Origin of the sequence: Flavobacterium sp. 140616W15, from assembly GCF_003668995.1 — a bacterium.
Lineage (GTDB): Bacteria > Bacteroidota > Bacteroidia > Flavobacteriales > Flavobacteriaceae > Flavobacterium.
This window is the reverse complement of the sequence record NZ_CP033068.1, coordinates 230686-692058: the sequence shown is the minus strand read 5'-3', so window position 1 is coordinate 692058 and position 461373 is coordinate 230686. Positions and strand designations below refer to the sequence as shown.

Genomic DNA, 461373 nt, shown 5'->3' with positions numbered 1-461373 from the left:
TGAATTGTTACACCATCTAATTTTCCTAGATAGTTAAACATGCTTCTTGTTAATTCTCCAAAATTCACATCGGTCCCGATTGCCATAGAAGTTGCTGCGAATTTATCAGAAGCATCTCTTCCCTCCATTACCAAAGGCATCCATTCTTTTAATTGAGAAAAATCAGTACTAAAAACCATCTCTTTAAAAATTGGATTTTTTTGTAATGCCTCAAATCTTTTTTTAAGATAATCCACATTTTTTTCTCCCCAAACAAAACTCATATGAGGAACACTTTTTATAAAATTATCTGGAGATGTAATTTTGTTTTGCTGTACTAAATATGACCAAAACTGACGAGAAACTTCAAAAGATTCAGCAATACTAATTGCTTTCTTAGGATCAATACTTCCATTTTTTTCTGGAGTATAGTTTAATTCACAAAATGCTGAATGTCCTGTTCCAGCATTATTCCAAGCATCAGAGCTTTCGGCTGCGGCAACATCTAATCTTTCGTAAATTTCAATTTTTAAATCTGGCTGTAATTCTTTTAAGATTAACCCAAGAGTTGCACTCATAATTCCAGCACCAATAAGTACTACTTCGGTATTTGAACGTATGGTTTTGTCGGACATAACAAGAAAATTTTAAAATGCAAAGGTACTTCATAAAATTGCAAAAAAAAACTATAAATTTCACCTGAAAAGTTATAGTTTTCTAAAACGTTTTCGGAATAAAAATCTCTAGAACATTAGAACATTTTTCGAGACAAATAATCCTGAAGCATTATCGTTGCTGAGATCTCGTCAATCAATCCTTTGTTTTGACGTTGCTTTTTACTCAGTCCACTATCAATCATTGTTTGAAATGCCATCTTAGAAGTAAATCTTTCATCTACTCGAACCACTTTCATATCAGGAAAAATATTTGAAAAATGAGTTACAAAACCTTTTATAATTGAAGCACTCCCTGATGGTTCTCCATTCATTTGTTTTGGCTCACCAATTAAAACTGCTTCGACCTTCTCTTTGGCAAAATAGTCTTTTAAAAAATCAATTGTTGTATGTGACGGAATTGTTGTTAAACCTGAGGCAATAATTTGCAATTCATCAGTAACAGCTATTCCTGTTCTTTTTTGTCCGTAATCTATAGCGAGAATTCTTGGCATCTTAATTTATTATTATAAGACAAAGATACATAAAGTAAAAAACTCATGTCCAAAAAAAATCCGTTCTATGAAGTAGAACGGATTAATTAAAATTTTTTCTCCAAAAAAAATTAAAACAATATTAAAAAATTTATAATAGGAGCTTACTATCAACTCTATTTATACTAATTCATAGATCTAAACCAATCTTAAAATGGAATTTTGCTCTTAAAAATTCTTATATATAATTTCACTTCAAAAGTAATGGCTATTATGATTTTAATTCATGATAATTATCATCGAACAAAAGAAAGAATTAACTAGTTCTCAAATAATTCATCAAAGCAAATCGCCTTCAAAACAATACAGTAAAACAAGCAACAATATTCAAAAACTTTAATAACTAAATCAGGCTCTTAAAAAATTAGATCAATAAGTAATCAATAATTTAAAAAAAAATAGTTCTTTTGCTCAAAATTTTATTTTATACAAATAAATTAAAGCAAAAGCAGATACATAAAAATTACTAAACGCCAAATGAATAACTATAAAAACAGTATTGTTTTATTTCTAAAAAGATTCTTTTTAATTGCTGTAATCTACCAATTCTCAAGAATTCTATTTTACCTCATAAATCTAAAATTATTTGAAACTATTACATTTCAAAACGTTACAGGAGGTCTTCTATTTGATTTAGCGGCCATTGCCTATATTAATATTATATTTTTGATTGCTCACTTGATTCCAGGCGATTTTAAATACAAACCTAGATATCAAAACATTTTAAAAATTACTTTTTACTTCGTAAACCTTCTATTTATTGCTACAAACTTTATAGATATTATCTACTATCGTTTTACAGGTAGGAGGAGTACTTTTTCAATGATTACTGCCAAAGGAATGGAACAAGAAGCTCTAGGTTTAATCCCTTCGTTTCTAAAAGAATTTTGGTACATCTTTGTTTTATTTCTTATCGTAAGTATTTTGTTATGGAAATTAATACCTAATTTAAGAACACATTTAATACACGAAAAAACAACTAGAAAAGATTACTACAAACAATTTGCTTATTTTATACTCTCTTTAGTTATAATTTTGCTTTTGGGACGTGGAGGTATTCGAAAAAAACCTATTAAGATTGTAGATGCTGCTGAATATGGTGCTCTAAATAACTCTGGTTTGGTTTTAAATACTCCTTTTTGCATCCTTAAAACTGTTTTTAAGAAAGAAGATATAGATAAAGCAAATTATTACAATGAAAAAGAATTAATTTCTATTTACAATCCTGTTATTTCTTTAAACCCAAGTCAGCCAGCTATCAAAAAAAATGTTGTGATTTTAATTCTAGAAAGCTTTGGAAATGAAAACGTTGGACGCGGACAAACTCCTTTCCTAGATTCTTTGATTACAAAATCTTATTACTTTAAAATGGGTTTGCAAACGGAAAAGTTTCAATTGATGCTGTTCCATCTATACTCTCTAGTATTCCAAGTTTAATGAATAATTCCTTTATATCATCAAGCTATTCTTTGAATAAAATAAATGGTCTCCCGAAAATTTTAAAAAAGAAGGCTATAATACTTCTTTCTTTCATGGTGCCTTTAATGGTAGCCAGAACTTTGATCAATATGCTGAAGTAGCAGGATTTGATCAATATTATGGAAAAGATCAATATACAGGTAAAGATGCATTTGATGGCAAATGGGGTGTTTTTGATGAAGAGTTTCTACAATTTTACGCCTCTAAATTAACTTCTTTTAAGCAACCGTTTTTTAGTTCTTTATTTACTATTTCATCTCATAACCCATATACTATTCCCGAAAGATACAAAGGAAAATTCCCTAAAGGAACTACTGAAATTCAAGAAAGCATTGCGTATACAGATTTTGCTCTACGTAAGTTTTTTAATACTGCTAAAAAAGAAGGATGGTACAAAAACACCTTATTTGTAATTTCTTCTGATCATACTTCTTCTGGCGGAGATAAAGATATTGATAAAACAAATATTGGAAAATTCAACATTCCTATTTTATTTTTTGATCCCTCAAATTCTCAATTAACAGGTGTTAGCGATAAAAACTTTCAGCAAATTGACATCATGCCTAGTATTTTAGACTACTTAAATATAAAAACTGACATGGTTAGTTTTGGTAAAAGTTATAAGTCTAAAGAAAATTTTGTAGTTTATTATCTTCAAGGTACATATCATTACATAAAAGATGATTATTATCTGGCTTTTGCGAATAATAAAACCATTGGTTTATACAAATGGAAAGAAGATGTGCTATTAAAGAATAATTTAATGCTACAAAATAAACCTAAAGTCCAAGAATCTGAAAAATTCTTAAAAGCATACATTCAATCTTTTAATGAAAGAGTCATCAATAACAAATTGGCTTTTTAATCACTGATTAAGAATACAAAAGAAACATGAATTAAAAAACAATAGAAATCACACAAGATTTTTATTGTTTTTTTTTGTTTAACTACATTAGTAATTATCAAATAAATGATTCAAACTATTACAGAAATTTTTAAGAAGTCGCTCTACTAAATAAAACTACTTTTATTTGAAACCAGAACAAATTTAATTAAATAAGTTTCTGAGAAAGAACTACCTCATAATCTAAGGTAACACTAGCTAAACTTAATAATATCAAAACAGGGTTTGACTTAAATTAAAAAGTCAAACCCTGTTTTTTTATAGGTATTTTTTTTGGGGGCAAAAATCTCTATCTATTTATCTATTAAAGAAACGACTAAAAAAGCCTCTTTCCTCCTCTTCCTCTTCATGTTGAGTTTGAGTTTCTGATTGATGATGAGTCGATTGATTTTTTTCATTCTCATACATTAAATCTTTAATATACTCTATATAACTTCTATTTTTCTCTTCTAAAAATCCAATTAGATATTTCTCACTAAACTCCATTCCGCTAGCTGATTCTATTTGCAACAATTTTTTATATAAAGGCTCAATATGCATCGAGATTACTTCTTGTGGCACAGAGCGTCTTCTGGCAAAATAGTTTACGATCACTCCATTTTCATCCTTTGCAATTTCAAAATCTGTAACAACCCAATAAAATCTTCCAGATTTAGCTAGATTTTTTACAACAGCATGAAAATTATTCCCTTTTTTAAGGTTTTCCCATAGTACTTTAAATATTACTCGTGGCATATCAGGATGTCTTATGATGCTGTGTGGCTGCCCCATTAACTCATAATCTTCGTATCCGCAAACATCTACAAAAGTTTCATTTGCATATTCGATAATTCCAATTGGATTTGTTTTACTCATAATCACTTGGGTTTTATCCCAAGAAACTTCTTTATCAATTGGCGTAGGTCTTTTAAACAACTGGTTTTCTTGATTCATAGTTATAATACTAATTAAATTTTGGATTCAGACAAAATAAAATACAGACGTGCTGTTATTAGATTGTTCCGCAAAACTACTTTTATAACAATTATCAAAAATTGATATTTATCAGGAAATAAATTATAAAACATTCTATATAAGTAGGTTTGTTTGAAATAAAAAGGCTATCGTTTTACTCCACAAAATAAATTGTTGTTTTTTGTTTAAAATTGTTAGTATCTGGAAATGGGGGTTGTTTTAAAAAAAAATCGAATTATATTTGCCTAAAATATTACTATTATGAATTCATTACAAACTATTATAGAACAAGCTTGGGATAACAGAGCTTTATTACAAGAAACAACAACTACAAATGCTATCAGAGAAGTAATTGAACTTTTAGATACTGGAAAATTGCGTGTTGCTGAACCAACTGGAGAAACTTGGCAAGTTAACGAATGGGTAAAAAAAGCAGTGGTTATGTATTTCCCTATTCAAAAAATGGAAACTCTAGAATCTGGTATTTTCGAGTATCACGATAAAATGCTACTAAAAAGAGGATATGCTGAAAAGGGTATTCGCGTAGTACCTAATGCTGTAGCACGTTATGGAGCATATATTTCTAGTGGTGTAATCTTAATGCCTAGCTATGTAAATATTGGAGCATATGTTGATGAAGGAACTATGGTAGATACATGGGCAACCGTAGGAAGCTGTGCTCAAATAGGTAAAAATGTACATTTAAGTGGTGGTGTAGGAATTGGAGGCGTATTAGAGCCATTACAAGCTGCTCCAGTGATTATCGAAGACGGTGCATTTATAGGTTCACGTTGTATCGTTGTAGAAGGCGTTCATGTTGGTAAAGAAGCTGTTTTAGGAGCAAATGTATGTTTAACAGCCTCAACTAAAATAATTGATGTAACTGGTGAGACTCCTGTTGAAATGAAAGGATATGTACCTGCTCGATCAGTAGTTATTCCTGGAAGTTATACCAAAAAATTTGCTGCAGGCGAATTTCAAGTTCCATGTGCTTTAATTATTGGTACTCGTAAGCCATCTACAGATTTAAAAACTTCATTAAACAATGCACTTCGTGAGTACGATGTTGCTGTATAATAATATATCATTAAATTCTCTTTTTATAAGTAAGAATGCTAATTAAAGAAATGAAAAAACTATCTGTTATCATACTTACTTATAATGAAGAGTTTTATATTGCCGATGCAATAAAATCTGTTTCATTTGCTGATGAGATTATCGTTTTAGACTCTCATAGCACTGATGCTACACAAGAAATTGCTTCTAATCTTGGGGTTAAGCTCATTTTTAGAAAATTTGACAATTACTGTAACCAAAGGAATTATGCAATAAGCTTTGCAACTGGAGATTGGATATTATTTTTAGATGCCGATGAAAGAGTTACAGAAAAGCTTCAAAAAGAAATACTTGAAAGCATCGAATCGGATAAATTTGATGCTTACAAAATTTGGTTTCCACATTATTTCATGAACCGTTTTCTATTTCATTACACAGACAAAGTCGTTCGTTTAATGAAAAATGAAAATCTAGTTTTTGAAAATGAAGTACATGAAAAATTAATACTAAAGTCAAAGCCTGGTGTATTAAAAAACTACATGATACATTACACCTACAAAGGACTATTCCATTTCATAAGTAAAAAGGATAAATATGCCTGGTTCCAAGCAAAAATGTCTGCAGATAAAGGAAAAAAAGTAACGCTATTTTTACTTTTCTTTAAACCCTTTTATCGTTTTTTTCACACTTATATTGTAAAAAGAGTCTATCTTGATGGAGTACCAGGTCTTGCGGCGGCGGCAATCGATGCTTATGGTGTTTTCTCTAGATATGCAAAAATGATGTTAATAGAAAAAGATTTAGAATAGCTTTAATTTCCCAAATTTGATTTTTAACCTGAATGTCATTAAACTATCATGTCCTTTAATATCTATTCGCTTAATTTCATAATTATCTTTAAAAGGAAAACGATTAGGGCGATTGCCAATTTTTAAACCAAATTTTATTTTATTCTTAGCTATTACCTGCTTAAAAAGTTCTTTTCCACTTCCCTTCTTAGGGTAATTACCATATGGATAGGCCAAAGCAGAATATATTTTTAAATCATTAACTTTTATCACCTCCTCGCACTTCATAAAATCTTTTTCTATTTCTAAATCAGATAATAAGCTATATTTTTTATGCTCATAGGAATGGTATCCTAATTCTATTCTGTCTCTATTCAGTTTTTTTAACTGCTCGATTGTCATTATTTTATTCCCCAAAACCTCAGAACTTTCATTCCATAAATCTGTTTTTCCTATATATGAAAAAGGAATAAAGAAACTGGCCTTTAAATTGAATTTATCCAATAAAGGCACTGCATAAGTAAGCTGATTTTCAGTAACATCATCAAAAGTAAGAACAATACTCCTTTTGGGGATAGACTTCATTTTTGATAATTCTTCAAAATGATAGGTTTGATAATTATTATCTTTTAAATATTGAAATTGTTCTTCTAATTTTTGCACTGAAATAGTCAAATTATTAGTTTCATTTTCAGATTCGCAAATGTTATGATACATTAAAATAGGGAGTCGAGACATTTTGTTTAATTTTACACAAAGTTATAAATCTAAAATTATTAATATTGCACAAAATTGATTTTATGCCCCAAAATGTAATAGTTCCAAAAATTAGTGTTTTGACATTTTGTTTTAATGAAGAGAACAATATAAAAAAGCACATTGAAAATGTTTCATTTGCTGATGAAATCATCTTCATGGATGGTGAAAGTACTGATCAAACAGTAGCTATTGCAAAGGAATTTGGTGCAACTGTTATTAAACAAAATACCACTGACAAAATACAACAACAAAATATAGCTATCAATCAGGCCAAAAATGATTGGATATTATTATTAAATTTAGATGAATATCTTTCTCCTGAGCTTAAAAATGAAATTTTAACTAAAGTTTCTGATCATAAAAATAATGAACTTTATTACATTAAACAGACATTATTTTTCTTCAAAAAGAAAATAAAACACGGGGAATTCAACAACAAAAAAAGAATTTTTCTTTTTGATAAAAAAAGATACTCTTATTCAGGCGATGAAAAAAGGAAATCTAATATATCGTTCTTTAAATCAAATGTATTAAAAAACAGAATAGACTCTTATTCATACAAAAGTTTCGACGAATACAACTATAAGCTAAGTTTATTAAGTAAAAAGGAAGCTTTAGAATTATATGATAAAAATATGAAACCAAATTTTTATCATTTTTTACTAAAACCTTTTTTCAACTTTATAAATCAATATTTCATTAAATTTGGCTTCCTTGACGGTAAAGAAGGTTATATTCTTGCTTATATAAATTCATTTGCGGTTTTAAAACGTTATTTAATACTTTGGTTAACATATAACAAAATGGAGTAACTTTACTTTTATACCCCTACAATAAGAAACAAAATATAGTTTTTATTAAACTTACCCCTAATAATGAAAATATTAATCATACAGCAAAAAAGAATTGGCGATGTCCTGATAAGTACAATTCTTTGTAATAATCTTAAAAAAAATATCCCAATTCTACTATAGACTATATGTGTTATTCTAATTGCACAGATGTTTTAATAGGTAATCCGAATATTGACTCGGTAATTGTATTAGAAAATAAAACAAGAAAATCATATCTATCATTATTTAATTTTATTTTCAAAATGAGATCTAATAAGTATGATATATTAATTGATGTTTATGGTAAATTAGAAACTAATTTAATAACCATTTTTTCTGGTGCTGATTATAAAATATCATACTACAAATGGTATTCGTCTTTGTTTTACAATCATAACATGAAGCGTTTTGAGGACACTACTGAAACTAAATATGGACTAGCTATAGATAACAGACTTTTGCTATTAAATCCTTTAAATTTGGACGCTGATTCAATAGATCCTTTTCCAAAATTATATGTAAGTAATGACGAAAACGATGAGGCAATTGCTCTTTTAGACAAACATAAAGTAAAAAAAGACCAGAAAATCGTAATGATAAGTCTTTTGGGAAGTGAAAAATCTAAAACTTACCCTCTAGAATACATGGCTAAAGTAGTAGAATATGTTGCAGAGAACAAAAACCTAACTATTCTTTTTAATTATTTTCCAAATCAAATTGAAGACGCTCAAAAAGTATTCAATTTATGCTCAAAAAGTACCCAAGAAAAAATCCATTTTGATTTATTAGGCAGTAATTTACGATCCTTTATAGGCATAATGAATCAGTGTGATATAATCATAGGAAACGATGGCGGAGCAATTAATATGGCAAAAGCATTGAACAAACCCTCTTTTACAATCTTTTCACCATATGTTAAGAAAAACGACTGGGCAACCTTTGAAGATGGATTACGCAATATTTCGGTACATTTAAATGATTTTAAACCCGAATTAATTGATTTAAGTTTACCACACAAGGAGATTAAAAATAATTTCGCTCAACTTTACGAACAATTTAATCCTGAATTATTCAAAGATCAGATTGAGTTCTTTATAACTAAGAATCTTTAAAAGACAAGTAAAGCCTGGAAGGGTATCAACAAAAAAAAAAAAAAACATTATTTAAAATAATGTTTTTTTTTTTTTAAGATTTCCAAAACTTTAATCTCTTTTTTAACCTTTGCTTTTTCGCAAATTCTTCTTGAAATTTAACGGTATCTTTCCACATTTTTTCAAAAATTTGAGTCTCAGTCTTAGCTGAATATAATTTTGCATACTCATTACTCATAATTGCAATCATCTCTTTAAGAGGGGTAAGTCTTCTAAAATTATTCATACGTTGTTCAAAACTCATTTCAGTATGAAAATTCATTCTATTTAAATCAACTAAGAAAAAATCATATTCATTATTACCTCTTTTTTTAATTAATGTATTCCCAGGAGAATGGTCTAAAAATTCAATTCCCTTTTCATGTAGTTTAAAAGTAAAACGGGTAAATTGCCTTAATATATTTTCGAAATCAGGATAATTATCAACCTCAATAAGTTCTCTATAAGTTAACTCAGTTACTAAATGTTCACTAACGTAGTAACTATCTCTTAAACCAAGCCAATTATAGTTCTCTAAAAAAGCGATTGGTTGCGGAGTTCCAATTTCTCTTTCTAATAAAATTGTAGCGTATTCAAAAGAACGTCTTGCTTTTGATTTTCTAAAATATTTATAAGCTATTTTATTAAATAAATTTGGAATTTTAAAGGATTTAATATTAATCGTCTTAGCCTTTATATCAAATAATTTAATAACATTACGTTGACCATTTCCAAAAACAATACCATCGGAAGAATTGAAATTATATATATATAAAAGAATTTCTTTTGTATCTTCTTGTGTATTAAAAAATTTATATTTGATAGTCATTAATCTTATGAAATTTTATGTTTAGTATTTATTTAATATTGGTTTCCAAAAATTAATTACTTTCGGTTTATTAATTCCATGACAACCAAATGGTAGCTGATTATTAATTAACTTAAATGCTATTTTAGGTTTTCGGTCTATTGCAAAATACAAAGCTTCTTTATAATTAGGTATCTTAAAATTCTCATCAAATTCAGGTGCCTTTATTGACCAAAAGACATCTTCGATTGCATAAATCTCTTTATCTGCAGAATTTAGAAAATCAAAAATAAAGTCTTGTTTTGTCTTGCTGATTAAGTAATGGGATGCTGTTTTTCGTAATGAAAAGCCTCCATTACCAACTTTAAAGAAAATTTGTTCTCGGTCTTTTTTCTTTTTGATCTAAATTTTCTAACTATTTTATTATAATATTTTAACAATATAGTACTTTCTGGTGTGGCAATCCATGGAGCTCCTATATAATCATACCCTTTTTGACACCATTCTTCTAAAGCATCTTTATAGACAAAAGCATCCAACTGATAAATCAATATATATTCACTATCTAAAAAAGCTTCATAAAAAAGAGACGACAACAATAACTCATTATAACCATCAATATTTTCAAAATACCTTTTAGGAAAGCTTATTGCTTTAATTTGATTAAATTCGTTCGTAATATAAGAATTATCCAGTCCTTCAGGCTGAACTAAAACAATATCATAGTTTTTAAGCACTTTGACACACTGTAAAAAAGATTTTTCCTCTAGCTCCCCAAAATGCTCTTTATAGATCGGAATAATTATTTTTACAGTATTTTTCATTTTATTAATTTAATCTTAAGTCTATTCTAATTATAAAATAAGTTTATTTTGTAATTACATCAAATATTTAATTTCTTATTCCTCTACATTAATCAAAACACAAAAATAACCTTATAATTAATAAAAACTTATATTCTCATCAAATAAATTATTTTTATTATAATTGATTTTACATTAGTACAAAAAACAAGTCCAATGTTAATTAAAAAACATAGCCTCTCACCAAATTTTTAATTTAAGGATTAATATATAAAAACTTTTAAGTCTTTACAAAATTACTTCTATTTTAAACTTTTTTAATACAGAAAAAAAAGTACAGTAAAATGCACCATTTGTTTTCTTTGTGATCAATTTTATTTTTCAAATTAGTTGCGCTTTATTTTTTTAAAAAATTAAAAATTATCATATTTTTACAAATCCTCCCCTTTTATTATAATATTTTTAAAAACCTGATATCCTATATTTTAAAACCACCTTCAATATTATATTATAATTCTATTAATTAAACACAGTAATTATATAAATTTAGTAAGTGAAATTTTAACTAAATTTGCAACAGCAAAACAAAAAAAAATCATGCGTATTACATTAATAAGCCTTGATAATTGGGGATTCAACGAACATATTGCAATTACATTAAAACAAGATGGGCACGACGTACATCACATTGATTTTAATAAAATTCAATATAAGTACCCTAATCCTTTTCATAAAATATATAATTTTATATTAAAATCATTTTTTAGAAAAAATCTAAAAACAATGCATTTTGGAAAAAAAATAATTAAAAATCTTGAGGAAATTGGAGAACTCCAAGATGTAATATTAGTTATAAAAGGTGACTTTATTGATGTAGAAAGTGTTAAAAAATTAAAAAAATATGGAAAAAAAACAATTGCATATTTTAATGATAATACAAAACGCTGTCCTAAAATAATACAAGTAATACCTCATTTTGATGAAGTTTTTTCCTTTGAAAAAGAAGATTGTAAAAAATATAATTTAAATTTTGCAACCAATTGGATTTACAACTCTTCATCTGATAATAATAATAATAATAATAATGTAGATATCACATATCAGGTTTTTAATATTATTTCAAAAGATGGAAGATTACCAATTCTTTCGAAAATAGCAAATAATTTAGAATTAAACAATATCAATTATAAAATATTTGTTTATCACAAAAAAAATAAGAAAAAGACGAAAACTATTGAATATATAAATGAGTATATTTCATTATCAGAAGTCGAACAATATATAAACAAATCACAAGTTTTACTTGATGTTAATAGAAAAGGACAAAACGGATTAACTTTTAGAGTGTTTGAAAGTATAGGGTTACGCAAAAAACTTATTACAACTAACTCCGATATAATAAATTATGATTTTTACAACCCTAATAACATTCTCGTAATTGATGAGAAAAAACCAAATATCCCACCTTCTTTTTTTGAAACAGAATACGAAAATATTCCAGATAAAATCTTCAGAAAATATACTTTAGAAGGCTGGATTGAGAATGTTGTTTATAATTCTAAAACAAAATTTAACTAAAAAAATGCAACAAAACATATATATAATCTGCCCTCCTAGCAAAGCTACTGGAGGTCCAGAAGCATTACATCAATTAGGTTATATCTTAAATTCTCTAGGCTATAATGCTAAAATGTTATATTCAAAATACAAAAAAGATCCTATTCATCCTTTTTACAAAAACTACAATGTTCCTTATGTAATGAAGGTAAAAGATAGTATTGAAAATGTGATGATAATCCCAGAATCAATGACTAACTTAATAGCTAAATATCCTTTGGCTGAGAAAAAAGTATGGTGGTTGAGTCTTGATTTTTATGAAGTCTTAATGAATAGTAGGGAAAAGAAAAAAAACTGGATAAGAAAACTACTTGTTCCTTATAAACATACTGAATATAGATTTGAACCCAATAAAACTGTCACTCACTGGTATCAATCTCAAAGAACAAAAGAGTTTTTATTGACCAAAGATCATAAAAATGATATTGCTTATTTGTGCGATTATGTTACAGAACTTTTCTTTGATAATTTACCCGATATTGGTAATTTCCCAAAAGAAAACATAATAACCTATAATCCAAAAAAAGGATTAGATAAGATTGAAAAATACATGGCACTTCTTCCTCAATACAAATGGATACCTTTATCTGGTATGACAAGGGAAGAAATGAGAGATACTTTACGAAAAACTAAACTCCATGTTGACTTTGGTTACTTCCCAGGAAGAGATAAAATCCCTAGAGAGTCACTTATTTCGGGGGTTTGTTTGTTAACTGGACGTGATGGTACATCAGCTTTTAAAGAAGATCTAGGAATACCCGAAAAATATAAACTACATGCAGATGAAATGCAACCTGAAAAAGTAACAGAACTAATTAATCATACAATGAATAATTATGATGAAGTTTTTGCTGAGTTTTTAGACTTCAGAACATTTGTAATGAATGAAAAAAATAGTATGATTGAGAACACAAACAAACTTTTTAATAAACTATAAGGATATTATTATGAAAATTTGTTTAATTAGTTATGATTCCACTTACTATGACCACAACATTATAGATGAATTAAAAAGAAGAAACATCGATGCTAATCACATCGATGCTTCTAAATTTAAATATAAATACACTTCCATTTTTGATAAAATTCAAAATTCTATCAATAAAACTTTTTTTAATAAAAATAAAAAAACCACTGCATTAGAAAATTATTTAGTTGAACAAGTCAAAGAATTTGGGCATCACGATGCTATTTTGTTTATACGTCCAGATAAAATAAGTAGAGAAACTCATTTAGAGCTTAAAAAACTTACCCATAAATATCTTGCATATATTTATGATAGTTGCAGACGATTTCCTATAGATAATATAGTAGATGGAGTTTTCGACGAAATATTTTCATTCGATTTAATCGATGTTAAAAAACATCAATTAACATTCATCTCCAATTACATTTACATGGAAAAGAGAGCAATTACACTTGAAAATGCAAACGAAAATATTTTTATTGTAATTTCTATTGATGAACGTTTTACATTTTTAAACAATCTGGCTAACTATCTTTCATCTCATTCTATTCCGTTTAAATTTATGCTTGTAGGTAAAAAACCGCCTGAAAACATAAATCAAAACATTATTTACTCTAAAGGACTTATTTTTCCAGAAGACCTAAAAGCTGACTTTGAAAACTCAAAAATATTCTTGGATCTAATACGAAAAGATCATAATGGACTAAGTTTCCGAATATTTGAAGCTTTGGCAATGCAAAAAAAGATTATCACTACAAATAAATCAATTAGTGAATATGATTTCTATAATCCAAATAACATTTTAATTCTCGACGAAAATGATTCGAATATAAATATACCCGAAGATTTTCTCACAACACCATATCAACCTTTAAGCCCAGAAACATTTCATAAATATACTATTGAAAATTGGGTAAAAACAGTCTTTCAACTGTAAGAAAAATAGCTTCATGATATAATTATTGAATTAAACTCAATACTCTTGCTCTAATTGTATCTACTGAGAATGGTTCTATAACCTTTTGTGAAGCTAAACTAATTTCATTCCAGATTTCTTCATTTTGGTACATTCTAATTATATTATCTACTATTTCCTGACTTGTATTACCAATAATTATATTCTCACTTTCACCAAAATTAAATCCCTCAGCTCCAATATTTGTTGTTACTAATGGCAAGCCATATTCTAAGCTCTGTCCAATCTTTCCTTTTATCCCAGCTCCATAACGCAATGGCGCTACAAAAATCCGTGAGTTTAAAAAATATGGAGATACATCTTTAACATAGCCTACAATTTTAAATTTTTCTGAATTTAACTCCATTATAGATGCTGGTGGATTACTGCCAATAATTGTTATTGAAATCTCTGGTAATACTTTCCATAATAAAGGCATAATCTCTTCATACAAATAATTAACTGCATCAACATTTGGTGTATGATCAAAGCCTCCTATAAAAAGTAGTTCTTTTCTGTTTTCAAAACATACAGGAGTAACATTATTTATGTACTGGTGGATATTTCCTATTGCTATTGCTTTATCATTATTTTGATAATACTCCTTTAAACTTTCCTTTTCAGATTCTGAAATAACAATAATCCTATCTGCCTTTTCACAATTATCTAATTCAAGTTCTAAGTATTTGTTCGCAATCTCCATCATTTTTGGATCGCCCTTTAATTCAAACTCTCTTTTAAATCTTAAATAATGGAAATCAACCATGTCAAAAAATATTTTTGCCTCTGTTTTGTATTTTTTAACGAGTGGGTAATATTTATTAAAAATTTCTGGTCTATGCAACCATACAAAATCTACTTTTGGTAAAACCTCTTTCAGAAATCCTTCTTTTGTTATTAATTTATTAAACCTATCGATAGTTGGTTCATAAACAACAACTCCCATTTCTTTAAATATTTCTATATATTCTGATTGATATTTATATTCTTTAAAATCGGCTAATAAAAAAACACCTACATTATTATGCAAAAGCATCTTAATTATCTCTGTTAGTCTTCTGGATCCTGAATCTTTATTAAATTCTGGTATTTTAGTATCAACAATTAAAACATAAGAGTTATATTTTAATTCACTTAAAAAGTCAATTCTAACTTTGTTTTTTTTTAGTTTTTGAGCTAATTTTTTTAATCTGAAATATAATTTGATCGATTTATACATTTAATTTGTAGTTAGTTTAAAAAAAAATGAATGTTTTAGTAATAATAATCTAGAGTGAATGACTCTTCTTATCAGCAAAAAAAATATCATCTAATACTTTGTGTGTGCTATTTATATCAAAATTTTCTATAAAAAATTTTGATGCCTCTAAACTTTTTGCCTCATAAAACTCTTCTTCTTGCAAGAGTTTATTAATATAATTTGCAAATTCTAATGGACAATTAGTTACTAAACAACCATTATTTGTTTTATTTAGCAAACCATCTATTCCTCTTTCATTACAGACAACTGGTAATCCATACGATAATGACTCTACAACTTTTATTTTTAAACCAGTTCCTGACAACATTGGGCAAATAGCAATTTTGGCTTTTTTGTAGACTCCGTCTAAATCTTCAATAAATTTTATTTTCTCTACATTTTCAAACTCTGGTATATATTTGGCTATTTTTCCTATAACGGTAATTTTTATATCCCTTTTTATATTGGGATACACATTTTCAAAAAACCATCTAGCAGATTTTACATTATGCTCATTTTCACTAGCAACATATACAACATCTATGTTTTTAGCATTAACATGCCTGTCTTGTGCATTATTTGGCAAACTATGAGTTATTAAATCTAGTTGATTATCTAAAAACTGTGAAAAAACATACTTTTCTTCATTAGAAATTACCCAAACTCTATCAAATTTTTTAAGCACAGAAATTTCTGTCTGAAAATAATCACTTAAACTAAATTTTTTATTAGTTTGAAATTGAGAAGTCAAAAAATCATGAGTGTCAATAATCCATTTTTCATTATCTCCTTTTTTTGTATTATCTAAAAGTGATGCCCAATAAGCATAGGAAATAATTTTATAGTCATAATTTCTTGATTCAATTATTTCAGCAAATTGTTCTTTATGTTCGAATTTAGTCCGATCAAAATCTTTGACAAATCTATTCATCTTTCTTGGCAAAGAATATGTCAAAAGATATTTAATCCTTTTACTTTTTCTATTTCCTCTTTTTAAAAGAAAACCTTCTGCAATTAAACCTTTAGATTTCATTTCCAGAATAGAATCTTCTTTAAAATCATCAGATTCTTCTCCCACAAAATCTACTTTAATATTACGACTTTTAAAATATCGCAACAAAGATAAAGCTCTAGCATTATTTCCTTGAGTAAACATCAATGGGTTTTCAGGATAGAAATATAAAATACGCATAATTTAAAATTTAATTTTGGAGTGCTATTTATTATACTAAAAACTGATTTATTTGGCTAATCCATTCATCTAAAACATCTTTTTCGTTATGTTTTTTTGCCATTTCATGTGCATTTGCTCCCATTTTTTTTCTCAAGTCTGAATTCGTCATTAAAGTAACCAAGGCGTCTTTCATTTCTTCTTCATTTTTAACCAAAAAACCATTCGTATTATGTTCTATTAATTCATTTACACCCGAACAAGTTTCAAAACCTATGCAAGGAAGCCCTACAGTCATAGCTTCGACCAGAGCAAGTCCAAATCCTTCATACTTACTAGGAAAGATAAATAGATCCGATTCTTTCAGCTTATCAATAGGATTACTTGTAAACCCATTAAAAAACACTCTATCTTCAATATTTAACTGTCTCACCAGATTTTGTAACATTTCTAAATCACTACCTACTCCCCAAAAATGTAAATCCCAGTTTAAATATTTATTTGCCAAACGAGAAAACACCAAAATAGCAACATCTTGTTGCTTACAATTTGTAGCTAATGTGGCTATGTTTACTATTTTAAATCTTTCTTTAACATTATTATGATTTACTATTTCTGAATCATCAATTTGAAAAACTGGATTTGTTATAGTAAAAGCCTTCCCTTTGAATGTATCTGGCAAATATTCCTTATAACTTTCAAATAAAACCTGAATACCACTTAAGCTTTTATACGAATCTTTAAGTAACTGCATCTCGTTCTCAGAACGATACCATAACAGATCTGAATAATCATAATCTGGTCGTCCGTTTACAGAATTAATAATTGGGATATCGTAATCATTTTTATACGAAATTTCCAACAACGAACTAATGCTCATTGTAATAATTAAATCAGGTTTAGATGCTATCACATATTTTCCCCAAGCCTGTGATCGATTAGATAGGTTGAATTTATTTAATTCATCAATACCACCCCATTTTTTCAACAAAATTTTATTGTAGATCTTGCTGTACTTTTTTAGAATCTTATAATAAACCCACAAAAAAAGTTTTTTTCCTTTGTAGTTATGTAATTCTAATGTACTTTTTTGAATAACTTGATCATCAAAAATATTAGTTATTTTTATTTTTTCATCCAAAGAAAAAAATGGATTTCCATGACTATTTTGATTTGTAGCTATTTCTACTTCAAAATTATTATTTACTAAATTATTAGCTAAATAGCAACATATTTTTTCTGTTCCTCCAGATCCGTTTAAAAAACCATGGTGTTGAACTAATAATATTTTCATTTAATAAATTTTTGACCTTATCTCTTTTCGCATTCTTTTTCTAACTTTTGAAATCGGTATAACCTTAACAAAAAACAATTTTACTTTACATTTTAATTTTAATCTTTTATAATAATTCTCAAAATCAACATGACTAGGGGAATTTATAAAAAATAAAAAATAAGCATTTAATTTCCTCTTATCTTCCTCTTTCAAAAAAGGTAAAACATTTTTTTGTGTAAATTCCTTTATCAACTTATGTAAATATTTTTTTTGATCTGCATCCAATGGCATAGAAAGATATCTCAATTGAAATGGTTCATGTTCCATAAAAAGTGCTAAATGCAAAGAATGAGAATTATATAAATTATTTTTTTATAAAAATCGTCTAGAATTTCAAACCATCTTGGAATTTGTACCAGTACCTTACCTACAGCATTATTAATAGATTTATGATTTTGATTTTCATGATGTCTATAATGATATTGCCCACTAGGATTTCCCGCAACTCTTGTGGTTAAAGCAAGTAATTGATGCGAAAACAATCCATCTTCACAGGGTTGTATATTCTCTGGAAATCTTATATCAGAATGCTTTAATAAAAAATCATGCTTGAGTAATTGTGCCATTGTAGGCAGCGCATAAACGTTTGGCAAACGCTTACAGCAATCTTCTCCAATTACGACAATATCTAAATCTTGCTTTTTAGCTAATTCATAAGAAGTACTAAGGAATTCTGAATCAATTGTATCGTCAGAATCCATAAAAAAAATATACTCCCCATTAGCCAACTTCAAACCATTGTTTCTAGCATTTGAAACTCCCGAGTTTTTCTGCTCTAACAATCTTACTCTTTCGTTCATTTGTGAAAATTGCTCACAAATCATCAATGATTTATCGGTAGAACCGTCATCGACAAGGATTAGTTCAATTTCCTTTAAACTTTGATTTAAAACACTTTCGATAGCTTCAGAAATGAATCTCTCTGAATTATAAACTGGTATAACGACAGAAACTAAAATTTTTGAATTGGTTATTTTCATTTAAAATTTGAAATTAGAGTTCAAATATACACAAAGTAAAGTGATATTTATTCCAAAGAACAGACTCAATCTAACTGAATATTTTTAAACTAGATCTATTTAATTCTATTAATTAAATACATTTGTATTTCGAAAATATTATATACTAATTATTTTTCAAGAAGATTAAACAAATAAAAAATGAACGAAGAAATACACAACGCATACGAAGTCATTAAAGAAGGAGGAATCATTCTTTACCCAACTGATACTGTTTGGGGAATAGGTTGCGATGCAACAAACCCAGAAGCTGTTGCAAAAATATATAAACTGAAGCAAAGAGCCGAAACACAAAGTATGATTTGCCTAATGAATGGTGAAAAAATGATGTATAATGTATTCAAGGATATCCCTGAGGTAGCTTGGCAAATTTTAGATTTATCCGAAAAACCGACAACTATTATTTTAGATAAACCTCGAAATGTGGCACCAAATATCATTGCATCAGATAACTCTTTAGCAATTAGAATAGTAAAAGAGCCTTTTTGTTTTAAACTTTTAGAGCGAATGAAAAAGCCTTTAGTTTCTACTTCAGCTAATATTTCTGGACAACCAACTCCAATTGCTTTTAAGGATATTAATCCAGAAATTATTAAAGGAGTGGATTACGTAGTAAATTTACATCGCGATAGAATAGCAGGAAAACCATCTACAATTATTAAATTAACAAGTGACTCACAAGTAAAAATAATTCGCAAATAATTTTAGAACTAATTGATAATTAACAGTTGTTAATTATCAATTAGCTTCAAGCTTTCAATTAACCAATCAATGTCCTCTTTGGTATTGTAATGACTTAAAGAAATTCGCAAATTCGGAAGTTTCAAATCAGCTTCCGATAGCATTTCTTTTAATACATGTGATGGGCGTACACTTCCTGATTGACAAGCGCTTCCTCTAGAAACTGCTATTCCCTTCATATCTAAACTAAATAGTAACATTGCCGTTTTATCTGAGGAAAAGGGTAATATTACATTCAGAATTGTATAGAAATCATCTTTATTTCCATTAACTCTGAAGTCTGGAAATTCAATTTCTAGCTGATTAACCAAATACATTTTTAATCCTGTAATATATTCTTTTTCGCTATCTAAATTTTCATACGAAAGCGTCAAAGCTTTTGCCATACCTGCAATTTGATGTACCGCTTCAGTTCCTGCACGCAATCCTTTTTCTTGCTCACCGCCAAAAAGCAATGGTTGCAATCCTGAGTTTTTTCGAACAAAAGCAAAACCAATTCCTTTTGGGCCATGAAACTTATGCGCACTTGCAACAATAAAATCCAAAGGACAACTTTGTAAATCTATTTTTGTTTTACCCACAGATTGTACCGTATCCGAATGAAACAACACATCATATTGCTTACATATGACACTAACTCTGTTTAAATCTAAAACAACCCCTATTTCATTATTAACATGCATCAAACTTACAATAGTCTTCTTCTCTTCTGATAACAAATTTGACAAATGAGTTAAGTCAATCGATCCATCAGAGTTAATATTTACATAATCAATTGTAATATTATATTCCGATTCTAACACCAAAGCGGTATGCAAAATAGCATGATGCTCAATTTTAGTAGTTATTATTCGCTCGATTTTCAAGTCTTTTACAGCCGAACGAAGTATCCAATTATTAGCTTCGGTACCACCAGAAGTAAAAATAATTTCTTGTGCCGAGCAATTTAATTGCTTAGCTATACTTTTTCTTGAAAGTTCTAAAATTGTCTTGGCATTTCGTCCAAAACTATGTGGAGAGGATGCATTACCATAATCTTCAATCATTACTTTGGTCATCTCCTGAATGACTTCTGGTCGTATGGCAGTTGTAGAGGCGTTATCGAGATATACTTTTTTCATTGTGGCAAAGTTAAGAAATATCAATTGTCTATTCTTAAATATCAATTATCATTTTTTTCACTATTTTTGCTCCAAATAAAAACGTAATGAAAAAAATTGTAAGCATAGCATTATTTGCCTTTCTTCTAAACGGTTGTGACGATGGAAATATTTCTGTAGAAAAAATTGATTTTGAAAACATACAGCCATCAAACTGCCCTGATGAAAAATCCACAAGCAGTCTTATTTTTAAACTAAAAGACACGGAATCATTATTACTTTATGTACCTAAAACTGTTTTTGCAGGCGAGCCTACTACTGATGGTGACACCCTTAAATACAGTATCGACACTAAATTATACCGAGTTATTTATCGTGCCTATAACGGTAAAGTTAGTACAAACAATATTTGCGACGTTATTCCACCAGCAACCCCTAATGTAATTGAAGAATGGGTAGCAACATCCGGAATAATACAAGTAGCAACAATAGTAAAAAAAGATACAGACCTAGATAACAATAGTTCTAGAATAAAAGGATATACCTATAGTATCGTTTTTAAAGATATTACATTCAACAAACCTGGTGGTCCTCAAACAGAAAAAAAATTCCCATTTGGAGATTTTACAACCACAATAGATGCCTTGCCGCTAACTTTTAATCCATCAAACGCAAATCAATGTTCTGTTACAAAACAGATATATAATTTCAATGATAAAGCATCACTTACTATTGACAACATAGACCCTTCTTTAATAGTAAACAAAGTCACACCACCAAATGAGCCAAGAACAGGTTTGATTAACGATATAACAAATAAATTATTTTATCGCGTATTTTCTGGTGCTCCTGTAGATGCTGATTATTTCTGTAAAACCATTCCTCCAGCTAACCCCTCGATTACTCAAATTTGGGCAGGTGTAAATGGAAAAATTGATGATGACAGTGGAATTATAGAAGTTACAACAACAACCAATGCAAATAACTTTTCACACACAATAACGCTTAGAAATACGACATTAAAAAAAGATAAAAATGATTTCAAATTAGGAAAGAGTTTTGTCCTAGGAACCATAATAACTAAGAAAGATTAAAACAAATATCAACACTCAAAAAGAATAATTAAACATTTCTTTTTGAGTTTTTTTTGACACTCTCTCAAAAAAAAAACTTACAAAAAACGTCTATTTTTAAAATGAGTTTCTCAATGAAATTCTCTTTTAAAAATAGACGTTTTTTTTATGCTTAGCTCTAATTTATTTCACAGCATAAAACCTGTTTTATTTGGTATTTTGTTTAAAATAAACCTCGGTTGCGCCTAAACCATATTTTTGATAATTGGCATCTTGAAAATCAATTCCATCATAACGCCCCAATAAAAAATCAAGCTCAGCTTTCAAAATTCCTTCACCAACACCATGAATAAAAACAATTTTAGGAATGCGATTTCTAATCGCAAATTCGATATGTCGCTTTGCAGTTTCTGTCTGTAAAGTCAAAATATCATAATTAGACATCCCGCGTTTATTTGGTACTAATTTCTCGATATGCAAATCAAATTCTGGTGCTGGAATTTCACGTTTATCCTTGCGTTCTTTTACAAAACTCCTTGCTTTTGGTTCTTCTTTCTCTTTTGAAACCTCACTTAAATTAATTCTTTTAATAGAATTCATTAAATTACTGGAATCATGCATTTTAATTAATTCATTGACAAAAAATGTCATCACAAACCCATCTTCTGTTTCTATAGTTACCTCGTTATTTTTAACCGATAACACTACTCCATTTATAGCTTCATCCAGAACCGAAACCTTATCTCCTTTATTCAACATCTTGCTCCTCTTTATCTTGATTTTTACTTGGCGTTTTTGCACTCAACTGCATCATCCCTATCATAAAAATTACAATCGCTACAATTGTAATGTATACATTTTTATCAGTAGATGACTGCTCATATAATGCAATCAAAATTGCAATTATCATTATCGGGATTCTTAACTTTTTCATTTTTATAAATTATCAGATTTCAAAAGTAATCAACTTTAAAATAGCATTTAATTATTCTTGAAACAGATTGAACTATTTTTCGTAAAATTGTAAAAAGACAAATCTCTTGAACCTAGAAAAATATATGCTGCCTTGCCTAAGTAAAACCCTCTTCGGAATAGAGTGTTTAGGATGTGGATTTCAACGTGCTTTATTCTTACTTTTTCAAGGTGATTTTAAAGCTGCTTTTGAAATGTATCCAGCGCTATATACTACCCTTTTATTTTTAGGAATTGTTGCTTTATATTTTTTTGATAAAAGCCGGAATTACAAAAAAACACTTTGGTTTTTCGGTATCCTTAATAGTCTAATTATGGTATTGAGCTATGCATACAAACACTATTACTAATGCTCCATAAATCAAAAAATCTATTTCTTAATCCGACTCAAAATATCATTTATCATTTCGATTTGAACTTTCTGAATTTCGATTAATTCTTGTTGCTGATGCATAATTAAATGATCTAACTTTTCATGCATCATTCTTATTTCTAATTCTGATTTTAGATTAATCATATAATCTTTTTTTGCTCTATCTCTATCTTTTTCTTCCTGACGATTTTGACTCATCATAATTACTGGAGCTTGCAAAGCTGCAACACATGACAAAATCAAATTAAGTAAAATAAACGGATAGGGATCAAAACCTTTATTTACCAAAATGTAAATATTGATAGAAATCCAAAGTATTATAAAAACGATAAATAGTATTATAAAAGTCCAGCTTCCACCGAAATCAGCTACTTTATCAGCTACTTTTTGACCAAAGCTTCTAACCTCTACTTCATCTTCAACAGCACTTACTAATAATTTCTGATCCGCTAGAGATCCCATTACATTTTTTTCAAGATTAGAAAGCACTCCTAACTCTGCGGATAAATAATTTGAAATGTATTTTTCACGAAACACATTTAATTCCTTTACAGAAATATATCCTTCTCTTGTAAATGAAGGATGATCGGCAATAATTAATGCCAAAATAGGACTTTGAATAGCCTTTCCTGAAACTTTTTCACTTTCTGGATAATAAATATGAGAAAGAGCACTTTTAAACATTCCGTTTGTTTTCATTTTGATACATTTATACAAGCTAATTTACTCTTTTAAATCATTTTATACTAGATACTTTCAAGCTGATTAATTATTTTTAATTATTGCAAACAGAATGTTAATGATTAAATTTCTTTAACTAATTACTACTTCTATTTACAAAAAACACATTACTTTTAGCATTTCAAACTAACAATTCAATTTAATAATTGTGACAAAAAATATGATTATTCAGAACATAAATGCTTTAAAGAGCCACTCTTCTATTAACTATGGAATCAAAACCAAAACAGAAGATTTTACAGAAAAGCTCTTTTACACTTTATTCGATTCTAATGCTCCATTAGATAAAAGTATCAATGAACTCGAAAAATGTTTTAAAGAAATAGCTATAATCGCCTGTAAAAAGTCAGAAAAATCATGTGAATCAATTTGGGAGCAATTTCTAGAAAAATTACCAATTGTTTTAGAAAAATTAATTCAAGATGCTACCTATATTTTAGAAAACGACCCAGCATCAAATAGCCTAGAAGAAGTATACCTAGCTTATCCTGGCTTTTACGCTATCTCCATATACCGATTAAGCCATGAATTATACAAATTGGACCTATTGCTCTTCTCAAGATTAATGAGTGAATATGCGCATCGTATTACAGGAACTGATATTCATGCAGGAGCAACTATTGCTTCTCCATTTTTTATAGATCACGCAACAGGAATTGTAATTGGAGAAACTACTGTTATAAAAAAACATGTAAAAATATATCAAGGAGTAACATTAGGCGCTTTAAGCATTACCAAAGAAATGAAAAATGCAAAAAGACATCCTACAGTTGAAGAGAATGTTTGCATCTATGCCAATGCTACAATTTTAGGAGGCGAAACTACAATTGGCAAAGACAGTATTATTGGAGGAAATGCATGGATCACTAAATCAATTCCAGAAAAATCGATTGTTACCAATACTACCACAACCGAAGTTAAAGTAAAAGAAAAGAAATAACATGAACACTCATACATTAGTAAACCTGATAGGAAACACTCCTTTGATGGAAACAGTGAACTTAGTAAAGAACAAAAACGTAAAACTTTTATTAAAACTTGAAGGAAACAATCCTGGTGGTAGCGTAAAAGATAGAGCGGCATACAATATGATTTTTTCAGCTCTAGAAAGAGGCGATATCAAAAAAGGCGATAAGCTTATTGAGCCTACAAGTGGTAATACAGGAATCGCTTTAGCTATGATTGCACAATTAATGGGCATCAACATCGAATTAATACTTCCTGAAGACTCTACAAAAGAACGTGTACAAACCATGCGTGCCTATGGCGCTACCGTTATTTTGACACCTGCTAGCGAAGGAATAATTGGCTCAAGAGATTATGCAGAAAGAAAAGTTGCCGAAGGTGGTTACATCATGCTTAATCAATTTGCAAACGAAGACAATTGGAAAGCACATTACAAAACTACCGGTCCTGAAATATGGAAAGATACTGATGGACAAATAACTCATTTTGTTTCTGCAATGGGAACCACAGGAACTATTATTGGTACATCGACTTATCTTAAAGAAAAAAACAATACTATTCAAATAATAGGAGCGCAACCTAGCGATGGTTCACAAATTCCTGGAATCAGAAAATGGCCTAAAGAATATTTACCAAAAATATTTGATGCAAAAAAAGTAGATACAGTTATTGATATAAGCGAACAAGAAGCACGCGAAATGACCAAACGATTAGCCTTAGAAGAAGGCATTTTTGCAGGAATGAGTAGCGGAGGCTCAGTAGCTGTAGCTTTAAAAATTGCGAATCAACTAGAATCTGGCGTAATTGTAGCTATAATTTGTGATCGAGGAGACCGATATTTATCTTCTGATTTATTTGATTAAAAAAACAAAGTTGCAAAGGCTTTTAAAAACGTAGCGTATTAAAATCCTTTGCAACTTTAAATTTTATTTCCTTTACCTCATACAAAAAGAAACATATCTATTAAAAAGAAGCTGCGTTAAAAATTGTCTCTTTTTCAAAAACGATAGTAAAAGTAGCTCCTCTATTTCTACCAAGACTTATTGCGCTCAATTTCCCTCCGTTTTTATCAATTATCTTTTTACACAAATACAATCCAATACCTGTAGAGGTTTCATTGGCAGTTCCTAATTTACCCATTTTAGTAAATTTTTTAAACATTTCTTCAATTTGAGTTTGATCAAATCCAATTCCATTATCGGAAACAATAAAAACGATCCTTTCCTCTTCTTTAAAAATACATAATGAGATTTCACTTCCTGTATAAGAAAATTTAATTGCATTACTAATCAAGTTAACTAAAACCTGAATTAACAATTCAGCGTCAATTTTAAGCACAGCTTCATCAACAGTGATATCAGAAACTAGTTTAATATTTTTATGAACTAAAAGCTGAGATACTTGTTCCTTTACAGCAGGAAGAATTAGAGCTATCTGAATTAATTTATCTACCGAACTCGATTTAGCAATTTCATCTTGTTGTTTTAATAATTTAATGAAATTTTCTATATATCGAAACTGTAAATCTGTTGATTCACAAATTAATTCTGCCATGTTCTTAACCGAATCTGATGGATTTTCCTCTATAATTAACTTTGCTAATCCTTGAGGGTTTCCAGCAAAATTTCGTAAATCATGAGAAATCATATAAATCAAATCTTGTTTTTCGTTGATAAAACTCTCCGACTCTTCGATAGACTCCTGAATATTACGCATTAACAACCCCGCTTCATCCTCGTATTGAGAAGGCAAAATAGACACCTTGCGATTCATCCTATACTCATTCAAGGCTTTTGATGCTACAACAATCGGCCTTATTAATTGATTAATAATCAACAACGTAACTGCAGTAGCAAATAAAGTCATCACTAAAGAAAAAATCAAAATAGAATTAGCCGAAATTGAATGATTACTGTAAAGCACAAAAAATAAAATCCCGATTAACGGAATATGAATACCTATAAAAGCGACAAATAGAAATTTAAACGCATAGCTTTTCTTCAAAAAACTAACATTTGACAATACGTGATACAACTTCATAAAAATAGCATAAGTTCCTGATTAAGCCGTAGAATTTGGGATTCTAGATTAAAACAAAGTTAACTTTTAAACACAAAAGAAATGTTAAATAAAAGAATTTGATAAAATATTTTCAAATTTAAATTTATAAAAGTTTACAAACCCTTATTTTTGCGCTATGGGAAGAAAAAATACAGACAAAGTTGTCTTTCATCAAATACAAGTCCTTGATGCTGGAGCAAAAGGCGTATCGGTAGCAAAAGCTCCCGACGGAAAAGTAATATTTATCCCGAACGTAGTCCCGGGAGATGTGGTAGATGTGCAAACTTTCAAGAAACGCAAAGCGTATTATGAAGGAAAAGCAGTTAAATTTCATGAATTATCAGAACATCGCATAGAACCAATTTGTGATCATTTTGGTGTTTGTGGAGGATGCAAATGGCAAAACATGAAATACAGCCAACAGTTGTATTACAAACAAAATGAAGTTAAAAACCATTTACAACGTATTGGTAAAATAGAACTTCCTGAATTTGAAGCTATTTTAGGTTCAGAAAAACAATTTTTCTACAGAAACAAAATGGAATTTTCATTTTCAAATAGCCGTTGGTTAACTGAAAAAGAAATAGAAAGTACTGAAGATTTAGGAAATCGTAATGCATTAGGTTTTCACATTCCAAAAATGTGGGATAAAATTCTAGACATCACTAAATGTCATCTGCAAGAAGACCCTTCAAATGCAATTAGAAACGAAATCAGAGCTTTTGCTAACGAACATAACCTAGCCTTCTTTAATCCAAGAGAACATTCTGGTTTATTAAGAACATTTATGATTCGTACTGCTTCAACTGGAGAAATCATGGTATTGATTCAATTCTTTGAAGAAGACAAAGCCAACAGAGAATTACTTTTGGATCATCTATACGAGAAATTTCCACAAATAACATCACTACAATATGTTGTAAACGGAAAAGCAAACGATACAATCTACGATCAAGATGTAAAGCTATATAAAGGCAGAGATTACATTTTGGAAGAAATGGAAGGTTTAAAGTTTAGCATAAATGCAAAATCATTCTACCAAACCAATTCTGATCAAGCATATGAACTATACAAAATAACTAGAGATTTTGCAGGACTTTCTGGTCATGAAACTGTTTATGATCTTTACACAGGAACTGGAACAATTGCACAATTTGTTTCTAAAAAAGCAAAAAAAGTAATTGGTGTAGAAAGTGTTCCTGAGGCAATTATAGATGCAAAAGCAAATGCCGAACGCAATAACATTACCAATTGTGAGTTTTTTGTTGGAGACATGAAAGTTGTATTCAACGAAAGTTTTATTGCTACCCATGGTAAACCAGATGTTATTATAACCGATCCGCCTCGTGATGGGATGCACAAAGACGTAATTGAACAAATTATGAAAATTGCACCTCAAAAAGTAGTTTACGTAAGTTGTAACTCGGCTACACAGGCTCGTGATTTAGCTTTAATGGATGAAAAATACAAAGTAACACGTGTACGTCCAGTAGATATGTTCCCACAAACACATCACGTAGAAAATGTTGTACTTTTGGAACTACGCTAGTTTTATTGAATAAAAAAGTGTGACAAATAAATCACAAATAATAAATGAAAAAAATACTTTTTACAATAATCGTAATTGCCTTCACTTTTTCAAGCTGTGAAAAGGATGATATTTGTGATCCCAATACCCCAACTACACCTCGATTGGTGATTTCATTTTTAGATCGTACTAATTCGACCCCTAAAAATGTAACAAACCTAAAGGTAATTGGGGAAAAAATGACCCAAGGTATTATCTTTAATGAGAATGCAGTTGTTGAGTCAGATAAGTACCTCACTAGTGCAAATACCATTTCTATTCCGCTTAAAACGAATGAAGATATTACCTCTTTTCGTTTTATATTAAACGCTAATAGTACGAATCTAGATTTTGTAAACGAGGATGTAATACAATTTAATTATACGCGTCAGAACATTTTTGTTTCAAGGGCATGTGGCTATAAAACCATATTTACTTTAAATAGAAATAATCCATTTATCCTAACCGATTCTAATAATCCAGAAGGGTTTTGGATACAAAATGTTTTTGTAGAAGAACCTAACATTGAATTTGAAAATGAAACACACATCAAAATATATTTTTAGTTTTTGCCTAATGTTGTCTTTGTTTACGGTTCAAGCTCAAGAAACAACTACAAACAAAACTGCAATAACAAATAAAACAGAGGTAAAAGCTGAAAAAACAGCTCCCAAAAAAGTCGCCACAGAAGTAAAACAAGATAGCATACCTGCAAAAACAGATCGTTATGGAGTTCGTTTTGGAGTTGATTTATATAAACTAACTCGTGGACTCTATGATTCTGATTATAAAGGAGTCGAATTCACAGGAGATTATCGATTAACAAAAAATACTATCTAGCCGCCGAAATTGGGACTGAAAACAAAACTACAGATGACGATAGACTAAACTCGACAGCAAAAGGTAGCTATCTAAAAGTAGGATTTGATTACAATATGTATGAAAACTGGCTTGATATGGAAAACATCATATCAGTTGGACTCCGCTATGGTTTTAGTACATTTAGCCAAGAACTAAATAATTACAAAATATACAATTCAGATCCGTACTGGGGAGAACTTCCTCCTACTGCTTCTGGTGAAAAATTTAGTGGTTTATCTGCTAGCTGGTTAGAAGTAAATGCAGGAGTAAAAGCCAAAGTTTTTAATAATATATTCGTAGGCTTCAGTGTGCAGTTAAAAACATTAGTTTCAAATAAAAAACCAGACAACTTCGACAATCTTTATATTCCAGGGTTTAACCGAACTTATAATGGTAATTTCGGAATTGGTTTTAACTATACCGTTTCTTATTTCATTCCTATTTACAAAAAGAAAGTTGTAATTCCAGGAACAGAAACGAAAAAATAATATAATTACAATTTGGTTATTTATATAACAATAACCAAATTGTAAAATATAAGCTAGGACTATCCTATTTCTTTAATACCTTTCATGAAAATCCATTTCATAAAAAGTTTCTCTCCATCCTTTGTTTTAGCTGCCTGAAATTTTGGAGATAAAAGTGTTCCCACAACAAATGCAGTCATCGGAACCCAAAAACCAGTTAATTCTGTATATTTTTCAACCAAAAATCTCGCTAATATAAATAGTATAGCAAAACAGCCTAGCTGATATAAAAATGCTCTTACTTGTAATTTTGTCATTTTCTTTTAGAGTTGCTAAGGTTCTGAGAGACTAAGATTCCAAGGTTTTACCTTTAGAACTTGAATTCTCGAACCAAAAAATTATTTTTAAAAGGTTACTAAGCAAAAAACTTAGAAACTTAACGTTTTAGGACCTTATTCAGAAACCTGAAACTTCGTTCTCTTACTTCCTTCGTACATTTCGTACTTCACTAATCTAGCTTCTAAACTTGCGTTAAAAAGTTTAATTTTTCTAGACGGTTTAAGTCCTACAAACTTCAAAGCTTCAAGATTAGCCGTAATAAACCAAGCATTCGTTCCAGGATAGTTTTTCTTTAATGTGTCACCAATATTTTTATAGAACTCTTCCATGTGAATATCCAGACGCTCATCATACGGAGGATTAAATACCATGTGCAAAGTTCCTTGAGTAGTTTTCTCAGTATCAAAAAAGTTATTTTCTTCGATAGTGATATAATCTTCTAGGTTTGCATTTCTAATATTGTCTTTAGCTTTGCTTACTGCACTTGGCGCTTTATCAAACCCTTTTATAGTATAATGAAACTCTTTCGTTTTTTTCATCAAACTACTTACAATCTGATCGAATAAATCATTATCCCAATCGTTCCATTTTTCAAAAGCGAACTCTTTTCTGTTTATATTCGCTGGAATATTACAAGCAATCATAGCAGCTTCAGCAAGAAAGGTTCCAGAACCACACATAGGATCAAGAAAATGACCTTGACCTTCCCAACCTGATAATAACAATACTCCTGCAGCTAATACTTCATTTATAGGAGCGATATTTGTAGCTGTTCTATATCCACGTTGATGCAATGAATTACCAGAAGTATCTAAAGCAACAGAAACTTGGTCCTTATCAATATGCACATTTATTCTTAAGTCTGGGTGTGCTTTGTCAATACTAGGACGTTGTCCTGTACGTTCTCTAAACTGATCCACAATAGCATCTTTACATTTTTGAGAAACGAACTCAGAGTGATTAAAATATTCTGAATGCACTGTTGCATCAATCACAAAAGTCTGATTGGCATTTATAAGCTTAGACCAATTTACACCCGAAATACCTTTATATAGACCTTGTTCATTATTAGCCCTAAAAAAGTAAATTGGTTTTAACACTTTCAATGCTGTACGCAACGATAAGTTGGCTTTGTACATAAACCCCTTGTCCCCTTTAAAACTCACCATTCTCACCCCTTGCTCAACATCTTGTGCTCCTAGCAATTGCAATTCTTTTGCTAAAATTTCTTCAAAGCCAAAAAAGGTTTTGGCCACCATTTTAAAATTATTTTCCATCTTTATATTTAAATTAAAACAGACTTATTTAAACAAAAATCAATCTGTAATAAAAAATTTCAAATCTACATAGCGACATTATATGTGTATCGCTTGCGAAAAAGTTATTTTTCAGCAAAAATACACTAAATTTGCGGGACTTGAATTAATTGAAAAAGAATAAATGTCTGAAGCACATCACCCATCTGTAACAAATCCAAATCAACCATCCGAAAACTGGTTCACTTCTTGGTTTGATACACCATATTATCATATATTATACAAAGACAGAAATTATAGAGAAGCGCAAATCTTCATGGATAATCTTACGCACTATCTTAATCTTCCAGAAAAAGCCAAAGTACTTGATTTGGCATGTGGAAAAGGCCGTCATTCTATCTATTTAAACCAATTAGGATTTAATGTTCTTGGAGCAGACTTATCCGAAAATAGTATCGCCGAAGCGAGCAAAAACAGCAATGAAACTTTGCATTTTAAAGTGCATGACATGCGCGAGCCTTTTGATGAAAAATTCGATGCTATATTTAATTTATTTACCAGCTTTGGTTATTTTGAAAATGACGAAGATAATCTCACTACACTAAAAGCGATAAAAGCCAGTTTAAGTGAATATGGTTTTGCTGTAATCGATTTTATGAATGTAACACAAGTAATAGAAACACTCGTTCCTGAAGAAATAAAAACGGTCGATGGCATCGATTTTCACATCAAAAGATATATAGAAGACGGACATATTTTTAAAGAAATAGATTTTGAAGACCAAGGCAAGAAATTTCATTTTACCGAAAAAGTAAAAGCCTTAACTTTAAAAGATTTTGAAGATCTAATGGAACAAGCAGGTATTTTTCTTTTAGATTTATTTGGGGATTATAAATTAAAGAAGTTTCATAAAACCGAAAGCGAACGATTAATCATGATTTTTAAGTAATTGAAACATCCTTTATTTACTTGATAAATAATAAAAGGAGGAAACTAAAAAACGATTAAACTAAATGAATTATCTATTACCCTTACTTTCTGTATTATTAGGATATATGGTTGCGTTGGTGCTAAAACCAAAAGACAAGACCAATCTTAAACTATTATTGGCATTTAGCGGATCATTTCTGCTATCGCTTACAGTGATGCATTTACTGCCAGAAGTATACGAATCACACAACCATAATATTGGATTATTTATAATGCTGGGGATTTTATTCCAAATCATACTTGAATTTTTCTCTAAAGGAGCCGAGCACGGACATGTTCATGGTCACGCCAAAATGTCACAAATTCCGTGGTTACTCTTTATTAGTTTATGCATACACGCTTTCCTTGAAGGATTCCCTGTAAGTCACCACCATGATATTGCCATTGGTATTGCTATACATCACCTACCAATTGCAATCATACTTACGACCTTTTTTATTAATGCACATCTTAACAAAAAAGCCATTTTTGCATTTATGATAACATTTGCAATCATGACACCACTAGGAACAATCGCATCTGTGTATTTACCATTTTTAAATGATTACTACACCGAAATTACAGCAGTTGTGATCGGAATATTATTCCATATTTCATCAACAATAATTTTTGAAAGCAGCGAAGGACACAAATTTAATATCGCCAAAATTTCAATGATTATTTTTGGGATTGCACTCGCCTATTTTATATAATATGGGCGTGCCCCTCTGGGTCGGGCTTTTGGCTATATCTTTTTTTTTCGTTCCTCACAAAAAAGGATGCCTCCTCAATCCCTCACGCGACTTAAAAATTAAAAAAACTCATTTTTCAAACAATAAATATTCAGTTTTTTTATTTCTATTTTTTTAACTAATTCGCTCTATTTCATATGAATTGTTTAACACTTAGTAGGAAAAACTTTGTAACTTTGATGCTTTGTAACTTAGAAACTCAAAAAACAAAATGACATTTACAAAAATAACAGAGCAGTCCTCAAAATACGAACATCTGGAAAAAATGTCTGTACATGACTTACTGACTAACATTAATCAGGAAGATAAAACAGTTCCCTTTGCAGTAGAAAAAGCAATTCCACAAATAGAAGCTTTAGTAGCTCAAATCGTAACCAAACTAAAACTTGGCGGACGATTATTTTATATAGGAGCAGGAACATCTGGTCGTTTAGCAATTGTAGATGCTTCAGAATGTCCTCCTACGTTTGGTGTTCCATTCGATTTAGTAAACGGAATCATTGCAGGTGGAGACAAAGCTATTCGCCAAGCTGTAGAAAATGCCGAAGATAATCCAAAACAAGCATGGATCGACCTACAAGCACATAACATTACCGAAAATGATGTTGTAATAGGTATTGCAGCCTCAGGAACTACTCCTTACGTGATTGGAGGATTAGAGCGTTGCAATGAAAATAATATTATTACGGGATGCATAACATGCAATGCCGAAAGTCCACTTTCGCAAACAGCACAATTCCCAATAGAAGTGGTTGTAGGACCTGAATTCATTACTGGAAGCTCCAGAATGAAAGCTGGAACCGCACAAAAATTGGTTCTTAATATGATTTCGACAACGGCTATGATTCAACTCGGAAAAGTAAAAGGGAACAAAATGGTTGATATGCAATTAAGCAACAGCAAATTAGTTGACCGTGGTGTAAAAATGATTATGAGCGAAATTCCCGTCTCATACGAACAAGCAGCTGAACTATTGCATACTTATGGAAGTGTACGAAAAGCAATAGAGAATCATAATATATAAAAGTGACATGTATTTTATAAAACATGAAACTGAAAATTAAAAAAATATGGGAACAAACAAAGAGTTAATAGGAAAAGGAATTAAATATTTATCTGGGTCTTTACCCCTATTATTTATTGGTCCATCGGTAATATACAATGCGTTTATGAACAAGCAAAACGTTTGGCATTACTTGGTTCTTGCTATTGGTATCATTGCCTGTTTAGCCGGAATGTATTTAATCTTTTATGGTTTAAAAACAATTATGCGAGGTCTATTTAATGACTAATTTCTTTAATTCAAATAAACACTAAAAGACTACAATGGATAGCTTAATTCATATTCAAAAAACATTCGATAAGGTTGTCTATATTGATAAGAAAATAAACAATCGCGAATTTGAAGATTGTGTATTTAGAAACTGTGATTTCTCAAACAGTAATTTTGCCTACAATACTTTTTTAGATTGTGAATTTATCGATTGTAATTTATCGATGACTAGTTTAAAAGGAACAAGTTTAAAAAATGTAACCTTTAAGAACTGCAAACTCCTCGGAATTGCATTTAATGAATGTGAAGATTTTCTATTTCAGGTATATTTTGAAGAATCTGCTTTAGACTACGCTTCATTTTCGAATAAAAAAATGCCAAAAACAAAATTTATAAATTGTTCGATGAAAGAAACTACTTTTATTGGTACCAACTTAACAAGTTCTGTTTTTGACAATTGTAATCTGGAAGGAGCCATTTTTAACGAAACACAATTGGCTAGTGTTAATTTTAAAACTGCTTATAATTTTAAAATTGACCCAGAATTTAATCCCATGAAAAAAGCACAATTCTCAACCGAAGGTGTTTTGGGACTTTTGGATAAATATGACATTAAAATTGTATAATTATGAATGCATCCGAATCGTATTTAGAAAGTATAAAAAAACAGTTTTTATATTATAAAACCCTAGGTGAAAAAGCAATCGCACAACTCGAACCCGAACAGCTTTTTGTTACCGTAAATGAAGATACAAATAGTATTGCTACTATAGTAAAACACCTCTCAGGTAACATGCTTTCGCGTTGGACCGATTTCCTTACAACAGATGGTGAAAAAGAATGGCGTAATCGGGATGACGAATTTGAAAATGACATACAATCAAAGGATGAAGTAATGGTTACTTGGGAGAAAGGCTGGAAATGCCTTTTTGATGCTTTAAACAGCTTACAGCCCAACCAACTCTCAGACATTATATATATTAGAAACGAAGGGCATACTGTTATTGAAGCCATCAACAGACAATTAGCACATTATCCTTATCATGTGGGGCAAATTGTATTTTATGCCAAACAATTAAAAAACAGTAGCTGGCAAAGCCTATCAATTCCGAAAAAAGAATCGAATAACTACAATGCAATAAAATTTGCACAAGAAAAAGAAATTAAGAACTTTACAGACGAAGAACTTAAGAAATTAAAATAAAACATACTCTATTTCTTTGTGTCTGTTCTGAGTAGCCCTGATTGAAGTGAAAATCCTTTTTATTTTTTTCTTTAAAAAATAAAAAGATTGTAGTGAAAAGCAGGAAAAAGCTCCAAAAAAATTAAATAAATCATTTATCATGAAAAAATTACTATTACTCCCTTTATTACTTATTGTTGCTTCTTGTTACAATGCCGAACACAATTGCAAGGATTTTAAAACTGGAAAATTCAAGTTTGAATTTGAAGTTGATGGAGTAAAGAAAACAACTCTTTTTGAACGAAAAGATGATATTGAAATCGAAACTTTTGAAGGCAAAACCGATACTGCAACTATTCGTTGGGTAAGCGATTGCGAATATGTTCTACAAAAGAAACATCCAAAAAATAAAGCCGAAGAGAAAGCTATCGGAATGAAAATTTTAAGCACTACCAAAGATTCGTATACTTTTGAGTTCGGAATGGTTGGTTCTAACCAAAAACAACGTGGAACCGTTGTTCGAATAGATTAATTTTTATCCCAATTACCCTTAATTAACACCTTTTTTAAATGGAAGTATTTTTAAATCCAGATGCATGGATTGCCTTATTGACACTGACTTTTCTTGAAATTATTTTAGGAATTGACAATATCATTTTTATATCGATAGTAACAGGCAAACTACCACCCGAAGAGCGTAAAAAAGCGACTCGAATTGGTTTGTTTTTGGCCATGTTCATGCGTATTGCTCTATTAATGGGTATCTCTTACTTAATAGCAATGAAAGCAACTGTTTTTAGCATTAATTGGGGTTGGTTAAATGCCGATTTTACTGGACAAGCTTTGATTTTATTAGGTGGTGGATTATTCTTGATCTATAAAAGCACCAAAGAAATAAGTGAAAAAGTAGATCATAAAGGCGAAGAAGAACAAACACTTAAAGGTGTTGCCAAAAAGTCTTTTTCGAATGTAATTGTACAAATTTTACTAATCGATTTAATATTTTCTGTAGATTCTATCCTGACTGCTGTAGGAATGACAAATGGTGTTACAGGTGCTTTAACGATTATGATTACAGCCGTTATTATTTCGGTAATGGTAATGATGTTGTTTGCTGTTCCTGTTGGAAATTTTGTAAATGCAAACCCTTCTATACAAATTTTAGGATTAGCCTTTTTAATCTTAATTGGATTTATGCTAATCACCGAAAGTATGCACCTATCTAATGCATCTCTAGTTGGAGAACATATTGGCGCAGTACCAAAAGGATACTTGTATTTTGCCATATCATTCTCATTGGCTGTAGAGTTTATTAATATGAAAATGAGAAAACGATCAAAATCATAACATCAGATTTTTATAATCAAAAAGCGCTAAGATAATCTTAGCGCTTTTTTAGTTTTAAAAAAGACTTTTAAAAGTGTAAAAAATTATCTATAATAAATACAACTAATTTTCTGCCCCTCTTAAAACAGTCAATTTTAATATTAAAATTATCATAGTGATTATAATAAGAACTATTCCAAAAATCATATTCGAATTAGTCCTGTTTTGCATTGATTTTCCATAAAAATAAACAATCAATGTAATGAAGAAAACAACAGCACTAAAAACCAAATAATAAAGATCACCTAATCCGTTTCCAAAACTTAAGTAACCATTTAAACAACTAAAAATCATTAATACACTTAAGACTAAATAACAATAAAACAATATATTAAACCACTTTTTTAGATTTATCATTTGATTAAATAAGTTTAATTATTCTATTTTACTAACCCATAAATATTCTTAATTATAATACAATCTTAAAAAAGAGCACTAAATTATTATAATAAAAAAGGACTATTTCACGCTCGTGAAATAGTCTCTTTTTCTAGTTTTATTTATACTTATATTGGAAATATAAATCTCAAAATTTAATTTTAAAAAACTTACGGATTTTGAAACTATTTTGTAATTATTCTAAAACCAATCCAATTTGTCCATCATCATCAAGTTCTGTTCCAACCGAATCTTCTTCGGATAGTTCTGGTTTTGCTGGAATTTCTTCTACTGGTTCTTCAAACGGTAGCGGATCTAATAAATTAACTTGTTTTAACTTATCGGCTGTTAGCTGATTTCCTAATGCTTTAAATCCTTTTACAGCAATAAAATCCTCTACATCGATATGTAAGTCCTCTTTTTGAACTCCTTTCACTTTAGTAAAAACCAATTGTGCCACTGGACGGTAATCTGTAGAAACAATTTCTAATTGAGAATTTGGGTGATCTGTAATAAAGCTTTCTTCTTTATTTTCAGTTTCAACTAGAAAACGTTTCAAAAAGTAACGTTCTTTTTCTCCATCAAAATAAATTGCCGAAATAGGCTTTTTAGGCTTCCATTTTTCCAAAACAATCATATCTTCATCAAAATGAGTTGATAATTCTGGAATAATAACTTTCAATTTACCTGTCTGACTAATAATTAATATCTTATCACTTGGCTTAAATTCTCCTAACAATTCTCCACGAGCATCTACATTCAGACGTTTTACTGTATCATCAAACCAAACTTTTCTTGGCAATAAAGTCGAAATCCCTTTTTCTTTAAGTTCGATTTTCTTAATTGGATATTTCGTCACTAAATTCCCTTTTGATCCACGGCCTTTTATAGCTAAAGCAGCAAAATCAATATCGAATTTCAGTTTCTTGATACTTCCAACCTGACGCAACAAAATAGTAATTACCTCAGCCTCTCCATTTGGGTTATGTGAAAAATAAACGACTTGTGAACCTGCAGTTTCATTGGTTAAATCATACGCTTTGTCACGCGTTACCCCCGAAACGTTAAAACGTTTTATGTATGAAGGCCCTGACTTTCCATCACGATACATCATATTATAAATCGTACGCTTATCGCTTTTATCGAAAATCGCAACGTGAATGATATCTTTACCTACAAAGGTCTTAGAATCAACTTTTGTAATTATCATTTTACCATCTCGTAAAAACACAATTACATCATCTATATCCGAACAATCCGTTAAATATTCGTCTTTTTTCAAGCTGGTTCCTACGAAACCTTCTTCGCGATTTACATACAGTTTTGTATTACGTAAAACTACTTTTGTAGCCTCAACATTGTCAAAAACACGAAGTTCAGTCTGACGCTCACGTCCCTTTCCATATTTCTCCTTTAATTTAGCAAAATAAGCAATCGCAAAATCTGTTAAATTTTCCAGATTGTATTCTACTTCCTTCATTTCATCTTCTAACTTAGCGATAAAATCATCGGCTTTATCAGAATCAAAACGGGTAATACGAATCATCGGAATTTGAGTCAAACGCTGTAAATCATCATCGTTGATATCTCTGACAAATGATTTTTTGAAAGGTTCAAATCGGTCATATAAATATTTATATAACGTTTCTCTATCAGAATATAATTTGAAATCAATGTACATTTCCTCACGAATGAAGATTTTCTCTAAAGTAGAGAAATGCCATTTATTTTTTAATTCCTCTAATTGAATTTCTAATTCTTGTCGGAGCAAATCAACTGTTCTGTTTGTTGAAATCTTCAACATTGCAGAAACTCCAATAAACAACGGCTTATTATCTTCAATAACGCAACCTAAAGGTGCGACAGAGGTTTCGCAAGCTGTAAATGCAAACAATGCATCAATTGTTTTATCTGGTGAAACTCCTGGAAAAAGGTGAATCAAAATTTCTACATCGGCCGCAGTATTATCTTCAATTTTCTTGATTTTGATTTTGCCTTTTTCATTGGCTTTCAAAATACTATCAATTAAAGTAGTCGTATTGGTCGAAAACGGAATTTGTGTAATTACAAGTGTATTCTTGTCTAATTGTGCAATTTTGGCACGTACACGTACACGTCCGCCACGCAATCCATCATTATAATTAGAAATATCAGCAATACCCTGAGTCATAAAATCAGGATACAATGTAAACGGTTTTCCTTTAAGAATTTTTATCGAAGCATCGATTAATTCATTAAAGTTATGTGGCAATACTTTAGTCGAAAGTCCTACTGCAATACCTTCGGCTCCTTGTGCCAAAAGCAAAGGAAATTTTACTGGAAGATTATTTGGTTCTGCACGACGACCATCATATGAAACACCCCAATCGGTAATTTTTGGTGAGTATAAAACCTCTAAAGCAAATTTAGATAAACGTGCCTCAATATAACGTGAAGCTGCAGCTCCATCTCCTGTTAAGATATTACCCCAGTTTCCTTGACAATCTATCAATAAATCTTTTTGACCAATTTGTACCATTGCATCACCAATACTCGCATCTCCGTGTGGATGATACTGCATGGTGTGCCCCACTACATTGGCAACTTTATTATAACGACCATCATCCAACTCTTTAAGAGAATGCATAATACGACGCTGTACAGGCTTAAATCCGTCTTCGATAGCAGGAACAGCACGTTCCAGAATTACGTACGAGGCATAATCCAAGAACCAGTCTTTATACATTCCGGTAACTTTGGTAATGGTATCACCACTCTCATCATTATTATCGTAAAAATGCCCTCCTTCAAAAGATTTAGCATCTACTTCGATAATTTCATCAGATTCATCTTCTTCTTGATTGTCATCATAAGAATTAGTATCCTCCGAGTTATTTTCTTCGTTATCTGGAATTATGTTATCGTCTTCTTCGTCTTTCATTTAATTATATTCGAAATTATAAATTTAATGCTATTTGCTTTTGATGAGTTCTTTTAAAACCTCAACACTTGGTAACACTGTTTTATATTTACTGGCAAAAATTTGCTCATTATTCTCTGGTAAAGTATATCTTACTACTGCCTCACTTTTGTTTTGGCAAAGTATAATTCCAATCGTTTTATTTTCATCTTCCAAACGCATTTCTCTATCATAATAGTTAACATACATTTGCATCTGACCTAAATCTTGATGTCTTAATTCCCCTATTTTTAAATCAATAAGTACAGAACATTTTAAAATTCTATTATAAAAAACTAAATCTATTCGGAAATGTTTATCATCAAATGTAATTCTTTTTTGTCTTGCGACGAAGGTGAATCCATGTCCCAACTCTAGTAAAAAATGTTCTAGTTTATTAATAATTTCTTCTTCTAGTTGCAATTCTGAATATTGATGCAATTCAGGCAATCCTAAAAATTCAAGTATATATGGATCTTTAATAATGTCTTTAGGTTTTTCAATAATCTGTCCTTTTTCAGACAGCTTTAAAACACCTTCTTTATCGCGACTTAAAGATAATCTGGTGTAAAGCGCAGAATCATACTGTCGTTTTAATTCTCGAACACTCCAATTGTGTTTCTCTGATTCTATTTCATAAAACTGTCTTTCATTTTCATCATCAATTCGCATTAAGAAAATGTAGTGTGTCCATGTCAATTTAAAAAATGAAGATAATACCTGATAATCTAATTTATTAAATTGCGTAACTACTGACTGCGTTTTTTGAGATTTGAATTCCCCAGTCAGTGACTGGGTTTTTTGAATTTGTGAAATCTGAGACACTGATTCTGAAATTGAGTAAGCTAAATAAAACTTTCTCATGTTCTCCAAATTAACTAAAGAAAAGCCTTTTCCAAACTCTTTTGTCAATTGTTCAGAAAGCCCTTTTAATAATTGTTTCCCGTATTGTGCTCTTTCTTTTCCATTTTGCTCTTCTTCAACAATCATTCTTCCAATTTCAAAATACGTACAAACCATCGTTGAATTTACGGTACGTAAAACCTGTTGTCGGGCACTTTGCAATAACTCGACTACTTGTTGAAATATGACTTTATTTTGAAGATCGGTTGACAATATATTTTTATTTTAGTCTCTATACTTCCTCTTCTATCGCATCCAACTCAACCTTCAAGTTTTTAATAATAAACTCTTGTCTGTCTGGTGTGTTTTTCCCCATATAGAAAGATAGTAATTGTTCTATCGATGTATTTTTATCCATCATAATAGGATCAAGTCGAATTGTTTCTCCAATGAAATTCTTAAACTCATCTGGCGAAATCTCCCCCAAACCTTTAAATCGCGTGATTTCTGGCTTTGGCTTTAATTTTTCGATAGCAGCTTTTCGTTCGTCTTCAGAGTAGCAATAAATCGTTTCTTTCTTGTTTCGAACTCTAAAAAGCGGTGTCTGTAAGATATATAAATGGCCTTCTTTTATTAATTCTGGAAAAAATTGCAAGAAAAAAGTAATCAACAACAAACGAATGTGCATACCATCGACATCGGCATCGGTTGCGATTACTATATTATTATATCGCAGTTTTTCTAATCCGTCTTCAATATCTAAAGCTGCTTGCAGTAAATTAAATTCTTCGTTTTCATACACAATTTTCTTGGTCATTCCGTATGAGTTCAAAGGCTTACCACGCAAACTAAAAACCGCTTGTGTGTTTACATCACGGGATTTGGTAATAGATCCCGAAGCCGAATCTCCCTCGGTAATAAAAAGGGTGCTTTCTAAGTTTCTAGGATTCTTTGTATCTGGAAGATGCGCACGGCAATCTCTTAATTTTTTATTATGCAGATTGGCTTTTTTAGCACGATCTGTTGCCAATTTTCGGATTCCAGATAATTCTTTACGTTCTCTTTCTGCTTGTAGAATTTTACGCAATAAGGCTTCTGCAGTTGTTGGATTTTTATGTAAATAATTATCTAATTTATTCTTTACAAAATCATTTACAAAGGTACGAACTGATACTGGTGGCGTTCCATCATCAGATCCCATATCCATCGAACCTAATTTGGTTTTGGTCTGAGATTCAAATACAGGCTCCATAACCTTGATGCTAATCGCACTCACAATCGATTTACGCACATCTGATGCTTCAAAACTTTTGTTGTAAAACTCTCGTATCGTTTTTACAATTGCTTCTCTGTAAGCTGCTAAGTGCGTTCCTCCTTGCGTTGTGTTCTGACCATTCACAAAAGAGTGATATTCCTCACTATATTGTGTTTTACTATGCGTTAGAGCAATCTCAATATCCGTATCTTTTAAATGAATAATTGGATATTCTAAATCTTCAGCATTAATTGTTTCTTCTAATAAGTCTCTAAGACCATTTTCTGAATAATATTTTTCGCCATTGAAAATGATTGTCAAACCATTGTTTAGGTAACAATAGTTTTTAACCATTTTTATTACATATTCTAATCTGAATTTATAATTTTTAAAAATGGCTTCATCTGGAATAAAAGTTACTTTTGTTCCTTTTCGTTTTGTTGTATCAATTACATCTTCTTCATGAACCAGATTTCCTGCTGAAAATTCGGCTGCTTTTTGTTTGTCGTCACGTACAGATTCTACACGAAAATAATTAGAAAGTGCATTTACTGCCTTGGTTCCTACTCCATTTAATCCTACTGATTTTTGGAAAGCTTTGGAGTCATATTTTCCTCCTGTATTCATTTTTGAAACTACATCAACTACTTTTCCTAGAGGAATTCCACGGCCATAATCACGAACCGATACGGTTTTATCTCTGATAGTTACTTCAATAGTTTTTCCTGCACCCATAACGAATTCATCGATACAGTTGTCTAAAACCTCTTTTAACAGAATATAAATACCATCATCGGGTGATGATCCATCTCCCAATTTTCCGATATACATTCCGGGACGCATACGAATATGTTCTTTCCAGTCGAGTGATCGAATATTATCTTCGTTATATTGATTTTGCTCTAGCATAAATGAGTTTTGGATTTTTTGCTAATGTACTATATCTCCTTAAAAAATGAAAGTCAATCTTTTGAAAGTTATCAATAAAAGCGTCTTTTAAACCCATTTATTTAAATCAAAAAGAGAAACTCATTAAAATCATAAAAAAAATGCTTTTTAAGCAAAAATTTAAGAGCCTATTAATAGTTTAAGTATTCAGATTTTATAAATTATTCTTCTACAAACAAGATAAATCTTAAAAGAAAAACAAACCTAATTTTTGAATAAATTCAAATAAACTCTAAGACTTGATCCCTAAAACTTGTTTTGCCAATGCAATCATTTCGGGAGTTCCCGTATTTTTATTTTTTTCATCCGAAAGTTTAACCACCCCTTCCCAATGGGTAAAATCTGGCTTTGTCTCAGTTAATTTAATAACCATGTTCATTGCTGGCAAACCTACATCGTTAGTAAAATTTGTACCAATTCCAAATGACATTTTTATTTTGTCTTTACAAAAATCGGATATAACTTTTACTTTTTCTAAGTTTAATGAATCTGAAAAGACTATTATTTTTGACTTCGGATCTATTCCTAACTTGATATAATGTGCGATTGTTTTTTTGGCAAATTCAATTGGATCTCCACTATCATGACGAACTCCATCAAAAAGTTTTGAGTATTTTTTATCAAATTGCTCAAAAAACACATCAGTTGTATAAGTATCCGTTAAAGCAATCCCTAAATCTCCTCCATACACCTGTGTCCAATTCTCTAAACCAACTATATTAGCCACTTTAAACCCGTATTGCGCGGCATGAAACATAAACCATTCATGCGCATGCGTACCCAAAGGTCGCTTACCATTAAGCATTGCCAAATGTACATTGCTTGTACCAAGAAAACTTTCATTACCAAAAGTCGCTAGTGTCTCATTGACCAAGGTATGTACTTTGTATGAATGACGTCGTCTTGTACCAAACTCCAAAACTGAAGCTCCCAATGCATTGTAATTTTCTATCTTACTCTTGGTAATATCCTGAACCGCTTTATCATCTATCCTATCTAAATTCTGAGATGCATAAAAAAGCTCCGAAATTAAAGCCATCAATGGAACTTCCCATAAAATAGTACGATACCAGAACCCTTCGATTGTAATATTCAAATCAGAACCAACTTGTTCAATTTCAACCTCTGAAGCATCAAAAGTATAGCCTTGTAAAAAATCTAAATAGGTTGGATCTAAATACGGACAATGTTTCTTTAAATATATTTTTTCTTCTTGAGTCAACTGCAACTTTACCATTGCTTCAACTGAATGACGCAATAAAACAGCAAACCCTGGAGGAAAAACATGTTTCCCTCTATTTATAAATTTATAGCGGACTTTTGCTTTAGGAAATAACTTAATTACAGCGTGCTGCATCGTAAATTTATAGAAATCGTTATCTAATATTGATTTCAGGAAGATTGTTCCCATATACAAATTGCTTTATTAATTTTAAAAAACTTTGATTGCTAAGATACGGCAATTCAACAAAAAAATAAAATCACCTAAACACTCATCCTCAAATTATCTCTACTTTGAAATTATTTTAAAAGAAGCGACACTATTCTGATAGAGAAAAAAAGTAATAAACGAACCCATTTTTTTATCATAAGTAATCTGAAATTCTAAACTTCCTCCTACTTCTTTTGAATTTTCTACTTTGCTTGGTTGCCCTTTTTTTAAATAATAAAATGTATCAGATTTTGAAATGTTATGTATTTTAAAAGTTATTTTATCACCATCATTAGCTTTAATTATTCCTGAATCAGGTTTTAAAATTTCGAGATTTTCTTCAATAGATTTATCATAAATCAAAGGCCCATTTAAAAATTTTTCTTGATTTAATTTACTTCCCAAATACATCCCTGAATCTGGAAAATGCTTCGCGAAAAAATATTTGGGATTCGTATCAAAGTAAGTGGAGTTAAAATAATTTACCATTTTATTTTTATTACTGTCATAATATCCTTGTCCCCAAGTTACGTCGACCAAAATCCATTTTCCGTCAACCTGAACAATATTCCAAGCATGATTAGACAACAGTTTTTTTCGACCAATATCTGTCAATAATCGCTTAGAGTCACCTCGAATTACTTGAGATTCCAAACCTACCAAAGAAGCTAAACGTTGGTATAAAAGCGTAAACCCTTCGCAAACTGCTTTTTGAGAATCAAATGCTTTTTGCCACGTTTTTGCTTTTATTAACTCTATTTGTTTTTGCTTTTCAGCTTCATTTCTATAGCTAAATTGTACTGGTTTCTGTGGATTTAGATAAACTTTATAATCATATTTAATATTTAAAGCAATCCAACTATAAATAGCTCTTGCCTTATCAAATTCTGAAGTAAAATCTTTTTGAATTCTCATCGCTAGATCTTCTGTAGAACTAAAATGTTTCGGATATTTCAGCACTATAGCATCAATTGCATTGTATTTTTGTGAATACGTTGCATCCAAAAAAACAGAATTAAGTATAAATAATATAAAGGCAATCTTTTTTATTGTCATCGATTAAAAACTAGACTTAATAATGTCTTTTAATTCTTTATCTAACTCTGTATTTGATATTTTATTTTCCTCTAAATCAAAATTAGCATTAAAACTCGGCAATGAAAAACTTGCTTTTATCTCGGTACCATAACGCGGAAATAATTTTGTTGCAATTTCTAAAACTGAAGCTCCTCCTCTCGCTCCTGGCGATGTAGCTAATAACAACATTGGCTTATGCTGAAAAACATCTTTCTCGATACGCGAACACCAATCGAAAACATTCTTGAAAGCAACTGAATAATTTCCGTTGTTTTCTGCCATAGAAACTACCAAAACATCTGCCTCCGCCAATTTTCCAAGAAAAGCTTTTGCTACTGGGTGCTGCCCTATCTCTTTTTCAACATCAACACTAAATAACGGCATTGCAAAATCATTTAAATCCAACACTTCTACGCTGGCATTACTAAATTGATTTGCAGCATATGTTGCCAGTTTTTTATTGATGGAATGCTCACTATTACTTCCTCCAAAAGCTATGACTTTCATTGTTTTATATTTTTAGTTACTCTATTTCTAAGATTTCTTTTTTTATCTCTACTGAGTATTCATTGGGATAAATATTACCTCCATATGATTTAGCATATACCTTTGTAAATTCAGCTCCAAAATACAGAATAATTGCCGAATAATAGACCCAAACCAGAATTATTATTACAGAACCCGCCGCTCCATAAACCGATGCTGTCGTAGAGCTTCCTAAATAAAAACCTATTGCAAATTTTCCTATCATAAATAATACTGCTGTGCAGGATGCGCCAATAAAAGCATCTTTCCATTTTATTATTCCATCGGGTAATGCTTTAAATATAATTGCAAAAAGCAAGGTGATACTAATCAAGATAATGATTAGATTAATTGCATTAAACAAATAAACGGTACTCTCAGGAAAATATAACTTTAAGCGTGCGCTCATTAAATCCAAAATAGTACTCACAAAAAGACTCACAAGCATTAAAAACCCAACTGAAACGATCATAGAAAATGACATTAATCGGTTTTGTATAAATTTCTTAAGCCCTTTGTTTGGTTTGGCACGCAATCCCCAAATAAAATTTATAGAACTCTGTATTTCGGCAAAAACTCCTGAAGCCCCAATTAATAACATCCCGACTCCAAAAACAGTTGCAAAAACATTGCTCCCCGAAAGCTGTACATTTTTTATTGTTTCCTGAATTTGTATCGCCGCACTATCACCCACTAATCCGTTTATTTGACCATAAAGCTCACCTGCAACAGCATCTTCTCCAAAGAAAACACCACAAATAGTAATAATTATAATTAATAAAGGGGGTAATGCAAAAATGGTATAATAGGCCAATGCTGCACTTAGCTTTATCGCATTATCATCGTTAAACTCTAGAAATGTAGTTTTTAACAGATACCATGATTTGGATAATATATTTTGATTATTCACAATACTTTAATTAATTATTTCTCTCAAATATAAGCAATTAAAAAAACAAAGATATTCTTATATTTACTGTAAATGTTATACTTTAACCATAACTACCCCAGATTGCAGTGGAAAGCATTTTGAGAGGAAAACCACTTTTTTGCTACTGTAAAAAAGCGACCAGCGGAAGCTCTTTTTATAGTATTACAAAAAAATGGTTTTACCAAAAAATCTTGAAACGAAAAGCTGGAAATAGGTTCTGAAAATAAAAATTTAAACCATTAAGACATTAAGCTTCATTAAGACTAAACTTAATCTTTATTGATTTCTTAATGGTAAAAAAAAGCTACTGAATAATTTGTAGAAAATAAAACTCTGAACCATTAAGACATTAAGCTTCATTAAGACTAAACTTAATCTTTCTTAATTCCTTAATGGTAAAAACAAAAAAAAGCTATTCTGAAACTTTTTTGAATTGTTGCTCATATCCGAAATTCTTTAATTTTAATAAGCTTTTGAATTCTCTGCGGGTTGGTTTAACAACAAAAGAAGTAGAATCAAGCATTCGTGATTTGATAGCGGTAATGGAATCTAATTTTTTCAAATCATCCATTAAAAGAACATTATTAATTCTTAATACGTTATTCTCTATTGATAAAATCCTTACAGTCCAAAAAATAGAATCACGCTTGCTTAAAACCAATTTACCATCGATTCGTTTTGCCTTATTATAATATGAAAATCTAAATAGTGTGTCTACATATTTTTCGACCAATTCTATCGAATCGCCCTTTGAAATCATATCATATTTCTGTTTTGTATCTTTTGCTATTAACCTTCCATCTACAATATCATATTCCCCTATTAAAGAATCTAATTCCTTTTTATGGATTTTAAATTTATTATAATTCTCAAACCTAATTGCATTTTCATCAATCCTTAAGAATGTAGAATCTTTATCCATGTACACCCCTTTAAACTTAGTAGGAAATCTATCTAATTCAGAATCATTAACTGGCTGAGGAGCCTCAAAATACAAAGCAAAAGCATCAGCAGGTGCATCCGCTTTTTTACAAGATAATATCGTAATTAGTATTCCTAAAATTAGAATAGTTTTTCTCATAAACTCTTTTCATCTTAATTTACCAAAATTCAAGCCAAATATTATAGCCCCAAACAAATACATAAAATATTTCACGCAGATTTTACAGATAAAGCAGATTGATTTTAAGCATAAAAAAAACTGCTGAATTTCTTCAGCAGTTTTGTCTATTCTCTTTATTCTTTATTCTATCTTCTAAAGAAAATTATACGTTAAAACGGAAGTGCATTACATCTCCATCTTTTACGATATATTCTTTTCCTTCTACTTTAAATTTTCCAGCTTCTTTAGCTTTAGCCTCTGAACCGTAATGAACGAAATCTTCGTATGAAATTACTTCGGCACGGATAAATCCTTTTTCGAAATCGGTATGAATAACTCCTGCAGCTTGTGGCGCAGTAGCTCCGATATTGATTGTCCAAGCACGAACTTCTTTTACTCCTGCTGTGAAATACGTTTGTTGTTTCAACAACTTATAAGCAGCACGAATTAAAACCGATGCTCCTGGCTCTTTTAAACCCATATCTTCTAGAAAAACCTGACGCTCTTCGTAGCTTTCTAATTCTGTAATGTCTGCTTCTGCTCCTACTGAAAGGATAATAACCTCAGCATCTTCGTCTTTTACTAACTCACGAACCTGATCAACATATTTGTTACCGTTTACTGCTGCACTTTCGTCAACATTACAAACATACAATACTGGCTTTGCTGTAATCAACTGAAATGACTCCATTAAAACCTCTTCATCATTACTTTGAGGTACAATAGTACGAGCCGATTTAGCTTGCAATAATGCCTCTCTAATTCTATCTAAAAGTGCTTTTTCAGTTTGCGCTTCTTTATTTCCTGTTTTAGCTGCACGATTTACTTTTTCTAAACGTTTTTCAACAGTTTCTAAATCTTTTAATTGCAACTCAATATCAATTGTTTCTTTGTCACGAATTGGATTTACATTCCCATCTACGTGAACAATATTATCATTATCAAAACAACGTAAAACGTGAATAATCGCGTTACACTCTCTGATGTTTCCTAAAAATTGATTTCCTAATCCTTCACCTTTACTAGCCCCTTTTACCAAACCTGCAATATCTACGATATCTACAGTTGCCATTTGAACACGTTCCGGTTTTACCAATTCTTCTAATTTTTCAATTCTTGGATCTGGTACGTTTACAACACCAATATTTGGCTCAATTGTACAAAAAGGAAAGTTTGCACTTTGTGCCTTTGCATTTGATAAACAATTAAATAATGTTGATTTTCCAACATTTGGCAATCCTACAATTCCTGCTTTCATATGTAGTTTCTATTTATTTTTATTTTCAGCTATTCAATTCTACTGAAATTTATGTTCTCACTTTTAAAAGTTTGCAAATATAAGATTTAAAACTTCGTTGTCGAACAAAAACTGTGTATTAATACACTTTTAAGCAATCTCATGAAAAATTTTAAACATTTTATTAAAGTTTTGTTAAAAAACACTACTTTTAACTAAACATCTAACCAAACAACAAAACCAAACTCAATTAATTATGAAAAAATTTACAGTATTAGTATTTCTACTAAATATAACATTTCTTTTTGCTCAAAAAGAAATCAGTGGTGTCGTAAAAGACAATACGGGAGCGGTGCTCTCTGGAGTTAACATTGTAGAAAAAGGGACTACAAATGGGGTATCTACCGATATGCAAGGTGGTTATATTATAAAAGTAAAAGATGGTGCTGTGTTAGTTTTTAGCTATGTTGGATACACAAATACCGAAAAAAATGCTACTAGTGGTATTATTGACATCATTATGAACGAGAATGGCGGACAAACACTAAAAGATGTTGTGATTGTTGGCTCTAGAAATACTAAAAGAACTGTCGTTAATTCGGCAGTACCAATTGATATCATCAATATAAAAGATGTTACCACACAAAGTGGAAAACTAGAAATCAATCAATTACTACAATATATCGCACCATCATTTAACGCCAACAAACAATCCGGATCTGATGGCGCCGATCATGTTGATCCCGCTTCATTAAGAGGATTAGGCCCTGATCAGACATTGGTTTTGATAAATGGAAAAAGAAGACATCAATCATCACTTGTCAATCTATTTGGAACTCGTGGGCGTGGAAACACTGGAACTGATTTAAATGCGATTCCAGCTTCGGCCATAAAAAGAATTGAAATTTTAAGAGATGGTGCGGCTGCTCAATATGGTTCCGATGCCATTGCAGGAGTCATTAACATCGTATTAAACGACAATATTAACGAACTAAACGGTTCGGTTACTTACGGAGTTTTTAATACTAAAGCTAAAGGAGATTTTCTTCCTGGTACCCCAAATACTAAAAACTATAGATTAGATCAAAATGGAAATGGAAATTCATATGGAAAAAACCAGGCTTTTGATGGTGGATCTGTAAAGGTTGCAGCCAATTATGGCGTTGCAATAGGAGAAAAAGGAGGTTTTGCTAATTTTACTACTGAATACATTAATAAAAACAAAACACTTCGTCCTGCATACGATTTCAGAAAAGGTTTTGGTGATGCCGAAATACAAAGTTTTAACCTCTTCGCAAATATAGCAGTTCCTGTATCTGATAAAACTGAATTCTATGCCTTCGGAGGAAGAAACTACAGAGATACTGATGCTTACGCTTTTACTAGAAATGATGGAGAAAGAGTTGTAGAATCTATTTACCCTGGAGGATATACTCCGAGAATTACTTCTAATATTATCGACAACTCATTAGCTGCAGGATTTAGAACCGAAACTGCAAGTGGATGGAAAATTGACATTAGTAATACCTACGGAAAAAATCTTTTTCATTACTATATAAAAGGAACAATTAATGCTTCGCTTGAAGCGGCTTCTCCAACTGAATTTGATGCTGGCGGACATACCTTAACACAAAACACCACTAATTTTGATTTTTCTAAAAATTACGACTCTATACTTAGCGGATTAAACATTGCTTTTGGAGCAGAATATCGCACAGAGAGATTCACTATTTTTGCAGGTGATGAAGGTTCTTATACAACTTACGACACAAACGGAAGACCTATTACTGATCCTACAACTCAAAGTGCTCCAACCATCCCTAATCCCGATTATGACCCTTCAGATCCAACCTCTAGCCCTACCATATCAAGACCAGGAGGATCACAAGGCTTTCCAGGATATAGCCCATTAAATACTGTTGACAAAGGCCGCACTAACCTCTCTTTATACACTGATGCCGAATTAGATATCACTGATGCTTTTTTAATAAGCGGAGCAGTTCGTTTTGAAAATTACAGTGATTTCGGAAGTACTCTAAATGGTAAATTAGCGATGCGTTTAAAAGCAAGCAAAAACATAAACTTTAGAGGATCTGTAAGCACAGGATTCCGCGCTCCATCATTGGCACAAATTTACTATAATTTACATTTTACAAATTTTAATGCCAGCGGTGCTACCGAAGTATTACTTGCTCCAAACAACAGTCCCGTAACCAAAGCATTTGGCATTCAAAAATTAAACGAAGAAAAAGCTGTAAACGCTTCATTAGGATTTACTGCTAATTTTGGTGATTTTACAGCTACAGTTGATGGTTATTTTATAAAAGTTAAAAACCGTATTGTACTTACTGGCTACTTTGATGCTGCTCCATTGAATATTGGTGTTGCCGAAGCTCAATTTTTTGTAAACGGCGTAGACACTAAGACAACTGGATTAGATTTAGTTCTTGCATGGAAGAAAAAATTTGGAGGATCATTATTTAGCGCTACGCTTGTAGGTAACATCAATAACATGAAGATTGACAATGTAAAAAATGGTAGCCTACCCGAAGATACTTTTTTTGGAAGACGTGAAAGAGCATTTTTATTAGCTTCAGCACCTAAGAATAAATTTGGTTTAAACTTAAACTATGCCAGACAAAAATTTGATGCTGGTTTAGCCTTTACACATTTCAGCAAAGTCGTTTTAGTTGACTACGGAGATGAAGAAGATGTTTATCATGCCAGAATAGTAACCGATTTAACACTTGGATACCAACTAACCAAATCATTAAAACTAAGTCTTGGAAGCAACAATTTATTTAATGTTTACCCAACTAAACAAGATGAAAAAGGAAATACTGAAGCTGGTGGATATTGGGATGCTGTACAAATGGGCTTCAGCGGAGCATATTACTACGCTAGACTTGGATTTACTTTTTAATCTGAAAACTAAATATAACAAAAAAATCCTGAGCATATCTCAGGATTTTTTTTTGTTACTATTTTTAAAAACTACATCTTATAATCTAATGCACCTATCAATATTTTTTCTTCATCAGTGGCTCTGAATCCTGAAGTATCCCAGTAATTAGTCAATATTTTATTCTTTTTATTGAAAAGTGTTTTCTCTTTAAAAACATCACTCTCATTATAAGTAAACTTTTGTTTATTGAAGTTTGTTGTTACAAAACTATTACGAACCTGAATATTTTTTATTTTATCTTTTAATACAAGGTCATAAGCAATTTCCTCGTTTGAACTCAATAAGTAGTAATCTAAACCATCTACTCTGTAATTCACTTTTACAAGTGATCTCGTAATATTCTTAGCTCCCACATTTGTTTTATCTTCAATTTTAGCTGCAGTTTCTGGAGTAGTGACAATCATAAATTCGATTATTAATCTTTTCTCAGGATCATAAACAATTTCAAAACTATCCATTACTTTTTTAGATATCTTTATTGGTTTTGCAAACATTACATAATAATCTTTATTACTAGGATGCCCTTTTATGATAAAATAATATTCTTTCTTTAGTTTTGAATCTAGAATTGGATCCAAATAATTCAAATTATAATAATTCTCCATAATATTATTCAAATTATATCCCTTTAAATCAGCACTTACATCGGTATCTATCAAGCCATAAGATCTATTTTGTTCTACTAGTAATGTTGTTGTTGGTTCTTTTTGATTTACCGAAAACTGAAAATTTACAAGTCCATCATTATAATAAGAGTATTTATTATCGAGCATAAAAAATTCTCTTACATACACTTTCAGCCGACAGGATACCGCTAACTTCTTAATCGAATTAGAAACAATTTTGTGCAGTATTTTATCTGGTGCTTCTTTAGATAAAACAATTTCATCTAATTTATTCTTTTTATTTTTCAGATAAATTACAAATTCATTTTCTTTTAATGCCGCCCACCGAACAATTAATGGCTCATGATTTGCTTCTGAAACTTGAAAATTAGAACCACCAGTTAACATAAAAGTTACTTTTCCATCTTGATTACTCAATAAAATTTGTTTGGTTTTAAGTACAACTACTGTTGCATCATCTATAGGAAGTTGTGTATCTATATCTTTAACAACAATCGAATATTCCTTACTTTGAGCTAAAACACTCATGCTAAACAACATAAAAAGTAAAAATAGTAATCTATTCATAGGCCCTTGATAAAGTCACTAAATGAAATGTAAAAAAAACATTACCAAATTAGCAAAAAAAAGTATTCAAAAACGATATGATTAAAAAAATATTTAAACAAAAAAATCCTGAGCTTGATGCTCAGGATTATTCTTAAAACTCTGGAAATGAGCTATTTTATTCACCATGTAAAAACGCTTGTCTATTCAACAAGGTTTCTTCATCTTCTACGTGATTATCATCAGGTACACAACAATCAACCGGACATACTGCAGCACATTGAGGTTCATCATGAAACCCTTTACATTCGGTACATTTCCCAGGAACGATATAGTAAACTTCATCCGAAATTGGAGTTTGAGCATCTTCTGCATCAACTTCAGTTCCGTCTGGTAAAATTATCTTTCCAGATAGTTTTGTTCCATCTTTGTATCTCCAATCATCAGCACCTTCATAGATTGCTGTATTTGGGCACTCTGGTTCACAAGCACCACAATTGATACATTCGTCGGTTATAATTATTGCCATTTTATTTTTGGTTACGAGTTAAAAGTTACAAGTTTAGAAATAATAAGATTTTATTCTGCTTTGTCTTATAACTTATATAGCTTATTTTTGTGCAAAATTACAATCAAAACTATTCATATACAAATTACTTATGTTACAAAACGAAAAAAAACAATCTTTTATAGAACTCGGCAAGTTTTTAAGTCAATTTTCTGAAAATGATTGTAAAAAAGACAATAATGTTCTAAGTAATGACTTGTTTTTTGATGATTTCATAAAGCTGATTGAACTATCTCAATCACATAATGGCTGGTACACGCCTGAACAAGTTTATTTTGCTATTCAATCTTGGGCTCAAGCATTGACAGAAGAAAACATAAATACTTGGCTTTCTGCATATGATATAAACATTAAAGACCCTAAGAATATAGCTCTAATATTAGCAGGAAACATTCCATTAGTTGGGTTTCATGATTTTTTATGTGTTTTAATTACAGGACATAGCGTACTTATAAAAACCTCTTCAAATGATCAGCATTTACTCCCTTTTATAGCTAAATACCTTATTGCGATTAATCCAGATTTTGCTAATAATATTACTTTCGTAGATGGGAAATTAGAAAATTTTGATGCTGTAATTGCTACAGGTAGCAATAATACAGCACGTTATTTTGAATACTATTTTAAAGACAAACCTTCAATTATACGAAAAAGCAGAAACTCTATTGCTGTACTAAACGGAAAAGAATCCAAAGAACAACTTATTGCCTTAGGCGAAGATATCTTCAGATATTTTGGTTTAGGATGCCGAAATGTTTCTAAGCTTTTTGTTCCTGAAGGCTATAAATTTGATGCTTTTTTTGAAGCAATTTTTGAATATCAGGATGTTATACATTATGAAAAATATGCTAACAATTACGACTACAACAAGGCCGTTTTCCTGATGAGCAACTTCAAATTACTAGACAATGGCTTTCTTACTCTAAAAGAAGACACAAGCCATGCCTCTCCTATTTCGAGTGTTTTTTATGAAAATTACGAAAATATAGAGGATTTAAAACAACGTTTACAAGCTGAAAACGAGCAAATTCAATGCATCGTAAGTAATAATTTAATAGAAAAAAGTATTCCATTTGGAAAAACACAGACTCCTGAGCTCCGGGATTATGCAGACAACGTAGATACTATATCGTTTTTGTTAATAACATAAGTTAAAATCTTAGAATTATTGCGAATAATTTAACGATTTTTTGACTCCTATTCCCGAAATTTGCGTTTCTAAAAAATATTGGAACTTAACTACACCATGAAAAAACACAACTACAGCGCAGGACCAAGTATCTTACCTCAAGAAGTTTTTGAGAAAGCATCAAAAGCTATTTTAAATTTTAATGATTCAGGACTATCTATTTTAGAAATTTCACACCGAAGTAAAGATTTCGTTGCTGTTATGGAAGAAGCTCGTTCCCTTGCTTTAGAATTATTAGGACTTCAAGGAAAAGGGTATCAAGCCTTATTTCTACAAGGTGGTGCAAGCACAGCATTCTTAATGGCTCCTTATAATTTAATGAGAGAAAACGGTAAAGCAGCCTATTTAGATTCAGGAACTTGGGCGGCAGCAGCTATAAAAGAAGCAAAACTTTTTGGAGAAACTATTACTGTAGCTTCATCTAAAGAAGAAAATTACAACAATATTCCAAAAGGTTACGAAATACCTGCCGATGCAGATTATTTTCACTGTACAAGTAACAACACCATTTTTGGAACTCAGATGAAAGATTTCCCAGTAACAAATGTACCAGTAGTTTGTGACATGAGTTCTGATATCTTTTCTCGTAATTTAGATTATTCTAAATTTGATTTAATTTATGCTGGAGCTCAAAAAATATGGGACCTGCAGGAACTACTCTAGTGGTTATTAAAGAAGAAATTCTTGGTAAAAACGGAAGAACAATTCCTAGTATGCTAGATTATACAAAACATATCAAAGCAGAAAGTATGTATAATACTCCTCCTGTTTTTGCAGTGTACGTTTCATTATTAACATTACAATGGATTAAAGAAAAAGGTGGTGTTGTAGCAGTTGAAAAACTAAACGATGCAAAAGCTGCTTTACTTTACGCAGAAATTGATAGAAACCCCTTATTTAAAGGTGCAGCAGCAGTTGAAGATCGTTCTAAAATGAACGTCACTTTCTTATTAAACAATCCAGACCATACAGCTACATTTGATGCCATGTGGAAAGAAGCTAATATTTCTGGTTTACCAGGTCACCGTTCAGTTGGTGGGTACAGAGCATCTATTTATAATGCAATGCCAATAGAAAGCGTTCAGGTATTAGTAGATGTAATGAAAGCTTTAGAGTCTAAAATTTAATAGGTTATTCGGTTAATTGTTTAATCGAAATTCCTATTGAATCTGGAAACCCTAGCCTGATAGAAGTAAAAATCCTTTTTTATTTTTTCTTTAAAAACAAAAAAGATTACTTCACTAAAACATTTATTTTAATCGGAGTTCAGTGAACTTCGTTTGGAACGAATAGCGGGATTGGCTACTAAACAAAAAAGAAAAAATCATAATAGATTGGTTCATCGATTAAAAAGTTAAACGATTAATCAATAAAAAAAATAAACACACAATGAAAGTATTAGCAAATGACGGAATTTCTAAAAGTGGAATTCTTGCTTTAGAAAAAGGTGGATTTGAAGTTATAACTACAAAAGTAGCACAAGAACAAGTTGCTAATTTTGTAAACGAAAACAATGTAGATGTTGTTTTGGTGCGTAGCGCAACCAAAGTACGTAAAGATATTATCGATGCTTGCCCAGGATTAAAAATAATTGGTCGCGGTGGTGTTGGTATGGACAATATTGATGTTGACTATGCAAAAAGCAAAGGAATTCATGTAATTAACACTCCAGCTTCATCATCTGAATCTGTGGCTGAATTAGTTTTTGGACACTTATTTAATGGAGTTCGTTTTTTACACGATTCAAACAGAAATATGCCTCTTGAAGGTGATACAAACTTTGACGGTTTGAAAAAAGCATACGCTAACGGTACTGAATTAAGAGGTAAAACTCTTGGTATTGTTGGTATTGGCCGTATTGGTCAAGCTACAGCAAAAATGGCATTAGGATTAGGAATGAAAGTTATCGCTGCAGATAGCTTTATCCCTAAAGTAGATGTTAAAGTTGAATTCTTTGACGGTCAATCAATAACTACAACTATTGTTTCACAATCATTAGAATCTTTATTTAAAGAAGCTGATTTCATTACTTTACACGTTCCTGCTCAAGATGGTTACATCATCGGAGAGAAAGAATTAGCTATCATGAAAGATGGTGTTGGTATTGTTAACTGTGCTCGTGGTGGTGTTATCGATGAAGTTGCTTTGGTAAAAGCATTAGATAGCGGAAAAGTATCTTTTGCAGGATTAGATGTTTTTGAAAGCGAACCAAAACCAGAAATGGCTATTTTAATGCATACAAAAATCTCATTGACTCCACATATTGGTGCTGCAACTGGAGAAGCACAAGACAGAATTGGTACAGAATTAGCGCAACAAATCATTACTTTGTTAAGCTAATCAATTATAATTAAATCACTTAAAAGGGATTTATTAACATCGTTTAATAAATCCCTTTATTTTTTTTATTAAATTTGAGTTCTAATCTAAATCCTAAAATTCATGTTTGAGCAATTAACACAATTAGTACAACAGTACGGAGGTAGCTCTGTTGTAAACAATGCTGCTATACCAAATGAACAAAATGAAGCAGTACTGAATGAAACAAGTAGTTCTATACTTTCTGGGTTACAAAAAATAGCATCTGAAGGCGGTGTTGAACAACTTGCAGGATTATTTCAAGGAAACTCCCCTATTGACAATTCAAATCCTGTTGTTCAACAACTAACGCAACAGCTAACAGGAAATCTTGGTGAAAAATTTGGATTAAGCACAGAAGCGTCAAGCAATGTAGCAAGTAGCATGATTCCTCAAATTTTAGGTTCTCTTGTAGGAAAAGCAAAAGATCCTAACGATAGTAGTTTTCAAATATCAGACATTATTAATGCTATTTCAGGAAATGGAGGTCAGGCATCTGGAATAATGGAAACTATTAATAAATACGGAATGCAATTTGGCTTAGATCAGAATGCTGATGGAAAAGTAGATATTAGTGATGCTATGGAATTAGGGAACAAAAGTGGTGGCATTGGAGGTTTACTAGGAAAATTATTCGGGAAATAGGTTTCTTCAAAAAAACCTAAGGTTCTGAGAAATTAAGGTTATAAGTTTAAAAAAAAAGCTGTTTGCATTTATGCAAACAGCTTTTTTGTATGTATATATTTCTTGAAATTTTTTATCCTTATTAAAAATGCACCTATTGCAAAAAACTTTGTGTCTCTGAATATTTTAGACGAATTGTAGTACGTCTCTACAGAAAACCTTTGGATCTAAAAATTATACACCTCTACAAGAAACCTCTGTCCCTTTGTTCCGATAGCTATCGGAACTTAGTACCTTCCTAAAAACCTCAGTGCCCTCTCATAAAAACTGTTAAATAAAAAAGCCTTCACTGATTTTTTGTAATTTTATATTTCAACATTTAGGCCATGAAAAACAGCATTTACATATTTCTTATTTTGTTTGTTATTACGGCATGCTCTACTCAAAAGACAAACGTTGCAATTTCTAAGAAACCAGCTACTTCTGTAAATGATACGGTTCGTATTGCAAATGACGAATTAGAATACGAAGTAATAATAATTGACAGTGGTTTTAGCACCTGGTTAGCTACAATGGCATTACCTCGAAATTATTATTCACAATCATATCTGGAAAATAAAAACCGCCAATATGTACAAGAATGGAATAGCAGAGTTTTACAACCACAACGTTACAATCCCAATCTATATGAAATGAGAATCGATTATGACCCAACTATTAATTATGGATACGAAGTAAATTACTTAATCTATAATTACATGATCTATTTTCAAAATACTTACAAACAAAAGCTAGCAGGTTATGTCCCTTCAAGATAATGTTGCTATATTTGTGATCATTATAAATAAAAATGAATAAATTAAAACAACGTTGGGGAATTACTTCTAATTTTCAACTCACCATCATATTTATTGTATTTGCTATAACCGGTTCTACTTCGGCTTGGTTGTCTCATCCCTTTTGCGTTTGGTTAGGAATCACAAAAGAAGATTTCGGGTTTTGGTTCACACTTATTCGATTAATAATCATTTTCCCTATTTATCAGGTACTACTTGTCGCAATTGGAGCTATTTTTGGTCAATTCCGTTTCTTTTGGAACTTTGAGAAAAAAATGCTCAAAAATATGGGATTGGGATTTCTATTTAAAGAATAAGGTCTTTATCTATATTCTTATCTTTCCTTTGAATAAAATAAGTATAGAACCAAGTCAAGGTAAACGACGGAATTACATCTGTAAACGGAATAATTTCTTCAACAAAAGTTAATATACCAGCCACTTTTCCTACACGCCCTTTGTACATATAGGTCATTAAGAAACCTGCCAAGGGAGCCCAAACAACATCGGAGAACTCTCCTAAAAAAGGAATTGTAAAGGAAAGCATTCCTATACCATCAAAAAGTAATCCTAACAAAAGCTTCTTTATCTTCTCGTCTTTTACAAGCGTTTTTTCATCCATTTTAATACATATTAAAAGCTGAGTTACTATCAAATATAATTCATTTTAAACTAGTAACTAATATATTTTTCTAAGTAAACTCATTAATTCTATATCCATTAATCAAATTCCGTTCCTAAAATTTTACTCGATACAGAGTTAGCATTATTATACATCTCACTTTTTACAATTCACTTTTCACAATATCATTTCATGTAATTAGATTTTACAAATAAATGTTCCTAAAATTCTGTTATAACACATTTTTATATCCGTAGAATCTTTGTTACTTTGTAAAAACAGTTTCATAATGATACAAGCAAAAAATATACATAAATTCTACGATCAACTTGAGGTTTTAAAAGGAGTTGATTTGCATATTAAAAAAGGAGAAATTGTTTCTATCGTTGGTGCTTCTGGAGCAGGAAAAACAACCCTTTTGCAAATTTTAGGAACACTCGATAAACCTGAAATAAATACAGATTCGTCTCTGATTATAAACGGAGAAAATGTATTAAAATTACAAGATGTAGAAACTGACAATTCTAAACAAGAAAAAATTTTCAAATGGGTTTCCTGGATAGGTTGTATTTATACTTTATGCTTACTTGTTTTTTTATTTTTCTTCAAGCTTACAATATTTGACGATACCTTTAGATACATTATCATTGCAGCTTTATTACTGCCTCTTTTTGTACTAGCGATTTATATGAATCGTTATTTTAAAAAGAAAAACAAACAAGACAAGATATTATCCAATTTCCGAAATTTAAATCTTGGTTTTATTTTTCAATTTCACCAACTATTACCTGAATTTACCGCTTTAGAAAACGTTTGTATCCCCGCATTTATGGCAAACAAACCAAAAGGCGAAACCGAAAATGAGGCTAAAAGAATCTTAGAATATTTAGGTTTATCACACAGAATAAATCATAAACCTAGCGAACTTTCAGGCGGAGAACAACAGCGTGTTGCCGTTGCAAGAGCCTTAATCAATAAACCCGATGTTATTTTTGCCGATGAACCTTCTGGAAATCTAGATACCCATTCGGCAGAAAATTTACACCAATTATTTTTTCAACTTCGTGATGAATTCGGGCAAACCTTTGTAATAGTGACTCACAACGAGGAACTAGCCAATATGGCCGACAGAAAACTCGTAATGGTTGATGGCTTAATTAGTAATTAGAAGCCTCTTCCTGCTATCCACTTGTATCTTTTTGTTTTTAAAGAAAAAACAAAAAAGGATACCGTTTCTATCAGGGCTAGCCTTTACGTATTTCAAAAACTTACTTGCACATCAATCATGAACCAAAACGAACTCAAAGAATTCCTCGACGAAAAAGTCATTCAATATAACAACCAAGATTTTATTGAAAGTGATCCCGTACAGATTCCGCATTTATTTACTCAAAAAGAAGATATCGAAATTGCCGGATTCCTTAGCGCTACAATTGCTTGGGGAAATCGCAAAATGATTATTAAAAACTCACATCAAATGATGGAATTAATGGGAAACACTCCCTACGATTTTATCATGAATCACGACGATGAAGATATAGCAAGATTAGAAAATTTTGTACACCGTACTTTCAACGGAAAAGACTTTGGTAGTTTTATAAAAGGATTGCAACACATTTATAAAAATCATGGCGGACTTGAAGCTGTCTTCTCCAAAAATCAAGAAGAGGATAGTTTACAGAAAAGCATTCACGAATTCAAAAAAGCATTCTTTGAAATAGATCATTTACAAAGAACCCAAAAGCATATTTCGGATCCATTAAACAATTCGGCAGCAAAACGTATCAATATGTACCTCCGTTGGATGGTGCGTCAAGACAGCAAAGGTGTCGATTTAGGAATATGGAAAACTATTTCTCCTGCAGCCTTATCCTGTCCTTTAGATGTTCATTCCGGAAATGTAGCTAGAAAACTAGGTATTCTGACCCGAAAGCAAAACGATGGTAAAGCTTTGGCTGAATTAGACAAAAAACTTAGAGAAATGGATCCTAAAGACCCCGTAAAATACGATTTTGCGTTGTTTGGACTTGGCGTATTCGAAGGATTTTAATATACTTATCATATAATAATAATCCCTTAAATAAATTCAATTACTTAAGGGATTCTTTATTAACGATAATTATTCTGCTTTCTCAACCACTTCAACTTTTGTGCTCATCTTATCTCTAGTTAAAATTACAGAACTTAATTTTCCATCGCTGAAATCAAATTTTAACAAGTTTGGATAATCTACAATTTTAAATAATCCATTTTTAAGATATACCAATTCATTATCATTTTTCCCTTTAAAATGATCTAATAATGGAGATTCAACATACAGACGGTTATTCTTTTCTACAATTTTAGTTTTCACTCCTTGCGCATAAAGGAAATCATCATAAGTTCCTATTAGTTTTTGTTTTAAGCCTGATGGCATTTCCTGGATTTCATCATTAACCATTTTTCCATTCCAATCCATCAAGGTCAGAAGCTTTCTTTGAGTCTGTCCCATCACAGGAAAACGATTCGGTTTTTCGCCATTGGTCAGAAATACAAAACCATTTCCATCTGTCATAGTAGCAAAAACACTACCTCCCACTCCTGTATTTGAACCATTACATATAAACCAATCATAGTTATTATAACCAAAGGACTTTTGCCATCCATAACTCCATCCGCCAACAGCATCTTTTAAAGCGGTTACTTCAGTTACTTTTTTTGCAACATTATGTGAAATCACTTTATTGTTTTTATTACGTAAGGCATTTTGCATCTCGATAGCAATTTTAGCTAAATCTGTAGGTGTAGACCACATTCCTGATGCTCCAACTTGCGGTGTGATTGGCAAACCTGTTCTAATAACCTTCCCATTCTCATCGTGAACAAATGCTACATTTATAGGGAATCCTTTTTCATTAGGCTGTATCATTGTAGTGTTTTTTAACCCAAGAGGAGAGAAAATATATGTCGCTGCAAGTTCTGCCATAGATTTATTAAAAGTATCTTCTAGTGCCATCTGAACAATTACATAACCGCCACCACTATATGCCCAACCTGTTCCTGGGGTAAACAAGAAATCAATTTCTTTATCATATCTCGGAATCTTTCCTAAAAGACTTTCTTTTATTGTTGGGATTGTATCACCTTCATAGTGATCAGCGAATCCACTTTGAGTTGTACCAGCCGTATGGTTAAGAAATTGTCTCCAGGTTGGGCTGTTGTTTGCGGTGAACTTACTTTTTGGTAAATGCCAGCGTTTTAGATAGCCATCTATAGGATCGTCTAAATTAATCAATCCTTTCTCTTCGAGCATAAAACAAAGAAGCGCTGTAATTGGTTTTGAAATTGAAGCTGTAGAAAAAGCGGTGTTTTGATCCATTCTCTCTTTTGAATCCATTGATTTTACACCAAATTGATTTGAGTAGACTATCTTGTAATTTTCGAAAACAACAACACTAAATCCTGCCAGTTTATTTTTTTCTAGTTGTTTATCGATATTTAAACTGTCTGTAAGAAAGCTATAGTCTCTTTCTTTTGATACTGCTTTTTTGCTTGTTTGAGCACTTGCGACTGTTACTATAAAAAGTAATAAATAGATAATGTTTTTCATTGTATCGTAATTTTTAAGGTTAAGAATTTATTTCGATACAAAGATGCAGGAGAAGACAAACCTACGCGACCGAATAAAAATATTCGAACGCATTTGTTTAAAAAAACTAGTACGAGTAATTACAAAACGCTAAATTACAAAGCTTTACGATACTCAGTAGGAGTAAACCCTGTATGTTTTTTAAAAGCAGTATTAAAAGAAGATTTTGAATTAAAACCTACATCATAAAGAATTTCAAGAACTGTTACCTTACTTTTTGTAACATCTTTTAAAATATCCATGGCACTTTCTATACGATAGGTATTAATGAAATCGTAAAAATGCTGCTCTAACTTATGATTAATTAAAAGCGAAAGATCCCTAACAGGAATTGCAATACCTTTAGATACATCCTGAATTGTTAAGGAAGGATCTAGAAATGGCTTTTTTTCAGCCATATACTGCTGTAATTTTAATAAATCTTCATTATATTCTTTTTCACTTACAACTAGTTGCTCCTTCTTTTTTTCTTCTAAAACAATTTCAGAAACCAGTTTTAATCTTGAATCAATATTTCTAAATAAACCAGGATTATTTAATGCTTTAAATAAATACCAACAAATAATAAATAACTGAAATACGAGGAGCCCAATTTTTATCCATTCAGAGATATAGGGATAATCCGAAAACTTGAAGATATTTTTTAAAAGAGCAACCGAATACAAAATAGTTAGTACAACCGTAAACTGAAACAACCAATTATAAGAACTAATACTTGTACCTGCACAATTTTCGAGGTATAGTTTTTTTGCTTTTCTTAATACCATAAAAACAGCAATGATATATACAACTAACTGAACATGTATAAGAATATGATTGAACTGTATTTCAACCACATTTTGATAATTTTTAATAAAATTAATTTTAGAAGTAACATCTACTGCATAAAAACGAGGTATCAAAATTACATTCGCTATTACAAATGGAAGCAGATGTAATAAGTGTTTAGGTTTGAGCTTAAAATCCGAGTAACAAACAGACAATACATATAGGTAAAAAACAGGAATTTGCAAGAAAGCAAATAAACCTCTTAACATTCCGAAATTTGAAGGTTTATCAACTATTAAGTTAAATAAAGTTTGACTGGTATCTATTGCTGTTAATAATAAAAAAGTAGCAAAAAGATAATTACTTATCTTATTCTTTGTTTTAACTATTACCAGAAAAAATGCAAGAAATAATGAAATGAACAGAGAGATTACAATCACAATTATTAATAAATTAATCTTTTCCATTTAGTTATTTTCTTTTGTTATTACTACAGTTCATGTTTATTGATTTTTTTTCTAAATATATAAAATTGAAATATTATAAATAGTAAGTAAGCCAAAGGAAAACCAATCCACCAGACCACAACAAAAGAATTATAAGGATATAAATCAATTAGAATATAAATCACAGCAACTAAGGGTATCGCTATAAAAGTTAATGCTGATAAGAAATTATTAGCACGAATGGTCTTTTGTAAATTCAGAAAGAAGGCTGTTGAAAAAACAATCATTACAATAGAATATGCTAATATGTAATATAAATTAAAGAGTGTAAATAAGAAATCTAAAATGATTTCAAACAAATTCCCATTGTTTGATTTTAATTGTGTAAAAGCCAATACATAATAAATTAAGAATAATATAGCAGTCAATAAAAAGTTTAGTAACCAAAATTTAAAAATGTATTTTTTCATGTTTTTTTTTATCCAATCCATTTTAGTCAATAGTTATACTACTATAGATTAATTATAAGTCCAACTAAATTCCCAATCTTTTCCAGTATGTTATATCCGTTTTTCTATTTATCCAAATATTCTTTTCCATCTAAATCCAACCATCCCTTTTGCCCATTTGGCAATTCAAAACGGGCATAATTATCTTGAAATTTTTCTATTTTTTTATACTTAATCTCTCTTACAATTGGGAAGTAGGTATAAAAACCATTTTTTTCGATTATATATATATCTTGATTAATTCTTGCAATCGAATCTAAGTTTTTAGGCAATTCATCATTAATCTTTTTAACTTCTTCACTAGGATTTTCATTTAACAAGTAATCAAGAATATTTAAACTATATTTTCCATTTTTTAACTTTAACCATATCAAAAATGGTCTTTTTTTCAAGTATCCACTTTCTGTTTTTAGTGTTATATAAATATCACCTTCAGCATGATACTCAATATCTTCAATTTCAGAAGTATGATAAAGTTCTGATTTATAATAACCTCCAAAACTAACAGGTTTATATTCATGAGTTTTTAGCTCGTTAAAATCTCCTGAAATGTAAAATTTTTGATTTTCTTTAAATATTTTAAATTCAACTTTGTTATCCGGAAATTGAAATGATAGATTAACGCTAAAAGGTCCATCACCTCGTTTATATTCTTCCCCTAATAAGTTAATTTTTTTTAAAGTATTATGCTGTATAATCTGTGCATTAGGGAATTTTTTTTCTAATTTAATCGATTGGACATTGGAAAGAGTAAGTCTGTCAAATTTATAATTATAAATTTTGATTTTCTCCCCACTATAGCCAACTATAAAATGGTGATTAAAATTAATCGAGTCAAAAGAAGTCTTTAAGATGTTTTTATTATATAAATTTTTAAAAATACTTTTTTGTTTTTTAGAGTATCAACTTTATAATATTTACTCAAATTAGAAAAATATCCAGTATAGATATCAATCGCTTTTTGAGTTTTTAATTGAACTACTTGATACATATTGAATTCATCTCTATAATGATTTAATAAAAATTTAAATCCTGATTCTGTTGGTATTATATAATCTCCTCTTGATTCTAATAATATTATTTTTTTATTTTTGCCAAAATCTAAAATTAAATATGGGTAAAACTCTCCATTAAGAAAATAAAGATCTTTGTTGAATTTATAAAATTCACTAGAGCCGTCTTGATTGTGAGTTGAAATATATTTGTATTTATCGTATTTTTTTAATTTATAAGAATCTATTTCGTTATTGAAAACAAGATCTTTTTTATTTTTAATATCCTGAAAATCAGATTCTGAAATTTCATTCAATTTAGCTTCAATTTCCAGTTTGAAATTTTTATTATCAAAATCATAATTAATCTTAAACTCATAATATTTATTACTTTTTTTTATTATGATGCCTGCATTTCTACTAATTAATTGTAGTTCACCTTTGGTAACTTTATAATTTTTCTGTCCAAAACAAAAAAATGAAACTAAAAAAATAATAGATAGAAGATTTGTTTCATTTATAAGCCCTGTTTATTAATTACTTCCATTATACGGTTAATTACTATTTTTTCTCTATAAATAGATGTCGATATATATCTTGTTTCAGTTTCTATTTTGTTCACTACCTTATTCTCTTCCCAATCCAAAACATAAATTACCATTTGAGGAATTTGTTTATTTTCTTTGTCATTTGTATTTCTCAGACTTTCAATACATATTGGTTTTGAATTTTGAAAGTAAATAATTTTAGTATAAGGAATTTCACTATTTTGATTATACTGTACATATACAATTTTATAAATTTCTTTTTTCTTTTTATATATCGTTATTGTATTTTTATCAGATGTTATTGTTTTTGGGTCATATGGTTCTTTAAAACATTTCTTTTTTAATGTTTTAATATCATTGATTTCTTTAATCAACCTATCAATATTCTTAATTTGACTATCATCATATAAAATAACTTGCTTAGATCCTTCGTCATATATTACATAACGAAATTCACCGTTGACTTTTAACAAAGCCTTAAACGATGACTTATATTGATCTGATTTCATCAAATATAATAGCTCATAATCTTTGATTTGGTTTTCAGCCATACAAAAAGCAATGATATCTGAATCTTCTTTTAAGTCAGTTTGTTTGCATCTATTCATCAAATGAGTGAGACTAGTATTGTCAAAATTTCTAATTTCTGAATAATTAGCAACAATTAAATTACGATATTCTATATTTTGTTTATCGTTTTCAATACTTCCTGTGCTCTTTAAAAGAAGAAAACCGTCATCAAATTTATGATAGTAATATAAACCAAAATCTTTGTTTGGCTCAGAGTCTCCAAAGCAGTCACCGTAACCAGTAATCTTATCAATATAAAAGCAAATGTAGTTTTCATCTATGATTTTATATTTACCTAAAATTCTAGTAAAACAACCACTTCCGCACTTAGCACTATAACCACACACAAAGGTTTGATTGGCATTTAACGTTATATAGTTTCTATAATTATCAGATCTATCAAGTGTTTGCTGAGATAATGAATATTCTGTTATATCAGGATTAACTATCAATTGGCTTATTCCCCAAGTCCCCTGTAAACTAACTATAGAAGAATTATGAGTTATTAAATCAAACCCTAAATAATTACTCAGTTTTTGCGCAAAACAAATATTTGAAAGAAATAAGAACAATATCAATAAGTTTCTCATAATCTTCTTTTGTTTTTTTTTAAGATATTATAGATAAATTCCTAAAATTCCTTCTGATTTCATTCTTCCAAAAATATTCAAAAAAAATATAAATCATCAAAAGGTGCTTTTTATTTTTTTAATACATTTCGTACTTATATTAGTATCAATATTACTAAAAATTAAGGCTGAATAAATATGAAAAAGCAATACTTTAAAATAGATATCTTTCTATTAATCACAAGCTTTTTATTTTGGCACTACTAATAAGAATTCAATTTAAATCTTCGCAAAATGAATGCTTTAATCCTAACAAAATACGATTTAGAATTGTTAGAACTAAGTATTTAGCAACATATTAAACACTGAATATTAACTTGTTATACATTTAAATTATCAGATGATTCCAAGAATTTAGTAAACTAACCGCTATTTTAACGTACCTTTGCACAAAATTTAATGCAAATGAGCACTTTCGAGACATTTAATCTTCCTAAATCCGTACAAAAAGCAATTGATGAATTAGGCTTTGTTACACCTACTCCTATTCAAGAAAAATCTTTTTCTGTAATTATGTCCGGTCGTGATATGATGGGAATTGCACAAACCGGTACAGGTAAAACATTTGCCTATTTATTACCTTTATTAAAACTATATAAATTTACTCCAACCAATACTCCAAAAATTGTAATCCTTGTTCCAACACGTGAATTAGTTGTTCAGGTTGTTGAAGAAGTAGAGAAATTAACCAAATACATGTCGGTTAAAACATTGGGTATTTTTGGTGGTGTCAATATTAATACACAAAAGAAAGCCGTTTACGAAGGAATCGATATCTTGGTGGGAACACCAGGAAGAACAATGGATTTAGCATTAGATGCAGTAGTTCGTTTTGATGAAACTCAAAAACTAGTTATTGATGAGTTTGACGAAATGCTTAATTTAGGCTTTCGTACGCAATTAACAGCGCTTTTGGCGATGATGAAAACCAAACGTCAAAATATTTTATTCTCTGCAACAATGACCGATGAGGTTGATGCCGTTTTGAATGACTTTTTTGATTTCCCAGAAGAAGTTACCCTTGCAGCATCTGGAACACCATTAGAAAACATCGAGCAAATTACCTATAATGTTCCTAATTTTAATACCAAAGTAAACTTACTGAAACACTTATTACAAAACAACGAAGACATGAGTCGCGTTTTGGTTTTTGTAAATAACAAAAAGATTTCAGATATGCTTCACGATCGTATTGAAGAAGATTTTGAAGGACAATTTGGTGTAATTCACTCTAATAAATCACAAAATTACCGTTTGAGTACAATGGCAGCTTTCCAAGAAGGAACGCTACGTGGACTTATAACTACCGATATTATGGCGAGAGGTTTGGATATTTCCAATATTACTCACGTTATCAACTTTGAACTTCCTGAGTTTCCAGAATTATACATGCACAGAATTGGTAGAACCGGTCGTGCCGATGCAACTGGTACCGCAATAAGCTTTATTACTCCTCGTGAAGAAGAATTTAAAGTAGAAGTGGAAGTCTTAATGAATAGAGAACTTGACATTGCTGATTTCCCTGAAGAAGTAGAAGTTTCGATAAAATTAATTGAACCTGAGAAAGACAGACAGCCTATTAAGTTTTTGATGAAAAAACAAAAGCTAGATGGAGATGGAGCTTTTCATGATAAAGCCAAAAAGAATAAAAAAGTCAATTTGGGAGGTCCTTCTAAAACTAAAAAGAAAACGCACGGATCTGTTAACAGAAACATGCTAAAAACAAGAGATAAGAAAAGAAAAGATAAGAATAAATAAGTCTTTTTAGGTTCAGAATTACAAAGTCTCAAAGGTTAGCTACTAAGCTGCTGAGATTCTAAGTAAAAAAAACAAAAAGGCTCAAAGATGTAGAATTAAGTTAATAACTTGAAACTTTACATCTTTGAGCCTTTTATATTTTACGTACAAGACAGAGAAACCTTTGTGACTCTGAGCCTTTGAACCTTTAAATTAATTTTTCGTAAACACCAAACATACTGGCGCGCACAACTCAATTCTCTTTCCGGTATCAGTAAGTTTACCTGTAACTTTATCTCTTTTAAAAACCACAATATTATTTGTGTATTGATGCCCTACTAAAAGGAAATTCCCTGTAGGATCGATAGAAAAATCTCTTGGTCCTTTTCCTAACGTACTTACTTGCTCTTGCAATTCTAAACCACCGCTTTTAAGAATTTTAAAAACTGAGATATTATTAGCATCGACACGATCTGATACATATAAAAACTGGCCATCTGGTGATATTTTTATAGCTGCTGCTCCTGTTCCTCCTTTAAAATCTTTAGGAAGAATACTTGTCTCTGCAATTAATTTTAAATTTCCGTTTTTGTCATAGCTAAAAGTAGTTAGAGTAGCATCTAATTCCTGGATTAAATACACAAACTTTCCGTCTTTACTGAATGTTAAATGTCTTGGACCACTTCCTGCCTTTACATCTACACTTCCTTTTAATATCAAAACTTCATCTTTAGATTTTGGATTGTATTTGTATATAAAAACTTTATCAAGACCTAAATCATTTGACAAAACATATTTTTTATCTGGTGAAAAATAAACCATATGCACGTGAGCTCCTTCTTGTCTTTGTGTATTAACTCCCTTTCCTGTATGCTGAATCACTTGTTTTGCTTCCGAAAGGCCTTCAGTAGTCTTTTTGAATACCGAAATATTTCCTCCTGAATAATTGGCAGTAATTACATTTTCACCATCATTAATTAAATAACATGGATCTGCTCCCATCGCTTTTTGTTTATTCAAAAAAGCAACTTTACCAGATTTTGGCTCATACCCAAATGCACTTACAGTACTTTCTGCACCATTTTCATTAACTGCATAAATAAATTTATTATCGGCAGAAACAGATAAATAACTTGGACTTACTGTACTTTCTGAAGTATTTTTTAATTTGGACTCGCCCGAATTGGTATCGAATTCATACACATAAATTCCTTTGCTATCACAACTATTAGTATACGTTCCTACCAACAGATTAACTTTGTTTTGCGCCTGAATTCCTGTAAAGAATAAAATTAAAAGCAAAACGGCATACGATTTTTTCATTTGTAAAAATTTTATTGAAATGCTAAAATACATAATATCCTTATAATCGTTAGGAATTATTTAGCAGTTCGAAAAAATATAACAACTTCAGTTAAAACTGCCTGTAAATTTGTATTTTTGACAAACGAAAAATTCAATGAGCTTCATTGAAAATAAAATCAGTGAAGTAAACTAAACTTTAGAATGCATTTTAAACATCCCGAAATTTTATACTTTCTGTTCTTATTGATTGTTCCAATTTTGGTTCATTTATTTCAATTACGACGTTTCAAAAAGTCATATTTCACTAATGTTCGACTTTTAGCAAAACTCTCTATTCAAACTCGAAAAAGTTCAAAAATAAAAAAATGGCTATTATTAGCTACTCGCTTATTATTACTTACCTGTCTGATTCTTGCTTTTGCTCAACCATTTTTTACTGCCAAAGACAGCAAAAATGCCAATAACGAAATGTATATTATTCTGGATAATTCATTTAGTATGCAGGCAAAAGGAAAAAAAGGTGAATTACTAAAACGTGCTGTTCAGGAATTACTAGAAAACACTCCAGAGAACGCTTCATTTTCTTTACTTACCAACACTGAAAACTATTGGAACACCGATATAAAATCGGTTCGTAACTCATTACAGAGCCTAAAATACAGTGCCACTCCTTTTGAACTAGATAACATAATGGCAAAAGTTAAGGCCCGTAAATCGGCCTTTAAAAAGGATATCATCATTATTACAGATGCAGTTGGGCTAGATGAAAAACAACTAAAAAATAGTAAGTTCGATGATAATCCTTATTTTATAATATCAAAAGCAGAACAAAAAAACAATGTAGCAATTGACAGTGTTTTCATCAATCAAACTCTAGATAATTTTTACGATATCGGTATTAGTTTATCCGGATACGGTGAGAATTTCAAACCTATTTCGATGTCTTTATTCAATAATGACAAACTAATCGCTAAGACCATTGTAAACTTTGATACTAAAAAGAAAAAAGTCAACTTTACCATTCCAAAACAAGCTTTTCATGGTTATGTTACTATCGAAGATAATGGTTTAGAATACGACAACCGATTGTATTTTAGTATTTCTGAAACTAAGAAAACTAACGTGATCAGTATTGGAGATCCTGCAAAAAGTAATTTTTTATCTCGAATTTATACAGCTGAAGAATTCAATTATCATAATTCTGACATTCGCTCCCTTGATTACAATAGCCTAGATAAGCAAGATGCAATTATTCTGAACGAGTTAGATGAAATCCCACAAGCATTACAAACAACCTTAAGATCATTTGTCTCCAAAGGTGGAAATGTTATTATAATTCCATCAGAGAAAATGGCTGTTTCCAATATGAATTCCTTTTTATCAAATTTTGGTAAAATAGAAATGAAGGCTCTTGAAAACAAAGAAAAACTGATTACCAAAATCAACTTTGATCACCCTATATTCTCAGGTGTTTTCGAAAATAAAATCAAGAACTTCCAATATCCAAAAACAAAAAATTCATTTCCAATTACAAGTTCTTATGCATCGGCTTTGTCTTATGAGGATCAAAGTGCTTTTTTAACTTCGATACAAAATCAAGTTTCGGCAGTTTCTATTTTTTCAGCACCTATAAACAATATCAATTCTAATTTTCAGCAATCGCCGCTAATTGTTCCCGTTTTTTATAAAATGGCACAAAACAATCAAAAATCTGGAATAAACGCAATAATCATTGGTAATAATCAGCCTTATTTTGTTGAAGCATTATTATCTAAAGATGCTATATTAGAAGTAAGAGGTGTTGATGAACAATTTATCCCAATTCAACAGATTTTAAATAATAAAGTAAAAATCGTTTTCAACGATTATCCGGAACAAGCTGGTAATTATACCATTTATAATAAAAAAGAAGCACTAGAAAACGTGAGTTTTAATTACAAACGAAGCGAAAGTGATTTGAGTCAGATTAATACAAATCTAATCTCTGATTACAAAACTGCTGATACTATTTCGACCATTTTTAACACCTTGCAAACAGAGCGAACTGACAATGAGATTTGGAAATGGTTTGTTATCTTTGCATTGTTATTTTTAGCATTAGAAATGGCAATTATTAAGTTTGTGAAGTGATTTTTTTACCATTAAGATATTAAGAAAGTTAAGTTTCTTCTTTATTCATGGTTCAAACAAATTAAGCTTTAATGCTTTTAAAACTTAATTATTTCAATTAAAATAAATTTATCTACATATGAAAATAATCATCCGTGAAGCAAAAATTATAGATTCTAAAAGTCCGTTTCATAATAAGACTGCAGATATTTTAATTAAAGATGGTTTAATCGAACAAATAGGAACTTCACTTCCTAATACTGAAAATGCCGACGAGATAAAACTCGATAATTTACATATATCGCAAGGATGGTTTGATAGTAGCGTTTCGTTTGGAGAACCAGGCTACGAAGACCGTGAAACGATCTCAAATGGCTTGAACGTAGCAGCAAAAAGCGGATTTACTGCTATTGCTTTACAACCCAACTCCTACCCGATTATCGATAACCAATCGCAAGTGAATTTTGTAAAAAATAAAGCCAATGGTTTTGCTACCGAACTTTTCCCTATCGGAGCTTTAACAAAAGCTAGCGAAGGAAAAGATATGGCCGAATTATTCGACATGAAGAAAACTGGAGCTATAGCTTTTGGTGATTATAATAAAAGCCTTGACAATGCCAATTTACTTAAAATCGCATTGCAATATGTACAGGATTTTGATGGCTTAGTAATTGCTTATTCGCAAGATCAAAACATTAAAGGAAATGGTGTTGCTAATGAAGGAATTGTTTCAACTAAATTAGGTTTAAAAGGAATTCCTGATCTTGCCGAAGAATTACAAATTGTCCGCAACCTATTTTTATTGGAATATACAGGCGGAAAACTTCATATCCCGACTATTTCGACAGCAAAATCGGTTCAATTAATTAAAGACGCTAAAGCAAAAGGGTTAAACGTAACAACTAGTGTTGCTGTACATCACCTGGTTTTAACCGATGAAAAATTAGAAGGATTTGACACTCGATTTAAAGTTACGCCTCCATTACGAACTGAAACAGACAGACAAGCATTACTTAAAGGTGTCTTAGATGGAACTATCGATATGATTACATCTGATCATAATCCAATTGATGTTGAATTCAAAAAAATGGAATTTGATATGGCTAAAAATGGTACTATTGGTCTAGAAAGTGCTTTTGCTACTTTAACAACTGTATTGCCTTTAGAAACTGTAATCGAAAAACTAACATTAGGGAAATCAGTTTTTGGTATCGAAAACAATACAATTACCGAAGGTTCTAAAGCAAATATTACCTTATTCAATCCAGAAGGAAAAACTACTTTTACAAAAGAGAATATCTTATCTAAGTCTAAAAATTCAGCCTTTTTAGGTACTCAATTACAAGGTTCTGTCTACGGAATTGTAAATCAGAATCAATTGGTATTAGAAAAATAAATATAAACACAAGAATGAACAACTCAATCGAAGAAGGAAAAACTCCTGCTATTACCAGTTATATATTAATCATTGGTGTTTTAATCGCGATGTCGATGAACTCTGAAAACAAAAATAGTTTTGCCTCTTTTCATATACGTCAAGCACTAGGTTTATCGCTAACATTTATCTCATTCGGACTTATAATCAGTAATTTTGACAGCTTCATGATTACTTTCCCAATGTGGATTTGTATTTCTATCTTATGGACATACGGTATTTTTAGCGCTATTAAAGGCGAAACAAAACCTGTGCCTTTAGTAGGTGCACTTTTTCAAAAATGGTTTAAAAATATTGGTTAGTTTTTGATTTATAAATTAAAAACCGGCAACTTTATTTCACCATTTACAACTCACTATTTACCATTAAAAAAATGAATTTATCTTTAGAATATAAAATAAGAGAACCAAAAGTTATCTTAGACAAGAACCCATTATTACTATTACTTCACGGATACGGTAGCAACGAAGAGGACTTATTCTCTTTTGCAACCGAACTTCCTGATAATTACTACGTTATTTCTGCAAGAGCACCTTATGACTTACAATACAATAGTTATGCTTGGTACGCAATTAATTTTGATGCAGATCAAAACAAATTTTCTGATAATGAACAAGCTAAAACATCACGTGATTTAATTGCAAATTTCATTGACGAATTAACTGCAAATTATCCAATTGACCCTAACAATATAACGTTAATTGGTTTTAGCCAAGGATCAATTTTAAGTTATGCAACAGCACTTTCTTATCCTGAAAAAATTCAGAGAGTAGTTGCAATGAGTGGCTATTTTAATGACGAAATCATTAAAGATGGTTATGAGAAAAACGACTTCAAAAACTTAAAAATATTTGCTTCTCATGGAACTGTAGATCAGGTAATACCTATTGATTGGGCTAGAAAAACACCTGCTATTTTAGAAAAGCTAAATATTCCTGTTACCTATAAAGAATATCCTGTTGGCCATGGAGTTGCTCCTCAGAACTTCTTTGATTTTAAAAATTGGTTGGCGCAATAGTTTACATTTACAATATTCAGTCACAGTTTTCAGTATAAAAACATAATAATGGGAATAAACGATTTAAAGGATTTTATCCTACCAGCAATATTAATCGCTGCTGGTCTTTTTATAAAAAACACTAAAGATCCAAACTTTCAAACTTCTAAAAAATACTGGAAAGTATTATTCATTTTAGGAATTCTGAATCTATTAATGAAGTTGTACCTTATGTTCTTTCTATAATAAGTGATTTATATTACTTAAAAAGTTTTCAATTTCACAACTTCGATTTCTATCAACATTATTAAATTATCACATCTTTAAGTTTAAATAACAAACTTAAAATCAAACAAATACAAAGGGTTTAAATATTTTATTTAAATCCTTTTTTTGTTAAACAATATCTTAATCAACAACGATAGCAATGTCTTAATGAATAAAATAATAAAAATGGAGATGAATACAACAGATTTAATACCAAAAGATAAACATGATATAGAAAGAGCCGAAAACTTAAAAAACTACTCTTATTCTGAATTAAAATCCATTATTCCCGAATTACTTGAGTGGCTTCAAGATTGTAATTGGCCAGTTGCAAAACCAGTTTCGGAATATTTAGGGAGTATCAATGGAGATATATCTAAAGAAATTTTAGACATTTTTGAAACTAATGACGACGTTTGGAAATATTGGACAATATCAATTTTTGGAAAAATAACAAATGATAAATTTATTCGTGATGAAATTATACGAATTGCGATGAATCCTACTAAAGGTGAAATCATTGAAGAAGTTGATAAAATAGCAAATGAGACAATTCTAGAACGCGGTTGGAGGTAAACTATTCACTTTTGACATTTTTCATTTTTATAATAAATCACCTTATCTTTAAACTGTACATCTTGTAACAAATAACAAAGAATAAGACTAACCAGTAAACTGATCTAACTAACTATGAAACAACTATTATTCTCCCTACTTTTTATTGGATTTACATTTTTAGCAAAAGCACAATCCGATAACAAGATTACTATTGGCACGATTGAAACTGTACATTCTAAGATATTAAATGAAGACCGAAAAATCTGGATATATGTGCCTGGTGGTTATACCAAAGGCACAGAAAAGACAGAACATTACCCTGTACTTTATTTATTAGATGGTGATGCTCATTTTACTTCAGTTGTTGGTATGACTGAGCAATTAAGTACAATGAACGGTAATACAATTTGCCCAAAAATGATTGTAGTAGGAATACTCAATACCGACAGAGCTCGTGATTTAACTCCTACTCATATCGAATCTGATTTACCAATGATGACTAATGAAGCTAGTAAAACTACTGGCGGAAATGAAAACTTTATTGCGTTTATCCAAAAAGAATTAATGCCATACGTTGAAAAAAATTACCCTACGGCGCCATACAAAATGTTGATTGGGCATTCTTTTGGTGGTTTAACAGCGATAAATACACTTGCAAATCATACCAATTTATTTAATTCTTATGTTTCTATCGATCCTAGTATGTGGTGGGACAAACAGAAATTTTTAGAACAAAGCAAAAAAATATTTGTTGAGAAAAAATTCAAAAACACCAGTTTATTTTTAGGTATTGCCAATACAATGGAAGCTGGAATGGACACTCTTAGAGTAAAAAAAGATACTACTCAAAGTACGAGACACATCCGTGCTATATTCGATTTGGCTAATACACTAAAAAAGAACAAACAAAACCAATTAAACTTTGAATACAAATATTATGATAAAGACAGTCATGGTTCTGTTCCATTTATTGCCGAATACGATGCGCTTCGATTTATCTTTGACTTCTATAAATTAGACTTAACATATAGCGATTTATTTGATAATGGAATGAGTTTACCTACAAAGGTTGAAAAACATTACCAAAATGTATCCGAAAAAATGGGATACAAAATACTACCTCCCGAATCTTACATCAATATGCTAGGATATATGGCACTTGGTAGAAAAAGCTTAGCTCAAGCCGAGTATTTTTTTAAACTAAATGTAAAAAACTATCCACAAAGCGCTAATGTATATGACTCTATGGGAGATTATTACAAAGAAACAGGCGATAAAACCAATGCAATAAGCAATTACAAAAAAACGTTACTAATCAACAAGGAAAATACTGAAACGAAACAAAAACTAGCTGAGCTTGAAAAAGAGAAATAGCGCATTACAATACCATTTAAAAATATAAAAATGAAACTATCTAAACTTGACAATCCTGCATTAATCCTAATTGATATTCAGAAAGGTTTTGACAATATAGAATATTGGGGTGGAGAACGCAATAATTTAAATGCTGAACAAAATGCTGGCGAACTTCTTGAAATATGGAGAAGTAATAAATTACCAATATTTCATATCCAACATTGTTCTTCTAATCCTAATTCATTACTTCACGAAACAAATCATGGTAATGCATTTAAAGATATTGTCAAACCAAATCCTGGAGAAACTGTTATCCAAAAAAATGTAAACAGCGCCTTTATTGGTACCGATTTAAAAGAGCAACTTGATGAGGCTAAAATTGATACACTTGTTATTGTAGGTTTAACAACCGATCATTGCGTATCGACAACTACAAGAATGGCTGGGAATTTTGGTTACAATACCTTTTTAATTTCTGATGCTACAGCCACTTTTAACAAAAAAGGGCTAAATGGTCAAGAATTTAGCGCTGACACTATTCATGAAACTGCACTTGCTAGCTTAAACGAAGAATTTGCTCAAGTCGTTACTACAGATTTTATAAAACAGAATATTTAATTAATCGCTAAGAATCACGCAAAGCTCGCAAAGGTTTTATAATCTTTTTTATCGCGATAGCTATCGGGAGTGGCAGAAAAAACAACATATTTATATAAATAATAAAGGCGAGAATTACTTCTCGCCTTTATTGTATAGTTTCTATTTACTCGCCAGTATAAATAATCTTTCCAGCTTGTTTTAGTACATAACCTTTCCAAGGAATTAATTCCAGATCTCCATTTATCCAAGGCTCTCCTTCGGCTTTTCGTTCTAACATAATTGTTTCTTTTTGTGTATCCAGAAAAAGTTCGGCTTTGTTTCCGTCTTTTTCAAAAATAACATAAGCAACTGTTGAATACGTTTTTCCATCTTTGGCATGTTCTAACTTTGTTCCAACCTCAAAAAGTCTCACACATTCTTTGTTAATCTCAGACCAAGTATAACCTGCAGAAGCCTTGCATCCATGGGCATCTGAGTCTCCTCCAACAATATGCTCTGGTTTTGTTTCTTCAGTAGTCCCTTTAGTAGTTTCATCTTGTGAAACTTTTTTAGCACAAGAAAATGATAGCCCAATAATAATCGAAAATAAAAATACTTTTTTCATAGGTTCTATTTATTTAGTTGTTACAATTATTAAACAGTTAGTGAATCTTATTTTTGGTATAATAATGACTGATTTACTTCAAAAGTTACGCTCCCATCATTATTAATAAAGTACTTCAATAAAACTTCTCCCCATGTTTCTCCATCACTAAAATCGGCAATAATCCATCTGTGGTTTAATACCTTAACTTTATTAATAATAAATTTATTCGTTCCTATTTGGTCATGTCCTGTATATGGATTCCCTTTTGGGTTAGCATTAAGATCCATTAATTTTTCAGTAACCATCGGAATTAATTGCTCGTATTTTATTGTTTTTGAAGCATCTGCCGAGTCAAAGTAATTTTGTGCGTTTTGATTGTTCTCTAATGAGAAATAGTTGGCTTCATTTAGTTTATTCTCTACTAAATCTAAACTATCTCTAAGTTTTTTGGTCGTTTTAACATAACGTTCCTGCTCAAACTTTACTTCTTTACTATAAAACATATAGGTAAAAATATTCATAAGTATAGCAATGATAAATAGGTAAAGCAATAAGGATTTTTTCATTTTTAAAATATAATTAAATTGTGATTTCTAAATTATCATATGCCAGATAAACATTTTTAGGAAGCATTTTTTGTACTTCTTCATGAAATCCTAATACATGACTAATATGTGTTAAATAAGCCACTTCTGGCTGAACCAAAGTTATAAAATCTAGTGCTTCCTGCAAATTAAAATGGGTATCATGTGGCTCTACACGTAATGCATTTATCACTAATACTTTTAGATTTTTTAATTTATCAATTTCAGCATCTTCTATGGTTTTTACATCTGTTAAATAAGCAAAATCGTCTATTCGATAACCAAAAACCTGCAGATCACCATGCATAACATTTACTGGGATTGCTATTTTATTTCCCACAGCAAACGGTTCATCATTAATTACTTCAATTGTTTTAACTGATGGTGCTCCTGGATATTTATTTACAGTTTCGAATACGTAATCAAAACGTCTTTTTAAATTATCTATAACACGTTGGTGTGCATAAATTGGCATTTCGCCTTGTCTAAAATTAAACGGACGTATATCATCCAAACCTGCAGTGTGATCGGCATGCTCATGCGTAAATAAAATTGCATCTAATTTCTGACAGTTGCAAGCGAGCATCTGTTGTCTAAAATCGGGACCACAATCGATAACATATGAATGGTTATCCCAACTAATCCAAATAGACACCCGAAGTCTTTTATCCTTAGCATCAGTGCTTTTGCATACAGGATGATCAACCCCTATTATCGGAATGCCTTGAGATGTACCTGTGCCTAAAAAATATACCTTCAATTGTACTTTATTTTTTTACAAAAATAGGATTAATTATCTTTCATTAGAAGCCTAATTTACTAACTTTGTAACAAATCAGCCATATTTAAAATAAAATGGGTATAGAAATAAAACTTAAGGGTGACAAAGTCATCGCTCAGATACCATCCATAAAAGACAAAGCACTACGCATAAATCTAAATGAAAATATCTACGGAACCTTTGCAGAGATTGGTGCGGGGCAAGAAACTGTAAGGCATTTTTTTAGATCTGGTGGTTCGTCTGGAACAATTGCAAAGGCGATGTCTGCTTATGACAAAGATTTTAGTGATGCCATTTACGGAATTGAAAGTGATGGACGCTATGTAACTGAAGAGCGGTTAAAAAAAATGTTAACTCTTGAAGGGCAAATAATTGAAGAGCGTTTAAGTAGAGAAAAGCACCCTACAAAACTTTTCTTTAGTTATGCCAATACTGTTGCAACAATCGATTTTGCAAAACAATTTAAAGGCCACGGCTGGGTTGGAATTCGATACCAGATTGAGCCTGATGAAGCATATAACGAAATTATTCTTCACATTCGTTTTAAAGAAACTGATGCTCGATTACAACAAGAAACATTAGGAATTCTTGGAGTAAACTTAATTTATGGAGCATTTTATAAATATAATGATCCTAAAAGATTGCTTCGTTATTTATACGATCACCTTGACAAAGATCAACTTGAAATTGACACCATTAACTTTTCTGGCCCTCGATTTGCCGATGTAGATAATCGATTGATTAGTTTACAATTGGTTAAAAACGGAATGACCGATGCCGTTATGTTCAATCCTGAAGGAAAAAACATTCTTCCTGCCGCCATTTTATACAAAAAGAATATCCTAGCCTTACGCGGGAGTTTTCGCCCTGTAACTAAGGTTAATATGGATATGTATGAGAAATCATTAAAAATGTTTCTCGAAGAAAACAAAGTCGAAAAAGATAATACACTGGTAATTTTCGAAATCACTCTATCTAACCTTCGTTCTGATGGAGAAATCGACGAACGCGATTTTATGGATAGAGCCGAATTGCTTTGTTCATTAGGGCAAACGGTAATGATCTCAAACTTCCAAGAATACTATAAAGTTGTTGAATATTTTGCTAATTACACCAAAGCCCGAATGGGATTGGCAATGGGAGTTAACAATTTAGTCGACATCTTTGATGAGAAATACTACCGCCATTTAAGTGGTGGAATACTTGAAGCTTTCGGAAAACTATTCTACCGTGACATGAAAGTATTCCTGTATCCAATGATTGACGAAGATGGTACAATTATGAACTCGACCAACTTAAAAGTTCATCCTAGAATGAAAGAATTGTACAAGTTCTTTAAATTTAATGGAAAAGTAATTGATGTCGCTGATTTTGATCCACATACTCTGGAAGTATTCTCTAGAGAAGTACTAAAAATGATTAGTCAAGGAAAACCAGGATGGGAACCTATGCTTCCAAAAGGTATTGCTGAGATTATTAAAGAGCATCACTTATTTGGATACGAGCCTAATAGAATTTTAAAAGAATCAAATTAGTCTTTTTTAAGTAGCTAAGTTACTGAGAGACAAAAATTCAAATATTTTCAAATACGAAAGCATCAGTTTTATAACTGGTGCTTTTTTTGTTCTTGAAGGATATCGTGAGATTGATATGTAAAATACATTTTATATACTAAACAATTGCAATACTGCCCTTGGGCTCCGCTCAGGATGATAAGATGGAGAATAAACTCTAAGCCTTAACAACTAAAAACGAGTGTTAATCTTTGTCAAAGTTTTTGAACTTTGACAAAGATCTTCTAAAAACCAAAACTATAACCTCTATTTTAAGATTTGATCTGCGTGTTCCTTGGTTTTCACTTTTGAAATAATATCTTCTATAATTCCTTCCTCATTGATTACAAACGTCGTTCTATGAATTCCGTCATATTCTCTTCCCATAAATTTTTTTGGACCCCAAACTCCAAATGCTTCTATTACCGATTTGTCTTCATCGGCTAATAACGGAAATGGAAAGTCATATTTTTCTTTGAATTTAGCTTGTGCTTTTTGCGCATCGGCACTTACTCCCAATAATGCATAATTATTGGCTTGAAAACGCTCGTAGTTATCTCTTAAATCACAAGCCTCGGCTGTACATCCTGGTGTATTTGCTTTTGGATAAAAGAAAACTACTAATTTTTTCCCTGCGTAATCAGCTAATTTATGTGTATTGCCGTCTTGATCTGTTCCTGAAAAATTTGGTGCTTTATCTCCTATTTGTAATGTTGTCATTTTTTTATTTTTTTAGACTTACTTAGATTCTCAAAATTAACAATTGATAATTAACAATTTATAATTCCAAAATTGTACTATTTTTACGGGATTAAATTTACGGAAATGAATAAACAAGAACGGGTAACTTTTGTTATAAATACGTTAAAAGAATTATACCCAACTATCCCTGTGCCTCTCGACCATAAAGACCCATATACTTTATTAATTGCTGTATTGCTATCAGCTCAATGTACTGATGTTCGTGTGAACCAAATTACGCCTTTATTATTTGCAAAGGCTGATAATCCCTATGATATGGTAAAAATGTCTGTTGAAGAAATTCGTGATATTATCCGCCCTTGTGGTTTATCACCTATGAAATCGAAAGGTATTCATGGTTTATCGCAAATCCTTATTGATAAACATGGTGGCGAAGTACCTCAGAGTTACGAATATCTAGAAGAGCTACCTGCTGTTGGTCATAAAACAGCTAGTGTTGTTATGTCTCAAGCTTTTGGTGTTCCTGCATTTCCTGTAGATACTCATATTCATAGATTAATGTACCGATGGAATTTATCTAACGGAAAAAATGTTGCTCAAACCGAAAAAGATGCCAAGCGACTTTTTCCTGAAGAAGTCTGGAACGATTTACATCTTGAAATTATTTGGTATGGCCGAGAATATTCGCCTGCCCGAGGCTGGGATCTTGACAAAGACATCATTACAAAAACCATTGGAAGGAAATCAGTAATAGATGATTATTATGAAAGTCAAGCTTCTAAAAAACAAAAAAATCACTAATTGCATATTGCACTTAGTGATTTTTAATCAAACGACCAATTTGATTAATTCATTTACTTTCAAAACATCCTACAACTGTTGTGGGCTGTTTAATTAGCTATAATCTCAAAACTCTTCTCGTCAATTTTTACTACTGTTAATGCTTGTGAGTAACTTAATATAAAAGAAACGACTTCTTTGTTGGGTTTTAAGTTTGTAGTAACTGCTACTTTTTTTGAGTAAATTTTTGCCATGCTAATAATTGTTTATTTATATAACAACGGCCAATTACTCGATTTAGTATATTAATTAGTTAAAATAATTTGATGTTTTTCTATAATTTTTCTAATATTCATTAATGCATATCTCATCCTACCTAAGGCCGTATTGATGCTAACCCCTGTAACTTCAGATATTTCTTTAAAACTCATATCCTGATACATACGCATAACCAGTACTTCTTTTTGATCACCAGGAAGTTCTTCTATTAGCTTTTTTAAATCGACTTCAACCTGATCTACAATCATTTTACTTTCAATTGTTAGTGTATCATCTGACATAATAGAGAATATCGAAAACTCTTCGGTTTCTCTATACATTGGCATTTTCTTAGTTTTTCGATAATGATCTACTATTAAATTGTGCGATATACGCATTACCCAAGGCAAGAATTTACCTTCTTCATTATAAGAATTACTTTTTAAAGTCTTGATTACTTTTATAAATGTATCCTGAAAAATATCATTTGATATATCTTTATCGGCTATTTTTGAATATATAAATCCATAAATCTTTGATTCATGTCTTTTTATCAATGTTGACAAAGCACTTTCGTTACCTTCAACATAGTTCTTCACCAATAGAGCGTCAGGAGTTTGCAGATTAGCCATAATACTACCTTTTAGTTTTAATTTGAAATTTGGGTAATTATCTAAAAAAGTAATTTTACTGTATAGGCTACTGGTTTTTAAAGTGTTAATTAATTGTTCAAATTTAACAAATATTTTTTTTATAAAGCAAATTAAATTAAGAATAATTATTACCAAATTCAGAAAAACATTAAAATAAAGTCAATGATTTCTAGAAAAAGGGTAAAAAACAATAAATTACCTCTTTGTTCTTAACAGTTAAAAAAGAAATCTAAATCACACAAAATAAACCAATTACATTTTAACATACTTTTTTTTGTATTCTTTAATCATCACTATACTCCAAAATAATTTCCCTAGCAGATCTTTAATTATAAAGGAATAATTATCATGTTGTTTTTTACATAAATTGAACTCTTATCCTTAACATAACTCAAATCAAAAATGCTTACTTTTGTGGAAATTGATTTTTTGTATGCAAATTGACCTTTCTACACTCGACCCAAAGAAAAACATCATCATTAAAGGTGCTCAAGTACATAACTTAAAAAATGTAGATGTTGCCATCCCAAGAAATAAACTTGTTGTTATTACTGGACTTTCGGGTTCAGGGAAATCAAGTTTAGCATTTGATACTTTGTATGCCGAAGGGCAACGTCGCTATGTAGAGAGCTTATCATCATATGCGCGTCAATTTTTAGGTCGTTTAGACAAACCAAAAGTCGAATACATAAAAGGAATTGCTCCGGCAATTGCTATTGAGCAAAAAGTAAACACCACCAATGCCCGTTCAACAGTAGGAACTTCTACAGAGATTTACGATTATGTAAAATTACTTTTTGCAAGAATTGGCCGTACATATTCTCCTATTTCTGGTCAAGAAGTCAAAAAAAATACCGTTACCGATGTCGTTACTGATGTAAAAAGCTTCGAGCTAGACAGTAAGTGGTTACTTCTTGCTCCTATTCATCTTGAAAAAGGAAGAAAACTAGAAGACAAACTTAATGTTTTACTACAACAAGGATTTGCACGTATTTTAATTGATAACGAAATGGTTCGTTTAGATGAATTTGCAACTTCACTTAATACAAAAAAGAAACAGGAAATTTTATTAATTATAGACAGAATCGTTGTAAAAGAAGAAGAAGAATTCTACAATCGTCTTTCAGATGCTGTTCAAACTGCTTTTTTTGAAGGAAAAGGAATTTGTTTTTTACAAGAACTAAAAACAAATAAAAGATTCAGTTACTCTAATAATTTTGAATTAGATGGAATCACATTTTTAGAACCTAATCCGCATTTATTCAGTTTTAATAATCCATATGGAGCTTGTCCTGCTTGCGAAGGATATGGAAATATTATTGGTATCGATGCCGATTTAGTAATTCCAAACACTTCTTTATCTGTATATGAGAATGCTATTTATCCTTGGCGTGGTGAAAGCATGAGCTGGTTTCGCGATCAATTGGTCAATAACTCCCATAAATTCGATTTCCCTATACACAAACCTTACTTCCAATTAAGCGAAGAACACAAAGAATTAATCTGGAAAGGAAATCAATACTTTGAAGGTCTAAATGATTTCTTCAAAGAGCTGGAAGAGAAAAATTACAAAATACAGAATAGAGTAATGCTTTCACGTTACCGTGGAAAAACAAAATGCCACGTTTGTAAAGGAAAGCGTCTAAGAATAGAAGCTTCTTATGTAAAAATAAACGACAAAACTGTTTCTGATTTGGTCGATTTACCAATTCAACATTTAGTTACTTTCTTCAACAAAATAGAACTGAATGTTTACGAGAAACAAATCGCAAAACGATTGCTAGTCGAAATCAATAATAGATTATCCTTTTTGACCGAAGTTGGACTTTCTTACCTTACCTTAAATCGAAATTCTTCGACTCTTTCTGGAGGAGAATCACAACGTATCAATTTAGCAACTTCTCTCGGAAGTAGCTTAGTGGGTTCTATGTACATCCTTGATGAACCAAGTATTGGTTTGCACCCAAAAGACTCTGAACGATTGATCAAAGTATTACTATCTCTTCGTGATTTAGGCAATACCGTAATTGTTGTAGAGCATGATGAAGACATCATGAAAGCCGCCGATATGATTATAGATATTGGACCTGAAGCAGGAACATTTGGAGGAGAATTAGTTGCTCAGGGAACATATGACGAAATATTAAAATCGTCTTCATTAACTGCTAAATACCTTAATGGTGATTTAGAAATAGCGGTTCCTAAACACCGACGAAAATCTAAGAACCACATACAAGTTATTGGTGCGCGGGAAAATAACCTTAAGAACATTGACGTTACATTTCCACTAGATGTTTTAACTGTAATTACTGGCGTTTCTGGTAGTGGAAAAAGCACGCTTGTTAAAAAGATTCTATTTCCTGCTATTCAGAAAAAGTTAGACAACCCAGCTGAAAAAGCAGGTCAGTTTACCGAAATAAAAGGATCTTTTTCGCAAATAAAACATATTGAATATGTAGATCAAAATCCTATCGGAAGAAGTTCTCGTTCTAATCCCGTAACTTACATAAAAGCTTATGATGATATCAGAGAACTATATGCTAAAGAGAAACTATCAAAAATAAGAGGTTATCAAGCCAAACATTTTTCATTTAATGTAGATGGTGGAAGATGCGAAACCTGCAAAGGAGAAGGCTCTATTAACGTTGAAATGGTTTTTATGGCCGATGTGCAATTACCATGTGAAACTTGTGGGGGTAAACGTTTCAAAAAAGAAGTTTTAGAAATTACTTTTGATCATAAAAACATCAATGATGTCCTAACCATGACTATTGATGATGCAATTAGTTTCTTTTCTGTAAACAATCAAACTAAAATTACTCAAAAATTACAGCCATTACAAGATGTTGGTTTAGGATATGTACAATTAGGACAATCCTCTTCTACCCTTTCTGGTGGTGAAGCTCAACGTATTAAACTAGCTTCATTCTTAGTTAAAGGCGCTACAAAAGACAAAGCACTATTTGTTTTTGATGAACCTACAACTGGGCTTCACTTTCACGATATCAAGAAATTATTAGCTTCATTTGACGCATTGATAGATAAAGGGCATTCTATAATTGTAATAGAACACAATCTTGACCTTATAAAATGTGCCGATTGGATAATTGATTTAGGCCCAGAAGGTGGAGAAAATGGTGGGGAATTATTAGCAGAAGGAATACCTGAAGATATAGTAAAGATAAAAAAATCTATAACAGGTATCTACTTAAAAGAAAAATTGTAATAGTAACTTATTCGTGATAACATTTATCTTCAAAAGGAATCCCATCTTCATCGATGGCAACCAATATTTTTTTGTTTTTAGATGATTCTATGGTTAAATACAACCAAGCAACAGACCATAATCCAAATGTTAGACAACAAATAAGGAAATTAAAACTATGATCAACCACTCTTTCTCCTTTTGACAAAACAGCAAAGAGCATTTCATCATTTCTCTCTTCTAAAATAAAACCGTTATGAATCTTATTTGAAATTATATTTGAGAATATTTTTAAACTTTCTTCTTGAGTAAATTGTGGGCTTTTCATAATCATAAATTAAAATTATTTTTAGCTATTTACTTTAATAATTTATTTCGGAATAATTCAGAAAGCAAAATTAGTTCAGAATAACAAATTAAACAATACCCACTTTTAGTGATTTTGCGATTAGTCTTTCATCATAAAACACTAAATAAAATTAATTCGCTAATATAAAGCATCATATCAAAAGATTTATTACATATTAATCAATTGTCTTTTTTCAATAAACTACTCCTAAACAATAAATTACAACTTGTTTTTAATATTAAACGTGGGAGTTTCGTAATTATTACCTAAATATTCTTCAGGTATAGTTGTTTTGTTTCCGTCACGAAGCGCCTTGTAATGTGGTGACATTATTTCGATACCTGCTTCGTTAAAACTATCTTGAATATTTTGATGCAACGAAGAATAAATTGCAGGCTGTTTCTGAGGCTCTTTGGTATACGCATTTATTTCATAACACACATAAAAATCATCTAAACCTGTTTGTAAAACAAATGGAGCCGGAACACTTTCAATAAAATCTGCTTTTAATGCTGCATTAATTAAGGCTTTGTGTACAGCTGGCCATGGCACATCATACCCAATAGTAACGGCAGAATGAACGATCAATCCTTTAGCATCTTCTTTTGTATTTGCCGAATAATTAATCGATGTACTCGACAAAACGGTTGCGTTTGGTATAGTAATGTCTTCAAATTTTGGCGTTCTCATACGCGTCACTAAAGCCGTTTTCTCTATTACTTCCCCACTCACATCACCTATTTTTATAAAATCCCCAATTTTAAATGGTCGCATATAAGTAATAACTAACCCAGCAACCATATTGGCAATTGCATTTGATGATCCTAATGAAAATAAAATCCCCACAAAAACAGAAACTCCCTTAAAAACCGGTGAATCTGAGCCAGGTAAATACGGAAAAATAACAACTAGCATAAAAGCATACATCAAGAAACGTATAATATTAAATGTAGGTTTTGCCCAATCACTATAAAAACCATTTATTTTAATATTACCTTTATTAATCTCATCTACAAAAAACTTGATTACTTTTAAAATATATTTAAAAATAAACACGATTACGACTATCGTAAATAAATTAGGCAAAAATGCTACAAAACCAAAAACTGCCAACCTTGCAGGGGTAAGAATCCAATGTAGTAAGGTGGTTGTATATTTTTCGGTACCTGGGAAAATGCTAAAAAGGATTGGCAGCGACAAATACACGATTAGTATTAACACAAAAACCTTTATTGCCCCAATTAATCGCATTGCTAGAAAAAGTTGCTTTTGTGGGCTGAATATATTAATCCCATTGTACTTAAATCCGGTAAAATATTTTTCTTTATTTCTGGACAAATATACTCTTGCTTTATTAAAAAGTCTCCCTACAAAAACTAATACAAGACCAAGAATTAATATTAATAAAGCGGTAAATCCCAATCGTCTTGGTAGCAACGAATTATTCTCATTCTCAAAAATAATAGCCTTTTTTATTGCTACAAGATTACGCTCTGCAATACTATTAGCAGGCATATTTTCTGATTTTGCATCGGCATCTAAAATTGCCATCAACACAAAATCTTTTGCATAAATAATATCTAAGCTTACATCTGAATGAATAATTTTAAGAGAATCGGCTACAAAAAAAGTATCTTCATAGAGTTTTATAATTCTATCAGAAATAGCCTGTGCTCTACTTTCGGCAGAAAACGAGCCTACTTTATTATAAACATAAAAAAGGGTATCTTTAAAAGGAGTAACAGGATAGCCTTTTAAATTAATGACAGAAACAGAATCAGCTTGATTGCTTTTAGCACGTTGGGCTTCAAGTTTATCTTTTACTTTTTGAGCAAAACTACCTTGAAAAACCAAAAACAAAGGAATAAACAACAAAAAAATTATTCTCTTTTTCATATCTGTATATAATAAAACCAGAGGTGGTTTAACAAATATAAAACAAAATAAATCACTTTTTGTTTCCTATATCATTTCTTACTAAATTTTAATTCCAAGCTTCATCATGAAGTTATTTATTACTTGGTTTATCTCTTTAGATATTTCAAACTTATAGTTTAAATACACATAAAAAACCGTCACAATAACTGATTTTAAAGCAATCCCAATTAACGGATAAACCGGGAATTCCCAAAAGTAAAATAATAAAAACAACACTGATGTAAGCAGTAATGAATACATATTTTGCTTTGTAAAAGGATACAAATGAAGTTTCTTAACTACAAAAAGTAATTTTGCCAAACTGTATGCTGTGATAGACAACAACGTTGCAAATGCAGACCCTTTAATACCATAAATCGGTATAAAAATTATATTTAAAACAAAGGTCAAAACAACCAAACCTAATCCTAAAAATAAAACCGTTCGATAATATTTTGTATTAAAAATAATAGCATTATTATTCCCCAAAATAAGATCAAAATATTTAGATAATCCAATCATAAAAACAACAGGGACTCCTCCTCTATATTCTTCAGGAACTATTTCATACAACTGATTAATATTGACGAAAATACACAACATCACAAATCCACCAACAATCTGTAAATTAATAGATGTCTTTTTGTACAAATCATTTAATTCGTCGTGTTTATTTTCATGCATTAATTTAGCCGTAATAGGATACACAATTTGATGCATTGCACGGCTCGGAACTGAGATTACCAAGGCTATATAGGTTGCTACAGAATAATAGGCAATATTCTCAATTTTCATATACTGATTAAGCATCAACTTATCTCCATCCAAAAGCAAATTAGCTACACTTCCTGAAAGAATTATGTAAAACGTATATTCCATTACACTCTTTACATTCTTTGGTATTGTGATCTGAAAGTTTGGTTTCTTGATACTAAAAGCATAAAACATCGTCACGATGAAAGCTAAAAAATAAATTGCTGCAGTTATATATACAAATTGAATTAAGGTTATCCAGTGAAAATACAATCCTACTAATACAACAGAGGAAAACAGTCTTAAACCAACTTCTTTGATAAAATTACCAAAAACAGAATGCATATGCACCCTTGCCCAAGCATAAAATATCTCGAAATAAGCCATACAAATTCCAACAAAAGGAATCAGTAAAATAAACTCTTTTACAACTGGGTTTTTCTTTGATACAAAGGCTGTAATATCATCAAAAAAGAAAAATCCAATTACCCCTAACGGGATACACATTAATATAGGAAATAAAGCTGTAAATGATAAAAACTGCTCTCTTTCTTCTTCCGTTTTATATTGGGAATAAAATTTGACCAACGTATTTTGCATTCCAATTGCAAACAAAGGCATAATCACATTTGCAGCAGAAAGAATATAATTTGTTAATCCGTAATAAGTTTCGCCTAAATAAATTGGATACAGATAAAGCGTATTTATAGCACCAATACCAAAACCAATATATGTAATGATAGTATTTTTGAAAGACTGATTTAAGACTATGCCCATTGAAGGTATTTGTATTTTTTAAACTTTAAAAAGTATTCTATTTAATCAATTGTGCTAACTGCTTTGTTAGGTTTTTTCTAGAATATTGTTGCAATCCTACTCCGTTTGCTTGTAGTTTGCCTTCTAAAAATTGATTATAAAATCCAAAATTACACTTTTTAATTTCATTTTTTCAGAATAGTCAAAAAACACTCCTGTATTGGTCTGGGTAATAATATCTGAGAAATCTGAACCCTTTGGTCCAATAGCAATTATTGGTCTATTAGAAACCATGTATTCAAACAATTTTCCTGGAATAATACTCTTTGTATCTTCTGAATTGATTTCGATTAACAATAAGACCTGAGATTTTTTCTGGTGTGCTACTGCTTCCATATGTGAAACATAACCTAAATTATTCAGATAATTATCTAACTTGTATTTAGAAATTGTTTCTAATACTTCTTGACTAACTGCTCCTATTAGTTTTATTTCTAAATGTTGCTTGAACTCTGGAATCTCTTGTAACAATTCGACCAAGCATTCCCATAAAAAGAGCGGGTTTCTTTCTGATAAGAACGAACCTATATGAGCCAATGTAAACTTGGTATCTAAAGTTTGTTTCTCGACATTTTCAACATCGTAGCCATTTGTAATAACCTCAATTGGTTTTGTTGTTATTTCCTGAAACTCAGTTTTAGTTGTTTTACTAGTTACAAGAATAGTATCTGCTGCATTTAAAACCTTATGTTCTAATTTTTTATGCTTTTTAGCAGCATAACTAGACAAACGTAATGATTTATGATACCCAATCGTAGTCCATGGATCACGAAAATCAGCAAACCATTTTATGTCTAACTTTTGTTTTAGCTCCAAACCAATAAGATGCAAACTATGTGGCGGACCAGAAGTTACAATTGTATCGATACTATTCTCGACAATATATTTTTCTAAGAATGAAACGGATGGTTTTACCCATAAAACACGCGCATCTGGAATAAACAAATTACCTCTAACCCAAAGAAATGCTTTATCAAGAAGAGATTGCTTTTTTTTATTTGGAAAAATTCCTGAAGCTATTTTCTTAGTTTTATTTTTAGAAAAAAACGAAGCCAATTGATATGGCTCAATAATTTTGTTCTTAATAACAATTACCTGATCTGAAACTTCTTTTACTAATCCTTCATCAACGATTGGATAAGTTGGATTTTCTGGTACATATACAATTGGCTGAACACCAAATTCGGGTAAATATTTTACAAATTTCAACCAGCGTTGCACACCTGGTCCTCCTGCTGGTGGAAAATAATAGGTAATTATTAAAAGTTTCTTTTGTTCCAAGAAAAAATTGGTTTAATGTTTAAAGATTACAAGCTAAGACTAAAATCGGATTACTTCACGCTAATCGATTTTTTTCTTTCAAAATAAATACCTCCGATTAAAAGAACCAACATACCTATTGAACTAAAAAGTGCAATCATACTACCCGTTTTAACAACTTCTGGTTCAAATTTAAATTCAATTGTATGTTTACCTCCAGGAACTTCAAGAGCTCTTAAAACATAATCTACTGGAAAATGATCTGTAAGTTTACCATCGATATAAGCATTCCATCCTTTTTCATAATATATTTCAGAGAATACCGCTAAACCATCATTCAAATTATCTGATGTGTATTTGAGATAATTTGGCTTGTAAACTTCTAATTTAATAGTTCCGTTTGGATCCCATTTTTTCTTTAAACGAGCGCTTTTAAATTTAGCTCCATGGTCATGAATATTAAAGACTGCTACATTTTTAGTATCCAAATGATCTAAGATTTTCATTTCAGCATCGGCTGTATTCACTAATTTTACATCTCTAACAAACCAAGCATTACCATTAGCATCTGGATTTATCGTTGGAAATTCTTGTCCTTCTTTATTAACTTGAATAACATATTTAACATTAAGCATATTAAGAACTTCTAAGTTGTTTTTAGAAATCTGATAATCAAACAACTGCTGCATTCTTCTTGGCCTTACAGCACTATATCCTCCTATAGCTTTATGGAAATAAGAAGTTCTACCTTGTAATTGCCCTTGAACATCAAATACACGGTAAACAGAAGTATCTTTTAATATTTGAGTATTTGTTGGTGTTTCCTGAAAAGGAGCTGCTATTTGCACGGGGCTAACAAAATCTTTAGCCGAAACATATCTTTTATCAACAAAGAATAAATCAAAAATCATCAAGATCCCAACTATAATAAGTGCCGTGTTTTGAGCAAATTTATTTTTGATAAACAGCCATAAAATTCCAAAAGTAACTGCAATAAAGAATCCTGAACGTAGTAAATCTGCTGAGTATAAACTTCTTCTATCTTCTTTAAGGGCATCAACAAAATCAGGTCCGTAGCTCTCTAAAAAATAACTATCGCTTGCACCTGAGAAATTAAATATTCCTTTACATAAAACCAAAATTAATATCACTCCAATACTAAACACCCCTGTTTGAACCAATCCTTTTTGCTGTAACTTAGGATCTATTTCTTTCAACTTAAAGAAAGATTGTAATCCCATAATTGCAAGAACTGGAAAACAAAGTTCTAGGATAACTTGTATCGAAGAAACGGCTCTAAATTTATCATATAATGGAATATAATGGATAAAGAAATCGGTTACTATTGGAAGGTTTTTACCCCAAGAAAGTACCAAAGCAACCATTGCTCCTGAGAAGAAGACGTATTTTATCTTTCTATCATCGATAAACAAAGCTAAAATCGCCAAGAAAAAAACAACAGCACCAATATAAGCTGGCGCAGACACAATAGGTTGATCTCCCCAATAAGTTGGCATTGCCGAAACAAAATCTTGGGCTTGTCCTTCTGGAACGCCTTGCTCAAGCATAAATTCGTACATTCTACTATCAGTACCCACAGGTTCATGACTAGAACCTCCAAAAAGCCTTGGTGCAATCAAGTTAAAGCTTTCGGCAATCCCATAACTATATTCAGTAATATAGTCTGTAGTCATTGAAGCAGTTGTAAGATTTTTAGATCCGTCTGGATTAAATGTCAGTTCGCTTTTATCACGGATACTAAATTTTGCATATTCACTTGTTGCCATTAAATTAGTAGCGTTTGCTCCTAAAGCAAAAATCCCTGCTACTGCCAAAACTCCAAATGAAACTAAAAGCGACTTATACTCTTTTTCTTTAATAAAATTAAAGCCAAAATATCCTGAAAGTATTAATAAGAAAATCAATAAGTAATATGTCATTTGAAAGTGGTTTGCATTTATTTCTAAAGCAACCGCAAACATGGTGAGTAATCCACCGAGAATATATTTTTTCTGAAATACGAGTATAAATCCTGCAATGACCAATGGCATATATGCAATAGCATGCGCCTTGGCGTTGTGACCAACTCCTAATATAATAATTAAATAAGTAGAGAAACCAAAAGCCAATGCTCCTATAAAAGCTTTAAGCGGGTCGATTTTTAAAACCAACAACAAACCATAAAATCCTAAGAAATATAGGAAAAGATAATCTGCTGGACGGGGTAAAAATCGTAAAGCGTCATCTAATTGTCCTACATAATCATGCGGATAATTAGCTCCTAATTGATACGTTGGCATTCCACCAAAAGCCGAGTTTGTCCAATAAGGTTCAGAATGTTCCATTGCTCTGAAATCATTTTGTTCCTTGGCCATTCCGGTATATTGTGCAATATCCGATTGAAAAATCTGTTTTCCTTGTAATACAGGATAAAAATAAATTAAAGAAACGAGTACAAATCCCAATATAACAAGGGCATGCGGATAAAGCTTGTTTATTACTTTCAATTTTGGTAGGTTTGGTTATGGATGAAAATCTATTGTTCGATTACAAATTTAATCTATTTCTTCGTAATCAACGTAATCACCAACTTTTTTGGTTTCACGCGGGTTCTTTGCATTAGCAGTATCATATAACACCTCATCATTTGTTCTGGTTTTTTGCCATGAATTATTTTGTTGTTGCTGTGTATATTGTTGCTGTTGTCTTTGAAAATTCTCTCCTGCTTTATCTACCACTTTTTTCATTAAAAGAGGTAAAAATAATTTTGCCAAGAATCTAAAAATGTAATAAAAAGCAATCATGTAAAAAATCGCTTTTATAAGACCTGAAAAAGATGCTGTTTGCATAATCATATATTTTTTTTCAAAAGTAGCAAATCAATTCTTCAAAATTAAAATATCAATCTTAAATAAATAATAAAATATAGTACATTTGAAATGCGTTATTACTTTTTAACTAAAAAAAATAATATGTTTAAAATCAGAAACTTAATTATTTCCAGCATTCTTTTAACCCCCTATCTTTTTTTCGGTCAACATACCGATGTTATCAATTCTAACCGACCTGGCGAAACTATGTCGGCTTTTTCTGTTGGTAAATCAGTCATTCAAGCCGAAGTTGGTGTTTACGGAATTAACGAAAAGCACGATTTATTAAATTATAAAGCAAATGGTTTCGGAACTGATTTAACCCTTCGTTGGGGGCTTTTTCGTGAACAATTAGAACTTATTGCCGATATACAGTACCAAATGGAAGATTATTCTACTCCATTTGTCAATTACAAAAAAAATGATTTCAAACAGACTGTATTAGGAGCAAAATACCTAATCTACGATCCTTTTAAAAACTATGAGAAAAAGATAAATATTTACAGCTGGAAAGGCAATCAAAGATTCAACTGGCGTCAATTAATTCCAGCAGTTTCCATTTTTGCAGGAGCCAATTTTACTTTTGCTGGAAATCCATATTCTTTTACACAAGAGTCTAGCATTTCTCCAAAAATCATGTTGATTACTCAAAATCACTTGGGTGACGGAAAATGGGTATTTGTAACCAATATTATCGCCGATTACATCACTACTGACTATCCTAGTTATGGATATGTAGTAACACTTACAAGAGGTTTTAATGACAAATGGTCTGGCTTTGTAGAAAATCAAGGCTACAAAAGTGATTTTTACAGTGATTGCATCATAAGAGGTGGCGCTGCCTACTTACTAAATAAAAACATGCAAATCGACGCATCTGTGAGTACGAACTTTAAAGACACTCCTTCTATTTTTTATGGTGGCGTTGGATTTTCTTGGCGTTATGATGCCAAGTATAAAGAGGTTCAAATGAGATTTAAAGACGAAAAAAGCAAAAAGAACAAAAAAGGCAAGAAAAATAAAAAGAGAAAAGAGGATGAAGACTCAATTAAAATAGAGCAAAAACGTAAATCTACTTTTGAATAATAACTACAATTACAAATTAGACAATCTCTCAAAAAAGAGATTTTTAAAAATATATAATACAATCTTAATGATTACAATACAAGAAGCTAAGACAAAGAAAGAGTTAACTGAGTTTATAAAATTTCCTTTTTCATTATATAAAGACAATAAATATTGGATTCCACCAATTATTGCTGATGAATTAGAAACTTTTGATAAAACCAAAAATCCTGCTTTCGAAAATGCTGAGGCTACTTTTTATGTAGCTTTAAGAAACAATAAAATCGTAGGTCGCCTTGCTGCCATAATCAACTGGGATGAAGTAAATGGCCAACAAAAAAGAAAGTCCGTTTTGGCTGGTTTGATGTTGTTGATGATATCGAAGTAACCAAGGCTTTACTTGAAAAAGTATATGAATTAGGCAGAAAAAACAAACTTGAATATGTTGAAGGTCCAATGGGATTCTCTAATCTCGATAAAGTTGGTGTTTTAACTGAAGGGTTTGATGAAATGGGAACTATGATTACTTGGTACAATCATCCTTATTACGCAACTCATTTTCAACAATTGGGCTATGTAGTAGAAAAACAATATGATGAGAGTAAATTCCCCTTTGCTAATGTAAAACCTGAATTTTTCGAAAAAGCAAATGAATTGGTTAAGAGAAGATACCAATTAAAACCTCTTAATTTTAAAACTACCAAAGAGGTCATGCCACATGTAGATAAAATGTTTGATTTGTTCAATGAATCTTACGCTTCTTTATCTTCTTTTGTAGCAATATCAGATATACAAAAAGAATACTTCAAGAAAAAATACATCAGTTTTATCAATCCTGAATTTATAAAATTTGTAGAAGACAAAGACCATAACATTATTGCTTTCAGTATTGTAATGCCTTCCTTTTCAGAAGCTTTACAGAAAACAAAAGGAAAATTATTCCCGTTTGGATTCCTTCATTTACTTAAAGCTAAAAAACATAGTAAGGATATGATTTTCTATCTAATTGGCGTTCACCCTGAATATCAAAACAAAGCCGTAACTGCAATTATATTCAATGAGTATTACCATACTTTTAAAGAAAAGGGCATCATTAATTGCTACAGAACTCCCGAATTAACAGACAATGTAGCCATACACAATTTATGGAAACATTTTGATCCTGTAATACACAAGCGAAGAGCTACTTTTCGTAAAGATTTATAAAAAAAAATCCATTCGTTATGCGAATGGATTTTTTTTATCAGTGTTTCAGGACTATTTACAATCTACTTTTGATAAGGTCATTTTTGAATCAAATTTTAAAAGCTTTTTATCTTTAAAGGTCATTTTACCATTTGTTTCTATAAGATCTCCATATCCTTCGATAAAAGTTCCTGCTTTTTTTAGGAAGGCAACTTCTCTTACAGAAGAAACTCCTTCAGATTTGAAAGTATAATCAGCAATAAGTGTATCTCCCTTTATGTTTCCGATTATGGTTCCTTCATTTTTATCTTTTTCATAAATTTTATATACTAATTCTCCATTCACTTCATTATGAGAATTTGTATTTAAGGTCATTGCAATTGTATCATTGTTAACCACTAATTCGAAACATTGTTTACCAACAGATTCTTTAACCTCTCCTGATTCAACTGTATTAGGAACAATTTCTTCTGATTCATTCTTTTTACAAGAAACTAATACTAGTGTAAAAATGCTTATTATTGCTATTATTTTTTTCATAATCATTCTGTTTAAAAGTTTGAATGTTAAATATACTACATTAAAAAATTAAACAAAAAAAATCCATTCGCATAACGAATGGATTTCTTTATATAATTCACATGTATCTACAAAATGAATATTGTTTTTAACTATGCATCTACATCAACTGTAGTTCTACTAGCTATTTCTTTATAAGTTCCGTTGATTAATTTCTCACGAATAGCTTCAAAAGCTGTAAGTGTTTCATCGATATCAGCCAAAGTGTGTGAAGCTGTTGGTATCATTCTCAACAAAATAATTCCTTTTGGAATTACTGGATATACTACGATAGAAAGGAAAATACCATAATTTTCTCTTAAATCATTCACCATTACCATTGCTTCTGGAATACTTCCTTCTAAGTAAACTGGTGTAATACAAGTATTTGTATCTCCAATATTAAACCCTTTTTCTCTTAAACCACTTTGTAATGCATTTACATTAACCCATAGTTTATCTTTAATTTCAGATGAATTACGCAACAACTCTAAACGTTTTAACGAACCAAGTGTTTGGATCATTGGCAATGCTTTTGCAAACATTTGAGAACGCAAATTGTATTTTAAATAATCAATAACAGATTTGTCTGCAGCTACAAAAGCTCCAATATTTGCCATAGATTTTGCAAAAGTAGAGAAGTAAACATCAATATCATCTTGAACACCTTGCTCCTCACCTGCTCCAGCTCCTGTTTTACCAAGTGTACCAAAACCGTGTGCATCATCTACCAATAATCTGAAATTGTATTTTTGCTTCATAGCAACAATTTCTTTCAATTTTCCTTGTTGACCACGCATTCCAAACACACCTTCGGTAATAAACAAAATACCTCCACCTGTTTCTTGTGCCATTTTTGTAGCACGTTGCAGGTTTTTCTCCATACTTTCTAAATCATTGTGTTTGTATGTGAAACGTTTACCCATATGCAAACGAACACCGTCAATGATACAAGCATGAGAATCTACATCATATACAATGATATCATTTTTAGTCACTAAAGCATCAATGATAGACACCATACCTTGGTAACCAAAATTTAATAAATAAGCTGATTCTTTCATTACGAAATCTGCCAATTCATTTTCTAATTGTTCGTGATATTTAGTGTGTCCTGACATCATACGAGCTCCCATTGGGTATGCCGCACCAAACTGAATTGCTGCATCTGTATCTGCCTGACGTACTTCTGGATGATTTGCTAAACCTAAATAGTCATTCAAACTCCAGTTTAGGATATCTTTTCCGTGAAATTTCATTCTAGGACCTAACTCACCTTCTAACTTTGGAAAAACGTAATATCCTTCTGCTTGAGAAGCCCATTTTCCTAATGGTCCCTTATTGTTCTGAATTCTTTCGAATAAATCTTTTACCATAAATATATTTTGAAGTAATAATTTTAATTTAAACAGCGTGCAAAAATAATGATTATTATTCTAAAATAGAGTTTCCATTTATTTTTATTGAAAAATATTCTGAATATCAATATTAAAAAAAGAAGCTCTCCTAAAACAACATTTTTAAAAGCACAACTATTAAAATTAAAACATTACAAATTTCTTAAATAAATAATCTGTATTTCATGATTTTTATCATAATAAAAGACAAAACTGTCTTTTATCTTTGTATAAAGATTTTAAACTAAAATAAAACCAAATTTGTTATGAAAAGAAATTACAAAATGCCATTAAAATTAAAAGTATTTTTTTGTGCAATTTTTGCTATGATGCTTTTAGCATCATGCAAAAAAGATAAAAGCTCAACTAATTACACTGACATTACAACCAGTGGAGAAATGGAAGCTGAACTTACAGCACCACCGATGGTACCTAAACCAGTTGGTAATAGAGCTGCTATGAAAGTAAAAATAAATATGGAAATTAAAGAGCAAGAAGGTACTATGACTGATGGTGTAAAATACACTTATTGGACATTTGGTGGCTCTGTTCCAGGGAGTTTTATCAGAACTCGTGTAGGTGACGAAGTCGAATTTCACCTAAAAAATCATCCAGATAATAAGTTACCACACAACATCGACTTACATGCAGTTACAGGCCCAGGTGGTGGAGCAACCTCATCATTAGTAGCTCCTGGCCACGAAAAGACTTTTAACTTCAAAGTAATTAATCCTGGACTATACGTTTATCATTGTGCTACTGCGCCTGTTGGAATGCACATTGCAAATGGAATGTACGGTTTAATTCTTGTGGAGCCTGAAGGTGGACTACCTCCTGTAGATAAAGAATACTACGTTATGCAAGGAGATTTTTACACACAAGGTGAATATGGAGCCAAAGGACTTCAGCCTTTTGACATGAATAAAGCTGTAAAAGAAACTCCTGATTATGTTGTATTTAACGGAAAAGTTGGTTCATTAACTAATGGTGGCGAACTTACTGCAAAAGTTGGTGAAACGGTTCGTTTATTTGTTGGTAACGGTGGTCCTAATCTAGTATCTTCTTTCCATGTCATCGGTGAAATATTTGATAAAGTGCATGTAGAAGGCGGAAGTCTGATTAATGAAAATGTTCAAACGACGCTAATTCCAGCTGGAGGAGCTGCTATAATTGATTTTAAAGTCGAAACACCAGGAGACTTTATCTTGGTTGACCACTCTATTTTTAGAGCATTCAATAAAGGAGCATTAGGAATATTAAAAGTTGAAGGTGCTGAACATAAAAACATTTATTCTGGAACAATTCAAGAAGGTATTTATTTGCCAGAAGGAGGAACTATTCAAAAAATGCCAGATAACGGAGCAACTAAAACAGTAACACCAAAAAGAACAGTAGCTGAGAAAATAAAAATTGGTAAACAAATTTTTGGAACAACATGTTTTGCTTGTCACCAATCTGAAGGACAAGGAATCCCAAGCACTTTCCCTCCTCTAGCAAAATCAGATTATCTAAATTCTGATTCAAAACGAGCAATTAAAACAATCTTGCACGGTTTAAGTGGAGAAATAACAGTAAATGGTAAAAAATATAACAATGTTATGCCAAGTCAAAACTTAACTGATGATGAAATAGCAAATGTTATGACTTATATATACAACAGCTGGGGAAATAACAAAACAGATGTTACTCCCGAAATGGTAAAATCTCTAAGATAACAACGGCCAATATTATGCAAAAAAACACATTTATTATTCTTTTCTTGGCTTACTGGGGAATGTTAGGCGCACAAGAATTGAAAATGGTTCCAATAAAAGAGGGCTCTTTTGTCCCTCTTTATGGAGCTACAGAAAAAACACCTGTCGCAGTAAAATCATTTTACATAGATGTTTATCCTGTTACGAATAGTGAATTCTTGACTTTTATCAAAAAGAATCCAAACTATAGTAAATCTAAAATAAAAGGAATTTTTGCAGACAAAAGCTATCTATCGTATTGGAAAAGTGATTTTGACTTTGGGAATTCGAATCCTAAAGCTCCCGTAACAAACGTTTCTTGGTTTGCTGCCAAAAAATATTGTGAATGCCAAGGCAAACGATTACCTACTATGGATGAATGGGAATATGTTGCTATGGCAGATGAGAAAAAGATTGACGCCAGAACCAAAGCTGAATTTAATAAATACATATTGTCTTGGTACGAGAAGACAAAAACATATGAAAATCCGATTGGAAAGACATTCAAAAATTATTGGGGAGTTTATGATATGCATGGGTTAGTATGGGAATGGACCTCTGACTTTAATAGCATTTTTTTGTCTGGAGAATCTAGAAAAGATAAAAGTAATGACAAAAATCTTTTTTGTGGTGGAGCCTCAGTAAATGCAAGTGACTTAATGGATTATGCAGCTTTTATGCGTTATGCTTTTAGAGGAAGCCTTAAGGCACAATATTCAACAAGAAACCTAGGTTTTAGATGCGCTAGCACAACAAAACTATAATTCTAAATCATTTAAAAATGAAAAAAACAGTAATCGCAATCTTTGTCCTTCTCTTTACATTACAAAGCTGTAAAGATTCTAAGAAGGAAACCAGCGCATTCACCTCAAAAGACAAACCAATTAGCGATTTATCCATTTACAATTTACCTTCTCAATGGACAAATCAAGATGGAAAAGATATTGAATTAAAAAGTTTGAGAGGAAATGTTTTGGTCATGGTAATGATATACACGACCTGCAAAGCGGCTTGTCCTAGACTTGTTGCAGATATGAGAAACATAGAATCTAGATTAAATACAAAAACTAAGAAAAATGTAAAACTCATCTTAGTAAGTATCGACCCTGAAAATGATACTCCCGAAAAACTAAAAGCATTTGCTATCGCCAATAAAATGAACAATGACCCATGGATTTTCTTACGCTCTACGGAGGAAAACACCCGCGAATTTGCCGCTATTCTTGCTGTTAATTACAAAAAAATATCTCCTATAGATTTTTCACACTCTAACATTATAAGTGTTTTTAATCCTGATGGAGAGTTAGTTTACCAACAAGAAGGTTTAGGCGTAAACAATGACAAAACAATTGACAGAATAAATCTGGAAGCCGAAAAAATTAAATAGGTTAATTCAATTCGTAAAAAACAAGAGAAGATTTTAATTAATCGACTCTTGTTTTTTGTTTTATAATATACTAGGAATTAACCGCGAAGTCAGCGAAAAAACTCTCCAATCTTGTCATTTCGAGGAACGAGACTCGAGCGATAGCGAACAGGCGAAGCAAATCTCTATGAGAAACTCCATAATATTTGTCGAGCTACTTGATGAAACCCTTCCTTCGTCAGGGTGACAAGATTATAATTACAATATGTTTTTTTTGCAGATAAATTAACCTTTAATTTCACAAAACTGTAAATCAGTTTTATCCGCACTCCTATATAAGCAAAATTTTAGAGCCCTTTTAATCTGTGATAAAAAATACAAGCATTATTGAAAGTAAGTATTTTTAGTCTTAATAATTGAAACTGTAATCAAACTTAATCCAACAACAATAAGAATGCTCGTTCCAAAAACCCACCCATAATACCCCAAAAGTGCTCCTTTGCCAAAATAAAGAAATCCTCCTTGAAGAAATAGTAACACTTCTGTCGCTATATATCCCAAAATAAAACATTTTATTCCTGTGCGAAGCAAATAAGATTGATACGAAAGCAACTTATTCTGAATTAATACTCCAAACAAAAAACCTGTTATTACACCTAAAGTTGTTAAATGGATGAAACCAATTATAAAGCTCCGGATTTGGTGTGATACTTCCCCTAAATTAGGAATAAGAACTAATAATTGTATGCAGATTTTCAAGAATAACGAACATAAAGCTAAACCATATACCATTTTAGTCGTTGAGTCTAAATTTACTTTGAACCAAACTATTTGAGGTTTTAGCATTTTATAGAAATAAACAAAAGCAGCCAATTGCAGAACAACTCCAACAGTATTAATCCAACTTAATAAATTGTTTTCGAGATACCAACTCACAGGAAATGCAACAGTTAAGAATGTTGCTACAATGAGTAAAATGAAGAATATTTTAAATGCTTTTTTATCTATTTTATCTTCAAATTGCTTTAAGAACAAAGCCAGAACCGCAAATAAAAACCAGCCGTTAAACTGAAAATGCAGAAAAAACTGAATGGCAATTTGATAAAATGCACTTTGCTTTCCTAACATACTTACTGCAGGTCCTAAGCACCAAACTCCAAAAGTTGAAAAAACCATAAACAGAACTGCTGTGAGTAAAAGTTTATGGTCACTTGTTTTATCCTCAAAACTATCTTTCCAAACCTGCCAACAGAAAACATAACTCAATAAAATATGCATGGTAGAAAACACAATCGAGAACAAAGCATATCCCTGGATAGGAAAAGAAATCATCATACCAATAACTGCAAATTCAGTAATCCAAAATAATTGGTTATAAATTGGTTTTTCCCTTTTTTCTTTTGGAAGATAAAAACGAACAATCAGGACATAAATCATCAAATATGCCCAGCCTAACATGGCTACATGAGAATGTGCATGCAGTAAAAAGCTATAATTTACGTTTAATGGAAACAGATAGAGATATCGCATTAACAACCCCATAAGTGAGGCTATCAAAAATTAAAGAAGCAACATATAATCCAACTTTTATACGAACCCATTCCAGATAACAATTTCATTTTTATTTAAATTAAAAGTAGTTTAAATCATTACTATTATTAACATTTTATAGTAATAAAAATGCACCGATGTTAATTAATTTACCGGTGCATTTTCTAATTAATATACATTTACTATTAAGAGAATTCTTTCTCTAGGACCATTGCTTTAGGAAACAAAATATTATTCTCTAAATGAATGTGAGTATGTAAATTCTCTTCAAATTCTTTTAGCATTGCAAATGTTACTTTATAAGTGGTGCATCCGTCACTTGGTGCAGTATAATCATTTGTCAAGCTGGCAATTTCGCGAAAGCGTTCCCCTTCAGTATCATGTTCATGCATCATCATTGCAATTGGATTCGATACCGTTCCAAAAGGAGGTTGCATCAAATCCCCATTTGTTTCTTTAGCTTTTATCATTTTTTTTATAAAGGGAAATAACATAAGTTCTTCTTTTTTCATGTGTTGTGCTAATTCGCCTGCGCATTCGGTAAATAGCTCATTTATTTGAAACAACTCAGGATGATTCGCACCGTGAACACTACATAGTTTATTTAAAAATTGCATAATGACAATTGATTTATCCTCTACATAACGGTGGTGTGTTTTTTCTATATACTCTGCCAATAAATCCAATGGCCAAGAGTTAAAATCTATTTTATTGCTATCCTCAGCCAACAATGCGTCTTGAATTTTTTTAAGCAGCTCTTTAGAATCAATTTCCTGTTTTTCGCATACCTCATTAATAGTTCTATTTCCTTTACAGCAAAAATCGATTTTATATTTTGTAAATACTGCTGCTGTTCTATAATCCTCAGCTACAAACGCTCCAATTGTTTTATTTTGTAAACTTTCCATAATTCTTAATTTATTATTTTTTTCTATTTTTTAATGTCAAATCAAAGACAAACCAAGCTGTAGTTATAATTCCTATTCCAAAGATAGAATCACCTATAGCTCGCATCCATTTTAAGGTAATCATTGTAGGTTGTTGCATTAACTCTGATGAACGTGCGTACCACATTCCGTGATCTATGCTTTCGATTGCTTGCCAAATACCTATTGGTAACAAACTTAATACTGCCATTAAAAACAGGCCTATATTTAATGACCAAAAAGTAATCTTAAGCAGTTTCTCATTCCAGCTAATATTTCTGTATAAACTTCTTAAAACAAAAAGCATTAACCCAATTCCTAACATTCCGTAAACCCCAAATAATGCTGTATGTGCGTGAAGAGGTGTTGTATTTAAACCTTGTACGTAATAAAGCGCAATTGGTGGATTAATTATAAATCCGAAAACTCCAGCACCAAGGAAATTCCAGAATGCTACTGCTATCATAAAATAAATAGGCCACTTATAATCTATAATCCACTGCGTAGATTTTGATAGTTTATAATTTTGATATGCTTCAAAACCAATTAATGTAAGCGGTACTACTTCTAGTGCACTAAATGATGCTCCTAATGCCATAATAGCTGTGGGAGTTCCTGAGAAATACAAATGATGAAACGTTCCCAAAATACCACCAGCCATGAAGATAATAGTTGCAAACAAAACATTTAAAGTAGCGGTTTTCGTTTTTAACAATCCCAATCGAACAAACAAAAATGCAATAACAACCGTTGCAAATACCTCAAAGAATCCTTCCACCCATAGGTGAACAACCCACCATCTCCAATATTCAGCAATTGCAAGGTTTGTTTGTCTTCCCCACATTAATCCTGCCCCATAAAACATGGCAATAGCAGTACAAGAGATTAAGAATAGAATGATTAGATTTTTTTCTTCTGTTTTTTTCTTTAAAACGGGGATCAATGGTCGTATCATTAATGCCAGCCATAAGAACAATCCAACTAAAAGGAATATCTGCCAGAAACGTCCTAGATCTACATATTCATAACCTTGATGTCCAAACCAAAAGTTTTGTACCAAGTTTAGTTTTTGCATTACTCCAAACCATTGTCCGACCATTGAACCTAAAACAATAATTAGCAGAGCAATAAACAAGAAATTCACTCCAAAACATTGAAATTTTGGATCTTTACCCGAAACTGCCGGAGCAATATATAATCCTGTTGCTAACCAAGCTGTTGCTATCCAAAAAATAGCCAATTGCGTATGCCAGGTTCTTGTAACTGCATAAGGTAAAATTTGATCTATCGGAATGCCGTATAATGCATTTCCTTCAACACCATAGTGAGCTGTAACTATCCCTAAAGCCATTTGAATAATCATTAGTAAACTCACTACCCAGAAATATTTTTTAATCAAATACATCGATGGAGTCATCCCTTGATTAATTATTGGATCTTTTGTTGGCAGAGGAAATTCTTCTTCTTCACCCGATTTAGCATGATAAAATACTAGAATTCCAATACTGAAAATCAATAAAATAATACTAACACCTGACCAAGCAAGTAGTTCTTTTGTAGCAACATTACCAACCAATTCATCCGCTGGCCAATTGTGTGTATAAGAAATATCAGAATTAGGACGCTCTGTTACTGTTGCCCAAGTAGCCCAAAAGAAAAAGGCATTCATTTTATGCATTCTAGCTTCTTCTTTTACAGCGTTTTTAGGAATGGCATATTCTTCTCTTAACTTATCAAATTTAGAATCATTGGTAAAAAGCCCTTCATAATATTTACTTAAATATTTAATAGCTTCAACCCTATTTTCGGATATCGTAAGCGTTTGTGACTTTTCATCATAACGATTTGTTCTCACATCTTTTTGCAGGCGTATCTTTAACGCTGCTTGTTTCTCTTTATCCAAGTCTTTAAATTCCTTACCGAAATCTTCTTTCGCATATTTATCTAGAATAAACATTGCTTCTCGATGCAACCAATCGGCTGTCCAATCAGGAGCTACGTATGCACCATGTCCCCATATTGATCCAACTTCCTGACCTCCTATACTTTGCCAAACATTTTGTCCATCTTTAATTTCATCTTCCGAAAAAATAAGTTTTCCGCTATCTGAAACTATTTGTTTAGGAATTGGTGGCGCTTGCTGATAAATTTCGTAACCATAATATCCTAAAACCGCAAAGGATATACTCATTACTAAAGAAAATGCAACCCATAATTTTTTTTCTCTTTTCATATATTATATTTATTTTTTTTTACATAAAAGATAAAATTGTCTTTTATTAGTTTAATAAAAAACTCTAACCCTATAAATTAGGATTAGAGCTCTTTAATTATTCAACAATTAGAACCCCTTTCATCATAGCAACGTGCCCTGGGAAAGTGCATAAAAAATTATATGTTCCTTTTTTATCTACAGTAAATTCAATAGTATCTTCTTCTCCACCACCAATTAATTTAGTATGTGCAACGATTGAAGCTTTTTCAGAAGTCGGAATATAGTCAGTATCTTTAGCTTCAATTGCTTTAGCTGCAAAAGCGGCTTCATCTGTACCTTCTTGTAAAATAACTATGTTATGCCCCATAGCTTCTTTAGGAATTTTACCTACGTGTTTTAATGTTAGCGTAATAGGTTTTCCAGCTACTGCTCTAAGTTCTTTAGTATTAAATTGCATTTGATCATTTCCTTCAATAACCAAAACATTACTTACTGCATCAGTTTGTGCTTCTGAGTCAGTTGTTGTTTCATTCATCTCAGTTGATTCTGTAGTTGGAGTTGCTTCTTTTTTACCACAAGAAGTAATTGCTAAACATCCCATTAGCATTAAAATCGAAATTTTGACTTTTTTATTCATTTTTAAGTATTTAAATTATTTTAATATTGATTGTTTTTATTTATCGTTTTAAGAAAAATTCTCCTGATTTAACCCCCAAAGCAAGCTCTTCTAAAGTGGTATTTGTGAGCATATCTAATAATAACCCACGTATTACCTTAAACTCATTATGAACTGGGCAAGGATGTGATTCTGAACATTCTTTTAATCCAATACCACACCCCATATATATACTATCCCCATCAACTGCATCGACAATCTGGATTAGTTTAATAGACTTAATCGCAACATTTGAAACTTCAAACCCTCCACCTACTCCTTTCGCAGAATCAATAATGCCATTTTTGGTTAAAATCTGCATTATTTTAGCCGTAAATGGCTCTGGAGAATCAATTTCTTTTGCCACATCTTTTATCCCAACTCTAATTCCTTGAGAAGATTTAGTTGCAATAAATATTGAGGCGCGGATCGCATATTCGCATGCTTTTGAAAACATAGATTGATTCGTTATATTTTATACAAATATATTTAAAAACATATTAAAAGACAAATTTATCTTTAATAGATTTTTAAATAAAAAAAAGCTTATTTATAACCAGAATAATTTAATTATCCTAAAACACATATTATAAAGCAAGTCCCCATAAAAACGAATTTTAATTTTACCTTTGGTAGATTATAATTTTGTAAAACCTATAAAATGTCTTTAAACAGCAACAGAGAATTGAAACTTGCTGTACTTATCGATGCCGATAATGTACCGTATAGTAATGTAAAAGGTATGATGGAGGAAATTACTAAATTTGGTACTCCAACAACCAAACGTATTTATGCCGACTGGACAAAACCCAATGCAAACGGTTGGAAAAGTGTTTTACTAGAACATGCCATTACTCCTATTCAACAATATAGTTATACTGTAGGTAAAAATTCTTCAGATTCAGCTTTAATTATCGATGCCATGGATTTATTATATTCTGGTAAATTAGATGGTTTTTGTATTGTTTCTAGCGATAGTGATTTTACAAGACTAGCTATTCGATTGCGAGAATCTGGTATGAAAGTAATTGGAATCGGTGAAAAGAAAACACCTAGTGCCTTTATTGTAGCTTGTGATCGTTTTATATATATTGAAGTATTGGATGGTGCTATTAAAAAGAAAGATCCAAAACCTACTGCTTCTGACTCTAAAAAACCTGTTGAAAAGCCAACTGGAAAACAAAGCGAAAAACAAACTGAAAAACCATTAAACAAAATCGACTTACAAACCATCGAACTTATCGAAGACACGATCGAAGCAATTGGTGACGATGACGGATGGGCTTTCTTGGGAGACATCGGTAATCTTTTAGTAAAAAAGAAACCTGAATTTGACCCAAGAAATTATGGCTTTTCAAAATTAACTCCAATGCTAAAGTCTTTAACTGATATTCTCGAAATCGATGAGAGAGATTCTGATAAAAAAGGAATCAAACACAATTACGTTCGCTTGAGATATAGCTAACCATTTTACAATTACATACTTTACACATTTCAAATTAAACATTAAAAAACATGAGAAAAAAATTCTTTATTTACGGAATCTTATTGTTTCTAGTCGTTGCCGCAATTTATTATTATTCTGAATCAGGACGTGGTTTCTTACTCCTTATTATTATTCCAATATTATTAATCGTTGGAGTTTATAATATTAACCAGGAGAAACATGCAATCCTTCGAAATTTTCCAGTTCTTGGTTATTTTAGATATCTTTTTGAAATGATTGCTCCTGAAATTCAACAATATTTTATTGAAAGATCAACTGATGGTAAACCATTCTCAAGAAATCAACGCTCATTAGTATACCAAAGAGCCAAAAACATAGATTCTAGCTCTCCTTTTGGAACGCAATTAAACCTTAATCACGATAGCTATGAAGGAATCAAACATTCTATTTTTCCAGCAAAAGTAAACGAAGAATTACCTCGTGTCCTTGTTGGCGGAAAAGATTGTAAACAACCATACTCAGCTTCGCTACTAAATATTTCAGCAATGAGTTTTGGTTCTCTTAGTGAAAATGCTGTTCGTGCTTTGAATATAGGTGCTCAAAAAGGAAAGTTCTACCAAAACACTGGTGAAGGAGGTCTTACAGAATTTCATCTTGCTGGTGGCGGTGATGTTACTTGGCAAATTGGTACGGGATATTTTGGCTGTCGTGACGCAAATGGAAATTTTGATGGAGAAAAATTCAAAGAAAAAGCATTACTCCCAAATGTAAAAATGATAGAAATTAAACTATCACAAGGAGCAAAACCTGGACATGGAGGAGTACTTCCTGCGTCGAAAAATACAGAGCAAATAGCTAAAATAAGAGGCGTTGAACCTCATACTACAATCTTATCACCTCCTAGCCATAGTGCATTTTCTGATGCAAAAGGATTAGTTCATTTTGTAGCTCGTTTGCGTGAATTATCAGAAGGAAAACCAATTGGCTTTAAACTTTGTATTGGGAACACTAAAGAATTTGAAGAAATTTGTAATGAAATGATCGCTGAAGATTGTTTTCCAGATTTCATTACTATAGATGGTGCCGAAGGTGGTACTGGTGCTGCTCCGTTAGAATTTGCAGATGGAGTTGGTATGCCGTTTGAGCCTGCTTTAATTTTTGTGAATAAAACATTGATTGCATTAAATATTAGAGATAAAATGAGAGTAATTGGTAGTGGTAAAATCATTTCTGGATACTCTATACTACATGCCGTAGCTCTTGGTGCCGATATGTGTAATAGCGCTAGAGGTTTTATGTTCTCATTAGGTTGCATTCAGGCGCTACGTTGCCATAATAACGAATGCCCAACAGGAGTTGCAACTCAAAACAAAATGCTAATGAAAGGTTTGGTTGTTACAGATAAATCAGATCGTGTATACCATTTTCATAAAAACACTTTGCACTCAGCAAATGAATTATTAGCAGCATCAGGTAAAACCCGTTTTGCTGATGTTGATATCAATATTTTTATGCGTGGTGATGAATTTACTAATCTATCTGAACTCTATTTCCCAGATAACTTGACAAGCGTTACTAAACGATAAATACTAAAAAGCCTCTTTGCAAATTACAAAGAGGCTTTTTAATTAAATCCAGAAGTCTAAATAAATTATTCTTTCAATAAAATATCTAAAATTTCATTATTCAACACCTCTTTGTTAAGAACTGTATTATCATTAGCTAGGAAATAAACGTCAAACTGTACTCCTTCTTTAATTAACTCTTTAGGAATTTGATTTTTGTTTATCATATCTTTCAATAATTTAGGAAACGATATACTAGCTGCCGCTTTATTAGAATCATTTTCTGGTAGATTAGTTTCAAAACGCAGTTCAACTTTGTTATCGTTTATATAACCTCTAGCAGTAGTAAGTGTTACGTGCTCACCTTTAAAAGTTGCTGCAGTACTATTATAAGTAGCAACATACTCTTGAAGTTTTTGCTTAGTATTTTTACAACTTACTAATAACAATACAATAGCAAGAGTAAATAAAATTTGAGTTATTTTCTTAATCATTTCTTTTTAGTTGAGTTAATGAATTATTCATTCAAACATAATCTAATTCCATTTCATACACAATACTTACAATCGGTGGGTTAAATATTGTGTTGGTAATACCTTTGAGCACCTTTGCCAAAGTTTTGAACCAAGGGTATAAGGAACTTCGATTAAAGCTCAAGTTTAAAGTTGGTGTGTGCATTTTTGTCATTTCGAGGAACGAGAAATCTTCACGAGTAGCTCGATAATTTAAGGAAAATACTGTGAGTTAGTTTCTTGCGGAGATTTCTCGTTCCTCGAAATGACAAGTTTGGGATTATTTTGCGTGAAACTAAAATTCCTTACTATCTTGGTTTTGAACTTTAACTAAGATTCAATAACTCCATAAAAACTGCAAAGTCAAAATTCACTTAAAACATTGTAACTTTGTGTAAACATATTTTTTAATTATACACCTATTATATAATGAATCTAGTTTTCGCTTCTAATAATAAAAATAAAATTCTCGAAATACAGAGCATACTCAATGGCAGCATAAAAATACTAAGCCTTGAAGATATCGGCTGCCATGAAGACATACCAGAAACTGCAGATACTATTGAGGGAAATGCCATCCTTAAAGCCGATTATGTAACTGAAAAATATGGCTACGATTGTTTTGCTGATGATACCGGACTTGAAATATATGCTTTAAATGATGAACCCGGAGTTTATTCAGCTAGATATGCTGGAGAGCAACGTGACTCTGATGATAATATGAATAAAGTTTTAGAAGGATTAAATGATGCTACTAATCGTAATGCTCATTTTAAAACTGTAATTGCATTGAATCTTAACGGAAAGCAACATTTATTTACAGGGATTGCCAACGGAACAATTACTCATAATAAAAAAGGAAATCAAGGCTTTGGTTATGATCCAATTTTTCAGCCTGAAGGATATGAGGAAACGTTTGCAGAATTACCTTTAACCATCAAAAATAAAATTAGCCATCGTGCAAAAGCAACGCAACAACTTATCGAATTTCTGAACATAATTTAATAATTGTTTAAAATGCAACATTTTATAGTACAAATTTTAAATTTCAAGACGTTTTTTTGCTTCAATTTCTAAAAAAATGACTACATAATTGCAAAGCATAAATATAACTATTTGATAATCAAATCATAATAAATACACAATTCTTAAAATAGCATTAGTTTATCTGAATAATTAACAGTAATTTTGCACCCTATTTTAAAAATACATATGAATAAATTTGAACAATTAGGATTGAGTGAATCGTTACTGAAGGCGATTTTAGATCTAGGATTTGAAAATCCGACCGAAGTACAGGAGAAAGCGATTCCCCTATTATTGGAAAAAGACACAGATATGGTTGCGTTGGCTCAGACAGGGACAGGGAAAACGGCAGCTTTTGGTTTTCCGCTAATTCAGAAAATTGATGCCAACAATAGAAATACACAAGCATTAATTTTATCTCCAACCCGCGAGCTTTGTTTGCAAATTACTAACGAAATTAAAAACTACTCTAAATACGAAAAAGGTATTAACGTAGTAGCTGTTTACGGTGGTGCAAGTATTACAGAACAAGCTAGAGACATAAAAAGAGGAGCACAAATTATTGTGGCTACTCCAGGTAGAATGCAAGATATGATTAACAGAGGATTGGTAAACATTTCTCAAATCAACTATTGCGTTCTTGATGAGGCTGACGAAATGTTGAACATGGGATTCTACGAAGATATCGTAAATATCTTATCTACATCTCCAGACGAAAAAAGCACATGGTTGTTCTCTGCAACTATGCCACAAGAAGTTGCTAGAATTGCAAAACAATTCATGCATGACCCATTAGAAATTACTGTTGGAGCTAAAAACTCAGGTTCTTCAACTGTATCTCACGAATTTTACTTAGTAAATGCACGTGACCGTTACGAGGCTTTAAAACGTTTAGCTGATGCTAATCCAGACATTTTCTCTGTAGTTTTCTGTCGTACTAAGAGAGATACTCAGGCCGTTGCCGAAAAATTAATTGAAGATGGATATAGCGCAGCCGCGTTGCACGGAGATTTATCTCAAGCACAACGTGATGGCGTAATGAAATCTTTCCGTGGAAGACAAATTCAGATGCTTGTTGCTACTGACGTTGCTGCACGTGGAATTGATGTTGATAACGTAACTCACGTTGTAAACTACCAATTACCTGACGAGATTGAAACATACAATCACCGTTCTGGACGTACTGGTAGAGCTGGAAAATTAGGAACTTCTATCGTAATTGTTACTAAAAGTGAATTACGTAAAATTTCTTCAATTGAAAGAATCATCAAACAAAAATTTGAAGAAAAAACAATTCCTTCTGGAATCGAAATTTGCGAAATTCAATTATTACACTTAGCTAATAAGATTAAAGATACTGAAGTTGATCACGAAATTGACAACTATCTTCCTGCTATTAACAATGTTTTAGAAGGACTTACAAAAGAAGAATTAATCAAGAAAATGGTTTCTGTTGAATTTAACCGTTTTATTGCTTATTACAAAAAGAACAGAGATATCTCTAATCAATCATCTGGTTCTGACAGACGTGATGACAGAGATGGTGCTGCAAGACCTAACAACAATGGTGGAGCAACTAGATACTTTGTTAACATCGGATCAAGAGACAATTTTGATTGGATGTCATTAAAAGATTACTTGAAAGAAACATTAGACTTAGGTCGTGATGACGTTTTCAAAGTAGATGTAAAAGAAGGTTTCTCTTTCTTTAACACTGACCCTGAGCACACTGATAAAGTAATGGAAGTATTAAACAACGTTCAATTAGAAGGACGTAGAATTAATGTTGAAATTTCTAAAAATGACGGTGGTGGAAGACGTGACCATAACGGAAGAAATTCTGGTGGTGGTTTCGGTGGCGGAAGAAGTTCTGGTCCAAGAAGAGAAGGTTCTGGAGGAGGATTTAGAAGCGACAGAAACTCTGCTCCAAGAGAAGGTGGCTTTAGAAGCGACAGAAACTCCGCTCCAAGAGAAGGTGGTTTCAGAAGCTCTGCTCCAAGAAATGAAGGTGGTTCAGACAGAGCTCCTAGACGTTCTGAAAGCTTTGGCGATTCATCAAGACCAAGAAGACCAAGAAGAGATTAATTCTCTTTGTTAATTTTCTGATAATTATACCAGAAGACTACAAAATATTCAATCCTGATTACTACTTTTAGAGTTTTAAATCAGTTTATGAAATATTTTGTAGTCTTCTTATTTTTAGTACTATCCACAGCAGCGTTTTCTCAAGACAAAGAGCATCCTCAACGCGTATCTGGTTACATTGTTAACGACAACACAAAACTCCCTTTATCTAGCGTAAACATCATCAATCTTAACAAAGTAAGAGGTGCTACATCTGATGCAAAAGGATATTTTGAAATTGATGTTCAGCCAAACGATACCTTACACTTCTCTATTTTAGGATTTCAATCCTTAAGAATACGTGTTACTAATGACTGGATAAAAAACAAAGTCACTAAAATTCAGCTTACAGAAAAAGCAATTGCACTTGAAGAAGTTGTAATAAGACCTTTTAATTTAACTGGATATCTAGAAGTTGACTCAAAACTTATTCCTTCAAAAGAAAACTACCGTTATAGCATATCAGGATTAACTCAGGGATATGAAGCAGGAGAGTACTCCCCTAATGCTTTTGGTAAAGTACTGGGATCTATCTTTAATCCAGCCGATGTACTTTATAATTTTTTCGGAAAAAACCCTAAAGAATTAAAGAAGCTTAAGGAAATGAAAAAAGACGATACTGTTCGTAATCTATTAGAATCAAAATTTGACAGAGAAACCGTAGCCGTATTACTTGGAGTAAGCAAAGATGAAATTCCTGAGATTTTAAAACGTTGCAACTATTCTGATTCATTCATACAAGGCGCAAACGATTTACAAATAATGGATGCAATAAGCGGTTGTTATGAACAATATAAAATCCTTAAACGTAACTAGTCCTTTAAAAATATAAAAAAACGATCCTCACTACTAAAAGTAGCTGAGGATTTTTTTTGGCACAACAACGCACATCCATAGAAACATTCTGATATAAAATTTGTAATTTAACGTTCTGAAAACTCCTTTGTAAATGAAAAAAGAAATAAACAAAGTCCTAAACTTTATAGATCTTCATAAAGGAGAAGAAAACAAAAGAAAAGTAATTGAGAACATCACTAGTTCCATATCTTTTAGAGGTTCTAACTTATGGATATTAGCCTGCGCAATACTAATTGCATCCGTTGGTTTAAATGTTAACTCAACAGCAGTAATAATTGGCGCTATGTTAATTTCACCTCTCATGGGACCAATTGTCGGAGCAGGTTTCGGACTAGGTATGTATGACTTTGAATTAGTAAAGAAGTCTATAAAAAACCTTCTAATTGCTACATTTGTAAGTTTAGCAATCTCTACTTTATATTTCTACGCAAGCCCTTTTAAAGAAGCACAATCAGAGCTTTTAGCCAGAACTTCTCCAAATATATATGATATATTAATCGCCTTTTTTGGCGGTTTAGTTGGCGTTATTGCAGTAACAAGGGTCGAAAAAGGAAATCCAATTCCTGGTGTTGCAATAGCAACAGCTTTAATGCCTCCATTATGCACTGCTGGATATAGCTTAGCTTTAGGAAACATCGGTTATTTTTTAGGAGCCATGTATCTATACGCTATAAACTGTGTGTTTATTTGTATTGCAACTTTTATAATCGTAAAATTCCTGAAATACCCTGTTACTCAACAATTAGATACAAAACATGAAAAACAAGTAAAATACGGTATCACTATACTTATCATGCTAATGATTTTACCAAGTATCTATTTTGCGTATCAGCTTTTTGTTGAAAAAAGCTATCGTTTAAAGACTGAAATTTTCATTAAAAAAGAGTTCACAGATCATGATTATCCAATAATATACAAAAAGATAGAATACAATAGTAATCCTAAAAAGATAGAACTTGCATTTTTATCTAAAAAATTTAACAACGAAGAAATTAGCAATTTAAATAAAAAACTAATTGACTATAATCTACCAAATACCCAACTATTAATTCAACAAGATACTTTTAATATAAGTCGGGACATCCTCAACAAGATGAACTCTAGCAAAGACCTAGTCGATAAAAAAGACATTTTAATTAACAGCTTACGCGAACAACTAGCTGAATATCAATTCAACAATGAACAAATTACTGACGAATCTAAAGTGCTTTTCCCTTACATATCATCATTAGTTATTGGAAATTACTCTTATAAAAATGCGCAAAACACCAAAATAATACCTATTGTTTTATATCAAAGCAAGAAAGAATTAGACAAAGAAATGAATCATAAATTAAAATCGTGGCTCAAAATTCGACTGGCAAAAGACTCCATTGAAGTATACAGACAGCCCTCTAAATAATAAACTTGAATTGATATGCTTTAATAGCTGATTAAGAGTAATCTTCTAAAAATAGTTACTATATTTACTTTTATATAATAAGAAATTAACTAAACTAGAATATCATGGCAAAGAGTCAAGACGCTAAGAAAACACAAAAAAAAGAACCTCTTAAAACTGCAAAAGAAAAGAAAGAGGAAAAGAGAGAAAAGAAAAACAGTCCTAAAAGAGACTAATTTTTAGTATTCAGTCACAGTTTTCAGTACTCAGTTAAAACTGCTTACCGAAAACTGCGACTGTCAACTTTATTACTTTACTGGAATATTAGAAAGAATCTCTAAAACAAATTTCCAATATTTTTGAGCAGATGAAATACTTGCTCTTTCGTCCGGTGAATGTGCTCCATGAATTGTTGGTCCAAAAGAAATCATATCCATATCTGGATAATTAGTCCCTAAAATACCACATTCTAAACCTGCATGACAAGCCACAACTTTTGGCTTTTCGTTATTTTGTTTTTCGTAGATACCAACTAGAACATCTAATATTTCAGAGTTTACATTTGGTGTCCAACCTGGATAACTTCCTGAAAGTTCTACCTCACAACCTACTAGTTCAAATGCTGAACGCAATGAGTTAGCCAAATCAAATTTAGATGTTTCAACAGAAGAACGCGTTAGACATCCAATCTTAATTTCACCATCTTTTACTATAACACGAGCAATATTGTTCGAAGTTTCAACTAAGTCTGCCATATCAGCACTCATTCTGTAAACTCCATTATGAGCAGCATAAATTGCACGAATGATACCTTCTTGAACTCCTAAATCCATTACTTTTTCAGGCAAATCGCATTTAACGATTTCTATCGTAAGATTTGGTTCAGTCGTTTTAAACTCCGTTTTAATATCATTGATAATTTCTTGCATGTCAAAAATGTAAGCTTCATCAAACATCTCTGATATGATTACTTTCGCTACACTTTCTCTCGGAATTGCATTACGCAAACTTCCTCCGTTAATCTCAACTACTTGCAATCCGAAATTTTCAAAAGCATCAAACAACAAACGGTTCATAATTTTATTGGCATTACCCAACCCTTTATGAATATCCATCCCCGAGTGACCTCCTTTAAGTCCTTTTACAGTAATAATATGTCCAACTGAACCTTCTGGAACATCTTCTTCATTATATGTTCTTGTAGCAGTTACATCAATTCCTCCTGCACAACCAATATCAATTTCATCATCTTCTTCAGTATCTAAATTCAATAAAATCTGACCTTGAAGAATTCCTCCTTTTAGATTTAACGCTCCTGTCATTCCTGTTTCTTCGTCGATTGTAAACAACGCTTCTATTGCAGGATGTGGAATGTCTTTACTTTCTAAAATTGCCATTATTGTTGCAACTCCAAGTCCATTGTCTGCACCAAGTGTAGTTCCGCGAGCACGAACCCAATCCCCATCAACATACATATCTATTCCCTGGGTATCAAAATCAAAAACCGTATCGGCATTTTTTTGATGTACCATATCCAAATGCCCTTGTAAAACAATAGCTTTACGATTTTCCATTCCTGGAGTAGCTGGTTTACGGATAATTACATTACGAATTTCATCCTCAAAAGTTTCTAATCCTAAACTAGTACCGAAGTTTTTCATGAACTCAATAACACGCTCTTCTTTTTTAGATGGACGTGGTACTGCATTCAAATCGGCAAACTTATTCCAAAGTTCTTTTGGTTCTAAATTTCTTATTTCTTGACTCATTATGTTTTGTTTGAAGTTTAACATTTTCAGATCTCAAAGTTACAAAGTTTAAATTCTTTTTCGCGGGGAAACTATTTTAAAATTTTCACCAGAAATATTATGAATTAAAATATCACTTTGGGTATTTTGAAGGTTTTAACGATGTATTAAAAACAGATAGAATATAAATTGTTTTCAACTTTTCATCGATGAAATAAAAAATAATGAAAGGGAATTTTTTCGTAGGGACACCGTGATAATCTTTATATCTAATTTGAAAGAAAGGATTTCTAGTCAATATTTCTATATGATCATCAATTACTTGATAAAAATATTCTCCTAATCCACTTTGCTTAGATTCATAATAATCAATCGCATCTTGTATATCAAGAATTGCTCTTGGTTCAATTACAACTTCAAAAATCATTTTCCAGATTTAAAACGTAATTGTTTTTTTGCTTCATTCCAAGGAAGAAAATCATCAGCTTTTGAAGTTGATCTTCTTTCATCTAACAAACTTTTCATTTCTTCAGTTACAGAAAATTCATTAATTACAGTTTCATAATTAAATTTCTCTATTAACTGCATAAAGAAAGACAATTCATCATCTGGAATATTTAAAGTGATTTGTGTCATTTTTCCTTTTATTAATTAACAAATTTACAAAAAAGAAAGTCAACTACTATTTTAATTATTATTTTTAACCCAAAAGCAAAACCGTGAAACGAAAATACATTCTTCCCTTATTCTTACTATTGCAAATCATTATTTTAAAGATTATTCCATTTTTTCCTGAATTCATCGAAAAACACTACAGTACTGCATTATATTTAAAAATCGCTTCTTTTTCAAGAATCATACTCGGATGGATTCCTTTTTCTATAGGTGATTGTATCTATTTTGTCTTGATCGTATTATTTTTAAGATGGCTTTGGTTAAAACGAAAATCATGGAAATTATTATGGAAGGATAACATCTTGGCTATCTTAAGTTATCTTTCGGTATTCTATTTTCTATTCCATTTTCTTTGGGCTTTTAATTATTACCGAGTGCCTTTATTTGAAAAAATGGGAATACAAAGAGAATATTCCGATGCCGATTTATTAGATTTTACAAAAAAACTAATCACAAAAACGAATTCAATTCAATCTCAAATAACTAAAAACAACAACCTCAAAGTTACATCTCCATATTCGCAAGAGCAGATTTTTAAAATGAATGTAAATGGGTATAATAATCTCGCAACCGAGCACCCTTATTTTACCTATTCGCATTTAAGTGTAAAAAAATCGCTTTTCAGTCTGCCTCTTACCTATATGGGATTTGGCGGTTATTTAAATCCATTTACCAATGAAGCCCAAGTAAACAATCTTGGTCCGATGTACAGCTTTCCGATGACTGCGAACCATGAAATGGCACACCAAATGGGTTATGCTAGCGAGAGTGAATGCAATTTTATAGGATTCTTGGCTTCTGTAAAAAACGACAATTTATACATACAATATTCTGGCTATAGCATGGCTTTACGTTATTGTTTAGGAATTTTAAGGGCAAAAGATGAAAAATTATTTAACCAAATAGTAAAAACCGTTCACCCTGGAATTCTAAATAATTATAAAGAGAGCCAAGATTTCTGGAAGCAATATGAAACTTTTATCGAAACTGGTTTTCATATTTTTTATGACAATTTCCTGAAAATGAATCAGCAAAAAGATGGCATGGATAGCTATAGTAAATTTGTTGATTTAATGATTAATTACTACAAAGAGAAAGAACTATAATTTTTTTCTTTAAGCAATAAAAACTGTAACAAAATCGGCATTAATACTACTAATACAATATGAACGATAATTTAGAACATTCATTTGTTGTGCAATTGCAGGCAAACCAGAATATAATCCACAAAATTTGTAGATTATATACTGCTAACCAAGATGCTCACAAGGATTTGTTTCAAGAAATTACGATTCAGTTATGGAAAGCATATCCAAAATTTAGAGGTGATAGCAAATTTTCTACTTGGACTTATCGAGTCGCGCTAAACACCGCTATTACGTTATATCGAAAAACAAAGCGTTCGATAGCAACTGTAGAGTTTGAAAATCACCAACATTTTATAAAAGAAGTTGATTACAACTATGAAGAAGAGGAACAGATTAAGTTAATGTACAAAGCCGTTTACCAACTAAACGATATCGAAAAAGCATTGATTTTTATGTATCTAGAAGATAAAGATTATCAAGAGATTGCTGAAACTTTGGGAATTAGTGAAGTTAACGCACGAGTGAAAATGAACAGAATTAAAGGGAAACTTAAAAAAATATTAAATCCTTAAAATAAATATGAAAGAGCTGGATTTACTAAAAAAGATTGGAATAAAACTGCAGATACTTTTCAGCAAGTATCTGAGGTAGAAATTTATAATATGATTCACAAAAAATCTTCATCGATTGTAAAATGGATCTTGGTTATAAGTCTTCTAGAAATATTATTTTGGACTGCATCAAATTTCGTATTTAGCATTGATGATTTCTTAAAACAAATCAATCATCCTGAATACATACTATATCTTGAAGTGATAACAAACTTTAATTATATTGTAGTACTAATTTTCGTGTATTTTTTCTATAAAAACTACACTACTATATCGACTACAAAATCTACTAAATTATTAATGAGTAGCATCTTAAAAACTCGTAAAACGGTTCAATACTATGTTTGGTATAATTTGGCAATGGTAGTTTTTAGTTCAATTATAAGCTTCTTTATTGCTTTCTCAAGTCCCGAGATGAACTACCTTAAAGAGAAAATTGCAACCAACGGCACAGTAATGCTAATGGTAATATGTATTTTACTTCTAGTTACCCTTATATCATTAGGTTTAGTATGGTGTTTCTACAGACTTGTATACGGCACGCTACTCCGAAGATTGTATGACAATTATAAAGAACTTAAAAAGATTGATTTATAATCACAACATTTTAGAACAGAGCCACAAAGGCTCAAAGGTTAAGAAATACATTTAAAATAAAAAAGGGGAGCTGTAAAATATATTTTACAGCTCCCTTTTTAGAAAATTATATTTATACAGAAAACTAATACCCCCATCTACGCATTTTATTCAATTCTTCTTCTAATTTTAGTTCTTCTGCTGGAATAACTTTTAAAAATGAAGGATGTTGCTCAATGGCATATTCTACTTTTTCTACAATTTCATCAATTGTATCATTATCATAATCAATAGCAAGTGGTTCTTTAATTATAAACGATTGTAAAATTCCTTTCTTTTTCATTCGCAATCCTTTTTTATCAAAAGAACGACGGAAGCCATCAATTACAATTGGAACAACAACCGGTCTATGCTCTTTAATAATATGCGCAGTTCCTTTGCGAACTGGTTTGAATGACTTCGTAGTTCCTTGTGGAAACGTAATCACCCATCCATCATTAAGAGCAATTTTTATATTTTCGGTATCATTAGGATTTACATCTCTTTTTTCGGTAACATCAACACCTTTAGCTCTCCAAGTACGTTCTACACTTATTGCTCCAACATAGGATAAAATTCTTGGCAACAAACCAGCTCTCATGGTTTCTTTAGCGGCAACATAATAGATATTCATCTTGGGTTGCCATAAGTAACCTACATTTTTAATATTATCCGCTCTCCCGCTCAAACTTGCGTTAAAAACGTGGAACATAGCTACAACATCAGCAAAGTAAGTCTGATGATTGGATATGAAAAGGACATTAGTATCTGGTAAACTTCTTATAATTTCTGAACCCTCGATTTGCAATTCGTTAAAACCTCGATAACGTCTGTGTGTAATTGCACCAAAAATTCGAATTAACCATTTTTTTATAAATAGTATATGGCCAAAAGGATTTCTTTTAAACAATCCCATAAATTTATGTGTTATTTTGAAAATTAGAAAGACAAACTTACGAAATTTATTCTTGTATTTCTCACTAACAGTCACTCCAGCACAGGAAATCGCAACTACCTATATATCAAACAAAAGAACCTTTTATATATAAAATAAAAGTAAAAAAGAGTTAATGGAATATGAATTATATAGGTATAAAAATTCTTTTAAAGCAAATAACACCCCCTACTTTAGCGTTCAATTAATCTACAATATTCTCTTTCAAAACTTCTTTTAACTCACTCAATATCATCGCAGTTGCTCCCCATACAATTTGATTTTCTATTTTAAAAGCAGGTACTGTAATATTTGTTGCATACGAAGTTGATAAAATAGTTTCAATAACAATTTCATCATCCAAAAAAACTGAAAGTGGCAACTCTATAATATCGGCTACCTCTCTTGGATCTGGCCGAAAATGAATTTCTTCTTTACAAATTCCCAAAAAGGATGTACAATAAAATTACTTGGTGGAATATAAGTGGGCGTAAATGCCTTTATAACCTCAATTTTACCAGGTAAAACACCTATTTCTTCATGTGTTTCACGCAAAGCTGTATAAGCATAATTACCATCATCTTTCTCGTATTTCCCTCCTGGAAATGCAATTTGTGAAGAATGCACCCCATTGTAGGCATTACGTACAATTAAAACTAAATGTGCAATTTCATTTTTTGGATACAGCAACATCATTACTGCGGCAACTCTTGGATTACTAACTTTGCTATCTATATTTTTCATAACTTCCATTCGTTCCAATGGAGCCATTTTATAATGTGCTACTTCTGCAGGAAGTTCTGCAGCAATAAGACTAGGAACATAATGCAATACGTTTTGAAAATTCATATAGGAGTTTCTAAATAATATATAAATATAGTTCAGAATTCAACATCTCACAAATTTTAACATTAACACCTACCTCTAAAATCTTTGTTTACAAATTAAAACACAATAAAAATCGTACTTTTATAACTGCTATATATTTTTAAATCAGAATATTTAAGTATTATAAAACTAATTTATGATTAAGAAAATCATCATCACCTATTCTTTTTTATTTGTTCTACTATTGTTTATCCAACCTTTTAGTGCTCAAAATAAAATCAATAAGGATAGCATAAGCTCAAAAAACAAGCTCACATCTAAGGGAAACATTTATACTGGAATATCTTTTAATTTCTCAACCAAAGATACTGATGTAAAAGAAGGCTTTTTTGTAAACATAAGCAATCGCTCTCGAAATTTATTTAAAACGAGTGTAGATGGAGGGTACTTCATTAAAGACAATCTTGCTTTAGGAGGTTCAATAAGTTACGAAAACGATCGCCGCAATCAAATTGAAACCGACCAGCAAAATGTTCGAACAGCTGTACAATATGCAAAAGATTCTTATGGAATATATGGAGGAATGAAAAACTTTATTCCTATTGATAACAAAGGGCGTTTTTATCTATATAATTTAGTCCTTTTAGGAGCTAACTTCAAAAATATAATCGAAGAAAGAACCACAGACAACCTGCTTAAAAGAATCTATACTAAAAATGAGGTTGTCGAATTACAAATTAACCCAGGCATCATGGTAAATATTGTAAAAGGGTTTTCTGTAGAAGTCGGAGCACAAGTTGCAGGAATAAGCACCTCTTGGTCACAAACCAAAACAAATGATGAAATCACTGAAAAATCACATGGAACCGATGCTGATTTTAGCATAAATCTGCTACGCTTAAATGTTGGTTTTTACTATTATTTTCCACTTAAACGAAAGTAAAGATGAAAAATACAATACTCTATAATACAATACTTTTTATTCTGTTATTAAGCCTCGCTTCATGCGTAAATGACACGTATTTTGGTAAATCTGACAAAAATGACATTCGTTACTTTACTTTACAGAATCAATCTGGGTTTTCTAACATTGACACAAAAACAAAGACAATCTCCGTTACTATAAATTCAGAAGCTGATATAACTAAACTAGCTATCGACTCTATTGCCTTATCAACTTTTGCAACACTTTCTCCAAATAAAGAAACTACTAGGGACTTTACAACTCCTCAAACTTATATTGTTACTGCCGAAAATGGAAATAAAGCCACTTATACCGTTACAGTTACCCAAGAAGGAGCTTATCCACAATTAGATAACAGCAATTTCGATACCTGGTATACTCCATCAGGAAAGAAATACCAACAACCAGGATCTGACGACAATTCAATTTGGGCAACTGCCAATGATGGAACTACAACCACAAACAGTGCTAATGTCACCACATACCCCTATCTAAATAATGGAACCGATTATATTGCACAAATTATCACCAAAGATTTAGGCAGTTTGGCAGGACTCGTTAGCCAACGTATGGGATCTGGCACATTATTTACAGGTAAATTTGTTTTGAATATAGCAAACCCATCTACTTCAGCACAATTCGGAATTCCGTTTACTGCCAGACCCAAAAGCTTTGCTGTCGAAATTAAATACACTGCTGGAATTCCTTATCAAGATGGAAAAGGCAAGGTCTTAAATAAAACCGATCAAGCTGATATTTATGTAATTCTTGAAAACAGAGACAATCCCAATGCCATTAAACGTATTGCTACTGGTTGGTATAGAACCGAAACAACAATGGGTATGAATCTTCAAAATATTAATGTAGATTTGACCTACGGAACGTTAAACTCTACTTTTCCTGATTATCAGAAACCTAGCAATGGACTTTACGGAAGTCCTAATGATAAACCTACACACATTAGCGTTGTTTTTGCTTCTAGTGCCGATGGAATTCTATATGAAGGAGGTGTAAATAGTACGTTGTACGTAAATAATTTTGAACTTAAATATTAAAAATAGTTACGACTATACAAATTATTAAAAATGTACAGTAAAGAAGAATCACAGAAAATGAAGAGAGAATTTTGGGTCGCTTTTGCCGAAAAGTATCCCCGAAAATGGGTGCTCTATGATACCAAAATTAAAGATTTCTCTTTTAAATTTTATGTCGATAACAAAAAAGCACAGGTTTTAATAGACATCGAGCATCGCAATGATGACAAACGAAATGCTTACTATGAAAAACTAGAAGCATTAAAAAATATTCTAGAAGAAGAATTCATCAAAGATCTTGTTTTTGAAAAAGAATATACTTTAGAAAGTGGCAAAACTATTAGCCGTATTTGGATTGAGAAACTAGGTGTTGGTTTTAGTAATCGTAACTATTGGGATGAAATATTCGACTTTTACTTCGAAAAAATGAATGCTCTCGAAATGTTCTATCTAGAATATGATGAATTTATTAAGGACATTGAATAGCATTTTTCTTTAGCTTCTGAGATACTGAATCACAAAGAACTAAAATTTCATAAACCGCAATAACGAACAAACCCGACAAGTTTTAAAAATCTGTCGGGTTTGTTCGTTTCTATTTAGATAGTAAAAATATTATACACAATAATTCGATCGTTGAAATTTATATACAGCTGTTTTCTATTATCTTGTTTCTTTCTAGTGATGATTGATAATTTAGTATCATTTCCTTTTAAATCTTTACAAACAAAAGAATATACAATATCTGTATCGTTTTCTTCTCTGGCTATGTAATCTAAAATTTGATACACTTGCGTCTCTTGTGAATTAACTACAATTCGATTTTTATCTGTATCCAAAACTACTAAAACATTAACCAATTCTAGATCTGACCACTTGCCCCATTTTCCTCTTTCGTTTTTCTCTAAAACACTATAACCTGAAGTTCTAAACTTATAACTCTGAGCATAGGATTGTTGCATACAAAGTGCTAAAAAAAATAATACTATATATATTTTTATTCGATTCATTTATTTAAAAATCTAAATTTAATGTTTGTTTACGTGCTTCTTCGAAATCTGAAATCATCTCCTCAATAATGTCTGCAGCGGGTTTAATATCATGAATAAGTCCTGCTATTTGTCCGATTTCTAATTCTCCTTCTTCTAAATCTCCTTCAAACATGCCACGTTTTGCTCTTGCTCTTCCTAAAAGCGCTACAAGTTCTTCTTTTGTTGGGCACTTTTCATACAATGCCTGAACATCTTGATAAAATTTATTCTTAATTAATCGTACTGGAGCCAGTTCCTTCAATGTCAGTTGAGTACCTCCCTCTTTAACATCAACAATTGTTTGCTTGAAGTTTTCATGTGCTGAAGATTCTGTTGAAGCTGCAAAACGACTACCTACCTGAACTCCATCTGCGCCTAGAATCATTGCCGCAAGCATTCCTTTTCCTGTTGCGATTCCTCCCGCAGCTATAAGCGGAATAGTAATTTTTTCACGAACCATCGGAATCAATGTAAAAGTTGTTGTTTCGTCACGACCATTATGCCCTCCTGCTTCAAAACCTTCGGCTACAATAGCATCTACGCCTGCTTCTTGAGCTTTTAAGGCAAAAATAGTACTACTTACCACATGCACAACCGTAATCCCTTTTTCTTTTAAAAAAGATGTCCATGTTTTTGGGTTTCCTGCCGATGTAAATACAATTTTCACTCCTTCATCAATAATTATATTTATGATTTCGTCAATGTTAGGATACAACATGGGTACATTTACTCCAAAGGGCTTTGAAGTTGCTTTTTTACATTTCTGAATATGTTCCCGTAATACTTCTGGGTACATCGAGCCTGCTCCTATTATCCCTAAGCCACCTGCGTTACTTACTGCACTTGCCAGCTTATAGCCACTATTCCAAATCATTCCTGCCTGAATTATTGGATACTTTATATTAAATAGAGTTGTTATTTTATTCATGTAATAATGCCAATTATTGTTTTATGATTTTTCCTGTTTTATACAGGTTATTCGCCTCTAAAGTATAAAAATAAATCCCAGAATGTAACGATTGCAACGAAACTATCGAGCTTTGATTGGTAATTTGTCTTTCAACTACCTTTTGACCAAGTAAAGAATACACTGTTAGAAAGGCTTCATTAATATCTTTTGGCAAAGTAAATGAAATATCAGAATTGGTTGGATTAGGATATACTAAAAAATCTGTTTTTTCTATTGGCTCTACATTTAAAGCTGTATCTAAAGCTAAGCTAAAATTAGGTATTCCATAACCATATTGAGTACTCGGAGATAAATACCTATCTGATGATTGTAAAACCAATTGTCTGATTTCTTTATTTGTTTTATTTGGAAAAGCCTGCCATAAACAAGCAATTGCTCCAGCCATTATTGGACATGAGAATGAAGTTCCGTTTATTTTAACAATATTTCCAGAAACATCCGATACTACAACTGCTGTTCCTTGCGCCATAACATCTGGTTTGATTCTTTGATCATAACTAGGGCCAATAGAACTAAAAGATGATAACGCTTTGGTTGCCGTTACTGATCCTACAGTAATTACTGATATTGCATCGGCTGGAGCACCAATGTGTTTCTCTAAAGCATCTCCCTCATTACCTGCAGACGCAACTACAATCATTCCTTTACTAAAAGCAATTTCCGCTCCTCGTGATATAAAGTTTGTTGTACCGTTCATATCACTATACGAATGACTATAATTTGGATTGTCGTATTCAAAATATCCCAGAGAAGTCGTGATAATATCAGCTCCTAATCTATCCGCTTCTTCTGCTGCTTCAACCCAAAGTGATTCTTCAACTGGATTCTCTGAAGCATCATCCTCTGTAATAAACAAATAATAGGAAGCATCAGGAGCAGTACCAACTAAAGCATTTTCTTTGAATCCTCCCATTGTAGAGAGAACTTCTGTACCATGAGAAACTCCTGTATTGAAGTTAGAATTTCTTAAAACATAGTTATATCCCCCTAAGATTTTATTATTAACTCGTAAACGGTCAAAAGTACTTGCTGTATTAACTCCGGGAAAACCAGCGTCAAGAACAGCTATTATTTTACCTGAGCCTGTATAGTTTTGTTCATGCAAAATTTGCCCATTAAGCATTTGGATCTGGTTTACCGATGTACCATAAGAGTAATTTACAGCAGTTTTAAGATTTTTATCTGTTGATTTTACTTTATCCGAGGTTCCTTTTTTGGCAGTTTCGTTTAATGATTTATTTGCAAAGTCAACTTTAGACACAAATGAGAATAACTTTAGCGTATTGATATTTGCTTTTGTTCCTCTTATATGGAGAGCATTTAACCATTTAGATTGTGCCATAACAGTTATTCCTGAACTTGCTTTTATCTGATTGATATAAGTAGTTTCAATAGGGATATCTTTTAGATCCAAAGCTATCTTTTGATTGCTTCTTCTATCCAAAGCTCTTTGCGTAAGCATCAATAAAGGGGTATCGTAATAAACTTGAGAATTGGGTTTACCGTTAAAATAAACCCATGCTTCTTCTTGCGAGAAAGTCGCAGATGATATAATTAAAAAAAGAAATATGAAATATCTTTTCATTTGTTACTTCTTTAAAAAAAGGGAAGACCCTCTGTAAAAAAGTACTAATCTAAGAAATTACTCCCGAACCAACTAATTCATTATCTAAATACCAAGCAGCAAATTGTCCTTCGGTTATAGCTGATTGTGGCTCATCGAAATGAATATACATACCACCTTCAAATTGGTGTAAGGTCGCTTTTTGTAATGGTTGACGGTAACGAATTCTTGCCATTACTTCCATTTGTTCTCCGTTTTTTAAAGCCATATCTGTTCGAATCCAGTGTACTTCTGAATTTTCTATAAATAATGCTTTTTTAAACAAACCAGGATGTTGACTCGTTAAACCAGTATAAATTGTATTTGTTTCTACGTTGGTTGCAATAATAAACAACGGATCTGTTGTTCCTCCCACATTAAGTCCTTTTCGTTGACCAATTGTAAAATAATGTGCTCCTTGATGTTTCCCAACTACTTTACCCATATTTGGAGTATAAGGTAGCTTTTGAGATTCAAATTCTAATTCTTTTTCAAGAGACAAACCTGTTGCTTTCTCTGAATTATATATCGGGTCGTTTTTATCAATTTGTACAATTAAACCATCTTTAGGTTGTAATTGCTGTTGCAAAAATTCTGGCAAACGAACTTTTCCAATAAAACATAAACCTTGTGAATCTTTCTTTTCGGCAGTAACCAAATCCATTTCGGTAGCTATCTCGCGTACTTCTGGTTTTGTTAATGCTCCAATAGGAAATAATGATTTTGCCAATTGCTCTTGTGACAATTGACATAAAAAATAAGATTGATCTTTATTAGTATCGGCTCCAGCAATAAGTTGATATACTTTTTCACCATTTACCTCAATTTCTGCTTTTTGACAATAATGTCCTGTTGCTACATAATCAGCTCCAAGACTTAATGCAATTTTCATGAAAACATCAAATTTAATCTCACGATTACATAACACATCTGGGTTTGGTGTGCGTCCTTTTTCATATTCGTTGAACATATAATCAACGATTTTTTCTTTGTATTCTTCGCTTAAATCAACGGTTTGAAAAGGAATTCCAAGCTTCTCGGCTACCAATAAAGCATCATTACTATCTTCTAACCAAGGGCATTCGTTAGAAATTGTAACTGAATCATCATGCCAATTCTTCATAAAAAGACCAATAACCTCGTATCCTTGTTGTTGCAGCAAATAAGCGGCAACACTTGAATCAACACCTCCAGAAAGTCCTACTACAACACGTTTCATATATTCGAAATCTAAAAAAAATTATTTTGCAAAGTTAATCCTTAATTGCAGATAATAACTATTGTTTCCATTAGTTTATCCAATCGAAGGGTAGATAAAAGTTATTATAGTTTTTGATGGTATTTATTCCTCCAAAATAACAACAACACAAATCCATTGAACAGCTATTAATTGAAGTTCACCTGAATATTTAATGTTATTTTATTTTTTCTTCTTTTCAACCTTAGTAGCGGTTTCATTTGTATTTTTTGGGTCACTCATATTGACTTCTTTTAGTAGTTTTCCGTTTTCAAAAAACTGCCAATTGCCCATTTTTTTTCCTTTTCTGAATATTCCTTTCGAAGCAACAACACCATTCGAGTTATTAAAAACAGCATCTCCATCGAGTTCGTTATTTTTATAGTTCAATTGCTCTAAAATGGTTCCGTTTTCAGCATATCTTTTATAAGCACCTTCCTTAACATCTTTTGAGTAATTCATTTCTTCAGCAATTTTTCCATTTGGATAAAAAACAGATCGTAAACCATTTAGCTTTCCTTTACTATAATTCTCAATTGTCATTACAGTAGGTGAAGCTTGGTGGTAATATTTCCATTCCCCATCAAAAAGTTTATTAATGACTTTGCCTTCACTTACTTTATTCTTCGCTTGATCATAAAAAATAGTATAAGCACTGCCATCATTTGCACTAAAATCTCTAGTTGCAATTACACTAGCCACTTTTGTATCATCGTAAAATTTAAAAACACCCGTTTCCTTACCATGATTAAAAATCCCTTCATAACGAGGCCTTTTAGACTCTTCATAAGTTCCTTTCCAAAGCCCATCTTTTTTTCCGTTTTCATCTAGCTTATTTAATGTTTGTGCATTTATAAAAAAAGCATTCAACAATAATAAACCGAGTAATATTCTTTTACCAATCATCTTATATTCTGTTTTTAATCTTAACGAAACAATTCATTAATAAATTATACGGGTATAAAAAAATCCCGATAAATCGAGATTTTTTTATTTTCAATACTTCTATTATTTTTTGCCTTTAGCTGCTTTAGCCGCTTCTTGTTGCTCCATAACTTCTTGTAAACGTCTTTGAAACTTACCTTGTTTTTTAGGCTCTTTTAATTTATTTTCTTGTATTTGAGCATGAATTTTATCGCTATCTACAATATAGTTTTTAATTACATACATAATTCCGATTGTAATTAAGTTAGAGATAAAGTTATACAAACTTAAACCTGCTCCATACGAGTTGAAGAATATCAACATCATAAGTGGCGAAACATAGATCATGATTTTCATCATCTTAGCCATATCTGGCATCCCTTCTTGTTGAGGAGCAGCCATTTGTTGGTCACCAGATGTCATTTTCATGTAAAAGAAAATCGCAATTGCTGCCAATATTGGAAACAAACTAATATGATTTCCGTATAAAGGAATATTAAATGGTAGATTTACAACAGCATCAAATGAAGATAAATCGTCTGCCCAAAGGAAACCTTTTTGTCTTAATTCAAACGCAGATGGAAAGAACTGGAACGAAGCATACATAAACGGAAGTTGTATCAAGGCTGGAATACATCCCGCCATTGGGTTTACTCCTGCTTTATTATACAGCTTCATTGTTTCTTGCTGTTTTTTCATTGGGTCTTTCTTGTATTTTTCACCCAATTCTGTAATTTCTGGTCTCAATACTTTCATTTTTGCCTGCGACAAGAATGATTTATATGTAATTGGCGACATCGCTATTTTAATAATAATCGTAAACACGATAATAGCAATTCCTAAAGATAATCCCATTGTTGAACTCAAGAATCCAAATAAAGGAATGAAGATAAATTTATTAATCCAACCAAATATCCCCCAACCTAATGGAATGATTCGCTCTAAATTTGCATCATATGATTTTAAAGTTTTATAATCTGAAGGCCCAAAGTACCAACTCATATTATAATCAATCTCCCCATTTGAAAATACTAACGGTATGTTAGATTTGAACTGTTTAGTAAAAACTGTATCTATTTTTTCGTCATTAATTAAATCAAATGATTCTAATTTAGATTTTTCAAAAGGTTTTTTTGTCAATAAAATAGTTGAGAAAAAGTGTTGTTTGTAAGCAACAAAACTTAAACTTTCAGGTGTAACCTCTTCTTTTTTTCCTAAACCAGCATAATCAACTTTTCCGTCTTTATGCTCATAATAAATTTCTGCATAACGCTTTTCAATAGAAATGCTTTTCTCATTACGATAGGTTTTTAAATTCCATTGTAAATCTAATGGTTTAGATGTATTTAAAACTTTGTTTAATCCTTGTGAACGAAGATCAAAACCAACCATATAATCATTTGGTTTCAATACGTACTTGTATTCCAAGAATTCATTTGGACCAGCTTTTAAACGCATTGATAATACTTGATCCTCACCATTTTTAGTCAATGTAGGTTCAAAAAATAAATCTTTTGTGTTTAAAGTACGATTATCATTAGTCGCTAATTGGATATTTAAGTTAGCATTGTTGTCTTTAATCAACTCTACTAATTGTCCTGATCCTTTTTGGAATTTTTCGTATTTTTTCAAAATAGCTTCAACTATAAAACCACCTTTATTGGCAATTTTTAATTTTACTACATCATTTTCGATTGTTGTATAAGCATCTTTAGCAGAAGGAAGCGTAGCCGAATAAGCAAATCCACCTAATGTTTTTTGCAATTTTGCTAATTGCAATGTATCTCCAGGGGCTGTTGCAATTGGTAAAGCCGCAGTTTTAGCAGCAGCATCTTTAGCTTGAGCTTCTTGTTTTGCAACTAATTCTTTCTTGGCTTTTTCTGCTGCGATAGTAGCTTCAGAAGGCTTGTTTTGATACATTATCCAAATCAAAATACCAAAAATCAATATAAAACCAATAACCGAATTGAGATCAAATTTTTTTTCTTCCATTGTAATTTTTATTCTAAATTTTATGTTTGCGTTTCTTCTGTTTTTAGAAACTTATACAAATACGTATTATTTTTTGTGAGCTGTTACTGCAGCAGCTACAAAATTCACAAAAATAGGGTGCGGATTGGCAACTGTACTTTTGTATTCTGGATGATATTGTACTCCGATAAAAAATGGGTGATCTTTTAACTCTACAATCTCTACCAATCCTGTATCTGGATTTACTCCTGAAGCAATTAATCCTGCTTTTTGTAACTCATCTACGTACTGACTGTTATATTCATAACGGTGACGGTGACGCTCAGATATAGTTGTTTTGCCGTAAATTTTATATGCCAATGAATCTGGTGTAATATCACATTTCCATGCTCCAAGACGCATTGTTCCTCCTTTATCAGTTACTGTTTTTTGCTCTTCCATCAAATTCACAACTGGATGAGCGGTATTCTCATTCATTTCTGTTGAATTTGCATCTGTATATCCTAAAATATTACGAGAATATTCGATTACTGACATTTGCATTCCAAGACAAATTCCGAAAAACGGAACTTTATTTTCACGTGCATAACGTACTGCTTCAATTTTTCCTTCTATTCCTCTTTCTCCAAAACCTGGAGCAACAAGAATTCCGTCTAAACCTTTTAATTTTTCTTCTATATTGTCTGCATTAATATGCTCAGAGTGTATAGAGACTACATTTACTTTGGTTTCGTTTGAAGCTCCTGCATGAATAAATGCTTCTAAAATTGATTTGTAGCAATCTTGCATTTCTACATACTTACCGATCAAACCAATATTAATTGTATGCTTTGGATTTTTTAATCTTTTTAAGAACGTATTCCAGTTTTTTAAATCCGGAGCTGCTTTTTTAGGTAAATCCAATTTCTTTAAAGCAACTACATCTAATCCTTCTTCAAGCATTAAATTAGGCACTTCATATATTGTAGATGCATCGATTGACTGTATTACAGCTTCTCTCTTAACATTACAAAACAAAGCAAGTTTGTTACGTAATTCATCTGAAAGTTCATGTTCTGTTCTGCAAACTAAAATATCAGCTTTGATACCGCTTTCCATTAAAGTTTTCACAGAGTGTTGTGTTGGTTTTGTTTTCAACTCTCCCGCAGCAGCTAAATAAGGTACTAACGTTAAGTGAATAACAATTCCGTTATTTTCTCCTAATTCCCATACCAACTGACGAACTGACTCAATATAAGGCAATGACTCTATATCTCCTACTGTTCCACCAATTTCTGTAATAACAATATCATAATCACCAGATTTACCTAGCAATTGCATTCTATCTTTAATCTCGTTGGTAATATGAGGTACTACTTGTACCGTTTTTCCAAGAAACTCTCCTCTTCTCTCTTTTTCAATAACCGAAAGATATACTCTACCAGTAGTTACGTTATTAGCCTGCGATGTAGGAACGTTAAGAAAACGCTCGTAATGCCCTAAATCCAAATCGGTTTCAGCGCCATCATCAGTCACATAACATTCTCCGTGCTCATACGGATTTAATGTACCCGGATCTACGTTTATATACGGGTCAAATTTTTGAATAGTTGTGCGATAACCTCTTGCTTGTAACAATTTTGCTAAAGATGCTGCGATAATCCCTTTTCCTAATGAAGAAGTCACACCACCTGTAACAAAAATATATTTCGTTTGATTCATTCTGTTGTTGTTTGTATTGTAGTTGTGTAAAAAACGTGGCAAAAGTACAAATTAAATTGGACAAATTGTCAATTAGATAATTAGATAATTTTCATTTTTTCAAACAGAACGTTTAGTTGTTTCCGTAATTCATAATTTTTCTTTTCAAATAGACCCCATTTTAATCAATCTATTTATTCAGTCTTAATTTTTATATTACAACTAAGTTATAAAATGAAAAAACAAAAAATATAGAACTGCAAATGATATCAAAAGTCAATACTAACTTAAAATTAGAAAAATTAATTGTTTTATTAATGACCAAACGAGCCAATAATTGAATTAGAAAAAATAAAAAAATTTTTAAGCTGTAGGCATTGTAAGCAATTGCCTGCTTGAAGTTAAAATTCAGAATTTGAGAAAAGGCCCTTGTTAAGCCACGGCTTTTACAATAGCTTATTGGCATACCTTCGCAAGTAGAGCGTATTCCAAAATTCAAAAAGGTTGACAAATAGGAATAAAAAAAGATAAACATAATTAATATAATAAAAATTAAGTTTATCTTTTTATAAGAATCTATTCCATAAGAAGTTTTTATTTCCAAAGAATATATATTATTTCTCTACTTCTACTTTAACTGTGTCTATTGTTACCTCTACACTATTTTCTAGAGAATCTTGTAGTTTTTCCGTTTCAGCATTTATAGAATCTAAAGCTTTACCGATCTCATCTTTATGAGACACAACAGCCGATCCAATTGTTCCTACAACAACTAACATCCATATAATAACAAAAGCTGTTGCAACTATTCCTAATATCAAACCTGCTTTTGGCATTGTAGTAGGAGCATTTTCTTTTTTTGCTTGCGATAAGCCTATTGCTCCAAAAATGATAGCTAGTACTCCAAAAAGTATTGCAATTAAACCGAAACAAGGAATAAATGCAGCTATAGCCGCTACTATTCCTAATACCAAAGCAGCAATACCCATTCCTTGACCTGCATTCGACGAACCTAAATTATTTTCCATATATTTTATATCTTAATTATTACAAAAATAGAAAAACACTTATGCTAAAAACTAAGAATAAAGCAAAGTTATTAACAAATAAATGATTACTAAACCTATTTAGACTTTTAGACCACTTAGACATGTTAAATTATAAAACCTTAAAATGAAATATCAAAATCGCAATTTTTACTAATCTCACTCCATTAATAATCCGAGAATAAAACTATAAAATAAAGAAAAAACAACCGCAAGTAATAATGCTATGATCCCTACAATAAAGCTTACTTTTGATAATGTAGTTGAAGTATTGTTACTTTTTGCCTGAGACATTCCTATTGCTGAAAAAAATATTGCTAAAACCCCACCAATTATGGCTAGTATATCAATGCAAGGTATAAAAGCAACTATAATAGACACTATTCCTATTACTAACGCTGCAATACTCATACTTTGGTCCACATTTGACTGCTGAAAATTATTCTCCATGTCTTTTTTGTTAATTTATTATTTTAAAGGCTTGGGATATTGCTTTTTGATATTTCTAATCAACTCTTCTAAACCGTTAAGTTTTAATTCATACACAAGTGCTAATTGCTGCCCTAATTCACCATTAGGAAATCCTTTATTATGATACCAAACAACATAATATTCAGGTAAATCAATAAGAAAACGTCCTTCGTATTTCCCGAAAGGCATTTTAGTGTGAGCTAATTTTATGAGAAGTTTTTTGTCTTGTTCCATTTTTTTTAAGAAAAAAGAAGCAAGAAAAAAGAATATGAACTTATTCTCTCTTCTTGCTTCCATTGAATGCAAAGCTATTATTATTTCAATAACTTTTTTATTTTTTTGCCACAGATTTCAAAATAGCATACAGTATCAGTTACAGCTTACAGACTGACTGCTTACTGAGACTAAAAACTGAAATCTAATAGTGCCATCTCACGAAAGCTTCCATAGCTGCGTAACGCGATAAACCTAATTGGTTGTATAATTCAGCAGTTTCAGCATTTCTGTCTTCGGCTCTTTGCCAGAACTCACGTGCATCTGATCCTTGAAATACAACGCCATCTTTTTGTGATTGGTGCTTAAAGATTCCGTGTCTTTTTGCTAGTACCTGATCTGGACTCATTGGCACTGCCATTTCTACTTCATCAATTCCCCATTCTTGCCAAGCCCCACGATATAACCATAACCAGCAATCATCCATAAATGATTTTGGTTTTAATCGTTTTACTGCTTCAAAAATTGCATCCAGACATACTTTGTGTGTTCCGTGTGGATCAGCTAAATCTCCTGCAGCATATATTTGATGTGGTTTGATTTTTTCGATTAAATCCATTGTAAGTTGAATATCTTCTTCTCCAATTGGTTTTTTCTCGATTGTTCCTGTTTCATAAAATGGAAGTTCCATAAAATGAATCTGTTCGTCTGGCAAACCAACAAAGTGACTTGTTGAGCGTGCTTCTCCTTTTCTGATTAATCCTTTTATATAACGAACTTCTGGAATATCAATCTCACTATTCTTTTTATTTGTTAAGAATGTTACTGCTTTTTGGTAGATATTCTCTGCTTCAACACTTTTGATTCCAAATTTCTCGTTGTAATCGGTAACGAATCTTGCAAATCGCAATGCTTCATCATCTGCTACAGCAATATTTCCTGAAGTTTGATAAGCAACGTGTACTTCATGTCCTTGTTCTTGCAAACGCATGAATGTTCCTCCCATACTAATAATATCATCATCTGGATGCGGACTAAATATCAATACTCTTTTTCTTGCTGGCTCAGCTCTTTCAGGTCGTTTGGTATCATCTGCATTTGGCTTACCTCCTGGCCATCCAGTAATGGTGTTTTGCAACTTATTAAATATCTTTATATTGATATCATAAGCAGGTCCTGAATCGGCTAATAAATCGCTCATTCCGTTTTCGATATAATCGGCATCGGTTAGCATTAGAATTGGTTTCTTTAAATCTAAGGCTAATCCTAAAACGGCTTTACGGGTTAATTTATCTGTCCAAACAATTTTCTCTACTAACCAAGGTCTGTTGATTCTCGTTAGTTTTGATGATGCTTCTTTATCTAAAACAAAAACAACATTGCTGTGTTCTTGCAAAAATGATGCAGGAATTCTATTGGTAACTTCTCCTTCTACAGATTTTTTTACAACCTCTGCTTTTCCTTCTCCCCAAGCCAGAAGAATAACTTGCTTGGCTTCCATTATCTTTTTTACTCCAAGTGTAATAGCTGTTCTTGGTGTATTGTTTAATCCAAAAAAGTCTTTACTTGCCGCAACTCTTGTTATATGATCTAATGCTACTAATCTTGTTTTTGAGTTTTGTAATGAACCCGATTCGTTGAATCCGATGTGTCCATTGGCTCCAATTCCAAGAACTTGCAAATCGATACCTCCTAAAGCTTCTATTTTTGCTTCGTAATCTGCACAATAATCCGCTATTTCTTCTTTTGATAATTGTCCGTCTGGAATATGATAATTTTCAGGTAAAATATCTACTTGATCCATTAACAATTCTTTCATGAATCGCACGTAACTATTTACAGAATCTGGCTCCATTGGATAGTATTCGTCCAAGTTAAAAGTGATTACATTTTTAAAGCTCAATCCTTCTTCTTTGTGTAAACGTACTAACTCAGCGTATAAACCTTTTGGTGAAGACCCTGTAGCTAATCCTAAAACACATGATTCATTATTCTCTTGTTTTGACTTGATAAGTGTTGCTATTTGCTTTGCAACTGCTTTAGATGCCTCGGTTGAATTTTCAAAAACCACCGTGTCAATGTTTTCGAATCTTTTTTCGAAACCTGTCGCCTTATCTATGGAACTTTTTAACATTATTCGCTTCTTTTTATATTTACTTAAATTATTTATCTGTCTTAATTGCGAGACCAACTTCTGTATTTATGCCCTTTGTATGCAAAAAATATAATCATCAAATAGCAAGGTACTAACATTAAATACGCTATCTGGTTTCCGCTTTTAGCCGTTTTAGCCACTCCATTTGCTAGATTAGCAGTATTAATACTTTCAGCCCAAGCTCCATATATAAGAGGAAAGATTGCTCCTCCTATAATACCCATGATTAAAATTGCACTTCCTATTTTGGTATATCCTTTTAGATCTTGTAATGCCATTGGCCATATTGCTGGCCAACAAAGTGCATTTGCAAGTCCCATTAATGCTACTAAAATTATAACTACTGGAATATCAGGAATTCCCGAAAACTGAACGGTTATTTCTGGCGATATAACAACTATTAAAATTACTAAAATTAATCCTAAAATTCCAGACGCTTTTAAAGCAGTAACTTGCGAAAGATATTTTGGTATTAATGTAATTCCTAGAATATACCCTACTACCATTGCAGACATTGTAAATGAGGTTAATTTTAAATAGAAATTACCATCTTTACCATACACTCCTAGTTCTTTTCCGAATCCTCCGATTGAATCTCCTGCCAAAACTTCGGCAGCTAAATATAACATCAAAGTAATAACTCCTAGAACTAATTGTGGGTGTTTAAAAGCATTTTTTATTTGTTTAAAAATACTCAAATTCATTACATCTCCTTCTTCATCCAAATCAATTTCTGGTAGTGGAGACAACTTAACTAAAAGTGCCAAAACCAAAATAACTAATCCCATATAAAGATAGGGCGTTTGCAATTGTAATGTCAGCAAATTTAAGGCTTCTGTTTTAGAAACTTCATCTAAAAGCGCAATTTTCTCTGCTGTGTAGTCTTGCATATTTGACAATACCAAAGCCGTTAGAGCTAATGGCGCTATAAATCCTGCTAATTTATTTGCAATTCCTAATACACTAATTCGAGCAGCCGCACTTTCTCTTGGACCGATAACAACTACATAAGGATTTGCAGCGGTTTGCAAGATTGCCAAACCTGTTCCCATTGTGAATAATGCTATCAAAAAGAAAACATAAGTTCTTGTTGCCGCTGCTGGATAAAACATAAAAGCACCTATAGCGATTACAATTAAACCAAGCGAAACTCCATTTTTATACCCTACTTTTTCTATAACCCAAGATGATGGAATTGCCATAACAAAATAGGCAATATAAAAAGCAAATGTTACAAAATAAGCTTGAGAAGCAGTTAGCTCACAAGCTAACTCAAAAAAAGGAATTAAAGGTCCGTTAAGCCAAGTAACGAATCCTAGAATAAAAAATAATGCGGTTAAAATAACCATAGGAATAATTGTACTCCTTTGATCTATACGTATTGCACTTTCAGTCTTTGACATAATTTTTTTCTGGTTGATGGTTAATAGATTTAGTAGTTTTTTCAATCTAAAATAGCATCAACACTTTCATGTTTTTTGCAAAACCGCAACAAATAGTTGCGTTTTTTTTGCAATGATACGACAAAAGTAGCTCAATAAGTTCTTCTTATTCCTAAATTAGATATGAAATTTTTGTTAATTTTTTATGCTTCCCAATTTAACTGTGGGTAATGTTTTTTAAGATATTCTTTTACTTCAGCAATATCTTCTTTGGCAGTTAAATCTGGAACATGCTCTGAGAAAGGGATCCCTAAAGTAGTGTTGGGATTATCTTTTATTGCGTTTAAAAGTACAGTTGGCAATTCTTTTTCGTCTCTCTCTGGGTGAACTGGACAGTTTTTTAGATATGGATACAACATTGCTCCATCAAATTTAAAAGCATTCATACTTACTCTTAATTTTCCTTCAGAATCTTTATAGTTTTCTAAATCATCTGCCGTTGGCTTTTCTAGTATATCCAATAATTGGTTGTTCGCATCAAGTTTAGCAATTGCAAAACGCGAAATTCTCTCAGATGGAAACTCTAAAGCATCACGATCATAACCTATAAAAGCGTTTAAACTATTTGTTTCTCTTAAAGCTAACAAAGCTGCAGTAGAATATAAATTATCACTATTACAAACGGAGTAACTTTTTGAGTTCATTTCTGGAAATTGTTCTATCGCTTGAAATAAAGCATCGGCTGTACCAAATGGTTTTACTCTATCGTTTGGAATATACTGAACTGCAAATGAAATATTCAAACCATGGAAATCATTATCCTTATCTTTATTACCATAAAACTCTTTAAACAATTCTCCTTGCTCTCCTATTATGATGATGATATTTTTATATCCTGCTTTTTTTGCATTTAGCAAAAGATAATCTAGCAAAGGTCTTCCGTTTGGACCAACTCCAATAAGTCCTTTACTTCGCTCGTTTGCTTGAGCTATTTCTTCTTCCGTTAAATTATTCAATACAACTTCCTTTTTCATTCGAGAAGATGCACCGCCTGCTAAAATAATTAAATTGTCATGCATGTTTTATTCTTTAAAATTTTAATATTATTATATTATTCTTGCTCCTGGATCTACACTTACAGTATATGCTTCTTTTGCTCCTGCTGCCAATATTGCTGCTACAACTTCAGCTTCTTTTTTTGGATCTGCAATTACAACAATACTTCCTCCTCCTCCTGACCCAACAATCTTTGCTCCATAGGCTCCTGCCTGTAATGCTGCATTAATCATGTCGTCAATTTTTGGCACTGTTATTTTTAATAAATCCCTTAAGACTACATGGTGTAGATTCATTAATTCACCAATTCTCACCAAGTCAAGCGTTGGTTTTTCGAATTCTTTTAGAGCTTCTCTTGTGTAATAGTGATTTTTTATAGCAGCTTCAAAAAACGGAATTAATCTATCTGGCAGATAATTACTATATTTATGTATATCTACAATTTCAGTTTTATGCAAATCAAAGCTTCTAAAATTCCGTTTTACAATATCAATTGCTAATAAAGCATTGCCTTTTAATTCTCCAATTAATCCTATTGTTTCTTTTGGAACTCCAGAAACTCCTGTAATTAAACCTTTTAATTCTGTCCCAATTATATTATATGAAAATGGAACACTTGTATTAATATGAACAATATTTCCTACTCCAATACTAAAATGATCCATCATTCCGCCTGGCTCTCCATGCTCCAATACTTCAGAAGCATATCCCATTTGTGCAATAAATTCTGGTGTAACATCACAATCAACACCATATGAAGTTATAAGAAAATTAATCCAAGCAATTAATAATGCCGATGAACTTGAGGTTCCTGAGTTAATAGGAATATCTCCTGTTATCGTAATATCGTACCCAACAGTAGGAACACAACCATGTCTTCTTAAAACTCGTAATGAAGAAGCAAAATAATCACGTGGCTCCAATTCTTCAAAAGTCGCATTGATATCGATAATTCTGACTTGATCAATATCGACCATGTTTAATTTAAAAACTGAAGTCTCATTTTGCACTGCTGTTAATTCTATATTTCTATTTATTGCACATGCTATAACTGGTAATCCTAAATAATCTTGATGATCTCCAAAAAGGCAAGTTCGCCCTGGTGCTAATGATATAATTTTCTTCACTTTTAAAATATATTAAGACAATGTAATTCTTTAATTACACTGTAATTAGTTTACGAAACAGGCTTTTATTTTATTTTTAACTTTACGAAACTAGATATTAAATTTTAATTAACCTAAGAAAAAATAAAAAATGTGCTCGAACACACTTAAATTATGTTATCGAGCACACGTATTTATATACAGATAAAAATTGCTTAACTTGTTCCTGGAAATTATTAAGATATTTACGATATTTAAAATAAGAATATCTAATTTTATATTTTTGTTTTATATTGAACTAATTTCATACATTAACTTCTTATGTCGTTAATTCAAAAACTTCATTACGAATACAAAAACCTTTTCTTTTTGTAAATAAATCAGAAAAAAACAAACACAAAGTTTTTATATATTTGCCTTCTTATGGATAAAAAGTATACAATTAAAGATATTGCTAAATTAGCAGGAGTTTCAAAAGGTACTGTAGATAGAGTTTTGCACAAAAGAGGAAAAGTTTCCCCTTTGGCGCTAGAAAAAGTAAATGAAGTTTTAAATGTAATTAATTACGAGCCTAATCTTATTGCCCGAAATCTCAAGAATAATAAGATCTATCGCATTTGCATAGCTTTACCCGATCCTGAAATCGACCCGTATTGGTCTCCTTGCATTAAAGGAATAAATGATGCAATACAAGAGTTTAAAGCATATAATATACTTGTAGAAACGTTTTATTTTAATCCAGAAAAGACAAAATCATTCACAAGTATCACTGAGGTCATTATAGAAAAAGCACCAGACGCAGTTTTGCTAGCTCCATTATTCCATAAAGAAACATTAGAAGCTATAAAAAAATACGATTCTTTAAACATTGTAGTTAACACATTCAATAATCAAGTAGAATCTACATTAATTAAGAATTTTGTCGGACAAGATTTATTTAGAAGTGGCCGCGTAGCTGCTAAATTATTAAATACCATACTAGACAAAGGCCATATTGCAATTATACATATTGACGAAACGTATAAGAATGCAATTCACATGCAGGAAAAAGAAAGAGGTTTCAAAAATTACTTTAGCGAGAAAGAAACTCCAGGCTACAAGATTACGACACTAAAATTAAAAAGCCCAAATGTCGAGTTAGGCCTAAAAAACTTTATTATTGAAAACCCCGACTTATCTGGTGTTTTCATTACTACATCTAAAGCCTATCAAATAGCAAAACCAATTAGCGAAATTAAGGATAAAAAAATCAGAATAATTGGTTACGATTTAATCGATGAAAATGTGAATAATCTAAACTTGGGTGTAATTGATTTTTTGATTCATCAAAATCAGAAAAGACAAGCTTACCTTGGTATAACTTACCTCATAGAACACTTTCTTTTCCACAAAGAAACACCAGCAGTTACACTTTTACCAATCGACATCATCAACTCTGAAAATGCTGACTTTTATCTGGAATAATTTATTCCTTCAAGATTAAGATTCCAAACGAAGATGAAATATGAAAATTAGGTGTTTCAGTAACAGGATTCACCCAAGTTATCCAAGTTGGTTCATAATCATGTCCATCTGTTTTAGAATACTTGGCTCTAAAAATACCCGTCTCGATTTGGTTATTCTTTATTAAATCAAACTTCTTTAAGGATGCAATACGTATTGCACCTTCTACCACAAAACAATCTTTATCTACAGATGATTTAACTACTAAATCATCTTTTGGCCAGGACCAATCAAAATTAAAATTCTTATCAGGATAGGCTATAAAATCCATTACCCTAGCTTTAGCATCTATTTCCATACAATAATACGGATTAAGTGAACGGTCTGCTCTAAAAAACAACTCTACCCTATCGGAATTATTGATACTGTCAATACTATCGTCTTTCCCTTCTATATGAATTTCGGAATCATATACAGTAAAACAAAAAAACAATTGCTCCTCATCCCATAAGGCTTTAAACTCAATTCGGGAAACTGTTTTTGAATCCCAAGGCGAGCAAAAATCATCCAGAACAATTGCTTTATTCCATAAATCAGAATCGCCCTTTCCTGATACAGTCAATTGATTTTTGGGTATTAAATTTACCTCATAATTCTTAATTTCCTCGTTCATATCATTCTTAAATTATCGTTTTAGCACAATCATTACAATAATACAAAAAATAATGTGCACGAACACATTTTACAAAATATTCTTTGTTTAATACAATATAATTGATAGTTTCGTTACCATTAACACCAAATAAAACCATTTACAAACTACAAATAACCAAATTTTTATCTTTTATGAAAGAAGAAAAAAACTCCCGTCGTTCCTTCTTAACGAAGACTATTGCTGGTATTTCAGGATCAGTTATAGCAACAGGCCTACCTTTATCTGCTTTAGCATCAACCTCAAATATTGAAGTACCAGACTCTAAACACGATTTTTTAACAAAACCTTATCTGCAAGCTCCCACCAATGATGGCATTACCATAATGTGGCTCACTAACCAGCTTTGCTTAAATTGGATAGAATATGGTGAAACCGAAAAACTAGGAACAAAAGCCGAACAATGCACACACGGTATGATGAATACCAATTCTAGAATTAATACGGTAACATTAACGAACCTTAAACCAAATACTAACTATTTCTACAAAGTTTTCTCGAAACAAATTGTAGATTTCCGACCTTATAAAATTACATTTGGAGACACTATAAGTAGTGAAACCTATCCTTTTAAAACCCTCAACCCTAAAGAAAAAGAAGTCAGTTGGTTGGTTTTAAATGACATTCACGATCGTCCAGAATCTTTTAAAGAACTAATAGAACTTAATCAGAATAAGCCTTACGACTTTGTTTTTCTTAACGGAGACATGTTTGACTATCAAACAGATGAAAATCAAATTATCAACCACTTACTCAATCCGTGTAGTTTATTTTCGACTGAAAAGCCTTTTATGTTCGTAAGAGGAAACCACGAAACTAGAGGCAAATATTCTAGAAATCTATTAGACTATTATTACAATTATGATAAGAAAGAATATTATAGTTTTAAAATGGGACCTGTTTTTACAATTGTTTTAGATACTGGTGAAGATAAAAAAGATTCTCACCCCGTATATGGCGGAACTGTTAATTACGATTCTTATCGCGAGGAGCAAGCTATTTGGTTAGAGAAACAAATGAAATCTAAAGCTTTTAAAAACGCTCCATTCCGTGTAGTAATGATGCATATCCCACATTATCACTCTGATGAAGAACATGGAACAACCGAATGCCGCAGATTGTTTGGCACTTTATTTGAAAAATACAAAATCGATTTATTTATTGCAGGACATACCCATGAATACGGAATCTTTGAGCCAAGCAAAGAGCACTCTTATCATTTTGTAATTGGTGGTGGGCCAGAAACAGGAACAAGAACTCTAATACGAATTGATGCCAACCCCGAAGTTTTAAATCTACAAATGCTAAATGATTCAGGTAAAGAAATTGGTTCAATTACACTTAATAACAAAAGATAATTTTTTTTTCAAAATAACGCATTATAATTTCTTCCATATTCGGCTATTTCAATTAAAAACATTCTCCTTTCTCTTTTCATTTCTAATTGAGATTAGAAAGAAAAACTTCTCTAGATTCAAGTAATAAAACCTTTAAATAAACACAAGTATTTAAAGGTTTATTTAATTCATTGATTAAATCGAAAAAAACACTTCAAACATATAGCTCCTAAGATCGATATTGATACTATATTATTATTTTATTAACAGTTCTATTATAAATTATCCGACATTCAATTAAATCATTTTATAAAAATTTGATAATTTTTTCAGCAATCTTTTTCCTTATTCCCTCATCTAATAATAATTATCTGCAAAATTCTTGTTTTTACTCAAATAACTAGGCGCCTATTTTTTAGTAATAAACTAGAATTTTATTACTAAAAAAACATTTTCAATAAAAAAAATGTGCTCGAGAACACAAATATTGTGTGTTCGAGCACATTTTTTGCTGTTTTCCTTGTTTAATAAAAATTAAATATATAGTTTCGTCATATCTTAAAAAATAAAACACAATTTATGTTAAAAAATAACCTCTAAATAAATAAGAAAAAGTGTGTGATTTTAAGCTCAGAAAAGATGATTTCCTAAAATAATTAATAGTCAAGAAGTATATAGAATAACGATTTTCATTTAAGGCGATAATACCTTAAATCGATTATAATAAAAATGAATACCAGTTAACACAACACAAAACAAATTATTAACCAAACACATTTTTAAGAGTATGAAATTATTAATTAAAAAAAAGCCTAGAGACTTATGGTTTAACAGACCATCTAGGAAGGAAATCAAATTAACAATTCTTTCATTGTTCGCTTTGACTTTTCAAATTTCAACAGCTGCTCCATCAAAATCAAATAGTTCAAACACAATTGATTTAGCACTTGTACAAAAAATTGTAAAAGGAAAAGTTACTGATGCTTCGGGACTACCTCTCCCGGGAGTAAACGTCCTAATTAAAGGAACTACCATTGGGGTACAAACAGATTACAATGGTGAATTTGCCATTGAGGTTGCAGCTAACCAAACAGTATTGGTTATTTCTTATATGGGAATGCAAGAACAAGAAGTAACAATAGGAAAAGGCCCAATTGTTGTTACTCTTAAGGAAGCAGGAGAAGTAATGGACGAGGTCGTTATTGTAGGTTACAGCAAAATTAAAAAGAAAGTCTTACTGGTGCTTTACAAACCATTAATAATAAAAAACTAATTGACGCTACTACTCCAACTGTTGAGAACTTACTATCTGGTAAAGCAACTGGGGTATATGTAAGTTCTGGTAACGGACAACCTGGTGATGTTGGAAAAATAGTTATTCGTGGAAAAACTACAGTTAACGGAAGTACTGACCCACTATGGGTAGTTGATGGTGTTATTGTAGGTAGCGGTTCAGGAAATGTGAATCCTGCTGATATCGAAACGTTAACAGTTCTTAAAGATGCTGCATCTACAGCTGTATATGGTTCTCAGGGAGCAAACGGTGTAATTATTGTTACTACAAAAAGTGGTAAAAGCGGTAAAGCAACCATTAATGCTTCTATTAAGACTGCTGCTACAACTGTTAATTCAGGAAATTTTGACATCATGAACGGTTCAGAATTATATGATCTATATGATTCATTTCCAAACAAACAAGAATTCAGTAATGCTTGGTGGTGGACTCCAGAATTAAGAAATAAAAATTACGACTGGTGGAAAAATGCAACAAAAACAGGTATTGCAAGAGATTTTAACCTTTCGGTTAATGGTGGTAGTGATGTGTTTAAAAGCTATGTATCTCTTGGAGTATATGACGAAACTGGTGCTGTAAAAGGATATGATTACACTCGTTACAACTTACTTCTTAAATTTAGTTATAAACTAAATGATTGGATTACTATACGTCCTCAAGCAAATATTACTCGCTCTGAAACTGAAGACAGACAGCATTCTGTAGGCGCTATGTATGGCAATATGCCTTGGGATAGTCCATATTTACCTGACGGAACTTTGGTAGGTAATCAACCTAACCCAACTTGGGTAAATACAACAGGTTCTAACTATTTGTACGATTTACAATGGAATTATGCCGAATCTGAAAGATATAGTGTTAGAACTAACCTAGACTTTGATGTTAAACTGAATAGCTGGTTAACATTTACTTCTACAAATAACTATATTTTTTCAAACTTTAATTCAATGGCCTACGCTGATCCAAGATCTTCAGAAGGGTTATCTGTAAAAGGAAGAATTACTGACAAAACTAGTAGCAATAATAGACTATATAGCAATCAATTATTCAAATTCAACAAATCATTTGGTGCTCATGCTATAAATGCAGTTGCTGGATACGAATGGAATGAATATAAAGGCAAAAATACTGAAGGAATTGCAACTGGAATACCTCCTGGATTCATTGTTCCAGACGCTGCTACAGTTCCTGAAAAAGTTCGTGGTGGAAGATCAGAATGGGCTGTACAATCTTTGTTAACCAACATCAATTATACTTATGATGATAGGTATATGGCACAATTTTCTATCCGTCGTGATGGGGCTTCTAATTTTGGAGAAAATGCTAGATATGGAAATTTCTTTTCTATCAGTGGTGGTTGGAATATTCATAAAGAGAAATTCTTTAAAGCTCATTACATCAACAACTTAAAACTTAGAGCTAGTTATGGTTCAGTAGGAAATAGACCAACAAACTTATATCCTCACTTGCCATTGTACTCTGTATCTACAGGATATAATGAAAACCCAGGTGCTATTATCTCACAAATAGGAAACCCTGATTTGAGCTGGGAAAAAACTTTTACGACAGGCTTTGGTTTAGATGTAAGTTTTTTAAACAGAGTGAACATAACATTAGATTATTATGACAAAGATACCTCTGGTTTATTATACGAAGTACCACTACCTGGAGTAATTGGAGTAACTAGCATTTGGAGAAATGTTGGTGCTGTAAATAATAAAGGTTTTGAGGCATCTATAAATGTTGATATCATTAAAAATGAAAATTGGAAATGGAATGTAGATGCTAATATTGGAATAAACAAAAATAAAGTAACAAGCCTTTACGGAACAAAACAACAAATTATTGTTGGTGACGGAACGAACATTTCTGGTTCAGCATCTAAATTATTAAAACCAGGAATGGATGTAGATACTTGGTATCTTCCTGAGTGGGCAGGCGTAAATTCTGACAACGGAAAACCAGAATGGTATAAAACCGATGCTACTACTGGAGAACGCGTTAAAACGTCAAGCTACGGTGAAGCATCAAAAAATCCTATTGCCGCAGGAGCTTACACTCCATCTTATTTTGGAGGTTTTTCGACTACTTTAAATTATAAAAACTTTGATTTTGGAGCTACATTCACGTACTCTGTAGGTGGTAAAATTTATAACTATGCTCGTGCCGAGTTTGATTCAGACGGAGCTTATACAGATCGTAACCAAATGAATCTTCAGAGTGGATGGAGCCGTTGGGAAAAGAAAGGCGATATTGCTACTCATCCACAAGCTGTTTACAATAATTCAAGCAACTCTAATAAAGCATCAACACGTTTCTTAGAAGATGGATCATACCTGAAATTAAGAAGTGTATCATTTGGATATAATCTATCTATTGAGCGCTTGAATATATCAAATCTTAGAATATTTGTATCTGGTGAAAACCTGTTTACATTAACCGATTTCTCAGGTGTTGATCCAGAGATACCGCCACATGAACTAAGAAATGGTACAAGATCGATAACTGGAGTTTCAACTTCTGTATATCCTCAATCACGCCGATTTGTATTAGGTTTTAATCTTACTCTTTAAAAACTCAAAATCATGAAAAAAATATTCATATTATTTATTACCCTCAGTTTTCTATCTTCATGTGAGTTAGAGCGAGAACCATATGGCTCTTACACAAAAGATAAAATCATGAACGATAAAGAAGCTGCTGTAGAAGTACTTCTTAACGGATGTTACGCACAACTTAAGAATTGGTCGGATCAGATGCACCGTATTGGTGAGTATTCTGCAGATAATATCATGATTAGAGGAACCTCTACTGATGGATTCTTCCCTTTTATTTCTTATCAACATACTCCTATAAATGATAGATTAACCACTTTTTGGAATAATAGCTACAAAGTTATTTCACAATCAAGTGACCTTATGAAAATGATTTCTGAAGGCGAAAGCCCTAAAATGGATCAACAATTAGGAGAAGCGTATTACTTAAGAGGAATGCTTTATTTCTATTTAGGTAAAACATTCGGTAGACCTTATGCACAATCACCAGAAACTAATTTAGGCGTGCCAATTGTAAATGGATTACCTGATGATTTAGCCAACATTAATCTACCAGACAGGACTACTGTAAAAGCAACTTATGAGCAAGCAATAAGTGACCTTAAAAAAGGAGAAGCTTTAATGAATGAAAACAGAACAGCAAGTTATGCTACTAAACAAGCGGCACAAGCAATGCTTTCTAGAGTGTATTTATACATGAGTGGTACATATGAAACACCAAATCAACAATATGCTGATTTGTCTATTGAATATGCAAACAAAGTAATTTCTAGTGGTCGTTACAATTTACTTAGTAGAAACGATTTTATGAAATACAACACTTTTGCACCTGATGCAAGCGGGCAAACTGAAACTATTTTTGCTGTTAAACGTGTCGCTTCAGAATACTCTGGAGATGATCATTATAATGGTATTGGTGGTATGTATGCTAATATACAAGGACAAGGTTGGGGAGAAATGTATGCAAGTGCAAAATACCTAGACTTATTACGTAAATCTGGTCTAAAGAAAGATGCAAGATGGGCTTTTATTGATCCTCAATATGCATTGGATGCTTCCAATAATAAAACAGCCGCTTTCCGCTTTATAACAGATGCTTTTGATAAAGATAATGTACAAACTGGATATAACTATGTTCAACAACCGCTTAAAACGAATCCAAATGGTAGCTATTATATTACTATAGCAGATGTAAATTACAACCTTACAGCGGTTAATGCTGCCGAGAACAGCTATTCAATTGTTTATGGAGGTAAAACATATGTAGGTGAAAAAGATTATATGATGTTATTAAATCGTGTATATCCAATGTACTACATTACAAAATGTTCTTTACAAGATAACAGCTCTCACCTGCATTCACCTACTATTTCAAGATTAGCCGAAATGTATTTGAATATGGCAGAAGCTTATGCTAAAAAAGGAGATTATCAAAATGCTGTTACTAATTTAAATGTAATTAGAGAAAGATCAATCATAGGTGGAGGATACACTTCATTAACAAGTACAAATGCAGCACAACTTATTGATGAAGAGCGTCAATTAGAACTTGCTTTTGAAGCACACCGTGGTTCTGATGTGTACAGAAATGGACAAACAATGACTCGTCACTATCCTGGACCTCATTCTCCAATGATAGATTATCCAGCAACAAGCCTAAGAGTAGTACAATATATTCCTCAATCGGAAATAAATGCTTATCCTGGGACTTTAACTCAAAATCCATAAACAAGATTTTGAAAAAAACTAATTTTGAATTGAATGGTTAGTTAGTAAATAAGGCTCTCTTTAGAATTCCCCCTTGCTGATAAGGGGGATTCTAGAGAAGTTAAATGCAAAAAACAAATAATAGCTAAAATCAGGCTAAATGAAATATTTTAAAATTATTTTCTCTTTCCTTACATTGGTATTTTTAAGTACAAATGTATTAGCACAAGATTCAAAAAACGAAATTCATTTGCCTCTTGGTGGCAATGCTTTCAGTTCTAATAATCATGAGAATAACAATACTATAACTGATAATGGAATAGAAAACTGGACTAACCCTAAAGAATATTTTACGGTTTATTTTAGAGTTTCAACTCCAGGGTTAATCCGAATTTCTACAGATGAAAATGTAACTATTCAAGGAAAATCTACATTAGAATTTGGCATTAACAAAGAATTCAAAAAAATCGAATTTGACCAATCTAACAAAAAACCTATTCTAATAGGAGAATGGAAAATTGTTGACACAGGATATGTGGCTTTAAAAATAAAAGGAATCTCTAAAACACAAAATAGTTTTCCTTCTATTTCTAAATTAATCATTGATGGGGCGGCACTTCAAGGAAAGGTTGCCTATGTTCCAAATAATGATGATAATTTTTTTCATTGGGGTCGAAGAGGTCCTTCTGTACATTTAAATTACGAAATACCAGAAAAAGTGAATGTTCAATGGTATTACAACGAAATTACTGTTCCTGTAAACGAAGATAAAATAGGATCTTATTATATGGCAAACGGTTTTGGCGAAGGTTATTTTGGGATTCAGGTAAATTCTGAAACAGAACGCCGTGTATTATTCTCTGTTTGGAGTCCTTTTGTTACTGATGATCCTAAAAGTATTCCAGATTCGCATAAAATTAAAATGCTTAAAAAGGGAGAAAATGTAAAAACTGGTGAGTTTGGAAATGAAGGATCTGGCGGACAAAGCTATTTAAAATACAACTGGAAAGCAGGAACCACTTATAAGTTCTTACTTAATGGAGTTCCTCAAAACGACAACTCAACTACATACACCGCTTACTTTTATGCACCTGAACAAAAAAAATGGATCTTAATTGCTAGTTTTAATCGTCCGCAAACTAACACCTATTTAAAAAGATTTCATTCCTTCTTAGAAAATTTTGTACCACAACAAGGAAATAAATCCCGCAAAGTTTTGTTTAACAATCAATGGTATTGCGATGACAAAGGAATTTGGAAAGAAATAGACACTGCCACTTTCACTGTAGATAATACGGGCAGAAAAGGATATAGAATGGACTATTCCGGTGGTATAGAAAAAGGTTTTTTCTTTTAAAAGATGGAGGTTTCTTTAATCAATACACCAAAGCAAAAACTAAGTTCACAAAACCATTAAATCATAATATGCCAAGTATAAATTTTAGTACTTTGCCATAAAATTAAAATAAAGACAACAACGATAAGACAGTCTTAAAGCAGAATGTCCCACACTATTAAATTAAATTAATTCAACATGAAAACTAGTATCTTTAAATTTATTCTAATATCCTGCTTCTTTTTAGGATATGCTACTTCTTCAGCTCAAATGATTAAGACACCTACTCCTCCTCGTGCCAAAGGACAAAAAGATGTTTTACGTTTAGCTACAGCACCAATTCCAAATGTTCGTGTTGCTTTTATCGGACTCGGAATGCGTGGTCCAGGAGCAGTAGAACGTATGACACATATTCCTGGAGTTGAAATAGTTGCATTATGTGACATGACCCAAGAAAACACAGCTAAAGCAAATGAGATTCTAACTAAAAGAGGACTTCCTAAAGCACAAGAATTTTATGGAGATGCTAATGCATGGAAAAAAGTTACAGCATTACCAAATGTAGACTTAGTATACATTGCTACTGATTGGAAAAATCACGCTAACATTGGTACTCAAGCCATGAAAGATGGTAAACACGTAGCTATAGAAGTTCCTGGTGCAATGAATATGAAAGAAATCTGGGATCTTATCGATACTTCAGAAAAAACTCGTAAACACTGTATGATGTTAGAAAACTGTGTGTATGATTTCTTCGAACTTACTACATTAAACATGGCTCAACAAGGTTTATTTGGAGAAATTCTTCATGCTGAAGGTTCTTATATTCACGGTCTTCAACCATTTTGGGGAGAATACTGGAATAACTGGCGTATGGATTACAACAAAAAACACCGTGGTGACATTTACGCAACACATGGTATGGGACCAGCTTGTCAGGCATTAAACATTCACCGTGGTGACAAAATGAACTACTTAGTATCTATGGATACAAAAGCAGTAGGAAACCCTGCTTACATTAAAGAAAAATCTGGAGTTGATGTTAAAGACTTTAGAAACGGTGATCATACTATGACTATGATTCGTACAGAAAATGGTAAAACAATCCAAATTCAACATGATGTAACATCTCCACGCCCATACAGTCGTATGTACCAACTTAGTGGAACTAAAGGATTTGCTAATAAATATCCTGTAGAAGGTTATGCATTAGATGCAAAATCAATTAGCTCAGATATTAAACCTGATCATGAAAACTTAAATGCACACAGATTCATGCCAGAAGAAGTGAAAAAAGCATTAATGGAAAAATACAAACACCCAATTGTTGCAGGAATAGAAGAAAAAGCAAAACAAGTTGGTGGACACGGTGGAATGGATTTCATCATGGATTACCGTTTGATTTACTGCTTACAAAACGGATTACCTCTTGATATGGATGTGTACGATTTAGCTGAATGGTCTTGTTTAGCTCCATTAACAGAAATTTCTCTTGACAATAATTCATCTCCAGTAGAAATTCCTGATTTCACACGTGGTGGTTGGAACAAATTAAAAGGTTTAGAATTTTCTAAATAAATATTTTTGAAGTTAGTTAAATTATAACAAGAGGGCACCCATATAAAGTGCCCTCTTGTTTGTTATGCGTACCACTTTTAAGCAAACCAAAATGAAAAAAATCTATTATTTAGCCCTCTTATTTTCTTTATTAATAACAATACCTCTATATGCTCAACCAAAACAAACTTTTGCTATAAGCGATGGTAATTTTCTATTGAATGGTAAACCTACACAAATCCATTCGGGCGAAATGCACTATTCTCGAATTCCACAACAATACTGGCGTCATCGCCTAAAAATGATGAAATCAATGGGATTAAATGCAGTAGCAACGTATGTATTTTGGAACTATCACGAAATAACTCCTGGAGTTTGGGATTTTAAAACAGGTAATAAAAACGTAGCTGAATATATTAAAATAGCACAAGAAGAAGGCTTATTCGTAATCTTACGTCCAGGTCCTTATGTATGTGCCGAATGGGAATTTGGAGGCTATCCGTGGTTTTTACAAAATGTACCTAATATGGTAATTCGTGGCAACAACAAAGAATATCTAACTGCAACCAAAGCCTATTTTACCGAATTGTATAATCAGGTTAAAGATTTACAAATTACTAAAGGAGGTCCTATTATCATGGTACAAGGAGAGAATGAATTCGGTTCTTATGTTGCACAGCGAAAAGACATACCCTTAGAAGAACATAAAAAATATAGCGCGGCTGTATTCCAACAATTAAAAGACATTGGTTTCGAAGTTCCTTTCTTTACTTCTGATGGAAGTTGGTTATTTGAAGGTGGCGCCTTACCAGGAGCTTTACCAACAGCAAACGGAGAAAGTGATATTACTAAACTAAAAACGGTAGTCAATCAATTCAATAATAATCAAGGCCCTTATATGGTGGCAGAATTTTACCCTGGATGGTTAGATCATTGGGCAGAACCATTCCCAACTCAAAAACCAGAACAAACCGTACGTCAGACAAAAAAATATTTAGACAACCAAGTTTCGTTTAATTATTATATGATTCACGGAGGAACAAACTTTGGCTTTACTTCTGGTGCTAATTACGACAAAGAACACGATATTCAGCCCGATATGACGTCCTACGATTATGATGCTCCGATTAGTGAAGCTGGTTGGGCAACTCCAAAATATAATGCACTTAGAGAATTATTAAAAACAGCCGAAACTCCAGACATTCCTGCCAAAATACCTGTAATAACTATTCCGAATATTAAGCTTACTAAAGCAGTCGATTTAGCTGATTTAAAATCAAAAATCACTCCTGTAATAGAAGACAATCCACTAACATTCGAACAGTTAAATCAAGGTAACGGTTATGTTTGGTACAGCAAAAAATTCACTCAGCCCATTAGCGGAAAATTAGAATTAAATGGATTACGTGACTATGCAATAGTATATGTAAACGGAAAAAAAGTAGCTGAGTTAAATCGTTATTATAAAAAGTACAATTGCGAAATCGAAGTTCCCTTTAATGCTACTCTAGATATTGTTGTTGAAAACATGGGACGTATCAATTACGGAGCACAAATTAATGCCAATAATAAAGGAATTATAAGTCCTGTTATTATTAATGGAGAAACAATTACTGGCGATTGGGAAATGTATAAATTACCTATGACTTCTGAACCAGATTTGATAGCATACCAAAATTCAGCAAAAACAAACCGTCCAACTTTATACCAAGGTACTTTTAAACTTAGTAAAACTGGAGACACATTTTTAGATATGCGCGATTGGGGTAAAGGAATTGTATTTATAAACGGAATTAATATTGGTCGTTACTGGAGTGTTGGTCCTCAACAAACACTATACGTACCAGGATGTTGGCTTAAAAAAGGTAAAAACAATATTACCATTTTTGAACAAAAAAATGAAACTATTCAAAAAGAAGTAAAAACAATAGATACTCCTATCTTAGAAGACCTGAAACCCGAAAAAGGTATACCGAATTAAAAATTAAAAAGCCATCAAAAAATATTCTTTGATGGCTTTTTAAATATGGATTTATTACAAAACTACTTCCAGTTAAAAGTAATTCGCTTTTCGATTTCAGGATGTAAACTCAAGAAAACTGGGCAAGTCATACCAGCTCTCTCCAAGATCGTTTTACTTTTTTCATCGTCTGTTCCTTTCATTTCAAAAACAATCTCTATTGCTCCAATTCTTCTAGGTTCAGCACTCATTATCTTAGTAACATCAGCAGTAGAGTTAGCAATATCAACATTCATATCACGGGCTTTAATTCCCATAATAGTCATCATACAACTTGCCAAAGCATTTGCTACAGTATCTGTTGGAGAAAAAGCTTCTCCTTTTCCATTATTATCTAAAGGTGCATCAGAAATGATTTCACTTCCTGATTGTACATGTATTGATTTAGTTCTTAAATCTCCTAAGTAGGTTACTTTTGATGTCATTAGTTCGCTTCTTTTATTGTTAAATCACTATCGTAATACAAGATGTAAACGCCTTTATTGGCATAGCCTCCATCTTCTTTTTTATAAAATTCAAATTTATTATCTATTTGTTCCGTTGCGATTTCGTTTGCAGTTTCCTCATAGGTTTTCCCCTGAGACAAACGCATCATAGTATCAAAAGTAACATCAAAACCTCTGGTAGCATACGTATTTGGATTGATCTTATTTTTGATTCTATACTCTTTTTCAAAAATAAGTGCACCTGAAGATTCATTTTCACGTGTTATTGATGGATACATTAATTTCAACTTAGTCAAACTTTCAAAGCTAACCTCGTCTGTGTCTAATGTATTATTTGGTTCTAGAATTACCAACTGTACTTGATATGCCGACATAGAACTCAATAAAACTTTAATTGTAGCATTAATCATAGCCGTATTAGCTGTTTCCATTACGACATAATTCATTCTGTTAGGTACAAACTGAATTTTTAAACCTGCAGGATTAAAATCACCTGCTTCTGTGACTGGTGCAAAAATTACTCCTTTTTGGTTTTGTTGAATATATTGTCTTACTGATTCTTTTTTCTTATCAACAACTGCAATTATATTTCCTCCTTTAGAACGCATATAATCAAACATAGCATTCCTAGTAATATCGTTCGAAGGAATAGTCTGATACAGATTATCAAAAGCATTCCCTTTATCTTTAGACAAAGGAGAAATTACCGGAACATCGCTTTCTAGTAATAACTTAGCAGTTGACTCTGCATTGCTTTGGTAGAATGGCCCGATTACTGCATCGGTTTCTTGTAATCTATTATTTTGAATAATTGAAGCTACATTTGAACCTCCTTTAGTTTCTTGCGAATCAAAAATAGAAACATCTATTGGTAATCCAAGAACTTTAGCCGAGTCTATTGCCATTAATGCCCCAGAATAAAAATCTAAAGTCATACTTAAAAACTTGTCTTTCTTCAAACGACTAGCAGTGCTTGTTGTATCATTTTGAATTTTAGATAAATTAAATGGCAACAATAACGCTATTTTCTTACGATCATTAGATCCTCTCTTTTTAGATAAAGTAACAATCTCTTTAACCTCTTCTTTAATTTCTGGTCTAGTTTCTGATTTTATTTCTGGTGGTGGCATAATTCCAGCAGGAACTTTCAAAATCATCCCTTCTTGAACTCCTCCGGATAGTGTAGGATTCAATTTTATTAATTCGTCTTGCGATAAACCAAATGTTTTAGACAAACTATATAATGTTTCCTTTGGTCTTACCTGATAATCTGCATACGATACTTTCTTAACAGTTTCAATTACTGGAGACTTCACTTCATTTTTAACAATAGGAGCTGTAGTCGCAACAGTTTTTGGAGCAGTTCCTTTTATAGTTAAACGATATCCTACTGGCAGGTTAGGAACAACTTCTGGATTGCGTTTTTCTAATTCTTCTACTGTAATTCCGTATTGTTTTGCAATCGAATATTTAGTTTCCTTTGCCAAAACATCATGATAAACATATTGCTCTTTTTTAGCAGGAACTAACTTTGTGGCAGGTATTGTTTTTGAATCTTTTGCGGTACTATTCCCTGAAGGAATAACAAGCGTCTGTCCTATTTGTAAACCATCTTTTTCAAGAAATGGATTGGCTTTTTTTAAAGCTTCATCTGAAATGTTATATTTTTTTTCAATCCCAAAAAGTGTTTCCTTAGCCACTACTTCATGCGTAATTGTTCCATTTGTTTTTTTAGGAGTAACTGTTGTTGCTGTGACTTTTTCTGAACTTGTAGCTTTTCCTGAGTTATTCGGGATCAACAAAACACTATCCAGCTTTAATCCTCTTTGTGCATCAGGGTTCAGTTTATAAATATCATAAGGAGTCACCTTATATTTTTGCGCAATTTGGTTAATTGTTTCCCCCTTGGCAACAGTGTGTTTACTAATTTTATCCTGTGAAAAAACAGAATAAGATATCAAAAAAACGGTTGTAATTAGTATTGAAATGTATTTCATAATATGGTAAAAAATTTAAAACAAGGTAGCATTTCTGTATAAAACAAGATTCATCATACCTGTTAATTATTTGCTAATGTATAATTCTAATTTAGCAATACTCCAATTTTTATAAAGTGGCGTATTTTCTTTTTGTTTGTACTTATATAAAGCTTCTTCTATGTTTTCAAAAGCATCAGAATAAACATAATACGATTGGCTGTTTACATTATAGAAGAAACTGGCATTAAAATCACCTGTGTCTATCAGCTTCATAATAAACTGATCTCTTTGCGTAGCGTCTGTAAATATACCTAAAACCAAATAATATCCGTTAGGAACTGCTTTTAGGTTATCAAAAACTTCAATCTTTACCTCTTCATTATTATAAAGTGGATCTTCTTTTATCTTCTGCTTTATTTCATCTAATGATAACGTCGTAATCGGAGTTTCAGTATTTATTTGATTATGTAATACTTTATCTTGGTATCTTTTTAATTTTACCAAAGCCAATCTATCATCAAATTCGCGGGCTTCAGATCCGTAAAACGAAGCTTTACTTATTCGTCGTTTTACTTCTATTTTTTTCTGAGTATCTAATGAATCAATTTTAGCAATCAATTTTTGATTCTGAGCATCATTTTTCTCTTGATCAATTTTATAATACTGGATTTTTTCTAAAGAAAGACTTTGCAATAACGTCTCCCCAGTTTTATTTTTAATATTCTCACGAACCTTTCTTTTGTACTCTTGATTTTCTTCAACAGCGATTCGTTCTACTTTATTCATCAAGCCAGCATAAGACTTTCTGTTCTCTGCTAATTCTTTTTTTAGCTGAGATGATAATTCGTTAGTCTTTGAAATGCTTTCATACGATTTCTTCTCTAACCGTTTGGACTCTTTCATATTCAAGATATCCATCTTTTTTAATTCAGTTAAATCATCAGTCATAATTACAACCAGTGAATCTAATTTTGACATTAAGACTTCCTGAACATTTTTATTAGCTTCTAAAACAAGTCGCAGTTTCTCAATCGAATTACCTTTTAAACCATCCATGCCCTTAAGATCAACATTAAGATCGTTGATTTTAATTACTTTTTGGTTCATCTCTTTTTGAATCACCAATCGATCTTTTAAATCTTCTAATTCGATTGTCTTAGCTTTGGTTTTTTCGACTACAACTTGTTTCTCTGCCAATGCAAGCATCAACTCCTCATTATCGTTGGTAGGCGTAATTTCTTTAATATTAATAGCTAACTTATTACCTTCAACTAATCCGTTTACAATCTCAGGATTTTGAGACTCAAGCTGATCTATTGTAATTCCATATTTTTTAGCAATCGAATATTTTGTCTCTTTTGGAGCTACAACATGAAAAATAGTCTCTCCATTTATAATACGAACTCTGCCATCGATTGTTTTTCTTTTATTCGGAATTACAATTGTTTGTCCTATCTGCAAACCATTTAATAAGATATCCTTATTTAAAGTTTCCAAATCCTGAACCGAAACATTATATTGTCTGGCAATACTAAATAAAGATTCTTTTGCTAAAACCTGATGCATTGCTTTAGAAGAAGTAACTGTATTTATAGAGGCATTTTTTACTTTACTGTTGTTTTCTTGTGGAATAATAAGTTCCTGACCAATTTTTAATCCATCAGCAAGGATTGAAGTGTTTTCATTTTGAATGGCTTCGACACTCACATTGTATTGTTTTGACAATCCAAACAATGTTTCTTTGGCAGCAACTGTGTGTGTAAGTTGTTTGATTTCTGTCTCCATAATTGGAGTATGCACAGGAATCCGGACAATCTGGTTATCCCTTAATCCGTTTTGTGATTCGGGATTTAATTTGTAAATCTCATCTAAGGAAACTTTATATTTCTGGGCTATGAAATAAGCAGTTTCTCCTTTTTGAATTTTGTGTTCAATGATTGATTCTTGTGCTGTTATTTTGTTAAACGACAAAATAAAGACAAGAGAAATCGTCAAAAGTTCTCTCATAAATAGTAGGTTTGAAAAAATTAAGGCATTACAAATGTAATGCCTTAATTTGAAAAATAATACTGTTCCAATTCAATTGTTTTCTTATTATCCCATGGAATTACAATTCAAATAATCAATACATAAGTTTTTTCCGTATTTTTGTTTGTTAAATTTAACAATAAAGCTACAATGAAACTTAAATTACACCTTGTTACGCCTTTTTTAATTTTTTCTATTGGTCTATGTGCGCAGAAGAAAAAAGTAACAAAACCACAGCCTGACGCTTCAAAGATTATACAACTATCGAATTCTGTTATTGATCTTAGTAACTCCTATTCTAAAACATTAGAAAACTATAAAAATATTGCGTCAAATGTCCAATCTAATGTAGAACGGTTGGTTAAAAATCCAAATTTGACACCGCATGCTGTTAGATGTGATCTAACTGTCCAATCCAGTATACAAACTGCCTACACAGCAACACTTAATGCTGCTCCAGTATTTGATGAAAAAATGGCCATTAAAAAAAACGTATCCGAGGGAGAAAATAATATTAAGTCTGTGAGCAAATGGTGCACTGCATTAAGCAACTATGTATCAAATAAAGATTTTAAGGAAGATAAAAAACTAATTAAATACAATCAAATCAACGATAGCCTTTTATCTAATATAAAAAAATCTGAAATATCATGGAGAACTGCTGGGCATCTAGCATCTGATGCTGGAAACAAAGCTGAACTTGCTTTACTAAAAAACAGCCCCATCGCAAGCTTCGTAATTCCTATGAAAAAAGATTTAATTGATTTAAATGCTGTTTTTGACATGTTTCAAACAAAAACTCCTGACGTTAACACAATAAAATCAGCTCTAAGCACACTAAAAACGTCTATTGAAACAAACAAAGACATAAGTAAAAAAGACACCTCTAAACTAAAAGATGCATACTATAAAAGTGTATATGAAACGTTTTATCGAAAATGTTCATCTGCTACAGAATCTTTAAATACAGTAACAGACAGACTGCAAGAAAAGAAATTAGATACAGCTAATATTGAAAACTGGTTCGACAGCGCTTCAAGTGATTATAATAATGCTGTACAAAGTTACAATACCTTTGTTTCACAATAGTCTAAATAACAATGCCCATATTTTCATATGGGCATTGTCTTAATATATTTCAGAGAGATAATCAAAGATTATTCCCACTCAATTGTTGCAGGTGGTTTTGAGCTGATATCGTAAACTACACGATTCACACCTTTTACTTTATTTATAATGTCGTTAGAAACTTTCATTAAGAAATCGTATGGCAAATGTACCCAGTCGGCAGTCATACCATCAGTAGATTCTACAGCTCTAAGCGCTACTACTTTTTCGTAAGTACGCTCATCACCCATTACACCAACACTATTTACAGGAAGCAAAATTGCGCCTGCTTGCCAAACTTTATCGTACAATCCCCAAGATTTTAATCCGTCAATAAATACGGCATCAACATCTTGCAAAATTTGAACTTTCTCAGGAGTAATATCTCCAAGAATTCTAATTGATAATCCAGGTCCTGGGAAAGGGTGTCTTCCTAATAACTCTGGATCTATTCCTAAAGAGGCTCCTACTCTACGTACTTCATCTTTAAAAAGCATGCGAAGAGGCTCAACAATTTTTAATTTCATGTAATCTGGCAATCCACCTACATTATGGTGAGATTTAATCGTTGCAGAAGGTCCTTTTACAGATACTGATTCAATAACATCTGGATAAATTGTTCCTTGTGCCAACCATTTTACATCTTCAATAAGGTGTGATTCATCATCAAAAACTTCGATAAATACACGACCAATCGTTTTACGTTTGGTTTCTGGATCACTGATTCCTGCTAATTCGCTAAGAAAACGATCTCCAGCATCTACTCCTTTTACGTTTAAACCCATTCCTTTGTATTGATCCAATACATTTTGGAATTCGTTTTTACGAAGTAAACCGTTATTTACAAATATACAGTATAAGTTTTCACCAATTGCTTGATTTAATAATACAGCAGCTACAGTCGAATCTACTCCTCCTGACAATCCTAGAACTACTTTGTCATTACCTAGTTTTTCCTTCAACTCTGCCACCATTTCTTCAACAAAAGCATTTGGTGTAAAGTTTTGAGGAACTTCAGCAATTTTTACTAAAAAGTTCTCAAGCATCTTTGATCCATCAGTTGAATGAAAAACTTCTGGGTGATATTGAATAGCATAAGTAGTTTCGCCTTCAATTTTGTAAGCAGCAAATTCTACATCATGCGTACTTGCTAATTTTACTCCATTTGTAGGCAAAGCTTTGATACTATCACTATGACTCATCCAAACTTGACTGTTTTCTGAAACACCTTCAAAGAAAACTTCGTTTTCCTTAATATAAGATAAATTGGCTCTACCATATTCTCTAGTGTTTGAAGCAGCTACTTCTCCTCCGCTAAAATGAGCTAGATATTGTGCTCCGTAACAAACTGCCAACATTGGAAGTTTACCACGAATTTGAGATAAATCTGGATGTGGAGCATCTTCTGCACGAACAGAGAATGGGCTTCCTCCTAGAATTACTGCTTTATAACTTGATAAATCACTCGGAAAATGATTATAAGGGAAGATTTCGCAGAATATATTTAATTCGCGAACTCTACGCGCAATAAGCTGAGTATATTGCGATCCGAAATCTAAAATAAGTACGTTGTGTTGCATGCGCAAAAATACTTTTTATATTCCGAATTGAAAAATCAGAGCAATGAAAAAAATATATTTTTTTTATCACCATTCACTTTTTTTACTAAAAGCTCAGAAAATCAGAGATACAAAGCCTAAAAAAAATTAATAATTACTCGTTAAAAGTAATTATTTCAATGTATAGAAACATCAATATGCAAAACCTAAAAAGATTCAAAAGGAAATTAAAAGTCTAGAAACTTAATCCCTTTTGAATCTTTCATTATTTATAATTTTTAAAAAAATAACTTATTCTTCTTTAATAACAACTATTGATGCCTTAAAACCAGCAGCAAGATTGTTCCAATAATCATGAATAACTACATTTTTATTATCATCTAATATTTGTATCTCAGCAGTATTACCTCCCAAACTACCAATATTTAATGCTTCAAATTCCATTTTATTAAATCCTTTATCCAAAACTATTCTAATATCCTTATAATTACTATCCAAAAAAACTTGAGACTGTATTATCTTGTCATTAGAAGATACTTTTACCAAATCACCATCAATAGCTCCAAAATCTCTAAGTCTTATAATAAAATAATTTGCTTTAGTTTTAAAATCTCCAAACGAAATATTTTGCTTAAGCAAAGCCCCTCTACCTTCTTTAAGGCCTTGATCTTTTAATGTTTTATCCAAATCTTTTTCCATCCCAGGCACATATCTGTCTCCTGGATTTGCAAATTCATTAGAAGGTGTCATTGAGAAACTATTTGTTGTTTTTCCTATTTGATACGAAGAATTTAATTGTGATTGCACAGGCGCGATACTTGTACTATTAAAAACATTTGGTGCCTTTATACCAGGCATTTCCATTGGTGGAATAATTGTTCCAGGTGGTGGAGTTTTCTTAGGCTTAATACCAAAATTTGCTGGAGGAATTGGTTTAAACTTAGGTGCAAATTCTACTTGAGCAGATGCCGAAAGGGTTGTAATTAATAATATAAAAAATAAAAGCTGTTTCATTCAGGTATAATATTATGGAATCAATTTTTAGATTTTTTCAAAATCATAGGGATATATAGCAAAAATAGCATAATTAAATTGTGCTCTACAACTTTAAGAGATTTATAACAATATATTAGGCTAATTTTTGGATGCAAAAAACCTGCCAAAAAAACACAACCTACTACTTTTATATTGACAGCATCCTATAAAGGGACTTTCAAATATTCAAGATACAGAATATACTATTTTGATAATTAATAACTTATTCATAACTTCAATGTTTTAATTTACCTTTATTAAAAACTCAAAAGAATGGATTATATCGACTATTATAAAACATTAGGAATTACAAAATCTGCTACAGAAGCCGAAATTAAAAAGGCTTATCGAAAATTAGCTCGTAAATATCATCCAGACTTAAATCCAAATGATAAAGAAGCTGAAACAAAATTCAAAGAAATAAACGAAGCAAATGAAGTTTTAAGCAATCCCGAAAATCGAAAAAAATACGATAAATTCGGTAAAGACTGGAAACATGCTGACGAGTTTGAAAAAGCAGGATATGACCCTAACCAGCAACAATATTCTAAACAACAACAAAATAACAGCAATTATTCTAATTTTTCTGGAGATGATTTTTCAGAAAGTGATTTTTCTGATTTCTTCAATTCTATGTATGGATCCAGAAGAAGCAGTAGAAGTCAAGTTAAATATAGAGGTGCTGATTTTAATACCGAATTGCAATTAAACCTCACATCGGCCTACAAAACACACAAGCAAAGTCTGGTCGTTAATGGCAAAAATATCCGAATTACAATTCCTGCTGGTGTAGAAAACGGACAGATTATAAAAATCCCTGGACATGGAGGCCCTGGCGCTAACGGGGGTCCTAATGGAGATTTATATATCACGTTTGTAATTGAAAACAATTCAGATTTTAAACGAGAAGGAAACAATCTATATGCCGATGTTGATCTTGATTTATATACCGCAATATTAGGCGGAGAAGTTTTAGTAAATACTCTTGATGGAAAAGTAAAAATAAAAGTCCCACCAGAAACACAACCCGGAACTAAAGTTAAATTAAAAGGAAAAGGGTTTCCTGTATATAAAAAAGAAAATCAATTTGGGGACCTATATATCACTTACACCATAAAAATCCCAACAAAATTATCTGAAAAAGAAAAAGAATTATTTAAAGAATTATCAAAAATAAGAAATCATGAATAACAAAAACTTAATCCAAATAAAACAATTTTGTCTATATCATGAAATTGAAGATAACTTTATATCTAAGCTGAATGATTATGGACTGATAGAAATTATCATTCTCAAAGAAGAACAATATTTACAACCAGAACAATTACCTTCTATTGAAAAAATGATACGAATGCATTATGATCTAAAAATTAATTTAGAAGGAATTGATGCCATTGCCCATTTACTAAATAAAATCGAAACGCTTCAAAAAAACCTCACTGCTACACAAAACAAGCTTCGCCTTTTTGAACAATATCAAGTTGAATAATTTGATTGTAAACAATTATTAAGGTTTAGATAATATTAAAGACCAAACAATAAAAAACAGGTATTTATACCTAATAATACTATTTCCGAATAAGTTATTTTTGAGAGATTTTCTTTTAAAAAAACACAGTTAAATTTTCTAAAAACACAAAGCATGAAAACCAATTCTATTCCATTGATTGACATTAATCTAAATAGTAGTGCTTTAGAAAACAACTCTCTCATCGCAATTCCTACTGGACTAAAACCCATGTACCATTTTACAAAAGGAGATACAGTATCCGCAATTTCTGTAAAATTAAATAAAGGTAAAATTAAATTATCATCAAAAATTGCTAAAGTCTCTTTTAGCATTGACAACAAACACCTAAGTCATTCTGAAAAAATGGTATATGTTTTTGTACCTAGTAATGACATACCTTATTTAATTTGCGATGCAAACCTTCCTTTCTTACTTTCAACTGGAAAATACACAAAAGCAAGTACTCTAATTCCAGGACAAGAAATCGTTGACAAAAACGGAAACCCTGTATTAATTGAAAGTATTTCAATAATAAATCACAATGGTAAAGGGTATAATATTTCGACAAATGCAAAATGGGACAATACACCTAATGGTCACTTATTACTTGCAAATGGTATTGTAATAGGTGATTTTACATTACAAGTTTATTTTGATCAAATACCTCTTGAAATGACACAATAAAAAGGCAATCCATATTTATCACCCTTAATTATCGAATCACAACTACACATAAAACTATGCCTTGGAACATTCTTGAAAGTCTATGGAACCGCATCTTAAACCCAAATAAGGTGGTTACTACTGATGAAAATTTAACTTGGGACAAAGAAATTGAAATGCTATACCGATTAGGGATTAGTATGGAAGATACGTTACAATATTTATATTTTGAAAAGCCCGATTTTGAAGCTTTTAAAATTTGGGTAAATAAAAACAAAAAGAATACTCCTCTAGAAACCGAAGACCTTACAGAAAATGTACTATCTGATGATGATCTCGAATTTTGGAATATAAATGGATATGTTATTATAAAAGACGCTATCCCTAAAGAGCATTGTGAGGACACACAACGTGCTATTTGGGATTTCTTAAAGATGGATCCTAATAAAAAAGAATCTTGGTATGAAAGCCATCAGGAACAAAAAGGGCTAATGCTTAATTTTTCAGACCACGAAACATTAAACAGAAACAGGTTTTCTCCTCGCATAAAAAAAGCGTATGAACAGCTATACAAAACTACTGAGATATACAAAACGATAGATAAAGTAAGTTTTAATCCCCCAGAAACTCATGAATTTACTTTTTTGGGAGGTGCTCTCCATTGGGATGTTAGTTTAAGTTTACCTATTAGTTTTGGGTTTCAAGGACTGCTCTATCTTACTGATTGTGGTGCTCAAGATGGTGCTTTTCATTGTGTTCCTGGATTTCATAATAAAATAGATTCTTGGTTAAAAAATCTTGATCCTACTATAAATCCTAGAGAAGAAATACTCAAAATAACGCAACCTGTACCTATAGTTGCAAATGCCGGAGACTTTATAATATGGCAAAACACATTGCCTCATTGCGCATCGGCAAACCAAGGAACAACTCCTAGAATGGTGCAATATCTTACTTACTTTCCTAATGATTTTACTAGCAGCGACAAATGGATATAATTTGTAATATGCTATAAGTTACTTTCTTGTTTATATTTAAAAGCAATCATTAATTGATCTGCAATCAATACTCATTTTGTACGCAATCTCTTGAACAATGTCATTAAACTAAGCTTTTTGAACTAAAATTTTTCTCGCAAAGACGCAAAGTCGCCAAGTTTAGATACATTTTCTTTGCGATTTTGCCTCTTTGTGCGAGATTTAATCAGGAACATCACAGCAGTTTCCTCAACTTAATAGCATTAATCTCGCGTGAGGGATGGCAACAGAAAGCCCACAGCCTGACGAAGGAAGTGCGAGGACTTGTCGTGTCCCGATAGCTATCGGGAAGCCCGACCCGTAGGGACACGCCCAAATCTTGAAGTTTTATCACAAAAACTGATTATTTATAAGGAATTATTAAAACTATTTTAAAGCCTTTCTTGTACATTTTTCATAAATTGCAGTACATTAATCTAACTATGAATTACTCTTAAAAAGCCACTAAAAGCAATTCAAAAACACACAAAACAACCTTAGAATGAAAAGAGAAAACATCCTGACAGGATCTCCTTGGGAAGACAAAATGGGATATTGTCGTGCAGTTCGCATTGGTAATATCGTAGAAGTTTCGGGAACAGTCGCTATTGTTGATGGCGAAAAAGTTAAAGCCGATGATGCTTATGCACAAACGTTGAATATTCTGGAAAGAGTAGAAAAAGTATTAGAAGACTTAGGAATTGGAATGAAAGATGTAATTAGAACACGTATTTTTACTACCGACATTTCGACTTTTGAATCTGTAGCTGGAGCACATTCAACCTTTTTTAAAGATATCAAACCTACAACTGGTTTTTACGAAATTAGTAAACTAGTTTCTCCAGAATACTTGGTAGAAATAGAATTTACTGCGGTAATTGTAGATTAAAAATCAGAATCTAATTATAGCATTCAAACACGAATTTCACTAATTTGTTTGTGAAATTCGTGTTCTAAACTGATTTATTATATTTGTACTCAAACAAATATTGTTACCCCTTTTTAATGAATTTAAAAACAAAAATACTTCTCGCTCTCAAATGGATTTTCATTTGTGTTTTGATAGGTATTTTATCGGGCTCAGCTTCGGCATTTTTTTTAATTACTCTAGAGTTTGTTACCCAATACAGAATCCATCATGACTGGATTATTTGGCTCTTACCTATTGGCGGATTACTTGTAGGTTTTAGTTATTATTACTTAGGAAAAGATGTTGTAAAAGGTAACAATCTGCTACTTGAAGAATACGAAAATCCCAAGCAGATTATTCCGTTAAAAATGGCTCCTTTAGTCTTTTTTGGAACTATAATCACGCATTTATTTGGTGGTTCAGCTGGTCGCGAAGGAACTGCTGTACAGATGGGAGGCGCAATCGCTGACCAATTTACCCGAATCTTTAAACTCGATGATTCTGAAAGAAAAACATTGATTATTTTAGGAATCAGTGCCGGTTTTGCTTCTGTTTTTGGAACGCCATTAGCTGGAGCTGTTTTCGCTCTTGAGGTCGTCTATTTCAGTAAAATTAACCTAAAAAGCATTTTATTATCTTTCATAGTGGCTTATGCAGCCTATTTTACTGTCGAGATTTGGCAAGTAAAACACACTCATTATAGTATTCCGCTTGTTCCAGAAATTACTGCGACTAACTTATTTTATACTTTAATTTGTGGAGCATTGTTTGGATTTGCTGCTTTATTATTCTCTCGTAGCACGCATTTTTGGGGTTCATTATTCTCTAAAACTATAAAATACCCTCCTCTTCGTCCTTTTGTTGGCGGAATCATTCTGGCAATTGCTATTGCTGGTTTCGGTTTTTCAAAATTTTCAGGTTTAGGAGTTCCGACAATTGTTGATTCATTTACAAATACAAATGCCTGGTATGATTTCTTGCTCAAAATTCTCTTTACTGGATTTACTTTAGGCGCTGGTTTTAAAGGAGGCGAAGTCACTCCATTATTTTTTGTAGGTGCTACTTTTGGCAGTGCTTTATCGCTTGTAGTTCCTATGCCAATTGCACTTCTAGCCGGAATGGGTTTTGTTGCTGTATTCTCTGGAGCAACTCATACTCCTATTGCATGTACCATAATGGGAATAGAATTATTTGGGATTGAAAGTGGAATTTACATTGTTATTGTTTGTGTAATAGCCTACTTATCATCAGGTTCTGTAGGTATTTACAAGTCACAAATTGTAAAAGGTCCTAAGTATAAATTGTATCAGAAATTAAAAAGAAAAAATACTAATTTTTTATAATCACAACAATCAATTCTCTTTAAGAGATTTTTTGTAGTATTGTTCCTTTAACCGTAACTGATAAATTCTAATAAAATGGCTTTTGGACTACCCGCATCATATCACCAATATACACCTCTTATTACTAATTTATCCCGTTCACAATTTATCGCTATTGCAATTAAAATCTCTAAAAAACTAAATTGGATTTTAGTCGAAGTAAGCGAAAATCAATTAATAGCAAGAACCACAAATACTAAAAACACCTGGGATGAAAATATTTTTGTAGGTTTTAAAGATGATGCTATATACATAAATAGCTCCAGCAATGGAAATCAACCTTATGACCGTGGCAAAAACAAACGTAACGTAGAGGCTTTTCTAGATTTATTTTATGAAATTATAATAGAAAAATCAAATCAAGATTTAGAAGAAATTTCACCCGAAGAGTACATTAAAATAGAGCAAACAAATATCTCTCAAGAAGAAGTACATCACGCTAGTATTACTCATTTTTATTCTATCCTTTCTATATTTATTCCTGTAAAAAATTATTTCATTACTCCCATTCTGATTAATTTAAATATTCTTATTTTTCTAATCATGTGTTTTTCTGGAACCAACATGTTTTTACCAGAAACTCATGACATAATCGATTGGGGTGCAAATTTTGGCCCATTAACAACCGAAAATGATTGGTGGCGATTACTTACTTCTTGTTTTATACATCTTGGAATTTTTCATTTATTATCAAACTGTGTTGCATTGGCATATGCTGGTTTACTTTTAGAATCTTACTTAAAAAAATGGGGTACTATTGTTACTTATCTTTTTAGTGGTATAATAGCCAGCTTAGCTAGTTTATACTGGAATGTAGATATGGTATCTGCTGGTGCATCTGGAGCTGTTTTTGGCATGTATGGAATATTGTTAGTTACAGTTTTGTCAGGTGTATTAAACAACAAAATAAAACCCCATGTACTGTTAATAATTGGTCTCTTACTTATTTCTAATTTTTTTGGTTCTAGCAAAATAGTTGATGATGCTGCACATGTTGGAGGTTTTTGTGCCGGAATCTTATTTGGAATTATACTTACTATAACAAATAAAAAAAAACAGATTGGTTTAATATGTATTTCTTCAATTGCAACAGTAATTATTATAGTTTCATTTATTTATCTCAAAAAGTCAAAAACTTATATTTATGAAATAATTGAGTATGAAACTGGAATGCAAGAATTTACTAATATGGAGAAAATGGCCTTGGAAGCATATGGTATTTACAACAAAAATGATAAAGATGAACTTCTATACATGATTAAAGATAGGGGGATTTATTATTGGAATGAAAATATCGTTTTAGTAAAAAAATTAGATAAATTATACTTACCAGAAAGAATACATATACAGAATAAAAACATAATAACATATTGTGAATTAAGAGTTAAGATGTACGAGTTAGGTTACAATAAAATAAATGGAAACACAAATAAATATGATAACGAAATGGCCAAACTAGATGCTCAAATAAAAGAAATAGGAGACATAATTAAAAAACAAATTAAGAATAAGAATTAATAAAATCATTTTATACTAATTAGTTTACTTTATCTTACTTAGCATATAAATTATAAAAAAATCAAACCATAGTTACGCAAAAATTTAAAAAGAGAAAAAGTGATTTCTTATAATCTTATAAAAGCATGTTAATGTCTAAAATGTTTTCAGGTTTACAGTAAAAAAATGTAAATTCGCACACATGAAAATACAAGACATTCAAGCCATAAAGTTGTTATTAGCAACTCCAAAAAAGATTGCCATAATTCCACACCGAGGTCCCGATGGGGATGCTATGGGTTCAACCTTAGCTTTATACCACTTTTTATTAAAAAATAACCATGAGCCTGTTGTAATTGCTCCAAATGATTTTCCTGATTTCCTTGCATGGTTACCAGGTTCTGAAACTGTAAAAATATTCGAAAAAGATATCGATAATTGTACTAAAATTCTAGAAGAAGCCGAGATTGTATTCACACTAGATTTTAATGCTTTTCACCGCACTGGAGAAATGGAGCATACTTTAGCAAAGCTAAAAGCTCCGTTTATCATGATTGATCATCATCAAAAACCGGATGATTATGCAGCTTATATGTATTCTGATACTTCGTTTGGATCTACTTGCGAGATGGTTTATAATTTCATTTCATTTTTAGACAAAAAAGAAGATTTAGATAAAACTATTGCAACTTGCATCTATACAGGAATATTAACTGATTCTGGTTCTTTCCGTTTTCCTGGAACAACGGGAAACACGCACCGTATTATTGCTGAACTTATTGATTTAGGTGTTGAAAACACTCAAATTCCAATTTTACTTTTTGACAATAGTTCATACAGTCGCTTACAATTACTTGGAAGAGCATTGCAAAATATGAAGATTTTAGCTGAGCACAAAACTTCATATATGTCATTAACTCAAGCCGAATTAGATGAGTTTAATTATGTAAAAGGCGACACTGAAGGAATCGTAAATTACGGACTAAGCATGAAAGGCATTGTTTTTACAGCTATATTTATTGAAAATAAAGATGAGAAAATAATCAAAATTTCTTTCCGTTCGCAAGGTGGTTTCGATGTAAATGAATTTGCTAGAGCTCATTTTAATGGTGGAGGCCACAGCAATGCTGCAGGAGGAAAATCACTTGACTCAATGGAAGAAACTCTGAAAAAATTTGAAGACTTAGTAACCAAACTAAAAATATAACAACCATGAACTATACCAAAATATTTGCTTCAGCTATTGTTCTAGCCGTTTTAGTTTCGAGCTGTAAACAACATGAAGATGCCAGAAGACCAGTTTCTATTTCTTCGGGTACATTCATGAAAAAATCTATTGAACGAAATAAAAAACTTGTAGCTACCGAAGAACAACAAATTAAGGCTGTTATCAAAAGCAACCCTAAAATAAAATACATCGCTTCTGCAAAAGGATATTGGTACGCTTATGAAAACCAAAATACTACAGACACAATAACTCCAAAAAAGGGAGATGTTGCTTTTTTTGACTATGAAATAAAAGACCTAAAAGGAAACATCATTTATAGCGAAATGGAGCTAAGACCTCAAACTTATTTTGTAGATAAACAAGAAATAATGATGGGATTACGTGATGGTATCAAATTAATGCACAAAAACGAAACTGTAAATTTCTTATTTCCATCTCATATGGCTTATGGCTATCATGGCGATGAAAAACGAATTGGAATTAATCAGCCATTAATCTGCACCGTTACTTTACACAATTTTGTTCCAGAAACTGCCTACAGAAAACAAATGGAAGCAAGATCTACAAAAACCGAAGCACCTAAACCTACAACAACGCCTGCAATAAAGAAAGACTCATTAAATTAATAAAAAAACAATTAATATTTTAAAAATGAAAAAAAGCCTCATATTATTATTACTTGCGATTACTACACTTTATTCTTGTAAAGATGAACATAGCAATTTACCTGATGGTTTATATGCAGATATTGAAACCAACAAAGGAAATATCATTGTTGAATTAAATTATCAAAAAGCACCTATAACTGTAGCCAACTTTGTAACGCTTGCAGAAGGTAAGAATGAGTTTGTTACCAATCCAGAATTAAAAAAGAAACCTTTTTTTGACGGATTAAAATTTCATAGAGTTATTGAAGATTTTATGATTCAAACTGGAGATCCACTAGGAACTGGTTCTGGAGACACTGGATATAAATTTAAAGATGAATTTAACGACTTAAAATTTGATAAAGGTGGAGTTCTAGCAATGGCCAACAACGGACCAGCTACAAATAGCAGTCAATTTTTTATTACTCATGTTGAAACTCCTTGGTTAGAAGGCAAACACACTATTTTTGGTCATGTTGTAGACAAAGGAATGGAAGTTGTTAATCAGATTAAACAAGATGATTATATCAAGAAAGTAACGATTATAAGAAATGGTGCAGCTGCTAAGAAATTTGACGCTATAAAAGTATTTCATGATTATTTTTCTGCTGAAGCAAAACAAAAAAGCGAATTTGAATCTAAATTCAAAGTAGTTCGCGATGAAAAATTAGCTTACTATGCAGATTTAAAAGCAAAAGCAACAAAAACTAGTTCTGGATTAGAATTTGTAATTACAGAAAAAGCGAAAGGTAAAAAACCTGCTGCTGGAGCACAAGTATTTATAAATTACGCTGGCTTCCTTGAAGACGGAACATTATTTGATACTTCTATCGAAAGTGTTGCGCAAGCTTTTGGAAAATTTGATCCTGCAAGAGCCGAAGCTAAACAATACAACCCAATATCATTTCAAGCAGGTAGCAAAGAAGGTATGATTCCTGGTTTTATCGAAGGTATCGAACAACTTTCTATTGGAGACAAAGCTGTACTTTTCATTCCATCACATTTAGCTTATGGACAAGCTGGTGCCGGAGGAGTAATTCCGCCAAATGCAAATATTATATTTGAAGTACAGTTGTTAGACAAAATGCCACAACAATAAGTTTATATTAAAAATTAACCGATTTTAAATTAGAATCAGATGAAATTAAAAATTCTATTTTTATTTTGCTTGGGTGTACTTAACCTACAAGCACAGACAAAGAAACCTGTACCTAGCAAGAAAACAGCAATTACAAAAGTTGAAACAAAACCTTCAGTTAACGAAGGGATTTTTGCTACAATTACAACAAAAAAAGGAAATATCGTATTACAGCTTGAATACATAAAAACACCTATTACTGTAGCTAATTTTATATCATTAGCAGAAGGAACAAATCCGTATGTAACTGTTGACAGATTAAAAGGAAAACCATTTTTTGATGGATTAAAATTTCACAGAGTTATCAATGACTTTATGATTCAGGGAGGTGATCCAGACGGAAACGGTTCTGGTGGTCCTGGATATGCCTTTAAAGATGAGTTCGTATCTAGCCTTAGATTTGACAAAGGTGGCATCCTTGCTATGGCAAATTCTGGCCCAACTACCAATGGAAGCCAGTTCTTTATTACTCATAAAGATACACCTTGGTTAAATGACAAACACACTATATTTGGTCACGTTGTAGAAGGAATGAGTGTTGTTAATCTTATTCTTCAGGATGATGTAATGCTTACTGTAAAGATTACTCGTAAAGGAGCTATGGCAAAGAAATTTGATGCACCTAAAGTATTTGCTTCTTATTACGAAAACAAAGCCGAAGAAGCCAAAAAACAAGCTATACTTGATGCTGAAAAAGCCAAACAAGCAGAAGCTGCTTCTCTTGAAAAAGAACGTCTTTACAAAGAAAAATACGCTACTGTAATTGCAGCTAAAAAAGCATATTTTGATACTGCAAAAGCTACTGCAACTACTACTCCATCTGGTTTAACTTATAAAATAGTTCAAAAAGGAACTGGAGAAAAACCAGCAGCAGGTTCTACTTTCTATTTTCATTATGCAGGTTATTTTGAAGACGGAACTCTTTTTGACAGTAGTTTTGAAGAAGTAGCTAAAGCTTACGGAAAACATGAAGCAAATCGTGCGGCACAAGGAGGATACAAAGCTTTCCCATTTCAGGCTGGAAAAAAAGACGGCATGATTCCTGGATTTATCGAAGGATTAGATCTTATGTCTTATGGCGAAAAAGCAATATTCTTCCTTCCATCAAAACTTGCTTATGGTGAAAGAGGCGCTGGCGGAGTAATTCCTCCAAATGCAACGCTTATTTTTGAATTGGAAATCTATAAAGACCAACCAACTCCAAAACAGTAATTTTATTTAAATTATATATCATAAAAAAAACCGATAGTTGTAACTATCGGTTTTTTTATACGCTGTCTTCTCTTATTTTTTAGTTGGAAATTTCCAATCAAACTCATCTTTATCATTAATGATTGCTCCAATTTCAAATTTTACTACTTCTTCAAATTCGGTTTGAAAGATTATCCAGTTTTCTTCGTTAAAGTAATTCTCAAAAGTATCAAACTCCTCTTGCGTGAATTTTGTAATTCCTTTAGTTGCCAAATCTTTTTTCACATCAGCAATTTTTCTTCCGATGATTTTAAACCCAAAAATTTCTAAATCTGGACTTGATGCCACAACATAACCCAACTTTAAAGCTTCTTCCTGATAGAATGTCAATCTCATTTTGTGCTTATTATAAGCAAAAATTACATTATCATCTTCGTCTTTATAGTTTCTATCTGGTTTGCCATAAATAGCCGTAACATCATTCTGTTTCATACCGAACAACAACTTGTCTATTCCGTTTTTAGGATTTATTTTCATATGTCTCTTTCAATTTATTTAAAAAGCAAATTTCGCAAAGTTTTTTACAAACTGCATTATGTTTCTATTTTTAATTACAATTAAATTAAAGATAAAAATGAACCATTAAGAGATTAAGAAAAATTAAGTGCTACGCTCAAATTTCCTTAGGAATTCTAATTGTTTGTTTTTTTTTTAAAGAGTCCCATCGGGGTGACATATTCTGCAATTAGAAAACAAACGTAGGTACCGCTCTGCTGGAGCTTATAAAGTATTTACTCAATGCTTTTTATCCCAAAAAAAACTGCTACTCGAATAATACCGAACAGATGAAGTCAATCTGTTGTCAAAAAACGAAAGCTTAATCTAATCAATTTAATACCTACAAGGTCAAAAAAAGACCTTGCAGGATTACAACGCAAAACTCCCGCTCTACATTGAATTAATTTAAATGATTATTACTTTTTAAATCCATCTACAAAACCTTTGAACCTTTGAACCTTTGAACCTTTGAGCCTTTGAGCCTTTGAATCTTTGAATCTTTGAATCTTAGCAACTTAGTTCCTTAGTACCTTTTCAAGATATATTTTCTTATTTGGTTTACTGCTCATATAAAATGTAATCTTTCCTCCGTTTACAATATCACTGTGTTTTATAACTGGACTTGTAAGCAATTTTCCGTTTAAGAGTACTTTACTAACAAACACATTTTTATCAGATTGGTTTACTGTAGCAACTTCAAATGTCTTTCCGTTTTCAAGATTAAAAACAGCATTTGCAACCAACGGACTTCCTAAACTATAATCTTCTGATCCTGGTGCAACAGGATAAAATCCTAAACTGCTAAAAATATACCAAGCGCTCATTTGTCCAAAATCATCGTTTCCTCCTAATCCATCAGGGCCATTTTTATACATTCTTTTAAGAATCATTCTGATTTTATCTTGTGCTTTCCATGGCGAATTTGTCCAATTGTACAAATAAACCACATGGTGTGAAGGCTCGTTTCCATGCACATAATTACCAATTATTCCTTCTTTCGTAATATCCTCTGTATTTTCAAAATATTTATCTGGTAAATGCATCGAGAAAAGAGAATCTAATCTTCTTGTAAAAGCGTCTTTTCCATTCATCATTTTTATCATCTCTGTAGGATCTTGTGGAACATACAAACTGTAATTCCAAGAATTCCCCTCTATGAATCCTTGTCCGTGTGTATCTAAAGGATCAAACTCTTTCTTGAATGTTCCATCATCAAGTTTAGGTCTCATGAAACCCGTTTTAGTATCATAGACATTTTTATAGTTTTGAGCTCTTTTTGAGAACTCGTTGTAAACATCTTCTTTCCCTATTTTTTTGGCAGCTTGCGCAATTGCCCAATCGTCATAAGCATATTCTAAAGTTTTAGATACCGATGATCCATTTTTATCTTCAGGAACATATCCTTTTTTCATATAATACTCTAATCCATCATAATAAGAGACTTTTGCTGTATTTACAGTGGCAAGAAGCGCTTTATCTACATCAAAATTGGTATTACCTTTAACTATAGCGTCTGCAATTACCGAAACACTATGATACCCAATCATACACCAGTTTTCATTTCCATAATGTGACCATATTGGCAACATTTTATGTACACTTTGGTCATAATGCGCTAACATGGAGTTAATCATATCTGAATTCCTTTTTGGCTGGACCAAATTAAATAACGGATGCAGAGCTCTGTAAGTATCCCACAATGAAAAACTTGTATAATTCTGGAATGTAGTTGCCTGATGAATATTACCATCTAATCCTTTATACTTCCCGTCGGTATCCATATATACTGTTGGACCTAAGAAAGCATGATACATTGCTGTATAGAAATTAACCATGTCTTCCTTTTTGGTTGTTTGAACCTGAATTTTATTCAGTTCTTTGTTCCAAACTTCTTGACTTTCTTTTTTAACTCTTTCAAAATCCCAATCTGGAATTTCTGCTTTCATATTAGCCAATGCTCCTTGGGTGCTGACTGGTGAAATAGCAAATTTTATTTTTATCTTTTCATTTTCATTTGTATCAAAATCAAAAAATAATTTTAAGTTTGCCCCTGCCATTTCTGGAAAGTTTTTGGTTTGATCAAATCTTCCCCAGAAGCCTTTATATACACTTTTTTCGGGTGTAGCCTGTCCATATCCCTTAATAGGCTTGCTAAAAGACATCGCAAAATATACTGTTCGAGTTCTAGCCCAACCATTTGTTTGGCGATATCCTGTAATTAAAGTGTCATTCTCAACACGAACAAAAGTCCACACATTCTTTTTATCATAGTTATATATCCCTGCGGTAAGATCTAAAATAATATGTGCTTGATCTGACTTTGGAAATGTATATTGATGCATCCCAACTCTTGTAGTTGCAGTTAGTTCAGCTTTGATGTTATGGTCTTCCAAAAGAACGCTATAATATGCTGGTTCAGCTTTTTCTGTTTTATGTGAGAATACTGATCGATATCCTGTTTCTGGACGACTTGCAGTTCCTGGATTTAATTGTAGTTTCCCTGTTGTTGGCATAATTAAAAAATCGCCTAAATCAGAATGCCCTGTTCCACTAAAATGGGTATGACTAAATCCTACTATCGTTTTGTCTTCGTATTGATATCCTGCGCAATATTTATAAACATCTTTATTATACTTACCATTAGTTGCATAAGGGATCGTATCGGTTTCAGGGCTTAATTGCACACTCCCAAATGGTACTGTAGCACCTGGATAAGTATGCCCCATCTTAGCAGTCCCGATCATTGGATCTACGTATTGAACTAAATCTTTAAGTCTATACGTTTTTTCCTGTGCATTTACTTTATAGGAAGGAACCAACATTAAAACTGACAATCCGAGAAGAAGTTTTTTGTAATTTACAATATTCATTAGGTCTTTTTTGATTTATAGTTGTGAGTTAATAGTCTTGAAATATTTTTACTAAAACGATTTAATAAACTTTCAGGTTAGAAAATTACAATAAATATTGGTTTTTAAAAAATTACTTTGCGAATTCTATCAATGAAATTTAATTCTGTATTTGTAATGCTGTAATCACTTACTTTTTTAAAAATAAAACTAAAAATGAATATCTTTGAGTAGTCAAAAAAGGATTTTAACTTATGAAAAAACTTATTTTATTATTGGTTTTCTTTTACTCTATAAATAGTTTTTCACAAACCGTGCAAAGCAAAATACTGAGCGAAAATGAAATATCCGAAAGAGATTTAGATGGAGGTAAATTTCCTGTTTTTAGAGCTTATGAATATCAAGATAAAGGTGGAGTATATGAACTAACTTTAAATGAAAATCAAAAAGTTGTCTCATCTAAAGATACATTAAACACCAAAATTGAAGCCGTTTGTTACTTAAATGATCATGGTGGTTATATCATAAAATGGACTATAAACGACTTAGTTGAAAGTGCAGAAGTAGAAGAAACTTCTATTTGGTTTTGGACAAAATACTGCAGTACTCAAGATATAGACAACGATGGATACGTTGACCCTGTAATTGTTTATGGTACCAAAACAGATGATGATAATATCAGACGTATCAAAATCATAACTGTTTACAAAGGTAAAAAATATGTTATACGAGCTGTAGAGTGCGACTTAGACTATTGCAGAAGTTTTAAAAAAGACAAAAACTGGAATTTACTACCTCAAAAAATAAAAACGCATATCGATCAATTACTTGCCAAAATTAGAAAAGAACAGCATGTATTATTAAAAGATGGTTAGCAACGAATTTTTTTAATTTACTTTGCGTGCTTTGCGGTTAATTTTCTCGCCACAAATTATGGGGTTTCTCCCGATGATTCTTCGACTCCGCTCAGAATGACACAATTGAAAAAAAAACTTTGCGTGCTTTGCGGTTAATTTTTCTGCCACAGTCACACCAGCAACTTATTTTACAGCTTTTGTCTTAGATTTTCTTTTACCTCATCGAACCATTCTTCACGTACAATACTCAAGATAATTGTATCACGACGTACGTCACTGCCAAAGGTTGGCATATGGTTACGTAAAACTCCTTCAACTTTACAGCCGATGCTTTTCATTGCTGCAACACTTCGTTGGTTATTATTGTCTGCACGGAATTCTACTCGTTCCATTCCCATGGTTTCGAAGGCATATTGCAATAATAAGTATTTGCAATGCTTATTTAATCCTGTTCCTCTAAATGCTGAACCGTACCAAGTATATCCTAATTGTAAGGTTTTGAACGAAAGCTGTATGTCGTAAAAGCGTGTACTTCCTGCGTATTTTCCTGATTTCTTATCAAAAACTATAAAAGGAAATTCAATTTTATTATCTCTTGCTTTTAATGCAATAGCTATATAATTCTCTAGATTTTCTTTTCCGTTGGCACGAATTAACGAATACTCCCAAGTTTCTGGTTCGTTAAGAGAAATCTCTAATAAATTTTCGACGTCAGTTGTTTGCAAAGGACGCAGTAAAACTAAGTCGTCTTCAAGTACTACATTGTAAGAGAAATTGAAATCCATTTTGTTAAAAATAAGCTTTGTAATTTATTTAAAATTTTGATTACTCATTCATATCGTCATATCGTTCTGGAACTTGCGGATCATAGAGTGGACATTTAAATTCTTCTAGTGCATTGACCAGAATATCCATTGCTTTCCCTTCAGTTCCGTAACAATCTATCCTGATGCTTTGCGGTGTAGTGATTACCTGAAAAGCTCCTTTCCCTTCTTTGTTTTTCCAACTGTTGTCATCGACTTTCTCCCATTTAGAGAACAATGAACCTATCCTGTTTAGGATTACAGTAACAGGAAGTTGCTCTAAACCTTCAACGTCTTGCTCTTCGATAAGTGCTTCATAGACTTCGTGATGGTTTAAATAAATTCCTTCTGAGTATTTCCAAAAAAGTAATTCGTACATGATAACGTGATTTTTAGCCCCGATAGTAGCGACATCCTTTTTGGGCGGTGTTCGCCCTAAAAGATATAGCGGATAGCGGGTCCCGATAGCAATCGGGATAGCTCCTAAAAAAGCTAATTATTAATAAAAAGGTTCTGTTGTAATCTCCAGTATAAAAACCTTTGTAACTCAGAACCTTTGAGCCTTTGAACCTTCAAAAAAATTAATACTCGAATGTACCGTATTCACTAGTAATTGTCAGCTTTTTATCGTCAGCTGCTTCTACTCTTCCTACGATTTGTGCATCGACATTGAATGATTTTGAAATCGCAATTATATCTTGTGCAATCGCTTCAGGAACGTATAATTCCATTCGGTGACCACAATTAAATACTTGATACATTTCTTTCCAATCTGTTTTAGATTGTTCCTGAATTAATTGAAACAATGGTGGAACTGGAAATAAATTATCTTTTATGATGTGTAAATTCTGTACGAAATGAAGGATTTTTGTCTGCGCTCCTCCACTACAATGTACCATTCCGTGAATTTCTTCTGGTGTATACTTATCTAATATTTTTTTGATAATTGGTGCGTAAGTTCTCGTTGGAGAAAGTACCAATTGTCCTGCATCTATCGGGCTATTTTCGACAGCATCGGTCAATTTTACTTGTCCTGAATAAATTAATTCTTCGGGAACTGCTGCATCAAAACTTTCTGGATATTTGGTTGCTAAGTATTTACCGAATACATCATGACGTGCCGATGTCAATCCGTTACTTCCCATTCCTCCATTATAGCTTTTCTCGTATGTTGACTGACCAAATGAAGCCAATCCTACAATTACATCACCTGCTTTAATATTTGCATTGTCTACTACTTTTGAACGTTTCATACGTGCTGTTACTGTAGAATCTACAATTATTGTACGTACGATATCTCCAACATCGGCAGTTTCTCCTCCTGTTGAATGAATGGTAACTCCAAAAGTATCTAACTCTTTTATCAGTTCTTCGGTTCCATTAATGATTGCAGAAATTACTTCGGCTGGAATTAGATTTTTATTTCTACCGATTGTTGATGAAAGCAAAATATTATCTGTTGCTCCTACACATAGTAAATCATCTATGTTCATAATTAATGCATCCTGTGCAATTCCTTTCCATACAGATATATCGCCTGTTTCTTTCCAATACATATAGGCCAAAGATGATTTTGTACCTGCACCATCGGCATGCATTATAAGACAATATTCTTCGTCTTGGGTCAAATAGTCTGGGACAATTTTACAAAATGCTTGTGGAAACAGTCCTTTATCAATGTTTTTTATGGCGTTGTGTACGTCTTCTTTAGATGCCGAAACTCCTCTTTGTGCGTACCTTTTGCTAGAATCTGAACTCATGAAATTAGTTTGTGTTGTTGATGTCGTGCAAAGATAACCAGTTTTTTTAATTGTTGCGTTTTATGGCTGTCTGAAACATAAAAAAATCCGATAAGTTTGAGACTCTCATCGGATTTTTAGAAAAAAAGTGTTTGGAAATCTAGATCCATACCACGATTATTTCCATTCGGGCATTGATGCGTTTTGAAATAAGGTGGTTCTTGATGATGTGGAACCACTTGTATTAGTGACACTTACTTTTTGTATGTTTTGAGCTGATATTCCGTCATTTGAGGTATTTACAAATATGACTTCGGCTTCATTTGGTGAAAATTTAACATCTAAATCGTTAAAACCATTCTGTTTTTGAGTTGTTAACTCTACTGCTGCATTGGTTGAACGGGTGTACATAAAAATTCGTGAATCTAATCTTCGATACGTTGAATTCTCAAAACCGGAAACATCTCTTGTAAAAATAACTCTCTGATTATCTACAGAAACATTCAATCCACTTGCTGCTCCGCTTAAACCTGTTTGCACGGTATATAAAACTGTTCCCGACATATCTATTACATAAATTTCTACATTATATCCTGATCTATCATTGACTTTTAGTGCTATTTGGCTACCATCTTTACTCCAATCGCATTCGGATATGAACTTTCCGTTAGGCGTTTGAAATAATTGTACAAGTCCTCCTCCATCTGAATCTATACGATATAATTTATCAAAATTTGGATAAATTATCTGGCTTCCATTCGTATTCCAGCAATAATTTACAAACTCCATATTAAATCCTGCAACAGGTACATAATTTGTAACTTTAAATACTCCTGAGCCATCTGGATTCATTGTATATATCTGATTTTGAGAACCATCAGAGCTAAGGTACGCAATTTTATTTACACTTAAGTTTTTTCTTGGTCTAAAACTATTAACATTTGAAGATGTTAATTGTAACTGGTTTCCTGCTTCGTCTGCAGTATATATAACGTTGTTGTTATTTACTTTTTTTACATACAAAAACCTCGGATTTGGAAATGCTAAAGTTGTAAATGAATTGGTTACACTATTAGTTGGTTTATTAATCCCATCAGAAACTGCTACTTGCCAATAGTATTTTGTACTATAGCTTAAATCTTTTATTGCCAAAGTTGTTGTTTTGAGATCTGTATATGTTTTAACCTCATCTGTCGTTCCATTTTTTATAGTAACAGTATAGGTTAAAACATCTGATTCTTTATCGGTAGCTGTCCATGTTAAATTTAAACTCAGCGCCTGATCTTTTGCATTATCAGCTGGAGCTGTTAGCACCGGAATTTCTGGCGGTTTATTATTTGCAGTAGAAATTTCTAATTCAAATATAACTTGTACTGTAGCATCGGCAGTAACTTTTGCCGGTTCAAATCTGGCAATATAGCCGTCTTTTTGAGCCTGAAAGGAGTAATCTCCAGCCAACACGCCCTCTAGAGTAAAATAACCGTCTTTATCTGTAAATACTGTACTTGTCGCAGGACTTGAAGATACGCGTACATTTTCTACAGGCGTAAACGTTCCCGACTCGACGACTCTTCCTTTTACAGTTCCACTTGCTCCATCCTTCAATTGTTCTTCACTACAAGAAATCAAAAGAATAAAACACACTAAAATTCTTAATCCTATTTTCATTTGTAGATTTTATTTATTAGACTTTTATCAAGTTTATTCGATCTGATTTTTCGAATGAAATATTTTTATTATCCTTAAGAAAACTTACATTTTCTTTTTTTATGATAGTTCTTTGGGAAATAATAGGTCACCCCTAAACCAAACCGCCAATAAAAATCGTCCCTGACACCACTATCAACATAATCTATCATATCTGTAAAATTTACATTGTATTCTCCGTACACTTTTACACCAAAATTGCTCGTTACCAGATACTCTAGCCCTCCACCAAATTGAACTTTTGTATGCATATTTTTATACTTAGAATTAAATCCTACACCTGCTCCTCCAAAAATAAAAGGCGTAAATACATCGTGAGGCAGTATTGACAATTCTAGATTAAGATCTAGTGTTGCATATCCTACATCTAACTTGTTTTTATTACCTAGTTTAAAAACATTTGTAGACGCACTAATATCAAAAGCCGGGGTAAAGAAGAATTTTACTGCACCTCTTGCCATTGGTTTTGCAACTGGATTAGGATAATCACCTTGCATATATGTTGCACCACCTGCTAGTTCGATCCCAAATCGTCCTCTTCTCTCGGTAAGATTCCTTCCATAAAGTTGTGCTAAATCGGCTTCGCTTTTTTCATTATCATAGCCAGCAACAAAATTATCTACCTGAACTTGTGGCGCATCTACTTCCCAAAGTTTATCTTTAATTCCATCTACAATGAGTCCCTCAACTGCTTTTTCGATAGCTTCGGTAACGGCTAATTGTATCGGCTCATTTCGGGTAAAACCTGTTTCGACTTCCAGAAGTCTGTTTAGGTTTACATATCGAAATAAATTGGCATCGACACTTTGCGATAAAATCGTTTTGGAAACATAAACGGTATTTAAGATTTTACCATTTGATGTTGAAACTAGTCTTAGATAAACAGTAACTCTATCTTGTCTATATCTTACAGAAGCTCCTGCTCCAAAATATCGAGCACCAAAACCTCCTGTAATTATATTTGTGTCGTAGGATATAATACCTCCTTCAAGCAAAACTCCTGCAAATAAAAGAGGCGTTAATGGGGCTTCTTTTTCATTAGGTTTAGTAGAATACTCTTGCCTTGTAGATCTAATGATGTTTCTTTCATTAAGTAAATTCCCCAAGTTTTCACGTTCAATTGGAATAAACCATTTTGAGTCCTCAAGTGCTTTTATTAAAATAGAAGTAGCTCCTTGTGTAACTGCTGTACTAAATGTGCTTCCTTGTTCGATAGCTTTGTACTGTCCTGTTTGATCCTTAAATTTATACACCCCAACAACAATTTGTTCTTTAGGTTTAGGAATATTGGTTAATGCCGAGGTGGCTGGTGTATTCTCTCCATAAATAGCTTTTTGTACTCCAACTGGTTGATTAAAATAGGCACCACAACCTGAGAATAAAAGAACTACTAGAACTCCAAAAAGTGATTTTTGATTCATAAGTGATTTTTTATTAACTTAATTAGTGATAAAAAATGTATAACTTATTACTAAGCGATAAGAAGGTGAGCTTATTAATTTCCAGGAACTATTACCTGAGTTTGCTCACCAGTTTCTATATCCAAGATATCTACAACTAGTCCTAAATTAGACGGGTAAACATCTACAGAGAGCGTTCCAAAGACATAAGATCCCGGTTTAATTCCTCCTCCTGTGCCTGTTCCAGTACCGATACCAGTGCCTGTTCCAGTACCAAACTGATCTTCAAATAAAGAATTTGATAGCTTGTTAAGTAACTGATTATTGAGATTTTCTTTGAAACGTTGTAAATCTGATTTTTGTTCGAATCCTGTAGTTTTATCTTCTTTGTAGTCATTTTGCGCTTGCGCCGAACTTAGCAACCAATTGTAGTTAAAAGTATCTCCACCAAAAGCTGGATTGATAGGTTTGTATGCTAAATCTTGCGCAACTGAAGTAAAACAAATTCCTAGTAAACAAAATAGTAAAGTTATTGTCTTCATTTTGGTATTTTTAGGGTTAAAAATAACGGTCAAAAAACATTCAATTAATCTATTCGAAAGTCAACTAATTAAATGCACAACTTAATACTGAGAGATAAACTTATTTTGTCGTTCGATACTTTTAAAATACTTAAAAAGTTTAGCCGATGACGATTCGGCCATGTATTTTAAAAACTCTTCATCTGGTCTTGAAATAAATTCATCAATTATTTCTCCATCAACATCTATCATTATCCTAGTTGTTCTTCCGAAGGTTAATTCTTCTCGAACTGTAACGATCTTATGTGATTTGATTTTTAATTTCGAATATTCTGAATAAAAATAATCGTAAAAATCATTGCCCAACTTAGTCTTAGTATCGTTTGAAACGATACCATTCATTTCTAATCCGTCAATAGGTTTTGGAATGGCAATTCTTGCTTCGTCTTTTCCACCAAAAACTACTTTATCTTTTCCTATTACTGCATTATTATCGTCATAAATCAATAACAAGATTATTATTTCATCATCTTGGGTAAAATTTACCTGTGTTTTTGAAAGATTTACTTTCTGAATTGGTTCTAATGTAACTCTACCATCTTGCGCATTATTGGATTGATTAGAATTGGATTTATTTACTTTTAAAACTGATAATTTATAAGAGATGTTTTTAAACTCTGATTTTAAATTTTCGACAGTTCCAGTAATAGCTAACAAATTTTCTATTTTTTCAATTTCAATTTTTGCTTTCACTTCGGTATAAACCACTTGCGCATATGTATTTTGCATTACCAACAGCATTATAATTAAAATAATATTTATGATATACTGCTTCATAGCCTCAATGATTGAAAATATAAATAGTACCTGAATTTCCAGTTTGAGTAATTCTCATTCCTTCGGATATAGAATTTGATCCATTATTAAAAACATTTAGGTTGCTTCCGTTTTGAATAATCGACATATTTATAGCCCCACTAGAGTATAAAGAAAAATCGCTCACCATATTATTATTTCCAGTTTGAACAACCGATTGATTAATTTCTGGTGCTTTCTTATACATATTTATATAATTTTCATTTCCTATTTGACTAAGAACTACATTGGCATTATTACTAATGATACTTACATCCGAAGTATTGTAATTCCCTATTTGCATAATATTTACAATATTATTATTTTGAACAAATAGATTGGCATTTTGATTTCTATAAGCATTATTTCCTTCCAACGCTTTTATAACATACGAGTTTAGAACTGGATTAATATCCTGCGAGAAAGCAATACTTGTAAATAGAAATACTATTAAATACACTATTGGTTTCATGATAATATCGTTTTAAAATAAATCTCTTTAAAAATTTATACCAGTTTTATGTCTTAAACCATAAAACTGGTATAAACTGAATTACAAGTAAAATTCAAAATTTCACTTCTTCGAGTAAAAGCTTAGTTAGATTGGAAAACTATAGCTCCGTTTGCAATACCTGTTTGAGAAATAGTACTCATATGGTCGTTTCCAAATTGTAATGTTAATGCATAATTAGCAACACCGTTTTGGTAAACACTTGACATGTTATCATATCCAAGTTGTGATGTAATTGCTGTATTACCATCTCCTAATTGATAAATATCTGAAGAGTTAAACCAGTATGATTGCACTACAAATGCATTATTACCATCTCCATCTTGATCAATAGTTGATGAGTTACCTACGAAAAATTGTAATGTTGTTGCATTGTTATTATCTCCAGATTGAGTAGTTGATGCATAGTTAAAAGCTCCTGCTTGTGCTGTTAATGCACTATTATTATCACCCATTTGATCTATTAATGCAATATTACCAAGACCTAATTGTCCTATAGTTGCACTATTGCTATCACCATTTTGACTTACTGCTCCTATGTTAAAAATACCAACTTGAGCAACATCCGATTCATTTGAATCTCCTGTTTGACCAACAAAAGCTAAATTTGCTAAACCAAATTGAGTTACTTGTGAGTCATTTGAAGAACCTACCTGAGCTACCAAAGCTCCATTAATCCAACCTACTTGATTTACATCACTTAAATTGGCTTGCGCAATTGCTGCAGCACCTACAAATAGCATCGCGGAGATGCTTAAAACTACTTTTTTCATAATAAATATATTTAATTGGTTATTAATACAAATTATTATGTAGGTTTTGTAAAGGGGAATCACTTCAAAAAATGTGATTGTAAATAAGTTAAATAAAATTAAACGAAGTGGTTTTATTTCTTAATTACGATTCAAATTTAAAGAACTTTCTTTTAACGAAATAAATACAAATATCTATTTTTCAACACGTTAACAGTCTTTTCGATGAAGTGCAAAACAATAACGACGAAATGCTAATTTTATCTTAATGTACTATCAGAAAAAAATTACTAAATCATTAAATCAATATTCAGATTCTATTTTCATTCTTAAAAATGGAATTTAAACTGCATTTTGGAATTTATTATACAAAAAAAGGTCCAGCAAAATGCCGGACCCTTTTACAATACGCTTTAAGCTCTTATTTAGTAAATAATAGCTCTCTATATTTAGTCAATGTCCAAATTTCATTATCTACAAGTAGCTCTAATTTATCGCAATGATTACGTATATCCTCAAAATAAGGTTTTACATTATTGCAATAAGCCTCAGCCATTTCTTGTGCATCTGTAAGGTGATTTGCTTTCTTTCTTTCGTTAGTCATCGCTTCTACTTTAGAATTGATTCCTTCGATATGTCCTGAAATTTGTTTAATCAATACAATTTGCTCTTTGGCTGTAGTAAGGAAATCATCTCCAAAAATTTCTTTTAATCCTTTTACATTCTCTATTAATGTATTTTGGTAACGAATGGCAGTAGGAATAACATGGTTTTTTGAAATATCTCCTAAAACTCTTCCTTCTATTTGAATTTTCTTAGTGTACTCTTCCAATTCAATTTCGTAACGTGCCTCTACCTCTACATGGTTCATGATACCCAATTCTGAGAATAAATCCAATGCTTGCTTAGATGCTCTTGCTTTTAATGCCTGAGGAGTTGTTTTATGATTACTCAAACCTCTTTTGGCAGCTTCAATTTCCCAAGCTTCGCTATATCCGTCTCCTTCAAAAAGGATTTTTTTAGAAACCTTAATATATTCTCTTAAAACATTAAAGATAGCATCATCTTTCTTCATGTCTTTTAGGTCAATCAGAGCATCAACCTCAACTTTAAAGTCTTTTAATTGTTTTGCAACAATAGCATTCAGAGTAGTCATTGAATTCGCACAGTTTGCTGTTGAACCCACTGCTCTAAACTCAAATTTATTTCCTGTAAAGGCAAATGGCGAAGTTCTGTTTCTATCTGTATTATCTAATAATACATCTGGAATTTTACCTACTACATTCAGTTTTAAATCTGTTTTTTCTTCTGGAGATAATTTTCCAGTTGTTACACCTTCTAATTCTGCCAAAACCTTAGTTAATTGCTCTCCAATAAACACAGAGATAATTGCTGGTGGCGCTTCATTAGCTCCTAATCGGTGATCATTACTTGCTGTAGCAATTGCTGCTCTTAATAATTCTTCGTAATCATTAACCGCTTTAATCGTATTAATAAAGAATGTTAAAAACTGTAAATTACTCATCGGAGTTTTACTTGGACTTAACAAGTTTACTCCAGTATCTGTTGCCAGTGACCAGTTGTTGTGCTTACCAGAACCATTAACTCCTTTAAATGGTTTTTCATGAAATAATACTTTAAAGTGATGGCGCTCGGCCACTTTTTGCATTACATCCATTAATAAACAGTTATGATCTACTGCTAAATTTGTCTCTTCAAAAATTGGTGCCAACTCAAACTGATTTGGCGCTACCTCATTATGACGTGTTTTAACTGGTATTCCTAACAACATACATTCTTGTTCCAAATCTCTCATATAAACTAATGCACGAGTAGGAATTGATCCAAAATAATGATCGTCTAATTGTTGTCCTTTAGCAGATGTATGTCCTAACAATGTTCTTCCTGTCATCATAAGATCAGGACGAGATTCTGCAAGAGATTTATCTATAAGAAAATATTCTTGCTCCCACCCAAGAGTCGCTGTAACTTTCTTTACATTCTTATCAAAATATTTACAAACGTCTGTTGCAGCATCATCAATAGCAGAAAGTGCTCTTAATAAAGGTATCTTATTATCTAATGCTTCTCCTGTATATGATATGAAAACAGTAGGAATACATAATGTAGTTCCAAAAATAAATGCTGGCGATGTTGGATCCCAAGCTGTATATCCTCTTGCTTCAAATGTATTTCTTATTCCTCCGTTAGGGAAACTTGAAGCATCTGGCTCTTGTTGTACCAATTGTGCTCCTCCAAATTTCTCAAATGAATCTGTTCCATCATATGATGTCTCAAAAAAAGCATCATGCTTTTCTGCTGTCGTACCTGTTAATGGCTGAAACCAATGTGTATAATGTGTAACCCCTTTTGCAAGAGCCCACTCTTTCATACCCATTGCGATATAATCCGCCAATTTTCTATCTATCTTAGTTCCATGCTGAACCGCTCCCTGTACTCCTTTAAATGCATCCGAAGTCAAATATTGCTTCATTGCTTTATCGTTAAATACATTAGAACCAAAAATGGTTGATTTTCTGTCGGTTTCTTCAAACTGAACAGGCTTTCTTGTTGAAGCTTCTTTTAAAGCTTGGAAACGTAATGTTGACATGCTGACAAATTTTAAATTATTATTAATTTACATTTTACAATAAAGTGCAAATATAATAATAAATCCCCTCTTTTACACCCCTACTAATACCTTTTATGCAACTATTTCAAAGTACACCCCCTCCTTTTCGAAGTAATTTAACAAATCCCCTCTGTTTTCAGCATTATTGAAACAATTTAATAACCACTAGATAACGTTCATTTTAAAAAAAACAGCCCATAATTGCGATATTATTTTTATACCCCCATAAAATTGACTATTTAAAAATTTAGGAATCAAAAAATGAGCTTATGCGAAAAATAACAATACCATAAATAAAAAATACCCCCATTTTTCTAGCAATAAAAAAATAAATTTATATTTGACCCAACAAAAAAATCCAAAAAAATTAATTTATATTATTATGGCTAAAATAAAGTTAGAGTATGTTTGGTTAGATGGATATGAGCCAACTCAGAATCTTAGAAGCAAAACTAAAGTTGAAGAACACGAAAATTTCAAAGGAACATTAGAAGAACTAGGTAATTGGTCTTTTGATGGATCATCAACTAAACAAGCGCAAGGCGGATCTTCAGACTGCTTATTAGTTCCTGTTGCAATTTACCCAGATCCAACTCGTATCAATGGATACTTAGTTATGTCTGAGGTTATGTATGCTGACGGAACGCCACACCCTTCTAACGGTAGAGCTACTATTGATGATGACAATGATGATTTTTGGTTTGGTTTTGAACAAGAGTATTTCATCATGGACACTAAAACTTTATTGCCATTAGGTTTCCCTGTTGGAGGCTATCCTGCTCCACAAGGTATGTACTACTGCTCTGTAGGTGGAAAAAACACTCACGGTAGAAAATTAGTCGAAGAACATGCAGATTTATGTATCGCAGCTGGTCTTAACTTTGAAGGTATCAACCAAGAGGTTGCTTGCGGACAATGGGAATTCCAATTATTTGCTAAAGGTGCTAAAAAAGCGGGTGACGAAATTTGGATTGCCAGATACTTATTAGATCGATTGACTGAAAAATATGGTTACTATATCGAATACCACCCTAAACCTCTTGGTGATACAGATTGGAATGGTTCTGGTATGCACGCTAATTTCTCTAATGAAGTTTTAAGAACTTGTGGAGATCAAGCTACTTACGAAAAAATATGTGAGGCTTTCCGTCCTGTAACTGCTGAGCATATTGCTGTTTACGGTGCTTACAACGATTTACGTTTAACAGGTAAACATGAAACGGCTTCTATTCATGATTTCTCTTTCGGAATTTCTGATAGAGGTGCATCGATAAGAATTCCATTAATTACAGTACAAAAAGGCTGGAAAGGCTGGTTAGAAGACAGAAGACCTGCATCTAACGGTGACCCATATAAAATTGCTGCCAGAATTATCAAAACTGTTAAATCAGCATTGTAATTTCATAGCCTTATAGCGTATTTACTCAATATTACTTTTATTATACCAGTAAGTATTACTATCATATATAAAACTTTACCATTAAGAGATTAAGAAAATTTAAGTCCAATACTTAATGAAACTTGATTTCTTAATGGTATTTTTTTTCCACAGATTAAAACAAACTTGTCACCCTTAGCGCTCTTTTCGGTAAAATACGCCACAGATTAAAGGATTAAAAAGAATTAAAATCTGCTCAATCCGCTAAATCTGCGAGCAAACTAACACAAGCTTGTCACCCTGACGAAGGAAGGGTCTTACCTGATAGCTCCACAAAGATTATGGAGTTTCTCGCGAAGATTTGCTTCGCCTGTTCGCTATCGCTCGAGTCTCTTTCATCGAAATGACAAGATCGGAGGGTTTCTTTTGCGTTCTTTGCGTATCCCGATAGCTATCGGGACTGCGCCCTTTGCGGTAAAATAAACCATAGATTAAAAGAATTAAAATCAGCTCAATCCGCTAAATCTGCGAGCAAACTAACATAAGCTTGTCACCCTGACGAAGGAAGGGTCTTACCTGATAGCTCCACAAAGATTATGGAGTTTCTCGCGAAGATTTGCTTCGCCTGTTCGCTATCGCTCGAGTCTCTTTCATCGAAATGACAAGATCGGAGGGTTTCTTTTGCGTTCTTTGCGTATCCCGATAGCTATCGGGACTGCGCCCTTTGTGATAAAATAAACCACAGATTAAAAGAATTAAAATCTGCTCAATCTGCTTAATCTGCGAGCAAACTAACACAAGCTTGTCACCCTGACGAAGGAAGGGTCTTACCTGATAGCTCCACAAAGATTATGGAGTTTCTCGCGAAGATTTGCTTCGCCTGCTCGCTATCGCTCGAGTCTCTTTCATCGAAATGACAAGATCGGAGAGTTTCTTTTGCGTTCTTTGCGTATCCCGATAGCTATCGGGACTGCTCCCTTTGCGGTAAAATAAACCACGGATTAAAAAGAATTAAAATCTGCTCAATCCGCTAAATCTGCGAGCAAACTAACACAAACGTGTCATCCTGACGAAGGAAGGGTCTTACCTGATAGTTCCACAAAGATTATGGAGTTTCTCGCGAAGATTTGCTTCGCCTGTTCGCTATCGCTCGAGTCTCTTTCATCGAAATGACAAGATCGGAGGGTTTCTTTTGCGTTCTTTGCGTATCCCGATAGCTATCGGGACTGCGCCCTTTGCGGTTAAATAAACCACAGATTAAAAGAATTAAAATCTGCTCAATCTGCTTAATCTGCGAGCAAACTAACACAAACTTGTCATCCTGACGAAGGAAGGATCTCATTAAGTAACTCAACAAACATCATGGAACTTCTTTGCATTCTTTGCGTATCCCGATAGCTATCGGGACTGCGCCCTTTGCGGTTAAATCCTCCCCATGCAGATTTAAAACTTAATTTCTCTTAATCTCTTAATGGTAAGAAAATCATACTTTACTTTTTTTGCATTTCATATTTAACATCTCTCAACAAAAACTACCTTTGTAATTCATTAAAAAATAGTTTATGATTGTCTGGATTCTATTTTTAGCTGCCATAATGGGGATCTTAGCTCTTGATCTTGGTGTATTTAACAAAACCCCTCATATTATAAGTACTAAAGAAGCCAGTAAATGGACTCTTATCTGGGTAAGCATCTCCTTTTTATTCTCTGGTGTAATATATTGGCTATACACTACCAATTATATCGAAAACCCTGATGGCTTAAAACCTACTGCAGCCGCTATAAAATTTATCACAGGCTATTTGATCGAACTCTCTTTAAGTATTGATAATATTTTTGTGATTGCTATTATTTTTGCCTCTTTCAAGATTCCGCAAAAATACCAACACCGTGTTTTATTCTGGGGGATTTTAGGAGCTATCGTATTCAGAGGTCTTATGATATTCTTTGGAGTAATGCTTATTAATAAATTTACCTGGACAACTTACCTGTTTGGAGGTTTTTTACTTTTTACTGCTATGAAAATGTTGTTTTCTAGTGATAAAGAAGATTTTCATCCAAAGGACTCTTTTGCTTATAAGACTTTAAGTAAAATTATGCCTATCACTTCTGAAACCGATAAGGAAAAGTTTTTCATTCAAACTGCCAAAGGCAAAGCTGCAACACCATTGTTTGTTGCTTTAATTGTAATCGAAGTAATGGATGTGTTGTTTGCTCTAGATAGCGTTCCTGCCATTCTCGCCATAACAAAAGATCCTTTTTTGGTATTTAGCTCTAACATCTTTGCTATTCTCGGATTGCGTTCGATGTATTTTTTCTTAGCCAATATGATCGCAAAATTCAGCCATTTAGAATATAGCCTAATTGCAATTTTAAGTTTTGTAGGCCTTAAAATGCTACTCCACGATTATATCGAAATACCAGAATGGGGCTCTCTCGCTTTTATCGCCCTTTCGCTGATTATAGGAATCATAGCCTCATTGCGATTAAGTAAAAACAATGAGAGAATTTCTAAAACAGAAGAATAATTGTAATGGGAAACATTTTCTAAACCATTAAGTTCTCTCTAGCTCTCCCTAAAATGAGAAATGGAACGTAGATAAAACAGATTCACTATAGCGAAAACATGTCTTTCTGAACCATTAAGTTATGAAGCTTCATTAAGAATAAAAGTTTAATATCTCTAACTTTTCCTTATATCTGAATGGAACGCGGATAAAACAGATTCACTATAACGAAAACATTTTTTTCTAAACCATTAAGTCATTAAGCTTCATTAAGAGTAAAAGTTTAATCTCTCTAGCTTTTCCTTATATCTGAATGGAACGCGGATAAAACAGATTCACTATAGCTAAAACATTTTTTTCTGAACCATTAAGTTATGAAGCTTCATTAAGAATAAAAGTTTAATCTCTCTAGCTTTTCCTTATATCTGAATGGAACGCGGATAAAACAGATTCACTATAGCTAAAACATTTTTTTCTGAACCATTAAGTTATGAAGCTTCATTAAGAATAAAAGTTTAATCTCTCTAGCTTTCCCTAAAATGAGAAATGGAATGTAGATAAAGCGGATTCACTATAACGAAAATATTTTTTTCTGAACCATTAAGTCATTAAGCTTCATTAAGAATAAAAGTTTAATATCTCAAACTTTTCCTTATATCTGAATGGAACGCAGATAAAACAGATTCACTATAACAAAAACATTTTTTTCTAAACCATTAAGTCATTAAGCTTCATTAAGAATAAAAGTTTAATCTCTCTAACTTTTCCTTATATCTGAATGGAACGCGGATAAAACATCTTACTTTTCTCATTCTCTCATTTCTACATTCACTTTTTTTTCATTTCTCCTCACCTAAATGTTAAATTATAAGAAAAATAACATATTTAACTCGATTTAATAAATAAAACATTACATTAGTTATTAATTTAAAAATTTCAGCTTATGAAAAAGAAATACTTTTATTACATTTTATTGCTCTTATTTAATACGTCTATTTTATTTGGGCAAAAAGTAACCCTTACACCACAAGTTGTAAATGGCAAAAGTTACACCTCGGGACCTATTAACCTTGAATCAACTCCTACATCAAGTGTTTCATTAGGAGTTACAGTTGAAATGCCATCTATACCTGGAAACAATGGAACAATAAGTATATACTCTTTAAATGGTCTAAATGCTAACATTGTTATTGGGGGGAATGGCGGTGCATTATTTTTTGGTGAAGGCAAATTTGCTTCTCGTAGTTTTGTTGTAGCTTTATCTGCCAGCGACTTTAATACTTCACAAGGATATATTTATGCAGAATATAAAACTTTCTCTGGATTAACTTATAAAAGCTCTAATATTTCTGTCATTAAAAGTGGAACAACACCACCAGTAATACCACCAGTAATACCACCAGTGACACCACCGGTCACAGATCCAAATTTCAAAAACACATTATGCTGTAATCAAACTATTAGATATGGAGATAGACCTGCTCCATTAGTAGCTTCTACAGTAGATAAATTAAAAACTTCAACTTCATGGCTTAAAATTATTGATAGTAAATTCCCTAACTCAACTTATACAGGCATAAATTATTCTCAAGACAGGAGTAATGTATTGATCACAGACTATTTAACCGAACCAGCAACTTTCAAAAGAAGAATAGGATCAAATTTCCCATTTAATGACAGTAATCCAATTAATATAAAGATAATTCCTACTCCAATAATCAACAAAATTTTAATCGAAGGGGGTAACGATACAAATGGCTTTGTTGAAATTATAGATTCAAACCCAAAACAAATATATAGTGATAGAGCATCTGCCAGAGTAAATTTAAATATTCTTGAAAACCCATACCATGTTCCATTAAGGGGAGATACTTTTGCTACTATAGATCGTTATGAGTGGCAGTATGCAATAACAGATCAAAATGACGATTTTTTAGTTAAAAATTGGATTACTATCGAAAATGAAAATTCTGTATTTCTAGAGTATACTGCTCTAACAAAGATCCCAAAATTCGAAGATAATTACCTAGTTATTAGACGAATTGCGTTCTATAAAAATTTAAGTAATGCTAGTAATATTTTAAAGATCATTCCTAGAACTCTAAAAAATAATAATGTGATTTGTTGTGATCAGGTTTTAGCTATGGACTCTGCTTTACAACAAATTGAAAATCCATCCTTAATTACTGGCTCTTCAGCTGCTATCGAAAAAACACAAAATGTCCAAAATATAAATATAACTTATCAATGGCAAAGCCAGGCAATAACCAATACGAGACCAAATCAATATGGCACATGGTCAAATATTACTGGTGCAACATCAAAAGATTACCTTCCTACACCATTACAATTTATTATAGGAACAAGAGGTGGCTTAATTGTAGAAACTACCTATAATTACAGAAGAATTGCAACTATTAATTACAGAATTAACAATAAAAATTATACATCAAATTCATATAGCAACGAAACAAATGTACAAGCTGGAAGAATGTATGGCACTCCAACATTAATTGCATATCCAAATCCTGCTTCTTCAATCATATACGTGGAAAACAAGTCAACTGACTATCTTTTGTCGAGTACAAAGATATCTATAGCAAATATAATGGGAACAAATGTAAGTGCTAATTTTTCTGTGATAAATGAAAACCTAATAAGTATAGATGTTTCTAATTTAGTCATTGGAACCTATTTTATAAACATTGAGAATACTGGAGGAGATGGAAGAAGAGGTGGGAGAGGAAATTCACAATTAACATTTATAAAAACCAACTAGCAATATATAAAATATAAGGAAGCCGTCTCAACATCTTGAGACGGCTTCTTTTTTGTTTCTATTGTAAAAAAATTAATTCAATTCCTTAACTTTACTATCATCAATATTATATTTCTTGATAACTTCATTGTAATCTGAGAAATCAGGTTTATTAACTGATTTACCTGTAAAAGCTCCTGGAATAATTACTATTCTAAATGTTTGATTATCTAGAAAATCTCCTGCAGTAGTTTCTAAATCATAATTAGCACGCACATAGATTTTAAAATCTTCCTTACTAAAATCATAATCATAATAAACCTCACGATTATTAGTTAGAGAAATATTAACTGGAATTAATTGCCAAATTGGAGTACTTGCATCTATTGTCCCCACTAACCTGTAAATTAATATAGTACTAGCATCTCCTATAAGTGGATTGAATACGCCTGACATATAAAAACCATCAACATTATTATATGCAAAATCTTTATTTCTAATTTCCATGACTTTACTCACAAATCCCGGAGGTCCTGGAAGTCCATCATATCCCGGAGGTCCTTCTGGTCCTTCTGGTCCTTCGCAACTAGAAAATGCGACTAACCCTATAATCGCAAAAAGTGTAATTATCTTTTTCATGTTTTTTATTTTTAAGTTTTTATACATAAAGGTATTCCAAAAATCAAACCAAAAAAAATAATCAGTGACGATTTATTCGATAAATATTATAAAAATATTCATATCTTATTAGTTTTCAGCCAAAAACACGAATATCACACAACGTTATTTTTAAAATTATATTAGATATAATTCATAAATAGTACATTTCACTCATCAAAGCACAGTTATTATGTATAAAAAAGAACGCAAAAAGAAACATATTTCTTTCTCATAGCTAATTGGTTATATTTAATTTACAACAACACCATTTTTAGCCAGAACTTTACTAAAATACAATACATGATAAGGCAATGCATTTTCCCAATATTCCCATGTATGTGCTCCTGGTCTTTCGGTATAATCGTGGGCTACTTTATTATACAACAATCTTCGGTGTAATTCACGATTAGGCTCTATCAGAAAATCATCTACTCCGCAATCTATAATTAAAGCTAGTTTATTGGCTTTTATTTTATCTACCATTCCTAAAACGGCGTTTTGTTTGTACAGTTCAACATCATTGCTTTTATCTCCAAAAACGGGGTGCATTAGCTTTACAACCTCAGCCGCTGAATCTCGATTTAACATAACGCCCATATCTACAGCCCCACTCATGCTTCCGGCTGCACAAAATAAATCAGGATGCTTAGCCGATAAGGACAATGCGCCATGTCCTCCCATAGAAAGTCCCGAGATTACTCTTCCCTTTCTATCGGTAATAGTTCGATATGTTTTGTCTATTTTCTGAATTACTTCTTTGGTGATATACGTTTCAAACTGGCTTTCTTTATTTACTGGACTATCCAAGTAAAAACTAAACGTTTCCCCTTCTGGCATTACGATTATCAAATTGTATTGATCGGATAAATTTTGTACTAGTTTTTTATCTGGTATACTTTTTAGCCAATCTCCAAAATGCCCATAGGCGCCATGCAATAAATACAATACTGGAAATGATGCTTTGCTTTTGGCATACGAATTGGGCAAAACAACTGCCGCTTTATACGTTTTTCCCATCGCTGCACTTGGTATTTGTAGCGTGTCTACTTTGGCTCCGTAAGACAAAAAAGAACTGCACAAAAAAGCAGCTATCAATACAATTTTAAAGTTTTTCATTTTTTTTAAGGTTCTGAGTTGCTAAGCCTCTAAGATATAAAAAAAGAGGTAAAGGTTTTAGAAAAGGTACTGAGGGGAAAAGGCTCAAAGGGGCAAAGGGACAAAGGGACAAAGTTTTGGATTGAGCATAAAATAACTACACTATTGCCTTTATAAAAAAATCTCCACAAGAAACGTGACACTTTACTGCCTGTTTCTTGCGGAGATTTATCGTGCAAGTTTATATATAAAATTACGGTTACTTTATGTTCACTCCTATTTAACAAAGACGCACTGCAGTGCTTCTCTACAGAAAACCTTTGAACCTCAGAACTTCTTTTTAACTTTTCGTTTCATTAAGAAAGACGCACTGCGGGGCGCCTCTACAGAAAACCTCTGTACCTTTGTACCTTTTTTTTAACCTTTGAGCCTCAAAAAAGTTACCAAATCACCACACGCAAACTATCTGGTTGATACATTTTATCCCCTTTTTTCACATTAAATGCTTTATAAAATTCAGGCATATTACTTAATGGTCCGTTTACTCTAAATTGCTCAGGAGCATGTACATCGGTCATGATTTGATTAATCTTAGATTCATCTCTTCTATTGATCATCCAAGAATAAGCATAAGAAAGGAAGTAACGCTGATCTGGAGTTAATCCGCTAATTTTCTCATTGTTTTTATACTGAGCTGTTTTCTTAAATGCCTCGTAACCTACTACAACACCACCTAAATCGGCAATATTTTCTCCTTGTGTTGCTTCACCGTTAACGTGCTTACCTAATACAGTAAACTTATTATACTGATCTACAATCAACTTCGTTTTTGCTTTAAATTTTTTCAAATCTTCAGCAGTCCACCAATTATTTAGGTTTCCTTTTTCGTCATATTGACTTCCTTGATCATCAAAACCATGTGTGATTTCATGTCCAAAGAAAGAACCTCCAAGAATTCCGTATAATATAGCATCATCAGGCATTCTTCCTTCATAACCCGGAACGATCGTATTACAAGCCGGAATCACAATTTCGTTATTACTCGGATTATAATACGCATTATACGTTTGTGGTTGCATGCTCCATTCGTTTCTATCTACAGCTTTACCATATTTGTTTACCATATCATTGTAATGCCAAGAATTGGCTCTCATTACATTTCCACAATAAGAATTCTTATCGACAGCAAGTTTACTCATATCCTTCCATTTATCTGGATACCCCACTTTCATAACGATTTTATTCAATTTTTGTAATGCTTTCTCTTTTGTTGTATCACTCATCCAATCTAATTTCTTGATATGTAAAGCAAATACGTCACGTATATTATTACCTATTTCCAGTAATTTTTCTTTCACGCCTTTTGGCATGTATTCAGCTACATATACCTGCCCTATTAATTCGCCTAAGTAACTGTTTGTTTGTCCAACAACTCTTTTCCAACGTGGTTTTTGAGTACTTACTCCATTCATTACAGTCGAAAAGAATTTGAAATTTTGCTTTTCTACATCGGCATTTAGATAGCTTGCATAAGAATTAACCAAATTCCATTTAAGGTATGTTTTCCATTCCTCCAGAGGATGTGTTTTTAGCAATCCGTTTAATGCTGTAAAAAATTCTGGCTGTCCCACAATTACCGAATCAGCTTTGGCAATTCCTAAAACTGGTAAAACTGTTTTCCAATCGATATTGGGAGTCGTTTTGCTAAATTGTTCTACTGTAAGTTTATTGTAGTTTTTTATAGGATCTCTAAGCTCTTCTAGTTTACGAGAAGATTTTGCCAGATCAGTTTCCAGTTTCATGATAGTTGCAGCGCTTTTAGCAGCCGTAGCTTCGTCCTCGCCAGTAAATTTCATCATCGTTTTAAGATGCGTTAAATACTCCTTACGAATAGATGTATTTCGCTTATCAGTATCAAGATAAAAGCCTCTTTCATCCATCCCTAATCCGCCCTGTCCAAAAAACAACGCATATTTTGTGCTTATTTTATCATCCTGACTTACATAAAATGAAAAGGCCGGACTAGCTCCAATAGTTTGTAAATGCGCTATAGAATTTACCAAAGAAGGAACATCTTTTATAGCAGCAATTTTTTTCATTTCGCTATTAAGCGGAGACAATCCTGCTTTTTCGATAGCAATCGTATCCATACCCGAAGCATAGAAACCGCCTATTTTTTGTTTGTTACTTCCTTTTGCAGCCGATTCATCTGCAGCCGATTTTTCGCAAATCGTTTTTATTTGTTCATTAATTGTATCCATAACAATCCTCCCAATACCATTACTGCTATCGGTACTCGGAATTGGATGTTTCTTAAACCAACCATTATTGGCATAATTAAAAAAATCATCTGCTGGATTAATCGTTGTATCACGATTGGTTATTAAAGGATCCGGAAATACTGCTGGCTCTTTTTTGCCACAGCTTGAAACAACTATTCCCGTAAGAGTAAATACGATAAGTGTTCTAAATAAATTCATGAAGGTTATAATTTTGATTGTTTGATTAAATCTAACTAATTGATGCTTGTTTGTTACAATATTGAAAAACAAGAATGTAAATATAATTTTTTCTTACATACAAAATGATGTAGATTTATTTTTTTAGCCACAGCTACCGAAGAGTTTTCGGTTGGAACTTATTTCTTAAAAGAGTTGTTTTTTTATTTAAAAGAGTGCTAAATATTCAAAAACAAGACATTTATCCAAATTTTTTTTGCTTTAAAATCATTTTTTATACGCCAATTACTACAAAATCGCAAAGTGTTGATTAAAAAAAGTGATAAAATAAAATCCAAAGCCGCTATAAATCCGTATATAATCACAGGTCGAACAGAAACACTTTTAAATCAACGACTTAGGCCATGAATTTAACATAAAAAATATTTTGCAGTTAACAAACTATTTGTAGTTTTGCGCACCGCGATTTGAAAATTAAAACAAAAAACAAAGACATGAAGAAGATTTTAGGATTAAGCTTAGTATTGGTTATTTTTTTGACAACGATGAGTACTTATGCAATTGATGGAAAGGGAGATTATATTTTAAATATAAAAACCGGAAATGGCAAAGTAGTTAGTTTTACCTTAAACGGGGAACAAAAATCAAGTTTTTCAATTTTTGACAACGAGAATCATTTGATATACAAAGGAATAGCTACTAATGAATTAGAAATTTCAAAAACATTAAGCTTAGAAGCATACCCTGCAGGAACGTACTACCTTGAATTACAGAACAATGCTAAGAAAGTAAAACACGAAATTGTTGTAAAATCTTCTAAAGCAAACAAAACAACTGACGAAACGGTTAATCAAAGCCCAGCTTTTCGTCGTTAATTTAGCAACTTTTTGCAAAGCAAGACAATTGCTATTTTAGTTATTACAAACAAACCCCAACTCTCTAGAGAATTGGGGTTTGTTTTTTTCTTATTCGCTCTTTGCTATTAAAATAAAGCTTACTTAAACAAGTTGTCAATATCATCCTGAATTCCAAAAATATCTGTTATGGTATACAAACCCACCGGTTCATCTAAATGGGTATTAGAAGGTGGAGTTTCAACACAAGCTGCGATTAATTTGATTTGATTTGCCAAGTCTGGTAAAAATTTAATTCCTGCAACCGAAAATTTAGAAACTCGTGTGACACCACTGTCATACATTCTTCCTTTTGCTTTTATTTTTTCTAATGCTTCAATTTTAGGAACACTATCAAATATCTTATCATAAAATTCAAGTATCGGACTTTCATTTGGGCGTTCGTGGCTATGTATATAGGCACAGAAATATTGTTTCCCTAATTGAATAGAAATTACATCCTTCGGTCTGTAAAAAGTAATATTATCTGGAGATGATGGTATTCGTTTTAATTCAGTCGCTTTAGAATTTATGAAAGCTTTTATCTCTGCCGTTTTTCTAAAAAAATCATCACTTAAAACAACTTCTTTATTTAAGTCATCAATCGCATCTATTGCCTTTTCTTTGATTATTTCATCTGTTAGCCCATATTTATGAAGCGTTAATGCTAAAGCGATATAGGCTTTACGTTTATAATTAATTGTCACTTCTGAACTATCTGCTTCTAATATGCAATTCCAGCGCAGTACCATTTTAGGAAGTATATAATTAGTTAGATTGGCAGCTATTTCTTTATCATGCTTGGCGTACCTCATCACAGTACCAGTAAGTCTTGCCAAATCCTCATCAATATTTTGAACTAATGATTTTGCAGCCAGTTTATCTAAGATTTGTTGATGTGTCATAATTTCTAATTTTCCCCAAACTTAAAAATAATAAGTAATTCTTTAAATCATTTCTCTCATAAAAAAACAAGAAAATAACAACAAAAAAACAGCTCTAGATGGAGCTGTTTTTTTAAAATTAAATCTTTATCGAGAATATTATTTCCCTTTTAGTAATTTTTCTAAATATTCGATTTTATCCTTTTCAGCTTGAAGCAAACGCTCGTAAAGTTTTTTATTTTCTTCTACTGTTTCCATTAATTTATCTAACGGATTGAATGTACAGTTATTAAGTCCAAAATAGTTGTTAGGACTTTCATTGAAAGTATTAAAATAATTAATCACACCTTCTTCTGTAAAATTCTTAATGGCATCAACCGTTACGCCAAGTGCTTTTGCTACTTCGATTAGTTTTTCTTCGTCTATTGTTTCACTGTTTTCGATAGCAGATACAGCCTGTTGGTTAGTTCCTAAAGCTTGTGCCAAAGCTTCCTGTTTCATATCACGAAGTTCACGAATACGGCTAATTTTTCGCCCTATATGATTTGGTTTTGTAAGTGTGCTCATAATTCAAAGATAATAATTAAGTATAATAAATGGCAATATGTAAAAAACATATTTAGCGCCGTACAATACAGCAAAAAATGATTTGATACCGCACAATCTATTTCTTTCTTGCAGCGAATTAAACAAAAGTACAATTTTTCTTATAATAAATTTATAAAAGTCAAATTATAAAACGATTAACAATTCTAACTAAAACACATACAATCATGGAAACCAATGAAACTAAAACTTTAGAGAATCTCAAAAGATTAACTGCCTTACATTTTCATACATTAAAACCTGCTAACGACAAGTCGAAAGCTTATGTCGCTCAAATTAAGTTCGTAAATTATTATGATTTGGGTTGTGTTATTACCGATATGATAAAATTATGCATTCTGGCTCTCGATGAGGAAACTCATAAACTATCTGAGAAAAACAAAAATGAAGTTATTAATGTCAGTCTGATTTTGGAAACTGTACTGCATATGTTTCCTATGGATGAATTTGAGTTTTTAAGTGATGTTAGTGAGATGGTTGGTGAAGATTCTTAGAGTGTTAACTAATAAACAGGAGTTATGAAGTGTTTATATGCTTGCGCGAGCGTCCCGCTCGTGCAAGCGAGGAGAAATTATCTATTTCTACTAAAATTATTAGTTGCTTCTAAATCTTCTAATTCAAGAATATAGCGTACTTTTTGAATATCGCCTAAATTATAATAATGTACATTAATAATTTTGTACCCTTTGACTGCTTTTTCGTTAATCCAGTCCATCATTTCTTGAATATTTTCAATTTCGAAGTCGTAAATGATATAATCTTTTTTAATTATTTCCATAATGTTTTATATGTTTTTAATTAGGTTTCAGCGCTTTCGTTTCTCAAACTGAGGCATAACTTTCTAGTAATAAAGCAGATTTATTCATTAAATAGAGATATAACAGAAAAAGCAGAGACCCCAAAAGAAGTGCAAAAGAAGTACCTATTCCCAGAAATAACTGACACAGTATATAAATCATTCATGCAGTAAAGTCTTAGATATTGGAACTATAATTATATCGTTCTCATCCTCAATATTCATCAAAACGTAATGAGTTTCCTTTTTATCTTCAACTCCGTTCTGAAAGTTTTTTTTTGTCAGATTGACATCATAGTCATCCACAAACTTATAAATTTTACTATCAGTGCTTCCTTTAATTTTAAAAAGATTCATTTTTAAACTTTAAAAAATAATCCTCAGAATCTATATTTCTTTTGTTAAATTCCCTTTCTAACGCTTTCAAGCATGAATTTATATCGTTTAAGAGTGAATTGTTTACTTTCATAATCGTCGAGAATTCTTCTTGCTTCAAGTAGTTTTTTAATTCTGTCGGGCAACTCAATTGTGAAAGGTGTTGTTCCATCAATTGTTTGAATAATACTGTCTCTGTATCTTTCTGGCGCACTTTCAAGTTTTGCTTCTTCTTGAGCAAACTGTCCTCCAAGTTCTCTTTCACGGTTTTCAAATTCAAATGGTAGTAGTTCAATTCTTCTTCGTATGCTTTTTCTTGATTCTCTAATTTTTCCTGTTCTAACTTCCTCATTTTCGATTTCTCGCTGTATTCGTATTGAAGATTCTTGTATTCTAATTGCTTTTTCACCAATTCCTCCTCGTCCATCGATACTAATTTCAGTTTCTGTTGTTCGATATTCAATCTCTCGTTGCAGATTTGTAAGTTCTCCTCTTCTTTTAAGATATCTTGCTTCCAGATTTCCGTCTTTGCGCTTAATTTCTTCTGTTGCTCCGTAATATTCATTTGCCAATTTTCCCTGCTCTCGTTCAATATACTCGGCAAATTCTCTTTCTTGACTTTCAATCTGTTCATACGAATCTCTAAATCTTTCTGTAACTCTATCTCGATGCTCCTTTCGTAACTGTTCCAGTCGCTCTCTATTTCGGTCTGTATTTGTCTTAATTCTTGATAGTTCCTGTTCAAGTTGGAAAACATTATTTCGGTATTGTTGCCCCTCCAAAGATCTTCCAATTGACCGTATAAGATTGCTAATTTGTGATTTTCTACAAGCGAGAGATTCTTGGAAAAACTCTCTTTCGAATTCGTCAATTGATAATATTTCTTCTCGATTTCCTTTGGAAACTTGTAAGAAGTCAGTGCGTTCTTCGAGTTCATTATATACCCATTTAGTGTTAGTAGAAGTTTTTAAACTTTTGACAATATTATCATGTGAATCCTTTGGTATTTTAATTTGTATGGTGTCAATTCCTAATCTTCTTATTTTTACTTTTTTTTCATCAGATAGCTTGTGTGTTACTACGATTTCAATTAATAAAATCGGTTCACCTTTAGTATTGAAGAAAGCCAAATCAGGGCGAAAAAGTAAATTTCTGTCTTCTATGTCAGGATTTTTACCCCATTTAATATTTCCTTCGTCATCTTCATAAAACGTTTGTTCAACTTTTACAGATTTGGCTATTATAAATTCTGACTCCTCCAGAAGTACAGCTTTTTTTCCATCTGCAGAATATTTATTTAGGTTTGGCACTTTAACACTTTTACTTTCCTGAAGTATAGTTATAGCAAGTTTATGTCGATACTCTTCATTTCTGAAAGTGCATTTACGTTCTATTTTAACATCCTTAGCATCATGCCGAAAATAAGATTTGTAAATTTCATTTTTGAAGTGTACAGCCTGCATTTCTTTGTCACAGCTAAGACACCAATAACCCTTCCGACCACTTACGGCATCAAGAATAAAAATCACTTCTTCTTTGCTGTTCTTGGCATATTCATTTTGCTCTATGTTGTTGCTTGTTTCCAAATTATTGTAGAAGTTTGTTCAATTTATTCCAATGTCTTTTTGTTTGATTCTTGATTTTATTAGAAAATTTTATGGTGTGCGCTTTGTAAGCATATGATAAAAAGTTTCCCCAATCAAAGTGCTGTGTTACTTCGAAATATTTTTTCTTAGTATTAAATATATATTTTCTTCTTCTAGTAGCACCTTTGTAAGTAAAGCGATTTAATAATCTCCGTTTAAAGAGTTCACCTGGGTATTTACTAGTGGAAGTACTTGAAAAATGTCTTGCTCTTCTTATAGTTCGTTTCATTTTTCTATAATACCCAGATAAGCTTGCTGATTTAATTGTTACCTGAGCACCGTTATATTCTAAACCTAAGTATATAAAATTCTTGTCAAAATTTATCAAGTTTTCATACTCTTGACCACACTTTAATAAATTATTATCTCTATGAAAATGAAAAATCTGTGTCTTTTTATTTTGAATAGTAAGATTGATTTCACTAATTTTTTGATTAAAAAGATCTATGATCTCTTGTTTTTTATCTAGAGGACACACTACAACCATATCGTCAGAATATCTTCGGTATATACCGTTTATTCCTTTTAAATGCTCATTGATTTCAAAATCAAAATCTAGCATATAAATGTTTGCTAGGATTGCACTGATAGGTGATCCTTGCGGAATTCCAAAATCCTTAGTTACAACTACACCTACATCATCTTTAATATGCCTGATTTTTTTTACAAGTTTTTTACTTTTGGATATGAATTCTGTTTTCGTGCAAAATGCAACAGCATCAGATTTCTTTAGATATTTGACCTTTGAAACTCTTTTTCTTGTTACCGTTTCCTTACCGTTTTTCGTTGTTTTAACAAAAATGTTGTTTTGGAATTCTTCGAAAATGTCAACCAAATCAATATAGGAAAATCGTGTAATGTTTTTAAAAACGTTAAAATGATCTTTAGGCATTGGCCCTTCTAAATTCCCTATGACTTCATTCCACTTTGCCCTTAACTTCTTATGATTCAAATTGTCAAAGAAACCTTTAATATCAAATGCTATGGCTATAAAATGATCTTCAGGGTACTCATCAATTGATTTAAAAACATCTACGGCAAAGTCGATATTGCATTTGTTTTTCTTTGATTTTTCCTTTAAAGGTATCTTTCTATACGCAGTAACGACCTGAGATAGTTCTTTGTCAGAAATTAGTTTTTCGTAGTCTTTGGTTAGTAATTCAGCATAATAACTATAAACCAAAGAATCGAGGTGACCAGCATAATACAATTCGCGTTCTTTGGTACTTGCTGAACGAGTTTTCTTATTTCCATTTACAATACTGTATTTTAGAATCCCAGTCTTTTTGCAATATGATTTTCTGAATTTTCTAACTTTACTTTTTTTGTGAATAAAAGGAAGAAAATCATGTGTAATAATTTTTTCAGGATTTGTTATATAACCTTCGATCCAAACAGCACGATTCTTTGATTTCAAAGGAAAACCAATATGTGGATATCGTTTTAATTTGAACCAATCTTTGTTTTTTTCTAAAGGTATATTTACAGCCATATTTCATATTAAAAGTGAAAAAAGAGAAGGGACTACGAAGCATTGCTTTTACATATTTACTATGTGAAAAATACATGCGTTATTGATGTCTAAACAGTGCCTAGACATCGCTCCTTCAAGTCGGGTAATTATTGTTGTAACTTTACAAATTAAATCTAATTCTATGAAAGAACCAGTCATCTATAAGTACATTACGGTCATTATATCCCTCAGCAATCTGTTATTAACAGCGCTGGGAATAACAGATTCGCTGAGGGATATTTGTTCAATATTCTCTTGCATATCTGAAATTTGACCTCCTCAACAGCGTTTAATGTTGAGTTAGATTATAAATCTATACCATAAAACGTATTTTTCAGCGCCTTCTCTTATCCACTAATTTATATCACCTAATTTAAATTTGGTAATAGTCAAACATAGCAATATAAATCATTATTAACAATTCATTATATTATTATTATTTTTAAAACTTTCATTGTAAATCTACAGTTATTTATGATAACATTTTACATATCTCTATAATTCTGTTTTTTTTAACAAAAAAACCTCCCATTTCTGAGAGGTTTCTTAAAACTATAAAATCGTAATAATTACATATTCCTTCTATACTGTCCTCCTACTTCAAACAATGCCGAAGTAATTTGACCTAACGAACAAACCTTTGTAGCTTCCATTAAATGAGCGAATAGGTTTTCGTTTTTAATAGCTGCTTCCTGCAAGATATTTAAATGGTCTTTTACCGATTCTTTATGATATTCGTGTAAGTTGTTCAACATATCTATCTGATATTGTTTCTCTTCTTCGGTAGCACGAATAACCTCAGCTGGGATAACTGTTGGTGATCCTTTTGAACTCAAGAAAGTATTTACACCTACAATTGGGAAATCTCCGTTATGTTTTAAGGTTTCGTAATACAAACTTTCCTCTTGGATTTTAGAACGTTGGTACATGGTTTCCATTGCACCAAGAACTCCTCCACGCTCCGTAATACGGTCGAATTCTTGTAAAACAGCCGCTTCTACTAAATCGGTTAATTCTTCGATTATAAAAGATCCTTGTATTGGGTTTTCGTTTTTGGCTAAACCTAATTCTTTATTGATAATCAATTGTATTGCCATTGCACGACGAACTGATTCTTCGGTAGGTGTTGTAATTGCCTCATCATATGCATTGGTATGCAATGAATTACAGTTGTCATAAATTGCATATAATGCTTGCAATGTGGTACGAATATCATTAAAATCAATCTCTTGTGCGTGTAAAGAACGCCCTGAAGTCTGAATATGATATTTAAGCATTTGTGCTCTTTCGTTTGCACCATATTTAATCTTCATGGCTTTTGCCCAAATTTTACGTGCTACACGACCAATAACAGCATATTCTGGATCTACTCCATTCGAGAAAAAGAAGGATAAGTTAGGTCCGAAATCGTTGATGCTCATTCCGCGGCTCAAATAGTATTCTACGTAAGTGAATCCGTTAGAAAGCGTAAATGCTAATTGCGTGATTGGATTGGCTCCTGCCTCTGCAATATGATATCCTGAGATAGAAACCGAATAAAAGTTACGTACGTTTTGCGTAATAAAATACTCCTGAACGTCTCCCATTAATCGTAAAGCAAATTCGGTAGAGAAGATACAAGTATTCTGTGCCTGATCTTCTTTAAGAATATCGGCTTGCACCGTTCCACGTACTTGCGAAAGCGTTTTGGCTTTTATATCATTATATACATCCAAAGGTAAAACCTCATCACCAGTAACTCCCAAAAGCATTAATCCTAATCCATTATTTCCCGCTGGCAAATCGCCTTGGTATTTAGGTCTTGTGATTCCTTTTGCTGCGTATAATTTGGTGATTTTTTGTTCTACTTCTTTTTCTAAATCATTGGCTTTAATGTAATATTCACATTGTTGATCGATTGCTGCATTCATAAAGAATCCAAGCAACATTGGCGCTGGTCCATTAATAGTCATACTCACTGATGTTAAAGCATGAACTAAATCAAAACCTGAATATAGTTTTTTGGCATCATCCAGACAACAAATAGAAACTCCGGCATTTCCAATTTTACCATAAATATCTGGTCGTACATCGGGATCATTACCATATAATGTTACACTATCAAAAGCTGTTGAAAGACGTTTTGCAGGTAATCCCGCGCTCACATAATGAAAACGTTTGTTGGTTCTTTCTGGTCCACCTTCTCCAGCAAACATACGTGATGGATCTTCTCCCTCACGTTTAAAAGGATACAATCCTGATGCAAACGGAAATTCTCCTGGAACATTTTCCTGCAAACACCAACGTAAGATATCTCCCCAAGCTTCATATTTAGGTAAAGCTATTTTTGGGATTTGCTGGTGCGATAAACTTTCGGTATGTGTGGCTATTTTTATTTCCTTATCACGAACTTTAAAGCTGTAAACAGGATTTTTATATTTATTTACTTTCTCATCCCAAGTTAGGATCATCTCCCAATTGTATGGATCTAAATCCATTTTTACTTTATCGAATTGATTTAGTAAAAGATTTAAAAAGACTCTGTTTTCGTCAAGTCCTTCGACTCCGCTCAGGATGACACTATTGTCGTCGATTCCTGCCTTTGTGATTACTGGGATTTTACCCGTAACACTTTCGATGGTTTTAAAAATACCGTATAATTTTTGTGCTACTTGTTGTTGTGACAAAGCAGTTTGATCATATTTACGGTTGTTCTCTGCAATTTCAGATAAATATCGTGTTCTGTGTGGTGGAATTACGAATATTTTCTCGCTCATTTCACGAGTAATTTCGAAAGTCGATTTTAAATCTGATTCGGTTTTTTCGACAATTTTATCCATGATAGACTTATACAATGTATTCATCCCCGGATCATTAAACTGCGAAGCAATTGTTCCAAAAACAGGCATATCATCAGGATTTTTATCCCAAAGATTATGATTGCGCTGGTATTGTTTTTTCACATCACGTATTGCATCTAGCGCTCCACGTTTGTCGAATTTGTTTAATGCTACTAAATCGGCAAAATCAAGCATGTCGATTTTCTCTAATTGCGTTGCTGCTCCAAATTCTGGTGTCATTACATATAAGGAAACATCAGAATGATCCATAATCTCAGTATCTGACTGTCCGATTCCCGAAGTTTCTAAAATGATAATATCATATTTAGCCGCTTTAAGAACCTGAATCGCTTCGGCAACATATTTAGACAAAGCAAGATTTGATTGTCTGGTCGCCAACGAACGCATATAAACTCTAGAATTATTAATAGCGTTCATTCGGATTCTGTCTCCTAAAAGCGCTCCTCCTGTTTTACGCTTCGATGGATCTACAGATACAATCCCTATTGTTTTTGTTGGAAAATCAATTAAAAAACGACGAACTAACTCATCTACTAATGAAGATTTTCCCGCTCCACCTGTTCCTGTAATTCCCAGTACAGGAATTTTAGATGTAGCATTATTTTTATGTATTTTATCAAAAACAGGCTTTGCAATTTCTGGAAAATTCTCTGCTGCAGAAATCAAACGCGCAATTGCCGTTGGATTTTTATCTTCGATATGATCTATTTCATTTGTAAGTTTATCTCCAATAGGATAATCAGAACGTTGTACCAAATCATTAATCATTCCTTGTAATCCCAAAGAACGCCCATCATCTGGAGAATAAATTCTTGTTATTCCGTATTCGTGCAATTCTGCAATTTCGCTTGGCAAAATTACTCCACCTCCACCACCGAAAATTTTGATATGTCCAGCTCCTTTTTCATGAAGCAAATCATACATATATTTAAAGTATTCATTGTGACCCCCTTGATACGAAGTTAGCGCAATAGAATTTGCATCTTCCTGAATGGCTGTATTTACAACTTCTTCAACACTTCGGTCATGACCTAAATGAATTACCTCAACTCCTGTGGATTGAATAATACGGCGCATGATATTTATTGCCGCATCATGTCCATCAAAAAGTGATGCAGCGGTAACAATTCTTACTTTATTTTTAGGAATATAAGGTATTTGTGGTTCCATTTTGAGAATATGATAATTTTAGGAGAGCAATTTACAAAAAAATTTAATGATTCTTGAATCTAGTTTTAATCCTTATTAAAAAAATATTCATTTAAAATAATCTTAAAATGTATTTTTAAAGCTTAAATTTCAATTTATAGCTTTTTTCGTATATATTTGCATAAAATTTAAAGTTAATTACTAATTTAAGTCATAATAATATCACAAAAAATAACATTTTTCATAGTAACGCTTAGCAACCTAGTTTTAAAGAAATACATAAATCCTATAAATATCCTAACAGCTGTCTTCATTAAAAGTATAATAATGGCGCATTTTATGATTTAAAAGGTTTATCAAAAAAAAAGTAATTCTTTATAAGAAAACAGTTAGCGTAAGAATAGATTTTGCATTAATTACCATTCTCCCTCTCATCGTGCTATTCTCACTTATTGATTTTGTTTTTAGTATCCCTAACTAAAAACAAGATTACTATAACGTATCGGTTTTTTATAACCTATAACAGCCATAAACATTAATTACCAAAGGCACATTTGCTTTTAAAATTTGGCTAATAGCTTATAGAACTGATATTGTTTTATAGACAATTCATAAAAAATAACATCTCACGCTATAACAAATAGCAATTATAAAAATACCAGAAATGAGAAAATTCGATTTAAAAGCATTTAATAAACATAAAAAAGACAGTGCTATTTATTGCCGATATATCAAAATAAATAATAATGGAAACACCATAGAAACTTATCTTGTGTCAAACAAAGATTCCTATCAGGAAACTATTACTTATTTAAATACTCCAATAATAAAAAGATATATGTACGATAAGTACACATTAAATATGACAAAAGAAGTTACCAGTTTTTATGATTGCATTATAGGTTTTCGAAAAGAATATAATGAAGAAGGCGTACTTATAAAAGAGATAAATTACGATAGCCCATATGCGTTTAGTTGGCAAGATCTGGTACAAAAAATGAAATTGGAATATGATATTGATTTAATGGATAAGTTGGACCAGATTAAAAATAACAATTGTGTATCGTCTGTATCCAGAAATCCTAAATTAATGCAATATGATATTCGTATTCCATGCGAGAATATTCCTCATGGTATTCCTGAAGAAAGATTTGAAATCAATGCCACTACAGGCGAAGTAATCACTCATATTAAGAACAGAGGAAAAACATATCCAAATGCCAACAAATAACCAATATTACCTTTAGCCTCTAGTTGTTTTTACATTACAGTTAACTCTCCTGATACAAAACCATCTTTCCTAGCCTAGCCCCGATGGAAACGATATCCCGCACTTTTTTGGGGTGCGGATTTAGTGTACAGCGGGAACATTGTTAGTAATAAAACAAAATGTTTCTGCTCCTAAAATAAAATTGTGGCTTTGTTTTTGAATAAGTAGTATTTTTGAAACTTATAAAATTACTATTTAATGAAAAAGATTTTACTTTTAACACTTGCATTTTCTATTACATCTTATGCACAAGTGCAAGAAACGCTAAACAAATTACCTCAATTATCTTCAAAATTATCTGGCCTTGGCCGTGTTGATATTGCTTCGGGATTGAAAGAAGCTCTAGACAAAGGAATAGCGAAACAAGTAACAAAATTAACGGCTACTGATGGTTTTTATAAAAATGAAGCTGTAAAAATTCTAATGCCTGAGGAATTACAAAAAGTAGATGCTACTTTACGAAAATTCGGTCTTGGATCTCTTGCAGACGAAGGAATTAAGGTATTGAATCGCGCTGCCGAAGATGCTGTAAAAGAAGCGACACCGATATTTGTTTCGGCTGTAAAAAACATGTCGATTAATGATGCTAAATCTATTTTATTAGGTAACGAAAACGCAGCAACTACCTATTTAGAATCTAGTACTACTACTTCATTATACAGCAAATTTAATCCTGTTATTAAAGAATCTTTTAGTAAAGTTGGTGCAGATGAAATCTGGTCAAATATTATTACTAAATACAATAGTCTTCCGCTTGTAAAAAAGGTGAATACTGACTTGACCGATTACACCACTAAACAAGCTCTTGCTGGTGTTTTTAAAATGATTGCTGTAGAAGAAAAAACAATTAGAACTGATATTAACGCAAGAACTTCTCCTTTATTGAAAAAAGTATTTGCGATGCAAGATAAAAAGTAATCTAACAAATAAACAGCTAACCGACTAACCAAAAAACTACAATGCAAAAAATAACTTTTCTCATTCACTGCAAAGACCAAAAAGGTATTATTGCTGCTGTGACTAATTTTATTCTGAAAGTGGAAGGAAACATTACCTACATTGACCAGCATGTTGATGTGGAGCAAAATGTGTTTTTTATGCGACTCGAATGCGAATTAACCAATCGAAGCATTGCCATTGAGGATATAAAAACAGATTTCAAGGACTCTATTGCATCCAACTTTGAGATGTCATGGGAATTATACAATCAGGAGCAAAAGCCTAAAATGGCATTGTTTGTTTCTAAATATGACCATTGTTTATTTGATATTCTTGGACGCTATAGTGCTGATGAATTAGGTGTTGAAATCCCTGTAATCATTAGTAACCATAATGATTTAAGAGCGATTGCTGAACGTTTTGATATTCCGTTTCACTTTGTTCCGTTTACCAAAGACACTAAAGAAGAGGGGGAAAAGCAACAACTCGCATTGCTAAAAAAATATGATATCAACTTTATTGTATTAGCACGCTATATGCAAATTATCACTCCTGGGTTAATTGATCTTTACAAAAACAAAATCATAAATATCCATCACTCTTTTTTACCTGCATTTCCGGGAGCTAAACCGTACCATTCGGCTTTTAAAAGAGGAGTGAAAATTATTGGAGCAACAAGCCATTATGTAACCGAAGAACTAGATGAAGGCCCGATTATAGAACAAGATATCGCTCGTGTTTCGCACATCCATTCGGTAGATGATTTTATCATGAAAGGACGCGACCTAGAACGTATCGTACTGGCTAGAGCTATAAAACTACATGCCGAGCGCAAAACAATGGTTTATAGCAATAAAACGGTCGTTTTTTCTTAAATCCCTAAGTCGCTAAGGTTCTAAGGTTCTGAGTTTTTAATTTTTGAAGTTATTTTAGCTCGCAGATTTAAAAAAGTTTCAAGTTTCAAGTTTGAATATCTTAGAACCTCAGCGCCTTTGTCGCTTTGCAACTCAGAACCTATTTTTTTAGCTCGCAGATTTAGCAGATTCGGCAGATTTCATACTGCTTCCTTTTTTTGAATCATCAAAAAAATAAACCCGACAGATTTTAAATAACTGTCGGGTTTTATTTTATGCAAATTTTGAACCTTTTCTTTAAGTCTAAAAAAAAACTTAGAACCTTAGGATCTCAGCAACTCAGAACCTTTGTAGCTCTGAACCTATTTTTTTAGCTCGCAGATCTAAAAAAGTTTCAAGTTTCAGGTTTCAAGATCTTAGAAGCTTAGCCCTTTATCGCTTTGCAACTCAGAACCTTTGTCGCTTTGAACCTATTTTTTTAGCACGCAGATTTAAAATTGTTTCAAGTTTCAGGTTTCAAGATCTTAGAAGCTTAGCCCTTTATCGCTTTGCAACTCAGAACCTTTGAGCCTTTGCAACTTTGAGCCTTTGCAGCTCTGAACCTTTGTCGCTTTGCAACTCAGAACCTATTTTTTTAGCTCGCAGATTTAGCAGATTCAGCAGATTTCATATTGCTTCCTTTTTTTGAATCATCATAAAAAATAAACCCGACAGATTTTAAATAACTGCCGGGTTTTGTTTTATGCAAGTTTTGTGTCTTTCTTCAAGTCTAAAAAAACTCAGAACCTTTGAGCCTTTGCAACTTTGAACCTTTGTCGCTTTAACCTTTGTAGCTCTGAACCTATTTTTTTAGCTCGCAGATTTAAAATTGTTTCAAGTTTCAAGTTTCAAGATCTTAGAAGCTTAGCCCTTTATCGCTTTGCAACTCAGAACCTTTGAGCCTTTGCAACTTTGAGCCTTTGTCGCTTTGAACCTATTTTTTTAGCTCGCAGATTTAAAATTGTTTCAAGTTTCAGGTTTCAAGATCTTAGAAGCTTAGCCCTTTATCGCTTTGCAACTCAGAACCTTTGAGCCTTTGCAACTTTGAGCCTTTGTCGCTTTGTCGCTCTGAACCTATTTTTTAGCTCGCAGATTTAGCAGATTCGGCAGATTTCATACTATTCCCTTTTTTTGAATCATCAAAAAAATAAACCCGACAGATTTTAAAAAACTGTCGGGTTTTGTTTTATGCAAGTTTTGTGTCTTTCTTTAAGTCTAAAAAAACTCAGAACCTTAGAACCTCAGCAACTCAGAACCTTTGTAGCTTTGAACCTTTAAGCCTCTGCAACTCTAAAAAAAAATTATCTCACTTCTATCAACAATCTTGGATCACTAAAGTTATTTACTTCATCCATTGTCATTCCTAATGCGTTTGCTACACCTTCTCCATAAGCTGGATCGGCTTTAAAGCAGTTACGAATGTGTCTTACTTGTATAAACTTTTGTGCTCCTCCTACTTGTGCCGCTGTGTTTTTAAACAAAAACTGTTTTTTATCGTCGGTCATTAAGCGGAATAACTTTCCTGGTTGAGAGAAATAATCATTATCATCTTCTCTAAAATTATGAGCGTATGCATCTCCATGAATTGACAATGGCGGTTCTTTGTATTCTGGTTGTTCCTGCCATTTACCGAAACTATTAGGCTCATAATGTTTTTTACTTCCGTAATTTCCATCTACACGCATAGCGCCATCACGGTGGAAACTATTCACTGGACATTTGGCTGCATTAACAGGAATCTGTGCATTATTTACCCCTAAACGATAACGGTGAGCATCACCATAAGAAAACAAACGAGCTTGTAACATTTTATCTGGCGAATATCCGATTCCGGGAACTATATTCGCAGGATTAAAGGCTGCTTGCTCTACTTCGGCAAAATAGTTATCTGGATTTCTGTTTAATTCAAATTCTCCAACTGGGATAAGTGGAAAATCTCCTTTTAACCAAACTTTTGTTAAGTCGAATGGGTGGTATTTATACGTTTTAGCTTGCTCCTCGGTCATGATTTGCACAGATAATTTCCATTTTGGAAAATCTTTTCTTTCGATAGCTTCAAACAAATCTCTTTGGTGGCTTTCTCTGTCGTTTCCAACTAGTTTTGCCGCTTCTTCATCGGATAGGTTTTCAATTCCTTGTTGTGTTACAAAGTGAAATTTAACCCAATGTCTTTCATTTTTATCATTGATAAAACTAAAGGTATGGCTTCCGAATCCGTGCATTTGACGATATGATTTAGGAATACCTCTATCACTCATTACAATTGTTACTTGATGCAATGCTTCAGGCAATAATGTCCAGAAATCCCAATTGTTATCGGCACTTCTTAAATTTGTTTGTGGATCACGTTTTACTGCGTGATTTAAGTCAGGAAATTTCATCGGATCACGGAAAAAGAATACAGGAGTATTGTTTCCTACTAAATCCCAATTTCCTTGATTAGTATAGAACTTCATGGCAAAACCACGAATATCTCTTTCTGCATCTGCCGCACCTCTTTCACCTGCTACAGTTGAAAAACGAACAAACATGTCTGTTTTTTTTCCTATTTCAGAAAAGATATCGGCTTTAGTATATTGAGTAATATCATGAGTTACGGTAAATGTTCCGTATGCAGCAGATCCTTTAGCATGCATTCTTCTCTCAGGAATTACCTCTCGGTCAAAATGTGCCATTTTCTCTAAAAACCAAAAATCTTGCAATAATACCGGACCACGTGGTCCTGCAGTCATTATGTTTTGATTGTCTGGTACAGGCGTTCCTGTTGCCGTGGTAAGTTTGTCTTTCGATTCCATAAGTAACAAATTTTAATGATTATATTCAAAGGTAACGTACTTGTAGTTATAAACAAAATTGATTGTTTTTATATTCCGATAGCTATATGCTATTCAATAGTATTAAATTACTATATTTTATACATACCTAAAAGTAATCAAAAAAAGTTAACTTATGTACAACAAAGTAATAACAAAACCTTAACAGCATAACGTTGGCTTATGTCTGATCTTTGCAATGTAATAAACTGGTTATTTATTATTTTGGTTTTGGTTAGTTAAATGATTGTCGGCATCTTGGTTAGATGCCGGCTTTTTTTATGCATTATTTTAAAAGCATACAAAATCTCGCTTCCTATTGAAGTGTTAGGAATTCTTTATTTAAATATAAATTTTAAAAGTAAATTATTGCAAGCGCTCGTGCATTTGCTTAAAATAAGAGAATGCTTTTAGCAATCGGGTTCCATACCACGAAAACATCTCTCCATCTACAAAAACAGTTTTGGCATGATGCGTAAATCGTCCAATCTCGAATGCGTCTTCTTCTTTAAACGGATACGGTTCTGAGGATAACAAAACGACATCTGGATCGCCCTCTAAGCGCATTTTCTTAAGTTCTATTTCGGGATAGCGTCCTTTATCCGAATATATATTTGTAAAATGATTCAGTTTTAGCAACTCGTTTATATAATTATCCGAACCTGCTACCATAAAAGGGTTCTTCCAGATAAAATAAGCGGCTTTTTTAAATGGCTTGTCTTTTATGTAGATTTTAAAATCTTGCAATCCAAAAGCCAATTTATCATTCCATTTTTGTGCTTCGGTTCTACGATTAAACAATTGCCCAAAATCGGTAATCATCTGGAAATTATCTTCGATAGTTAAAATATTAGTTACCCAAACTGGACATATCTCTGATAGTTGATCTACAATTTCCTTTGTATTTTCTTCTTTATTACAAATGATAATATCTGGATTCAGTAATCGGATTTTCTCGTAATGCACTTTTTTTGTTCCACCAACCATTTTCTTAGTTGATTTTAAGTGATACGGATGTACACAAAACTTCGTTATTCCAACAATACTATCTTCGAGTCCTAAATCATAAAGCAATTCGGTTTGCGAAGGAACAAGTGAGATAATTCTTTTTGGAGCAGTTTCAAAAGAATGCGAAGTACCGATTTGATCGATTAATTGTTTCAAAAGGAGATTTTTTGTTAAAAAAATTAAGGTTTCAGATTTACCTGGTTTCAAGTTTCAAGTTTTTTTAGTTTCAGGTTTCAGGTTTAACCGCAAAGTTCGCTAAGCTTTATGCTCTTTGCGTATCGAGGTTGCCAATATTTGCAGTATTTTTTTAGGTGCATAACAACTTGAAACCTGAACCTTTAAACTTTTTTACTACTCATAATCTCTTCCATTTCTTGTTGCATTTTTAGAGCTTCTTCTCTTGCTTTCTCTGCAAAGTCTGTCCCTTTTGATGCGTAGATAATGGCACGAGACGAATTAATAAGCAATCCTATTTTATCGTTCATTCCGTATTTACATACTTCTGATAGGCTTCCACCTTGTGCACCTACTCCCGGAACTAGCAAAAAGCTATCTGGAACAATCTTACGGATTTCGGTAAAATATTCGGCTTTGGTAGCTCCTACCACATACATTAAGTTCTCGCTATTCTTCCATGTTTTAGAAGTTTCTAGAACTTGTTTGTATAATTCTGTTCCGTTAGTAATTAAGGTCTGAAAATCGAATGCGCCTTCATTAGATGTTAACGCTAACATTATGGTGTGCTTGTTTTCGAATGCCAAGAAAGGCTCAACTGAGTCTTTTCCCATATATGGTGCAACTGTAACACTATCAAAATTTAAATCTTCAAAAAAAGCTTTGGCATACATACTTGATGTATTTCCGATATCACCACGTTTAGCATCTGCAATTGTAAAAATATCTGGATGCTTCTCATTTATATAGTTGATTGTTTTTTGCAACGACAACCATCCCTTTATTCCGTAGGCTTCATAAAAAGCAGTATTGGGTTTGTAAGCAATAGCCAGATCGTGTGTTGCGTCGATTATAACTTTATTAAATTCAAAAATAGGATCTTCTGTTTCTAAAAGATGTTCTGGAATTTTAGTTAAATCAACATCTAAACCGATGCATAAAAATGATTTTTTTAAAAGAATTTGTTCGTGTAGTTGTTGTGTTGTCATGCTTGTTTTTTTAGCCTTCTAATTCATAATAAATAATTCTTTTTAGAAAGTATGCAAAAATAAAAAAAGCCACTCAATTAAGAATGGCTTTTTACTATTATATTCACTTCGTTTACAAATTGCCTAGATAAACAATTTCTGTTCTTCTGTTTTCAGCTCTTCCTGCTGCTGTTTTATTTGACTTAACTGGTTTTGAAGCTCCAAATCCTTGAGAAGTTAAATTAGCAGGATTTACTCCTTTAGCAATTAAGAAATCCATAACTGCTTTTGCTCTAGCTTCTGATAATTTTTGGTTAAATTTAGGATTCCCTACATTATCAGTATGTCCGTTAATTGCAAACTTAGCATTTGGATAGTTTTTCAAAATTTCTTTGATAGCTTCTAATCTTTTTGATGTTTCTTCTTTTTTTGCTTCACTTAATGTCGCTTTACCTGTTTCAAAGAAGATTGACTTAGCTTCTACCTTCAATTGTTCTAATGTAGTTTTAGAAACTTTAGGACAACCTTTATTCTCTATCGGTCCTGCAAGTAAAGGGCATTCATCTTCATTATCTGGAATACCATCTTTATCTGCATCTAGAACTGGACAACCTTTATTCTCTGCTAATCCAGCAACAGTTGGACAAGCATCATCTTTATCTAAAACTCCATCTCCGTCTGTATCTGGCCAAGGGCATCCTTTATTCGCTACTGGGCCTGCAACTGTTGGACAAGCGTCAACATTATCCAATAAGGTATCTCCATCGCTATCTTTCCAAGGGCATCCTTTGTTTTCTATTGGACCCGCAACATTAGGACAAGCATCATCTTTATCAAAAACACCATCTTTATCTGTATCTGGCCAAGGACAACCATTATTTTCTACTGGTCCTGCTACTTTTCTGCAAGCATCATCTTTATCTATAACTCCATCCTCATCGGTATCCTTAAATTTCTTTTGGTAAACTGGAATTTTCATTCCAAGGTGAAAATCTGCTGCTTTTGATTCTTTTGAAACCAAATTAGTTAGCACTGAACCTGATCCAACAAAGAAAGCTCCTACTCGAATTCCTGAACCTACTTGCATTCCGCTGTATTCCATCCAAGTCATTGGCACGTAAAAACTAAACCATCTGCTTTCGTAACGAGGCGTTAAACTTACTCTATTAGCAATAGTAACTGCATTAACCTTATCCGCATTAACCATATTAATGTCTCCGTTAAGATTAAGGTAGAATTTGTTATACATATTCCAATCTATATCAGCATGAATCGCTGTAGGTAAATTTGTTTTTCTTCCTTTTGTGCTTGATGTTTTATTGTAATTATCATTTAAAAAATCATATATATTACCTATATCATCAATCATCTCTTGCGTAACTACTCCTGTAACATTGTACGTATCTTGTTTTGCGTTTCTATAATTTATAGATCCAATGTCTGTAACAGATAATCCAAATCGTAATTTATACTTATTTAAATCTCTAAAATTATTATCTGTCGGTTTTGCTTTGCTTAGATCATATTTATCATAATCTGGTCTCCATTCGTAAACAAGTCCTAGATCAAATCCAAATCCTTTTGAGTTAGCATCGAAATCATATTTTGAATTAGCTTCAAAATCTTGACTTGCTCCTATTGTAATTTCTCCTGTAGAAGCAAGAACACCTGCTTTAGGATTTGCAGCATTTTCAACATAAGCAACACTAACATCATTTGCATGAACATATCCATTTACACCACCTTGCAAATACTTAGCTGTTAAACCTCCTTTTAAGAAGTGTTGGTCTTTTTGATACAAAACAGTAGCATAAGAAACACCTAATTCTGCCCAAGTGTTTGAAGCTCCATTTACATCACCTGCATTAAAATTAAAATTACCTGATTGGTCTAAACCATCTTTAACCTGATCTACAAGATATCCGTTAACGTTTCTGACATTACTTATAGATCTTGCTCTTGTAAATACTGCCAAGGTATGCTTTGGCGCAATATTAAACATAAAAGAAGGTCCCATAATATCAAAATTCGCAAAACCATTGTTTGCATTAGATGCCGTTATTTTTGACTGACTATTAAAATCATATCCATCTTTATAAACATCAAAAAGGCGAACTCCATACAAATCATTTTGTACCGAACCGCTAATAGAAAACAAATTAACATCTGTTTTAAAACGAGAATCGGCTATAGAAGCAGGATTAAAAAGCACACTTTGTACACCTGCATAATTATCATGAAAATAACCCATATAAGATTGGGCTTTGGATGCGAAAGAAGTAATAAAAAGCAATAAAATAAGTAGTTGTTTTTTCATTCAAATTAGGTTTAAAATTAAATTGGCGGCAAAACTACAATATTAGATCCATTAAGAGACTACCCAAACATTGAATTCATATAACTTTTATTACAAATAATGTAAAATAAAAAACGAGTATCGTTTTAACTTTGGAAAATGCCCTAAAAAAATATTTTACATGAAACCCCATATAGGAATATCCTCAAAAGATTTAAAGAAAAGTGCCGACATTTTAACTTCAATTCTATCAAATGAAATGATTTTGTATGTAAAAACGAGAAAGTTTCACTGGAACATATCTGGAAATAGTTTTATGGAATTACATAAATTATTTGAAGACCAGTACAGCGTTTTAGAAACAATTATCGATGAAGTTGCCGAAAGAATTAATCTGCTTGGAGAAAAAACAATCGGAACTATGACTGAATTTATTGGTAATTCGACATTAAAAGAATTCCCTAATAGATACCCTTCTCAAAAAGAAATGCTAACTGAATTACTAGAAAATCACGAACAAGTTATCGTTGAACTTAGAAAGTACATTCCTGCATTTGAAAATGAAAATCACGATATAGGTTCTGCCGATTTTATAACTGGATTACTCGAACAACACGAAAAAATGTCTTGGATAATACGCCGTTACCTAAGTTAAATTTTGTCTTAGGAAAGGTTCAAAGCTTTCAAAGGTACTGAGGTTCTGAGTTATTAAGGTGCTAAGAAATCATCCTTCGACTCCGCTTTGAATGAGACTAAAAACTGAGACCATTCTTCGACTCCACTCAGGATGACGCTAAAATTGAAAACTAAAAACTTCTGAAAACGGAGACTGTCTTTCGTCTCCGCTCTGGATGACACTGCGACTGAAACACAAGAAGAAATACATAAAATCACTTCGGATTTGTAAGAGCTTTTTCACTCAATTGTAATACCGCTAATTAAAAATTTAGGCGGTATTTTTTTGCCATGATAAAAAATCAATGTTCACTGACATATACTTACACTACCCTAATTTTATTACTTTATTTATCTATCTTTTTTTATCTATCTTTAGCAATATTTTTTAAGCAATGAAGTTATTTATTAAGTTTGATATTAATACTGTTTGTTCTCAATTTTTGAAAGAGAAATTGAATGAACGACAAATAAATTATACCCCTTTAGGTTTTGGAGAAATCGAATTAGAAAAGAACCTAACATCGGAAGAATTAGATTGTATGAAGAATGATTTAGAACCTTTTGGCCTGGAAATTGTAGAGAATCAAAAGAGTGTTCTGGTACAAAAAATAAAAGACGCCATTATTGAGATGGTTTTTATGGATGAGAACGGAAACAATTTAAAAAGTTCTGTGTATTTGGCCGAGAAATTAAATCATAGTTACGGATATTTATCGAATGTTTTTTCGGAAGTAACCTATTCATCTATTGAGAATTTCATCATTTTACAAAAAATCGAACGAGCCAAACACCTCATTATTATAAATGAAATGAGTTTAACCGAAATTGCATTTTTACTCAATTACTCAAGTGTTGCGCACTTAAGTACACAGTTTAAAAATACAACAGGAATTACACCTTCGGCATTTCAGCGAATTATAAAAAAACGACGCGAAAATTTAAAATAACTATATAATAAATGCAAAAAAACGCATTACATATTTTACTGGCGGATGATGATGAAGATGATCGCCTTTTTTTCAAAGATGCCTTTGAAGAAGTAAAAATACAGACCAAAGTTCAATTTGCACACGATGGCATGGAATTAATGGAGCATTTAATGCATCCAGAAACCATATTACCTGATATTTTATTTCTGGATTTAAATATGCCTAAAAAAACAGGTAAAGAATGTTTGATGGAAATAAAAAAATGGACCATTTAAAACATTTAATTATTGCCATTTACTCCACCTCCTCATCAGAAGAGGATATAGAAGATACTTTTATACAAGGAGCAAATATTTACATTAAAAAACCAAGCACTTTTGATGCTTTAAAAAAAATAATTAATGAAGTTGTAACTCTAAACTGGCATTATCACACTTCGGGCTTGAACCGTGATACCTTTTTGTTACGCTTAAAATAATTAAAACCGGATGAAATTGATACCCAATTTTAATTCCCCGCTTGCGTTGAGGATTATTTTTGCAATATCGATATTTATTTTATTATTTATTACGTCGGTATCTTACAAACACAATCGTGACTTGCAGAATTCCAGCAAGTTAATGATGCATACCTATGAAATAAACATTCAATTAGAGCGATTACTATCGTTTGTAAAAGACGCAGAAACAGGTCAAAGAGGCTATATAATAACCAAAAATAGCCGCTTCCTTGCGCCTTATCTTTTTTCTCGTGATAAAGTAAACAGATCCTTTATTAAGCTAAAAAAGCTAGTAGATGATAATCCTAAACAACAACAAAATCTTAAAAATCTTTTCGATTTAATTATCCAGCGCTATACCTATCTTGAAGGTTCTTTAAAATACAGCAACGAAAAAACCTATGATAAAAGAAAACTAGACAACTGTATGTTTGGCGGACGGATTGTAATGGAAAATATTCGTTTTCAAATAGATGAGATGAACGATGTTGAAAAAGATATTTTACAGAAAAGGCAAAAAATTTACCAGAGTGAAATCTCATTAACTCCCATTTTTTCTATCATCTTATTTCTGGTAGCACTTTCATTTATATTACTCTCTTACAGACAAATTAGCAATGATATCGACCGATTGAAAGTTTTTAATAAAAAGCTTTTAATTTCCAGCAAGCTTATGGCCGAATCTGAGATAATTGGTGCTTTTAGTACCTGGCAATGGGATATGGAGACTGATAATATTGTGTACTCCGATAATCAATATCGTTTATTAGGCCATGCCCCTAACTCATTTGTACCAGAAAAAGATACGTTTTTAAAGTACGTGCATCCCGAAGACAAACAAGCTTTCTCAACCTTAATGCAAGGTATTATTGAGAATAAGCAACTCCCGCTTATATATTATAAAGTTATTCGAAAAAACAATGAAATTAGATACTTCAAGTCTATCGGAAAACTTTTGATAGATGAACAAGGAAGCAAAATAATGTTGGGAATAACATTTGATATTACTGAGGAGCATTTTCAGAATATTGCTATATACGAACGTAATAAAGAACTTGAAAAAAGCAATAAAGAACTAGCTTCATTCAATCATGTTGCGAGTCATGACTTGCAAGAACCGCTTAGAAAAATACAAACATTTATCTCCAGAATTTCTGATGACGATATGAATTCTTTATCTGAAAACGGAAAAGGCTATATTCTAAAAATAGGAGCTTCTGCCAAAAGAATGCGCATTTTAATTGATGATCTCTTACTCTTTTCTAGAACAAATACAACCAAGAAAGAGTTCTTAAAAATGAATTTGAATGACTTACTCGAAAAAGCAAAGCTAGAGTTGTCTGAAATAATTCAGGAAAAAAATGCTGTTATATTATCTGATAAGTTACCAAAACTAAAAGTCATTCCTTATCAAATAGAGCAACTATTCATTAACCTGATAAATAATTCTATAAAATACAGCAAGCCAAATGTTTCTCCTGAAATCAGTATCTCATGTGAAAAAATAGCGTCTAAAGAATTTCCTGATTTACTAGAGCAGTCTATAAAAAAATATTACAAGATCACTTTTACCGATAACGGAATGGGATTTGACCCGCAATTTAAGGAAACGATCTTTGTATTGTTCCAGCGCCTACATAGCAAGACAGACGAATATCCTGGAACTGGAATTGGATTAGCTATTTGCAAAAAAATTGTCGAAAACCACAAAGGACACATTATAGCCGACAGTACACCGAACAAAGGCTCGGTTTTTACTATTTTTCTACCCGAATAATCTCTTATAATTTTACTATTCATCGTTATATAATTCATTTTATGGGAATTATATAACGATTCTTTTTTATGCTGTAAAGCAAAAACTGTATATCGGTTGCATCTTTGTAATATAAACTTTTAGCAAGTGAAAATCCACACTGTGTTACCAACTAAATATTTGCTTATTAAAGCAATTTTTGTCTTTGCAATTTTGACTACTATGCTGTCATGCAAAAAAAATGAAGCTTTTGAAAAAACGCCAGATAATGAAATTTTTTCAAAAAATAATTCGGAAGAAATAGATGCTTATTTTTTAATCGCTACAGCAAATATTAGTAAGGCTATAATATCAAAAAGTCAAATTGCTCAACAAAAATGCCAAGATGAAAAAATTAAAAGGTTAAGTAGTAAAATTGAAACAAATCAAAATGAAATGCTTCATGAAATAACAAGATTGGCCAGTAAAAAGCTTGTTATTATTATAAACACAGATGAAAAGCAGTCTAACAATGATTTATACTCATTAATAGACGCCACTAAAGCCAATTTTGACAAAGCTTATATCGATTTAATAATCGAATCTATTAGTGACCAGATTGAACTGCTAAAATCTATTACAAGAGAGACAAATGATACCGATATTATAAAACTATCGATTAAATATTTGCCTACACAATACCGCTTTCTAGACGAATCGAGAGCACTGAAAAAAGAATAACATTTTTACACCTTGTGTGTAATTTACAAAGTTTGTTCAACACATAAAACACCCATTTTAAAATTAAAAATGTTTCAAGAAAATTATTTTTCTTGATGTGGTCTTATAGTGCTTTATTTCAAGCAAAACGTTCTTAAAAAAGTTGTCAATCATAAAAAGTTAGATGCAATTCGTAAGATATTTTTCAACTCATAGCCTATGCAAATTATTCTAAGCGAAACATCTTATTTATGCTTGGCGAAATCATATTCAAAACAGTAACAAACAATAAATTAAACAGAATATTATAGCCTTAAAACAATTGAATTAAACGAATTAAGATTTTTTTAATAGTACCCCCAATAATTAATGTCTAAGCCATAAAATTAAAAAACTATGAAAAACAAAGCCCAATTATTATACGCACTTACCGTATTTATCGCTACTTCTTTTGGAATTTTAAATGCTCAAAGCACTCCCGTTGGACCTGAATTCGGGATTAAAGGTGGAGCAAATATGTCTAACCTATATTCTGGTGACGTCGATGACAAGAATGCTATATATGGTTTTAATGCCGGATTTTACGCAGCATTTCCGATCTCAGATAATATATTTATACAACCCGAAATACTATACACAACAAAGGGTGCAGAACTAGAATACAATAGTGACTTCGTAAGCGGAGTAGGTCGTTTTAGACTGAATTACATTGAAGTTCCTTTATTGGTAAAATTCAAGTTAACACAAAACTTCAATATTCATGTAGGTGGTTACGCCTCTTATTTAGTAGATGGCAAAGTTACCAACGAATCTAGTGCTGGTGGAGCATTTGATTTTGAAGAAAACATTAATGCTGATGATTTTAACCGATTCGACGCTGGATTATCTGCAGGTGTCGGAGTCGATTTTGATCCCCTGAGCATAGGATTACGTTACAATTACGGATTAACAACCGTAGGAAAAGAACGCAGTTTCTTAGGAACTAACTATACTTTTCCTGATGCAAAAAATAGTAATTTAAGCTTATACGTTTCCTATAAATTGAATTAACCTCAAAGGGGCAATTCGCATAAAACTTATTTAGCGTAAATTATAAATTAAGCATTCCCCATTATTAACCCTTAAATACAAATGTCATGTCAAATTTATTATACACCATTGCCATTATTTTAGTTATTCTGTGGGCCTTAGGTTTCTTTGTTTACAGCCTGGGAAGTATTATCCACATCTTATTGATTATTGCGGTTATCGCAGTGCTTTTAAGACTAATTAAAGGCAAAGAAGTTTAGAAACAAATTATATTATTAAACATTAAATACAAATATTATGAAAACGAGTAACACCATTTTAGGAATTATTGGAGCAGCAGCAGCTGGAGCATTATTAGGAGTATTGTTTGCACCAGATAAAGGATCAAAAACCAGACAAAAAATAGCTGACAAAAGCAAAGATTATAAAGACGAAATCAAAGGTAAATTAGAAAATATCGCAAGCACTATTTCTACAAATGGTAAAGATCTGATGAATCAGGGAAAAGCCAAATACAATAATGCCAAAGCCGAAGTAAGCGACGGAATTGAACACGTAACTAATTAAGAAGAAATGTGATTCTTTTTAACAATCAAATACCACCATATGGAAACTAAAGCAACAACAACCGATACTCTTTTTGATAAAGCCGAGAATTATACCAAAACAAGTTTTGAATTATTGAAACTTAAATCGGTATCAATATCCGCCAATGTGCTTTCGTCATTAACATCACAAATTATTGTAGCGATTGTTGTTGCTTTTTTTAGTTTGTTCTTCAACATTGGTCTTAGTTTATTGATAGGCAAACTCCTTGGCGAATATTATTATGGCTTTTTCATATTGGCATTAGCCTATTTAATTCTTGCTATTGTATTATTCAAAAAACAAGACAAATGGATTAAAGGTCCGATCGGAAACATCATAATTTCGCTTTTATTGAAAAAACGGAATTAAAATGTCTTGAAATTAATCTTAAAACCAATTTCTTATGAGAACCAATACCGCTACCGATGATTTAAATCAAATGATTTTGCAATTAAAAAATCAGCAAGAAGCCGAATGGATTGATTTAAAAGAAAAATTTCATGATTTTAAGGAAGATCTTAAACCTCTGAATATTATAAAAAATACACTGGAGGAAATTAATGAGGGCATCGACATAAAAAGTAATTTACTGAAATCTATCTTTAGTATTGGTGCTGGATATTTATCTAAAAAGATTGTAATTGGAAGCACACGGAACAAAATAACTAGCTTTTTTGGCTCGATGTTTCAACTGGCAGTTACTAATTTTATTTCGAGAAAAACAGCAAGTAGTAGTAAAGAGTAATGATAAAGGATTTAACCGCAAAGAGTGCAAAGCTATATCTGAAACTAACCGCAAAGAGCGCAAAGCTTTCAGACTTAGCACCTCAGAACCTTAGCGTCTTAAAAAAAAGTATTCTCATAGTATATTACTTCTTTATCCGTTTTACTTTATAAACGGTTAATTGAGTAAATGCTCTCACTATATAGTAACACTGCAATTAGTAATGTTACCCTAAAAGCAAAGTATGCTCATACTTTGCTTTTTTTGTTTTATATAAAGAATATTCTAAATATAACTTGCCTTACTTATTAACTCTTTTGTATGCTAATGCCAGTAAAATAGAGAACAAAGCTCCTATACACAATACTAATCCAAGATCTTGAAGCCATCCAGAAATGGCTAAACCAATTCCTATCAGAGTATAATACATTAATCCAAAAAATGATCCTGCTGTTCCTGCTACATTTTTATACTTTAGTAATGCCAGACTTAATATATTAGGTATAGCCATCCCAAAAGCTATAACAACAAACATCACTCCCACTAAGAACCACAAACTATCTTTAAACAACAATAAACTAACAGCACCTATTCCTGTAAGAAAAGTAGCGATCAAGATAATATCATACGATTGAACTTGTCGATAAATCATTTTTTTGTTAATCAAAGCACCGATTAGTGAACTAAATGCTAATACGATTCCGCTGTATCCAAATTGAATAGAACTCAGTCCTAATTGCTCAAAAATAAAGGGAGCTAACGAATAATAGCTAAAAAACATAATATTAAAAAAACCAACCAAGAACATTGATAACCAAATTGATTTATCACAAAGTAACTCCTTAAAAACACCTATAAAATTAGGCTTAATGTCTGTTTCTTTTTTTGTCTCTGGCAAAATTCTTAAAGCCAATAGGATTAACAGAAAAGCTAAAAACAACAGCGCCAAAAATACGCCGGCATATCCATAATTATCTACAAGAATTCCACCAGCTAAGAGCCCAATAACAGGACTTACTGAAAGTGCAATCCCCATAATAGAAAAAACTCTTGTTAGTTCTTTTTTATCATAAAGATCTCTTAGTATTGTTTGCGTTACCACAGACCCAACAGCTGCTCCAAATGCAGCAATTGATCTTGCAATCAATAAAATAGTAAAATCAGTACACAACAAAGCAAGAATAGTTCCTAATCCATAAATGACCAATCCATAAATCATCGCTTTACGCCTACCAATTACATCAGAGGCAATCCCCCAAAAGACAACACCAATGGCAAAAGCCATAAAATAAAGCGATATAGTACGAGAAGCTTCTTGATGATTAACCATAAATCCTGAAGCTATTTGAGGTAATGCAGGACTATATATTGTTTCTACAAACTGAGGAAACATTATTAATAATGTCAACAGCATTAAAGTTGTTTTTTTATTCATGATCTAGTTTATTATTATTTTTTTGCAAAATTCAGTAAACTTTTACCTATCTTGTTAATGATATTTAGACTAAAAACATAAAAATAAGGACAGATGCCATTTATATCTAAAGAAAATTATTTTAATCCCGATGAAATACATGCTCCTGTGATTGGTATTGCCTCCGATTTTACAACTCATGATTCTGGATTTCATGAGCACAATAAAGCACAGCTTCTCTACGCTCCTAGCGGATGCATGACATTTAATACTATTGACAATCAATATATTCTCCCACCAACAATGGCCGCATGGATTCCTGCTAATTGCAGTCATAGAGTAATTGTTCGAAATGTAGCCATGTATCGTTCTATATATTTTGATATTAGTCATTTCCCAGAACTGCCAAATCAAGTAGCAATTATGAATATTAATGAACTATTTAAACAATTGATCGAGCGCATTTCGCTATGGGATTGGGATATTTCAATTGATTCACAAAAAAATACTTTAGCACTTTTCTTTGAGGAATTAAACGGGACTACAAAAAAAAATCTATCTTTAATACTACCCAAAACCTCAAAATTAAAACACCATATCGAAGATTGGAATTTAGGGAAGGCAATACCTCCTTTTCTTAAACAATTAGCCTCTGAAATTGGATTAAGCGAAAAAACAATTACCCGTATATTCACTAGAGAAACCGGAATGTCATATCAGGAATGGAGACAGCAATGGCGGCTTCATAAATCGATTGAACTACTTGCTGAAGGACAAAATGTTGGAGAAACAGCCTGCGATTTAGAATTTTCCAGCGACAGTGCTTTTATAGAATTTTTTAAAAAATACATGAAGGAAACTCCCAACAAATATTTTAAATAATGGTTGTTTCACTAGACTCCCTGTAACACCCTACAAATTATCAATTACAAAAATTAAAGGCATAAAAAAATGCCTGACTAAATTTAGTCAGGCATTTTTATTATTTTAAAACATAGCGTTTCAGCTTCTTATATTAAAAAACTTCGCTAGCTTCTTTTAATTTCTCAGTATTGTTAACCAATTGCAACTCATCTACAATCTTCTGAATATCACCATTCATGATGTTACCCAAATCATATAAAGTAAGTCCAACACGGTGATCTGTAACACGTCCTTGTGCATAGTTATACGTACGAATCTTAGCAGAACGGTCACCAGAACTTACCTGCGATGTACGCTTAGTAGCATCTTCTGCTTCTTTCTTAGCCAATTCTTGTTCGTATAAACGAGAACGTAAAACGTTTAACGCTTTGTCTTTATTTTTATGTTGTGATTTTTGATCCTGACATTGAGCCACCAAACCTGTTGGAATATGCGTTAAACGCACTGCCGATTTAGTTGTATTTACCGATTGTCCTCCTGGTCCTGACGAACAGAAAAAATCAACACGTACATCGTTCATGTCGATTTGTACATCAAACTCTTCAGCTTCTGGAAGTACCATAACCGTAGCTGCTGATGTATGTACACGTCCTTGTGTTTCTGTTTGAGGGACACGTTGTACACGGTGTACTCCTGCTTCAAACTTCAATGTTCCGTAAACATCTTCACCAGTAACTTCAAAAATTACCTCTTTAAATCCTCCCGAAGTTCCCTCGTTCATATCTACAACCGAAGTTCTCCATCCACGATTCTCACAGTATTTTGTGTACATACGGAAAAGATCTCCTGCAAATATACTTGCCTCATCTCCACCCGTACCTGCACGAATCTCTACCATTACATTTTTGGCGTCTTCTGGATCTTTAGGAATCAACATAAACTTGATTTCTTCCTCTAGTTCTGGTAGTCTTTGCTTAGCTTCGTCTAATTGCATTTTGGCCATTTCGACCATATCGGCATCGCTACCATCTGCAATTATCTCATTAGCCTCGTCTATATTTGCCAACAAAAGCACGTACTCGTCACGCTTTTCTGCCAATGCTTTTAAGTTCTTGTACTCTTGATTCAATTGCACATAACGTTTCTGATCCGCAATAACATCCGGTTGGATGATTAAATCCGAAATCTCGTCGAAACGTTGTTTTACTATTTGAAGTCTATCTAACATTTTATGTATCCTTTTATGGAGTGCAAAATTACAAAATTTTTGTTTAAAATTCTATCATTCAACTTTCAAGTTTTTCAAGAACACTCCCACTCTTAATTTTATTGGAATTATAGCCTTTTTGGGGAGCTTTTTACCTCGTCAGTTCGCTCGGCTCGTTCACTGATTTCCGATAGCTATCGGGACAGAACTAAGAATTTCACCTATTTGTGGTTTTCCGTAAACATATTGTATTTTAAGGTGTTAGTTTTGGAAATATTTAAGAATGAAATTCATTTAGTTCTATATTTTAAGTTAATCTGTAATAAATCATAAAGATTCATAGGATTACAATTATAACCTATCAAAGCGTAACTACAAAAAAACAGGTATTTATACGGGGTGGTTAGTTTAAATTAAAGACGATGTTTGTTTTTAAGTTAGGATTATATAAAAATCAATTATTGTGAATGATTTATAATCTGATTAAAAACAAATCACAAGCAATAATACAATTTTTTAAATCTGAGCTATTACAAATATTGAAACAAATTGTTTTACAAAAACAAAAAACACCTACCAATTATTTGATTTTCAAATATTTAACACCTATACAAAATGAACTTTTCCAAAGAAATTGAAGCTTTTATAACCAATTATGTTAAAGACTTAAATAATAATAGTGCAGCAATATTTGCTGGCGCTGGTTTATCAGTTCCTGTTGGCTTTGTTAATTGGAAGGAATTATTAAATGATCTAGCTACAGAATTAGGATTAGATATTAATTTAGAAGATGACTTAATATCTATCGCACAGTATCATGTTAATGAAAATGGAGGAAATAAATATGGCATAATTAGAAAAATTCTTGAAGAATTCACACAAGAAGTTAAGGAAAGTGAGAACCATAAGATCATTGCAAGACTTCCTATAGGCTCCATTTGGACAACAAATTATGATAAACTTATAGAGCAATCTTTAAAAAATGAAAAAAAAAATATTGATGTAAAATTTAAAGAACAACAACTTTTATATACTAAACCTAAACGTGAAGTTGTTGTCTACAAAATGCATGGAGATGTTTCTGAACCTGGTTCAACTACAATAACCAAAGAAGATTATGAGCAATACTTTCAAACTCATGAAACTTTTATAAACGCTCTTCGAGGTGAATTAATCACAAAAACCTTTCTTTTTATTGGTTTCAGCTTTACTGATCCAAATTTAGATTATATTTTAAGTCGTTTACATCTTCGTCACGGAAATGAAAAAAGGCAACATTACTGTTTTATAAAAGAGCATAAAATCGGAGATGGACAGAATCCTGACGAAAAAACTTTTAATTATAATAAAATCAAGCAAGCTCTTTTTATAAATGACTTAAAAAGATTTAATATAAAAAGTTTATTAGTTAAAGAGTATGATGATATAACAGAAGTTCTTAAAGAAATTGAATTTCGTTATAATAAACAATCTATTTTCATATCGGGTAGTGCGGAAGTATATGAACCTTACAGTCAAAAAACAGCATTGGGCTTAATTCATAAATTAGCAGAAATTTTGATCAAAAATGATTTTAGAATTGTAAATGGTTTTGGATATGGAGTTGGAAGCTCTATAATAAATGGAGCCCTTGAAACAATTTATTCAAATCCAGAAAAATATTCAGAAACTCAACTCACAATAAAACCTTTCCCACAATTTGAATCTGGTAAAAGAAAACTTGATGATTTGTGGCATGAATATCGAGATAATATGATATCCAAGTGTGGTATATCAATATTTGTCTTTGGAAATAAAAATGGAAATAAAATTGCTGATGGTGTTATAAAAGAGTTTGAGCTTTCTCTATCTAAAGGCTTAATTTGCTTACCAATTGCATCAACAGAATATGCTTCAAGAGAAATTTACAATACAATACTTTCAAATCCAAAAGCATATTATAAACAACCTGAAAAAATAATGCCCCACCTTGAAGTTTTGGCTGATACGGATAGTACTATAGATATAAAATTAGAAACATTCCAAAAATTATTAAATTATTTAAAACAAAGTTAAATGGCAAGAGAAACTTTTATAGCATACAAATACAGTGAAGCTCAAGACTTACGTGATCTAATAATTAAAAAATTAGGAGAGGATGCAACATATTATAAAGGAGAAACTAGAAGCTCTCCAGACTTAACCGACACATCTACTAAAAACATTAAAGAAAACCTGAAAAATATGATTTTTGGTACTTCTGTAACTATTGTTATTGTCTCCCCAAAATTAAAAGATAGTAAGTGGGTTGACTGGGAAATAGAATATTCGTTAAAAGAATATAAAAGAGAAGATACAACTTCTCGAACAAATGGAATTGTTGGTGTTGTAATGAAAGTAAACGGAAGTTATGATTGGTTAATTACACATAAAACTAATTCTGATGGATGCTCATCAAGATATATTGATAATAGTATTCTTTATAACATTATAAAAAACAATCGATTTAACCTTAATACTGAAAATAAATTTGCTTGTAATACTTGCAAAACTTATAATTATTTATCAGGTTCTTACATTGCATTGGTTGAAGAAGAAACATTTCTAATTGACCCAAATACATATATTGAGAATGCTTATAATAAATCTAAAAACTTACAAAAGTACAAACCATTATCTAAAAACAGATAAAAGTACTACAATTAACAGCTATTATACGTAATTACAAAACATAACTCATAAAAAAAGATATTTTAACTTGATTGAAAAAAGGACAAGAAAAAATAACCACTGTTTGACGAGGTTGAGTTTAAAATTGAATTTAAAATAATGACGAACAAACGCTGTTAACAATATATATAATACGTATACAAGCAAATAGAAACATCCAATAAGTTTGTAATAAATCTTATCTAACAACTTTAAACTAGAAAATATGGCAAGATGTACAGCACCAATTCATGGGCATAGGACAGCAAGCGGAGCAGATGCCTGCCCAGCATGTAGCAGTCGAAATTATCGTAGTAGTAACAATTCATATTCTTACCCGTCATACTCCTCTCCGACCTACTCATCTGGAGGAAGTGGAGGTAGTAGAAGCAGTAGAACTTCAAAACCACGATGGTCACTAGCAAGTTCGCCTGTTTTTTATACAGCCGCAGAAGTACAGGCGCTAACTCCAATCCGTAAGACAGTTGAAGAGCGTGCAGAAGCAAGGCCTGATCTTCGAGATGTCTTTCTCTGTCATGCTTGGGATGATCGTCAAGGTGCTGCAAAAGAACTTCACGATTTGCTTGTATTAAATGGTGTTTCCGTTTGGTTTAGCGAGAAAGATGTAAGTCTAGGTGTGCCTTTGATGCGAGCAATTGACAAAGGATTGGCAAATTCTCGAATCGGATTGGTACTAGTAACACCTGCATTACTTTCCCGCCTCCCAAAAGAAGGCATTGCAGATAAAGAATTGTCTGCATTGCTCGCACGTGACCAATTAATTCCGATTGTTCATAATACTACTTACGAAGCTCTTCGCGACATCAGTCCTCTGCTCGGCTCACGAAGTGGTCTCGATACTGCGGAAGAACCAATGAAAGATGTTGCTGCTAAGTTAGCTGAATTAGTTTCGGTCGAGGAGAAATACCAAAATAACTAACTGATTATAAAATAGCTGTAGTTACAAAGAAAAAAAACTTCGAATAGCATCTTATTCTTACTATTCATTTACTTAAAACGCAGTAGAACTTAGATTTTACTGCGTTTTTTTATGGAAAAAATTCTGCTACTCAGCAGTTATCAAAACATATAATTTAAGTTTTATCTTTCAAAAAAAATAATTTAAATACAAATTATATAGCTTTTTACTTATATTTATAGCCAATAAAATAATAAAAAGAAATAGATTTATGACCACAGCCAAATTATTTATTTTAGGAGAAGAGCGAGAATTACTATGGATAAACACCAATTATCTCAGGTATACAGCAACAAATGGCTCACCAACTAGTGATGTCGAGGGAGGCTTTCTTACCTTAAGTTTTGTAGCGCAAGAAAACGACGACATATTTTGGCATAATATGACAAAAGATGTAAAGAGAGAAACGGACAGAATGGAAAAAGGAGAAGTACATTTTTATAACAAAGGCGATGAAGATATTCCGATAAGAAAGTATAAGTTTAATGATGCCTATTTGATAGAATATTCAGAAGTATTTAATACCGATGAAACAGAAAATATGCATATTGTTTTAACCATCTCTCCTGCTATTCAGGATTATGGGGCAGAATTGGTTAAATACTGGAATAAATCTTGGATTCCGCCAAGTGAACCTGTTTATTACATTCCAAAAAAGGAAGAAGAAGATCGTATTGTATATATAAATGGACATTTTTATAATAAAGATGGTACTTTTGAAGGTAAGATAGACGAACCTGATTTTGAAGGAAGTATAAACGATGTTTACGTTTGCGATGGAAAATCTACTCAAAAAGATAAAAACGGAAATGAAAGCTTAACCTATAACAATACCAAATTATTGAAAGAGAATAATGTAAATATTACTCATGAAAGGTTTATAATATTTGCATCGACTGTTTATGGAGAAAGTAGTTTTCCTTATCTTAAAAAGAATGATGAAAATTTAAAGTTTGAAATGCATTCCATTGCAAGTGTCAATCATAATTATAAAGAAACTGCATTTGGTAAAAATAGTACTGCAGCAAAAGATTTTAGAAAGAAAACTCTAGAAGAGAGGAATAGTACAAAAATGCAACTTGCAATATCTGCAGTCATTAATGCCTTCACAGGAGGCAAAGATTATAGTAATGGGGCCCGCTATTGGGATGGGAAGGAACAAGCCCTTTATTCAGAAGATGATGATAGAACTCGTGATGATGATAAAAAATATGTCATTCATATGAATACGAGAGGTTGGAAGATATTAGATGAACATTATGAAAGTTGGAAAGAAGCCATCGGGGATTCATTTCAAGCTCCACAAATGAAATATTCGCCATCAGGAGTTAATAAAGGAAAAATAACATATGAATCTACTGCAGTTTGGGGTAGAACTATATTTTGGAAAGATGTTAAGTATGTTCAAGAAATCAAAAAATAAGCAGATGAATAAATTATTTTTAATTGGCTTTTTATTTATATTCATGAGTTGTAAAGCACAGGATAGTAATAATGTTATAATTACAATCAACAGTAAGAATAATTATTACTTCAAAAAAGAAAAGCTTACAGCTATAGCTCTATCTAAAAATGATTCTATTTCTTTTAAATATAAAGATACTTTATTACTAAAGGTAGAGAAATATAAAATGAATAAGTTAATTAGTCAAGCTAATTTTATTTATGATTCAAATAATAAGATATCAAATGACTATATTTTTTCAGAAGATTATTATGATTACTATGAAAAATTCCACACAAGAATCCCTTATAAAAATGAATATAAATTGCTTGATCGAGATTTCGTTTATATCGATACTGTTTTAGATCAAATAGAAGATTGGAAAAAATATTGTAACAATAAAAGTGAAAAAAAAATATTTGAATTCAAATTAAATGAGAATGTAAGAATGTTAAACGCGAAGTTTTCTCCTTTTGTATATGGTACTATTTTAAAAAATCTAAAATTATATGTTACCGATAATCTTTTAATTGAAATAGATGCTATTCTTATTGAAGAACCAAATGGAGAAAAAATATATTACAAAAAATATTTTGAATATGATAAAGAAGGTAGGTTAAGTTCATCAAAAACTGTAAATGCCACTTCCGGAAAAATCGAAAGCCAAGATAAAATAGAATATAGAAAATGGTTCGTTTCTCCATAACAGAAAAAGAACCTACTTTAAATCAACTTCATTTAGTTATGAAAATAGCAACATTTTTTTTCTGTTTTTTATTTATTATTGTCTCTTCTTGCAAAGTTGTCAATAGTGATTATTTGATTATTCATTCTAACGATAAAGATGTATATATCCGTCATTATTTTCATGAAAACAATAAAGAGTATGCCAGAGTTAATGGCAATAACAAAGAAAATGATTCAATTACATTTTTAAAAGATAATAATGATTTGTTAGTCAATGATTTTATATACAGTCCAGAACAAAAAAAACATATTACTGGAGGAAATATAAGATACGTAAATTATTACACTTCAGTTACAGATATTAAATATTCTGAAAAAGCTACATTTTCTATAAATGTAATACCTATAGAGAATTTAGATTTCTTGAAAAATGATAAAGAAATAGAAAATATTACAAAAGAAAGCTGTAAAACGAATACAAATAACGAGAATAAATATTTTTATAGTGATTGTAATTTTATTTTACCACAATCTAACAATCTAGATTATTTGCCTAATAACTCTAAAATTATTTCAATTGAAATTATAAAAAATAAAGAAAAACAGCTTCAAGAGATTAATGCAAACGCCGAATATTTTGATACAAAAATCTACTATAAAAGACTTTATTATTATCAGGGTAAAAGAATTCTTAGAATAAAAACATTAGTTAGAGATAGTATTTCAACCGACACTTTCTTGGATTCTTATTCTAAAATTAGTTTAAAATAGAAACTATGAAATTCACCTTTTACATATTTATAACAATTTTATTCTTTATTTCTTGTTCCAAAATTACAAATAAGAATATAAGTGATAATCCGAAAGATACTATTAAGGCTCCAAAAAGTTTTTTTATAGAGAAGAAAAATTGTTTAGAACAAATTCAAGGATATAAAGATAGATATGGAATTATATTCTCTAACTATTACCAAGACGAACCTTTAAGTTTTGATTTTGATAATAATAAAACGATAGATACGATTGCTGTTTTAAAACCATCTTACGAAAATGAAATCGGTGATTGTTATTCTGAAAATTCAGATTCTGATTTTCCTGTGCTTTTGATAAGCAAAACCATAAATAAAAAGAGTAAAATTTTTAAAATTTACAAAAACGCTTTAAAATGTAATACTCCTGTTTATTATGAAGAAATAAAAATTAATAAAAGTGGCTTTATTATATCTAAAGATCTTACAGGAAATAACGGTTTTTATACAAAAACATATGTTTCATTTAGGAATAATGATTTTTATGTAGACAGCATAAGTGTTGAATCCTGGGGTTGGAAACAATATAGAAAAACAATAAAATTTAAAAATAAAGCTTTTGAGTTATCAAAATATAAGCGAACCGATATAGATTCTATTAGGAATATTTTGGATAAAGATTAATTATTGATAAGCATTTTTATTATCAAAACTAAGAAAACTTACCTACCATAATTCCCGCTCTCTAAAGCGTTCTTTCTTAGAAGTTGGGACTGCTGTGCGAAGTCTCCCAACTTCGTAGTCACTCCAATAAACAACAAACATAAAATACAAGATCAAAGTACTGACTATAGTATGATTAACATTTTTTTTATATTTTCGTTTAACAGAATATCAGCCAGTACTTTAGAACCAAACAAGACTAAACAAACCATTTGTAACCATAATTTAGATCTATGAAACCTGAAAACTTGACCGAATTAAGTGACCAAGAACTTTTACAGAAAATAAAAGGAATGAAAAACAACAAAATAATTGATGCTGCAGCTGTTGGCTTTACTATTGGAATTGTAGTTTTCAGTGCAGTAAAAAATGGTTTTACTTTTTTTACTTTCTTCCCTTTGCTACTAACCTTTCTGATAATTCGAAATTCAAAAAACAATAAAATCTTAGAGCAAGAACTACAAAAAGAATTGGTTTCTCGAAACTTAAACTAAAAACAAAAAAAGGTACGACTCATAATGAACAGTACCTTTTTTTATTTCAGTACTACTCAAAACTATTTAGGTTTATAAAATCATTTACATAAAATTCTACCAGACATCAAATGAAGTCTCTGCAAATCATCAAATAACACCATTTCTTCATCTGGCAAAAGTTGTAAAACAATTTCAAGTAAAGTCATTACATTATTCCCTCGCTCTGCGAAGAGCCTGCTGCCTATAACCTTCCTCATTAATATTAACAACTGATTTGCAAATCATTCACAACAAGCAGATTAAAACTTCAATATCTTTACACATAACCTATAAAACATTTAACAATCAATTAAAAACCAAACAATTATGAAGTACTTTCTTTTACTTTCTTTTTTATTTATTTTCAATAAAAGTTTCGCACAAGAAGCCAAAATAAAAAAGGAAAAATGGCATTGGAACAATGAAACAAAACAAGACACCGCTATTGGTTATGCTCAAGTTTTAAAAATTGGCAATGTTCTTTACATTTCGGGTGCTGTAACAACCGAAATAACTCCACAAGGAATCACAACTGTTTATAACGATTTAAAGGCTTCACTAGCGAGTTATGGTGCCACATTTGAAAATGTTGTAAAAGAAAATTTATATACAACAGATATTGAGGCAGTGAAAAAATATAATTCTGCTAGAAAAAAATTCTACAATGGTGACTTTCCTGCCGCTACATGGGTACAAGTACAACGATTATACATGCAAAGCGCAAAATTAGAGGTTGAATTGATTGCACATCTACCGAAATAATTTCATTAAATTGAGGTTTGCAGTACGAAGTCACCTGACTTCGCACATTTTTAATAAGCTATTGACATAGGAAAAATTAAAACAACCCGGTGGTGTAATTACTTCGTCAATTCGCTTCGCAAGATGTGTTGAAATTATTACATCAAACGGGGGAACTTCGTACAACGAAAAACAAAACTCAAAAAGGTATAGTATCAAACTGTACCTTTTTCTATTTAGCAAATCTAGCTTCAGACTTCAAATGAAGTCTATGCAAATCATCTAATAACGGCATTTCTTCATCAGGCAAGAGTTGTAGGGCAATTTCAAGCAACGTCATTACATTAATATCTGCTACTGCTGCTACATTTGACAAATTTCTAGCGTCTTCATTAAGCAGAATAATACTTGCCTTAAGAAGATCTGAAACCATTAGATTTAATTCGTTATAACAAGATACTTTGAGCGTTACGCCAAACGAATCATTATCATTATTATCTGGTTTCAATTTTGAGAAATAGTTTACTCTATTCATTAATTCTAAAAGTTCTGTGGCTGATTCTTTATGTTGTACTTCCATGATTGAATTTGGGCTAATTATTAGATTTCTAGTTCTTTGTTCATCGAAACTAAATTACATGTAATAAATTACTTTTAAGTGATTGTATTCAATCGGTTGTATTCAACTGATTTTTATATCTATACTCTCTACAATGAACTATTGGATGAAATAAAAAGCTACAAGAAAATATTTTTGTATCTTTTTAACATTTATAAAGAGAAAAAAATCAATCTTTGTGAGAACGAATTACAAATCCTCATTATCAATCCAAAGTGATTTAATTAAAGATTTATAAACTTATTGCTATTAAAAAGAGATAAATACTAATGAAAATAAAACCATTCTATCTTTACAGTGTAGTCCTTATTATTTTCATTTCTGTGTGTTTGCTATGGGCGATAAGAAACAATACATTCGAAGAAAAAGCTACTGTCATTTCTTATCGCGATAAAGATGTTGAAAAAGAACTATCTTATAGTTTAGAAGAATATGTAAAAACAAAATCTATTATTTCATTAAAACTTATAGGAAATGAAAAATATGATGATAGTATTTTAAACCTTTTTCAATTACAAATAAGAAAAATAATGAACGCTGAAGACCCTAATAAAGGCATTCATTTAAAATTTGATAAAAAAACTCCGTATGAAGATGTGATTCGTTCCTTTCAAATTTGCAAAATAGAAGATTGTTCAACATACGCACCCGATGGATATGATCTTTGGGTTTTTCCATACTACAAAAAAACAAAACGAAAAACCAAACATTAAATAACACTTTACAAACCATACAAAAACCATTTCGATGAAGAAATTATTACTTTTATTTTTATTAGGATTTTCAATAAGCATGTATTCTCAGGAATCAGGAGAAAAACTTTTTAAAGCCATTTTTGAGCATAATTTAGATGTTGTAAAAACTATTGTCGAAAAAGACAAATCGCAAGCCAATTATATCCGAAAAATAAACGAATCTTTTTATATCCCTGTATTAATGCAAGCTGTAATGAATAATGAGTATGAAATCTCAAAATTCTTAATAGAAAATGGTGCTGATATTAATAAAACTGATGGTTTTAAAATGACTTGTTTAATGTGGGCAGCAGCAAACCAAAACATAGAGCTAACAAAATTATTATTAAATAAAGGTGCCGATAAAAATATCAAAGATCATAACGGAATGACAGCTTTAAAAGCCGCAGAAGAAACAAAGAATAACGAAATAATTCAACTTCTAAAATAGCTTCTTCCTTTCGCAAACAATCCCATTTAAAACCATAAAAGACTAACCAAATAAACCAACCAAAACCATGAAAAAAAACTGTTTTTACTATTATTTTTTGCCCTTAGCAATTCCATTCATTCCCAATCAGATGAGGTCGATCTTGCAATAAAAGACTTAATGCAAAAAAATAAAATTATGGGTTTACAATTGGCAGTAGTCAAAAACAATAAAATCGTTAAAATAAATCATTATGGTTTAGCGAGTATTCAAGATTCTATTCTTGTTGACAATAAAACAGTTTTTAGCATTAATTCAATGGCGAAAGCTTTTACAGGTGTTGCCATTATGCAATTGGTAGAAAGAGGTAAATTAAAACTAGAAGATCCTATTTCTAAATATCTGGACAGTCTGCCAAACTCTTGGAAAAACATTACGGTAAAACAAATAGCAACTCACACATCTGGAGTTCCTGATATTTGGGAATCACCAGAACATATGTTGTCTGAAGATAGTAAAACTTTATTCAAAAAGATAACAGAATTACCTGTAGTTTTTCAGCCCGGAGAAGACCGAAGATACAATCAAACAAATTACATTCTGCTTGGAATGATTATCGAAAAAATAAGCGGAAAATCGTATGAGCAATTCATTGCAGAAAATCAATTTGAAAAAGTAGGTATGAAAAATACCATCAAAGCTGGTTTAGGAGATTATTATAAAATAGTGAATCACTCTGCCAGACCTTATTCTTATTTTAGAAATGGTAGTTTAACCAATGTTTACGAAGTGATTCCTACAAATTTATATCCAGCTGCAAGTATATATTCTACCGCAACCGAAATAGCAAAATGGGTTATTGCTTTACAAAACAACACTTTACTTAAAGCCGAAACGCTAAAAACGCTTTGGACTCCTACTCTATTAAACAACGGGAAAAAACCAGGTCCAGCCGATTCTACCTACGGAACGGCAATTGGTTTTGATACTAATTTTAGAGATAAAAACCCAGTAATTACTGCTTTAGGCGGCGCTAGAAATGCTTTGTATATTTATCCAAAAGATGATATTTCAGTAGTTATTTTGACCAATTTACAAGGAGGACATCCTCAACGTTTTATAGAAGATATTGCAAATTTATATCTAACGGATAAAAAATAAAAAATTAGTCCCGAGCAGGATGCTCGCGCTCAATGTCATTAAGTTAAGAAAAAAAACTTTAATACTGTTCGGAATAAATCTCTCGCAAAGTCGCCAAGCCACCAAGTTTAGACCTAAAATCTTTGCGCTTTTGCGACTTTGCGAGAAAATAATTAATCATCATTGGCTAAAAAAAGCTTAACTTAATGACATTGTGCTCGCGCTAGCCTCAAAACAATGTAATAACACAAACAACCAAATTCAAAACCAACAAAACCAAACCAATGAAACTACTAATTACCACCTTACTTTTAATTTTCAACCTAACTTTATTCGCACAAACGACTCCGTTTGCTGGCGATTATAATCGTACACTTACAGAAGAAGGAAAACATGAAATTGAATATAAATTGACCTTAAATCAAGATGGGACATTCCTTTTTCACTCCTATTCTAAAATACAAGGAGGAAATCCTCCAGAAGTAAATAAATACGGAAAAGGAAAATGGAGCTCAAAAGACAATGTAATTACTTTTTCATCTAATAAAAAAGAAGATTTTAATGATAAATACACATTAGATTTTAATAATTCGAAGGCAAGATTTGTAACCAAAAACCCGAAAGATAAAACAGATCAAGTAATTAAAACAAAACTTACGTTTTTAGAGTCAGGAATTTTCTGGATCAAAAAACTTGATGTTTTTAAAGTGTAAAATACAATATAGTCTTTGTTCTTAAACAAATACACAACACAAAAAAGCTACAAGAAAATAATTCCTGTAGCTTTTTTTATAAACAGAAAAAATCAATCTTTGTAGAAACCGATTACAAATTCTTATTATTGAGTTTATAAGCCACATTATTAAAATACCACACTACTAACCATGACCACACCAAATACCGAAGTTTTAAAACCAAAACAACATTTTGAAATCCTTGATGGACTACGAGGAATAGCAGCATTAGCAATAGTAATTTTCCATTTTATGGAAATCGTTTATCCTCCCAACGAAAACTTCATCGCTCACGGATTTTTAGCAGTCGACTTTTTCTTTTGTCTCTCAGGTTTTGTTATTGCCTACGCCTATCATGACCGAATTGATAAAATGAAAATCACCGATTTTTTTAAATTACGACTAATCAGATTGCATCCTTTGGTCATTTTTGGTTCTGTCTTGGGTTTATTAGCTTTCCTTTTTGATCCTTTTTCCAATCACTCAGAAACCTACGAAACAGGAAAATTAATTTTGATATTCCTGTGTTCACTATTTATGATTCCATTTCCGGTAATGCCAGATCGTTATTTTAACTTATTTGGTTTAAATGCACCGGCTTGGTCGTTGTTCTGGGAATATGTTGCCAATATACTTTATGTACTCTTCCTTCATAAATTGAGCCGTCGCAACCTCTTTTTATTAACTCTTTTAGCCGCAGTAGGAATCTGTTTTGTCAGTCATCGTGCAGGAGGTTCCCTAATGGGTGGCTGGAGCGGAGAAAACTTTTGGGATGGCTGTGCACGTATTTCGTATTCCTTTTTAGCAGGTATGTTGATTTTCCGTTCTAATTGGATCATTAAATCAAACCTAGGTTTCATAGGTTTATCAGTATTACTACTTCTAGCCTTCTTTGTGCCTTTTTCTGAATGGAACTGGCTGACTGAACCCCTAATCGTATTATTCTATTTTCCTTTGTTAGTCGTTTTTGGAGCTGGAGCCACTTTAAAGCAAGAATTCAAACAATTGTGTATCTTCTCTGGAAAAATATCTTATCCGTTATATATGACTCATTATGCAGTGATGTTTGTATTTGCTAACTATTATACAACCTACAAACCAGATACAACTCAACTTGTTTTTATCATAACTACAGGTACAATTTTACTACTTGGTGTAGCTTATCTAACAATGGTTTTTTATGATATTCCAGTTCGAAAATATCTAACAGATAGAAGAAAGAAGGCTTAGTTAAAAATTAAACTCTTTTACAACCCCTATTTTTAAAATTTCAAGGAGCTATCCCGATAGCTATCGGGACCTGCTGTCCACTATATCTTTTCCTGGCTAAAGAAGCCAGAAAAAGGATGTCGTTTCCATCAGGGCTAGAGCTTTTGTTTCCATCAGAAGATTCAATTTTAAAATATTCCCAGACTAAGTACATTCAACTTCACTCAAGATAAACGCAGCCGAAATCCATTTTACAGAATCGACAATAATTGAAAAGCAACTTTGTAAAGATTGGTTCATTAGCTCACTATAACTCATATCTTCGACTCCGAAAGACAAGATTGAGTTTATTTTTTTCTGCCATAGATTAAACGCAGATTCCGTAGATTGAAACAGACTCTACGGATTTTATTACATTCTCTGCGCCTATCTGCTTGAATCACTTAAAATCTGCGTGAAACATAAAACCTTTATCTCTTTTTCAACTCTGCAACTTTGTACCTCTGCAACTCAGCAACTTCACATCTTTGTGCCTTTGTTCCTAAGAACCTTTGCTCCTTTCTTATAAAAAATCCTTAATTTCGCGATTCAAATTAGAAGGAGAAAAATGAAGGTCTGTATTGCTGAGAAACCAAGTGTAGCACGAGAAATCGCATCCGTTTTAGGAGCCAATACCAAACACGATGGGTATTATGAAGGCAACGGCTATGCTGTAACCTACACCTTCGGCCATTTATGTACCTTAAAAGAACCTAACGACTACAAACCGCATTGGAAAAGTTGGGATTTGAACAACCTACCGATGCTTCCTGAAAAATTTGAAACCAAAGTAGTCCAGAATTCAGGTATTCAGAAGCAATTTAAAATCATAAAGACGTTATTTGACAAAGCCGAACTGGTTATAAACTGCGGGGATGCTGGACAAGAAGGAGAACTTATTCAGCGTTGGGTTATGAACGAAGCCAATTATAAAGGCGAAGTACAGCGTTTATGGATTTCATCATTAACTACCGAAGCTATAAAAGAAGGTTTTGAAAATCTAAAACCTTCTGCTAACTACGATAATTTATACTATGCAGGGTTTTCCAGAGCCATCGGCGACTGGTTATTGGGTATGAATGCTACCCGCTTGTACACTGTTAAGCACGGTGGCTACAAACAAGTATTATCTATTGGAAGGGTACAAACCCCAACATTAGCTATGGTAGTTGACCGTTTTAAAGAAATTGAAAATTTTAAACCTCAACCCTACTGGGAGTTACAAACCTTATACAGAGAAACACTTTTTAGCTATGAAGAAGGGCGCTTCCTGAAGAAAGAAGACGGAGAACTTTTGGCCAATAAAGTAAAAGAAAGTGATTTTGAAATTGTCTCTATCGATAAAAAGAATGGTAATGAATATGCTCCTAAACTGTTTGATTTAACAGGCTTACAGGTATATTGCAATACAAAATTTGGATTTTCGGCAGATGAAACCCTTAAAATTGTTCAAACATTATACGAACAAAAAGTAGTCACCTACCCTAGAGTTGATACCACATTTTTACCAAATGACATTTACCCTAAAGTACCTGGCATTTTGCAAAATTTAACTAATTATGCAACATTAACCCAACCACTTTTAGAAAAAAAGATTAAAAAATCACCAAAGGTTTTTAATGATAAAAAAGTAACAGATCACCACGCGATTATTCCAACAGGGATACAATCTAATTTGCAATACAATCAGCAACAAGTGTATGATATTATTACAAAGCGATTTATTGCTGTGTTTTACGATGATTGTTTAGTTGCGAATACTACCGTTATCGGAAAAGCGGCCGATGTAAGTTTTAAAACTACTGGTAAAGTAATCTTAAAAAAAGGATTCCGTGTTGTTTTTGAAGATCCGAATGCTAAAGAAAAAGAAGCTGATCTATTGCCGAATTTTGTTGTGGGAGAAAAAGGCCCGCACGAACCTTCGTTTTTAGAAAAAGAAACCAAACCGCCCAATCAGTTTACAGAGGCAACTTTACTGCGTGCTATGGAGACTGCAGGTAAACAGGTAGACGATGAGGATTTACGCGAACTGATGAAAGAAAACGGTATCGGACGTCCATCTACACGAGCCAACATTATTGAAACACTTTTTAAGCGTCAATATATTGTTCGAAATAAGAAACAGGTTCTACCTACTCCAACTGGTATTCAGCTTATTGAGACTATTCAGAATGAATTAATAAAGTCGGCAGAACTTACTGGTTCTTGGGAAAAGCAGTTAAAAGACATTGAGAAAGGTGCTTATACCGCTGGTGCTTTTATTATTAACATGAAACGCATGGTTGAAGCTTTGGTATATGAAGTACGAAGCGAAACCAGACATGCTAATATTTCGCATGCAGGAAGCGTGCAAAAAGAAGTTGCCAAAGTTGAGAAAAAGAAAGCCGCAGGAATTTTAGCAGAAACCTGTCCGAAATGTCAAAAAGCAACCCTTATAAAAGGAAAATCAGCTTATGGTTGTGGCAATTATAAAGCAGGTTGTGATTTTGTATTGCCTTATACTTTTGCAGACAAAAAAATATCAGAAAACCAATATTTAAGATTAGTTCAGAAAGGATCAACTGTAAACATAAAAGGCTTTAAAACCGATGCTGGTACAGTAGAAGGTTTGATTCGTTTTGAAGAAAACTACAAACTCAAACTAGAACCTAAAAAAGCAACGCCTAAAGCAACTTCAACAGCAACACCAGACTCTTTAGCGTGTCCTAAATGCAAAAAAGGAACGATTATGAAAGGAAAAACGGCTTATGGTTGTGGCAATTATAAATTAGGCTGCGACTTTAAAGTAGATTTTGATACCGTTAGAGAGAAACTAAAAGATCAAAAACCTACCAAAGAACTCGTTTATGCTATCCTTTGTAGTTCGCACTAGATATGAAGAAGTTAAATCTATGCGTGTAAAATGGCCGAGACAAGATGTAAAGAGGCAGATGTAAAATAAGAGATTAGATGTTTACCATTTATATTTCACATTTTCACATTTTCACATTTTCACATTTTCACATTTTCACATTTTCACATTTTCACATTTTCTCATTTTCTCATTTTCTCATTTTCTCATTTTCTCATTTTCTCATTTTCTCATTTCACTATTCTTTTTTTTATAATTTAGCATTTCAAAATAACCACCTAATATTCAAATTAATGTTTCAAAAAATTACCCTCATAATTCTTTTATTAGCTATTGTTTCTTGCAAAAAAGCTGAGTCTCCTGAGAAAGACAAAATAAAAGCTGCTGACTGGCTTATTGGAAAATGGGAGAATGTTACTCCACAAGGCACTTTAACTGAAACATGGAGTAAAGTAAATGATAGTACTTTTCAAGGAAGTTCTTATTTCATTAAAGGAAAAGACACGATTCATTTTGAAACAATCAAACTACAGCAAAAAGGAGAAATCTTAACTTATAACGCTACTGTAAAAGGGCAAAATAACGATGAACCAGTTGCTTTTGAGTTGACTGCCTCTACTGAAAAAGGATTGGTTTTCGAAAATCCAAAACACGATTATCCTCAAAAAATCAGCTATACAAAAGATGCTAATAATACTTTGACAGCAGAAATTTCAGGGAAACTTCAAGGAAAATTATCTTCGGAGAAGTTTGTTATGGTTAAGAAATAGTTCTTTTAAAGTTATAAAAACTGAAATACGACATTAATAAATACATTTTGAATGTTTCCAACTGATTCAGACTTCTCGTTTTTATATTTGTGCTACATTGTTGTATTTTTTTATTTTTGTTTAGGTTTCATCTTGACCAAAAAGAAAAGCTTCAAACTAAACTTAATCGTATTTTCAGCCTATACCCTTTTCATGCTTTATATTTTTTCAGATGAAAATAATTTTAAATATGGAGGTTCTTTATCGGTCTTATTTTATGGTTTAGCATTTCTAACACTACACTTAATTATATACGGAATCATCGAACTGGTTAAAGCGATAAAAAATGATTATTCTAAAAATAAATCCAAATAGCTAAGAAATAAATCTTTTATGAAACAAAAAGCAAATTATGAAACTGAAGCTATAAAACTCTCTAAAGCAATTGATATTGCAATTAAAGCATTTAAAAAATTTCCTCCATACATGTGGACAGAAGAGAATCTATCTGATGTAGAAAAATGCCATATTGAATGGAAAAATAGTGCTCTAAACCCAAGCCCTGAATATAAAAAAATTTCTTCTTTAAAATATAAAATTGAAAGTGTATTTACAATTTTCAATGAAGGCTCAGGGGAATTTGTTGAATATTTTTGGAAAGAAATAAAAAATCAGAATCTGGATTATGTTCGTGAAGATAAATTGAATAAAATTCTAAAACGAGGAAAAATAAAAAGTAGAATAGAATATGATTATATAACGGATATCATTATTGTAGCCGAACAAGAAGACAGAATTACAAAAGAAGAACCCAAGCTCTTAAACGAAATGATAGGTGTATTTGAGATAAAACAATAATCACGAGCGAGACGCTCGCGATAGCATAAAAACAAAAAATGCTAAAAACTTAACCCCTTAGAACCTTTGTCACTCTGCACCTTTGTCACTCTGCACCTTTGTCACTCTGCACCTTAAAACCTCCTCCTCTACTCCAATTTTATTCACCATTAAAATCATCATTCCGCCTAAAAAAGCCATGATTAAAAAATCCCATTTCATGCTTAGAAATTCGGAGATAAAACCAACCATTGGTGGTACAATTAAAAACCCAAGATAGCCAATAGTCGAAATAGAAGTTAAAGCTGAACCACAATATATTTTTTGTTATAAGTATAAAAAGGAATTTCTTAAATTTTTATTAATAATTAGTCTAAATAAATATTGTGAAAACAAATATTAAATTATAATTTTGTTAACGATTTCAAGATTAATGAGATCACTATAATTATTTATCAAAGAAACTTAAATACTTTCATTATGAAATTAACACCCCTAAAAACTCTAGTAGTTTTATTAACTGTATTACTAAGCCCTCAATTATTTGCTCATGCGCTATGGATAGAAACCAAAGCAACAGGTACAAAAGGAAAACCACAAGAAATTTCTATATACTTTGGGGAATTTTCAGATAACGATATTACTCCTGCTGCTAAATGGTTTTCTGATTTAAAAGATTTTTCATTGACTTTGATAAGTCCATCTAAAAAAGAAATTAAATTAACCCCAACTGCTTTAGACAAAAAATACCAAGCATTCTTTACTCCTGATGAAGATGGCGTATATACTGTAGTAATGCAACACACGGTAAAGGATGTATATGGTACAATGAAATTAGACTATAATTCAAGCGCGACAGTAGTTGTTGGTAACAAAACAGCAGGTAATACTGCTGAAGCAAACAAAAATACAATTCGATTGTTTTCTGAAAATGCTAATGTAGCAAAGAAAAACACAAAAATAACTGGTATTGCTTCGTATGATGGAGTTGCTGCCAAAAAACAAAAAATTAAAGTAATCGCACCTAATGGCTGGGAAAAAGAATTATATACTGATGAGAAAGGACAATTTGAATTTACACCAATTTGGTCTGGACAATATATGGTAGAGTTTGCTCACACTGAGAAAAGTGGTGGTGAGCATAATGGAAAAAAATATGATGAGATCTGGAAAATGGCTACTTATTCTATAGAGGTTAAATAAATAGCATTGTTAATAACAAATAAAAAAGAAGGAAACTTAAGTTAATACTAACGAAGGTTTCCTTCTTTTTTTGGGCTATCAAACAAATTATAAAAATTTGTTAAAAACTAATTGTAATTAATCTAAATAAGTTTTGAAAATAAAAACTTAGATATTACTTTTGCATCGTTATTTTTTTTTATTCCAAATAAACAAACATGAAATATATATTATTGCCTACACTAGGTTTATTATTCGGTCTGTCAGGTTTTGCACAAGGAAGAGCAAACACAACTGATAACCGCGATACTGCAACAGCAATTACTGATACAGTAAAAAACAAAAAAGGCGAAGTACTTAATGAAGTTATTATTACTACTAATAGAGAGCCTAAACCAGTTACAGCAGTTCGTTCTGGCTTAAAACCAATGGACAATCCTCAAAACATACAAATAATAGGCAGCGAAATAATCGAGCAGCAACAAGCGATACGATTGAGTGACGTTATAAAAAACGCAAATGGTATTTATGTAGGATCTGCACGTGGTGGTGCTCAAGAATCTTTCTTCTCGAGAGGTTACGACATGTCTACTAACAATATGTTTAAAAATGGTTTTCGTTATAATACTGGTTCTATTCCTGATGTATCTGGTTTAGAAAAAGTTGAATTTCTTAAAGGTGGTTCTGCTTTATTATTCGGTAATGTAGCTCCAGGTGGAATATTAAATCTGGTAACCAAAACTCCTTCTTTTAAAAGTGGTGGTGAAATATCAATGCAAATGGGAAGCTATTCGTTCTATAAACCTTCATTTGATTTTTACGGGCCTCTTAGTAAATCTATCGCTTTTAGAATTAATGGATCTTACGAAAACTCAGAAAGCTTCAGAGATGTTGTGAAAAATGAGCGTTTATATGTAAATCCTTCCTTACTTTTTGTTCTAAACTCTAAAACGCAAATTACAGTTCAGGGAGATTATTTAACAGCAGATTGGACTCCAGATTTTGGAACAGGAATTATAGGTAAACAAATTCTTGATTTACCCCGTAATTCATTTTACGGATCTCTTTGGTCAAATGGTAATACTAAATCTGCCAGTGCATCAGCATTATTAAATCATGATTTCAATAAAAATTGGAAACTTAATTTCAATGCTTCTTTTCAAACTTATGACAGAACTCAAAAGTCAACAGCTCAGTTATCTAATTTAGATGATATTAAAGTATATCCAACTCCTGGTTACTGGAATAGAGGATTAACACAAGGTAAAAACTTAGAACAAATACTTGGAGACCAATTAAGCATACAAGGAAATTTTAATACTGGATCTGTAAAACACCAAATATTTGCAGGTGCTGATTGGGAAAATTCATTTGCAACTGCTTATACTTATGCTTTCAGTGAAAAAGCTATTATGGTAAATGGCAAAATTGATCCAAGCATTTATGACAGAATCAACCTTTTTGACTTCGATCCTTCGACACAAAGAAACGATATCCCTAATGCAAGAGCTACTCAAATCTTAAAAACAGATACCAATCGTTTTGGAGTTTATTTTCAAGACTTGATTTCTATTACAGATAAAATAAAAGTATTAGCTGGTATTCGTTGGTCTTGGCAAGAAGCAGAGGTTACAACTTATAAAGAAAAATTTGCAGGAGGAGTTCAAACCGTAGCTCCTGAAAATGCTGTAGCAGCTGTAGGTGATAAAAAATTAGATAATGCTTTTTCTCCAAAAGTGGGATTAATATTCCAACCTACAAAAGAAATCTCTTTATTTGGTAGCTACTCTAGCTCTTTTACACCAAATACAGGAATAACTGTTGATTCACAACCCTTAAAGGCATCAATTATTGACCAATACGAAGTAGGAATTAAAACAGAATTCCTTAAAGGTCTATTAAGTACTAATGTTACTGTATATCAGATTACAAATAACAATTTAGTTCAAACAGCTGAATTTAAAGCTGATGGAACACTAAATTCAGATGCCACCTTTAAAGCTTTAAGTGGAGAAACAAAAAGTAAAGGTATAGAAATTGACATTACAGCAAAACCAGTTGAAGGATTAAACATTATTGCAGGATATAGCTATAATGATATGCGTTATACTAAAACATCTGGAAAAGCAGGAAGTTTTATTGAAGGAGATCGTTTAGCAAGAACACCTGCAAATACAGCTAATTTAAGCTTCTTTTATAAATTACCTACTGGAGTATTAAAAGGAATAACTTTTGGTGCTGTCGGAAACTATATTGGTAAAAGAACTGGTGGATGGAACAGTCAATATGACTCAACTAAACCAAACGGAATTAACGACAGAGAAATCCCATTAGAAGGATATACTACAATTGATGTTTCAGCTGGTTATGAATGGAATAAATTCTCTATCTTATGTAAATTATCAAACATTACAAACGAATTAAATTATACTGTTCACGAGAATTATAGTGTGAATCCTATTGCACCTCGTCAGGTAATGACAAGCTTAAGATATAAATTCTAAGATACAATTTCCGTTTCCTAAAACAAAAAACCTCGTTTATTATTAAACGAGGTTTTTTGTTTTAAAAAAGACACTCTAATTTACACTACTTTTGTGGACTTAATAATTCAAAAAAATAAAATCTAAATATGTCAGATTCCAAAAAGAACCAATTAAAGAAAAGTCTGGGACTGAGCTTTAATATTGCGGTATTAATTGGAGGAACAATAGGAGTTGGAATCTTACGAACACCTGGTACTATCGCTGGGATGTTAGATAATTATTGGCTTATTATTGCTTCTTGGCTTTTTGGTGGTCTTTTTATCTTAATAGGTGCCAATTCATATGCTGAACTAGCAACTATGCTTCCTAAAGCTGGAGGATCTTATAATTATATCAAAAGAGCTTTTGGTAATTATGCAGGCTTTTTATCGGGTTGGTTTGATTATATCACCAATGTAATTCCGCCCGCATTTTACTGTATCGTTATTAGCGAATACCTTATTATCCTATTTCCTGGTCTAGGAAACTATTCAACAGAAATTGCCATATTATTATTAATTGTATTTGTATTGCTACATTTAAGTGGTGTAAAAAACGGCAGTGCTATCCAACAGATTACCAGTTTTATTAAAGTTATTTGTTTTGTAGCCTTGGTAATCGCTTGTTTTATGTACTCTGGAGTAAAATTACCTCCAATTCAAAAAGAGGGTTCTTTTTTTGAGATTGGACTTCTATTTGGATTTTTCAAATCACTTCAGCTTATCATCGGTACCTATAATGGCTGGAATGGTGTTTGCTTTTTTGCAGAAGAAAATGACAATCCAAGTAAAAACATCCCACGTTCTTTATATAGTGGCGCACTACTTGTAATTGCTATTTATGTTTTATTAAATATTGCATTCTTTCATGTTTTACCAATCGAAACTTTGGCTAAGTCTAATCTGGCAGCTGCCGATGTAGCAAACATTATCTTCGGGAAGAATGGTGCTATTATAGTCACTGTAATCGCAATTTTTTCTTTAATTAGTATCTTGAACGCCTTTATGATGATTCCGCCAAGGATTCTATACGGATTAAGTCGTGATGGCTTTTTTATTGAAAAAGGAACAACTGTAAACAAAGGTGGAACCCCAATCGTTGCTCTTTTAGTCTCTTCATTATTTAGCTTGTTTTTAATTTTCATCGGTTCCTTTGAAGTATTATTTTCCTTTGCCGCCTTTACCTCTATTATTGTTTGGGGATTGGCTTATTTTTCGCTTATAAAACTGCGAATCACAGAACCTGACTTACCAAGACCTTATCGCTCATTTTGGTATCCTTGGACAACCATATTAGCAATTCTTGTTTCATTAGCATTACTAATCGGATTCATATATAGTGACCCAGAAAGCTTTACAATCATAGTTGGTATCACAGTGGCTTCTTATCCTTTGTTTCTGTTTTTAACTCGGAAGAAGTAAGTAAAAGTAAAATGCGAGAAACGCTACTATCTGAAAATAAAAAACCCGACAAATTTTAAAAATTTGTCGGGTTTTTATATTTAAAAAAATCTAGCTACTTATTTCAAACCAGCTAAACTTTGCTCTATTGTAGCAATTTTTGCTAAAGCATCAGCTTCTTTTTGTTTTTCGTTAGCCAAAACTTTCTCTGGCGCTCCTGCAACAAATTTTTCATTTGCTAATTTAGATTGAACTGATTTCAAGAAACCTTGCGTGTAAACCAACTCTGCATTTAATTTTGCAATTTCAGCTTCAACATCAATATTCCCCCCAGTTATTGGGATAAAATATTCATTAGACTTTACTCGAAATGACAAAGCTCCGTCTACTTTATCCGAAACGTATTCGAAAGCAGCTATATTTCCTAGTTTAGTTATTACAGAGTCAAAATAAGTAGAAAATTTCTCGCTGTTAATCGCTTTTAATTCAATACTATCTTTCATTGCAATATTCTTTTCTTTACGAATCGTTCTGATACCAGAAATCACTTCAACCGAATTTTCAAAATCAGTAATTAATTTTGTATCAAATGGTTTTAATTCTGGCCAAGTCGAAACAATTAAAGCTTCTTCAGGAGTTCTTTCAGCAAGTATATGCCATATTTCTTCTGTTAGGAAAGGCATAAACGGATGAAGCAATTTCAAGTTATTTTCTAAAATTTCGATTGCTTTATCAAATGTCTTTTTATCAATTGGCTGTTGGTAAGCTGGTTTAATCATTTCAAGGAATAAAGAACAGAAATCGTCCCATACCAATTTATAAATTGCCATTAATGAATCAGAAATTCTGTATTTTTCAAAATTATCCTCAATATCAACTAATGCTTGCTGAAACTTTGCCTCAAACCATTCGATTGCTACTTTTGATGATTCTGGTTGTGGAATTGTTTCTGAAACTTCCCATCCTTTGATCAATTTAAGAGCATTCCAAATCTTATTTGAAAACGCTTTTCCTTGATTACACAACTCTTCATCAAACATGATGTCATTTCCTGCAGAAGCGCTTAAAAGCAATCCTACACGTACTCCATCTGCACCAAATGTATCTATTAAATCTAAAGGATCAGGTGAATTACCTAATGACTTAGACATCTTACGACGTTGTTTATCTCGTACTAATCCTGTTAGATATACATTTGTAAATGGTTTTTCACCTGCATATTCGTAACCTGCAATAATCATTCTGGCAACCCAGAAAAATAAAATGTCCGGACCTGTTACTAAGTCGTTTGTTGGATAGTAATATTTAAAGTCCTCGCTTTCTGGATCCATAATTCCTCCAAAAACCGACATTGGCCAAAGCCAAGAAGAAAACCAAGTGTCCAAAGCATCAACATCTTGTCTAAGATCTTTTGTTTCAAGTTTCGGATTTGAAGTTTTTTCCTGTGCTAATTTTAATGCATCTTCAATGTTTTCAGCAACAACAAAATCTTCTTTACCGTCTCCGTAAAAATAAGCTGGAATTTGTTGTCCCCACCATAACTGACGAGAGATATTCCAATCACGAATATTATTTAACCAATGTGCATAAGTATTTTCAAAACGTTTTGGGTGTAATTTAATATCTCCATCAACTAAAACAGATTTAATTGCTGGTTTTACTAATTCTTCCATTTTCAAGAACCATTGATCCGATAATCTTGGTTCGATAACTGCTTTGGTTCTCTCTGAAGTTCCTACTTTATTAAGGTGAATCTCTGTCTTAGCCAAAGCTCCAATTTCTTCTAGTTCTTTTGCAATTTCGGTACGAACCACGAAACGATCTTTTCCTTGGTAATGTAATCCAAAACTATTAAGTGTAGCGTCTTCATTAAAAATATCTACAATTTCCAGATTATGCTTCTCTCCTAGCGTCTTATCGTTCATGTCGTGTGCAGGAGTCACTTTAAGACATCCTGTTCCGAACTCTACATCTACATATTCATCTTCGATAATAGGGATTACTCTTCCACAAATAGGTACAATTGCTTTTTTACCTTTTAAATGTGTAAAACGTTCATCATTTGGATTGATACAAATAGCAGTATCTCCAAAAATAGTTTCTGGTCGCGTTGTAGCAATTGTTAAAAACTCTTCTGTTCCTTCAATTTTATATTTTAAGAAAAATAATTTTCCTTGTTGTTCTTCATAAATAACTTCTTCGTCAGACAAAGTCGTTTTTGCTTCAGGATCCCAGTTTACCATTCGGTATCCTCTATAAATCAATCCTTTGTTATACAAATCAACAAACGAACGAATTACCGAAGCCGACATATCTGGATCCATTGTAAATTTAGTACGTTCCCAATCGCAAGAAGCTCCTAATTTTTTTAACTGATCCAAGATTACACCACCATACTTATCTGTCCACTCCCAAGCATGTGCTAAAAACTCTTCACGCGTTAAATCATTTTTATTAATTCCTTCTGCTTTTAATTTAGCAACAACTTTAGCTTCTGTAGCAATCGATGCATGATCTGTTCCCGGAACCCAACAAGCATTAAATCCTTTAAGACGCGCTCTTCTTATCAATACATCTTGAATTGTATTGTTTAGCATATGTCCCATATGCAAGACTCCAGTAACATTAGGAGGGGGAATTACAATTGTATAAGGCGTTCTATGATCTGGCTCCGAATGAAAATAATTATTTTTCATCCAGTAGTCATACCATTTGTTTTCGATTGTTTTAGCGTCAAATTGTGCTGGAATTGTCATTTTATCTTGGATATATTTAATCGTTAATTTGTTTAATCATCTATTTATCTTCCCTTTTTTTAATTGCCTTTTTATCAATTAAATAAGCGTTTAAAAGGGTAAACAAATGAACATTTACACTTTGGTTTGATTTTTGTATTCATTATAGATGACAAAAGTAAATAATTAAGTACACTATAAAAAGCGAATTAATAATTTGTGTATTAATTAAAAGAAAGTATATTTACTTAATAACTTAAAACAATATCAAATGAAGAAAGTAGCCTCATTTATAGCAATCTTAATGGTTACAACCATTGGTCTTGCTCAAAACGGCCCAAAAATTGATTTTGCTGCCAAGGATAATACTATTGATTATGGTACAGTAAGTAAAGGTGACAACGGAGCTAAGGCTTTTGAATTTACTAACTCTGGAGATTCCCCCCTCATGATCACATCAGTACAATCTACAGCAGGTATTAGTATTGTATCTAAACCAAGTGCTGCAATTATGCCTGGAAAATCAGGAAAAATTGAAGTGAAATTTAATATGCCTCCAGGGCCAATAAGAAAAACAATTACCGTTGAAACTAATGCCGTAAATTACCCAGAGGGTCGTGTCGCTTTAAAAATTAAAGGAGTAGTATCTAATTAGTATTCAAATTAAATTCCCATAAACACAAATGGCTTCCTAAATTCTAGGAAGCCATTTTTTATTGATTTGCTTTTGCTTGTTTATTTATCAACACAGTCTGTAGTTTCAAACTTATATTTTACACGATCAAAATCGATAGGCTTACCTTTAGCAAAATAAGTTCTACCTAAATATGTTTCCATAGTTCCATTACCTAAAATGAGTTGTTTATCTCGTTTTAAAAATGCCATAGGATTTTTAAACTTTACATCTTTCTTTGTTCCTTCAATAAAAGTATAATCTACAAATAAAGTATCTCCTTTAAACTCTCCAATGACTTCTCCATTCTTTTGTGGCGTACCATACATTTTCATGACTAGATCCCCACTTATTTTTCCATCTTTTAGAGTATTCAATTTTAAATCTATAGTATCTTTTTCATAAAGAGCTTTATAACATTGAACACTTACAATACTTTCAGCTTCTGATTTAGCAGCTTCCTTCTGAGTTTCATTTTTTTTGCAGCTCTGAAGCACAACACAAGACACAAGCAAAAAAGGCAGGACTAGATTCTTCATAATTAAATATTTTAAGTTCATATATCTTATAAAATTAAATAAAAAAGTGACCAAAAGAAAGGCTTCTAAACAAAATATTGATTTATTTAGAAGCCTTTTTATTTTAAAACAACAGAACGATTTATAAATTCTTAATTACAAATTCACTACGTCTATTTAATTCGTGTTGCTCTTCGTTACAAGCATCGTCTGTTTTACATTTTACAATTGGCACAGACTCTCCGTATCCTTTTGCGATAATTCTCTTTTTATCAATTCCGGAATCTATCAAATACTCTTTGGTAGATTGTGCTCTTTTTTGAGACAGATTGGCATTGTATTTATAATTACCTCTAGAATCGGTGTGTGAACCAATCTCTACTACCATATCTGGATATTTCTTCATTAATTCATAAACCCTGTTTAAAATAACCTTAGATTCTTTTCTTATATACCACAAATCGTAATCAAAATAAATAGGATCCGTCTTTATAATTAATCGGTCTTTGTCTCTTACTACATCTTTTTCTTGGGCAATAATCTTTTCTATCTTTTCTTTTTGGTCTGCAACAGCCTTTACTGCTTTTTCTTTTTTCTTAATTTCGATCTGAGCAATTTCATCCGCTTTAGCTTTAGCTTCATTCGCTTTTAAAACAACCAACTCCAATGCTTCTTTTTGTTTTTTCTCTTCAGCTAATTTTTTCTCTTCTTGTTTTATAACCTCAAGAGATTTAAGCGCCATCGAAGCGTCATTACTTTTTCCTCTAGTTTTATCAAGAACTAAGGTTCTGGAATTATCGGTATAATTTTCTTTAGATGCCGAAATCGTATAGGATAATTCACAAGCTACTTTAAAATTAAATTTACCATCAGCTGAAGTTACAATCGTACGCAACTCCTTGCTTTCTTCCTGTTGAAGAATAACCACAGCATTTTCTAATGGTAGTTTTGTATCAATATCTGTAATTACTCCCGTAATGAGCTGCTTACAATCTTCAATTAGTAATGGCTTGATTTCGTTTAATTGATAGATATCGTCACTTCCTTTTCCTCCTGCTCTATTCGATGCAAAATACCCTTCTTTGGTATCTGAATCTATAGTAAACGAGAAATCATCCAAATTTGAATTTAATGGCAGACCGACATTGAGAGGTTTTGTATAGGTTCTATCTTTAATTTCTGAAACAAATACATCAAGCGAACCGTAACCCAAATGCCCATCTGATGAGAAATAGAGTTTATTATCTTTTGAAACAAACGGAAACTGCTCTCTCTTATCTGTATTAATAAGTGCTCCTAAGTTCTGAGGATTCCCATATGCCCCTTCATTTATTGCTACCGAAAAGATATCAAATGAGCCTAATGTCCCTGGCATATCGGAAGCAAAATACAATGTTTTTTCATCAGAACTCAACGCTGGATGTTCTACTGAATAGTTGCCACTATTAAACGGTAATGATATCACATTTTTCCATTTCCCTTTTATGAGTTCCGCTCTAAAAATTTGAAGATTCGAGATTTTATCATCATTTTTTCCTCTCCTTCCGTTTTTATAATTATTTCTTGTAAAATAAATGGTTTTACCATCTTTTGTAAAAACAGCATTAGATTCGTGCATTCCTGTTTTTAATTCTTTTGCGAAATAATAAGCAATCGAATCTCCTGCTTTTATCTTATTTATTGGCGCCGAAACTAAATTAAGATAGGTTTCATTATCCCATTTATACATTTTATCAAACAATCCTGGCTTCTTTTTTACTGCTGCAAAAACCAAACTATCTCCATATTTTACTGCTCCAAACTCAGAATTTTTGGTATTTATGGCTAGATTTTTAATCCTATACCTGTCTCCGATTGCCGAAACATTCTCGAGTTCTTTTGTAGCGTTTTCAAAATCTAAATAATCTTGACTGTTTTTAGAATAGTATTGTTTTAAAACGTCATTTGCCTCCTGGTAACTATTAGTTGCTTTAAGTGCATGAGCATATTTAAAATAGTAGTTTCTATCTAAATCTTTGTCATAATTTTTAATCAGAAGTCTATAATATTGTTGTGCTTTCTTTAAATCATTGGTATAATAATAGGAGTCGGCTAAATTTTTTATGGCTTCTGCCGAAGGCTTCTCTGAAACAATTTTTCATATAATGGAATGGCTTCACTGTAATATGTTTTATCAAAAAATCGCTTTGCCCGAACAAGATTCTGGTCTTGAGCGCAAACAAACTGTATTGAAAATACGAATATAATAACTAGTAATTTTTTCATATTTTTCATTTTAAAAGAATCTTGGTGATTTATCATATCCTTTTCCTAATAAATCTAAATCAAAAAGAAGCATAATCTCATGTGTTCCAGAATTAAATTGACCAAAATTGGTTGTGGTATAATCATATGCATAACCTACTCGAATTGCTTTGGTTACGTTTACATTCATTAAAACACTAACTGCATCATTTACTCTGTAAGCAGCTCCCAGTTCAAATCTTTCATTATACAAAACATTGGCAGTTATATCTACAGAAGCGGGTGCTCCAACAACGAATCTAGACATAAAAGCGGGTTTCAGTTTAAAGATATCACTAAGCTGAAAAACATATCCTGCAGTTAAAAAAGTATGAATATCTTCGGAACCATATGCGTTTATACCCGATTTTTCTTCAATATGTTTAGACTTCAATAAATTTGGTGCCGATAATCCAACATAAAATTTATCTGTAAAATAATAAGCCCCTATACCAATATTAGGCTTGGTAACATTGATGTTTTCGGCGAAAGCCAAATCGGTAGTTACATCTCCACTCTGAAATTGGAATCCATTAAAATTTGTTTGCAAAGAAGTAAGTCCTGCTTTTAATCCTAGTGAAAGCTTGTTATTTCCTCCTAGTTCAAGTATGTATGCAAAATCGGCATAAAAATTATTCTCTTTTTTAGCACCATCCCCTATATCATCAGAAATCAATGAGACTCCCGCTTCTATTTTATTACTCAAGGAAGTATGTCCAAAAAAATTAAATGTTTTAGGTGCACCAACTGCTCCAACCCATTGTATTCTGTATAAAGTTCCTAAATTTAACATTGATGGAGTTCCTGTTGCATACGCTGGATTTACCATACTCATATTATACATATAATGTGTGTATTCTGGATCTTGCTGAGCAGATGTGTCAATGATGTAGAAAAGAAAACTTATAATTAGTATTATTTTTTTCATTTGAAAATTAAATTAAATAGGAATTATCGATTTAAATAAAGACGACCTTGTAAAGGCGGCCTATTATCTTTATTAAAATGGACAACATAAAAATAAACACCATTTGGAGCTACTCCATCAATTATTTTGGAATCAGAATTTTTACCATCCCAATCTGGTTTATTTTTATTGCCTTTAAACATTAAGTTCCCATATCTATTATAAATTTCGAGTGTATAATCGGGATATAAAAAGTCTATATCGGGAATTGCATAAGTGTCGTTTGTACCATCTCCATTTGGAGAAAATCCGTCGGGGATAAAGAAATCTGCATATTCTGTAGTAGAACAATTTGTAAGCGAAACTTTTGCAATCAAAACATCATTCGAAAAACAATTGGTAGTAGTTGAAAAATCAAACCCATAATATATTGTATTGTCCTGAAGCAAAGTTGCATTAGTTAACTGGTTTCCGTTATCTTGAGCATCATACCAAACTATCGAAGCAGAAGCATTGGTATTATTAGACAAATCAGCAATTGTAGGATTATTTATTCCGCAAAATTCTTGGCCTTTTGGTTTTAATACTGGCGCTGCTATATCATTTATAGTAACAACACTCCTATTTGCTGGCGATACACATCCGCCTGAAAGCGCTGTTTCTTTAACATAATAATTTCCTGAAACCAATACCGTTGTAGCAGACAAAGGTGTAATAGCAGTGACAGAATCATACCATTTATATTGTGTTCCGTTAGGTACTAAATTAGCAACTGTAGCTCCATCTGATTTACAAAATATTTGAAGACTCGTTGCTGGCGCAATCGGAATGGTATTTATCAAGAAATCATCAAATAAACCTGTAGGTACAATATCACAAGTTGTTTCATTATTTGTAACTTTTGTAATTGTAACTCTGGTCGCCCCTGTATTAGCAAGTAGATTTTGAGGAATAACAAAACTCGCTTTCCCACTTGATACAGCTAAGGTTATTATTTGTGTTGGGGCCAAATTACTTCCGGAAATAGTGTACAGAATTGTAATGTTTTTTAACGTTCCAAGTCCAGAAATTGAAACTGGTACTGGTTCATTTAAGCAATAATCTTTTATTTCTATCTTAATATCAATTGAATTAGGCAAAGGATTAACTACCATATTTCCTGATACATTTGCAGTATTTGTACAACCTACAAGAGTATTCGTAATATTCGTAATTACAACTAATGAACTTCCATCCTTAGCAGTTAAAGTTGATGGTATTATAAAACTTGTTGCTCCATTTGCAACAGTAATCGAAGCTACTTGTGCATTGGTATTATTTGCCCCCGTTACTTTATAATTAATACTATATCTTCCATTTGGAAGACTTGAAGCTCCCGTAATTTGTACCAGCGCACTTTTATTTTGACAAACCGGGTCGATTTTTATTTTTGCCGAATCCAACTTAGGAATTGGATGTATCGTTAGATCATCTGATAAGTTATTGATTATAGTAACACAAGCGCCTTCGGTTTCAAAAGCATTAAATTCTTTGATTTCGATTTTATATTGACCTACCTTCTGAAAAAATATTGACGGCAACGAAAAAGTTACAGAACCATTATTAATAGTCAACAATTCTGTTCTTGTTTCCGATGATGGACCTGATATTTTGTAAGTAACATTATACTGTCCATTAGGAATAATTTTTGCTCCGCTTGTAAGCTTTGCCGAATAAGTGGCTCTAAGAATATCTGGTTCACATATATCAGAGCTCACAACCAAAGTAGCTCCTGTAAGATCAATTCTTTTTTCTATTCGTATTCTTACCGTTGCAAAATCAATTTTACAAATAGGATGCGGAGTATTACTAACGGTATAGGTAAAAGTATAAATACCCTCGCCATGGGTTTCATAAATTTTTTGAACATCTACAAAATGATCATTTCTACTTGTTATCTCTCCTGTATTCTCATTATCTGTCCATTGTCCATTTGGATCTTCACCAGAAAGTTGATCATTTAAATCCAGATTAGAATAAATGGATAAATCATCACTATCACATAACAACAAATTAGAAGGATTACCTGCTTCTGGAGCTCTATAAACGGTAACAGAAACAATTGAGGAAACAGGTCCAGCACAATCTCCTATAGCAGGAATTGAATAGGTAAATTGATAAGTACCTACTCCTAAATCCTTAGGATCAATAATACTACCATTAACTGGACTATTTATAGTATTGTTATACCATTTACCATTAGATTGTGGACTTAAAAAAGCACCATTAAAAACATGAAATAAATCATATGCAGTAGCATCTGTACATGCAGCCCCTGTTGGTCCTGAAATTCCAGCATATCCTCCAATTGCAACAGTTATTGTAGCCGAATTATCAACACAACCTGTTACTCCTGAAACTGTATAAGTAAATCTATAAAATCCACTTTCTCTTATTAACTGAGCATTCAAAATTCCTGTAGCCCTATCTAATCCTTGCGAAAAATCATCATCTGTCCAAGTACCACCTGCTGTAGGATTTCCATCTAGCAATGCAAATAAATTAATGGATTGACTCGCAGGATTAGGAATATCACATATGCTTGTTTTTGAATCCAAGCCCGCACATTGTCCGAAATTTTTAATAGGCAACAAAAATAAAGTAAGTAAAAACAAAAGCAATTTTAGTTTTGCAAAGTATTTTTTGGACATATAGTATTATTAATTTTTTGTTAAAACTACAAAAACAATTTATAAACACAAAAAACAAAACTAATTAACCTCCTATCACCGAAACAATTAAACAACTTACACATTAACAAACAACAACTTACCCCAAACTGACTTATCTATGGAAGTTAAGACAAGACTATAATTCATCGGTCAACTGAAATTTGAATTTCAATAACTGACTATCTCTTTCAATTTCTAAACTTATCCATATATCGTCTTCAGATTTCAGTAATCTATTTATTTGCTCTAAAGAATATTTATAAGCCAAATTTTTATTAATACTAATAATAATGTCTCCATTTCTCAATCCAGATCGTTCTGCCGCAGATTTTTTCCTAATATTTGCAATTTCAAAAACAGGTTTTAATAGAAACTTGTACCTAAAATCATTACTTATCTTTTCTGTTGCATCACTAGATGAATTTTTTACAATAGGAACTGTTTCTAAATGTACCGTTTCTTGCACCCATTGTAATCCATTATGCTGAATAACAATTCCACTTTTATTATATGTAAAAGGATGAGGGAATTCTTTGTTTTTCTTTAGATACATTTTTTGACCTTTATAGTCAAAAACTACAGTAAATCTTCTTAATATTTCACCACCAACTGAACCTATTCTATCAGGAACCATTTTTACATTTCGTACGGAACTAGAATCCGGAAAAGCAACAATAGGGTGAATAAAATCAAAGTCACCAATAGAAAATTTAGGAATTCTAGCTCTTCTTCCTTCAATATCACCACTAAATCCTTTTCCTAAATAATCTTCAAAGTTTTTCACTGGTAATTTAATATTCGGATTTTGAAAAATCCAAAAAGCATCGCTATTGCCAGTATCAACAAGCAACTTTGCAGAAATTCCAAGGCTATCGATAACTGCATTCGAATAAAGATAAGGCTTAGCTCTCTCGATTGTGATCGGGATTTTTTTGAATTTTTTTTCTAACCTATTATTATACTTATCGGTAGCTCTATGAACGGTAATTTTTTTAGAATGATAATTTATCTCAATCAAATTATCTTTAAAGAACTGATAGCCGATGATTCCATTTACAGGAATACCTATATGTGAGGACAAATTAAACTCCTGATCCAATATAACATACAAAAGGTTATCTGTAGATTTTAAACCATCTACTTCTAAAGTATTATTGGTAGACTTCAACCCCTCAATAGATTCTTCGATACCTAGTCCTCTTAGTTTTATTTTTTTAATATTAAAAAATCGAACCTCTTTTTTATCTTCTAAACTAAAAAGCACAGTATCATCAACTCCAGAATCTAATAAAAAATTTAATTCAACACCATTTACTTTAATAGGTATAAAAACCAAATTATTTATTAATTTAAAAGGAATTGTAACCTTATCTATATGTTTATCAATAACAAATCCCTGCTGCGAAAATGCAGTAAAGGTGATTATTTGCAAAAAAAACAAAGTAATTTTTCTTTTCATTAAGAGTATTTCTTATAAAAATACTAAAATTTTAGTTAATTAATACAAATTAACAACTACTTATATTGTTTACGTTAAATTCGAAAAAAAACCGCAAATTTGCACTTCAATAATTTACATCATGCCAAAAATTTCAAACAAAGGCAAAAACATGCCCGAATCACCGATACGAAAACTAGCTCCTTATGCTGATATAGCTAAGAAAAAAGGACATAAAGTGTATCACTTAAACATTGGACAACCTGATATAAAGACACCCGAAGCCGCCATCTCGGCCATAAAAAATATTGATTTAAGTATTATTGAATACAGCCCATCGGCTGGCTATGAAAGTTATAGAAAAAAACTAGCTCAATTTTACCAACATCAGAACGTAAATGTAAACAAAGAAGATATAATTATTACAACTGGAGGTTCTGAAGCTTTGCTTTTTGCATTAGCAACAATTACCGATCCAGGAGACGAAATTATTATCCCTGAACCTTTTTACGCTAATTACAATGCTTTTTCAGCATCAACAGGCGCTACAGTAGTTCCCGTTATTTCTAGTATTGAAACTGCTTTTGCACTGCCAAGTATTGCTTCTTTCGAAAAACTGATTACACCAAAAACAAAAGCTATATTAATATGTAACCCAGGAAATCCAACTGGATATTTATATTCTGAATCTGAAATTTTGCAACTAGCAGATTTAGTTAAGAAACATGATTTATATTTAATTGCTGACGAAGTATATCGTGAGTTTACTTATGATGGAGATATTCATTATTCTGTAATGAACTTAAAAGGCATTGAACAAAACGTAATCATGGTCGATTCAGTTTCTAAACGTTACAGTATGTGTGGCGCAAGAATTGGATGTTTAATTTCAAAAAACAAAGAAGTTATTGCTACAGTAATGAAATTTGCTCAAGCACGTTTAAGCCCTCCTACTGTTGAACAAATTGCTTGTGAGGCTGCTATCGATACACCGCAAAGCTATTTTGATGAAGTAATTTCTGAATACAGAGGGCGAAGAGATACCTTAATAGCAGAGCTTAATAAAATAGAAGGCGTAATAGTAACTAAACCTAAAGGTGCTTTTTATTGTATTGCTCAACTACCTATTACTAATGCAGATGATTTTGCACAATGGCTTTTAGAAAGTTACGACTACAATGGTAAAACGGTAATGATTGCTCCTGCAGCAGGATTTTACTCAACTCCAGGAATGGGATTAAACCAAGTACGTATTGCTTACGTATTAAACAAAGAAGATTTAATTCAAGCAGTTACAGTTTTAAAAGAAGCTCTTCTAGTATATAATGCTAAAAAATAGCAACCACTACAAAAAACAAATAGTTAATAATATGCAAATGGCAACAACGATTAATCGTTGTTGCCATTTATGTATCAAGCACATACGTACACATAAATTAATGTATATCTAAAAACTGTACATTAAATAATACAAACGATAGAAACTGTTTCCCTTTTATTAATTATCTTTACGCACTCAAAAAGATATACCCATTATAATAGTAGTTTTTAATGATAAATAACGAAGATTTTTTAGACGAAATAGGTGACAATCACATCGGATCAAGTGCGCAAAACCCAATTAGAGAAGATGCTTTTGCAATTACTGACGATGAAAAAATTGAAAAGATAAAGAAAGATGTTGAAAATATTCTGATTACACTTGGAATGGACTTAACTGATGACAGTTTAAAAGGTACTCCAAACAGAGTAGCAAAAATGTTTGTTAAAGAAATTTTTGGAGGACTTAATCCTGTAAGAAAACCTAAAGCATCTACTTTTGATAATAATTATAAATATGGCGAAATGTTGGTTGAAAAAAACATTACGCTTTATTCTACCTGCGAACACCATTTATTACCAATTATAGGAAGAGCTCATGTTGCTTACATCTCTAACGGAAGAGTAATTGGCCTATCAAAAATGAACAGAATTGTTGAGTATTACTCAAAAAGACCTCAAGTTCAAGAGCGCTTAACTATGCAAATTGTTCAGGAATTACAAAGAGCCCTTGGTACTGAAGACGTAGCTTGCGTTATAGATGCAAAACACCTTTGTGTAAACTCAAGAGGAATTAAAGATATTGAAAGTAGTACTGTAACATCTGAATTTGGTGGTAAATTTAAAGATCCTCAAACAAGAAGAGAATTTTTAGATTACATTAAATTAGAAACTCAGTTCTAGTTTAATCGGTTAATCGTTAATTTGGTTAATCGAAAACGGATTAACGATTAACTGTAATTAAATAAAAATGTACATATTTTCCTTTGAGAAGTTAGAAGTCTGGCAAAACTCAAGAATGTTTATTTTGGATATTTACAAATTGACTAGTAATTTTCCCTCAAATGAAACATTCGGAATAACTTCTCAAATAAAAAGAAGTTCATCTTCAATAGCAACAAATATTGCAGAAGGAACCTCTAGAAATACTAATAAAGACAAAGCACATTTCTTAACTATCTCATATTCATCTGCAATGGAAACTTTAAATCATTTAATTATATCAAAGGATTTAAATTAATTATCAGAAGATGAATACGCAAGCTGTCGAGAAAAAATTGAAAAAATTGAAAAAATTTGCAATCAGATAAATAGTTTAAAAAAATACTATCTTTCTAAAGAACAAAATACAGCTAGCGATAAACGTTTACACGATTAAACAAATCAACAATTAGAACAATCAAATAGTAAAATAACATGCCTTTATATACAAGTCAACATCTAAAAATATATAATTCACTTTCAGGTGAAAAAGAAAATTTCAATCCAATCCATGAAGGAAATGTTGGAATGTATGTTTGCGGACCTACAGTCTACAGTAATGTTCACTTAGGAAATGTTAGAACTTTTATGTCATTTGATGTGATTTTTAGATATTTTTCGCATCTGGACTATAAAGTACGCTATGTTCGAAATATTACCGATGTTGGTCATATTGTAGATGATGTAGATGAAGGCGAGGACAAAATTGCAAAAAAAGCTCGCATAGAGCAATTGGAGCCTATGGAAATTGTACAGCGTTATACTGTAGATTTTCATGAAATCCTGAAAGCTTTTAATTTTCTACCTCCAAGTATTGAACCTACTGCTACTGGGCATATTATTGAGCAAATCGAGATTGTCAAAAAAATAATTGATACTGGAATTGGTTATGAAGCCAATGGATCAGTTTATTTTGATGTTGTAAAATATAATGAAACCAACAATTACGGCATTTTAAGCGGACGAAATATCGAAGATATGCTAGCTAATACCCGTGATCTTGATGGTCAATCGGACAAAAGAAACCCTCAGGATTTTGCTCTTTGGAAAAAAGCAGAAACACAACATATTATGAGATGGCCTTCACCTTGGAGCGATGGTTTCCCAGGTTGGCATCTTGAATGTACTGCAATGAGCACTAAATATCTAGGCAATCATTTTGACATTCACGGAGGTGGTATGGATTTAAAATTCCCACATCATGAATGCGAAATTGCACAAAATGAAGCTTGTACAGGACAAAGCCCCGTAAATTATTGGATGCATGCCAATATGCTTACCCTAAACGGAAAGAAAATGGCAAAATCTACTGGTAACAACATTTTACCTGGTGAGATTTTAAGCGGAGAAAATACTATCCTAAGCAAACCATTTTCTGCTTCTGTAGCTCGTTTTTTTATGTTACAAGCACATTACCGAAGTATCTTAGATTTTTCGGATGATGCCATTGTTGCTGCCGAAAAAGGATACAAAAGATTAATGGAAGCTCTTGACTCTCTAGATTCTATTACTACAAATTCTTCTTCATCGATTGATATAGCTAGTTGGAAACAACTATGCTACGACGCTATGAATGATGACTTTAACACTCCTATTTTAATTGCACAGCTATTTGAAGCTGTTCGTTATATTAATTTATTAAAAGATAATAAAGAAACTATTACTTCTGAAGATTTAAACAACCTGTCAACTTCATTAAAAGCTTTTGTTTTTGATGTTTTAGGTTTAAAAGATGAAAAAGTCTCAGATGCTAATAATGATAAATTAGAAGGAGTTGTAACTATGTTAATCGAAATGAGAAATCAAGCAAGAGCTGATAAAAACTTTGCACTTTCTGATCAAATCAGAGATCAATTAATTGAATTAGGTATTCAATTAAAAGATGGAAAAGATGGAACTTCATTTAGTGTATAGCAAAAAGGCTTTTAGCTCAGTTTATAAAAATTAAAATACCCTTTTAATACTTTTTCTGAACACTGATTACTAACAAAGTATGTTATCAAAAATAGTAATATATCCATTTGTTTTACTTGTACGGTTTTATCAAAATGCGATATCACCCTTTACACCTGCAGCTTGCCGTTTTGAACCAACGTGCTCAAGCTACATGATACAAGCACTGCAAACTCACGGTTTATTGTATGGTGGCTATTTAGGGATCAAACGAATACTCAGTTGTAATCCTTGGGGAGGAAGTGGCTACGACCCCGTTCCCGAGAAGAAATGCAATCTAAAACATTAACTTTTTATAAAGTATAACTCTATTTTAAAATTTTATTTTTACAACATAAAAATATATTACTACATGATACACGCTTTAAACATTGTTTGGAATCCTTCGGAAGGAATAGATTTAGGTTTTTTCATGATTCGATATTACAGCCTAATGTTCGTAATCGCCTTTGGATTGGGATGGTACATAATGAAACGAATTTTCGAACGTGAAAATGAACCTATCGACAAATTAGACTCTCTTTTTATATGGACAGTTTTGGCTACTTTGATTGGAGCTCGTTTAGGACACGTATTATTTTATGACTGGGAATATTACAGAAATCATATTTCAGAAATTTTCTTACCATTCCGTTTTAGTCCAAATTTTGAGTTTACAGGTTACCAAGGTTTAGCTAGTCATGGTGCAGCAGTTTCAATTATCATTGCAATGTACTATTACAGCAAAAAAATATTAAAACGTCCCTTATTATGGATCCTAGATAGAGTTGTCCTTCCTGTTGCTAGTGGAGCAATATTTGTACGTTTAGGCAACTTCTTTAACTCAGAAATCATTGGAAAAGAAACTGATTCTGTTTTTGGAATTCGTTTCTTACATGATACTTTTAGCAAAAATGATGCTATAAACAAAACACAAATTGCTAATCCAAAAGAAGCATACAATGCAATTGCAACTGATCCAAAATTTGCTGATTTATTAGCTCAGGTTCCAGTAAAACATCCTACTCAACTATACGAAGGATTTTGCTACATTTTTGTATTCGCTATTCTTTACTATTTATACTGGAAAACAAATGCAAGCCAAAAACCAGGATATTTATTTGGTTTATTTTTAGTTCTTTTATTTGTAGTTCGTTTCATAGTCGAATTTGTAAAAGAAAGCCAAGGCGGTATAGAAAGCGAATTAGGCTTATTTTCAACAGGACAATGGCTAAGTATTCCATTTATAATAGTTGGAGCTTACTTCATGATTAGAGCTAATAAAAAAGCCTCTGTGAACTAAATAAAACACAATATATAAAACACCCGACATTCTCATATAAGAACATCGGGTGTTTTTTTTTATAACAGTTTATTTCAGTCGCTACGCTCAGTTTTCAATTTACATATTACAATTATCTGTCACAGTTTACAACTTAAGCTTACAGTGATCGTTTGTTGTAATTTCGGTTTATATAACAATGCAAAGTTCGCAATAAAAGTTTACTATTTAATACTCGCCGAGTACCGTAAACAGAAATTCTTAACCAATCGCTACTTCTCTCCGCGACAGACAACCGATACTACTCTCTATTTACTGTGAATTACGGACCGCTCACTGAGAGATTAAAAACACCTAAATGGATCGTTTTTTACCGCAAACCACCAACTTGTTATTAAGACTGAAAACTGTGACTGACAATCAAAAACTGCTCACTATTTACCGCAAAATACGACTGTGACTGTAAATTAAAACATTATGTTTTATTTCCTCTAACCATTAAGAGATGAAGAAATTTAAGCTTCCCTTATTAATGAAACTCGGTTAATATTTATTTTTTCACCACAGATTGAATGGATTGAAGAAAATTGAGTTCAAAGCTTAATGAAACTTAATCTCTTAATCGTTCAAACTAAAAACATTATGTTTTATTTTCTCTAACCATTAAGAGATGAAGAAATTTAAGTTTCTCTTATTAATGAAACTCAGTTAATATTTATTTTTTTACCACAGATTCAATGGATTGAAGAAAATTGAGTTCAAAGCTTAATGAAACTTAATAGCTAAAATTTTTGCATAAAAAAAAGGATTCAATTTTCATTGAATCCTTTTTCCTTAAATAATAACAGAAGTATTATTCCGCATTTTTATGTCTTTCTTCGATTGAGATCTTGTCAGCTGCAGAGATAGAATCTACTAACACTGGAGTTGCAATAAACAAAGAAGAATATGTTCCTACAATAATACCAACCAACATAGCGAAGATAAACCCTCTAATTGATTCCCCACCAAAAATAAACATGATCAATAATACCACGATCATCGTTAATGAAGTATTAATTGTTCTAGACATTGTTGTATTAATAGAGTCATTTACAATCTGCTCAAAAGAACCTTTTGTTTTTCCTGCTAAAAATTCACGAACTCTGTCAAATACAATTACTGTATCATTCATTGAGTATCCAATTACAGTAAGGATCGCAGCAATAAAGTGCTGATCTACTTCCATACCAAACGGCATGAATTTATAACATAACGAATAAATACCTAATACAAAAATAACGTCGTGAGCAATAGCTGCAATCGCACCTAAACTAAATTGCCATTTTCTAAAACTAATCATTAAGTACAAGAATACAATTGCCATTGCTCCAAGTACAGCCCAATATGCATTTGTTTTAATATCTTCAGCAACTGCTGGACCTACTTTTGAAGCTTGTACGATACCTAATTTTTTACCTTCATAAGCATTAACGAATTTATCATAAGTTAAACCATCAGAATAATATTTTTTCAAATTATCAAACAATAATTTATTTACTTCTTCGTCAGCTTTAATACCGTGCTCTTCAACTTTATATTTAGTTGTAATTTTTAATTGGTTGTCTTTACCAAAAACTTTTGCTTCAGCACTACCAAAAACCACAGCCAACTCATCCTTAACAACTTCTGCTTGAACAGGTTTCTCAAAACGAATTTGGAATGTTCTTCCTCCAACGAAATCTACACCTTGATCTAATCCGTTTATGCATAATGATGCAATACTAACAACAACAACAACACTTGAGAATAAGTACGTCCATTTTTTAACTCCTAAGAAATCGAAATGGAAGTTATTAAACATGTTTTTAGAGAAATTAGTCACGAATGTTAAATCATTCTTTCTGCTAATATTTCTGTCAATAAATATTCTAGCAATAAAGATAGAAGTAAATAAAGAGGTAATAATACCAATTAACAAAGTAGTAGCAAAACCTTTAATTGGCCCTGAACCGAATATAAACAATACAGCTCCAGTTAAAATATGCGTAACGTTTGCATCTGTAATAGATGACATTGCACCTCTCCAGCTATATGAAGTTTTAATTGCTTCGTCAAGTGTTTTACCTGCTCTCAATTCTTCTTTTGCTCTTTCATATATAATGATATTCGCATCTACTGCTGTTCCCATTGTCAACACGATACCAGCAATACCTGGCAATGTAAGAACCGCTCCTAAACTTGCTAAAATACCAAATAAGAAAAGTAAGTTAACTGCCAATGCAAGATTAGCATACCAACCAGCTTTACCATAATAAATCATCATCCAAAGAGATACTAAAAGTAAACCTACGATAGCAGAAGTTGTTCCATTATCAATAGCTTCTTGACCTAAGGATGGTCCTACAACTTCTGACTGAACGATATCAGCAGCAGCAGGTAATTTACCAGCTCTTAATACGTTTGCTAAATCTTTAGTTTCTGTAACATCAAACACACCTGAAATCTCAGATCTTCCTCCTGAAATTGGACCACTAGAAACTCCTGGAGCAGAATATACGATATCATCAAGAACAATAGCTATATTGCTTTTTTGAGTATATGCTCTTCCTGTTAATTCTTCCCAAGCTCTAGCTCCTTGGCTGTTCATTTGCATAGATACAGCTGGCTTACCCATTTGGTCAAAAGTATCTTTAGCATCAGTTACAACACCACCACTCATTGCAGCAACGTTATCTCTATTTCCTTTTAAAGCATATAATTCAACTGCTTCAATTTCTTTTCCTTTTGCATCTTTAACATCTGTTGGTTTTCCCCAAACAAATTTTGCGTAATGTTGATCTGGAGCCAACAATACTCTGATGTCAGATCTTTTTAAATAACTGTTTACAACAGCAGTATCTTTTGGTGAGAAAAGACCTAAAACTGGCCCACCACCTTGACCTATAATTTTATCAAATAAAGGATTGTTTCCTTTTTTAGTAGCAAGTGAATCTTTACCACCTGTAAGTAAATCATTCAATGAATCTTTAACTACAGCTTTAGTTTCAACTTTATTGATTTCGGTTTTCTTCAAGGCTTCATTTGCAGCCACTAAGAAATTACCCATTTCCTCAATTTTGTATGTTTCCCAAAACTCTAATTGAGCAGTACTTTGTAATAATTTCTTGATTCTATCAACATCTTTTGCACCTGGAAGTTCAACAAGAATTCTTCCTGTTTCTCCAATTTTTTGAATATTTGGTTGTGTAACACCAAATTTATCGATACGTTTTCTTAGTACTCCAAAAGCACTATCTACAGACTCATCAACTTTTCTTTTGATTACTTTTTTAACTTGAGCATCACTCATTTGGAAATCAATCCCACCTTCACCTTGCAAACTTCTGTTAGCAAAGATGTCTGGAGAAGCTAATCTTACTGTTCCATTAGAATTTGCTTCAAATGCTTCAAAAAACGCATCTAAATACGTTTGATTTCCTTTTTGATTTGCAGTTGCATCCGCTAATGACTTATTAAAAACTGGATTTTTAGAATTATTAGCCAATCCTTTCAAAACATCTTTTACAGAAATCTGAAGAATAACATTTATTCCACCTTCTAAGTCAAGACCTTTATTGATTTGCTTGTCTTTTACTTCATTAAAAGTAAAACTAGTAAATCCTAAATTGAAAACTTTTTCTTTACCAATAGAATCCAAATATTTAATTTCTTTATCAGGATCATTTCCTGCGAAAGATTTCGCATCACTTTTTACCTTATCAGCGACAAAAGTGAAGGAAAGTTGGTAAATACTTACCAATGCAAATAGAATTGCGAAAAATTTAATAAGTCCTTTATTCTGCATTATTACTAAAAATTAATTATGTTTTATAGTTTGTTTTGTTTTAAATCATACAATATCAAGCCGTTGAGCAAGTTTTCATATTTAGAATGACGAAATCATAAATTGCATCATTTTTTTAAACCGAGCAAATATATAATTAACGAAAAGATTAACCAATTTATTTATTAATTAATCTCAAAAAAAAGACTGCAAAAGTGCAGTCTTCTCCTATTTACTCGTAAATCTTATACTAAAATCGACTTTAAAGCGTCATTCATTCCTCTAACTGCATCTGCGCTTTTAGCAAATAATGCTTTTTCTTGGTCATTCAATTTGATGTCTAAGATTTCCTCAACACCGTTTTTACCAATAATACATGGCACACCAATACAAATATCATTTTGCCCGTATTCGCCTTCAACAAAAACAGAACATGCTATCATTTTCTTTTGATCATTTAAAATACTGTCAACCAAATACGCTACTGAAGCTCCTGGTGCGTACCAAGCAGATGTACCTAAAAGCCCAGTAAGTGTAGCTCCTCCTACCATAGTATCAGCTGCTACTTTTTGCAAAACTTCTTCTGAAAGAAATTCTGTTACAGGAATACCATTATACGAAGCTAAACGTGTCAATGGAATCATAGTTGTATCTCCATGACCTCCAATTACCATAGCCGAAATGTCATTAGCTGGTTTATCTAATGCCAAAGACAAATAGGTTCTAAAACGAGAACTATCAAGTGCTCCTCCCATACCAATTATTCTGTTTTTTGGTAATCCAGTAGATTTCAACGCTAAGTAAGTCATTGTATCCATCGGATTAGAAACCACTACAATTATTGTATTTGGCGAATGCTTCAATACATTTTCAGCAACTGTTTTCACAATTCCAGCATTGATTCCAATTAATTCTTCGCGAGTCATTCCTGGTTTTCTAGGAATTCCAGATGTAATTACCACTACATCACTACCAGCTGTTTTAGAATAATCATTTGTTACCCCAGTTACTTTGGTATTAAAACCAGTATTTGTAGCACATTGCATAATATCTAAAGCTTTACCTTCAGCAAAACCTTCTTTGATATCCAATAATACTACTTCGCTTGCAATTCCTCTATAAGAAATAACGTCAGCACAAGTGGCTCCAACGTTTCCTGCTCCTACAATGGTAACTTTCATATTTTAAAAATTTATTCGGTTATTAGTTAATTTTTTATTGGATTAATTGCTTATTACAATCAATTTACTTAACAGCTAATATAAGCAACAGTCAACTAAACAAATATAACAATTAAACTTTTTTAAGCATCAATTTTAGCATAAACTGCATTCTTCTCAATAAATTCTCTACGTGGCGGAACCTCATCCCCCATTAACATAGAGAAAACTCTATCTGCTTCTGCTAAACTATCAATATTTACTTGACGCAAAGTTCTGAAATTTGGATCCATTGTAGTTTCCCACAATTGCTCAGCATTCATCTCCCCAAGACCTTTATAACGTTGAATTCCTGCGCTTCCACCCATTCTTTCATTAGCTTGATCACGTTGAACATCATTCCAAGCATATTCTTTTTATTTCCTTTTTTAACCAAATATAAAGGTGGAGCAGCTATATACACGTGTCCTTCCTCTATTAGCTCTTTCATAAAACGGAAGAAGAATGTTAATATTAATGTAGAAATGTGGCTACCATCGACATCGGCATCACACATAATAATTACTTTATGGTAACGAAGTTTATCTAAGTTTAATGCTTTACTATCTTCAGCAGTTCCAACTGTTACTCCTAAAGCTGTAAAAATATTACGAATCTCTTCGTTTTCGAATACTTTATGGTGCATTGCTTTTTCAACATTCAAAATCTTACCACGTAATGGTAAAATTGCCTGAAATGCACGATCACGTCCTTGTTTTGCAGTTCCACCCGCCGAATCTCCCTCGACAAGATATACTTCGCAACGTGCAGGATCTTGCTCTGAACAATCAGATAATTTACCTGGCAATCCGCCTCCACCCATTACGGTTTTACGTTGTACCATTTCACGTGCTTTCTTAGCAGCGTGACGTGCCTGAGCAGCAAGAATTACTTTTTGAACAATAATTCTAGCATCATTTGGATTTTCTTCCAAATAATTCTCAATCATCTCACTCACTGCCTGACTCACTGGCGAAACAACTTCTCTATTTCCTAGTTTAGTTTTTGTTTGCCCTTCAAATTGTGGCTCAGATACTTTTACAGAGATAATTGCGGTAAGTCCCTCACGGAAGTCATCTCCTGAAATATCGAATTTTAATTTATCCAACATTCCTGAAGCATCTGCATATTTCTTTAACGATCTGGTTAATCCAGTTCTAAAACCTTGCAGGTGTGTACCTCCTTCGTGTGTATTAATATTATTTACATAAGAAAAAATATTCTCCGTATAACTTGTATTATAAATCAAAGCTACTTCTACAGGAATTTCTCCTTTATCATGATCCATAGAGATAACGTGCGAGATAATCGGCTCACGGTTTCCGTCTAGGTAACGAATGTATTCTTTTAATCCTTCATCAGAATGAAAAACTTCACTTTTAAATTCTCCTTTTTCATCAACCTCTCTTTTATCTGTAAATGTGATTGTTATCCCTTTATTCAAATAAGATAACTCACGCATACGAGCCGACAAAGTGTCGTAAGAGAACTCTGTTGTCTGTGTAAAAATAGTATTATCTGGGTAAAATGTCTGACGTGTACCTCTTTTATCTGTTTCACCAATTTGCTTAACAGGATACAATGCTTTACCTCTTTCGTATTCTTGCTCGTAAACCTTACCATCTTTAAAAACGGTTGACCTCATGTGAACCGATAGTGCATTTACTACCGAAACCCCAACTCCGTGCAAACCTCCAGAAACCTTATACGAGTCTTTATCAAATTTACCTCCAGCACCAATTTTGGTCATTACAACCTCTAATGCTGAAACTCCTTCTTTTTTATGTAAATCTACTGGGATACCACGACCATTATCTTCTACAGTTACTGATCCATCTTCGTTTATTGCTACACTAATAGTATCACAATATCCTCCCATGGCCTCATCGATAGAGTTATCCACAACTTCATAAACCAAATGATGCAGTCCTCGAACACCCACATCTCCAATATACATCGATGGACGCATTCTTACATGCTCCATTCCTTCTAATGCCTGAATACTATCTGCTGAATAATTGTTCTTCTTGATTTCTTCGCTCATATAATTTATTCTAAAAAATGTAATATTTGTCTAACACGCAAATATATAAAAACGCAAATTATATATCCGTTAAAATACCATCTAAAGCATTTAAGTTATCAACATATTACTAAAAAAACCCGTTTTTTATAGTATAAAAAACAAAATCTCCAACTATTATAAATAACAAAATTCCAAAACGAACATTTTAAATGCTGTTTTGAAATTTTGCTAATTGACTTACTTAATTATTTCTAACTCAAAATGAAACTCATTTTATTAAACTACAACTCCCGATTTAGAAATTTCTGTATCTGCTTTTACGTGAGCTGCATTTGCTCTTCCGCTTGGATCTTGGTTTTCTTGCCATTTTGGAATCCATTTCCTAACGGTTTGCGCAGCGCTAACCTGTGGATAGTATTTATGAAATATTGATCTGTAAAAATAAGCTTCTTTTGTAGTAGGCGAGTTATATGGAAACTCTGTTGTTGCTCCAGCTAATTGCTCATCAGTAACATTCGAAGAACAATATTCAATTAACTCATCAATCCAATTATAACCTACTCCGTCTGAGAACTGCTCTTTTTGCCTCCACAACACTTCATCTGGTAAATAAGGATCTTCTGGAGTACCAAATGCTTTCCTTAATATATATTTTTCACTTCCTTCGTGTGTTTTAGGCTGTTTTTCTTCTGGTTTAATACGAACTGCCACATCCAAGAAAGCTTTGTCTAAAAACGGTACTCTTGCTTCTAATCCGTGAGCCATTGTTGACTTATCTGCTCTTAATAAATCGGCAGTAAATAATTTCTGAACTCTTTCGATAGTTTCTTTTTGAAATTCTTCGGCAGAAGGAGCATTTCTAAAGTACAAATAGCCTCCAAAAATCTCATCTGCACCTTCTCCCGAAAGCACTACTTTTATTCCTAAATCCGCAATTGCCTTAGACAAGAAATACATTGGTGTACTTGCACGAACAGATGTTACATCATAAGTCTCTAAATGCCAAATTAATCTATCAAGAACTTCAATTCCTTGCTCTATTGTAAAATGTATTTCATGATGCTCTGTTCCTAAGAAATCTGCTACCTTTTTAGCTGCTTTTACATCTGGCGCATCTCCATCTAAACCAATTGAAAACGAATGTAATTTCTCTCCTCGTTCTGCTAATAATCTTGCTGCGATTGCCGATGTTAAAGACGAATCCAATCCCCCTGAAAGTAACACTCCAATTGGCACATCACTCATCAAACGCTTACGAGTTGCCTCAGTCAAAGTTTCTCGAATTAATTCCAAATTTAAGTTTTGATCAGCCTTTAAATAATCTTCATATTCAGGTTGATAATATTTTACAAAACCAGTTTTTGGTGTGTAATAATGTCCTGGAGGAAATGTTGAAAATGACTTGCATTGATCAGCAATAGGCTTCATTTCTGACGAAAAATAAATTCTTCCTCTTTCATCCAAACCATAATACAGCGGTTTTACTCCCAACGGATCTCTTCCTGCAATAAAATCATCTCCATCAATTACAACAAAAGCCCAATCCCCATCGAGCATATTACAAAAATCATAACCAAACTCCTCGTACAAATGAACGATTACTTCTGAATCTGATTTTGTTCTAAAAGTATGTGCTTTCAAAATTCCATCACGTAATTCTTGATGATTATATATTTCGCCATTATGAATCATCCAAGCAGAAGATGTTCCTTGAATAGGTTGTTTTCCCGAATGTAGATCTATAATCGACAAACGTTCATGACTCATAATATGCCCCTTTTCCATTATATGCAAATCACTTTCATCTGGACCACGATGTGACATTCTTTTCGAAAGTTCTTTTACAAGTTGCGGGTCTTTTCCTTTTCCAATAATGGCTAATATTCCACACATAACTATATCTTTTTAATAGTTTAAAAAATTTGCTGTAACAAATATGGCTAAAAATTCTCTTTTAACCACTAAATTATCAGTTTTTACTTAAAAAAAACAAAGAAAACGTTCCCAAAAAATTGAGAGCGTTTTCCTTGATATAATTTTATTTCTTTTATGCTTTAACATATGCATCATCATGAACACTTGCAACTGCTCTTCCAGAAGGGTCATTCATGTTTTTGAAAGCTTCATCCCACTCCAAAGCAATTTTTGTACTACAAGCTACACTTGCTTCCTGAGGCACACATAAGGCAGCTGCATCACTTGGAAAATGTTCTGTAAAAATAGAACGATAGTAATACTCTTCTTTAGAAGTTGGTGTCTGTAAAGGGAATTTATATTTTGCATTCGCTAATTGCTCATCCGAAACTTCTTTTGCCACTACTTCTTTCAAAGTATCAATCCAACTATATCCCACTCCATCAGAAAACTGTTCTTTTTGTCTCCAAGCAACACTTTCTGGCAACATATCTTCAAAAGCCTTACGAACTACCCATTTCTCCATAGGATGCTCTTTATTGATCATTTTATCTTGTGGGTTGATACGCATAGCTACATCCATAAATTCTTTATCCAAGAATGGCACACGCCCTTCAATTCCCCAAGCGGCTAAACTTTTGTTTGCACGTAAACAATCATACATATGTAATTTACTTAACTTACGAACGTTTTCTTCGTGAAATTCTTTTGCATTTGGTGCTTTGTGAAAGTATAAATACCCTCCAAATAACTCATCAGCTCCTTCACCAGACAACACCATTTTAATTCCCATTGACTTAATAACTCTTGCCATTAACCACATTGGAGTTGATGCTCTAACTGTAGTTACATCATAAGTTTCTAAGTTATAAATCACATCTCGAACCGCATCTAAACCTTCTTGAATCGTGAATTTAATCTCGTGGTGAATTGTTCCTATATGTTTTGCTACTATTTGAGCTGCAGCTAAATCTGGCGAACCTTCTAATCCTACTGAGAAAGAATGTAATTGCGGGTACCAAGCATCTGTTGTATCATCAGACTCTATGCGTTTTTGAGCATATTTTTTGGCTACAGCCGATGTTATAGAAGAATCTAAACCTCCTGAAAGTAGAACTCCGTAAGGTACATCACTCATTAATTGTCTGTGAACTGCTGCTTCTAATGCTTTTTTAATTTCAGGAATGCTTGTTTCATTATCTTTTACAGCATCATACTCCATCCAATCTCTTTTGTACCATTGTACAAATTCACCTTCTTTACTTGTCATATAATGCCCTGGAGGAAACAACTGTATTTTTGTACAATACCCTTCTAAAGCTTTCAATTCTGAAGCTACATAAAAAGTTCCATCCTGATCCCACCCAATATACAACGGAATAATCCCCATATGATCACGAGCGATAAAATACTCGTCTTTTTCCACATCATATATTGCAAATCCGAAAATACCATTCATTTCATCTAAAAAATGAGGTCCTTTTTCTTTATAAAGTGCTAAGATAACTTCGCAATCACTTTCTGTTTGAAAGTGATATTTTCCTTCAAATTGTTTACGTAACTCTCTGTGGTTATATATTTCACCATTTGCAGCCAGAACTAATTTCTTATCTTCTGTAAACAAAGGCTGTTTTCCTGAAGCCGGATCTACAATTGCCAAACGCTCATGTGATAAGATTGCTTTATCATTGCTATAAATACCGCTCCAATCTGGTCCGCGGTGGCGAATGATTTTAGACATTTCTAATACTTGAGGTCTTAAGGTTTCGGCTTTTTGTTTTAGATCAAAGGCACATACTATTCCACACATAACTATATATTTTTATATTTTTATTTATTTTGATAAGGCAAATATGCGATAACAGTTACAAATACAAAACACATATAGCTATTTTAGTTTCATTCTGTAACCATATAGTTGTTTTTACATCTAAAATGTAAAATTTTAACACTGAAGAAAGCCTCAAACTTGAAGATTTCAATTTTTAAGCTAATCAAAGTGCTGAAATGCAAATTTTAAAAGAAATCTTGGAATTAAAATCTATAATAACTAGACAAACATTATTAGATTCTAAAGAGTAAATACTATAAAGAGCTAAGAATCTATTTTTAACAGAAAAAAATCGAAACATAAATAAACACCACTATTTCAAACACTTAAATACTTTCAAAAAAAAAAAAAAAAAAAAAAACATCCCTATTTTATATCAAAATTATTTACATTATAATAAGTACGCTTACTATATTTGCACTTACAAAATAAAACAAGAAAATTTATGTGGACAAAATCTTATTCTGTAATTACAACAGAAATAACTAAGGAACAAATATGGAAATTAACAACAGACATTAATAATTGGAAAAAATGGGATGATACTGTTGAACATTCCGAGCTTATAGGAGAGTTTAAAGTTGGAAACTATTTTATTCTTAAACCAAAAGGAGGCCCAAGAATAAAAATTAAACTGATTGAGATTTTAGAAAATAAAAAATTCACAGATTTAACCACTTTCCCGTTTGCTAAAATGTATGGAGAACATACTTATGAAGAGACTGAAGAAGGTCTGAAAATTTGTGTTACAATGACTGTTAAAGGGATTTTATCTTTTTTATGGGTAAAATTAGTTGCCAAAGAAATTGTTAATCATTTACCGACTGATATTGAAAATCAAATTAAAAATGCAAAAAAAATTAACAATGAGTAAATACTGGATTGCTGCTATTTCAAAAGAGCATACAGAATTGGCTATAAAAGGCAATTTTATTCAGGTTTGTCATGGAAAAAAAGCACCTCTAAAAAGAATGACAAAAGATGATTACATTATAGTATACTCTTCTAAAATAACAATGAAAGAAAATAAAAAGTGCCAAATGTTTACCGCACTAGGAAAAGTAATTGATGATCATACGTATTCCTTTGAAATGACAGAAGAGTTTAAGCCTTTCAGAAGAAATATTGAATTCATGAAATGCAATCAAATTTCGATAATTCCAATGATTGAAAATCTTGAATTTATCTCAGACAAAAAATACTGGGGTTATCCATTCCGATACGGTTTCTTTGAAATCAATGAAAATGATTTTAACTTTATAACTTCAAAAATGATTTGTGATAAAAATGATACAACAAATTCAAAATAAAAAAACTTAAAAATGAGTAAATCAACAGACAATACTTTTAGTGTAGAAAAACCAGAAGAAAGTTCTGGTTTTTTGTTGTGGCAAGTAACTAATCTTTGGCAACGCGAAATCAAAAAAGCTTTAGAACAATACAATATTACTCATTCTCAATTTGTGCTTATGACAAGTATACATTGGCTTACACTTCATAAACAAGAAGTAACTCAAATTATATTGTCATCTCATACTAAAATAGATCCAATGACGACTTCTACTGTATTAAGAACATTACAACAAAAAAATCTTATTACCAGACAAGAACACATTACAGATACCAGAGCTAAAATTGTTGTACTAACTGAAATAGGAAGAGAAATTACAAAAAAAGCAATTGTGACTGTAGAAGCTTTTGACAAAAAATTCTTTTCTATTTTAGGCATAAATACTAAAAGCTTAAATCAGAATCTAATCACATTATTAAAACAAAAATAGTCTAAATATTATTTAGGAGTAATAGGCCTTTTTATTACAAAACACTCTCAATCGTATAATGCGTTTTGTTAATCTCAAATTTAAAACCAACTTTATTTCCCATCAAATGAGCACCTAGTGGAGATTGAGGCGACAATGCAATAACATTAACTCCATCAATTGTTATTTTTGGTAAAGCTACACTCAAGTACAAATAAATACCGTTTGCCTGAACTAAACTTCCAATAATAATAGTTGAAGAAACAAAATCAGCATCTATTCTATCCAGAATTGCTTTTTGAGCAATCGCTTCTTTTAATTTATTAGTTAGTTTTTCTTGTTCAATATGCATCATTGACAAAGCTGTTTCATGCTTATCTCCTGCTGAGCCTTTAGCATCATTTTTAGAATCTTCAGTTAATGCCGAAATCATGTCTTTAAAAACATCTATTCGATCCTGAACCATTTGTAAATAATAAGTATGTATTTTTTGTTTGAAAGTCATTTTTTTAAAGTACTAAGTTTCTTAGACACTGAGATACTAAGTTTTTTTTCTAACAACAAAGTATATCAGGCTCACGCAAAGATCGCAAATTAATATATTTAAAAAAACTTAGCCTTGTATTCAGGAATAAAATAAATTCATTCCTGAATACAAGGCTAAAACATTTGCAAAACTTGCGTAAATCTTTGCGGTTAAGTCTTCTTAAAAATCAAATTTATAGTTTGCCCCAGCCATAATCTGAAAACCTTGAACTGGGTAATTTAACCATCTTTGGTAAGCCTGATTGGTAATATTATTTGCTTTTAAATAGAAAGTCAATCTTTCGCTGTATTTATACCCTACATGCGCATTTAAATCGAAATAGCTTTTTAATGTAATCGGACTTGCATCTATTCCTAAGCTAGTATTTACCTGCTCGTCTTTTCTTTCTCCTACATAAAATAAATTAAAACCTGCATACCATTGTTTAGTAACATTAAAATCTAAACTTGTACTTAATTTCATTGTTGGCAAATTCCAAGCTTCACTTTGGTAATCATTACTATAACTATTAAAAGTTCCGTTGATTCCGAAAGAAACATTCTCTGAAAAATCGGCTTTTAACTCTCCATAAAAACGCATTGTTGTCATATCATCATACACTACTTGAAAAGAGTTTCCAAAAGCATAATTCTCATTAGCTATATCTTCTGTATAATTATTGCTTTTAAACAATGCTTTATTTCTTTCGTTTACATATGACCCCTGAACTTTATAACTTACATTATTTGCTAATTTTCCTTTTAAACCCGCAAAAACATCAAACTGTTTATCTGTTGGATTAATATTTAATGTTGGAGATAAAAATGGGTTTTGATCCACAAAGTCCATATAAGTATTTTGCTCTAAATTCCCTTCCGCTCCAGCGTAAAAAATCATTAAATCACCAACTACCTTATACGAAGCAGTCACATTTGGATACACTAAAATTTTACTATTACTATTTTCATTATCTAAACTATAAAATAATTTAGCTCCTAAATTCAGCGTCCAATCATCTTGTTGCATTACAAAACTCGGTGATAATCCAAAATTTGTAAAACCGTATTTTATAGGCTGTAAATTTGTTTTCTCGTAATTATTCTCAAAACTTCCACCTACATAATCTACAATTACATCTGTATTAATAGATTGATCCATTATCTCTACTTTAAAAGACGGCTTTATGTAAAATCTATTTTCAGAAGATTTCAAACCATCCGAAAAGTGACTATATTTCATACTTGCTTTAGTAAAAATCCCATCACTGAAATCAATATTCCCTCCAAGATTAATTCCATTATACGAATGCTTTGGACTTATACTACTAAGCAGCATTCCACGATCCTGCGGAGTTAAAGTTGAACCAAAATCGACTGGCAGCCCATACCAATTATAAATCTGATTTTGATATCCTAAATCAATACTCCAGGACATATCTCTATTTTTTACTCCATAGATCACATCTAATGAAGTATCATAAAATTTGTCATTAAGATCTATTCCTTTTATTCCTCCTTGTGATGATTGATGCTTAAACATTCCTGCTACATAATCATTGTTTCCTAATTCCTGCGCAACAAATAATTCAGCATTTAAATTACCATAATTTCCAACTCCTGCAGTTGCATAATTAGTAAATAAATGCTCTTTTTTAGCCTTATCTACTCCTTGAGCATTTCCTTTTGAAGGCGTAAAAGTCGATGCTACTGGAAAAGAAAAAATAGTATATTTAATCGTTTCTTTAGGAGCATTCCCATCATCATTTAAAGAAGGGATTTCTTTTACCTTAAAAGCATCTGAGATTGTAGGCAAATATGCTTTTACCACATTTACTTCTTCGGTTCCAATTGTTTCTTCTTTCTTTTTTGTTTCATCCTTTTTTTGTGCCAAAGTCAACTGTGAACTTAGCAGTAAAAGAAAAGCGATATGTTTATTTTGGAAATTGATTTTCATATTTTATTTTTTGAGAAAATAGAGAAAAGAGGATAGAAAATAGATTTCAATATCTATTCTCTTTATTCTATATTCTTTGTTCTATTTTCTACTTTGTAATCGATGAATTGGTTTTAGATTCTTCTGCTTTAATAGCACTTAATTCTTTTTCAGCTTCAGAAACCACATCTGGATAAGCTGTAAAATTCTGAATTACATTTTCTAGAATATAAGTCGCTTGATAACTATCTTTTAGTCCATAGAAATTTTTCGCCATTAGCACCAATCCTTTTGCTCCAAAATATTTAAATGATGAATAGTTTTTGGCTAATTTTTGTATTGCAGTATTTGAAGCATCATACTTATTTTCTTTATTTTTAAAATAAGCATCATAATACAATGATTCTGCTGCCAACTCTCCTTTTGATGTTGTAGCCAATTTTGCATAAGCTGTTTTAGCCTTATCTTCATCACCAGATTTAATTGCTGCTCTTGCTACAATAATTTGAGCATCACTTTTTACATTTTCATCTGTTTTAGGGTTTTGCAATACTTTTTCTGCATATACAACCGAGTTACTATAATCATTTTTATCATAATAACATTTCATCAGATTCGCTTGTGCAAATGTTTTATTTTGAAAAGAATCTCCTTCGTTTTCTATACGAGATAAAACAGGAATTGCTCTGTCACAATCTTTAGCTTTTAAGAATATCTGAGCCAATCGCATTAAAGATTGCTCTGTATATTCACTACGAGGCTGCTCGATTATATATTGGTAATTAGGAATCGATTTAGTTTCTGAGCCTTCTGCTGTATATGCTTGCGCTAATTTAAAATTCGCTTCCAGTGCATGGATTCCTTTTGGAAATTTACTCACATAGCTACTCAAACCTACAATCGCTTGTTTAGTATTATTTTGATCATATTGTTTTATAGCCCCTTCAAAAGTATCGTTATCCAAGTCGGCATCTGTAACTGCTACAAAATCCAGCGTACGTACCCAAGTTGCATATTCATCTACTTTTCCGTTATCTACATAAATTAATCTCGCTGTAGAAACTGCTTCAAGAGCCTCTGGAGTTCTAGGAAAATCAGCTGCTACTTTTTTAAATTTCGTCAAAGCCAATTGATCTCTATCTGAGTTATAATAAATTAGTCCTTCACGTAAAATAGACTTTGCTGTGAAAGCTCCGTTTTTAAACTCAGCAACCAATTGATCATACATTTTAATTGCCTGCTCTTGTTTTTTCACTGCAGCATATGTATTTGCCAACTCAAACATAGCATCATCACGATATTCTGATTTTTTATACATCTGAAGAAACCCATTAAGCTCTTCGATTTTTTTGTCGTTTTTATTCATAAAACCATAACAAATGGCTTTTTGAAAATAAGCATAATCAGCATCAACTCCTTTAAAACTCATCACTTTTGTATAAGCTTCCAGTGCCAATGCATACTTAGAGGTTACAAATCTACAATCAGCTAATCTTAAGTAAGAATCATGTAGTCTTGAAGTATCCTCTTTTGAATTATCAATTTGAGCTTGAAATGAATTGGCTGCATTATCATATTCTTTTAATTTAAAATACGTATAAGCAATATTATAATTAACATTTTTAAACTCCGGAGTTGCTTTGGCAGCTGCCAAACCTGCAAATTGTTTATAACTGATTAAAGCATTTTTAAAATCATCATTCAGATACTCTGTTTCTCCTTTCCAAAAAGTAGCACGAGCTGTAAACTCAGGGCTTTTTTGTTCATTAAGAGATTTCACAAACATCTTAGAAGCTTCTTGATAATTATTATCATTATACAATTCTAAACCTCTGTAAAAAAGCACTTTTTGATAAGCTAATCTATTCTCTGGAGATCTATTTTTTTCTAATAAGCTTAAAGCTTCACTGTAATTTTTAGACGAAATATAAGAATCTATCAATAACTTCTCTACTTCAGATTTACTAGAATTATTTGGGTATTTCTTCAAAAAATCAAGCAATACTACTGGTACATTTTGGTATGAATTCCCAATTTCGTAACTCAGCTTAGCGTAATTTAAACTCGCATCTTCTTGAATTGCTTTATCATAATCCATTTCGGCAGCATTCTTAAATGCATTTAAAGCTTGTTGCTTTTTATCAGTATTTAAATAACTCTGACCTAAATGATAATATGCATTTTGTGCTACAAAATCTTTTCCTTCAATAATTTTATTGAATTGTGAGATAGCATTTTCGTAATCTTTTTGCTGATAGTAAGCATATCCTAATTGGTAAAAATCAGTATTATTCCATTTCCCCTTTTTACCTTTATATTGTACTAAAAACGGAATTGCCTTATCATATGCTTTTAAATTAAAATAGCTCTCTCCAATAATCTTATTCAATTCTGACTTTTCGATTTCATTTGATTTCGGCATTGCTTTTTGTCCTAAATCAATTGCTTTTTGGAAATTCCCTAATTTAAAATTCATATCAGCCTGATAATACGAAAGCTTTTCTTTGTATTTCTCTTCTCCTGAAACCTCATCAAAATATTTGGTTGCTTCTTTATAATCATCGCCTTCATAAGCCATAAATCCTAAATAATACTTGGCTTGAGAACCATATTCAGGAGAATTCACCACCTTATTAAAATAAGTTGTTGCTTCTTTTTTCTTTTTAGAATTAAAGTAACTGTATCCTTTCTGGAAGTTAAATTTATCTAAATCGCTCTTGCTCATATAGCTTTCATCTACACGATCAAACCACTGCAATGCTTTTGGATAATTTGCCTGGTCGAAAAAATAATGAGCTACTTCAATGTAAGCTTGATTTTGTTTGGTGCTTATTGGGTAATCCTCAACAAAACGCTCCATAAGCTCATCAGCATTTGGCTGATTGGTTCTTATGGCGCAATTAGCAATATAATAAGTACAATCTGCCTTTACTTCTTCTCTCGCATCTTTTTCTTTTACTTTTTCGAAAATAATCTGAGCCGATGCATATTGTTTGTCATTATATAAAGAAACTGCTTTGTCAAAATCCTTTAAATCATAGGTATAAATAGCCGACTTTTGTGCCGAAACCTTAATCGATAAAAGGAAAACTAGTATAAAAATTAACCGTGAAAGTTTGTGCATTGTGATTTTAATTTAATTTTCAAATGTATCATTTTCTACTGGGTATAACGAATTGGTTTTAGTATTTATTATAAACAAAACCACAACTATCATCATTTAACACTCTTATAAAAGCCAACATCCACACACTTATAGCCTTAAATAATGGTATATAAAGGACTATTTCTTTAAATGAGGAAATTTTATTTTGAATACAGCCGTTAACTTATTACTTTTACCATTCAAATTAATTTTATCATGTCACAAATCGTACTGTCTCTTAAAGATGTAGCTATTTATCAAGAAGGAAAAAATATTTTATCTCATGTAAATTTAGAAGTAAAACATGGAGAGTTTATTTATATCATCGGAAAAACAGGTTCTGGAAAAAGTAGTTTCATGAAAACTTTATATGGCGACTTACCATTAACAGAAGGTGAAGGTCATATTGTTGACTTTGATTTGGCTACCCTAAAAGAAAATGATATTCCGTATTTGAGACGTAAAATTGGGATTGTATTTCAAGATTTTAAATTACTTCCGGACAGAACTGTACAAGATAACATGCTTTTTGTACTTAAAGCAACGGGATGGGTTGATAAAGAAGGAATGGAACGTAAAATCGATGAAGTTCTTGATAAAGTTGGCATGAAAGAATTTACTCAAAAAATGCCTCATCAACTTTCTGGTGGAGAGCAACAACGTGTTGCAATTGCGAGAGCTTTACTAAACGATCCTGAATTTATTCTTGCTGATGAGCCTACAGGAAACCTAGATCCTCAAACAAGTTCAGAAGTTCTTGAAGTTTTAAGAAGCATCAATGCACTTGGAAAAACCATTATCATGGCAACACACGATTATGCATTATTAATGAAATTCCCTTCAAAAACATTAAAATGTGAAGATGCCAGAATTTTTGAAGTAGTTCAGAGAACGGTGTAATACACTTTTAAATTATTTTTCAAAAACTAAGATATCTTGAAAATCTAATAGGGACTTATCTCCTCTTTTAGACCAAGTTCCGTATATTTTATTCTCAATTTTTAATTTACTTAGCCCTGCCATTTTATATAAATACTTTTCATTAAAAGCGATATTAGCTGATGGTACTTTTTCATTCATCAATCTATATCCTTCATTTTTATATGGAAAAATATAAGTTCCGTTATTGTTTGAAATCATACTCTCATTAATTTCATCATAAACAAAAAATGTAGCTAAACATCTTCCACCAGGCTTTAATACTCTATAAATTTCATTAAGATAATTTTGAATCTCTAATGGTTGCATATGTGTGAAAACTGAAAATAAAAACACAGTATCAAAAGAATTATCAAGATAAGGAAACGTAAAGTTTTCAGCTTTTTGATTTGTTAAGCTATACAAATCATTGTTTAAAGGAATATGCTGAAAATTGAAATTAGGAAAATTTATCGTTATATTATTTTTACACCAATTAATACCTTTCTTAACCAAATCAAATCCCTCGTAGCTACTATCAGCTAATAAATAGTTAGTAAGTGGAACTGCAACTCTACCAATACCACATCCAACATCCAGAACCGAATGATTTGGTTTTAGCTTTGCATACTCTATTAGAAGCTTAAGATGGTGTTTCCCTTGCTCTACGAAGTCTCCCGAGCCAATAAAAATATCTCCTTTATTTGGAACCATTTTCTTTTTACGTCCACTTAATGAATTGAACAGATCAAAAGGAGAGTAATATATTTTTCGTGCAACAAGTCTTGATTTTGGAGAAATAAAATAATAAACAGATCTTAAATTCATTTTCAGTGTTTTACTTTTATATAAACTTGATATCATTTTTATTAACAAAGAGATTTTTTTAATAAAAAGTATTTTCTTTACAAATATATTTTAAAAAACGACAATTAATGCTTTCCATTCTTATTCCAGTATATAATTACAATATTTGTCCTCTTGTCAAGGAGTTACATAGGCAATGTTTAGAATCTGAAATCGAATTTGAGATTATTTGTCAGGATGATGGATCAAATTCTGAATTAAATAAAGATAATGAAAAAATAAATTTACTAGAAAATTGTTTCTTCATCTCATTATCGAAAAACATTGGATTAAGTTCTAACAGAAACCTCCTTGCTTCTAAAGCCAAACATTCCTATTTACTTTATATAGATGGTGATTCAATAGTCATTAATAAAAATTATATCCAAAATTATTTAGACAATATTAAAAACTCAAATATAATTCACGGAGGCCGGGTTCACCCTACAATAGTAAATTCCAATAAACAAAAATTACGATGGAAATACGGGAGAACTATCGAAGACAAAACGGTTTCTCAAAGAAATTTAGCGATTTACAAAACACTACTATTCAATAATACTTTGATTAAAAAAGAACATTTTAATCAAATAAAATTTGATTCAAGCTTAACAAAATATGGCCATGAAGATACCTTATTTGCCTATGAAGTTAGTAAATCCAATTTCAGAGTGAAACATATTGATAACGCTATTGAACATGGAGATATAGACGAAAGTAAAATTTTTATTTCTAAAGTAAAAAACAGCCTAAACAATCTTATACTTCTAGATCAACAAAATAAGTTAAACCCTGATTTTGTAAAAATATTAGGCTTTTACTATTCTTTAAAAAAATATAAATTAATCTCTTCTGGAAATTTATTTTTCAAAATTTTTAACAAAGTACTTTTTAATCAATTGTGTTCTCAAAACCCTTCTTTATTTTTATTTAACCTTTACAGAATCAGTTATATTTGTTCAATAAAAATAAGTAATATGGCATTTTTTTCTATTATTATTCCATTATACAACAAAGCTGATTATATTGAAAAGACTTTAAAAAGTGTTTTCGAACAGACCTTTACGGATTATGAAATCATTGTAGTCAATGATGAATCGATAGATGGTAGCGAAATCAAGGTTCTTAACTTAAAAAATCCTCGAATAACTCTATACAATCAAAAGAACCAAGGTGTTTCTGTTGCGAGAAATTTAGGAATCGAAAAATCTAAAGGTAAACTGATTGCTTTCTTAGATGCAGATGATTATTGGTATCCGAATCATCTAGAAGAACTAAACAATTTATATCTTAATTTTCCAGATTGTGGAATGTATTGCTCTCGCTATAAAATTAAAACAACCAAAAAACATTTTCAAATTCCTACTCATAATCAAATAAACAGCTCGTTTAGCGGAATTATAAAAGATTATTTTTCATCAAACATCCCTTTTAGAATTACATGGACTTCTAGTTTAGCAATTCCGAAAGAAATTATAGAAAAATTTGGAGGATTTACACCTGGAATAACAAACGGTCAGGATTTAGAACTCTGGACTAAAATCGGAATTAAACATAGTGTTGCAATTACAAATACAATAACAGCTATTTATAATTTTGACATCCCAAATAGTCTTGCTAAGAATAACGTAGACTCTATGAATTTAATGGATTTTAAGCAGTTTAAAATAGCAGAACAACAAAACTCTTCTCTTAAATCTTTTTTGGATTTATACAGAATTGAATATGGCTTGCGTTATTATATCTACGGCTATACAACTAAAATGAATTCTTATCTAAAAGACGTCGGCAAACAAAACATAAACTTAAAGATTCGTTTTTTATTAAGTCTACCTCCCTTCTCATTACGTTTATTTCTAAAACTAAAAAACTCTTTAAAAAAGATTGGTATTAATTTTTCTGTTTATGAGTAGTATAGCTCATAAATTCCTCAAAATCTCTAATATAATCATCTTCAATATAAACCTCTGAAGCAACTACCAAACAAACTGATCCAGAAGAAAAATTTTGAAGTTCTCTCCAGATTCCAGGTTTAATCAACAAACCTTCAAATGGTTTATTTAAAGTAATATTTTTTGACTCTCTCCCATCATTTAAAACAACATCAAAACTACCGCTTAATGCAACTAAAAATTGTTGCAATTTTTTATGAGCATGCCCTCCTCTTTCTGCCCCACTTGGAACATCATACAGGTAATACACTCTTTTAATATCAAAGGGAACTGTGTCATGTTCTATTACGGAGAGATTTCCTCTTCGCTCTTCTATTTTAGGAATTGAGATAATTTGTATCCTGTTATTATTTATTTCCATACTTCGTCATTTCAAATTTTTCATGCCCTCTTTTTGCACTTTTCAAAGCAGTTTTAATATTTTTTAATCGTATTTTTTTCTGTTTTAGATCAAAAAATAATTTGATAAAAATCCAAAAAATATATTTATTTTTAAATATTCTTGAGAATAGCGCACCTTGAATGTAATACTTATCAGTTATATTTTTCTTTTCTGAAGAAGTTTGACTTTCATGCATTACAATTATTTGCGAATCAAAAACAAGCTGTTGATGTATTTCTTTTAAATCAGATAGAAAAACAGCTTCCTCACCCATTTCAAAAGTTCCTCCTAAACCAAAACTTTCATCAAATCGAATATTAGATGCGTCAACAATCGCTTTATTCAATGTCATTTCTATTGAGCTCACATTGAGTATATCGAAGATATTCAAATTAACTTTAGAACTAGAAGGATATTTTTTTATTAAATCTCTATTTGAATTTATCACTGAAAAAATTATTACAGTCGCTTGAGGAAACTTATTATAAGCATTCATTATTTTAGATGTAAATCCTTCTTGATAAACAATATCATCATCAGCAATAACAAGAATTTTTCCAATAGCATTATCAAGAGCCAAATTTCTGCTTTTGGACAAACCTCTTTCGTTACTATTTATTACCCTAACTGAATCATATTCTGAAACTAAAATCTCAGATTCAGATTGATTAATTATCAATAAATTAAAATTTGAAAAATGCTTAAAAGGAAACATATCCATTAAAAAATCTAATGAATCTCTGTTCTTTGTCGAAATCAAAATTTCAATATCAGTTATAAGATAAATCTCTTTCAAATTATTTTTTCTCTTAAACAAATGTAAATTATTTTTACTTTTAAATGCAAAATACAATGCGCTTAGTTTTTTTAACAAAAAAAGATGTTCAAAACAATGCCTGAAATATCGCTTTTATTGATAAAAACATACCAATAAGTAAAGTTTCAGAAATAGATTAATATGTTATGCTACAAAAATAAATTTTATAATTATCAAAAATCTCAATACTAATAGCAATTTTACAATTATTTAGAATGGCCAAATTGTTTTACATTTACTATTTTCTTTTAAACAATACAATTTATGCGGATTTTACTCATCGGAGAATATAGTCTTTTACATAATTCTTTAAAAAGAGGATTAACAGAACTAGGACACGAAGTTGTTTTAATAGGAAATAGCAATGGATACAGATGCTATCCTGTTGATTATGACTATGAGGCAAAATATCTAAAAAAACAATATTAACTATTCCAAGAAAAATTATATATCGTTTTTTTAAATTTGATTTTGTTAATTTAGAATATGCTATTCGTTTTTATTTATTTCTTCCTAAATTAAAGAATTACGATATTGTACAATTTGTCAATGAAGTATCTATAAAAACATCTAAAAAAATCGAACTTCATTTAATAAAAAAAATAGTGAGATATAATAAGCGCTTTTTTTATTATCATGTGGGTTAGATTATATGACTCTTAAATTTTATATTGAAAACAAAAACTATAAATCCATTTATCAGCCCTCTCTAAAAAGCCCAAAACCTTCAAAAGAATTTAACTGGTTTTATGATTATTTTAAAAAATCACATATCAAAATTCATAAATACATTATGAATAATTTTGATGGATTGATTGCTACTGATTTTGACTATGTAGATGCTACAAAAAACTATCCGATCTTTTCTGGTTTTATCCCCTATCCAATAGTACATACCAAACTAACTTTTAATGAATTAATCATTCAAGATAAAATAATTATTTTTTTAGGCATTAACAAATACAGCTATAGTCAAAAGGGGATATCTTATTTTGAAAAAGCATTAAAAATCATTAAAGAAAAATACCCCGATAAAGTAGAAATTATAATTACCAATACAATCCCATATCCTGTTTATATTGATTTATACAACAAAGCTCATATTCTTCTAGATCAAGCTTATAGCCGAGATCAAGGCTATAATGCACTTGAAGCAATGGCAAAAGGAAAAGTTGTTTTTACAGGAGCAGAAAAAGAATTTATGGAATACTATAATATCTCTGAAAAGGTATGCATAAATGCAATTCCAGATGTTGATTATTTAGTAAATGAATTATCTTTTTTAATTGAAAATCCTGAAGAAATCATTGCGATTGGAAAACGAGCAAGAGCATTTGTAGAAAGAGAACATGATTATCTCAAAATTGCTAAAAAATATCTAGAAGTTTGGAAAAGCAATTAATTCTATTTTGTAAATAATGTCCTTTTTTTAAACTTCAAAAATAACTCCCAAACTTCTTTTAGTTCCTCTAATTTTAGCAACCAACAAATAAATAGATAAGTTACTACTCCAAATATAACTCCAATGAACAGCTGTAAAATTAAATTTTCCATAAAACTAGATATTACAAATACAACAAAAGCCATTCCCATAGTAGCTATAAAAATGGGGAACATATCTTTCAACTGATTTATTGGCCCATATCCATATAACTTCCCTGGTACATATGCATTTATGATAAAAAATATGGCAGATGTAACAACATGACCAATTACAATTGCTTTTACACCTAGTGGAATTGTAATTACCATGGCTAACACCGTCATAGGCAATTTGAATAAATCAACTTTTAAGTATAAATCTGAACGACCAATTGCATTTAACAAATTCAAATTAACACTACTCATTGGAAGAAAAACACGTGCAAAAACGATCCATTGCAAAAGTGGAATTACAGCATTCCATTTTTCTGTAAGCAATAGTATAACAATTGGTTTTGCTAGTAAAGCAATAAGTGTCATAATCGGAATAATCAGAAAAGCCGACATACGAATCATACGTCTGAATATAGAGACTAATTTCTCTTTATCATGTTGTACAGTTGTAAGAATTGGGAATGTAGCTTGTTGTAAAACACTTACAATTGTACCTGCAGATATATCAGCAAAACTCTTGGCTCTCGTGTAATATCCTAATGTAGCAGTTGGATAAAGTTTTCCTAAACAAATATTATACACATTATTTAAAGCTTGGGCATACAAACCAGCCATTAACAGCTTTGAGCCATAACCAAATAATGATTTAAATGATTTTTTTGAAAAAGCAATAGAAGGGGTCCAATTACTTAAAAGCCATAAAGACACAGACGAAGCAAAAGACCCAATGAGCATTTGAATAACCAACGCCCAAACTCCATATCCATTTATAGCTGCTATTACTCCACATAATCCACCAGTAATCATTCCAATTACATTACTTTTTGCTATAGATTTGAAATCGATCGCAATTGTTAGTTTAGTTCGTTGAACTATTGCGAAAGCATTTAAAAACAAAATTAAACCCAAGATTCTTGCCAAATCAGTTAACTGACGTTGCTCAAAAAAAGAAGAAATAAAAGGTGCTGAGAAAAACAGTACTAAATAAAAAAAACTGCTTACAACTAAATTGAATACAAATAAAGTTGAAAAGTCAATCTCTGACCTATCTTGACGCTGAATCAACCCTGTACCTAATCCACTTTCGATAAAAGTTTGTGACAAGGCTATAAAAATAGCTAACATTCCTATTAATCCAAAATCTTCTGGTAGCAAAATTCGAGCAAGTACTATACCTACAATGAATTGACCAAACTGAACAGCAAATTTATCAACTACTGACCAAATGATTCCTTTTATTGCGATTGACTTTAGAGAAGTATTATGCATTTATAAAAATAAATTTTAATTATATTCTAATTCAAAAAGCTCATTTTCGAGATATTTCATAATGTTTTCGGAAGCAGTTGAACTGTTTTTCGGAATTAGAGTATTTTGCACAAAATCATAACGCGTATCTTTCATCCAATCATTCTCATTAAGAACAACATTCTCAATAAAATCAATTACTTGCTTTTTGTTTCTCGACTGATAATGTGCTGCCATCGCTTCATCACCAAAAGTATTCCAATAGCCCATAATTGATTCATCCCGAATCATAAAAAGAGATGGCTTTCCAGTAATAAGATATTCTGCCATAAATGAACCACTATCATGTATTAGTGCATCTGATGTCAAAAAAAGATCAATATAATAACCATCTCCAAACTGACCATTTTCGAGATTTATCCATTTATCGAAGTAATTGTTGGTTTTTTCTTTACCCCAATTTGGGTCATTTTCCAATTTAACTCTTAATAAAGGATGCGGATTGAATGCAATTTGTATTTTATCCTTATAATTAATCGCCAATTCTAAAAAGAAATCATAGTACTCCAGAAAATTAGATACTTTACTTAACTCGTTCATTAAATGATGTGGTGTCCATATAATTCTTTTTAAGGCGGGATTCTTATTTTTCCAAACTTCTTTTGGCCGTTTATTTATCAAAAGCGGGTCGAATCCCGGGTAGCCAGTTAAAATCCTATTTATGGCTTTATTCCTTTGTTTTTCGGACGCCATTTTTTGATGAATATTCGTTTCTGAAAAAATTTTCCAAATTAAATTATGAAAATTCAGATCATAGGTAAACGCATAACTAACCGTCGGAATACTATAAGGCACATAACAGGTTAAAGTTTTTGAAAACTCCTTTATATAATATCTATAATCGACTAAACTTTGATATGGATTGGTAAAAAAAATAATATCTGGTGAAAATGTCTTTTTTATATCTAAATATTCTCCTGTAGTGGTATCATAGGTTCTTACAACATCATATCCTCTATTTTTAAAAGTATTATAAGCTTTATTCATTTCGAAAAGCATATTTTCATTCCCAAAATTTACAACAGGACAAACAAATATTTGAGGTTCAAATCTGGGATGCTGTAACATTAAATCAAATAATACTTCATATTTCCAGACTGATTCGTGCGTCAAAAAGAAAGCTACTCTTATTTTTTCTTTTTTTCTAACAATTTCAAGCGCTTTTCTATGTCTATCAGGTGCTTCTTTAATTAAATACCAATTGTATAAATCCCTTAAATGTGTAAAATTATAAATCTTAATAAACGAAATCCATATTTTTTCTGGTACATATCGTTTAATACTTAATTTAAGTTCATGTCTTTTTGTAAAATCCATTTAATATTGGTTTAAAATATCAACTATATGACTTACTTCTACATCCGTTAAAACAGAACTCATTGGCAAACTCAAAACCTCGCTATGTGTTTTTTCAGTAATCGGAAAAGACAAATCATTCCATTGAGGAAATGCTTTTTGCTTATATGGAGGAACAGGATAATGAATCATTGTTTGAATACCATTCTCTAATAAATATGCCTGCAAATCATTCCTGTTTTGAGTTCGAATAACGAATAAATGAAATACATGATTATTTGAAAAATCCCAAAATGGTAATACTATTTTTTTGTTTTTTATTTCAGCTAAATATCTTTTAGCAATATCTCTTCGTTGCTCATTTTCAGCATCTAAATTTGGTAATTTCACATTCAGAAATGCAGCTTGTAATTCGTCTAATCTCGAATTCACACCCACAAAATCATTATAATATTTTACTTCTGAACCATAATTTCGAAGCGAAAATAAAATCATAGCCAATTCAGCATCATTCGTTGTAATTGCTCCACCATCTCCCAAAGCACCTAAATTTTTTCCTGGATAAAAACTATATGCTTGTGCATTCCTACTTTTGACTTTTGACTTTTTGCTTTTTGCTAATAAAGCACCGTGAGATTGTGCTGCGTCTTCAACAACTAAAAGATTATTTACATCAGCAATTTCATTTATGGCATCCATTTCTGCCAATTGTCCGTATAGATGAACTACTAAAATTGCTTTAGTTTTTGGTGTAATTTCACTTTGGATTAAATCTGGATTAAGATTATACGTTTCTAACTTTGGTTCAACTAAAACAGGAACCAAATCAGCTTGCAGGATTGCTAAAATACTAGCTATATATGTATTTGCAGGTACAATAACTTCATCTCCTCTTTTAAGTTTTCCTAACTGAATATACCCCTTAAAAATCAGGACTAAAGCATCCAAACCATTTCCTACTCCTATACAATATTTTGCATCACAATACGCTGCGAATGATGTCTCAAATGCTTTGACTTCTTTTCCCAAAATATACCAGCCATTATCCAAAACTGCTTCCATTTTTTCCTGAAATGCTTTTTTGTATGGCTCGTTTACTTTTTTCAAATCTAAAAAAGAAATCATAATAAAACATTATTTAATAAACCGTAATTTATTGTTTCTACTTCGTAAAAATCATGGACAATTGTACTCGCCCCAAAGCTTTCTTTCCAATATGATAACCCTTCATTTAGCTTTTTCCCTCGTTCTTCATTAGATATTCCAAAATCAAAAAATTGTTTTTCGCTAAATACTTTCTTTATCAGGAACTCAAACAAAAAATCCAAGCTCCCTAAATTATCCTGATTTTCATTTTTAGAAATATACTGGCAATGTGCTACATTCTTACTTTCAAAAACTGATGTTCCTGCTATTATTTTATCATTCTGATACACATTAAACTGGCGAATATTATCTGGAAAGATTTTTTTTAGTAACTGTATTTCTTCTAAAGTATGAACTGGCTTAGCTTGATGCTTTTTATCCAAATTCGGGATCAGAACTTTGTTCCAAAAGTCTTCAAAATCATCTTCTTCTTTGATAACTAAATCATTAAAAACAGCCTTTTGAATCCCTCTTCTCCTAACTTTTGATATCTTGTTTTCCTGAAATAAATTCAAAACTGACAACGAATCCCGCCGAACCAATTTTGCTTCAGCTAAAAACAAAGCATATTGAATTTCTTCACTAGGTTTTAAATGATAAATTGCTGGCAGCGTCTTCAAATGTAATTTTACAACAGCCATCTCGTTTAAAAAAATTAAAATACTTTTAAAGATTTCAATAACCGAAACCAATTTTATTTTTTCATCATAAACCAAACCTCCATAAGTCAGTCCCTGATGTGAATACACTACATTATTAACTCTATTTGCAGGTAAAACCGAAACTAATTTTTCATTCTCATAAACCAATAAAGAGAAATCTTTAAATCGGTCTTTATGATATTCCATAAAATCACGATGAAACAAAAAAGTAGCATTTTTAGCTTGACTAACAAAGTCATTCCATTTTATGTAATCTGCTTCCTGATATAACTTTACGGTGTAGTTTTTCACTATTTAATATTAGAATTCATTTATCGTTTATGCTCTAATGCTGGTAGATACCATTTATATTTTACTGCCATTAATCGAACTAAAATTATAACAATACAAGTTACGAGATACAAAATATCATCATTTAAATTCCATTCTTTTAATACAAAAAAGACAATCCCTCCTAGAATACAAATCGTAGCATAAATTTCTCTTCTAAAAATTACAGGAATTTCATTACACAAAATATCTCGAGTAACACCTCCAAAACAGGCAGTCATGGTGCCTAATGCAATACAAATTATAGGATGCAAACCAGTAAGTATTCCCCTTTCAAGTCCTATTAACGTAAAAACACCAAGACCAATAGTATCAAATAAAAACAAAGAAGTTCTTAGTTTATCGAATTTTTTTCTGAAGATAACAGATAAAATAAATCCTAAAATAATAACATAAACATATTTCAGATCAAGCATCCATCCTACTGGTGTTCTGCCAATTAAAACATCACGCACCGTTCCTCCACCTACTGCAGTAACAAAGGCAATTATAAAAACCCCAAATGGATCCAATCGTTTATTCATTGCGGTCAACGCACCCGACATTGCAAATGCCATCGTCCCAATGATATCTAATAAGCTAAACATTTATATGTTTTTAAAATGAAAATAAAATATATAATTCTGACAAAAATAAAGAAATACTCTTTATAAACAGATGCTAACTACAATTAATAAATTTAGTCGTTTCCTAAAAAATAGTAATAAATTTAAAATTTAAAAAATCTTATTACCTTAGCCACTTACAAACTCAGCACCTTATTCCCTTGAAACAAATTACTTCAATACAAAATCCATTCATAAAATCATTAGTGTTATTGCAAGAAAAAGCAAAAGCACGGAAGCAAACTGGAACGTTTTTAATTGAAGGGAAACGTGAAATTTCATTAGCCATAAAAGGGGGATACGAAATAGAAACGATTTTATTTTTACCCGAATTAATTTCTGAAAATGAAATCAATAAATTAACTAGCAAACAAGTTAATTTAATCGAAATAAATAAAGAAGTCTTTCAAAAACTAGCGTATCGCGATACCACCGAAGGTGTTTTGGCTATAGCCAAAACCAAATCATTACAATTATCGGATTTAAAACTATCTGATAATCCATTGATTCTTGTTGCCGAAGCTCCAGAGAAACCAGGAAATATTGGTGCATTATTGCGTACTGCCGATGCTGCCAATTTAACTGCAGTAATTATTGCCAATCCTAAAAGTGATTTATACAATCCAAATATTGTTCGCTCAAGTGTAGGTTGCTTATTTACCAACCAAATTGCAACAGGAACAACTAACGAAATTATTGCTTTTTTAAAAGAAAATAAAATTGATTTTTACTGCGCCACACTTCAAAACTCAACTTCCTATCATACACAGAACTTTACTACTCCAACTGCCTTAGTTGTAGGTACAGAAGCCACAGGACTAACACAAGAATGGAGAGATGCCGCAACTCAAAATATTATCATACCAATGGAAGGCGAAATTGACAGCATGAATGTATCAGTTGCAGCTGCCATATTAATTTTTGAAGCAAAAAGACAACGAGGTTTTAATAAATTATAAATCAATAGGGCATTAAATTGCTATGCTTTTAAATAACAAATATCATCTACATATGAATTATAAATTATCGCTTTTATCACTATTTTTTAGTTTTTCGGTTGCTGCACAAATCACCAATAAAGAAGTCGATGCATTAGTAGAAAATACTTTAAAAACATTTAATGTTCCCGGAATTGCTGTTGCCATTATTAAAGATGGAAAAATCGTTCAGGCACAAGGTTATGGTGTAAAATCTATCTTGACAAAAGAAAAAGTAGACGCTAATACATTATTCGGAATTGCTTCAAACAGTAAAGCTTTTACAAGTGCAGCCTTGGCTATCTTAGTTGATGAAGGCAAAATCAAATGGGATGATAAGGTGACAAAATACCTTCCAAATTTTAAAATGTACAATGAATATGTAACACAGGAATTTACGATTCGTGATTTACTAACTCACCGCAGCGGGTTAGGTCTTGGAGCGGGAGACTTAATGATATGGCCTGACGGAAGTGATTTTACAGTACAGGATATTACCCAAAACTTACAATATTTAAAACCTGTTTCGGGTTTTAGAACCAAATACGATTACGATAATTTATTATATATAGTTGCTGGTGAAATCGTTCATGTTGTTAGCGGAAAAAGCTGGGGCGATTTCATAGAAGAACGCATCATGAAACCACTAGAAATGAATCATAGTGCAGCATCTTTTTTACGCTTAAAAGACTCAACCAATATCATTGCACCACATGTACCTATAGATGGGAAACTAAAAGTAATCACCAGATATAAAAATCAACTATTTGATGCTGCTGCTGGTATTTATTCTAGCGTAAACGACTTGAGTAAATGGGCAATCATGCAAATGAACAATGGTAAATATGGTCCCGAAAACAAGCAATTATTCTCAGAAAAGGAACATGACGAAATGTGGCAATTGCAAACTATAATTCCAGTAAAACCTAGAGCACCATACAATACTCATTTTAGCGGATACGGTTTAGGCTGGTTTTTGAGCGATGTGAAAGGAAACAAACAAGTTACTCATACAGGTGGTCTAGAAGGAATCGTTACTCAGGTTACTTTAATTCCTGAACTACAATTAGGAATTATAGTCTTAACAAACCAGCAATCTGGCGCAGCATTTACTGCTATTACCAATACCATAAAAGATAGTTATTTAGGAATTAAATCTGAAGATTACGTTGCATTATACAGCAATCGTATGAAAGCCAATGTAGAAACAGCAGATAAAGTAACTGATGAAGTCTGGGCTGTTGTAGCAAAAAACAAGAAAGACAAAGTAAAAACTGATTTCACCAAAATCACTGGAACTTACAAAGACAATTGGTTTGGAGATGTAACGATAACTGAAAAAAAAGGGAAAATATATTTTGCATCAAAACGTTCTCCTCAATTGGTAGGTGAAGTATTCTTTTACAAAGATGGAAATTTTGTGGTAAAATGGGATAATGCTTATTTCCATGCCGATGCCCATTTATTTTTTAAATATGACTCTAATGGAAAAGCTACTAACTTAAAGATGCAAGCAATTTCTGAACTAACCGATTTTAGTTACGATTTCCAAGATTTGGATTTCAGTAAAGTTCAGTAAATTTAATCCATTCAAAAAGAGCATATACTTAGAGATTTTAATAGCTCTTTATTTTAATTCATTAGTAAGACAAGCCTATTTGAATCTTTAAAATTTAAGCAACAAAACATAACAAACTAAAAATCACAACACTATTTCAGGATAGTGTTTTTTTTTATGCTTAGAAAGCTTTTATTTTTCTAAACATTTTATTCTATTTTCAATATTTAAAACACTTTCATTCCCTTGTGTATATTGAAACTTATTCTTATTTTTAGGGAATTGAACTAGGTGTACATATGACAGAGATAGATATCGAAAAAGAGAATAAAGCAATTGCGCAGGAATACAAAGAATTACTTCGAATTAGTTACCAGACTTTAAGTCCTACAGACAAAAAATTAATTCGGAAAGCTTTTGATGTTGCTGTTGATGCTCATAAAGAACAAAGACGAAAATCAGGTGAAGCTTACATCTTCCACCCTATTGCTGTCGCAAAAATCGTTGCTTCTGAAATAGGATTGGGAGCTACCTCAATTGCTGCTGCCTTATTGCATGATGTTGTCGAAGATACTCCTCTGACAGTTCAGGATATTGAGCGTTTATTTAATCCAAAAGTAGCACAACTTGTAGAAGGATTAACTAAAATTTCGATGGTCCAGAGAGATCTAAATGCATCAATGCAAGCGGAAAATTTCCGTAAAATGATCCTTACCTTAAATGATGATGTTCGTGTAATTTTGATAAAATTAGCCGACCGTTTGCATAATATGCAAACGATGGACTCAATGGCCGAATACAAACAAACCAAAATTGCATCAGAAACTTTATACATTTATGCACCACTAGCTCACCGCTTAGGGCTGTATAACATAAAGACTAAACTAGAAGATTTAGGATTAAAATATACGGAACCAGAAGTTTATAATGATATCGTAAGTAAAATTCGAGAAACTAAAGAAGAACAAGATGCTTACATCAAAGATATTTCGGATGTGCTAAAGAAATCTTTGGACGAAGAAGGAATTGAGTACATAATAAAAGGGCGTCCGAAATCTATTTATTCAATCCGAAGAAAAATGCGTGCACAAAACGTAAGCTTTGATGAAGTTTACGATAAGTTTGCCATTCGAATTGTATATAAATCCAATCCACATGACGAAAAGTTTCTGGCTTGGAAAATATACTCTATCGTAACCGACCATTACCGACCAAGCCCAAGCCGTTTGCGTGATTGGATTTCATCACCAAAATCTACTGGTTACGAGGCTTTACACATAACTGTTATGGGACCAAAAGGTCGCTGGATCGAGGTACAAGTGCGAAGTGAGCGTATGGATGAAATCGCCGAGAAGGGATATGCGGCACATTACAAATATAAAAACGGAGCCACCGAAGAAAGTGGTCTTGATGTTTGGCTAAACCTGCTTCGTGAAGCTTTAGAAAACTCAGAAACAAATGCAGTAGATTTTGTTGAAGATTTTAAAATGAATTTATATTCAAAAGAAATCTTTGTATTTACTCCGAAAGGGGAAATAAAATCGCTTCCAAAAGGAGCAACTTCATTAGATTTTGCTTTTAGCATTCACTCCGAAATAGGAATAAAAACTCGTGGGACACGTGTAAACGGACGATTAGTACCTCTTAACTACGAATTAAAAAGTGGAGATCAGGTTGAAGTAATCACTTCTCAAAACCAAAAACCAACCATAAACTGGTTGGATTATGTAACCACATCCCGAGCGAAAACCAAAATTAAAAACGTTTTAAACGAAAATACCAAAAAGATTGCCGAGGAAGGAAAAGAACTACTTACGCGTAAACTAAAACACTTAAAAATAACTATTAACGAACAAGTTATAAACGAGTTAGTTAATTTCTTTAAACTTAAAACGAGTTTAGACTTATTTTATAGAGTTGGAATTGGCGCAATCGAAAATCAGCAATTAAAAGACTATGCTGCTCAAAAAAGCAATACGTTTATTAATTTCTTCAAAAACAAAATAAAACGCAACAGCAGTACTACCACTGCCGATACAGATATTCACAAACCTGTAATTAGTAGTAATTATGACATGTTGGTTTTTGGAACAGAACATGATAAACTTGATTACAAATTATCACCATGTTGTAACCCAATTCCTGGTGATGATGTTTTCGGATTTGTAACGATAAATGAAGGGATAAAAGTTCACAAAAAAGATTGTCCTAATGCTATTGGCATGCAATCAAACTACGCCTATAGAATTATGACCGCCAAATGGATTGACTCTTCACAAGAGGAATTCAAAGCAGTTATAAATATTACAGGAATGGACGTTTTGGGACTAACCAATCAACTAACCAAAGTAATTTCTAATAACATGAACGTAAATATCCAAAGCATCTCATTGAGTACTGATGCAGGGATTTTTCATGGCCAGATTGCCGTAATTGTACGAAACAACTCAATACTTAAGAAAATGATTAACAATATCAAAAAAATTGATGGAGTTGAGAAAGTAACCAGAGAATACAGAACGTAAGTCCCTGAAATTTTACGATTAAACATTTGAATGTGAAACTTTAAACAGGAAACTTTTATTCATTTAAAATAATAAATTATCTTTGCAGGATATGACACTCATTTCAACTGACAACAACAAAAATCAAGAAATTGTAAAAAATGTTTTTACATTATATCTTGAACAAAAAGGCCATCGTAAAACTCCTGAGCGTTATGCTATACTTCAGGAAATATATGATAGTGAAGAACATTTTGATATTGAAAACTTGTATATCAAAATGAAAAATAAAAATTATCGCGTAAGTAGAGCTACTTTATACAACACGATAGAATTATTATTAGATTGTGCTTTAGTTCGTAAACATCAATTTGGACAAAATCAAGCTTACTATGAGAAATCATATTTTGATAAACAACACGATCATATCATTATGACTGATTCTGGTGAAGTAATCGAATTTTGCGATCCTAGAATCCAGACCATAAAAAAAACAATCGAAGAAATATTTGATATCGAAATCACGAATCATTCATTGTATTTTTACGGAAACAAAAAACAAAAATAGACAATCAACAAAAAGATTGCTCTCAAAAATATTCAAATAAAATAGACAACTAATTAATCTGAGCAGGTGGCAAAACCGCCTCGACAATTAAAATTAAAAAAAGAATGACCGTAGATTTATTACTAGGATTACAATGGGGAGATGAAGGTAAAGGAAAAATTGTAGACGTTCTTACCTCGAATTATGACATAATTGCTCGTTTTCAAGGTGGACCAAATGCAGGACACACTTTAGAATTCGACGGAATAAAACATGTTTTAAGAACAATTCCATCAGGAATTTTTCATGAAAAGTCTATTAACATTATTGGTAATGGAGTTGTAATTGACCCAGTAGTTTTTCAAAAAGAAATTGAAGGTTTAGAAAAATTCAATCTAGACATCAAAAGCAAATTAATTATATCTAGAAAAGCACATTTAATCTTACCAACGCACCGTCTACTTGATGCTGCTTCAGAAGCCTCAAAAGGAAAAGCCAAAATTGGCTCTACATTGAAAGGTATTGGCCCAACTTACATGGACAAAACAGGTAGAAATGGTTTACGTGTTGGTGATATCGAATTAGAAGACTTCAAAGAGCGCTATAGAGCACTAGCAGACAAACACGAAGCTATGATTGCTTTTTATGATGTTGCTATTCAATACAACTTAGCAGAACTTGAAAAAGAGTTTTTTGAAGCTATCGAAGAATTAAAAAAATTAGATTTTATTGATAGTGAAGAATATATGCACCAAGCTCAAAAAGCAGGTAAATCTATTTTATGTGAAGGTGCTCAAGGATCTTTATTAGACGTAGATTTTGGAACATATCCTTTTGTAACATCATCTAACACTACAGCTGCTGGAGCGTGTACTGGTCTAGGAATTGCACCAAACAAAATTAAAGAAGTTTACGGAATTTTTAAAGCATATGTAACTCGTGTAGGAAGCGGTCCTTTCCCTACTGAACTTTTTGACGAAGTTGGAGCTACAATGGCAAAAATCGGAAACGAATTTGGTTCAGTAACAGGAAGACAAAGACGTTGCGGATGGCTAGACCTAGTAGCATTAAAATATGCTGTTCAAGTAAACGGTGTTACACAATTAATGATGATGAAAGGTGATGTCCTTTCTGGATTTGAAACTTTAAAAGTGTGTACTGAATATAATTACAAAGGAAAAAACATTTCTCACTTCCCATATAATATCGAACCTGAAAATGTAACTCCAGTTTATAAAGAATTCAAAGGATGGCAAGCAGATTTAACTGGAATGACAACTTATGAAGAATTACCAGCTGAATTAAAAGAATATATCGAGTTTATCGAGAAAGAAGTTGAAGTACCTATCAAAATTGTTTCTGTAGGTCCAGACAGAAAACAAACGATACTTAAATAAAAAAAACTAAACGCTCTGGATTTCAGAGCGTTTTTTTTTGCTAAAAAAAATTGACACATGAGCAATCCTAAAATAAAAATAACAGAAACTAAGCTTCTATCTGATAACTGGTACATATTAAACAAAGTAACTTTTGACTACCAAAAGAATAATGGAGTACCAGAAACTCACACCCGAGAAGTATACGATCGAGGAAATGGAGCTGCAATTTTACTTTATAATTCAAAAAAGAAAACAGTAGTTCTTACTAGACAGTTTCGCATGCCTACTTATCTTAACGGAAATGATTCTGGAATGATGATTGAAGTTTGTGCTGGGCTATTAGATAAAGACAACCCCAAAGAATGTATCATCAGAGAAACTGAAGAGGAAACAGGATATCGCTTAAAAAATGTAGACAAAGTAATTGAAACCTATATGTCACCTGGATCTGTAACCGAAATTTTATATTTATTTACAGGAGAATATGACCAAAGCATGAAAGTTAGTGAAGGCGGAGGACTTGATAGCGAAAATGAAAACATCGAAGTACTCGAAATGACTTTTGATGAAGCATACAATATGATTACAACAGGCGAAATAAAAGACGCTAAAACCATTTTATTATTACAACATGCCAAAATAAAAGGATTGATTTAAAACACACTAAAAACTCCTAAAACTTAATTTTGAGACATTGCACTTACATTAAAACCAAAGACTTATGTTTCTAAGAAAGACTTTTATTATGGCTATAAATAAAAAAGGGAAACGTAAAATTATAGTAGATTTTAAAACTTATTTTTGGTGGGTATTTTATGAATATGATCAAACTACATTTGATGGAAATCAAATAACAATAATAGCAGAAAATCAATCTTTTAGTATTCATTATGGTTTAGAACAAAATTCAGAAAAAAGAATAGCAGTACTAAGACTAAATGGTGGGGTTTTCGTAGAATGTCCAAAATTTGAAAATGATTCTGGGATAATTACTCCTTCTGGAATTAATGAATTAATAAAATGGATCCTTACAAAACCAAGCAATAATACAATTAAAAAAGTGTTTTATTCCTATCCCAAAAAAGTTTTAAATGAATCAGAATCAAATATCTTATACAACACTATACTCGAAGAAATAGCAAAAAAGGCATAAGAATAAAAATCTTACGCCTTTTGTTTTATATGAAAACTTCTAAATTATCTTGAATAATTTGGAGCTTCTTTTGTAATAGTTACGTTATGAGGGTGACTCTCTGTAATTCCGCTAGAAGTAATTCTAACAAAACGTCCTGACTCTTGTAAAGTAGGAATATCTTTTGAACCACAATATCCCATTCCTGCACGAAGTCCACCAATGAATTGAAGCATACTTTCGTTTAACTCCCCTTTGTAAGGAACACGACCTACAATTCCTTCTGGAACTAGTTTTTTAACATCATCCTCAACATCTTGGAAATAACGGTCTTTTGAACCACCTTGCATCGCCTCTACCGAACCCATTCCGCGGTAAGATTTGAATTTTCTTCCTTCAAAAATAATAGTTTCACCTGGAGATTCTTTTGTTCCTGCTAATAATGATCCTAACATTACACAATCTGCTCCAGCTGCAATTGCTTTAGGAATATCTCCTGTATAACGTATTCCTCCATCAGCAATTACTGGTACGCCAGTTCCTTTTATTGCTGCAGCTACTTCTAACACTGCTGAAAATTGAGGAAAACCAACTCCTGCAACAATACGAGTTGTACAGATTGAACCTGGTCCAATACCAACTTTTACTCCATCGGCACCATTGTCTACTAAATACTTAGCAGCTTCTGGAGTTGCTATATTACCTACGATAACATCGATTCCTGGAAATTTGCTTTTTACTTCTTTCAATACATTTACAACACCTTCTGTATGTCCGTGTGCTGTATCAATAATAATAGCATCTACACCAGCAGCAACTAATGCAGCAGCTCTATCAACAGCATCGCCAGTTACTCCAATTGCAGCCGCAACGCGCAAACGCCCGTAAACATCTTTATTTGCAATTGGTTTTTGTGTAAGTTTTGTGATATCTCTAAAAGTGATTAATCCAACTAATTCATAGTTTGCATTAACAACTGGTAATTTTTCTATTTTGTGCCCTTGTAAAACTACTTCGGCTTGTTCTAATGAAGTTCCTTCGGCTACAGTTACCAAATTTTCTTTTGTCATAACCTCTACAATTGGTCTTGCTCCATTTTTTTCGAAACGTAAGTCACGATTGGTAACAATTCCTTTTAAGATTCTGTTTTCGTCAACAATTGGGATTCCACCAATTCCGAATTCTTTCATCGCCATTTTAGCATCAGCTATTGTAGAACTTAATGGTAAAGTTACTGGATCGATTATCATTCCTGACTCTGCACGTTTTACTTTACGTACTTTTCCAGCTTGTTGCTCGATAGTCATGTTTTTATGTAAAACACCAATTCCACCTTCTTGCGCCATAGCAATTGCCATTGCACTTTCGGTAACAGTATCCATAGCTGCAGATACGATTGGAACGTTTAGTGTAATATTTCGAGAAAATTTTGATTTGATACTCACTTCGCGAGGAAGCACATTAGAGTAGTTAGGTACTAATAATACATCGTCGTAAGTTAAACCTTCGCCGATAATCTTGGAGTTGTGTGCTTTCATGGTGCAATTTCTAGTTGAATTGCGTGCAAATATAGTAAATAAATTGAAAACATACACGTTATACTATTTATAAATTTTTGTTTTTATAAATTCTAACAATAAATCTCCATTAAAAATGACCTTAAAATCACTAGTCACCTAGCCCAGATAGCAACGAAAATCCTTTATTGTTTTTCTTTAAAACAATAAAGATTACAGTGAATAGCTGGATTAGCTTCTAATAAAAAACAACTTAATTGTATTCAGAATTTTCTTTGAAAATAAAATTTAAACCAAATTGAAATGTGGCACTATTCGCTTTTGTGATATCTTTATATTCCAGAATATTATCGATCATGGCATACACATTAAACTTACCCAAGGTGGTTGAAAATCCAAATCCGATATTTTTTGAAGAATAAGAATCAATTGTATAAGTTGCTTTAACTTGTAGATTTTGAAAAAGTGTCCGTCTATAAAATGCTGTCAAAGCTACCAGTGGACTTCTAGGCGTAGACATTGCAAACAACTGAACACCAACTCCGTTAAGATATTCTATTTCATTATATGGCTTACAATTACATTCTTCATTTGATCTAGATTTTCCAAAAGAATACTGAATTGACGAATTAAATTTGACTGGACGCCAAGTGGTGTATTTATTATAAAGTGTATCTCGCGGGATTGCGGCTTCAAATTCATCGAATACATTTTCTGGCTTATCGGGATTGGTAAAATTAGGATTCACTCCCTCATATTGGTAATACCCTTTATAAGTGAAATTCTCTACTTCTTTGCTATGGCGAATAAATCCAACATCGATAATACTTGCAGTAAACTGAATATTTTTTTTTGGATAATAAGTTATTCCAGCATCGAAACCAATTCCATAATTTCCTCCTAAAAAAGTTTTATGTGCAATATCTGAGGCGATACTTCCATCATAATCATCTTCGAGATATTCAGCAATTCCAGATGATTTTAACTCTAAATTAGAAGATATTATCTGGTTATACATTGTTGTATTTGACATTCCCGTATAAATATATCCTGAGTTTTTGGTTGAAGTTGCATTTAATCCACTTGAATATAACTTAGCCCTTCCTCCCAAAATGAGCTTATTATTTATTTTTTTATGATATCCTACATGAAAAACAGAAAGCACTTCGGCCTTGACACTTAACTGACTTAAATCAAATCTTTTTCCTATATAATTTTGATTCCCATCTAATGCCAATAGCGCTAAATCTTTGGGTACATACATGAAAAAATCGGCTTCTTGGTAAATTCCAAACGAAATATACCCTTTGTCTTCAAGACCTCCAAGCTTAAACCCTCCTGAGAACAATTCTATTTGTTCGTTGACTGAAACGATATCATTTTTAGATGCTTTATTTACTGCATTTCTCAATTTAGTATTAAAATCGACTCTGTTATTCGCAAATAAATCATATGCTGAGAAACTACTCGAACCAACATTTGCAGAGATACCTGATAATAGTGGTACTCCAAAATAATATTTATAAGAAATATCGGTACCTGGATTTACAAGTAAGGATTGCGGAATAGTAGCAAAGTTATACAAAACCTGCTTGTTCTGCGCTAATCCAGAAATACTTACCACTAATAATAAAATCAGATAAATTTTTCTCATTTTATTTCGAAGTAAAGGGTTGCTCCTGAACGTAACTTTAAATTCCCTGAACTATTTGCTGTTAATGGTGCTCCAGCCAACATGGTGATTCTTATTTCTAGCTTGACTGATTTTTTTAATAAATCGAGCGTTTCATTTTCGAAGACATCTGTATGTTTTACATTATTGGGTATGTTTGCGTATGCAGGAACATTTATTTCTGTATCATGCATAACCTGATTGTTTTCGTCCAAAAAAACAAAACTAACAATGTAAGCTCGAGATATTGTATTTTCAATATCAAAATTAAACTCGGCTTTCTTTAAATTATCTCTAAAAAAATTGTCTCTAAATATATCAAAATCCTTTGCGTCAAAAAAAACATCTTGCTCTGTTCCGTTATCAATAAATTCATTTGCTTTAACATCAAAATAAGTTAGATTGGCAACAACGGCAGGCTTTAAAGTAAGATCTTTAGTTTGATCAAAATCTAAATCACTCGCGCACGAACAAAACAATATCGCAACGGTTATTAGCTTAAGAAACATATTATGAGGATACGGTTTCATTGCAAAATTAGTTTTAGTTTAATATAACGCAAACAACGGATTTTAATTCTTACTTATTACTTTCTTGTAAAAAATTAATGATTGTTTAATGATAGGCACCAAATAGTTTTGAAGCTTCATTATAGGCACTTTCAAAACTCATTGCTCTTATATTTGTATTTTGTTTTTGTGCCGTAAAATAGGATACCATTTTTTCTGTTGGCATATTACCTGTTAGCTTATCTGTTGCCATTGGACACCCTCCAAAACCTTGAATTGCCCCATCAAAACGGTGGCAACCAGCATGAAAAGCAGCATCAATTTTTTCAAACCAAGTACTTGGTGTGGTATGTAAATGGGCGCCAAACTCAATTTGAGGATATTGTGCAATTAGACTGGAAAACAAATAGGTAATAATATCCGGCGTTGAACTACCTACAGTATCAGAAAGCGAGAGTGTTTTTACTCCCATTTTAGAAAGCTTCTCTGTCCACTCTCCTACTATCTCCACGTTCCAAGGATCTCCATATGGATTTCCAAATCCCATCGAAAGATACGTTATAACTTCTTTATTCTTTTTATCCGCTATTTCTAATATTTCCTGAAGTGTTATTATCGATTCAGCTATTGTTTTATGCGTATTCCGCATTTGAAAGTTCTCTGAAATCGAAAATGGAAACCCTAAATAATGAATTTCTTTATGCTCTGAGGCCATTTCTGCTCCTTGCGTATTTGCAATGATCGCCAGTAACTTACTAGTTGTCTGCGACAAATCTAGTTGCGCCAAAACGGCAGCAGTATCCTGCATTTGAGGTATTGCTTTTGGAGAAACAAAACTCCCAAAGTCAATGGTATCAAAGCCCACTCGCAATAAAGACTGGATATAAGAAACCTTATTCTTAGTAGGAATAAATGTTTTGATGCCTTGCATAGCATCTCGTGGACATTCGATAATCTTAATTTCTTTACTCAAAGCTACTCTGTTTCTGAATGCTAAGTTACTGTCTTTTTTATTTAAATAAAAAATATCCGCTTTGTTTATTTTATTACACAAAAATGTAATAAAATAAAATATTACACAAAAACGTAATAACAAATAATATTACTTATATTTGTAATATTTACACTCTAACAATGTTAATTTCAACCTCATATAACTAAAGAACAAACATATAGAATAAAGAAGGTTTCAAACAAAATGATATTTAATTTTTAATTATATTTGGATATGACAAGCATAATCACAGGAGATATTATTGGCTCTAAACAGCTAAAACCCAAAGATTGGATTAATGGTTTAAAAAAACTATTTAGTCAGTTTGGCAAAAATCCAAGTGAGTGGGAAATTTATCGTGGTGATGAATTTCAGATAGAGATCAAGAATCCCGAAGATGCCTTATTATCAACTTTATTAATAAAAGCATATTTGAGAACTCTAAAGCTTGATGCCAGAATGAGCATTGGTTTTGGAGATAAAACACACAAAGAAAAGAAGATATCCGAAAGTAACGGAACTGCTTTTATATATTCTGGGGAACTTTTTGAAGGATTAAAAAAACAAAAAACAACTTTGGCATTAAAATCTGGAAATACTGATTTTGATACAAAACTCAACTTGATGTTACGCTTAAGTTTGACTTTTATGGATAACTGGCTAGTCCCTGCTGCTGAATTTATAGTAATCGCCATACAAAATCCGGCATTATCACAGGAAGAAATTGGTTTAAAATTAGGCATTAACCAAGCTGCTGTAAGTAGAAGACAAAAACGAGCACAGTTTGATTTAATAATGGATTTAGACTCTTATTTTAGGTCGCAAATAAAAGAATTAACTTTATGATACTATTTGTAAAATTATTTTTGGCACATCTGCTTGGAGACTTTATTTTTCAACCTAATTCATGGGTTATTGATAAAGAAATTAAGAAACAAAAAAGCTTTTATTTATACATACACGCAGCTTTGCACAGTATTATAACTTGGATTTTGGTTGGTGAATTATCCTTTGGATGGTACGCTCTTTTATTGGCAGTTACACATGGGGGGATAGACTTTTTGAAACTTCATTTTCAGAAAGCATCCACCAAAAGAGCTTGGTTTATTGGTGACCAAATAGCTCATTTTATAGTTTTAATTGCAATTGCACTTTTATACAATCAGCAAAAAATAGATTTTCTCGGATTTAATAACCAATTCTGGGTTATTCTAACTGGAATTCTGTTTTTAACTAAACCAACTTCCATTTGCATTAGAAACCTAATCTCTATTTGGACTCCCGAAAACAATAACAGAACTGACAATTCTCTTGCCAATGCAGGAAATTACATTGGCATATTAGAACGTCTATTTGTTTTCTGTTTTATAATCACTGGACATTTTGAAGCTATTGGTTTTCTATTAGCTGCAAAATCTATCTTTAGATTTGGTGATTTAAAAGAAGCTAAAGACCGCAAACTAACAGAATACGTTCTTATAGGAACTCTTTTAAGTTTCGGAATTGCATTACTTACTGGCCTAATTGTGCAAGTAATGATGTTACAATCCTTTTAAAACGGCTTTATTGATCGCTTTTATCAAAGCTGGTCCTTCATAAATAAAACCTGTATATAACTGAACCAGACTTGCTCCTGCATTTAATTTTTCGATAGCATCTTGAGCAGTATGAATTCCACCTACTCCAATAATAGGAAATGCTTTATTGCTTTTTTCTGAGAGGAAACGAATTACTTCTGTAGATCTTTGAGTTAACGGTTTCCCTGATAAACCACCCATTTCTTCTTTATTTGCTGACTGTAATCCTTCTCTAGAAATTGTCGTATTGGTTGCAATTACACCTGCAATTTGTGTTGTTTTAATAATATCAATAATATCTAACAATTGCTCATCGGTTAAATCTGGTGCGATTTTTAACAAAATTGGCTTTGGTTTTGCATGCGTTACATTTCTATCTTGTAATGTTTGCAATAATTGTGTCAAAGGCTCTTTATCTTGTAAAGCTCTCAAGTTTGGTGTATTTGGAGAACTTACATTCACTACAAAATAATCAACATGATTAAATAAAGCATCAAAACATATAATATAATCATCGACTGCATTTTCATTTGGAGTCACTTTATTTTTACCAATGTTTCCTCCAATTAAAACACCTTTATTTTGTTTTAATCGCTCTACTGCTTCGATAACACCACCATTATTAAATCCCATTCGATTAATAATTGCTTGATCTTCTTTTAAACGAAATAATCTCTTTTTAGGATTACCTTCTTGCCCAACTGGGGTTACAGTACCTATTTCTATAAATCCGAAACCAAAATCAGAAAGCTCTTTATATAATTTAGCATCTTTATCAAATCCTGCAGCCAGTCCAACTGGATTACTAAATTTTATTCCAAAAACTTCTCGTTCTAAACGAGGGTCATTTTCTTTGTAGATCGCTTTTATAATCGATGAAACTCCTGGTATTTTTGAAATAAACCTAACAAATGAAAAAGTAAAATAATGAACTTCCTCTGGATCAAACATAAAAAGTATCGGACGAATAAGCAATTTATACATAAGTGTGTTGTTGTTTTTGTGGCTGCAAATTTAATTATAATATACTAAAACGCATCTAATTTATGTAAAAAAACAGCTTACTATTTTATGTTGCATAAAGTTTTTTATTGTACTTTTATTTCTTAAAAATAAAACCATACTAAATCTATAGAATTAATGAAAAAAGTAAGTAAGTTTTGGTCATTCGGAATAATAGCCTCTGGTATTCTATTTATTAGCTTTGGCTATACAAAATTCACAAAACCTGCTGAAGAAAATCTGACGTTAGAATGCAATCAAATTCAAACAACTTCATCTCAACCTAAATTTAAACCAACAATTACAAACAAAAAGACAGCTCCTTATAAAGCCCCAAAAGGCATGGTTTGGATTCCTGGAGGGGAATTCTCAATGGGAAGTAATGTTGCTGACGAAAGCCTATGCAGTATAAAAGGAGTAACCAAAGATGCTGCTCCAATACATCGCGTGTATGTAGATGGCTATTGGATGGACGAAACTGAAGTTACCAATGAGCAATTTGAGCAGTTTGTAAATGCAACGGGATATATTACTGTTGCTGAACAAAAACCAACTAAAGAAGAATTTCCTACGGTTGCTGAAGAAGATTTAATTACAGGTTCTGTAGTGTTTACGCCTACTTCTACGTCTGTTAGTTTAGACAACTTCTTACAATGGTGGGCTTATATTGGTGGAACTAATTGGAGACATCCTGAAGGACCTGAAAGTACAATAAAAGGCAAAGAAAAATATCCTGTTGTACAAGTTACTTACGAAGATGCGCTTGCATATGCTAAATGGGCAGGAAAAAGACTTCCTAGTGAAGCAGAATGGGAATTTGCAGCTAGAGGTGGCAAAACTGGAGAATTATATGCATGGGGAAACACTTTAAAACCAAAAGGGAAATTTCAGGCCAATATATATCAAGGTCATTTTCCTGTTAAGGATGGTGATACTGGAGAAGATGGATTTATAGGAATTGCGCCAACAGCACAATTCGCACCAAATGCCTACGGACTATACGATATGGCCGGAAATGTTTGGGAATGGGTAAATGATTGGTATGGCGTAGACTATTACAAATCATTAGCTGAAAGTGGAAAAGTAACTAAAAATCCGCAAGGACCTGAAATGAGTAATGATCCGTCTGAACCTGGTCTTTATAAAAAAGTACATCGCGGTGGTTCCTTTTTATGTACTGATCGATATTGCACTCGATATATGGTAGGCACCAGAGGAAAAGGAGAAATACGCTCTCCTGCAAACCATCTAGGTTTTAGATGTGTAAAGAGCATTTAAAAATAAAATCAGTCCAAAAAAGATTCCATCATAAAAGAAAATCGTTTTTTATTTCCATCAGGATGTTTTTAATCTAAAATAAGACAGCTAAAAAAATTGTCTATATTTGCTAAAAAAATAAAGAAATGCAACATATTATAGATCGATTTATTAGTTATGTAACAATTGATACAGAGTCTGATCCAAATTCACAATCTACTCCTAGTACTGCTAAACAATGGGACCTTGCTAATAAACTAGCAGAAGAATTAAAAACTATTGGTATGCATGATGTCACTATCGATGACAAAGCGTATATCATGGCTACTCTACCAAGTAATGTAGAGCACGCTGTACCTACTATTGGTTTTATTTCTCATTTTGATACTTCTCCAGATTTTACAGGAGCCAATGTAAAACCTCAAATTATTCCTAATTATGACGGTAAAGACATTGTACTGAATGCAGAGCAAAACATTATTTTATCTCCAAGTTACTTCAAGGATTTATTACAATATAAAGGTCAAACCTTAATTACAACCGACGGAACTACGCTATTAGGCGCTGACGATAAAGCTGGAATTACAGAAATTGTATCTGCAATGGAATTCCTAATTAAAAATCCAGATATTAAACACGGTAAAATTAGAGTTGGTTTTACTCCTGATGAGGAAATTGGTCGTGGTGCACATCATTTTGATGTAGAAAAATTTGGTGCAGAATGGGCTTACACCATGGACGGAAGTCAGATTGGTGAGCTTGAGTACGAAAACTTTAATGCTGCTGGTGCTAAAATTACTTTTAAAGGCAAAAGTGTACATCCTGGTTATGCCAAAGGAAAGATGATTAATTCATTGCTTATTGCTAATGAGTTTATTAACGAATTACCTAAAGGAGAAACTCCTCAAGAAACCAAAGGTTATGAAGGTTTTTTTCACGTACATCACATAACTGGAACTATCGAAGAAACTGTTCTTGAGCTTATCATTAGAGACCATAGCGCAAAAAGATTCGAAAGACGTAAAAAATTAATTGAAAGAATCACTAAAAAAATCAATCATAAGTTTGCTAAAAAATTCGGGGAACCAATCGTAATTACCGAAATAAATGACCAATACTACAATATGAAAGAAAAGGTTTTACCTGTAAAACATATTGTTGATATTGCAGAGAAAGCAATGAAAGAATTAAACATAAAACCATTAATTAAACCTATTAGAGGTGGAACTGATGGCTCACAATTATCATACAAAGGATTACCTTGCCCTAATATTTTTGCTGGGGGTCATAACTTTCATGGAAAATACGAGTATGTTCCTGTAGAAAGTATGCAAAAAGCAACTGATGTTATTGTGAAAATTGCTGAAATGACTGCAATTCCAGGTATTTTTGATGCACCTGTAAAACCTACAAAAAAGAAATAATTTTATTTGGCTTAAGCCTAAAGCAATAAAAAATCCCAATCTGAATATTTAGATTGGGATTTTTGTTTTTTTTTTTTTAAATTTCTTTTTAAAACTACATTTTTTTTAGAAATGAGGAATAATACATTTCTACATTAGTCCTACCCCAAAATGGCTTCAATCGCTTTTAATTCCTCTGGGGAGAAATTAAGATTTTGCAAACTATCTATATTATTATTTAACTGTCCTACTGAACTTGCACCAATTAAAACTGATGTTATTCGATTGTCTTTTAGTAACCATGCCAATGCCATTTGTGCTAAAGATTGATTTCTTTTTTTAGCAATCTCATTTAAGGCAATTATTTTTTGCACTTTTTGTTCTGACACTTCTTCTAGTTGCAAATGGCCGTTTGGATTTGAAGCTCTGGAATTCTCTGGAATCCCTTTCAGGTATTTATCTGTTAAAAGTCCTTGTGCAAGGGGTGAAAATGCAATACAACCCACACCTTTTTCTTCAAGAACATCTAGCAATCCAGCTTCGGCTTCACGAACAAACATAGAATACTTAACCTGATGTATCAAACATGGTGTTCCTAATTGCTTCAAAATTGCAGTTGCTTCTCTAGTTTGCTCAGCATTATAATTGGATATTCCTGCATATAAAGCTTTTCCACTTCGTACTGCATAATCCAAAGCCATCATTGTTTCTTCCAAAGGTGTTTCGGGGTCAAAACGATGAGAGTAAAAAATATCTACATAGTCTAGTTTCATACGTTTTAAACTTTGATCTAAGCTCGATAGCAAATATTTACGAGAACCCCAATCACCATAAGGTCCATCCCACATCGTATAACCTGCTTTGGTAGAAACTACAATTTGATCTCGTAAGTTTCCTTGAAAATTATGCCATAGAATTTTCCCAAAATTTTCTTCAGCCGATCCAGGAACTGGTCCATAATTATTGGCTAAATCAAAGTGTGTTATTCCTTTATCAAAAGCTTCTTTAATGATACTTTCACCATTCTCAAAATTATCTACTGAACCGAAATTATGCCATAATCCCAAAGAAATCTGCGGTAATAACAAACCACTTTTTCCGCATCTATTATATTTCATTTTATTATTTTAAAGATTGAAAAGAAAAGAACTTAACGGCACTCAACACATTAATTCTACTTCTGTAAAAATAAGAAATCGAAAGTATTATACAATTAATTTATACTAATTGAAATACTTTCGATTTATTGTTTTATTGTTTTGAGTATCCCAAAACAATCTTTATAAAATCATCTTTTAATGTAGCTTCTCAGAAATATTATGTATTTTTTTCAATTTGAAAGAGAAATAAATATAAAAAACTCCAATTGCAATAAATGCAAAAGCTGTCCAATATACCAATGAAAGCCCTGCAAAAATAGGATTCCACAATAATATAAATGAAAATATAATTCCTAGAATCCCTAAAACCAAAAGATTCGCCCAATCAGGCACCGCATAGCTCTTTAAATCAAAAGCAATAACTATAGCCATAATAGAACGAAATAAGATCACAAATCCTACATATAACGGAAGGATTGTAATCGAAATTAATGGATTAGAAATTAGCAATATCCCTACTACTAAACCTAAGATCCCTGATGCTAAGGTCCAACCCCAATTATCTATTTTTTTTCTGTTTGAAAGTGCAAAAATGACTTCAAAAATTCCACTTCCCAGAAATGAAATACTAAAAAGAAATGCAAGAGTTAAATATGCAGCTAAAGGTGTTATAAAAGACCAAATTCCGATTCCAACGAAAAGTATGCCCACTAACAATGGGATATACCAGTAATCAATAGCTTTTTTTACTTTTTTAAATAAAGAATTTTCCATAAATATGTATTAAAATCATGCTTACTCTATAAAGTTTTCAGCTTACCTTTAATCATTATCCTTCTTAATAAAAAAGCTATTTCTTAGCATATTTTATTTTGAGGTCTCTCAAAGATAACAAATTAAAGAAACTTATTTGTAAAAATTACCCCATAAATACCCACATAATTCTTCATTTAAAGATTGTATTAATCCTATCAAAAAACACTTTCCATTTCTTTGATATTATATTCCTTTGATATTAAAGAACATCCACATATCTTTATAAATTAAACCATTTCTTTACTTAAAAAATGAAATTCACCATTTATATATTTACAGTTGTAGTTGTAATTCTATTTTCATCATTTACCATAAAAAAGGATGAAAAAATCACAAATAATCAAGTTCAAGGAATACAATCTATAATAGACAGAGACTCTATTATTACTTATTCTAAAAGATATCTGGGAACACCCTATCTATATGCTGGAAATACTCCTAAAAAAGGATTTGATTGTTCTGGCTTTGTCAATTATGTTTTTAAATATTTTGATATTAGCTTACCTCGAAGTTCTGGTGCTTATAAAAATATAGGCAAGGCAAAATCACCTGAAGAATTTAAAGTGGGAGATATTTTAGTTTTTTATGGTTATAAAAATCGAAAGAGCATAGGTCATGTTGGAATAATTTGTGAAGCCAACGGTATGAAATCAAAATTTATTCATGCCTCATCTGGAAAAATAAAGAGCGTAACAATTAGCGCATTAGACTCTAATCACTACAGCAATCGTTTTTATAAATGTATAAATGTGTTGCCTAAATAAACGATTCATTTCTGTTTTAAACATAAAAAAACTCCAAACAATTTAACTTATTTGGAGCCTAGACATTATAACTAACTACTTTTATAAAACTATTCCTTTTAAAGTAAGCACTTTTGGTGTTGCTTCTGCACTTGTTACTACAGTAACAGTTTTAGAAAAAGCGCCTTTGTTAGCAGCATTATATGTTGCTGTAATCTTTGCCGATTTTCCAGGTAAAATCGGTTCTTTTGTGTAATTTGTTGCAGTACACCCACAAGATCCCTGAACACTTGTAATAACTACAGCTGTTTTTCCTGTGTTTTTAAATTCAAAATCAATTTCTTTTGGTACATTCAGTGGTATTTGCCCAACATCGATAGTTTCTGCTTTCCATGTAATTGATCCTGCAAATGCAGTAGCTTTTGCTACTATTGTTTCTACTGGAGCAATTGCTGAGAAAGACATTAAACCTAAAGTCAATACTAATAATAATGGTCTGATAATTTTCATAAGCTTAAATTTTTAAATGATTATTTGGTTTGTCATTTTGAACATTACAAATGTAAATCAGATAAAAACGAAACGCTGTTAAGCGATTTCAAATGTTTGTTAACGACTTGTTAATCGCTGTTTTTAAAGATATTTTTGATTAATATTACACTTTGTAAATTGCATTTAAGTGAAAATAAACAGGCTCAACAGCATTATTATTCTGGGTTTTATAGCGATCATCGGCATATTAGTCGTACAATTGCTATGGACCAAAGAAGCTTTTACCCTTGAACAAAAGAAGCTAAACCAGAAAACACATCTTGCATTACTCGAAGTTGCAAAAAAACTACATGAGAGCAATAGTAACGAGTTACCTGCACAAAGTCCTATTCAAAAAATATCCAATGACTATTATGTTGTAAACATTGAAAATGATTTTGAACCCGATATCTTAGAATTTTATTTAAAATCGGAATTCAAGAAAATGAATATTACGACTGATTTCGAATACGCCATGTACAATTGCCAAAGCAATGAAATGATATATGGAGATTATATTTCTTTATCGAAAAAATCAAAAGGAAAACAATCTGTTCATTTTCCAAAACACAAAGATCTAGTTTATTACTTTGCCGTGCGCTTTCCTAATGAAACGAGCTATATATTCAGCTCAATGCGATTTTGGCTTGTCCTTTCGATAATGCTTATTATCATTCTACTAATTTATATTTATTCGATTTTCATGCTTTTACAGCAAAAGAAATACTCCGAATTACAGCGCGATTTTATCAATAATATGACGCACGAGTTCAAAACTCCTTTAGCCTCTATTTTAATTGCTTCAAATTATTTAATTAAACAAAATCCGATCAAAGAAGACAAGAAACTGGAGAAATATACTGAAATCATCATCAACCAAAGTGGCAAATTAAATAATCATATAGAGAAGATTTTAAGTATTGCAAAATCAGATTATACCCCATTAGAATTAGAGCTAAAAAACATTTCAATTATTCCTCCCATTGAGGAAACCATAGAAAATATTAAACTAAAATATCCTGATACTGATATAAAAATTGAGTCTGACTCTGCAAACTATACTATTATTGCTGATGTTTTTCATTTTACAAACATCGTTTATAACCTTCTGGATAATGCAATAAAATATTGTGATACTAAGCCTGAAATTATAATTCGTTTAACTACTGAAAATCAATTGTTAAAAATTGCTTTTATAGATAACGGAATAGGAATTGCAAACAAAAATATTTCCTTTATTTTTGATAAGTTTTACAGAATTCCAAATGAAAAAAGCACCCAGTCAAATGGCTTTGGATTGGGCTTGTATTATGTAAAAAAGATTTGCAACTTGCATCAATGGAAAATCAATGCTACTAACAATCCTAAAAAAGGGATTACCATAACCATATCAATTCCATATAAAAAATGAGTATTTTCAAAATTCTTTACACCGAAGATGATGAAACCTTAGGGTTTCTTACCAAAGACAATTTGGAACAAAACAATTACGAAGTAACACATTGTTGCGATGGACAATTGGGTTGGGAAGCTTTTAATAAGGGTAATTTTGATATTTGTATTTTGGATATTATGATGCCAAAAATAGATGGTTTTGAACTCGCAACCGAAATAAGAAAAAACAACTCCGATATTCCTATTATTTTCCTTTCAGCTAAAACACTAAAAGAAGACAGAATAAAAGGACTGCGTTTGGGTGCCGATGATTATCTCGTAAAACCTTTTAGTATTGAAGAATTACTTCTAAAAATTGAAATCTTCTTAAAGCGTTCGCAAAAAAATGATTCTATAGATAAATCTATCTATAAAATTGGAAAATACCATTTTGATACTAAAAACTTTGTCCTTTATAATGAAAATGAAAAAATTGGCCTTACACAACGTGAAGCTGAATTATTAAAATTATTTCTTGACAATAAAAATTCCGTTTTAAAAAGAGAGCAGATTCTAACTTCACTTTGGGGAGATGATGATTACTTTATGGGACGAAGTTTGGATGTTTTCATTTCGCGTTTACGTAAAATTTTAGTAAACGAACAGGGGATTTCTATAGAAAACCTACACGGAATTGGTTTCCGATTTACCATCTAATTCTTGTCTAAATTTATAGAATTTTGTATTTTTAATATTCAAATATTCCAGATATGAGATTGCATCATTTACGTAATGCCACTTTAGTAATTGAAACAGAAAAACATGTCATTTTGGTTGACCCAATGTTAGGTAAAAGGAAGACCATTGCTCCTTTTAGTATTTTTCGTTACAAACCTAAAAGAAATCCACTTACCTATCTGCCAAAAAATAGCAGAGATATTCTAAGTAAAGTCACACATTGCATCATCACCCATTTACACCCAGATCATCTAGATAAAGCTGGCGAGGTTTTTTTAAGAAGAAAATCGATTCCTGTTATTTGCAATAGCAAAGATAAAAATGCCCTTATTAAAAGAAGCTTAACCGTTATCCAAACTCTGGACTATTGGAAGCCACAAGATTTTTTAGACGGAAAAATAATGGGCATACCCGCTGTTCATGGGTATGGTTTTATTGCAAAACTAATGGGAAATGTAATGGGGTTTTATATCGAACTACTTAATGAAAAATCAATTTATATTAGTTCTGACACCATTCTTACCGAAGATGTAGAAAAAGTATTAACCGAACTCAAACCTGATATCGCAACTATTGCCTGCGGTACTGCAAGATTAGATTTTGGACAGCCATTGTTGATGAGAATAAATGATATTATAAAATTTATTGCACTTGCACCTGGCAAGGTATTCGCAAATCATTTAGAGGCTTTAAATCATTGTCCAACAACCAGAACAGAATTAAAAGCCGCATTAACCGCAAATAATCTTTTGTCAAAAACTTCAATTCCAAATGATGGTGAATATGTTGAGTATCTATAGAACCAATAATCCAAACTCTCTTAATGTATTCACAGGTTTAGAATACCAAAATAATTCGAAGTCTTCAAAACTAGTTTCAAAATCAGCTTTGATTTCCTGAAATGTATAAGTTTTAGTTTTTGCAACCGAAATTTTCTGTAGCATTTCTACTAACCATTCTCCTTCGTTTTTATTTGTCTGAATACTAAAGCTTTCTTTTTTATCATGAAAAGTAAGCGTTAGCATTTCCCAAGAATTCCCTTTTTTTGATTTTGTAAAAGATTCTACAAAAGGCTTCCCTCCTAACCAAACAATCTTGGCAGTAGGTTTTATATTAAAATCTTCTGATTCCTGTAATGCATCATAAATAAAATCAGATCCAATTTTAGTTTTTGGAATTTTAAAATCAAACCAGTCTTGAAGCTCATAATCAAAACAAATTCCATGCATGAAATTAAATAATGATTTCTTTAACCCGAAACTAAATTTATCATGATTGATTCCAGTAGAATCAGTATAATCGATGTCATTATTTGCAAAAGTTCCAATGGTTTCTGTTGCTTTTTTTACACCAAATTTTTCAGGGTACATTCCTACTGGACTATGTGCTGTCATAGCAAACTGATGCCAAAATCCTGATTGTAAAACACCTGCTTCAAATAACTGGCGCACCATTTCAAGACTATCAACGGTTTCCTGAACCGTTTGTGTTGGATATCCATACATTAAATACGCATGAACCATAATTCCTGCTTCTGTAAAATTACGTGTCACTTTTGCAACTTGCTCTACTGTTACCCCTTTATCTATAAGTTTTAATAATCTATCCGAAGCAACTTCTAAACCTCCTGAAACGGCAATACAGCCCGAAGCTTTTAACAACAAACATAAATCGGCTGAAAAACTTTTTTCAAAACGAATATTTGTCCACCAAGTTACTGCCAACTTTCGTCGAAGGATTTCGAGTGCCAAAGCACGCATAAGTGCTGGCGGAGCAGCTTCATCTACATAATGAAAACCATTTTGTCCCGTTTGTTCCATCATGTCTTCCATTCGATCACATAACAAACTTGCCGCAACAGGTTCATAAACCTTTATGTAATCTAATGAAATATCACAAAATGTACATTTCCCCCAATAACAACCATGCGCCATGGTAAGTTTATTCCAGCGTCCATCACTCCACATTCTGTGCATTGGATTTACAATTTCTATAACCGAAATATATTTATCCAAAAGCAAATCGGAATAATCTGGTGTTCCAACTTGAGATTGCTTATAATCTTGTTTAAGCGAATTATTTTTATAAACTACTTCCCCATTTTCTAACAGAAAAGTTCGTTTATACGAATTAATCTCAGGATTTTCGATACTCGAAATTAATTCTTCAATTGGCACTTCTCCATCATCTAAAGTAATAAAATCGAAAAACTCAAAAACACGTTGATCTGAAAGTGAACGCAATTCGGTATTTGGAAAACCTCCTCCCATTGAAATTTTAATTTCAGGATGATTCTTTTTTACCCATTGTGCCGATCTAAATGCGCTGTATAAATTTCCAGGAAATGGGACTGATATTAAGAACAACGTTGGTTTTACCGATTCTATTCGCTCTTTTAAAATCGAAATTAAAACCTGATCAATATAAGTAGGTTCTTGTTGTAAAGCTTGATACAGTTCGTCAAAAGAATTGGCACTTCGTCCTAAACGTTCTGCATAGCGACTGAAACCAAAATTCTCATCGATACATTCTACAATAAAATCCGAAATATCTTCTAGATATAAGGTTGCTAAATGTTTCGCTTTGTCCTGTGTTCCCATTGTTCCAAAAGCCCAGTCAAGTTCTTCTAATTGTGCAAAACGAGAAGCCTCTGGCAAGAAATCTTCTTGACAAATTTGTAATGCCAATGTTGGATTCTTTCCTTGTAAAAAGGCAATTACAGCATCAATAGTTTTAAGATATTCCTCTTGTAATGCAAAAATACGTTTAGAATTATCTGAAATTGTATTCTCTGAAACTTCTAATTTTGAACTTGGCCCGAGGCTGGAAGCCAAACTGGCGGAGCAAAACTCAAACAAATCTTGTAATCCTTTCTTCGAAAACAATTCTAAAATTACTTCTATACCCAAATCTGCCTGAACAGATTCAATGTTTTTAGTATTCAGAAACCCCTTGATATAAGCAGTTGCTGGATACGGCGTATTCAGTTGGGTAAATGGAGGTGTAATTACAAAAAGCTTCGTTTTCAAAGGGAAATATTTTCTGCAAAAATACGGGATATTTATAATGTTTTTGCAAAAAGATTTTGGAGTAATAATTTATAATTTGAAGCACAGACTTTTAATTTTATTTAATAGATATTTAATTACATTTGCGAATCTACCAAACCCTTATTTATGAAGCGAATTTTACTTTTTTTATTTCTTAGTTTTTCATTTACAATCCATAGTCAATGCTTTGAATGTAATAAAAACATAGGAAACTGGACAGATGATTCAGCTATGGATATTGAAAAAACTATTGATGGAATTGTCTATTTAATAGATTCTGGTGGCTTTACATCATCAATAATTAATAAATACGATTTTAATTGTAATCTTATTTGGTCTAAAACCTTTGGCTATAATAATATTGCTGTTAAAGCTGTATCAAGTGACGAATTGGGTAATATTTACATTTTAATTTACAATTTTGAAAGTCTTAATGGAGGTCTTGGTCCGTTTAATTATAATGGTTTTATAATGTCACCTGGTTTAAATTTTTTCAAATTAAATTCATTAGGTACAATTATATGGTCTAAAAGTATTGTTAGCCTAAATGGAATAGGACACGACATGCAAAATATATTTTTTCACAATAATGAATTATATATCACAGGTACATTTAATACAGATATAATTTTCACAAGTAGTAAGTCTTTTAATTTGCCATATACATATCACTCAAAAGCATTTATAGCCAAATACGATACTAATGGAAATTTCATGGATGCTATTAGCCATGGAAATGGAGATGATATTTTTAAATATTCAGAAATAGATAATCAAGGAAATATTTATCTAACTCGATCACATTATAATGCTCAAAATTCAAATATCGATAAATTTAATTCTTCTTTACAATTAAATTGGTCAAAAATTTTATCAAGCAATACAAACAGTAACGCATTCGGAATTTATGTTCCCACTGGAATACATTTTAATGCTGAAAACAATAAACTTTACATTTGGGGAAAAATAAGTTTAACTACAAACATATTAGGAAATATTTATTTTGTGAGTTCAAGAAATGATGAATTTCAAAGTGTTCTAACTGAATTCAACACCGCTAATGGAAATTTAGAAAACATTAAACGATTTGACAATTCATCATCGTACATCATTTCTTCATCTGGTGCAGTTCAATATGGAAGATCTGCATATATGACTGAAAAAAATGGGTACTTGTATATTTTAACTAGCTTCAGAGGTACAATGGTTTTCCCTAATGGGATCGCAACCAGTACAAAATATTATAACAACATTCATTCATCTGAAGACTTAATTCTATTCAAAATGAAGTTATCGGACTTTAGTAGTGAATTTATGTTTCAGTCTAATGGAGTACCTAATTTGAGTTACTTTGTCACTAATCTCCCTGGGAATTTATTTTTTAATGGGGATAATTTATATTTAACTTCTACTTTTGGTAGCAATCCGATGAAACTTAATGGGGCAATTATTAACAACAACAGTGGTAATAATGACCCTGATGCAATGCTCTATAAATTTAATATAAACTCAACAACATCTGATAATGGAGAAATACTAGCAGAAAACACTTGCTTTAATACTCCTACAAACTTCACTGTAAGAGGAACATTTGATTCTATTCTTTGGGATTTTGATGACCCAAATTCTACTGTGAACAATACGTCTAACATAAATAATCCTCAACATCAATTTACCACACAGGGAATCTATAATATTTCTGCAGTGGTAAAATGTGGAAGTGAATCTCAAACGATACAAAAAAAGATAACAATTACTAAAACTCCTATTAACACTTCCTTAAACCCTAAGTATGCATGTGAATCGAATTCTGGTTCTGGTATTTCTAATTCATTTGATACTTCAGACATTAGTACTACTATTATTGGTAACCAAACTAATTTGATAGTTGAGTATAGAGATTCAAATGGAACATTATTACCAAGTCCTTTACCAAACCCATTTACAAATACAATTAAAAATGAAGAGACAATAAAAGTAAAAAGCTATTTCAAAAACAATCCTTTTTGTTTCGTTGAAACTGATTTAAAACTCTACACTACCCCTAAACCTATAAAACCAACAATAACTTCTCCTCAAACTTTCTGCATCCAAGAAAATGCAACTTTAAACAATATTCAAATTACAGGTCAAAACATAAAATGGTATCATGCCCAAATCGGTGGAACACTTTTAACAAACACAACTTTGCTTCAAGATGGTAAGACTTATTATGCCTCACAAACAATAAATGAATGTGAGAGTGAAAGAGTGGCTATTACTATAAAAATTCAAGATACTCCTTCTCCATCTGGTGATGCAAATCAACCATTTTGTACAGGTCTAAATCCAACTTTGGATAATATTATAGTTACAGGAGAAAATATAAAATGGTATAATGCACTAACCAATGGAATTAGCTTAGCAAATAACACCAGCCTTCAAAATGGAACTACATATTATGCTTCGCAAACTCTTAATAATTGCGAAAGCAAGAGATTAGCAGTTACAGTTTCTATTCAAAATACACCTGCTATTCCTACTGGAGATACAAATCAGAAATTTTGCAAAAGCGAAAATGCAACTTTAAACAACATTAATATTATTGAACAGAATTTGAGGTGGTATGATTCTAACCTCTCTGCATCTTCATTACCAAACAACACTTTATTACAAAACAACACCACCTATTATGTATCACAAGTTGTTGGTTGCGAAAGTGAAAGGCTCGCTGTTTTAGTAAATGTATACGATACTGCTATACCAAATGCAAATACTCAACAAACTTTTTGTATTGACCAATATGCAACTATCGCTGATATAAATATTACGGGAAACTCAATTATATGGTATGATGCTCAAACCATGGGTACTATTTTAGCAAATACAACAATACTAGAGAATAAAATTTATTACGCTACACAAACAATAAATGGTTGCGAAAGCGAAAGACTTGCAGTAAATGTAAAAATTCAAGATACTCAACCTCCAATTCTTAATGGGAATCAAAGTTTTTGTGCACAGCAAAATGCTACAATTAGCGATATAAAAATAAATGGTCAAAACATAAAGTGGTACGATTCGTTTACAACTGGAACAGATTTATCGGAATCAACTCCATTAGAAAATGGAATCATTTATTATGCCTCCCAAACAATTAATGGATGCGAAAGCGAAAGATCTTCAATAACAATTAATATCCTCGAACCGACCACCACAGAGTGCATTAATTATGTCGACGAACTTCCTTTTCCAAAATTTTTCACTCCAAATAATGATGGTTACAACGATACTTGGACAATTGATTTTCGCTATTTAAAGCCAAATACGAGAATACAAATTTTTAACCGTTATGGAAAACTCATTAAAGAATTAGCAACTAATACTTCGTGGGATGGAACATACATTGGTCAAAATCAACCTTCATCAGACTATTGGTTTGTAGTTACTCGTTTAAACGGAGCCGAATTCAAAAGCCACTTTAGCTTAAAACGATAAAACAAAAAGGGTCGTCTAAATAATTAGACGACCCTTTTTTATTAGTATTAAATTCTTAAAACTTATGTTCTTTTTTACTAATTACTAATAATGACAACATCGAAATAAAAGCTGCAATACTAAGATAGAAACCTACGTAGGTTAAATTATACGTACTTGCTAGCCAAATCGCAATCATTGGGGCAAATGCTGCACCGATGATTCCTGCCATATTAAAGGTTAATGAAGCTCCTGAATAACGAACGGCAGTGGGAAACAATTCAGACAGAAAGGTTCCTAAAGGACCGTAAGTAAAGCCCATCAAGCCCATTCCAAGACATAAAAAGAAAGTAACCATCGCTGCATTTCCTGAATTTAGAAAATAGGAAAAGAAAAAACCAAAAACAGCAATAGCTCCCGTAGTTAAAATTAATATTTTACGGCGTCCTATTTTATCTGCTACTACAGCGGAAATAGGGATAAATAAAGCAAAAAACAATACTGAAAACAACTGAATCAATAAGAAATCTCTTTTTGCATAACCCAAATCAGAAGTTGCCCAACTCAATGTAAACACAGTCATTAAATAAAACACCAAGAAGGTTGTTACGGCTGCGAGTGTTCCAAAAATCAATTGATTTTTATACGACTTAACCAAAGTTAAAAATGGAATTTTCACTTCTTCTTGTTCCTTTTTAGAATTTTCAAAAGAAGGTGTTTCTGTAATTTTAGTTCGGATATAAAACCCAACTACTACCAAAAGTGAACTGGCAATAAAAGGAATTCTCCATCCATAATTCATAAAATCTTCATTACTCATTGAATCTGTAAGTAATAAAAAAGTACCTCCTGAAAGTAGCAAGCCAATTGGCGCACCTAATTGCGGAAACATCCCGTACCAAGCCCGTTTATTTGGTGGTGCATTTTCGATTGCTAGCAAAACTGCTCCTCCCCATTCTCCACCCAACCCGACTCCTTGTCCAAATCGACATAACATCAATAATAAAGGAGCTGCAACACCAATGCTGGCATAACTTGGTAAAAAACCTATGGCTACTGTCGAAATCCCCATAGTTAACAAGGCAGCAACTAAAGTGAATTTACGTCCAATTTTATCTCCATAATGCCCGAAAAATGCTGAACCCAAAGGGCGTGATAAAAAAGCAATTGAAAAAGTAGCTAACGACTCTAATGTTGCCATAGTCGAATCTGAACTTGGAAAAAACAACTGCGGAAAAACTAAGACTGCTGCATTGGCATAAATATAAAAGTCAAAAAATTCGATTGTAGTACCTATTAAACTACCAAAAAGAACGTGTTTTGTAGAATTTATTTTTTTTGAATTATTTTTCATATGATTCTATATGTATTTTAAGAAAACAGAATGTAAAAATGAGGCTAATTCCTAAAAGTAACAAATATTTATCTTTAAAATTAAAGTATGTTTGTGAAAAACTTAATATCAAAATGTAGCACTCTACTTAGGCGTTATTTAAAATATTCTTTTAATAGATATAAGTTTCTAGAAATAAAAAAGGACATCTATTACGACATCCTTTTCTAGTATTATTTCTTTTTATTTTTAACAGGTTGCTCTTTTTTAGAGTCTTTTTTTATTTTTTTATTTACTCTTTTTTCAGTCACTTCAATATCATAATCGTAAGCTGAATTTATAGTTACAAGTTTTGCTTTTTTCAAAGCCTTCAAAGCTTTTTTAAACTTTTGTTGACTCTCCAAGAGCATTACTTTCTTAAGAAATAGCTCTACTTTATTAATCCCTTTAATGGTCAATGCAAAGTCAATCAGTTTCTTTGCTTCTTTGTAATCTTCATTCAAAATTAAAGTATGAATATAAAAAGGATATACTTCGATTGAATTAATATTAATCGAAATCGCCTGCTGAAAATATTCTTTTGCTTCCTCATATTTAAATAACTGATCGCTTAAAACCTGCCCGTATAAGCATAGAGCCATTGTGTTTTTATCATCATAAGACAAGGCATAATCCAAAGATTCGATAGTTTCTTCCAACGAATATGGATAACTATCTAATGCCTGAAAAAGATATTTATCTACTGTTTTCATAATTTATTCTATTTAGAAATTCAAGATTCTAGAGGCTAATCATTTTCTAAATAATCTTCTCTTTTAATCTTTGTCTTTCCTGTTTGTAATTTTTTGTTTGTTTTTGTTTTTTAAAATCTGAACCCTGAAAAATCCGAATCGGATTACCTCGCTGAATTTGCAATTGGTTCATCCATTGCATCTGAAATTCGGCTTTGAATTGTTTGACAGTTTCATCCTTAAATTTCTGTAATAACCTCTCGGTTGCTAGTTTTTTATTCTGATGCTGTGAACGCGAATCCATAGACACAACACTTATTCCAGTAGGAAGATGAGTGGCTCTTACGGCAGAACTTACCTTATTTACATGTTGCCCCCCAGCACCTGAACTTCGCATTGCCTGATACTGAATATCATTCTCAGAAATTTGCGTTGTAGTCTTTTTATCTACTTCAAAAATTCCGACAAACCAGTTTTTACGTTTATGAAATTTTCTAAACTGACTCTGTCCTATCCACTGAATTGTTCCAATCCAGGAGTTTACAAACTCATCAAGGTTATTACTTTCTAGTAAAATTGTTGCTGTTTCTACTGTACCATTTTCTATTCCTGTTTCTCTTTGAAGCAAAGTAGTCTTTATTTTATTGTCATTTGCTTCTTCTAGGAATGTTTTTAAAACCTGAGCCACAACCCAGCTACATTCTGCTGGGCCACGACCTGATGTTATTTGAATTATTTTTTCCATCTTTCTATAATTTTCAACAGTTTTTCTCTGTTCTTAGCTTCTTTTACAAATTTTGGTAAACGAGCTACTAAACTTGAACTGTAATTTATCTTTGAATTTCGTTCTCGCAAATCTGCTCCAATATACCTTTCTAAATAATCGATATGCTCTTGATTGTATGCCCAAAATATTTCTCCATCTACTTCTTTTTGAAACCAAAGAGGTAAATTATACCATGTATCTGTTACTAAACCATCATTTGCTTTTGAGTTTTGTAAAACCGCTTTAATTTTTGGTTTCCATTCTTCTTGAAAGTTACAATGTGGGCATTTAGCTTTATATTTTTCAGGCTTTTCTTTTAAAGGTTGCGATTCAAATTCATATTTTTCAAAACAATGATTGCAATATGATTTTCCATAGGCAATGTATTGATAAACTGGTTCATTGAGTTTATAAAAACAGTGTTTACATTCAAAAACTGCAGCATAACAACGTCCACAATTACATCCTTCTTTATATTCTCTTTTAACAGCTGATTTTGAATCGCATTTCGGACATTTTACCAAAATTTCATTAGCAAAATTTCCTAAAAATTTATTTTCATCTTGAAATCGTTTCATCTTTTTTAATTTTTTAAATTATCTGTCCATTCGAACGATTTTTGGTGTAAATGTTCCTAAAACATCCACCAATTCTGTTTGATTAGCCATTACTTTATTAATATCTTTATACGCCATTGGTGCTTCATCAATGTTTCCACCAATTAAACTCACATCGTTTGCTTTTAAGACTTTATTAATCTCACTTTGCGTAAACGATTCCTTGCATTTTCTACGAGAAAAAAGGCGTCCTGCACCATGTGATGCAGAATTTAAACTGGCTGCATTTCCTTTACCCTGAACAATAAATCCAGGCGCAGTCATCGAACCCGGAATAATTCCAAGTTCACCTACATTTGCAGGAGTTGCCCCTTTACGATGCACAATAGCTTCCTTACCATTTACCATTTCTTTCCAAGCAAAATTGTGATGATTTTCGATTGTTACAACCACACGTTTACCAATTGCTTTGGCAATTCGGCGATGAATATCATCATGGCAAGCTTTGGCATAATCTCCTGCTAAGTTCATAGCCAGCCAATATTCCTGTCCATCGTGTGTATTTAAATCCAACCAAGCCAAATGCTGCACATTTTTTGGCAACGGACATTGTTTTGTTGCCAGATACGTATAATGTTTGGCAATATTAGCTCCCAAACCTCTTGACCCACTATGCGAAAGCACTGCAAAATACTCACCTACTCCAATTTTCCATTCATTAAGCGGATCGGTAATTTTAGCAATCCCAAACTCAACAAAATGGTTCCCTCCACCAGATGTACCAAGTTGCTTATATGCTTTACTTAATAAGTTTTTTATAAGTGGAATATCCTGAAACTCGCTTCGGCTAAACACTTCGTGATCTGCTCGTATGGTATGCGTTTCGTACATTCCAAACTTCGTATGATCTTTTAGAATCGCTTGCAACTGATGCTCTTTTCCTTTAAAAAAAGATGCTGGTATATCAAAAATTGACAAACTCATTCGACAGCCAATATCCACTCCTACTCCATACGGAATAACCGCATTATCTGTAGCAAGCACGCCACCTATTGGTAAACCATAGCCAGAATGTGCATCGGGCATTAACGCACCTGCAACTGAAATTGGCAATTTTAAAGCATCATATAACTGATACTTAGCCTGCTCATCAATTTCATTTTCTCCAAATATGGAAAATGGTGCACGAGTATTATTTAACTGGTGCATTCTTACCTGTACCGGATTAACCAATCCTTCAGCAACTTTACCCCAAGTGCCATGTCCTGTAAATTTTTCAGGTGACAGTAAAACTTCTTTGGCTTCGTTTAATATACTCTCTTTTTTTTCTCGTTTGCGGTATCTATTTATCTGCCCCAAGGCGATATTGATACTATTATTTTTTGGAAAGCCTATTTTAATCAGGTCTTTTCCGGATAATTTATTTCCCATTGTATTATTTATCTTTAGGGTCTCTTCCCCCATTACTTAGATATTCTTTTTCTTTATAATATTCATCCATTACGGTATGAATTTGTTTGTAGTCTAAAGGATTTAGATATTTCAATTGTTTGACCACTCTCCATTGCCCATTGTCCAAACTTCCATCTTTCATTTTCATCATCGTATATCTAAGAAAATTTCTTGTTAGATAATTTTCTAATCTATCTATTTCACTTTCCAAAACTGCATCAACCATTCTAGTATGTGTTATCATATTGGGTCTAACACGTAATACATAACGCCAAGGTTCATTAAATATATAATGTACTTTATAGCGTTTACAATTAGGACACCAGCGTTCCCTTTTATAAAAATGTATTTTTTCTTTTTCAGTCAATGTTAATTTTGGACTTCTCCATTCCGATTCTGAAAACTCTTTTACAATCTGAAGTTTTTCAACATATACATGCTTTCTTTTCCTCTTTTTCTTTTTCTTGAAAGATTTATCAGGAGAATATTGCACTGTATTTATCTTTTCTAATACTGTTTTATAGAACAATGCCTCTTTAGATCTTGCTATATCTTCCCTTAGTACAAAATAGCGTTGCCATCCTTTTTGATAAGGCATTGCTAAGGGAACTAAAGGCAAACATCTTTTCTTTTCCCAAAGTTCATCTTGGAGTTTATTCAACTGAATTAATTGTTTTTCGAAATCCTCTTTAACTAATCTCTTTTTTTGTCTTTTTGTCTTTAAACGACTACATTGGATGTAATCATCTAAAAGATAATTGTCCATTTAAAAAAATTTAAATTATAGTTTTCCTGTCAAGTATTAAAAAATACAAGACAAAAGCATTTTATCTCAAATAGATAAATTGAGTGCGGGGTATCGGGAATTTTTTGAAGTGTCTAGAATAAAAAAAGCCCGAAAGTTAATTTCCTTCGGGCTTATTCATATATCTAAAATTGATTTGCTATGATTGCGAAAAGCCACGAAGACACATGACAACAGAATCTAATCCTGATGCGATGTTTTGAGAGGTAAAGTTTAATACAAACATTGTCTTCGTTATTAATTGGTTAATGATTTATTTTCTGATGCAAATTTTGCGAATTATTTTTTGAATAAACAAATTTAAAAACAAGTATTTTCCTATACAACAACTAACTTACTGATTTTTAAGTAATTAAAACAAATTTTAAAAATCAAATCATAAGCAATCGTTAAATCCATTTTTAAGTATAAATTTTGATTAAATTTACAGCTATCAAAAATAAACCAATACTTATGCCAACCGACTGTATCAGCTACCAGACCTCAGGATATTTTTCAACATTGATACATGATTATTTAGAGCAAAAATCAGATTTAAAACCGCTATATAATAATTTTCCAACTCTGGAAAACTTTGAAAAACAAATCATTGAAAAACAACAAAATTTCGATGATAACAATAGAATACCTTTGGTTTCTGTCTTAAAAAAGCAGTATGCTACGATTGACCTTTCAGATTCAACCAAGCAAAATATTGAAGCATTAGCTCTCCCAAATACATTTACTGTTACAACTGGTCATCAATTAAACTTATTTAGTGGACCTCTATATTTTTTGTATAAAATAATTTCTACAATTAATCTTACCACCGAATTAAAGTCAAAATATCCTTCTTATAATTTTGTTCCCGTTTATTGGATGGCGACTGAAGATCATGATTTTGAAGAAATTAATTACTTCAATTTTAAAGGTAAAAAATTCAGATGGAATGCTGAAAGTAGTGGGCCTGTAGGCAGATTATCAACAAAAGGGCTTGACGATTTTTTCGAAATATATGCTTTAGAATTAGGTTCTAGCACTAATGCTAATGTCTTAAAAAAAATATTCAAGGAAGCTTATTTAAAGCATGATAATCTGGCAGATGCAACTCGTTATTTAGCAAATAGTTTATTTGCTTCTCAAGGCTTAGTAATTTTAGATGCCGATAATGCCGATTTAAAACGCGCCTTTATCCCTTATATAAAAGAAGAATTAGAATCTCAATCTTCCTACAAAGCTGTTCAGGAAACCATTGAAAAACTAAAAGATTATACAATACAAGTAAATCCGCGTGAGATTAATTTATTTTACATCGAAGATGAATTACGTGAACGTATTGTTTTTGAAAATGGAAAATACAGAGTAAACAACACCCGAATTGAATTTGCAGGACGAGAAATTTTCGATTTATTAGAAAGCAATCCTGAAAAATTCAGCCCCAACGTGATTATGCGTCCATTATATCAGGAAATTATTTTACCTAATTTATGCTATATTGGCGGCGGTGGAGAAATTGCTTATTGGTTAGAATTAAAATCCTTTTTTGACACTGTTAAGATTACTTTTCCAATGCTTTTAATTAGAAATTCGGTACTTTTAGCAACCGAAAAACAAGCAAAAAAGGCTGACCAATTAAATTTATCTTGGAGCGATCTATTCTCAAAACAAGAGAATTTAATTAACAAAAGCACACGAGAATTATCTCCTTTTTCTATTGATTTAACTCCTCAAAAAGAGATTTTACAGAAGCAATTCGAATATCTTTATGAATTGGCAAATCAAACTGACAAATCGTTTACAGGAGCAGTAAAAGCACAAGAAATCAAACAAATAAAAGGATTAGACAACCTTGAAAAAAGATTATTAAAAGCTCAAAAGAGAAAGCTAAATGACATTTTGCAACGTATAACCAACTTGCAAAATGAATTATTCCCTAACAAAAGCTTACAGGAACGTCAAATCAATTTTTCAGAATTTTATATGGAAAAAGGTGAAGAATTAATTCCGCTTTTAATTAAAGAATTAAAACCATTAGAATCTAATTTTAATATTATAACGATATAAGAACCTCCTCAAAATTTAGGCAGCTTCTTAAAAGCAAAACAATAAAGTAATAATCATAAGAAAATAAATAACCGCTTACTTCTGAGATTATTACACACTAAACCAAATTATTAACTTTTAAAACAAAAACTAACCTATTACCAAAACATTATGACCAGAGAGCGCTTGATTTCACTAGATGTCTTCAGAGGATTAACTATTTTATTAATGACAATCGTCAACAATCCAGGAAGCTGGAGCGCTATTTATCCTCCTCTATTACATTCTGAGTGGCATGGCTGCACACCAACCGATTTGGTTTTTCCATTTTTCATCTTCATTATGGGAGTCGCCGTTTCTTTTGCAATGCCTACAAAGACCTTTGACAGCACAACTTTTAATAAAATACTAGTACGCTCGTTACGAATGTTCTGCCTTGGAATTTTCTTTAATTTCTTTGCCAAAATACAACTTTTTGGACTCGAAGGAATTCCGTTGCTTATTGGTCGATTAATCATAACTATTGCGGTAGGATATGCATTAATGGGAAATTTTAGTTCCAAAGTAAAAAATATCCTAGCCTTTTCGATTCTATTTATTTACCTCTTTTTGGCTTATAGTGGTATCAAAGCATATCAAGACGTGAGATTACCTGGAGTTTTACAACGTATTGCAATAGTCTATTTTGTAGTCTCCCTTTTGTATTTAAAATCAAATCAAAGAATACAAATACTAGTTGCTTCTCTCCTATTATTAGGATATTGGGCAGTAATGGCATTAATCCCTGTTCCTGGAATTGGAGAAGCTAATTTTGATAAAGGAACTAATCTGGCTTCCTGGATAGATAGTATCTTGTTAAAAGGCCATATGTACCGCGGAACGGTAACATGGGATCCTGAAGGAATTTTAAGTACAATTCCATCAATTGCAACTGGAATTATTGGTTTACTTATTGGTCAGTTATTACACCGCTCTATACCCAAAATAGAGATTGCTAAAAAAATGGCAATTGCAGGTATAGCCCTAATTATTGTTGCTCAGATTTGGAGTATCGTTTTCCCAATAAACAAATCCTTATGGACAAGTACATATGTATTATATACTGCAGGATTAGCAACAGTTTGTCTAGCATTGTTATATTATCTTATTGACATTCTGAACTTAAAAAAAGGAATTAAATTATTCTTGATTTGGGGAGTAAATCCAATGATCGTTTTTTTCTTTTCTCAAATAATCCCACAAGGATTAGTAATGATTCAATTTAAAAATCCACATAATCCAGATCAACAAATTAATCTTTTAGATTATTTATATAGTTTTGGGATTGCACCATTTTTCAGTAACCCTATGACGGCTTCATTAGCTGGAGCACTCACATATGTTGCTATTTGGACATTTATTTTATGGATTTTCTACAAGAACAAACTTATTTTTAAGGTTTAATTTGCCTTGAGTTTATATACAAAACGTACACGCATTACGACCTGTCTCTACTAGTACATCTTAGTCGATACACCATTTTTAAATATTAATTATCATAAAGACAGCCTGTGTAGTTTTAATTATGAATTTATTAAATTCAATTCACAAAAAAAGTCTATTTTTGCACAAAATTTAATAAAAACAAAAATGGCAACAAATAGAACTTTTACAATGATTAAGCCAGATGCTGTTCAAAACGGACACATCGGAAATATCTTAGCAATGATTACTAATGGAGGATTTAAAATCGTTTCATTAAAATTAACTCAATTAACTGTAGCTGATGCTCAAGCATTTTATGCTGTTCACGCTGCAAGACCTTTCTACGGAGAATTAGTAGAATTCATGTCTCGTGGACCAATTGTTGCTGCAATTTTAGAAAAAGACAACGCTGTTGAAGATTTCAGAACTTTAATCGGAGCTACAAACCCTGCTGAAGCTGCTGAAGGAACAATTCGTAAAGCATATGCAACTTCTATCGGAGAAAATGCAGTTCACGGTTCTGATAGCGACGAAAATGCTGCTATCGAAGGTGCATTCCATTTTGCTGGAAGAGAGCAATTCTAATTTTAGACTAGCTTAGATTTTTAGACACTTAGACTTTTTAGATTCTAAGATTCATAAAAAAAACAAAACCCGCTTCAATGAAGCGGGTTTTGTTTTTTTTTTATAGTGTCGGTTTAAAACCTTTTAACTCAGATCCTTTGAACTCATGTTACTGCATCTTACTTCAAACTTTATCCAGCTTGAAAAGATTAATCAAAAGCTCAAAAACTTAGAGCTTAAAAAAATCTATCTCAAAACTACATCTCGAACTACATCTCTTCGTAATTCTTCATTTATCATCGTAATAATCTTAGATTTTCCATGTGTAAGTTCCTCTCTTAAAACAGAAGATGTAAGCTCAACATAAAGCGTACTTCCTTTTAAAATAACGTTTCTTGTGTAACTATTCACACCATTTCCCATCAGTTGTCTCCATGCGTCCTTTACATCAATTTCATCCATTCCATACTGAAGTTTATTTACCTCAATAATTTTTTGTAAAATATCCCCAACGGTACTCTGATTATTTAGTCTCTTTGCCATTGTCTTTGATATTAATTGGTCCTGCTTTCTTATAATGATATTCTTTTTTCTCGGCATTCAACAACACTAACTCACTGTCTGTTAAAGCAATCAACTCTTCGCTCCATTTCATATAAGGCGTTGAATAATCTAAAAAAGCTTTACCGTCTTTAAATCTTACTTTTACATCCTCATGTACATCATTTGTCACAAAAGTTCCATCCAACTGCGGCATTACTTTTTGACGTGTCCCTGTATTATCGGCTCCGATCATAAAATAATCATAGCTTTCGTTCATACCATAATCTTTATCCTCACCCTTATCAAAAACAACTTTTTCGATCTCCCAATATCCATTTAATTTTGCAATATCGGCGGGTTCTATTTTTTGTTGACAAGCGACAAACAAAAGCGACACAAAAAGAATTTTAAATACGTTTTTCATTATAGTTCATTTTTTTGAGAAGCTACTTCTTGCTATTCACTATATCTTTATTATGAAAAAAAATCATAATAAAGGATACCGCTTCTATCAAGGCTAAAGCTTCACGGTAATTATGGATGTTTTTTGTTAAACACAAAGTTAACTTTATAAAATTGATAAAGAAGAAAAAAAATGCCAAAACCCAATAAACAATTCTATTTATTCAGACTTATCTATAAAGCAAAAAACCAACGAATACGATAAGTTTTCCTTGGTTTTTTATATATTAAACAAAGCTTATCCTAATAACGAAAGGCTTTATATTATAAAAAGATATTAAAAAATATCTGCTTATTAAATTATCTTTTTGTTTGAATCCTTCTAAGAAGACCAAGAAGGAACAAAATCACACCTATTATCAATAAAATGTAATATACGGTTAGATTTTGCTCTCTAAATATATTAGACAAAACAAAAGAAAGAATGCTACCAAAATAAAAATATATTGGGGAAATAGTATTAAAACTCATCTTGAAATTATTTAAAGAAACTATCAACAAATTCATACTTATTAAAAACCTGCAAGTCTTCAATTCCTTCTCCAACACCAATGTATTTTACAGGAATTTTAAACTGATCCGAAATACCTATTACGACACCACCTTTGGCAGTACCATCTAGTTTAGTAACTGCAAGAGCGGTTACTTCCGTTGCTGCAGTAAATTGTTTGGCTTGTTCAAAAGCATTTTGACCTGTAGAACCATCTAAAACCAAAAGTACATCGTGTGGTGCATCGGCTACAACTTTCTGCATTACGCGTTTTACTTTCGTAAGTTCATTCATCAAGTTGATTTTATTATGCAAACGCCCTGCTGTATCAATTATTACTACATCTGCATTTTGAGCTACTGCAGATTGCAAGGTATCAAATGCTACTGATGCAGGATCACTACCCATATTCTGTCTTACAATAGGCACATCTACGCGATCTGCCCAAATTTGCAATTGATCAATCGCTGCTGCACGAAAAGTATCTGCGGCACCTAAAACTACTTTATAGCCCGCTTTTTTAAACTGATAAGCTAATTTACCAATAGTTGTAGTCTTTCCTACTCCATTTACTCCAACAACCATTAAAACATATGGTTTTGTCTGAATCGGAATTACAAATTCGGTTGCTTCACCTGTATTAGTTTCTGATAACAAACCTGCAATCTCTTCTCTCAAGATTTGGTTTAACTCATCAACTCCAAGATATTTATCTGCCGCTACACGGTTTTCAATTCGGGTAATAACTTTTAGAGTTGTCTCTACTCCAACATCCGAAGAAACAAGAATTTCTTCTAAATTATCTAAAACGTCGTCATCGACTTTAGATTTTCCAGCTACTGCTTTGCTTAATTTAGAAAAGAAAGAGGTTTTTGATTTTTCAAGACCTTTGTCTAATGTCTCTTTTTTATCGGATGAAAATATTTTTTTAAAAAAACTCATTTTATATAGGTTGTTAGTTTTTTGAATTATTTAGATCTTCTCACAATCTACAACAATCCTTGAGTTTAAAAAAGGACAAATGTCTTTAATTAGCCCCGATTGCGGCAAAATCCTTTTGTTCTGGGTTTCAGAACCAAAAGATTGAAGCAAAAGCGGGTACATTGCTTAAAAAAAGGACTAATGTTGGGCTTCTCTTATATCTCGAGACAAATATAAAAAATAAAAAAGCTACTTCCGAATGAAAGTAGCTTTTCTATATATTGTAATTGTTAATTATTTCTTTTTCAAGAAAGTATCAACTTCTTCAGGAGCCATAATAGATTCTACGAATGTATATGCACCAGTTTTTGGAGATTTCACCATTTTGATGGCTTTTGATAATCTCTTAGAAGCTGTTTGTAACGATGCTACGGTTTTCTTTGCCATGATTCAAATGTTATTTGAAGTTCTTATAAAGCTCTAATGGGAAAACCATTGAGATTTATAAAATCTCTAATTATTACTTAATTTCTTTGTGAACAGTTACACGTTTCAAGATTGGATTAAATTTCTTAATCTCTAATCTGTCTGGAGTATTTTTTTTGTTCTTTGTTGTAATGTATCTTGAAGTTCCTGCTACACCAGAAGTCTTGTGCTCAGTACATTCTAAAATTACTTGGATTCTATTACCTTTCTTTGCCATCTTGCTATATATTTATTTTGGAAAAGATTATTTGATAAATCCTTCTGACTGCGCTTTTTTCAAAACTGCAGAAATTCCATTTTTATTAATTGTTTTTATCGTAGATGCTGCTACTCTAAGAGTAATCCATCTATCTTCTTCTGGAAGATAAAAACGCTTTTTAACTAAGTTCACAGAAAATTTTCTCTTAGTTTTGTTCATAGCGTGAGAAACGTTATTTCCTACCATCGCTCTTTTACCTGTAAGGTCACAAACTCTTGACATTATACTTATGTTTTATCGTTATTCAAAATCAGGGTGCAAAGAAAAGAAAAATAAACGATTGAAACAAAAAATTATCGCACATTTTTTAAAATTTCTTTCTGTAACATTTCTAAACTTTTAATTACAGCCCTATCTATCACTTTTTCACGTGGTTGCCCAAAGTTAAATTCTTCAACAATTATATCACTCGGAGTTGCAATTGCAATAAAAACCGTACCTATTTCTGCATTTGAGTCTCCTTTTGTCGGTCCGGCGTTTCCAGTTGTCGCTATTGCGTAATCAGTTTTCATTAGGCGCTTTACACTCAAAGCCATCGCCGAAGCCACCTCTGAACTTACTACAGAATTTTCCTCTATCAAACTCGCTGAAATACCTAAAATAGTAGTTTTTAGTTCAGTTGAATACGGCACAACACCTCCCTTAAAGTAGCTCGAAGCACCAGAAACCGCTGACAAAAGTGACGCGATTTTCCCTCCCGTACAACTTTCTGCTGTTGCTATCGTCTTTCCTTTCTTAGCTAATAACTGCCCAACCACTACCTCGATGGTTTCATTATCATCAAAACCTACAATAATATCATGAATGATTGCATCTAGCGATTGCACATTGGCCTCAATAGCCGCTTCTAGCATTTCTTTATCTGTACCTCGTGCCGAAAGTCGCAATCGCACTCTTCCTGGATTTGGCAAATAAGCTAATTTTATAAAATCAGGCAAATTATTCTCCCATTCCTCAATACGCTCCGCTACTAAACTTTCGCCTTGACCGTATGTAAGTATCGTTTTATGAATAATATATGGCCGTTCATATTCTTTTACAACCTTAGGAATTATAACACTTTCTACCAGATATTTCATTTCATAAGGAACACCCGGAAGAGAGACAAAAACAGTATTTTCTTTTTTCATCCACATTCCTGGTGCCGTTCCCATCTCATTATGAAGCACGGTACATTTTGAAGGGACCAATGCCTGATCTTTATTCATCTGAGTGATCGGTCGCTTGTAAAAGCCTTCGATTATAGCCGTAACATGCTCCAAAACCCCAGGATCAACCACTAATTCATCCTCAAAGTAATCACAGAATGTTTTTTTAGTTACATCATCTTTAGTCGGTCCTAAACCTCCCGTGATAATTACTAAATCGACTTTGTTTTGTAATTGAGAAAATGTATTTAAAATATGCTCTTTATCGTCGCTTATCGAAATCATTTCATGGACTTCGACTCCGATTTTATCTAGAGATTTAGCTATAAAACCAGAATTTGTGTCTACAATTTGCCCTATTAGGATTTCATCACCAATTGTTATTATTGTTGCTTTCATGTATGTGAAGTTCAAATTACTACATTAGATTATTTCTCGCAAGGAGTTGCATAGGGAGTAGCAATAGATATCCTTGTTTATCGCGAAGTAATACGAAGAAAGAAAATCAATTCACTAACCTTTATATTCAATTATACGGTTAGTGAATTTTATACATAACAGATAATCTAACCTGAAACTTCAGGAAAATTATCTTTAATTTTTACAGATCAAAGTCTTTCTTAATTTCTTTAATCGCTTCTTTTACTTGATTTTTTACACTCTTAAAAGTTTCTTCAATAGCTTTCTTCTTCCCTTCTGCCTTTGTCCAGGCTTCAACCTGAAGAATCTCCTCAAAAGCCATATTAAGACCTAATAAATCAAGTGTTGGTTTTATTTTATGCGCATACGCATAGGCATGCTTATGATCTTTCTTTTTTATCCCTTCTTTAATTTGTTTTAAATCCTCTGGAACCTCGGTTACAAACAAATTAAGAATTTCATTTACAAATTCCGGATCGTTATCTGAAAGTGCGTACACTTTTGAAAGGTTGTATTTTAAAGCCATTATTTTACTTGTATTCTGAATAATTTTTTTCCCTCTAAAAATCCTTCTAAAACATCGTCTGGTTTTACAGCCGCAACTCCTTCTGGAGTTCCTGTAAAAATAATATCTCCAATTTTTAATGTAAAATACTGAGAAACATACGAAATAAGCTCATCAATTTTCCACAACATCATATTAGAATTTCCTTTCTGAACGCTCTTAGAATTATTTGTTAACTCAAATGTAATATTTTCTAACGAACTAAATTGCGTCTTAGGCAAAAATTCACCTATTACTGCTGAACCATCAAAAGCTTTTGCTTTCTCCCAAGGTAAGCCTTTCTCTTTCAGCTTAGCCTGCAGATCTCTAGCAGTAAAATCGATTCCCACACTAATTTCATCATAATATTTATGCGCAAACTTCGGCTCTATATACTTTCCCACCTTGTTAATCTTAACAATTAACTCGATTTCGTGATGAATATCCTCAGAAAATTCAGGTATTACAAATGGATGTTGCTTTAATAAAACTGCCGAATCAGGCTTCATAAACACAACTGGCTCCGTTGGGCGTTCGTTTTGCAACTCTTCGATATGATTGGTATAATTTCTACCGATACAGATTATCTTCATTCTATTTAAGTTATTAAGCCACTAAATCGCTAAGCCACTAAGAGAATCAAGCATAAAAACTCAGAACCTTAGAACCTTATTTTCTTAGAGCCTTATTTTGTATTTAACTTTCTTAATTTAATAGCCGTTAATACCTTTTTAGTATACAAAGGAAAATCAGCATTTTGTATCCAGCTAAAATATCCTGGCTCTGTTTCAAGAATCTTTTCCACCTTTGCTCCTTTATGCTTTCCGAAAGTAAAAACCTCTTCATCATCTTTATCAAAAGCAATCATTCCTGCAAAATCAGCTATTTTTTTTCTGGTTGTAAATTCCGACAATGATTTCATATCATTTTCCAATTCTGGATAACGATCCAATTGCGCTTTAAGAATTTCATATGTCGCCATTGTATCCGCTTCTGCCGAATGCGCATTTTCTAAGCTTTTCCCACAATAAAATTTTAAAGCAGCACTTAATGTTCTCTCTTCCATTTTATGAAAAATAGTTTGCACATCGACAGAACATTTATTTTTCATGTCAAAATCAACTCCTGCACGCAGCAATTCTTCTGCCAATAATGGAATATCAAAACGATCTGAATTAAATCCAGCCAAGTCACTATCTTTTATCATATTATAAACCTGCGGAGCCAATGTTGCAAATGTAGGCTCATTGGCTACTTTTTCATCGGTAATACCATGAACAGCGGTAGTTTGTGGTGGAATTGGAATTGTAGGATTCACCAACCAAGTTTTACTTTCTTTATTTCCGTTTGGAAAAACTTTAAATATTGAAATTTCTACTATTCTATCTTTTCCGATGTCAATTCCTGTAGTTTCAAGATCAAAAAAGCAAATTGGTTTGTTGAGTTTCAGTTCCATTTTTTAATTTTATAAGTTTACAAATATAATTTTTAAAGCCGAATTTCACTTGTTTTTTTCAGAAAGTTGCCGATTACCATCTGTAATGCAAGAATGCAGCAAAAAGAAAACCCTTTCAACATTTAAAACGTTAAAAGGGTTAATTATTTATAAGATTGAATTTTCTAGAAGTCTCTGTTTACATCAAAAGCCTCTAAATATTCAGCTACTCTCTTCACAAAACTTCCCCCTAATGCCCCATCTACAACTCGGTGGTCATAACTGTGCGAAAGGAACATTTTTTGGCGAATTCCGATAAAATCTCCTTCTGGAGTCTCTATAACTGCTGGTACTTTACGAATTGCCCCAAGAGCTAAAATACCTACTTGTGGTTGATTAATAATTGGTGTTCCAAAAACACTTCCAAATGTTCCCACATTAGTTACTGTATATGTACCTCCTTGTGTGTCATCTGGTTTTAATTTTCCTGCTTTTGCACGATTACCTAAATCATTAACCGCTTTTGCCATTCCAACAAGGTTTAACTGATCTGCATTTTTAATTACCGGAACAATTAAATTTCCATTTGGTAACGCAGCCGCCATCCCTAAATTTATATTTTTCTTTTTAATGATATAATCACCATCAACTGAGATATTCATTCCCGGGAAGTCTTTTAATGCTTTCGCAACAGCTTCCATCATAATTGGTGTAAAAGTTAACTTCTCTCCTTCTCTTTTCTCAAAAGCAGTTTTAACTTTTTCTCTCCATTTTACAATATTAGTTACATCCACCTCAATAAACGATTGTACGTGCGCTGATGTTTGAACTGAAGCCACCATATAACCAGAAATAAGCTTACGCATTCTGTCCATCTCTATGATTTCATCGCCTCCATTCACAGAAACTGGCGCTGCTTTTGAAACTACCTGCTCCTGCACTTTAACTGGTGCAGCAACAGCAACTTTGGTTTCCGTTTTTGGAGCTTCCGGTTTGTCTTTTCTACCAGCAATATAAGTCAATATATCTTCTTTGGTCACACGACCGTCTTTTCCTGAACCATTTATACTCTCTAACTCTGCGATAGAGACATTTTCTTCTTTAGCAATGTTTTTTACCAAAGGCGAAAAGAATTTATCCGATGTAGTATAATCTGTCGGAGCAACCGCTTCTTTAGCAATTTCGATTGTTTTTTCGATAGCTGCAACTTCCGCTGGAACAACTGCTTCTTCTGCTACTTTATCAACCAAAAATGAAGAACCACCTTCTGTTTCAATAATAGCAATAGTTTGCCCTACTTGTACCAAATCGTCTTTACCAAACAATTGCTCAATCAAAATCCCAGAAACTTCACTTGGCACTTCGCTATCCACTTTATCGGTAGCGATTTCAAGCACTGCTTCATCCATTTCAATTTTGTCTCCAACTTCTTTCAACCAGTTCGTGATTGTTGCTTCAGCGACACTTTCTCCCATTTTAGGAAGTTTTAATTCAAATCTTGCCATATTGTTAACCTCAAAGGTGATTTTGATTTTCAGATTGCGAAATTACTGAAATTTTTAAATATAAATTACATTAAATATAATTTTTATATGATTTTAACGATTTTACCTCTGTCATTACTAGAATCACTTCCGATTAAAAAAGCAGTGGTTTTGGGTAAAATTTTAAAAGTAATCTTCTTATGCCTCTCCGTTTTTATGATATCGATACATTTCTTGAATGATATGTATTGATTATCCAAAATTACTTCAGCTCCTTTTACTATATAAATCAGGCACGAATTTACCATTTTTTCTTTTTTTAAATCGTAAAATGTAACTTTATTTTGTAAAGTTAAACGCAATTTTTCGGCTAAATTATCATTTGAACTATACAAAAAATACTCTTTAGGAGTTGTTTTTACCGTTGCATTTCCCTGAATCATTTTGATAATTGAAAAAAAGACAATCCCTATTTTCATAAAAAGGGAAAATAAAAATGACACTTTAAAATGCTTCTTATAAAAGAAATTCATTGCATCCTGAAAGCGTTTCATGTATTTCTCATCCTTTATAGTACTTTCTCCTTTATAATGAATTACAGTAGTTTCAGAAAAATAATAATTCGTTTTTCCGTTTTTCAAAACCATATATGATAAATCAATATCATCAGAATACATAAAGCAATCTTCATCGAAACCTCCAATTTCATTATATAAATCTCGTTTCATTACCATAAAAGCCCCCACGAGTATTTCGACTTTTCCTGTTTGGTTTTCTTGTAAATGTTGCGCATAATATTTATTGCAGTATTTTGAATTCGGGAAAATCTTATACAATCCTGCAATTTTAGTAAAAGCTACCCAAGGCGTTGGAATACCACGCTTGCTCTCTGGAAGAAATTTACCTGCCCCATCAATAAGATTCACTCCTACTATTCCTAAATCATGCTGCTCCTTGGCAAAGACCAATACTTTTGTGAATGTATCTTCGGCGACTACTGTATCTGGATTTAGAATACATATATAATCGCCTTTAGCCTGAGAAACTCCAATATTATTCCCTTTTGGGAAACCTAGATTTTCGGAATTCTGAATCAGTTTTATATTGGGAAAACGACTGCGAATCATCTCACAACTATCATCTGAAGAATTATTATCAATGACTATGATTTCACTCTCTATTGAAGAAAGAGCATCCTGAACACTTAAAACACATTGTTCTAGAAAATAACGCACATTGTAATTAAGTATGATTACTGATAATTGCATGAAAAAATTGAGCTATATATTTTGGGGAAAGTTAAAAATTTTCTGCTAATCCCAACCTCAAAGACTAAATATTATTACTGGCTCTAAAATAATATAACCACTTATTAGTTAATTATTTATTTTAGCAAAAAAACAAGATTAATCTTTATGGAATATAGAACAATCACTAATCGAATTTTACCTATAATTTTTATTGCAATCTCTTATTTTTTTTCAAGTTGCAAAACTTCCTCACTTCAACACGCTACTAATAGTTCAGATTTAGTTATTTCAAACACATGGTATATTGCTGGGCCCACCATAGAAAATCAGGAAATGATTAATACCATTCGGGACAAAGAAGGAATTATTCGTGTAACTGCAAAAGACTCTCCTCTTGGTGAAATTGAGCTAAATGTAATGATCACTCCTTCTGAATCTAATGATGAAAAACCAACCAACTTGCCTAGCAATTCTAGTTTTGTAAGCATTACTTATAAATCATCACAAGCCATCAAATTGCAGGCTCGCGAAGGAAATGATTCTGGAACTGGCTGTGTACATGGAGGAACACACGCTATGGCAGATTTACCTGCTTCACCTGATAAATTTTCTACAATAAAGATTCCTTGGTCAGATTTTAAACTAAACGATAAACCATTGAATATCCATAATCTTTGCAAATTTAATTTCGTGAATTACAATCCTGTTTCTGGCGCTATTTTAGAAATCAAATCAGTACAGATTCAAAACCTAAAACTATAATTTGTGAGATGATTTTTTGTAAAAAAATGAAAACGGATTTAATACTATGATTAAACCCGTTTTTGTTATTGTTTTATGTACCCATTTCTACATTATCCCAATCATCGGCTCGATTATAAATCCACTCTAATGATTTTCGTCTTTCATATACTAATCCTTCGTTTAGTTTTGCTTGTCGACCATTTAGTCTTTCATCTACACAATACCAATGAATTCGGTAATAATAATCAAGCATAGTGTAAATCTCAACTTCTGATTTTAGACGCTGCAAACTTTCTAATTTCTGATTACTATCTCCATTTTCCAAATTTGGTAAGAGTGAAGCCATATTATCTCCAATATAATCCTCTGCTTCTAGCCCAGAAATCATCTCTGTTACCCACATAAAAGCCCATAAAGACTCTAAATACCATCTTAGGGAATTAACTTCGTATTCAGTTAAATCATCATTTTCTTTTTCTAATATTTCTTTTTCTGAATCTGATAAGTATTTAGTCAAATCATGATTCTCAATCCATTCTTTAATAATATAAGTTGGAGCTTCAAAAGCAATGTTTATCAAAGCATTCATAACTGACATTCTTCCTTTTATCTCTTCCAGAGTTCTTAGCTTTGGTGCATCCAAAATTGGCAACCAATCATTTACTCGGTATTCTTTTTGCTTTATGATAGCATCATTATCAATTTTTATTTGTCTGCGTTGTTCTTCAGTCATAATGTAATTTTCAAAAATATAACCGAAAATATAAATAATTTCTTTCAATACAAACTCATTCAATTGAAACTTTACAAATGCAGTTGAATCTTATATTTATTAAAAATTCGCATAGCAAATAGCATAATCGTTGAGAATATTAAAGACCAGATAATTCCTGGAGTTCCCTCGCGAAAATAATCTGGAATTATATGTATTTTAAATGCTAAATTGAAATAATATATTATTCCAGGAAGTATATAAATAAGAAGTGGATTTGCGGCAGCTAGCATAAAAAAATTACTCCACTTGGTTTGTTTTTTGACTTCCATTAACCAATACAAGAAATAAAATACTACTGTACAAATACCTGCTGAATACAATACCCATGATGGTGTTCCTCTTATTTTTGAAACCTCATAATAGGGTCTTAATACATATCCTAGCACGAAAAACAACACTCCAAAACCTATTACTTTCCAATTGATTTTCTCAGATATTTTTCCTTCAAAAAACAAAAGAGATATTACTACTCCTGCTGAAACCAATGTAGCATGCGTCATATGTCCTGCAATAAAACCAATCCACTTTATTTCATGAACAAAAGATCCTTGAATTTGATTTAAAACATTTGCTATAAGACAAATAAAAAGAAATGCAATCATTGCTATTAACTTTCCGTTAACCAGCCAGTAATAAACTACGGAAATTAAATAGGCCCAACCTATAAGCCCAAGAATCCCCCACCACTTTGGCGTGATTCCTATATTTCCGTTTTCCTGAACATATAAAAAATACAACAATACCAAAACCAACATTCCACCATATTGCAATATATTTTTAGCAATTCTAGGAAATGATTTATCGTATTTATTCCAAATAGGAATTGGCATAGTATATGCCAAAAGCCCCCAAAAAGCAACCGAAATTACCATCTTGGATGCATCATAACCATATTCGGCATTTACCATATAAACTCCGATAATGATTAGTGCCAATGCTCTTTTCAAGGTATGTGTCCAGATAGTTTTAGGCGTATCTCCTTTAATTAATCTTGCATTAAATGCAAATGGAATAGACATTCCTACAATAAATAAAAATGCAGGAAATACCAAATCAACAAATGTCATTGCATCAGCATCCGCTGGCATGTGTTTCATCCATTGTGGTACATTTTTTATACTTGCCAACTCATTGACAAAAATCATAACAAAAATGGTAATCCCACGAAAAGCATCTATAGAAATAATTCTTTTATTGAATAAATCTTCTTTTATTTTCATATCTATTACAGTATTAATACTAACAAATATAAAATATTCAAGGAGAAATCAAAGGAGATTTTAAAAGACTGACAAACTTGTTTATTTATGTTAAATATCGGTAAAAGTGGGATTTTTTTATTTGGTTCAAAAAATTATCTTTACGGCATTATTTCAGGAATTTATATCTATAATCATTAAAAACGCATGGCCTTTATAGTCACACTCTCGCTATCATCTAAATAGTAAGAAAATAAAACCAAAGGAAAGTTAAGTATGAAAACAGGTTAATATATACTACAATAATTCCCTTAATCATTGGTTGAATCAGTGATACAAAAACCGAAATTCCTCTTGAAAGTATCTTTATAAAGATATCAACATAATGATAGCACAAAAAAAAAATCATAACCACAACAATAAAATATTTACAAAACCAATAACAAACAAAAAACTCATGAAACAAATTATTACCTGTCTTTTTTTAACATTATCATTAACAGCCTTTTCGCAACAGCTTACTTATAAAAGTGGAGGAACCGTTTATAATGCAGAAAACAAAAGATTATCATCCGATGAAGTTCGACAACTTTTAGCTAATAATAGTGAAGCACTAAGCCTTTATAATGCAGGAAGAAGCAAAAAAACATGGGGAAATGTTCTTTTTTATGGAGGAATAGGTCTTGTGGCAACGAACTTAATTATCGGTATGAATACAGATAATAGTTCTACATCTTATCCTGGAAATGGATATAACCCTTCGGTAAAATCTGAACGAACAAATATGACTGCAGCCATTATTGGTGGAGCTTTGATTGTTGCTTCTATCCCTATTAAAATTGGTTACCCTAAAAAAATCAAATCAGCTCTTGCAAAATACAATGACGGCTTGGTAGAAAATTATAGTCCTGCTCCTAAAACAACCTTATTAGCAAGTACAAATCAAATAGGTTTACGAATTGAATTTTAGGGCTAACTAGACAACTAAAATAGAAAATGCTGTTTTAGTTGTTTAATTAATAAAATACTATTTTTTACAACTTAACAAAACCTTAGAATACTCACAATCTACCTCCTTACGTTTGACAAATCTCAAAAGAAACAGCAAGCATATAAATACATTAAAAAAATATCTCTCATTTTTTTAGTACATGGAAACACTTTTTAGGAAAAGTAATTTATAATTCTTGTTCCCCTCAAACCCCATTATTTCCAGTACCTTTTAAACATTAAATTTATGAAAGCTTATTATTATTTTTTATATCGTGTGTATTGGCATTATAGAGATTCACCAAAAAAAGGCCATGAAAGAGCTCTGATTACTACATCTTTTATAAGTTCTTTAATTTTGTATGTAATTTTAATTACAATATTTGGATTCTTATATTTTTTTCAAGAAAACCAAGCTCCATCTTTTTTATCAAATGACAAACTGAAAACCATATTCATAATGTTAATTATTCATGTAATTAACTATTATTTGTTTATCAAACCAATGCGTTTTTTAAAACAAGATCTTAAAAAAGACAAAAAAGGAGGCTTTTTGATAATTCTATTTATTATAATCCTTGGTTTTTTATTCTTAATCGGAGCGAATAAAAACAGAGATAAAATCTATAAGACATATGATAAAACAAGAACTGAGAATAATGAATAGATTGAGACGTCTCAGCAACGTTCGCTTCTCTCCGCTTTTCAATGGTTAGTTTAAAGATACCGACACATCCTTAAGCCATTGAAAAAACAAAGAACTAAATCAATACAAAATCTCCTGATTCTATAAATGTAACCAGAAAACAAAAAGGATTTAATTCGAAAGTTAGTACAATTCAATAAAAAAACAGTAATTAGTTTAGACAACAAGTTAAAAATTTAAAATCGCATGAAAAAAATCATTTTATTTTTATTAATAATAACTTCTTGTACTTCACAAAAAAAAATGAATAATACGATTGAATTTAAAATATTAGATAAATCTATTGTAGATAATTCTTTTATTAATTTAGAAATCACAAATCATACAACATCTAATTATTATTTACCAATAATAAATTTATCTGATAGTGAAAAATGGAGATATATTATTTCCAGTGACGAACGTAGACTCTTTTTTATTTTTAAGATTGGTTATAATTCCAGAAACGAAGAAAGACATTGGTATTCAGAAAATTGCAACTCTGAATTCGACAAGGAATTAGATAAAGTTGATGAATTATGGAGAAAAAAGAGAAAAACTATTGCTGTAAAAGATTTAATTTTATTAAAATCTAGCAAAAGCCTAAAGATTAGAGTACCGATGAATTTGTACATAAAAATTTCTACGGATTGTACTTGGGAATTAGAAAATTACAAAAATGAAAAAGAACTAAAAATCGCGATCAATTATCCAAAGAAAGAAAAAGAACTAGCTACTAAGTTTTTGAGTTCAAAAACTCTCGATAGCCTAAAACAAATGGGATATAAATTATATGACAAAGAAATAAAATCCAATATAGTTCCATTAATTTTAAAATAAAACTACAACACTCATAAAACTACAACCCAAAAAGTTGTAGTTTTTTTATACGAAAGATTTCAGAACACCAACAATCAAAAAATATTCCTTTACTTTTGATAATCATAATTCATCCCAATGAAAAAAGCCCTTTTGCTTTTCTTTTTATGCATTACATCAACTTATGGACAAATCTTAGGTTGTACCGATCCGTTGTCTAAAAACTACAATCCAAAAGCTACTGAGAATGATGGAAGCTGTGTATACAAATCAGTAAAAATAAAACCAGAGTATTCTAATAAAATAAGTGATTCTATAAAAGAAACCTCGGGATTAATAGCTTTCGATTCGTTGTTATGGACACATAATGATGACCATGACAAAACCATTTATGGGCTAAATCATCAAGGAGAGATTAGAAAGAAAATCGTACTGGAGGGAGTAATTAATACCGACTGGGAAGAAATCTCACAAGACAGCACACATATATACATCGGCGATTTTGGAAATAATTATACAGGAAACAGAAGCAATTTGCATATCCTTAAAATCGAAAAAGAATCGTTTCTGGCAGGAAAACCTGTTATCGATACCATTTCGTTTACCTATTCCAATCAAACCAATTTTACCAAGAAAAACCCAAACAAAACCAACTTTGATTGCGAAGCTTTTATCGTTACAAACGACAGTATTTATTTGTTTACCAAACAATGGAAACAAACTAAAACCAGCATTTATGCTTTACCCAATACACCCGGAAATCATATTGCGCAACTAAAAGAAACCCTCGATGTAAAAGGATTGGTAACTGGTGCGACTTATGTGCCTTCTAAGAAACTGATAGTCCTTTCTGGTTATTCAAAAATTGGGAAACCATTTTTATATCTTTTGTATGATTATAAAAACAATGATTTTCTCTCAGGCAATAAACGAAGAATCAATATTGCATTGCCATTCCATCAAATTGAAGGTATCGCAACCGAAGATGGGTTACATTATTATTTAACCAATGAATCTTTAGTTAGAAAACCTGTACTTAATATACCTCAACAAATTCATCGAGTTGACTTAAGTACTTTTCTCAGCACCTATTTGGAACGATAATCTCAAAATAAAATCTAATCCTTGAGTGATTAAGTTTCATTACGCTAAACTTACATTTTCTTAACTCCTTTATTGTGAAAAACAGACATATAGAGTATATGCTCCATGTTCTCACAAACTTGTCCTATTATTATCGAGTTACTCGCGGAGACCCTTCGTTCCTCAGGGTGACAATATCGTGGAGAAACTTTGCGCTCTTTGTGTATCCCGATAGCTATCGGGACTGCACTCTTTGCGGTTAAATTTTCTACCACAGATTATAGCGTCCTGCGTGTGATTCTTCGACTCCGCTCAGAATGACAATATCGTGGAGAAACTTTGCGAACCTTTGCGTACCCCGATAGCTATCGGGACTGCGCACTTTGCAGTAAATTTTTAAATCCTCGTTCCAATTAAAACTTAATTTCCCTTAATCTCTTAATGGTAAAAAACTCAACGGTAAAATGAAATTTTGTAAATCTTACAAATAACTACCAAAATTATGCAACAACCATTTACAATAAGATAGCAACCTTTGTTCTCTGATATGAAAAAAGCATTAATCTTATTCCTCGCCTTTTTTTACTTGGTATTGTCATCCGGCTTTACCAAGAATACTCATATCTGTAAGGGAGTTCAACAAGAAACTTACTTTTTTACAAACAATAAAGAAGGACAACCTTGCACCAAATGCGATCGAAAAGACGGAAAAATACTTAAGGATTGCTGTAAGCATGAAACTAAATTATTAAAAATAACAGAGAAGGCTCAAAAAGCCTCTTCTGATAATCATTCTTCTTTAAAATACTTGGGCGTTGCCTTGCCTTTCCATTTCTTTAAAGTGGTCTTTGGTTATGAACTTCCACAGCTAAAAACTGATAGTTTTTCATACGTCTTTACGACAATTCCTATTAGGAATACCCTACTCTACATCTATTATTGCGTGTACCGAATTTGATTTTATTCAATTGATACACTGTGCTATTTCTAAAGAATAGCACGGGACTTCTATTGTTTAATTTTAAATATATAATGTATGAAAATGCAATTCTTTGCATTGGTATTCTTCGGTTTAGCCTCTGGAAATCTTTTGGCGCAGACCGTAACTTTACCAAATGCTCTTGAACGTTCTGTTCAGAATTTTGAAAAAATAAAAGCCAAAGAAGCAATGGTACTTGCTTCAAGAGAAAATGTAATACACCAAAAAAGTCAATATTTGCCTGATTTTACCTTGATGGCACAACAGAGTTATGGAACTATCAACGCTCAAAACGGACCTATGTATGGGTTTGGTGGTTTGGGTGTTGCATCGACTTCTATGCCTTTGCAGGAGCAAAACTGGAATGCCGCTTTTGGCTCCCTTTACTTGGCAAACATCAATTGGAATCTATTTACGTTTGGTAAAATAAAAAGTCAGGTTTCCATAGCCAAAGCCGATGAAACTGTTGCTCAAAAAGACTTGGATCAACTAAAATTCCAACATCAGGTAAAAGTTGGTGCTGCTTATTTGAACCTCTTAGCCGCACAACGCGTAAAGTTTGTGCAGGACAAAAACCTGGAACGTGCTGCAGTTGTCGCTACAACTACCGAGAGCCGTTCGAATAGCGGTTTGATTCCAGAGGTCGATTTTTCTTTGGCTAAAGCCGAAGTTGCCAATGCTAAATCGGCAGTAATAAAAGCCTATGATATGGAACTCGATTACTCCAAAGCGCTGGCTGTTATGATGGGCGAAGAATATCGTAAGTACGAACTCGATAGCCTTTTTACCAACAAAACTCCTATGCTACTTCTTGAATCTTCATTAGAAACTAGCAAACATCCTATTTTGGAATGGCAAAACAGTGCGGTTCAAAAAAGCGTACAACAAGAAAAACTACAATCGGCACTGGGGCTTCCTACTATTTCGTCCTTTGGTGTAATACAAGGTCGTGGCTCAGGCTTCGATTGGAATTATGTACAAGACAATTCGGCTTTTTCTAAATCTTACTCAGATGGAGTTGGCATAGACCGCAGCAATTATCTTGTGGGTATTGGTATCAGTTGGAATCTGATGAATATATACCGTCAGTCATCCAAAAAGAAAGAGCAAAAATTCATCACACAATCCTTGCAAAAGGAATATGAGTATATGAATCAAGAACTTGTGGCGCAACAAAAATTGGCAGATGACAAATTAAAAAATGCATTTGAAAATTTTGAAGAAACCAAAACACAAGTAAAAGCTGCTACAGAAGCTTACCAACAACATACTGCATTATACAATAACGGATTAACGACTATTGTAGATCTGACACAATCTTTCTATACGCTCAACAGAGCCGAAATAGACTATGAAATAGCACAAAACAACATCTGGCAAGCCTTATGGATTAAAGCTGCTGCCAAAGGGGATCTGTCTATTTTATTAAACGCCATTTACTAAAGCATAAATTATGAATTTAATACGTTTTGCCTTGCGCAAGCCCATCTCGATTATGGTGATGGTGCTAGGGCTTTTATTCTTCGGAATTAAAGCTACTAAAGATATAAAGGTAGATATTCTGCCAGATATGAATCTTCCTGTCGTGTATATTGCCCATTCTTTTAATGGCTATACACCGCAACAAATGGAAGGCTATTTTACAAAGATGTACGTAAACATGATGTTGTTTACAAGCGGAATCGAAAGCATCGAAACCAAGAATACTCAAGGACTTACGCTAATGAAAATAAACTTTTATGAAGGTACAGATATGGGTCAGGCTATTGCTGAAATCAATGCCCTTTCTAACCGTTCTCAGGTATTTTTGCCGCCGGGTGCTCCGCCTCCATTCATCATAAGATTTGATGCATCGTCGCAACCTGTTGGACAATTGGTTTTCAAGAGTAATTCAAAAACCAATAACGAGTTACAGGATATTGCCAACTTTACGGCTCGACCATTTTTGATTAAAATTCCTGGATTAACCACCGCACCTCCCTTTGGCGGAAGCCCAAGAACAATCGAAATAAACATCGACCCGAATAAATTACGTACCCATCAACTAACTCCTGAGCAAATTGTAGAGGCTATTAGCCGCAATAATATTACTTCACCTTCAGGAAATATATACATTGATGATATTAATTATTTAACGCCGACGAACAATACAATTAAAGAAGTTGCCGATTTTGGAAATATTCCAATTTTTAAAGGTGCAGTCGATAACGTTTATATTCGCGATGTGGCAACTGTAAAAGATGGTGCTGATATTACAACAGGTTATGCTTTGATTAACGGAGCACGCTCGGTATATATCAATATTGCAAAATCGGGTAATGCATCGACTTGGGACGTGGTAAGAAATTTAAAGAAAGCCATCCCAATGATTCAGAATAATTTACCGGATGATGTTACTATTTCTTATGAATTTGACCAATCGGTATATGTGATCAATGCCGTAAAAAGTTTAATTCTCGAAGGCGTATTAGGTGCTTTATTAACCGGATTAATGGTATTGCTATTCTTACGTGATAAAAGAGCCGCTTTAATTGTGGTACTAACGATTCCAATTTCTATTATCTCAGGCGTATTATTCCTGAAATTATTTGGACAAAGTATCAATATTATGTCCTTATCAGGATTGGCTCTAGCCATAGGAATCTTGGTTGACGAAAGTACAGTTACGATAGAAAACATTCACCAGCATCTTGCAATGGGCAAGACAAAAGCCAAAGCCATTTTAGATGCTTGTCGTGAAATTGCTTTTCCTAAATTATTGATTCTGCTTTGCATTTTGGCAGTATTTGCTCCAGCATTTATGATGACAGGAATTCCAGGTTCATTATTCATGCCATTGGCACTTGCTATAGGATTTTCAATGATTTTATCATTCCTCCTATCACAAACCTTTGTTCCCGTAATGGCAAACTGGTTAATGAAAGCCAAAGAAGAAGATCACGAACACAAAGAAGATAAATTCGATAGATTTAAAAATCGTTTTGTAACGTTCTTACAATCTATAATGGAGAAACGCAAAACGATTTTAATTGCCAGTTTTGTTGTAGTGGCCTTAGGTATTTTTGTAATGTACAGTAATACAGGAAAAGATGTATTACCAACCGTAAATTCAAGTCAGTTTCAGGTACGTATAAAAGCGCCTGAAGGAACTCGAATCGAAAAAACGGAGCTAAAAATCAAACAGGTATTACGTGAGTTAGAAACTGTAATTGGTAAAGACCATATTGCAATTTCTTCGGTATTTATCGGTCAGCACCCATCGTCATTTGCGGTAAGTCCAATTTACCTATACAATGCAGGACCACACGAAGCGTTGATGCAAATTGCATTAAAAGATTTTGACGGAAACACCAATGATTTAAAAGAAAAAATCCGTCATCATATGAAAACAAAAATGCCTGAATTGCATTTTTCTTTCGAACCGATAGAACTTACAGAAAAGATTCTTAGCCAAGGAACCAATACGCCTATTGAAGTTCGCTTTTCTGGAATGATGAAAAAAATGAACATCATGTATGCCAATAAATTATTGGCAAAACTAAAAGAAATTGACTATTTAAGAGACCAGCAAATTCCGCAATCGTTGAGCTATCCTGCTTTCGAAATTAATATCGACAGATTAAGAGCTGCACAATTAGGAATCGATGCACAAGACATTGCTCGTTCATTAGTGCCAATTACAGCATCTTCACGCTATACAAGCAAAAATATGTGGGTAGGTGGAATGATGGGAATTGCTTACGATGTGCAAGTGCAAACGCCTCAAAATATATTAAACAGCAAAGACGAATTGCTTAATGTACCGTTAGGAAAAAACTCCGATCGACCAGTTCTTGGCGATGTAGCTACCATAACTCCAACAAAAGTTTTGGGAGAAAGTTACAATCTAGGAACAATGGGTTACACACCTGTTACGGCAAATATTCATAATGCCGATTTAGGCCGTGCACAAAAAGATGTACAAGCAGCGATTGCATCATTGGGAGAATTACCAAAAGGAGTAAATATTCAAATCTCAGGAATGGTTCCTGTACTAGATGAAACCATGAGCAGTCTGGCATTAGGATTATTAATTGCTATTATGGTTATCTTCTTGATGTTGGCAGCCAATTACCAATCGTTCAAAGTTTCGTTTGTAATTCTAACAACCGTTCCGTTTGTAATCTTAGGTTCGTTGTTATTAATGAAGGTAACAGGTTCAACATTAAACCTACAATCATACATGGGAATCATTATGTCCGTAGGAGTTTCTATTGCCAATGCCGTATTATTAATAAGTAATGCCGAAACCTTGCGCCTGCAAAACGGAAATGCATTAACGGCGGCCATTCAGGCAGCATCATTACGTATTCGTCCTATTATCATGACATCGCTGGCAATGATAGCGGGAATGTTGCCTATGGCTATAGGACATGGCGAAGGTGGCGATCAGGTTGCCCCATTAGGAAGAGCCGTAATAGGTGGATTAATCGCATCCTCATTTAGTGTATTGCTTTTACTGCCATTAGTATTCGTATGGATACAAGGCAAAGCATCTACTCAATCCCCATCATTAGATCCTGAGGACGAAAACAGTACACATTATATAACATCAGAAAAATAAATTATCTACATATGAAACTAATCTATTATATCCTTATCGGAATTGTATTTGCATCCTGCAATTCAGAAACTAAAAAGGCCGAAAAAACAGACGCGATGCCAATGATGATGATGCCAAATTTTGAAACAATAGCCATCAAAAAAAGCAATCCACTAGTACCATTAAAACTAGCCGGAGAATTAGTCTCAGATCAGGAAACGGCTATTTATGCTAAAGTAAACAGTTATGTTAAGAAACTTCCCGTAGATATTGGCTCAGTAGTGACCAAAGGACAAGTTATTCTTGTACTCGAAGCGCCAGAGATTCAGGCACAATTAGCATCTGCAAAATCAAAGTGGAAAGCACAGGAAGCAATATACATTGCGACAAAATCCAATTACGACCGCATGTTTAAAGCCAATGAAACAAAAGGCGCCATTGCCAAAGATGCTTTAGACCAGATTACAGCAAGAAAACTAGCCGACCAAGCGCAACTAGAAGCAGCCAAATCAGCTTATCAGGAAATACAAATTATGAATGACTACTTGGTAATTCGAGCGCCGTTTAGCGGAATCGTTGCCGAAAGAAACATCGACTTAGGTTCGTATGTTGGTCCAATGGGAAAAGGTTCTGACAAGCCCTTATTGGTACTTCAGGATAATAAGAAATTAAGAGTTTCCTTATCAGTTCCTGAGGCAAATACAGCTTATTTGAACTTGGGAGATTCGATACATTTCAAAGTAAGTTCGATACCTCAAAAAAAGTATATGGCAAAAATATCTCGAAAATCAGGAGTATTAGATTTCAAACTTCGTTCTGAACGCATCGAAGCCGATTTAATGAAAGTATATCCAGAGCTAAAACCATTAATGGTAGTTGAAGCAATGATTCCGTTGCAAGCAAAAGAAGCAACATTTTTCATTCCAAAAACAGCCTTAGTCGAAAGTAATATCGGCATGTATGTAATTCGCATCGAAAACGGAGTAACCAAAAACATCCCCGTTTCAAAAGGACGCCCATTAATGGACAAAATAGAAGTATTTGGCGAATTAAATGAAGACGATAACATACTCCTAAAAGCAACTGAAGAAATAGTAGAAGGAACAAAAATTAAAAAATAAAACAATGAAAACATATAGCAAATACCTAATTATAGCCGCAATTGCAGCAGTATTAATTTCTTGCAAAGACAAAGAAACCAAAGAACAAACTGTAGCCCACACTCCTCAAGAAGTACCGGTAAAACAAGATATTCCTAACATTGCAAAACATGTTCCTACCGATGAGGTATGCATGGTCAATGACAAACACATGGAAAAAAAGCAAATGGAAGTTCCCTTTGATGGAAAAATGTACTACGGATGTTGTGCAATGTGCGTAGAACGTATCCCAACCGACGAAAATGTTCGTAAAGCAACTGACCCGTTTACAGGAGAAAAAATCGATAAAGCCTCGGCATATATTGTCTCCTTAAACGAAGAAGGCAATGTCGCTTATTTTACCTCTGAAGAAAACTTCCAGAAGTTTATGAAAGATAATCAACAGGCAACAAAATAATCTAAACGTTATAAATAAAACCTCAAATCAATTCAAAGTCAAAAGAGCTGTTCAATATAATTTGAACAGCTCTTTTAATCTACAATTTATCTCGATTATTTCATTTAAGCTTATTAAGCATTCTTCCACCAATTGTAATAATTATGATCCTGATCTAGTTCGAAACCACATTTAGGATATAAAATATTACCTATTTCGTTTGTCTTTTCTGTTTCTAATAACAAACCGCAAGCATCCGTTTCATCACAAAATTGCTTGCATCTATCAATTAAGTCCTTAGAAAAACCTCGTCCTCTAAAATCGGGAGCAACAAATAAATCACTTAACAGCCATTGTCGTTGTAATGCCTTGTAGTGATATAATGAATATAATTGGGCAAATCCTACAAATTTACCATCGGCTTTAATTAAAAAAGTAGTTGTTTCATTGTTACTGATTCGTTCTTTAAGAAAAACTTTCCCTATCTCGACATTAGACGGCTGTCTATAAAAAACGCGATAACTATTGAATAATTCAGCAAATTCATCCAAATGATCTAATGTAGCAATTTCAATGTGTTTCATAATTTAATAATTTTAATTAATGATTTATAAAAGGGCAAATGTCTTGCATTACAGGAGTGTTTAATTAATCCAGTTTTTACAAACAAATAGGTCCAGATAAAGTAAGTCACTATAAAATGGCTAAATTTGAATCCAAAAGGATATTCTAATAAAATAAAAACACCAATGTTAAGACCCTGGAAAACAATTTTCAATATTTCGTTTAATTCCGATCAAACTTTGGTAGAACAAATAACCAACGTAATTCGAAAAGAAATTATTAAAGGAAGGCTTGAAAGAGGAGCACCATTACCGGGCACCAGAATTTTAGCTGAGGATATTGGAGTAAATAGAAAAACTGTTGTTTTTGCTTACGAAGCCCTCATCGAGGAAGGATGGTTAGAGAGTAAATACAAATCTGGAACATTTGTATCCGAGAATTTACCATTAATAGAAAAACAGCAACCTGCAGTTCAAAAAAAAGCGGCCACTTTTGAACACATACATTACAATCCTTTTTATCTTACCGACCGTGCACTTGAAGGAAGCCGCATTGTTTTTAATGAAGGTGCTCCAGATACCCGACTGGTCCCGCTTAAAGAATTATCGAGAGCATACAAACGTATCTTTCAACGCAAAGGAAAATGGGGATTACTTGGTTATAGCAGTGAAAAAGGAGATCATAAACTCCGAGAAATGCTCTCACTAATGCTTTCGAGAGATAGAGGCCTTAATGTAAACCCAGAAACGATATGTGTAACCAGAGGAAGTCAGATGGCGATATATCTTGTTGCCAAGGTTCTTATTAAATCTGGCGATACTGTGGTAGTCGAAAATCCCTCTTATTATGCCGTTCAAAAGATATTTCGAGAAACAGGAGCTATTTTAAAAACAGTCGAAATAGATAATGATGGAATTAATATTGAGGAACTTGAAGCATTATGTGGCAAGACAAGAATCAAAGCAGTATATGTCACTCCTCACCACCAATTCCCTACTACAATTACTATGAAAGCGGGACGAAGAATACAATTACTAGAATTATCCTTAAAATATCATTTTGCTATAATCGAAGATGATTATGACCACGAATATCATTTTGGTGCAGGAAACAAACTCGCATTAGCCAGTAATGAAAAATCAGCTAATGTCATATATATTAGTTCGTTAAGTAAACTCATAGCACCTGCAATACGTGTGGGTTACGTTACAGGTCCTGCAACCTTTATGGAATCTCTAGTAAACCTGCGTGTGCAAATTGATCGTCAAGGAGATACTATTCTTGAACATGCTATAGCTGAATTAATGGAAGACGGAACCATAAAAAGACATGCTCGCAAAGTAGTAGCTATATACAAAGAAAGGCGTGATTTAATGGAATCTTGTTTACATGAAAATTTTGGAAGTGCCATTAGTTTTAATAAACCAACAGGAGGACTCGCTTTTTGGGTAAAATTTAATGAGCCGATAGACCTCATCCAATATATTGCGCTACTTGAGCAAAAAGGAGTTCAAATTGTACCTCCAGGAAGTTTTTATGTAAACAACCAATCTTCTAATTCCTTAAGACTTGGTTATGGTTCTCTAAACAAGGAGGAACTTACTGAAGGATTAAAAATTATGGGGGCTGTTTATAAAGAATTAAATTCTTAAGCATTTTTTTTATACAGTTTCTAACCATACACTATGGTTATATCGCAACAATAAATTATCAAGCTCTTATAAGAATGGTTATATTTATTAAATATCGAATCATTTATTTCAATTTAAGTAAAATTTAGTTCTTCCATGATTTGATAATTAATATGTTTCTGTTCTCTTTTTATGTACAAACTTCATTAATTCATAATGCAAGATTTATATTTAACATAATTTATCCTTCTAAAAACCAGCAATAAATCATTAAAAACCAAACAAATACATAGATTATTATTTATTCGTTATTATTTTAATCCTAAAACTCATTCATTTTTTCATATACGTCGTAAAAAAACTACATTAAAACACTATATTTATCTAATAAGCCAACGCGCATTTAAAGAAAACATCAATCTCAATAATATAAAATTTCGGCTAAGGAATATAACACTACATTAAATCCAAATACTCAAAATAAGAAAAATCTGAAGTGAATAGTATTGCTTTAGATTGGCTTATTTAAAGATGAAAATTTAAATGTATATTTGTCTCTCTGCTTATTTTTTTTACCACTCACAATATGAACGACTTAAACAAAACATACACCATTAATCTTAGTTTTGAAGAAATAAAGCTTCCTCCTTTTCAAGACATTCTTGTTCTTGCAAAAAATTCAATTCAAGGTAAAATTGGACTTTCAAAATCATTTGAATTATTAGTTCCGAATGGCTTTGAAACTATCGACGTTGGCAATGAAAATATAGAAACTGTTTTTGTCAATAAAAACATACTTACTAAGATTGACAAAAAAAAGGTAATCCAAATTTTAGAAAAAAATGTCTTCCCATATATTTCAGAGGGCGAACTTATAAGTGTAGATTTCAAAATAAATATTTCTGTAAAAAATATAGTGCTTAAGGATTTTTAACTATGAGTATAACACCATTTGTAAATTACGATTATGTTACATTAGATGCCTATGCAGGTGTTGTAACAGCAAGACGTAGCGAGTATATAGAAAAAGGGATTGTTGTAATGGAAGAAAATGAAGCCATTGGTATTCTTACCTCTTCTGATTTAGCCAAAAAACAACACTTAATTATTATAGATTGCCTCACCGAAAAACCTGTTGTTTACAAAACGGATAAAATTACTGATGTTCTTAATATCATGGACAGTAGTGGACAAAATGTTTTAATGGTATATGACAAGGAGACTTTTGTAGGTACAATTTCTCAAAATGACATCATATATCATCTAAATTCTAGCCTTAGCATTCAAAAACAAACGATGCAATGGGCTGCTCATGATCTAAAGAATCCAATTGCTTCTATAAGAATGATAAGCGACATGCTTCAAAATAATCTTAAACTTATAGAAAACAAACAGCTGGTAGACTATTTAAATCAAAGTTGTGACTTTGCCTTTAAAATTATCGAAGATGTTCTAATAACTGAGCAAGTAACTGAAGAACCAACCTTTTATACACAAGAAAATTTTGATAGTCTAATTGAAGAATCCATTACTTATTTTTCTAAGGAACTGGAGCAAAAACAGATTACATTAGTAAAGAGCCTTAATTTCGGTAAAACGATTAAGATTGACCGTCCAAAATTTGAACGAGTAATTCATAACTTACTATCTAACAGTCTTAAATTTACATATGAAAATGGAGCTATTGACATCTCTACTTCTACCGAAAACAATAAACTAAAACTAGTTGTAAAAGACGACGGAATTGGTATTCCTAAAAATTTACAAGAATATATATATGATAAATTTACCCAAGCAAAACGTGTAGGAACAGCTGGTGAATACACAACTGGACTAGGTATGCATCTTACCAAACAAATTGTAGAACTACATGGTGGTACCATAAAAATGGAAAGCGATGGAAAATCAGGCACTTCCTTCTCTATCTTTTTGAATTTGACTTAGCTTCTTTTTTATGCTATTCTTTTTCAACCAGACTTAACTATTCTATTTGAGAGGATGAAAAAAAATGAAGTACAAGTTTATGAAGAAATAACAAGAACCAAGAATAAACAAATGTCACTCCTTAATTAAAGAGTGATTATCAATTACATTCCAAAAAAAAAGGTTCAACTTTAATTAAAAGTTAAACCTCTTTTTTATTATTTATTTGCATCTTTTTTGAGTAACCTATTTAGATGATAATTCTTTTTTTCCTTTTTCTACATAACTCATATCCCCAACAGATTCTACTGTAAATTTTCCATTTTTATAAATTACCTTACTCACAGAGGCATTTCCTAATTGTGCGGTAACTGGTATTTTAGAATCATAACCTGAGAGCATAACTTCTATTGCCAATCCGTGTGACGTAAGCAAGATATTTCCACCTCCTGTTGCGGCTTCTTTTTCAGCTATTTCCTGAAATGCTCTTTGTGTACGGTACCTCAAATCATCGAAATTTTCTGCCATTCCAAGATTATCCATTGCTTTTATAGCTGAAAATAAATCTCGCATCATTTTTTCCCCAGAATCTTTTAGCATGGCTTCTGTGGAAGGATAATGCATATATATAGAAGCTGCTGTAAGCATATTGTCATTTAAATCGCCCTCAAAACGACCAAAACATGCTTCTCGAAATCCTGCATTTGTGATAATATTCATGTTTTTATCTCCTTTTGTATCTAATACAATTCGAGCCGTTTGATGTGCTCTGCCTAAGTCACTAGAATAAGCTGCTTTAAAAGAAATGTCCTTTAGTCCTTTTCCCAAATATTCAGCTACTTCTATTCCTTGTGGAGTAAGTGGCGTATCTGCCCAACCTTGAGCTCTTTTTAGAGTATTCATCATAGTTTTTCCATGACGAGCGATATAAAAAGTAACAATATTATCTTCTGAAGCAGTTTTCTTTTTATTTTTTTGTGCATTTACATTAAAAAAAGAAAGGAATAAAAAGAGAATTGTAACTGTTTTTATGGTTTTTGTTTTCATATATTAAGTTTTTAGGTCATGCCTTTTTTCATTTTATTTTGTTCGAAGCAACAAATGCTTTCCTTTCTATTTACCTATGCTTTGTCTTCCTTTTTCAATATAGCTCGTATCTCCAAAAGATTCTACAGTAAACTTACCTTTGTCATAGATTACTTTACACACAGAAGCATTTGCCATATGGGAACGTGGTACTTCTTCTCCTGTTATATTAGACAACATAGTACCTATTGCCATTCCATGTCCTACCATAAATATGTTTCCACCACCACTAGTCGCTTCCTTTTCGGCAATAGACTTCAGTGCATTTTGAGTACGTGTTCTTACTTGGTCATAATCTTCTGCCATATTTAATTTATCGAGTATTTTCACTACCGAAAGCACTTCTTTCACTCCCTTTTTGCCTACATCAGCAAAAAGAGCTTCTGTAGTTGGAAAATGTAAATAGATTGCGGCATCACCCCACATTTTTGAATTTAAATCACCTTCATAACTTCCAAAATTGGTTTCTCTCAATCCTTCATTCTCAATAATAGCTATTTTTTCACCCCCTCTTGCCTGTAATACAATATTGGTTGTTTGAGTCGCACGTCCTAAATCACTTGTATAAGCTGCTTTAAAGTCAATTCCTCTAAGCCCTTTGCCTAAAAATTCTGCTCCTTCAACTCCTTCTTGAGTTAATGGCGCATCAGACCAACCTTGTACTCTATCGAGTGTATTAAGCATCGTTTTTCCGTGACGAGCAATATAAAAGGTAACCTTTTGTGGACTTGTTTTAATTGCTTTTTTAGATTTTTGTGCCGTACTAATTGAAGTTGCTGTAAAAAAGACAACCAATAAGAAGATAATTTTATGCGTTTTCATAATGATAGATTTCGTTAATTATAATTTTACTTTTATTCCAAATTCAACTGTAAAAGGTCGTATGTAAGTCCCAACTAATGGTCTACCATCAAAGGCTTGAGCCTCTTCTATAGTAGTTGTATTTGTTCCAGAAATAGATCCTTGTGCTCCTTTTTGATTTAAAAAGTTCACAACATTAAGATTCAAATCTATTTTTTTATTCAACTTACAAGCAACACCTCCAAAGGTTTCCCAGCGACTTGCAAAAAACAGCGTATTCGGATAGTTAGCCGCTTCTTTACTAAAATAACGTGTACTAACCCATAATCTCCAATTTTTATAAGAATAGCTTGGATCCAACTCAATAAGCACTTTTGATACACTACGAGCAGTTCCTCCACTAAAATCATAAATTTTATTTCCTTCAGCGGCAACTTCACTTAAGTCAACCACAAAATTTTTGTATTCTGGATTTTGAAGAGTCAGCAACGCATGAAATTTAAAACCTTTAAAGGGCTTTACTTCCATATCGGTTGTCCATCCTATTGTTTGAATATCGTAGGTAATAGTCTGTTTGTGCCCACCTTGAAAAGAAGAATTGTTTTTAAAATTGTTGCGTTGTATGTACGTAATTTTAGAAACTAAACTCACTAAAGGATGATTAAAATAAGTCCCCACAGAGGCTCCAGGAATCTGCGAAGGCGAAATATTAGGATCATCAGCACCCGAATAACTACTTAAATTTCCTGCTACTTCTGTATAAGAAATGTCTCCCAAGAAACCAACATTATCAAATGTTTTATGAAGGAAACTAGCCGTGAATGCTTTATTGAACCAATCTTTTTGTATTGCCTGTCTTTTAGACATATCCATTTGATTGTTTATAAATCCATCTTCTTTTGCAGCATCCCTGCTAGATTTAGGATACCACAAACCATCAATACGTTGCCATTCTAATCGAGCTCCAAAATTAAACTCTAACTTATCATTCACTGTCCATTTTTCAGTACCGTAAAGTGCTAATTTATTCTCGTTACCCGAATAATATTGTAATGCCGCATTATAACCTGAATTTCCATACTCATCAACTTTTGAATCATTTATCCAGTTTCCATTACTATCTTTTATCTGAGTAATTAATTTACCAGGATTATCTGCTACCTCCTGAACCATATTATAGCTAGCCTGATAAGAATTATCTATCTTATAATTAAATTCATTTAAACCAATTGACCAATGGTGTTTTTGTGTTTTTTTACTTAGATCAACTCTTCCCATAATAGTATTCTGAGAAATTTTTGGTGTATTAAGAGCTAATACTCCCTGTACATAATCCCCTTGATATACTTGATCCTGATCATCTACATACACATAGCGATTTTTTGAAGCATCAATTTTTCTTAAACTTGTAAAATAGGGATTATACAAACCCGATTTAGCATTTTGAAAACGAACAACGTAATCTAACTTCATACCATTAGTTAATGCATTGTTTCCCATGATATCTACAGCATTAGTCGTAGATCCCATATCTTTCATCTGATCAAGTGTTTCTCTTAGTCCCGTAATCGGATTAATGATTGTTGACTTTCCAGAACGTTCTAAATAGGAATCTCTACCAATTTTAAAATTCCCAAACTGACTTACTGTTCCATCCAAATTATAGGTATATGGACTTACTTTTGAACTAATTCCTTCTGAATTTGCAAACTTATATTGCACAGAAATCTCTCCTTTGCCTCCATTGTATTTTTTACTAATTACCCCTTTATAAATTTGAGTTTTATCAAAATAATTTGTGAAATCAGATTTAAAAGTACCGGGGTCAAAATTTAAAAACACACTTCCAGCATAATACCAATTGTTTTTTAAAGGGCCACTAAAACTCACATCTCCCCTTAAAAGCCCAAATCCATTAGAATTAAAAGCCAAATTCTGCTGATGCTTTTCTGTTCCTCTATTACTATAGGTACTTACTGAAACTCCCACATCACCTATAGAAATAGCAGTTTCACCAACTGTTTGCACCTGAAATTTACTAAAACCAGATCCTGCTCGCCAAGCGCTTGTAGGATTTTGACCTACCCAATTGTAAACAACAGGAAGTCCATTTTCTAATATTGTAGTACCACCAATACTAGCTGGTAAACCAATATTTACATTTCGGGGACCATTATCATTAGAAGCATTCAACATCACGTTTTGTGCTTCTTCCTTAACTAATTTTGTCTCTTTTTTGTCTTTTTCTATTCTTACAATACTATCTTTCTTTATCTGAGAATAGCTGGCGATAGAAAACACCATATTCATCACAATAATTCCATACATAATTTTACATCTCATATTTGCTTGGTTTTAGTTAATATTACTTCTAATCTTCTTTTTATAAAATTCCATTTTAACCTCATAACGATATCTAATAGAAGTAAATTAATTCAATCTTTCTATCGCTTCTTTATGAAGCAATAATAAATTAATATTTCAATATTGAAAATAAATACTGTTAAAATTAAATAATTAGCAAGAAAAGAAGTTTAAAAAAAAGTATAGCGAAATAATTTTAGCAATAAGATGAGACTATCTCAAAATGATTTTATTGCAATTTATACATCCAAAAAATATTGGCATATGCTACAATTTCCCTGTAATATTTGAATTTTAAGAAAAATTGGAGACTCAAATATTTTAAGAAAAAAACATACTGATTGAGTATGTCATTTTTGGACTTATGACAATTAATCCATTTGTTTTTTGTAAGAATACAAAATTTAAAATTGTAGTTATTTTCTTAAACAAACAGAAGCAAACCTATTTTATGACTCTTACAATCTCAGTCCTTTTTCTTGTGATACCCTTACTATACCTATTCAATCAAAACAAACTGACTTACCAACTCTCATAAAAAGGGATGTTATTTTAAATTAACTATGTAAAATACAATGAAAAAGATAGCTAAAAAGTCCCTTTTTTTGTTTGCTCCAAAAGGCTATCTTTGCGCGAACTTTTTTAGGAACTGCTATTAAAAATGTAGAGACTAATTGAGTTACTTATTTTTAAACAATAAAAAACTGATTTTCAGTTACAAATTTCCATGAATTACTTATCTGTAGAAAATATATCCAAGTCATTTGGTGAAAGAACCTTATTTGACAACATCTCTTTTGGAATCAATAAGGACCAAAAAATTGCTTTCATTGCCAAAAACGGCTCTGGAAAAACAACTATTATGAGTATTATCAATGGTTTAGAAGAACCAGATACAGGTCAGGTAGTTTTAAGAAAAGGAATCAGAATGGCTTTTCTTTCGCAAAACAATAACTTACAAGAGGAACTTACTATCGAAGAAAGCATATTTGCTTCTGATAATGAAACTCTAAAAGTTATTGAAGCTTACGAAAAAGCATTAGAAAATCCTGAAGATGAAGAAGCATATCAAAAAGCTTTTGACGGAATGGATCAACACAATGCTTGGGATTTCGAAACACAATACAAGCAAATTCTATTTAAACTAAAGCTAGAGAACTTTAAACTAAAAGTAAAAAGTCTTTCTGGTGGTCAGAAAAAACGTTTATCATTAGCTATTATTCTTATCAATCGTCCTGATTTATTAATTCTGGATGAGCCTACCAACCACTTGGATCTTGAAATGATTGAATGGTTAGAGAGTTATTTTGCAAAAGAAAACATCACGTTGTTTATGGTAACACACGACCGTTTCTTCTTGGAGCGTGTTTGTAATGAAATCATAGAATTAGACAACGGAAAATTATACCAATACAAAGGGAATTACTCTTATTACTTAGAGAAAAAAGAAGAGCGAATTGCTTCTGAAAACTCAAGTGTAGATAAAGCACAAAACCTATTCGTAAAAGAATTAGAATGGATGCGTCGCCAGCCAAAAGCGAGAACAACAAAATCTAAATCGCGTCAGGATGACTTTTATGTAATTAAAGAAAAAGCACAAAGTCGTCGTCGCGAAAATAAAGTCGAGCTTGAAATTAATATGGAACGTATGGGAAGCAAAATTATTGAGCTTCACAAAATTTCTAAAAAATTCAAAGATCACGTTATTTTAGATAATTTCAGTTTTGATTTTCAACGTGGAGAACGTATCGGAATTATTGGTAAAAACGGAACTGGAAAATCGACTTTCCTTAATTTATTAACAGGGACACTTCCGCTAGATTCAGGAAAAGTTGTTGTTGGAGAAACAATAAAAATAGGATATTATACTCAAAGCGGAATCAACCCAAAACCAGGACAACGTGTTATCGATGTTATCAAAGAATACGGAGAATATATTCCGTTGATGAAAGGAAAGATTATATCGGCTTCACAATTATTAGAACGTTTCCTTTTTGATGCTAAAAAACAATACGATTTTGTAGATAGATTAAGTGGTGGAGAATTAAAACGTTTGTATTTATGTACTGTCCTAATTCAGAATCCTAACTTCCTTATTCTAGATGAGCCTACAAACGATTTAGATATCGTAACATTAAACGTTTTGGAGAGTTTTCTTTTAGATTATCCAGGATGTTTATTAGTAGTTTCTCACGATAGATATTTTATGGATAAAATTGTGGATCACTTATTCATTTTTAGAGGACAAGGTGTTGTTGAGGATTTTCCTGGAAACTACTCCGATTTTAGAGCGTATGAAGATAGTGCTGATGTAGCTCAAAAAGAAGAAAACAAAGCCGAAAAGAAAGATTGGAAACAAAACAATCCAACTGGAAACCTAACTTTTAATGAGCAAAAAGAATATCAAAAACTAGAAAGAGAGATCAAAGATTTAGAGATAGATAAAACTAAAATTGAGCAATTATTCTCTGACGGAAAAGTAGCCGATGCCGACATTGAGAAAAAAGCCAATGAGTTGCAAAATATCATTAATAAAATAGATCAAAAAGAAGAACGCTGGTTTGAGCTTTCTGCTAAGATTGAAGGGTAAATTCAGTCTCAGTTTTCAGTTTCATGAGTAGCTTTTAGTTACAGTTGAACAGTAAAACCTCTTATTTTATATAAAAATAAAAGCCACAATAAAGTAAAATCTTGTTGTGGCTTTTTTAATTTTCCCCAGTAATTATGATTTTCCTTTTATATTTAATTTTTAACCAAAACTTATTTAAATCAAAATAGCAGGTTTTGTCTTATTTTACTTTACTCGTAAAAATTAAATTAATGGGATTTAAAGAATTATTAGCGTATCAAAAATCATTTCAACTTGCAATGGAAATATTTGAACTATCAAAATCATTTCCTTCTGAAGAAAAATACTCTCTTAGCGACCAAATACATCGTTCATCCAGAAGCGTATCTGCTAATATTTCTGAATCATATCAGAAAAGAAGATAGGTGAATCATTTTATAAGCAAACTTACTGATAGCGATGCTGAAAACTCTGAAACAAATGTTTGGTTACAATTTTGTTTACAATGCAACTACATAACCAAAGAAACTTTTGATAATTTAAATGACAGAAGCATTGAAATTGGAAAACTAATCAATTACATGATAAACAATCCTAATAAATTTAGTTACGTGATTTAGTAATCATTTACAATTTTCAGCTTACACAAGATAGCCAAATATCAAGTTGCTACATAAATAATAGCAATGAGTACCGAGACCGTAAACTGAGACTAAAAATCGAGACTAAAATTATACTATATTTACGCCTTTAAAAAATCCCTTTACATGAAACACTTTATACCTGCACTATTAGCCTTAACACTTTTTATTTCTTGTGCTAAAAACAAAAAAGCCGAAAGCACTGACGCTCCTGTTGACAATGTTGCTAAAAACGAACAGCAAATCAAAGATTATGTAGCCAAAAATAAATTGGATGCTCATAGAACTGAATCTGGTTTATATTATGTAATTAACGAACCTGGAACTGGAGCGCAACCAACACCAACATCTAATGTTACAGTAGCTTACAAAGGCTCATTTATCGATGGAAAAGTATTTGACGAAAGTAGTGCTGGAATTTCTTTTGGTTTAAACCAAGTTATAAAAGGATGGACAGAAGGTATTCCTTATTTTAAAACTGGAGGTAGCGGTACACTTATCGTTCCTGCTCATTTAGGATATGGAGACAATGATTATAGCTCTATTCCCGGAGGATCAGTGCTTATTTTTGACATTAAATTAATTTCTATAAACTAAACTACTACCTCACTGTTTATTTATTAAACCTTGAAAAGAATACTAAAAGCCTAGCTTTAATTAAATAACAAAGCCACAACAAAAATCTAATTCTGTTGTGGTTTTATTTTATAAAATAACTATTGTAAAAAACACAAAATGAGCTTTGAAATACAACCTTACAATGATAATTTTAAAGAACAGTTGATTCTTGTTTGGGAAAATTCTGTTCGTGCCACACATGATTTTCTTGTTCCATCTGACATTGATTATTATAAAAAAATCGTATCGTCTATCGATTTCAATTCTTTTCCCGTTTTTTGCCTGACAGAAGCTGATACGGTTCTTGGTTTTATTGGTATTGCAGAGAATAAAATAGAAATGTTATTCTTAGCTCCAGAGTATATAGGAAAAGGACTTGGCAAAACATTGATGAATTTTGCCATCAATGAACTTGGCGTTAACAAAGTTGATGTAAACGAACAAAATCATAATGCAGTTAATTTTTACTCCAAATTTGGTTTTCTACCATACGACAGAACCGATAAAGATGATGAAGGAAAAGAGTATCCTATTTTAAAAATGAAACTGGATATCAAGAAATAACTAATTGTAATTTAGACAGCATCATTTACTCAAGCAAAAAAAGCCACAACAAAATTTAATTCTGTTGTGGCTTTTTTTATGAGATAAAAAACTGAGACTGTGTCAGAGATTCAAAACTAATTCTACCAAGGAATCGGGTTATAATCTTTTAAGAATTTACCACACCAATGCTTTCCTGTATTAATTCCGTCGAATAGAGGATCCATTACACGCGCAGCACCGTCTACAATATCTAATGGCGGCTGAAAATCTTCAAGCTCTTGCTTCTTTTTGGCTAATTCAGCAGGATCTTCATCGGTCACCCAACCTGTATCAACAGCATTCATGAAGATTCCATGTTTTGCTAACGTTCCCGATGAAGTATGCGTTAACATATTCAAGGCAGCTTTTGCCATATTGGTATGTGGGTGACGATCTTCTTTAAAAAAGCGATGAAACTTACCCTCCATAGCCGAAACATTTATAATATGTTTTTTCCCTGTATTATCTTTCTTCATTACTTCCGAAAGACGATTACATAAAACAAAAGGCGCAACCGAATTTACTAATTGAACTTCAATCATCTCAGTCGTTTCTATTTGTCCCAATCTTAGGCGCCAGCTATTGGTTTTACGTAAATCAACCTGTTGTAAATCAGCATCAAGCTCTCCTTCTGGAAAAACCTCATTTGCAACAAGCGCATTATCAAAAGAATACGGAATTTGAGATAATTTAGCCGAAGCACGTAATCCAATTCCAGGCTCAGGACCGTGCCATGTTACTGGCATATTTTGATTAGAAGAAGCTCCCGAAGTCAATACTTTTAGCTCATCCAAACAATTAGTATGATCTAGTAATAATTCTTGTGCTTGTTTAGGTAAAGAAGATATTGCAAGCTCTTCATTTTCCATCAAATGGGTATAAAATCCTGCTGGACGTCTCACCGTTTGCGCAGCATTATTAATTAAAATATCCAATCGCTCATACTTTTGCTCTATAAAATTGCAAAAAATCTCCACACTAGGAATATGTCGTAAATCTAATCCGTGAATTTTTAAGCGATGCCCCCATTCCATAAAATCTTCTTCTTTAGAAAATCGCAATGCAGAATCAACAGGGAAACGAGTTGTTGCAATAACAGTTGCTCCACCACGCAAAAGCATTAATGTAATATGATACCCAATCTTTAAACGAGAACCTGTTATCACGGCCACTTGTCCTTTTACATCTGCAGTTTGAAAACGTTTGGCATAATTAAAATCACCACAGTCAGTACACATTGTATCATAAAAATGATGCATTTTAGTAAATCCCGTTTTACATACATAGCAATTTCTAGGCGTTTCTAATTCTAATTGCTCTTTATTTGCAAGATCAGTATAAGCCAATAACTTTGGTGCGACAAATATACTAGCTTCACGAGCATATCGAATTCCGGTTTCTTTACGAGCCGTTTTATCCTTTTTTTCTTTTTTACGCTTGGTAGCTTCTTTTCCGTCTTTAATTCTTCTAGAAAACTCACCTCTGTCTGGTCTAGAAAACATTCCTGCTTCTTTAAGCAAAGCAATTCTTTTCTCTTTGGGAATATCAAATATTTGATCGGTATCGGTGTTTAATTGAGCTAAAACAGCAATACATCGGTCTATTTCTTCCGAAGTTATTGTATTCTTGATTTCCATTTCTTCCTTCGTCATCATAAAAAAACCTATTGTTTAAAGCCCGCAAATATAGTCTTTTTAGAGTCTTAAAAATTCATAGTCCGAAATCATAAAGGCTCCTTTTTCACATTTTACTTTTCACATTTTACTTTATGTCTTTAGACTTTACACCTCTCGCCTTTTTGTATCTTCGCGCCTACTTTGTAAAAGTCATTATGTTATTTCAAATAAAATCATACTTTAAATTCCTTTGGAACTCTAAAAACGAACACGCAGTGCATTCGCCTTTTGTGTTTAACTTACTAACGAAATGTTTTTATGATAAGAAAGCAAAACCAGAATATGCCATTTTAAATACTTATCGAAAATCATTTTTACAAAATAAAAACACAATCGAAGTAACTGATTTTGGTGCAGGATCAAAAATCTTTGAAAATAATACGAGACAGATCTCTAAAATTGCAAAAACAGCTGGAATTTCACCTAAAAGGACTAAATTACTATTTCGAATTACAGCTTACTTTAAACCTAATTCTATTCTCGAAATCGGAACATCATTAGGATTAGCCACTTCTGCCCTAGCCTTAGGAAACCCAAAAGCTACAGTTACAACACTCGAAGGTTGCCCTGAAACGGCAAGACTAGCTCAATTACAATTACAAAAATTTAATTGTACTAATGTAGAATCGGTTGTTACAGAATTTGAAAGTTACTTTAGAAGTCTTCAATTGAAATTGAAAACTGAAACTAAAAACTATGACCTCATTTATTTTGATGGAAATCATTCTAAAAAAGCAACTTTAGATTATTTTGAGCTATTACTTCCCACAGTTTCTAATGATACCGTTTGGATTTTCGATGACATCCATTGGTCTCCAGAAATGGAAGAAGCCTGGGAAATAATAAAAAACCATCCCAAAGTAAAAGTTACCATCGATACATACCAATGGGGATTAGTCTTTTTTAGATACGAACAAGAAAAAGAACATTTTATAATTAGAGCTTCTTAATTACACAAGAAATACTATTTTTTCTACATTTATAATTAATTTTATAATTATGGAAGCAATAAAAATCGATACACCATTACACTATTCAATAGCCGTAAAAGAGTTCATTTCAGATACTCCAAATGCAAATTGCATAATTATTGCCTCTGCCACAGGTGTTAAGCAAAATTACTATTCCAATTTTGCCAAGTTTCTTTCCAATAATCATTATTCTGTCTACACATTTGATTACGGTGGAATTGGCCAATCTAAACCCACACCACTTTCTAAATTTTCTACAACAGCTTCAAATTGGGCACAAAACGATTTTGAAAGTGTAGTTCAATACGTTAAAAACAAAAATCCAAAGAGCAAATTATTTATTATAACTCATAGTATTGGCGGTCAACTTATAGGTTTAGTCCCTTCTAATAATTTATTTGATGGTGTTATCATGGTAGCATCACAATCAGGAAGTTGGATACATTGGAAAGGTTTTGACAGAATTAAAATGCAACTTTTATGGTACTTAGGAATTCCTATTATAACTAATTTATTTAATTATTTTCCTTCCAAAAGAGTTAGTGGCATGGAAGATTTACCAAAAGGAATGGTTTTAGAATGGGCAAAATGGTGTAGGAACCCAAACTATCAATTTGACTATATTAAAGATGCTCATGAAAACTATAACAGAATAAATTGTAATATAGTATCATACAGTATTGAAAATGATTTTTATGCTCCAGTTGCTGCAATCGATTGGATCATCGCACAATTTAAAAATGCTAAAACAACAAGAATACATCTAACAGCAAAAGAATTCAGTGTCAAAAACATTGGTCATTTTGGTGTTTTTAAGACTAATTTTAAAGAGACCATCTGGCAACTTTTTTTACAAGATTTAAAAAAATTTGAAATCTCATGATAATTGAAAATCAAATTAGATAAACAAAAAAATGACAGCCATTCCTGACTGTCATTTTTGCTCAAAATTCAAATTTAACCTAATCCTAATATAAATACTTAATTAACCTACTCTTTTGCTTTAGCAGTTTCTTCTGATTTTGCTCCCATTCTATTTAATGTATACATTGGTGCAAATTTCAATTTCAACCCAGCAATTTTTCTATTATCTTCAGATGAAAGTCCTTCTTTTTCAACTGTGTTTTTACGACTATCAAGAGCTTCGTACATCATTTTAATCTTATCCCAGTCTTCTCGAGAATAACTGTCTTTATTATTTTCAACTGTGTGTACAAATTGTTGGTAAACACTATGAATGTTTTTGGCATTTACCCAATCAAAATTCATATCCTCTCCTATTTTTCCTTCTCCAAATAAAGCATCTCGCATTTTTTGCATTTTACTTGGTGCATTAAGAGCGGCCATTTCGGCTTTAAAAGCTTCATATTTAGCCTTACTTGATTCTAATCTTTCTTGAGCTTTTGCATTCTCTTTGATATCAGCCAAAGCCATTTCAGCTTTTTCTACACGTGTTGCATACCCACTTTCAATTGCTTTCCAATTGGTCTTAGCGTTTTCTGCAGTTACATTTTTTATTGAATCTACATATACTACATATGAATCAATAGTTTTTTCAGCTTGTGCTGCTTTTTCATCTTTACACGAGACAAATCCCATGGCAACAAATGCTAGTCCGAATAATAATTGTGTATTTTTCATAATTCTGATTTGTTAATGTTATTCATCAAATATAATGTTATTTTTAAGCAAAATTAAATATTTATCAAAATATTATGATTTTAATTAAATAAAAATTACAAAAATTAATCAAATATGATAATTATGTAATTTTTTCAAATAATTATATAAAGTATTTTTATCTGTTTTGTAGCTTACACCTAAAAAACAACCTTATCTCCTCGCAAACAACAATTGACTGTAACAAAAATGTATTTTAAACTACTTATGATTAATTCAAAAGTGTTTTGTACTTTTAAAATCTAAAAATTGTAAATCAACAATCATAAACTCCAATGGCAAATCCATTAATTAAAATAACCAATATTAAACGAAATTTTGTACTTGGAAACGAAATTGTTTATGTCTTAAAAGGAATTGATTTAGAAATAAATAAAGGAGAATATGTTGCCTTAATGGGACCATCGGGTTCAGGGAAATCAACATTAATGAACTTATTAGGATGCTTAGACACTCCAACTTCTGGAACTTATATCTTAAACGGAAAAGATGTTAGCCAGATGAAAGATGATGAATTGGCAGAAATTAGAAATAAAGAAATTGGCTTTGTTTTCCAGACATTTAATCTTTTACCAAGGACTACTGCATTAGATAATGTAGCTCTACCAATGATTTATGCCGGATACTCTAAATCGGAACGAATTGTACGTGCTACCGAAGTATTAAAACAAGTAAATCTTGAAGACAGAATGGATCACCAACCTAATCAACTTTCAGGAGGACAACGCCAACGTGTCGCTATTGCAAGAGCATTAGTTAACAAACCATCGATTATACTCGCCGATGAACCAACTGGAAATTTAGATAGTAAAACCTCTGTAGAGATTATGAAACTATTTGGTGATATTCATGCCAACGGCAATACCGTGATTCTAGTAACACACGAAGAAGATATTGCCGCCTATGCACACCGCGTCATTCGTTTGCGTGATGGCCTTATCGAAAGCGATACAAAGACCATAAAATAGGTTAGGATATAAATTAAAAAATCAGCCCTTTAAAAAATGAAAGTATATACAAAAACTGGAGACAAAGGTACTACTGCTCTTTTTGGCGGTACCCGCGTTCCTAAAGACCATATCCGTATTGATAGTTACGGGACCGTTGATGAGCTAAACTCACACATAGGTCTTATACGAGATCAGGAAATGAATGCACATTATAAAGCTATTTTGATCGAAATTCAAGACCGATTATTTACCGTAGGAGCAATTCTAGCTACACCTGTAGAAAAAGAAGTCTTAAAAAACGGTGAATTACGCCTTAAAAATCTAGGTATTGTAGCAACTGACATCGAATTACTTGAAAATGAAATCGATACCATGGAAGAAGCACTTCCACAAATGACGCACTTTGTATTACCCGGAGGACATCAAACCGTGTCATATTGTCACATCGCGCGTTGCGTTTGTCGTCGTGCTGAGCGGCTGGCAGTCCATTTAAGTCATAATGAGGCTGTTCCAGAAATAGCTATTCAGTACTTAAACCGACTTTCTGACTACCTTTTTGTCTTGGCACGAAAGTTGTCTTCTGACTTAAAAGCGGAGGAAGTTAAATGGATTCCGAGAAAGTAATCTGCTACAGTTTTTAGTATTTGCAATGTAAACTGTAACAGAAAATTGAATACTAAAAGGAACGTTCTTAAATTTTACTAAAATAAATCATTTTTTACTTGTCTTTCTCAGTAAAAAAATTATTTTTGCACAAACTAAATTGACAAAAGATGTATTGGACATTAGAATTAGCATCATATTTAAGTGATGCGCCGTGGCCTGCTAACAAAGACGAACTTATAGACTACGCTATTAGAGCAGGAGCTCCATTAGAAGTAGTAGAAAACCTACAGTCAATTGAGGACGAAGGTGAGATATATGAATCAATGGAAGAAATATGGCCGGATTATCCAACAGACGAAGATTATCTTTGGAATGAGGATGAATATTAAAAAGTAACCCCAAAGAAAAAGTCTCAAAAAAGAGGCTTTTTTTTTGTTTAAATTTACACATTTAGATAAATTATAGAAATACCAACAGATCATGAGTTTCATTAACAGTATTATTAAAGTCTTTGTAGGTGATAAATCACAAAAAGATGTCAAAGCTTTACAACCTTATTTAAACAAAATTAAAACTTTCGAAACTAGCTTAATGGCTTTGTCGCATGACGAACTTAGGGCTAGGACAGCATTTTTTAAACAAAAGATAAAGGACGCAAGAGCCGAAAAAGATGCGAAAATTGCTTCTCTTAAAGCAGAAGTAGAAAGCATTGAAGATATCGACAAAAGAGAAGACATTTACGAAGCTATAGATACTTTAGAAAAAGAAGCTTACGAAATTTCGGAAAAAACATTAATGGAAATTCTTCCAGAAGCATTTTCAGTAGTAAAAGAAACAGCTCGCCGTTTTAAAGATAACTCACAAATTGAAGTTACTGCTACAGCAAAAGACCGCGAACTTTCGGCTACAAAAACATATATTACAATAGATGGAGAAAAATCTATCTGGGCTAATAAATGGAATGCTGCTGGTAAAGAAATTACATGGGACATGGTTCACTACGATGTTCAGTTAATTGGTGGTATGGTATTACACGAAGGAAAAGTTGCAGAGATGCAAACTGGTGAGGGTAAAACCTTGGTAGCAACTTTACCTCTTTATCTAAATGCCTTAACAGGAAACGGTGTGCACTTAGTAACTGTGAATGATTACTTAGCAAAACGTGATAGCACATGGAAAGCACCTTTATTTGAATTTCATGGTTTAACTGTTGATTGTATTGATAATCACCAACCAAGTTCAGAAGGAAGAAAGAAAGCATATGATGCAGATATTACTTACGGAACAAATAACGAATTCGGATTTGACTACCTAAGAGATAATATGGCGCATTCGCCAAATGACTTGGTACAAAGAAAACACAATTATGCAATCGTCGATGAGGTCGATTCAGTATTAATTGATGATGCAAGAACACCACTTATCATTTCTGGTCCAGTTCCTCAAGGAGACCGTCATGAATTTAATGAATTGAAACCAAAAATTGAAAACTTAGTAAGTTTACAACGCCAATTGGCAAATGGTTTCTTAGCAGAAGCTAAAAAATTAATAAAAGAAGGAAACACTAAAGATGGTGGATTCTTATTATTAAGAGCTTACAGAAGTTTACCTAGAAACAAAGCTTTAATTAAATTTTTGAGTGAAGAAGGAATCAAACAATTACTTCAAAAAACCGAAAATCAATACATGCAAGACAACAATCGTGAGATGCATAAAATTGATGAGGCTTTATATTTTGTAATTGAAGAAAAAAATAATCAAGTAGAACTAACTGATAATGGAATCAAATTCCTTTCAGGAGATACAGATGCAGACTTTTTCGTATTACCAGACATCGGAACGGAAATTGCTGCTATCGAAAAACAAAAATTAGATAAAGATGCTGAAGCTGAAGCCAAAGAAAGATTATTTCAAGATTTTGGTATAAAAAGCGAACGTATTCATACTTTAACACAGCTGTTAAAAGCGTATGCTCTTTTTGAAAAAGATGTAGAATACGTTATCATGGACAACAAGATTATGATTGTTGATGAGCAAACAGGTCGTATCATGGATGGTCGTCGTTACTCAGACGGATTACACCAGGCGATTGAAGCTAAAGAAAATGTAAAAATTGAAGCTGCTACACAAACTTTTGCAACTGTTACATTACAAAACTATTTCAGAATGTACAGCAAATTAGCTGGTATGACAGGTACTGCAGTAACAGAAGCTGGTGAGTTATGGCAAATATATAAATTAGACGTAGTTGAGATTCCTACAAATCGCCCTATGGCTAGAATAGACAAGGAAGATTATATCTACAAAACTACACGTGAAAAATTCAATGCTGTAATCGAAGATGTAACTGAACTATCTAGCGCAGGAAGACCAGTATTAATTGGAACAACATCAGTAGAAATCTCTGAGTTATTAAGCCGTATGCTTAAAATGAGAGGTGTTGCACACAACGTATTGAATGCCAAAATGCACAAGCAAGAGGCACAAATTGTAGAAGAAGCAGGAAAACCAGGAGTAGTAACCATTGCAACCAATATGGCTGGTCGTGGTACCGATATTAAATTGTCTCCAGAAGTAAAAGCTGCAGGAGGTTTAGCAATTATTGGTACAGAGCGTCATGATTCGCGTCGTGTTGACAGACAGTTACGTGGTCGTGCTGGTCGTCAAGGTGACCCAGGAAGCTCTCAATTCTACGTTTCTCTAGAAGATAACTTAATGCGTTTATTTGGTTCTGAAAGAGTTGCCAAAGTAATGGATAGAATGGGGTTACAAGAAGGAGAAGTGATTCAACATTCTATGATGACAAAATCTATTGAGCGTGCTCAAAAGAAAGTAGAAGAAAATAACTTTGGAGTTCGTAAGCGTTTATTAGAATATGATGACGTTATGAATTCACAACGTGAAGTAGTTTACAAACGTCGTCGTCATGCCTTGTTTGGAGAGCGTTTAAAACTTGATATCGCAAACATGCTTTACGATACATGCGAACTTATCGTAAACCAAAACAAAGCAACAAATGATTTTAAAAATTTCGAGTTTGAATTAATTCGTTATTTCTCTATAACATCTCCAATATCTGAAGCTGATTTTATCAAATTACCAGAAAATGAGATTACAGGAAAATTATACAAAGAAACTTTAGCCTATTATACTGAAAAAACAGAACGTAGTGCAAGAGAAGCTTTCCCTATCATTAAAGGTATTTACGAAGAGAAAAACAATCAATTTGAGCGTATTGTAGTTCCGTTTACAGATGGTATCAAAACATTAAATGTTGTTACTGATCTTAAAAAAGCATACGAAACTGAAGGTGCACAATTAGTTGCTGATTTCGAAAAAAACATCACTCTATCTATTGTTGATGAAGCTTGGAAAAAACATTTACGTAAAATGGACGAATTGAAACAATCAGTTCAATTAGCCGTTCACGAACAAAAAGATCCATTACTTATTTATAAATTAGAAGCTTTTAACTTATTCCGTTCAATGTTGGATAACGTAAATAGAGAAGTAATTTCATTCTTATTCAAAGGTGATTTACCTGCTCAAAACGCTCCAGAAATTCAGGAAGCAAGAGAAGTCCGTCAGAAAGAAAATTATAAATTAAGTAAAGACGAAATCGAAAATAGCGAAGAGATCAACCGCGAAGCTGGAGAAACTCAGCAACGTCAAGTAACTGAAACTATTACTAGAGATATGCCTAAAATTAATCGTAATGATAATGTAACAGTACAACAAGTTGCTACTGGAGCAATCGAAACGATGAAATTTAAAAAAGCAGAAAGCTTATTAGCTTCTGGCGAATGGGTTATCGTTAAATAATATCTTCAATATCTATATTCAGTCTCTATCACCTTTTGAGACTGAATATAGAAATTAGAAACTCAAAAAAAATCCCCAATTATAATGTAATTGGGGATTTTTTTATTTTGGATTCTCTTCAAAATAGCGAGCTTCAATTCGTTTGATATCTTTAATTGAGCTTTTGGCCCAAGCCAAACGTTTTTCTAAAATTTCATCATCAGATAAATGCCAGTCAATCTCTGTATTTCGCAATCTGCTTGTTAGATTCTGAATAATTATCGCAGCCGAAACCGAGATATTCAAACTTTCTGTAAATCCTACCATCGGAATTTTAAGAAATCCATCTGCCTTTTGTAAAATCTCTTCTGATAAACCATCTCTTTCGGTACCAAAAAATAAAGCACTGGGCTTAGTTATATCAAAATCCTCCAGCAAACAGTCATTCTCATGAGGTGTTGTAGCAATAATTTGATATCCTTTATTCTTCAATGTATCTACACAATTACTAATGTTATCAAATGCATTGATATCAACCCATTTCTGAGCCCCCATAGCAATTTCTTTATCAATCCTTTTACCATAACGTTGCTCTATAACATTGAGTTCCTGAATTCCAAAAACTTCACAACTGCGCATAACAGCACTAGTATTATGCATCTGGAAAATATCTTCGACAACAATAGTAAAGTGTTTAGTGCGGTTTTCGAGAACCTTTAAAAATTTGTTCTTTCGGTTTTCGGTAAGTATGTTTTCAAGGAAAGCGAGGTAATCTAAATCAATCATTTCAATAATATTTGTGGCAAAAATACTAAAAACCCACACAATTAAGACTATAAAAACAATTTCCTAAGTTATATTGGTAACCAAAGATTTAGCTATGCTACTATTTAATTTCTCATAAAGACTATTCCCCTTAGTCAAATCTATTACCAAAACATCATCTGTAAAAGAATCTCCCTTAAAAGTAACATCTCCTTTTTTAGAATGTCTTGTTAAACGTTCACACATTTGATCTACTTCTTCTACAAAATAATCGGCATCGATAAAAGATAAAAAACGCTCCAAAATAGATTTCATTCCCTCTTCATAGTTATACATTACAACATTTTTGTCTGTACCGTAAAAATCAAGATAAGATTGAAAATACTTTTCTAAAACTACAGCTCCATATTGCTGAAAACTAATTGTTTGAATTTCCTCATCACTAATTCCGAAAACAGTAGCAGGCAACAAATTGGGAACCATATGCATTCCTTTTAATTTTGCATGAGATTTCAATACTTCACTTGGGTTTCTATAAAGCAGTGCAAAAGGCAATTCAGGAAAAATCGCTCTCAATTCATCAATTTGAAATGTATGCCAAGAATCCAATTTTACAATTAAATTCTTTTCTTCAACAAATCTCTTCTGTCCCAATAATGCTATTACTGATTTAATAAGAATCCTTTTTTTATCCAGATCAAAAAGATCACTTCTTATAATTTGATCGATAATTGGAGCTTCAGAAACCACAATATTTTGAGGAGAAACAGCCAAAGACTGACACATCATTGTAGAACCACAGCGAGACACATGAAACAATAATGACTTTAACTCTACAGAAACCAATTCTGTAGACCAGTCAATAAGATTTTCTACGCTACTCACTACTTTGTATCTTGTTGAATTATTATAATGAACTTTACATTTCATAAGAGTTTCATCAAAAAAAGGATCTACATACCTTTTATCTCCTAGATAAATCCATTCAAAATAGATGTTACCATCTGTTTCGACTAACTTATTCGGAATCCAATTTAAAAGAGGATGATCTGAGTTTTCCATTTTTATAAATATATTTTCTTATAAATTTATTATTAAGTTTCTATCGTATTGCAACGTAAACATATATATTTCACAAAAACAATCAACATAAATGACTGTTAGAAATAAACAATACTTTAAATAGTGGTATTAGGTATATTTTCTATTATAAAACAATAAAGTTTGTCAGTTGAAACCGACACCGATTCTGAGTCAGTTTTTAGCATTAAATCAGCATGTAAGGGAACTTCATAAACATCACTTATTCCCGTAAAATTTCTAATTTTATTACTATCACTATCTGGTAATAAGGCTTTTTTATACAAACCTTTAGGATCTCTTTTAATTAAGTTATCAATAGAACTATCCAAAAATACGGTTTTAACAAACTCATGTTGTCCTATTTCATTTCGTAAATCTTCGTAAGGATTAATTACTGACATTAATACAATAACTTTTGATTTAATAAAATCCTGACCAACATTAAAAAGGCGTCTCACATTTTCGCATCTGTCATTTTTTGAAAATCCTAAGTCTTTGCAAAGTGTTTTTCTATATATATCACCGTCGATTATTTCAACTTTATATCCTTTTTCTAATAATAAACTCCCCACATTTTCTGCCAATGTAGTTTTTCCAGAACCCGATAAACCTGTAAATTGTATTAATATCATTTAAAAATCTTCAATAAGTATGTGTTTGTTAGCAAATCCAAAACAATATAGATCAATCTTTTGAAATTAACTTATAGTAAAAATACTAAAAAAACATATACTTTGATAAATTCATTCTTTACAAAATTGATAGTCTGTTTTGCTTATAAATTGACTAATTTTATTTTTTTTAGAATAAGATAGAAATGAAAAAGAAACTAGTCGTTTTAACTGGAGCTGGAATTAGCGCCGAAAGTGGTATCAAAACCTTTCGTGATAGTGATGGTCTATGGGAAGGTCATAATGTAATGGATGTAGCAACACCTGAAGGTTGGTACAAAAATCCTGAATTGGTTCTTGATTTTTATAATCAAAGACGTAAACAACTCAAAGAAGTAACGCCTAATTTAGGGCATATTATTTTAGCCGAATTGGAAAAGGATTTTGATGTACATATCATAACTCAAAATGTCGATGATTTACATGAACGTGCCGGAAGCTCCAAGGTTCTACATTTGCACGGTGAATTACTAAAAGTACGAAGTTCCCAAGATTTAAATTATATTTTAGATTGGCATGATGATTTGTTCATGAATCATTTAGACAAAAAAGGAAATCAACTTCGCCCACATATCGTTTGGTTTGGCGAAGAAGTTCCAGCCTTAGAAGAAGCAATAGAAATTGCGGAACAAGCAGATTATTTTGCTGTAATAGGAACTTCACTGCAAGTATACCCTGCTGCTGGATTAATCTCATATACTCCTGCTAACGCACCTCTTTTTTACATTGATCCAAAGCCCATTAAAATTCCAAACTTGAGAAACAAAATTGAAGTTATTCCTGAAATAGCCTCAAAAGGAATGGAAATCTTAAAAACAAAATTAGCTGAAATAACAAATTAGAAAACTATAAACATGATACCAGAAGAATTACTCGACTTATTATCATATTGTAACATATATACTGTTATAACAATTTTTCTTATCGAGAATTTAGCACTTATGTTTTTAGCAATTGGTATTGGTAAAATAATTGATCCTGAGGCTACAAAAATAAAAAAATCAGATATAAAATGGGTTGTTAGCACCTTACTATGTAACACGCTAGTAACTTTAATAGGCTATAAACTATATCAATATCAAATTATTAAAATAGACTTTTCTACTTCATTTTTTACAATAGTATTAGACACTCTTTTATTAATTTTCTTGATGGATTTTTTTATGTTTTGCTTTCATTATTTGGCTCATAAGTTAGCGTGGTTTCACCCCATTCATCAATTACATCACACCCATATCGACACAAATGTATATAGCTTATTTGTTCTTAATCCAATCGAGACTCTAGGTTTTGGCGCTATATGGCTTATTCTAATTTCTATATTAGAATTCAATTGTTTCAGTATAATACTATATTTAATCCTCAATTTATCTTACGGGATATTAGGGCATTTAAACAAAGACATTTTTCCTGAATTCTGGAAAGAAAATAGTGTTACTAAATGGATTTCGACCACGCAATTCCATTCGAACCATCATAAAAATGAATCTCACAATTTTGGCTTTTATTTTACTATTTGGGATAAAATTTTTAAGACAATCATTTAAAATTACAATGTTTAACTATAATAACTTGCAAGTAACTTTCAGAAGTTTTAACAATAACTTACATTTGCATCTTTCAAAATTAACAACACAACAATGACTACTTTAAACGAATTAAATGCCATATCGCCAATTGACGGAAGATATAGAAACAAAACCCTTTCATTAGCTCCATTTTTCTCTGAAGAAGCGCTAATTAAATACCGGGTATTGATTGAAGTTGAATACTTTATTGCTTTATGCGAAGTGCCATTGCCACAGCTTGCAAACGTAAATTCAGATCTTTTTGAAAGTTTACGTAACATTTATAAAAACTTCTCTACAGAAGATGCCCTTTGGATAAAAGAAACTGAAAAAGTAACGAACCACGATGTAAAAGCGGTTGAATACTTTATCAAAGATGCTTTTGAAAAACTAGGCCTGTCTGAATACAAAGAGTTTATCCACTTTGGATTAACTTCTCAAGACATTAATAATACAGCTATCCCTCTTTCTACAAAAGAAGCTTTTGAAAGAGTATACATGCCATCATTAATTACGCTTACTGCCAAATTAAAAGAGCTTAGTGTAGAATGGAAAGACATTCCTATGCTTGCTCGTACTCATGGACAACCAGCCTCTCCTACTCGTTTAGGTAAAGAAATTGGCGTTTTTGTAGAACGTATTGAGGAGCAAATGCGTTTGTTATTTAATATCCCATTTGCTGCAAAATTTGGTGGAGCAACTGGAAACTACAATGCACACCATGTTGCTTATCCACAAATTGACTGGAAAAAATTTGGAGGTAATTTTGTAGAAAACACTTTAGGATTACACCATTCTTTTCCTACGACACAAATAGAACATTACGATCATTTTGCAGCATTTTTTGATGCTTTAAAAAGAATCAACAATATAATCATTGATTTAGACAGAGATATCTGGACCTATGTTTCAATGGAATATTTCAAACAAAAAATCAAAGCTGGAGAAATTGGTTCATCGGCTATGCCACATAAAGTTAACCCTATTGATTTTGAAAATTCTGAAGGAAACTTAGGAATTGCCAATGCAATTTTTGAACATCTTTCGGCTAAACTGCCAATTTCAAGATTACAACGTGATTTAACTGACAGTACTGTTTTAAGAAATGTAGGTGTTCCTATGGGTCACACCATCATTGCTTTTGAAGCGACATTAAAAGGATTGAATAAATTACTTTTAAATGAATCAAAATTCCATGAAGATTTAGAAAAAAACTGGGCAGTTGTTGCCGAAGCAATTCAAACCATTTTGCGTCGTGAAGCATATCCAAATCCATACGAAGCATTAAAAGGTTTAACTAGAACAAATGAAGCAATTGACAAAAACGCTATTCATAGTTTTATTGCAACTCTAGATGTTTCAGAAGAAATCAAAGCTGAGCTGATGAAAATTACACCTAGCAACTTTTTAGGTATCTAAAATACTCATTTACAGATAAAAATCTCGTTAATTATAAGTACTTTTACTATAAATAACGAGATTTTCTTTTATAAAATTATCTTAAATTTTGTATTTCTAAATCTAAATACTTTCATTTTTTTTTAATTTTTGCTAACTTACAACAATTCAAAAAATAAATATATAAAAGTATATGCCCATGAGTCCAACAGAGACTGTAACAAATGCCACACAACATTTAGAACCATTAATTAGTGACTTAGGATTAATCCTAATGACTGCAGGAATTGCTGTGCTAATTTTTAAAAAATTAAAACAGCCTTTGGTTCTTGGCTACTTAATCGCTGGTTTTTTAGCAGGAAATCATATTGATTTTTTTCCTTCTGTAACCGATAATAAAAGTGTAGAAGTTTGGGCCGAAATTGGTGTAATTATTTTACTTTTTAGTCTAGGACTCGAATTTAGCTTTAAGAAATTAATGAAAGTTGGTGGTACCGCTTCTATAACTGCAATTACCCAAATAATAACAATGGTCGCCTTAGGTTATCTGGTCGGCCAATGGATGGATTGGTCTAAAATGGATAGTATCTTTCTAGGTGTAATCTTATCGATCTCCTCCACCACCATTATCCTCAAGACGTTTGATGAGTTGGGTGTCAAGGCACAAAAATTCGCCGGTATCGTAATAGGCTCTCTAATTGTACAAGATATAGTTGCTATTTTAATGATGGTTTTACTATCGACTATTGCAGTAAGCCAACAATTTTCGGGAAGTGCATTATTACTTTCAGTATTAAAACTAGCCTTTTTTCTTACTGCCTGGTTTGTTGGAGGAATCTTCTTTATCCCGACTTTATTAAAAAAAGCTAAGCATTTACTAACAGATGAAATGTTGCTTATCATTTCTCTTGCTTTATGCTTAATGATGGTGATTTTAGCTTCAAATGTTGGTTTTTCTCCAGCTTTGGGAGCTTTTATTATGGGATCTATTATTGCCGAAACAACACAAGCAGAACATATTGAGCATTTAGTAAAACCTGTAAAAGATTTATTTGGCGCTATTTTCTTTGTATCAGTAGGAATGTTAATCAATCCTGAGATGCTTATCACACATGCCATTCCAGTAGCTATTTTAACCCTTGTTACGATTTTCGGTCAATCAATAAGTTCTACTATTGGTGCCTTACTCTCTGGACAACCGCTAAAACAATCAGTACAAACAGGGATGAGTTTGGCTCAAATTGGAGAATTTTCATTTATTATAGCCACGCTGGGAATGTCACTTCATGTAACAAGCGACTTTTTATACCCAATAGTTGTTGCAGTATCTGCTGTAACCACATTTACGACCCCATTTATGGTTAAATTTGCAGGTCCGTTCTCAGATTACTTAGAACGAAAACTACCTCGTAAATGGATCAAAAACATCAACCGTTATAGTCTTAATGCACAAGCAATAAAATCTGTTAGTACATGGCAGATTGTATTACGCTCTTACATCACTCAAATTGTAATACACACAATAATAATAACAGCAGTAATTTTACTTTCTTCTAAATATATAGCTCCATTAGTTGAAGACACCCGATTTGGAAATGCAATTGCCGCATTTATAACTCTTGTCGTTATAGCTCCATTTTTATGGGCACTTTCATTAAGACGAGTTGCAGTAAAAGAAGTGGAACTTTTATGGGAAGAAAGAAAATACCGTGGCCCGATTATGATGATGATCTTAATACGAATCGGACTAGGATTATTTTATGTAGGATTCCTATTGAATATCTTCTTCTCTCCTTTGGTTGCTTTTATTGCCTTAGTTATTGCTGTAGCTGCATATCAATTTTTCCCTAAAAAACTAAACGAACAATACCACAAAATAGAGAGTCATTTCTTAAAAAACCTTAATGATCGTGAATCATCGACTAAAATAGATAGAAAATATGCCAACTTAACTCCTTGGGATGGTCACATGTCGATATTTGAAATTGCAAAAGAATCTAATCTTGCTGGTAAAACACTAGAAGAATTAAAAATTAGAGAAGAATTAGGAATCAACATCGCTTTTATAAGACGAGGCGATATTACTATTCAAATTCCAACTAAAACAGAACGTTTATTTCCTGGAGATGAAATATGTGTAATTGGTACTGATGCTCAAGTTAATGAGTTTACAAATTATCTAACCAAAAATGAAATTGAAATACCACAAGCTGTTGAAGAATCAGAGATTGTTTTAAATCAATTAGAAATATCTGATAATGAATTTGCTAAGAAAACTATTAGTGAATTCAGACATCAAACAAATGCTTTAGTAGTTGGAATTGAGAGAAACGGTAAACGAATCCTTAATCCAGAATCACAGCTGATTTTGGAAAAAGACGATATCATCTGGGTCGTTGGAGACAAAAAACGAATGAAACAATTCGGAAAAAAAGTATAACACAAAAAGGTATAATTTTCATTATACCTTTTTTTTTTATTTAATACCTAAATCTATTTATTAGGCTGAGGAGTCATCCTTAAATATGGTTTTATAGGATTATGTCCTTTTGGAAACTTAGCAGCAATATCACTGTCAGGAATTGATGGAGATATAACCACATCTTCACCGTCTTTCCAGTTTGCTGGTGTTGCAACACTGTAATTTGCTGTTAATTGCAAACTATCAATCACACGGAGCAATTCATCAAAATTTCTTCCTGTTGATGCTGGATAAGTCAATGTCAGTTTTATCTTTTTGTCGTTTCCAATAATAAAAACGGAACGTACAGTAAATTTATCACTCGCATTTGGATGTAACATATCATATAGATTTGCCACTTTTTTATCTTCGTCGGCAATAATAGGGAAATTTACAGTCGTATTTTGAGTCTCGTTAATATCTTTAATCCATTCTAGATGTGATTCTAAACCATCTACACTTAGAGCAATAACTTTTGTATTTCTTTTTACAAATTCTGGGTAATAGTTAGCCACAGTTCCTAGCTCTGTTGTACAAACAGGGGTAAAATCTGAGGGGTGAGAAAATAACACTCCCCAAGAATCTCCTAACCATTCGTGAAATTTTATTGGGCCTTGAGTGGTATCTGCTTCAAAATCTGGAGCTATATCTCCTAATCGTAATGTTGCCATGAGTATTTATTTAAAATTTTATTTAAAAATAAGTAAAAAAAGTACAAGGAAAACATCTACTACTATAAAAAAATCATAAAGTTGATAGACTTGATAGAATTAGGCTTTCTTTTTGATATTTGGCAAGAAATAAGTAAAAACTCCTATTAAAGGTAAGTATGAACTTATTTTAAACACATACTCAATAGTTGTTTGATCAGCAACATAACCTAAAACCGCCGAGCCTAATCCTCCCATTCCAAACGCAAACCCAAAGAATAAACCAGAAATCATTCCCACTTTACCAGGTTTTAATTCTTGCGCAAAAACCAAAATTGCCGAAAAAGCAGAAGCAATTACAACTCCAATTATCACAGACAATATTCCTGTCCAAAATAAATTAGCATAAGGCAAAAGCAACGTAAATGGCGCTGCTCCAAGTATAGAAATCCAAATGATATACTTTCTTCCAAAACGGTCTCCTAATGGCCCTCCTATTAATGTTCCTGCTGCAACAGATGCCAAGAAAACAAATAAATAAAACTGAGAATCCTGAATACTCATTCCAAACCTATCTATCAAATAGAAAGTAAAATAACTAGACATGCTTGCCATATAAAAGAACTTAGAAAAGATAAGCATCAATAAAACAACAATTGAAATAGTTATTTTTTTATTAGACAAAGGAACGGTAGTCTCTTCTGAATCTATTTTTTTTACAGCTCGCAAGTTCATATGATTTTCATACCAAACTGCAATTCTAGATAAAATGATAATCCCCAATATTCCTGCAATCACAAACCAAACAACATGCGATTGTCCATAAGGAGCAACTACTAAAGCTACTAATAATGGCCCTATTGCACTTCCTGCGTTCCCTCCTAATTGAAAGATGGACTGTGCCAAACCTCGCTTTCCTCCTGAACCTAGAAACGCAACCCTAGAAGCCTCCGGATGAAATATAGAAGATCCAATACCTACTAATCCAACTGAAATTAACAGCATCCAGAATTCACTAGATACAGACAGCAGACATAAACCCGAAATAGTAAAAATCATACCTATAACTAATGAATACGGCATAGGCTTTTTATCAGTATAAAATCCAATGAAAGGTTGTAATAAAGAAGCGGTAAGCTGAAAAACAAAAGTGATTAATCCAACTTGAGTAAAATTTAAATTAAAATTATCTTTTAATATAGGATATGTAGCAGGGATTACTGCTTGCATTAAGTCATTTAACAAATGCGCAAATGCTATTGAAAACAATACAGAATAAACTGTTTTTTGAACTAAAACCGAACCATCGATTGTAGCTGTATTACTAGACGAACTCATAATAAAATTGAACTAAAAAAATTAATATATAAACTAGATAAGATTCATAATAAAATACCAAACAGCAAGTGTCACAAATGAAATAGGAATTCCAAAACCAATCATCATACTGCTTAGCCGAGGTTTTAAACCATAAGTCGAGGCCAAAATACTTCCTGTAATCATAGGCGCCATAGCCATTTCCATAATTGTAACCTTAATTACTGATGAATTTTGTTTTAAAACAAAGACATACAATATCAAAAATAATAATGGTGTGATAATAAGCTTAAAAAACAATCCTAAGGTCAAAAACTTCCAATGCCTACTATTCTTTTCAAAACGAAGTTGCAAACCTACCGAAAGTAATGCAAGTGGTGTAACCAAACTACCTAACTTTTGAAATCCAAATTGAAGATTTTCATTGAAATCATAATTAAAAACATTCATAAAGCAAGCCACTACAAAAGTAATAAAAGGTGGAAAAGTCAATATCTTCTTTGCAATTGCGAATGAATTAGGACTTCCTTTAGAATAAAATGCCGCTACAAAAACACCCAAGGTCGAAATGACAACAAAGGAACCTGGCTGATCTACCAAAATTGCGGTTTCTAAACCTGATTTTCCATACAATGCCTCTATTATAGGATAACCAAGAAATGAGGTATTACTTAATCCAGCTGTGAGAATCAAGCATCCTATTAGTTTATTTGACCATCCATACTTTTTTCCTAAAATCGAAAAAAGAAGAAATGCAACTACAAAAGCAATCCACGCAGCTCCAATAGGAAATAGCAATTCTGTGCTCCATTTTATTTTTGGAATAAAAAACAATGCCAAAGCAGGAAGACATAAATAAATTACGATTTTGTTTAACGTCTTATAGATATGTATAGGGAAACCCTTGATATTTTGCAATATAAGCCCCGCAGTAATAAAAACAAAAATTAAAATAAAGTTGGTCATCTTTGAAAAAAAACAAAAATACTACTTAATATCTTCTTAAATTATTTAATTTTAAAGTAAATTATTTTGTCAGTTGAATAAAAACTTATAAATTTGTAACATATTTTATTACAGTATGATTTCAGGTAAGTTTGCCATAACGACACATATTCTTACGTTACTCTCTAAATTCCCTAATGATTATTTATCATCGGAATATATTGCGGGTAGCATAAATTTGAACCCTGTTTTGGTAAGAAAAGAAATTTCGAACCTTAAAAAAAATCATATTGTAGAGAGTAAGGAAGGTAAAAACGGAGGTACACGATTGTTAAAACCTGCATCAGAAATCAGTTTACTTGATATTTTTAAAATGACTTTTGATACCGTAAATCTTGGTTACGCTAAAAATCAGCCTAATCCTGATTGTCCTGTTGGAAAGAAAATAAACGAAAATCTAGACTTATTATATGCTGATATCAACGAAAAAATAAATGCGCAACTAAGCACAATCACATTAGAAAATTTTTCAAATCAGTTCTAATCTATTTTTTTACACAAAACTGTAACATTTTTTATTACTAATTAAATTATACATTATGAAAATCGCAATTATTGGAGCCACAGGCTTTGTAGGCTCAACAATCTTAAATGAATTAGCAAATCGCAATCACGAAATTACCGCAATAGCAAGAAATCCAAAAGATTCTGCTAATGTAAATTGGGTAAAAGCTGATATCCTGAATACAACAGAATTAGCAAGTATTTTAAAAGGAAACGATGTTGTAATTAGTGCTTATAATGCTGGTTGGACAAACCCTAATTTATATGATGATTTTATAGCAGGCTCAAAATCTATTCAAGAAGCTGTTAAACAATCGGGAGTAAAACGCTTTATTACAATTGGAGGAGCCGGAAGTTTATTTGTTGCACCTAATTTACAAGCTGTAGATACTCCTGATTTTCCAAAAGAATACTACGCTGGAGCATCGGCAGCAAGAGATTATTTGAATATCCTTAAAGAAGAAAAAGACTTGGATTGGGCATTTTTCAGCCCAGCTTTTGAAATGCATCCTGGAATTACTACAGGTAGAACTGGTAAATATCGTTTGGGATTAGATAATCCTATTTTTGATGAGAACCAAAGAAGTATCCTATCTGTAGAAGATTTAGCAGTAGTAATTGCTGACGAAGCTGAAACTCCTAAACACCATCAAGTACGTTTTACTGCAGCATATTAATTTTTTTATTCTGCCACTAATCGCACGAATTTACTCGAATTATTACCTCATTTTTGTCATCCTGACGGAGGAAGGATCTCCACAAGTAGCTTGATAAAGATTGGAGATTTTGATTGTAGAGTTTCTTCTGGAAATCCCCTGTTCCTCGAGATGACATACAGAAATTATTTAATTTGTGAATTTGCGACAAAAAATAACAGTTTCAAAAGGTATATAGTCTTTTTGAAACTGTTCTTGTTTTGATTACTTTTACCTTTCAAAAGTAAAGAGTTTGTCAGCACATAAAAAACAAGGGAGCAGTTTAAATGAAAAACCTGGAATTTCACAACCTGAAATCACCAGTGGAACATCAATTGAGCAAATTCAGCGTTTTAGACGGATTCAACCTACTGCAAAAGAATTAGTTTCTGGTATTTTGTCAGGAAACATAACTGCATTAAGCAGAGCAATCACACTTATAGAAAGTACCAATCCCGACCATTTGGCCAAAGCAAATGAGATAATCAATGATTGCTTACCTCATGCCAATCAATCGGTTCGAATAGGAATTACAGGAGTGCCCGGTGTTGGAAAAAGTACATTTATTGAAGCCTTTGGCAAACAACTCACTGGATTAGGAAAGAAATTAGCAGTATTGGCAGTCGATCCAAGCAGTTCGTTCTCACACGGAAGTATTCTTGGTGACAAAACACGAATGGAAGAACTTGTTAAAGATAAAAATGCCTTTATCCGACCTAGTGCATCAGGTGATACTCTTGGTGGTGTTGCCCGAAAAACCAGAGAAACAATTATACTTTGTGAAGCTGCAGGATTTGATACCATACTAATTGAAACCGTAGGGGTTGGCCAAAGTGAAACGGCTGTTCATAGCATGGTCGATTTTTTCTTATTACTTAAAATTGCTGGTGCTGGCGATGAATTACAGGGTATTAAAAGAGGTATTATGGAAATGGCTGATGCTATTGCTATAAACAAAGCAGATGGTGATAACATAAAAAAAGCTAGACTTGCTAAAACTGAATTCAATAGAGCTTTGCATTTATTCCCTGCTAAAAAATCGGGATGGCAACCTACTGTAACAACTTGTAGCGCTATTACTCATGAAGGAATCCCTGAAGTTTGGCAAACTATCCTTGATTATCAAGAAATGGCAAAAGACACGCTTTATTTTCAAGAAAAAAGAAAAGAGCAGAATCAATTTTGGATGATGGAAACTATCAATGAGCAATTAAAAACAAACTTCTACAATCATCCTGAGATCATAGCTGAACTTGATAAAAACAAAAAAGCAGTGCAAAATGATGAAATTTCACCTTTTGCAGCTGCTACTATTTTGTTGGAATTGTTCAAAAAAGGGACAGAGTAACAAAGATTCAACAAGACTTTTTAACCTCTAAATCTTAGTAAGTACTTAAAAAACCTTTGTCACTTTGCACCTTTGTATTTCAAAATCACTTTTTCTTTCTAAGCTTATACTTATTTTGTTTATATAAATTCCCAGCTGTTACTACGTGTGCCAAAGCATCTTTTGCAAGTTCTTCGTCTAGCTTAACAGGAATTAAGGTTGTATCATTTTTAATTTCGAATTGCAATGGCTTTAAATTTGGTTGCATAATTACAACCTTGTTCTCTACTCTAAAAGCATTAATATCATTAAACTGCATAATTGACCTTCCTTTTACATCTGGCCCTATTTTAGTTAAATTTCTTCCTATCATTGGCGTTTCAAACTGTGCTCCGATGTAACTTAGTAACGTAGGAGGAATATCAATCTGGCTCGCCAATTTATCATATGCTTTCCCTTTAGGAACTCCAGGCCCCATAATTAAGGCTGGAATATGAAATTTGTTTATTGGTACTAAATTCTTTCCGTATGTTCTTGTGTTATGATCTGCAATTACGATAAAAATAGTATTCTTAAAGTAAGGTTCTTTTTTAGCCATTTCGAAGAATTTACCAATCGAAAAATCGGCATATTTCATAGCGTTATTAACTGTAGCAGCTTTTTTGTCATATGGTTTTATTCTACCTTCAGGATACTCGAATGGTTCGTGATTAGAAGTTGAAAACATTAATGAGAAAAATGGTTTATCTCCTTTGGCTTTAAAATAATTATTTGCTTTTACAACTAAATCTTCATCAGAATACCCCCAAGTCCCTTTAAATGCATATTTATGTCCATCGCTATCAAAATCTTCCTGATCTACGATATCTTGAAATCCATTTCCGTTAAAGAAAGAAGCCATATTATCAAAATTGGCCATTCCTCCATATATAAAACTAGTTTCATATCCTTTTTGTTTTAAGGCATCTGCCAAAGTAAAAAATCCTTGTTGCGAGTTCCCTAATTTTACTACACTTTCTGAGGGTGAAGGAAGAAATCCTGTAACTACAGCTTCAATTCCTCGAACACTACGCGTTCCTGTACAATATAAATTTGTAAAAAGTAATCCTTCTTTTGAAAGTTTATCAAACTCAGGAGTTAATGGCTTACCTCCCAAAATCCCAACATACTCTGCCCCAAGACTTTCTTGCAAAAATATAACCAAGTTATATGGTCGCTTTAAAAGTGTATCTGGATTTTGAATGTGTAAAAATGGAATTTCTGGGTCTGTAAAATCATTAGGATTTACTGTCATGTACTTTTTTACACGAGCAATAGCTTCTGCTTCTTCCATTTTACCATACATCTTAGTGTTTCCTTCATTCTTAATAGAGTAAGCTGCAAAAGCTACTGTATAAAATGAATTTAATCCTAAAGTATTTGTTAGCTGATCTGTAGAGAAAACCGCATTACTTGCATTAATTGGTCGTTTAGATGTAAGACTTGAACGTGCTCCAAAGAACAACAGAAAAGCCACTAATGGAAATACAATTAATTTTAATTTATAATCTGCTGGATGGGTATGAAAATATTTTTGTCCTTTCTTAAAAGCAAAATATACTACAACCCCTAAAATTATAAAAGTAACGATGATAGATACCAAGTAACTTTTTAAAAGCATGCCTACAACTTCTTTAGGATATATTAAATAGTCTAAGAATATCTTGTTTGGACGCGTATCATATTGTTTTACAAAATCAGGTGTCGCCAATTCTACAAAAAGAATCAGAAAAAGAAATAAGAAACTATAAAACACCAAGAACTTATTGGTAAATTTGATGCAGTTATTTGGTAATAAAGTAACCAAAAGTGCTGGAAGAAATGACAAATAACATAGCAATATCAAATCCATTCGTAACCCGATTGGAAAGATATACCAGAAATTAGGAGTTTCAACTACTCTATCCTTAAATATGAAAAATAAAAATATTCGACTTAATGTAGTAATTAGCAATCCAATTGCTATAAAATTAAAAATCGGTTTTAAAAAAGCGAATTTTTTCATTTAATAAGGATTTTTTAAAGTGTTGAAAAAAATATTTAAATTAAAATAAGGTGCTTATTCTTCGTAAAGTTTTATCTCTCTATCATAAAACTCATTAGCAAGAACAATTAATCCTTCCATTTCGGCATTTAATTCAGCCTCATCAAGATCTTCTGCTTCTTCCATAAACTCAACCTCATCATCTTTTAAATTGATAATAAATCTTGGGTAATCAAGATGAATAATGAAGATATCATCTGGGAAATCAGTATTGTCGCCGAGTAAAAATTTAGGTAATTCCATTTTGTTTTTGTTTTATTTTTCTATTGTCTGTTATACAGACTGTTTTTTTATACAGATTTACTTTGTCTGTGTGTATTTATTATGCTCCAAATTTATGAATTTGAAACTGAATTATTGATTAATTTTTTTGTTAGGTAATGAAAACGAATATACAAAAATATAGCCGCTGCAGTTAATCCTGCCAAAAGACCTATCCAAACTCCTTCTGCTTTCATATCGGTATATTCGGCTAAATAATAGGAAATAGGAAAACCGATAATCCAATAGGCTACAAATGTAATATACATCGGTATTTTAACATCTTGTAATCCGCGTAAAGCTCCTAGAACAACTACCTGAATTCCATCTGAAATTTGAAAAATTGCTGCTATTAAGAGTAATTTCGATGCAATAGCTATTACTTCATTATTATCTAGAAGCTGTCCTCCATTTTCCATATTCAAAAAGATATGTGGTAAGTAATTATGGAAGGCTATAAACAGAATAGCAAAAACAGTTTCGATTATAATAGCTAGTAAAAAGATAGAACGTGCCACTACAATTAAGTTTTTAAAATCGTTTAATCCTCTTTGATTACTAACTCTAATCATTGAAGTTACGCTTAATCCCATAGCAAACATAAAGGTCATCGAAGCCAAACTTAAAGCAATTTGATTGGCAGCCTGGCTCGTTTTTCCAATATTACCACAAAGCCAAATTGATGCTGTAAACAATACTACTTCAAAAAGCATTTGCATCGCTGATGGAAATCCTATACTTATAATTTTTTTAATGGTTTCCTTTTTAATTTCTGAAAAACTAAAATTCTGAAAATGATGTTTTAATTCTTCTCTTCTAGATATCATAATGTGCATAAACATTACCAAAAATATTCTTGAAATTACTGTTCCAAGTGCTGCTCCAACAATTCCCATTTTAGGAAAAATCCAGATACCATAAATCAACAAATAATTTATACCTACATGCAGGACATTTGCCATAACCATAGCATACATCGAATACTTAGTAAGCGAAAGCCCATCTGCAAATTGCTTGTATCCCTGATACATAATTAAAGGAATCAATGAGAAAGCAACCCAGTCAAGATAAGGTTTAGCAAGTGCGATTACATCTGCTGGTTGTTTCAGTAATTCCATTATGGGCTTTGCTAAAACAACTACTCCAAAAAGCATTAATCCTAAAATGGTGCATAAAAATAATCCATGATGAAATGCGTTGCGAATTTTTTTATCATTCTTCTCGGCATCGCCTTCGGCTACTATAGGAGTAATTGCAGTTGAGAATCCAATTCCTAATGACATTGCAATAAAAATCATGCTGTTACCTAACGAAACTGCAGCCAGCTCTGTACTTCCTAGTTTTCCCACCATTATATTATCGACAATACCTATAAGGGTATGTCCTACCATTCCTAATATTATTGGATAAGCTAATTTTAGATTATAAGAAAATTCTTTTGTGTATTGAGAAAAGTTCACTTTGTATTTTTTTAGTGTGCAAAGATAATTAGAAGCTTTCAATTCTTTCTCTATTATTCAATTTATAAGCCTATTTATTATTCAATTTATTGATAACCTCAATATTATATAATAAAAGCTAATAATTATATAACGTCCTCACACTACCCTACTACTACTTTTACATCATTAATAAACTAAAACATCTGATATTATGAAAAAGACAATCAATTTAAAAATGCTATTAATTGCAGTTTTTGCAATTATATATACTTCTGCAACGGCACAACAAAGCACCGAAATAAAAAAATATGATCAAGGTTTCCGTTTAGGATTTGGTTTAAACGGTGGAATTCCGACAAATAAAGTGTATAGCTGGTCTTTAGGTGGTGATGTTAGATTACAGTATGATTTATCTATGAAAACATCTTTAACCCTAACAACTGGTTTTACCAATTTATTTGTTAACAAACAGGACTTAAAAGACATCGGATTCATTCCTGCAAAAGCAGGTTTCAAAGCTTTTATCTGGGAAGATCAATTTTATGTATTAGGTGAAGTTGGTGCAGGTTTTGCAGTTACAAACGGATACAATGACACTACATTTTTGTGGGCTCCAGGAATTGGGTATGCTAATAAATATGTTGATATAAGTGTGCGATATGAAGATTATACAAAATTCAACACCAATCAGGTTGCATTGCGACTGGCATACGGGTTTAAATTGTAAACTTCGTTATAAAACATTCATAAGAAGCCTTTCGAAAGAGAGGCTTTTTTAGTTTTATGCAATTTAATACATGCTAATTTTTACCATTGGTCAACAGATAGCAACCATTAGTCAAACCTATTTTTAGTATCACTATAGAACATGGTACTTCGTGTAAAATTTTAATTTAAATCATGAAAAAATCTGTTTTTTATCTATCTCAACTGTTCTTATTTCTATTAATTTCAATTTCTGCAGAAGCACAAACCGGTATATCTGGAGAAGCTAAAATTGATTATGTCCCGTTTTCTAATTATGTTCGTCCAATAGACAGTTCTAAAACTGATGCAAAGAGTAATTTTAAAAGAGCTCAAGTTGCTCTAGAAATTCCCATTTCTTTAAAAATGGACAAATACAATAACCCTAGATTATGGTCAGTATTGCTTATGGGAGCTTATGCTAAAATGGAAAATAAAGATTACGACATGCAATTGCTTCCTGCAGAATTACCAAATGGATTCCCTACAGAGATTTTAAATGCACAAATCGGAGTTAAACACTTACGCTCCATTTCTCAGTCTTGGTCTTTATTAATAATGGCTTCTGTTGGTGTCTATAGCGATATGGAGCAAATTAACAAGGATGATGTATTGGTTCAAGGAGGTGTAATTTTTATAAAACAATTCAACCCTAATTTAGCTTTCGGTTTAGGACCAGTTCTTACCAATAGTTTTGGTGTTCCGATGGTTCTTCCAGGAATTTATTTTAATTGGGAATCTCATGGCGCTTTACATTTTAAAGTTAATTTTCCAGAAGGAATCGAATTGGGCTATCGAATGACTGAAAATTTTGACCTAAAAGCTGTTTTGGAATTAAGCGGAATGACAGCCGAAACCAGAATAGGAAACAAATCAATGTTATTAGGATACCAACAAATTATTGCTGGTATTAAGCCACAAGTAAAACTGGGTAAAAATTGGATATTTGAACCTACTATTGGATCAACTTTAGTTCGCTCTTTCTCGACCAATGATCGAAAAATAAAAGAAATTTTTAAAGAAAAAGACCTTGCTGACCCAAAATTCACAACCACATTCTATGGAGCTGTTGCTCTTAAATGGAAGTTCTAGATTATCGGCTCAATAAATTCTTATAAACTACCTCTTTCAATAACGCTTCTCTACGTGTTCTTGAAATTGGTAGTTCTTGCCCTTTTATAAATAAACGCCCTCCGGAAACTGAATCGATATGAGTAATATTTACTAAAAATGATTTATGAATTCTAAAGAAAATATCCGCTGGAAGTGTTTCTTCCAACGAAATCATAGTTTGATGAATCACAAGCACTCTATCTTTAAAATGCAGCTTAGCATAATTTTGCATTCCTTCTATATATAAAATATCAACCCAAGAAATTTTTTGAAATCCTTCCTCTTGACGCACATACAGAAATGAATCTAGTGGAGTTTGTTTAGGAGCTCCAATCATTTGATGCCACTGCTTTGCTTTTAAAGAAGCTTGATAGAAACGCTGAAATGTAATAGGCTTCAATAAATAATCGATCACTTGCAAACGATATCCATCCAAAGCATGTTCGGAATAAGCTGTTGTAAAAATTACCAACGGCGGATTATCCAAAGACTCCAAAAATTCTAATCCTGAAAGATAGGGCATATTAATATCAAGAAATAATAAGTCTACTTGCTTGTCCTGAATATATGAAGTAGCTTCCAAAGCCGAAGCACAGGTACCTATTACTTCCAGAAAATCAATCTTAGAAACAAAATCTACAATCCCATTTCTAGCTATAGGTTCATCATCAATTACCAGGCATTTCATGGTCATAACTTATATTTTTTTTAAATTCTTAACGCTTTAAACTTAACTGCATAGTTCGTAAAGCTTTATCTAATCCTTTTAATCTGTGTCTTAAAATTAACCGCAAAGGGCACAGTCCCGATAGCTATCGGGATACACAAAGTTCGCAAAGCTAGTTCAAAACAAAGTTTTTTAAAATCTTTTTAATCATTATAATCTGTGGCAAAAAATAACCACGGAGCTCACAAAGTTTATCTGAAATCTTATCTTTTCATCCAAAGATAAATCAGATAATCTGGATCACTTGATGGTAATTTACACGCAGATTTTGCAGATTGAGCAGATTTATCATTTATACTACATATAAAATCCTTTTAATCCTTACAATCTGTGGCTAAAAAATTAACCGCAGTGTTCGCAAAGCTGGTTCAACACAAAGCTTTGCGAGCTTTGCGTTTTTATAAAACCATCAGTATGCAAAATCTTTGCACCCGCTACGGTAAAAAATCTGTTTGATGTCGATTACTTTAAATCCAAAACAAGCCTAACTGTAAAATCCGAATCGGTCTTGTTTATCCTTAATTCATGTCGGTCTGGATACTGAATTGCAAGTCTCTTCTTAACATTTTCAAGCCCTAACCCCTGACTCTTAGATGGCATTTTGTATTGCTCTGTATATGAATTTTCTATTTGAAAAATTAATTGTTTATCTTCTTGTCCACAAGATAAATGCACATACCCTTTTTGGTGTGGTAATCGCGAAACGTGTTTAAACGCATTTTCTATTAAAGGAACTAAAAGCAATGGAACAATTTGTAACTGTCCGTCTTCGATATTCCAATTAGTTTTCACATCTAGTTCATCGCCCCATCTGGTTTTTTCGACCGAAACCAAATCTTTTAGATACTTGATTTCGAGATATAACGAAACATATTCTTTATTACATTCATACAATTGGTATCGTAAAATATCCGAAAACTGAATCAATAAATCTGAGGCTAGTTGTACATTACTTTGCATTAAAATATGAATATGATTCAAGATATTAAACATCAAATGCGGATTGATTTGATCTTGCAGAATTTTTATCTGAGCTTCTAAGTGAACTTGTTTTAATTCGGCATGATTTCTTTCGATCTCATTATGTTCCTGATAAAATCGAAGTCCGCAAGCGGTGCCACAAATCAAAATTGCAGCGGGAATACTTCCACAAAACCGAGCCCACAGAAACTGAATAGTAGTCATATCTGCTTCTTCTGGATATAATCGGTTACGTGTGCGCGAATCTGAAAAACTGGCATAAATGACAGCTAGGCAAAGTGACAAAAGCAATACTACAACAAAAGCCTGTATCGCAAATAGTGTCATTTTATTTTTGCGTAATGCCTTAGGAAGCATTACATCACTAAGAAAATGCGCCAAAACAATAGCGCTTAATAATATTAGAGCTGACTGGCGTATAGCCGCCATTGTACCATAATCAGCAATCAGTTGCGCCCAAATGGTTGTCCCGAGTATAAACCAGAAAAAGATTAAAAATATCCAGTGAAATTGATCTTTATTTTTTGTTTTCATCTAAAAAGGAAATAAGAGAAAATTAGTGGTCAAAAGTAACTCGATATTTCTAAAAGAGCAGCAAAGAACCAAAAAGATTCTTTGCTGCTGCTTTTGAGTTAACCTTAAAAGAGGTTATAAAATAAAATATCCAACACTTACATTAAAAGAATTCGCTTTAGAATTGAAATCTTTACTAATATTATTTAGGCCTCCTTGATAAGTAAAATCTAAAGTAAATTTCCACATCTCGACACCAGCTCCTACCTGATATCCTATATTGGACTTATTAAATTTTCCAAATGAGTTCTTTAATTGATTCAATGACGTAACATTCTCGTCGATAACATAAGAATAAACCCCTCCTCCAAAAACTCTCACATTAAGTGCATCAAAGTTTACTACTTTATAACCGATCACTAATGGAACCTCAATACTTTTCCATTTTACATTTCGAGTCCCCATTAAAGAAGTCTTTTCAATTTTTGAAGATTTCTCGCTATACAAAATTTCATTTTGAATATAAAATCTCCCTACATCAAACCGTGCCATTGCTCCTCCAAAATAACCTGACGCATATTTAGAGCTAAAACCATCTGAAACAGGCAACTCTGAATAATTTGCTCCACCTTTTATACCAAAATGAATCGGTAGTGGAGATTGCGCATGAAGTTTGCTAGAAATTAAGCCTAATAAGAAAACAGCTGTGAACAATACTAATTTGTAAATTTTCATGATAATAGTTTTTATTAATTTGATGCAAAGGAGCATAAACTATAATCCCTATTAAAATTAGTTTGATGAACAGCATTAGCCTTTTGACCAACGGACAGAAAAATTAAACACAAAGTTCGTAAAGCAACACGTGACCCATTAGCAGATTAAATTATATATAATCTCTCAGTCTTTCATCTTGCCTCTATAATCTAGCTTCTTCCCCCATCTTACTTCTTACTTCTTACTTCTTACTTCTTAGATATCTCTCATCCGTTAGCGTCTTCATAAAGTCAATTAATTGTTTCTTTTCTTTTTCAGTTAAGTTTAATTTGTCTTCAGGTAACGTTTGGTTAGGAAGATCAAATCCTAAACCTATCCCTCCACCTTCATTATAAAAGTCAACAACTTCTTCAAGTGTTTTATAGACTCCATTATGCATATAAGGAGCCGTAAGCTCTATGTTTCTTATTGTAGGTGTCTTAAACGAAAACTTATGAATAGCCGCTTGTGTTAAAACAAACTTCCCTAAATCACCATCAAGTGTTTTATTTTTATTTGGTACACCTAATACTTCACTCTCTGATCTGTCAAAATTTGGAGGAACGGTTCCGTTTGTAAGCGGAATAAAATGGCAGGTCGCACATTTGGCTTTACCTGCAAACAAATTAAAACCTGCTTTTTCATCTGCTGTAAATGCTTCTTTATTTTGCATATATCTGTCAAACTTAGAGTCGTAATGACTCAAAGAACGAATATAGGATCCCAAAGCATTTTTTATTTCAAATTCATTTATTTCTCCTTTCGAGAATGCCTTTTTAAATTCCTTTACATAGTTTGGATTTTTCTGGATCGCAATAGCAGATTTTTCTAGAGAACCATGCATTTCGTTTTCATTTTTTATAACTGCAACTGCCTGATCTTCGAGATAGCCTACTCGGGAATCAGAGAAAAACACTCGCTGGAAAGCAATATTAGCAAGCGTTGGCGTATTACGTTGAAGCATCGATTTTCCGTCTAATGAAATCGCTCGTTCTAAGCCATCCGTAAATGCTTTTTCTTCATGATGACACGAAGCACAAGACCTTGTATTATTCCCAGATAAAATAGGATCATTAAATAATTTTTTCCCTAACGCTATTTTCTCTGGTGTTGTTTTATAATCTGGAAAACCCGAAAATGCTTCTGCATCAAATGCATCCTTATCAAATATAGTTTGTGCTGTTGGTTTTAAACCTCTAGATTCTGTCATAAACGGAATCCCTAATTCTATTTGAGTTTTATAAAGTCCTCTACTCAACGGATTCGCAATTTCTCTAATAAAATGTGCCCGATCAAAAGTATTAAAATCAGTATTTGATTTTAAGTATTTTTTTCCTTTCTCAAAGATATCAAGAACCTCTTTAGCATTCGAAACCTTCTTATTTTCTACAAAAACACGATAATATTTTTCAATCGTTTCTAAAGACACCAATGCTTCGGGAATGGAATTAAACACAACTGGCGAATCAAATCCTGTAATTCCCAAAGTAATAATTCGATATACTTGTAATCGCATAGCATCAAAAACATGAGCATCGGTAAGCTCATTAGTACTCGAAACTTTTTCTAAACGAGTTAAATTAGCGGTAAGTACTCCCAATTCCTGAACTAATTCTTTCTTACTAGTGGCATTATATTTTGGAAAAACTAATTCCTCAATAACCTGAAATCCCTCAGGCGGAACAGTTATCTTATCATTTTCCTCAAACTCACTTATTGCAGGGCCATTAATAGCTTTAGAAACTGTTGGCGAGTAATATTCACTTATCATCTCGACTTTCTTATAACTTTGATGAGCCTCTAAAAATTGTCTCTGAATTTGTGCTTCGGTCGAATCAGACTGAACTGAATATTTGAGCTTGGCAACTTTCTGAATCAATAAAGTAATATCAGCTTTAAACAATTCATTTACTTCTTGATGTTTGTTTTTTTTCTGACAAGCAACTAACATTACTAGCAACAACAAACAGTATATTTTTTTCATGATTTAATAACAATTAAAAAGAGGAATATTCAGAAAAACAGAAACCACTACCTCATATTGAAGTAGTGGATAGCTGTTTTATAATTACTTAAAAAATTATCTTGCTAAACCTTTAAGAACTAAGATTTGACTTGCTTGTTTTTCATTCGGACGGTTTGTTCCACCATCAACGCCTTTATATTTATCGCCAGTCCAGCTATGAGGCTGAACACTTAACATAAAAGTATCTTCGATGCCAACTTGCTCAGAAACATCAATCAAAGCACCATATTCCCAATCTCCAAATTTAGACATACCACCTACGTTATATTTAGCTGCATCTGCTTGTGTACGACGGTGATCCAATTCAACCACAACTTTTAAATCTTTAGTTGCAATATTATATTGATAGATATAAGCATCATGAGTTTCATCACCATATCCGTTAGCATCTTCCTGAACGTAAACAAAGTTTTTAGTTACACAAATATTATCTGGATTCTGAAATTTACCTGCAATTCCTGAACGATTATCTCCATCAAGAACAACCTCTAAAGTTCCTTTTAATGGATCAGCTGCATCAAGATTTAATCTATAAACTCTACCATATTTAGTTCTAGAAGCATCTGCATTTGTTCCAGTTGTATTTTGTCCTGTAGCATTAAAATACAATTCACGATCTGCTGCACCACCACCTTTACGGTAATCTAAATCTTCAACACGACCAAATTTAATTGCTTTTAAAGTATTTACTGATGCATTGATTTGAGCACCCGTAAGTGTTTTATGGTTATCAATTTTTACAAAAGAAATAGGGTAAGTTTTACTAACTACCATATCCATCTCTCTTTGGTTATCATCGTTTCTTTTTAACATATATAAAGAACCACCTGATAAATCACCTACAGTATTCGATACATACATAAAAACCTGACCTCCGTAAGTTCCTGAATCATCGTCACCAATTACAACAACTGTTTTTCCTTTATAAGCACCTGTACGTAAAGGCAAAGCATTTTCAGCACTCAAACGGCCAAATCCTGCTAACTCTTTAGATACTGATGCAGAACCTACACTTCCGTAAGGATCCAATGCATGCGTACGAGATTCTTCACCAGATTCTCCACAAGTTAAATATACTGGTCCAAAACCATGCTCAGCTGGTGTAGCCATTGTAGCTCCACATAATCTCCAAGTACCTCCACTAGAATTCAACAAATATTCTCCTTTAGTAGGTTTAAATGTCTTATCTAAAGTAATTCTGGAAACGGCAAAATTATCTTCGTTGTTTACCAAAAAAGTAAAAGTCCCATCAGTATTTTTTAACAAGCCAGAACCATCAGCAGAACCTCCAAAAACAAACTTTGGACTATCTGGAAAAACATCATCAGAACTAAAAAGTGAATAAATTTTCAAGTTTTCAAAACCTGCTTTTGCTTTTAATAAACTCGGTGTAACCGATTGGTCTTTTAACACAACACTAGATGTTGCAACTTCTTCTTGATCTTTAGAATCGTTGTTGCACGATGTAATTAATGATCCTAGAATAATTAGGGGTAAAATAATTCTTTTCATTTTTAGTTTTAAGTTGGTTTATATTTTTTTGGCAAAGTAAGCCCCCACTCTTTAACTAAAAATGATTTAGATATTATCAAAAAAACAAAAGTCACATCAAAACCACCCAATAAACCCTAAAATAATTAACATTAAATTAGTAATCCAAAACATTCATAAACTTTCAGTAACATCACAACAAAAAAAAGAGCCTTATTTCTAAGACTCGTTTTCTAATTGTTGTTTATACATCTTGATATTATCTTTTATCGCTTCAGGCAATTCTGGTTCCTTAATATCAGCATGTTTTTGCATTACTTCCCAAATAATTCTGGCAACAATATAACGTGCCATTTCTTTATCATCAGCAGGAACAATATACCAGGGAGCATCTTTGGTCGAAGTTTTATTTATCGCTTCCTCATAATATTGCTGATATTCCTCCCAATGCCCACGTTCCTTCAAATCCGACACAGAGAATTTCCAATTATGTTTTTCTTTCTCCAATCGTCGTAATAATCTTTGGCGTTGTTCCTCTTTACTCAAATGCAAGTAAAACTTTAGAACAATAGTTCCGTTTTGAGTAATATGCTTCTCAAAATTATTAATTTGCTCAATCCTGTCCTTCCAGAAATCTTCTGGAATATCTTCTACCTTCTCAATTCCAGGTAAATTCTCGTTTAATATAAATTCAGGATGTACGCGTGTTACCAAAATATTCTCGTAATGCGTACGGTTAAAAATCGCATACTTCCCTTTTTCAGGCAAAGCAAGATAATGTCTCCATAAATAGTCATGTTCCAACTCAGCCGAAGTAGGCGTTTTAAAACTATGAACCACAACACCACGCGGATTAAATTCCTTAAAAACCTCACGAATCAAACTATCCTTCCCCGAAGTATCCATCCCTTGCAAACAAATCAAAACGCCGTACCTATTATGCGCGTACATCTTATCTTGTAGTTTACTCAATTTGGCCTGAACCTTATCCAGCTTCACTTCCTTTTCTTTCTCATCGGCATCTATATCCAACAAAGTCGGGATTTTTGATAATTTTATTTTATCAACAACTTTAAAATTTTTCGGGTCAATTGATTTCATAATTCCTCGTTTTAATTAAAGTAAATATACTATTTTTGGTCAGCTTTTTCCCGCTTTGCATTACAATACTTTTCAGTAAATTGCTTTTTTCTAAAAAGTAACAGGAGCTTCCGCTGGTCGCTCTGTTCCTTCAAGAAAAAACAACAATTTCCTCTCAAAGTATTTTCATTACACTCGGGGCTAAAACAACTACATTTAAAACAACAATCATGGAAAAATTCACACTCGAAATCCTATTCCAAATCATCGGGATCGGATCAGCATCAGGACTTATATATCAAGACAATTCATTATATATCATTGGCGATAATAGTGGTTATTTATACGAATACAACATCGATAATTCCGATTTAAAAAAACATGAGATAATTGCAAATCCAACCGAAAATATTGCAAAAAATATAAAACCAGATTTCGAATCTATTACGCATCATAACGACACCTTGTATATTTTTGGCTCTGGCTCTACCGATCAAAGAAACAAAATGGTTGAATTTGATTTAAAATCAAAAACTAAAATTGCTACAAATAACTTAACCGATTTTTATGCCGTAATGCAAAATTTCTCAGGTATCAAACCAGAAGATTTCAATCTCGAAGGTGCTATTTTTGATGGTGAGAATTGGTATTTATTCAATCGTGGAAACGGAAAAACCAATAAAAATGCCATATTCACCATACATGCCAAAAGTTTAGGAGAAGAATTTAGTCTTATTTCTGTAGATTATAAACTCCCAAAAATAAAAGGAGTTCGAAGCAGTTTTACGGATGCAATTCTCGTTGATGATAAAATTTACTTTTTGGCTACAGCCGAAGACACAAAATCAACTTACAATGATGGAGAAATATTAGGTAGTTTCATTGGTCAAATGGATCTTAAAACTATGAAAATCGACTACACCAAAAAAATAAGTTCTACCAACAAATTCGAAGGATTGACTTTATATAAAAAATCAAATAATACAATCGAATTTTTACTTTGCGAAGACAACGATACGGAATTATTAGAGACTACCATTTTTAAATTAAACCTTCCGATTAAGTAATTCACAAACAATAATCAACTGGATAAATATTGCAAAAAAGACAATCTCAAGAATATTAAAGATTGCCCTAATGTAAATTACAATAAGAAGTTGCGCCTCTTCTGTAAAACAGATCAATAATTCAAGTCATCGGATATCAGCAAACCTAAAAATGAAGCAAATTTACAAAAGCATTATAATCATCTTATTCTTTATCAATATTAAAAGTTACTCCCAAACACAGGAGGCAATAATTTTTTTTAAAAATGGTGATTCCATTGAGGGTTTTGCTGCACTAAAATTCAATAAAATAAAATTTAAAATCTCTCTTGACGATAAAACCGATACATGGGATTACGAACACATTAAAAAAATCACATTCTTTGGTTTTGAAATAAAAAGAACCTTTGAATATGTGACATTAAACTCAGTGGACAAACCTAAACTAGTGGAGGTTATTACAGAAGGAGAAGCTACTTTGTATAAAAAACTAGGTTCAGATTACAGCCTTTTTGATCATATATCAAATCCGCATGATGAAGTACAATCTTATGGTTCATATATTAACGGACAATATTCTCAACCAAGAGACGTCCCTGAATTTTATTATGTTAAAAAAGGAAAAGATAAATATCCAACTTGTCTAAATTGTGGAGTCATCAATTCCTGGAGAAGAAATACTTCTAAATTTTTCGCGGATTGTGATTATATCGTTAAAAAATTAAAAGGCGATAAATGGCTTTTTACTGATATTGAACAAATCGTCGAATTTTACAATGACATTTGTTACGAACAATAAATCATATTTAAAAATAATTTATCCTAATGGAACTGAGATTATTATTAATGATCTTAAAACCCAAAAGGATATTACAAAAAACAATTAATAAATTAACTTTAAACAATTAGAATGAACCCAATCTTGAATCAAAATTTATTTTTAGTAAAAGAACATGTCGGGATGTTCAAAGCTGCAAATAACTACGATATCTACAATCCAGAGAACAACGAACTAATAATGAATTGCCGAGAAAAAAATCTAGGCTTTTTTACTAAAGTATTACGTTTTACCGATTTTAAAAGAGCAACACCTTTTAACATAGAAATTGCAACACCTGCAGGAGAAAAAATAATCAATATAAAACGTGGAGTAGCAATTTTTCGCTCTACAGTAGAAGTATTCGACGAAAAAGAATGCTTAATTGGTACATTCAAACAAAAATTGCTTTCTATTGGAGGAAAATTTGAAATTTTAGATAAGAATGAAAAAACCGTTTGTATGCTACAAGGAAAATGGACTGGTTGGGATTTTAAATTTACTAAAGACACCAAAATGCTTGGGCAAGTAAATAAAAAATGGGCAGGTATCGGAAAAGAATTCTTTACCAGTGCTGATAATTATGTACTTCAAATTGAAAATACCGTTAGCCAAGATGATAACTCTAGACAACTTATCTTAGCAGCGGTAATGTGTATTGATATGGTATTGAAAGAATAAAATTATACCTAAAATAATTGAAGCCACGAATTCTCAACAAAAAGGATTCGTGGCTTTTTTTATTATTTATTATTTTGGTATGCTTCTCTATTTTTCTGTTCAGTCAAAATCTTATCCAAGAAAGGCTTTGTTTCTTTTTCTATTTCTTCAGGAGAAATTTCCAAAGCTTTAGGATCTTTAGCTAATTGCAACCAAGGTTTCTTTCCATCAAAATCATAAGTACCAAAAACGATCACAGGAGTTCCTTTAACCTTCACATTCTCTTTATCTGCCAATACCCATTGATCGGCCCAATCGTAAAGATAACGAGCATCTTTTTCCTGAAGTCGCAAGCACGAATGCGAAGCAGGATATCCCGGCAAAGCATATTCATGAAAACCGACACCTTTCTTGTTCTCTATATTAAAGTTCCATTTTAAATCCCACTCGTCATTAAAAGTACTTACTGTTTTCTCTGCTTTCCAATTAGTATAAAAAAGCCCTGTTGGAGTAGGATCCTTTTTTCTCCCCATATTAGTAGGTCCAGTATAAACCAACTGCCCTTTCTCATAAGCGGCAAAAGTTTGCGATGGGTATGAAAAGAAAATTACCTTATCGATAGCTCTCAAATAGGGTACTGTCAACGGAAACGGGAGATAATGTTCGATCTTACCTTTTAAATCAGAAGGTACCAAAATAGAATCCATCTTGGCAAAATTGGTTTTATCAGTTCGGTTAACAGCAACAAGGATATCTAACTGTGCATCGGCAGTAGTATTGGCCTTTAACCAATCTTTTCTGTTTTCTATACGATAAGAAATAGTTGCAGGTTTTTTTCGTATTTCTATTTCTTTAATCTCTGGAGTCTCATTTTTTTTACATGAGAATGACAGAATTGCTATAGCTAAAATAAGAAGTGTCTTTTTCATAATAAATGTGTTTATTACAAATTTGGCTTATTAAATAGAAAAATGCATTACATAATTTTCTCCTTTTGTTTCTTTATTTAAAGATATCAATAAAATATTTAATGTATTTTAAAATAAAAAAACGAAAACGTAATAGTGACAAACCAGTTAATTTTATATTAAGAATCCCTGTTAAAAGCCACATCCAAAGTTGAAAATAGGTATTTTTGCATGACAAACTATTTTAAACAAATTGTACTTTACAATACATAAAAATAACTACTATGAGTAATCTAAAAAATAAAAATGCGCTAATTACTGGTGCAGGAAAAGGAATTGGAAAAGCAGTTGCTATTGCATTAGCAAAAGAAGGTGTAAATGTAATTTTAATGGCAAGAACTCAAGCTGATATTGATACTGTGGCAGCCGAAATAAATACACTTGGAGTAAAATCATTAGCAATTACTGCTGATGTATCTGACATTAACTCTGTAAATAATGCCGTAGAGAAAGCATTAGCAGAATTTAAAACTATCGATATTTTAATTAACAATGCAGGAATTGCAGCATTTGGTAATTTCTTAGAATTAGAGCCAGTTGCTTGGGAAAGAATTATTCAGGTAAACTTAATGGGTACTTATTATGTAACTCGTGCCGTTTTACCAAATATGATTGCAAACCAAACTGGAGATATCATCAATATTTCTTCAACAGCAGGTTTAAACGGAAATGCATTGACTAGCGCATATAGTGCTTCAAAATTTGCAGTTCTAGGACTAACTGATTCTTTAATGCAAGAAATGAGAAAGCACAATATCAGAGTTACTGCTTTGACACCAAGCACTGTAGCAACCGATATGGCAAAAGAATTAAAACTAACAGATGGTAATCCTGAAAAAGTAATGCAATCTGAAGATATTGCAGAACTAATCATTGCCCAACTTAAACTAAATCGAAGAGTATTTATTAAAAACAGCAGTATTTGGTCTACAAATCCTTAATTAAAAACTGTTAATTATATTAAACACAAATTCCACAAATTTACACTAACTGTTTCGTGTAAATTTGTGGAATTTGTGTTTGTTCTTTCTTCTATTATAAAATCTCGTAAGTCTTGCTTTCTTGCTCAGTCTTATCTTTCTCTTTTAGGCTTCTGCTAATTTATTTACAAACTCTAATCGTACACTTCCGTCTTCATCAATGGTAGTTAAATTAATTTCGTGTAGCGTATTTACTAGTTCAGGATTCCAAGGCGTTTTCACTTTTACATAATTCTCAGTAAAGCCATGAATGTAGCCTTCTTTATTTTCACTTTCAAAAAGTACAGTTTTATTAGCTCCTAATTGACTTTCGTAAAAAGCACGGCGTTTTTTTACTGATAATCCTCGTAGCATTTTACTACGTTTGGCACGCACATTTGCAGGAACAATTCCAGGCATATTAGCCGCTTCGGTATTGTCACGTTCAGAGTAAGTAAAAACATGTAAGTAAGATATGTCCATTTCATTCAAAAAATGATAGGTTTCTAAGAAATGCTCATCCGTTTCACCAGGAAATCCAACAATTACATCGACTCCAATACAAGCATGAGGCATAACTTCGCGAATTTTATTTACTCGCTCTGTATATACTTCACGAAGGTAACGACGCTTCATTAATTTCAAAATATCATTACTTCCTGATTGTAACGGAATATGAAAGTGTGGCACAAAAGTTCTGCTCTTAGATACAAATTCAATTGTTTCATTTTTTAACAAATTGGGTTCTATCGAAGAAATTCTCAATCGTTCAATTCCTTCTACTTTATCCAAAGCTTGAACTAAATCCAGAAAAGTATGTTCGTGTTTCTTATTCCCGAATTCCCCTTTTCCATAATCTCCAATATTAACTCCAGTAAGAACTATTTCTTTGATATTTTGAGCTGATATTTCTTTTGCATTTTGTAATACATTCTCCAAAGCATCACTACGTGAAATTCCTCTTGCAAGCGGAATTGTGCAATAGGTACACTTATAATCACAACCATCCTGTACTTTTAAGAAGGCACGAGTTCTATCTCCAATTGAATAACTTCCTACATAAAAATCGGCTTCCGAAATTTCACAAGAATGAACTTCGCCCATATCATTTTTGCTCAAATCATTGATGTAATCAGTAATCTTAAACTTTTCGGTTGCACCCAAAACCAAATCAACACCATCTACCGATGCCAATTCTTCTGGTTTAAGCTGTGCATAACACCCAACAGCTGCAACAAATGCTTTATCGTTAAGTTTCATCGCTTTCTTCACAACCTGCTTAAACTGTTTATCAGCATTTTCAGTAACTGAACATGTATTGATCACATATATATCAGCAACATCTTCAAAATCGACACGATCAAAACCTTCATCATTAAAATTTCTGGCAATTGTTGATGTTTCTGAAAAATTCAGTTTACATCCAAGCGTATAAAAAGCAACTTTTTTTCTATTTTCCATAGCAATAAACTACGTTTTAAGTAGTATCTATTATAATTTATCTCTTTACAAAAGAGTTTGCAAATTTACGTACAATATTTTTTAAAATGAAATCAATAATAAGCTATATATCAATATTTTGACTTACAGTAACATTTATTTCCTCCAAAAAATACCGAAAAAGCAATACTCTTTTTACTTTTGAGAAAAATGAAACGAAAAATCTAGAAAAAAAGAACAAAAAGTTTCATTTTACCCCAATAATAATGCTCTCTAGACTTTTTTTTAAAGATCAAAATCAAAAAAGCATTTTAACTAGCAGATAAATCCTATTTATATATCCTATTTTTTTTCTACAGAGCCTTTTTATATTAAAAAAAACCACACAATTATATAACTATCAACAAGATACACCCAGTGAAAAATAAAAAATTTAAAAAATAAAGTTTTCCTATTATACGCTTTGTTCGCGTAAATATTCGCCTTAAATTCACGCCACGAAAAATGTGGTAAAAACAATACTAATTGGCATCAATTTACGTTAGTTACTTTTTCATAAACATATTGAATTCTTAACTGAATGAAAATATAAATGGGCAAACCGAAAACCATATAGAGTAGGTATATTAAAATTAATTACAAAAACATGAAAGCATTTTTCCCTACAATCTTATTAATGCTATTAACTACTTTTGGAGTACAAGCACAAACTACTAGTGCTACTACAAATCCATTTCCTTCTATTACCACACTTACCTCTTGGGCAAGTTACAATTCACAATCAAAATTTGATATTGAAGTACGTGGTATTGGATTTAAATTTGAAGTAAAATCTGTTGAGGAAGGTTCAACTGCTTATACCTACATCAGAAAAGTAATTGTAAACGACATTTCTTACACAGACAGAATCGTTTATAGAATTGCAAATGGTAATACTGCAAGTATTATATCACTAGTAACTGCTTCGACAGATTTAGTATCATTGTACACACCACAATTGTCAACATACAAAAGCAACAACTGTAAAACAGAAATGTCAAAAGACAAAAACACAACTTGTTCTTGTTATGAGAATGCTAATTACTCTATTGACCTTTGCGACGAACGTGTAAAACTTACAATGGGAGATGGAAATAAATATTTTATTTCAGTTGCGAAAAAATAAGTTCAAAAGTACTTAAGATATACCGTTATCTAGTAACGGAACGGTGTTACCCAAATCTTTACATACCAAAATCAGCAACAACTTACCTACATTTTGTTTCTAGATTAAAACTAAGAGATTGTAAAGATTTGGGAGACATTGTGTTTTTTAAAGCCTAAAGATGAGGATTCTTCAGTTCATACCAAACTTCTTGTTCACCATCAAGCATAAAAGAATTCACATACTTTAGTCCTAGTTTTTCGAGAATACTTCTAGAACCACTATTTCCTGCATCTGCATAAGCATAAATTCCTTCTACTTTCATTGTATTAAAAGCATAATCTATAAAAGCTTTCCCAGCTTCAGTAGCATATCCTTTACCCCAATGCTCCTCAATAAAACGATATCCTATTTCGTAGAAATCCTTGTGATTATTGATACTTTCGGTAATAAATTTTATTCCAGACCAACCTATAAAAGTATTGGTTTCTTTGAGAACTACAGCCCAGCGGCCAGTTCCATGATCCTCATATTGCTGTTGTACAAATTTAATATAAGCACGGCTTTCATCAATATGAGTAATCGGCTTCTTCCCTACATACTTATGTACATTAGGATTAGATTCCAATTCAAAAAGCCCTACATCATCTGTAGAAAAAAGTTCTCTTAGTAACAATCGTTCTGTCTCAATTGGAGTTTTCATACTTAGTTTAAAATATATCGTTGCACTACTTCGGCAACACCATGATCATTATTTGAAGCAACAATAACATCGGCTCTATCTCGTAATTCGGGAGTAACGTTGTCTACCCAAACTCCTAAACCTGCATATTCTATCATCGTTAAATCATTGCCTGCGTTTCCTACAGCAATAATTTCGCTTTGATGAATGTTTAATTTATCTGCCAAAAGCTTAAGGCTTGTCGCTTTATCTATTCCGTTTTGAGCTACTTCAAGGAAAAAAGGCTTAGACATTGCAACGCTTAAATGAGGCATCCTCGCTTTTAAATCACTTTCAAGACCTTTCAAATAATTTGGCTCTTCGAGCAAAATACATTTCACAGCATTAGTAGTAACTGCCTCTTTAAAACTTGTGACTTTAGTATGCTTTAAACCAGTAATTGTCTTTTCTATTTCAATAAACTCAGAGTCTGTTTCGCTGATAATCTCGTTATTCAAATAGGTAATAATGTGTGTTTTCTTTTCCACACTATAATCATACAATTCATGTATTTGTTCTTTTGACAAAGTTTGCTCAAAAAGCACCTCATCCTCTTTTACGCTACTTATAACAGCTCCGTTAAAAGAAATCATATAGGAATTATTTAAATCTAATTCCAATTCTTTTGCAAAAGAAGTCATAGCCGAAGTTGGTCTACCAGAAGCCAAAACTACATAAACTCCCTTTTCTTGAGCCTTAAGAAGCATTTCTTTATTAATTTCCGAAATTTTATGGTCATCGGTCAACAAGGTATCATCCATGTCTAAAACCAGCATTTTATATTGCATATTCTTTTTTTAGTTACCCGTTTCAGTCACAGTAAACACTGTAAACTGCGACTGAAAACTGTAAGCTTAATTACTTGTCCTTAAAGACTCATTCTAAAGTCTTCGATAACAGGATTTGCTTTTGCAAAATCAGTCTCTTGAATAAATACTTCAACAGCTAAATCTGTATTTCCAAAACCACCTAAACGAGCCGATTGGATATTATTTTTAATTACTGTATCTACTTGCGCCTCTTCCAATTTTTGCTGTAACGCTTGTGCTAAAATTTCACTCCCCGAAAATACTTTCATTAATCCCATATCATTTCTATTTTATTTATTAATATCTTAATTAAAATCTATTCTTCAATATCCTCTTCTTCATCCTCGTTGTCTTCTTCCTCATCTATTTCGAATAAATAAGGCTCCAGTAACATTTTATCAGTCAAAATTTCGATGCTTTCTGTCAGTTGTTCTGCAAAAACAATTCGTTGCGTTTTAGCAATACTATTAGAAATACGCATGATTTTAGTTTCATGACGTAATTTTAAGATTGGATTAGCATCATCTAAAATAAACATTTTCAAACGATTTACATTGTATCCTGCAGTAGTAAACATATCGCTTAGTTTATTTGGCGTACCGATTAAAACGTCAATCCCAGTCGATATATAGTTTTTATCATAATCCATATCTCCTTTGTCATGTACTCCGTAAACCTCAAGATTATTATACTTACCGTATTTCTCAAAAAGTTCTTCCATTTCTAGCACCTTTGCTTTGTCTTCTACAATAATCAAAGCACGTGGTGATTCTTCAGTTTTACCTGCCAATTGCTGAATAACATTCAATACAATCGTTGTTGATTTCCCACTTCCTTTTGGAGCCACAACAATACAATCCACCCCACTCTTTAGTGTAGAAAAAGTTTCCTGCTGCAATGCATTAGCTTCAGTTAAACCGTTTTCAATTAATGCTTCCTGTAACTTTTCGTTTATTTTTTTAGTTTCATCTTCAAAGATTGAAAAATTTAAAAATTTAAAAATTTAAAGATTCTACGTTAGTTCAATCTTTAAATTTTTAAATCATTAAATCATTAAATTAATTTTTATTTGCTTGCGAACATTTTTACATCTGTTTCAGAAATTTCACTTCCACCTAATATGATAAGGCGTTCCACAACGTTTCTTAACTCTCTTATGTTTCCTGTCCAATCATATTCTTGCAATAATTGTATTGCTTGAGGCGAAAATAACTTAACAGCATTTCCTTGCTCTGATGCTATTTTTTCAACAAAATGAGTAATCAAAGCAGGAATATCTTCTCTTCTATCGTTCAAAGGTGGAACTTTTATCAAAATCACAGCCAAACGATGATATAAATCTTCTCGAAAACGTCCTTCTGCAATTTCGATTTTTAAATCTTTATTCGTTGCGGCAACCACACGAACATCTACTTTTATATCTTTTTCAGCTCCTACTCTTGTAATCATGCTTTCTTGTAGAGCACGCAAAACTTTGGCTTGGGCCGAAAGACTCATATCCCCAATTTCATCTAGAAAGATAGTCCCTTTGTCAGCTGCTTCAAACTTACCTGCTCTGTCTTTTACAGCCGATGTAAAAGCACCTTTTACATGTCCGAACAATTCACTTTCGATTAATTCGCTAGGAATCGCTGCACAGTTTACTTCAATTAAAGGATAATTAGAACGTCCGCTTTTTTCATGCAGTTGATGTGCAACCAATTCTTTTCCGGTTCCATTAGGCCCTGTAATTAAAACTCTTGCTTCGGTTTCGGCTACTTTATCAATCATAATTTTAATATGACTAATAGCTTCACTATCACCGATCATTTCATAATTTCTACTTACTTTTTTCTTTAAAATCTTATTTTCAACAACAAGCTTTTTTCTGTCCAAAGCATTACGAACTGTATTTAACAAACGATTTAAATCTGGCGGTTTTGAAATATAATCAAATGCTCCTAAGCGCATGGTATGAATTGCTGTTTCCATATCACCATGGCCAGAAATCATAACCATTGGAATCTCAGGTTTGATTTTCTTCACTTCTTCCAATACCTCAACACCATCCATTTTTGGCATTTTGATATCACACAAAACCAAATCGTAATCGTTATTTTTTATCTTTTCAAGTCCCGAAATACCATCTTCTGCATCCTCCACTTGATAGCTATCATTTTCTTCTGATAGTATTTTGGTAAGTACTCTACGAATAGCTGCTTCGTCTTCTATAATTAGTATTTTACTCATTTTTTTTGAGATTCTAAGTTGCAAAGGCACAAAGGTACAAAGTTTAAAATCTTTGTCACTTTATAACCCAACAGCTTTATTATTATTTTAGTATTAACCACAAGGTTAAAAAAGAACAAAGGCACAAAACCTAAAGCTTTTGTCCCTTTGTTGCTCTATATCTTTTTTTGAGGCTCAAAGTTGTAAAGGCTCAAAGGTACAAAGTTTAAAATCTTTGTATCTTTACAACCCTACAGCTTTATTATTATTTTAATATTAACCACAAAGACTAAAAAGAACAAAGGCACAAAACCTAAAACCTTTGTCCCTTTGTCGCTCAGTACCTTTGTTACTTTTTTAATATTTAAGCCATCTATATAATTCTTTCCATGTAGGTTTCTTACCATACATCAATATTCCTACGCGATAAATTTTGGCAGCAAACCAAACTACTGCAAAAAACGAAGCAAACAATAAAGTTACTGAAATAACTATTTGCCACCAAGGCACTCCAAACGGAAGTCGCATTAACATAACAATCGGTGAGGTTAACGGTATCATCGAAAACACTACAGCAATAGTCCCATGCGGGTCATTCACCACAGTAAAGAAACCAATATAAACGCTCAAAATCAAAGGCATAATAATAGGCAAAAGAAATTGCTGCGAATCGGTTTGGTTATCAACCGCTGCCCCAATAGCGGCATAAAACGAACTATATAAAAAATAACCTCCTATGAAATAAACCACGAATCCCATTAAGATACTTGCAATTGGCAAATTCCATAATTCATTGATATACATTTGTGCCGTTCCTATGAATTCCTTTTGAGCTGCATGCATTAACTCTGGCGGAATCTTGGCGGTTGGACCAACATTTACACCAAAAAATGCCGATGCAGCAAACATTAAAGCAAATCCTATTACTGCCCAAATTAAAAACTGTAATAACCCTGCTAATGAAGTTCCAATTATCTTACCCATCATTAACTGAAAAGGTTTTACTGATGAGATAATAATCTCGATAATTCTATTGGTTTTTTCTTCGATTACACTTCGCATAACCATATTACCATAAATAACAATAAACATCATTATCAAGTAGCCAAATGATCCTCCAATAGCAATTTTTATTTCATTTAATCCTTTTAAACTTTCCTCTCCAGATGCTTTTGCAAGATGAATATTTACTTTTGCCTGAGCATTTTTTATCGCTAATGTATCTAAATCTGCTTCTTGAAAATTAATTCTCGTAATCTCGTCCGCAATTGTATTTTGTGTGTTTTCTATAAAAGAAATACTTGGACTATTATTTGATATAAATTCAATCCGACCTTCTAAATCTTTTATCTTATCCGTTTTAGGAATCAAAAGCAATCCATCTAAACTTTCTTTAGCAATACTATCTTTTAGTGATTGTAATGGCACTTTTGATAAATCAAGATATCTGAACTCAATATTTTTCGCATTCTGCTTTGTAAACTGTGAAGCAAACAAACCCGTTTCGTCATGAATTGCAATACGTTTTGTTTCAGCTTTCATAGAACTTAAATATCCGATAAAAGCTGCTATCCCAACAAACAATAGCGGACTTAAAAAAGTCATTACAACAAATGACTTATTACGAACTTTAGAAATAAATTCTCTTTTTATAATTAATGATATAATACTCATTTTTTATTTTAGATTGTTAGATTTTTAGACTACTTAGACTTGCTTAGATTATTTGATTATTCATTTTTTGATTTCTCTAGACTTTCTTGGGCTTATTAGATTTTAAGATTAACCTAAGTAGTCCAAAAATCTAAGCAAGTCTAACAATCTATTTCGTTACTGTTTGAATAAAAATATCGTTTACACTTGGAATTTTCTCAACAAAATGTGTCACTTGTCCGCGTTGTGTCAATATATTCAATAATTCATTTGGAGTAGCGTTATTTATTTGAATTTCTAGTTTTAATTCATCTCCTAATGATTTAAAATTTGCAGGCAAAACAGTGAATTTTTGTGTAATATCATACATCAAACCTTCGACGTTATTTGTCAATATACCAACCTCAAAACTATTTGTCTTAAATTGTCTTTTTACATCAACCAATTTTCCTTCAATCAGTTTATTCGATTTATGAATCAAAGCAATATGATCACAAAGTTCTTCTACACTTTCCATTCGGTGTGTCGAAAAATAATTGTTGCCCCTTGTTCTTTTAATGCCAAAATTTCATCTTTTATGACATTGGCATTAACTGGATCAAAACCTGAAAATGGCTCATCAAAAATCAACAATTTTGGTTTATGCAATACACAAACTACAAATTGGATTTTCTGTGCCATTCCTTTTGACAATTCCTGAACTTTTTTGTTCCACCATCCTTGTATCTCTAATCTATCAAACCAATATTCCAATTGTTTTTTAGCTTCGGCTTTAGACAATCCTTTCATCTGAGCCAAATACAAACATTGCTCTCCTACTTTCATAGAACTATACAAACCTCTTTCTTCAGGAAGGTATCCAATATGTTGAACATGTTTTGGGTCTAATTTTTCGCCATCAAGAATCACCTGTCCACTATCTGGATAAGTAATCTGATTTATAATTCGTATAAGTGATGTTTTTCCTGCTCCATTGGGCCCTAACAGTCCGTAAATACTACCTTTAGGAACATTTAATGAAACTTCATTAAGCGCAACATAATCACCGTATTGTTTTACGACATTATGTACTTCGAGTAAGTTGCTCATGCTTTTTTTTTGGATTTACTAAATCAATATGGCCTTTTTGGCCTCGCGTGTGTAAAAGTAAATAATTAGTAGCGAATACTTCATATTGTTACAAAAAAAAACCCGTCTTAAACAAAGTTTAAGACGGGTTGTAAATTAATTATAACGTTTTACAAAAGATTAAGATTGTTTATGAAAACATATCTTTTACTTTTTCAAAAAATGATTTATCCGTTTTCTCAGGATGCGGAGTAAAATGTTCGTCATTCAAAGCATTTTCAAAGAACTGTTTTTGCTCTTTGCTTAATGTTTTTGGTGTCCAAACATTTACATGCACTAATAAATCTCCATTTCCGTATCCATTGATACTTGGAATTCCTTTTCCTTTCAATCTCAGAATTTTCCCAGATTGAATTCCTTCTTCTAATTTAATTCGTACTTTTCCGTTAATAGCTTCAATATCTTTTGAGATACCTAAAACAGCTTCTGGAAAACTTATATATAAATCGTAATGTAAATTTTCTCCTTCACGCTTCAGTAATTCGTGCTCAAGTTCTTCAATTGCAACAATTAAATCACCTGGTACGCTATTTCCTGGCGCATCGTTTCCTTTACCAGAAACTTTTAACTGCATTCCATCAACAACTCCTGCAGGAATTTTGATTGATACAGTTTCATCTTCCTGAACCATTCCTTGCGAATCTGCATTGGCAGGTTTTTTATCTAAAATCTGACCAGAACCTCCACAACTTGGACAAGTCGAAGCGGATTGCATTCTACCTAAAATAGTATTAGTCACACGCATTACCTGCCCTTGACCATTACATGTAGAACATGTTTTATAAGTAACCCCTTTGGCTTGAACCTTACGTTTTACTTTTACTTTTTTCTCAACACCATTTGCAATCTCTTCTAAAGTTAATTTAACTTTAATTCTAAGATTACTTCCTTTAGTACGACGAGGGCCTCCGCCACCGCCTCCTCCGAAACCACCAAATCCGCCTCCGAAGATGTCGCCAAACTGACTGAATATGTCATCCATATTCATGCCACCATGTCCACCACCTCCAAAACCACCTGAACCATCAAAGGCTTGGTGTCCGTATTGGTCGTATTTGGCTTTTTTATTAGGGTCGCTTAAAACTTCATATGCTTCTGCAGCCAATTTGAAGTTCTCTTCTGCCTCTTTATTATCCGGATTTTTATCCGGATGATATTTTAACGCACATTTACGGTACGCTTTTTTAATCTCAGCAGCATCCGCATTTTTTGAAATGCCTAATATTTCGTAAAAATCTTTTTTCATAATTGTTTAAATTCCAAAAAACAAAACCCAATAAATAACTCAATTCTGAAAATTCAAAACTATCTATTTGGGATTTGGGATTTATAATTTGTTATTTTAGTTTCCAACGACAACTTTAGGAAAACGAATAATTTTGTCTCCTAATTTGTATCCTTTTTCTATAACATCAACGATTTTACCCTTCAATTTATCTGAAGGTGCTGGAATTTGAGTAATAGCTTCTGCATAATCTGCATTAAATGCATCTCCTGCTCTCACTTCAATTTGCTCTAAACCTTTAGCAACTAAAGTGCTTTTTAGTTTTTCGTGAATTAGCTCAACTCCTTTAGTCAATGTTTCATCATTAGATTTGCTGATTTCAACCATTGCTCTGTCAAAATCATCTAATACAGGAAGCATTGCTAACAACACCTCTTGATTAGCGGTTTTAAACAAATCCATTCTTTCTTTTGAAGTTCTTTTTTTGTAATTTTCAAACTCAGCAAACAATCTCAAGAATTTATCTTTTTCTTTGGCTAAGTCTTGAGCTAATTGTTCTTCTACACTTAATTCCTCAATAATAATTTGTTCGCCATTGGCATTATTCTCTAACGTTACGTCATCTATTTCTTGATCGATTTCTGTATTCTCCGTAGTCATATTACTTTTATTTTTAAAAATATTCTTAAACTTCATTTTTTATTCTTTTCTATGGATTGCAAAAGTACTGCCAAATCTTATAAAATGTCAAATTGTCATCTTTTGACAAATATTCATTTTATTCAGCCACTATTTAATCCATCTAAAGCAATGATATTCTCAAAAAATTAATATAATTTTAAGAGAATTACCTTCAGGATTAAATACATTTGAGGTAATAACAAAATCGTTATTATTATCTATTAAAATTGAATCAAAGGTTAGCCTTCGGCTTTTATAATAAATTATTAATTCAACTTTACTATAATAAAAAAAGCTTCGCCTAATAGACGAAGCTTTTTTTTGCTTTTTTTACACCTTCTAACTGAAAGCCTCTGTCAAAGTAATTGCACGGGCGGAGGGATTCGAACCCCCATCAACGGTTTTGGAGACCGCTATTCTACCCTTGAACTACGCCCGTAACTAGAGCCGCAAATTAAACGCTTTTTTTTCTTTCTCACCAATTATTTCACGCAAATTTGAAAAGATTTAAGCTAATAAATCCCAACAATCCACTAACACAATCACCTCCAGAACTTTGTGGATTTTACATTCTTTAATCAAAACAAAAACTTTGTGAAATAACCGCAAAGACCATCAAGTTTTTAAAAATATAGTTTTATAAAAACACAAAGTTCACAAAGCTTTGTATTGATCTAGCTTTGCGAACTTTGTGTTTTCTATGCGTGAGTAAAATTAAATCTTAGCGCACTTTGCGGTTAAACTCTTATACCAATAATGCTTTCTTTAATCCCTCTAAATCAACCGAAACTTGTTCGCCTGTTAGCAAATTTTTAAGCGAATACAAATTTGATTCCATTTCTACATCACCAACAATAACCGCAAAAGGAATTGCACGTTTATCCGCATGCTGAAACTGTTTTCCTACCTTTACATTCTCAGGATATAATTCAACTTTAATATCTTCTTTTCTTAATTCCTGAATGGCTTTTAGCGCATAAAATGCTTCTTTATCACCATAGTTTATAAACAAAGCTTTTGAAGTTGCTGTAACAGTTTCAGGAAACAATTGCAACTCCTCTAACACTAAATAAATACGATCTAATCCAAAAGATATTCCAACACCACTCATATTTTTCAATCCAAAAATACCAGTTAAATCATCGTATCTTCCGCCACCGCCAATAGATCCCATTGCAACCGTTTTTGGCGCACCAACTTCAAAAATTGCTCCTGTGTAATAGTTGAGGCCACGAGCAAGAGTAACATCCAAATCTAAGATTGCAGTAGACAACCCTAAACTAGAAACATTGTCACATATAAATCGCAATTCCTCTACTCCTTTCATCCCTTCTTCTGAAGAAGCTAATAAATCAGAAAGCTGATTAATTTTATCTGAAATAGTTCCTGTAAAACTAAATAATGGTTGCACTTTTACAAGGGCTTCTTCCGAAATTCCTTTCTCCATCATTTCTTTTTTCACACCATCTTCACCTATTTTATCAAGCTTATCTAATGCAACTGTGAAATCAATTAATTTATCCGAAGCTCCAATAACTTCTGCAATTCCAGATAATATTTTTCGGTTGTTAATTTTTATTGTTACACCGCTTAACCCCAAAGAAGTAAAAACAGTATCATATAATTGTACCAACTCTACTTCCTGCCACAATGATTTTGAACCAACAACATCGGCATCACACTGGAAAAATTCTCTAAAACGTCCTTTCTGCGGACGATCTGCACGCCAAACTGGCTGAATCTGATACCTTTTAAAAGGAAATTCAATTTCGTTTTGGTGCTGTACCACATATCTTGCAAAAGGAACAGTTAAATCATAACGTAAGGCTTTTTCAGAAATACTAGAAGTTAATTTCGTACTGTCTTTTGCTTCTAAATGCGCTTCGTTTGCTTTAGACAAATAGTCACCTGAATTCAATATTTTAAAAATCAAGCGATCACCTTCTTCGCCATATTTACCCATTAAGGTTTCCGAATTTTCAAATGAAGGCGTTTCTATTGGTTGAAAACCAAATTTCTCGAAATTACTTCTTATAATTTGAATAATATATTGACGCTTTGCCACCTCGGTTGGTGAAAAATCTCTGGTTCCTTTAGGAATACTAGGTTTTGATGCCATTTAATTTGGTATTTTAAATTTTAGACTTATAGTTTCAGATTTCTCAGAATTGTAAATCGAATGCAAATATCTCAATTTTAAAATAAATAATGACTCTTCTAAAACAAACTTGTAACAAAAATTGTATTTTCGTGACAAACTAGTATGATGCTAAAATTATTCAAAGAAAATATCCGAATTGCATTTGGTTCGATCCGAACTCAATTATTACGAACGATTCTTACCGTTTTAATTATTGCAATCGGCATCACTGCTTTAGTTGGAATTCTAACCGTAGTTTCGGCTTTAGAAAATACCATTTCTACCGATTTTGCTTCTATGGGAGCAAATACCTTCAATATTAATCAATACGAAAACGAAGTTAGAAATCGTGGTGGAAACGAAAGAGAAATTATAAACCCTATCATTTCGTATCCCGAAGCTGTCGCTTTCAAAAACAAATTCAAATACCCATTTACCGAAACATCGCTTTCATTTACAGCAACTTCTACCGCCGAAGTAAAATACCTATCCACTAAAACCGATCCCGAAATTAAAGTTCTAGGTGTCGACGAGCACTTTATTGGTAACTCAGGCTTAGAAACTAGCATAGGTAGAACCTTCAATCAGTTTGATATCGAGAACAATACTTACGTATGTATATTAGGCTCTGATTTCATGAAAGGATTATTAAAAGACGTAAATCCAATTGATAAAATTATTTCTATTCGTGGCGCACGATTTAAAGTTATTGGCGTATTAAAAGAAAAAGGATCCACATTTGGAAACAGTCAGGATTTACGCGTACTAATTCCGATACAAGTAGCCCGTTCTTTATTTACAGCACCAAACATAAATTATACGATAAGCGTAATGGTTTCTAAAAAAGAATTACTAGATCAAGCTATCGATAATGCAACAAGTACCATGCGTCGCGTTCGAAAATTAAGCCCCATACGCGATAATAATTTTGGCGTAGTACGAAGCGATGATCTTATCAATCGCATCCTCAGTATCACACAATACCTTGGCTTAGCAGCATGGGCTATTAGTATCATTACTATTTTAGGTTCATCGATTGCTTTAATGAATATCATGATCGTATCGGTAACAGAGCGTACCCGCGAAATCGGTGTTCGTAAAGCTTTGGGAGCTAAAAAGTCGACGGTTGCCGTACAATTCTTTATCGAAACCTTACTCATAGGACAATTAGGTGGTTTAATCGGAATTATTCTAGGAATCCTGGTTGGTTTTGCATTTGCATCTGCAATGAAATTTGTATTCGTAATTCCTTGGATGGCAATTTTCGCTGCTTTCAGCACCAGTTTTGTAGTTACCATTGTGTCAGGATTATATCCAGCAATAAAAGCATCCAAACTTGACCCTATCGAAGCTTTACGCTACGAATAATTCAGTTTACAGTCGTAGTATTTCTTCCAAGGTTACAGAAAACCTTGGAGGAAACTCTCATTTTACTTTTCACTTTTCACAAAACAAAAAATTTATTTCACACAAAAAATCATCCTATCATTATCATAAATATCCTTGCGCAATTCGATGTTTTTAAAGCCTAAATTCTCGAGCAACTCAGCTGTTTCTTTGCCTAAATATTGATTGATTTCAAAATAAAGGCTTCCATTTTTTACTAAATTTTTCTGTGCCAATTCTGCTATTTTTCTGTAAAAAATCAATGCATTATTATCGGCTACAAAAAGCGCCAAATGAGGCTCATTATCTAAAACATTCTTCTTAATTTCCTCTTTTTCTAAATTTCGAACATAAGGCGGATTCGATACAATAACATCAAATTCCTGCATTAAATCATCAGTTTCCAGAATATTTCGATGCAAAAAAGTAACCGAAACGTCATTAGAAATAGCATTCCTTTTGGCTGTAGCCAAAGCTCCTTCTGAAACATCAATCGCAAAAACCTGAGCCTCAGAAAGATTCTTAGCCAACGAAATTGCAATACAACCACTTCCTGTACCTATATCTAAAATTTTTAAACTTTTGTTTTTTTGAGTTGCAAGATGATTAGATATGATCCACTCCACCAACTCTTCTGTCTCTGGTCGCGGAATCAAAACATTGGGATTTACCTCAAAATCCAATCCGTAGAAATTAGTCTTCCCTAACAAATATTGAATTGGGATTTCCTTTTTTAATTCAGTAACGAGAATATTCCAATCCTTAATCTCTTCGTCTGAAAAAGACAAATCTGGATTTAAAGCCAAATCTATTTGCTTAAGATTTCGTTTCTCTTCTAAAATTAAATAGAAAAAACTCTCCACTTCCAGAACATCGTAAATCCCTGAAAGCTCTTGAATAAATTGCGTTCTGTATTGTTTTATTTTCATTTTTATATTTGTTATTAAAAAGCAGCCCTTAATTAGCAATCAAATTGCACTGCAACTTCAGAAACTCTTTTCATCGCTTCTCCACTTTTTGCTTTTGATGAAAGAAACAAAATTACTCGTTCCTCTTCATAATCCCTATTTGCACTAAAAACAAAGTCTAATTTTCCATCACCATCAATATCTCCAACAAAAAGCAACACTACAAATGTATCGTTAAATGACTGCTCTGTTAAAAGTAATTTTTCCGAAGTATTCCCCGCAGTTAGATAAAGCTTATAGTTTTCGACCTTCTTAAAAACCTCTTCTTTGTTATCATCTGTAGAAACTATTTCAGAAGAAAGCACTTTGCCTTCGGCACGCAAAGTATAATTGATATTATTAAATATATAAGTTACTTTTTCGGTTGGCCATATTTTGTCTTTATTAATTTTTAAAGACTGTATTTTCCCTAATTTCAAACTAGGATAATCCATAAAAATAATTGATTTGTTTTTAGGAATAATTGATATTAAAGAATCTCCAGAACATTCATCGAATCCTTTTTCTGTTTTATAATCTGCCTTCCCTAAATAATACTCCCCATTCTGTTCATATAAATCAATCCATGCTTTAGTTAAAGAAGCAGCAGGATTTTCACCTTCATAACTTCTATAACTTCTAGGTAACAAAATATCAAAGTCATTTTTTAAATCTCCATCCGAAACTTCTTCTTCTTTTTGAACAGAATCTTTTACAATTGGTTTTTCACTAACTCCAACAGTTTTTTCTATTTTTACTTCTTTAGAATCTTTACACGACAATAGGATTGAAATTAAAACAATTCCAACAACTAATTTTTTCATACGCTTATAGTTTTTTCAACATCCATACTGGGCATGAAGTATGACCCGTGCTCCCCATTGGAGCATCAAGATATTCAAAACCTGATTTTTTATATAATTTTTGGGCCGCATGCATAAAAGGCATTGTTTCGATATAACAATTTTCAAAACCAAATTTTTTAGCACTCTCCAAACATTTGTCCATCATTTTACTTCCTATTCCTAAGCCACGAGTTTCAGGCAAGAAATACATCTTTTGCAACTCACAAATTACTGGTACTTCATTCGCTAAAGGAGCAATTCCTGCACATCCTACGATTTTACCATTGTTTTCAACCACATAATAAACTGATTTGGGCTTATTATATTCTTCAAACATAAAGTCTAAATACGGATCTTCATATGCCGTTCCTACTTTCGGGATATTCAACTCATCAAAAACTGCTCTTATTAATTGTGCCACAGCCTGATTGTCTTCTTTTATTATTTTTCTGATAATCAAATTTTCCATTTCTTCGTATTCTGCCTTATTTAAACACAAAAGTAAATATACTTTATTGTTATTTTAGATAGTTTCAAAACTAAATCATAAACTCAAAAATAACTACTTTTGCATTGTGAATATACATGAAAAATACATAAAACGCTGCATTCAGCTTGCCAAAAATGGCTTAGGAACTACATACCCAAACCCCATGGTTGGTAGTGTAATTGTTTATAATGATACGATTATAGGAGAAGGCTGGCATAAAAAAGCCGGCGAGCCTCATGCCGAAGTAAACGCTATAAACTCCGTAAAAGATAAATCGTTACTAAAAAAAGCAACTATTTACGTAAGCTTGGAACCCTGCAGCCATTTTGGAAAAACACCTCCTTGCTGCGATTTAATTATCACACATGAGATTCCAAATGTAGTAGTTGGAACAGTTGATCCAAACGAAAAAGTTGCAGGTAAAGGAATTAAAAAACTCCTTGAAGCTGGAAAAAAAGTTGTTATTGGAGTCTTAGAGGACGAATGTAACGAACTAAACAAGCGTTTCTTTACATTTCACCAACAAAAAAGACCGTATATAATCTTAAAATGGGCAGTATCCAAAGATGGATTTTTAGCTCCAGAAAAAGACAACAATACAATCGCAAAAAGAGAACCCATCTGGATTACAAACACATACTCCAGACAGCTAGTACACAAATGGCGAAGTGAGGAACAAGCCATTTTAGTAGGAACACAAACCGTAATCGATGACAACCCAAAATTAAACACTCGTGATTGGGCAGGAAACAACCCTGTTCGGATAATTTTAGACCAGAACAATCGCATTCCACAAGACAGTCATATTTTTAGCAACGATGTTAAAACTATCGTATTTACAAAAATCAAAATTGCCATTGAAAAAGAAAACCTTATCTTTGAAGTAATTGATTTTAAAGAAAATATAATCCCGCAAATACTTGCAGTTTTGTACCAACACCAAATTCAATCGATTATTATTGAAGGCGGACTGCAAACTTTACAAACCTTTATTGACACTAATCTTTGGGATGAAGGGCGTTTTTTTGTTGGAAATACTTACTTTACAAAAGGCACTAAAGCTCCTAAAGTTGCTAGTAAAAAATCAGAAACAACACACATTGGCAAAGACGAATTAATACAAGTTAGAAACCATGATTGACACTATCATTTTTGATTTTGGGGATATTTTTATCAACCTAGACAAACAAGCCACAATTGATGGGTTAAAAAAACTTGGCCTATCTGAATGGAATAAAAATTTAGATCAATTGAATATTAAATTCGAAACAGGCAATATCACACCAGAAGAATTTATAGCCGGATTTCAAAAAGAAATCCCAAATGCTTCAACAAAAGATATTCTCAATGCCTGGAATGCAATCTTACTTGATTTCCCTTTATACCGATTAGAATTCCTTCAAATGCTTTCTGAAAAATACAGGCTGTTCTTATTAAGCAACACCGATTCAATTCATATTAAAACATTCGAACACAGAACTGGAGTTTCCTTTTACAGTGATTTCTACCAATGTTTTGAAAAAGTGTATTTTTCGTTCGAAATTGGAATGAGAAAACCAAATCACGAAGCCTACAACTACATTATAAACAAACACGAGCTATCCCCAAAACGAACGTTGTTTGTTGACGACAAAATCGAAAACACCAATGCCGCAGCCGAATTAGGCCTTCAGGTCTGGAACCTACAAGTAGGAAAAGAAGATGTCGTAGATTTATTTGACAAAAAAATAATTTAAAAAACAATCTTGGAAATCAAAGATACTTACCAAACAATAGCTTACCCTTCGGAAGAAGTCTTGTACAAAGAAAAAAGCAGCAAGTTCTTTGGCTATGCTTACCCAATAACATCCGAAGAAGAAGTTAAACCCATTATCGAAACTTTAAAAAAACAACATCCAAGTGCTGTACATTATTGCTATGCCTATCAATTAGGAATTGAACCTACTATAAGCTACAGAGCCAATGACGATGGAGAACCGAGCAATACTGCAGGAATGCCTATTTATGGACAAATACAATCTTTTGGCGTCACAAACGTTATTATTGTTATTGTACGTATATATGGAGGAATCAAATTAGGTGTTGGAGGTTTAATTGCAGCGTACCGAACAACAGCACAAATGACATTAGAAGTTTGTGAAATTGTCGAAAAAACGATTGATGTTCAGTTTTTAATATCGTTTGATTACAAAAACATGAACAAAGTAATGCGCGTAATTAAAGAAAAAAAATTAGAAATTATATCCCAAGAAATGGAAATAAACGAGGTTTCAGGCCTGCCAATTGGTAAGATAACGGTTCAAATACGCAAAAAAAATGCCGAAATGGTATTCGACATTTTTGATTCAATGTTTGAAATAGATATAAAACCTTGCTGAAACCGCCCTCATTTAAGCCAAATATTAGCAATTATCAATGTTTTTAAGAAGCTCCAAAATGTAGCTCGGAGGAGCCATTGGACGACCTGTTTTTAGAGATACAAATACCAAAATAAACACAGCAGTTGTTAATAACTCATTTGATTCATTATAGATTGCGCAATCAAATTCTATCTTAACAGAAGTCTGACTTTTAAATGTTGTATGCACTGTTAATAATTCATCATATCGTGCGGATTTTTTATAATTAATATTCATAGAAACGATCGGCAAAGCAATACCGCTTTCTTCCATGCTTTTATACGAAACCCCTTTATTTCTAAGCCATTCCACTCGACCTATTTCAAAATAGGGAATATAATTCCCGTGATAAACGACTCCCATTTGATCCGTTTCTGAGTAACGAACACGCACTTGAGTTTGATGATTTTTCATTATATATTTATTAAAAAAAATTTTACATTTTACAGCATGCCTTACAATAATATTTTATAAAATTACCATCCAAAATATTTTTTTTTAACGAAATTTGTTCACATATTTGTTATCTTAAAAAATGACAAATATCCAACCTCGTTTTTATAAGACTAATATTATCAATACACATAAATTTAATTGAATCTATGACTAAAACTGCACAATCGGTATGGGAAAACTGTTTGTCTTTCATAAAAGACAACATTCAAGATCAGGCGTACAAAACTTGGTTTGAGCCAATCAAATCAGTTGAGCTAACCGACAACGCATTATATATTCAAGTCCCAAGTAAATTTTTCTACGAATGGTTGGAAGAGCACTATGTAAAATTACTTAAAGTTGCCCTTACCAAAGAACTGGGGAAAAATGCAAAGTTACTCTATAAAATTAAAATGGAAAACACTTATGGTAACAAACAACCGTTTACGGAACAGTTACCAAGTGCTAATAGAGGTCCAATGAAACCTCAAGACGTTGATGCTCCGTTTAAAAACTTAAATCCTGAATTAAAAAATCCTTTTGTAATTCCTGGAATACGTAATTTAAAAATTGAGTCTCAATTAAACCCAAATTATAGCTTTGACAATTTCCTTGAAGGAGATTCTAACCGATTAGCTCGTTCTGCAGGTATGGCTGTTGCCAACAAACCTGGAGGAACATCATTTAATCCTTTATTGATTTTTGGTGGCGTAGGTTTAGGTAAAACACACTTAGCTCACGCAATTGGCGTTGAAGTAAAAGACAAATATCCAGAAAAAACGGTTTTATATATTTCTGCCGAAATTTTCACACAACAATATATTGACTCGGTAAAGAAGAACAATCGTAATGATTTCATTCACTTTTATCAGTTAATCGATGTTTTAATTATTGACGACGTTCAGTTCTTATCTGGAAAATCAGGTACTCAAGACGTTTTCTTTCATATTTTTAATTACTTACATCAAAACGGAAAACAGGTAATTTTGACTTCTGACAAAGCTCCTGTAGACATGCAAGACATTGAACAACGTTTATTATCACGTTTTAAATGGGGATTATCTGCTGAATTACATCAACCAGATTACGAAACAAGAATTTCTATCTTGAAAAACATTTTGTATCGTGATGGAGTTGAAATTCCAGAAGATATTATCGAATATGTAGCACGCAACATTAAATCTAATGTACGTGAACTAGAAGGAGCAATTATTTCATTAATTGCGCAATCTTCTTTCAACAAAAAAGAAGTAACAATTGAACTGGCTAAAAGTGTAGTCGAAAAATTCGTTAAAAATGTAAAAAGAGAAATTTCTATTGATTACATTCAAAAAATTGTATCTGATTATTTCCAGCTAGACATCGAAACACTTCAATCTAAAACTAGAAAGAGGCACGTTGTTCAAGCAAGACAATTAGCTATGTTTTTTGCAAAGAAATTCACCAAAGCATCTTTAGCAAATATTGGCTCACAAATTGGTGATCGTGATCACGCAACTGTATTACATGCTTGTAAAACTGTTGACAACTTAGTCTCTACAGACAAACAATTCAAAAAATTTGTCGAAGATATCAATAAAAAACTAACGCTATAAACGCAACATGCCCATAAAAATCTTAATGGTCTGCTTGGGTAATATTTGCAGATCACCATTAGCCGAAGGCATATTAGCCTCAAAATTACCTAAAGATGATTTTTTAGTTGATTCGGCGGGTACAGGTTCTTGGTATGTTGGTAGCGCTCCCGACGAACGCTCTATTGCCATAGCAAAAAAAAATGGATTAAATATTTCCAACCAAAAAGGAAGACAATTCAAAACTTCTGATTTTGATATTTTCGATTACATCTACGTCATGGATAATTCTAATTATGATGACGTGGTTACATTGACAAAAAACCAAGAACAAAAAGACAAAGTTCAACTTATTCTAAACGAATTATTCCCTTCCGAAAATGTTGATGTTCCAGACCCTTATTATGGAAAACCAAACGGATTTGACTCAGTTTACGAAATGCTAGACCAAGTTTCTGAAGTGATTGCAAAAAAACTAATAGCCAAACATCAAAATCCAAATTCGGCTGTATAAAACAAAAAAATAAAACACATGAAACCCACTTCTTTATTAGGTAAACTTTATTTGATTCCGACAACCTTAGGCGAAAGCGATCCTATGGATGTCTTACCACAAACAATAAAGAGAAGCATTGATTTCATTGATCATTATATTGTTGAAAACGAAAAAACTGCACGAAAGTCAATAAAAGCAGTTTCTCCCGAAAAAAAACAATCCGAACTAATACTTTTTGCGCTAAATAAACGCACAGAACCAAGCGAACATTTAGACTTCATAAAACCTCTATTAGAAGGTAAAAACGTTGGGCTAATGAGCGAAGCTGGTTGCCCTGGCGTTGCCGATCCAGGTGCTGTAATTGTAAAGCTAGCACATGAAAAAGGAATTCAGGTGGTGCCGCTAGTGGGCCCTTCTTCAATTTTACTAGCCATGATGGCTTCTGGAATGAACGGACAAAGCTTTACTTTCAATGGCTACTTACCTATTGATAAAGACGAAAAAAAATCAGCATTAAAGTATTTTGAAAAGTTATCCCAGGATAAAAATCAATCACAGCTTTTTATTGAAACTCCATACAGAAACAATAAATTAGTCGAAGATATTTTACAAATATTAAATCCCGCAACGCATCTTTGTATTGCTACAGATATTACTCTACCAACCGAGTTTATCAAAACGATGCGTGTTTCTGATTGGAAAAAAATAAAAGTAGATTTACACAATCGCCCAACGATTTTCATTATCCACAAAATGTAATCAAATCGCATAACCATATCATCTATGAAGATTTTTTTAATCCTCATTTTGATTTGCTTTATACAAAATATATTTTCTCAAGCTACTAAAGAAGACGACCTTCTTGTTCTTACAGTAGGTCTAGTTGATAAAACTATCCCGAAACAAACTGTATATTATAGTAAAATCACATCTATTACAATGAACGTGCTGACATAAAATCAGAATTCCCAGGAGGCGCGGAAGCACTTGAACGTTTTATAAAAGAGAACTATAAAAATCCAAAAACAGAAATAACAGGAAGAATACATATAGGCTTTGTAATAGAAAAAGATAGAACATTAAGCGATATTAAAGTTTTAGGAGACATGGACCATAGAGCTGAAGCTATACAGGTTTTAAAAATATCTCCAAAATGGACACCCGCAAAAATAAAAAACAACCCCGTAAGAGTAGTTTATACTTTGCCAATTGCTATAAACTAACAAATCACAAATTCTCTTTTTAGAAAAAAATATTGATTTCATAAAAGAAATTCAAATTATCATAAAAAAGCTATCTTTATGAAAGCAATTATAGATTTTTATGAGCAAACTTCCACAGATTAGCACAAGTATTTTTACCGTTATGTCTAAAATGGCAAACGAACACAATGCAATTAATCTATCGCAAGGATTTCCAAATTTTCCAGTTGACGAACGACTAACTAGTATTGTAAAACGTCTCGCAACCGAGAATGTTCACCAATATACACCCATGTCAGGTTACCCACCGCTATTAACCAAAATAGCCAAACTTGTTCTAGATTCATACAAACGGGTAGTTCAACCAGAAACCGAAATCTTAGTAACTGCTGGGGCTACACAAGGTATTTTCACCACCATATTAGCATTAATTAAAGCAAACGATGAAGTAATAATTCTCGATCCGAGTTATGACTGCTATGAAGCTCCTGTATTATTGTGCAATGCACATTCTGTACGAGTTCCCTTAAACGATGATTATACACCAAATTGGGAAATTATAGAAAAGGCTTGCTCGGCAAAAACCCGAATGATAATTATCAATAATCCGCATAACCCGACAGGGAAAATTTTAGCAGAAGCGGACTTTATAAGATTAGAAAAAATCCTCGAAAAATACCCCGATCTATTAGTCTTATCTGATGAAGTATATGAATACATCACTTTTGAAGAAAAACACATCTCAGCACATACCCGCCAAGAACTCCTTAATCGTTGTATCATGATTTCTTCTTTTGGAAAATCATTTCATATTACAGGATGGAAGATTGGATATGTAGTAGCACCAGAACACTTAATGATAGAGATTAAAAAAGTACATCAATTTTTAGTTTTTAGCGTAAACAGCATTTCTCAAGTAGCCATAAGCGAATATCTAGATATTGTTGATGTAACCAAACTTGGCGAATTCTATCAAGAGAAAAGAGATTACTTAAAAAAACTACTAGAAAAAAGCCGATTCGAATTAAAAGCTTGCGAAGGAACTTATTTTCAGGTCGCATCATATAAGTCAATTTCCGATGAAGATGATGTTACTTTTTGCAAAAAATTAATTACAGAATACGGAGTAGCCGCAATACCTATTTCAACTTTCTATGCTAATGGAAAAGATTTAAAATTAATCCGTTTTTGTTTCGCCAAAGACAATACTACACTAGAAGCAGCTGCCAAACGATTATGTAGCATTTAGCACAAACTAAAATTAACATATATATTATGCATGCATACTATTAAATTCATATATTTACCTTTTAAACTTAAAAAAACATGAGTTATACAGATAAAATGTTAAGAGACGATGCCTTGCAAGGCAAAGTAATAGTGGTAACCGGTGGAGGAAGTGGCCTAGGAAAAGCAATGACCAAATACTTTTTAGAATTAGGTGCAAAAGTAGCTATCACGTCGAGAGATTTAGAAAAACTAAAAAACACAGCAACAGAACTTGAGGCACAAACTGGTGGAACCTGCCTGCCCTTGCAATGTGATGTACGTCATTATGAAGAAGTAGAAAACATGCTACAAGAAGTTTTAAAAGCTTTTGGCAAAGTAGATGTTTTACTAAACAACGCTGCTGGAAATTTCATTTCACCAACCGAAAGATTATCTGCTAATGCTTTTGACACTGTTATCGATATCGTATTAAAAGGTTCTAAAAACTGTACTCTTGCTTTTGGAAAACACTGGATCGACACCAAACAAACAGCTGCAACGGTTTTAAATATTGTAACTACTTATGCTTGGACAGGTTCAGCTTATGTGGTACCAAGTGCAACTGCAAAAGCAGGTGTTCTTGCCATGACGAGAAGTCTTGCCGTTGAGTGGGCAAAATACGGAATACGCACTAATGCAATTGCTCCAGGTCCATTCCCAACAAAAGGAGCTTGGGACAGATTACTTCCTGGAGATCTGGCAGAAAAATTTGACATGTCAAAGAAAGTGCCATTGAAGCGTGTAGGAGATCACCAAGAATTAGCCAATTTAGCAGCCTATTTAGTTTCTGATTTCTCAGCCTATGTAAATGGTGAAGTAATTGTTATTGATGGTGGAGAATGGTTAAAAGGTGCTGGACAATTTAATTTATTAGAAGCAATTCCTGAAGAACTTTGGGATCAGCTTGAAATGATGATAAAGGCAAAGAAAAACAAATAATAAGTGCTTACTAAAGTCAGGTATTTAAACAAATTACTGATTGCACAAAAGGCTTCAATTACACTGTAATTGAAGCCTTTTATTTTTATAAAATCCATCAAAAAACAAGATAAAAACTATATGCAATTTTAAAAATTTTATCTAATGACAAATCCGTATTAATTATTATTTTTGCCGCTTCAAATTATAACAACATTTTTATGCTCATTATTGGAATTGCAGGCGGAACAGGAAGCGGGAAAACAACCGTAGTACATCAAATCATGAATGAATTACCTCATGCTGAAGTGGGCGTAATCTCTCAGGATTCGTATTACAAAGAAAATAAAAATCTATCTTTTGATGAAAGAGCTCTAATTAATTTTGATCATCCACGTGCGATAGATTTCGATTTATTAGTAAGCCATTTAAAAGACCTTAAAGAAGGAAAAACTATCGACCAGCCTGTTTATTCTTTTATAACTCATAACAGAACCGACGATACAATTAGCACACACCCAAGAAAAGTAATGATTGTAGAAGGAATCTTAATTCTTACAAACCCAGAACTTAGAGATCTTTTTGACATTAAAGTATACGTTCATGCCGATTCAGACGAAAGACTTATCAGACGTTTAAAGCGTGATATCGCAGAACGTGGACGTGATTTAGACGAAGTTTTAACACGCTACCAAAACACGTTAAAACCTATGCATGAGCAATTTATAGAACCTACTAAAGCTTTTGCAGACATCATAATTCCAAACGACAAATACAACACTGTAGCAATAGATGTAGTTCGTGCAGTAATTACGCAACGTATTCTATAATTTTATTGTAAATTTATTGCATTAATGATTAGGAGCTAATCCCGTTTTCGCCTTTATCTTTGTTCGTTCCTCACAAAGGATATCGACTCTACCGGGGCTAAAAAATAAAAAATGAAAAATCCATATAAAGACAAATCTTGGTTTAAATTCCTAAGCAACAAATACGTTTGGGTCTTATTGTTTTTTATAATCTGGATGGTTTTTTTAGATAACTACTCCTATTTTGACCATCGCTTTCTCGATAATCAAATAAATGAGTTACAAGACAATAAAACCTATTATCAAGAAGAAATAAAAAAAGATCAGGAACAAATAAAAGAACTTAAAAACCCTGAGCAGATTGAGAAATATGCTAGAGAAAAGTACTTTATGAAAAAAGATAGTGAAGACATTTACATCATCGAATTTGAAGGTGACACTATCAAAAAAAAATAAACTCAGAATTATAAAAAGATAAAAATGGCTACTCCCCTTTTCGATAATTTTAGTCCTGTATCATCCAAACAGTGGAAACAACAAATACAATTTGAATTGGATGGTGCCGATTATAACGAAACCCTGATTTGGAATTCACCAGAAGACATTCAGGTAAAACCATTTTATCATAATGATGAAGATATAAAGCCTGTTGAGATAACAACTAAAGCAACTGATTTTAAAATATGCCAGAACATTTTTGTTCATGACCTTTTAAAATCAGTTGAAAGGGCTTTAGATTCTTTAAAAAGAGGAGCCGAAAGCCTACGCTTTACGATTGAGGACGACTCCATTGATGTGGAAAAATTATTCCAAAATTTAACGTTAGAAAATAAAAACGTTTACTTCAATTTGAATTTCATCTCAATCGATTTCGTTAAAAGATTAAATACAATCTCGAAACAAAAAAAAGCCACTTTTTATTATACTATTGATCCAATTGGGCAATTGGCAAAAGATGGCAATTGGTTTTCATTTACAACCAAACAAAAGAACAATTTTGAAACACTTGAAATTCTTTCAAAAGAAATTCCAAATGCGTCATTAATAAGTATAAATTCAGGTTTATATCAAAATGCTGGTGCCAATATGGTGCAACAAATTGCTTATAGTGTTGCCCATGCCAACGAATATTTTAATAGAATCCCTTCAATAAATGGAACGATTGTATTAGAAATATCTGTGGGTACTAATTACTTTTTGAAATAGCAAAACTTCGTGCTTTGCGATTGCTTTTTAATTTAGTTGCAACTGAATACAATCCGAATCTAGAATGTCATTTATTAGTTTCACCAACAAAGCGAAATAAAACCTTGTATGATTACAATGTAAATATGCTACGTACCACAACCGAATGCATGTCGGCAATAATTGGTGGTGCTGATGCAATTGCTAATTTACCATACGACGCTTTATATCACAAAGACAATGAATTTGGAGATCGAATTGCTCGTAATCAGCTATTGATTCTTAAAAATGAAAGTTATTTTGACAAAGTCAATAACCCTGCCGACGGAAGTTATTATATCGAAAGTCTTACTAAGCAACTTGCTGAAAAAGCATTAACGCTTTTTAAAGAAATCGAGACCAATGGTGGTTTCTTAAAACTTTTGACCGAAGGAACCATCAAAAGAAGAATTCAGGAAAGTGCAGATAAGGAACAAGAATTATTTGACACAAAGAAAGAAATATTGCTCGGAACAAATAAATACCCGAACAAAGACGACAAAATGAAACATGATCTAGAACTCTTTCCTTTTGTAAAAATAAAACCTAGAAAGACATTAATTACACCAATAATAGAAAAACGGTTGTCTGAGAAATTAGAACAGGAACGTTTAGCTCTTGAATAATTCAATTTTAAAGTAACAACCCATACAAAAAGTGTTTCAATGATACGAAAAGACCTCAACCATATCAAGCTAGATGTCAAAAGTGAGAAGTTAGACGTTGTTTCTAAGAACCAACAACCAGCTAAAAACTTTGAAACTGCCGAGGGTATAGATTTAAAAGCAACTTATACCGAACAAGATCTTGAAAATATAGAGCATATTGGTTTTGGTGCTGGATTTGCTCCAAATTTAAGAGGCCCTTATGCAACTATGTATGTTAGACGGCCTTGGACAATTAGACAATATGCAGGTTTCTCGACTGCCGAAGAAAGCAATGCTTTTTACAGACGTAATCTAGCTGCTGGTCAAAAAGGATTATCGATTGCTTTTGACTTGCCTACACATCGTGGCTACGACTCAGATCACGAACGTGTTGTGGGTGATGTTGGAAAAGCTGGAGTTGCAATTGATACAGTCGAAGACATGAAAGTCTTATTCGATCAAATTCCACTTGAAGAAATGTCAGTTTCCATGACAATGAATGGCGCCGTTTTACCAATTATGGCTTTTTATATTGTGGCTGCCGAAGAGCAAGGTGTTCCTCCAGTAAAACTTTCAGGAACAATACAAAATGATATCTTAAAGGAATTTATGGTGCGTAACACTTATATTTACCCACCAACTCCTTCGATGAAAATCATTGCTGATATCTTTGAATATACAAGCAAAAAAATGCCAAAATTCAACTCGATTTCTATTTCAGGATATCATATGCAAGAAGCAGGCGCAACAGCTGATATTGAATTAGCTTACACTCTTGCTGACGGATTAGAATACATCAGAACTGGATTAGCAACCGGAATGTCTATAGATGAGTTTGCGCCACGATTGTCTTTTTTCTGGGCAATAGGAATGAATCACTTTATGGAAATTGCCAAAATGCGCGCTGGAAGAATGATTTGGGCTAAATTGGTCCAGCAATTTAATCCCAAAAGCGAAAAATCTTTAGCATTAAGAACACATTGTCAAACTAGCGGATGGAGTCTAACTGAGCAAGATCCATTTAACAATGTGGCACGTACTTGTATTGAAGCCACTGCAGCAGCTTTTGGTGGAACACAATCTTTACACACAAATGCACTTGATGAGGCCATAGCCTTACCAACCGATTTTTCGGCTAGGATTGCCCGTAATACACAAATCTTCTTGCAGGAAGAAACCAAAATAACAAAAACTGCTGACCCTTGGGCGGGTAGTTATTACGTAGAAAGCTTAACAAATGAGATAGTTACCAACGCATGGAAACTTATTGAAGAAGTAGAAGAGCTAGGCGGAATGACCAAAGCCATCGAAGCTGGAATTCCAAAATTACGAATAGAAGAAGCTGCGGCAAGAAAACAAGCCCGAATAGACAGCGGACAAGATATAATTGTTGGTGTTAATAAATACCGACTAGAAAAAGAAGATCCTTTACAGATTCTTGATGTCGACAATCAAATGGTTCGAAAACAACAAGTTGCCCAACTCGACCATATTAAAGCCACGAGAGATCCTGAAAAAGTAAAAGTAATACTCGAAAAATTAATCCATTGTGCAAAAACTGGCGACGGAAATTTACTTGAAATAGCTATTGATGCCGCTAGAAGTCGTGCCACATTAGGCGAAATTAGTGATGCATTAGAAACTGTTTTTGGCAGATACAAAGCACAAATTAAATCCTTTAGTGGCGTGTACAGTGCAGCAATAAAAGACGACAAAAGCTTCGAGAAAGCAAAACAATTGGCCGACACTTTTGCAAAACAAGAAGGTCGTCGCCCAAGAATTATGATTGCCAAAATGGGGCAAGACGGACATGACAGAGGTGCAAAAGTAGTTGCAACTGGTTATGCCGATGTAGGTTTTGATGTAGACATTGGTCCGCTTTTCCAAACCCCCGCAGAGGCAGCCAAGCAAGCTGTAGAAAATGATGTTCATATTCTAGGTGTTTCTTCACTTGCTGCAGGACACAAAACGCTAGTGCCACAGGTTATTGAAGAACTTAAAAAACATGGCCGCGAAGATATTATGGTGATTGTGGGTGGCGTAATCCCTGCACAGGATTATCAATATTTATTTGATGCTGGCGCAGTTGCTGTTTTTGGTCCTGGAACAAAAATTAGTGAAGCCGCAATAACAATTCTAGAAATCTTAATTGATTAAAAACTAAAACCTGCAAATACTTGCAGGTTTTTTTATACTTACCTAGCATTCAATCCTCTTTATATAAAAAATATTTTTCTTTTATCCTTACAAAAAAACAAACCACTTACAAACCAGTTACTTACAAAACAAAACGCATCAAAACACATCAAAATACCAAAAACAATCCCTAAATAAACAAATAACAGCAGTCGTCATCGGTTTCTTTTTTCTATTTTAGCAATTACCTTAATATCTAAATTATCGAAAATGGAACTATTTATAGAAAAAGTTTACAATCTTATTTGGAATGATGCTCTAATATTTCTTTGTCTGATAACAGGAATATATTTCAGTATTCGTTTTAAATTTCCTCAGATTTTATATCTCAAGCAAATGATTAAACTCTTATTTAACAATAGTTCCTCTGATAAAGGTATCTCTTCATTTCAAGCTTTTTCTCTTGCTATTTCTGGCCGAGTAGGAACAGGTAATATCGCAGGAGTTGCCACAGCAATAGCAATGGGTGGTCCAGGAGCTATTTTTTGGATGTGGACTATTGCATTCTTAGGGAGTGCTTCGGCAATTGTAGAAGCTACACTTGGACAAATGTATAAAGAGGAAAAAAATGGACAATATAGAGGAGGCCCTGCTTTTTACATATTAAAAGGACTAAATAATAAAGTATTTGCATGGGTTTTTGCTATTGTAACAATAATAAGCACTGGTTTTTTATTACCTAGCGTTCAAAGTAACAGTATTTCTGTTGCAGTAAAATCTGCATTTGACATTCCTCTATATCAAACAGGTATAGGGCTAGTATTATTACTCGGTGTCATCATAATTGGTGGAGTAAAAAGAATCAGTAAAGTAGCAGAATATGTAGTTCCCTTTATGGCAGGATCCTATATTATCATGTCTTTAATTATAATTGCACTAAACATAACTAAAATACCAGAAGTATTTTCACTTATCTTCAATTCTGCTTTTAGCTTTGACGCAACATTTGGAGGAATTGTAGGTTTAGCAATCTCTTGGGGTGTAAAAAGGGGAATATATAGCAACGAAGCAGGTCAAGGAACTGCACCACATGCGGCAGCGGCAGCGGAAGTATCTCACCCTGTAAAACAAGGTCTAGTTCAAGGATTTTCTGTATATGTAGATACTTTATTTGTTTGCACAGCTACTGCCTTAATGATTATTTTTACAGGACAATACAATGTAGTTAATCCTAAAGGAGGATTTCTTGTAGAGAATATCCCCAATGTAGAAATGGGACCTGAGTATACTCAATTTGCAGTCTCTCAGCACTTCCCTCTTATAGGTAGTGGTTTTGTGGCTATTGCACTTACTTTCTTTGCCTTTACAACTATTATGGCTTATTATTATATTGCAGAAAGCAATGTTAGCTTTGTAATGCGTAAAAATAAAAGTACATTATTGATATGGTCTTTAAGAATATTTATTTTATTCTCAACTTTTATTGGCTGTATAGCTACAGCAAAAACAGCTTGGGTACTTGGTGATATCGGCGTAGGCTTAATGGCTTGGCTTAATATTGTTGCTATCATACTATTACACAAAAAAGTAGTCGTACTTTTCAAAGATTACAACAAGCAGATTAAAGCCGGAATTGACCCTGTCTTTGATAACAGTAAATATAATTTTCCAAATATGGATATTTGGAACAAAAAATCTGAAAAATAAAACACAAAGAAATATACCGCTTAATTTATTGACACTTCCAATATACTTACAGGTTTCTCTCTTGGTAACACATCATTATCAAGTACTTGTACAAACCAGCAACAAAAATAAAATTAAGATTCTATAAAATAAAAAGCCCTTGCAAAAAAATACAAGGGCTTTATTTGTAACTGATTAGTATAAACTAATCGTTATTTATTTTAACGAATTATATTGAATGTACCGTAGCATCATTATCTGCTTCGACTGAAGATACATTATATCCTCCAAAAGCTTTCATATAACTTCTTATAGACGTTCCATAAGCATCTCTGAAATACTTTTTCCCATTATGCTTAAAAAAGTTTTTAACAGAACCAGCACCTCCTAAATGGGCTGCTGCCAATATCCCTGATTCGGTAATATAAATTCCGCTTACTAGCTTTCCTTCATATTTTTCGATTTCTTTTCTTAATATCCATTTGTTTTTTGACAACAAAGCAAGGAATGCTTTTTCTTGTAACGCAGGATTTTTCAGGAATGCTTCCTCATTTCGAACTCCAATTGCACGTAAGGCTTGGGTTCCGAATTGATATTTTCCCATATAGCCAAGTGTATTTACTTTTCTGTATTTGCCTTGAGATTCTTTTAAAGCGATTGCTTCTTTGAAACCGATTAGGTGGTTTCCGGTGAAAGGAATACTGTCTGCGACAGGGTAATCTTTCTTCTCTTTAGATGGTAATAAGTATTCTGTTCCATCTGTATTTTCTGTAAGAAACCAAGGTTTGGCGTCTAATTTAAAGGGCTTAAAACCCGTGCTTAAAAAAGCAATTATAACTGTTAACGTTGTGTAAAAATACCATTTCTTTATCATAGATTGTTTTTCTTTTGAACGCTGTCCCATTCAAAAATTTCTGCCTGCAAAGATACAACAAATTTTACAAAGCTATAAATCAACTAGTTAAACTTTTCTAAAATCACAAAATATCCGCCTTAAACCCCTAGTTAGAAGAACGTTCCAAAAAATATTTTTAATTCATAATACTGCTAAAAGCCAATAAAAACGTTTTCGTAAAAAGTAATTTTCCTTCAATTTTTGTAAGAAAAGCGTCGAGAGATAGACAAACCTGAAAACAATAATTAAATACTTAACATTGAAAGAAATGTCATTTTTTTCTATATTTTCAATAAAAACAAGTCAAGTATCTTGCTAAAGCCAAACTCTATTATTCAAGTAAATTTGATCAATTCTATAAACAAATATTACGTTTCAATAATTCACAAAAAAAATGCTGAAGTTTTATAGCTCCAGCATCTTTTATATTTTTAAATTGTATCTAAAATCCTGTCTAGATAAAATTGATATTTTTATTCTTAAAAACTATCTTACCACTCCTTGGCTGTTAATCCAATCTGAATATTTTTTTGCATTTACATTGTGTTGCGCTAAAGTAGAAGCAAACTCATGATAGCCAAAACGGTCTACACTTGCACAAAAATAGATGTAATCATTTTTTTCAGGATTCAAGACTGCTTCTAATGCTGTTATATCTGGCATAGCAATTGGTCCTGGAGGAAGTCCTGTATTCATATATGTATTATATGGAGAAGACATAGTTAAGTCTTTATAGAAAACTCTTTTTATTACTTGGTCAAAATTGTCTGTTTTCTTTTTAATTGCATAAATAACCGTTGGATCTGCTTGTAATGGCATTTCTAAACGCAATCTGTTTAAGTAAACCCCTGCAATTCTTGGTCTCTCGTCCTTTTTTACTGATTCTTTATGCACAATTGAAGCTAAAATAGTAGCTTCTACAGGTGTTAATCCCTGTGCTTTGGCTTTTGCAATTCGTTCATCTGTCCAAAAATTATGATATTCTTTGATCATTTTATCACGAAACTTCAATGCCGAAGTATTCCAATACACTTCATAAGTATTCGGAATAAACATTGCAAATACATTTTCTTCGTTAAAACCATTTTCTTTCAAAAACTCAGGATCTTTAAAAGCTGTTAACAAAGACAAGCTATCTGCTTCAATTTGAGAACCAATACGTCCTGCAAAATTCTCCAAACGTTCTTGATTATTAAACGCTAATTTAACTGGAACATTTGAACGCATTGCTCTTACCAAATCCATGTTGTTCATATCTTTGGTCAATAAAAAACGTCCTGGTTTTACATTTTCAGGATAATTTCTTTTATTGGCAACCATTTCAAAATTACTTAAGTCCTTTACATAAGGCTCTAATAACTTTTTGACATCGTCATAATTAGATCCTGTAGGCACATATACATATACCTCTTTCTCTGAAAATTTAGTATTAGCACTAAAAATCTGGTTTATTAAAATGAATCCATAAACCATCAAAACCGAAATTACAATAACGGCACTTATCGTTATAATTTTCTTTATATTCATATGGGGTTGCATTATTTGCTAGTATTTCTAAAATTATAACCTAAAACTAAACTTTTTTAAAACTTCTTATTAATTAACTGAAACATTGCTTCGTCTTGGTATACACCATTAACCAAAAGCCAATCTTTTTTAGTTCCAATTTTTTCAAAGCCAAATTTAGTAAAAAGTGCATTACTTGGTTCGTTTTTAACACCAATATTTGCATATAATTGATGCAAATTAAGATGATAAAAAGAATACCTAATTAATAACTCTAAAGCCTCTGAACCAATATTTTGATTCCTCTTTTCATTATCTTGAATTACAATTCCAATGCCTGCCCTATTATTTTTAGGATCAAAATCAAATAAATCAACCAAACCAATAGCAGGGAAATCTTGCTCTTGACAAATTGCCAGCCTTAATTGCTTAGCTTCATATATATCCTGATGTGCATTTTCTAGATATTGTTTTATCAAAAACCGGCTATAAGGGGTTTGAGTATTACTTACTTCCCAAATTCTAAGATCGTTTTCGACAGCATAAATAAACTCCAAATCATTGGGCTCTAATGCTCGTATATAAATAGTATCTCCTTTTAATGTTATCATTTGATGCTTTTAGTTAGCCTTAAATTTTGCCAGGCTAATAATTAGATCACAATATCTATATTTCTATTGTTCCTTTAAATACAAATTCAGCAGGTCCTTTAAGAAAAACGTTTGTAAAATGTTCTCCCATTTTTTCAAAAGAAACCACTAATTTACCTCCTTCAACATTTAAGTTGATATCAGTTTCGTTTGTCTCGCCTATTGCATTCATTGCTATTGCCACTGCTGTAGCTCCAGTTCCACAGGCAAGAGTTTCATCTTCTACTCCTCTTTCATAAGTACGTAATGAAAATGTTTTATCATCTATTTTTTTTACAAAATTGATATTACTTCCCGGTTTACCATACAAATTGCCATATCGGATAGCTGCACCTTTTTCTTTAACGTTATAATGTTCCAAATCATCAACTAGTTGCACATGGTGAGGAGAACCTGTATTTAAGAAAGTGTGATCTTCAAATTTATTTACAGTATCAACATCAATCATTTGCAATGAAACAATCGAATCTGGTGCTATTGTAGCATGATGTAAACCATCTGTAGCTATAAAAGTAGTTTCATTTTCGATTACATGAAGTTTTTTAGCAAATGCAACCAAACATCTCCCGCCGTTACCACACATAGAACTTTGGTTTCCATCAGCATTATAATATACCATTCTGAAATCGGTTTCAGAATCATTTTCTAACAAAATAAGTCCATCTGCACCAATTCCAAATCTTCTATGGCACAACTGTTCAATTAATTTTGTATCTTTCTTTGGGAAAAATTCTGAACGATTATCAATCATTACAAAATCATTTCCAGTTCCCTGATATTTATAAAATTCTACTTGCATTATTGTTGAATTATTCTTGAATTATTCTTGAATTATTAACTACAAAAGTACGAACTATTAATGAAATGTTAATCATTGTTAAAGAGAGTTAAACCACTTTACTTCACTTTTTTTTTGATATAAATTTACAATAGATAACCTAAATACTAATCAACTATGAAACGATTCTCAACCTTATTTTTAGTGTCTTTATTAAGCGGAGCTACTACACTTGGTGCTTACAAGTTATTATTTGATAACAACGGCTCCCTTTTTGGTGAAAAAAACTCAATTGTAACTGTCGCACCAAATTCTTACTCTAAACAAGTTGGATTAGGATTACCTATCGAAACAGTTGATTTTACTGCCGCCGCAGACAAAACTATTCATACTGTGGTACACGTAAAAAATGTAGCTCGTAGAACAGTAACTAATCCGATGTTGGAATATTTTTATGGTTATGGTGGTCAACAATTACAAGAACAAGTAGGTACAGGTTCTGGGGTAATTATTTCTCAAGATGGCTATATCGTAACTAACAATCACGTAATTAAAGGAGCAACTGAAATTGAAATTACTTTAAATAATAAAAAATCGTATCCTGCTAAATTAATAGGAACCGATTCTAAAATGGATATTGCTTTATTAAAGATTAATCCTGACGAAAAATTACCGTATACTATATTCGCAGATTCTGATGCAGTAAAAGTTGGTGAATGGGTATTGGCAGTTGGTAATCCGTACAACCTAAACTCTACAGTAACTGCTGGAATTATTTCGGCAAAAGCTAGAAATTTAGGCACAAATGGCATTCAGTCATTTATTCAGACTGATGCTGCTGTAAACCCGGGTAATAGTGGTGGTGCGCTGGTGAATACAAAAGGAGAATTAGTTGGAATCAATACTATGATCTCATCTACAACAGGTTCTTACGTAGGATATTCATTTGCAGTTCCGTCTAATATTACTAAAAAAATCATCGAAGACTTTATGCAATTTGGTAATGTTCAAAGAGGTATTCTTGGTGTTGAAGGAGGAGAACTTAATAACGCCGCTTCTAAAGAGCTAGGTATTGCTCAAACAGAAGGCTTCTACGTTAGCAAAGTGACTAAAAATTCTGGTGCCGAAAAATCGGGTCTTCAAAAAGGAGATATCATTGTAAAACTTGACAATCATGACATCTCTACTTTTGCGGATCTTTCTGGATACATCAATACAAAAAGACCAAATGATAAAGTTCAGGTAACTTTTATTCGTGACGGAAAAAACAAAGTAGTTCCAGTTATTTTAAGTAAAAACGAATTTTTTAGTACTGAATTCAAAGGAATCGAATTAGAAAATATCGATGCCAATGATAAAAAAAAATTCCGCATCAATTACGGGGTAAAAATTAAAGCCCTTACAAATGAAAATTTGCAACAATATAATGATGAATTAAAAGGCAACATTATTTTAAGTATTGATAACATAAAAGCAACAGATATTGAAACGGTTTCAAAAGTTTTGAATAAAAAAGACGAAAACCAAAGTGTCCGAATTGAAATGATAAATAAAAACGGAGAGGTTATTCGAGTTATCATCTAATTCTTATTATTTCCAAAAGCGTAAGCCATCTTGTAAAAATCAAGATGGCTTTTTTATTTCTAAAATAAATCACAAAATAGCTTACGAAATCGATTGAAATAGGTACTTTTGCGCCAAATTTAAAAAAACAAGCTATTTTATTTTTAGAAATTTTCAACTATGAGCAAAAAATCTTTGTACCAAAAAGAAGTATCATTTCAAGTCGACAGACGAAAAGCCGGAGTAGAATTGATTAAAATCATAAGCGATTTATGGTATGACAAATCCATCGAAATGGTTTTGTTTAAAAATCAATTGCTAGACAAAAATGTAAGTGACATTATCAACTTGCATCAGTATGCAGGAGAATTTGTAGGTAAACCAATCACTGTTTTTGACTCTGTAGAAATTGCAAGAGTTGTTTTATCTCTAAAATTACCACCAGCCAAAATAGATATTGGAAAGCTAACTTATGAATATCGTTTGGAGGATGAAAAATACCCTGATGCTCGTCATTTCGTAATTGAAAAACTTAAGGAAGCTAAATCAACTGAAGAAATTCAACCTAAAGATGTTGTTCTTTATGGTTTTGGTAGAATTGGTCGCTTATTAGCTAGAGAATTAATGTCGAAAACAGGAAAAGGAAATCAATTGCGATTAAGAGCTATTGTTATTCGTGACAAAAGTGAACTTGCTAATCTTGAAAAAAGAGCTTCTTTATTAAGATACGATTCTATTCATGGAGATTTTCAAGGATCTGTAACTGCTGATCCTAAGAATAATGCTTTATTAATTAACGGAACTACGGTGCACGTTATTTCTGCAAATTCTCCTGAAGAAATAGATTATACTCTATATGGCATCAACAATGCTTTAGTAATTGACAACACTGGTGCTTTTACTACGCAAGAAGCATTAAGCAGACATTTAGTTTCTAAAGGCGTTGACAAAGTTTTACTTACTGCCCCTGGTAAAGGAGTACCAAATATTGTACATGGTGTAAACCATAACGAGTACAATCCTGATGAAAATGATATTTTCTCAGCTGCATCGTGCACTACAAATGCTATTACTCCTATTTTAAAAGCGATAGAAGATACTCTTGGAGTTGTTAAAGGTCACCTAGAGACTATTCATGCTTATACAAACGACCAGAATCTTGTTGATAATATGCATAAAAAATACCGCCGTGGTAGAGCAGCGGCTTTAAATATGGTTATTACCGAAACTGGCGCTGGAAGTGCTGTAGCAAAAGCGTTACCGTCACTTGAAGGAAAACTAACATCTAATGCAATACGCGTTCCTGTTCCTAATGGATCACTAGTTGTATTGAACCTTGATGTAAAAAAAGCTACTTCGATTGCTGGAATCAATAAAATAATGAAAAAATATGCGCTTGAAGGGGAACTTGTTGAGCAAATAAAATACTCTTTGAATACTGAGCTAGTCTCTTCAGATATAATTGGTACTTCGGCTCCATCTATCTATGACAGTAACGCCACAATAGTTTCTAAAGACGGAAAAAGCATTGTATTATATATATGGTATGATAATGAATACGGCTACAGCCATCAAGTAATTCGATTAGCCAAATATATTGCCAAAGTAAGACGTTTTACTTATTACTAGCATACAAACAACCAAAACCAATATTTTCAAAACCATCAAGATTTCTTGATGGTTTTTTGTTTTTTAGATAATTCTCCTAACCTATTAATTAATGGATTTAAGTAAACTAAGTATTAAGGATCCGTATAAAACTCAAACCATTTACATGGTTCATTTTTTATTACAATAACTTAACTAGATAATAACTATTATATTATTGGTAAGACTGTAGTACTTTTTACTTCGGATATTACAAAGACTGTATTGATTAAAGAAACTTCAGGTAAAATCGATAATTTCTTTTGATGAAAATGATGATAAGATTCCATATCAGGAATGATAATTTTAAGCATATAATCAAAATTTCCTGAAACATAATTACATTCTACAACTTCGGGCAAATTCAAAATAGATTGATTAAATCCTTCCGAAGTATCATAGGTTTGTTTTGTAAGCGTTACCTGGCAGTAAACAGTAAGATTATTCCCTAATTTTTTCTTACTTAAAATAGAGACATATTTCTCAATAACTCCCTCTCTTTCAAGACGTTTCACTCGATCATGAACAGGCGTAAGAGACAAATTTATTTTATTTGCTATATCCTTTAAAGTATGACGCGCATCTTCTTGTAAAAGGCGTAGGATTTTTTTGTCAGTTTCGTCTAAAAGCATAGTAAAAAGCGTTTCAAATAATTATTGATAATCAGTCATTTTTTCTTTTTACAGACGTTAAATGCTCCTTAAAAAGAATATTTTTTTGTAAAAATATTAAATAAAAACAATATTTTCTTAATTATAATCAGAATATCAATAATATATTCTCTATATGTAGCTTTGTAAAACAAAATTAACAAAAACAAAAAACTTAAGATAATGATAATAGGTGTTCCAAAAGAAATCAAGAATAACGAAAACCGTGTAGCTGTTACACCAGCTGGTGCTTCTGAAATGAAAAAACATGGGCATGTTGTTTATGTTCAAGCAACTGCAGGTTTAGGAAGTGGATTTAGCGATGAGGAGTACACAGCGGCTGGAGCTCAGGTTCTAGCAACTATTGAAGAGGTATATGCTATTGCTGAAATGATCATTAAAGTAAAAGAGCCTATTGCTTCTGAATATGACTTAATCAAAAAAGATCAATTATTATTTACATACTTTCACTTTGCTTCATCAGAGCCGTTAACACATGCTATGATCGAAAAAGGAGCTGTATGTTTAGCTTATGAAACTGTTGAAAAAACAGATCGTAGCTTACCTTTATTAGTTCCAATGTCAGAAGTTGCTGGACGTATGTCTATCCAACAAGGAGCAAAATACCTTGAGAAGCCATTAAAAGGAAGAGGAATTCTTTTAGGAGGTGTTCCTGGTGTTCCTCCTGCTAAAGTATTAGTCCTTGGTGGTGGAATCGTAGGTACTCAAGCTGCAAAAATGGCTGCTGGTTTAGGAGCTCAAGTTACTATCATGGATGTAAGTTTAGCACGTCTACGTCAGTTAGATGATATTATGCCTGCAAATGTAAATACAGAAATGTCTAACCATTATAATATCACTAAAGCAATTGCTGATGCTGATTTAGTAGTTGGAGCTGTTTTAATTCCAGGAGCAAAAGCACCTCACTTAGTTACTCGTGATATGCTTAAATTAATGCGTCCAGGAACTGTTGTTGTAGATGTTGCTGTTGACCAAGGTGGATGTATCGAAACTTGTACTCCTACAACTCACGAAAACCCAACTTTTATTATTGATGATATCGTACACTACTGTGTGGCTAATATGCCTGGTGCTGTACCTTACACATCTACGCTTGCTTTAACTAATGCTACTCTTCCTTATGCTTTACAATTAGCTAATAAAGGATGGCAAAAAGCATGTAACGAAAATGAAGAATTAAGAAAAGGATTAAATATCGCAAATGGAAAAATTCTTTATAAAGGAGTTGCCGAAGCTTGGAATCTTCCTTATAATGAAGAATTAGTGTTAGCAAACGTATAAGTTTCTAACATTATATAAGTGCTTACTACACTAGAAAACCCGTCATATGACGGGTTTTCTGTTTTATGTAGTTATTGTTATACCCTGTTTTTATTAAGATAAAAATTTATGTTCCTTGAAAAAACCTTTACGGTTAGCTTGAATTATTCTTTCGGCTTCGTCAAATAATATACTGGAATTCCTGTTAGCATAATTAAAACGCCCCAACCACATGTAGAAAATTTGGTAAGCAACAAGCAAATACAAATTGCTGACGCTACTAGAATATACAAAATAGGCAAGAATGGATAGCCAAAAGCTTTATAAGGTCTCTCTGCATTTGGCATTTTCTTGCGTAAAATAAATATTCCGTATATCGTTAGAATGTAAAATATTAAAACAATGATAATCACAAAATCAAGTAAGTCACCATACTTTCCTGTCAGGCATAAAGCCGAAGCCCAAATACATTGTGCCCATAAAGCCCAAGCAGGAACACTAGATTCATTTAAAATAGCTGCTTTCTTAAAAAACAAACCATCCTTAGCCATTGTATAATACACTCTCGCACCAGCCATAATTAAGCCGTTATTACAAGCAAAAGTCGAAATCATAATCATAATTGCAATAATTAACGTTCCGATATTACCAAAAATATATTGTGATGCCACTACAGCTACTCTATCTGATTTTGCCGTAGCAATTTCGTCAAAAGGAATAACAGCTAAATACATTAAATTTGTCAAAACATAGATAATTGTAACTATAAAAGTTCCTAAAAACAAACTAAAACCTACATTCCGTTTTGGATTTTTAATTTCTCCTGCAATAAAAGTCACTCCATTCCAAGCATCACTAGAAAACAAAGATCCAACCATAGCAGCCGAAATACCTGTAAGTAATGCTGTTCCCCCTATTGGAAACCAAGATTTAGTATCTGCATCAAAAGCTCTTGTAGACCAACCATCTACCCAATTAGCATCCCAAACAGAAGCTTTTGCCCCAAGCGTTAATCCAAAAACAATTAATCCTAAAAGTGATAAAATTTTAATAATTGTCAAGACAGTTTGAAGAATTTTACTGTTCCTAACTCCTCGACTATTAATATACGTTAACAAAACAATCGTAACGATAGAAACCAATTGAGCCGCATTTAAATCAAAAGAACCAATTTCAAAAAGAATATTCTCATCACTAAAAGGTTCATAGATATAAGCTGCAAATTTCGCAAAAGCAACACCTACAGCTGCAATTGTACCCGTTTGGATAACTGCAAAAAAGCTCCACCCATACAGAAAAGCTATTAATTTGTTATAAGCCTCTTTTAAGTAAACATACTGCCCACCTGCTTTTGGGAACATAGCACTTAGCTCTCCATAACTCACTGCTGCAATAACAGTAATCAACCCTGAGATCAACCATATTAAGGTTAACCAACCAGCAGATCCTACTTGTCGCGCAATATCAGCACTCACAATAAATATTCCTGAACCAATCATAGATCCTACCACGAGCATGGTTCCATCTAATAATCCGAGTTCTCTTTTAAAATCTTCTGGTTTGTTTTCTTGCATATATTTTGGTTTTTTGGTTGGTTAAAGATATACTTTTTTTGGAAATTTTAGTTTTTAGACTCTTGATTTTTAGATTATATGGCAGTTATAATCTTTGGTTTTATAATCATCATCAAGCTAAGCAAAACCTAAGCTTTTTTTTATTTACAATACAAAATATAAAAATCGAAGAATAACCTATTTCTCTATTATTCTCAGCATACAAAAACTTAATCACAAGATAACT

At 32.1% G+C, this 461373-nt stretch carries 407 protein-coding genes, 1 tRNA gene and 12 pseudogenes (1 of these 420 only partly in view); 212 read left to right on the top strand and 208 right to left on the bottom strand.

Annotated features, from left to right (window positions below; translation table 11 throughout):
- Both EAG11_RS03070 and ruvX read right to left on the bottom strand, forming a co-directional pair.
- Window positions 1-614, bottom strand: partial view of a malate:quinone oxidoreductase gene (locus EAG11_RS03070; RefSeq protein ID WP_129537848.1) — the 5' portion only. The gene continues 880 nt to the left of window position 1, outside the view; only the first 614 of its 1494 coding nucleotides appear in the window; its start codon is at window positions 612-614; its stop codon lies beyond the left edge, outside the window.
- Between the two features lie 116 nt (window positions 615-730).
- Window positions 731-1147 carry a Holliday junction resolvase RuvX gene (ruvX, locus tag EAG11_RS03065; RefSeq protein WP_129537847.1) on the bottom strand — a complete coding sequence of 139 codons (417 nt, stop codon included), beginning with the start codon at window positions 1145-1147 and terminating at the stop codon, window positions 731-733.
- A gap of 516 nt (window positions 1148-1663) precedes the next feature.
- On the opposite strand from ruvX, the gene EAG11_RS22070 reads away from it, so the two are divergent.
- The 3 genes and pseudogenes from EAG11_RS22070 (at window position 1664) to EAG11_RS22060 (ending at window position 3530) form a co-directional block, all read left to right on the top strand.
- On the top strand, window positions 1664-2623 hold the full coding sequence (locus tag EAG11_RS22070) for a hypothetical protein (protein ID WP_242499250.1): 960 nt from the start codon (window positions 1664-1666) through the stop codon (window positions 2621-2623).
- A gap of 115 nt (window positions 2624-2738) precedes the next feature.
- A pseudogene (locus EAG11_RS22065) lies at window positions 2739-3194 on the top strand (LTA synthase family protein); the annotation flags it as partial.
- A gap of 30 nt (window positions 3195-3224) precedes the next feature.
- Complete coding sequence (locus tag EAG11_RS22060; RefSeq protein WP_242499249.1) at window positions 3225-3530, top strand: hypothetical protein; 306 nt, start codon at window positions 3225-3227, stop codon at window positions 3528-3530.
- Window positions 3531-3866: 336 nt separating this feature from the next.
- Here EAG11_RS22060 and EAG11_RS03055 read toward each other — a convergent pair whose 3' ends face one another.
- Window positions 3867-4502, bottom strand: coding sequence for a PAS domain-containing protein (locus tag EAG11_RS03055; RefSeq protein ID WP_129537846.1), 636 nt, complete (start codon window positions 4500-4502; stop codon window positions 3867-3869).
- Window positions 4503-4784: 282 nt separating this feature from the next.
- Here EAG11_RS03055 and EAG11_RS03050 point away from each other — a divergent pair, with 282 nt between their 5' ends.
- Window positions 4785-5600, top strand: a complete 816-nt coding sequence (locus EAG11_RS03050; RefSeq protein WP_129537845.1) for a 2,3,4,5-tetrahydropyridine-2,6-dicarboxylate N-succinyltransferase — start codon at window positions 4785-4787, stop codon at window positions 5598-5600.
- A gap of 50 nt (window positions 5601-5650) precedes the next feature.
- A complete protein-coding gene (locus tag EAG11_RS03045; protein ID WP_129537844.1) occupies window positions 5651-6388 on the top strand; it encodes a glycosyltransferase family 2 protein in 738 nt (245 codons plus the stop codon).
- Here EAG11_RS03045 and EAG11_RS03040 read toward each other — a convergent pair.
- On the bottom strand, window positions 6380-7105 hold the full coding sequence (locus EAG11_RS03040; protein ID WP_129537843.1) for a polysaccharide deacetylase family protein: 726 nt from the start codon (window positions 7103-7105) through the stop codon (window positions 6380-6382). The genes EAG11_RS03045 and EAG11_RS03040 overlap by 9 nt on opposite strands.
- Before the next feature lie 62 nt (window positions 7106-7167).
- Here EAG11_RS03040 and EAG11_RS03035 point away from each other — a divergent pair, with 62 nt between their 5' ends.
- Window positions 7168-7938, top strand: coding sequence for a glycosyltransferase family 2 protein (locus EAG11_RS03035; RefSeq protein ID WP_129537842.1), 771 nt, complete (start codon window positions 7168-7170; stop codon window positions 7936-7938).
- 284 nt (window positions 7939-8222) lie between these two features.
- A complete protein-coding gene (locus EAG11_RS03030) occupies window positions 8223-9071 on the top strand; it encodes a glycosyltransferase family 9 protein (RefSeq protein ID WP_242499248.1) in 849 nt (282 codons plus the stop codon).
- Between the two features lie 73 nt (window positions 9072-9144).
- Here EAG11_RS03030 and EAG11_RS03025 read toward each other — a convergent pair whose 3' ends face one another.
- Genes EAG11_RS03025 through EAG11_RS03020 form a run of 3 tightly spaced genes read right to left on the bottom strand, consistent with a single transcriptional unit; the run spans window position 9145 to window position 10721 of the window.
- On the bottom strand, window positions 9145-9918 hold the full coding sequence (locus tag EAG11_RS03025; protein ID WP_129537841.1) for a Kdo domain containing protein: 774 nt from the start codon (window positions 9916-9918) through the stop codon (window positions 9145-9147).
- Window positions 9919-9939: 21 nt separating this feature from the next.
- Window positions 9940-10272 carry a DUF5672 family protein gene (locus EAG11_RS22730; protein ID WP_371414656.1) on the bottom strand — a complete coding sequence of 111 codons (333 nt, stop codon included), beginning with the start codon at window positions 10270-10272 and terminating at the stop codon, window positions 9940-9942.
- Window positions 10212-10721, bottom strand: coding sequence for a DUF5672 family protein (locus tag EAG11_RS03020; RefSeq protein ID WP_129537840.1), 510 nt, complete (start codon window positions 10719-10721; stop codon window positions 10212-10214). Before EAG11_RS03020 ends, EAG11_RS22730 begins: the two co-directional genes overlap by 61 nt.
- A gap of 576 nt (window positions 10722-11297) precedes the next feature.
- Between EAG11_RS03020 and EAG11_RS03015 the strand changes: the two genes are divergently transcribed.
- From EAG11_RS03015 to EAG11_RS03005, 3 genes are read left to right on the top strand one after another with little or no spacing between them, the layout of a single operon-like run.
- Window positions 11298-12278, top strand: coding sequence for a hypothetical protein (locus EAG11_RS03015; protein ID WP_129537839.1), 981 nt, complete (start codon window positions 11298-11300; stop codon window positions 12276-12278).
- A gap of 4 nt (window positions 12279-12282) precedes the next feature.
- Window positions 12283-13254 carry a hypothetical protein gene (locus tag EAG11_RS03010; protein ID WP_129537838.1) on the top strand — a complete coding sequence of 324 codons (972 nt, stop codon included), beginning with the start codon at window positions 12283-12285 and terminating at the stop codon, window positions 13252-13254.
- Between the two features lie 10 nt (window positions 13255-13264).
- Window positions 13265-14221, top strand: coding sequence for a hypothetical protein (locus EAG11_RS03005; protein WP_129537837.1), 957 nt, complete (start codon window positions 13265-13267; stop codon window positions 14219-14221).
- Window positions 14222-14243: 22 nt separating this feature from the next.
- Here EAG11_RS03005 and EAG11_RS03000 read toward each other — a convergent pair whose 3' ends face one another.
- The 5 genes from EAG11_RS03000 to EAG11_RS02985 all read right to left on the bottom strand — a co-directional run bounded on the left by EAG11_RS03000 (window position 14244) and on the right by EAG11_RS02985 (window position 18966).
- Window positions 14244-15458, bottom strand: a complete 1215-nt coding sequence (locus EAG11_RS03000; RefSeq protein WP_129537836.1) for a glycosyltransferase family 4 protein — start codon at window positions 15456-15458, stop codon at window positions 14244-14246.
- Between the two features lie 49 nt (window positions 15459-15507).
- A complete protein-coding gene (locus tag EAG11_RS02995) occupies window positions 15508-16512 on the bottom strand; it encodes a glycosyltransferase (RefSeq protein WP_164998650.1) in 1005 nt (334 codons plus the stop codon).
- A 190-nt stretch (window positions 16513-16702) separates the two neighbouring features.
- A complete protein-coding gene (locus EAG11_RS02990; protein WP_129537834.1) occupies window positions 16703-17944 on the bottom strand; it encodes a glycosyltransferase in 1242 nt (413 codons plus the stop codon).
- A complete protein-coding gene (locus EAG11_RS21880; RefSeq protein ID WP_207209617.1) occupies window positions 17945-18253 on the bottom strand; it encodes a hypothetical protein in 309 nt (102 codons plus the stop codon).
- Between the two features lie 8 nt (window positions 18254-18261).
- The gene (locus tag EAG11_RS02985; RefSeq protein ID WP_207209616.1) at window positions 18262-18966 is read right to left on the bottom strand and encodes a glycosyltransferase; all 705 of its coding nucleotides are present in this window, start codon (window positions 18964-18966) and stop codon (window positions 18262-18264) included.
- 180 nt (window positions 18967-19146) lie between these two features.
- On the opposite strand from EAG11_RS02985, the gene EAG11_RS02980 reads away from it, so the two are divergent.
- Window positions 19147-19707: an L-threonylcarbamoyladenylate synthase gene (locus tag EAG11_RS02980; RefSeq protein ID WP_129537833.1), complete on the top strand. Its 561-nt coding sequence runs from the start codon at window positions 19147-19149 to the stop codon at window positions 19705-19707.
- 29 nt (window positions 19708-19736) lie between these two features.
- Here the strand turns inward: EAG11_RS02980 and EAG11_RS02975 are convergent, their stop codons facing one another.
- Window positions 19737-20867, bottom strand: a complete 1131-nt coding sequence (locus EAG11_RS02975; RefSeq protein ID WP_129537832.1) for a cysteine desulfurase family protein — start codon at window positions 20865-20867, stop codon at window positions 19737-19739.
- A gap of 86 nt (window positions 20868-20953) precedes the next feature.
- Between EAG11_RS02975 and EAG11_RS02970 the strand changes: the two genes are divergently transcribed.
- A complete protein-coding gene (locus EAG11_RS02970) occupies window positions 20954-21940 on the top strand; it encodes a hypothetical protein (RefSeq protein ID WP_129537831.1) in 987 nt (328 codons plus the stop codon).
- 186 nt (window positions 21941-22126) lie between these two features.
- On the opposite strand, the gene EAG11_RS02965 is transcribed toward EAG11_RS02970, so the two are convergent.
- Together EAG11_RS02965 and EAG11_RS02960 are read right to left on the bottom strand one after the other, a co-directional pair.
- A complete protein-coding gene (locus EAG11_RS02965; protein WP_129537830.1) occupies window positions 22127-22678 on the bottom strand; it encodes a Smr/MutS family protein in 552 nt (183 codons plus the stop codon).
- Window positions 22668-22853, bottom strand: a complete 186-nt coding sequence (locus tag EAG11_RS02960) for a hypothetical protein (RefSeq protein ID WP_129537829.1) — start codon at window positions 22851-22853, stop codon at window positions 22668-22670. Before EAG11_RS02960 ends, EAG11_RS02965 begins: the two co-directional genes overlap by 11 nt.
- Window positions 22854-22977: 124 nt before the next feature.
- Here EAG11_RS02960 and EAG11_RS02955 point away from each other — a divergent pair, with 124 nt between their 5' ends.
- Complete coding sequence (locus EAG11_RS02955) at window positions 22978-23241, top strand: DUF2752 domain-containing protein (protein ID WP_371414655.1); 264 nt, start codon at window positions 22978-22980, stop codon at window positions 23239-23241.
- Between the two features lie 20 nt (window positions 23242-23261).
- Here the strand turns inward: EAG11_RS02955 and EAG11_RS02950 are convergent, their stop codons facing one another.
- Window positions 23262-23963, bottom strand: coding sequence for a DUF1003 domain-containing protein (locus tag EAG11_RS02950; RefSeq protein WP_129537827.1), 702 nt, complete (start codon window positions 23961-23963; stop codon window positions 23262-23264).
- 190 nt (window positions 23964-24153) lie between these two features.
- On the opposite strand from EAG11_RS02950, the gene epsC reads away from it, so the two are divergent.
- Both epsC and cysM read left to right on the top strand, forming a co-directional pair.
- Window positions 24154-24945, top strand: coding sequence for a serine O-acetyltransferase EpsC (gene epsC, locus EAG11_RS02945; protein WP_129537826.1), 792 nt, complete (start codon window positions 24154-24156; stop codon window positions 24943-24945).
- A gap of 1 nt (window position 24946) precedes the next feature.
- Window positions 24947-25834: a cysteine synthase CysM gene (cysM, locus tag EAG11_RS02940; RefSeq protein WP_129537825.1), complete on the top strand. Its 888-nt coding sequence runs from the start codon at window positions 24947-24949 to the stop codon at window positions 25832-25834.
- A 100-nt stretch (window positions 25835-25934) separates the two neighbouring features.
- On the opposite strand, the gene EAG11_RS02935 is transcribed toward cysM, so the two are convergent.
- Window positions 25935-26975, bottom strand: a complete 1041-nt coding sequence (locus EAG11_RS02935; protein ID WP_242499247.1) for a sensor histidine kinase KdpD — start codon at window positions 26973-26975, stop codon at window positions 25935-25937.
- 193 nt (window positions 26976-27168) lie between these two features.
- On the opposite strand from EAG11_RS02935, the gene rlmD reads away from it, so the two are divergent.
- The 3 genes and pseudogenes from rlmD to EAG11_RS02920 all read left to right on the top strand — a co-directional run bounded on the left by rlmD (window position 27169) and on the right by EAG11_RS02920 (window position 29948).
- Complete coding sequence (rlmD, locus tag EAG11_RS02930; protein ID WP_129537823.1) at window positions 27169-28581, top strand: 23S rRNA (uracil(1939)-C(5))-methyltransferase RlmD; 1413 nt, start codon at window positions 27169-27171, stop codon at window positions 28579-28581.
- Between the two features lie 44 nt (window positions 28582-28625).
- A complete protein-coding gene (locus tag EAG11_RS02925) occupies window positions 28626-29165 on the top strand; it encodes a DUF6452 family protein (protein WP_129537822.1) in 540 nt (179 codons plus the stop codon).
- Window positions 29137-29948 (top strand): annotated as a pseudogene (locus EAG11_RS02920) (DUF6048 family protein). The gene EAG11_RS02925 and the pseudogene EAG11_RS02920 overlap by 29 nt, the downstream one beginning before the upstream one ends.
- A gap of 59 nt (window positions 29949-30007) precedes the next feature.
- Here EAG11_RS02920 and EAG11_RS02915 read toward each other — a convergent pair.
- Window positions 30008-30244 (bottom strand): hypothetical protein, encoded by a 237-nt coding sequence (locus EAG11_RS02915; protein WP_129537821.1) that lies wholly within the window; start codon window positions 30242-30244, stop codon window positions 30008-30010.
- 135 nt (window positions 30245-30379) lie between these two features.
- Window positions 30380-31543 carry a class I SAM-dependent RNA methyltransferase gene (locus EAG11_RS02910; protein ID WP_129537820.1) on the bottom strand — a complete coding sequence of 388 codons (1164 nt, stop codon included), beginning with the start codon at window positions 31541-31543 and terminating at the stop codon, window positions 30380-30382.
- A gap of 163 nt (window positions 31544-31706) precedes the next feature.
- Between EAG11_RS02910 and EAG11_RS02905 the strand changes: the two genes are divergently transcribed.
- The 8 genes from EAG11_RS02905 to EAG11_RS02870 all read left to right on the top strand — a co-directional run bounded on the left by EAG11_RS02905 (window position 31707) and on the right by EAG11_RS02870 (window position 37046).
- The gene (locus tag EAG11_RS02905) at window positions 31707-32471 is read left to right on the top strand and encodes a bifunctional 2-polyprenyl-6-hydroxyphenol methylase/3-demethylubiquinol 3-O-methyltransferase UbiG (protein WP_129537819.1); all 765 of its coding nucleotides are present in this window, start codon (window positions 31707-31709) and stop codon (window positions 32469-32471) included.
- Between the two features lie 64 nt (window positions 32472-32535).
- Window positions 32536-33204, top strand: a complete 669-nt coding sequence (locus EAG11_RS02900; protein WP_129537818.1) for a ZIP family metal transporter — start codon at window positions 32536-32538, stop codon at window positions 33202-33204.
- Window positions 33205-33454: 250 nt separating this feature from the next.
- Complete coding sequence (gene murQ / locus EAG11_RS02895) at window positions 33455-34267, top strand: N-acetylmuramic acid 6-phosphate etherase (protein ID WP_129537817.1); 813 nt, start codon at window positions 33455-33457, stop codon at window positions 34265-34267.
- A 46-nt stretch (window positions 34268-34313) separates the two neighbouring features.
- The gene (locus tag EAG11_RS02890) at window positions 34314-34535 is read left to right on the top strand and encodes a DUF6095 family protein (RefSeq protein WP_129537816.1); all 222 of its coding nucleotides are present in this window, start codon (window positions 34314-34316) and stop codon (window positions 34533-34535) included.
- 34 nt (window positions 34536-34569) lie between these two features.
- Window positions 34570-35142: a pentapeptide repeat-containing protein gene (locus EAG11_RS02885; RefSeq protein ID WP_129537815.1), complete on the top strand. Its 573-nt coding sequence runs from the start codon at window positions 34570-34572 to the stop codon at window positions 35140-35142.
- Window positions 35143-35144: 2 nt separating this feature from the next.
- Entirely contained in the window at window positions 35145-35720 is a 576-nt protein-coding gene (locus EAG11_RS02880; RefSeq protein ID WP_129537814.1) for a DUF1572 family protein, read from the top strand.
- Window positions 35721-35859: 139 nt separating this feature from the next.
- On the top strand, window positions 35860-36231 hold the full coding sequence (locus tag EAG11_RS02875) for a DNA topoisomerase IV (protein ID WP_129537813.1): 372 nt from the start codon (window positions 35860-35862) through the stop codon (window positions 36229-36231).
- 38 nt (window positions 36232-36269) lie between these two features.
- Window positions 36270-37046 carry a TerC family protein gene (locus EAG11_RS02870; protein ID WP_129537812.1) on the top strand — a complete coding sequence of 259 codons (777 nt, stop codon included), beginning with the start codon at window positions 36270-36272 and terminating at the stop codon, window positions 37044-37046.
- 613 nt (window positions 37047-37659) lie between these two features.
- On the opposite strand, the gene EAG11_RS02865 is transcribed toward EAG11_RS02870, so the two are convergent.
- The 9 genes from EAG11_RS02865 to ychF all read right to left on the bottom strand — a co-directional run bounded on the left by EAG11_RS02865 (window position 37660) and on the right by ychF (window position 49772).
- On the bottom strand, window positions 37660-40383 hold the full coding sequence (locus EAG11_RS02865; RefSeq protein WP_129537811.1) for a DNA gyrase/topoisomerase IV subunit A: 2724 nt from the start codon (window positions 40381-40383) through the stop codon (window positions 37660-37662).
- A 30-nt stretch (window positions 40384-40413) separates the two neighbouring features.
- On the bottom strand, window positions 40414-41517 hold the full coding sequence (locus EAG11_RS02860) for a YhcG family protein (protein ID WP_129537810.1): 1104 nt from the start codon (window positions 41515-41517) through the stop codon (window positions 40414-40416).
- Between the two features lie 19 nt (window positions 41518-41536).
- On the bottom strand, window positions 41537-43408 hold the full coding sequence (locus tag EAG11_RS02855) for a DNA topoisomerase IV subunit B (protein WP_129537809.1): 1872 nt from the start codon (window positions 43406-43408) through the stop codon (window positions 41537-41539).
- A gap of 271 nt (window positions 43409-43679) precedes the next feature.
- A complete protein-coding gene (gene pncB / locus EAG11_RS02850; RefSeq protein WP_129537808.1) occupies window positions 43680-44858 on the bottom strand; it encodes a nicotinate phosphoribosyltransferase in 1179 nt (392 codons plus the stop codon).
- A gap of 99 nt (window positions 44859-44957) precedes the next feature.
- Window positions 44958-45935 (bottom strand): transglutaminase domain-containing protein, encoded by a 978-nt coding sequence (locus tag EAG11_RS02845; RefSeq protein ID WP_129537807.1) that lies wholly within the window; start codon window positions 45933-45935, stop codon window positions 44958-44960.
- Window positions 45936-45938: 3 nt separating this feature from the next.
- Window positions 45939-46463 carry an NADPH-dependent FMN reductase gene (locus tag EAG11_RS02840; protein ID WP_129537806.1) on the bottom strand — a complete coding sequence of 175 codons (525 nt, stop codon included), beginning with the start codon at window positions 46461-46463 and terminating at the stop codon, window positions 45939-45941.
- A gap of 16 nt (window positions 46464-46479) precedes the next feature.
- A complete protein-coding gene (locus tag EAG11_RS02835) occupies window positions 46480-47391 on the bottom strand; it encodes a YihY/virulence factor BrkB family protein (protein WP_129537805.1) in 912 nt (303 codons plus the stop codon).
- Window positions 47392-47824: 433 nt separating this feature from the next.
- A complete protein-coding gene (locus EAG11_RS02830; RefSeq protein ID WP_129537804.1) occupies window positions 47825-48493 on the bottom strand; it encodes a hypothetical protein in 669 nt (222 codons plus the stop codon).
- A gap of 184 nt (window positions 48494-48677) precedes the next feature.
- Window positions 48678-49772 (bottom strand): redox-regulated ATPase YchF, encoded by a 1095-nt coding sequence (gene ychF / locus EAG11_RS02825; protein ID WP_129537803.1) that lies wholly within the window; start codon window positions 49770-49772, stop codon window positions 48678-48680.
- A gap of 235 nt (window positions 49773-50007) precedes the next feature.
- On the opposite strand from ychF, the gene EAG11_RS02820 reads away from it, so the two are divergent.
- Window positions 50008-52674, top strand: coding sequence for a TonB-dependent receptor domain-containing protein (locus EAG11_RS02820; RefSeq protein WP_129537802.1), 2667 nt, complete (start codon window positions 50008-50010; stop codon window positions 52672-52674).
- 71 nt (window positions 52675-52745) lie between these two features.
- Here the strand turns inward: EAG11_RS02820 and EAG11_RS02815 are convergent, their stop codons facing one another.
- Window positions 52746-53909 (bottom strand): hypothetical protein, encoded by a 1164-nt coding sequence (locus EAG11_RS02815; protein ID WP_129537801.1) that lies wholly within the window; start codon window positions 53907-53909, stop codon window positions 52746-52748.
- Between the two features lie 157 nt (window positions 53910-54066).
- Complete coding sequence (locus tag EAG11_RS02810) at window positions 54067-54417, bottom strand: 4Fe-4S dicluster domain-containing protein (protein WP_129537800.1); 351 nt, start codon at window positions 54415-54417, stop codon at window positions 54067-54069.
- 130 nt (window positions 54418-54547) lie between these two features.
- Between EAG11_RS02810 and EAG11_RS02805 the strand changes: the two genes are divergently transcribed.
- From EAG11_RS02805 to EAG11_RS02780, 6 genes and pseudogenes are all read left to right on the top strand, one after another.
- On the top strand, window positions 54548-55606 hold the full coding sequence (locus EAG11_RS02805; protein ID WP_129537799.1) for an acyl-CoA reductase: 1059 nt from the start codon (window positions 54548-54550) through the stop codon (window positions 55604-55606).
- Window positions 55607-55702: 96 nt separating this feature from the next.
- Window positions 55703-56772, top strand: a pseudogene (serC, locus tag EAG11_RS02800) (3-phosphoserine/phosphohydroxythreonine transaminase).
- 262 nt (window positions 56773-57034) lie between these two features.
- Complete coding sequence (locus tag EAG11_RS02795; protein ID WP_129537798.1) at window positions 57035-57985, top strand: D-2-hydroxyacid dehydrogenase; 951 nt, start codon at window positions 57035-57037, stop codon at window positions 57983-57985.
- 102 nt (window positions 57986-58087) lie between these two features.
- Window positions 58088-58648, top strand: coding sequence for a DUF937 domain-containing protein (locus EAG11_RS02790; protein WP_129537797.1), 561 nt, complete (start codon window positions 58088-58090; stop codon window positions 58646-58648).
- Window positions 58649-59013: 365 nt separating this feature from the next.
- Window positions 59014-59445 carry a DUF6146 family protein gene (locus EAG11_RS02785; RefSeq protein WP_129537796.1) on the top strand — a complete coding sequence of 144 codons (432 nt, stop codon included), beginning with the start codon at window positions 59014-59016 and terminating at the stop codon, window positions 59443-59445.
- A gap of 32 nt (window positions 59446-59477) precedes the next feature.
- Window positions 59478-59780: a DUF6787 family protein gene (locus EAG11_RS02780; protein WP_129537795.1), complete on the top strand. Its 303-nt coding sequence runs from the start codon at window positions 59478-59480 to the stop codon at window positions 59778-59780.
- Here EAG11_RS02780 and EAG11_RS02775 read toward each other — a convergent pair.
- Window positions 59770-60084 carry a hypothetical protein gene (locus EAG11_RS02775; RefSeq protein ID WP_129537794.1) on the bottom strand — a complete coding sequence of 105 codons (315 nt, stop codon included), beginning with the start codon at window positions 60082-60084 and terminating at the stop codon, window positions 59770-59772. The two genes, EAG11_RS02780 and EAG11_RS02775, sit on opposite strands and share 11 nt — an antisense overlap.
- 289 nt (window positions 60085-60373) lie before the next feature.
- Here EAG11_RS02775 and EAG11_RS22055 point away from each other — a divergent pair.
- The 3 genes and pseudogenes from EAG11_RS22055 to EAG11_RS02765 all read left to right on the top strand — a co-directional run.
- Window positions 60374-60586, top strand: a pseudogene (locus tag EAG11_RS22055) (ATP-binding cassette domain-containing protein); the annotation flags it as partial.
- Between the two features lie 228 nt (window positions 60587-60814).
- A pseudogene (locus tag EAG11_RS22050) lies at window positions 60815-61252 on the top strand (ABC transporter ATP-binding protein); the annotation flags it as partial.
- Between the two features lie 117 nt (window positions 61253-61369).
- Window positions 61370-62134, top strand: a complete 765-nt coding sequence (locus EAG11_RS02765; protein ID WP_129537792.1) for a TIGR02757 family protein — start codon at window positions 61370-61372, stop codon at window positions 62132-62134.
- A 69-nt stretch (window positions 62135-62203) separates the two neighbouring features.
- On the opposite strand, the gene EAG11_RS02760 is transcribed toward EAG11_RS02765, so the two are convergent.
- The 6 genes from EAG11_RS02760 to EAG11_RS02735 form a co-directional block, all read right to left on the bottom strand.
- Complete coding sequence (locus tag EAG11_RS02760; RefSeq protein WP_129537791.1) at window positions 62204-63673, bottom strand: serine hydrolase; 1470 nt, start codon at window positions 63671-63673, stop codon at window positions 62204-62206.
- Between the two features lie 134 nt (window positions 63674-63807).
- The gene (locus EAG11_RS02755; protein WP_129537790.1) at window positions 63808-64947 is read right to left on the bottom strand and encodes an AraC family transcriptional regulator; all 1140 of its coding nucleotides are present in this window, start codon (window positions 64945-64947) and stop codon (window positions 63808-63810) included.
- Window positions 64948-64970: 23 nt separating this feature from the next.
- Window positions 64971-65396, bottom strand: a complete 426-nt coding sequence (locus tag EAG11_RS02750) for a hypothetical protein (protein ID WP_129537789.1) — start codon at window positions 65394-65396, stop codon at window positions 64971-64973.
- Window positions 65397-65500: 104 nt separating this feature from the next.
- The gene (locus tag EAG11_RS02745; protein WP_129537788.1) at window positions 65501-65809 is read right to left on the bottom strand and encodes a hypothetical protein; all 309 of its coding nucleotides are present in this window, start codon (window positions 65807-65809) and stop codon (window positions 65501-65503) included.
- A gap of 473 nt (window positions 65810-66282) precedes the next feature.
- Complete coding sequence (locus tag EAG11_RS02740; protein ID WP_129537787.1) at window positions 66283-66744, bottom strand: hypothetical protein; 462 nt, start codon at window positions 66742-66744, stop codon at window positions 66283-66285.
- A 200-nt stretch (window positions 66745-66944) separates the two neighbouring features.
- Window positions 66945-68135, bottom strand: coding sequence for a hypothetical protein (locus EAG11_RS02735; protein ID WP_129537786.1), 1191 nt, complete (start codon window positions 68133-68135; stop codon window positions 66945-66947).
- 444 nt (window positions 68136-68579) lie between these two features.
- Here EAG11_RS02735 and EAG11_RS02730 point away from each other — a divergent pair, with 444 nt between their 5' ends.
- Window positions 68580-69932, top strand: a complete 1353-nt coding sequence (locus EAG11_RS02730; RefSeq protein ID WP_129537785.1) for a DEAD/DEAH box helicase — start codon at window positions 68580-68582, stop codon at window positions 69930-69932.
- Window positions 69933-70124: 192 nt separating this feature from the next.
- Here the strand turns inward: EAG11_RS02730 and EAG11_RS02725 are convergent, their stop codons facing one another.
- Window positions 70125-71234, bottom strand: a complete 1110-nt coding sequence (locus tag EAG11_RS02725) for a lactonase family protein (protein ID WP_129537784.1) — start codon at window positions 71232-71234, stop codon at window positions 70125-70127.
- A 183-nt stretch (window positions 71235-71417) separates the two neighbouring features.
- Here EAG11_RS02725 and EAG11_RS02720 point away from each other — a divergent pair, with 183 nt between their 5' ends.
- From EAG11_RS02720 to EAG11_RS02690, 8 genes are all read left to right on the top strand, one after another.
- Complete coding sequence (locus EAG11_RS02720) at window positions 71418-73346, top strand: BatA and WFA domain-containing protein (protein ID WP_129537783.1); 1929 nt, start codon at window positions 71418-71420, stop codon at window positions 73344-73346.
- 118 nt (window positions 73347-73464) lie between these two features.
- The gene (locus EAG11_RS02715) at window positions 73465-74721 is read left to right on the top strand and encodes a dihydroorotase family protein (protein WP_129537782.1); all 1257 of its coding nucleotides are present in this window, start codon (window positions 73465-73467) and stop codon (window positions 74719-74721) included.
- A 14-nt stretch (window positions 74722-74735) separates the two neighbouring features.
- Window positions 74736-75062, top strand: a complete 327-nt coding sequence (locus EAG11_RS02710; protein WP_129537781.1) for a hypothetical protein — start codon at window positions 74736-74738, stop codon at window positions 75060-75062.
- A 71-nt stretch (window positions 75063-75133) separates the two neighbouring features.
- On the top strand, window positions 75134-75778 hold the full coding sequence (locus tag EAG11_RS02705; RefSeq protein WP_129537780.1) for an alpha/beta hydrolase: 645 nt from the start codon (window positions 75134-75136) through the stop codon (window positions 75776-75778).
- A 48-nt stretch (window positions 75779-75826) separates the two neighbouring features.
- Complete coding sequence (locus EAG11_RS21620) at window positions 75827-76003, top strand: hypothetical protein (RefSeq protein WP_164998649.1); 177 nt, start codon at window positions 75827-75829, stop codon at window positions 76001-76003.
- Window positions 76004-76192: 189 nt separating this feature from the next.
- A complete protein-coding gene (locus tag EAG11_RS02700; protein ID WP_129537779.1) occupies window positions 76193-76600 on the top strand; it encodes a DUF5071 domain-containing protein in 408 nt (135 codons plus the stop codon).
- 114 nt (window positions 76601-76714) lie between these two features.
- The gene (locus EAG11_RS02695; RefSeq protein WP_129537778.1) at window positions 76715-77956 is read left to right on the top strand and encodes an alpha/beta hydrolase-fold protein; all 1242 of its coding nucleotides are present in this window, start codon (window positions 76715-76717) and stop codon (window positions 77954-77956) included.
- 30 nt (window positions 77957-77986) lie between these two features.
- Window positions 77987-78556, top strand: a complete 570-nt coding sequence (locus EAG11_RS02690) for a cysteine hydrolase family protein (RefSeq protein WP_129537777.1) — start codon at window positions 77987-77989, stop codon at window positions 78554-78556.
- 145 nt (window positions 78557-78701) lie between these two features.
- On the opposite strand, the gene EAG11_RS02685 is transcribed toward EAG11_RS02690, so the two are convergent.
- Genes EAG11_RS02685 through EAG11_RS02675 form a run of 3 tightly spaced genes read right to left on the bottom strand, consistent with a single transcriptional unit; the run spans window position 78702 to window position 80468 of the window.
- On the bottom strand, window positions 78702-79142 hold the full coding sequence (locus EAG11_RS02685) for a hypothetical protein (RefSeq protein ID WP_129537776.1): 441 nt from the start codon (window positions 79140-79142) through the stop codon (window positions 78702-78704).
- A gap of 47 nt (window positions 79143-79189) precedes the next feature.
- Window positions 79190-79690: a hypothetical protein gene (locus tag EAG11_RS02680; protein WP_129537775.1), complete on the bottom strand. Its 501-nt coding sequence runs from the start codon at window positions 79688-79690 to the stop codon at window positions 79190-79192.
- 13 nt (window positions 79691-79703) lie between these two features.
- Window positions 79704-80468 carry an MBL fold metallo-hydrolase gene (locus EAG11_RS02675; RefSeq protein ID WP_129537774.1) on the bottom strand — a complete coding sequence of 255 codons (765 nt, stop codon included), beginning with the start codon at window positions 80466-80468 and terminating at the stop codon, window positions 79704-79706.
- Window positions 80469-80563: 95 nt separating this feature from the next.
- On the opposite strand from EAG11_RS02675, the gene EAG11_RS02670 reads away from it, so the two are divergent.
- Window positions 80564-82024: a TonB-dependent receptor gene (locus tag EAG11_RS02670; RefSeq protein WP_129537773.1), complete on the top strand. Its 1461-nt coding sequence runs from the start codon at window positions 80564-80566 to the stop codon at window positions 82022-82024.
- A gap of 285 nt (window positions 82025-82309) precedes the next feature.
- On the opposite strand, the gene bcp is transcribed toward EAG11_RS02670, so the two are convergent.
- Window positions 82310-82762, bottom strand: coding sequence for a thioredoxin-dependent thiol peroxidase (gene bcp, locus EAG11_RS02665; RefSeq protein WP_129537772.1), 453 nt, complete (start codon window positions 82760-82762; stop codon window positions 82310-82312).
- A 105-nt stretch (window positions 82763-82867) separates the two neighbouring features.
- Here bcp and nth point away from each other — a divergent pair, with 105 nt between their 5' ends.
- A complete protein-coding gene (gene nth, locus EAG11_RS02660) occupies window positions 82868-83545 on the top strand; it encodes an endonuclease III (protein ID WP_129537771.1) in 678 nt (225 codons plus the stop codon).
- Between the two features lie 89 nt (window positions 83546-83634).
- Here nth and EAG11_RS21615 read toward each other — a convergent pair whose 3' ends face one another.
- Together EAG11_RS21615 and EAG11_RS02655 are read right to left on the bottom strand one after the other, a co-directional pair.
- Window positions 83635-83778 carry a hypothetical protein gene (locus EAG11_RS21615; protein ID WP_164998648.1) on the bottom strand — a complete coding sequence of 48 codons (144 nt, stop codon included), beginning with the start codon at window positions 83776-83778 and terminating at the stop codon, window positions 83635-83637.
- A 51-nt stretch (window positions 83779-83829) separates the two neighbouring features.
- Window positions 83830-84414: an RNA polymerase sigma factor gene (locus EAG11_RS02655; RefSeq protein WP_129537770.1), complete on the bottom strand. Its 585-nt coding sequence runs from the start codon at window positions 84412-84414 to the stop codon at window positions 83830-83832.
- 454 nt (window positions 84415-84868) lie between these two features.
- On the opposite strand from EAG11_RS02655, the gene uvrA reads away from it, so the two are divergent.
- Window positions 84869-87661 carry an excinuclease ABC subunit UvrA gene (gene uvrA / locus EAG11_RS02650; protein ID WP_129537769.1) on the top strand — a complete coding sequence of 931 codons (2793 nt, stop codon included), beginning with the start codon at window positions 84869-84871 and terminating at the stop codon, window positions 87659-87661.
- A gap of 7 nt (window positions 87662-87668) precedes the next feature.
- On the opposite strand, the gene EAG11_RS02645 is transcribed toward uvrA, so the two are convergent.
- From EAG11_RS02645 to EAG11_RS02620, 6 genes and pseudogenes are all read right to left on the bottom strand, one after another.
- Window positions 87669-87968 carry a hypothetical protein gene (locus EAG11_RS02645; RefSeq protein WP_129537768.1) on the bottom strand — a complete coding sequence of 100 codons (300 nt, stop codon included), beginning with the start codon at window positions 87966-87968 and terminating at the stop codon, window positions 87669-87671.
- A 240-nt stretch (window positions 87969-88208) separates the two neighbouring features.
- Window positions 88209-89885, bottom strand: coding sequence for a mechanosensitive ion channel family protein (locus EAG11_RS02640; RefSeq protein WP_129537767.1), 1677 nt, complete (start codon window positions 89883-89885; stop codon window positions 88209-88211).
- Window positions 89886-89966: 81 nt separating this feature from the next.
- Window positions 89967-91436 (bottom strand): lipopolysaccharide biosynthesis protein, encoded by a 1470-nt coding sequence (locus tag EAG11_RS02635; protein WP_129537766.1) that lies wholly within the window; start codon window positions 91434-91436, stop codon window positions 89967-89969.
- A gap of 37 nt (window positions 91437-91473) precedes the next feature.
- A pseudogene (locus EAG11_RS02630) lies at window positions 91474-92756 on the bottom strand (glycosyltransferase family 4 protein).
- 50 nt (window positions 92757-92806) lie between these two features.
- On the bottom strand, window positions 92807-95242 hold the full coding sequence (locus tag EAG11_RS02625) for a YfhO family protein (protein WP_129537765.1): 2436 nt from the start codon (window positions 95240-95242) through the stop codon (window positions 92807-92809).
- A 48-nt stretch (window positions 95243-95290) separates the two neighbouring features.
- Window positions 95291-95584: a DUF4834 family protein gene (locus EAG11_RS02620; RefSeq protein WP_129537764.1), complete on the bottom strand. Its 294-nt coding sequence runs from the start codon at window positions 95582-95584 to the stop codon at window positions 95291-95293.
- Between the two features lie 123 nt (window positions 95585-95707).
- Here EAG11_RS02620 and EAG11_RS02615 point away from each other — a divergent pair, with 123 nt between their 5' ends.
- Complete coding sequence (locus EAG11_RS02615; protein WP_129537763.1) at window positions 95708-96691, top strand: transporter; 984 nt, start codon at window positions 95708-95710, stop codon at window positions 96689-96691.
- Window positions 96692-96758: 67 nt separating this feature from the next.
- A pseudogene (locus tag EAG11_RS02610) lies at window positions 96759-97876 on the top strand (GTP cyclohydrolase).
- Window positions 97877-97927: 51 nt separating this feature from the next.
- Here the strand turns inward: EAG11_RS02610 and EAG11_RS02605 are convergent.
- Both EAG11_RS02605 and EAG11_RS02600 read right to left on the bottom strand, forming a co-directional pair.
- Entirely contained in the window at window positions 97928-98395 is a 468-nt protein-coding gene (locus EAG11_RS02605; RefSeq protein ID WP_129537762.1) for a hypothetical protein, read from the bottom strand.
- Between the two features lie 131 nt (window positions 98396-98526).
- Window positions 98527-99789 (bottom strand): aminotransferase class I/II-fold pyridoxal phosphate-dependent enzyme, encoded by a 1263-nt coding sequence (locus EAG11_RS02600; RefSeq protein WP_129537761.1) that lies wholly within the window; start codon window positions 99787-99789, stop codon window positions 98527-98529.
- 287 nt (window positions 99790-100076) lie between these two features.
- On the opposite strand from EAG11_RS02600, the gene nirK reads away from it, so the two are divergent.
- The 3 genes from nirK to EAG11_RS02585 are packed head-to-tail and all read left to right on the top strand — an operon-like array spanning window position 100077 to window position 102930.
- Window positions 100077-101525, top strand: a complete 1449-nt coding sequence (gene nirK / locus EAG11_RS02595; protein ID WP_129537760.1) for a copper-containing nitrite reductase — start codon at window positions 100077-100079, stop codon at window positions 101523-101525.
- 14 nt (window positions 101526-101539) lie between these two features.
- Window positions 101540-102307: a formylglycine-generating enzyme family protein gene (locus EAG11_RS02590; RefSeq protein ID WP_129537759.1), complete on the top strand. Its 768-nt coding sequence runs from the start codon at window positions 101540-101542 to the stop codon at window positions 102305-102307.
- Window positions 102308-102324: 17 nt separating this feature from the next.
- Complete coding sequence (locus EAG11_RS02585; RefSeq protein WP_129537758.1) at window positions 102325-102930, top strand: SCO family protein; 606 nt, start codon at window positions 102325-102327, stop codon at window positions 102928-102930.
- 363 nt (window positions 102931-103293) lie between these two features.
- On the opposite strand, the gene EAG11_RS02580 is transcribed toward EAG11_RS02585, so the two are convergent.
- The 5 genes from EAG11_RS02580 to EAG11_RS02560 all read right to left on the bottom strand — a co-directional run bounded on the left by EAG11_RS02580 (window position 103294) and on the right by EAG11_RS02560 (window position 108713).
- On the bottom strand, window positions 103294-104466 hold the full coding sequence (locus EAG11_RS02580; protein WP_242499246.1) for a hypothetical protein: 1173 nt from the start codon (window positions 104464-104466) through the stop codon (window positions 103294-103296).
- Between the two features lie 179 nt (window positions 104467-104645).
- Window positions 104646-105368 (bottom strand): iron-sulfur cluster repair di-iron protein, encoded by a 723-nt coding sequence (gene ric / locus EAG11_RS02575; RefSeq protein ID WP_129537757.1) that lies wholly within the window; start codon window positions 105366-105368, stop codon window positions 104646-104648.
- 13 nt (window positions 105369-105381) lie between these two features.
- The gene (locus EAG11_RS02570; RefSeq protein WP_129537756.1) at window positions 105382-107619 is read right to left on the bottom strand and encodes a nitric-oxide reductase large subunit; all 2238 of its coding nucleotides are present in this window, start codon (window positions 107617-107619) and stop codon (window positions 105382-105384) included.
- Between the two features lie 97 nt (window positions 107620-107716).
- The gene (gene azu, locus EAG11_RS02565) at window positions 107717-108238 is read right to left on the bottom strand and encodes an azurin (RefSeq protein WP_129537755.1); all 522 of its coding nucleotides are present in this window, start codon (window positions 108236-108238) and stop codon (window positions 107717-107719) included.
- Window positions 108239-108278: 40 nt separating this feature from the next.
- Window positions 108279-108713 (bottom strand): Rrf2 family transcriptional regulator, encoded by a 435-nt coding sequence (locus EAG11_RS02560; RefSeq protein ID WP_129537754.1) that lies wholly within the window; start codon window positions 108711-108713, stop codon window positions 108279-108281.
- 204 nt (window positions 108714-108917) lie between these two features.
- On the opposite strand from EAG11_RS02560, the gene EAG11_RS02555 reads away from it, so the two are divergent.
- Together EAG11_RS02555 and EAG11_RS02550 are read left to right on the top strand one after the other, a co-directional pair.
- On the top strand, window positions 108918-109721 hold the full coding sequence (locus tag EAG11_RS02555) for an NYN domain-containing protein (RefSeq protein WP_129537753.1): 804 nt from the start codon (window positions 108918-108920) through the stop codon (window positions 109719-109721).
- Window positions 109722-109771: 50 nt separating this feature from the next.
- The gene (locus EAG11_RS02550) at window positions 109772-111289 is read left to right on the top strand and encodes an FMN-binding glutamate synthase family protein (RefSeq protein WP_129537752.1); all 1518 of its coding nucleotides are present in this window, start codon (window positions 109772-109774) and stop codon (window positions 111287-111289) included.
- A 65-nt stretch (window positions 111290-111354) separates the two neighbouring features.
- Here EAG11_RS02550 and EAG11_RS02545 read toward each other — a convergent pair whose 3' ends face one another.
- A complete protein-coding gene (locus EAG11_RS02545) occupies window positions 111355-111762 on the bottom strand; it encodes a hypothetical protein (protein ID WP_129537751.1) in 408 nt (135 codons plus the stop codon).
- Window positions 111763-112209: 447 nt separating this feature from the next.
- On the opposite strand from EAG11_RS02545, the gene EAG11_RS02540 reads away from it, so the two are divergent.
- The 4 genes from EAG11_RS02540 to EAG11_RS02525 all read left to right on the top strand — a co-directional run bounded on the left by EAG11_RS02540 (window position 112210) and on the right by EAG11_RS02525 (window position 117190).
- A complete protein-coding gene (locus EAG11_RS02540) occupies window positions 112210-112785 on the top strand; it encodes a non-canonical purine NTP diphosphatase (protein WP_129537750.1) in 576 nt (191 codons plus the stop codon).
- 207 nt (window positions 112786-112992) lie between these two features.
- A complete protein-coding gene (locus EAG11_RS02535) occupies window positions 112993-114891 on the top strand; it encodes a DEAD/DEAH box helicase (protein ID WP_129537749.1) in 1899 nt (632 codons plus the stop codon).
- Window positions 114892-114978: 87 nt separating this feature from the next.
- On the top strand, window positions 114979-115746 hold the full coding sequence (locus tag EAG11_RS02530; RefSeq protein ID WP_129537748.1) for a carboxypeptidase-like regulatory domain-containing protein: 768 nt from the start codon (window positions 114979-114981) through the stop codon (window positions 115744-115746).
- A 133-nt stretch (window positions 115747-115879) separates the two neighbouring features.
- Entirely contained in the window at window positions 115880-117190 is a 1311-nt protein-coding gene (locus EAG11_RS02525) for a DUF389 domain-containing protein (RefSeq protein WP_129537747.1), read from the top strand.
- A gap of 287 nt (window positions 117191-117477) precedes the next feature.
- On the opposite strand, the gene EAG11_RS02515 is transcribed toward EAG11_RS02525, so the two are convergent.
- The 3 genes from EAG11_RS02515 to EAG11_RS02505 all read right to left on the bottom strand — a co-directional run bounded on the left by EAG11_RS02515 (window position 117478) and on the right by EAG11_RS02505 (window position 119553).
- A complete protein-coding gene (locus EAG11_RS02515; RefSeq protein ID WP_129537746.1) occupies window positions 117478-118938 on the bottom strand; it encodes an aminoacyl-histidine dipeptidase in 1461 nt (486 codons plus the stop codon).
- A gap of 112 nt (window positions 118939-119050) precedes the next feature.
- Complete coding sequence (locus EAG11_RS02510) at window positions 119051-119344, bottom strand: type II toxin-antitoxin system RelE/ParE family toxin (RefSeq protein WP_129537745.1); 294 nt, start codon at window positions 119342-119344, stop codon at window positions 119051-119053.
- Window positions 119341-119553, bottom strand: coding sequence for a hypothetical protein (locus EAG11_RS02505; protein ID WP_129537744.1), 213 nt, complete (start codon window positions 119551-119553; stop codon window positions 119341-119343). Before EAG11_RS02505 ends, EAG11_RS02510 begins: the two co-directional genes overlap by 4 nt.
- Before the next feature lie 83 nt (window positions 119554-119636).
- On the opposite strand from EAG11_RS02505, the gene EAG11_RS02500 reads away from it, so the two are divergent.
- The 3 genes from EAG11_RS02500 to EAG11_RS02490 all read left to right on the top strand — a co-directional run bounded on the left by EAG11_RS02500 (window position 119637) and on the right by EAG11_RS02490 (window position 121888).
- Window positions 119637-120698, top strand: a complete 1062-nt coding sequence (locus EAG11_RS02500; RefSeq protein ID WP_129537743.1) for a DUF3810 domain-containing protein — start codon at window positions 119637-119639, stop codon at window positions 120696-120698.
- Window positions 120699-120757: 59 nt separating this feature from the next.
- Complete coding sequence (locus tag EAG11_RS02495) at window positions 120758-121252, top strand: RNA polymerase sigma factor (RefSeq protein WP_129537742.1); 495 nt, start codon at window positions 120758-120760, stop codon at window positions 121250-121252.
- A gap of 90 nt (window positions 121253-121342) precedes the next feature.
- Window positions 121343-121888: a hypothetical protein gene (locus tag EAG11_RS02490; RefSeq protein ID WP_242499245.1), complete on the top strand. Its 546-nt coding sequence runs from the start codon at window positions 121343-121345 to the stop codon at window positions 121886-121888.
- A 124-nt stretch (window positions 121889-122012) separates the two neighbouring features.
- Here EAG11_RS02490 and EAG11_RS02485 read toward each other — a convergent pair whose 3' ends face one another.
- From EAG11_RS02485 to EAG11_RS02480, 3 genes are all read right to left on the bottom strand, one after another.
- Window positions 122013-122822, bottom strand: a complete 810-nt coding sequence (locus EAG11_RS02485; RefSeq protein WP_129537741.1) for a 1-acyl-sn-glycerol-3-phosphate acyltransferase — start codon at window positions 122820-122822, stop codon at window positions 122013-122015.
- A gap of 223 nt (window positions 122823-123045) precedes the next feature.
- On the bottom strand, window positions 123046-123222 hold the full coding sequence (locus EAG11_RS22725) for a hypothetical protein (RefSeq protein ID WP_371414619.1): 177 nt from the start codon (window positions 123220-123222) through the stop codon (window positions 123046-123048).
- Window positions 123223-123236: 14 nt separating this feature from the next.
- A complete protein-coding gene (locus tag EAG11_RS02480) occupies window positions 123237-123689 on the bottom strand; it encodes a CoA pyrophosphatase (protein ID WP_371414618.1) in 453 nt (150 codons plus the stop codon).
- Between the two features lie 175 nt (window positions 123690-123864).
- On the opposite strand from EAG11_RS02480, the gene EAG11_RS02475 reads away from it, so the two are divergent.
- Genes EAG11_RS02475 through EAG11_RS02465 form a run of 3 tightly spaced genes read left to right on the top strand, consistent with a single transcriptional unit; the run spans window position 123865 to window position 126152 of the window.
- Window positions 123865-124611 carry a hypothetical protein gene (locus EAG11_RS02475; RefSeq protein ID WP_129537740.1) on the top strand — a complete coding sequence of 249 codons (747 nt, stop codon included), beginning with the start codon at window positions 123865-123867 and terminating at the stop codon, window positions 124609-124611.
- 2 nt (window positions 124612-124613) lie between these two features.
- Window positions 124614-125687 carry a PCMD domain-containing protein gene (locus tag EAG11_RS02470; RefSeq protein ID WP_129537739.1) on the top strand — a complete coding sequence of 358 codons (1074 nt, stop codon included), beginning with the start codon at window positions 124614-124616 and terminating at the stop codon, window positions 125685-125687.
- A 30-nt stretch (window positions 125688-125717) separates the two neighbouring features.
- Entirely contained in the window at window positions 125718-126152 is a 435-nt protein-coding gene (locus tag EAG11_RS02465) for a DUF4268 domain-containing protein (RefSeq protein ID WP_129537738.1), read from the top strand.
- A gap of 113 nt (window positions 126153-126265) precedes the next feature.
- Here EAG11_RS02465 and EAG11_RS02460 read toward each other — a convergent pair whose 3' ends face one another.
- The 15 genes from EAG11_RS02460 to EAG11_RS02390 form a co-directional block, all read right to left on the bottom strand.
- Entirely contained in the window at window positions 126266-126676 is a 411-nt protein-coding gene (locus EAG11_RS02460) for a hypothetical protein (RefSeq protein WP_129537737.1), read from the bottom strand.
- Between the two features lie 4 nt (window positions 126677-126680).
- Window positions 126681-127625, bottom strand: coding sequence for a nitronate monooxygenase family protein (locus EAG11_RS02455; protein WP_129537736.1), 945 nt, complete (start codon window positions 127623-127625; stop codon window positions 126681-126683).
- A gap of 13 nt (window positions 127626-127638) precedes the next feature.
- Window positions 127639-129252 carry a S8 family serine peptidase gene (locus tag EAG11_RS02450; protein WP_129537735.1) on the bottom strand — a complete coding sequence of 538 codons (1614 nt, stop codon included), beginning with the start codon at window positions 129250-129252 and terminating at the stop codon, window positions 127639-127641.
- A gap of 49 nt (window positions 129253-129301) precedes the next feature.
- Window positions 129302-130489, bottom strand: a complete 1188-nt coding sequence (mnmA, locus tag EAG11_RS02445; RefSeq protein WP_129537734.1) for a tRNA 2-thiouridine(34) synthase MnmA — start codon at window positions 130487-130489, stop codon at window positions 129302-129304.
- A gap of 201 nt (window positions 130490-130690) precedes the next feature.
- Window positions 130691-131413: a toxin-antitoxin system YwqK family antitoxin gene (locus EAG11_RS02440; protein ID WP_129537733.1), complete on the bottom strand. Its 723-nt coding sequence runs from the start codon at window positions 131411-131413 to the stop codon at window positions 130691-130693.
- 102 nt (window positions 131414-131515) lie between these two features.
- Window positions 131516-133423 carry a membrane protein insertase YidC gene (yidC, locus tag EAG11_RS02435; RefSeq protein ID WP_129537732.1) on the bottom strand — a complete coding sequence of 636 codons (1908 nt, stop codon included), beginning with the start codon at window positions 133421-133423 and terminating at the stop codon, window positions 131516-131518.
- A 66-nt stretch (window positions 133424-133489) separates the two neighbouring features.
- Complete coding sequence (locus EAG11_RS02430; RefSeq protein ID WP_129537731.1) at window positions 133490-135103, bottom strand: CTP synthase; 1614 nt, start codon at window positions 135101-135103, stop codon at window positions 133490-133492.
- Window positions 135104-135293: 190 nt separating this feature from the next.
- A complete protein-coding gene (locus EAG11_RS22720) occupies window positions 135294-135548 on the bottom strand; it encodes a DUF2752 domain-containing protein (protein WP_371414654.1) in 255 nt (84 codons plus the stop codon).
- Window positions 135549-135696: 148 nt separating this feature from the next.
- A complete protein-coding gene (locus tag EAG11_RS02420) occupies window positions 135697-136110 on the bottom strand; it encodes a DUF4190 domain-containing protein (RefSeq protein WP_129537729.1) in 414 nt (137 codons plus the stop codon).
- A gap of 177 nt (window positions 136111-136287) precedes the next feature.
- Window positions 136288-136578, bottom strand: coding sequence for a hypothetical protein (locus tag EAG11_RS02415; RefSeq protein WP_129537728.1), 291 nt, complete (start codon window positions 136576-136578; stop codon window positions 136288-136290).
- An 18-nt stretch (window positions 136579-136596) separates the two neighbouring features.
- Entirely contained in the window at window positions 136597-136833 is a 237-nt protein-coding gene (locus EAG11_RS02410) for a DUF3820 family protein (RefSeq protein ID WP_086894244.1), read from the bottom strand.
- 184 nt (window positions 136834-137017) lie between these two features.
- Complete coding sequence (gene nagB, locus EAG11_RS02405) at window positions 137018-138946, bottom strand: glucosamine-6-phosphate deaminase (RefSeq protein WP_129537727.1); 1929 nt, start codon at window positions 138944-138946, stop codon at window positions 137018-137020.
- Between the two features lie 41 nt (window positions 138947-138987).
- On the bottom strand, window positions 138988-140370 hold the full coding sequence (locus EAG11_RS02400) for a sugar MFS transporter (protein WP_129537726.1): 1383 nt from the start codon (window positions 140368-140370) through the stop codon (window positions 138988-138990).
- Between the two features lie 182 nt (window positions 140371-140552).
- Window positions 140553-141428, bottom strand: coding sequence for a sugar phosphate nucleotidyltransferase (locus EAG11_RS02395; protein ID WP_129537725.1), 876 nt, complete (start codon window positions 141426-141428; stop codon window positions 140553-140555).
- A 27-nt stretch (window positions 141429-141455) separates the two neighbouring features.
- Window positions 141456-142532: a galactokinase family protein gene (locus EAG11_RS02390; protein ID WP_129537724.1), complete on the bottom strand. Its 1077-nt coding sequence runs from the start codon at window positions 142530-142532 to the stop codon at window positions 141456-141458.
- Window positions 142533-142934: 402 nt separating this feature from the next.
- Here EAG11_RS02390 and EAG11_RS02385 point away from each other — a divergent pair, with 402 nt between their 5' ends.
- Window positions 142935-143975: a substrate-binding domain-containing protein gene (locus EAG11_RS02385; RefSeq protein ID WP_129537723.1), complete on the top strand. Its 1041-nt coding sequence runs from the start codon at window positions 142935-142937 to the stop codon at window positions 143973-143975.
- 1 nt (window position 143976) lies between these two features.
- Here the strand turns inward: EAG11_RS02385 and EAG11_RS02380 are convergent, their stop codons facing one another.
- Complete coding sequence (locus EAG11_RS02380; RefSeq protein WP_129537722.1) at window positions 143977-144627, bottom strand: sugar-binding protein; 651 nt, start codon at window positions 144625-144627, stop codon at window positions 143977-143979.
- Window positions 144628-144800: 173 nt separating this feature from the next.
- On the opposite strand from EAG11_RS02380, the gene EAG11_RS02375 reads away from it, so the two are divergent.
- The 7 genes from EAG11_RS02375 to EAG11_RS02350 all read left to right on the top strand — a co-directional run bounded on the left by EAG11_RS02375 (window position 144801) and on the right by EAG11_RS02350 (window position 156433).
- The gene (locus EAG11_RS02375; protein WP_129537721.1) at window positions 144801-146024 is read left to right on the top strand and encodes an FN3 domain-containing metallophosphoesterase family protein; all 1224 of its coding nucleotides are present in this window, start codon (window positions 144801-144803) and stop codon (window positions 146022-146024) included.
- A gap of 766 nt (window positions 146025-146790) precedes the next feature.
- Window positions 146791-147276: a carboxypeptidase-like regulatory domain-containing protein gene (locus tag EAG11_RS22045; protein WP_242499244.1), complete on the top strand. Its 486-nt coding sequence runs from the start codon at window positions 146791-146793 to the stop codon at window positions 147274-147276.
- Window positions 147258-149870 carry a SusC/RagA family TonB-linked outer membrane protein gene (locus EAG11_RS02370; protein WP_371414653.1) on the top strand — a complete coding sequence of 871 codons (2613 nt, stop codon included), beginning with the start codon at window positions 147258-147260 and terminating at the stop codon, window positions 149868-149870. Before EAG11_RS22045 ends, EAG11_RS02370 begins: the two co-directional genes overlap by 19 nt.
- A 12-nt stretch (window positions 149871-149882) precedes the next feature.
- Window positions 149883-151580 carry a RagB/SusD family nutrient uptake outer membrane protein gene (locus EAG11_RS02365; protein ID WP_129537720.1) on the top strand — a complete coding sequence of 566 codons (1698 nt, stop codon included), beginning with the start codon at window positions 149883-149885 and terminating at the stop codon, window positions 151578-151580.
- A 139-nt stretch (window positions 151581-151719) separates the two neighbouring features.
- Window positions 151720-152916 carry a DUF3472 domain-containing protein gene (locus tag EAG11_RS02360; protein ID WP_207209615.1) on the top strand — a complete coding sequence of 399 codons (1197 nt, stop codon included), beginning with the start codon at window positions 151720-151722 and terminating at the stop codon, window positions 152914-152916.
- 177 nt (window positions 152917-153093) lie between these two features.
- Complete coding sequence (locus EAG11_RS02355) at window positions 153094-154473, top strand: Gfo/Idh/MocA family protein (protein ID WP_129537719.1); 1380 nt, start codon at window positions 153094-153096, stop codon at window positions 154471-154473.
- A 91-nt stretch (window positions 154474-154564) separates the two neighbouring features.
- Entirely contained in the window at window positions 154565-156433 is a 1869-nt protein-coding gene (locus EAG11_RS02350) for a beta-galactosidase family protein (protein ID WP_129537718.1), read from the top strand.
- 62 nt (window positions 156434-156495) lie between these two features.
- Here EAG11_RS02350 and EAG11_RS02345 read toward each other — a convergent pair whose 3' ends face one another.
- The 3 genes from EAG11_RS02345 to EAG11_RS02335 all read right to left on the bottom strand — a co-directional run bounded on the left by EAG11_RS02345 (window position 156496) and on the right by EAG11_RS02335 (window position 160904).
- Window positions 156496-156897: an OsmC family protein gene (locus EAG11_RS02345; protein ID WP_129537717.1), complete on the bottom strand. Its 402-nt coding sequence runs from the start codon at window positions 156895-156897 to the stop codon at window positions 156496-156498.
- Complete coding sequence (locus tag EAG11_RS02340; RefSeq protein ID WP_129537716.1) at window positions 156897-158915, bottom strand: LysM peptidoglycan-binding domain-containing protein; 2019 nt, start codon at window positions 158913-158915, stop codon at window positions 156897-156899. The genes EAG11_RS02345 and EAG11_RS02340 overlap by 1 nt, the downstream gene beginning before the upstream one ends.
- Window positions 158916-158981: 66 nt before the next feature.
- On the bottom strand, window positions 158982-160904 hold the full coding sequence (locus EAG11_RS02335; protein ID WP_129537715.1) for a LysM peptidoglycan-binding domain-containing protein: 1923 nt from the start codon (window positions 160902-160904) through the stop codon (window positions 158982-158984).
- 171 nt (window positions 160905-161075) lie between these two features.
- Here EAG11_RS02335 and EAG11_RS02330 point away from each other — a divergent pair, with 171 nt between their 5' ends.
- Window positions 161076-162014, top strand: coding sequence for a hypothetical protein (locus EAG11_RS02330; protein WP_129537714.1), 939 nt, complete (start codon window positions 161076-161078; stop codon window positions 162012-162014).
- Between the two features lie 68 nt (window positions 162015-162082).
- Here EAG11_RS02330 and guaA read toward each other — a convergent pair whose 3' ends face one another.
- Window positions 162083-163612 carry a glutamine-hydrolyzing GMP synthase gene (gene guaA / locus EAG11_RS02325; RefSeq protein WP_129537713.1) on the bottom strand — a complete coding sequence of 510 codons (1530 nt, stop codon included), beginning with the start codon at window positions 163610-163612 and terminating at the stop codon, window positions 162083-162085.
- 270 nt (window positions 163613-163882) lie between these two features.
- On the bottom strand, window positions 163883-164605 hold the full coding sequence (locus EAG11_RS02320; RefSeq protein WP_129537712.1) for a hypothetical protein: 723 nt from the start codon (window positions 164603-164605) through the stop codon (window positions 163883-163885).
- 294 nt (window positions 164606-164899) lie between these two features.
- Here EAG11_RS02320 and EAG11_RS02315 point away from each other — a divergent pair, with 294 nt between their 5' ends.
- The 11 genes from EAG11_RS02315 to EAG11_RS02265 all read left to right on the top strand — a co-directional run bounded on the left by EAG11_RS02315 (window position 164900) and on the right by EAG11_RS02265 (window position 175829).
- Window positions 164900-165817 (top strand): DnaJ C-terminal domain-containing protein, encoded by a 918-nt coding sequence (locus EAG11_RS02315; RefSeq protein ID WP_129537711.1) that lies wholly within the window; start codon window positions 164900-164902, stop codon window positions 165815-165817.
- Window positions 165810-166115: a chaperone modulator CbpM gene (locus EAG11_RS02310; protein ID WP_129537710.1), complete on the top strand. Its 306-nt coding sequence runs from the start codon at window positions 165810-165812 to the stop codon at window positions 166113-166115. The genes EAG11_RS02315 and EAG11_RS02310 overlap by 8 nt, the downstream gene beginning before the upstream one ends.
- A gap of 153 nt (window positions 166116-166268) precedes the next feature.
- Window positions 166269-166820 carry a hypothetical protein gene (locus tag EAG11_RS02305; protein WP_129537709.1) on the top strand — a complete coding sequence of 184 codons (552 nt, stop codon included), beginning with the start codon at window positions 166269-166271 and terminating at the stop codon, window positions 166818-166820.
- A gap of 56 nt (window positions 166821-166876) precedes the next feature.
- The gene (locus tag EAG11_RS02300; RefSeq protein ID WP_129537708.1) at window positions 166877-167797 is read left to right on the top strand and encodes a phytanoyl-CoA dioxygenase family protein; all 921 of its coding nucleotides are present in this window, start codon (window positions 166877-166879) and stop codon (window positions 167795-167797) included.
- 520 nt (window positions 167798-168317) lie between these two features.
- Window positions 168318-168704: a RidA family protein gene (locus EAG11_RS02295; RefSeq protein WP_129537707.1), complete on the top strand. Its 387-nt coding sequence runs from the start codon at window positions 168318-168320 to the stop codon at window positions 168702-168704.
- A 116-nt stretch (window positions 168705-168820) separates the two neighbouring features.
- Window positions 168821-170068, top strand: coding sequence for a voltage-gated chloride channel family protein (locus EAG11_RS02290; protein WP_129537706.1), 1248 nt, complete (start codon window positions 168821-168823; stop codon window positions 170066-170068).
- A 75-nt stretch (window positions 170069-170143) separates the two neighbouring features.
- Window positions 170144-171625, top strand: a complete 1482-nt coding sequence (locus EAG11_RS02285) for a rhomboid family intramembrane serine protease (RefSeq protein WP_129537705.1) — start codon at window positions 170144-170146, stop codon at window positions 171623-171625.
- A 181-nt stretch (window positions 171626-171806) separates the two neighbouring features.
- Window positions 171807-172811 carry a bifunctional oligoribonuclease/PAP phosphatase NrnA gene (locus EAG11_RS02280; RefSeq protein WP_129537704.1) on the top strand — a complete coding sequence of 335 codons (1005 nt, stop codon included), beginning with the start codon at window positions 171807-171809 and terminating at the stop codon, window positions 172809-172811.
- A 5-nt stretch (window positions 172812-172816) separates the two neighbouring features.
- A complete protein-coding gene (gene gldI, locus EAG11_RS02275; protein WP_129537703.1) occupies window positions 172817-173458 on the top strand; it encodes a gliding motility-associated peptidyl-prolyl isomerase GldI in 642 nt (213 codons plus the stop codon).
- Between the two features lie 25 nt (window positions 173459-173483).
- Window positions 173484-174578, top strand: coding sequence for a peptidylprolyl isomerase (locus EAG11_RS02270; RefSeq protein ID WP_129537702.1), 1095 nt, complete (start codon window positions 173484-173486; stop codon window positions 174576-174578).
- Window positions 174579-174617: 39 nt separating this feature from the next.
- The gene (locus EAG11_RS02265) at window positions 174618-175829 is read left to right on the top strand and encodes a peptidylprolyl isomerase (RefSeq protein WP_129537701.1); all 1212 of its coding nucleotides are present in this window, start codon (window positions 174618-174620) and stop codon (window positions 175827-175829) included.
- 72 nt (window positions 175830-175901) lie between these two features.
- Here the strand turns inward: EAG11_RS02265 and EAG11_RS02260 are convergent, their stop codons facing one another.
- Both EAG11_RS02260 and EAG11_RS02255 read right to left on the bottom strand, forming a co-directional pair.
- Window positions 175902-176345, bottom strand: a complete 444-nt coding sequence (locus EAG11_RS02260) for a hypothetical protein (RefSeq protein WP_129537700.1) — start codon at window positions 176343-176345, stop codon at window positions 175902-175904.
- Between the two features lie 536 nt (window positions 176346-176881).
- Window positions 176882-179188, bottom strand: coding sequence for a GH92 family glycosyl hydrolase (locus EAG11_RS02255; RefSeq protein ID WP_242499380.1), 2307 nt, complete (start codon window positions 179186-179188; stop codon window positions 176882-176884).
- A gap of 281 nt (window positions 179189-179469) precedes the next feature.
- On the opposite strand from EAG11_RS02255, the gene EAG11_RS02250 reads away from it, so the two are divergent.
- A complete protein-coding gene (locus tag EAG11_RS02250) occupies window positions 179470-180090 on the top strand; it encodes a M949_RS01915 family surface polysaccharide biosynthesis protein (RefSeq protein WP_129537698.1) in 621 nt (206 codons plus the stop codon).
- A gap of 170 nt (window positions 180091-180260) precedes the next feature.
- Here the strand turns inward: EAG11_RS02250 and EAG11_RS02245 are convergent, their stop codons facing one another.
- From EAG11_RS02245 to EAG11_RS02200, 10 genes are all read right to left on the bottom strand, one after another.
- Window positions 180261-180857, bottom strand: a complete 597-nt coding sequence (locus tag EAG11_RS02245) for a GNAT family N-acetyltransferase (RefSeq protein ID WP_129537697.1) — start codon at window positions 180855-180857, stop codon at window positions 180261-180263.
- 40 nt (window positions 180858-180897) lie between these two features.
- Window positions 180898-181254 (bottom strand): hypothetical protein, encoded by a 357-nt coding sequence (locus EAG11_RS02240; RefSeq protein ID WP_129537696.1) that lies wholly within the window; start codon window positions 181252-181254, stop codon window positions 180898-180900.
- A gap of 202 nt (window positions 181255-181456) precedes the next feature.
- Complete coding sequence (locus EAG11_RS02235; RefSeq protein ID WP_129537695.1) at window positions 181457-182635, bottom strand: AIR synthase related protein; 1179 nt, start codon at window positions 182633-182635, stop codon at window positions 181457-181459.
- A 156-nt stretch (window positions 182636-182791) separates the two neighbouring features.
- Entirely contained in the window at window positions 182792-184282 is a 1491-nt protein-coding gene (locus tag EAG11_RS02230; RefSeq protein ID WP_242499243.1) for a carboxypeptidase regulatory-like domain-containing protein, read from the bottom strand.
- A 74-nt stretch (window positions 184283-184356) separates the two neighbouring features.
- Window positions 184357-185742 carry a CsgG/HfaB family protein gene (locus EAG11_RS02225; protein WP_129537694.1) on the bottom strand — a complete coding sequence of 462 codons (1386 nt, stop codon included), beginning with the start codon at window positions 185740-185742 and terminating at the stop codon, window positions 184357-184359.
- A 74-nt stretch (window positions 185743-185816) separates the two neighbouring features.
- The gene (locus EAG11_RS02220; protein WP_129537693.1) at window positions 185817-186263 is read right to left on the bottom strand and encodes a curli assembly protein CsgF; all 447 of its coding nucleotides are present in this window, start codon (window positions 186261-186263) and stop codon (window positions 185817-185819) included.
- Window positions 186264-186344: 81 nt separating this feature from the next.
- Entirely contained in the window at window positions 186345-187031 is a 687-nt protein-coding gene (locus tag EAG11_RS02215; RefSeq protein ID WP_164998646.1) for a CsgE family curli-type amyloid fiber assembly protein, read from the bottom strand.
- Between the two features lie 52 nt (window positions 187032-187083).
- Window positions 187084-187569 carry a hypothetical protein gene (locus tag EAG11_RS02210; RefSeq protein WP_129537691.1) on the bottom strand — a complete coding sequence of 162 codons (486 nt, stop codon included), beginning with the start codon at window positions 187567-187569 and terminating at the stop codon, window positions 187084-187086.
- Window positions 187570-187691: 122 nt separating this feature from the next.
- Complete coding sequence (locus EAG11_RS02205; protein ID WP_129537690.1) at window positions 187692-188381, bottom strand: hypothetical protein; 690 nt, start codon at window positions 188379-188381, stop codon at window positions 187692-187694.
- Between the two features lie 400 nt (window positions 188382-188781).
- The gene (locus EAG11_RS02200; protein WP_129537689.1) at window positions 188782-190971 is read right to left on the bottom strand and encodes a glutamine synthetase III; all 2190 of its coding nucleotides are present in this window, start codon (window positions 190969-190971) and stop codon (window positions 188782-188784) included.
- A 403-nt stretch (window positions 190972-191374) separates the two neighbouring features.
- Here EAG11_RS02200 and EAG11_RS02195 point away from each other — a divergent pair, with 403 nt between their 5' ends.
- The 3 genes from EAG11_RS02195 (at window position 191375) to EAG11_RS02185 (ending at window position 197656) form a co-directional block, all read left to right on the top strand.
- Window positions 191375-192391, top strand: coding sequence for a glutamine synthetase beta-grasp domain-containing protein (locus EAG11_RS02195; RefSeq protein WP_129537688.1), 1017 nt, complete (start codon window positions 191375-191377; stop codon window positions 192389-192391).
- A 1541-nt stretch (window positions 192392-193932) separates the two neighbouring features.
- Complete coding sequence (locus EAG11_RS02190) at window positions 193933-194898, top strand: TerC family protein (RefSeq protein ID WP_129537687.1); 966 nt, start codon at window positions 193933-193935, stop codon at window positions 194896-194898.
- Between the two features lie 922 nt (window positions 194899-195820).
- Window positions 195821-197656: a T9SS type A sorting domain-containing protein gene (locus EAG11_RS02185; protein ID WP_129537686.1), complete on the top strand. Its 1836-nt coding sequence runs from the start codon at window positions 195821-195823 to the stop codon at window positions 197654-197656.
- Window positions 197657-197728: 72 nt separating this feature from the next.
- On the opposite strand, the gene EAG11_RS02180 is transcribed toward EAG11_RS02185, so the two are convergent.
- The 3 genes from EAG11_RS02180 to EAG11_RS02170 all read right to left on the bottom strand — a co-directional run bounded on the left by EAG11_RS02180 (window position 197729) and on the right by EAG11_RS02170 (window position 201870).
- Window positions 197729-198274 (bottom strand): hypothetical protein, encoded by a 546-nt coding sequence (locus EAG11_RS02180; protein WP_129537685.1) that lies wholly within the window; start codon window positions 198272-198274, stop codon window positions 197729-197731.
- 270 nt (window positions 198275-198544) lie between these two features.
- Window positions 198545-199411, bottom strand: coding sequence for an alpha/beta hydrolase family protein (locus tag EAG11_RS02175; RefSeq protein WP_129537684.1), 867 nt, complete (start codon window positions 199409-199411; stop codon window positions 198545-198547).
- A gap of 419 nt (window positions 199412-199830) precedes the next feature.
- Window positions 199831-201870: a M13 family metallopeptidase gene (locus tag EAG11_RS02170; protein WP_129537683.1), complete on the bottom strand. Its 2040-nt coding sequence runs from the start codon at window positions 201868-201870 to the stop codon at window positions 199831-199833.
- 473 nt (window positions 201871-202343) lie between these two features.
- On the opposite strand from EAG11_RS02170, the gene EAG11_RS02165 reads away from it, so the two are divergent.
- The gene (locus tag EAG11_RS02165) at window positions 202344-202724 is read left to right on the top strand and encodes a secretion protein (protein ID WP_129537682.1); all 381 of its coding nucleotides are present in this window, start codon (window positions 202344-202346) and stop codon (window positions 202722-202724) included.
- 119 nt (window positions 202725-202843) lie between these two features.
- On the opposite strand, the gene EAG11_RS02160 is transcribed toward EAG11_RS02165, so the two are convergent.
- Both EAG11_RS02160 and EAG11_RS02155 read right to left on the bottom strand, forming a co-directional pair.
- Window positions 202844-203647, bottom strand: coding sequence for a hypothetical protein (locus EAG11_RS02160; protein ID WP_129537681.1), 804 nt, complete (start codon window positions 203645-203647; stop codon window positions 202844-202846).
- A gap of 138 nt (window positions 203648-203785) precedes the next feature.
- Window positions 203786-204193 carry a helix-turn-helix domain-containing protein gene (locus tag EAG11_RS02155; protein WP_129537680.1) on the bottom strand — a complete coding sequence of 136 codons (408 nt, stop codon included), beginning with the start codon at window positions 204191-204193 and terminating at the stop codon, window positions 203786-203788.
- Window positions 204194-204399: 206 nt separating this feature from the next.
- Here EAG11_RS02155 and EAG11_RS02150 point away from each other — a divergent pair, with 206 nt between their 5' ends.
- Window positions 204400-204726 carry a hypothetical protein gene (locus tag EAG11_RS02150; RefSeq protein WP_129537679.1) on the top strand — a complete coding sequence of 109 codons (327 nt, stop codon included), beginning with the start codon at window positions 204400-204402 and terminating at the stop codon, window positions 204724-204726.
- A gap of 77 nt (window positions 204727-204803) precedes the next feature.
- On the opposite strand, the gene EAG11_RS02145 is transcribed toward EAG11_RS02150, so the two are convergent.
- The 4 genes from EAG11_RS02145 to EAG11_RS02130 all read right to left on the bottom strand — a co-directional run bounded on the left by EAG11_RS02145 (window position 204804) and on the right by EAG11_RS02130 (window position 212572).
- Window positions 204804-205010 carry a hypothetical protein gene (locus tag EAG11_RS02145; RefSeq protein ID WP_129537678.1) on the bottom strand — a complete coding sequence of 69 codons (207 nt, stop codon included), beginning with the start codon at window positions 205008-205010 and terminating at the stop codon, window positions 204804-204806.
- Between the two features lie 419 nt (window positions 205011-205429).
- Window positions 205430-206989: a hypothetical protein gene (locus tag EAG11_RS02140; protein ID WP_129537677.1), complete on the bottom strand. Its 1560-nt coding sequence runs from the start codon at window positions 206987-206989 to the stop codon at window positions 205430-205432.
- A gap of 1 nt (window position 206990) precedes the next feature.
- Window positions 206991-208541, bottom strand: coding sequence for a reverse transcriptase domain-containing protein (locus EAG11_RS02135; RefSeq protein ID WP_129537676.1), 1551 nt, complete (start codon window positions 208539-208541; stop codon window positions 206991-206993).
- A gap of 590 nt (window positions 208542-209131) precedes the next feature.
- Window positions 209132-212572, bottom strand: coding sequence for a methylmalonyl-CoA mutase family protein (locus tag EAG11_RS02130; protein WP_129537675.1), 3441 nt, complete (start codon window positions 212570-212572; stop codon window positions 209132-209134).
- Between the two features lie 643 nt (window positions 212573-213215).
- Here EAG11_RS02130 and EAG11_RS02125 point away from each other — a divergent pair.
- From EAG11_RS02125 to purU, 3 genes are all read left to right on the top strand, one after another.
- Window positions 213216-213782 (top strand): hypothetical protein, encoded by a 567-nt coding sequence (locus tag EAG11_RS02125; RefSeq protein ID WP_129537674.1) that lies wholly within the window; start codon window positions 213216-213218, stop codon window positions 213780-213782.
- A gap of 237 nt (window positions 213783-214019) precedes the next feature.
- A complete protein-coding gene (locus EAG11_RS02120; RefSeq protein WP_129537673.1) occupies window positions 214020-214739 on the top strand; it encodes a DUF4197 domain-containing protein in 720 nt (239 codons plus the stop codon).
- Window positions 214740-214780: 41 nt separating this feature from the next.
- On the top strand, window positions 214781-215635 hold the full coding sequence (gene purU, locus EAG11_RS02115; RefSeq protein ID WP_129537672.1) for a formyltetrahydrofolate deformylase: 855 nt from the start codon (window positions 214781-214783) through the stop codon (window positions 215633-215635).
- A gap of 1319 nt (window positions 215636-216954) precedes the next feature.
- On the opposite strand, the gene EAG11_RS02110 is transcribed toward purU, so the two are convergent.
- The 4 genes from EAG11_RS02110 to EAG11_RS02095 form a co-directional block, all read right to left on the bottom strand.
- Entirely contained in the window at window positions 216955-218448 is a 1494-nt protein-coding gene (locus EAG11_RS02110; RefSeq protein WP_129537671.1) for a catalase, read from the bottom strand.
- A 384-nt stretch (window positions 218449-218832) separates the two neighbouring features.
- The gene (locus tag EAG11_RS02105; RefSeq protein ID WP_129537670.1) at window positions 218833-219630 is read right to left on the bottom strand and encodes an ABC transporter substrate-binding protein; all 798 of its coding nucleotides are present in this window, start codon (window positions 219628-219630) and stop codon (window positions 218833-218835) included.
- 182 nt (window positions 219631-219812) lie between these two features.
- Window positions 219813-220637, bottom strand: coding sequence for an orotidine-5'-phosphate decarboxylase (pyrF, locus tag EAG11_RS02100; protein WP_129537669.1), 825 nt, complete (start codon window positions 220635-220637; stop codon window positions 219813-219815).
- A gap of 112 nt (window positions 220638-220749) precedes the next feature.
- Complete coding sequence (locus EAG11_RS02095) at window positions 220750-222933, bottom strand: DUF5723 family protein (RefSeq protein WP_129537668.1); 2184 nt, start codon at window positions 222931-222933, stop codon at window positions 220750-220752.
- 160 nt (window positions 222934-223093) lie between these two features.
- Between EAG11_RS02095 and EAG11_RS02090 the strand changes: the two genes are divergently transcribed.
- From EAG11_RS02090 to EAG11_RS02045, 10 genes and pseudogenes are all read left to right on the top strand, one after another.
- Window positions 223094-223567, top strand: coding sequence for a Dps family protein (locus tag EAG11_RS02090; protein WP_129537667.1), 474 nt, complete (start codon window positions 223094-223096; stop codon window positions 223565-223567).
- 415 nt (window positions 223568-223982) lie between these two features.
- Complete coding sequence (locus EAG11_RS02085) at window positions 223983-224537, top strand: AraC family transcriptional regulator (protein WP_129537666.1); 555 nt, start codon at window positions 223983-223985, stop codon at window positions 224535-224537.
- Window positions 224538-224548: 11 nt separating this feature from the next.
- Window positions 224549-224997: pseudogene (locus EAG11_RS02080) on the top strand (response regulator).
- A 142-nt stretch (window positions 224998-225139) separates the two neighbouring features.
- Window positions 225140-226795 (top strand): CHASE3 domain-containing protein, encoded by a 1656-nt coding sequence (locus EAG11_RS02075; RefSeq protein WP_242499242.1) that lies wholly within the window; start codon window positions 225140-225142, stop codon window positions 226793-226795.
- Between the two features lie 126 nt (window positions 226796-226921).
- Window positions 226922-227494: a DUF4142 domain-containing protein gene (locus tag EAG11_RS02070; RefSeq protein ID WP_230604898.1), complete on the top strand. Its 573-nt coding sequence runs from the start codon at window positions 226922-226924 to the stop codon at window positions 227492-227494.
- A 375-nt stretch (window positions 227495-227869) separates the two neighbouring features.
- Complete coding sequence (locus tag EAG11_RS02065) at window positions 227870-228523, top strand: porin family protein (RefSeq protein WP_129537664.1); 654 nt, start codon at window positions 227870-227872, stop codon at window positions 228521-228523.
- 86 nt (window positions 228524-228609) lie between these two features.
- Window positions 228610-228762, top strand: a complete 153-nt coding sequence (locus tag EAG11_RS02060) for a lmo0937 family membrane protein (protein WP_129537663.1) — start codon at window positions 228610-228612, stop codon at window positions 228760-228762.
- Window positions 228763-228799: 37 nt separating this feature from the next.
- A complete protein-coding gene (locus EAG11_RS02055; RefSeq protein WP_129537662.1) occupies window positions 228800-229069 on the top strand; it encodes a YtxH domain-containing protein in 270 nt (89 codons plus the stop codon).
- A 39-nt stretch (window positions 229070-229108) separates the two neighbouring features.
- Window positions 229109-229459, top strand: coding sequence for a hypothetical protein (locus EAG11_RS02050; RefSeq protein WP_129537661.1), 351 nt, complete (start codon window positions 229109-229111; stop codon window positions 229457-229459).
- Window positions 229460-229493: 34 nt separating this feature from the next.
- Window positions 229494-229835: a hypothetical protein gene (locus tag EAG11_RS02045; RefSeq protein ID WP_129537660.1), complete on the top strand. Its 342-nt coding sequence runs from the start codon at window positions 229494-229496 to the stop codon at window positions 229833-229835.
- Window positions 229836-230115: 280 nt separating this feature from the next.
- On the opposite strand, the gene EAG11_RS02040 is transcribed toward EAG11_RS02045, so the two are convergent.
- Window positions 230116-231249 (bottom strand): multidrug effflux MFS transporter, encoded by a 1134-nt coding sequence (locus EAG11_RS02040; RefSeq protein ID WP_129537659.1) that lies wholly within the window; start codon window positions 231247-231249, stop codon window positions 230116-230118.
- 93 nt (window positions 231250-231342) lie between these two features.
- On the opposite strand from EAG11_RS02040, the gene EAG11_RS02035 reads away from it, so the two are divergent.
- Window positions 231343-232110: a helix-turn-helix transcriptional regulator gene (locus tag EAG11_RS02035; protein ID WP_129537658.1), complete on the top strand. Its 768-nt coding sequence runs from the start codon at window positions 231343-231345 to the stop codon at window positions 232108-232110.
- 133 nt (window positions 232111-232243) lie between these two features.
- Here EAG11_RS02035 and prfA read toward each other — a convergent pair whose 3' ends face one another.
- On the bottom strand, window positions 232244-233320 hold the full coding sequence (gene prfA, locus EAG11_RS02030; protein WP_129537657.1) for a peptide chain release factor 1: 1077 nt from the start codon (window positions 233318-233320) through the stop codon (window positions 232244-232246).
- 594 nt (window positions 233321-233914) lie between these two features.
- Between prfA and EAG11_RS02025 the strand changes: the two genes are divergently transcribed.
- The 9 genes from EAG11_RS02025 (at window position 233915) to EAG11_RS01985 (ending at window position 241846) form a co-directional block, all read left to right on the top strand.
- Window positions 233915-235354 (top strand): SIR2 family protein, encoded by a 1440-nt coding sequence (locus tag EAG11_RS02025; RefSeq protein WP_129537656.1) that lies wholly within the window; start codon window positions 233915-233917, stop codon window positions 235352-235354.
- Window positions 235355-235969 (top strand): TIR domain-containing protein, encoded by a 615-nt coding sequence (locus tag EAG11_RS02020; RefSeq protein ID WP_129537655.1) that lies wholly within the window; start codon window positions 235355-235357, stop codon window positions 235967-235969. It begins immediately after the preceding gene.
- Window positions 235970-236213: 244 nt separating this feature from the next.
- A complete protein-coding gene (locus tag EAG11_RS02015; RefSeq protein WP_129537654.1) occupies window positions 236214-236927 on the top strand; it encodes a toll/interleukin-1 receptor domain-containing protein in 714 nt (237 codons plus the stop codon).
- A gap of 250 nt (window positions 236928-237177) precedes the next feature.
- Window positions 237178-238389: a type VI secretion system tube protein TssD gene (gene tssD / locus EAG11_RS02010; protein WP_129537653.1), complete on the top strand. Its 1212-nt coding sequence runs from the start codon at window positions 237178-237180 to the stop codon at window positions 238387-238389.
- Window positions 238390-238393: 4 nt separating this feature from the next.
- Window positions 238394-239116: a hypothetical protein gene (locus tag EAG11_RS02005; protein ID WP_129537652.1), complete on the top strand. Its 723-nt coding sequence runs from the start codon at window positions 238394-238396 to the stop codon at window positions 239114-239116.
- A 38-nt stretch (window positions 239117-239154) separates the two neighbouring features.
- Entirely contained in the window at window positions 239155-239868 is a 714-nt protein-coding gene (locus EAG11_RS02000) for a hypothetical protein (RefSeq protein ID WP_129537651.1), read from the top strand.
- A gap of 5 nt (window positions 239869-239873) precedes the next feature.
- Window positions 239874-240530 (top strand): hypothetical protein, encoded by a 657-nt coding sequence (locus EAG11_RS01995; protein ID WP_129537650.1) that lies wholly within the window; start codon window positions 239874-239876, stop codon window positions 240528-240530.
- A 272-nt stretch (window positions 240531-240802) separates the two neighbouring features.
- On the top strand, window positions 240803-241063 hold the full coding sequence (locus EAG11_RS01990) for an FUSC family protein (RefSeq protein WP_129537649.1): 261 nt from the start codon (window positions 240803-240805) through the stop codon (window positions 241061-241063).
- Window positions 241064-241411: 348 nt separating this feature from the next.
- A complete protein-coding gene (locus EAG11_RS01985) occupies window positions 241412-241846 on the top strand; it encodes a RidA family protein (protein WP_129537648.1) in 435 nt (144 codons plus the stop codon).
- 211 nt (window positions 241847-242057) lie between these two features.
- On the opposite strand, the gene EAG11_RS01980 is transcribed toward EAG11_RS01985, so the two are convergent.
- Complete coding sequence (locus EAG11_RS01980) at window positions 242058-242405, bottom strand: hypothetical protein (RefSeq protein WP_129537647.1); 348 nt, start codon at window positions 242403-242405, stop codon at window positions 242058-242060.
- 308 nt (window positions 242406-242713) lie between these two features.
- Here EAG11_RS01980 and EAG11_RS01975 point away from each other — a divergent pair, with 308 nt between their 5' ends.
- From EAG11_RS01975 to EAG11_RS01920, 11 genes are all read left to right on the top strand, one after another.
- Window positions 242714-243157 (top strand): hypothetical protein, encoded by a 444-nt coding sequence (locus EAG11_RS01975; RefSeq protein ID WP_129537646.1) that lies wholly within the window; start codon window positions 242714-242716, stop codon window positions 243155-243157.
- 34 nt (window positions 243158-243191) lie between these two features.
- Window positions 243192-243629, top strand: coding sequence for an ankyrin repeat domain-containing protein (locus tag EAG11_RS01970; RefSeq protein ID WP_129537645.1), 438 nt, complete (start codon window positions 243192-243194; stop codon window positions 243627-243629).
- Window positions 243630-243806: 177 nt separating this feature from the next.
- Window positions 243807-244769 carry a serine hydrolase gene (locus EAG11_RS01965; protein WP_164998645.1) on the top strand — a complete coding sequence of 321 codons (963 nt, stop codon included), beginning with the start codon at window positions 243807-243809 and terminating at the stop codon, window positions 244767-244769.
- 263 nt (window positions 244770-245032) lie between these two features.
- Window positions 245033-245461 carry a copper resistance protein NlpE N-terminal domain-containing protein gene (locus tag EAG11_RS01960; protein WP_129537643.1) on the top strand — a complete coding sequence of 143 codons (429 nt, stop codon included), beginning with the start codon at window positions 245033-245035 and terminating at the stop codon, window positions 245459-245461.
- 171 nt (window positions 245462-245632) lie between these two features.
- Window positions 245633-246712: an acyltransferase gene (locus EAG11_RS01955; protein ID WP_129537642.1), complete on the top strand. Its 1080-nt coding sequence runs from the start codon at window positions 245633-245635 to the stop codon at window positions 246710-246712.
- Between the two features lie 586 nt (window positions 246713-247298).
- Complete coding sequence (locus tag EAG11_RS01950; RefSeq protein WP_129537641.1) at window positions 247299-249602, top strand: type IA DNA topoisomerase; 2304 nt, start codon at window positions 247299-247301, stop codon at window positions 249600-249602.
- A gap of 272 nt (window positions 249603-249874) precedes the next feature.
- A complete protein-coding gene (locus EAG11_RS01945) occupies window positions 249875-250351 on the top strand; it encodes a DUF6265 family protein (RefSeq protein WP_129541011.1) in 477 nt (158 codons plus the stop codon).
- A 372-nt stretch (window positions 250352-250723) separates the two neighbouring features.
- A complete protein-coding gene (locus tag EAG11_RS01940) occupies window positions 250724-251188 on the top strand; it encodes a hypothetical protein (RefSeq protein WP_129537640.1) in 465 nt (154 codons plus the stop codon).
- A gap of 459 nt (window positions 251189-251647) precedes the next feature.
- Entirely contained in the window at window positions 251648-252370 is a 723-nt protein-coding gene (locus EAG11_RS01930; protein WP_129537639.1) for a DUF4198 domain-containing protein, read from the top strand.
- Window positions 252371-252567: 197 nt separating this feature from the next.
- The gene (locus tag EAG11_RS01925) at window positions 252568-254853 is read left to right on the top strand and encodes a TonB-dependent siderophore receptor (RefSeq protein ID WP_129537638.1); all 2286 of its coding nucleotides are present in this window, start codon (window positions 252568-252570) and stop codon (window positions 254851-254853) included.
- Window positions 254854-254981: 128 nt separating this feature from the next.
- Window positions 254982-256295, top strand: coding sequence for an APC family permease (locus tag EAG11_RS01920; protein WP_129537637.1), 1314 nt, complete (start codon window positions 254982-254984; stop codon window positions 256293-256295).
- 98 nt (window positions 256296-256393) lie between these two features.
- Here the strand turns inward: EAG11_RS01920 and EAG11_RS01915 are convergent, their stop codons facing one another.
- Window positions 256394-259030 carry a valine--tRNA ligase gene (locus EAG11_RS01915; RefSeq protein WP_129537636.1) on the bottom strand — a complete coding sequence of 879 codons (2637 nt, stop codon included), beginning with the start codon at window positions 259028-259030 and terminating at the stop codon, window positions 256394-256396.
- Between the two features lie 250 nt (window positions 259031-259280).
- Between EAG11_RS01915 and EAG11_RS01910 the strand changes: the two genes are divergently transcribed.
- Window positions 259281-259664, top strand: a complete 384-nt coding sequence (locus EAG11_RS01910; RefSeq protein ID WP_129537635.1) for a DUF1573 domain-containing protein — start codon at window positions 259281-259283, stop codon at window positions 259662-259664.
- A gap of 80 nt (window positions 259665-259744) precedes the next feature.
- Here EAG11_RS01910 and EAG11_RS01905 read toward each other — a convergent pair whose 3' ends face one another.
- From EAG11_RS01905 to EAG11_RS01885, 5 genes are all read right to left on the bottom strand, one after another.
- Window positions 259745-260221, bottom strand: a complete 477-nt coding sequence (locus EAG11_RS01905) for a hypothetical protein (protein WP_129537634.1) — start codon at window positions 260219-260221, stop codon at window positions 259745-259747.
- A gap of 121 nt (window positions 260222-260342) precedes the next feature.
- Window positions 260343-261974 carry an OmpA family protein gene (locus EAG11_RS01900; protein ID WP_242499241.1) on the bottom strand — a complete coding sequence of 544 codons (1632 nt, stop codon included), beginning with the start codon at window positions 261972-261974 and terminating at the stop codon, window positions 260343-260345.
- A gap of 501 nt (window positions 261975-262475) precedes the next feature.
- Window positions 262476-263411, bottom strand: coding sequence for a type IX secretion system membrane protein PorP/SprF (locus EAG11_RS01895; protein ID WP_129537633.1), 936 nt, complete (start codon window positions 263409-263411; stop codon window positions 262476-262478).
- 23 nt (window positions 263412-263434) lie between these two features.
- On the bottom strand, window positions 263435-266080 hold the full coding sequence (locus EAG11_RS01890; RefSeq protein ID WP_129537632.1) for a gliding motility-associated C-terminal domain-containing protein: 2646 nt from the start codon (window positions 266078-266080) through the stop codon (window positions 263435-263437).
- A gap of 157 nt (window positions 266081-266237) precedes the next feature.
- Complete coding sequence (locus tag EAG11_RS01885) at window positions 266238-267560, bottom strand: aspartyl protease family protein (protein ID WP_129537631.1); 1323 nt, start codon at window positions 267558-267560, stop codon at window positions 266238-266240.
- A gap of 121 nt (window positions 267561-267681) precedes the next feature.
- Between EAG11_RS01885 and EAG11_RS01880 the strand changes: the two genes are divergently transcribed.
- The 6 genes from EAG11_RS01880 to lgt all read left to right on the top strand — a co-directional run bounded on the left by EAG11_RS01880 (window position 267682) and on the right by lgt (window position 273075).
- Window positions 267682-268878: a pyridoxal phosphate-dependent aminotransferase gene (locus tag EAG11_RS01880; RefSeq protein WP_129537630.1), complete on the top strand. Its 1197-nt coding sequence runs from the start codon at window positions 267682-267684 to the stop codon at window positions 268876-268878.
- Window positions 268879-269090: 212 nt separating this feature from the next.
- A complete protein-coding gene (gene folE, locus EAG11_RS01875) occupies window positions 269091-269762 on the top strand; it encodes a GTP cyclohydrolase I FolE (RefSeq protein WP_129537629.1) in 672 nt (223 codons plus the stop codon).
- A 67-nt stretch (window positions 269763-269829) separates the two neighbouring features.
- Entirely contained in the window at window positions 269830-270099 is a 270-nt protein-coding gene (locus tag EAG11_RS01870) for a four helix bundle protein (protein ID WP_242499240.1), read from the top strand.
- A gap of 176 nt (window positions 270100-270275) precedes the next feature.
- Entirely contained in the window at window positions 270276-271754 is a 1479-nt protein-coding gene (gene cysS, locus EAG11_RS01865; RefSeq protein ID WP_129537628.1) for a cysteine--tRNA ligase, read from the top strand.
- A 79-nt stretch (window positions 271755-271833) separates the two neighbouring features.
- Window positions 271834-272082, top strand: coding sequence for a membrane protein insertion efficiency factor YidD (yidD, locus tag EAG11_RS01860; protein WP_129537627.1), 249 nt, complete (start codon window positions 271834-271836; stop codon window positions 272080-272082).
- Between the two features lie 63 nt (window positions 272083-272145).
- On the top strand, window positions 272146-273075 hold the full coding sequence (gene lgt / locus EAG11_RS01855; protein ID WP_129537626.1) for a prolipoprotein diacylglyceryl transferase: 930 nt from the start codon (window positions 272146-272148) through the stop codon (window positions 273073-273075).
- 832 nt (window positions 273076-273907) lie between these two features.
- On the opposite strand, the gene secDF is transcribed toward lgt, so the two are convergent.
- From secDF to asnB (EAG11_RS01830), 5 genes and pseudogenes are all read right to left on the bottom strand, one after another.
- The gene (gene secDF / locus EAG11_RS01850) at window positions 273908-276880 is read right to left on the bottom strand and encodes a protein translocase subunit SecDF (protein WP_129537625.1); all 2973 of its coding nucleotides are present in this window, start codon (window positions 276878-276880) and stop codon (window positions 273908-273910) included.
- A gap of 224 nt (window positions 276881-277104) precedes the next feature.
- A complete protein-coding gene (gene mdh, locus EAG11_RS01845) occupies window positions 277105-278040 on the bottom strand; it encodes a malate dehydrogenase (RefSeq protein ID WP_129537624.1) in 936 nt (311 codons plus the stop codon).
- A 122-nt stretch (window positions 278041-278162) separates the two neighbouring features.
- Window positions 278163-280102: pseudogene (gene gyrB / locus EAG11_RS01840) on the bottom strand (DNA topoisomerase (ATP-hydrolyzing) subunit B).
- Between the two features lie 258 nt (window positions 280103-280360).
- The gene (gene asnB, locus EAG11_RS01835; protein WP_129537623.1) at window positions 280361-281977 is read right to left on the bottom strand and encodes an asparagine synthase B; all 1617 of its coding nucleotides are present in this window, start codon (window positions 281975-281977) and stop codon (window positions 280361-280363) included.
- Between the two features lie 154 nt (window positions 281978-282131).
- On the bottom strand, window positions 282132-283808 hold the full coding sequence (gene asnB, locus EAG11_RS01830; RefSeq protein WP_129537622.1) for an asparagine synthase B: 1677 nt from the start codon (window positions 283806-283808) through the stop codon (window positions 282132-282134).
- 466 nt (window positions 283809-284274) lie between these two features.
- Between asnB (EAG11_RS01830) and EAG11_RS01825 the strand changes: the two genes are divergently transcribed.
- From EAG11_RS01825 to EAG11_RS01815, 3 genes are read left to right on the top strand one after another with little or no spacing between them, the layout of a single operon-like run.
- Window positions 284275-284703, top strand: coding sequence for an SRPBCC family protein (locus EAG11_RS01825; protein WP_129537621.1), 429 nt, complete (start codon window positions 284275-284277; stop codon window positions 284701-284703).
- Window positions 284678-285139: an EVE domain-containing protein gene (locus EAG11_RS01820; protein ID WP_129537620.1), complete on the top strand. Its 462-nt coding sequence runs from the start codon at window positions 284678-284680 to the stop codon at window positions 285137-285139. The genes EAG11_RS01825 and EAG11_RS01820 overlap by 26 nt, the downstream gene beginning before the upstream one ends.
- A 12-nt stretch (window positions 285140-285151) precedes the next feature.
- Complete coding sequence (locus EAG11_RS01815; protein WP_129537619.1) at window positions 285152-285610, top strand: MarR family winged helix-turn-helix transcriptional regulator; 459 nt, start codon at window positions 285152-285154, stop codon at window positions 285608-285610.
- A 34-nt stretch (window positions 285611-285644) separates the two neighbouring features.
- Here the strand turns inward: EAG11_RS01815 and EAG11_RS01810 are convergent, their stop codons facing one another.
- The 3 genes from EAG11_RS01810 to EAG11_RS01800 all read right to left on the bottom strand — a co-directional run bounded on the left by EAG11_RS01810 (window position 285645) and on the right by EAG11_RS01800 (window position 291171).
- Window positions 285645-286094: a hypothetical protein gene (locus EAG11_RS01810; RefSeq protein ID WP_129537618.1), complete on the bottom strand. Its 450-nt coding sequence runs from the start codon at window positions 286092-286094 to the stop codon at window positions 285645-285647.
- A 201-nt stretch (window positions 286095-286295) separates the two neighbouring features.
- Window positions 286296-288068 (bottom strand): TonB-dependent receptor, encoded by a 1773-nt coding sequence (locus EAG11_RS01805; protein ID WP_129537617.1) that lies wholly within the window; start codon window positions 288066-288068, stop codon window positions 286296-286298.
- Between the two features lie 88 nt (window positions 288069-288156).
- Entirely contained in the window at window positions 288157-291171 is a 3015-nt protein-coding gene (locus tag EAG11_RS01800; RefSeq protein ID WP_129537616.1) for a tetratricopeptide repeat protein, read from the bottom strand.
- Between the two features lie 237 nt (window positions 291172-291408).
- On the opposite strand from EAG11_RS01800, the gene EAG11_RS01795 reads away from it, so the two are divergent.
- The gene (locus EAG11_RS01795) at window positions 291409-292092 is read left to right on the top strand and encodes a cell division ATP-binding protein FtsE (RefSeq protein WP_129537615.1); all 684 of its coding nucleotides are present in this window, start codon (window positions 291409-291411) and stop codon (window positions 292090-292092) included.
- 12 nt (window positions 292093-292104) lie between these two features.
- Here EAG11_RS01795 and EAG11_RS01790 read toward each other — a convergent pair whose 3' ends face one another.
- Entirely contained in the window at window positions 292105-292938 is an 834-nt protein-coding gene (locus EAG11_RS01790; protein ID WP_164998644.1) for a class I SAM-dependent methyltransferase, read from the bottom strand.
- Window positions 292939-293045: 107 nt separating this feature from the next.
- Between EAG11_RS01790 and EAG11_RS01785 the strand changes: the two genes are divergently transcribed.
- Window positions 293046-294869: a glycosyltransferase gene (locus EAG11_RS01785; protein WP_129537613.1), complete on the top strand. Its 1824-nt coding sequence runs from the start codon at window positions 293046-293048 to the stop codon at window positions 294867-294869.
- Here EAG11_RS01785 and EAG11_RS01780 read toward each other — a convergent pair.
- Both EAG11_RS01780 and EAG11_RS01775 read right to left on the bottom strand, forming a co-directional pair.
- A complete protein-coding gene (locus tag EAG11_RS01780) occupies window positions 294847-295269 on the bottom strand; it encodes an FdtA/QdtA family cupin domain-containing protein (RefSeq protein ID WP_129537612.1) in 423 nt (140 codons plus the stop codon). The genes EAG11_RS01785 and EAG11_RS01780 overlap by 23 nt on opposite strands.
- On the bottom strand, window positions 295256-296086 hold the full coding sequence (locus EAG11_RS01775) for a glycosyltransferase family A protein (RefSeq protein WP_164998643.1): 831 nt from the start codon (window positions 296084-296086) through the stop codon (window positions 295256-295258). The genes EAG11_RS01780 and EAG11_RS01775 overlap by 14 nt, the downstream gene beginning before the upstream one ends.
- Window positions 296087-296371: 285 nt before the next feature.
- On the opposite strand from EAG11_RS01775, the gene EAG11_RS21610 reads away from it, so the two are divergent.
- Both EAG11_RS21610 and EAG11_RS01770 read left to right on the top strand, forming a co-directional pair.
- A complete protein-coding gene (locus EAG11_RS21610) occupies window positions 296372-296536 on the top strand; it encodes a hypothetical protein (protein WP_164998642.1) in 165 nt (54 codons plus the stop codon).
- Window positions 296537-296759: 223 nt separating this feature from the next.
- Window positions 296760-297509, top strand: a complete 750-nt coding sequence (locus EAG11_RS01770; protein WP_164998641.1) for a glycosyltransferase — start codon at window positions 296760-296762, stop codon at window positions 297507-297509.
- A gap of 2 nt (window positions 297510-297511) precedes the next feature.
- Here the strand turns inward: EAG11_RS01770 and EAG11_RS01765 are convergent, their stop codons facing one another.
- From EAG11_RS01765 to EAG11_RS01745, 5 genes are read right to left on the bottom strand one after another with little or no spacing between them, the layout of a single operon-like run.
- Complete coding sequence (locus tag EAG11_RS01765) at window positions 297512-298972, bottom strand: lipopolysaccharide biosynthesis protein (protein WP_129537610.1); 1461 nt, start codon at window positions 298970-298972, stop codon at window positions 297512-297514.
- A 15-nt stretch (window positions 298973-298987) separates the two neighbouring features.
- Complete coding sequence (locus tag EAG11_RS01760) at window positions 298988-300328, bottom strand: CDP-glycerol glycerophosphotransferase family protein (RefSeq protein ID WP_129537609.1); 1341 nt, start codon at window positions 300326-300328, stop codon at window positions 298988-298990.
- A complete protein-coding gene (locus EAG11_RS01755) occupies window positions 300329-301432 on the bottom strand; it encodes a DegT/DnrJ/EryC1/StrS aminotransferase family protein (RefSeq protein ID WP_129537608.1) in 1104 nt (367 codons plus the stop codon).
- Window positions 301429-302406 (bottom strand): GNAT family N-acetyltransferase, encoded by a 978-nt coding sequence (locus tag EAG11_RS01750; protein WP_129537607.1) that lies wholly within the window; start codon window positions 302404-302406, stop codon window positions 301429-301431. The genes EAG11_RS01755 and EAG11_RS01750 overlap by 4 nt, the downstream gene beginning before the upstream one ends.
- Before the next feature lie 20 nt (window positions 302407-302426).
- On the bottom strand, window positions 302427-303032 hold the full coding sequence (locus tag EAG11_RS01745; protein WP_129537606.1) for a trimeric intracellular cation channel family protein: 606 nt from the start codon (window positions 303030-303032) through the stop codon (window positions 302427-302429).
- A 179-nt stretch (window positions 303033-303211) separates the two neighbouring features.
- On the opposite strand from EAG11_RS01745, the gene EAG11_RS01740 reads away from it, so the two are divergent.
- From EAG11_RS01740 to EAG11_RS01710, 7 genes are all read left to right on the top strand, one after another.
- Window positions 303212-304009: an RNA methyltransferase gene (locus EAG11_RS01740; RefSeq protein WP_129537605.1), complete on the top strand. Its 798-nt coding sequence runs from the start codon at window positions 303212-303214 to the stop codon at window positions 304007-304009.
- Between the two features lie 52 nt (window positions 304010-304061).
- Window positions 304062-305606: a serine hydrolase gene (locus EAG11_RS01735; protein ID WP_129537604.1), complete on the top strand. Its 1545-nt coding sequence runs from the start codon at window positions 304062-304064 to the stop codon at window positions 305604-305606.
- 278 nt (window positions 305607-305884) lie between these two features.
- Window positions 305885-308110 carry a bifunctional (p)ppGpp synthetase/guanosine-3',5'-bis(diphosphate) 3'-pyrophosphohydrolase gene (locus EAG11_RS01730; RefSeq protein ID WP_129537603.1) on the top strand — a complete coding sequence of 742 codons (2226 nt, stop codon included), beginning with the start codon at window positions 305885-305887 and terminating at the stop codon, window positions 308108-308110.
- Between the two features lie 91 nt (window positions 308111-308201).
- Window positions 308202-308657 (top strand): Fur family transcriptional regulator, encoded by a 456-nt coding sequence (locus EAG11_RS01725; RefSeq protein ID WP_035618963.1) that lies wholly within the window; start codon window positions 308202-308204, stop codon window positions 308655-308657.
- A gap of 104 nt (window positions 308658-308761) precedes the next feature.
- Complete coding sequence (locus EAG11_RS01720; RefSeq protein WP_129537602.1) at window positions 308762-310033, top strand: adenylosuccinate synthase; 1272 nt, start codon at window positions 308762-308764, stop codon at window positions 310031-310033.
- Window positions 310034-310090: 57 nt separating this feature from the next.
- On the top strand, window positions 310091-310672 hold the full coding sequence (gene nudK, locus EAG11_RS01715; protein WP_129537601.1) for a GDP-mannose pyrophosphatase NudK: 582 nt from the start codon (window positions 310091-310093) through the stop codon (window positions 310670-310672).
- 88 nt (window positions 310673-310760) lie between these two features.
- On the top strand, window positions 310761-311168 hold the full coding sequence (locus EAG11_RS01710) for a hypothetical protein (protein WP_129537600.1): 408 nt from the start codon (window positions 310761-310763) through the stop codon (window positions 311166-311168).
- A gap of 44 nt (window positions 311169-311212) precedes the next feature.
- On the opposite strand, the gene guaB is transcribed toward EAG11_RS01710, so the two are convergent.
- The 4 genes from guaB to EAG11_RS01690 all read right to left on the bottom strand — a co-directional run bounded on the left by guaB (window position 311213) and on the right by EAG11_RS01690 (window position 315818).
- Window positions 311213-312685, bottom strand: coding sequence for an IMP dehydrogenase (guaB, locus tag EAG11_RS01705; RefSeq protein WP_129537599.1), 1473 nt, complete (start codon window positions 312683-312685; stop codon window positions 311213-311215).
- A 232-nt stretch (window positions 312686-312917) separates the two neighbouring features.
- A complete protein-coding gene (locus EAG11_RS01700) occupies window positions 312918-314318 on the bottom strand; it encodes a DUF5723 family protein (protein WP_129537598.1) in 1401 nt (466 codons plus the stop codon).
- The gene (locus tag EAG11_RS01695; RefSeq protein WP_129537597.1) at window positions 314315-314866 is read right to left on the bottom strand and encodes a hypothetical protein; all 552 of its coding nucleotides are present in this window, start codon (window positions 314864-314866) and stop codon (window positions 314315-314317) included. The genes EAG11_RS01700 and EAG11_RS01695 overlap by 4 nt, the downstream gene beginning before the upstream one ends.
- 85 nt (window positions 314867-314951) lie before the next feature.
- Window positions 314952-315818 (bottom strand): hydroxymethylglutaryl-CoA lyase, encoded by an 867-nt coding sequence (locus EAG11_RS01690; protein WP_129537596.1) that lies wholly within the window; start codon window positions 315816-315818, stop codon window positions 314952-314954.
- Between the two features lie 255 nt (window positions 315819-316073).
- Between EAG11_RS01690 and EAG11_RS01685 the strand changes: the two genes are divergently transcribed.
- Entirely contained in the window at window positions 316074-316685 is a 612-nt protein-coding gene (locus tag EAG11_RS01685; RefSeq protein ID WP_129537595.1) for a hypothetical protein, read from the top strand.
- The gene (locus EAG11_RS01680) at window positions 316682-317395 is read left to right on the top strand and encodes a DUF3307 domain-containing protein (protein WP_129537594.1); all 714 of its coding nucleotides are present in this window, start codon (window positions 316682-316684) and stop codon (window positions 317393-317395) included. Before EAG11_RS01685 ends, EAG11_RS01680 begins: the two co-directional genes overlap by 4 nt.
- Here EAG11_RS01680 and EAG11_RS01675 read toward each other — a convergent pair.
- Window positions 317381-318400, bottom strand: coding sequence for a quinone-dependent dihydroorotate dehydrogenase (locus EAG11_RS01675; RefSeq protein WP_129537593.1), 1020 nt, complete (start codon window positions 318398-318400; stop codon window positions 317381-317383). The genes EAG11_RS01680 and EAG11_RS01675 overlap by 15 nt on opposite strands.
- A 156-nt stretch (window positions 318401-318556) precedes the next feature.
- Between EAG11_RS01675 and EAG11_RS01670 the strand changes: the two genes are divergently transcribed.
- Together EAG11_RS01670 and pepT are read left to right on the top strand one after the other, a co-directional pair.
- Entirely contained in the window at window positions 318557-319696 is a 1140-nt protein-coding gene (locus tag EAG11_RS01670) for a formylglycine-generating enzyme family protein (RefSeq protein ID WP_129537592.1), read from the top strand.
- Between the two features lie 125 nt (window positions 319697-319821).
- A complete protein-coding gene (gene pepT / locus EAG11_RS01665) occupies window positions 319822-321099 on the top strand; it encodes a peptidase T (RefSeq protein ID WP_129537591.1) in 1278 nt (425 codons plus the stop codon).
- Between the two features lie 140 nt (window positions 321100-321239).
- On the opposite strand, the gene EAG11_RS01660 is transcribed toward pepT, so the two are convergent.
- Complete coding sequence (locus tag EAG11_RS01660) at window positions 321240-322196, bottom strand: aldo/keto reductase (RefSeq protein WP_129537590.1); 957 nt, start codon at window positions 322194-322196, stop codon at window positions 321240-321242.
- 177 nt (window positions 322197-322373) lie between these two features.
- A complete protein-coding gene (locus EAG11_RS01655) occupies window positions 322374-322952 on the bottom strand; it encodes an HdeD family acid-resistance protein (RefSeq protein WP_129537589.1) in 579 nt (192 codons plus the stop codon).
- A 293-nt stretch (window positions 322953-323245) separates the two neighbouring features.
- Here EAG11_RS01655 and EAG11_RS01650 point away from each other — a divergent pair, with 293 nt between their 5' ends.
- Entirely contained in the window at window positions 323246-323758 is a 513-nt protein-coding gene (locus EAG11_RS01650) for a C40 family peptidase (protein ID WP_129537588.1), read from the top strand.
- Window positions 323759-323839: 81 nt separating this feature from the next.
- On the opposite strand, the gene EAG11_RS01645 is transcribed toward EAG11_RS01650, so the two are convergent.
- On the bottom strand, window positions 323840-324247 hold the full coding sequence (locus EAG11_RS01645) for a DUF1573 domain-containing protein (protein ID WP_129537587.1): 408 nt from the start codon (window positions 324245-324247) through the stop codon (window positions 323840-323842).
- A gap of 169 nt (window positions 324248-324416) precedes the next feature.
- Between EAG11_RS01645 and EAG11_RS01640 the strand changes: the two genes are divergently transcribed.
- Genes EAG11_RS01640 through EAG11_RS01630 form a run of 3 tightly spaced genes read left to right on the top strand, consistent with a single transcriptional unit; the run spans window position 324417 to window position 327180 of the window.
- The gene (locus EAG11_RS01640; RefSeq protein ID WP_129537586.1) at window positions 324417-325679 is read left to right on the top strand and encodes a sensor histidine kinase KdpD; all 1263 of its coding nucleotides are present in this window, start codon (window positions 324417-324419) and stop codon (window positions 325677-325679) included.
- Window positions 325676-326359, top strand: a complete 684-nt coding sequence (locus EAG11_RS01635; RefSeq protein WP_129537585.1) for a response regulator transcription factor — start codon at window positions 325676-325678, stop codon at window positions 326357-326359. Before EAG11_RS01640 ends, EAG11_RS01635 begins: the two co-directional genes overlap by 4 nt.
- Before the next feature lie 53 nt (window positions 326360-326412).
- Entirely contained in the window at window positions 326413-327180 is a 768-nt protein-coding gene (locus tag EAG11_RS01630) for an MBL fold metallo-hydrolase (protein ID WP_129537584.1), read from the top strand.
- Here the strand turns inward: EAG11_RS01630 and EAG11_RS01625 are convergent.
- Window positions 327175-329409 (bottom strand): radical SAM protein, encoded by a 2235-nt coding sequence (locus EAG11_RS01625; protein WP_129537583.1) that lies wholly within the window; start codon window positions 329407-329409, stop codon window positions 327175-327177. The genes EAG11_RS01630 and EAG11_RS01625 overlap by 6 nt on opposite strands.
- 147 nt (window positions 329410-329556) lie before the next feature.
- On the opposite strand from EAG11_RS01625, the gene EAG11_RS01620 reads away from it, so the two are divergent.
- Complete coding sequence (locus EAG11_RS01620; RefSeq protein WP_129537582.1) at window positions 329557-332907, top strand: T9SS type B sorting domain-containing protein; 3351 nt, start codon at window positions 329557-329559, stop codon at window positions 332905-332907.
- 55 nt (window positions 332908-332962) lie between these two features.
- On the opposite strand, the gene EAG11_RS01615 is transcribed toward EAG11_RS01620, so the two are convergent.
- The 6 genes from EAG11_RS01615 to EAG11_RS01590 form a co-directional block, all read right to left on the bottom strand.
- Entirely contained in the window at window positions 332963-334240 is a 1278-nt protein-coding gene (locus tag EAG11_RS01615; RefSeq protein ID WP_129537581.1) for an MFS transporter, read from the bottom strand.
- A gap of 212 nt (window positions 334241-334452) precedes the next feature.
- Complete coding sequence (locus tag EAG11_RS01610) at window positions 334453-334971, bottom strand: hypothetical protein (RefSeq protein ID WP_129537580.1); 519 nt, start codon at window positions 334969-334971, stop codon at window positions 334453-334455.
- Between the two features lie 46 nt (window positions 334972-335017).
- Window positions 335018-335695, bottom strand: coding sequence for a peptide chain release factor H (gene prfH, locus EAG11_RS01605; RefSeq protein ID WP_129537579.1), 678 nt, complete (start codon window positions 335693-335695; stop codon window positions 335018-335020).
- Window positions 335683-336294 (bottom strand): hypothetical protein, encoded by a 612-nt coding sequence (locus EAG11_RS01600; RefSeq protein ID WP_129537578.1) that lies wholly within the window; start codon window positions 336292-336294, stop codon window positions 335683-335685. Before EAG11_RS01600 ends, prfH begins: the two co-directional genes overlap by 13 nt.
- An 18-nt stretch (window positions 336295-336312) precedes the next feature.
- Window positions 336313-337704: an RtcB family protein gene (locus tag EAG11_RS01595; RefSeq protein WP_129537577.1), complete on the bottom strand. Its 1392-nt coding sequence runs from the start codon at window positions 337702-337704 to the stop codon at window positions 336313-336315.
- Between the two features lie 4 nt (window positions 337705-337708).
- Window positions 337709-338491, bottom strand: coding sequence for a hypothetical protein (locus EAG11_RS01590; RefSeq protein ID WP_129537576.1), 783 nt, complete (start codon window positions 338489-338491; stop codon window positions 337709-337711).
- Between the two features lie 492 nt (window positions 338492-338983).
- Here EAG11_RS01590 and bshC point away from each other — a divergent pair, with 492 nt between their 5' ends.
- From bshC to EAG11_RS01575, 3 genes are all read left to right on the top strand, one after another.
- The gene (gene bshC, locus EAG11_RS01585) at window positions 338984-340573 is read left to right on the top strand and encodes a bacillithiol biosynthesis cysteine-adding enzyme BshC (protein WP_129537575.1); all 1590 of its coding nucleotides are present in this window, start codon (window positions 338984-338986) and stop codon (window positions 340571-340573) included.
- 150 nt (window positions 340574-340723) lie between these two features.
- Window positions 340724-341995 carry an acyltransferase family protein gene (locus EAG11_RS01580; RefSeq protein WP_129537574.1) on the top strand — a complete coding sequence of 424 codons (1272 nt, stop codon included), beginning with the start codon at window positions 340724-340726 and terminating at the stop codon, window positions 341993-341995.
- Between the two features lie 186 nt (window positions 341996-342181).
- Window positions 342182-342601, top strand: a complete 420-nt coding sequence (locus EAG11_RS01575) for a nucleoside-diphosphate kinase (protein ID WP_035625955.1) — start codon at window positions 342182-342184, stop codon at window positions 342599-342601.
- 225 nt (window positions 342602-342826) lie between these two features.
- Here the strand turns inward: EAG11_RS01575 and EAG11_RS01570 are convergent, their stop codons facing one another.
- The 12 genes from EAG11_RS01570 to EAG11_RS01515 all read right to left on the bottom strand — a co-directional run bounded on the left by EAG11_RS01570 (window position 342827) and on the right by EAG11_RS01515 (window position 352040).
- Complete coding sequence (locus EAG11_RS01570) at window positions 342827-343123, bottom strand: DUF721 domain-containing protein (protein WP_129537573.1); 297 nt, start codon at window positions 343121-343123, stop codon at window positions 342827-342829.
- Window positions 343104-343547 (bottom strand): lipocalin family protein, encoded by a 444-nt coding sequence (locus EAG11_RS01565; RefSeq protein ID WP_129537572.1) that lies wholly within the window; start codon window positions 343545-343547, stop codon window positions 343104-343106. Before EAG11_RS01565 ends, EAG11_RS01570 begins: the two co-directional genes overlap by 20 nt.
- A 516-nt stretch (window positions 343548-344063) precedes the next feature.
- Window positions 344064-345017: a signal recognition particle-docking protein FtsY gene (ftsY, locus tag EAG11_RS01560; RefSeq protein ID WP_129537571.1), complete on the bottom strand. Its 954-nt coding sequence runs from the start codon at window positions 345015-345017 to the stop codon at window positions 344064-344066.
- 273 nt (window positions 345018-345290) lie between these two features.
- Window positions 345291-345443 (bottom strand): DUF4295 domain-containing protein, encoded by a 153-nt coding sequence (locus tag EAG11_RS01555; RefSeq protein WP_072961632.1) that lies wholly within the window; start codon window positions 345441-345443, stop codon window positions 345291-345293.
- A 73-nt stretch (window positions 345444-345516) separates the two neighbouring features.
- Window positions 345517-345699 carry a 50S ribosomal protein L33 gene (gene rpmG, locus EAG11_RS01550; protein WP_017495179.1) on the bottom strand — a complete coding sequence of 61 codons (183 nt, stop codon included), beginning with the start codon at window positions 345697-345699 and terminating at the stop codon, window positions 345517-345519.
- Between the two features lie 27 nt (window positions 345700-345726).
- Window positions 345727-345963: a 50S ribosomal protein L28 gene (gene rpmB / locus EAG11_RS01545; RefSeq protein WP_007805815.1), complete on the bottom strand. Its 237-nt coding sequence runs from the start codon at window positions 345961-345963 to the stop codon at window positions 345727-345729.
- Window positions 345964-346034: 71 nt separating this feature from the next.
- Window positions 346035-347288 (bottom strand): CinA family nicotinamide mononucleotide deamidase-related protein, encoded by a 1254-nt coding sequence (locus tag EAG11_RS01540; protein WP_129537570.1) that lies wholly within the window; start codon window positions 347286-347288, stop codon window positions 346035-346037.
- 202 nt (window positions 347289-347490) lie between these two features.
- Entirely contained in the window at window positions 347491-347835 is a 345-nt protein-coding gene (locus EAG11_RS01535; protein ID WP_129537569.1) for an Hpt domain-containing protein, read from the bottom strand.
- Complete coding sequence (locus tag EAG11_RS01530; protein WP_129537568.1) at window positions 347835-348446, bottom strand: fumarylacetoacetate hydrolase family protein; 612 nt, start codon at window positions 348444-348446, stop codon at window positions 347835-347837. The genes EAG11_RS01535 and EAG11_RS01530 overlap by 1 nt, the downstream gene beginning before the upstream one ends.
- A 92-nt stretch (window positions 348447-348538) precedes the next feature.
- Window positions 348539-349309, bottom strand: a complete 771-nt coding sequence (locus EAG11_RS01525) for a 3'-5' exonuclease (RefSeq protein ID WP_129537567.1) — start codon at window positions 349307-349309, stop codon at window positions 348539-348541.
- A 164-nt stretch (window positions 349310-349473) separates the two neighbouring features.
- A complete protein-coding gene (locus EAG11_RS01520; protein WP_129537566.1) occupies window positions 349474-350793 on the bottom strand; it encodes a dihydrolipoamide acetyltransferase family protein in 1320 nt (439 codons plus the stop codon).
- Between the two features lie 83 nt (window positions 350794-350876).
- On the bottom strand, window positions 350877-352040 hold the full coding sequence (locus EAG11_RS01515; RefSeq protein WP_129537565.1) for a glycosyltransferase family 2 protein: 1164 nt from the start codon (window positions 352038-352040) through the stop codon (window positions 350877-350879).
- A gap of 147 nt (window positions 352041-352187) precedes the next feature.
- Here EAG11_RS01515 and EAG11_RS01510 point away from each other — a divergent pair, with 147 nt between their 5' ends.
- Window positions 352188-352784 carry a hypothetical protein gene (locus EAG11_RS01510; RefSeq protein WP_129537564.1) on the top strand — a complete coding sequence of 199 codons (597 nt, stop codon included), beginning with the start codon at window positions 352188-352190 and terminating at the stop codon, window positions 352782-352784.
- A gap of 73 nt (window positions 352785-352857) precedes the next feature.
- Here the strand turns inward: EAG11_RS01510 and EAG11_RS01505 are convergent, their stop codons facing one another.
- Window positions 352858-353499 (bottom strand): DUF4272 domain-containing protein, encoded by a 642-nt coding sequence (locus EAG11_RS01505; protein ID WP_129537563.1) that lies wholly within the window; start codon window positions 353497-353499, stop codon window positions 352858-352860.
- 71 nt (window positions 353500-353570) lie between these two features.
- A complete protein-coding gene (locus EAG11_RS01500) occupies window positions 353571-354761 on the bottom strand; it encodes a DUF5009 domain-containing protein (protein WP_129537562.1) in 1191 nt (396 codons plus the stop codon).
- 436 nt (window positions 354762-355197) lie between these two features.
- Here EAG11_RS01500 and EAG11_RS01495 point away from each other — a divergent pair, with 436 nt between their 5' ends.
- The 8 genes from EAG11_RS01495 to EAG11_RS01460 all read left to right on the top strand — a co-directional run bounded on the left by EAG11_RS01495 (window position 355198) and on the right by EAG11_RS01460 (window position 365435).
- Complete coding sequence (locus EAG11_RS01495) at window positions 355198-355710, top strand: hypothetical protein (RefSeq protein ID WP_129537561.1); 513 nt, start codon at window positions 355198-355200, stop codon at window positions 355708-355710.
- Between the two features lie 267 nt (window positions 355711-355977).
- The gene (locus EAG11_RS01490; RefSeq protein WP_129537560.1) at window positions 355978-356397 is read left to right on the top strand and encodes a hypothetical protein; all 420 of its coding nucleotides are present in this window, start codon (window positions 355978-355980) and stop codon (window positions 356395-356397) included.
- A 225-nt stretch (window positions 356398-356622) separates the two neighbouring features.
- The gene (locus EAG11_RS01485) at window positions 356623-357255 is read left to right on the top strand and encodes a hypothetical protein (RefSeq protein WP_129537559.1); all 633 of its coding nucleotides are present in this window, start codon (window positions 356623-356625) and stop codon (window positions 357253-357255) included.
- A 117-nt stretch (window positions 357256-357372) separates the two neighbouring features.
- Window positions 357373-358338 (top strand): T9SS C-terminal target domain-containing protein, encoded by a 966-nt coding sequence (locus EAG11_RS01480; protein WP_129537558.1) that lies wholly within the window; start codon window positions 357373-357375, stop codon window positions 358336-358338.
- A 1015-nt stretch (window positions 358339-359353) separates the two neighbouring features.
- Window positions 359354-360739 (top strand): TolC family protein, encoded by a 1386-nt coding sequence (locus tag EAG11_RS01475; protein WP_129537557.1) that lies wholly within the window; start codon window positions 359354-359356, stop codon window positions 360737-360739.
- A 10-nt stretch (window positions 360740-360749) separates the two neighbouring features.
- Window positions 360750-363899: an efflux RND transporter permease subunit gene (locus EAG11_RS01470; RefSeq protein WP_129537556.1), complete on the top strand. Its 3150-nt coding sequence runs from the start codon at window positions 360750-360752 to the stop codon at window positions 363897-363899.
- A gap of 11 nt (window positions 363900-363910) precedes the next feature.
- Window positions 363911-364999 carry an efflux RND transporter periplasmic adaptor subunit gene (locus tag EAG11_RS01465; RefSeq protein ID WP_129537555.1) on the top strand — a complete coding sequence of 363 codons (1089 nt, stop codon included), beginning with the start codon at window positions 363911-363913 and terminating at the stop codon, window positions 364997-364999.
- 4 nt (window positions 365000-365003) lie between these two features.
- Window positions 365004-365435 carry a hypothetical protein gene (locus EAG11_RS01460; protein ID WP_129537554.1) on the top strand — a complete coding sequence of 144 codons (432 nt, stop codon included), beginning with the start codon at window positions 365004-365006 and terminating at the stop codon, window positions 365433-365435.
- A gap of 113 nt (window positions 365436-365548) precedes the next feature.
- On the opposite strand, the gene EAG11_RS01455 is transcribed toward EAG11_RS01460, so the two are convergent.
- Window positions 365549-365998, bottom strand: coding sequence for a GNAT family N-acetyltransferase (locus EAG11_RS01455; RefSeq protein ID WP_129537553.1), 450 nt, complete (start codon window positions 365996-365998; stop codon window positions 365549-365551).
- 126 nt (window positions 365999-366124) lie between these two features.
- On the opposite strand from EAG11_RS01455, the gene EAG11_RS01450 reads away from it, so the two are divergent.
- The 3 genes from EAG11_RS01450 (at window position 366125) to EAG11_RS01440 (ending at window position 369553) form a co-directional block, all read left to right on the top strand.
- Window positions 366125-367630: a PLP-dependent aminotransferase family protein gene (locus tag EAG11_RS01450; protein WP_129537552.1), complete on the top strand. Its 1506-nt coding sequence runs from the start codon at window positions 366125-366127 to the stop codon at window positions 367628-367630.
- A 565-nt stretch (window positions 367631-368195) separates the two neighbouring features.
- Window positions 368196-368543 (top strand): hypothetical protein, encoded by a 348-nt coding sequence (locus EAG11_RS01445; protein WP_129537551.1) that lies wholly within the window; start codon window positions 368196-368198, stop codon window positions 368541-368543.
- A 2-nt stretch (window positions 368544-368545) separates the two neighbouring features.
- Window positions 368546-369553 carry an ATP-binding protein gene (locus tag EAG11_RS01440; protein ID WP_129537550.1) on the top strand — a complete coding sequence of 336 codons (1008 nt, stop codon included), beginning with the start codon at window positions 368546-368548 and terminating at the stop codon, window positions 369551-369553.
- 225 nt (window positions 369554-369778) lie between these two features.
- On the opposite strand, the gene EAG11_RS01435 is transcribed toward EAG11_RS01440, so the two are convergent.
- The 3 genes from EAG11_RS01435 to EAG11_RS01425 all read right to left on the bottom strand — a co-directional run bounded on the left by EAG11_RS01435 (window position 369779) and on the right by EAG11_RS01425 (window position 373762).
- Window positions 369779-370579, bottom strand: coding sequence for a histidine phosphatase family protein (locus EAG11_RS01435; protein ID WP_129537549.1), 801 nt, complete (start codon window positions 370577-370579; stop codon window positions 369779-369781).
- 66 nt (window positions 370580-370645) lie between these two features.
- Window positions 370646-371440, bottom strand: coding sequence for a histidine phosphatase family protein (locus tag EAG11_RS01430; RefSeq protein WP_129537548.1), 795 nt, complete (start codon window positions 371438-371440; stop codon window positions 370646-370648).
- Between the two features lie 18 nt (window positions 371441-371458).
- Entirely contained in the window at window positions 371459-373762 is a 2304-nt protein-coding gene (locus tag EAG11_RS01425; protein ID WP_129537547.1) for a hypothetical protein, read from the bottom strand.
- Window positions 373763-374510: 748 nt separating this feature from the next.
- On the opposite strand from EAG11_RS01425, the gene EAG11_RS01420 reads away from it, so the two are divergent.
- The 4 genes and pseudogenes from EAG11_RS01420 to EAG11_RS01405 all read left to right on the top strand — a co-directional run bounded on the left by EAG11_RS01420 (window position 374511) and on the right by EAG11_RS01405 (window position 378175).
- Window positions 374511-376373, top strand: coding sequence for an ABC-F family ATP-binding cassette domain-containing protein (locus EAG11_RS01420; RefSeq protein ID WP_129537546.1), 1863 nt, complete (start codon window positions 374511-374513; stop codon window positions 376371-376373).
- A 230-nt stretch (window positions 376374-376603) separates the two neighbouring features.
- Window positions 376604-376972: pseudogene (locus EAG11_RS01415) on the top strand (four helix bundle protein).
- A 147-nt stretch (window positions 376973-377119) separates the two neighbouring features.
- On the top strand, window positions 377120-377590 hold the full coding sequence (locus EAG11_RS01410; protein WP_129537545.1) for an FKBP-type peptidyl-prolyl cis-trans isomerase: 471 nt from the start codon (window positions 377120-377122) through the stop codon (window positions 377588-377590).
- Window positions 377591-377728: 138 nt separating this feature from the next.
- On the top strand, window positions 377729-378175 hold the full coding sequence (locus tag EAG11_RS01405) for a GNAT family N-acetyltransferase (RefSeq protein WP_129537544.1): 447 nt from the start codon (window positions 377729-377731) through the stop codon (window positions 378173-378175).
- 122 nt (window positions 378176-378297) lie between these two features.
- On the opposite strand, the gene EAG11_RS01400 is transcribed toward EAG11_RS01405, so the two are convergent.
- The gene (locus tag EAG11_RS01400) at window positions 378298-379848 is read right to left on the bottom strand and encodes an SDR family NAD(P)-dependent oxidoreductase (RefSeq protein ID WP_129541010.1); all 1551 of its coding nucleotides are present in this window, start codon (window positions 379846-379848) and stop codon (window positions 378298-378300) included.
- Between the two features lie 179 nt (window positions 379849-380027).
- Between EAG11_RS01400 and EAG11_RS01395 the strand changes: the two genes are divergently transcribed.
- Window positions 380028-380822 carry an O-methyltransferase gene (locus EAG11_RS01395; RefSeq protein WP_129541009.1) on the top strand — a complete coding sequence of 265 codons (795 nt, stop codon included), beginning with the start codon at window positions 380028-380030 and terminating at the stop codon, window positions 380820-380822.
- A gap of 49 nt (window positions 380823-380871) precedes the next feature.
- Window positions 380872-381726, top strand: coding sequence for an alpha/beta fold hydrolase (locus tag EAG11_RS01390; RefSeq protein WP_129537543.1), 855 nt, complete (start codon window positions 380872-380874; stop codon window positions 381724-381726).
- A gap of 107 nt (window positions 381727-381833) precedes the next feature.
- Here EAG11_RS01390 and EAG11_RS01385 read toward each other — a convergent pair whose 3' ends face one another.
- The gene (locus EAG11_RS01385) at window positions 381834-382484 is read right to left on the bottom strand and encodes a DUF6565 domain-containing protein (RefSeq protein ID WP_129537542.1); all 651 of its coding nucleotides are present in this window, start codon (window positions 382482-382484) and stop codon (window positions 381834-381836) included.
- A gap of 314 nt (window positions 382485-382798) precedes the next feature.
- Here EAG11_RS01385 and EAG11_RS01380 point away from each other — a divergent pair, with 314 nt between their 5' ends.
- The 4 genes from EAG11_RS01380 (at window position 382799) to secA (ending at window position 387901) form a co-directional block, all read left to right on the top strand.
- Entirely contained in the window at window positions 382799-383491 is a 693-nt protein-coding gene (locus tag EAG11_RS01380) for an ABC transporter ATP-binding protein (RefSeq protein ID WP_129537541.1), read from the top strand.
- 36 nt (window positions 383492-383527) lie between these two features.
- Window positions 383528-384097: a cob(I)yrinic acid a,c-diamide adenosyltransferase gene (locus EAG11_RS01375; protein WP_129537540.1), complete on the top strand. Its 570-nt coding sequence runs from the start codon at window positions 383528-383530 to the stop codon at window positions 384095-384097.
- A gap of 149 nt (window positions 384098-384246) precedes the next feature.
- Window positions 384247-384468, top strand: a complete 222-nt coding sequence (locus EAG11_RS01370) for a DUF2795 domain-containing protein (protein WP_007138072.1) — start codon at window positions 384247-384249, stop codon at window positions 384466-384468.
- 91 nt (window positions 384469-384559) lie between these two features.
- A complete protein-coding gene (secA, locus tag EAG11_RS01365; protein WP_129537539.1) occupies window positions 384560-387901 on the top strand; it encodes a preprotein translocase subunit SecA in 3342 nt (1113 codons plus the stop codon).
- 102 nt (window positions 387902-388003) lie between these two features.
- Here secA and EAG11_RS01360 read toward each other — a convergent pair whose 3' ends face one another.
- The 3 genes from EAG11_RS01360 to cysC all read right to left on the bottom strand — a co-directional run bounded on the left by EAG11_RS01360 (window position 388004) and on the right by cysC (window position 390360).
- Window positions 388004-388666, bottom strand: a complete 663-nt coding sequence (locus EAG11_RS01360) for an RNA methyltransferase (protein WP_129537538.1) — start codon at window positions 388664-388666, stop codon at window positions 388004-388006.
- A 63-nt stretch (window positions 388667-388729) separates the two neighbouring features.
- Window positions 388730-389707: a sulfotransferase family protein gene (locus EAG11_RS01355; protein ID WP_129537537.1), complete on the bottom strand. Its 978-nt coding sequence runs from the start codon at window positions 389705-389707 to the stop codon at window positions 388730-388732.
- A 116-nt stretch (window positions 389708-389823) separates the two neighbouring features.
- Window positions 389824-390360 carry an adenylyl-sulfate kinase gene (cysC, locus tag EAG11_RS01350; protein ID WP_129537536.1) on the bottom strand — a complete coding sequence of 179 codons (537 nt, stop codon included), beginning with the start codon at window positions 390358-390360 and terminating at the stop codon, window positions 389824-389826.
- A 185-nt stretch (window positions 390361-390545) separates the two neighbouring features.
- On the opposite strand from cysC, the gene EAG11_RS01345 reads away from it, so the two are divergent.
- From EAG11_RS01345 to EAG11_RS01330, 4 genes are all read left to right on the top strand, one after another.
- On the top strand, window positions 390546-391241 hold the full coding sequence (locus tag EAG11_RS01345; protein ID WP_129537535.1) for an NAD-dependent deacylase: 696 nt from the start codon (window positions 390546-390548) through the stop codon (window positions 391239-391241).
- Between the two features lie 12 nt (window positions 391242-391253).
- A complete protein-coding gene (locus tag EAG11_RS01340) occupies window positions 391254-391946 on the top strand; it encodes a sterol desaturase family protein (protein WP_129537534.1) in 693 nt (230 codons plus the stop codon).
- A 93-nt stretch (window positions 391947-392039) separates the two neighbouring features.
- Window positions 392040-393386 (top strand): adenylosuccinate lyase, encoded by a 1347-nt coding sequence (gene purB, locus EAG11_RS01335; protein ID WP_129537533.1) that lies wholly within the window; start codon window positions 392040-392042, stop codon window positions 393384-393386.
- A 178-nt stretch (window positions 393387-393564) separates the two neighbouring features.
- Window positions 393565-395805, top strand: coding sequence for a cation:proton antiporter (locus tag EAG11_RS01330; RefSeq protein WP_371414617.1), 2241 nt, complete (start codon window positions 393565-393567; stop codon window positions 395803-395805).
- A gap of 53 nt (window positions 395806-395858) precedes the next feature.
- Here the strand turns inward: EAG11_RS01330 and EAG11_RS01325 are convergent, their stop codons facing one another.
- From EAG11_RS01325 to EAG11_RS01315, 3 genes are all read right to left on the bottom strand, one after another.
- Window positions 395859-396497, bottom strand: a complete 639-nt coding sequence (locus EAG11_RS01325) for a peroxiredoxin (RefSeq protein ID WP_129537531.1) — start codon at window positions 396495-396497, stop codon at window positions 395859-395861.
- Window positions 396498-396596: 99 nt separating this feature from the next.
- A complete protein-coding gene (locus tag EAG11_RS01320; protein ID WP_129537530.1) occupies window positions 396597-397814 on the bottom strand; it encodes an MFS transporter in 1218 nt (405 codons plus the stop codon).
- A 33-nt stretch (window positions 397815-397847) separates the two neighbouring features.
- Window positions 397848-398759 (bottom strand): AEC family transporter, encoded by a 912-nt coding sequence (locus EAG11_RS01315; RefSeq protein ID WP_129537529.1) that lies wholly within the window; start codon window positions 398757-398759, stop codon window positions 397848-397850.
- Between the two features lie 115 nt (window positions 398760-398874).
- On the opposite strand from EAG11_RS01315, the gene EAG11_RS01310 reads away from it, so the two are divergent.
- From EAG11_RS01310 to meaB, 3 genes are all read left to right on the top strand, one after another.
- Entirely contained in the window at window positions 398875-399282 is a 408-nt protein-coding gene (locus tag EAG11_RS01310; protein ID WP_129537528.1) for an Rrf2 family transcriptional regulator, read from the top strand.
- Window positions 399283-399337: 55 nt separating this feature from the next.
- Window positions 399338-399979 carry an NAD(P)-dependent oxidoreductase gene (locus EAG11_RS01305; protein ID WP_129537527.1) on the top strand — a complete coding sequence of 214 codons (642 nt, stop codon included), beginning with the start codon at window positions 399338-399340 and terminating at the stop codon, window positions 399977-399979.
- A gap of 271 nt (window positions 399980-400250) precedes the next feature.
- Window positions 400251-401345, top strand: a complete 1095-nt coding sequence (meaB, locus tag EAG11_RS01300) for a methylmalonyl Co-A mutase-associated GTPase MeaB (RefSeq protein ID WP_129537526.1) — start codon at window positions 400251-400253, stop codon at window positions 401343-401345.
- 85 nt (window positions 401346-401430) lie between these two features.
- On the opposite strand, the gene EAG11_RS01295 is transcribed toward meaB, so the two are convergent.
- The 3 genes from EAG11_RS01295 to EAG11_RS01285 form a co-directional block, all read right to left on the bottom strand.
- On the bottom strand, window positions 401431-403368 hold the full coding sequence (locus EAG11_RS01295; RefSeq protein WP_129537525.1) for an LTA synthase family protein: 1938 nt from the start codon (window positions 403366-403368) through the stop codon (window positions 401431-401433).
- 54 nt (window positions 403369-403422) lie between these two features.
- Window positions 403423-403650: a hypothetical protein gene (locus EAG11_RS01290; RefSeq protein WP_129537524.1), complete on the bottom strand. Its 228-nt coding sequence runs from the start codon at window positions 403648-403650 to the stop codon at window positions 403423-403425.
- Window positions 403651-403742: 92 nt separating this feature from the next.
- Entirely contained in the window at window positions 403743-405128 is a 1386-nt protein-coding gene (locus EAG11_RS01285) for an MATE family efflux transporter (RefSeq protein WP_129537523.1), read from the bottom strand.
- A gap of 193 nt (window positions 405129-405321) precedes the next feature.
- On the opposite strand from EAG11_RS01285, the gene EAG11_RS01280 reads away from it, so the two are divergent.
- A complete protein-coding gene (locus tag EAG11_RS01280) occupies window positions 405322-405837 on the top strand; it encodes a hypothetical protein (RefSeq protein ID WP_129537522.1) in 516 nt (171 codons plus the stop codon).
- 173 nt (window positions 405838-406010) lie between these two features.
- Entirely contained in the window at window positions 406011-406946 is a 936-nt protein-coding gene (locus tag EAG11_RS01275; protein ID WP_129537521.1) for a DUF6268 family outer membrane beta-barrel protein, read from the top strand.
- A gap of 1 nt (window position 406947) precedes the next feature.
- On the opposite strand, the gene EAG11_RS01270 is transcribed toward EAG11_RS01275, so the two are convergent.
- The 6 genes from EAG11_RS01270 to EAG11_RS01245 form a co-directional block, all read right to left on the bottom strand.
- Window positions 406948-407661: a LytTR family DNA-binding domain-containing protein gene (locus EAG11_RS01270; protein WP_207209614.1), complete on the bottom strand. Its 714-nt coding sequence runs from the start codon at window positions 407659-407661 to the stop codon at window positions 406948-406950.
- 495 nt (window positions 407662-408156) lie between these two features.
- Entirely contained in the window at window positions 408157-409209 is a 1053-nt protein-coding gene (locus EAG11_RS01265) for a sensor histidine kinase (protein WP_129537520.1), read from the bottom strand.
- Window positions 409210-409323: 114 nt separating this feature from the next.
- Window positions 409324-409923 carry a porin family protein gene (locus EAG11_RS01260; RefSeq protein ID WP_129537519.1) on the bottom strand — a complete coding sequence of 200 codons (600 nt, stop codon included), beginning with the start codon at window positions 409921-409923 and terminating at the stop codon, window positions 409324-409326.
- Between the two features lie 223 nt (window positions 409924-410146).
- Window positions 410147-411928, bottom strand: coding sequence for a cytochrome-c peroxidase (locus EAG11_RS01255; RefSeq protein ID WP_129537518.1), 1782 nt, complete (start codon window positions 411926-411928; stop codon window positions 410147-410149).
- Between the two features lie 96 nt (window positions 411929-412024).
- Window positions 412025-413482 carry a hypothetical protein gene (locus EAG11_RS01250; RefSeq protein ID WP_129537517.1) on the bottom strand — a complete coding sequence of 486 codons (1458 nt, stop codon included), beginning with the start codon at window positions 413480-413482 and terminating at the stop codon, window positions 412025-412027.
- 198 nt (window positions 413483-413680) lie between these two features.
- A complete protein-coding gene (locus tag EAG11_RS01245; RefSeq protein ID WP_129537516.1) occupies window positions 413681-414562 on the bottom strand; it encodes a PPK2 family polyphosphate kinase in 882 nt (293 codons plus the stop codon).
- Between the two features lie 209 nt (window positions 414563-414771).
- Between EAG11_RS01245 and EAG11_RS01240 the strand changes: the two genes are divergently transcribed.
- From EAG11_RS01240 to EAG11_RS01230, 3 genes are all read left to right on the top strand, one after another.
- The gene (locus EAG11_RS01240; RefSeq protein ID WP_129537515.1) at window positions 414772-415608 is read left to right on the top strand and encodes a hypothetical protein; all 837 of its coding nucleotides are present in this window, start codon (window positions 414772-414774) and stop codon (window positions 415606-415608) included.
- A 151-nt stretch (window positions 415609-415759) separates the two neighbouring features.
- Window positions 415760-416386 (top strand): hypothetical protein, encoded by a 627-nt coding sequence (locus EAG11_RS01235; RefSeq protein WP_129537514.1) that lies wholly within the window; start codon window positions 415760-415762, stop codon window positions 416384-416386.
- Between the two features lie 111 nt (window positions 416387-416497).
- Complete coding sequence (locus EAG11_RS01230; protein WP_129537513.1) at window positions 416498-417085, top strand: phospholipid scramblase-related protein; 588 nt, start codon at window positions 416498-416500, stop codon at window positions 417083-417085.
- Window positions 417086-417147: 62 nt separating this feature from the next.
- On the opposite strand, the gene EAG11_RS01225 is transcribed toward EAG11_RS01230, so the two are convergent.
- Window positions 417148-417993: a L,D-transpeptidase gene (locus EAG11_RS01225; protein WP_129537512.1), complete on the bottom strand. Its 846-nt coding sequence runs from the start codon at window positions 417991-417993 to the stop codon at window positions 417148-417150.
- Window positions 417994-418256: 263 nt separating this feature from the next.
- Here EAG11_RS01225 and EAG11_RS01220 point away from each other — a divergent pair, with 263 nt between their 5' ends.
- Window positions 418257-418973, top strand: coding sequence for a 3-ketoacyl-ACP reductase (locus tag EAG11_RS01220; protein ID WP_129537511.1), 717 nt, complete (start codon window positions 418257-418259; stop codon window positions 418971-418973).
- Window positions 418974-419117: 144 nt separating this feature from the next.
- Here the strand turns inward: EAG11_RS01220 and mtaB are convergent, their stop codons facing one another.
- Window positions 419118-420452, bottom strand: coding sequence for a tRNA (N(6)-L-threonylcarbamoyladenosine(37)-C(2))-methylthiotransferase MtaB (gene mtaB / locus EAG11_RS01215; protein WP_129537510.1), 1335 nt, complete (start codon window positions 420450-420452; stop codon window positions 419118-419120).
- 625 nt (window positions 420453-421077) lie between these two features.
- Here mtaB and EAG11_RS01210 point away from each other — a divergent pair.
- The gene (locus tag EAG11_RS01210) at window positions 421078-421596 is read left to right on the top strand and encodes a hypothetical protein (RefSeq protein ID WP_129537509.1); all 519 of its coding nucleotides are present in this window, start codon (window positions 421078-421080) and stop codon (window positions 421594-421596) included.
- Between the two features lie 154 nt (window positions 421597-421750).
- Here the strand turns inward: EAG11_RS01210 and EAG11_RS01205 are convergent, their stop codons facing one another.
- From EAG11_RS01205 to hisS, 11 genes and pseudogenes are all read right to left on the bottom strand, one after another.
- Window positions 421751-422278 carry a GNAT family N-acetyltransferase gene (locus tag EAG11_RS01205; protein ID WP_129537508.1) on the bottom strand — a complete coding sequence of 176 codons (528 nt, stop codon included), beginning with the start codon at window positions 422276-422278 and terminating at the stop codon, window positions 421751-421753.
- Window positions 422279-422280: 2 nt separating this feature from the next.
- Window positions 422281-423084, bottom strand: coding sequence for a Cof-type HAD-IIB family hydrolase (locus EAG11_RS01200; RefSeq protein ID WP_129537507.1), 804 nt, complete (start codon window positions 423082-423084; stop codon window positions 422281-422283).
- Between the two features lie 80 nt (window positions 423085-423164).
- On the bottom strand, window positions 423165-423383 hold the full coding sequence (locus EAG11_RS01195; protein ID WP_129537506.1) for a putative signal transducing protein: 219 nt from the start codon (window positions 423381-423383) through the stop codon (window positions 423165-423167).
- Window positions 423384-423421: 38 nt separating this feature from the next.
- On the bottom strand, window positions 423422-424084 hold the full coding sequence (locus EAG11_RS01190) for a DEAD/DEAH box helicase (RefSeq protein WP_129537505.1): 663 nt from the start codon (window positions 424082-424084) through the stop codon (window positions 423422-423424).
- An 86-nt stretch (window positions 424085-424170) separates the two neighbouring features.
- Window positions 424171-425334: a sigma-54 dependent transcriptional regulator gene (locus tag EAG11_RS01185; protein WP_129537504.1), complete on the bottom strand. Its 1164-nt coding sequence runs from the start codon at window positions 425332-425334 to the stop codon at window positions 424171-424173.
- Window positions 425335-425670: 336 nt separating this feature from the next.
- Window positions 425671-426987: an ABC transporter permease gene (locus EAG11_RS01180; RefSeq protein ID WP_129537503.1), complete on the bottom strand. Its 1317-nt coding sequence runs from the start codon at window positions 426985-426987 to the stop codon at window positions 425671-425673.
- 148 nt (window positions 426988-427135) lie between these two features.
- Window positions 427136-428055: pseudogene (locus tag EAG11_RS01175) on the bottom strand (ABC transporter ATP-binding protein).
- A gap of 169 nt (window positions 428056-428224) precedes the next feature.
- On the bottom strand, window positions 428225-429340 hold the full coding sequence (gene dnaJ, locus EAG11_RS01170; RefSeq protein WP_129537502.1) for a molecular chaperone DnaJ: 1116 nt from the start codon (window positions 429338-429340) through the stop codon (window positions 428225-428227).
- Between the two features lie 96 nt (window positions 429341-429436).
- A complete protein-coding gene (locus tag EAG11_RS01165; protein WP_129537501.1) occupies window positions 429437-430015 on the bottom strand; it encodes a nucleotide exchange factor GrpE in 579 nt (192 codons plus the stop codon).
- 353 nt (window positions 430016-430368) lie between these two features.
- A tRNA-Trp gene (locus tag EAG11_RS01160) sits at window positions 430369-430439 on the bottom strand.
- A gap of 306 nt (window positions 430440-430745) precedes the next feature.
- Window positions 430746-432119 carry a histidine--tRNA ligase gene (hisS, locus tag EAG11_RS01155; RefSeq protein WP_129537500.1) on the bottom strand — a complete coding sequence of 458 codons (1374 nt, stop codon included), beginning with the start codon at window positions 432117-432119 and terminating at the stop codon, window positions 430746-430748.
- Window positions 432120-432263: 144 nt separating this feature from the next.
- Between hisS and EAG11_RS01150 the strand changes: the two genes are divergently transcribed.
- A complete protein-coding gene (locus tag EAG11_RS01150) occupies window positions 432264-433508 on the top strand; it encodes an ABC transporter permease (RefSeq protein ID WP_164998640.1) in 1245 nt (414 codons plus the stop codon).
- A gap of 92 nt (window positions 433509-433600) precedes the next feature.
- Here EAG11_RS01150 and prmC read toward each other — a convergent pair whose 3' ends face one another.
- The 3 genes from prmC to EAG11_RS01135 are packed head-to-tail and all read right to left on the bottom strand — an operon-like array spanning window position 433601 to window position 435787.
- Window positions 433601-434455, bottom strand: coding sequence for a peptide chain release factor N(5)-glutamine methyltransferase (prmC, locus tag EAG11_RS01145; RefSeq protein ID WP_129537499.1), 855 nt, complete (start codon window positions 434453-434455; stop codon window positions 433601-433603).
- A 32-nt stretch (window positions 434456-434487) separates the two neighbouring features.
- Window positions 434488-435297 carry a hypothetical protein gene (locus EAG11_RS01140; RefSeq protein WP_129537498.1) on the bottom strand — a complete coding sequence of 270 codons (810 nt, stop codon included), beginning with the start codon at window positions 435295-435297 and terminating at the stop codon, window positions 434488-434490.
- A gap of 4 nt (window positions 435298-435301) precedes the next feature.
- Window positions 435302-435787 (bottom strand): GNAT family N-acetyltransferase, encoded by a 486-nt coding sequence (locus tag EAG11_RS01135; RefSeq protein WP_129537497.1) that lies wholly within the window; start codon window positions 435785-435787, stop codon window positions 435302-435304.
- 106 nt (window positions 435788-435893) lie between these two features.
- On the opposite strand from EAG11_RS01135, the gene ribD reads away from it, so the two are divergent.
- The 3 genes from ribD to EAG11_RS01120 are packed head-to-tail and all read left to right on the top strand — an operon-like array spanning window position 435894 to window position 438186.
- Window positions 435894-436949, top strand: a complete 1056-nt coding sequence (gene ribD, locus EAG11_RS01130) for a bifunctional diaminohydroxyphosphoribosylaminopyrimidine deaminase/5-amino-6-(5-phosphoribosylamino)uracil reductase RibD (protein ID WP_129537496.1) — start codon at window positions 435894-435896, stop codon at window positions 436947-436949.
- Window positions 436942-437544, top strand: coding sequence for an HAD family phosphatase (locus tag EAG11_RS01125; protein WP_129537495.1), 603 nt, complete (start codon window positions 436942-436944; stop codon window positions 437542-437544). Before ribD ends, EAG11_RS01125 begins: the two co-directional genes overlap by 8 nt.
- A 9-nt stretch (window positions 437545-437553) precedes the next feature.
- Window positions 437554-438186 (top strand): YigZ family protein, encoded by a 633-nt coding sequence (locus EAG11_RS01120; protein WP_129537494.1) that lies wholly within the window; start codon window positions 437554-437556, stop codon window positions 438184-438186.
- Between the two features lie 24 nt (window positions 438187-438210).
- Here EAG11_RS01120 and EAG11_RS01115 read toward each other — a convergent pair whose 3' ends face one another.
- A complete protein-coding gene (locus EAG11_RS01115) occupies window positions 438211-438621 on the bottom strand; it encodes a thioesterase family protein (protein WP_129537493.1) in 411 nt (136 codons plus the stop codon).
- Window positions 438622-438809: 188 nt separating this feature from the next.
- Here EAG11_RS01115 and dnaA point away from each other — a divergent pair, with 188 nt between their 5' ends.
- From dnaA to EAG11_RS01060, 11 genes and pseudogenes are all read left to right on the top strand, one after another.
- On the top strand, window positions 438810-440237 hold the full coding sequence (gene dnaA, locus EAG11_RS01110; protein WP_039111581.1) for a chromosomal replication initiator protein DnaA: 1428 nt from the start codon (window positions 438810-438812) through the stop codon (window positions 440235-440237).
- 7 nt (window positions 440238-440244) lie between these two features.
- Window positions 440245-440730: a low molecular weight protein-tyrosine-phosphatase gene (locus EAG11_RS01105; protein ID WP_129537492.1), complete on the top strand. Its 486-nt coding sequence runs from the start codon at window positions 440245-440247 to the stop codon at window positions 440728-440730.
- Between the two features lie 18 nt (window positions 440731-440748).
- Complete coding sequence (locus EAG11_RS01100; RefSeq protein WP_129537491.1) at window positions 440749-441471, top strand: SAM-dependent methyltransferase; 723 nt, start codon at window positions 440749-440751, stop codon at window positions 441469-441471.
- A gap of 170 nt (window positions 441472-441641) precedes the next feature.
- Window positions 441642-441935: an energy transducer TonB gene (locus EAG11_RS22715; RefSeq protein ID WP_129537490.1), complete on the top strand. Its 294-nt coding sequence runs from the start codon at window positions 441642-441644 to the stop codon at window positions 441933-441935.
- Window positions 441936-442035: 100 nt separating this feature from the next.
- The gene (locus EAG11_RS01090) at window positions 442036-443163 is read left to right on the top strand and encodes a methionine aminotransferase (RefSeq protein WP_129537489.1); all 1128 of its coding nucleotides are present in this window, start codon (window positions 442036-442038) and stop codon (window positions 443161-443163) included.
- A gap of 77 nt (window positions 443164-443240) precedes the next feature.
- A complete protein-coding gene (locus EAG11_RS01085) occupies window positions 443241-444122 on the top strand; it encodes an SDR family oxidoreductase (protein ID WP_164998639.1) in 882 nt (293 codons plus the stop codon).
- A 200-nt stretch (window positions 444123-444322) separates the two neighbouring features.
- Window positions 444323-444931, top strand: a complete 609-nt coding sequence (gene udk / locus EAG11_RS01080; RefSeq protein ID WP_129537488.1) for a uridine kinase — start codon at window positions 444323-444325, stop codon at window positions 444929-444931.
- 111 nt (window positions 444932-445042) lie between these two features.
- Complete coding sequence (locus tag EAG11_RS01075) at window positions 445043-445366, top strand: septum formation initiator family protein (RefSeq protein WP_129537487.1); 324 nt, start codon at window positions 445043-445045, stop codon at window positions 445364-445366.
- Window positions 445367-445390: 24 nt separating this feature from the next.
- Window positions 445391-446760: pseudogene (locus EAG11_RS01070) on the top strand (methylmalonyl-CoA mutase subunit beta).
- Window positions 446761-446799: 39 nt separating this feature from the next.
- A complete protein-coding gene (gene scpA / locus EAG11_RS01065) occupies window positions 446800-448938 on the top strand; it encodes a methylmalonyl-CoA mutase (RefSeq protein WP_164998638.1) in 2139 nt (712 codons plus the stop codon).
- A 249-nt stretch (window positions 448939-449187) separates the two neighbouring features.
- Window positions 449188-450624: a sodium:alanine symporter family protein gene (locus EAG11_RS01060; RefSeq protein ID WP_129537486.1), complete on the top strand. Its 1437-nt coding sequence runs from the start codon at window positions 449188-449190 to the stop codon at window positions 450622-450624.
- Window positions 450625-450832: 208 nt separating this feature from the next.
- Here the strand turns inward: EAG11_RS01060 and EAG11_RS01055 are convergent, their stop codons facing one another.
- From EAG11_RS01055 to dapF, 4 genes are all read right to left on the bottom strand, one after another.
- On the bottom strand, window positions 450833-451477 hold the full coding sequence (locus EAG11_RS01055; RefSeq protein ID WP_129541004.1) for a peptidoglycan-binding protein LysM: 645 nt from the start codon (window positions 451475-451477) through the stop codon (window positions 450833-450835).
- A gap of 507 nt (window positions 451478-451984) precedes the next feature.
- Window positions 451985-453025: an endolytic transglycosylase MltG gene (gene mltG / locus EAG11_RS01050; protein WP_129537485.1), complete on the bottom strand. Its 1041-nt coding sequence runs from the start codon at window positions 453023-453025 to the stop codon at window positions 451985-451987.
- Between the two features lie 56 nt (window positions 453026-453081).
- Window positions 453082-453615: a GNAT family N-acetyltransferase gene (locus EAG11_RS01045; RefSeq protein ID WP_129537484.1), complete on the bottom strand. Its 534-nt coding sequence runs from the start codon at window positions 453613-453615 to the stop codon at window positions 453082-453084.
- 55 nt (window positions 453616-453670) lie between these two features.
- Window positions 453671-454453, bottom strand: coding sequence for a diaminopimelate epimerase (gene dapF, locus EAG11_RS01040; protein WP_129537483.1), 783 nt, complete (start codon window positions 454451-454453; stop codon window positions 453671-453673).
- Window positions 454454-454609: 156 nt separating this feature from the next.
- Between dapF and EAG11_RS01035 the strand changes: the two genes are divergently transcribed.
- Together EAG11_RS01035 and EAG11_RS01030 are read left to right on the top strand one after the other, a co-directional pair.
- Entirely contained in the window at window positions 454610-456016 is a 1407-nt protein-coding gene (locus EAG11_RS01035) for a trypsin-like peptidase domain-containing protein (protein ID WP_129537482.1), read from the top strand.
- 159 nt (window positions 456017-456175) lie between these two features.
- Window positions 456176-457624 (top strand): glyceraldehyde-3-phosphate dehydrogenase, encoded by a 1449-nt coding sequence (locus EAG11_RS01030; RefSeq protein WP_129537481.1) that lies wholly within the window; start codon window positions 456176-456178, stop codon window positions 457622-457624.
- A gap of 188 nt (window positions 457625-457812) precedes the next feature.
- Here EAG11_RS01030 and EAG11_RS01025 read toward each other — a convergent pair whose 3' ends face one another.
- Window positions 457813-458274, bottom strand: a complete 462-nt coding sequence (locus EAG11_RS01025; RefSeq protein ID WP_129537480.1) for an Lrp/AsnC family transcriptional regulator — start codon at window positions 458272-458274, stop codon at window positions 457813-457815.
- A gap of 201 nt (window positions 458275-458475) precedes the next feature.
- On the opposite strand from EAG11_RS01025, the gene ald reads away from it, so the two are divergent.
- Entirely contained in the window at window positions 458476-459594 is a 1119-nt protein-coding gene (gene ald, locus EAG11_RS01020; protein WP_129537479.1) for an alanine dehydrogenase, read from the top strand.
- Between the two features lie 143 nt (window positions 459595-459737).
- On the opposite strand, the gene EAG11_RS01015 is transcribed toward ald, so the two are convergent.
- Window positions 459738-461147, bottom strand: coding sequence for an APC family permease (locus tag EAG11_RS01015; RefSeq protein WP_129537478.1), 1410 nt, complete (start codon window positions 461145-461147; stop codon window positions 459738-459740).
- Window positions 461148-461373 lie beyond the last annotated feature (226 nt).

Bases quoted from the DNA above. Each gene is read 5' to 3' on its own strand.
- EAG11_RS02120 (WP_129537673.1), top strand. From the start codon at position 214,020: ATGAAAAAGATTTTACTTTTAACACTTGCATTTTCTATTACATCTTAT.
- EAG11_RS01205 (WP_129537508.1), bottom strand. From the start codon at position 422,278: ATGAAAACTCCAATTGAGACAGAACGATTGTTACTAAGAGAACTTTTT.
- EAG11_RS02230 (WP_242499243.1), bottom strand. From the start codon at position 184,282: ATGAAAATAGGATTAAGAATTTTAGTGTGTTTTATTCTTTTGATTTCT.
- EAG11_RS01305 (WP_129537527.1), top strand. From the start codon at position 399,338: ATGAAAATCGCAATTATTGGAGCCACAGGCTTTGTAGGCTCAACAATC.
- EAG11_RS01755 (WP_129537608.1), bottom strand. From the start codon at position 301,432: ATGATTTCTTTTTTAGATTTGAAAAAAGTAAACGAGCCATACAAAAAA.
- EAG11_RS01495 (WP_129537561.1), top strand. From the start codon at position 355,198: ATGAAACAAATTATTACCTGTCTTTTTTTAACATTATCATTAACAGCC.
- EAG11_RS02855 (WP_129537809.1), bottom strand. From the start codon at position 43,408: ATGCTAGAGCAAAATCAATATAACGAAGATAATATTCGATCACTCGAC.
- EAG11_RS02640 (WP_129537767.1), bottom strand. From the start codon at position 89,885: ATGAAAAAGAGAATAATTTTTTTGTTGTTTATTCCTTTGTTTTTGGTT.
- EAG11_RS01060 (WP_129537486.1), top strand. From the start codon at position 449,188: ATGGAACTATTTATAGAAAAAGTTTACAATCTTATTTGGAATGATGCT.
- pepT (WP_129537591.1), top strand. From the start codon at position 319,822: ATGCAACATATTATAGATCGATTTATTAGTTATGTAACAATTGATACA.
- EAG11_RS01400 (WP_129541010.1), bottom strand. From the start codon at position 379,848: ATGACGAAGGAAGAAATGGAAATCAAGAATACAATAACTTCGGAAGAA.
- nudK (WP_129537601.1), top strand. From the start codon at position 310,091: ATGAGCAATCCTAAAATAAAAATAACAGAAACTAAGCTTCTATCTGAT.
- EAG11_RS01330 (WP_371414617.1), top strand. From the start codon at position 393,565: ATGAGTCCAACAGAGACTGTAACAAATGCCACACAACATTTAGAACCA.
- EAG11_RS02350 (WP_129537718.1), top strand. From the start codon at position 154,565: ATGAAAAAAATCTATTATTTAGCCCTCTTATTTTCTTTATTAATAACA.
- EAG11_RS02240 (WP_129537696.1), bottom strand. From the start codon at position 181,254: ATGTACGAATTACTTTTTTGGAAATACTCAGAAGGAATTTATTTAAAC.
- EAG11_RS01710 (WP_129537600.1), top strand. From the start codon at position 310,761: ATGGCTATAAATAAAAAAGGGAAACGTAAAATTATAGTAGATTTTAAA.
- EAG11_RS02690 (WP_129537777.1), top strand. From the start codon at position 77,987: ATGAAACTATCTAAACTTGACAATCCTGCATTAATCCTAATTGATATT.
- EAG11_RS01990 (WP_129537649.1), top strand. From the start codon at position 240,803: ATGAAACCTGAAAACTTGACCGAATTAAGTGACCAAGAACTTTTACAG.
- EAG11_RS02535 (WP_129537749.1), top strand. From the start codon at position 112,993: ATGAATAAATTTGAACAATTAGGATTGAGTGAATCGTTACTGAAGGCG.
- EAG11_RS02255 (WP_242499380.1), bottom strand. From the start codon at position 179,188: ATGTTGGTTCCTTCCTATAAAGTAAATGCACAGGAAAAAACGTATAGA.
- EAG11_RS02060 (WP_129537663.1), top strand. From the start codon at position 228,610: ATGTCAAATTTATTATACACCATTGCCATTATTTTAGTTATTCTGTGG.
- EAG11_RS01360 (WP_129537538.1), bottom strand. From the start codon at position 388,666: ATGATTGATTTAGATTACCTCGCTTTCCTTGAAAACATACTTACCGAA.
- EAG11_RS01310 (WP_129537528.1), top strand. From the start codon at position 398,875: ATGATTTCAGGTAAGTTTGCCATAACGACACATATTCTTACGTTACTC.
- EAG11_RS01220 (WP_129537511.1), top strand. From the start codon at position 418,257: ATGAGTAATCTAAAAAATAAAAATGCGCTAATTACTGGTGCAGGAAAA.
- EAG11_RS01805 (WP_129537617.1), bottom strand. From the start codon at position 288,068: ATGAAAATCAATTTCCAAAATAAACATATCGCTTTTCTTTTACTGCTA.
- EAG11_RS01635 (WP_129537585.1), top strand. From the start codon at position 325,676: ATGAGTATTTTCAAAATTCTTTACACCGAAGATGATGAAACCTTAGGG.
- EAG11_RS02130 (WP_129537675.1), bottom strand. From the start codon at position 212,572: ATGGAACCACAAATACCTTATATTCCTAAAAATAAAGTAAGAATTGTT.
- EAG11_RS02170 (WP_129537683.1), bottom strand. From the start codon at position 201,870: ATGAATTTATTTAGAACACTTATCGTATTTACTCTTACGGGAATAGTT.
- EAG11_RS02410 (WP_086894244.1), bottom strand. From the start codon at position 136,833: ATGGAACAAGACAAAAAACTTCTCATAAAATTAGCTCACACTAAAATG.
- EAG11_RS02720 (WP_129537783.1), top strand. From the start codon at position 71,418: ATGCATTTTAAACATCCCGAAATTTTATACTTTCTGTTCTTATTGATT.
- EAG11_RS02885 (WP_129537815.1), top strand. From the start codon at position 34,570: ATGGATAGCTTAATTCATATTCAAAAAACATTCGATAAGGTTGTCTAT.
- EAG11_RS02925 (WP_129537822.1), top strand. From the start codon at position 28,626: ATGAAAAAAATACTTTTTACAATAATCGTAATTGCCTTCACTTTTTCA.
- EAG11_RS02095 (WP_129537668.1), bottom strand. From the start codon at position 222,933: ATGAAAAAACAACTACTTATTTTATTGCTTTTTATTACTTCTTTCGCA.
- EAG11_RS03025 (WP_129537841.1), bottom strand. From the start codon at position 9,918: ATGACTATCAAATATAAATTTTTTAATACACAAGAAGATACAAAAGAA.
- pyrF (WP_129537669.1), bottom strand. From the start codon at position 220,637: ATGACAACACAACAACTACACGAACAAATTCTTTTAAAAAAATCATTT.
- EAG11_RS01880 (WP_129537630.1), top strand. From the start codon at position 267,682: ATGCCAAAAATTTCAAACAAAGGCAAAAACATGCCCGAATCACCGATA.
- mdh (WP_129537624.1), bottom strand. From the start codon at position 278,040: ATGAAAGTTACCATTGTAGGAGCAGGAAACGTTGGAGCCACTTGTGCT.
- EAG11_RS02915 (WP_129537821.1), bottom strand. From the start codon at position 30,244: ATGACAAAATTACAAGTAAGAGCATTTTTATATCAGCTAGGCTGTTTT.
- EAG11_RS01280 (WP_129537522.1), top strand. From the start codon at position 405,322: ATGAAAAAGACAATCAATTTAAAAATGCTATTAATTGCAGTTTTTGCA.
- EAG11_RS01925 (WP_129537638.1), top strand. From the start codon at position 252,568: ATGAAATATATATTATTGCCTACACTAGGTTTATTATTCGGTCTGTCA.
- EAG11_RS01255 (WP_129537518.1), bottom strand. From the start codon at position 411,928: ATGAAAAAAATATACTGTTTGTTGTTGCTAGTAATGTTAGTTGCTTGT.
- EAG11_RS02375 (WP_129537721.1), top strand. From the start codon at position 144,801: ATGAAAGAAGAAAAAAACTCCCGTCGTTCCTTCTTAACGAAGACTATT.
- EAG11_RS01600 (WP_129537578.1), bottom strand. From the start codon at position 336,294: ATGAAACGATTTCAAGATGAAAATAAATTTTTAGGAAATTTTGCTAAT.
- EAG11_RS01655 (WP_129537589.1), bottom strand. From the start codon at position 322,952: ATGGAAAATTCTTTATTTAAAAAAGTAAAAAAAGCTATTGATTACTGG.
- EAG11_RS03000 (WP_129537836.1), bottom strand. From the start codon at position 15,458: ATGTATAAATCGATCAAATTATATTTCAGATTAAAAAAATTAGCTCAA.
- EAG11_RS01030 (WP_129537481.1), top strand. From the start codon at position 456,176: ATGAGCAAAAAATCTTTGTACCAAAAAGAAGTATCATTTCAAGTCGAC.
- EAG11_RS01930 (WP_129537639.1), top strand. From the start codon at position 251,648: ATGAAATTAACACCCCTAAAAACTCTAGTAGTTTTATTAACTGTATTA.
- EAG11_RS01675 (WP_129537593.1), bottom strand. From the start codon at position 318,400: ATGTATAAATTGCTTATTCGTCCGATACTTTTTATGTTTGATCCAGAG.
- EAG11_RS02155 (WP_129537680.1), bottom strand. From the start codon at position 204,193: ATGAGCACACTTACAAAACCAAATCATATAGGGCGAAAAATTAGCCGT.
- EAG11_RS01055 (WP_129541004.1), bottom strand. From the start codon at position 451,477: ATGATAAAGAAATGGTATTTTTACACAACGTTAACAGTTATAATTGCT.
- folE (WP_129537629.1), top strand. From the start codon at position 269,091: ATGATAAATAACGAAGATTTTTTAGACGAAATAGGTGACAATCACATC.
- EAG11_RS01510 (WP_129537564.1), top strand. From the start codon at position 352,188: ATGGAATATAGAACAATCACTAATCGAATTTTACCTATAATTTTTATT.
- EAG11_RS02555 (WP_129537753.1), top strand. From the start codon at position 108,918: ATGTCTTTAAACAGCAACAGAGAATTGAAACTTGCTGTACTTATCGAT.
- tssD (WP_129537653.1), top strand. From the start codon at position 237,178: ATGACCACAGCCAAATTATTTATTTTAGGAGAAGAGCGAGAATTACTA.
- EAG11_RS02710 (WP_129537781.1), top strand. From the start codon at position 74,736: ATGAACAACTCAATCGAAGAAGGAAAAACTCCTGCTATTACCAGTTAT.
- EAG11_RS02015 (WP_129537654.1), top strand. From the start codon at position 236,214: ATGGCAAGATGTACAGCACCAATTCATGGGCATAGGACAGCAAGCGGA.
- EAG11_RS02680 (WP_129537775.1), bottom strand. From the start codon at position 79,690: ATGAAAAAATCCTTATTGCTTTACCTATTTATCATTGCTATACTTATG.
- EAG11_RS01275 (WP_129537521.1), top strand. From the start codon at position 406,011: ATGAAAAAATCTGTTTTTTATCTATCTCAACTGTTCTTATTTCTATTA.
- EAG11_RS02970 (WP_129537831.1), top strand. From the start codon at position 20,954: ATGAAAAAAATTGTAAGCATAGCATTATTTGCCTTTCTTCTAAACGGT.
- EAG11_RS02505 (WP_129537744.1), bottom strand. From the start codon at position 119,553: ATGACACAAATCACTTTAAATATTCCAGATGATGAATTGTCTTTCTTT.
- EAG11_RS02205 (WP_129537690.1), bottom strand. From the start codon at position 188,381: ATGAAAAAAGTAGTTTTAAGCATCTCCGCGATGCTATTTGTAGGTGCT.
- EAG11_RS02830 (WP_129537804.1), bottom strand. From the start codon at position 48,493: ATGAGAAAAACTATTCTAATTTTAGGAATACTAATTACGATATTATCT.
- dnaA (WP_039111581.1), top strand. From the start codon at position 438,810: ATGACTAAAACTGCACAATCGGTATGGGAAAACTGTTTGTCTTTCATA.
- EAG11_RS02145 (WP_129537678.1), bottom strand. From the start codon at position 205,010: ATGGAAATAATTAAAAAAGATTATATCATTTACGACTTCGAAATTGAA.
- EAG11_RS02200 (WP_129537689.1), bottom strand. From the start codon at position 190,971: ATGTCAACATTACGTTTCCAAGCTTTAAAAGAAGCTTCAACAAGAAAG.
- EAG11_RS02040 (WP_129537659.1), bottom strand. From the start codon at position 231,249: ATGAATAAAAAAACAACTTTAATGCTGTTGACATTATTAATAATGTTT.
- EAG11_RS01265 (WP_129537520.1), bottom strand. From the start codon at position 409,209: ATGAAAACAAAAAATAAAGATCAATTTCACTGGATATTTTTAATCTTT.
- azu (WP_129537755.1), bottom strand. From the start codon at position 108,238: ATGAATAAAAAAGTCAAAATTTCGATTTTAATGCTAATGGGATGTTTA.
- cysC (WP_129537536.1), bottom strand. From the start codon at position 390,360: ATGATATTAATACAATTTACAGGTTTATCGGGTTCTGGAAAAACTACA.
- EAG11_RS02965 (WP_129537830.1), bottom strand. From the start codon at position 22,678: ATGTTGAATAAAGGAGATAAGGTTTCGGTTCTGGATGAAGCTATAAAT.
- EAG11_RS02250 (WP_129537698.1), top strand. From the start codon at position 179,470: ATGAAAAAACTTATTTTATTATTGGTTTTCTTTTACTCTATAAATAGT.
- EAG11_RS01140 (WP_129537498.1), bottom strand. From the start codon at position 435,297: ATGAAAAAATTAGTTGTTGGAATTGTTTTAATTTCAATCCTATTGTCG.
- EAG11_RS02355 (WP_129537719.1), top strand. From the start codon at position 153,094: ATGAAAACTAGTATCTTTAAATTTATTCTAATATCCTGCTTCTTTTTA.
- purU (WP_129537672.1), top strand. From the start codon at position 214,781: ATGCAAAAAATAACTTTTCTCATTCACTGCAAAGACCAAAAAGGTATT.
- EAG11_RS02315 (WP_129537711.1), top strand. From the start codon at position 164,900: ATGGATTATATCGACTATTATAAAACATTAGGAATTACAAAATCTGCT.
- EAG11_RS02225 (WP_129537694.1), bottom strand. From the start codon at position 185,742: ATGAATCAAAAATCACTTTTTGGAGTTCTAGTAGTTCTTTTATTCTCA.
- EAG11_RS22060 (WP_242499249.1), top strand. From the start codon at position 3,225: ATGCCTAGTATTTTAGACTACTTAAATATAAAAACTGACATGGTTAGT.
- EAG11_RS01345 (WP_129537535.1), top strand. From the start codon at position 390,546: ATGAAAAAGAAACTAGTCGTTTTAACTGGAGCTGGAATTAGCGCCGAA.
- EAG11_RS02420 (WP_129537729.1), bottom strand. From the start codon at position 136,110: ATGGAAAATAATTTAGGTTCGTCGAATGCAGGTCAAGGAATGGGTATT.
- EAG11_RS02590 (WP_129537759.1), top strand. From the start codon at position 101,540: ATGCAAAAAAACACATTTATTATTCTTTTCTTGGCTTACTGGGGAATG.
- EAG11_RS02050 (WP_129537661.1), top strand. From the start codon at position 229,109: ATGGAAACTAAAGCAACAACAACCGATACTCTTTTTGATAAAGCCGAG.
- EAG11_RS01445 (WP_129537551.1), top strand. From the start codon at position 368,196: ATGAACGACTTAAACAAAACATACACCATTAATCTTAGTTTTGAAGAA.
- EAG11_RS01425 (WP_129537547.1), bottom strand. From the start codon at position 373,762: ATGAGATGTAAAATTATGTATGGAATTATTGTGATGAATATGGTGTTT.
- EAG11_RS01960 (WP_129537643.1), top strand. From the start codon at position 245,033: ATGAAACTACTAATTACCACCTTACTTTTAATTTTCAACCTAACTTTA.
- EAG11_RS01540 (WP_129537570.1), bottom strand. From the start codon at position 347,288: ATGAAAGCAACAATAATAACAATTGGTGATGAAATCCTAATAGGGCAA.
- EAG11_RS02075 (WP_242499242.1), top strand. From the start codon at position 225,140: ATGATGCATACCTATGAAATAAACATTCAATTAGAGCGATTACTATCG.
- EAG11_RS02760 (WP_129537791.1), bottom strand. From the start codon at position 63,673: ATGAAAAACATTATCTATTTATTACTTTTTATAGTAACAGTCGCAAGT.
- EAG11_RS01465 (WP_129537555.1), top strand. From the start codon at position 363,911: ATGAAACTAATCTATTATATCCTTATCGGAATTGTATTTGCATCCTGC.
- EAG11_RS02905 (WP_129537819.1), top strand. From the start codon at position 31,707: ATGTCTGAAGCACATCACCCATCTGTAACAAATCCAAATCAACCATCC.
- prfH (WP_129537579.1), bottom strand. From the start codon at position 335,695: ATGGAAAAAATAATTCAAATAACATCAGGTCGTGGCCCAGCAGAATGT.
- EAG11_RS03050 (WP_129537845.1), top strand. From the start codon at position 4,785: ATGAATTCATTACAAACTATTATAGAACAAGCTTGGGATAACAGAGCT.
- pncB (WP_129537808.1), bottom strand. From the start codon at position 44,858: ATGGGAACAATCTTCCTGAAATCAATATTAGATAACGATTTCTATAAA.
- EAG11_RS02280 (WP_129537704.1), top strand. From the start codon at position 171,807: ATGAAAATACAAGACATTCAAGCCATAAAGTTGTTATTAGCAACTCCA.
- EAG11_RS01290 (WP_129537524.1), bottom strand. From the start codon at position 403,650: ATGGAATTACCTAAATTTTTACTCGGCGACAATACTGATTTCCCAGAT.
- EAG11_RS01530 (WP_129537568.1), bottom strand. From the start codon at position 348,446: ATGAAGATAATCTGTATCGGTAGAAATTATACCAATCATATCGAAGAG.
- EAG11_RS03040 (WP_129537843.1), bottom strand. From the start codon at position 7,105: ATGTCTCGACTCCCTATTTTAATGTATCATAACATTTGCGAATCTGAA.
- EAG11_RS01920 (WP_129537637.1), top strand. From the start codon at position 254,982: ATGTCAGATTCCAAAAAGAACCAATTAAAGAAAAGTCTGGGACTGAGC.
- EAG11_RS01680 (WP_129537594.1), top strand. From the start codon at position 316,682: ATGATACTATTTGTAAAATTATTTTTGGCACATCTGCTTGGAGACTTT.
- EAG11_RS01025 (WP_129537480.1), bottom strand. From the start codon at position 458,274: ATGCTTTTAGACGAAACTGACAAAAAAATCCTACGCCTTTTACAAGAA.
- EAG11_RS02560 (WP_129537754.1), bottom strand. From the start codon at position 108,713: ATGTTTTCAAAAGCATGCGAATATGCGATCCGCGCCTCAATATTTATT.
- EAG11_RS02655 (WP_129537770.1), bottom strand. From the start codon at position 84,414: ATGGCTAATCTGCAAACTCCTGACGCTCTATTGGTGAAGAACTATGTT.
- EAG11_RS01085 (WP_164998639.1), top strand. From the start codon at position 443,241: ATGAGTTATACAGATAAAATGTTAAGAGACGATGCCTTGCAAGGCAAA.
- EAG11_RS02470 (WP_129537739.1), top strand. From the start codon at position 124,614: ATGAAAAATACAATACTCTATAATACAATACTTTTTATTCTGTTATTA.
- EAG11_RS02190 (WP_129537687.1), top strand. From the start codon at position 193,933: ATGATTGTCTGGATTCTATTTTTAGCTGCCATAATGGGGATCTTAGCT.
- murQ (WP_129537817.1), top strand. From the start codon at position 33,455: ATGACATTTACAAAAATAACAGAGCAGTCCTCAAAATACGAACATCTG.
- EAG11_RS02265 (WP_129537701.1), top strand. From the start codon at position 174,618: ATGAAATTAAAAATTCTATTTTTATTTTGCTTGGGTGTACTTAACCTA.
- EAG11_RS02530 (WP_129537748.1), top strand. From the start codon at position 114,979: ATGAAATATTTTGTAGTCTTCTTATTTTTAGTACTATCCACAGCAGCG.
- EAG11_RS02430 (WP_129537731.1), bottom strand. From the start codon at position 135,103: ATGAATCAAACGAAATATATTTTTGTTACAGGTGGTGTGACTTCTTCA.
- EAG11_RS02345 (WP_129537717.1), bottom strand. From the start codon at position 156,897: ATGACATCAAAAGTAACCTACTTAGGAGATTTAAGAACTAAATCAATA.
- EAG11_RS02125 (WP_129537674.1), top strand. From the start codon at position 213,216: ATGAGAAAATTCGATTTAAAAGCATTTAATAAACATAAAAAAGACAGT.
- secA (WP_129537539.1), top strand. From the start codon at position 384,560: ATGAGTTTCATTAACAGTATTATTAAAGTCTTTGTAGGTGATAAATCA.
- EAG11_RS01580 (WP_129537574.1), top strand. From the start codon at position 340,724: ATGACCAGAGAGCGCTTGATTTCACTAGATGTCTTCAGAGGATTAACT.
- EAG11_RS01965 (WP_164998645.1), top strand. From the start codon at position 243,807: ATGGGTTTACAATTGGCAGTAGTCAAAAACAATAAAATCGTTAAAATA.
- EAG11_RS02795 (WP_129537798.1), top strand. From the start codon at position 57,035: ATGAAAGTATTAGCAAATGACGGAATTTCTAAAAGTGGAATTCTTGCT.
- EAG11_RS02600 (WP_129537761.1), bottom strand. From the start codon at position 99,789: ATGGTAAAAGATTTATTCGAAAGAATTCAGAACAATAAGGGACCATTA.
- EAG11_RS22045 (WP_242499244.1), top strand. From the start codon at position 146,791: ATGAAATTATTAATTAAAAAAAAGCCTAGAGACTTATGGTTTAACAGA.
- EAG11_RS01950 (WP_129537641.1), top strand. From the start codon at position 247,299: ATGAAGGTCTGTATTGCTGAGAAACCAAGTGTAGCACGAGAAATCGCA.
- EAG11_RS01905 (WP_129537634.1), bottom strand. From the start codon at position 260,221: ATGAAGAATCTAGTCCTGCCTTTTTTGCTTGTGTCTTGTGTTGTGCTT.
- EAG11_RS02415 (WP_129537728.1), bottom strand. From the start codon at position 136,578: ATGGAGAATAATTTTCAGCAGTCAAATGTGGACCAAAGTATGAGTATT.
- EAG11_RS01295 (WP_129537525.1), bottom strand. From the start codon at position 403,368: ATGAAAAAATTCGCTTTTTTAAAACCGATTTTTAATTTTATAGCAATT.
- EAG11_RS01800 (WP_129537616.1), bottom strand. From the start codon at position 291,171: ATGCACAAACTTTCACGGTTAATTTTTATACTAGTTTTCCTTTTATCG.
- EAG11_RS02000 (WP_129537651.1), top strand. From the start codon at position 239,155: ATGAAAATAGCAACATTTTTTTTCTGTTTTTTATTTATTATTGTCTCT.
- rpmB (WP_007805815.1), bottom strand. From the start codon at position 345,963: ATGTCAAGAGTTTGTGACCTTACAGGTAAAAGAGCGATGGTAGGAAAT.
- EAG11_RS02550 (WP_129537752.1), top strand. From the start codon at position 109,772: ATGAGAAAAAAATTCTTTATTTACGGAATCTTATTGTTTCTAGTCGTT.
- EAG11_RS02615 (WP_129537763.1), top strand. From the start codon at position 95,708: ATGTTTAAAATCAGAAACTTAATTATTTCCAGCATTCTTTTAACCCCC.
- EAG11_RS01895 (WP_129537633.1), bottom strand. From the start codon at position 263,411: ATGAAAAAAATAATACTAATTATAAGTTTTCTTTTCTACATCATTGAC.
- EAG11_RS01325 (WP_129537531.1), bottom strand. From the start codon at position 396,497: ATGGCAACATTACGATTAGGAGATATAGCTCCAGATTTTGAAGCAGAT.
- EAG11_RS02985 (WP_207209616.1), bottom strand. From the start codon at position 18,966: ATGAAAATAACCAATTCAAAAATTTTAGTTTCTGTCGTTATACCAGTT.
- EAG11_RS02515 (WP_129537746.1), bottom strand. From the start codon at position 118,938: ATGAGTCAAGAAATAAGAAATTTAGAACCAAAAGAACTTTGGAATAAG.
- EAG11_RS02380 (WP_129537722.1), bottom strand. From the start codon at position 144,627: ATGAACGAGGAAATTAAGAATTATGAGGTAAATTTAATACCCAAAAAT.
- ald (WP_129537479.1), top strand. From the start codon at position 458,476: ATGATAATAGGTGTTCCAAAAGAAATCAAGAATAACGAAAACCGTGTA.
- EAG11_RS02620 (WP_129537764.1), bottom strand. From the start codon at position 95,584: ATGCAAACAGCATCTTTTTCAGGTCTTATAAAAGCGATTTTTTACATG.
- nirK (WP_129537760.1), top strand. From the start codon at position 100,077: ATGAAAAGAAATTACAAAATGCCATTAAAATTAAAAGTATTTTTTTGT.
- EAG11_RS01595 (WP_129537577.1), bottom strand. From the start codon at position 337,704: ATGGGAAATAAATTATCCGGAAAAGACCTGATTAAAATAGGCTTTCCA.
- EAG11_RS02705 (WP_129537780.1), top strand. From the start codon at position 75,134: ATGAATTTATCTTTAGAATATAAAATAAGAGAACCAAAAGTTATCTTA.
- EAG11_RS03005 (WP_129537837.1), top strand. From the start codon at position 13,265: ATGAAAATTTGTTTAATTAGTTATGATTCCACTTACTATGACCACAAC.
- EAG11_RS01245 (WP_129537516.1), bottom strand. From the start codon at position 414,562: ATGAAATCAATTGACCCGAAAAATTTTAAAGTTGTTGATAAAATAAAA.
- EAG11_RS01645 (WP_129537587.1), bottom strand. From the start codon at position 324,247: ATGAAAATTATCAGACCATTATTATTAGTATTGACTTTAGGTTTAATG.
- EAG11_RS01970 (WP_129537645.1), top strand. From the start codon at position 243,192: ATGAAGAAATTATTACTTTTATTTTTATTAGGATTTTCAATAAGCATG.
- EAG11_RS02645 (WP_129537768.1), bottom strand. From the start codon at position 87,968: ATGAAAAGCCCACAATTTACTCAAGAAGAAAGTTTAAAAATATTCTCA.
- uvrA (WP_129537769.1), top strand. From the start codon at position 84,869: ATGCAAATTGACCTTTCTACACTCGACCCAAAGAAAAACATCATCATT.
- EAG11_RS02025 (WP_129537656.1), top strand. From the start codon at position 233,915: ATGAACTTTTCCAAAGAAATTGAAGCTTTTATAACCAATTATGTTAAA.
- EAG11_RS21620 (WP_164998649.1), top strand. From the start codon at position 75,827: ATGGGAATAAACGATTTAAAGGATTTTATCCTACCAGCAATATTAATC.
- yidC (WP_129537732.1), bottom strand. From the start codon at position 133,423: ATGGAAGAAAAAAAATTTGATCTCAATTCGGTTATTGGTTTTATATTG.
- guaA (WP_129537713.1), bottom strand. From the start codon at position 163,612: ATGCAACACAACGTACTTATTTTAGATTTCGGATCGCAATATACTCAG.
- EAG11_RS02135 (WP_129537676.1), bottom strand. From the start codon at position 208,541: ATGGCTGTAAATATACCTTTAGAAAAAAACAAAGATTGGTTCAAATTA.
- EAG11_RS02300 (WP_129537708.1), top strand. From the start codon at position 166,877: ATGCCTTGGAACATTCTTGAAAGTCTATGGAACCGCATCTTAAACCCA.
- rlmD (WP_129537823.1), top strand. From the start codon at position 27,169: ATGGGAAGAAAAAATACAGACAAAGTTGTCTTTCATCAAATACAAGTC.
- bcp (WP_129537772.1), bottom strand. From the start codon at position 82,762: ATGACAACATTACAAATAGGAGATAAAGCACCAAATTTTTCAGGAACA.
- EAG11_RS01555 (WP_072961632.1), bottom strand. From the start codon at position 345,443: ATGGCAAAGAAAACCGTAGCATCGTTACAAACAGCTTCTAAGAGATTA.
- EAG11_RS01940 (WP_129537640.1), top strand. From the start codon at position 250,724: ATGAAACAAAAAGCAAATTATGAAACTGAAGCTATAAAACTCTCTAAA.
- EAG11_RS03045 (WP_129537844.1), top strand. From the start codon at position 5,651: ATGAAAAAACTATCTGTTATCATACTTACTTATAATGAAGAGTTTTAT.
- EAG11_RS01230 (WP_129537513.1), top strand. From the start codon at position 416,498: ATGAACCCAATCTTGAATCAAAATTTATTTTTAGTAAAAGAACATGTC.
- EAG11_RS02185 (WP_129537686.1), top strand. From the start codon at position 195,821: ATGAAAAAGAAATACTTTTATTACATTTTATTGCTCTTATTTAATACG.
- EAG11_RS02960 (WP_129537829.1), bottom strand. From the start codon at position 22,853: ATGAAAAAGTTAAGAATCCCGATAATGATAATTGCAATTTTGATTGCA.
- EAG11_RS02465 (WP_129537738.1), top strand. From the start codon at position 125,718: ATGTACAGTAAAGAAGAATCACAGAAAATGAAGAGAGAATTTTGGGTC.
- EAG11_RS02995 (WP_164998650.1), bottom strand. From the start codon at position 16,512: ATGAAATCTAAAGGTTTAATTGCAGAAGGTTTTCTTTTAAAAAGAGGA.
- EAG11_RS03035 (WP_129537842.1), top strand. From the start codon at position 7,168: ATGCCCCAAAATGTAATAGTTCCAAAAATTAGTGTTTTGACATTTTGT.
- mltG (WP_129537485.1), bottom strand. From the start codon at position 453,025: ATGAATATAAAGAAAATTATAACGATAAGTGCCGTTATTGTAATTTCG.
- EAG11_RS01650 (WP_129537588.1), top strand. From the start codon at position 323,246: ATGAAATTCACCATTTATATATTTACAGTTGTAGTTGTAATTCTATTT.
- EAG11_RS02695 (WP_129537778.1), top strand. From the start codon at position 76,715: ATGAAACAACTATTATTCTCCCTACTTTTTATTGGATTTACATTTTTA.
- EAG11_RS02785 (WP_129537796.1), top strand. From the start codon at position 59,014: ATGAAAAACAGCATTTACATATTTCTTATTTTGTTTGTTATTACGGCA.
- EAG11_RS02605 (WP_129537762.1), bottom strand. From the start codon at position 98,395: ATGAAAAAAATAATAGCAATAATAAGCATTTTTACACTAGTATTAGTT.
- EAG11_RS02990 (WP_129537834.1), bottom strand. From the start codon at position 17,944: ATGAAAATATTATTAGTTCAACACCATGGTTTTTTAAACGGATCTGGA.
- EAG11_RS01620 (WP_129537582.1), top strand. From the start codon at position 329,557: ATGAAGCGAATTTTACTTTTTTTATTTCTTAGTTTTTCATTTACAATC.
- EAG11_RS02150 (WP_129537679.1), top strand. From the start codon at position 204,400: ATGGAAACCAATGAAACTAAAACTTTAGAGAATCTCAAAAGATTAACT.
- EAG11_RS02775 (WP_129537794.1), bottom strand. From the start codon at position 60,084: ATGGATGAAAAAACGCTTGTAAAAGACGAGAAGATAAAGAAGCTTTTG.
- EAG11_RS01260 (WP_129537519.1), bottom strand. From the start codon at position 409,923: ATGAAAATTTACAAATTAGTATTGTTCACAGCTGTTTTCTTATTAGGC.
- EAG11_RS01660 (WP_129537590.1), bottom strand. From the start codon at position 322,196: ATGAAATATAATAGATGCGGAAAAAGTGGTTTGTTATTACCGCAGATT.
- EAG11_RS02035 (WP_129537658.1), top strand. From the start codon at position 231,343: ATGCCATTTATATCTAAAGAAAATTATTTTAATCCCGATGAAATACAT.
- EAG11_RS02700 (WP_129537779.1), top strand. From the start codon at position 76,193: ATGAATAAAATAATAAAAATGGAGATGAATACAACAGATTTAATACCA.
- EAG11_RS01440 (WP_129537550.1), top strand. From the start codon at position 368,546: ATGAGTATAACACCATTTGTAAATTACGATTATGTTACATTAGATGCC.
- cysS (WP_129537628.1), top strand. From the start codon at position 270,276: ATGCCTTTATATACAAGTCAACATCTAAAAATATATAATTCACTTTCA.
- EAG11_RS01165 (WP_129537501.1), bottom strand. From the start codon at position 430,015: ATGAAGTTTAAGAATATTTTTAAAAATAAAAGTAATATGACTACGGAG.
- EAG11_RS01195 (WP_129537506.1), bottom strand. From the start codon at position 423,383: ATGGGATTAATGAAAGTATTTTCGGGGAGTGAAATTTTAGCACAAGCG.
- nagB (WP_129537727.1), bottom strand. From the start codon at position 138,946: ATGTTAAAAAGTTCCATAGATAAGGCGACAGGTTTCGAAAAAAGATTC.
- EAG11_RS02090 (WP_129537667.1), top strand. From the start codon at position 223,094: ATGAAACCCCATATAGGAATATCCTCAAAAGATTTAAAGAAAAGTGCC.
- EAG11_RS01615 (WP_129537581.1), bottom strand. From the start codon at position 334,240: ATGAAAAATAATTCAAAAAAAATAAATTCTACAAAACACGTTCTTTTT.
- EAG11_RS01570 (WP_129537573.1), bottom strand. From the start codon at position 343,123: ATGGCAAAGAGACTAAATAATCAGAGTACCGTTGGGGATATTTTACAA.
- EAG11_RS01100 (WP_129537491.1), top strand. From the start codon at position 440,749: ATGAAACCCACTTCTTTATTAGGTAAACTTTATTTGATTCCGACAACC.
- ftsY (WP_129537571.1), bottom strand. From the start codon at position 345,017: ATGAGTTTTTTTAAAAAAATATTTTCATCCGATAAAAAAGAGACATTA.
- EAG11_RS01735 (WP_129537604.1), top strand. From the start codon at position 304,062: ATGAATTATAAATTATCGCTTTTATCACTATTTTTTAGTTTTTCGGTT.
- EAG11_RS03020 (WP_129537840.1), bottom strand. From the start codon at position 10,721: ATGAAAAATACTGTAAAAATAATTATTCCGATCTATAAAGAGCATTTT.
- EAG11_RS02245 (WP_129537697.1), bottom strand. From the start codon at position 180,857: ATGGATTTCAATTTCTCTTACAATGTAGTACTTGAAGACGACTTAGTT.
- EAG11_RS22720 (WP_371414654.1), bottom strand. From the start codon at position 135,548: ATGCCAATAAGCTATTGTAAAAGCCGTGGCTTAACAAGGGCCTTTTCT.
- cysM (WP_129537825.1), top strand. From the start codon at position 24,947: ATGAACACTCATACATTAGTAAACCTGATAGGAAACACTCCTTTGATG.
- EAG11_RS01485 (WP_129537559.1), top strand. From the start codon at position 356,623: ATGAAAAAAATCATTTTATTTTTATTAATAATAACTTCTTGTACTTCA.
- gldI (WP_129537703.1), top strand. From the start codon at position 172,817: ATGAACTATACCAAAATATTTGCTTCAGCTATTGTTCTAGCCGTTTTA.
- EAG11_RS02020 (WP_129537655.1), top strand. From the start codon at position 235,355: ATGGCAAGAGAAACTTTTATAGCATACAAATACAGTGAAGCTCAAGAC.
- EAG11_RS02305 (WP_129537709.1), top strand. From the start codon at position 166,269: ATGAAAACCAATTCTATTCCATTGATTGACATTAATCTAAATAGTAGT.
- EAG11_RS02570 (WP_129537756.1), bottom strand. From the start codon at position 107,619: ATGAAAAGAGAAAAAAAATTATGGGTTGCATTTTCTTTAGTAATGAGT.
- EAG11_RS02510 (WP_129537745.1), bottom strand. From the start codon at position 119,344: ATGATTTTTGAAGTTGTAATTGAACCAAGAGCAATTCTTGATATACAA.
- EAG11_RS02780 (WP_129537795.1), top strand. From the start codon at position 59,478: ATGAATAAATTAAAACAACGTTGGGGAATTACTTCTAATTTTCAACTC.
- EAG11_RS01480 (WP_129537558.1), top strand. From the start codon at position 357,373: ATGAAAAAAGCCCTTTTGCTTTTCTTTTTATGCATTACATCAACTTAT.
- EAG11_RS01320 (WP_129537530.1), bottom strand. From the start codon at position 397,814: ATGAGTTCGTCTAGTAATACAGCTACAATCGATGGTTCGGTTTTAGTT.
- EAG11_RS01765 (WP_129537610.1), bottom strand. From the start codon at position 298,972: ATGCATAATACTTCTCTAAAGTCAATCGCAATAAAAGGAATCATTTGG.
- ruvX (WP_129537847.1), bottom strand. From the start codon at position 1,147: ATGCCAAGAATTCTCGCTATAGATTACGGACAAAAAAGAACAGGAATA.
- EAG11_RS02540 (WP_129537750.1), top strand. From the start codon at position 112,210: ATGAATCTAGTTTTCGCTTCTAATAATAAAAATAAAATTCTCGAAATA.
- EAG11_RS01315 (WP_129537529.1), bottom strand. From the start codon at position 398,759: ATGACCAACTTTATTTTAATTTTTGTTTTTATTACTGCGGGGCTTATA.
- EAG11_RS01460 (WP_129537554.1), top strand. From the start codon at position 365,004: ATGAAAACATATAGCAAATACCTAATTATAGCCGCAATTGCAGCAGTA.
- EAG11_RS01745 (WP_129537606.1), bottom strand. From the start codon at position 303,032: ATGTTTAGCTTATTAGATATCATTGGGACGATGGCATTTGCAATGTCG.
- EAG11_RS01405 (WP_129537544.1), top strand. From the start codon at position 377,729: ATGAGCTTTGAAATACAACCTTACAATGATAATTTTAAAGAACAGTTG.
- EAG11_RS01015 (WP_129537478.1), bottom strand. From the start codon at position 461,147: ATGCAAGAAAACAAACCAGAAGATTTTAAAAGAGAACTCGGATTATTA.
- EAG11_RS01955 (WP_129537642.1), top strand. From the start codon at position 245,633: ATGACCACACCAAATACCGAAGTTTTAAAACCAAAACAACATTTTGAA.
- EAG11_RS02585 (WP_129537758.1), top strand. From the start codon at position 102,325: ATGAAAAAAACAGTAATCGCAATCTTTGTCCTTCTCTTTACATTACAA.
- EAG11_RS02685 (WP_129537776.1), bottom strand. From the start codon at position 79,142: ATGAAAAAAGTATTTTTATTTTCGATTATTATTGGGCTATCATTTTCT.
- EAG11_RS01910 (WP_129537635.1), top strand. From the start codon at position 259,281: ATGAAGAAAGTAGCCTCATTTATAGCAATCTTAATGGTTACAACCATT.
- dnaJ (WP_129537502.1), bottom strand. From the start codon at position 429,340: ATGAAAAAAGATTTTTACGAAATATTAGGCATTTCAAAAAATGCGGAT.
- EAG11_RS02730 (WP_129537785.1), top strand. From the start codon at position 68,580: ATGAGCACTTTCGAGACATTTAATCTTCCTAAATCCGTACAAAAAGCA.
- dapF (WP_129537483.1), bottom strand. From the start codon at position 454,453: ATGCAAGTAGAATTTTATAAATATCAGGGAACTGGAAATGATTTTGTA.
- EAG11_RS02215 (WP_164998646.1), bottom strand. From the start codon at position 187,031: ATGCAAAATACATATGCGCAAGTGGTTTATACCGAAGTGAAAGCAAAA.
- EAG11_RS01890 (WP_129537632.1), bottom strand. From the start codon at position 266,080: ATGTCCAAAAAATACTTTGCAAAACTAAAATTGCTTTTGTTTTTACTT.
- EAG11_RS01250 (WP_129537517.1), bottom strand. From the start codon at position 413,482: ATGAAAAGAATTATTTTACCCCTAATTATTCTAGGATCATTAATTACA.
- EAG11_RS02295 (WP_129537707.1), top strand. From the start codon at position 168,318: ATGAAAAGAGAAAACATCCTGACAGGATCTCCTTGGGAAGACAAAATG.
- EAG11_RS01135 (WP_129537497.1), bottom strand. From the start codon at position 435,787: ATGGAAAATTTGATTATCAGAAAAATAATAAAAGAAGACAATCAGGCT.
- asnB (WP_129537623.1), bottom strand. From the start codon at position 281,977: ATGTGTGGAATATTAGCCATTATTGGAAAAGGAAAAGACCCGCAACTT.
- EAG11_RS01700 (WP_129537598.1), bottom strand. From the start codon at position 314,318: ATGAGAAAAATTTATCTGATTTTATTATTAGTGGTAAGTATTTCTGGA.
- EAG11_RS21610 (WP_164998642.1), top strand. From the start codon at position 296,372: ATGCGGATTTTACTCATCGGAGAATATAGTCTTTTACATAATTCTTTA.
- EAG11_RS02065 (WP_129537664.1), top strand. From the start codon at position 227,870: ATGAAAAACAAAGCCCAATTATTATACGCACTTACCGTATTTATCGCT.
- EAG11_RS01795 (WP_129537615.1), top strand. From the start codon at position 291,409: ATGTCACAAATCGTACTGTCTCTTAAAGATGTAGCTATTTATCAAGAA.
- EAG11_RS01500 (WP_129537562.1), bottom strand. From the start codon at position 354,761: ATGAAAATAAAAGAAGATTTATTCAATAAAAGAATTATTTCTATAGAT.
- EAG11_RS01610 (WP_129537580.1), bottom strand. From the start codon at position 334,971: ATGAAAACAGTAGATAAATATCTTTTTCAGGCATTAGATAGTTATCCA.
- EAG11_RS01760 (WP_129537609.1), bottom strand. From the start codon at position 300,328: ATGGATTTTACAAAAAGACATGAACTTAAATTAAGTATTAAACGATAT.
- EAG11_RS01770 (WP_164998641.1), top strand. From the start codon at position 296,760: ATGACTCTTAAATTTTATATTGAAAACAAAAACTATAAATCCATTTAT.
- purB (WP_129537533.1), top strand. From the start codon at position 392,040: ATGACTACTTTAAACGAATTAAATGCCATATCGCCAATTGACGGAAGA.
- rpmG (WP_017495179.1), bottom strand. From the start codon at position 345,699: ATGGCAAAGAAAGGTAATAGAATCCAAGTAATTTTAGAATGTACTGAG.
- EAG11_RS01630 (WP_129537584.1), top strand. From the start codon at position 326,413: ATGAGATTGCATCATTTACGTAATGCCACTTTAGTAATTGAAACAGAA.
- EAG11_RS02815 (WP_129537801.1), bottom strand. From the start codon at position 53,909: ATGAATAGATTACTATTTTTACTTTTTATGTTGTTTAGCATGAGTGTT.
- EAG11_RS01885 (WP_129537631.1), bottom strand. From the start codon at position 267,560: ATGAAAAGAAAAATTACTTTGTTTTTTTTGCAAATAATCACCTTTACT.
- EAG11_RS02260 (WP_129537700.1), bottom strand. From the start codon at position 176,345: ATGAAAATAAATCCTAAAAACGGAATAGACAAGTTGTTGTTCGGTATG.
- scpA (WP_164998638.1), top strand. From the start codon at position 446,800: ATGATACGAAAAGACCTCAACCATATCAAGCTAGATGTCAAAAGTGAG.
- udk (WP_129537488.1), top strand. From the start codon at position 444,323: ATGCTCATTATTGGAATTGCAGGCGGAACAGGAAGCGGGAAAACAACC.
- EAG11_RS01225 (WP_129537512.1), bottom strand. From the start codon at position 417,993: ATGAAAAAGACACTTCTTATTTTAGCTATAGCAATTCTGTCATTCTCA.
- EAG11_RS02455 (WP_129537736.1), bottom strand. From the start codon at position 127,625: ATGAATAAAATAACAACTCTATTTAATATAAAGTATCCAATAATTCAG.
- EAG11_RS01075 (WP_129537487.1), top strand. From the start codon at position 445,043: ATGAAAAATCCATATAAAGACAAATCTTGGTTTAAATTCCTAAGCAAC.
- EAG11_RS01200 (WP_129537507.1), bottom strand. From the start codon at position 423,084: ATGCAATATAAAATGCTGGTTTTAGACATGGATGATACCTTGTTGACC.
- EAG11_RS02545 (WP_129537751.1), bottom strand. From the start codon at position 111,762: ATGATTAAGAAAATAACTCAAATTTTATTTACTCTTGCTATTGTATTG.
- EAG11_RS02365 (WP_129537720.1), top strand. From the start codon at position 149,883: ATGAAAAAAATATTCATATTATTTATTACCCTCAGTTTTCTATCTTCA.
- bshC (WP_129537575.1), top strand. From the start codon at position 338,984: ATGCCAACCGACTGTATCAGCTACCAGACCTCAGGATATTTTTCAACA.
- EAG11_RS01790 (WP_164998644.1), bottom strand. From the start codon at position 292,938: ATGAATTTAAGATCTGTTTATTATTTTATTTCTCCAAAATCAAGACTT.
- EAG11_RS02360 (WP_207209615.1), top strand. From the start codon at position 151,720: ATGAAATATTTTAAAATTATTTTCTCTTTCCTTACATTGGTATTTTTA.
- EAG11_RS01565 (WP_129537572.1), bottom strand. From the start codon at position 343,547: ATGAAAAACGTATTTAAAATTCTTTTTGTGTCGCTTTTGTTTGTCGCT.
- EAG11_RS01340 (WP_129537534.1), top strand. From the start codon at position 391,254: ATGATACCAGAAGAATTACTCGACTTATTATCATATTGTAACATATAT.
- EAG11_RS02950 (WP_129537827.1), bottom strand. From the start codon at position 23,963: ATGAAAACAAACGGAATGTTTAAAAGTGCTCTTTCTCATATTTATTAT.
- EAG11_RS02880 (WP_129537814.1), top strand. From the start codon at position 35,145: ATGAATGCATCCGAATCGTATTTAGAAAGTATAAAAAAACAGTTTTTA.
- EAG11_RS02890 (WP_129537816.1), top strand. From the start codon at position 34,314: ATGGGAACAAACAAAGAGTTAATAGGAAAAGGAATTAAATATTTATCT.
- EAG11_RS01505 (WP_129537563.1), bottom strand. From the start codon at position 353,499: ATGACTGAAGAACAACGCAGACAAATAAAAATTGATAATGATGCTATC.
- EAG11_RS02840 (WP_129537806.1), bottom strand. From the start codon at position 46,463: ATGAAAGTCATAGCTTTTGGAGGAAGTAATAGTGAGCATTCCATCAAT.
- EAG11_RS02330 (WP_129537714.1), top strand. From the start codon at position 161,076: ATGAAACTTAAATTACACCTTGTTACGCCTTTTTTAATTTTTTCTATT.
- EAG11_RS01035 (WP_129537482.1), top strand. From the start codon at position 454,610: ATGAAACGATTCTCAACCTTATTTTTAGTGTCTTTATTAAGCGGAGCT.
- EAG11_RS02635 (WP_129537766.1), bottom strand. From the start codon at position 91,436: ATGGGCATAGTCTTAAATCAGTCTTTCAAAAATACTATCATTACATAT.
- EAG11_RS03015 (WP_129537839.1), top strand. From the start codon at position 11,298: ATGCGTATTACATTAATAAGCCTTGATAATTGGGGATTCAACGAACAT.
- EAG11_RS02495 (WP_129537742.1), top strand. From the start codon at position 120,758: ATGAACGATAATTTAGAACATTCATTTGTTGTGCAATTGCAGGCAAAC.
- ychF (WP_129537803.1), bottom strand. From the start codon at position 49,772: ATGAAAGCAGGAATTGTAGGATTGCCAAATGTTGGAAAATCAACATTA.
- EAG11_RS01370 (WP_007138072.1), top strand. From the start codon at position 384,247: ATGTATTGGACATTAGAATTAGCATCATATTTAAGTGATGCGCCGTGG.
- EAG11_RS01420 (WP_129537546.1), top strand. From the start codon at position 374,511: ATGAATTACTTATCTGTAGAAAATATATCCAAGTCATTTGGTGAAAGA.
- EAG11_RS01045 (WP_129537484.1), bottom strand. From the start codon at position 453,615: ATGATAACATTAAAAGGAGATACTATTTATATACGAGCATTAGAGCCC.
- EAG11_RS02475 (WP_129537740.1), top strand. From the start codon at position 123,865: ATGATTAAGAAAATCATCATCACCTATTCTTTTTTATTTGTTCTACTA.
- EAG11_RS02285 (WP_129537705.1), top strand. From the start codon at position 170,144: ATGGCTTTTGGACTACCCGCATCATATCACCAATATACACCTCTTATT.
- EAG11_RS03010 (WP_129537838.1), top strand. From the start codon at position 12,283: ATGCAACAAAACATATATATAATCTGCCCTCCTAGCAAAGCTACTGGA.
- EAG11_RS02085 (WP_129537666.1), top strand. From the start codon at position 223,983: ATGAAGTTATTTATTAAGTTTGATATTAATACTGTTTGTTCTCAATTT.
- EAG11_RS02750 (WP_129537789.1), bottom strand. From the start codon at position 65,396: ATGAAAAAATACATTTTTAAATTTTGGTTACTAAACTTTTTATTGACT.
- EAG11_RS02160 (WP_129537681.1), bottom strand. From the start codon at position 203,647: ATGACACATCAACAAATCTTAGATAAACTGGCTGCAAAATCATTAGTT.
- EAG11_RS02460 (WP_129537737.1), bottom strand. From the start codon at position 126,676: ATGAATCGAATAAAAATATATATAGTATTATTTTTTTTAGCACTTTGT.
- EAG11_RS02955 (WP_371414655.1), top strand. From the start codon at position 22,978: ATGCTGCCTTGCCTAAGTAAAACCCTCTTCGGAATAGAGTGTTTAGGA.
- EAG11_RS02045 (WP_129537660.1), top strand. From the start codon at position 229,494: ATGAGAACCAATACCGCTACCGATGATTTAAATCAAATGATTTTGCAA.
- EAG11_RS02180 (WP_129537685.1), bottom strand. From the start codon at position 198,274: ATGAAAAAGATAATTACACTTTTTGCGATTATAGGGTTAGTCGCATTT.
- EAG11_RS01380 (WP_129537541.1), top strand. From the start codon at position 382,799: ATGGCAAATCCATTAATTAAAATAACCAATATTAAACGAAATTTTGTA.
- EAG11_RS01470 (WP_129537556.1), top strand. From the start codon at position 360,750: ATGAATTTAATACGTTTTGCCTTGCGCAAGCCCATCTCGATTATGGTG.
- EAG11_RS02525 (WP_129537747.1), top strand. From the start codon at position 115,880: ATGAAAAAAGAAATAAACAAAGTCCTAAACTTTATAGATCTTCATAAA.
- prmC (WP_129537499.1), bottom strand. From the start codon at position 434,455: ATGAAAATAAAACAATACAGAACGCAATTTATTCAAGAGCTTTCAGGG.
- EAG11_RS02110 (WP_129537671.1), bottom strand. From the start codon at position 218,448: ATGGAATCGAAAGACAAACTTACCACGGCAACAGGAACGCCTGTACCA.
- EAG11_RS02715 (WP_129537782.1), top strand. From the start codon at position 73,465: ATGAAAATAATCATCCGTGAAGCAAAAATTATAGATTCTAAAAGTCCG.
- EAG11_RS01475 (WP_129537557.1), top strand. From the start codon at position 359,354: ATGAAAATGCAATTCTTTGCATTGGTATTCTTCGGTTTAGCCTCTGGA.
- EAG11_RS01995 (WP_129537650.1), top strand. From the start codon at position 239,874: ATGAAATTCACCTTTTACATATTTATAACAATTTTATTCTTTATTTCT.
- EAG11_RS02270 (WP_129537702.1), top strand. From the start codon at position 173,484: ATGAAAAAAAGCCTCATATTATTATTACTTGCGATTACTACACTTTAT.
- EAG11_RS02975 (WP_129537832.1), bottom strand. From the start codon at position 20,867: ATGAAAAAAGTATATCTCGATAACGCCTCTACAACTGCCATACGACCA.
- ric (WP_129537757.1), bottom strand. From the start codon at position 105,368: ATGGAAAGTTTACAAAATAAAACAATTGGAGCGTTTGTAGCTGAGGAT.
- EAG11_RS01815 (WP_129537619.1), top strand. From the start codon at position 285,152: ATGAGTAAATCAACAGACAATACTTTTAGTGTAGAAAAACCAGAAGAA.
- EAG11_RS01395 (WP_129541009.1), top strand. From the start codon at position 380,028: ATGTTATTTCAAATAAAATCATACTTTAAATTCCTTTGGAACTCTAAA.
- EAG11_RS02725 (WP_129537784.1), bottom strand. From the start codon at position 71,234: ATGAAAAAATCGTATGCCGTTTTGCTTTTAATTTTATTCTTTACAGGA.
- secDF (WP_129537625.1), bottom strand. From the start codon at position 276,880: ATGCAGAATAAAGGACTTATTAAATTTTTCGCAATTCTATTTGCATTG.
- EAG11_RS02980 (WP_129537833.1), top strand. From the start codon at position 19,147: ATGAACGAAGAAATACACAACGCATACGAAGTCATTAAAGAAGGAGGA.
- EAG11_RS02310 (WP_129537710.1), top strand. From the start codon at position 165,810: ATGAATAACAAAAACTTAATCCAAATAAAACAATTTTGTCTATATCAT.
- lgt (WP_129537626.1), top strand. From the start codon at position 272,146: ATGATACACGCTTTAAACATTGTTTGGAATCCTTCGGAAGGAATAGAT.
- EAG11_RS03055 (WP_129537846.1), bottom strand. From the start codon at position 4,502: ATGAATCAAGAAAACCAGTTGTTTAAAAGACCTACGCCAATTGATAAA.
- EAG11_RS01725 (WP_035618963.1), top strand. From the start codon at position 308,202: ATGACACTCATTTCAACTGACAACAACAAAAATCAAGAAATTGTAAAA.
- EAG11_RS02440 (WP_129537733.1), bottom strand. From the start codon at position 131,413: ATGATTGGTAAAAGAATATTACTCGGTTTATTATTGTTGAATGCTTTT.
- EAG11_RS02845 (WP_129537807.1), bottom strand. From the start codon at position 45,935: ATGACAATAAAAAAGATTGCCTTTATATTATTTATACTTAATTCTGTT.
- guaB (WP_129537599.1), bottom strand. From the start codon at position 312,685: ATGAAAGCACACAACTCCAAGATTATCGGCGAAGGTTTAACTTACGAC.
- EAG11_RS22070 (WP_242499250.1), top strand. From the start codon at position 1,664: ATGAATAACTATAAAAACAGTATTGTTTTATTTCTAAAAAGATTCTTT.
- EAG11_RS02450 (WP_129537735.1), bottom strand. From the start codon at position 129,252: ATGAAAAGATATTTCATATTTCTTTTTTTAATTATATCATCTGCGACT.
- EAG11_RS02165 (WP_129537682.1), top strand. From the start codon at position 202,344: ATGAAGAAGATTTTAGGATTAAGCTTAGTATTGGTTATTTTTTTGACA.
- EAG11_RS01455 (WP_129537553.1), bottom strand. From the start codon at position 365,998: ATGAAACACATTGAAATTGCTACATTAGATCATTTGGATGAATTTGCT.
- EAG11_RS21880 (WP_207209617.1), bottom strand. From the start codon at position 18,253: ATGGAACATGAACCATTTCAATTGAGATATCTTTCTATGCCATTGGAT.
- mnmA (WP_129537734.1), bottom strand. From the start codon at position 130,489: ATGAAACGTGTTGTAGTAGGACTTTCTGGAGGTGTTGATTCAAGTGTT.
- EAG11_RS02210 (WP_129537691.1), bottom strand. From the start codon at position 187,569: ATGAAACCAATAGTGTATTTAATAGTATTTCTATTTACAAGTATTGCT.
- EAG11_RS02870 (WP_129537812.1), top strand. From the start codon at position 36,270: ATGGAAGTATTTTTAAATCCAGATGCATGGATTGCCTTATTGACACTG.
- EAG11_RS01105 (WP_129537492.1), top strand. From the start codon at position 440,245: ATGCCCATAAAAATCTTAATGGTCTGCTTGGGTAATATTTGCAGATCA.
- EAG11_RS01520 (WP_129537566.1), bottom strand. From the start codon at position 350,793: ATGGCAAGATTTGAATTAAAACTTCCTAAAATGGGAGAAAGTGTCGCT.
- EAG11_RS02400 (WP_129537726.1), bottom strand. From the start codon at position 140,370: ATGTCAAAGACTGAAAGTGCAATACGTATAGATCAAAGGAGTACAATT.
- EAG11_RS01980 (WP_129537647.1), bottom strand. From the start codon at position 242,405: ATGGAAGTACAACATAAAGAATCAGCCACAGAACTTTTAGAATTAATG.
- EAG11_RS02385 (WP_129537723.1), top strand. From the start codon at position 142,935: ATGGATAAAAAGTATACAATTAAAGATATTGCTAAATTAGCAGGAGTT.
- EAG11_RS02805 (WP_129537799.1), top strand. From the start codon at position 54,548: ATGTTACAAAACGAAAAAAAACAATCTTTTATAGAACTCGGCAAGTTT.
- EAG11_RS02485 (WP_129537741.1), bottom strand. From the start codon at position 122,822: ATGGGATTGTTTAAAAGAAATCCTTTTGGCCATATACTATTTATAAAA.
- EAG11_RS01720 (WP_129537602.1), top strand. From the start codon at position 308,762: ATGACCGTAGATTTATTACTAGGATTACAATGGGGAGATGAAGGTAAA.
- EAG11_RS01870 (WP_242499240.1), top strand. From the start codon at position 269,830: ATGTACATATTTTCCTTTGAGAAGTTAGAAGTCTGGCAAAACTCAAGA.
- EAG11_RS01375 (WP_129537540.1), top strand. From the start codon at position 383,528: ATGAAAGTATATACAAAAACTGGAGACAAAGGTACTACTGCTCTTTTT.
- EAG11_RS01090 (WP_129537489.1), top strand. From the start codon at position 442,036: ATGAGCAAACTTCCACAGATTAGCACAAGTATTTTTACCGTTATGTCT.
- EAG11_RS02395 (WP_129537725.1), bottom strand. From the start codon at position 141,428: ATGCATGACAATTTAATTATTTTAGCAGGCGGTGCATCTTCTCGAATG.
- EAG11_RS02320 (WP_129537712.1), bottom strand. From the start codon at position 164,605: ATGAAACAGCTTTTATTTTTTATATTATTAATTACAACCCTTTCGGCA.
- EAG11_RS01490 (WP_129537560.1), top strand. From the start codon at position 355,978: ATGAAAGCTTATTATTATTTTTTATATCGTGTGTATTGGCATTATAGA.
- mtaB (WP_129537510.1), bottom strand. From the start codon at position 420,452: ATGGAAAATAGAAAAAAAGTTGCTTTTTATACGCTTGGATGTAAACTG.
- EAG11_RS01115 (WP_129537493.1), bottom strand. From the start codon at position 438,621: ATGAAAAATCATCAAACTCAAGTGCGTGTTCGTTACTCAGAAACGGAT.
- EAG11_RS01410 (WP_129537545.1), top strand. From the start codon at position 377,120: ATGAAACACTTTATACCTGCACTATTAGCCTTAACACTTTTTATTTCT.
- EAG11_RS01670 (WP_129537592.1), top strand. From the start codon at position 318,557: ATGAAAAAAGTAAGTAAGTTTTGGTCATTCGGAATAATAGCCTCTGGT.
- EAG11_RS02670 (WP_129537773.1), top strand. From the start codon at position 80,564: ATGGGTATAGAAATAAAACTTAAGGGTGACAAAGTCATCGCTCAGATA.
- EAG11_RS02790 (WP_129537797.1), top strand. From the start codon at position 58,088: ATGTTTGAGCAATTAACACAATTAGTACAACAGTACGGAGGTAGCTCT.
- EAG11_RS01150 (WP_164998640.1), top strand. From the start codon at position 432,264: ATGATGCTAAAATTATTCAAAGAAAATATCCGAATTGCATTTGGTTCG.
- EAG11_RS01435 (WP_129537549.1), bottom strand. From the start codon at position 370,579: ATGAAAACAAAAACCATAAAAACAGTTACAATTCTCTTTTTATTCCTT.
- EAG11_RS01985 (WP_129537648.1), top strand. From the start codon at position 241,412: ATGAAGTACTTTCTTTTACTTTCTTTTTTATTTATTTTCAATAAAAGT.
- EAG11_RS01780 (WP_129537612.1), bottom strand. From the start codon at position 295,269: ATGGAAATAAATAATAACAGGATACAAATTATCTCAATTCCTAAAATA.
- EAG11_RS02735 (WP_129537786.1), bottom strand. From the start codon at position 68,135: ATGAGAAACTTATTGATATTGTTCTTATTTCTTTCAAATATTTGTTTT.
- EAG11_RS02195 (WP_129537688.1), top strand. From the start codon at position 191,375: ATGGCTAAAATAAAGTTAGAGTATGTTTGGTTAGATGGATATGAGCCA.
- EAG11_RS02820 (WP_129537802.1), top strand. From the start codon at position 50,008: ATGAAAAAATTTACAGTATTAGTATTTCTACTAAATATAACATTTCTT.
- EAG11_RS02235 (WP_129537695.1), bottom strand. From the start codon at position 182,635: ATGAGTTCAGATTCTAGCAAAAGGTACGCACAAAGAGGAGTTTCGGCA.
- EAG11_RS01685 (WP_129537595.1), top strand. From the start codon at position 316,074: ATGACAAGCATAATCACAGGAGATATTATTGGCTCTAAACAGCTAAAA.
- EAG11_RS01180 (WP_129537503.1), bottom strand. From the start codon at position 426,987: ATGAGTATTATATCATTAATTATAAAAAGAGAATTTATTTCTAAAGTT.
- EAG11_RS01810 (WP_129537618.1), bottom strand. From the start codon at position 286,094: ATGACTTTCAAACAAAAAATACATACTTATTATTTACAAATGGTTCAG.
- EAG11_RS03030 (WP_242499248.1), top strand. From the start codon at position 8,223: ATGAGATCTAATAAGTATGATATATTAATTGATGTTTATGGTAAATTA.
- EAG11_RS01945 (WP_129541011.1), top strand. From the start codon at position 249,875: ATGTTTCAAAAAATTACCCTCATAATTCTTTTATTAGCTATTGTTTCT.
- EAG11_RS21615 (WP_164998648.1), bottom strand. From the start codon at position 83,778: ATGGCAAAAATTTACTCAAAAAAAGTAGCAGTTACTACAAACTTAAAA.
- EAG11_RS02290 (WP_129537706.1), top strand. From the start codon at position 168,821: ATGAATTTAAAAACAAAAATACTTCTCGCTCTCAAATGGATTTTCATT.
- EAG11_RS01270 (WP_207209614.1), bottom strand. From the start codon at position 407,661: ATGACCATGAAATGCCTGGTAATTGATGATGAACCTATAGCTAGAAAT.
- EAG11_RS01235 (WP_129537514.1), top strand. From the start codon at position 415,760: ATGAAGCAAATTTACAAAAGCATTATAATCATCTTATTCTTTATCAAT.
- EAG11_RS01240 (WP_129537515.1), top strand. From the start codon at position 414,772: ATGGAAAAATTCACACTCGAAATCCTATTCCAAATCATCGGGATCGGA.
- yidD (WP_129537627.1), top strand. From the start codon at position 271,834: ATGTTATCAAAAATAGTAATATATCCATTTGTTTTACTTGTACGGTTT.
- EAG11_RS02340 (WP_129537716.1), bottom strand. From the start codon at position 158,915: ATGAAATACATTTCAATACTAATTACAACCGTTTTTTTGATATCTTAT.
- EAG11_RS01730 (WP_129537603.1), top strand. From the start codon at position 305,885: ATGACAGAGATAGATATCGAAAAAGAGAATAAAGCAATTGCGCAGGAA.
- EAG11_RS01430 (WP_129537548.1), bottom strand. From the start codon at position 371,440: ATGAAAACGCATAAAATTATCTTCTTATTGGTTGTCTTTTTTACAGCA.
- nth (WP_129537771.1), top strand. From the start codon at position 82,868: ATGAATAAACAAGAACGGGTAACTTTTGTTATAAATACGTTAAAAGAA.
- EAG11_RS02175 (WP_129537684.1), bottom strand. From the start codon at position 199,411: ATGAAAAACTTTAAAATTGTATTGATAGCTGCTTTTTTGTGCAGTTCT.
- EAG11_RS01820 (WP_129537620.1), top strand. From the start codon at position 284,678: ATGCAAAAAAAATTAACAATGAGTAAATACTGGATTGCTGCTATTTCA.
- EAG11_RS02910 (WP_129537820.1), bottom strand. From the start codon at position 31,543: ATGGAAAATAATTTTAAAATGGTGGCCAAAACCTTTTTTGGCTTTGAA.
- EAG11_RS02335 (WP_129537715.1), bottom strand. From the start codon at position 160,904: ATGAGAGAACTTTTGACGATTTCTCTTGTCTTTATTTTGTCGTTTAAC.
- EAG11_RS02490 (WP_242499245.1), top strand. From the start codon at position 121,343: ATGATTCACAAAAAATCTTCATCGATTGTAAAATGGATCTTGGTTATA.
- EAG11_RS01390 (WP_129537543.1), top strand. From the start codon at position 380,872: ATGGAAGCAATAAAAATCGATACACCATTACACTATTCAATAGCCGTA.
- EAG11_RS02810 (WP_129537800.1), bottom strand. From the start codon at position 54,417: ATGGCAATAATTATAACCGACGAATGTATCAATTGTGGTGCTTGTGAA.
- EAG11_RS01385 (WP_129537542.1), bottom strand. From the start codon at position 382,484: ATGAAAAATACACAATTATTATTCGGACTAGCATTTGTTGCCATGGGA.
- EAG11_RS01825 (WP_129537621.1), top strand. From the start codon at position 284,275: ATGTGGACAAAATCTTATTCTGTAATTACAACAGAAATAACTAAGGAA.
- EAG11_RS01525 (WP_129537567.1), bottom strand. From the start codon at position 349,309: ATGGAACTGAAACTCAACAAACCAATTTGCTTTTTTGATCTTGAAACT.
- EAG11_RS02005 (WP_129537652.1), top strand. From the start codon at position 238,394: ATGAATAAATTATTTTTAATTGGCTTTTTATTTATATTCATGAGTTGT.
- EAG11_RS01695 (WP_129537597.1), bottom strand. From the start codon at position 314,866: ATGAAACCGTATCCTCATAATATGTTTCTTAAGCTAATAACCGTTGCG.
- EAG11_RS02480 (WP_371414618.1), bottom strand. From the start codon at position 123,689: ATGAATTTTCAAAACGTATTGCATTATGTTCCTAGTCTTATTGCTGCA.
- hisS (WP_129537500.1), bottom strand. From the start codon at position 432,119: ATGGCATCAAAACCTAGTATTCCTAAAGGAACCAGAGATTTTTCACCA.
- EAG11_RS01590 (WP_129537576.1), bottom strand. From the start codon at position 338,491: ATGGACAATTATCTTTTAGATGATTACATCCAATGTAGTCGTTTAAAG.
- EAG11_RS01915 (WP_129537636.1), bottom strand. From the start codon at position 259,030: ATGACAATTCCAGCACAATTTGACGCTAAAACAATCGAAAACAAATGG.
- EAG11_RS01185 (WP_129537504.1), bottom strand. From the start codon at position 425,334: ATGAGTAAAATACTAATTATAGAAGACGAAGCAGCTATTCGTAGAGTA.
- EAG11_RS02875 (WP_129537813.1), top strand. From the start codon at position 35,860: ATGAAAAAATTACTATTACTCCCTTTATTACTTATTGTTGCTTCTTGT.
- EAG11_RS01535 (WP_129537569.1), bottom strand. From the start codon at position 347,835: ATGGCTTTAAAATACAACCTTTCAAAAGTGTACGCACTTTCAGATAAC.
- EAG11_RS01975 (WP_129537646.1), top strand. From the start codon at position 242,714: ATGAAAATAAAACCATTCTATCTTTACAGTGTAGTCCTTATTATTTTC.
- EAG11_RS02055 (WP_129537662.1), top strand. From the start codon at position 228,800: ATGAAAACGAGTAACACCATTTTAGGAATTATTGGAGCAGCAGCAGCT.
- prfA (WP_129537657.1), bottom strand. From the start codon at position 233,320: ATGTTAGATAGACTTCAAATAGTAAAACAACGTTTCGACGAGATTTCG.
- EAG11_RS02865 (WP_129537811.1), bottom strand. From the start codon at position 40,383: ATGAAAGACGAAGAAGACGATAACATAATTCCAGATAACGAAGAAAAT.
- EAG11_RS02900 (WP_129537818.1), top strand. From the start codon at position 32,536: ATGAATTATCTATTACCCTTACTTTCTGTATTATTAGGATATATGGTT.
- EAG11_RS01575 (WP_035625955.1), top strand. From the start codon at position 342,182: ATGGCAACAAATAGAACTTTTACAATGATTAAGCCAGATGCTGTTCAA.
- EAG11_RS01785 (WP_129537613.1), top strand. From the start codon at position 293,046: ATGCTTTCCATTCTTATTCCAGTATATAATTACAATATTTGTCCTCTT.
- EAG11_RS01355 (WP_129537537.1), bottom strand. From the start codon at position 389,707: ATGGAAAACTCAGATCATCCTCTTTTAAATTGGATTCCGAATAAGTTA.
- EAG11_RS01515 (WP_129537565.1), bottom strand. From the start codon at position 352,040: ATGCAATTATCAGTAATCATACTTAATTACAATGTGCGTTATTTTCTA.
- EAG11_RS01210 (WP_129537509.1), top strand. From the start codon at position 421,078: ATGAAAGCATTTTTCCCTACAATCTTATTAATGCTATTAACTACTTTT.
- EAG11_RS02765 (WP_129537792.1), top strand. From the start codon at position 61,370: ATGAACCAAAACGAACTCAAAGAATTCCTCGACGAAAAAGTCATTCAA.
- EAG11_RS01125 (WP_129537495.1), top strand. From the start codon at position 436,942: ATGATTGACACTATCATTTTTGATTTTGGGGATATTTTTATCAACCTA.
- EAG11_RS02220 (WP_129537693.1), bottom strand. From the start codon at position 186,263: ATGAAGACAATAACTTTACTATTTTGTTTACTAGGAATTTGTTTTACT.
- EAG11_RS02755 (WP_129537790.1), bottom strand. From the start codon at position 64,947: ATGGAAAAGATTAATTTATTAATAATTGTGATTGTAATCTCTCTGTTC.
- asnB (WP_129537622.1), bottom strand. From the start codon at position 283,808: ATGTGTGGAATAGTATGTGCCTTTGATCTAAAACAAAAAGCCGAAACC.